305 protein-coding genes, 6 tRNA genes, 6 pseudogenes, 1 CRISPR repeat array, 1 riboswitch and 1 other annotated feature (1 of these 320 cut by a window edge) are annotated in these 362981 nt (G+C 36.4%); of the genes and pseudogenes, 113 read left to right on the top strand and 204 right to left on the bottom strand.

Annotated features, from left to right (window positions below; genetic code table 11):
* Nucleotides 1-101 precede the first annotated feature (101 nt).
* The gene (locus A9G13_RS08150; protein WP_176701962.1) at nucleotides 102-731 is read right to left on the bottom strand and encodes a helix-turn-helix domain-containing protein; all 630 of its coding nucleotides are present in this window, start codon (nucleotides 729-731) and stop codon (nucleotides 102-104) included.
* Between the two features lie 1307 nt (nucleotides 732-2038).
* Between A9G13_RS08150 and A9G13_RS08145 the strand changes: the two genes are divergently transcribed.
* Together A9G13_RS08145 and A9G13_RS08140 are read left to right on the top strand one after the other, a co-directional pair.
* Nucleotides 2039-2668 carry a helix-turn-helix domain-containing protein gene (locus tag A9G13_RS08145; protein ID WP_176701962.1) on the top strand — a complete coding sequence of 210 codons (630 nt, stop codon included), beginning with the start codon at nucleotides 2039-2041 and terminating at the stop codon, nucleotides 2666-2668.
* A 57-nt stretch (nucleotides 2669-2725) separates the two neighbouring features.
* Entirely contained in the window at nucleotides 2726-3763 is a 1038-nt protein-coding gene (locus A9G13_RS08140; RefSeq protein WP_081301204.1) for a YdgH/BhsA/McbA-like domain containing protein, read from the top strand.
* 77 nt (nucleotides 3764-3840) lie between these two features.
* Here A9G13_RS08140 and hrpA read toward each other — a convergent pair whose 3' ends face one another.
* Nucleotides 3841-7716 (bottom strand): ATP-dependent RNA helicase HrpA, encoded by a 3876-nt coding sequence (hrpA, locus tag A9G13_RS08135; protein ID WP_065557070.1) that lies wholly within the window; start codon nucleotides 7714-7716, stop codon nucleotides 3841-3843.
* A gap of 77 nt (nucleotides 7717-7793) precedes the next feature.
* On the opposite strand from hrpA, the gene A9G13_RS08130 reads away from it, so the two are divergent.
* From A9G13_RS08130 to A9G13_RS08115, 4 genes are all read left to right on the top strand, one after another.
* Nucleotides 7794-8213, top strand: a complete 420-nt coding sequence (locus A9G13_RS08130; protein ID WP_065557069.1) for an META domain-containing protein — start codon at nucleotides 7794-7796, stop codon at nucleotides 8211-8213.
* A 340-nt stretch (nucleotides 8214-8553) separates the two neighbouring features.
* Nucleotides 8554-9966 (top strand): pyruvate kinase PykF, encoded by a 1413-nt coding sequence (pykF, locus tag A9G13_RS08125; RefSeq protein WP_065557068.1) that lies wholly within the window; start codon nucleotides 8554-8556, stop codon nucleotides 9964-9966.
* A gap of 103 nt (nucleotides 9967-10069) precedes the next feature.
* On the top strand, nucleotides 10070-12145 hold the full coding sequence (gene ppk1, locus A9G13_RS08120; protein ID WP_065557067.1) for a polyphosphate kinase 1: 2076 nt from the start codon (nucleotides 10070-10072) through the stop codon (nucleotides 12143-12145).
* Nucleotides 12142-13665, top strand: a complete 1524-nt coding sequence (locus A9G13_RS08115; protein WP_218059201.1) for a Ppx/GppA phosphatase family protein — start codon at nucleotides 12142-12144, stop codon at nucleotides 13663-13665. The genes ppk1 and A9G13_RS08115 overlap by 4 nt, the downstream gene beginning before the upstream one ends.
* Before the next feature lie 129 nt (nucleotides 13666-13794).
* Here A9G13_RS08115 and A9G13_RS08110 read toward each other — a convergent pair whose 3' ends face one another.
* Together A9G13_RS08110 and A9G13_RS08105 are read right to left on the bottom strand one after the other, a co-directional pair.
* Nucleotides 13795-14760 (bottom strand): FAD:protein FMN transferase, encoded by a 966-nt coding sequence (locus tag A9G13_RS08110; RefSeq protein ID WP_065557065.1) that lies wholly within the window; start codon nucleotides 14758-14760, stop codon nucleotides 13795-13797.
* A 24-nt stretch (nucleotides 14761-14784) separates the two neighbouring features.
* Entirely contained in the window at nucleotides 14785-17559 is a 2775-nt protein-coding gene (locus A9G13_RS08105; protein WP_065557064.1) for a flavocytochrome c, read from the bottom strand.
* Between the two features lie 523 nt (nucleotides 17560-18082).
* Here A9G13_RS08105 and A9G13_RS08100 point away from each other — a divergent pair.
* Complete coding sequence (locus A9G13_RS08100; protein ID WP_065557063.1) at nucleotides 18083-19132, top strand: dihydroorotate oxidase; 1050 nt, start codon at nucleotides 18083-18085, stop codon at nucleotides 19130-19132.
* Nucleotides 19133-19229: 97 nt separating this feature from the next.
* Here the strand turns inward: A9G13_RS08100 and A9G13_RS08095 are convergent, their stop codons facing one another.
* The 3 genes from A9G13_RS08095 to dnaQ form a co-directional block, all read right to left on the bottom strand.
* On the bottom strand, nucleotides 19230-19592 hold the full coding sequence (locus tag A9G13_RS08095) for a YbaN family protein (RefSeq protein ID WP_065557062.1): 363 nt from the start codon (nucleotides 19590-19592) through the stop codon (nucleotides 19230-19232).
* A gap of 93 nt (nucleotides 19593-19685) precedes the next feature.
* Nucleotides 19686-19762: transfer RNA gene (locus A9G13_RS08090), tRNA-Asp, on the bottom strand.
* A 117-nt stretch (nucleotides 19763-19879) separates the two neighbouring features.
* The gene (dnaQ, locus tag A9G13_RS08085; RefSeq protein WP_141670893.1) at nucleotides 19880-20614 is read right to left on the bottom strand and encodes a DNA polymerase III subunit epsilon; all 735 of its coding nucleotides are present in this window, start codon (nucleotides 20612-20614) and stop codon (nucleotides 19880-19882) included.
* Nucleotides 20615-20764: 150 nt separating this feature from the next.
* On the opposite strand from dnaQ, the gene rnhA reads away from it, so the two are divergent.
* The 3 genes from rnhA (at nucleotide 20765) to A9G13_RS08070 (ending at nucleotide 23360) form a co-directional block, all read left to right on the top strand.
* Nucleotides 20765-21244: a ribonuclease HI gene (gene rnhA / locus A9G13_RS08080; protein ID WP_065557061.1), complete on the top strand. Its 480-nt coding sequence runs from the start codon at nucleotides 20765-20767 to the stop codon at nucleotides 21242-21244.
* 85 nt (nucleotides 21245-21329) lie between these two features.
* Nucleotides 21330-22061, top strand: a complete 732-nt coding sequence (gene gloB / locus A9G13_RS08075) for a hydroxyacylglutathione hydrolase (protein WP_065557060.1) — start codon at nucleotides 21330-21332, stop codon at nucleotides 22059-22061.
* Nucleotides 22062-22277: 216 nt separating this feature from the next.
* Nucleotides 22278-23360 carry a transglycosylase SLT domain-containing protein gene (locus A9G13_RS08070; protein ID WP_065557059.1) on the top strand — a complete coding sequence of 361 codons (1083 nt, stop codon included), beginning with the start codon at nucleotides 22278-22280 and terminating at the stop codon, nucleotides 23358-23360.
* Here the strand turns inward: A9G13_RS08070 and A9G13_RS08065 are convergent.
* The 3 genes from A9G13_RS08065 to rlmC form a co-directional block, all read right to left on the bottom strand.
* Nucleotides 23332-24120, bottom strand: coding sequence for an endonuclease/exonuclease/phosphatase family protein (locus A9G13_RS08065; RefSeq protein WP_065557058.1), 789 nt, complete (start codon nucleotides 24118-24120; stop codon nucleotides 23332-23334). The two genes, A9G13_RS08070 and A9G13_RS08065, sit on opposite strands and share 29 nt — an antisense overlap.
* 2 nt (nucleotides 24121-24122) lie before the next feature.
* Nucleotides 24123-25685 carry a glutamate--cysteine ligase gene (gshA, locus tag A9G13_RS08060; RefSeq protein ID WP_065557057.1) on the bottom strand — a complete coding sequence of 521 codons (1563 nt, stop codon included), beginning with the start codon at nucleotides 25683-25685 and terminating at the stop codon, nucleotides 24123-24125.
* Nucleotides 25686-25848: 163 nt separating this feature from the next.
* Nucleotides 25849-27000, bottom strand: coding sequence for a 23S rRNA (uracil(747)-C(5))-methyltransferase RlmC (rlmC, locus tag A9G13_RS08055; protein ID WP_065557056.1), 1152 nt, complete (start codon nucleotides 26998-27000; stop codon nucleotides 25849-25851).
* Between the two features lie 216 nt (nucleotides 27001-27216).
* Between rlmC and map the strand changes: the two genes are divergently transcribed.
* Nucleotides 27217-28005, top strand: coding sequence for a type I methionyl aminopeptidase (map, locus tag A9G13_RS08050; protein WP_065557055.1), 789 nt, complete (start codon nucleotides 27217-27219; stop codon nucleotides 28003-28005).
* Between the two features lie 61 nt (nucleotides 28006-28066).
* On the opposite strand, the gene A9G13_RS08045 is transcribed toward map, so the two are convergent.
* Nucleotides 28067-28936 (bottom strand): co-chaperone YbbN, encoded by an 870-nt coding sequence (locus A9G13_RS08045; RefSeq protein ID WP_065557054.1) that lies wholly within the window; start codon nucleotides 28934-28936, stop codon nucleotides 28067-28069.
* 26 nt (nucleotides 28937-28962) lie between these two features.
* Nucleotides 28963-29733 carry an SDR family oxidoreductase gene (locus tag A9G13_RS08040; protein WP_065557053.1) on the bottom strand — a complete coding sequence of 257 codons (771 nt, stop codon included), beginning with the start codon at nucleotides 29731-29733 and terminating at the stop codon, nucleotides 28963-28965.
* Nucleotides 29734-29830: 97 nt separating this feature from the next.
* On the opposite strand from A9G13_RS08040, the gene mtnN reads away from it, so the two are divergent.
* On the top strand, nucleotides 29831-30526 hold the full coding sequence (gene mtnN / locus A9G13_RS08035; protein WP_065557052.1) for a 5'-methylthioadenosine/S-adenosylhomocysteine nucleosidase: 696 nt from the start codon (nucleotides 29831-29833) through the stop codon (nucleotides 30524-30526).
* Nucleotides 30527-30627: 101 nt separating this feature from the next.
* Here mtnN and rnd read toward each other — a convergent pair whose 3' ends face one another.
* Both rnd and A9G13_RS08025 read right to left on the bottom strand, forming a co-directional pair.
* The gene (gene rnd, locus A9G13_RS08030; protein ID WP_065557051.1) at nucleotides 30628-31710 is read right to left on the bottom strand and encodes a ribonuclease D; all 1083 of its coding nucleotides are present in this window, start codon (nucleotides 31708-31710) and stop codon (nucleotides 30628-30630) included.
* A gap of 10 nt (nucleotides 31711-31720) precedes the next feature.
* Entirely contained in the window at nucleotides 31721-32875 is a 1155-nt protein-coding gene (locus tag A9G13_RS08025) for a metallophosphoesterase (RefSeq protein ID WP_065557050.1), read from the bottom strand.
* 72 nt (nucleotides 32876-32947) lie between these two features.
* Here A9G13_RS08025 and cmoA point away from each other — a divergent pair, with 72 nt between their 5' ends.
* From cmoA to A9G13_RS08005, 4 genes are all read left to right on the top strand, one after another.
* A complete protein-coding gene (gene cmoA, locus A9G13_RS08020; RefSeq protein ID WP_065557049.1) occupies nucleotides 32948-33679 on the top strand; it encodes a carboxy-S-adenosyl-L-methionine synthase CmoA in 732 nt (243 codons plus the stop codon).
* A gap of 30 nt (nucleotides 33680-33709) precedes the next feature.
* Nucleotides 33710-34678, top strand: coding sequence for a tRNA 5-methoxyuridine(34)/uridine 5-oxyacetic acid(34) synthase CmoB (gene cmoB, locus A9G13_RS08015; RefSeq protein ID WP_065557048.1), 969 nt, complete (start codon nucleotides 33710-33712; stop codon nucleotides 34676-34678).
* A gap of 120 nt (nucleotides 34679-34798) precedes the next feature.
* Entirely contained in the window at nucleotides 34799-35176 is a 378-nt protein-coding gene (locus tag A9G13_RS08010) for an MmcQ/YjbR family DNA-binding protein (RefSeq protein ID WP_065557047.1), read from the top strand.
* 193 nt (nucleotides 35177-35369) lie between these two features.
* The gene (locus A9G13_RS08005; protein ID WP_065557046.1) at nucleotides 35370-41411 is read left to right on the top strand and encodes an alpha-2-macroglobulin family protein; all 6042 of its coding nucleotides are present in this window, start codon (nucleotides 35370-35372) and stop codon (nucleotides 41409-41411) included.
* A gap of 301 nt (nucleotides 41412-41712) precedes the next feature.
* Here A9G13_RS08005 and A9G13_RS08000 read toward each other — a convergent pair whose 3' ends face one another.
* Entirely contained in the window at nucleotides 41713-42051 is a 339-nt protein-coding gene (locus A9G13_RS08000) for a PTS lactose/cellobiose transporter subunit IIA (RefSeq protein ID WP_065557045.1), read from the bottom strand.
* 161 nt (nucleotides 42052-42212) lie between these two features.
* On the opposite strand from A9G13_RS08000, the gene A9G13_RS07995 reads away from it, so the two are divergent.
* From A9G13_RS07995 to A9G13_RS07980, 4 genes are all read left to right on the top strand, one after another.
* Nucleotides 42213-43523 carry a PTS sugar transporter subunit IIC gene (locus tag A9G13_RS07995; protein WP_065557044.1) on the top strand — a complete coding sequence of 437 codons (1311 nt, stop codon included), beginning with the start codon at nucleotides 42213-42215 and terminating at the stop codon, nucleotides 43521-43523.
* 20 nt (nucleotides 43524-43543) lie between these two features.
* Nucleotides 43544-44971, top strand: a complete 1428-nt coding sequence (locus tag A9G13_RS07990) for a glycoside hydrolase family 1 protein (RefSeq protein WP_065557043.1) — start codon at nucleotides 43544-43546, stop codon at nucleotides 44969-44971.
* A 10-nt stretch (nucleotides 44972-44981) separates the two neighbouring features.
* Entirely contained in the window at nucleotides 44982-45305 is a 324-nt protein-coding gene (locus A9G13_RS07985) for a PTS sugar transporter subunit IIB (protein ID WP_065557042.1), read from the top strand.
* A gap of 70 nt (nucleotides 45306-45375) precedes the next feature.
* Nucleotides 45376-46128 carry a GntR family transcriptional regulator gene (locus A9G13_RS07980; RefSeq protein WP_065557041.1) on the top strand — a complete coding sequence of 251 codons (753 nt, stop codon included), beginning with the start codon at nucleotides 45376-45378 and terminating at the stop codon, nucleotides 46126-46128.
* Between the two features lie 38 nt (nucleotides 46129-46166).
* Here the strand turns inward: A9G13_RS07980 and A9G13_RS07975 are convergent, their stop codons facing one another.
* A complete protein-coding gene (locus tag A9G13_RS07975; RefSeq protein WP_065557040.1) occupies nucleotides 46167-46676 on the bottom strand; it encodes a hypothetical protein in 510 nt (169 codons plus the stop codon).
* 440 nt (nucleotides 46677-47116) lie between these two features.
* On the opposite strand from A9G13_RS07975, the gene A9G13_RS07970 reads away from it, so the two are divergent.
* Complete coding sequence (locus A9G13_RS07970) at nucleotides 47117-47884, top strand: glucose 1-dehydrogenase (RefSeq protein ID WP_065557039.1); 768 nt, start codon at nucleotides 47117-47119, stop codon at nucleotides 47882-47884.
* A gap of 138 nt (nucleotides 47885-48022) precedes the next feature.
* On the opposite strand, the gene A9G13_RS07965 is transcribed toward A9G13_RS07970, so the two are convergent.
* Entirely contained in the window at nucleotides 48023-48532 is a 510-nt protein-coding gene (locus A9G13_RS07965) for a hypothetical protein (protein WP_065557038.1), read from the bottom strand.
* A 263-nt stretch (nucleotides 48533-48795) separates the two neighbouring features.
* On the opposite strand from A9G13_RS07965, the gene A9G13_RS07960 reads away from it, so the two are divergent.
* On the top strand, nucleotides 48796-49119 hold the full coding sequence (locus tag A9G13_RS07960) for a YnfA family protein (protein WP_065557037.1): 324 nt from the start codon (nucleotides 48796-48798) through the stop codon (nucleotides 49117-49119).
* Nucleotides 49120-49183: 64 nt separating this feature from the next.
* On the opposite strand, the gene A9G13_RS07955 is transcribed toward A9G13_RS07960, so the two are convergent.
* Both A9G13_RS07955 and A9G13_RS07950 read right to left on the bottom strand, forming a co-directional pair.
* Complete coding sequence (locus A9G13_RS07955; protein ID WP_065557036.1) at nucleotides 49184-50005, bottom strand: DUF535 family protein; 822 nt, start codon at nucleotides 50003-50005, stop codon at nucleotides 49184-49186.
* Nucleotides 50006-50660: 655 nt separating this feature from the next.
* Entirely contained in the window at nucleotides 50661-51110 is a 450-nt protein-coding gene (locus A9G13_RS07950; protein WP_065557035.1) for a hypothetical protein, read from the bottom strand.
* A 232-nt stretch (nucleotides 51111-51342) separates the two neighbouring features.
* Here A9G13_RS07950 and A9G13_RS07945 point away from each other — a divergent pair, with 232 nt between their 5' ends.
* Nucleotides 51343-51606 carry a hypothetical protein gene (locus tag A9G13_RS07945; protein WP_065557034.1) on the top strand — a complete coding sequence of 88 codons (264 nt, stop codon included), beginning with the start codon at nucleotides 51343-51345 and terminating at the stop codon, nucleotides 51604-51606.
* Nucleotides 51607-51744: 138 nt separating this feature from the next.
* On the opposite strand, the gene A9G13_RS07940 is transcribed toward A9G13_RS07945, so the two are convergent.
* From A9G13_RS07940 to A9G13_RS07885, 13 genes are all read right to left on the bottom strand, one after another.
* Nucleotides 51745-52431 carry a DUF4145 domain-containing protein gene (locus tag A9G13_RS07940; protein WP_065557033.1) on the bottom strand — a complete coding sequence of 229 codons (687 nt, stop codon included), beginning with the start codon at nucleotides 52429-52431 and terminating at the stop codon, nucleotides 51745-51747.
* 27 nt (nucleotides 52432-52458) lie between these two features.
* On the bottom strand, nucleotides 52459-54126 hold the full coding sequence (locus A9G13_RS07935) for a terminase large subunit (protein WP_141670890.1): 1668 nt from the start codon (nucleotides 54124-54126) through the stop codon (nucleotides 52459-52461).
* A complete protein-coding gene (locus A9G13_RS07930; protein WP_065557031.1) occupies nucleotides 54110-54454 on the bottom strand; it encodes a phage terminase small subunit P27 family in 345 nt (114 codons plus the stop codon). Before A9G13_RS07930 ends, A9G13_RS07935 begins: the two co-directional genes overlap by 17 nt.
* Before the next feature lie 171 nt (nucleotides 54455-54625).
* Nucleotides 54626-54988 (bottom strand): HNH endonuclease signature motif containing protein, encoded by a 363-nt coding sequence (locus A9G13_RS11355; RefSeq protein WP_081301201.1) that lies wholly within the window; start codon nucleotides 54986-54988, stop codon nucleotides 54626-54628.
* 7 nt (nucleotides 54989-54995) lie between these two features.
* Complete coding sequence (locus tag A9G13_RS07925; protein WP_065557030.1) at nucleotides 54996-55289, bottom strand: head-tail connector protein; 294 nt, start codon at nucleotides 55287-55289, stop codon at nucleotides 54996-54998.
* Nucleotides 55282-55614: a phage head closure protein gene (locus A9G13_RS07920; protein ID WP_065557029.1), complete on the bottom strand. Its 333-nt coding sequence runs from the start codon at nucleotides 55612-55614 to the stop codon at nucleotides 55282-55284. Before A9G13_RS07920 ends, A9G13_RS07925 begins: the two co-directional genes overlap by 8 nt.
* Entirely contained in the window at nucleotides 55611-56810 is a 1200-nt protein-coding gene (locus A9G13_RS07915) for a phage portal protein (RefSeq protein ID WP_065557028.1), read from the bottom strand. The genes A9G13_RS07920 and A9G13_RS07915 overlap by 4 nt, the downstream gene beginning before the upstream one ends.
* 2 nt (nucleotides 56811-56812) lie before the next feature.
* On the bottom strand, nucleotides 56813-57367 hold the full coding sequence (locus A9G13_RS07910) for an HK97 family phage prohead protease (RefSeq protein ID WP_065557027.1): 555 nt from the start codon (nucleotides 57365-57367) through the stop codon (nucleotides 56813-56815).
* Nucleotides 57368-57399: 32 nt separating this feature from the next.
* Entirely contained in the window at nucleotides 57400-58557 is a 1158-nt protein-coding gene (locus A9G13_RS07905) for a phage major capsid protein (protein WP_065557026.1), read from the bottom strand.
* A gap of 231 nt (nucleotides 58558-58788) precedes the next feature.
* Nucleotides 58789-59040 (bottom strand): hypothetical protein, encoded by a 252-nt coding sequence (locus A9G13_RS07900; RefSeq protein WP_065557025.1) that lies wholly within the window; start codon nucleotides 59038-59040, stop codon nucleotides 58789-58791.
* A 320-nt stretch (nucleotides 59041-59360) separates the two neighbouring features.
* A complete protein-coding gene (locus A9G13_RS07895; protein ID WP_065557024.1) occupies nucleotides 59361-61712 on the bottom strand; it encodes a phage/plasmid primase, P4 family in 2352 nt (783 codons plus the stop codon).
* Nucleotides 61713-61721: 9 nt separating this feature from the next.
* Entirely contained in the window at nucleotides 61722-62108 is a 387-nt protein-coding gene (locus tag A9G13_RS07890) for a hypothetical protein (protein WP_065557023.1), read from the bottom strand.
* Nucleotides 62105-62407: a hypothetical protein gene (locus A9G13_RS07885; protein WP_065557022.1), complete on the bottom strand. Its 303-nt coding sequence runs from the start codon at nucleotides 62405-62407 to the stop codon at nucleotides 62105-62107. Before A9G13_RS07885 ends, A9G13_RS07890 begins: the two co-directional genes overlap by 4 nt.
* Nucleotides 62408-62766: 359 nt before the next feature.
* Here A9G13_RS07885 and A9G13_RS07875 point away from each other — a divergent pair, with 359 nt between their 5' ends.
* Nucleotides 62767-62934, top strand: coding sequence for a YlcI/YnfO family protein (locus tag A9G13_RS07875; protein WP_065557020.1), 168 nt, complete (start codon nucleotides 62767-62769; stop codon nucleotides 62932-62934).
* Between the two features lie 275 nt (nucleotides 62935-63209).
* Here the strand turns inward: A9G13_RS07875 and A9G13_RS07870 are convergent, their stop codons facing one another.
* The 6 genes from A9G13_RS07870 to A9G13_RS07845 all read right to left on the bottom strand — a co-directional run bounded on the left by A9G13_RS07870 (nucleotide 63210) and on the right by A9G13_RS07845 (nucleotide 66982).
* Entirely contained in the window at nucleotides 63210-63881 is a 672-nt protein-coding gene (locus A9G13_RS07870; RefSeq protein WP_065557133.1) for a phage antirepressor KilAC domain-containing protein, read from the bottom strand.
* 36 nt (nucleotides 63882-63917) lie between these two features.
* Nucleotides 63918-64190, bottom strand: coding sequence for an AlpA family phage regulatory protein (locus tag A9G13_RS07865; RefSeq protein WP_065557019.1), 273 nt, complete (start codon nucleotides 64188-64190; stop codon nucleotides 63918-63920).
* Between the two features lie 11 nt (nucleotides 64191-64201).
* Nucleotides 64202-64408, bottom strand: a complete 207-nt coding sequence (locus A9G13_RS11190; protein ID WP_176701946.1) for a helix-turn-helix transcriptional regulator — start codon at nucleotides 64406-64408, stop codon at nucleotides 64202-64204.
* An 81-nt stretch (nucleotides 64409-64489) separates the two neighbouring features.
* Nucleotides 64490-65293: a hypothetical protein gene (locus A9G13_RS07855; protein WP_065557017.1), complete on the bottom strand. Its 804-nt coding sequence runs from the start codon at nucleotides 65291-65293 to the stop codon at nucleotides 64490-64492.
* Between the two features lie 185 nt (nucleotides 65294-65478).
* On the bottom strand, nucleotides 65479-66729 hold the full coding sequence (locus tag A9G13_RS07850; protein ID WP_065557016.1) for an integrase domain-containing protein: 1251 nt from the start codon (nucleotides 66727-66729) through the stop codon (nucleotides 65479-65481).
* A gap of 176 nt (nucleotides 66730-66905) precedes the next feature.
* Nucleotides 66906-66982 (bottom strand) — tRNA-Ile (locus A9G13_RS07845).
* Nucleotides 66983-67201: 219 nt separating this feature from the next.
* On the opposite strand from A9G13_RS07845, the gene A9G13_RS07840 reads away from it, so the two are divergent.
* Nucleotides 67202-67561, top strand: coding sequence for a DUF4156 domain-containing protein (locus A9G13_RS07840; RefSeq protein ID WP_065557015.1), 360 nt, complete (start codon nucleotides 67202-67204; stop codon nucleotides 67559-67561).
* Between the two features lie 53 nt (nucleotides 67562-67614).
* On the opposite strand, the gene serC is transcribed toward A9G13_RS07840, so the two are convergent.
* From serC to A9G13_RS07810, 6 genes and pseudogenes are all read right to left on the bottom strand, one after another.
* Nucleotides 67615-68700: a 3-phosphoserine/phosphohydroxythreonine transaminase gene (gene serC, locus A9G13_RS07835; protein ID WP_065557014.1), complete on the bottom strand. Its 1086-nt coding sequence runs from the start codon at nucleotides 68698-68700 to the stop codon at nucleotides 67615-67617.
* A 146-nt stretch (nucleotides 68701-68846) separates the two neighbouring features.
* Nucleotides 68847-70223, bottom strand: a complete 1377-nt coding sequence (gene argH, locus A9G13_RS07830) for an argininosuccinate lyase (protein WP_065557013.1) — start codon at nucleotides 70221-70223, stop codon at nucleotides 68847-68849.
* 312 nt (nucleotides 70224-70535) lie between these two features.
* Nucleotides 70536-71753 (bottom strand): annotated as a pseudogene (locus A9G13_RS07825) (argininosuccinate synthase); the annotation flags it as partial.
* A 95-nt stretch (nucleotides 71754-71848) separates the two neighbouring features.
* Nucleotides 71849-72628 carry an acetylglutamate kinase gene (argB, locus tag A9G13_RS07820; RefSeq protein ID WP_065557012.1) on the bottom strand — a complete coding sequence of 260 codons (780 nt, stop codon included), beginning with the start codon at nucleotides 72626-72628 and terminating at the stop codon, nucleotides 71849-71851.
* 91 nt (nucleotides 72629-72719) lie between these two features.
* Nucleotides 72720-73730 carry an N-acetyl-gamma-glutamyl-phosphate reductase gene (argC, locus tag A9G13_RS07815; protein WP_065557011.1) on the bottom strand — a complete coding sequence of 337 codons (1011 nt, stop codon included), beginning with the start codon at nucleotides 73728-73730 and terminating at the stop codon, nucleotides 72720-72722.
* 236 nt (nucleotides 73731-73966) lie between these two features.
* Nucleotides 73967-75430 (bottom strand): aminoacyl-histidine dipeptidase, encoded by a 1464-nt coding sequence (locus A9G13_RS07810; protein ID WP_065557010.1) that lies wholly within the window; start codon nucleotides 75428-75430, stop codon nucleotides 73967-73969.
* 150 nt (nucleotides 75431-75580) lie between these two features.
* On the opposite strand from A9G13_RS07810, the gene gpt reads away from it, so the two are divergent.
* From gpt to proA, 5 genes are read left to right on the top strand one after another with little or no spacing between them, the layout of a single operon-like run.
* On the top strand, nucleotides 75581-76114 hold the full coding sequence (gene gpt / locus A9G13_RS07805) for a xanthine phosphoribosyltransferase (RefSeq protein ID WP_081301199.1): 534 nt from the start codon (nucleotides 75581-75583) through the stop codon (nucleotides 76112-76114).
* 19 nt (nucleotides 76115-76133) lie between these two features.
* Entirely contained in the window at nucleotides 76134-77390 is a 1257-nt protein-coding gene (locus A9G13_RS07800; RefSeq protein ID WP_065557009.1) for an alpha/beta hydrolase, read from the top strand.
* Between the two features lie 25 nt (nucleotides 77391-77415).
* Nucleotides 77416-78525 (top strand): glutamate 5-kinase, encoded by a 1110-nt coding sequence (proB, locus tag A9G13_RS07795; protein WP_065557008.1) that lies wholly within the window; start codon nucleotides 77416-77418, stop codon nucleotides 78523-78525.
* Nucleotides 78526-78543: 18 nt separating this feature from the next.
* Nucleotides 78544-79074 (top strand): hypothetical protein, encoded by a 531-nt coding sequence (locus tag A9G13_RS07790; protein WP_065557007.1) that lies wholly within the window; start codon nucleotides 78544-78546, stop codon nucleotides 79072-79074.
* Nucleotides 79075-79083: 9 nt separating this feature from the next.
* A complete protein-coding gene (gene proA / locus A9G13_RS07785) occupies nucleotides 79084-80337 on the top strand; it encodes a glutamate-5-semialdehyde dehydrogenase (protein WP_065557006.1) in 1254 nt (417 codons plus the stop codon).
* Nucleotides 80338-80404: 67 nt separating this feature from the next.
* Here proA and trhP read toward each other — a convergent pair whose 3' ends face one another.
* The 3 genes from trhP to A9G13_RS07765 form a co-directional block, all read right to left on the bottom strand.
* Nucleotides 80405-81748, bottom strand: coding sequence for a prephenate-dependent tRNA uridine(34) hydroxylase TrhP (gene trhP, locus A9G13_RS07780; RefSeq protein WP_065557005.1), 1344 nt, complete (start codon nucleotides 81746-81748; stop codon nucleotides 80405-80407).
* A gap of 477 nt (nucleotides 81749-82225) precedes the next feature.
* Complete coding sequence (locus tag A9G13_RS07770; RefSeq protein WP_141670889.1) at nucleotides 82226-82954, bottom strand: Vgb family protein; 729 nt, start codon at nucleotides 82952-82954, stop codon at nucleotides 82226-82228.
* Between the two features lie 329 nt (nucleotides 82955-83283).
* On the bottom strand, nucleotides 83284-84207 hold the full coding sequence (locus tag A9G13_RS07765) for a LysR family transcriptional regulator (RefSeq protein WP_065557002.1): 924 nt from the start codon (nucleotides 84205-84207) through the stop codon (nucleotides 83284-83286).
* A gap of 275 nt (nucleotides 84208-84482) precedes the next feature.
* Here A9G13_RS07765 and A9G13_RS07760 point away from each other — a divergent pair, with 275 nt between their 5' ends.
* Complete coding sequence (locus A9G13_RS07760) at nucleotides 84483-85514, top strand: acyltransferase (protein ID WP_065557001.1); 1032 nt, start codon at nucleotides 84483-84485, stop codon at nucleotides 85512-85514.
* Nucleotides 85515-86025: 511 nt separating this feature from the next.
* Here A9G13_RS07760 and A9G13_RS11350 read toward each other — a convergent pair.
* The 13 genes and pseudogenes from A9G13_RS11350 to A9G13_RS07700 form a co-directional block, all read right to left on the bottom strand.
* A pseudogene (locus tag A9G13_RS11350) lies at nucleotides 86026-86127 on the bottom strand (Rha family transcriptional regulator); the annotation flags it as partial.
* A 579-nt stretch (nucleotides 86128-86706) separates the two neighbouring features.
* A complete protein-coding gene (locus A9G13_RS07755) occupies nucleotides 86707-86994 on the bottom strand; it encodes a hypothetical protein (protein ID WP_065557000.1) in 288 nt (95 codons plus the stop codon).
* Nucleotides 86995-87678: 684 nt separating this feature from the next.
* Nucleotides 87679-87752, bottom strand: a tRNA-Cys gene (locus A9G13_RS07750).
* Between the two features lie 199 nt (nucleotides 87753-87951).
* Nucleotides 87952-91014 (bottom strand): D-2-hydroxyglutarate dehydrogenase YdiJ, encoded by a 3063-nt coding sequence (gene ydiJ / locus A9G13_RS07745; RefSeq protein ID WP_065556999.1) that lies wholly within the window; start codon nucleotides 91012-91014, stop codon nucleotides 87952-87954.
* 92 nt (nucleotides 91015-91106) lie between these two features.
* Nucleotides 91107-91814, bottom strand: a complete 708-nt coding sequence (gene truC / locus A9G13_RS07740; RefSeq protein WP_065556998.1) for a tRNA pseudouridine(65) synthase TruC — start codon at nucleotides 91812-91814, stop codon at nucleotides 91107-91109.
* 17 nt (nucleotides 91815-91831) lie between these two features.
* Nucleotides 91832-92650 (bottom strand): pyridoxal phosphatase, encoded by an 819-nt coding sequence (locus tag A9G13_RS07735; RefSeq protein WP_065556997.1) that lies wholly within the window; start codon nucleotides 92648-92650, stop codon nucleotides 91832-91834.
* Between the two features lie 82 nt (nucleotides 92651-92732).
* Nucleotides 92733-93338, bottom strand: coding sequence for a recombination mediator RecR (gene recR / locus A9G13_RS07730; RefSeq protein ID WP_065556996.1), 606 nt, complete (start codon nucleotides 93336-93338; stop codon nucleotides 92733-92735).
* Nucleotides 93339-93536: 198 nt separating this feature from the next.
* Nucleotides 93537-94133 (bottom strand): glycerol-3-phosphate 1-O-acyltransferase PlsY, encoded by a 597-nt coding sequence (plsY, locus tag A9G13_RS07725; RefSeq protein WP_065556995.1) that lies wholly within the window; start codon nucleotides 94131-94133, stop codon nucleotides 93537-93539.
* Between the two features lie 165 nt (nucleotides 94134-94298).
* Complete coding sequence (uvrA, locus tag A9G13_RS07720) at nucleotides 94299-97133, bottom strand: excinuclease ABC subunit UvrA (protein ID WP_141670901.1); 2835 nt, start codon at nucleotides 97131-97133, stop codon at nucleotides 94299-94301.
* A gap of 296 nt (nucleotides 97134-97429) precedes the next feature.
* Nucleotides 97430-98365: a sugar kinase gene (locus A9G13_RS07715; RefSeq protein WP_065556993.1), complete on the bottom strand. Its 936-nt coding sequence runs from the start codon at nucleotides 98363-98365 to the stop codon at nucleotides 97430-97432.
* 26 nt (nucleotides 98366-98391) lie between these two features.
* Nucleotides 98392-98862: a YhcH/YjgK/YiaL family protein gene (locus A9G13_RS07710; protein ID WP_065556992.1), complete on the bottom strand. Its 471-nt coding sequence runs from the start codon at nucleotides 98860-98862 to the stop codon at nucleotides 98392-98394.
* A gap of 165 nt (nucleotides 98863-99027) precedes the next feature.
* On the bottom strand, nucleotides 99028-99360 hold the full coding sequence (locus A9G13_RS07705) for a DMT family transporter (protein WP_065556991.1): 333 nt from the start codon (nucleotides 99358-99360) through the stop codon (nucleotides 99028-99030).
* A 187-nt stretch (nucleotides 99361-99547) separates the two neighbouring features.
* A tRNA-Lys gene (locus tag A9G13_RS07700) sits at nucleotides 99548-99623 on the bottom strand.
* A 259-nt stretch (nucleotides 99624-99882) separates the two neighbouring features.
* Between A9G13_RS07700 and A9G13_RS07695 the strand changes: the two genes are divergently transcribed.
* Nucleotides 99883-100554: an OmpW family outer membrane protein gene (locus A9G13_RS07695; protein ID WP_065556990.1), complete on the top strand. Its 672-nt coding sequence runs from the start codon at nucleotides 99883-99885 to the stop codon at nucleotides 100552-100554.
* 56 nt (nucleotides 100555-100610) lie between these two features.
* Here A9G13_RS07695 and A9G13_RS07690 read toward each other — a convergent pair whose 3' ends face one another.
* The 3 genes from A9G13_RS07690 to A9G13_RS07680 form a co-directional block, all read right to left on the bottom strand.
* On the bottom strand, nucleotides 100611-103469 hold the full coding sequence (locus tag A9G13_RS07690) for a valine--tRNA ligase (RefSeq protein ID WP_065556989.1): 2859 nt from the start codon (nucleotides 103467-103469) through the stop codon (nucleotides 100611-100613).
* 226 nt (nucleotides 103470-103695) lie between these two features.
* A complete protein-coding gene (gene rarD, locus A9G13_RS07685; protein ID WP_065557131.1) occupies nucleotides 103696-104586 on the bottom strand; it encodes an EamA family transporter RarD in 891 nt (296 codons plus the stop codon).
* Nucleotides 104587-104694: 108 nt separating this feature from the next.
* Nucleotides 104695-105597 carry a LysR family transcriptional regulator gene (locus tag A9G13_RS07680; protein ID WP_065556988.1) on the bottom strand — a complete coding sequence of 301 codons (903 nt, stop codon included), beginning with the start codon at nucleotides 105595-105597 and terminating at the stop codon, nucleotides 104695-104697.
* 139 nt (nucleotides 105598-105736) lie between these two features.
* On the opposite strand from A9G13_RS07680, the gene A9G13_RS07675 reads away from it, so the two are divergent.
* Nucleotides 105737-106150: a DoxX family protein gene (locus A9G13_RS07675; RefSeq protein ID WP_065556987.1), complete on the top strand. Its 414-nt coding sequence runs from the start codon at nucleotides 105737-105739 to the stop codon at nucleotides 106148-106150.
* 131 nt (nucleotides 106151-106281) lie between these two features.
* Here the strand turns inward: A9G13_RS07675 and A9G13_RS07670 are convergent, their stop codons facing one another.
* The gene (locus A9G13_RS07670; protein WP_065556986.1) at nucleotides 106282-106833 is read right to left on the bottom strand and encodes a cysteine hydrolase family protein; all 552 of its coding nucleotides are present in this window, start codon (nucleotides 106831-106833) and stop codon (nucleotides 106282-106284) included.
* Between the two features lie 109 nt (nucleotides 106834-106942).
* On the opposite strand from A9G13_RS07670, the gene A9G13_RS07665 reads away from it, so the two are divergent.
* From A9G13_RS07665 to hisIE, 9 genes are all read left to right on the top strand, one after another.
* A complete protein-coding gene (locus A9G13_RS07665) occupies nucleotides 106943-107206 on the top strand; it encodes an Lrp/AsnC family transcriptional regulator (protein ID WP_081301196.1) in 264 nt (87 codons plus the stop codon).
* Between the two features lie 365 nt (nucleotides 107207-107571).
* Nucleotides 107572-107697: a sequence feature (His leader region), on the top strand.
* A gap of 38 nt (nucleotides 107698-107735) precedes the next feature.
* A complete protein-coding gene (hisG, locus tag A9G13_RS07660) occupies nucleotides 107736-108635 on the top strand; it encodes an ATP phosphoribosyltransferase (RefSeq protein ID WP_065556985.1) in 900 nt (299 codons plus the stop codon).
* Nucleotides 108636-108639: 4 nt separating this feature from the next.
* Nucleotides 108640-109938 (top strand): histidinol dehydrogenase, encoded by a 1299-nt coding sequence (gene hisD / locus A9G13_RS07655; protein WP_065556984.1) that lies wholly within the window; start codon nucleotides 108640-108642, stop codon nucleotides 109936-109938.
* Between the two features lie 12 nt (nucleotides 109939-109950).
* The gene (gene hisC / locus A9G13_RS07650) at nucleotides 109951-111018 is read left to right on the top strand and encodes a histidinol-phosphate transaminase (RefSeq protein WP_065556983.1); all 1068 of its coding nucleotides are present in this window, start codon (nucleotides 109951-109953) and stop codon (nucleotides 111016-111018) included.
* Nucleotides 111018-112085 carry a bifunctional histidinol-phosphatase/imidazoleglycerol-phosphate dehydratase HisB gene (gene hisB / locus A9G13_RS07645; protein WP_065556982.1) on the top strand — a complete coding sequence of 356 codons (1068 nt, stop codon included), beginning with the start codon at nucleotides 111018-111020 and terminating at the stop codon, nucleotides 112083-112085. The genes hisC and hisB overlap by 1 nt, the downstream gene beginning before the upstream one ends.
* Nucleotides 112086-112673 (top strand): imidazole glycerol phosphate synthase subunit HisH, encoded by a 588-nt coding sequence (gene hisH, locus A9G13_RS07640; RefSeq protein ID WP_065556981.1) that lies wholly within the window; start codon nucleotides 112086-112088, stop codon nucleotides 112671-112673.
* Between the two features lie 17 nt (nucleotides 112674-112690).
* On the top strand, nucleotides 112691-113428 hold the full coding sequence (gene hisA / locus A9G13_RS07635) for a 1-(5-phosphoribosyl)-5-[(5-phosphoribosylamino)methylideneamino]imidazole-4-carboxamide isomerase (protein WP_065557130.1): 738 nt from the start codon (nucleotides 112691-112693) through the stop codon (nucleotides 113426-113428).
* Nucleotides 113410-114186 carry an imidazole glycerol phosphate synthase subunit HisF gene (gene hisF / locus A9G13_RS07630; protein ID WP_065556980.1) on the top strand — a complete coding sequence of 259 codons (777 nt, stop codon included), beginning with the start codon at nucleotides 113410-113412 and terminating at the stop codon, nucleotides 114184-114186. Before hisA ends, hisF begins: the two co-directional genes overlap by 19 nt.
* A complete protein-coding gene (gene hisIE, locus A9G13_RS07625) occupies nucleotides 114180-114800 on the top strand; it encodes a bifunctional phosphoribosyl-AMP cyclohydrolase/phosphoribosyl-ATP diphosphatase HisIE (protein WP_065556979.1) in 621 nt (206 codons plus the stop codon). Before hisF ends, hisIE begins: the two co-directional genes overlap by 7 nt.
* Before the next feature lie 38 nt (nucleotides 114801-114838).
* Here the strand turns inward: hisIE and cysB are convergent, their stop codons facing one another.
* From cysB to A9G13_RS07580, 9 genes are all read right to left on the bottom strand, one after another.
* Nucleotides 114839-115810: an HTH-type transcriptional regulator CysB gene (gene cysB, locus A9G13_RS07620; RefSeq protein WP_065556978.1), complete on the bottom strand. Its 972-nt coding sequence runs from the start codon at nucleotides 115808-115810 to the stop codon at nucleotides 114839-114841.
* A 164-nt stretch (nucleotides 115811-115974) separates the two neighbouring features.
* Nucleotides 115975-118581: a type I DNA topoisomerase gene (gene topA, locus A9G13_RS07615; protein ID WP_065556977.1), complete on the bottom strand. Its 2607-nt coding sequence runs from the start codon at nucleotides 118579-118581 to the stop codon at nucleotides 115975-115977.
* 29 nt (nucleotides 118582-118610) lie between these two features.
* Nucleotides 118611-119075: a macrodomain Ter protein MatP gene (gene matP, locus A9G13_RS07610; RefSeq protein ID WP_065556976.1), complete on the bottom strand. Its 465-nt coding sequence runs from the start codon at nucleotides 119073-119075 to the stop codon at nucleotides 118611-118613.
* A 329-nt stretch (nucleotides 119076-119404) separates the two neighbouring features.
* Entirely contained in the window at nucleotides 119405-120802 is a 1398-nt protein-coding gene (locus A9G13_RS07605; RefSeq protein ID WP_065556975.1) for a PTS fructose transporter subunit IIC, read from the bottom strand.
* Nucleotides 120795-121229, bottom strand: a complete 435-nt coding sequence (locus A9G13_RS07600) for a PTS sugar transporter subunit IIA (RefSeq protein WP_065556974.1) — start codon at nucleotides 121227-121229, stop codon at nucleotides 120795-120797. Before A9G13_RS07600 ends, A9G13_RS07605 begins: the two co-directional genes overlap by 8 nt.
* A gap of 514 nt (nucleotides 121230-121743) precedes the next feature.
* Nucleotides 121744-122007, bottom strand: coding sequence for an HPr family phosphocarrier protein (locus A9G13_RS07595; RefSeq protein ID WP_065556973.1), 264 nt, complete (start codon nucleotides 122005-122007; stop codon nucleotides 121744-121746).
* A gap of 222 nt (nucleotides 122008-122229) precedes the next feature.
* A complete protein-coding gene (locus tag A9G13_RS07590; protein WP_065556972.1) occupies nucleotides 122230-126504 on the bottom strand; it encodes an acyl-CoA dehydratase activase-related protein in 4275 nt (1424 codons plus the stop codon).
* Between the two features lie 235 nt (nucleotides 126505-126739).
* Nucleotides 126740-127453, bottom strand: a complete 714-nt coding sequence (locus A9G13_RS07585; protein WP_065556971.1) for an epoxyqueuosine reductase QueH — start codon at nucleotides 127451-127453, stop codon at nucleotides 126740-126742.
* Nucleotides 127454-127618: 165 nt separating this feature from the next.
* Nucleotides 127619-128113: a hypothetical protein gene (locus A9G13_RS07580; protein ID WP_065556970.1), complete on the bottom strand. Its 495-nt coding sequence runs from the start codon at nucleotides 128111-128113 to the stop codon at nucleotides 127619-127621.
* A gap of 258 nt (nucleotides 128114-128371) precedes the next feature.
* On the opposite strand from A9G13_RS07580, the gene A9G13_RS07575 reads away from it, so the two are divergent.
* Nucleotides 128372-129784: an EmmdR/YeeO family multidrug/toxin efflux MATE transporter gene (locus A9G13_RS07575; RefSeq protein ID WP_218059194.1), complete on the top strand. Its 1413-nt coding sequence runs from the start codon at nucleotides 128372-128374 to the stop codon at nucleotides 129782-129784.
* A 150-nt stretch (nucleotides 129785-129934) separates the two neighbouring features.
* Here the strand turns inward: A9G13_RS07575 and A9G13_RS07570 are convergent, their stop codons facing one another.
* Both A9G13_RS07570 and A9G13_RS07565 read right to left on the bottom strand, forming a co-directional pair.
* Nucleotides 129935-130390, bottom strand: coding sequence for a DNA polymerase III subunit chi (locus tag A9G13_RS07570; protein WP_065556969.1), 456 nt, complete (start codon nucleotides 130388-130390; stop codon nucleotides 129935-129937).
* Between the two features lie 18 nt (nucleotides 130391-130408).
* On the bottom strand, nucleotides 130409-131890 hold the full coding sequence (locus A9G13_RS07565; RefSeq protein WP_065556968.1) for a leucyl aminopeptidase: 1482 nt from the start codon (nucleotides 131888-131890) through the stop codon (nucleotides 130409-130411).
* 139 nt (nucleotides 131891-132029) lie between these two features.
* Here A9G13_RS07565 and lptF point away from each other — a divergent pair, with 139 nt between their 5' ends.
* Both lptF and lptG read left to right on the top strand, forming a co-directional pair.
* Entirely contained in the window at nucleotides 132030-133133 is a 1104-nt protein-coding gene (gene lptF / locus A9G13_RS07560) for an LPS export ABC transporter permease LptF (RefSeq protein ID WP_065556967.1), read from the top strand.
* A gap of 11 nt (nucleotides 133134-133144) precedes the next feature.
* Nucleotides 133145-134209: an LPS export ABC transporter permease LptG gene (lptG, locus tag A9G13_RS07555; RefSeq protein WP_065556966.1), complete on the top strand. Its 1065-nt coding sequence runs from the start codon at nucleotides 133145-133147 to the stop codon at nucleotides 134207-134209.
* A gap of 59 nt (nucleotides 134210-134268) precedes the next feature.
* Here lptG and msrB read toward each other — a convergent pair whose 3' ends face one another.
* From msrB to msrA, 3 genes are all read right to left on the bottom strand, one after another.
* A complete protein-coding gene (msrB, locus tag A9G13_RS07550; RefSeq protein ID WP_065556965.1) occupies nucleotides 134269-134712 on the bottom strand; it encodes a peptide-methionine (R)-S-oxide reductase MsrB in 444 nt (147 codons plus the stop codon).
* A gap of 62 nt (nucleotides 134713-134774) precedes the next feature.
* A complete protein-coding gene (locus tag A9G13_RS07545) occupies nucleotides 134775-135293 on the bottom strand; it encodes a cytochrome b (protein ID WP_065556964.1) in 519 nt (172 codons plus the stop codon).
* 1 nt (nucleotide 135294) lies between these two features.
* Entirely contained in the window at nucleotides 135295-135846 is a 552-nt protein-coding gene (msrA, locus tag A9G13_RS07540; protein WP_065556963.1) for a peptide-methionine (S)-S-oxide reductase MsrA, read from the bottom strand.
* 158 nt (nucleotides 135847-136004) lie between these two features.
* Here msrA and A9G13_RS07535 point away from each other — a divergent pair, with 158 nt between their 5' ends.
* Nucleotides 136005-136277 carry a DksA/TraR family C4-type zinc finger protein gene (locus A9G13_RS07535; RefSeq protein ID WP_065556962.1) on the top strand — a complete coding sequence of 91 codons (273 nt, stop codon included), beginning with the start codon at nucleotides 136005-136007 and terminating at the stop codon, nucleotides 136275-136277.
* A gap of 53 nt (nucleotides 136278-136330) precedes the next feature.
* Here A9G13_RS07535 and A9G13_RS07530 read toward each other — a convergent pair whose 3' ends face one another.
* The 8 genes from A9G13_RS07530 to A9G13_RS07495 all read right to left on the bottom strand — a co-directional run bounded on the left by A9G13_RS07530 (nucleotide 136331) and on the right by A9G13_RS07495 (nucleotide 148747).
* On the bottom strand, nucleotides 136331-136987 hold the full coding sequence (locus A9G13_RS07530) for a DUF421 domain-containing protein (RefSeq protein WP_065556961.1): 657 nt from the start codon (nucleotides 136985-136987) through the stop codon (nucleotides 136331-136333).
* A 350-nt stretch (nucleotides 136988-137337) separates the two neighbouring features.
* Nucleotides 137338-138588: a serine/threonine transporter SstT gene (gene sstT, locus A9G13_RS07525; RefSeq protein ID WP_065556960.1), complete on the bottom strand. Its 1251-nt coding sequence runs from the start codon at nucleotides 138586-138588 to the stop codon at nucleotides 137338-137340.
* A 122-nt stretch (nucleotides 138589-138710) separates the two neighbouring features.
* Nucleotides 138711-140453: an acetyl/propionyl/methylcrotonyl-CoA carboxylase subunit alpha gene (locus tag A9G13_RS07520; RefSeq protein ID WP_065556959.1), complete on the bottom strand. Its 1743-nt coding sequence runs from the start codon at nucleotides 140451-140453 to the stop codon at nucleotides 138711-138713.
* Complete coding sequence (locus A9G13_RS07515; RefSeq protein ID WP_065556958.1) at nucleotides 140446-142056, bottom strand: 5-oxoprolinase/urea amidolyase family protein; 1611 nt, start codon at nucleotides 142054-142056, stop codon at nucleotides 140446-140448. The genes A9G13_RS07520 and A9G13_RS07515 overlap by 8 nt, the downstream gene beginning before the upstream one ends.
* 115 nt (nucleotides 142057-142171) lie before the next feature.
* Nucleotides 142172-142933 carry a LamB/YcsF family protein gene (locus tag A9G13_RS07510; protein ID WP_065557128.1) on the bottom strand — a complete coding sequence of 254 codons (762 nt, stop codon included), beginning with the start codon at nucleotides 142931-142933 and terminating at the stop codon, nucleotides 142172-142174.
* A gap of 15 nt (nucleotides 142934-142948) precedes the next feature.
* On the bottom strand, nucleotides 142949-144193 hold the full coding sequence (locus tag A9G13_RS07505) for an NRAMP family divalent metal transporter (RefSeq protein ID WP_442902796.1): 1245 nt from the start codon (nucleotides 144191-144193) through the stop codon (nucleotides 142949-142951).
* Between the two features lie 679 nt (nucleotides 144194-144872).
* The gene (locus tag A9G13_RS07500; RefSeq protein WP_065556956.1) at nucleotides 144873-146252 is read right to left on the bottom strand and encodes a hypothetical protein; all 1380 of its coding nucleotides are present in this window, start codon (nucleotides 146250-146252) and stop codon (nucleotides 144873-144875) included.
* Between the two features lie 1154 nt (nucleotides 146253-147406).
* Nucleotides 147407-148747, bottom strand: coding sequence for a hypothetical protein (locus A9G13_RS07495; protein WP_065556955.1), 1341 nt, complete (start codon nucleotides 148745-148747; stop codon nucleotides 147407-147409).
* Nucleotides 148748-148806: 59 nt separating this feature from the next.
* On the opposite strand from A9G13_RS07495, the gene A9G13_RS11260 reads away from it, so the two are divergent.
* The gene (locus A9G13_RS11260) at nucleotides 148807-148932 is read left to right on the top strand and encodes a hypothetical protein (RefSeq protein ID WP_255307342.1); all 126 of its coding nucleotides are present in this window, start codon (nucleotides 148807-148809) and stop codon (nucleotides 148930-148932) included.
* Nucleotides 148933-149821: 889 nt separating this feature from the next.
* Here A9G13_RS11260 and A9G13_RS07490 read toward each other — a convergent pair.
* The 4 genes from A9G13_RS07490 to A9G13_RS07475 all read right to left on the bottom strand — a co-directional run bounded on the left by A9G13_RS07490 (nucleotide 149822) and on the right by A9G13_RS07475 (nucleotide 157736).
* On the bottom strand, nucleotides 149822-151186 hold the full coding sequence (locus A9G13_RS07490; protein ID WP_065556954.1) for a hypothetical protein: 1365 nt from the start codon (nucleotides 151184-151186) through the stop codon (nucleotides 149822-149824).
* A 722-nt stretch (nucleotides 151187-151908) separates the two neighbouring features.
* Nucleotides 151909-153585, bottom strand: coding sequence for a hypothetical protein (locus tag A9G13_RS07485; protein ID WP_141670888.1), 1677 nt, complete (start codon nucleotides 153583-153585; stop codon nucleotides 151909-151911).
* A 420-nt stretch (nucleotides 153586-154005) separates the two neighbouring features.
* The gene (locus tag A9G13_RS07480; RefSeq protein ID WP_065556952.1) at nucleotides 154006-155418 is read right to left on the bottom strand and encodes a hypothetical protein; all 1413 of its coding nucleotides are present in this window, start codon (nucleotides 155416-155418) and stop codon (nucleotides 154006-154008) included.
* A 947-nt stretch (nucleotides 155419-156365) separates the two neighbouring features.
* The gene (locus tag A9G13_RS07475) at nucleotides 156366-157736 is read right to left on the bottom strand and encodes a hypothetical protein (RefSeq protein ID WP_065556951.1); all 1371 of its coding nucleotides are present in this window, start codon (nucleotides 157734-157736) and stop codon (nucleotides 156366-156368) included.
* Between the two features lie 53 nt (nucleotides 157737-157789).
* On the opposite strand from A9G13_RS07475, the gene A9G13_RS07470 reads away from it, so the two are divergent.
* The 5 genes from A9G13_RS07470 (at nucleotide 157790) to A9G13_RS07450 (ending at nucleotide 162225) form a co-directional block, all read left to right on the top strand.
* A complete protein-coding gene (locus A9G13_RS07470) occupies nucleotides 157790-158008 on the top strand; it encodes a hypothetical protein (RefSeq protein ID WP_141670887.1) in 219 nt (72 codons plus the stop codon).
* Between the two features lie 760 nt (nucleotides 158009-158768).
* A complete protein-coding gene (locus tag A9G13_RS07465) occupies nucleotides 158769-159596 on the top strand; it encodes a phosphate ABC transporter substrate-binding protein (RefSeq protein WP_065556949.1) in 828 nt (275 codons plus the stop codon).
* Nucleotides 159597-159631: 35 nt separating this feature from the next.
* Entirely contained in the window at nucleotides 159632-160549 is a 918-nt protein-coding gene (locus A9G13_RS07460) for a PstC family ABC transporter permease (RefSeq protein ID WP_081301194.1), read from the top strand.
* An 85-nt stretch (nucleotides 160550-160634) separates the two neighbouring features.
* Nucleotides 160635-161444 (top strand): PstA family ABC transporter permease, encoded by an 810-nt coding sequence (locus A9G13_RS07455; protein ID WP_218059191.1) that lies wholly within the window; start codon nucleotides 160635-160637, stop codon nucleotides 161442-161444.
* A 1-nt stretch (nucleotide 161445) separates the two neighbouring features.
* A complete protein-coding gene (locus A9G13_RS07450) occupies nucleotides 161446-162225 on the top strand; it encodes a phosphate ABC transporter ATP-binding protein (RefSeq protein WP_065556947.1) in 780 nt (259 codons plus the stop codon).
* Between the two features lie 242 nt (nucleotides 162226-162467).
* Here A9G13_RS07450 and A9G13_RS07445 read toward each other — a convergent pair whose 3' ends face one another.
* Nucleotides 162468-163856 carry a hypothetical protein gene (locus A9G13_RS07445; RefSeq protein WP_141670885.1) on the bottom strand — a complete coding sequence of 463 codons (1389 nt, stop codon included), beginning with the start codon at nucleotides 163854-163856 and terminating at the stop codon, nucleotides 162468-162470.
* Nucleotides 163857-163912: 56 nt separating this feature from the next.
* Between A9G13_RS07445 and A9G13_RS07440 the strand changes: the two genes are divergently transcribed.
* Nucleotides 163913-164146: a hypothetical protein gene (locus A9G13_RS07440; protein ID WP_141670884.1), complete on the top strand. Its 234-nt coding sequence runs from the start codon at nucleotides 163913-163915 to the stop codon at nucleotides 164144-164146.
* Between the two features lie 820 nt (nucleotides 164147-164966).
* Here the strand turns inward: A9G13_RS07440 and A9G13_RS07435 are convergent.
* The 9 genes from A9G13_RS07435 to erpA all read right to left on the bottom strand — a co-directional run bounded on the left by A9G13_RS07435 (nucleotide 164967) and on the right by erpA (nucleotide 173545).
* On the bottom strand, nucleotides 164967-166352 hold the full coding sequence (locus A9G13_RS07435; protein ID WP_065556944.1) for a hypothetical protein: 1386 nt from the start codon (nucleotides 166350-166352) through the stop codon (nucleotides 164967-164969).
* 568 nt (nucleotides 166353-166920) lie between these two features.
* Entirely contained in the window at nucleotides 166921-167760 is an 840-nt protein-coding gene (modD, locus tag A9G13_RS07430) for a ModD protein (RefSeq protein WP_065556943.1), read from the bottom strand.
* Between the two features lie 44 nt (nucleotides 167761-167804).
* Nucleotides 167805-168443 carry an ABC transporter ATP-binding protein gene (locus A9G13_RS07425; protein ID WP_065556942.1) on the bottom strand — a complete coding sequence of 213 codons (639 nt, stop codon included), beginning with the start codon at nucleotides 168441-168443 and terminating at the stop codon, nucleotides 167805-167807.
* On the bottom strand, nucleotides 168436-169209 hold the full coding sequence (locus A9G13_RS07420) for an ABC transporter permease (RefSeq protein WP_065556941.1): 774 nt from the start codon (nucleotides 169207-169209) through the stop codon (nucleotides 168436-168438). The genes A9G13_RS07425 and A9G13_RS07420 overlap by 8 nt, the downstream gene beginning before the upstream one ends.
* Nucleotides 169210-169218: 9 nt before the next feature.
* Nucleotides 169219-169974, bottom strand: a complete 756-nt coding sequence (gene modA / locus A9G13_RS07415) for a molybdate ABC transporter substrate-binding protein (RefSeq protein ID WP_065556940.1) — start codon at nucleotides 169972-169974, stop codon at nucleotides 169219-169221.
* A gap of 867 nt (nucleotides 169975-170841) precedes the next feature.
* Nucleotides 170842-172206: a hypothetical protein gene (locus A9G13_RS07410; protein ID WP_065556939.1), complete on the bottom strand. Its 1365-nt coding sequence runs from the start codon at nucleotides 172204-172206 to the stop codon at nucleotides 170842-170844.
* Nucleotides 172207-172830: 624 nt separating this feature from the next.
* A tRNA-Gly gene (locus A9G13_RS07405) sits at nucleotides 172831-172906 on the bottom strand.
* Nucleotides 172907-172925: 19 nt separating this feature from the next.
* Nucleotides 172926-173013: transfer RNA gene (locus tag A9G13_RS07400), tRNA-Leu, on the bottom strand.
* 193 nt (nucleotides 173014-173206) lie between these two features.
* Nucleotides 173207-173545: an iron-sulfur cluster insertion protein ErpA gene (gene erpA, locus A9G13_RS07395; protein WP_065556938.1), complete on the bottom strand. Its 339-nt coding sequence runs from the start codon at nucleotides 173543-173545 to the stop codon at nucleotides 173207-173209.
* Nucleotides 173546-173701: 156 nt separating this feature from the next.
* Here erpA and hemL point away from each other — a divergent pair, with 156 nt between their 5' ends.
* Together hemL and bcp are read left to right on the top strand one after the other, a co-directional pair.
* On the top strand, nucleotides 173702-174997 hold the full coding sequence (gene hemL / locus A9G13_RS07390; protein ID WP_065556937.1) for a glutamate-1-semialdehyde 2,1-aminomutase: 1296 nt from the start codon (nucleotides 173702-173704) through the stop codon (nucleotides 174995-174997).
* Between the two features lie 67 nt (nucleotides 174998-175064).
* Entirely contained in the window at nucleotides 175065-175541 is a 477-nt protein-coding gene (bcp, locus tag A9G13_RS07385) for a thioredoxin-dependent thiol peroxidase (protein WP_065556936.1), read from the top strand.
* Nucleotides 175542-175589: 48 nt separating this feature from the next.
* Here bcp and A9G13_RS07380 read toward each other — a convergent pair whose 3' ends face one another.
* A complete protein-coding gene (locus A9G13_RS07380) occupies nucleotides 175590-176666 on the bottom strand; it encodes an AI-2E family transporter (RefSeq protein WP_065556935.1) in 1077 nt (358 codons plus the stop codon).
* Between the two features lie 92 nt (nucleotides 176667-176758).
* On the bottom strand, nucleotides 176759-178264 hold the full coding sequence (locus A9G13_RS07375; RefSeq protein WP_065556934.1) for a helicase HerA-like C-terminal domain-containing protein: 1506 nt from the start codon (nucleotides 178262-178264) through the stop codon (nucleotides 176759-176761).
* Nucleotides 178265-178384: 120 nt separating this feature from the next.
* Between A9G13_RS07375 and A9G13_RS07370 the strand changes: the two genes are divergently transcribed.
* Complete coding sequence (locus A9G13_RS07370) at nucleotides 178385-178603, top strand: YdcH family protein (protein WP_065556933.1); 219 nt, start codon at nucleotides 178385-178387, stop codon at nucleotides 178601-178603.
* A 356-nt stretch (nucleotides 178604-178959) separates the two neighbouring features.
* Here the strand turns inward: A9G13_RS07370 and mgtA are convergent, their stop codons facing one another.
* Nucleotides 178960-181668: a magnesium-translocating P-type ATPase gene (gene mgtA, locus A9G13_RS07365; RefSeq protein ID WP_065556932.1), complete on the bottom strand. Its 2709-nt coding sequence runs from the start codon at nucleotides 181666-181668 to the stop codon at nucleotides 178960-178962.
* A gap of 670 nt (nucleotides 181669-182338) precedes the next feature.
* Here mgtA and A9G13_RS07360 point away from each other — a divergent pair.
* Nucleotides 182339-183061: a hypothetical protein gene (locus tag A9G13_RS07360; protein WP_141670883.1), complete on the top strand. Its 723-nt coding sequence runs from the start codon at nucleotides 182339-182341 to the stop codon at nucleotides 183059-183061.
* An 84-nt stretch (nucleotides 183062-183145) separates the two neighbouring features.
* Here the strand turns inward: A9G13_RS07360 and A9G13_RS07355 are convergent, their stop codons facing one another.
* The 7 genes from A9G13_RS07355 to hutW form a co-directional block, all read right to left on the bottom strand.
* Nucleotides 183146-185047 (bottom strand): DNA topoisomerase III, encoded by a 1902-nt coding sequence (locus A9G13_RS07355; RefSeq protein ID WP_065556930.1) that lies wholly within the window; start codon nucleotides 185045-185047, stop codon nucleotides 183146-183148.
* 174 nt (nucleotides 185048-185221) lie between these two features.
* Nucleotides 185222-186223, bottom strand: coding sequence for a zinc transporter ZntB (zntB, locus tag A9G13_RS07350; RefSeq protein WP_065556929.1), 1002 nt, complete (start codon nucleotides 186221-186223; stop codon nucleotides 185222-185224).
* Between the two features lie 85 nt (nucleotides 186224-186308).
* Nucleotides 186309-187082, bottom strand: a complete 774-nt coding sequence (locus tag A9G13_RS07345; protein WP_065556928.1) for a heme ABC transporter ATP-binding protein — start codon at nucleotides 187080-187082, stop codon at nucleotides 186309-186311.
* Nucleotides 187083-187100: 18 nt separating this feature from the next.
* On the bottom strand, nucleotides 187101-188087 hold the full coding sequence (locus tag A9G13_RS07340) for a FecCD family ABC transporter permease (protein WP_176701961.1): 987 nt from the start codon (nucleotides 188085-188087) through the stop codon (nucleotides 187101-187103).
* Between the two features lie 46 nt (nucleotides 188088-188133).
* Complete coding sequence (locus A9G13_RS07335; RefSeq protein ID WP_065556926.1) at nucleotides 188134-188772, bottom strand: NAD(P)H-binding protein; 639 nt, start codon at nucleotides 188770-188772, stop codon at nucleotides 188134-188136.
* 7 nt (nucleotides 188773-188779) lie between these two features.
* On the bottom strand, nucleotides 188780-189283 hold the full coding sequence (gene hutX / locus A9G13_RS07330) for a heme utilization cystosolic carrier protein HutX (RefSeq protein ID WP_065556925.1): 504 nt from the start codon (nucleotides 189281-189283) through the stop codon (nucleotides 188780-188782).
* A gap of 11 nt (nucleotides 189284-189294) precedes the next feature.
* A complete protein-coding gene (gene hutW / locus A9G13_RS07325; RefSeq protein ID WP_065556924.1) occupies nucleotides 189295-190713 on the bottom strand; it encodes a heme anaerobic degradation radical SAM methyltransferase ChuW/HutW in 1419 nt (472 codons plus the stop codon).
* A 298-nt stretch (nucleotides 190714-191011) separates the two neighbouring features.
* Here hutW and A9G13_RS07320 point away from each other — a divergent pair, with 298 nt between their 5' ends.
* The 5 genes and pseudogenes from A9G13_RS07320 to yidD all read left to right on the top strand — a co-directional run bounded on the left by A9G13_RS07320 (nucleotide 191012) and on the right by yidD (nucleotide 195457).
* Entirely contained in the window at nucleotides 191012-191863 is an 852-nt protein-coding gene (locus tag A9G13_RS07320; RefSeq protein ID WP_065556923.1) for a heme/hemin ABC transporter substrate-binding protein, read from the top strand.
* A 77-nt stretch (nucleotides 191864-191940) separates the two neighbouring features.
* Nucleotides 191941-194244: a TonB-dependent receptor domain-containing protein gene (locus tag A9G13_RS07315; protein ID WP_065556922.1), complete on the top strand. Its 2304-nt coding sequence runs from the start codon at nucleotides 191941-191943 to the stop codon at nucleotides 194242-194244.
* 349 nt (nucleotides 194245-194593) lie between these two features.
* A pseudogene (locus A9G13_RS11345) lies at nucleotides 194594-194814 on the top strand (hypothetical protein); the annotation flags it as partial.
* 207 nt (nucleotides 194815-195021) lie between these two features.
* Nucleotides 195022-195267 carry a DUF4177 domain-containing protein gene (locus A9G13_RS07310; RefSeq protein ID WP_065556921.1) on the top strand — a complete coding sequence of 82 codons (246 nt, stop codon included), beginning with the start codon at nucleotides 195022-195024 and terminating at the stop codon, nucleotides 195265-195267.
* Entirely contained in the window at nucleotides 195254-195457 is a 204-nt protein-coding gene (yidD, locus tag A9G13_RS11280; RefSeq protein ID WP_081301193.1) for a membrane protein insertion efficiency factor YidD, read from the top strand. The genes A9G13_RS07310 and yidD overlap by 14 nt, the downstream gene beginning before the upstream one ends.
* Before the next feature lie 139 nt (nucleotides 195458-195596).
* Here yidD and A9G13_RS07305 read toward each other — a convergent pair whose 3' ends face one another.
* The 4 genes from A9G13_RS07305 to A9G13_RS07290 all read right to left on the bottom strand — a co-directional run bounded on the left by A9G13_RS07305 (nucleotide 195597) and on the right by A9G13_RS07290 (nucleotide 198366).
* The gene (locus tag A9G13_RS07305; protein WP_081301192.1) at nucleotides 195597-195947 is read right to left on the bottom strand and encodes a hypothetical protein; all 351 of its coding nucleotides are present in this window, start codon (nucleotides 195945-195947) and stop codon (nucleotides 195597-195599) included.
* Nucleotides 195948-196210: 263 nt separating this feature from the next.
* On the bottom strand, nucleotides 196211-196822 hold the full coding sequence (locus tag A9G13_RS07300; protein ID WP_065556920.1) for a hypothetical protein: 612 nt from the start codon (nucleotides 196820-196822) through the stop codon (nucleotides 196211-196213).
* A gap of 196 nt (nucleotides 196823-197018) precedes the next feature.
* On the bottom strand, nucleotides 197019-197357 hold the full coding sequence (locus A9G13_RS11030; protein WP_141670882.1) for an endonuclease: 339 nt from the start codon (nucleotides 197355-197357) through the stop codon (nucleotides 197019-197021).
* A gap of 292 nt (nucleotides 197358-197649) precedes the next feature.
* Entirely contained in the window at nucleotides 197650-198366 is a 717-nt protein-coding gene (locus A9G13_RS07290) for a hypothetical protein (protein WP_065556919.1), read from the bottom strand.
* Nucleotides 198367-199310: 944 nt separating this feature from the next.
* Here A9G13_RS07290 and rimO point away from each other — a divergent pair.
* On the top strand, nucleotides 199311-200627 hold the full coding sequence (rimO, locus tag A9G13_RS07285; protein ID WP_218059189.1) for a 30S ribosomal protein S12 methylthiotransferase RimO: 1317 nt from the start codon (nucleotides 199311-199313) through the stop codon (nucleotides 200625-200627).
* A gap of 15 nt (nucleotides 200628-200642) precedes the next feature.
* On the top strand, nucleotides 200643-202025 hold the full coding sequence (locus A9G13_RS07280) for an MATE family efflux transporter (RefSeq protein ID WP_065556917.1): 1383 nt from the start codon (nucleotides 200643-200645) through the stop codon (nucleotides 202023-202025).
* Between the two features lie 179 nt (nucleotides 202026-202204).
* On the opposite strand, the gene A9G13_RS07275 is transcribed toward A9G13_RS07280, so the two are convergent.
* Together A9G13_RS07275 and A9G13_RS07270 are read right to left on the bottom strand one after the other, a co-directional pair.
* A complete protein-coding gene (locus A9G13_RS07275) occupies nucleotides 202205-203452 on the bottom strand; it encodes an enolase C-terminal domain-like protein (protein ID WP_065556916.1) in 1248 nt (415 codons plus the stop codon).
* Between the two features lie 115 nt (nucleotides 203453-203567).
* Entirely contained in the window at nucleotides 203568-204272 is a 705-nt protein-coding gene (locus A9G13_RS07270; protein ID WP_065557125.1) for a FadR/GntR family transcriptional regulator, read from the bottom strand.
* 263 nt (nucleotides 204273-204535) lie between these two features.
* Between A9G13_RS07270 and A9G13_RS11340 the strand changes: the two are divergent.
* The 3 genes and pseudogenes from A9G13_RS11340 to A9G13_RS07260 all read left to right on the top strand — a co-directional run.
* Nucleotides 204536-204622: pseudogene (locus A9G13_RS11340) on the top strand (gluconate 5-dehydrogenase); the annotation flags it as partial.
* A 118-nt stretch (nucleotides 204623-204740) separates the two neighbouring features.
* Nucleotides 204741-206078 carry an MFS transporter gene (locus A9G13_RS07265; protein WP_065556915.1) on the top strand — a complete coding sequence of 446 codons (1338 nt, stop codon included), beginning with the start codon at nucleotides 204741-204743 and terminating at the stop codon, nucleotides 206076-206078.
* Between the two features lie 245 nt (nucleotides 206079-206323).
* Nucleotides 206324-207892 (top strand): phosphoethanolamine transferase, encoded by a 1569-nt coding sequence (locus tag A9G13_RS07260; protein WP_081301191.1) that lies wholly within the window; start codon nucleotides 206324-206326, stop codon nucleotides 207890-207892.
* 97 nt (nucleotides 207893-207989) lie between these two features.
* Here the strand turns inward: A9G13_RS07260 and tkt are convergent, their stop codons facing one another.
* From tkt to A9G13_RS07230, 6 genes are all read right to left on the bottom strand, one after another.
* Nucleotides 207990-209996 carry a transketolase gene (tkt, locus tag A9G13_RS07255; RefSeq protein WP_065556913.1) on the bottom strand — a complete coding sequence of 669 codons (2007 nt, stop codon included), beginning with the start codon at nucleotides 209994-209996 and terminating at the stop codon, nucleotides 207990-207992.
* A 131-nt stretch (nucleotides 209997-210127) separates the two neighbouring features.
* Nucleotides 210128-211078, bottom strand: a complete 951-nt coding sequence (gene tal / locus A9G13_RS07250; RefSeq protein WP_065556912.1) for a transaldolase — start codon at nucleotides 211076-211078, stop codon at nucleotides 210128-210130.
* Nucleotides 211079-211253: 175 nt separating this feature from the next.
* Nucleotides 211254-211709: an RpiB/LacA/LacB family sugar-phosphate isomerase gene (locus A9G13_RS07245; RefSeq protein WP_065556911.1), complete on the bottom strand. Its 456-nt coding sequence runs from the start codon at nucleotides 211707-211709 to the stop codon at nucleotides 211254-211256.
* A 233-nt stretch (nucleotides 211710-211942) separates the two neighbouring features.
* Complete coding sequence (locus tag A9G13_RS07240) at nucleotides 211943-212227, bottom strand: FeoC-like transcriptional regulator (RefSeq protein WP_141670881.1); 285 nt, start codon at nucleotides 212225-212227, stop codon at nucleotides 211943-211945.
* A gap of 17 nt (nucleotides 212228-212244) precedes the next feature.
* Nucleotides 212245-214566 (bottom strand): Fe(2+) transporter permease subunit FeoB, encoded by a 2322-nt coding sequence (feoB, locus tag A9G13_RS07235; protein ID WP_065556909.1) that lies wholly within the window; start codon nucleotides 214564-214566, stop codon nucleotides 212245-212247.
* Complete coding sequence (locus A9G13_RS07230; RefSeq protein ID WP_081301190.1) at nucleotides 214563-214805, bottom strand: FeoA family protein; 243 nt, start codon at nucleotides 214803-214805, stop codon at nucleotides 214563-214565. Before A9G13_RS07230 ends, feoB begins: the two co-directional genes overlap by 4 nt.
* A 429-nt stretch (nucleotides 214806-215234) precedes the next feature.
* Between A9G13_RS07230 and A9G13_RS07225 the strand changes: the two genes are divergently transcribed.
* The 3 genes from A9G13_RS07225 to A9G13_RS07215 all read left to right on the top strand — a co-directional run bounded on the left by A9G13_RS07225 (nucleotide 215235) and on the right by A9G13_RS07215 (nucleotide 217044).
* Complete coding sequence (locus A9G13_RS07225; protein ID WP_065556908.1) at nucleotides 215235-215591, top strand: ArsC family reductase; 357 nt, start codon at nucleotides 215235-215237, stop codon at nucleotides 215589-215591.
* A 14-nt stretch (nucleotides 215592-215605) separates the two neighbouring features.
* Complete coding sequence (gene dapE / locus A9G13_RS07220; RefSeq protein WP_065556907.1) at nucleotides 215606-216745, top strand: succinyl-diaminopimelate desuccinylase; 1140 nt, start codon at nucleotides 215606-215608, stop codon at nucleotides 216743-216745.
* Between the two features lie 107 nt (nucleotides 216746-216852).
* The gene (locus tag A9G13_RS07215) at nucleotides 216853-217044 is read left to right on the top strand and encodes a YpfN family protein (protein WP_065556906.1); all 192 of its coding nucleotides are present in this window, start codon (nucleotides 216853-216855) and stop codon (nucleotides 217042-217044) included.
* 2 nt (nucleotides 217045-217046) lie between these two features.
* Here the strand turns inward: A9G13_RS07215 and cysZ are convergent, their stop codons facing one another.
* From cysZ to A9G13_RS07180, 7 genes are all read right to left on the bottom strand, one after another.
* Nucleotides 217047-217850, bottom strand: a complete 804-nt coding sequence (cysZ, locus tag A9G13_RS07210) for a sulfate transporter CysZ (protein ID WP_065557124.1) — start codon at nucleotides 217848-217850, stop codon at nucleotides 217047-217049.
* A 142-nt stretch (nucleotides 217851-217992) separates the two neighbouring features.
* Nucleotides 217993-219942 (bottom strand): tRNA(Met) cytidine acetyltransferase TmcA domain-containing protein, encoded by a 1950-nt coding sequence (locus A9G13_RS07205; RefSeq protein ID WP_065556905.1) that lies wholly within the window; start codon nucleotides 219940-219942, stop codon nucleotides 217993-217995.
* Nucleotides 219943-219945: 3 nt separating this feature from the next.
* Nucleotides 219946-220401, bottom strand: a complete 456-nt coding sequence (locus A9G13_RS07200; protein WP_065556904.1) for a DUF441 domain-containing protein — start codon at nucleotides 220399-220401, stop codon at nucleotides 219946-219948.
* Entirely contained in the window at nucleotides 220401-221111 is a 711-nt protein-coding gene (gene purC, locus A9G13_RS07195; RefSeq protein ID WP_065556903.1) for a phosphoribosylaminoimidazolesuccinocarboxamide synthase, read from the bottom strand. The genes A9G13_RS07200 and purC overlap by 1 nt, the downstream gene beginning before the upstream one ends.
* A gap of 71 nt (nucleotides 221112-221182) precedes the next feature.
* Nucleotides 221183-221908, bottom strand: a complete 726-nt coding sequence (bamC, locus tag A9G13_RS07190) for an outer membrane protein assembly factor BamC (protein WP_065556902.1) — start codon at nucleotides 221906-221908, stop codon at nucleotides 221183-221185.
* 39 nt (nucleotides 221909-221947) lie between these two features.
* Complete coding sequence (dapA, locus tag A9G13_RS07185) at nucleotides 221948-222826, bottom strand: 4-hydroxy-tetrahydrodipicolinate synthase (protein ID WP_065556901.1); 879 nt, start codon at nucleotides 222824-222826, stop codon at nucleotides 221948-221950.
* 95 nt (nucleotides 222827-222921) lie between these two features.
* A complete protein-coding gene (locus A9G13_RS07180; RefSeq protein ID WP_065556900.1) occupies nucleotides 222922-223680 on the bottom strand; it encodes a Nif3-like dinuclear metal center hexameric protein in 759 nt (252 codons plus the stop codon).
* 242 nt (nucleotides 223681-223922) lie between these two features.
* Between A9G13_RS07180 and fbp the strand changes: the two genes are divergently transcribed.
* A complete protein-coding gene (fbp, locus tag A9G13_RS07175) occupies nucleotides 223923-224924 on the top strand; it encodes a class 1 fructose-bisphosphatase (protein ID WP_065556899.1) in 1002 nt (333 codons plus the stop codon).
* A 228-nt stretch (nucleotides 224925-225152) separates the two neighbouring features.
* Complete coding sequence (gene rnt, locus A9G13_RS07170; RefSeq protein ID WP_218059184.1) at nucleotides 225153-225812, top strand: ribonuclease T; 660 nt, start codon at nucleotides 225153-225155, stop codon at nucleotides 225810-225812.
* A gap of 61 nt (nucleotides 225813-225873) precedes the next feature.
* Here the strand turns inward: rnt and A9G13_RS07165 are convergent, their stop codons facing one another.
* Nucleotides 225874-226200, bottom strand: a complete 327-nt coding sequence (locus A9G13_RS07165) for a Grx4 family monothiol glutaredoxin (protein ID WP_065557123.1) — start codon at nucleotides 226198-226200, stop codon at nucleotides 225874-225876.
* Nucleotides 226201-226478: 278 nt separating this feature from the next.
* Between A9G13_RS07165 and yccS the strand changes: the two genes are divergently transcribed.
* The gene (gene yccS / locus A9G13_RS07160; RefSeq protein ID WP_065556897.1) at nucleotides 226479-228623 is read left to right on the top strand and encodes a YccS family putative transporter; all 2145 of its coding nucleotides are present in this window, start codon (nucleotides 226479-226481) and stop codon (nucleotides 228621-228623) included.
* Nucleotides 228624-228688: 65 nt separating this feature from the next.
* Here the strand turns inward: yccS and nfo are convergent, their stop codons facing one another.
* Nucleotides 228689-229534: a deoxyribonuclease IV gene (gene nfo / locus A9G13_RS07155; RefSeq protein ID WP_065556896.1), complete on the bottom strand. Its 846-nt coding sequence runs from the start codon at nucleotides 229532-229534 to the stop codon at nucleotides 228689-228691.
* 18 nt (nucleotides 229535-229552) lie between these two features.
* Nucleotides 229553-230557 carry a nucleoid-associated protein YejK gene (gene yejK / locus A9G13_RS07150; RefSeq protein WP_065556895.1) on the bottom strand — a complete coding sequence of 335 codons (1005 nt, stop codon included), beginning with the start codon at nucleotides 230555-230557 and terminating at the stop codon, nucleotides 229553-229555.
* A 180-nt stretch (nucleotides 230558-230737) separates the two neighbouring features.
* On the opposite strand from yejK, the gene A9G13_RS07145 reads away from it, so the two are divergent.
* On the top strand, nucleotides 230738-232126 hold the full coding sequence (locus tag A9G13_RS07145) for an MATE family efflux transporter (protein ID WP_065556894.1): 1389 nt from the start codon (nucleotides 230738-230740) through the stop codon (nucleotides 232124-232126).
* Nucleotides 232127-232302: 176 nt separating this feature from the next.
* Nucleotides 232303-232701: a hypothetical protein gene (locus tag A9G13_RS07140; RefSeq protein WP_065556893.1), complete on the top strand. Its 399-nt coding sequence runs from the start codon at nucleotides 232303-232305 to the stop codon at nucleotides 232699-232701.
* Between the two features lie 150 nt (nucleotides 232702-232851).
* Here the strand turns inward: A9G13_RS07140 and A9G13_RS07135 are convergent, their stop codons facing one another.
* A complete protein-coding gene (locus tag A9G13_RS07135) occupies nucleotides 232852-233745 on the bottom strand; it encodes a DMT family transporter (RefSeq protein WP_065556892.1) in 894 nt (297 codons plus the stop codon).
* A 2-nt stretch (nucleotides 233746-233747) separates the two neighbouring features.
* On the bottom strand, nucleotides 233748-234614 hold the full coding sequence (locus A9G13_RS07130) for a YicC/YloC family endoribonuclease (protein ID WP_065556891.1): 867 nt from the start codon (nucleotides 234612-234614) through the stop codon (nucleotides 233748-233750).
* Nucleotides 234615-234771: 157 nt separating this feature from the next.
* On the opposite strand from A9G13_RS07130, the gene rph reads away from it, so the two are divergent.
* Complete coding sequence (gene rph, locus A9G13_RS07125) at nucleotides 234772-235488, top strand: ribonuclease PH (RefSeq protein WP_065556890.1); 717 nt, start codon at nucleotides 234772-234774, stop codon at nucleotides 235486-235488.
* A 13-nt stretch (nucleotides 235489-235501) separates the two neighbouring features.
* Entirely contained in the window at nucleotides 235502-236149 is a 648-nt protein-coding gene (pyrE, locus tag A9G13_RS07120) for an orotate phosphoribosyltransferase (RefSeq protein ID WP_065556889.1), read from the top strand.
* 114 nt (nucleotides 236150-236263) lie between these two features.
* Here pyrE and dinB read toward each other — a convergent pair whose 3' ends face one another.
* The 7 genes from dinB to A9G13_RS07085 form a co-directional block, all read right to left on the bottom strand.
* Complete coding sequence (gene dinB / locus A9G13_RS07115) at nucleotides 236264-237319, bottom strand: DNA polymerase IV (RefSeq protein WP_065556888.1); 1056 nt, start codon at nucleotides 237317-237319, stop codon at nucleotides 236264-236266.
* A gap of 81 nt (nucleotides 237320-237400) precedes the next feature.
* On the bottom strand, nucleotides 237401-239107 hold the full coding sequence (cptA, locus tag A9G13_RS07110; protein ID WP_065556887.1) for a phosphoethanolamine transferase CptA: 1707 nt from the start codon (nucleotides 239105-239107) through the stop codon (nucleotides 237401-237403).
* A gap of 151 nt (nucleotides 239108-239258) precedes the next feature.
* Nucleotides 239259-240452: a MalY/PatB family protein gene (locus tag A9G13_RS07105; protein WP_065556886.1), complete on the bottom strand. Its 1194-nt coding sequence runs from the start codon at nucleotides 240450-240452 to the stop codon at nucleotides 239259-239261.
* Nucleotides 240453-240489: 37 nt separating this feature from the next.
* Nucleotides 240490-241191, bottom strand: coding sequence for a thiamine ABC transporter ATP-binding protein ThiQ (thiQ, locus tag A9G13_RS07100; protein WP_065556885.1), 702 nt, complete (start codon nucleotides 241189-241191; stop codon nucleotides 240490-240492).
* On the bottom strand, nucleotides 241178-242746 hold the full coding sequence (gene thiP, locus A9G13_RS07095; protein ID WP_065556884.1) for a thiamine/thiamine pyrophosphate ABC transporter permease: 1569 nt from the start codon (nucleotides 242744-242746) through the stop codon (nucleotides 241178-241180). The genes thiQ and thiP overlap by 14 nt, the downstream gene beginning before the upstream one ends.
* 14 nt (nucleotides 242747-242760) lie before the next feature.
* Complete coding sequence (gene thiB, locus A9G13_RS07090; protein ID WP_065556883.1) at nucleotides 242761-243765, bottom strand: thiamine ABC transporter substrate binding subunit; 1005 nt, start codon at nucleotides 243763-243765, stop codon at nucleotides 242761-242763.
* A 39-nt stretch (nucleotides 243766-243804) separates the two neighbouring features.
* Nucleotides 243805-243913: riboswitch (TPP riboswitch) on the bottom strand.
* Between the two features lie 196 nt (nucleotides 243914-244109).
* On the bottom strand, nucleotides 244110-244370 hold the full coding sequence (locus A9G13_RS07085) for a hypothetical protein (protein WP_065556882.1): 261 nt from the start codon (nucleotides 244368-244370) through the stop codon (nucleotides 244110-244112).
* A 232-nt stretch (nucleotides 244371-244602) separates the two neighbouring features.
* Here A9G13_RS07085 and argS point away from each other — a divergent pair, with 232 nt between their 5' ends.
* Together argS and pbpC are read left to right on the top strand one after the other, a co-directional pair.
* A complete protein-coding gene (gene argS / locus A9G13_RS07080; RefSeq protein WP_065556881.1) occupies nucleotides 244603-246336 on the top strand; it encodes an arginine--tRNA ligase in 1734 nt (577 codons plus the stop codon).
* Nucleotides 246337-246420: 84 nt separating this feature from the next.
* Complete coding sequence (pbpC, locus tag A9G13_RS07075) at nucleotides 246421-248760, top strand: penicillin-binding protein 1C (protein ID WP_065556880.1); 2340 nt, start codon at nucleotides 246421-246423, stop codon at nucleotides 248758-248760.
* Nucleotides 248761-248810: 50 nt separating this feature from the next.
* On the opposite strand, the gene A9G13_RS07070 is transcribed toward pbpC, so the two are convergent.
* A complete protein-coding gene (locus tag A9G13_RS07070) occupies nucleotides 248811-249101 on the bottom strand; it encodes a putative quinol monooxygenase (protein WP_065556879.1) in 291 nt (96 codons plus the stop codon).
* A gap of 472 nt (nucleotides 249102-249573) precedes the next feature.
* Between A9G13_RS07070 and A9G13_RS07065 the strand changes: the two genes are divergently transcribed.
* Nucleotides 249574-250590, top strand: coding sequence for an amidohydrolase family protein (locus A9G13_RS07065; protein WP_218059183.1), 1017 nt, complete (start codon nucleotides 249574-249576; stop codon nucleotides 250588-250590).
* A gap of 61 nt (nucleotides 250591-250651) precedes the next feature.
* Here A9G13_RS07065 and rluB read toward each other — a convergent pair whose 3' ends face one another.
* From rluB to rnm, 3 genes are all read right to left on the bottom strand, one after another.
* Nucleotides 250652-251656, bottom strand: coding sequence for a 23S rRNA pseudouridine(2605) synthase RluB (gene rluB, locus A9G13_RS07060; protein WP_081301188.1), 1005 nt, complete (start codon nucleotides 251654-251656; stop codon nucleotides 250652-250654).
* An 81-nt stretch (nucleotides 251657-251737) separates the two neighbouring features.
* Nucleotides 251738-252358 carry an L-threonylcarbamoyladenylate synthase gene (locus A9G13_RS07055; RefSeq protein WP_065556878.1) on the bottom strand — a complete coding sequence of 207 codons (621 nt, stop codon included), beginning with the start codon at nucleotides 252356-252358 and terminating at the stop codon, nucleotides 251738-251740.
* Between the two features lie 107 nt (nucleotides 252359-252465).
* Nucleotides 252466-253344: an RNase RNM gene (gene rnm, locus A9G13_RS07050; RefSeq protein ID WP_218059182.1), complete on the bottom strand. Its 879-nt coding sequence runs from the start codon at nucleotides 253342-253344 to the stop codon at nucleotides 252466-252468.
* A gap of 28 nt (nucleotides 253345-253372) precedes the next feature.
* Between rnm and rraB the strand changes: the two genes are divergently transcribed.
* Nucleotides 253373-253768 (top strand): ribonuclease E inhibitor RraB, encoded by a 396-nt coding sequence (rraB, locus tag A9G13_RS07045; RefSeq protein ID WP_065556877.1) that lies wholly within the window; start codon nucleotides 253373-253375, stop codon nucleotides 253766-253768.
* Between the two features lie 166 nt (nucleotides 253769-253934).
* Here the strand turns inward: rraB and kdsA are convergent, their stop codons facing one another.
* Genes kdsA through prfA form a run of 3 tightly spaced genes read right to left on the bottom strand, consistent with a single transcriptional unit; the run spans nucleotide 253935 to nucleotide 256725 of the window.
* Nucleotides 253935-254789, bottom strand: coding sequence for a 3-deoxy-8-phosphooctulonate synthase (kdsA, locus tag A9G13_RS07040; protein ID WP_065557119.1), 855 nt, complete (start codon nucleotides 254787-254789; stop codon nucleotides 253935-253937).
* Between the two features lie 17 nt (nucleotides 254790-254806).
* Nucleotides 254807-255643: a peptide chain release factor N(5)-glutamine methyltransferase gene (gene prmC, locus A9G13_RS07035; RefSeq protein WP_065556876.1), complete on the bottom strand. Its 837-nt coding sequence runs from the start codon at nucleotides 255641-255643 to the stop codon at nucleotides 254807-254809.
* The gene (prfA, locus tag A9G13_RS07030) at nucleotides 255640-256725 is read right to left on the bottom strand and encodes a peptide chain release factor 1 (RefSeq protein ID WP_065556875.1); all 1086 of its coding nucleotides are present in this window, start codon (nucleotides 256723-256725) and stop codon (nucleotides 255640-255642) included. The genes prmC and prfA overlap by 4 nt, the downstream gene beginning before the upstream one ends.
* Nucleotides 256726-257010: 285 nt before the next feature.
* Here prfA and manA point away from each other — a divergent pair, with 285 nt between their 5' ends.
* Complete coding sequence (manA, locus tag A9G13_RS07025) at nucleotides 257011-258198, top strand: mannose-6-phosphate isomerase, class I (RefSeq protein WP_065556874.1); 1188 nt, start codon at nucleotides 257011-257013, stop codon at nucleotides 258196-258198.
* Nucleotides 258199-258289: 91 nt separating this feature from the next.
* Here manA and A9G13_RS07020 read toward each other — a convergent pair whose 3' ends face one another.
* Nucleotides 258290-259168, bottom strand: coding sequence for a LysR family transcriptional regulator (locus A9G13_RS07020; protein ID WP_081301187.1), 879 nt, complete (start codon nucleotides 259166-259168; stop codon nucleotides 258290-258292).
* Nucleotides 259169-259402: 234 nt separating this feature from the next.
* Here A9G13_RS07020 and A9G13_RS07015 point away from each other — a divergent pair, with 234 nt between their 5' ends.
* Nucleotides 259403-260149, top strand: a complete 747-nt coding sequence (locus A9G13_RS07015) for an HAD family hydrolase (protein WP_065556873.1) — start codon at nucleotides 259403-259405, stop codon at nucleotides 260147-260149.
* Nucleotides 260150-260328: 179 nt separating this feature from the next.
* Here the strand turns inward: A9G13_RS07015 and lpdA are convergent, their stop codons facing one another.
* Genes lpdA through aceE form a run of 3 tightly spaced genes read right to left on the bottom strand, consistent with a single transcriptional unit; the run spans nucleotide 260329 to nucleotide 266078 of the window.
* A complete protein-coding gene (gene lpdA / locus A9G13_RS07010) occupies nucleotides 260329-261753 on the bottom strand; it encodes a dihydrolipoyl dehydrogenase (protein ID WP_065556872.1) in 1425 nt (474 codons plus the stop codon).
* A 17-nt stretch (nucleotides 261754-261770) separates the two neighbouring features.
* Nucleotides 261771-263399 carry a pyruvate dehydrogenase complex dihydrolipoyllysine-residue acetyltransferase gene (gene aceF, locus A9G13_RS07005; RefSeq protein ID WP_065556871.1) on the bottom strand — a complete coding sequence of 543 codons (1629 nt, stop codon included), beginning with the start codon at nucleotides 263397-263399 and terminating at the stop codon, nucleotides 261771-261773.
* A 12-nt stretch (nucleotides 263400-263411) separates the two neighbouring features.
* On the bottom strand, nucleotides 263412-266078 hold the full coding sequence (gene aceE, locus A9G13_RS07000) for a pyruvate dehydrogenase (acetyl-transferring), homodimeric type (RefSeq protein WP_065556870.1): 2667 nt from the start codon (nucleotides 266076-266078) through the stop codon (nucleotides 263412-263414).
* A gap of 431 nt (nucleotides 266079-266509) precedes the next feature.
* Here aceE and lipB point away from each other — a divergent pair, with 431 nt between their 5' ends.
* Nucleotides 266510-267082: a lipoyl(octanoyl) transferase LipB gene (gene lipB / locus A9G13_RS06995; RefSeq protein ID WP_442902801.1), complete on the top strand. Its 573-nt coding sequence runs from the start codon at nucleotides 266510-266512 to the stop codon at nucleotides 267080-267082.
* Between the two features lie 9 nt (nucleotides 267083-267091).
* Nucleotides 267092-268051 carry a lipoyl synthase gene (gene lipA / locus A9G13_RS06990; RefSeq protein WP_065556868.1) on the top strand — a complete coding sequence of 320 codons (960 nt, stop codon included), beginning with the start codon at nucleotides 267092-267094 and terminating at the stop codon, nucleotides 268049-268051.
* Between the two features lie 123 nt (nucleotides 268052-268174).
* On the opposite strand, the gene A9G13_RS06985 is transcribed toward lipA, so the two are convergent.
* A complete protein-coding gene (locus A9G13_RS06985; RefSeq protein ID WP_065556867.1) occupies nucleotides 268175-269950 on the bottom strand; it encodes a DUF3413 domain-containing protein in 1776 nt (591 codons plus the stop codon).
* 189 nt (nucleotides 269951-270139) lie between these two features.
* Between A9G13_RS06985 and A9G13_RS06980 the strand changes: the two genes are divergently transcribed.
* The 4 genes from A9G13_RS06980 to A9G13_RS06965 all read left to right on the top strand — a co-directional run bounded on the left by A9G13_RS06980 (nucleotide 270140) and on the right by A9G13_RS06965 (nucleotide 274831).
* Nucleotides 270140-271912 carry an AAA family ATPase gene (locus A9G13_RS06980; RefSeq protein WP_218059180.1) on the top strand — a complete coding sequence of 591 codons (1773 nt, stop codon included), beginning with the start codon at nucleotides 270140-270142 and terminating at the stop codon, nucleotides 271910-271912.
* 147 nt (nucleotides 271913-272059) lie between these two features.
* A complete protein-coding gene (fabA, locus tag A9G13_RS06975) occupies nucleotides 272060-272581 on the top strand; it encodes a bifunctional 3-hydroxydecanoyl-ACP dehydratase/trans-2-decenoyl-ACP isomerase (protein WP_065556866.1) in 522 nt (173 codons plus the stop codon).
* Nucleotides 272582-272933: 352 nt separating this feature from the next.
* Nucleotides 272934-274148 carry an MFS transporter gene (locus A9G13_RS06970; protein ID WP_065556865.1) on the top strand — a complete coding sequence of 405 codons (1215 nt, stop codon included), beginning with the start codon at nucleotides 272934-272936 and terminating at the stop codon, nucleotides 274146-274148.
* Between the two features lie 149 nt (nucleotides 274149-274297).
* On the top strand, nucleotides 274298-274831 hold the full coding sequence (locus tag A9G13_RS06965; protein ID WP_218059179.1) for a thermonuclease family protein: 534 nt from the start codon (nucleotides 274298-274300) through the stop codon (nucleotides 274829-274831).
* Nucleotides 274832-274860: 29 nt separating this feature from the next.
* On the opposite strand, the gene A9G13_RS06960 is transcribed toward A9G13_RS06965, so the two are convergent.
* From A9G13_RS06960 to A9G13_RS06945, 4 genes are all read right to left on the bottom strand, one after another.
* The gene (locus tag A9G13_RS06960; RefSeq protein ID WP_065556863.1) at nucleotides 274861-275145 is read right to left on the bottom strand and encodes a DUF5339 domain-containing protein; all 285 of its coding nucleotides are present in this window, start codon (nucleotides 275143-275145) and stop codon (nucleotides 274861-274863) included.
* Nucleotides 275146-275306: 161 nt separating this feature from the next.
* Nucleotides 275307-275516: a transcription antiterminator/RNA stability regulator CspE gene (gene cspE, locus A9G13_RS06955; RefSeq protein ID WP_065556862.1), complete on the bottom strand. Its 210-nt coding sequence runs from the start codon at nucleotides 275514-275516 to the stop codon at nucleotides 275307-275309.
* A 331-nt stretch (nucleotides 275517-275847) separates the two neighbouring features.
* A complete protein-coding gene (gene proC, locus A9G13_RS06950; protein ID WP_065556861.1) occupies nucleotides 275848-276657 on the bottom strand; it encodes a pyrroline-5-carboxylate reductase in 810 nt (269 codons plus the stop codon).
* A gap of 174 nt (nucleotides 276658-276831) precedes the next feature.
* A complete protein-coding gene (locus A9G13_RS06945) occupies nucleotides 276832-277785 on the bottom strand; it encodes a type IV pilus twitching motility protein PilT (RefSeq protein WP_065556860.1) in 954 nt (317 codons plus the stop codon).
* A gap of 24 nt (nucleotides 277786-277809) precedes the next feature.
* Here A9G13_RS06945 and A9G13_RS06940 point away from each other — a divergent pair, with 24 nt between their 5' ends.
* Entirely contained in the window at nucleotides 277810-278511 is a 702-nt protein-coding gene (locus tag A9G13_RS06940; protein WP_065556859.1) for a YggS family pyridoxal phosphate-dependent enzyme, read from the top strand.
* A gap of 36 nt (nucleotides 278512-278547) precedes the next feature.
* On the top strand, nucleotides 278548-279105 hold the full coding sequence (locus A9G13_RS06935) for a YggT family protein (RefSeq protein ID WP_065556858.1): 558 nt from the start codon (nucleotides 278548-278550) through the stop codon (nucleotides 279103-279105).
* Between the two features lie 38 nt (nucleotides 279106-279143).
* Here A9G13_RS06935 and A9G13_RS06930 read toward each other — a convergent pair whose 3' ends face one another.
* From A9G13_RS06930 to corA, 4 genes are all read right to left on the bottom strand, one after another.
* The gene (locus tag A9G13_RS06930; RefSeq protein ID WP_065556857.1) at nucleotides 279144-279566 is read right to left on the bottom strand and encodes a YcgN family cysteine cluster protein; all 423 of its coding nucleotides are present in this window, start codon (nucleotides 279564-279566) and stop codon (nucleotides 279144-279146) included.
* Nucleotides 279563-279811 (bottom strand): YcgL domain-containing protein, encoded by a 249-nt coding sequence (locus tag A9G13_RS06925; RefSeq protein ID WP_176701960.1) that lies wholly within the window; start codon nucleotides 279809-279811, stop codon nucleotides 279563-279565. Before A9G13_RS06925 ends, A9G13_RS06930 begins: the two co-directional genes overlap by 4 nt.
* A gap of 31 nt (nucleotides 279812-279842) precedes the next feature.
* Nucleotides 279843-280799 carry a glucokinase gene (locus A9G13_RS06920; protein WP_065556856.1) on the bottom strand — a complete coding sequence of 319 codons (957 nt, stop codon included), beginning with the start codon at nucleotides 280797-280799 and terminating at the stop codon, nucleotides 279843-279845.
* Between the two features lie 123 nt (nucleotides 280800-280922).
* Nucleotides 280923-281864, bottom strand: coding sequence for a magnesium/cobalt transporter CorA (gene corA / locus A9G13_RS06915; RefSeq protein WP_065556855.1), 942 nt, complete (start codon nucleotides 281862-281864; stop codon nucleotides 280923-280925).
* A gap of 218 nt (nucleotides 281865-282082) precedes the next feature.
* Here corA and ssb point away from each other — a divergent pair, with 218 nt between their 5' ends.
* Both ssb and A9G13_RS06905 read left to right on the top strand, forming a co-directional pair.
* Complete coding sequence (gene ssb / locus A9G13_RS06910; protein WP_065556854.1) at nucleotides 282083-282601, top strand: single-stranded DNA-binding protein; 519 nt, start codon at nucleotides 282083-282085, stop codon at nucleotides 282599-282601.
* 118 nt (nucleotides 282602-282719) lie between these two features.
* The gene (locus A9G13_RS06905) at nucleotides 282720-283382 is read left to right on the top strand and encodes a MarC family NAAT transporter (protein ID WP_065556853.1); all 663 of its coding nucleotides are present in this window, start codon (nucleotides 282720-282722) and stop codon (nucleotides 283380-283382) included.
* Nucleotides 283383-283447: 65 nt separating this feature from the next.
* On the opposite strand, the gene A9G13_RS06900 is transcribed toward A9G13_RS06905, so the two are convergent.
* The 12 genes from A9G13_RS06900 to prfC form a co-directional block, all read right to left on the bottom strand.
* On the bottom strand, nucleotides 283448-284140 hold the full coding sequence (locus A9G13_RS06900) for a DUF2461 domain-containing protein (protein WP_065556852.1): 693 nt from the start codon (nucleotides 284138-284140) through the stop codon (nucleotides 283448-283450).
* Entirely contained in the window at nucleotides 284140-284907 is a 768-nt protein-coding gene (gene kdsB / locus A9G13_RS06895; RefSeq protein ID WP_065556851.1) for a 3-deoxy-manno-octulosonate cytidylyltransferase, read from the bottom strand. Before kdsB ends, A9G13_RS06900 begins: the two co-directional genes overlap by 1 nt.
* Nucleotides 284908-284925: 18 nt before the next feature.
* Nucleotides 284926-285123, bottom strand: coding sequence for a Trm112 family protein (locus A9G13_RS06890; RefSeq protein WP_065556850.1), 198 nt, complete (start codon nucleotides 285121-285123; stop codon nucleotides 284926-284928).
* A 3-nt stretch (nucleotides 285124-285126) separates the two neighbouring features.
* Complete coding sequence (lpxK, locus tag A9G13_RS06885; protein ID WP_065556849.1) at nucleotides 285127-286134, bottom strand: tetraacyldisaccharide 4'-kinase; 1008 nt, start codon at nucleotides 286132-286134, stop codon at nucleotides 285127-285129.
* 77 nt (nucleotides 286135-286211) lie between these two features.
* On the bottom strand, nucleotides 286212-288521 hold the full coding sequence (locus A9G13_RS06880) for a DNA internalization-related competence protein ComEC/Rec2 (protein ID WP_065556848.1): 2310 nt from the start codon (nucleotides 288519-288521) through the stop codon (nucleotides 286212-286214).
* 307 nt (nucleotides 288522-288828) lie between these two features.
* The gene (ihfB, locus tag A9G13_RS06875) at nucleotides 288829-289119 is read right to left on the bottom strand and encodes an integration host factor subunit beta (RefSeq protein WP_065556847.1); all 291 of its coding nucleotides are present in this window, start codon (nucleotides 289117-289119) and stop codon (nucleotides 288829-288831) included.
* Between the two features lie 98 nt (nucleotides 289120-289217).
* Nucleotides 289218-290900: a 30S ribosomal protein S1 gene (gene rpsA / locus A9G13_RS06870; protein ID WP_065556846.1), complete on the bottom strand. Its 1683-nt coding sequence runs from the start codon at nucleotides 290898-290900 to the stop codon at nucleotides 289218-289220.
* A gap of 112 nt (nucleotides 290901-291012) precedes the next feature.
* Entirely contained in the window at nucleotides 291013-291693 is a 681-nt protein-coding gene (gene cmk / locus A9G13_RS06865; protein WP_065556845.1) for a (d)CMP kinase, read from the bottom strand.
* A 1-nt stretch (nucleotide 291694) separates the two neighbouring features.
* Nucleotides 291695-292975 carry a 3-phosphoshikimate 1-carboxyvinyltransferase gene (gene aroA, locus A9G13_RS06860; RefSeq protein ID WP_065556844.1) on the bottom strand — a complete coding sequence of 427 codons (1281 nt, stop codon included), beginning with the start codon at nucleotides 292973-292975 and terminating at the stop codon, nucleotides 291695-291697.
* A 30-nt stretch (nucleotides 292976-293005) separates the two neighbouring features.
* Nucleotides 293006-293878 (bottom strand): helix-turn-helix domain-containing protein, encoded by an 873-nt coding sequence (locus A9G13_RS06855; protein ID WP_065556843.1) that lies wholly within the window; start codon nucleotides 293876-293878, stop codon nucleotides 293006-293008.
* Between the two features lie 100 nt (nucleotides 293879-293978).
* Nucleotides 293979-296873: a pitrilysin gene (gene ptrA / locus A9G13_RS06850; RefSeq protein ID WP_081301184.1), complete on the bottom strand. Its 2895-nt coding sequence runs from the start codon at nucleotides 296871-296873 to the stop codon at nucleotides 293979-293981.
* A 98-nt stretch (nucleotides 296874-296971) separates the two neighbouring features.
* Entirely contained in the window at nucleotides 296972-298564 is a 1593-nt protein-coding gene (gene prfC, locus A9G13_RS06845) for a peptide chain release factor 3 (protein ID WP_065556842.1), read from the bottom strand.
* A gap of 205 nt (nucleotides 298565-298769) precedes the next feature.
* On the opposite strand from prfC, the gene ilvY reads away from it, so the two are divergent.
* Nucleotides 298770-299684: an HTH-type transcriptional activator IlvY gene (gene ilvY, locus A9G13_RS06840; RefSeq protein WP_065556841.1), complete on the top strand. Its 915-nt coding sequence runs from the start codon at nucleotides 298770-298772 to the stop codon at nucleotides 299682-299684.
* A 121-nt stretch (nucleotides 299685-299805) separates the two neighbouring features.
* On the top strand, nucleotides 299806-301896 hold the full coding sequence (locus tag A9G13_RS06835) for a 3-hydroxybutyrate oligomer hydrolase family protein (RefSeq protein WP_176701959.1): 2091 nt from the start codon (nucleotides 299806-299808) through the stop codon (nucleotides 301894-301896).
* A gap of 63 nt (nucleotides 301897-301959) precedes the next feature.
* Here A9G13_RS06835 and A9G13_RS06830 read toward each other — a convergent pair whose 3' ends face one another.
* Both A9G13_RS06830 and A9G13_RS06825 read right to left on the bottom strand, forming a co-directional pair.
* Nucleotides 301960-302547 carry an acyl carrier protein phosphodiesterase gene (locus A9G13_RS06830; protein WP_065556839.1) on the bottom strand — a complete coding sequence of 196 codons (588 nt, stop codon included), beginning with the start codon at nucleotides 302545-302547 and terminating at the stop codon, nucleotides 301960-301962.
* Between the two features lie 15 nt (nucleotides 302548-302562).
* Complete coding sequence (locus A9G13_RS06825) at nucleotides 302563-303351, bottom strand: siderophore-interacting protein (RefSeq protein WP_065556838.1); 789 nt, start codon at nucleotides 303349-303351, stop codon at nucleotides 302563-302565.
* 83 nt (nucleotides 303352-303434) lie between these two features.
* On the opposite strand from A9G13_RS06825, the pseudogene A9G13_RS11025 reads away from it, so the two are divergent.
* Nucleotides 303435-303524 (top strand): annotated as a pseudogene (locus A9G13_RS11025) (AraC family transcriptional regulator); the annotation flags it as partial.
* A gap of 37 nt (nucleotides 303525-303561) precedes the next feature.
* On the opposite strand, the gene A9G13_RS06820 reads toward A9G13_RS11025, so the two are convergent.
* Complete coding sequence (locus tag A9G13_RS06820) at nucleotides 303562-304299, bottom strand: LysR family transcriptional regulator (protein ID WP_065556837.1); 738 nt, start codon at nucleotides 304297-304299, stop codon at nucleotides 303562-303564.
* A gap of 109 nt (nucleotides 304300-304408) precedes the next feature.
* On the opposite strand from A9G13_RS06820, the gene A9G13_RS06815 reads away from it, so the two are divergent.
* The 6 genes from A9G13_RS06815 (at nucleotide 304409) to A9G13_RS06790 (ending at nucleotide 310614) form a co-directional block, all read left to right on the top strand.
* Complete coding sequence (locus tag A9G13_RS06815; protein WP_065556836.1) at nucleotides 304409-304933, top strand: DUF4865 family protein; 525 nt, start codon at nucleotides 304409-304411, stop codon at nucleotides 304931-304933.
* A 188-nt stretch (nucleotides 304934-305121) separates the two neighbouring features.
* Nucleotides 305122-305616 (top strand): MarR family transcriptional regulator, encoded by a 495-nt coding sequence (locus A9G13_RS06810; protein ID WP_065556835.1) that lies wholly within the window; start codon nucleotides 305122-305124, stop codon nucleotides 305614-305616.
* Nucleotides 305617-305634: 18 nt separating this feature from the next.
* On the top strand, nucleotides 305635-306624 hold the full coding sequence (gene hlyD, locus A9G13_RS06805; RefSeq protein WP_065556834.1) for a secretion protein HlyD: 990 nt from the start codon (nucleotides 305635-305637) through the stop codon (nucleotides 306622-306624).
* 10 nt (nucleotides 306625-306634) lie between these two features.
* Complete coding sequence (locus A9G13_RS06800) at nucleotides 306635-308362, top strand: ATP-binding cassette domain-containing protein (protein WP_065556833.1); 1728 nt, start codon at nucleotides 306635-306637, stop codon at nucleotides 308360-308362.
* Nucleotides 308359-309480, top strand: coding sequence for an ABC transporter permease (locus A9G13_RS06795; protein WP_176701958.1), 1122 nt, complete (start codon nucleotides 308359-308361; stop codon nucleotides 309478-309480). The genes A9G13_RS06800 and A9G13_RS06795 overlap by 4 nt, the downstream gene beginning before the upstream one ends.
* Before the next feature lie 18 nt (nucleotides 309481-309498).
* Entirely contained in the window at nucleotides 309499-310614 is a 1116-nt protein-coding gene (locus A9G13_RS06790; protein WP_065556831.1) for an ABC transporter permease, read from the top strand.
* A 554-nt stretch (nucleotides 310615-311168) separates the two neighbouring features.
* Here A9G13_RS06790 and A9G13_RS06785 read toward each other — a convergent pair.
* Entirely contained in the window at nucleotides 311169-312548 is a 1380-nt protein-coding gene (locus A9G13_RS06785; RefSeq protein ID WP_065556830.1) for a hypothetical protein, read from the bottom strand.
* 53 nt (nucleotides 312549-312601) lie between these two features.
* Between A9G13_RS06785 and A9G13_RS06780 the strand changes: the two genes are divergently transcribed.
* A complete protein-coding gene (locus A9G13_RS06780) occupies nucleotides 312602-312874 on the top strand; it encodes a hypothetical protein (protein WP_065556829.1) in 273 nt (90 codons plus the stop codon).
* Nucleotides 312875-313902: 1028 nt separating this feature from the next.
* Here the strand turns inward: A9G13_RS06780 and A9G13_RS06775 are convergent.
* The 3 genes from A9G13_RS06775 to A9G13_RS06765 all read right to left on the bottom strand — a co-directional run bounded on the left by A9G13_RS06775 (nucleotide 313903) and on the right by A9G13_RS06765 (nucleotide 320348).
* The gene (locus A9G13_RS06775; protein ID WP_065556828.1) at nucleotides 313903-315606 is read right to left on the bottom strand and encodes a hypothetical protein; all 1704 of its coding nucleotides are present in this window, start codon (nucleotides 315604-315606) and stop codon (nucleotides 313903-313905) included.
* 1134 nt (nucleotides 315607-316740) lie between these two features.
* On the bottom strand, nucleotides 316741-318150 hold the full coding sequence (locus tag A9G13_RS06770) for a hypothetical protein (protein ID WP_065556827.1): 1410 nt from the start codon (nucleotides 318148-318150) through the stop codon (nucleotides 316741-316743).
* An 854-nt stretch (nucleotides 318151-319004) separates the two neighbouring features.
* Nucleotides 319005-320348: a hypothetical protein gene (locus A9G13_RS06765; protein ID WP_065556826.1), complete on the bottom strand. Its 1344-nt coding sequence runs from the start codon at nucleotides 320346-320348 to the stop codon at nucleotides 319005-319007.
* A gap of 53 nt (nucleotides 320349-320401) precedes the next feature.
* Between A9G13_RS06765 and A9G13_RS11185 the strand changes: the two genes are divergently transcribed.
* Complete coding sequence (locus A9G13_RS11185) at nucleotides 320402-320551, top strand: hypothetical protein (RefSeq protein WP_176701957.1); 150 nt, start codon at nucleotides 320402-320404, stop codon at nucleotides 320549-320551.
* Nucleotides 320552-320958: 407 nt separating this feature from the next.
* On the opposite strand, the gene guaB is transcribed toward A9G13_RS11185, so the two are convergent.
* Together guaB and ubiG are read right to left on the bottom strand one after the other, a co-directional pair.
* Nucleotides 320959-322425 carry an IMP dehydrogenase gene (guaB, locus tag A9G13_RS06760; RefSeq protein WP_065556825.1) on the bottom strand — a complete coding sequence of 489 codons (1467 nt, stop codon included), beginning with the start codon at nucleotides 322423-322425 and terminating at the stop codon, nucleotides 320959-320961.
* 233 nt (nucleotides 322426-322658) lie between these two features.
* On the bottom strand, nucleotides 322659-323366 hold the full coding sequence (gene ubiG, locus A9G13_RS06755) for a bifunctional 2-polyprenyl-6-hydroxyphenol methylase/3-demethylubiquinol 3-O-methyltransferase UbiG (RefSeq protein WP_065556824.1): 708 nt from the start codon (nucleotides 323364-323366) through the stop codon (nucleotides 322659-322661).
* 374 nt (nucleotides 323367-323740) lie between these two features.
* On the opposite strand from ubiG, the gene A9G13_RS06750 reads away from it, so the two are divergent.
* From A9G13_RS06750 to A9G13_RS06740, 3 genes are all read left to right on the top strand, one after another.
* The gene (locus A9G13_RS06750; protein WP_218059178.1) at nucleotides 323741-325105 is read left to right on the top strand and encodes a sodium-dependent transporter; all 1365 of its coding nucleotides are present in this window, start codon (nucleotides 323741-323743) and stop codon (nucleotides 325103-325105) included.
* A 317-nt stretch (nucleotides 325106-325422) separates the two neighbouring features.
* Complete coding sequence (gene htpG, locus A9G13_RS06745) at nucleotides 325423-327297, top strand: molecular chaperone HtpG (protein ID WP_065556823.1); 1875 nt, start codon at nucleotides 325423-325425, stop codon at nucleotides 327295-327297.
* A gap of 187 nt (nucleotides 327298-327484) precedes the next feature.
* Nucleotides 327485-328024 carry a methylated-DNA--[protein]-cysteine S-methyltransferase gene (locus A9G13_RS06740; protein WP_065556822.1) on the top strand — a complete coding sequence of 180 codons (540 nt, stop codon included), beginning with the start codon at nucleotides 327485-327487 and terminating at the stop codon, nucleotides 328022-328024.
* 38 nt (nucleotides 328025-328062) lie between these two features.
* Nucleotides 328063-329472: direct repeats of the CRISPR family, unit length 28 nt; unit sequence TTTCTAAACTGCCTATACGGCATTGAAC.
* Nucleotides 329473-329609: 137 nt separating this feature from the next.
* On the opposite strand, the gene cas6f is transcribed toward A9G13_RS06740, so the two are convergent.
* From cas6f to A9G13_RS06675, 13 genes are all read right to left on the bottom strand, one after another.
* Complete coding sequence (gene cas6f / locus A9G13_RS06735) at nucleotides 329610-330179, bottom strand: type I-F CRISPR-associated endoribonuclease Cas6/Csy4 (RefSeq protein ID WP_065556821.1); 570 nt, start codon at nucleotides 330177-330179, stop codon at nucleotides 329610-329612.
* Between the two features lie 5 nt (nucleotides 330180-330184).
* Entirely contained in the window at nucleotides 330185-331195 is a 1011-nt protein-coding gene (gene csy3 / locus A9G13_RS06730; RefSeq protein WP_065556820.1) for a type I-F CRISPR-associated protein Csy3, read from the bottom strand.
* Nucleotides 331196-331228: 33 nt separating this feature from the next.
* Nucleotides 331229-332152, bottom strand: a complete 924-nt coding sequence (gene csy2, locus A9G13_RS06725; protein ID WP_065556819.1) for a type I-F CRISPR-associated protein Csy2 — start codon at nucleotides 332150-332152, stop codon at nucleotides 331229-331231.
* Nucleotides 332152-333534 (bottom strand): type I-F CRISPR-associated protein Csy1, encoded by a 1383-nt coding sequence (csy1, locus tag A9G13_RS06720; RefSeq protein ID WP_065556818.1) that lies wholly within the window; start codon nucleotides 333532-333534, stop codon nucleotides 332152-332154. The genes csy2 and csy1 overlap by 1 nt, the downstream gene beginning before the upstream one ends.
* 114 nt (nucleotides 333535-333648) lie before the next feature.
* Nucleotides 333649-336972: a type I-F CRISPR-associated helicase Cas3f gene (cas3f, locus tag A9G13_RS06715; RefSeq protein WP_065556817.1), complete on the bottom strand. Its 3324-nt coding sequence runs from the start codon at nucleotides 336970-336972 to the stop codon at nucleotides 333649-333651.
* A complete protein-coding gene (cas1f, locus tag A9G13_RS06710) occupies nucleotides 336969-337922 on the bottom strand; it encodes a type I-F CRISPR-associated endonuclease Cas1f (protein ID WP_065556816.1) in 954 nt (317 codons plus the stop codon). Before cas1f ends, cas3f begins: the two co-directional genes overlap by 4 nt.
* A gap of 136 nt (nucleotides 337923-338058) precedes the next feature.
* A complete protein-coding gene (locus A9G13_RS06705) occupies nucleotides 338059-338937 on the bottom strand; it encodes a hypothetical protein (RefSeq protein ID WP_065556815.1) in 879 nt (292 codons plus the stop codon).
* Between the two features lie 36 nt (nucleotides 338938-338973).
* Complete coding sequence (locus tag A9G13_RS06700; RefSeq protein WP_065556814.1) at nucleotides 338974-339882, bottom strand: lysine exporter LysO family protein; 909 nt, start codon at nucleotides 339880-339882, stop codon at nucleotides 338974-338976.
* A gap of 133 nt (nucleotides 339883-340015) precedes the next feature.
* Nucleotides 340016-340960 (bottom strand): VirK/YbjX family protein, encoded by a 945-nt coding sequence (locus tag A9G13_RS06695; RefSeq protein WP_065556813.1) that lies wholly within the window; start codon nucleotides 340958-340960, stop codon nucleotides 340016-340018.
* Nucleotides 340961-341193: 233 nt separating this feature from the next.
* On the bottom strand, nucleotides 341194-342495 hold the full coding sequence (gene eno / locus A9G13_RS06690) for a phosphopyruvate hydratase (protein WP_065556812.1): 1302 nt from the start codon (nucleotides 342493-342495) through the stop codon (nucleotides 341194-341196).
* A 38-nt stretch (nucleotides 342496-342533) separates the two neighbouring features.
* Nucleotides 342534-344171, bottom strand: coding sequence for a glutamine hydrolyzing CTP synthase (gene pyrG / locus A9G13_RS06685; protein WP_065556811.1), 1638 nt, complete (start codon nucleotides 344169-344171; stop codon nucleotides 342534-342536).
* 443 nt (nucleotides 344172-344614) lie between these two features.
* Nucleotides 344615-345109 carry an acetolactate synthase small subunit gene (gene ilvN / locus A9G13_RS06680; RefSeq protein WP_065556810.1) on the bottom strand — a complete coding sequence of 165 codons (495 nt, stop codon included), beginning with the start codon at nucleotides 345107-345109 and terminating at the stop codon, nucleotides 344615-344617.
* Nucleotides 345109-346827 (bottom strand): acetolactate synthase 3 large subunit, encoded by a 1719-nt coding sequence (locus A9G13_RS06675; RefSeq protein WP_065556809.1) that lies wholly within the window; start codon nucleotides 346825-346827, stop codon nucleotides 345109-345111. Before A9G13_RS06675 ends, ilvN begins: the two co-directional genes overlap by 1 nt.
* A 300-nt stretch (nucleotides 346828-347127) precedes the next feature.
* Between A9G13_RS06675 and ygfZ the strand changes: the two genes are divergently transcribed.
* Nucleotides 347128-348006 (top strand): tRNA-modifying protein YgfZ, encoded by an 879-nt coding sequence (gene ygfZ / locus A9G13_RS06670; protein WP_176701956.1) that lies wholly within the window; start codon nucleotides 347128-347130, stop codon nucleotides 348004-348006.
* A gap of 111 nt (nucleotides 348007-348117) precedes the next feature.
* Here the strand turns inward: ygfZ and A9G13_RS06665 are convergent, their stop codons facing one another.
* The 5 genes from A9G13_RS06665 to ppdD all read right to left on the bottom strand — a co-directional run bounded on the left by A9G13_RS06665 (nucleotide 348118) and on the right by ppdD (nucleotide 352964).
* On the bottom strand, nucleotides 348118-349272 hold the full coding sequence (locus A9G13_RS06665; protein WP_065556807.1) for a M20 aminoacylase family protein: 1155 nt from the start codon (nucleotides 349270-349272) through the stop codon (nucleotides 348118-348120).
* 197 nt (nucleotides 349273-349469) lie between these two features.
* Nucleotides 349470-350219, bottom strand: coding sequence for a prepilin peptidase (locus A9G13_RS06660; RefSeq protein ID WP_065556806.1), 750 nt, complete (start codon nucleotides 350217-350219; stop codon nucleotides 349470-349472).
* Nucleotides 350219-351394, bottom strand: coding sequence for a protein transport protein HofC (gene hofC, locus A9G13_RS06655; RefSeq protein ID WP_065556805.1), 1176 nt, complete (start codon nucleotides 351392-351394; stop codon nucleotides 350219-350221). Before hofC ends, A9G13_RS06660 begins: the two co-directional genes overlap by 1 nt.
* Nucleotides 351391-352500, bottom strand: coding sequence for an ATPase, T2SS/T4P/T4SS family (locus A9G13_RS06650; RefSeq protein WP_065556804.1), 1110 nt, complete (start codon nucleotides 352498-352500; stop codon nucleotides 351391-351393). The genes hofC and A9G13_RS06650 overlap by 4 nt, the downstream gene beginning before the upstream one ends.
* A gap of 32 nt (nucleotides 352501-352532) precedes the next feature.
* Nucleotides 352533-352964 carry a prepilin peptidase-dependent pilin gene (ppdD, locus tag A9G13_RS06645; protein ID WP_065556803.1) on the bottom strand — a complete coding sequence of 144 codons (432 nt, stop codon included), beginning with the start codon at nucleotides 352962-352964 and terminating at the stop codon, nucleotides 352533-352535.
* A gap of 207 nt (nucleotides 352965-353171) precedes the next feature.
* Here ppdD and ampD point away from each other — a divergent pair.
* The 3 genes and pseudogenes from ampD to fdhF form a co-directional block, all read left to right on the top strand.
* Nucleotides 353172-353717: pseudogene (gene ampD / locus A9G13_RS11335) on the top strand (1,6-anhydro-N-acetylmuramyl-L-alanine amidase AmpD); the annotation flags it as partial.
* A complete protein-coding gene (locus A9G13_RS11330) occupies nucleotides 353700-354038 on the top strand; it encodes a YqcC family protein (RefSeq protein ID WP_442902800.1) in 339 nt (112 codons plus the stop codon). The pseudogene ampD and the gene A9G13_RS11330, both read left to right, overlap by 18 nt.
* Nucleotides 354039-354711: 673 nt before the next feature.
* On the top strand, nucleotides 354712-356859 hold the full coding sequence (gene fdhF / locus A9G13_RS06635; RefSeq protein WP_065557113.1) for a formate dehydrogenase subunit alpha: 2148 nt from the start codon (nucleotides 354712-354714) through the stop codon (nucleotides 356857-356859).
* 63 nt (nucleotides 356860-356922) lie between these two features.
* On the opposite strand, the gene mltG is transcribed toward fdhF, so the two are convergent.
* Nucleotides 356923-357936 (bottom strand): endolytic transglycosylase MltG, encoded by a 1014-nt coding sequence (mltG, locus tag A9G13_RS06630; protein ID WP_065556801.1) that lies wholly within the window; start codon nucleotides 357934-357936, stop codon nucleotides 356923-356925.
* 6 nt (nucleotides 357937-357942) lie between these two features.
* Nucleotides 357943-359028, bottom strand: a complete 1086-nt coding sequence (gene alr, locus A9G13_RS06625) for an alanine racemase (RefSeq protein WP_065556800.1) — start codon at nucleotides 359026-359028, stop codon at nucleotides 357943-357945.
* A gap of 314 nt (nucleotides 359029-359342) precedes the next feature.
* On the opposite strand from alr, the gene A9G13_RS06620 reads away from it, so the two are divergent.
* Nucleotides 359343-361490, top strand: coding sequence for a TonB-dependent receptor plug domain-containing protein (locus A9G13_RS06620; RefSeq protein ID WP_081301182.1), 2148 nt, complete (start codon nucleotides 359343-359345; stop codon nucleotides 361488-361490).
* 108 nt (nucleotides 361491-361598) lie between these two features.
* On the opposite strand, the gene A9G13_RS06615 is transcribed toward A9G13_RS06620, so the two are convergent.
* The gene (locus A9G13_RS06615) at nucleotides 361599-361928 is read right to left on the bottom strand and encodes a nitrous oxide-stimulated promoter family protein (protein WP_065556799.1); all 330 of its coding nucleotides are present in this window, start codon (nucleotides 361926-361928) and stop codon (nucleotides 361599-361601) included.
* Between the two features lie 71 nt (nucleotides 361929-361999).
* Between A9G13_RS06615 and A9G13_RS06610 the strand changes: the two genes are divergently transcribed.
* Nucleotides 362000-362830, top strand: coding sequence for a shikimate 5-dehydrogenase (locus A9G13_RS06610; protein WP_065556798.1), 831 nt, complete (start codon nucleotides 362000-362002; stop codon nucleotides 362828-362830).
* A 63-nt stretch (nucleotides 362831-362893) separates the two neighbouring features.
* Here the strand turns inward: A9G13_RS06610 and ycaO are convergent, their stop codons facing one another.
* Nucleotides 362894-362981, bottom strand: partial view of a 30S ribosomal protein S12 methylthiotransferase accessory factor YcaO gene (gene ycaO / locus A9G13_RS06605; protein WP_065556797.1) — the 3' end only. It continues 1676 nt past the right edge of the window; 88 of the gene's 1764 nt are visible here — the last part of the coding sequence; its start codon lies off the right edge, out of view — the gene reads right to left on this strand; the stop codon is at nucleotides 362894-362896.

Below are 362981 nucleotides of genomic sequence, written 5' to 3'. Positions count from 1 at the left end.
ACTGCTACAGTAGCAGCAATAAGAGTTTTCTTTAAACTTATCATATTTGATAGACCTTACAGTAATTTTTTTTTATTAGATTATTTTAACACATAATAAATTCAATTGCCTAAATCTATTAAGGCATTTAAATCCTTAATGAAGATGTATTTACCTTTTACAGATAGTATGTTTTTTTCTTGAAATTTAGTTAAACACCGGCTAACTGTTTCAATAGTTAAGCCTAAATAATTGGCAATATCAGCTCTGCTCATCGCTAATTTTATGTTTAGTGATGTGTGACCGCGTTGTTCATAGCGTTGATAAAGAGAATAAATAAAAACAGCTAAACGTTCATCAGCTTTTTTTTGCGAATAACATAATACTAATTTCTGATAATTATAAATGTCATTACTAAGTAAACTGAAAATAGTATCTCTAACTTTTTTATTAATTTCAATTAAAGACATTAGTTCATCATATTTCAATTCACAAACTAAGGTATCGGTAAGAGCTTTTATATTATTATTGTATATTTGAGTTGAAATCGAATCTAACCCAACAATATCACCAGGTAAATAGAATCCATTAATTTGTTCATTCTTATCCTGAGTGGTGATATATGTTTTTAGAGCACCGGAATGAATGATATAGAATTTAATAAATTTGGTATTTTGGGTAACTAAGATTTGGTCTTTAAGATAAGACTTTTTGCGATCTAAAACTGTACCTAAGGTATTATTTAGTAACATAGGTATACATAATGAGCCAATACTACATAATTCACAGGGAACAGAATAACTGTTCGATCGTAATGGCTTGTAAATGCTTTGCATAATTATTTATTTATTTAATCCTAGCGTATGGTTAATAAGATTACCATCTTTATTAAGAAACAACAATTATTCCATAGGTATTATTTTATATTTGTTAGCCACTTAAAAAATTTTTTTAAAGAATAAGTAAAGATAGAGGGGAATACTAAACTGGTATTAGGAAATCTCTAATTTAATAGTTTTAGGATAAAAACCTTGCATTAAGGTTATTTAACATAATATACATTATACCAACTTTAATATATTGATTTATAATAATTATTTATACCATTAATATGAACATAAAAATTCATGTAATAGGTAGTTAGCATAAAAGAAGAAATATAATATGCATTTTAAGATGTTCTGAATAAATAATTCGTAAGAATAAATTTAAAAAATCCTGCTGTGCTATTTTTTAAAGTGATTATTAAGTTATCGCACAAGCAATGTAGGTTTATCTCAAGTTATAATAATATTTGAGTATCTGATTATTGGAAATAATAAAAGTCACTTTGATGTCTATTTTCCAGTCAAGTTATCAGTGATATTGATTCACTTTATTTATTCCGAAGCAAAGATGTATTCTTACATTATCAGTTATGATATAGCTGTAAAGATGTTTCCTGAGAAGTATACGTTTCAGTATAAAAACCTACTTAAGTTGGTCTATCTAAATGAATAGCACTAAATTAATAGCTGCTCATTAGTTACACCACAGAATTGTGATTTTGTTTTTATATTGTTTTCAATTTAGAGTCAATAATGATTGCATAATATGAAGGGCTATATAACAGAAATAATGCTACTAAAGAATTCTAATTCGAATAATTAGTTTATCTATCGTACAAATCATTATTTGTAATTTAAATTGTAGTGAATAATTATTCCCATTATTTGTTTAATTGAACATATAAATACTTAAGTGCGCATAATGTATATTATGTTAAATAACCTTAATGCAAGGTTTTTATCCTAAAACTATTAAATTAGAGATTTCCTAATACCAGTTTAGTATTCCCCTCTATCTTTACTTATTCTTTAAAAAAATTTTTTAAGTGGCTAACAAATATAAAATAATACCTATGGAATAATTGTTGTTTCTTAATAAAGATGGTAATCTTATTAACCATACGCTAGGATTAAATAAATAAATAATTATGCAAAGCATTTACAAGCCATTACGATCGAACAGTTATTCTGTTCCCTGTGAATTATGTAGTATTGGCTCATTATGTATACCTATGTTACTAAATAATACCTTAGGTACAGTTTTAGATCGCAAAAAGTCTTATCTTAAAGACCAAATCTTAGTTACCCAAAATACCAAATTTATTAAATTCTATATCATTCATTCCGGTGCTCTAAAAACATATATCACCACTCAGGATAAGAATGAACAAATTAATGGATTCTATTTACCTGGTGATATTGTTGGGTTAGATTCGATTTCAACTCAAATATACAATAATAATATAAAAGCTCTTACCGATACCTTAGTTTGTGAATTGAAATATGATGAACTAATGTCTTTAATTGAAATTAATAAAAAAGTTAGAGATACTATTTTCAGTTTACTTAGTAATGACATTTATAATTATCAGAAATTAGTATTATGTTATTCGCAAAAAAAAGCTGATGAACGTTTAGCTGTTTTTATTTATTCTCTTTATCAACGCTATGAACAACGCGGTCACACATCACTAAACATAAAATTAGCGATGAGCAGAGCTGATATTGCCAATTATTTAGGCTTAACTATTGAAACAGTTAGCCGGTGTTTAACTAAATTTCAAGAAAAAAACATACTATCTGTAAAAGGTAAATACATCTTCATTAAGGATTTAAATGCCTTAATAGATTTAGGCAATTGAATTTATTATGTGTTAAAATAATCTAATAAAAAAAAATTACTGTAAGGTCTATCAAATATGATAAGTTTAAAGAAAACTCTTATTGCTGCTACTGTAGCAGTTGTTCCTATGTGCTCTTTTGCTGCCCAACAATTAACAGAGGCGCAAGCAAATGGCTTGCAACCATTTAAAGAAATATCTGTCCGTGGTGCATTTTATACGGATAATGATTATGTTATGGCCATGTCTAAGGCAGCAGATAAAGAAGGCGCAGCTTCTTTTTTTATAACAACCACTAATATTAGCCCTTCTAATGATACTTTACGTATTGTTTATGCACGTTTGTATAAAGCTGATGCACCAAAAGTGGAAGAAAAAGAAGAAAAACTGCGTCAATTTGAAGGGGTTTACGAATATCCAAAAACTAAAGCAATTCGGCTCGAACCATTTGATATTGTTCGTATTCGAGGTTATTTCCCTAGTGAACATGATATAGATCAGGCAATTGCTAAAGAGGCTTCTAGCAAAGGAGCATATGCTTATTATATTGATAATCGTTCTGAAATTGGTAGTAATTTACAGGTAACAGCATATGTATTTAAAAAAGATGCTCCTGAACGTAAATTACAACCTGAAGATGCAATTCCATATGATTCGGAAGCTGGTCAACAAGCTCTAGCTCAAGGTGGTGAAGCGGCAATGCAAGTTGAAAGACCTGGCTATTATTCACCGTCAGCCTTTAACGAAAAATTCTATGCGGAAAAATTCCATAATAAAGTTATTGATAAAACCACGACTAGTGATACTAAAACAGTAGCTACTGCAAGTTCAGAATCTACAACTCCGGCTGTTGCTGCTGAACCGCAACGGGTTACTCGTTACACTGTCACACTTCCTGATGGTAGAAAGATTCAAGAATTAAATGATGCAACTGCAGCTAAAATGGTAGCCTTTGATACTATCAAATTCCGAGGTTATTATGTCACTGACCAAGAAATTTCTTATCAAGCTGGTAAACGTGCTATTGACAATGGGGCGAAGTATTATCATATTGCTCGAATAGCTCAAGATACTAATGGTCCAAATATCACTGTTTTTGTTGATTTGTATCGTTAATATACTTTTTTTAAAATTTTATAATTGGGGGGCGCTAAGCGCCCTTCTTTATTATTAATTCAAATATAAATTTATATTTATAATTCTGACTTCACATTTTCAATTTGCTGCTTTATACGTTTAGCTGAAATTGGGTATGGTGTTCCTAATTGTTGTGCAAATAAATTTATTCTTAATTCTTCAATCATCCAACGGATATTACTTACACTTTCTCGTAACCTTTGATTTTTGGGTAAACTAGTTAGCCAATTTTGATATTGGTTTTCAATATCTTCTACTATTGCCATTAATTGTCTATCTTTGCTTGTATTTAGCATTAATTTTTCAATGCGTTTTTCAATACCTAATAAATAACGTTGAATATCATGTAGTTTTAAATATCCAGTGTTAGCTACAAAGCCCTTATATACCAAATTATTAAGTTGTTTCTTTATATCAGATAAGGCAAAAGCTAATGATAAATCCACTCGCCCTTTCAATTTTTTATTAATATTAAAATGTAACGTTAAAATTGATTCAACTTGCTTGGCAATATCAACAACAGTTTCGTTAATATGTACTTTGGTATAATTTAGTAATTTTGCATATTGTGTAGGATCTTGTATGACTTGGTTATATGTTTCTATTAAATGATCAATGCCACAAGCTATACAATCATCAATCAGCATCAACACGGTACCAAACGAATTAAAATATAGCCCTAATTTAGATTTATTCGGTAATTTTTCATGTAAATATTTTATAGGTGAAGGAATATTAAGCATGAGTAAGCGTCTTATTCCTAATTTAGAAAGCCGTTGCTGATCTTGCGGATTATCCATTAATTTAATACTAACTGAATTTTGATTATCAACGATTGTAGGATAAGCTTTAACGGTATAATTTTTTTGTTTTTCTTCATAAATAGTTGGTAACGAACCAAAGTTCCAATCGATAAGATTAGTTTGTTCTAGGTTATTCGTCGACTTGTTTTTTATTGATGCTAAGGCTTGTTGAACTTGGATTTTAAGCTGTTCTTTGAGTCTATCTAGATCCTTTCCTGTAGCAATTTCTTTATTATTGTTATCAACAATAGCAAAAGTCATTTTCAAATAATCAGGTACTTGCTCTAATTGCCAATCATCAGCACTAATTTTTACTCCCGTCATTTTTCTAAATTCATTTGCTAACATTTCTAATAAAGGTTTATCAGTTGTATTTACTCTACTCATAAATGCTTCAGCATAATTAGGCGCCGGCACAAGGCTTCGGCGTATAGATTTCGGTAATGACTTAATTAACGCTATAATTAAATCCTTCCTAAATCCGGGAACTTGCCAATCGAACCCGCTATTTTTAATTTGATTTAAAAGATCTATTGGAATATTAATTGTGACACCGTCACGATTGTGACCAATATCAAATTGATATGTCAAAGGTAATTTAATATTATCTTGATACCAAAAGTCAGGAAAATCTGAGGTTGTGACTAATTGAGCTGAAGGTTTTATTAATTCTTCTTTTTCAATATTAAGTAAGTCAGGTGCAGTTTTTTGTTTTTGTTTCCACCATGAATCAAAATGTTTTGCTGAAATAACTGTTTTATCAATCCGATGCTCATAAAAATCATATAATTCATCATCATCAATTAAAATATCTTGACGACGCGATTTATGTTCTAGATCTTCAACTTCGTGAATCAACCTTTGATTATATTTGTAAAACTGATGGTTAGTTACCCAGTCACCTTCTACAAGTGCGTGACGGATAAATAGTGAACGGCTCAAAACAGGATCAATTTTGCTATAATTAACTAATCGGTTGGTCACTATAGGCAAGCCAAATAAAGTTACTTTTTCATTGGCCATGGTGGTGCCTTGCTTTTTAGACCATCTTGGTTCGCTGTAACTATATTTAACTAAGTGTTTAGCGATTGGTTCCAGCCACTCAGCTTCAATTTTCGCTGCCGTTCTGCCCCATAATCGACTAGTTTCAACTAACTCACTAACTACACACCATTTAGGTTGGTTTTTGAAAAGAGCTGAATTAGGAAAAATAGAAAATTTTATATTTCGCGCACCAATATATTCATGTTTTTCGATTTCTTTCATACCCACATGGGATAATAACCCACTCAGCAACGCCATATGTATTGATCGATAATCAGCTGCCTTGCTATTAATTGGAAAGGCTAATTGCTTAATAGTTTGTCTAATTTGTGTATAGACATCTTGCCATTCCCTAATTCGTAAGTAATTTAAAAACTCTTTTTGACACAAACGACGAAATTGATTACCTGATAATGTATTTTGTTGTTCTTGTATATAATCCCATAGATTAATAAGTGCAATAAAATCAGACTCTTTGTCGGCAAACCGCCGATGTTTTTCATCTGATGCTTGTTGTTTATCAAAGGGTCTTTCTCTTGGATCTTGAATTGACAAAGCGGCTGTTATAATCATTATTTCTTTACTACAACCTAAACGCCTTGCATCAACCAGCATTCTTGCTAATCGGGGATCAATAGGTAGTTGAGCTATAATTTTGCCAATTTCGGTTAAATGATATTGATGATTTTTGGTGTAAATTGCACCTAGTTCTTCTAATAATCGAATGCCATCGCGAATATATTTAGAATCAGGTGCTTCAACAAAAGGAAATGCAGCAATATCCCCTAGTCCCAATGAGGTCATTTGTAATATTACTGATGCCAAATTGGTACGTAATATTTCCGGTTCGGTAAACTCGGGACGTGACAAAAAGTCTTGTTCATCATATAAACGAATACAAATACCATCAGAGGTACGACCACATCTACCTTTACGCTGATTAGCTGAGGCTTGAGATATAGGTTCAATTGGCAGTCTTTGTACTTTGGTTCTATAACTATAGCGGCTGATTCTGGCTAAACCTGGATCTATAACATATTTGATTCCTGGAACAGTTAATGATGTCTCGGCAACATTAGTGGCAAGTACTATGCGTCTTTTAGAGTGTACTTGAAATATCCGATTTTGTTCAGAGGCCGACAACCTTGCATATAATGGTAAAATTTCAGTATGACGTAGATCTAATTTATTGAGAGTGTCTGCTAAGTCACGAATTTCGCGCTCCCCAGTTAAAAAAACTAATATATCGCCGTTACTTTCATGCAAGAGTTCATCAATAGCATTAATAATAGGTTGAAAATCACTATTTTTTTCATCCTCACTATCGTTGTCCTCATTAAACCCAAGTCGGTATCTAACTTCAACCGGATAAGTTCGTCCTGAAACCTCAATAATTGGAGCTTGATTAAAATGCTTTGAAAAACGTTCAACATCTATTGTAGCTGAGGTAATAATAACTTTTAGATCAGGGCGTTTAGGTAATAATTGTTTTAAATAACCTAAAATAAAATCAATATTTAAACTACGTTCGTGGGCTTCATCAATAATAATCGTATCATATTGTAATAAAAGTTTATCTTTTTGTATTTCAGCAAGTAAGATGCCGTCGGTCATTAATTTGATTAAAGTTGTATCGCTTACATGATCTGAAAATCTAACTTTAAAACCAACCAGATCCCCTATTTCTGTTTTCAATTCTTCAGCAATACGGCTAGCCACCGAGCGGGCTGCTAATCGCCGTGGTTGAGTATGTCCGATGTAACCTTTAACACCTAAACCCAACTCTAAACAAATTTTAGGAATTTGAGTGGTTTTACCGGAACCTGTTTCACCGGCAATGATTACTACTTGATGATTTTTAATAGCAGCATAAATAGCTTCTTTTTTTTCTACTACCGGTAAATTATTAGGGAAATCAATTTGTTTTGGCAACGACTGTAATCGAGTTGCGTAATTAATAAGAGCCCGTTGTATTAATGAATCATTTTCATCTATGTTTGTTTGTTTTCGAATTAACTTACTTAGTTTATGCTTATCGAGATATGTCATTGATTCAAATAATTTTAATTGCGGTTGAGTTAACATAAAGAATTAAATATATTAGTTTTATAATAATTGCTTTTAATTATAACAAATCTTACCTTCCTTAGGAGTGTGCTTATATGAAAAAAAACGGTCTTGCGGTTGCATTAGTTGTCAGTGTAACTGTTCTATCAGGTTGTAATGAATCTAATAAAATAACTGAGACAGATCTTTTACACCATCGTTTTGTATTAATCAAAGCTAATAATGTCAATATTTCCTCAGAAAATCAGCCTGAGCTAGTTTTTGGTGAAAATATGCATATAACCAGTAAAATGTGTAATAATTTCAATAGTCAAGTAAGTCTTAAAGATGATGTAATTAAAGGATCGTCAATTGCTATGACTAAGATGTTATGTAATGATGAACAACTAGACAAACTTGATTTAACTATCGAACAATTTATTACCAAAGGTGCAAAAATTTCGTTAAATAAAGATCAATTAATCTTAAGAAATAATGATGATGAACTTAGTTATCAACTTAAAGATTTAATGTGATCTTTAATCATAAGTTTTCTAAAATATTTTGATATAAATGATTTAGAAAAATCTGTTATTTATAAAATAATCCTTATTTAACTTAAAGCATATTTCATCATAAATCACTTTATTTAAAAGGTAGTTAAGACTATAATATCTAGAGTTTTTTTAGGGATATTCGTTTAATGGGAATAAATAATTCTGCAAATATTGTATTTACTATTAGTAACTATTTTTCGGTTACTAATATCTTTTTACCTATCTTTTATACCAATGCCCTGGCATTGGTTTTTTTTTACAAAGACTCGAATTGATTTAAAAATTTAAACATTAACATTAACAACTAGTAGATAATATTATGAAAAAGACAAAAATCGTTTGTACCATAGGACCTAAATCAGAATCAAAAGAAATGCTTGCAGAATTATTAAATGCAGGCATGAATGTTATGCGTTTGAACTTTTCTCATGGTGATTATGAAGAACATGGTAATCGCATCAAAAATCTACGTGAAGTTATGCAAGAAACAGGATTAAAAGCAGCTATCATGTTAGATACTAAAGGTCCTGAAATCCGTACCATTAATTTAGAAGGTGGTAAAGATGTATCTCTTGTAGCCGGGCAAACATTCACTTTTACAACCGATAAATCAGTTATTGGTAATTCGCAACGAGTGGCAGTAACTTATGATGGTTTTGCTCGTGACCTTAAACCAGGTAATCGTGTTTTAGTTGACGATGGTTTAATTGCCATGGATGTCAAAGAGATCAAAGGTAATGAGGTTATATGTACTGTTTTAAATAATGGTGATTTAGGTGAACATAAAGGGGTTAATTTACCTGGGGTTTCTATCAAATTACCTGCACTAGCGGAAAAAGATAAAAATGATCTTATTTTTGGTTGTGAACAAGGTGTTGACTTCATCGCTGCTTCGTTTATTCGCAAGCGTTCAGATGTTGACGATATCCGATCATTTCTAAAATCTCATGCTGGTGAAGATATTAAAATTATTTCAAAAATTGAAAATCAGGAAGGTTTAGATAATTTTGATGAAATTCTAGAAGCTTCTGATGGTATCATGGTAGCTCGTGGTGACCTAGGTGTTGAAATTGCTGTTGAGGAAGTTATTTTTGCTCAAAAAATGATGATTCGTAAATGTAACAAAGCATCGAAACCGGTAATAACAGCAACACAAATGCTTGATTCGATGATTAAAAATCCACGCCCTACTCGCGCTGAAGCGGGAGATGTGGCTAACGCAATTATTGATGGTACTGATGCTGTAATGCTTTCTGGTGAAAGTGCCAAAGGTAAATATCCATTAGAAGCAGTAAAAGTGATGGCAACAATCTGTAATCGTACAGACAAAACTATTCCTGCTTCATTAGCTTTAACGGCACAAGAAGGAACATTACGTATTACTGCTGCTGTTTGTTGTGGTGCGGTTGAAATAGCTGAACGTTTAAATGCGCCATTAATTGTGGTTGCAACTCGTAGCGGAAAATCTGCTCGAGAAGTTCGTCATTATTTCCCGAGAGCACGCATTCTAGCGCTATCATCTAGTCAAAAGACAGTTAATCAACTAGCAGTATCTAAAGGTATTGAACCTATTTTAATCGATGCGATAAATTCTACTGATGATTTTTATCGTCTTGGGAAAGAAATGGCAGTGAAGTTATGTGGTTTACAACAAGGCGACACTATTGTGATGGTTTCTGGAGCATTAGTACCAAGCGGAACTACCAATACTACATCAGTTCACCGCATTTAATTATTAAATATCATTATTTAGAATAAAAGCTAGCTACATGCTAGCTTTTTTTTTAACATCAGTTATCCTGTGTAAATGTGATTATAGTTTATAAGAAATAAAAATGGTTGACGAAATAATATACTTACCTAAAGAACTCAGTTGGTTAGCCTTTAATCAACGAGTGTTACAAGAAGCTGCAGACAATAGTAATCCGCTTATTGAACGGATTCGCTTTTTAGGTATATATTCCAGTAATCTTGACGAATTTTATAAAGTACAATTTGCTAACTTAAAAAAATATGTCTTGATTGAACAAGAACAAACTCATTCGTCGTCATCAAATGCTAAACATTTATTGCGCCAAGTCACCCAAAAAGTTATTCAATTAGAATTACAATTTGATCAACTTTATAATGAATTATTACTTGAAATGGCCAGAAATCAGATTTTCTTGATTAATGAAAGACAACTTTCTTCATACCAGGAAAATTGGATCAAGAATTATTATAAACAAAACTTGCGTCAATATATTACTCCTATTCTTCTTGATAGCCATACAGAACTTATTCAATTTTTAAAAGATGATCATGCCTATTTGGCAGTGGAAATTATTTGTGAAGATAGCATTAGTTATGCTCTACTAGAACTACCAACTGATCATGTTCCACGATTTGTATTATTGCCTTCTGAAGTATCCACTAAAAACAAATCTATCATTTTTCTAGATAATATCTTACGTTATTGTTTGTCAGATATTTTTAAAGTTTTTTTTGATGCTAAAGAATTAAATGCTTATTCAATCAATATTAATCGTGATGCAGAATATGAATTAAATACTGAATTAGATAGTCTACTTGAACTAATGTCACAAGGTTTAAAACAGCGTTTAACTGCACAACCAGTGCGCTTTACTTATCAAAAAGATATGCCTAAGGCTTTGTTTGAACTTTTAATTAGTAAATTAAGATTAACAGAACAAGATGCAATGCCTGGAGGGCGCTACCCTAATTTTAAAGATTTAGCCAATTTTCCAGATTTAGGTGTTAAGAATCTATTAAATAAACGATTACCTAGCCTAGCTTATAATCGCTTTAAGCAATTCCGAAATGCCTTTGCGGCTATCAAAGATCGAGATGTTTTATTATATTATCCTTACTATTCGTTTGGTCATGTTCTGGAAATTATGCGCCAAGCATCTTTCGATCCAGCTGTCACCCATATACGAATGAATATCTATCGAGTAGCAAAAGATTCGCGTTTCATTCATGCGGCAATTAACGCGGCTAATAATGGTAAAAAAGTGACGGTAGTGGTTGAATTACAAGCTCGTTTTGATGAAGAAGCCAATATAAAATGGGCTAAAAGATTAATTAGCAGTGGTATTAAAGTAATTTATTCCCAACCTAAACTTAAGATTCATGCAAAACTGTTTTTAATTGATCGTAAAGAAAATGACAAAATAGTCCGTTATGCGCATATTGGTTCTGGTAATTTTAATGAAAAAACGGCAAGAATTTATACTGACTTTTCATTATTAACTGCTGACCCAGCAATTACTGATGAAGTAATAAAAGTATTTAACTTTATTGAAAACCCATTTAAACCAGTATCTTTTAATCATTTATTAGTATCTCCCCAAAATACTCGCTTACAGTTTCATAACTTTATTGAACGTGAAATTAATAATGCTAACTCAGGAAAATTTGCTGCGATTTATTTAAAACTTAATGCTATTACCGATAAAGACATGATAAATCAATTGTATAGAGCTTCATGCGCTGGGGTAAAAATACGAATGGTAGTACGTGGTACTTGTATATTAGTTCCTCAAGTACCTAATCTGAGTGAAAACATTTTTGTAACAAGTATTGTAGATCAATTTTTAGAACATGCACGTGTATATATTTTTGAAAATAATGGTCAAAAAGATACTTATATTTCTTCTGCTGATTGGATGCCACGTAATTTAGATAATCGAATAGAAGTTGGTGTAAAGATTTTTGATCCAATCATAAAAGCTACTATTCATGATATTTTTAACATTCAATGTAACGACAATGTTAAAGCTCGCATTATTGATAAAGACAATATGAATAACTATGTACAAAGAGGAAATAAGAAAAAAATAAGAGCTCAACGGGCCATTTATGATTATTTAAAACAACAGGAAACACTAAATAAGGATATTCAATCGTGAATAGATTTAATGAATATGCAGTAATTGATCTGGGTTCAAATAGTTTCCATATGGTGATTGCCCGCAGCATAGATGGTGCAACCCAAATCATTTATAAAAATAAACAAAATATTCATTTAGCTACGGGATTAAATGCCAATAATGAATTAAGCGAGTCCAGTATTAAACGAGGAATTGAATGTTTGGCATTATTTGCTGAACGACTAAATGGTTTTCCTGCTGAAAATGTCAGAATCGTGGCTACTCATGCCTTACGTATTGCTAAAAATCGCCACCTATTTTTAGCTGCTGCAGCGAAAATACTCCCCTATCCTGTTGAGGTTATTTCAGGTCAAGAAGAAGCTCGGTTAATCTATTTAGGAACAATGACTGCGGAACCAACCTCATCATCAGATACTAAATTTGTAATGGATATTGGTGGCGGGTCAACTGAAATTGCTATTGGTAAAGGTAACGATTTGAAACCATTAATTGTGGGTAGTAGGCCTATGGGTTGTGTAACATATACTAAGCAATTTTTTCCACAACAACTAATTAATAAAGTTGCATTTCAAAAAGCTAAATTAGCCGCTGAACAACAGATCGAAAGTATGATTAATATCATAAAGCAACAAGGTATTACTGTCGCTTTTGGTACTTCAGGAACAGTAAAAAGCATCCATAATATCTTGTTAGATCTTGGTGTAAGTGATGGCATAATTACACCTAAACGATTAGATGATCTAATTAGTTATGTATTAGAGTTTAAATCTTTTCATGATATAGACTATCCTTCTTTATCTACCGAAAGAAAACATGTTTTTGTTAGTGGACTTGCTATATTTAGTGGTGTTTTTAAAGTGTTAGGTTTACAAGCATTACAATATAGCCCAAGCGCATTAAGAGAAGGTGTTTTATATGAACTTATTGATGGGCCAAATTATCGAGATATCAGGCAAAATACTGCCGAGTCATTATCTCAGCATTATAATATTGATGAACGGCATGCTAACCAAGTAGTCAAAACTGCGAAATATTTTTTTTCTCAATGGCAACATCAAAGTTCTATTACCATTACTCCTAATCTTGAATCAATATTATATTGGGCGGCACAGTTACATGAAGTTGGTTTAAAGATTAATTTCTCATCAATTCATAAACATTCAAGTTATATTTTAAAAAATAGTAATTTACCTGGGTTTAATGAAGAACAGCAATTACTTTTATCCACATTGGTTCGTTTTCATAGAAAATCAATAAAGATTGATGAATTGCCTTATTTTAGCTTATTTGAGTATAGGCAAATTATTGTCTTACTACAGATTCTTCGGTTATCAGTATTGATTAATAACCAGCGCAATTCTGATCTCGATATAAGTGCTTTTCAACTAAAAATAACTAACCAAAAATCTACTAAATTAACTTTAGCAATAAGTAACAATTTTGTTAAACATAATAAGTTAATTTTACTGGATTTAGAACAAGAGCAAAAATATTGGGCAGCAGTTAATAATTGGCAATTAACAATTGAAACTTATTAAGTTTTGACAAACTACTCTTTATTAAATAAAGTCCTCCAATTTTAGCTGGTTGTTTGTGACTATATTTATAATATTTTCCTCGTTAATTCATTGAATTAATATGCGGTATTTGGTGTTAAATAGATATAATTAGTACTGTTTGACTTGATATTGTTTATCCAGCAACTGAAAATAAAAGTTATCGGTATTGGCTAAAACAATGGTTTTATTTTTTAATAAAAAAATTGCCGCTAGATTGCTATGGCGTTGTAAAAATTCGCACCCTTTGCTTACACCTAATCCATACAAAATAGTTGAATAAATATCACCTTCTAAGGACGATTTTGAAATAATTGTGACACTTTCTAATTCATTATCTAATGGGTATCCAGTGAATGGATTTAAAATATGATGATATAAATGATTATGTTGATAAAAAAAACGCTCATAAATACCTGATGTCACTACTGACCTATTATTAACATTAATAATTCCTACAAGTTCTTGATTACGTGAAAATGGTTTTTTCAAACCTACATGCCAATTTTTATCATCACTTAAAGGTGAATCCCCAATAGTTAAAACATTTCCCCCTAAATTAATCATTGCTTGATGTATATTATGTTTGACTAAAACCTCTTTGATAACATCAGCTATATACCCCTTAGCAATTGCACCTAAATCAATTTGCATCCCTTTACGTTTCAAAAAAATAGAATGGTTATCAGTATTAAGTTCAATATCTCTTGGATTAGTTAGTAGTAAGTGTTGTTTAATTTGTTCATCAGTCGGAACTTGTTGCCCCTTAAAACCAATTTGCCACAGCTTTACTAAAGCACCAATAGCACAATTAAAGTAGCAATTAGGTTGTAGACTGATTTGTAAGGCTTGTGCAATTAAATCAAAAACTGGACGACTAACCTCAACAGCATGTTTACCTGCGGCCATATTTATGGACATAACTTCAGACAGCGGTCGATTTACAGTCAATTTATCTTCAAGTATTTTAAGGGTTGCAAATACAGCTTTAACAGCAGTTTCATTAGCTTCATAGATTGTTAATGAAACTATTGTTCCCAACAAATTTTGGCTATATTCATAGTTAGCTTTAACCATTTTACATACGCTCAATTAATTTAATTATTTACGAGTAATATAATCACTAGCTTGCTGACCTGCTTGAATACCAAAAATAATGATATCTGCGACTGCATTCCCACCTATTCTATTACCACCATGTACCCCGCCAACAACTTCACCAGCAGCAAATACACCTTGAATAACATGCTTATGAGTATCTAATACTTGAGTTTGAGCATTAATAGTTATTCCTCCCATAGTATGGTGTATACCCGGGGCAACTTTAATTGCATAGAAATGACTTTTACTGATAGCGTGCCGCAGACCAGTAGTGCGACCAAAATCTTCATCCTGTTTATTGGCAACAAATCGATTATAACGTTCTATGGTTTTAGTCAATGTTTCACAATCAACAGCTAATTTTTTTGCTAATTCGGCAATTGTGCTTGCTTGAATAACTAAATCGTGTGATATATATTCCTCAATGGCTTTATTTTCATCTCGAATTTGCTGATCGAATACAATATAAGCATAGTGTTCAGGTAATTTGATGATTTCGGCTGAGACTTCATCGCGAGTGTCCAATTCATTGACAAAACGATTACCATTTTGCGCAATTAAAATGGCACCACCGCCTCGAATTGATTCTGAAATTAAATATGAAGATGTTTGTTCAACTGTAGGGTGAATTTGGATTTCACTCATATCAACAGTACCTGCACCTAATTTTTCTAAAAGCATAATGCCAGAACCTGTTGCCCCTTTATGGTTAGTCGTTACAAATCCTTTAAGATCTGGTCGATATTTTTCCACCATAACTTTATTAGCACTAAAACCACCCGTGGCAATAATAACTGCTTTAGCTTTTATAATAGTAGATGAACCATCTTCTTGTGAAACTTTAACGCCAACAACTTCATGATTTTCCGTGACAATTTCGATTACATTGGTATCAAGCATAACTTCAATACCACGTTTATTGATATTTTTAACTAATCCACTAATTAAAAAACCACCTACCGCCGCTCGACTGGTTGGACGATGAGTGCGATCAACACTCATGCCCCCCGTTGTAGTAAGATCACTTAGTGCAATACCATTATCATCTAACCAATCTATGGCCTCGGGAGCATGTTCAACAAAATAGCGCAAAAGTTCCGGATTATTTTTACTTTTGCCACCAATCAGGGTTTCTTTATAAAATAATTCCTTACTATCTTTAATTCCTTGCTGCTTTTGGAATTTTGTTTCCGCCGCATTCATACCAGCAGAAGCTTTATTAGTATTTCCACCAATTATTGACATTTTTTCAACGACAACCACATTAGCGCCTGAGTCATGGGATCGAATGGCCGCTGAAAGGCCTGCACCACCACTCCCCACAACTACAATATCGTAAGATATATCATTAGGATCACCACCTTCAGCAAGAATCGCTTCATGATTAGATTGTGACATAGCTTTGGTTACAGCTTTCTTGAAGGCTTCGCATTGAGTGGTGGCGCCAGAAACAGCATCTACATGAGGACTATTTGCATCAAGAATTCTTTGTTTAATTACTGAAAAATTATCTAAAACTTCATGATTAAATTCTTTAGCATTTTCTAATTGTATATCTTTGATGAAATCTTTACCTAATTCAACATTAATCAAAAATTCATAAGATTCATCATTAACTTGTTCTTGATAATTTCCTGGTTTAAATTTTTTAACATTAAGATTAATATCACGAATTAGACTTTCAACTAAGGGAAAATGCCATAAAGGTACAGGGATTTTTAATTGATCACGTTTGTCACTATTGATCACCAGTTCAAGTTGCTCTCCTTTTTTAATACGATTAATCCAATCAGGATAAGCAATGCATGCTCGCCCTACAGCAACTAAATCATAACCATTATCAATAGCTGCATCTATATCACTTTGATTGACAACATTTCCTACTCCAACAACCGGAATTTTCGCCAAATTATTAGAACGCATGGTTATATATTTATTTATCAAAGGAGTGGGATCTTGGGTATCAACAATTGATGATCTAAGAGTTGCTCCCATTGAAAAATGTACATAATCAAGCCCCTTTTTCGCTAATTTTTCGAGTAAATAAATTGAATCATCAAATCGAATACCAGGAACTTCTAACTCCTCAGGTGAGAAACGATAACCAACAATAAAACCTTGGTTAGCATATTGTTTAACCATCTTATGGGTAATATCTAATACCGCTAATGGAAATAGCGCTCGATTATCACGACCACCTCCCCACTTATCTGTTCTTTGATTAGAATTTGGAGAATAAAATTGTTGAATTAAATAGGTATTGGCGCCATGGATCTCAATCCCATCAAAACCAGCTTGAATAGCTCGTCGAACCGCTTGACCAAATTTATCAAGCATTTCATCAACTTCTGCTGTCGTTAATTCAATTGGTGTCGGGGCATTAGGACGTGGAGCGGCTATTGCGCTAGGACCCATTGGAGATTGGTCTCTAATTAATTTAGGTTCAACCATTCGACCACCATGGTAAACTTGAATTACGGCTTTGGAACCTTTTTCTTTAATTGCTTGAGCTACTTTAGCCAAACCCTCAATTTTAGCATCACTATCTAGCCCAATAGCTCCAGGAAAGGCTAAACCTTTATCATCTACAAAACCACATTCAACAATAATAGTACCTATTTCACCTGCCCTTGCTCGATAATATTCAATTAAATCTTGAGTAACTGAACCATCATGAGATCCTGAACAAGTTGTCATTGGTGCCATCATGAGTCGATTTTTTAATTCTATTCCATTGGGTAACTTTAATGGTCTAAAAATTTTGCTATCTTTCATTTAAACACCTAATCATTCTTTTTGCCTACATAAGTTATGCGCAATGATAACATTACTCTTAACCATCCTCTACTTAACTTAAACCAATTAACAACTTAAAGTATCATTTTTTCGACAGAATTTTTTATATATTTATTAATATATTACACAATAATGTACTGCAATATGATGTTTAATGATTGTTATTTTGATTAAATAGCTTTTATTGAACTGAAATTTGAGACTAGAAATCTAAAAAATAACATTATAACTATTTCATTTAGTTACATATTTTTTAGTTAATTGGGCTTGAACTTTATTTTTATTAAGCTAGAATGCCTTTCAATGTCATAAAACGAGAAATTTGTTATGATTCAAAAACAAATATTAAAAATAAAATTGAAAAAACAATCTATTTCTCTTTTATTCGAACACTTCGATCCTCCTTTATGGAGGATTTTTTATTTTAAAAACTATTTACTTTGTTTTCACTTCTTATTTTTGAAAAATATCTTTCCAATACCGTTCATAAACAGGAGAAAGTATGAAACCGTTGTTGCCATTTTATAATCCGAGTATTAGTTATGAAGATAATTACAACCAAGGACCATTTGGACTTTTTGCACAATTAGATAAAGTAGAACAAGTACAAACTAAACCAAGTAAATTCTTAAATAGAGAAGTTAATTTACCCTTTGGTATGCCCGCTGGTCCATTATTAAATGCTAACTATATTAGAGCAGCTTTTGCTTATGGATTTGATTTATGTGTTTATAAAACGGTAAGAACAAAACCGCAAAAATGCCACCCATTACCCAATGTTTTATCGGTGCATCCTCAAGGGAAACTGTCTTGTAATCTAGATACAGTATTAGCTGATACTAATTATAGCCAACCATTGTCGATAACTAACTCTTTTGGCGTGCCATCTTTTTCTCCTGACATATGGCAACCGGATATGGAAAAAGCAGTAAAAGCCGCAGGTAAAGGGCAATGTGTTATTGGTAGCTTCCAAGGCACAAAAGGTAATGGTGAAATTGAAAAGGATTATGCATTAGCAGCAAAATTGGTTAGAGAAACTAATGCTCCAATTTTAGAAGCAAATTTAAGTTGCCCCAACGAAGGTGCAAGTAAACTTCTTTGTTTTGATGTTGATCGGGTTGAACGCATTGTTAATGAAGTTAAAACTGCAGTACCCGACAGACCACTGATATTAAAACTAGCATACTTCCCTGAAGATGAAAAAATTATCTCTTTACTTACTCGCGTCGGTTCAATTATTGATGGTTTAAGTACTATTAACACGCTTTCAGCAAAACCTGTTGATGCCAAAGGTCATCCGGCACTAGGAGAAAATAGACCAGAAGGTGGTGTCTGTGGTGATGCCATTAGATGGGCTGGTTTAGATATGGTTGGGCGCTTAGCTAAATATCGTCAACAAATGCAATTAGAGTTTGCGATTATTGGTGTTGGCGGTGTAAGCAATGTAGATCATTATCGGCAGTTTTTAAAAACTGGTGCCGATGCAGTTATGAGTGCCACAGCAGCCATGTGGAATCCACTACTTGCTATTGAAATCAAGAAAAACCTTTAAAATAACATTACTCTAAGTTACGGCTATTTTTGTTAATAAGATGATACAGGGGGCACCCCTGTATTTTTTTATTAATTCGTAAGTCAAGTAATAGAGATTAGTGTTTACGAAAGTAAAGATAACCAAAAATAAGATGCGCCAGAAAAACGCTAACTAAAATAATGCGCACATGTAATGAATCGAAAATAATAAATGGAATCAATAAAACAATAAATACCATTATCAACATTTTCACTAATCCTGATTTAGTGGCCTTCTTCTCCAAAATCATTTGTTGAATATAAACTTGATAATAGCGAGTATGAGTGAAATATTGATAAAGACGATTTGAACTATTTAACCAAAAATAAGCAGTTAATAAATAAAAAGGTACAGTAGGTAAAATTGGTACAAATATACCAACAGTCCCAAGAGCAAAGCTTAAAGCACCTAATATAATAAATAACCACTTTTTAAACATTACTCTAATACTCTTATTACACTAGAAGCCACATAAAATTAGCTGACAATGCTATAACAATTGGAATGATAAAAAAAGAAATTTAATCAGAATTGGCGGAACGGACGGGGCTCGAACCCGCGACCCCCTGCGTGACAGGCAGGTATTCTAACCAACTGAACTACCGCTCCGCTTTTATGGATAACTTTAAAGTAAGCACCTTAAAGGTAGGCGTGATGTTAAAGATTATTTTCATTTTCGTCAATAAAATTTTTAATAATCATGCTTAATTGCGTAGAAAATCGTCATTAAGATGAGTGCCACAATGCCCCACCACTTTTTTTATCGATTTTTTGCAGCACAGCTTCATGTTCTGAAAGTTCATATTCGGTGGCTTTGATAACTTTTAATGGGATTGCGGAGCGTTGGATCCTTTGAATTTCATTATTCTCGCCATTATTCAAATTATTTTCGTCAGCATTAAATGATAATGTTGTCTGCCCACCCGTCATAGCTAAATAAACTTCAGCTAAAATTTCAGCATCCAATAAAGCGCCGTGCAATGTTCGGTGGGAATTATCAATTTGATAGCGTTCACACAAAACATCTAAATTATTACGTTTACCAGGGAATAAACGCCGTGCCATGGCTAATGTATCGGTAACTAGGCAATGATTTGCTGTTTTGAAATCTAATCCACAAAGTTGAAACTCATAGTCCATAAAACCGACATCAAATGGGGCGTTATGGATAATTAATTCAGCACCATCAATGAATTTTATAAAATCATGAGCAATATTTTTAAATATCGGTTTATCTTTAACAAATTCATCACTTATGCCATGTACTCTAAAAGCCTCTTCGTCGATTGGTCGTTCAGGATTGATGTAAACATGGAAGTGGTTACCAGTCAAACGACGGTTAATCACTTCTACTGCGCCGATTTCAATAATCTTATGTCCTAGATAATGATTACTACCTTCCTGATTCATACCTGTGGTTTCGGTATCTAATACTATTTGACGTGCTGGATTATTTATCACTTGATTCACTTTTTATTAACAATTGGGGAAAACTACTTAATGATATGTTATAGTCTACCATCAAAATAATATTATGTTGATACCTCAATATTATTAATTATTATCCTCAAATTATGATTTGACTCAATTAAATTAAAAGATAATTAAGACATGCAAAAAAAAATTGAAATATACACCGATGGATCTTGTCTCGGTAATCCTGGTCCAGGTGGTTACGCGGCTATTTTAAAATTCAAACAAACGGAAAAAGTATTAGCGCAAGGCTTTTATAAAACCACCAATAACCGCATGGAATTGCTAGCAGCTATCGTTGCGTTAGAACAACTAAAACAACCTTGCCAAATTAATTTATATTCAGATAGTCAATATTTGCGTAATGGCATTTCCAATTGGATCCATGGTTGGAAAAGAAATGGCTGGAAAACAGCTACTCGACAACCAGTAAAAAACGTAGATTTATGGATCAAGTTAGACCAACTAGTACAATCTCATAATATTAATTGGATATGGGTTAAAGGCCATGCAGGTCATATAGAAAATGAACGTTGTGATCTTCTAGCCAAAGAGCAAGCTCAATCCCCAACATTAGTAGATACTGTTTTTGAACAAGCAGATAATAAATTACTATAATAACTAGGTCGATTACTTACTAAACTTAAACAGCAAAGTTAACATTACTGTGCTGCTAAATATGTAACCAATGATGAGTAATATTATGCACAAATTACATGTAATTCCGGCATTACAAGACAATTATATATGGCTCCTAGAAAATTCTGCTCAACAAGCTATTATTGTAGATCCAGGGGAAGCTAAACCGGTAATAAATTATATTAAGCAATATCAAATCACCCCTATTGCCATTTTACTTACTCATCATCATATGGATCACATAGGTGGTGTGTTAGAATTGCAACAAATCTATCCAGATATAAGCGTTTTTGGGCCAAGTGAAATCCCTTTACCAATTCAATATATTAGTAATAGTCAACATCACCTCTTCATTGCTGATTTTCAATTCAATATAATGCAGGTTCCTGGTCATACTTTAGGTCATCTAGTCTATTATTGTGATCCTTATCTATTTTGTGGCGATACTTTGTTTTCCGCAGGTTGTGGTCGCATTTTTGAAGGCACACCGCAACAAATGTTAAACTCACTCAATAAATTTAAACAACTATCTGGTAATACCTTAGTATGTGCTGGTCATGAATACACCAAAGGCAACCTTAAATTTGCACAAACCATGCTGCCTGAAGATATAAAAATATCTGAATATTTAAATTTAATTGCTAATAAAACAATAACCTTACCTTCAATTTTAGCAAAAGAGCTACAGATTAATCTATTTTTACGTTGTGATAATAAAAAACTGCAAAATAAATTCAATTTTAACAATGAATTAGATTTGTTTACTTTTTTTAGAAGCCAAAAAGATATTTTTTAGGTATAATACACCACTTAAATTCTTATCAATTTTTATGAACTAATGAAAAAGTTATTAATATTCACAGTGTTATGTTTGTTTTTAAGTGCATGTCAAAATCACGGATCCCGATATAATAGTGTCTATAAAGCGCATAACTCAAAATCAATAGTTAATAGTAGTATTAAAAGTGGCAGTGTTAATTACGCTTCTATTACACAAAACCCTTGGCAGTATATGCTAAATCAGATTAATGTTAGCGTACCAGAAAATAGTCGTGTTAAAGCTGAAAGAGAACGTTTATTACGCAATCCACAAGGATTCGAATCCATAGCGTTACGTTCTGAACCTTATGTTTATTACATTATTAGCCAACTTAGAAAAAATAATCTACCTGTTGAATTAGCCTTAATTCCATTAATAGAAAGTGCCTACGATCCGCTGGCTACTTCACCGGCGCAAGCTGCTGGGTTATGGCAATTTGTACCTGTTACTGCTAAAGAGTATGGTTTAAAAAAGAGTATTTCATTTGATGGTCGCCGTGATCTGATTGCATCCACAACATCTGCCATGTCGCTGTTACAAAACTTAAACAACCGTTTTAATGGTGATTGGCTATTAACTTTAGCTGCTTATAATGCTGGCGAAGGGCGAATAAGACGCGCTATAGAAAAAAATCAAGCTAAAGGATTACCGGTTAACTATTGGTCATTAGATTTACCAAGTGAAACCATGCATTATGTACCGAAGATTTTAGCCATTATTGATATTGTTAAGAACAACAAGAAATATGGTATCAAATTGCCGGATTGTAATTATGAAAATTCACTGGTTAGAATTGATATTTCTAAAAATGTATCATTAGCTAAAATTGCCCAATATACTGGCATGCCAATTAATGACTTAATGTCGTTCAATGCCGGTTATACTCAGCAAACAGTAAATGGCCCATTCCATTTGTTAGTACCTTATGTTTATGCAGAAAATTTATTCCAAAAACTGCAAGCTGAAAATCTGGTTACTAATGAAATTACCGAGTTATTACAAGATGTTCCGCATACAAATATGCCATTTGAAGTGAAATCGACTACAATTGAATATAGCAAAATTAGCAACAGTAGTATGAGTTCGATTCTGGACAAAAATGGTAGTAAAAAACAAATAACTTATTTAGTTAAAGCTGGTGATAATCTGTATTCCATTGCCCAAAATTATCGAGTAAAAATTACTGATATATTAGAATGGAATAAAATGAAAACGCCTAGAATTAAAGAAGGTGATGTATTAACAATTAATCTTGTGAATGCAAATCCAATCTAAAATTAACAAGTAGAGGATTATGATCAGATGCCAAGGTGCTAATTATTTGCGCGGCATTTAATTGTAATCCTCTATAAAATACAAAATCCAACGGCCTGCCCATAAAAGTCTTACGCATATCAATAGCAAAATTAACAGGCTTTAATCCGATAGTACGTACTAAATGATACAATAAACTTAATCGTTGCCGACTCCAAGCATTAAAATCCCCTGCTAATATCACCGGGCCATTATGTTCTTTGATGCGAGTCAATAACATATACATTTGTTGACGATAAATTTTAACCCCTATACTAAAATTAACCGCATGAATATTCGCTACTAATAATTGTTTAGTGGAATTTTTGATCGGATAAATGCTAATTAATGCCGATTTAGGTACCCGAATTAAAGGTTCTCTTTCTTTAAATGATAACAGTGTTGATGGCAAGGAATCGGCAATGGTCATCACTCCTGCATAAATATCATTGAACGAATAAGCCGGTACGTGATCTGCAATTTTATTATGTTGTGAAATAAAATTAAGTAATAACGGTGTTGTTTGTGCTTCTTGTAGTAAGATTAATTTAGCTTGCTGAGCATACTTATCCAAGATATGCATGCAATCTGCTCGTTTTTGCTTAAATATATTCCAAACCAGCACAGTAAATGAGTCATCGTTAATCAGATAATTATTAACAATTATATGATGATTAGGCAATATTAGCTCAACATCACTATTAGCCTTATAACGTAATGTATAGTCTCGTTGTTTAAACATTATTAGCGTTCATTCTGTTGCTGTAGATATTGATCAAATGACATAGTGTCACTTTCCTCTTTCTTTGTTTGCTTTTCAAGAGATAAATTACGTTGTTGAATGAAATCGCCATCAGTTAATAATTCTAAAGGTTCAGACATAAGTTGTTTTTTATATTGATTAGCCAGTGCCAAACCAAATTTAGCCGTACCTAAATCACTAATAGATTGCAATGTTCTGGCAGATAAAGTTAATTCTGGTTGATCAAACATCAAATCCAGTCGCTTGCAAACTTTACGATAATTTTGTTTATCATTTTGATGATCTAAAACATCGGCTACACGTAACAAATCTTTAAATAAATCATGCCCTACTTTAGCTAACGGTTCATGATAACTGCCACAGCCAAAACCTATTTCCAGCCCAGGTTTGCGCCCTTCCATAACGACTCGATTCCAGTTGCGTTTAGCACACTCAAGTTCATCACTGCTCATTTCCGGAGCTGGAGCCAAAGCACACCAAATCAAAAATAAATCAATAAAACGAATTTGTTCTTCAGTAATACCAACTGGCGAAAAAGGATTGACATCTAAAGATCGAACTTCTATATATTCAATGCCCCCACGTAATAGTGCATCTGAAGGTGACTCGCCTGTTCTTGGTACTCGTTTAGGACGAATTGGTGCATAAAATTCGTTTTCGATTTGTAAAACGTTATCATTTAATTGGCGATACTGGCCATCCACTTTGATGCCTAAGCGACTAAATTCTGGCGATTTAGTGTGTGTGGCACGTTTTAGCCCGGCGACATAAGAATCTAAATGATTAAAAGTAATACCTAATTGTTTTTGAGCATTATTAGTATACCCAATATCACTTAGTCTTAATGATGTAGCATAAGGTAAATAGCAATTACCATTAGTTTGCTCGATAAAAGCCTTAGCTTTTTTAGGATCTTGAATAAATGAAGAACACATCGATGGTGAAGCACCAAACAGATAAGGAATAACCCAACCAAATCGATAATAATTGCGGATTAAGGTAAAGTAACCTTCCGAAATAACTGCCTTACCTTCTTCTGTATTTTTAACGCCATCCCTAGCTTGCCAAAATGCCATTGGTAATGAAAAATTATAATGCACGCCAGAAATTGTTTGCATCATAGCGCCATAACGATTCTTAAGTCCTTCACGATAGACGGTCTTAAAACGCCCTTCATTTGAAGTGCCATATTGGGCTAAGATGATGTCATCTTCATCAGCAACAAAACAAGGCATACTCAATGGCCACATCATTTCATCACCAATATTAGTATTGGCATAACGATGCAGGTCACGTAAAAAAGTTAACATATAATCTATATTAGTATTTACCGGGGTAATAAATTCTAATAGTGATTCTGCAAAATCAGTGGTGATCCAAGGATGTGTTAAAGCGGCACCTATTTTTTGAGGGAAAGGCGTTTTCGACAATGAACCATCGGGTAAGATACGCAAAGTTTCACGTTCAATACCTCGTTGAATCCCTTGTAAAATAGTATAGTGCTTTTCTAACCAAGTGAGAGCTTTTGCAACATCAGGAATCATAATATTACGTTTCCTACATAGAGTTTTTGTATTGTTTTATATTAACATATTTTAATACTAACTATGGCAATTTTATATACTGTTAGCTAGGTAATGAGTTAATAAATTAGGTAAAACTGAAGATTAAAATGCTAAATCACGCTTAGTATACAGATATGGGTTATCAGTTAGGTTGTTTTTTTGTTAATAACACTAACACTTCCATATGAGCTGTATGTGGAAACATATCAAATAGCTGAACTTTGGTGAGTTGATAGTTTGGTAGCATTTTTAAATCATCAACTAATGTGTGTAAATTACAACTTGAATATAAAATATAATTGGGTTGCACTTGTTCCAAATATTGCATTAAAGCTGTTCCTGCTCCGCGTCTGGGTGGATTAAGTAACACTAAATCAGGAATAGCTTGCTGAGCAATAGCATATTGTGTGGCATCTAAGGATTTAAATGATAAATGCTTAAAACCAAGTTTATCGGCAGATTTAGTTGCACATGCAATTGCATCCGAACTAATCTCTATACCTGTTAATTCAACACTACGTTTAGATAAGTTGTGAACACAATGTAAACCAAAGCCACCTACACCACAAAATAGATCCCAAATAGCGTGAATAGGAAAATTCTTGATCCAGTTACTTGCTGTCTTATATAGATTTTCAGCAACTCGAGTATTGGTTTGAAAAAAGCTTTTAGGTTTTATATAAAGAGAAATCTGATTCAACGAGATCGGTAGGAACGGCGTGTTTGTTAGCACGATCTCTTCATCACCTTCTAAAATAGCTGCATGGTTAGGTTGAATATTAATCGACACGACGGTTAGATTATGGATTTTATCTTGCAATTGTTTAAATGAGTTTTGAATTTTATCGACTAATTTATGAGATTTGAGTACCAACCTCAGCATAAATTGCTTCGCCTCTTGGTTAGTACTTTCGGTAACTATAATAAACTTCAATTCACCTTTGCGCTTATTAATATTGTATGGAACTAACCCTTGTTTACGGATATAAGTGCGCACAATTTTAAGAACATTTTGCATGCTATTTGAATACAGCGGACAATCACACAAATCCACCGCTTCATTTCCGGTTTGTATACCCAATACTGGTTTTTCAACTGTACCAAGTACTGCCATTTTAGCCTTATTGCGAAAAGCTAATTCATCGCTAGCAAAAGGAGCGGCAATCTGTTGAGGATTGAAATCAGCTAATTGCTGTAATAATTGTTGCTGTTTTTTTTCAAGTTGTGTCTGATAAGGATAATTAATCCAGTGACATGATAAACATTTTTGTTGCTGGTAATAGCGACATTGCATAGTAATAAAGCCTCTTTTTATAATCAAATATTATATACTTAAACTGTTTTAATAAGCAGTAGTTTTAATTTTTATACTGAAACGTACCCTTCTCAGGAAACATCTTTACAAAATTAATTCAAACTAGCCCAATCAATAGAGTTAATATCTTGCTATGATTTGACGAAATAGCGGTATATGATAGGATATTGCGATTAACATTACAGGAACAAACTAATGTCTATTAAGTTAAAAACAGCCGCTGAAATTGAAAAAATGCGTATTGCAGGTAAACTCGCAGCCGAAGTACTAGAAATAGTCGAACCCTATGTCAAACCAGGGATTAGCACCGGTGAGTTGGACAAAATCTGTTACGACCATATTGTTAATGTGCAAAAAGCTATTCCGGCTAATATTGGCTACAGTGGTTATCAACATACTAGCTGTATCTCAATTAATGATGTGGTTTGCCATGGTATTCCTAACTTTGAAAAAAAACTCAAAGATGGGGATATTTTAAATATTGATGTAACGGTGATTAAAGATGGTTATCACGGCGATACTTCCAAAATGTATATTGCAGGCAAACCAACGATTACCGGGGCAAAGTTATGTGAAGTGACACAAGCAAGCCTGTATGCAGCAATCAAAATTATTAAACCCGGCATTCGTTTAAAAGAAATTGGTAAAACTATCCAAAATTATGTCAGTAAATTTGGGTTTTCATCCGTGCGTGAATATTGTGGTCATGGTATTGGTGATGTGTATCACGATGAACCGCAAGTGCTTCATTATGATGCTGATGATGGTGGAGTCATTTTAAAACCTGGCATGACATTTACGATTGAGCCAATGATTAATACTGGTGATTGGCGTACACGCACTATGAAAGATGGTTGGACAGTGAAGACTAAAGATCATGGCTTATCAGCACAATACGAACATACACTTTTAGTCACTGATAATGGTGTTGAAGTATTAACCTTACGCAGTAATGAAGATTTTCCTAGAATCATTGAACATTAATAAAAATGATTCAACAGTAATAACTTATTGTTGAATCATTCAATTCTACAGAAGCACCAATTTAGTATAATAAAGTATACAGTTTACGGCGATAATTAGCGGCTAATGGATTACTGGTTCCCAATGCAGCTAACAAATCAAGTAAGGCTTTTTTCACTTGTCCATCACCAGCATTAAGATCTTTAGTTAAAGGTTGAAATAATAGCTCAAGTGCTTCTTCATGTCGCCCTACTTGCATAAGTTGTGACGATAATTGGATCATTAATTCAATATTATCCGGTTGTTTTGCTAACTCGGCTTGTAATAGCTGTAATTCTGGTGAATTGGCTGCTTGCTCAAGTAATTCGATTTCGGCCTGTAAACCATGAAAAGTTGAATCTTGATCTTGTAACGGGATGGTTGCTAACACGTCTTTAGCTTCACTCAGTTGTTTTAATTCTATCTGGGTTTTCGCTAGCATTAAGCCAATATCTGATCTAGGTTTACCTAAATGGTCAGTCAACGTTTTCCAACAATGTCTTAACAAGGGTAAAGCTTGTTCATAGTTAGCTTCATCGAATAATTTTTGTGCTTCAACCAGTTTGAGTTCATCTTCATTAGGTAAAACTTTGGTTAAAAATTCTTTAATCGTTTCTTCTGGTTGCGGTCCTTGAAAACCATCAACCGGTTGCCCATTTTGAAATAAATAAACAGTTGGGATTGCTCTTAATCCAAATTGCGCAGCAAGCATTTGTTGTTCATCACAATTAACACTGGCCAAAACAAATTGCCCATGGTATTCATTGGCAAGTTTAGTTAGCGTTTGTGTCATTGCCTCATGGTTTGGACTTCTTGCAGACCAAAAATAAAATAATACTGGTTGTTTAGCAGATCCTTCTATGATCTCTTTAATATTTTGTTCATTAACATCAAAAATAAATTGATTTTGCATATAATGTCCTAGAAAATTTTGATTGGTTATTTATTTTGTAAAATTTTATCCATTAATCTATCCGGAAGCAAACGTTTAGCAAGGTTGGCAATTTTAGTTATTTTAGTTACCCTGTAACGTATTTTCGGTGATGGGTGCTCTAGTGCATGAATCAAATTTGGTAACACCGCTTCTGGTGGTAAAGTAAAACGTTTAGCGATAGGTGGATTTTTGACAAGATTCTGTTTTTCTGTCTGATTAACATTATTAGAAAAATAGGTCTTTAATGGTCCCGGTTCAATTAAGCAGACTTTAATATTGGTTTTAGCTAATTCTAATCTTAGAACATCCGACCAAGCTTCTAAAGCATATTTGCTAGCTGAATAAGCACCGCGCCCAGGCGTAGCAATAATACCAACAATAGAACTGGTCTGAATAATGCGCCCTTCATTTTGTTCCAGCATGGCTGGAAGCAATAATTGGGTTAATTGATGAACACCAAAAAAATTGGTTGCAAACTGAGATTCTAACTGTGCACGACTAATGGTTGCTAAACGCCCATAAACACCAAACCCAGCATTATTAAATAATGCATATATTTTACCCTGAGTTAAAGTTAAAACTTCTTGAGCCGCTTGCTTAACTGACTCTGGGTCATCGACATCCAATAATACCGTTTCAAAACCTTGTTCTATCAGCTTTTGTTGGTCTGCCTTTTTGCGGCAAGAAGCTATAACTCGATAACCGCGTTTTTTTAAGGTTATTGCTGAAATAAGCCCTATTCCGCTTGAGCAGCCAGTAATGAATATTGTGCGCAAATGTATAGCTCCGTTAGATTCATATATTGTCAAGTTTAGGTATAGCAATTATGATAGCACATCTAAATTGAAGTTAGTTAAACAGCATGAGGATTCAATGAAAATCGCAATTATTGCAGCAATGGAAGAAGAAGTTGCTATATTAAAAAGTAAAATTACCAATTATCAGGTTGAACGTTATTTAGGCTGTGATTTTCATCTTGGGCAAATATCTGGTTGCGACATTGTATTACTGCAATCTGGAATTGGTAAAGTTGCTGCGGCGTCAGGAACCACCTTGTTATTAAATAATTATAAGGTCGATGCTGTTATTAATACCGGTTCTGCTGGTGGCTTATCTGCTACACTGAATATAGGTGATATTATTGTTTCTAAAGATGTGTTTTATCATGATGTTGACTTAACAGCTTTTGGTTATCAGCCTGGGCAAATGTCTGGCTGTCCGGTCACTTTTGCCGCCGATCAACATTATCAATCATTAGCTAAATTATGCATTGAAAAACATGGTGTAAATGCAGTTGAGGGGTCTATTGGTAGTGGTGATGCATTCATTAATGGTAAACAAACACTGGCTAATATCAAACAAACCTTTCCTAATGCTATAGCCGTGGAAATGGAAGCAGCCGCAATAGGTCATGTCTGCTGGTTGTATAAAGTACCATTTGTAGTAGTAAGAGCGATTTCAGATAATGGTGATAATGAATCAGCGGTCGACTTTCAATCATTTTTAAAATTAGCCGCCAAGCAATCATCGTTAATAGTTGAATCAATGTTAAGTGAACTAGCCAAATAAGTTACAGTTTAGTTATACGCTATTGAGTTACAGCTATTAATAAAAAACTTAGCACTAAATATTTTTATATTTAGTGCTTATAATCAATCAAAGCCAAAGAATCATAGCACATATTTCTCGAATAATGGCCTGCGCCATCCGCTTATAATTTCGGGTTCTTCACCTTTATGTTCAGCTTGCCATTTAACATAGTTATTAATTAACTTACGTGAAAGTAACAGATCAGGATTAAGACCTGTTTGCACCGCAATTGTCTGAGTAGCTTGCTTAAGTTGCTCACTTATTTGTTTATAATTTGGATAAGTATTAACTCGTTTAATAGCTGGAACAGCTGGCAATGGTTCGGTTAATATAGCCAGAACTTTTTGACCATATAAGCGAATTTCTTTACCCTTCATACCTAATTTTTCTAATTCAGCTAATGAAGTTGGAAAATAACGGGCAATTTTCCATAAGACTTCCTCGTGAATTACAAAATTTAATGCAATATCTTGAGTTTTTGCTATGTCATAACGCCAATAAGCCAACTTTTTTAAAGCTCCTAGACTTTTACCTTTTAACTGCCAATTATTTTTGATGGTTAAATATGCATCCTCAGGATTAGTTATTATCGCTTTACGCCCTGTTAGTAATTGGCATTCTTGGTAAGCTGCCTCTAGCCAATGATTAGTAATCAATTGTGCTTTTAATTTTTCCATTAATGGCAACAAAAATATCACATCATTAATTGCGTATTCATATTGTTTATCCGTTAAGGGGCGTTTTAACCAATCGGTTCGGGTTTCACTCTTATCAAGATCTACATTTAAATATTTTTTAACCAAACTGGCATAACCACTACTTAATGGATTATCTAAAAACGAAGCTAAAATTTGGCTATCAATAATTGGTGTGGGGATACAATTAAACTGGTGCTGCAAAACCTCGATATCTTCACTACAGGAATGTAAATATTTTTCAATTTTAGGGTTATTTAATATAGCAATAAAATCTTGCCAATCCGTAATAGCTAAAGGATCAATTAAGGCTGCAATATGACTATCAAATACTTGGAGTAAGCCTAAGTGAGGATAAAATGTTCGCGTACGCACAAACTCAGTATCTAAAGCGATAGCTGGGCTGTTTGCTATTTGCAAACAATAAGCAGCTAGTTGTTCATTATTAGTAATAAACTGAAAAGACAAAACTGATTCCTTATTGTGGTGAATTTGTTAATTTTTGTTGGTTATTAAAAGTAATATCAATAACAGCAATTTCTGAACGTGACATCAGGCGAATCGGTGGCCCCCATAGTCCATACCCACTACTGACAATACTGGTAAAATGTTGTTCTGGATTTTGATACATTCCATAAGAATTTTTATACATTGCTGCTACGACTAAATTTATGGGAAACACTTGTCCTCTATGGGTGTGCCCGGAAATCATTAAATCAACACCTAGGTTAGCTGGTTCATCAAGATCTTTAGGTTGATGATCTAACAAAATTATAGGTGTACTAGTATCGGCAAACATAATCAGATCGCTTAGTGAAGCTCGAGTTACATCATAACGCGAAGATGACAAATCATCACGACCAATTAAGGTAATGCCAACATCATCCAAATACACAATATCATCTTTTAAAACTTTCATTTTAGCTTGTTGAAAAGTTTTAATAATATCTTGTTCACTATTATCAGCTTGAGTAGTGCCTAAATATTCATGATTACCAAAAACAATATAGGTACCGTATTTGGCTTTCAGTTGCTGAAATTGTTTATCAAAGCCTAGCTCTGTAAATGGTTTTAAACGTTGATCTAGCGTATCGCCAGTAATCACAATAAAATCGGCATTTAATTGATTAACTTTATCAATCATTTGTTGAATAGATTTATGGGTGGTTAATTCATTAACATGGATATCCGTTAACTGTACCAAACGTAAATGGTCAACATTAGCTGGCTTGTCAATTTTAACTTGATATTCAACAATTTTGGGATTAATTGCCATTTCATGGCCAAAAATAAACAAGCCAACTACACATACAATATATATGATTTTATTGAGTAAATTAACTGTAAAACGCCCTTTACTCAACCACCTAATTGCATCAAAGATTAATGTGATAAAAATTGCACAGATTATTAACCCCAAAATCACATTACTAATTAGTGGTAGCCAATATGTTGAAATACCATTAAAAATTTTTGACAGAATAAAAGATAATCCTGCCACAATCATAACTACCCAATAAGCTATTTGGGAATAACCTGTTAATTCAAAATTGAACCAAAATTGCCAGCGTTTTCCTAAATAGATGGTGATTAAAAGACTAACAATAATGGCAATAATAGCAATAAAACTCATAATTATCCGATAAATTAACTATAAAAAATGGTATCATAGCAGAATTATTTTCTATTAGTACCAATAACTTTTATGGATATTAAAAAAGACCAACTATTCTCGACTCCTATTGATAAATTAGGTGATTGGACTTTTGACGAAAAAGTAGCCGAAGTTTTTCCTGATATGGTTCAACGTTCAGTTCCTGGATATTCTAATATAATTTCGATGATTGGTATGTTGGCGGAAAGATTTGTGCAACCTAATTCCATGATTTATGACTTAGGTTGTTCATTAGGTGCCGCTACATTATCGATTCGCCGTAATCTTACCCAAGATAACTGTCAGATCATTGCGGTGGATAATTCCCTACCCATGGTTAACCGCTGTCAAAAGCACATTGACTCATACAAAGCCAAAACACCGGTTAAGGTAATTTGTGAAGATATCTGCAATATACCAATGCACAATGCCTCGATGGTGGTACTCAATTTCACGCTTCAATTTTTAACGCCAGCAAATCGCCAGCAAGTATTAAAAAATGTTTATCAAGCCTTAAATCCTAACGGTATATTAGTGTTATCGGAAAAGTTTAGTTTTAGTGATACTAGCATCAATGAATTGCTCTTTAATATGCATCATGATTTTAAACGCGCTAATGGTTATAGCGAACTTGAAATCAGCCAAAAACGTAACATGTTAGAACACGTTATGTTAACTGACACCATCGAAACCCATAAACAACGCTTAGCAAATGCTGGCTTTAAACATATGGATACTTGGTTTCAATGTTTTAATTTTGGTTCCATCATTGCCATTAAATAGTAAATTAATATCTACAATAAGGATTAACCCATGTTTGATTTTGGTGATTTTTATCAGATTATCGCAAAAAATAAACTCAATAGTTGGCTTGAAGTATTACCTGCCCAACTAGCAAATTGGCAAAAACAAAATTTAGATAGTCGTGTTAATCAATGGTTAAATAGCATTAAACATTTACCGGCAATTACACCCAATCAACTGGATTTATTACACAGTGTTACCGCAACAATGGTACAACCACTGTCTACTGGTGAACAACAGCGAATTAGCCAATTATTAAAAAATATGTTGCCATGGCGTAAAGGCCCTTTTCATTTATATGGTGTACATATTGATACTGAATGGCGTTCTGATTGGAAATGGGAACGGTTAATTAATCACATCGCAAGTTTAGAAGGTAAAATGGTTTTAGACGTGGGTTGTAACAGCGGTTACCATCTTTGGCGAATGATCGGCGCTGGCGCTAAACTGGCTGTGGGTATTGATCCTATGGCACTTTACTTATGCCAATTTGAAGCTATCCGTAAATTACTTGGTAATGATAAACGAGCTCATTTGCTACCTCTTGGCATCGAAGAATTACCTAAGCTCAATGCCTTTGATACTGTGTTTTCAATGGGAGTGTTATACCATCGGCGCTCGCCACTTGATCATTTACTGCAATTAAAAGATCAACTGGTTAATGGTGGTCAATTAGTATTAGAAACATTAGTTATTGATGGTAAAGAACATCAAGCGTTAATGCCGGGGGAGCGTTATGCACAAATGCGTAATGTCTATTTCATTCCATCAGTACCGACCATGATTAACTGGCTACATAAATGTGGATTTTCTGAAGTTAAAGTGGTTGATATTTCGCAAACTAGTTTAGATGAACAACGTCAGACCGAGTGGATGACGTCAGAATCCTTAGCTGATTTTCTAGATCCAAACGATCTAACCAAAACAATTGAAGGTTACCCTGCACCAATACGTGCGGTTTTCACCGCCACAAAATAATAATATTTGGTCTTTGTTAAGACCAAATACCAACTTGTAATTGAATATTAAAATTACAAAATGCAATGGCTAATATATAATATTTTTATCTAAAGATAATGGTATTTTAAGGGAATAAATATGTTAGCAAAATATCAATGGATAGAACATGCCGCGTTAAAACTAAAAGGTGCTGAAATAGTTTATAAACCGGAATGGCGGGCTTTTCAATTTTTAATTGCAGATAAAATGTTTGCCTACGCCGGCAAAAACAACCATAACCAAGATATCATTACCTTAAAAGGTGATCCAGCTAATAACCGTTTAATGATCGAAATGTATGATAATATTACCGAAGGTTATTATGCCAATAAAATACATTGGATCTCAATCATCCTTAATACCCCTAATCCTTTAGATCAAGCTATGGTTATTGACCTTTTAAAACAGTCTTATAATCTGGTATTCGCTAAGTTAACTAAAAAATCGCAACAGCAAATTATCAATTCAATTAAATAAACTATTTTTAATATAGTATTTTACACGTGGCTATTATATGATCTTACATAACTACGTGATCAACTATTTTATTAAAAGATCAACTTATAGTTTCTGTTAAGATGTTTGCGGAGAAGTATACGTTTCAGCATAAAAACAATAATTAAATTTAACTTTTTTAGCAAAAAAAGTAATAAGGAATAGGAAATTAATAATGGAATTACTTAAATTTATTTTGCAACTACCATTTTTTATTTTGCAAAAAGCATGGGAAATAATAAGTTATTTTATTATTTTTTTATATGCATTAATTAAAAGCATATTCTGGTTATTTAGCCCAATAATTGGCAATATCAATTGGTCTACCCCTACTTGGATACCCAAAGCAAAAACATATTATAATTCGGTGGGAACCTTACTTAATAAGGCTAAAACCATTATTGGTTCATTAATTATTATTGGATTAATTGCCTTTTTTACCACAAATTATATATACCATTGGTATTTGAATCGTCCTAAGCCTGTTGAAGCTGCGCCTATAGTATACAAATTTTATAATGCTAAACTTAATGTACCTAAAAAGAATAACGATATTCTATCAATTAATTTTAGCGGTGATAATGGCTCCCCTGCTCCTTTAGAATCAACACGTAAAGAAATAACTGAAGGAATAACCTTTACCCCGCCAATTGATGGTAAATGGATATGGCTTAATAATAAAACTATACAATTTACGCCTTTAAATAATATTTGGCCGCTCGGTGTTGAATATACGCTTACCTTAGATGATGCAAAATTATTTGCTAATAATAATTTTTTGAAAAAAGATTCTGGTAGTTTTTCCTTTACTTCTCCTGATTTTAATTATGGTTTCAAAAATTTTGGTGAACTTTACTCTGATCCAACCGAAGCCAATGTAAGAAATGTCATTAATACGATTACCTTTACTAATTCCGTTGATAAGAAAAGTTTTGAGAAAAATATAAAATTAGCGCTTTATGAAAGTGTCGCCAATAAAAATAAAAACAAAGATAAAAATACTGATACCGATAAATTTATTAGTAATGTAGATTTTACTGTCACCTATGATAATAATGACACTATCGCTTATGTAAAAAGTAGCCCGATCCCACTATTAGAAAAACCGGGTTATTTATACATGACAATTGATAAAGGTGTAGAATCGACTGCAGGTGGTCACCCTAGTAGTGTGACCATAAGTAATGCGGTTTCCGTACCAGATAAATACAATTTAAATGTTATTAATTCTGAACTAACACTGGTGGATAAAAGTAACAATAAAATACAACAAGTGCTAATTTTATCATTATCCCATCCAATTAAATCTGAAGATCTGTCCAAAACAATTAAGGTATGGCAATTACCTAAAAAAACCGAGGGTGGTTATAAGGTTGAATACTATGATCAATTAACTCGTAGCTATAAAACCAAATTTGAAGTTACTCCACAAGTATTAGCAACAGCAAAACCCATTGCGCTAAAACCAATTGATACTGAGCTTGCTTATCAAACTCAGGTTAGCTTTGAGTTTAAAGCTGAACAAAATTCACAATTATATGTAGAAGTGAATCAACCTTTAATTTCGCAAAACGGTTATCTGTTAGCAGATAATTATCAAAATGTTTTAGAAGTACCAAGTTACCCTACTTATCTAGATTTTGCAGCCAACGGTTCCCTACTATCTTTATCAGGTGAGAAAAAACTACCGGTTGTTTCCCGAAATATCAAAAAAATGAAATTGGAAATTGATCGGGTAATTCCTTCTCAGCTACAACATCTAGTTTCATTTAATGAAAGCGACGAATTTCAATACATGAACTTTGGTGAACTCGATAACGATCATTTTGTTGAAAAATATAATTACACTAAAGAATTTAAAGGTCCATTAGAAGATGTTAACTATACCAGTATTGATCTTACGCGTTATTTAACGGCGAATACTAATGGCACTAAAAACCGTGGTGTGTTCTTATTAAGATTATACGGTCAAGATGTAAATAGTAGTGAACTTGAATTTATGAGTTCACGCTTTATTGTGGTGACTGATTTAGGTATTATTGCTAAAAAATCGCTCGATCAATCTAATGATTTGTTTATACAATCAATTAGTACCGGGCAACCAATTAGCAATGCTAAAGTTTCTGTATTAGGTATGAATGGTATTGCTATTACCAGTAAAAATACTGATAGCACCGGTCACGTCCATTTTGCGCCATTGTCTGAATATTACCAAGGCATTAAACCGTTAGTATATGTGGTTGAGAAAGATAATGATTCTTCATTTCTACCGATTCAGAGTTACGACAGAAATTTAAATTTATCTCGATTTGATATCGGTGGTATTCGTGAAACTGTTGAAGGTGGAGAACTACGTTCTCACATTTTCTCAGATCGTGGCATATATCGCCCTGGAGATACGTTCCATATTGGTACTATTGTTAGAGCTCAAAATTGGGCGCATTCCTTAGCCGGTATTACCTTAGAAGCTGAAATATACGATCCTAAATCAAATTTAGTTATGAAAAGACCGGTGGTGTTAGATAAATTTGGCTTCAATGAACTAAGCTATAAAACCAATTACACCTCGCCTACAGGTGATTGGTATATCAATCTATACTTAAAAAATGACGATAAAGAGGAATCACGAACTTTATTAGGTACTAGCTCAGTCGTTGTCCGTGAATTTGAACCGGATAAAACCACTGTCTCTTTGAAATTACTACCGGAGATCAAAGATGGTTGGTTAAAACCAGATCAGATCACTGCTGAAATTAAAGCTAAAAACCTTATTGGTACTGATGCAGCCCATCGCCGAGTTACCAATACTTTGATTCTGGAACCATCCATCCCTTATTTCAAAAAATATGAAGATTACTATTTTTATCAATATATCACCGGTGATCGCAATAGTTTCAAAGTAGAATTGGATGAAGAAGACACTGATGACAATGGCATAGTAAATATTAATTTACATGACAATATGGAAAGTTTTGAAGGTAATTATACACTTAAAATGTTAACTGAAGTGTTCGAACCTGATAGTGGCCGTAGTGTTGCGGCTACAGCTAGTACATTTGTGTCACCGAATAATTATCTTATTGGTGCTAAAGCGGATGGCAATCTAAATTATATTAATCGTAATTCGGTGCGTAATTTAGATTTTATTGCCATCAATCCATCCTTAGAGAAAATAGATCTAACTGATTTAAAAATTCTTAATCTGGAAGAAAAATTTGTTTCAGTATTAGTCAAACAACCGTCGGGAGTTTATAAATATGAATCTCGACGTAAGGAAGTATTATTATCAGAGCAACCATTTGCTATTAATAAAGGTAAAACTACTTACCAGTTAAATAGTGAAAATCCGGGTAATTATATAATCCAAATTAAAAATAAAGATGATCAATTACTGTACCAAGGCAAATATTCCATCATTGGTACCGCTAACATTACTCGTGATTTAGATCGCAATGCTGAACTTGCCCTTAAAATCAAGGATACTCAATATAACCCAGGTGATGAAATTGAAGTAGCAATCAATGCACCTTATGTAGGTAGTGGCATTATCACTATTGAACGGGATAAAGTTTATGCATGGAAATGGTTCCATACAACTACGACTAGTTCGGTACAAAAAATAACTTTACCTGAAAATATTAGTGGTAATGGTTATATTAATGTTCAATTTGTACGCGATCCTAATTCAGATGAAATTTTTATGAGTCCATTAAGTTATGGCGTAATACCATTTAAAATTTCTAATGAACAATTTAATGATAAAATTGTGTTACAAGCTCCTTCATTAATTAAACCAGGTGAAACCTTACCTATAACCTTGCATACCAATACACCACAAAAAGCGGTTGTTTTTGCAGTTGATGAAGGTATTTTGCAAGTGTCAAATTATAAGTTAAAAGATCCATTAACTAGCTTTATACGCAAAAAGGCACTATCAGTTAGAACCTCACAAATACTCGATCTAATATTGCCGGAATACCGTCACTTACTATCACTTTCAGCTCCTGGCGGTGATGGTGATAATGATGATGCGCTATCTGGTCATTTAAACCCATTCAAACGTAAAGTGGATGATCCTGTTGTTTATTGGTCGGGTATCATGGATGTTGATGGTGATAAAACAGTTGAGTATAAAGTCCCTGACTATTTTAATGGTAAAATTCGAATCATGGCTATATCCGTTGGTGATGAAACAATGGGTCACACTCAAATGACGACGACTGTTCACAATGATATTGTGTTACATCCAAATGTCCCTTATTTTGCAGCACCAAATGATGAGTTTGAAGTTTCAGTTAATGTGACCAATTTGATCGAAAATATTGGCAACCAACCGGTACCAATTAAAGTAAATGTTTCGACAACTCCACAGTTAACAATTATTGGTGAAAACCAAAAAACTATTGAATTGGCTAATGCCAAAGACGGAGTTTTAAAATTCAACTTTAAAGCAACTGAAAAAGTTGGTAATGCCGATCTTCATTTCACTGCTAGTTATGGTGAGATAGAGGTAACGCGCAATATTAGCACTTCAGTGCGCCCTACCTCAGAATATCGATTGCAAACTAAGATGGGTAGAATGGATGGACATGAGCAAACTTTAACCGATTTTAGAACAATGTATGATAACTATAGTAATCGAGAAGCTGCTGTATCTTATTCTCCATTTGTACTTAGCAAAGGGTTAAATACTTATTTACAAAATTACCCACATTACTGTTCTGAACAGATTGTGAGTCGGGCAATACCAATATTATTTGCCAATAAATATAGTGATTTTAATTTAGCTTCTAAACAAGGTTCAACCTCATTATCAGATCTTTATCAAGTTCTGCAATCTCGCCAAAATAGCGAAGGCGCATTCGGCTTATGGTATTCTACTTATAGCGTTGATCCTTTTATTACTCTATATGCTGTTAACTTCATGCTAGAAGCTAAAGAATCTGGGCAAGTTGTTCCACAAAAGATGTTAGATAATGCCAATAAGTATATAAAAACTATTGCTGAATCCGATCGTTCTGATCTATATGGACTTAGGTTACGTGCCTATGCTATTTATTTATTAACCCGTCAAAATCAGGTAACCACTAGTTATTTAGCTTCGGTAATAGATGATCTCAATAATACTAACAATGATGGTTGGAAAACAGACATCACTGCTATGTATTTATCAGCATCTTATAAAATGTTGAAGATGGATAAAGAAGCGAATAAGTTATTAACCCCTGTATGGCAACAACTTGATAAAGCCTATACTAAAGCTTGGTGGACTAACTATTACTACGATCCTTTAGTTGTTAATGCAGGTAAAATTTATTTACTTAGTAAACATTTCCCTGATAAAGCTCAAAATATTCCGGCTCAAGCGCTAGAAAATATGGTTATTATGTTGAATAAACAAAAATACACCACTCAATCGGCAGCCATGACTATTTTAGCTTTAGATAGTTATTCTAGTAGTATCAATGATGCTAATTTAACTGATGATTCATTACAAATTAGTGCTTCAACTAAAAATAACGAATCCCAAAAAGTTATCGCTAAATTAAGAGGTATTTTAGCTAAAGGTCAATTTAGTTCGCAAGATTCAACTGTTAACTTTATTAATAACACTAATTTACCTGCTTGGTACATGTTATCTGAACAAGGTTTCGATACTAAAGCACCAGAAAAACCTATCAAGCAAGGCTTAGAGATTTATCGTGAATTTACTGATATGAATGGTAAACCAGTCGATCATGTTAAATTGGGGGATAAAATTAATGTTATGGTACAAGTTCGCGCTATAGCCAATGAAGGTGCAACTAATCTTGCTATTGTGGATTTGTTACCTGGTGGTTTTGAGGTTGTACAACAGCCGATTACGCAGGTAGATGACACTGAGGATGAATATATACAAGGCGATGAAGAAGATGAGGAAGACTATGAAGAGGATGATTATGATGAAGCGGATTATTCTGGATGGGTATCATCGATAGCAGTTCAAACAGATGAAAACACATGGTACCCAGACTATACTGATGTACGTGAAGATCGCGTAATCATTTATGGTTCAACTGACAATAACCAAACGCAAAAATTTGTTTATCAAATTAAAGCTACTAACGTTGGTACCTATACCATTCCACCGGCTTTCGGTGAAGCTATGTATGATCGCGATATTCAAGCAGTTTCATTGGGTGGTAACAAAATAGTTATTGAACCGCAACCGCAATAATTATAATTAACACTTAATATATAAAAACGGACTTATAGTCCGTTTTTTGTTTTTAACATTATAATTTTATATATGTTTTTGAAATGAAATAAGATTTTTATAAATTTATAAGTTTAATATCTATTACCTAAAATAAGTTAATAAATAAAATTAAATTCTGAAATTGAATTTGGGGTCAATCAGATAAAATGTCAAATAATATACTATCAGTATTATTATTTGCTTATTAATTAAATAAGATTCGATGATGATACAATCACGTTAAAATAAATTATGTCTAATAGCAATTCAATAAATATAATCATTTATCACTTTGATTGGCTATCATTTTATGTAAATATATTATTTCTTTAGCTAAGTCTTGACAAAGCATTGCCGTCATTAAATGATCTTGAGAATGAACCATTAAAAGATTTAATGGAACTTTTCCACTACCTTCATCAAGACCAATTAGTTTTGTTTGAATACCGTGTGCCGCAATCGAAAATTGTTGCGATTTTTTCATGGCTATTTCAGATTCATCCCATTTTTGTTCGCGGGCAAATTTAATTGCCATCATTGCCTGGGATCTTGCTTCTCCTGCATTGATTAATAGTTCCATAATTTCTTCTTGAAATAAAAACTCATTGTCAGCGTTCATTTTTAGATCTCCGGTATACCAATAATGGTGGAATTAATTATTTTATTATTATAGTGGAATTCCAATTTTAAAATCTGTGAATAAGATCACGGATTAAATTATCAATAAAGACTATTTTTGGTATATCAAAAATCTCAAACCACAATTGGAGATCGTGAAATATGTCTAGAGGAAACGAAATTATAGACAAACTAGGTCAATTCGCTAATAAATTTAATAGCTTAAGATATATCATGGCGATAAAAGCGGCATTCATTACTCTTATGCCAGTTATTATCGTTGGCGCTTTTTCTGTTTTGATGTCAAATATAATTTTTGATAGACAAAATGGATTAGCGTATTTTGATATATTTTCAAGTTTAGCTGCGTTAAAGCCTATAGCCAGTAATTTAGGTTATGCAACACTAAACTTTCTTACTATCGGGGCGGTTTTCCTTATTGCCAACGAATTAGGAAGAATTAATGGTAACAAAACATTATTCCCCGGAATGCTAGCAATTATTTGTTTTGTCTCCGTTCAACCAACTTTTATAAATGTATTGCTTGATGGCAAAGAATTTCAAGTAACCAATGTATTAGCTCGCCAATTTACAGATACCAAAAGCCTTTTCCTTGGTATGTTTATAGCGATTATTTCAGTAGAAATATATTCAAAATTACTGAAAGTAGACAAATTAAGAGTGAAAATGCCAGACAGTGTGCCATCTAATGTTTCAGCATCTTTTTCAGCCTTAATTCCTGCCATCATTACAACATCATTAATTGCTGCATTTGGTTTTGCTTTTTACAAATTAACGGGTATGTTTTTATATGATGCTATCTATATGGTGGTTCAAAGGCCTTTAGAATCGGTAATGCAAAGTTTACCTGGATTGTTATTATTAATGTTTGTAGCACAGATATTTTGGGTAATAGGTATTCATGGCAATCAAATGATAAAACCGATCCGTGAACCATTATTACTTGGCGCAATAATGGTGAATATGAATGATTTTCAGCAAGGAATTGAACCAACCAATATCATTACCATGCCATTTTGGGATGTGTATATGAGTATTGGTGGCTCAGGTTGCACCATTGGATTACTCATCGCTATTTTTGCCGCGATTAAACGTAAGGAAATGCGTGAAATAGCTAAACTTTCATTAGGGCCTGGAATTTTTAATATTAACGAACCTGTTATTTTTGGTATGCCAATAATGTTAAATCCTATTTTAGCGATCCCATTTATCATAACTCCGCTTATTACCGGAACTATTGGTTATGTAGCCACAAGTTTAGGCTTTGCTGGCAAAGCTGTAGTAATGATCCCGTGGACAACTCCACCTATTATAAGTGCCTACCTATCAACTGCGGGCTCAATTGGCGCGGTTATAACTCAAATAATCTGTATTATCGTCGCTATTTTTATCTATTTACCTTTTTTAAGAATAGCTGCAAAACGTTCTGAACTTCAGTCATTAGCTGAATAACTAATATAAGGAATAACATGATGAGTGATTTAACGATCCCGATCCCGCAAAATTTTATTTTAGGAGCCTCATCTTCTGCATGGCAGACTGAAGGATGGACTGGTAAGAAAGAAAATCAAGATTCTTATATCGATATTTGGTATAAAAATGATCGACATGTTTGGTATGAAGGTTATGGCCCTGCGATAGCGACAGATTTAATTAATCGCTATCAAGAAGATGTCGACTTAATGAAAAAAATAGGTTTAACTCATTACCGAACCTCAATTAATTGGTCACGATTTTTAACAGACTATGAAAATGCTATCGTCGATGAAGATTATGCTAGCCATTATGATAACTTCATAACAGCAATGTTGGAGAGTGGTATTACCCCAATGATTTGTTTGGAACATTACGAATTACCTGCAGAACTATTTTATAAATACGGCGGTTGGGGTTCAAAACATGTGGTAGAACTTTTTACAAAATATGCTCAAAAAGTTTTTGAACGTTATAACCATCTTGTTAAACGTTGGTTTGTATTTAATGAACCCATTGTAATTCAAACAAGAGTTTATTTAGATGCCGTACGTTGGCCTTATGAACAAAATACCAATACATGGATGCAGTGGAATCATAATAAAAATTTGGCTACAGCCAAAGTTGTGCAACTATTCCGTAACAATAATTACCAAGGGACCATTGGTACTATTTTAAATCCAGAAGTAACTTATGCTCGGTCGAACTCAAAAGAAGATCAACAAGCAGCAAAACTATATGATCTTTTTTATAATCGTGTATTTCTTGATCCTGCTTTTAATGGTGAATATCCTCAAGAGCTTATTGAACTTTTAGCAAAACATCATGTTAAATGGGATTATTCTGACCAAGAATTAGAAATTATTAAACAGTATCGCGTTGATGAGGTTGGTATCAATTTATACTTTCCACATCGAGTTAAAGCGGCAACAAAAGAATGGAATAAAAATATGCCATTCCACCCTGCCTATTATTATGAACCTTTCGATTTACCTGGCAAAATAATGAATAAATCTAGGGGCTGGGAGATTTATCCAAAAATTGTTTATGATTTTGCAATGAGAGTTAAACAAGAATATAACAATAAATCGTGGTTCATTTGTGAAAATGGTATGGGAATAGAAGATGAAAAACGATTTAAAAATAGTGATGGTATAATTCAGGATGATTATCGAATTGATTTTATTTCAATGCATATTTATTGGGCGCTTAAAGCAATTAATGATGGTGCCAACTGCGGGGGTTATATGCTATGGGCATTCACCGATAATGTTTCACCAATGAATGCATTTAAAAATCGCTATGGTCTAATTGAAATTAATTTAGAAAAAAACCGAGCAAGATCTATGAAAAAATCAGCTTTTTGGTTTGAAAAATTAATAAAAACACGACAGCTTGCTATTAAATTAGATGACCAATATAAATGAGAGGTAAAAGATGAAACAAGTTATTTTTGCATGTGCGGGTGGAATGTCTACGTCATTATTAGTAAATAAAATAAAAAAAGAAACAGCTGAAAGAGGAATTGAATTAGATTTCATCGCAATTAGTGAACAAGTATTATATCAACAACTAAATGCTGATCATGACAACATTATCGCAGTATTATTAGGACCACAAATGAGATTTGCTTTAGAAGAATGTAAAAAACAAACCGATAATTATGGAATACCAATTGATATTATCGATCCAGTTGCTTATGGTACAATGAATGCCACTAAAGTTTTAGACCAAATTTTAAAAATGATTCACAAACAATAAATTAGAATCCGTACACTTACTGATGTTATTATTAGTATGTGTATGGATGTAAACTACTAGCGGGTGAATTTTGACTGAAAATAACATTAATCAAGATTATAAAAAGCAATATCAAGAAATAGCACAGGTATTATTAGAACAAATTAGTTCTGGAAAATATCCTTTGGGTTCTAAGTTACCACCGGAAAGAACTATAGCCGACGCTTATGGTGTTAGTCGAACTATAGTTCGCGAAGCATTGATTGCTTTAGAAGTCAAAGGTTTTATCTCTATAAAACAAAGTTCTGGTGTTTATGTTATTAATAAACCTGATTCATTACAATCCCGAATTATGGGACCGTTTGAGTTATTACAAGCTAGTCAGCTACTGGAAACTAATATAGCAGCATTTGCTTCCCAAATGATTACTATAGCTAATATTGAGACTCTAAAAAAAATACTAGAACAAGAATTACAAGCGACAACGAATAACAAATCTAATAAAGAAAATGACTTTCACTTTCACCTTACTATTGCCGAAGCAACTCAAAATCAAATGCTGGTTAATGCTATTAAAAATTTATGGAAACATAAAGAGAAATCATTTAATTGGGAACAACTAGCTGAACACACTAATACTAAAGGTTATCGCCTAAAATGGTATGCAGATCACCAGCAAATATTAGCGGCATTATGCCGACGAGATAGTGAAGGAACTTATAAAGCGATGTGGCAACATATTGAAAATGAAAAAAATGTATTAATGAATATATCAGATAAAACATCGATTGATTTTGACGGCTATATTTTTTCTTCAGTAAATCTACTTGAACATTTAAGCTAAATTTAATTCATATTATTCTTTATTAAAAATATTAATATCTATTTCGTTTCTTGGCTATTTTGTTGATTGATTAACCGGTAAATACCACTTCTAAGCGCTTTTATAAAAAGCAGCAAAATAAAGCCACCAATACTGATAACACATGGCAATAATGTTGTTACTGCAAAATCAAGCCCAATACTCCATCCCCAATGATCATCAGTAATTAAATGATAATAAACCACGATAGCCAGCCATATAAAGCAAATAAAAGCACCAATAAATAGTCCCATAAAAGATGTTAATTGATGCGTTTTAGGTTGTGTGAACAGTTTTATTAACATTGAAAAAAATAAAATCACCTCAACTGACAGAGTAGCAATTAAAAAAATACTAATAAAACTATCAAACGTTTCATGATAACTTCGATACACATCATAGCTGAAGCCCGCAACAATCCTATAAGTTATAAACAGAAGAACATAAAAACATGCATGGACAGAAAGCAAAGTTTGATCTTTGAATAAAAAATAGATTATTTTTAATTGAGACCCCTCTCTCGATGGCATAAATAAATTCTCCTTTCAATTACTAATTCCATATTGATAAAAGTTACTAAATAACTCACCTATTAAACATAACCACTTATTTTGGGTTAATAATATGATAATGATCGTGTTCTTAAAAAATTGCTCATTTAAACCATAAATAGTTTAGCCAATTCGCAAACGAACGAAAGCAATAAGTTAAAAAACTATCCATTAAAATGAGGACACATCACTTATAACGTGTTACATTCTAACGGTCAACATAATTTAAAAACAATTCTTATATTGGTTTTAGCAATTTTTATTCCAACTCAGCTGATTTATAATTTTTTTTAATTTAATTTATTTCTATATATTCACTAATCAGTCATTGTCTGTTTAATTTAAAAAATAAATTATGTTGACCAAGTATTTGGTTTGTAAAAATTTACATGGTTTACTTTTAATTAAGGGGGATTATGATGAGTAACTTATTTGATTTAAATAATAAAGTTGCAATTGTTACAGGAGCATCATCTGGACTGGGTGTGCAATTTACAAAAGCACTGGCTAAACAAGGTGCAAATGTTGTTATAGTCGCTCGTAGGATTGAAAAACTTAACGAATTGAAAAGTGAGATCGAAAAGTATGGTGTTAAGTGTTTAGCTATTCGTTGTGACGTCAATAATAATGATGAGATCAAATCAGTTGTAGAGCAAACTGTTAATACTATGGGAAGAATAGACATTTTAGTTAATAATGCAGGTATTGCGGTAAATGTTCAAGCAGAAGGTCAAACAGACGAACAATGGTATAACGTTATTAATACTAATTTAAGTAGCCTCTATTTTTTTGCTCGAGAAGTCGGTAAAGTAATGATAAAACAGCATTATGGAAAAATCATCAATATTGGCTCAATCCACAGCACTGTTGCGATGAAGCCGACTTTTTTAACTGCCTACTGTTCGTCTAAAGGCGGCGTGCAAATGTTAACCAAGTCACTTGCTGTAGAGTGGGCTAAAAAAGGGATAACGGTTAATGCAATTGGACCGGCATACTTCCCTAGTGAAATGACGCAACACGCTATAAATAACGAGGAATTCAAGGCTATAATTGATACTTACTGCCCAATGGGTCGTGCAGGGAAAGAAGGAGAACTAAATGGTGCTCTTATCTATTTTGCCTCAGATGCATCCTCATATACTACCGGGCAACTATTGACTATTGATGGCGGTTGGACTGCGATTTAATATTAACATCCTACATTTAATTGTCGGATGTACAATATAGTTAATAATGATACTAATATACTTAAACCAATAACTAATAAATTTTAACTTCAAGCGATATATCTAATTCAGATTATTTTATATTCGTATCATTAAGATCTATTTCGTATCTTCACTATTTTGCTTATTGATTAACAAATAAATACCACTTCTAATCGCTTTAATAATAATCAACAAAATATAACCACCAATGCTGGTAACACATGGCAAAAATGAGAATAACAGAAAACTAAGCCCATTTAATCCCCAACTGCTGTCATTAATCTGAAAATAAGCAATTAAAATACCAAACCAAATAAAGCATACAAAAATCCCAATAAATAATCCAAGAAAAGAAGTTAATTGGTGAGTATTTGGTTTAGTGAACAGTTTTATTAGCATCGACAAAAATAAAATAACCTGCACTAACAATGTAGCAACTATAAAAATAATAATTAAAGTATCAAAATTATCAGAATACTTGCCATAATAGCTAGTACCAATAAATTCCATAGAAATTCTTAAAGTTAAGAACAAAAGTACATAAAAAAAACCGTGCGCATAAAGTAAATTTCGATCTTTGAACAGAAAATAAATTATTTCTAATTCAGATTTTTTTTTGGCTGCCATAAATCAATCTTCCTTTTAATTTACTAATTCGATATTAACATAGGTTGATAAATAACTCCCATATTAAACTTAATAAATTAGCAGTAATACTTATAGGTGATGCTAATCTACTCTGAAAATTACTTTAATTACATCATTTAAATTTTATAATAAAAGCACAAGAGCCAGATTATTTCTGAGTTTATCCATAAATGCTTAATCGAATCTGTAATTACTCGTGGTAAACTATACCGTATTAATGATAATGGTAGTCTAATTTAATTATGATAAAAATTATCGGATTATTTATAATTACCGCTTTAGCTGAAATTTCAGGCTGTTATTTTGTTTATATCTGGGCTAAAAAAGTGGTTTGTGCCTGGTTTTTGATACCGGCTGCATTATGCCTGATGTTATTTGCTTGGCTACTTACTTTACACCCTGAAGCTAGTGGTCGTATTTATGCAACTTATGGTGGTATTTATGTTGTCACATCTCTTATTTGGCTTAAGTTAGTTGATCATGTCAAACTATCAACTTTTGATTTGATTGGTGCCGTAATTATTCTTCTCGGGACTCTAGTTATTATTTTGGGTTGGAGAACCTAAAATTAACACACCCTATTCTCTTAGCAAAAAAATAAGCAAACCGCATTATATATATCGTATTCAATTAGTAGTAATTTACTATTGTTGCAAGATTTTTTTGACATTGAATATCAATATCTTCGCGAATTAACTCCCTTTTTTTAAATTCACTTCGCTTGTTACTTTTAATATCGTCAATAGATTTTGGTATTTGATTACAAGGCAATTTGAACCAAGCTTTATCGTAAGATACACCATTTAATTCCTGCCAAAGTTCGTCGTAATTAAATTCAAATTTGCCTAACTTAACATGTGCTTCACTTTTAACCGCATATATATTTTCAATATTAAAAAATTTAGCAATATCTAAGATTAAAGCCACCATAAGATTTTTAGGTCTAAAACCAAATAAATCTTTAGTTAATTTTTTCAATATTTCTCTGCTCGTATGGCCTTGCACTCCGGCAATATAAATTTCACCTGAAAGCGTGATTGTAAAATGAATAGAAAATACAAGCTGTTCATCAAAACGCATAATTATTCTTAGATCCCCTTCTCGTGGATATAAGGCAGAAGTCAAATATAACGATATTTTTGTATCGTTTTTGCCTTCAACTTCTGCAAGTTGAATTCCATGAATAATGGGAGAGTAAAGTTTGCCAATTGCATTTGAATTTATTTTCTGATCAATGAAGTCAATATGTGAATTTAGAATAGATAACTTTTTATTATAGGAAATTTTTTCATTGAGGTATTTATGAAATAATTTTTCAGGCATCGAATAAGGCATATCTAATTTTTCATAAGCTAAAGGATAAGCACTTAATTTACATTTTTTCTTAAAATCTTGATAATTAGACTTATTTAGTATTGTTTTTATGAAAAATAGGGTCAAACGTGACTTCATTTTATATATGTCCTTAATTGTAAGACCAACAAAGATTACAAATTTTCTTAGTCAATTTTTAATAACTAATTGAATTTTAAATAATAAAGTTAATTCGAATTTATATTTTTTACTTTTGAAATATAAAGAAACTCAATAGTGCGATGGGCTCTTAAAATTATATATAACTATAGCCATTAACGTATTTACATCATCAATAATACAATCTAAACAAATAAGTCCATCATGAAGATAAAAATAACCTAAAAACTCGACATGTTATTTTTGAAAAGAAACTAGAAATTTATAATAGTTATTATATTAAATAATATTTTTCTACAATTTTACCTCTATTTAGTGAAAATCACTAATTATTAAAATAAATATAACAACAACATGGTGTTCACAATGTTGTAATAACCAGAATACAATTGAGATAATCTATTTTACAAGCACTATTCAAAACGCCAATCAAACCTTCTACCTAATTTACATTTCTCTATCGTAAACTTATTCTCATTTCCTTGAAGTTTTTCTATCGTCCAGTAATGGTGACACTCGCTTTGGGTTGGAGGGATAAACAGATGCTAATGTTTCATTAATTCTTTTCCTCTCATTTTAGATAATAAAAAACCCTTTACGAGGGTTTGATAATTTGTTTCGGTAAGTCAACAGGCTATTCTATTCTCGTACAAACCCTTTCATTTTTACTTTTCGTTTTTGTTATTTCTCTGTCCATATATGAACAAGCATAAAACATCTCCAATTCCCAAGTAAATTTATTGCTCGAATTTTTTATTAGGCTACGATTTATAGTGTATTCACAATTACCTCGTTTACCTTCAATGGTTGGTTGTTTATAAACTTTATCGATATCAGTCTTAGCCGCTTCTCCATTATTTATTTGTGCCATTAGAAAGCCATCAACGATTTTATAGGTGTGTTTATATTGTTCGCTGCTCCTTAAAGAATAATCATTATATTTTTTTAATTTTGAATCGTACTTACTCTCATATTGTTTGGTGCTACAATCCCATTTACCGACAAGATATTCTTTTGTAACTTTATCGTCACAATAGCCAGTTAAAGCAAAGCCAATTAATCCAAGCAACAAAATTCTTTTCATATCACTCTCCATTTAATATCCGAACTAATAGTAAGAGATTAATTAAAGGAGAGCAATAAAAAACCACCCAAAAGGGGTATATCTGCCTAGTTGACCGTAAACTAGATTATATTAAACATAACATATTGCTATAACAAAAAATTAACCAACGTCTTCAAAATATCCTTTTTTATCATGATTAAATTAATGTGAACTAATAAAGTAGTTAAACTATTCTTAAATGAGTGAAACTATGGAAAATAATTTAGTTGTCTCTGCACAAGGTTTTAGTGACGAAAAGTCTACTAATATCACAATTAATCCTACCGCTATCTTAATCAAAGAATTAATAAAGCGAAATCAATTGAATATTTCAAAATTAAAAAGAGTTTTGATAACTTGTGATTTTGAATCAATGTTAACTGAAAATTGCTATATGTTCGAATTTGCAAATAACGTCATATTTACGGCACAAAGCACAATCGGTAACACTGAAATAAATGTAAGTAATGGTTAAATGCTTATATAAATCAAGGTGTTTAATGGTGGCCCCTACTGCCTCTGATCTAATTAGTTAATTATATGATAAATAAAATTTTAAAATAAATTAATATTTAACGTATAACTAACCATATAACTAAAAATTAAAGTAATATCATGGAGTCCCATTTTTAACTATTTGCTTTTGAATACTAATGTTATTGATTCGATTTATTCTTTCTTTTCTAGCTTCTCTAGCAATGTACCAATCCTCTATTAATGTTTCAATCAATCCAGCTAATTCATTTGCCTCTTCGGGTTCAACATCAATGATTAGATTAATGTCATGTTCTGGATGAGCACCTATATTACCAATAGATTTAAGGGCCATGATCGCATTATACATATCATCATCATTCATCTGATCTTTAATAGCATCTATTTCAGCATGTAAGGTTTTCTTTTGAACCTTCCAAAAGTCTCTTATCATACCTTGTAAACATCTTCTTGATAGAGTTGCAGAAGCCTTTGGCGATAAATCAAGGATTAATTTAGCTTCTTCATAGTCTTTCAATATCTGCTTAGGAACATAATCAGGAAAATTTTTAATATTAGCTTTAGGTTCAATATTTAACTTGTACACCAATTCATATTGCTTTTTATCTTTATTGTATTTGAACTTTCTAAAAAAAATTTCATGTTTTTGACATTCTGGTGTAGGACAACATATACTTAATATATTTAACCGATATGAATTACTATCTGAATGTTCATCGAACTCCAAAGAACCAGAGTGTTGGATATTGTAGTCTAATATTGTAGACCCTTTATTACAAAAAGGACAAACTCGATAAAATGCCATAAAACACCTCCTCAAAAATTTGTCATATTATAACTCAATCCCCTTAAACTCGTCTAACGCTTGTTTTTGTTCATTAGATAAGTTGATATCTACCTCACCATACTCAAGTAAGTAAGTACCAAATGACATAAGGAAAGCGACCGCAGGATCTATCTTGTTAGCGGCTTTCTTTTTATTTGGCTTGATATTGGCGTTGGCATCAGTTTCCATGACCACATTACCCATTGCCCAAGCTAAAACAGGATCGCCATTGTGCCGGATTCGTTTACGGCTGATAAATACCTCGGCCGTTTTAGATGTGGGGCTATACCTTGCGTAGGTTTGAGGGAACGGCTCAACATCAAGCCCCATATTTTGCAATTGTGTTCTAAGCTGTGTAGCGTTCCACACGTCAAAGCCAATTAGTTTAATGTTAAACTGCTCACTATCTTTTAAAATGTCATCACGGATTTGATCATAGTCGATACAATCTCCTTTCGTTACCCTAAGCAAGCCTTGAGCAACCCACTTTTTATAGATATCCCGATTCTTATTAGCAACATTATTTAGCTGAAATTCTGGGATATAGTGCCTGGTGAGTAATCTCACTTCGGTATCATAAGGAAATGAGTAACAAACGCTTGTAATGTCATTTGTCGAGGATAAATCTAGCCCAGCATAGCAATCTAAGCCTTTTAAATCATCTTCGGTATAATCAGCCTTGCATTCTGTCCAACTACCAATATTCACCCAAGGCGTTGCCCCATTACACCAAATATTAAAGCGTTTAGTCAGCATTTCGACCCACTGGGATGGTATGCCTCTGGCTTTCTTAATGGTGTCCTCTAAGGCTACCCTATCGACCGATATATCAAGATTAGGATTGGCTTTAATCCATAAATCGGGTTTATCAATCTCGTTCTCGTCGTCTAGCTCATAGATTAAAACGAATTGCGATTCATTAATCTCGTCACCTGCTAATATTTGACAACAATAATCATAGTGCTGTTTACACGCTGAAATGGTGTTACTGCCTGCCGTGGTGATTGCAAATAAAATGCCCTCTGGTCTTGCTCCCATTCCTAACTCAAGCGCTGAATAAACGCCGTTATCAGGGTGCAAGTGGTATTCATCAACAATGGATAAGCTAGGGTTAGTTCCCTCTATCGTCGCAGCCTTTGACGCTAAGGGTCGTAATAGGCTATTTTGCTTCGGATTAATCATTTTATGCTGCTGAATGGTGACTCTTTTCTTTATTGGCTTGCTGAGTATTGCCATTTGCCTAGCATCATCAAACACGATTCGAGCTTGGTCACGGCTAACGGCTGCGGTATAGATGTCTTGTTGCCCTTTCTCCATGACTAAAAACCAGTTAGCTAATATTGCAGCAGTCGTTGATTTAGCGTTCTTTCTCGGTACTTGTACATAAGCACTACGATATTTTCGCAGTCCAGTTTTAACGTGCTTAAATCCAAGCAGATTAGCAAATAAGAATTGTTGCCACGGCTGAAGCTCAATAGGTTTAGCTCTTAAATGGCCTTTGACATGAGGACAGACTTTAGAGAAAGCAATAAACTTACTGACAACTTCACTATCAAAACAATAAAGAGGATTACTTAAATCCAAAAAATAACGATTTACAGCCTGTTTTAAGCGTTTACAGGCTGGAATATCCCCACTTTTGATAGAGATTGCGTAATTATGCCAAGCGGTCAAGTTCGTCCTCATCCTCTGTTTCAACTGGATTCTTTCGACGGCTAACAGGATCAAACCCAAGCAGTGAAGCCATTTTGATCATGATTTTTTCGGCTTCTGATTTTGCACTTAATGCAGGATTACGGCTTTCCGTTCCTTGTGAGTTAGCAATTGAAAAACCACGTTTAGCAATATCTTCAACCGCAGCCCGATACATTGAATAGTTAACGCAATAAAGTTCTAAGTTAGTCCAATCAGCGGCTTGAATATCGTCACGTTCAGCTAAGTGGTCAGCTCGTAGTTTCCATTGCTCTTTAGCTAATTTGTCTAAATATTTAGGTGCTTTCATCTTATTGTTATTCCTATACTTTCTAAAAAATCACTGTGCGTAAAAATTTGAGGAGGGGGGTGGTCTTTTGCCTCTTTGAATTTCTTTGAACTAATCCCCCTACCCCTTGCAAACTCAATTTTGAGGTGACAAAACGCAATATTGAGCTTTGCTTATTAATCAATGTGTTAATCATGATCCAAACCCTCGTTTATCGATTACTCTTGTCTTATAGCTATGACAATCTCGACATAACGGTTGATGATTATCTGCTAGCCAGAATAAAGGATCGCTTTGTCCATTCTCTACTGGTGTTATATGGTCTATTACTGTGGCTGGTACTAATAAACCTTTGTCCTTGCACATCTTGCATAATGGGTTATGTCTTAGATACTCAATTCGGTATATGCGCCAACGGTGGTTATAGCCTCGCTGTGCTGCTGTTCCTCGTGCCTTATCATGCTGCCTATCTATTCTATGCTCGTCACATCGACCGGATTTAACACGATTACGACAGTTAGGATATGAGCAACGTCTTAATGGTTGTAATGGCATAACTCACCTAATAGATAGCTGGGTCACGGTAGATACTCCACAATGAGGATATAGCCAAGGGTACTTCTTTTACTTCGCCACTTGTCACTATTTGCCGATTCTCATAGAGGTGAGCAATAAACATTAAACAACCTGCTTTAATGGCTGGTGTAAATTCCTGTAACTCAAATGATTTACCTATATGCTTTTGACAAGCCTCAAGCGCGGCATCAATATAAACTTGCAATAGGCTATCTTCTAAGGTCTCACTTTCATCAATCCGACAATGTAACTTAGCTTCATTTAATTCAATCTTAGCCATTGTTAACTCCTGCTTCACATAGCAATTCTAAATAGGTTCGCTTTGCATCTGGTAGCACTGCTTGGATATTTAAATATTCAGCGTTAGCAGTGTGATATTTAATGCGCCAATTGGTATTAATGTCCTCACGATATCGAATATAGATTTTCATGGTGGTGCTACTGATTTCTCTTTGTGAGGAGATCAGCTCTTTACCTGTTATCGCTTTGACCTCAGCCCATACGGTTGCTACATCTTTCCATTCTTTAATCACTTGTCCAAGTGGATCACGATAAGATTCGTAGCATTGCAAGATAATCCGATCTCTTAGTCGTCCTATAATCATTCCGTAATATCCTTTTTCACTTCTACGGTTTGCTTCCATGCTTGGCTAAATTCCTCACCACCCTCATAAGGCGGTAAGCCCTCTTTTAATCGTGCTTCATTCGGATTCATCACACCCGATTTAATTGCAATGTTATAACTGTTAAAGCGGTCAATTGGACTGGTACGCATTAAATCCGATGTATCAAACTCAATAAGGTAACGGCTTTTATCTTGATTAATGTCAATCATGAGCGCATCTTTTAATTGCTGCTCAAAGTTGGTTAGCCACGGTCTCAGGGTTAATGTTAAAAATGAGCGTGTAGCTTCTGAAAAGTTACTGTAAGAGCTATGGGAATATTCTTGTATAAACATCGGGCTAATATTGAATATCCGTGCTATATCCTCGATTGTAAATCGCCTACTCTGTAGCCATTCAGCATCTTGATTGCTCATGCCTAACTGCTCGTATTTCATCCCACCTTCAAGGATTGGCGTTTTACCTGCGTTCTTTGCACCTTTGTAACGTTCTAATGCGTTTAGGGCTTTCTTGCCTTTGGCTTCGTCCATCCATTCAGTCATTGAAACATAGCCACTTGCCATTAGCCCATTTTTCATGACAGAAGATCCATGACGTTGCTGTGCTAGCCCTAGTCCAATAGCTTCACGGCAAATAGTAACCGGTGAACGACCGATAAAACCGTCATCACTGGCATAACGTAGATGTAATACTTCATCTTGTAGGTAATTAGTGATATTTCCGTCTTCATCAACAATAGAGTAAGCATATCGCCCATTACCTAATCGTTTAGGTGTAACGGCATAAGGTGGAAAGCTTTCAAGCCCTTGCGGTCGTCCATCATTTCCCCAGTGAATCACCGCATACGCATTGCCACCCAGTAAACAGTGACGCATCATTGTGCGTTTAAACTGGTAAGGTGTTTGCTTAGTATTTGGCATTTCATTTAATAAATATTCGACTGGGTGATTAGATACGCGCTCACGTTCACCTTTTTTATTGAGTTTATAGAGATAACAGGGCATAGATGCGACTGCTTCACTAATTACCGTGACGGCATTCATTACTGCAGGTAATGCTTCGGCTGAACTGGGCGAAACATATTCACCTGAATTCGTATTAGGTAAGCCAAGATAAGAGATTAACTCGTCTATTCCTATGCTACGCTGCTCTTTCTTCTTACGGCTAAATAATCCCATGTTTATAACTCCATTAGGTCAAGCCATGCTTTGCTTAAATCAGGCTGTAATTTAGCTTTAGCATCTAACATTGAGCGTTTAGCGATTTGGATATCACTTTCTTGGTAGGCTGGCATACTAGTGACAGTGACCTCGAATAGTTCCGCTGTATTTACTGTTCTGATACAAGGCTCTTGATTAAAGTCCCATGATTCTGTTGTGGCCATAAAACCAAACGACATACCGCGAATATCGCCACGGTCAACACTAACGAGTAAATCACGCCCTAATTGTGTATCAGGTGGCGTAAGCTCAAAGCGTAAGCCGATATCATCCTCATTTAGAATTAACGTATTAGAGATTGTCCGACCTAATAAGGCTTTGTGGTCATGCTCAAATAAAGCTCTAATGTCAGGATTATTACTCAATGATTGGCTAAAAGCTTTCGGTGCGAACTGTTCATAAAATTCACCCCATATCAACTCAGAACGGCTATTCCACTTCACCACATAACCGACCAGCTTAGTATCATCCCTAACAACTTCGGTACTTCTGATTTCATATTTTTTCTTATCCATATCAACCTCAAAGGGGCATATAGCCCCTGTTATTATTCACCAGCGGATACTTCTAAGATTTTGATAGCGTTAGAATCGACTAAGCCACCACCGAGATATTTATCAGTATGGACTTTATAGAATCCTGGTTCTGTGATGTTATCAGGGCGAGTTCTTACACCCGTCTCATGGTCTACAATGTAGTAACCTCGTTTAAAGTCACCAACGGCAACGACTGCACCGGTATCGTTCATATTTTCTAGATAATGAACAGGTTTACCGAGTAACATATCAGGATCACCAGCTTGTAAACCGTCACGCCAAATATAATCACCATTACCATTTTTAAGTTTTTGAAGTGTTGCTGCAGTATTTGAGTTCATGACCCATACAGCATTTTTGCGATATTTCTTTTTAAGTTTAAAGAGTAAATCAATGAGACCATCTGCCGTGATGGCGGTTGTTGTCATTTTTTCAAGTGTACCAAATGGACGTTCTTTATCAGATTTGACTGCTTGCGGATAAGCAAGGAAGCCTTTTGCTTTTTTCGTACCATCACCACTAATTAGATCAAGTTCTTCTGTTTCAACAAATGTGTCCTTAATTTCATCAGTTAACCAACTTAGGACATCTAAGTCGCTAAAATCTAAGATTTCCTGTGTAGTTTTAGGATAGGCATAGATTGGATAAAGCTTAATTGAGACTTCTTCCAGTTTTGCTGTAACGGTTTCAGTACGTGCTTTGCCCTCTTCACCATGATTAACGACCGCACCACCAATTGACACCAGTTTTTTATACTCGTTTGAGCCTATTTTCTTAACGGTACAAATTGAACGCATTTCCGATTCATCGGATAACTGACGCATGATTTCCTTATCTAACTCAGGAATAACTGTATAACCACCGTCAGCAGGTACACCAGTCGATAATGAACGGCTTTCACCCGTGCGGATATAGTTTCGTAACTCTTCATTAGTGAGTTTTTTATCAACGGGTTTACCTTTATCAGCAAGGCTACGCTCTTCATTGGCTAAAGTTTCATAGTTAATGATATCAGTATTAAGCTGCTCAACATCTGATTTTATTGCATCAAATTGCGTTTTTTCTTCGGGGGTCATGCTGCGGTTTTCTTGCTCAGCCTTTGTCAGCAAGCTACGTAATTCTGTAACTTTAGCCGCTTTTTGTTGGCGTAATTCAATGAGTTTTTTCATATCTGTAATTACCTATTAAATGATGAATAAACAGCGTAGATATGAAAGAGGCTAACTAGCCAGAAAATAATAGTGATTAAACTATGAAAGGTACTGCGCGTTAAAAGTAGACTGCCATATCTGCGCTAATATTGGTTATTTCTATTAACCTATGTAGCAGTCTAACCACTTGATAATTAAATTAAATACACCGAATTTAACTAAAATTAATTACAAAGCATGAGAACAAAATTATTTATATTGAATTTGATTAGGTAATCGTTCACGAAACGATTTCAAGTATTCGATTAACATATCGAGCTGCTCTTTATTAGTCGCGATAATTTCACCTGATAATTGATGCCTAATAAACTCATGATGATCCAGCCAAAAGAAAGCCTCTTTTTCAATCAGTTGTTTATAATCTGCCTCTGGCATGGTTTCTAATGATTCAAAACCAAAATAGTTTTTATGTTCAATAATTTCTTCTAATGTGATTGGCATGCTGTTTTCTCCTAATGTTGGCATGATTATTGCTTGGGAATTTTTTCAACTTAGTACCCCCTATTAAAAAATTTAGTGTTTAAGTGTTCACCCTGTTCACCTTTTCAATCTATCCCTTTTATCATAAGGCTTTGAAAGGGTGACTACCTATCATTTTAGTATTCACTGCTGTTCACCTAGTCATCACCCATTATTTTATAAGGTGAACACTGGTGAATACTAGTGAATACTTAAAAATCAAGTGTTCACCCTCTCAATCCTTTATTTACCAATGCTTTAGTCGGGGTGGTGAACACTGGTGAACACTTGCCCCCTATATATTATTTATTGGGGGTATCAATTTTAGATAACCAATCATCACTTATTGGATGGTTGATATCTAAATTGGTTCTTATTCCTGTTTTAGTTTTACGCTTCATATATTTTTTGCCATACTCAGCCATACAAGCTGGAAGCGATAAACCAAATTGCATTAATGAAAGTGGTTTATTTAGACCATTACCCCGCATAAACTCTAAATAAGCATGATAGAGGTATTTTCTTGGATTGAATGGCAATATATTTGCGTTTCCCATTAACAAACCATCAGCCTGAACAGAAGCCAGTAGATAGCCACAAAAATCAACCAGTGAATCCGTATTTCTTTTTATTTCCAGAGCCTCTTCTGATTCCAGCTGTTCTTCTAAAAGTGTCTTGGCTTTCTTTGAATCACTGTATTCATTAATTAGATGTCTAATAATAACTGGCAATTCCTGTGCAATCTTATTCTTTAAATCGGGATCTCTTTCATCTTTAGGGATAGCATCGCCAAAATGGAATATTACCCGCCGTCTTGATATGCCACCACTGCGATCACTAAAACTCATTGCATTATTATTCACTGCTAATATTACTGCAGGTATTCTGACTGAATAAGGTTGCTTATGTTTCGGATCGACTGAGACCTCATCACCTCCCGTGATCGCTTTTAATCCAGCTGCATCACCAACATATTTTGTCTGGTCGGGCAGTACAACTAAAGACTTACCCACAATTAAGGCTCGCTCTCGTGGGTTCTCTAATGCCACCATACTGGCCGAAACGGTATTATTTGGCCCCGCTAACATTGTCGCGATTTCCGCAAAAATACTTTTACCGCTTCCCCCTGCACCGGTTACCTCAATAAATAATTGCCAGTGATAGCGATTACCTAAAATCATAAATAATGCCGCTTTGATACAATTGATTTTCTTGTCATTACCTCGAGCTGCATAACTTAACCATTTCCAAAAACTAGGCGCGTGCTCCTGCAGTGTCTCATCGGTTTGACCTGGTGTAAAAAGTGTTTCACTTGCTACCTGTAACCAATCCTGCCAATGGTGCGGCCTAAATTGTTTTGTAGTCAGATCAAATACACCATTTTTAAAACCAATCAAATTACGTGCTTGTTTTTCCATGGTGGGTAACTGTAATTTGAGCGTTTCAACTGTTGATCTAATCGCGTTCTGGGAGTATGGAATATTAGCATCATTAAAAATAGTGGCCATACTCCTCATCAGATCCATATCGCTAATAACATCCCATGTTATACCGTTATAGTGATAAACATCTTTTGAAGCTGTATCTAATGCTAATTCTCGATCAAAGTAATCAAGTAATACTTCACTTCGTTGGCTTGCTGCCATTTGTGATAGGGTCGGTTTTTTACCATCCTTTTCAAGTTTGATATTTAACGGCTTATCCATTTGTTTAATGCTGTTATTAAATACCTCTTTGGTTTTATCAATACCACGCTGTTGGCGGTAATCATCCCAATCGCATTTGTAATCAGTATTTGGAACACAGTAGTAACCTTTCACCGCTTTGGCGGCTTCCATTGCTTTAGCTAAGCCAGTATTCTGGCTTAGGTCTGTTTTATCTAAGCCCTTATTAGGGCTTTGGTCTATATCATTATCACCTGCAATAATGATTCTTGCTGTTGAATTTACTTCACGAATTAACCTAGCCACATGAATAAGATTTCCTGCATCAACCGCAGCGACAATTATCGCATCGCGATGGTGGAATTCCGCTATCGAGATACCCGTTGCCACGCCCTCACAAATCACAATTTCATTATGTCCGCGCAATTTTGCGTTGGCATCTTTAGGGTTACTCAGTTTTGGATATACCCAAATGAAAGAACCTTTTTTATTGGAACCTTTCATTAAATGCTTACTACCATCTTCCTCAATAAATTGACCACCAGTGTACTCACCACTAGCATTAATAACCGGTGCAAAAATGCGCCCGTTATCCAATAAGGGTAAATCAAAGGTTAAGCCTTTTTTGGTTAGGTATTTAGATTGACCTAATCTGGACTTTGATAATAAATACACCACTTTTTTAGATATAGGATTATCTTGTTCGTTATTATTTGGGTTCACGGTGAGGCCTAAACAATCCGCGATCTTGTCGGCGGCTTCCCGCACAGTACAACTAAAAAACTTTTGTACCAGATCTAAGCCATCACCTGCACCACACTGATTACAGATATACGTTCCCCGCCCCTCTTTATTATCAAAACGAAATCGATCTTTACCACCACAAACAGGGCAAGCACAATGCTGCCCTTTGCCTACTTCAATCGCTAACATATCAAACAAATCACTCCAACGGCCTGCTGCTTGAATAACTATTTCTTTAATATTCATGAGACCGCCTTAATGCAATGTTGGCTTAGCTAATTGAAGTTGATCTGTTTCAATAAGAACAATAAACTGCTCAAATAGCTCAGAAACAATCTCAATACCAAATTGTGTCAAACTAACATCATCAATACTGCCATTTATTGGATCGTTAATTTCAACCATTTTTTTATAGATGTGAATAGTCGCTTCCTCACCAACACTCGCCCCTTTTGCCAAAATATACGCCTCTTCAATATTTCTTATCAAGGCAATCGAAATCACATTAATATCCAGTTCGGTGGTGATATTGTTATATTGAAAAACATGACGACCAAAGATCTCTTTACAATGTTTTAAGAATGCAACGGATATACATAATCTTAATGCCTCTAACTTGGTCAGTTTTTTATCTTGGCTCATTTTCCTTTCTCCATTAGTTCTAATGTATAAGTAAAGTCCTGTTCCTGCTCGTAGGCGAATTGCTGCATATCCATTAAGCTATTGAGAAAAAAACCTAATTGATACATATCCTCTTTAGCTACACTTTCTGAATATTCATCGCTTTGAGCTGCTAAGATGGCTAGACGGCTAATTGTTTTTATCCCATAACGAATAGTTACTTGGGTCGTGTTTAATGTATCTTGGCATAGAGCTAAGTCTTTTTTGTCGGCAAATTTCGGCGGTTGGTATCGTCTTAACAGATCTCTTAACTCATTCATGATATAACCCTCCAAAGCAGTAATTCCTGCTTTGACTTTCTATGATTGGATTAAGTGGTTTTCTTGCGACAAAGATTAAGGATTGCTTACCTATTTGGCGTCTAGCTTGTTGCTCTGTTGACGCGATAGACTGAACAATATTAGCCGTTGAAAGGTCATAGAATTTATATAACTTGGATTGTCTTGCACATAGGTGTGCGTTATCATAGCGGTTAGCCATAATCATTACTCCGTGCTTTAATGGTTTGGTTAGATCCCTCGATAGTGCTGGTAACACTTCGGGGGATTGCTTTTTATGGTACTCACCGTTATAATGGTTCATACCATTTATATTTAATCTACCATAAAGGTATGCACCAATGCAAGAAAAAAAAGATAAGAAAAAAACAGACCGCTCAAACAGTACTAGAAAGATTATTAGATTTGAAGATGATTTACTTGAATTAATAGAACAGCAAGCCAAGAAAGATGGTGATTCATTCTCTGGCTGGGTGAAAGCTGCTTGCAAAATGAGATTAGGAAAATAATTTATGAAGAAAATAGTATTGTTTATTATAGTAATCGCTATTGCAGGATACTTTGTGTATGAGAAATTAAACACTCCTTGTGCACCAAATGACTTACTCTGTAAAAATAAGGAATAACTAAAATCCTCCTGAAAGCATGAGTAATCTTTTTTATATAAGCTAATAATGATAGTATTGTTTTTGCAGGTAGTAACTGCGTGACGCTGTAAATCCTGCGTATTTTCATTTATATTCATCTATTGTTACCTCTACTAGGCGGTTCTGCACTCAGCCTTTTATTTTGTTATCAATCCAGCATCTTTTAATTTATTCGTTAACCAGATCTGCCCTTTACCTGTGATTTTGGTAGTGAATTTTTCTTCTACGCCACCACCATATTTATTAATTGCGGTAGCCTTACTCGTGAAATATCCTCGCTGAATATATTCATCTCTTGGTTGATTATGTTTAGAGCCTGATTTGTTAAGAATTTTGTTATCTCGTAACCAAGTAAATAAACGATTTTGACCAATTCCAATTGTTTTGGCATAGCTACCAATAAGTACCCCCTCAGCCTCACCAACTAACTCAGCAAATTCAACCTTAGGCGCATCTAATAAGATTTGGTTTTCTAAATGTTGATTACGCTCTATTTCATCAGCATAGGCTCGTAAAGCATCTGGTAATGATTGTGGTTTAGTCGATTTTTCTAATTCTTGCCAGCGATCTACTAAGCGAGCCGTAAACTCAGGACATAGTTGAGCAATCACAATAATGCTATCTCTCTTACCTTGTTCACCTTTAAAGATATAAACGTAAAAACTTTGTGTAAAACCTAACTCATTGATTCTTCCACAATCCTCCAACGGAGGAAGCCGGATAATACTTTTTTCGGCTAATCGTTCAATTGCTCGTTTGACATTGTCATGTCGAGATTCAACCAGTTCAGCTATTTCTAAACTGGTCATGATTGCTTCTCGGTTATTAATAGTTAAATCTTTCACCTAACCACCTCTCCGTTTAGTTGGTTGATTTGCAACACAATCAATAGGAGGATTTTCGATCCAGTGAAGTAGTTCCACTAATGACCAGGCACAAGAATTTTTGCCTAATGTTTTTCTGGCCGGATATTTACCCTCTTTCTCAAGTTGCCATGCAGTGGAACGTGCTATAGAAGTAATTTTGTCGCGCTCTCTTTCTCGTACGAGGCGATCATAAGGCAGACTATATTTAGTTAGTATGGTCTTATGTTGTTCTGGTGTAATTGAATAACTCATAGAATTCTCTCCTATTGAGCCATACGGTTAGATTCGAGCCATTGATTGACTTCTGTTAGTTTATAAACAACACGACGACCAATTTTTATACCTTTGGGAAAGGTTTCATTGTAACGAAGTGTATTTTCTGAAACGCCAAGCATCAGACGAATTTCATCTAAAGAAGCATATTGTTTTGGTTGGTTTGTTGCCATTAAAAAATCCTCACTTGAGTTCATTTAATCTCAAGGAGGATTCTATTATTTAAACTATAGTTAATTCAAAAGGTTATACTTTTAATAAGAGCTACATTACCCTTATTAAGGCTTATATTTTTTCATCCAACCCGCTATTGTGCTTTCTTGAAAGGTTTGTGAATCAAATCCATACTTTTCAGCAAGATAATTTAATTCATTAGCTAAAGTCGTTGAGTTTTCATTCTCCCATAATTTAGAAAAATGTTCTTTCATATATATTTGGTTCAATATACGTTCAGCTTTTTGGATCCGTTCACTATTAGGAATGATATCCTTATTAATGGTTTCTTTTATTAATATATTTTCCCTAACTTTTTCTGTATCTAATGACCATTGGTCAACGTTCTGTATTTTTTCAATATCATCCCACATTATAATAAGTTCATTAGGATTTATTTTAATTGGTGTGGAAAAACTACTATGTAGACTAACTGATACTTTGTAATCATAAGATAATAAAAAAATGTGATTTTCATCGTCATAAGGAATTTTATCTAAAATTTGCCCATAATTAGACCATTCCAAACATGACCATAATCCGGTAATTTTAACGTCAAAATACCATGCAATCATATCTTCTATATAAACTCTACGAACATAAGGCCCACCATCAACAAAAATATTTGAATGCTTATTCTCCCAATAATTTTTTTCTAAGAGTTCGCCGATAAAACTAGTTTCCTTAGTATCAATGGTATTTTTATTAGCATCACCCATATAAACAAGTTGAGCATCTACTTCATCAATTATATTTACATATAATCTAATGGCTCCAATTTCATGCCAATGTATTAAATCGCTAACCTCACAACCTAATAATCTGGTAGCCCTTTCAACCGAACAGTATTCTAATGGAGGTAGTTTCATCTTTTTTTACCTTATATGTTAATCCCACGTTTTCGTGGTATTTTAATATGTGTTTGTAACAGAATTAAATATAATCATTAAACCTATCTAACTTCAGTTAATATTTGAACTACAAGACTTTTGTAGTTACTCTCACCTTTTAGTTAATTTTGAATGAAATCAATAAGCTTAATTTTGAGCTCATCTCAACTATTAGCAATTTTAAAACCCTTATTCCCAGATAAAGAAACATTTCCTTTGCTGGCTTGCTCTATAAAATCGCCCCACCAAGCCATCATGATACTACGTTGTTCTAAATAGGTAGCTCTATTGTAAATTCGTCTTACTTCGTTCTTATCCGCATGGGCCAAAGCTGATTCAATAATATCTGCTGGAAAGCCTTGCTCATTTAGTGTGGTAGATGCTAAGGATCTAAACCCGTGTGATACTAAACGACCGGCAAATCCCATACGCTTAATAACCATGTTAACAGTCTGACTACTCATAGGCTTATTGTATGGGGCTTTCATACTAGGAAAAACATACAACCTATGACCTGTAAATGGCTTAATAATCTCCAATATCTTCATTGCTTGAGGTGATAACGGAATTATATGCTCACGTTTCATCTTCATTCGTTCGGCCGGAATGGTCCATATTTGATTATGAAAATCAATTTCATTCCATTGAACACTAACCGCCTCATTTGGTCTTGTTATGGTTAATAATTGCCATTCAACTAAACAACGAGTTTGAAGTTCAATTCTGGCCAGTGAAAGGGCTTGCATAAATTCAGGTAATTCTATTGGTTTTATTGTCGGCATATTTTGCACTGTTGGATTTTCAAAAGCTGCGCTTACCTTTGTAACTGGATTAAATTGAATAATTCCAGTATTTACAGCGTAATCCATTATTTTATTTACTCGCCTTATAACTCTCTTGAGCATATCTAATTTTCTAGCTGAGCGTAACGGCTCTAATATTCTGATTAATAGACTGGCATCAATATGCGTTACTGGAACATCCCCTAAATAAGGAAAGATATGATTTTCTAAAGATTGCCACATTTTTCTAATGGTATCTTCTTTGTAACCTTTTGACTTTTCAACCACAAGCCAATTATCTGCTATTTTTTGAAAGGTATTTGTTCTTTCTTTTAAAACATTTTGTTTTTTTGTTGAGTAATGTTCTTGAGGGTCAATATCTTGTTGAAGTAGTTCTCTAGCTTCATCTCGCTTTTTTCGGGCTTGTTGTAGTGTTATTTCTGGATAACTACCAAAACTGATCAATACTCTTTTTTTTACAAAAGGACGATAATAATTAAACCGCCATACTTTTGATCCAGTAGGTTTGATTAATAAATATAACCCAAGCCCATCTTGTAAAGTGTATTCTTTATCTTTTGGCTTAGCAGCTTTAATTTGAGTATCACTTAAAGGAACAGTCTTTCTAGCCATAGTTATATCATTTTAGTTATACGGATTTTAGTTATATTACCACCGTATAACTAAACGTATAACTAAATATTTTAAATCTCGGTGAATTTCGTTGAGGTTGTATGAGGTGCTAAATTGCTCTATGTGTTGTGATTAAAGGATTTTTGATGTTTGGTGAGGTTTGTTGAGTTTCGTAATGGTGGCCCCTACTGGACTTGAACCAGTGACCAATCGATTATGAGTCGACTGCTCTGACCAACTGAGCTAAGGGGCCTCGGTGAGGAGTGCTACTGAGTTAGTAGGGTTGCGATTATAATAGAGTTAATTAGATTTTGCTATAGTTAATTATTAAATTCGATTAATTTGCTTATTTCTTAAACGCTAATTAATTAGATTTTAATCTGTATTAATAACTGATATTTTTTAATGAATTAACCTGATACAATAGATTAGGTTATAATAATTATTCGTTGTTTATGGTTGAGGAAATATTATGTCTATAAAAAAAATATTATTTATAAGTGTAGCTGTTTCAACTACGCTACTCTTAAACGCTTGTAGTAGCTCGGATTATCAACTTAGTTCTGCTGGTAGTAAAGTGCAGTTTGTTGATACTAAACCCGCAGCTACTTGCCAACTTTTAGGTAAAGCTGAAGGCCGCCGTAATACCTTCTTTTCTGGTCAAAAAACACATAGTGAACTTATTCGTGATGCAGCTACTGACTTAATGAATAAAGCTGCGGCTATGGGTGGTAATGTGATTTATGATGCTCAAGATGCATCCATGAAATATGTGTCTGAAGTGGCGCCAACCGATGCGGTTATGGTTGGTGATGTTTATCGTTGTAATTAAGTTTTACTTCATAAAAAAGGGGAATTTATTTCCCCCTTTTTTATTTATCCTAATTAACCATTTTGTTTTTCAAACTGTTGCATAAAGTCAATTAAGTAATTTACACCATCAAGATCCATGGCATTATAAATTGAGGCTCTCATTCCCCCGGCAATCCGGTGACCTTTAATCCCAATAATATTAGCTTTAGTTGCTTCACTGACAAACAATTTATCCAGATCATCATTTGGAGAAAGGAAAGTAACATTCATAATAGAACGATTGTCCTTGGCAACCATATTACGATAAAAATCAGAATGATCGATAAAATCGTACAACAGTTTAGCTTTAGCTTGATTGCGTTGTTGCATCGCCGTTAATCCGCCTAAATTTTTGATCCATTTAAATACTAGTCCTGACATATACCAAGCAAATGTAGGCGGCGTATTAAACATAGAATCATGATCCATTAGGATTTTATAATCTAAAACGGAAGGTAATGCTTTTTGGGCATAACCAATAAGATCTTCACGAACAATTACTATGGTGATGCCGGATGGACCAATATTTTTTTGGGCACCAGCATAAATAATACCATAACGGCTAACGTCAATTGGTTGCGATAAAATACAAGACGATAAATCCGCAACTACTGTTTTATCACCAAAATTTGGTTGTTCAAATATCTCGATTCCGTCAATAGTTTCATTAGGGCAATAATGAACGTAAGCTGTGTCATGATTTAATTGCCATTCAGACATAGGTTTAACTGCCGCCAAACCATCTTTTTTGACAATTACGTCTTGTTGAAGCACCGTGCAATATTTAGCTGCCTCTTTAGCTGCACACAAACTCCAATAACCACTATTAATATAGTCTGCACTAGTTTTATTACCTAATATATTTAATGGCACTGCGGCAAATTGTGCTCTAGCTCCACCTTGACAAAATAGGATTTTATAATTAGCAGGAACATTTAGAATATCACGAAGATTATTAGTTGCTTCAATTGCGCAAGCATCAAAATCCTTGCCTCTATGGCTTAACTCCATAACAGATGCACCTGTATTTTGCCAATCTAATAATTCGGCTTGTACCTGTTTTAATACGTCAGCAGGTAACTTTGCAGGACCAGCACTAAAGTTGTAACTTTTATTCATTTGGATTCACTTTATTTCATTTAAAACAGAGATGTATTCTTACATTGTCTGCCATGATATACAATAAGATTTTTGTCAAGATGTTTCCTGAGAAGTATACGTTTCAGTATAAAAATGCCGACTAAAGTCGGCATAGTTGGATCATATTAAATTGATAATTGCTGTTTAGCCTGATCTATGGCTGATTTTACTTGTTCAGGTGACACTCCACCTTTAGCCGAACGTTTAACTAAACAGGAAGTTAGCGATAAGATTGGATAAACATCATTTTCAATGACGGGACTATAAGCTTTTAATTCAGCCAAAGTCAACTCTTCTAAGGCTTTTTGTTTAGCAATCGCACCGACTACTGCTTCACCCACAATGTGGTGGGCTTCTCTAAATGGAATACCTTTAGCAACAAGGTAATCAGCAAGTTCGGTCGCATTAGCATAACCTTGTTTAGCTGCTTGTTGGCAATTATCCGTATTAATCTTAATATCCTCAAGAACTAAAGCTGCCATAGCTAAGCATTCTTGCCAAGTATCTAGTGCATCAAATAAGTGTTCTTTATCTTCTTGTAAATCTTTATTATACGCCAGCGGTAAACCTTTAAAGGTCACAAGTGCGCCAGTTAATGCTCCCACCACTCGCCCTACCTTACCGCGAATGAGCTCTAAAGCATCTGGATTCTTCTTTTGAGGCATTAATGATGAACCAGAAGTAACGCGATCGGATAGTTCAACAAAATTAGCTTCACCGCTATTAAAGATAATTAAATCTTCGGCAAAACGTGATAAATGGATCATGCTGATTGCTGCATTATTTAAAAGTTCAAGTACATGATCACGATCGGAAACCGCATCTAAACTATTATTAGTAGCTGAAGCAAAACCAAGCCAAGTAGCTAACTGTTCGCGATCCATTGGGTATGCCGTTCCCGCTAAAGCGCCACTACCTAGTGGGCTGACATCTAAACGTTTTAATGTATCTTGTAAACGATCGGCATCACGGGTTAACATTTCATAATACGCTAGGCACCAATGAGCAAAGGTAATGGGTTGCGCGCGTTGCAAATGCGTATACCCCGGCATAACAGCATCTTGGTGTTGTTCTGCAGTAGTAACTAATGATTGACGTAAATGATGAATAGCGCCAATTAACAGCTTAATTTCATCTTTGCTCCATAATTTAAGATCGGTAGTCGATTGATCATTACGACTACGGCCTGTATGTAATTTTTTACCTAAATCACCAACTTTTTCTATGAGTTTTTGTTCAACCCAGCTATGAATATCTTCGGCGTCACTTTGTAAGATTTGCTGCGGATCTTGTTGTACCAAAACAAGTAATTCATTTAAGGCTTGTTGTAATTTTTGTTGTTCATCGTGAGATAGAACATTAACGGTAACTAATGCCTTAGACCAAGCAATAGAACCAATAATATCTTGTTTTGCCAATCGATAGTCAAAGCGTAATGAATCATTAAAATGTTTAAATCGCTGATCTGCTGCTTGACTAAAACGCCCACCCCATAATGCCATAATTACCTCAAATTTTATTTAACAAATTTTCAATGATTTATCTTTATCATTTTTTTAAATTACTATATAGCTATATTCAATAACTATTTACAGTACTAAAAAAATATATACAGGCTGATCACCTGTATATATTGGAACACCTTTTAGTCTTTAAGTGACTATTATAAATTATTTTTTCTTCTTGGTTGCTGTTTTAGCTTTAGTAACTGTTTTAGTGTTTACTTTAGCTTTAGCATCAGCTTTTACTGTTTGTTTAGCAACTTTTTTTGCTGCTGTTTTTTGGGTTGATGTTGCTGCTTTTTTGCTAGATTTTTTTTGCTTTTCTGCATTCAATGCACGGATACGTGATGATAAAGAGAATAAACGAATGAAACCACCGGCATGGCTATGGTCGTAAACTTCATCTTCACCAAAAGTAGCAAACTCTTCACTATATAAACTATTTGGCGATTTTTTCTGTACTGCTGTGGCATTACCTTTATAGAGTTTGACCACTACTTCGCCAGTCATATCTTCAGCTAGAACATCAGCCGCAGCTTGTATAGAACGACGGTAAGGCGCAAACCAACGGCCATCATAAACAACATAAGCCATTTCTAAGCCAAGTTGTTCGCGCCATTTAAAGCTATCACGATCTAAAATTAATTGTTCTAAACCACGTAAAGCCGTCATCATAATAGTGCCGCCAGGGGTTTCATAACAACCACGAGATTTAATGCCCACAAGGCGGTTTTCAATAATATCGACCCGACCAACACCATGTTTAGCACCAATTTTGTTCAAGGTAGCAACACAGTTATAGGGTGATAATTTTTTGCCATTAACTGCAACGACTTCCCCTTTTTCAATGCCAATGGTTACAAGCTCTGGTTTATTAGGAGCATCTTCAGGTGAAACAGTCCATGCCCAGCAATCAGCATTAGCTTGGTTCCAAGTGCTTTCTAACACTCCACCTTCTGTGGAAATATGCCAGGCATTTTCATCGCGGCTATAAATTTTTTCTACCGTTGCTGTAGTTGGAATTTTGCGGACTTTTAAGTAATCAATTAAGGCTTCACGCGAACGTAAATTCCATTCACGCCAAGGAGCAATAACTTTCAGTTGTGGAGCTAATGCGGTGTAGGTGGTTTCAAAACGAACCTGGTCATTACCTTTACCGGTTGCACCATGGCACAGAGTATCTGCACCAACTTCTAAGGCATATTCAACTTGAGCTTTAGCAATAATTGGCCGTGCCATCGAAGTACCAAGGTAATAGGTTCCTTCATATAAGGCGCCAGTTTTTAATACAGGGTATACATAATCTTTAACAAATTCTTCACGTAAATCTACAACTTTACAAGCAACAGCTCCAGATGCTTTGGCTTTTTTCTCAACATCTTTTAATTCTTTAGGATCTTGCCCTACATTAGCCACTAAGGCATAGACTTCACAACCACCATAATTTTCTTTTAACCATGGAATGATAGCTGATGTATCTAAGCCGCCTGAATAAGCTAAAACTACTTTTTTGGTTCCATTCTTTTTCATGTTACGCCCTTTCTCAATTTACTTACGATAAATAAATATGTTACCGACTTTTTACTAACTAAATTAACTGGTTTAATATACTGATGGAATTATATTTAAGCAATAATTCTTGTGCCAGTTATTCCTGATTTACCATCAAATAATTCAAGTAGTTTATCGTCCTCTTTCCAGCTAGCAATATCTATTGAACGGCCTAATGCTTTTGCTGCTTCAAAGGCTGATTTAACTTTAACAATCATACCATCAGTAATGACTCCTTCGGCGATGAGTTGATCTGCTTGCGATTCAGTTAAGGATTCTATCAATTGTTTGTTGGCATCTAATACGCCGACAACATCTGATAATAAGATCAAATCTGCATTTAAAGTTTTAGCTAAAGCCACCGCGGCATGATCAGCATTAACATTCATCATTTGCCCTTCATCACTAATACCAATTGAACTAATGATTGGTAAATAACCGGAGTTAAGTAATAAGTTGATTAGTGTAGGATCACCAGCTTTAGCTGCGCCAACATAACCCAATTCTTCTGAAATTTGTTTAACTTCTACACTATTACCATCCGCTAAACAAAGTCCCACTCCAGCAATACCTTGTTTTTTAGCTTCTGATAATAATTTAGTATTAGAACTACCGGCCAAGCTACCAACAATCACATCGATCTGATCTGCTGGAGTAACCCGTAAACCATTACGCCTAACCACCGGTAATGAGAGTCTATCCATCAAAGAATCAACGATACTGCCACCACCATGAACAATAACTAAATGACGTTGATGATTTTTTTTATATTCATTAATAACAATAAATAACTTAGTTAAAGCATCTTTATTATCCAGTAAAACACCGCCAAGCTTGATAATTAATGGTTTCATTTGTATTTCCTATCAATTAATTTGAATTTACCCCAACCAAATTCTTTTATTACATCATTTTCAATTAAGTTTTGAATTGCTAAATTATATTTTAAAGTAATGCTGTAGTTTCATCATAACCAAAACGAATATTCATACATTGTATAGCTTGCGCAGCTGCACCTTTTAGTAAATTATCTTCAACTGAAATTAGGATCAAATTACGATCTTTAAGCACAAAGCCAATATCACAATAAGGTAAGCCAATTACAGATTTTAATGCTGGCCAATCTTTTTCATATACTCGGACTAAAGGTTTGTCTTGGTAATACTTATTTAATGCCGCACTAATATCATTAGCGGTAACCCCCTCTTTCACTCGACAAGTAATAGTGGCATGGATGCCTTGTTTAAAACAACCTAAATGAGGATTAAAAATAACTTGTTGCCCTAAATGATTGGCAATTTCAGGTTGATGCCGATGAGTAAATAGACCATAAGCATGTACACTAACTTCACAAAAATTATTATTAAGAGAAGCTTTACGCCCGGCACCACTTACGCCACTGATAGCGTTAATAACTGGCCATTGAGTAGCATCTAATAAATCTTCCACTATTAATGGTTTCAATGGTAATTGTGATGCAGTTGGATAACACCCTGGCACAGCAATGAGTTGAGCTTGCTTGATTTGCTTATAATTCCATTCCGCTAAGCCATAAACCGCTTTATCTAACCATTGCTGATGTTGATGAGTAAAACCATAATATTGAGTATAAAAAGATGCAGAATTAACACGAAACGCACCTGATAAATCGAAAACTGTACAACCGTGTTCTAAAAAATAAGGAGCAATATTATGACTGACAGAATGTTCGGTGGCTAAGAATACAATATCTATATTATTAACTATCTCCGAATAATCGTCGGTAGCAATAAGTGGTAAATCGACTATACTTTTTAACTGCGGATGTAAATCATGGTTAGAAATTAGTTTACCGGCATCTTTACTGTTTGCTGATACCGTTAAAGCAATAAGTTCAATTTGTGGATGTTTTTGCAAATAATAAGCTAATTTAGCTCCTGCATAACCACTCGCCCCAACAACAATAGCTTTTAGCATAACTATTCCTATAGATTTTCATATAGCTAATTCACATATAATAGGTGATTTCTTAAATTAACTCAACTATAAAAATGAATTTTTATTCACTTTTTTTGAATTTATTTTCATTAATAATGATTTTCTAGTGGATTTAGTACTATTATTTAGAGCGATTTATTAATAAATTATTTCTATAAAAATTTATATTTAATGAATCCTGCTATTTACATTTAGCAGGATTCATCTATTAATGATTATTTTAGATGTTTGGCTGATTTTAGTATGGCAATAAGTAGTTCCCAATAGCGATAAACACTTTGGATGTTTACTTTTTCATCGGGTGAATGTGGCGAAACAATAGTTGGCCCTATTGAAATCATATCCATATTTGGATAAGCCTTTTTAAATAGTCCACATTCAAGCCCAGCGTGGATCACCATAATTTTTGGATGTTCAGAAAATATTTCATAATATTTTTCTTTAGTTAGTTGTAACAAGTTAGACTCTAAATTAGGTTCCCAACCAGAATAACCACCACTAATTTCGTAATTAGCATTAGCTAATTGACTGTGTGCAATTAGTGTAGACACAACCGCATCTTTAGCACTATCAATCTGTGAACGAATCAAGAAAATAGCACTAATTTGATTATCTTTGATATTTAAAATACCTAAATTAAGAGAGGTTTCAACCACTCCAGCTAGTTGGTCACTCATACGCACAACACCATTAGGAGCAGTATGTAACCAATTAATTATTCTATTTTGATTTTCAGTTGTTAACACCCGTTTAACTTTATCGTCTGCAACTTCCGATAAAGTAATTTCGATATTAGGTTCTACATGCCCTAATTCATTAGTTAACACTTTATTATACTGATTAATGATAGATTTTAACTTAGGTAGATCATCTTTACTTAAGGCTATTTCTGCAAAGGCTTCTCTCGGGATGGCATTACGTAAAGAGCCGCCATTAATATCAGCAAGTCGGAATGGAATATCTTGGGCATATTCTGCCAGAAAACGCGCCATTAGTTTAATAGCATTACCTCGGCCTAGATGAATGTCACAACCAGAATGTCCACCTCTTAAACCTTTAAGAGATAATTTTAAGTAGCAATCAAATTTTTCCGGCATCACTGCATAAGTGACTGGGAATGTTGCCGTAAAATCAACTCCACCAGCACAACCTGTAAAAATTTCACCTTCATCTTCCGAATCGGTATTAATTAAATATTGGCTTGTTAACCAATTTGGTTGCACACCAAAAGCACCAAACATACCCGTTTCTTCAGAAACAGTAATTAAAACTTCGATAGGACCATGTTCTACCGCAGGATCAATTAAGACAGCGAGTGCAGAAGCTAAACCAACACCATTATCGGCACCTAAGGTTGTACCTTTAGCTTTCACCCATTCACCATCAACATAAGCTTGAATAGGATCGGTAAGAAAATCATGTTTCGTACCTTCATTTTTCTGTGGCACCATATCCATGTGAGCTTGTAGAGCAATAGATGGGCAATCTTCCATCTCTTTTGTGGCAGGTTTAGTTAGTAAAATATTACCAGTTTTATCAATCTTACAATCTATACTGTGTGAATTTGCAAAATCAACAATATATTTAGTAATCATTTGTTCATGATGAGATGGACGGGGGATTTTACAAATATCGTTAAAGATCTGCCAAACAAAATTTGGTTTCAATGTTGAAAGCATAATACAACCTCAATCTTAAGTGCGGAATAAATTAATGGGTAGTTTTTTTTGTCTAATCACTCTATAATAAGGTGCAATTTTACATCTATTTTTAGTCTATTAATATTAATTTATTTTATTAGCCCATTCGATTAAAGTTGCAGGTCACACATGTCAATAAAACAAACATTATCAGAACAAGAAATCCAAGCCCAAAAACAACACAAAGCAGAACTTATTGCTGAAAAGAAAAAATTTACTGTTACTTGGGAAATGTTGCAAGCCTATGGCCGTCAGCTTTCAGAACGTTTATTACCAGCTAATCAATGGAAAGGCATTATTGCCGTTAGTCGTGGTGGATTAGTTCCTGCTGCTATTTTAGCCCGTGAGTTAAGTATACGTTATGTCGATACAGTATGTATTTCAAGTTATGATCACGATCATCAACGTGAAAAATTGATCTTAAAACAAGCTAATGGTGATGGCGAAGGATTTATTGTGGTGGACGATTTAGTTGATACCGGTGGCACTGCGCACACTATTCGTGAAATGTACCCTAAAGCCCATTTTGTAACAATTTTTGCCAAACCCGCCGGTAAAGCACTGGTTGATGATTATATCATTGATATTGCACAAGATACTTGGATAGAGCAACCTTGGGACACTGGAGTGATGTTTGTAAAACCAATTAGTGATCACAAATAATAAGGAAGCTATATTTATTATGACATCAATTCAGAATCTATCTGAACAGATATTTAAACCTCAGTTTGATTATCCTGAGACTTCAACACTAATTAAACGTATTGATAATAGTGATGGCCTCAGTATTAGTCCTATGGATGGGGAAAGTAATTCTCATTGGTATCGGATTGTTAATCCAATTCTATGGTATTGGCGGGGATTACCCAAACTTGAAATCGAAGAAGTATTATCTAAAATTGCCGTTTCAACCAAACAACCTGTTAATAGCCAGTGGTTAGATTCTATAGCCGGTTATCAACCAGGAAATTGGATTTATGAGTTTTTGAATCAGGCAGCTAAATGGCAAGCCAAAGCAGATGCCATCGATGAAACTAATCTTAGTGATATTAACAAAGCCAATTTATGTAATTACTATTTAATTGCTAGTGAATATTGTAGCATAGCCAGTTACCCTCATTTTAAGAATGATGAATTAGCTATGTACGCACAAACGTGTGCTTACCAAGCATATACTAAGGCTCTGAGTTATTCCCCGTACACTACCAAGGAACTTGAATTTAAAGTTCAAAACCAAACTGTTAAATCAATATTACATTTACCACCAACCGAAGGGACTTGCCCTGTAGTATTGATGTGTAATGGTTTGGGTAATTTACAAATTGATTTCTATCGTTATTTTAATGAGTTTTTAGCTCCCAAAGGGATAGCGATGCTAACTATCGATTTACCTTCTGTTGGTTATAGTCGTGGTTTTGACTTGACACAAAATAGTAGTCAAATTCATCAAGCAGTATTAGAACAGTTATCATCAATTCCTTGGGTTGATGATAGTCGGGTAATTTTAGCTGGCTTCAGATTCGGTTCACATATTGCTACCCGTTTAGCTCATTTAATGCCAAATAAAATAAAAGGCTTATTTAACTTTACTCCATTAATTCATCAAATTTTTGTCGATAAAGAGCTACAACAACATCTTCCTAATGTTTATAAAGATATGTTAGCAAGTCGTTTAGGGTTACCAATTATCTCCAATCAGCAATTAGCCGCAGAGTTGAATTATTTCTCATTAAAAAAACAAGGGATTTTGACTCATGCTTGTCTTGTTCCTGTCATGAATATAATTTTTGAAGATGATAAGTTAAGTAATAATTTAGAAGCTAAATTGATTCAATCCGCTAAGCAAAATAAAATAATCACTGTACCAAAAACGCCATTACAAAAGAGTTTACATAATGCTTTAGAACAATCGGTCAATTGGATGCAATCTATTTTGTAATAGTTTAATTTATAAGGGTATTGCTATGACTAATAACAAACAACAAATTGTGGTTATTAAATTAGGTACCAGTGTATTAACTGGTGGCACTAAACAATTAGATCGCGCCCGTATAGTTGAACTTATTCGGCAATGTGCTTATTTGCATCAAAATGGGCATAAAATTGTTATTGTCACTTCCGGTGCTATTGCTGCCGGTCGTGAATATCTTAATTTTCCAAATCTACCGAATACCGTTGCTTCTAAACAATTGCTTGCTTCTGTTGGACAAAGTAAATTAATTCAACTTTGGGAACAATTATTTTCAATATACAAAATCTACATTGGGCAAATGTTATTAACTCGAGCCGATTTAGAAGATCGAGAACGATTCTTAAATGCTCAAGATGCACTTAAAGCTATGTTAGATAATGATATTGTACCAGTAATTAATGAAAATGATGCAGTAGCAACCGCAGAAATAAAAGTTGGAGACAACGATAATTTATCAGCCCTTGCGGCTATTCTAGCGGAAGCTAATAAACTAATTTTATTAACTGATTTAGATGGATTATATACAGCGGATCCGCGAACTGACAGCAATGCTAAATTAATTCATGAAGTTGAGCATATTGATGATAATTTGCGTAACATTGCCGGTGATAGTGTTTCAGGGCTTGGTACTGGTGGCATGAGTACTAAACTCCAAGCTGCAGAAGTTGCTGGTAGTGCCGGCATTGAAGTAATTATCGCTGCAGGTAATAAAACTAATGTGATTATTGATATTGTCAATAATCAACCTATTGGTACTCGCTTTTTACCACAAAAAACACCTTTAGAACACCGTAAGCATTGGTTATTTGGTGCCCCAAAAGCGGGGAAAGTGTATTTAGATGATGGTGCAGTTGATGCTATTTTAAATAATGGTAGCTCATTGTTGCCTAAAGGCATCATCAAGGTGGAACAAAACTTTTCACGTGGTGAAGTCATTGATATTTGTAATAAAATAGGAAAAAAGATTGCACGTGGTGTTAGTCGCTATAATAGTGATGCATTAAAACAAATTGCCGGGCATCATTCACAAGAGATCAGCCAAATCATTGGTTACGAATACGGCTCAGTGGCGGTACATCGTAATGATATGATTGTTAATTAATATAATAAGGAATTAAAATTGAGTATTGAAATAAGTAGCTATTCGGAAAAATGGGAAAAAGAAGATAGCGAATTGTTTTTTTATCAACGCCGTTACTTAAAAACCCTCATTACATCTTTAATCTTGCTCTTAGTGATTTATTTTTTTACAGCATTAACTAATGGTTTACCATTAATATATGGGACTACAATTATATTCATGATCATTTTTTTATTATTACGTTGGTCAGAAAAGTACATTGTTTTAGGTAAAACTTATATCACAATAAATAATAATAAGTTTAATTTAACCAAACTACTACTTTTTACTCTTTTTTTCATTGTTTATATTATTATTTATAGCAATCATAAAAATAAAATGACATGTATTTTATTAAAAAATATTGCAGATATTATTGTAGAAAAACCAGATATATTAATTATTAAACATAAAGTGAATAACGAAACTAAAGATTTTTATGTAGATTTAAACTTAATGTTACCAGCAGACAAAAATTTATTGTTAGACAAAATGCAACTTATTAAAAATAACTTACAAAATATAGTATAGGTGGCAACTATGTTAGAACAAATGGGTAAAGCAGCAAAATTAGCATCGTATCAACTGGCGCAATGCTCTACTGCAACTAAAAATCAAGCATTAACAGCTATTGCTGATTTATTAGAAAAACATAGTACTACTATCCTTAAAGCTAATGAACAAGATATGTTAGAAGCTAAGGCTCAAGGTTTAAGTGCTGCTATTTTAGATCGGTTGTTATTAACGCATGAACGCTTAATTGCTATTGCCAATGACGTGCGTAAAGTTGTCTTATTAACCGATCCTATTGGTGAAATTATTGATGGTTCTACGTTAGAAAATGGATTAAAGTTACAACGTAACAGAGTCCCTTTAGGTGTAATCGGTGTTATTTATGAGGCTCGCCCAAATGTTACCATTGACATTGCATCACTTTGTATAAAAACAGGTAACGCAGCTATTTTACGCGGTGGTAAAGAAACAGTTCATACTAATGCCGCCACTATTGCTATTATTCAACAAGCTTTAGATAAAATGGGCTTGCCTAAAACAGCTATTCAATCTATTGATAATCCGGATCGTACATATATTCATGAGTTACTTAAACTCGATAACTATATAGATATGATTATTCCACGAGGTGGTTCGGCATTGCATAAATTATGTCGCGAACATTCAACTATTCCGGTGATCACTGGTGGTATTGGTGTCTGTCATATTTTTATGGATGAGAGTATGGATTTTGATAGCGCATTACCTATTATCATTAATGCTAAAACTCAACGTCCAAGTACTTGTAATACGGTAGAAACTTTACTAGTTCATACAAAAATTGCTAACACTTTTTTACCAAAATTAAGCCAAATAATGGCTGATAATGGTGTTATTCTGCATGCTGATCAACAATCATTTGCAATCTTAGAATCAGGTGGGGCTAATGTTTTCCCTGTAGAAGATAATGAACTTCGTCAAGAATGGTTGTCTAAAGATTTAAATATCGTAATTGTAGACTCACTAGAACTAGCTGTAGACCATATTCGCGAATATGGTAGTGGCCATTCGGAAGCTATTTTAACTCACAGCCTTGCTAATGCTGAAAAATTTGTGAATTTAGTTGATTCGGCCGCAGTTTATGTTAATGCATCAACTCGTTTTACTGATGGGGGTCAATTTGGATTAGGGGCCGAAGTTGCGGTTAGCACCCAAAAGCTACATGCCAGAGGACCAATGGGACTTGAAGCATTAACCACTTATAAATGGATTGGTTTTGGTGATGATCTAATTCGCCAATAATTATTTTTGAAAATAGCTGTGCACAAGTTAAGCACAGCTATATGTAATTAAATTAAGTTACAGTAAATTAATCAAAATTACGCATGAGCAAAGCATAATTTAAGTCAATATCTTCTGGAATGGGGATATAGACAATATGCCCATCCCCTAACCCTGCTGGCACTGGTTGACCTTTCTTATTTTCCATTCGTTCAATTATAAAAGTAATATTCCCTTTCGGGGTCATCATTTCCACACTATCACCAACAGAAAACTTATTTTTGACAATAATTTCAGCAAGTCCATTTAAACGTTGACCACTGAATTCGCCGACAAATTGTTGTCGATCTGATACCGAATGACTATGTACATAATTTTGCATCTCATCGTGCTTATGGCGACGTAAAAAACCTTCGGTATAACCACGATGGGCTAATGAATCAAGTTCGGTTAATAGTTTTGGATCAAAAGGTTTACCTTCACTTGCGGCATCAATAGCTTGGCGATAGACTTGCGCCGTTCTAGCACAATAATAGAAGGATTTGGTACGCCCTTCTATTTTTAATGAATGCACTCCGATTTTAGTTAAGTCACCTACTAGCTCGACAGCTCTTAAATCTTTAGAGTTCATAATATAAGTGCCATGCTCATCTTCAAAGGCTTGCATATATTCACCCGGGCGACCTGACTCTTCTAACATAAATAATTTGTTAGTAGGTTGTCCTTCACCTAGTGTTGGTTCTATTTGTTGTACTGGGATTGGTTCACTTTTATGTACTATTTGCCCAACTTCATCTTCCTTACCTTCAGAAACCTTGTATTCCCACCGGCAAGCATTAGTGCATGTTCCTTGATTAGAATCACGCTTATTAATATAACCAGATAGTAGGCACCTGCCTGAATATGCCATACATAATGCACCATGAATAAAGACTTCTAACTCCATCTGTGGCACTTTTTCACGAATTTCAGCAATTTCATCTAATGATAATTCACGGGATAAGACCACGCGAGTTAAACCAATTTTATGCCAAAATTCAACTGTTGCCCAATTGACAGCATTAGATTGTACTGACAAATGAATTTCCATTTCAGGAAAATGTTCCCGAACCAACATAATCAAACCGGGGTCCGACATAATGAATGCATCAGGTTGCATATTAACAACCGGTTCTAAATCACGGATAAATGTTTTCAATTTAGAATTATGAGGGGCGATGTTTACTACAACATAGAATTTTTTGCCTTGCGCATGCGCTTCATTAATACCAATAGCTAAGTTTTCATGATTAAATTCATTATTACGCACACGTAAACTATAACGCGGTTGCCCTGCATATACGGCATCGGCACCATAAGCAAAAGCGTAACGCATATTTTTAAGAGAACCAGCAGGAGAAAGTAATTCTGGTTTTGCATACAAAGTTGTCATTAAAAAATGCCTCTGATTTCAAGTCAGTATTACCTTAACGGTAATAGGTTAAGCAAAATAGGATGGGCATTTTACGCTTTAGCATTAATATTGGCAAATTTATTGTAGATTTGATAAAAATTAGTAATTCAAAAGACGTATAGCTTTAATGAATACGCTAATTCAAGCTAATTTTATTTACTTATTAATGGTAGGTATTCTTGCCAGCGATATTCTCTAATTGGCATTGGTTTAGTATCTTTAAAATATAAAACCAATGCGGGTTTAATACCATTCCAATTATCCACAAACTCATACCTAACTAGTAAACCATCTTTGATTAGCTTTTTTGCTTTGGCATGATAATTAAAATAATTCATATTTAGTTTAATTTTGTAGGTCTCGATGAGAGATTTGAATTGATGATAATTTGTACCATGTCTAATATTAGTAATCAAGTTATCATCAATTTAATGGTAACACTAGAATTTACTTAATTTAATTATTATCAAGCATATGTACAGAGCCATCTCCCCATGTCCCAATATAAAATTGATTATTATGTAACGCTAATGCAACTGCACCGGATAATGACGCCGCAATAGTTTCAACTTTATAAGTTTTGATATTTATTTTACGTACCATATCTGCTCCATTATCTATTACCGCAACAGTGTCAGGAGATGTAGTAACAATACCAACACCTGGACGAACAAAATCTTTACCTATTTCAATTTGCTCACCATTTGGTTTAATCAAGGTTAAACGACCACTATATTGTGAAACCACTAAACTATTATCAGGAAGTTGAGTCACACCTACAGGAGTAGATAATCCTTTGGCAATTATCTGTTTATTGCCATTGTTTAAATCAAGACTAACAATCTCACCAGTAGAACGATTAGTAATCAATAAGTGACCATCATTAGAAAATGCAATACCAGTTGGTGTATGGTAACCTTCTGAAACTTTTTGGGCTTTGCCATTTGTATCTATTTTTAAAATATAGTCATCGCCATATGAAGAAACATAAATATTATCCTTATTATCAATCACAATTCCTGCTGGTGATGAAATATTGCTATAAATTGTTTCCTTCTGAGTGTTATTCTTAATTTTAGTGATCGAATTTCCTGACCAATTAGTGACATACATGGCACCTGAACTATCAAAGGCAATGCCAGTTGGTGCGCTGAATGATGAACTAACCGTTTTCATCTCTGCCATACTCCCTTCCCCATATAAAGCAAAAATAAACAATGTAATTACATATAAACAATATTTTTTCATAATACTTATTCTCCACAACAGTTTATAAATCCTATTAACTGCTCAAAATCGAAATAAAATTAACTGACACACGAGTAATATGGCTATTTTTTGGTTTTATTTAAGTTAACAGCAATACTATTGCTGTATTCACCAATAACACTAAGCTTAAATAGCAAATTATAGAAATATCTATTTTGTGATATGAAATAAATATCAGAAGATAAGCAAAGGGATTAAGGCTTTTTTTCAGTATAATTAAGCATATTATTTATTTAAAATAATCACTATTTTTCTAAAGTTAGATACTTGCCATTAAAGTAATCAATTATGGCTTTAGTTAATGTAGTTTGATGTAAATCACGACGCCAAATAAGATAGATGTCAATCTTGAGTTTCTCACTTTGCTTATTAATTAATGGTTTATACACAACACCATCTAATTTTGCTTGTGCCATAGATTGCGGTAACAGCATTATCGCTTTACCTAATGAGACTTCAAGTAACATAGATAAATTATCAGGCAGTTCTGGTCGACGAGTTATAGGATGGTTAAGAGTTTTGAAAACTTGTTCACATTGTTCATAAAAACTTGGATTGGAATGTTGTTTAAACCAAAAAAGTGGTAAATCTAACACATCATTAAGATCAATTTGATTATGTTTACTATTAGGATGACTCTCCGGTAATACTAACATCATTGGCTCTCGATAAATCAATAATGAATTTTCATGTTCATTTCGTGACTGATAATCAGACACAAAAGCAAAATCAATATGCCTTTTCTGCAATTCAAATTGCAATTCTTTCGATGTGTAATTATGCTTATAGATCTCAATGACATCAGCAAACTCTGTAAAAAATTCTTTAAAATAATCAATAAAGTCAAAACTTAATGTTTTTGTCGTTCCTAAAGTTATCTTATTATCGTTATTTGATTTGATGGATTTAGTAACTGAGCATAGTTCTCTTAATATTTGAGTAACCTTTGATTTGAACTCTTCACCCTCTTTAGTCAAAACAACTTGGTGGGAATTTCTTAAAAACAGACTCACTTCTAGTTTTTCTTCTAATTCCTTAATTTGAATTGAAAGTGGCGGTTGACTAACATTTAATTTATTAGCTGCGCCCCTAAAGCTATGTTCCTCGCAAACAGCAATAAAATATTGTAATTGCTTAATACTTGGTAACTTCTTACTGTAAATATCCATAAATTCTCAGTTTCGTATTTGATTTACTACTTTTATATTTACTTAATCTATTTCGTTATGAAATAGATGATCTAAGTAATAGTAATGAATATTAGATTCGAATCAATATAAATAATTATATTTTATCTAAAATATCCCACAATTAATAAACTGATTGAATAATAATACTATAATTTAAATAACATTTTTCAATTTCTATTTTTTTATTGACTTATTAAAAGGGAATATTTAACATCCCTAGAAAAATTATATAAATTAAAAAATACATTATTGTTATGGTAGACAATAGAATTTATTACCTTGATCATATTAGAGTTATTGCAATATTTTTAGTTGTTTTTACTCACTGTCATGAAAATATTCCTCTAGATAATTTATTAGTAAAAAGTTTTTTTTACTCAGTTGATCGCATGGCTGTTCCTCTTTTTTTTATGATTTCTGGGGGGCTTTTATTATCAAGAGATTATACAAATAATATTCGGCAATTTTACATTCAAAAAACTTTACGTTTTATGATTGTATTAATTCTATTTGCAATTTTAACTAATATCATTAGTGAATTTATAACAACAGATCTTTCGTTTGCATCAATAATCAAAACTTCCATTAAATATCATAATGGTATATACCCAACAAATTATGGCTCTGCTATTCATTTATGGTTTATGTATCCAATTATATTGTTGTATCTTGTCACACCTTTTGTTAGTAACTTGGTGAAAAATTCTTCAACTAAAAGCATTCTATTCCTAATCCTAATAGGATTTCTATTAAATCAAGGAAATTTTTTCATTAAATCAATACTTCCTGACATGTTTATATTGAATTTAATGGGTAACGATTTTACTGGCCCTTATTTAAGTTATTTTTTATTTGGATATATAGCAATTAATCGATTTAATCGTAATTATGGAAACCAATTTCTACTCTTTTTATTAATAAGCATAACAATCATAGTTGAGATTTATTTAGATAAATCTCAAAACAACTTTATTGAGGAAAATCATTGGTATTCAACATCATTGTATATAGCTATCTCTAGTTGTTTATTTTTCCTTTTTCTTAAAAATATCAATTTCTTGGATAAAAAAAGACCATTTATAATGGTATTGAGTAATTGTGTTTTTGGTATATATCTAATTCATGTGTGTTGGATTTATATAATAATAGGCATATTAACTAAATTTAACTTATTGGAAGTCCAAAATTATTTACTTTTATTTATTTATTTAATTTTTTCAATAAATTCAAGTTTTTTTTCAATCTACGTTCTTAAAAAAATGAAATTCTTTAATTTCATTTTTTAATGATAATACTTTTACTATATATGATGAACTTATTCTCAACTATTTTAGAAAATAAACGTACCCTAGGTTTTTCTGCCTTCACAACATAATTAGCTTTTATTTCATTACTAATTTCCGGAATACCTTAGATATAATCTTGAGTTTAAGACCCGTTACGAAACTCCCATTTAACACCTCAAAATTTTGTGAAGTTAAATCGCCTTGAACCTCACCTTCACTTAATGTTAGTAATACTTTAAGTTTGACGTTAGATGAAAATTATCAGGTTATTAATAGGGATTATGCTGCTTTTTTCCGCCTTTTTGACCTTCAATTAATTGCATAATTCACTTATAGTTGATCTTCTGAATAAATACTGGTATTAATTACCCTGCCATCAATCTCACGTTTTCCAAGTTAAAACAGGAACCTGATAACCAACCACATCGGTATTTACTAGACCACCAAATCCATAGTTAAGAAATGAGGATTCCAATTTCGGGCTTGACCATATTAGTAATTCGAATTGTGATTATAGTTCAAGTTTTTCTATTCTATTTGTTAACTCTGGCTTTTTCTCTTTGCCACATCGTCTTAATAATCTACCTGACATACTATTTACATCTTTTTTCTTTCATTCACTCAAGCATTAAGTCATTATGTTACGTTTAATTACTTTTCCTGTTTTTCTGAATTAATGTTGATACCCCGCCTACACGAGCGTTTAATGCATGCGCAACGATAGCCGGATGTGATATTAATCGGTTTACCCAATGCTAGCCCCTTATGAACTCAAGTTTAATAGCTGTTAATTGCACATTCGGCATTAATTTATTGGTACTGAGTTATTAATCTTTAATATGCCCGATGTTGTTGAGCGTGTAAATTCTTCTAATATAAAATACACGGTTACTTTCATGGTTCATCTCCTTTAACTTTATTTGTCAATCGTTCTTCTAATGCTTCAATTAATGTTGCACCTGACCAGCTAGCTAAACCAGCAATACCACAAGCAAACTCAAAATCCTAGTTGAAATAACTAGCTGCTATTACAACTAATGCACAAGCAAAGGTGGAAATAGGTGAGCTTGTAAAGTGTTTATTTCTTCTCAAAAAAGACAATAAAACCCTTACCTAACAGTTAGGGTTTGTTGTAGATGAATAAAATTACAATAAATGTACATTAAGCGTTTCAATATCATGACAATAAGATTTAGCCAGAAATTACTGATACATTAAAATCTGTTACATCAGGGCTTACTAATCTTTTTTCAATTTGGTTTCTTAAATCTCCACCATAGATAGAGTCCATGACGTTTGCGCTGCAAGGGTTATATCCATTTTTATGTACTATAATATTATAGTCATTATCTTTAAAACGATCTATTATTACATCTTTCATTGTAATTCTTATATTATTAGCATTAAAAAAAACCACAATATCTATGGTATATTGGCTATTATTAGCCATATTTTTCATCATTGAAATTAAGTTATTCATTTTTTATTTCCTTAATCAGTTATGTAATCTCAATTAAAAATAACATAATTGTATTATTTATAAAATAGCATTCAACTATTCATCAATGTCAACCAAAGCATAAGTGAACTAGTATTGAGCATCACACCTAAGTGTGTCTTGAATTGCAACCAATTCTTGAGAATCCCCCAAATGTATATCACCCCAGATTTATTTAGATTGTGTTGAGGTTATGAGGGAAATGTTAATATGAAAGACCTAAACGTAATATCCTGATAAGAATTACAAAGGTTATGGGCACTGTTACTTAAATTTAGCCATAAAAAATCCGCTTCGAGAGCGGTTTGAAATATAATATTAAATTTACTATTTTTCTGGATAAAGCATAAAAGGCGTGCCTTTATATTCTTTTGCCTTCTTATACTATTGTTCTTGTCTCAATAAGCAATAGTACTTTTTTTCTTGCAAAGGTTTAATACCAATATATAACAAATAATCATTATCTCTTTTAGGTACAAAAAAAATTTTGTATTATTTCACTTGCAAGTAGCTGAGTTTATCTCATAATATCTAGTTAAAGCCACATCAACTTTTAATCCACCTAAAAAAGGAAATTTATCCTAACTGTATATTCTAAATAAATTCCAAGTGAAGTATTCTTTAAATAATTATTTATTTAATCTATTGGTTTATTTGATATTTTAATGGAGGCGCGTCCCGGAGTCGAACCGAGGTAGGCGGATTTGCAATCCGCAGCATGGCCACTCTGCCAACGCGCCATAGTGGTCTTTCTGAATAGGTGGCAAATAGTAGCATTGGCTTGTTTAGACGTCAAGGTTAAATAGACTATAAATACAGCAATCATTTAGTTTTTATATAAATAATTTTGAATCGATCCATATTAAAAAGAAATTATTAACTATCTTTTAAATAAACCTGATTAAGGTTAATTACAAATTCTATATAAAACTGCAAAAATTAACTAACAGATATTAATTCTAATAAAGCTTGAATAGGATGTTTTAGTATTAGTTTGTCAAATCGTTTTACTTGGCTACGACAGGAATACCCCGTAGTCAAACAACGCTCATTTGGATATTTAGCTAACGCTTTTTGCCACGAGAGTTGGTAAAGTTTTTTTGATGCATGGAGATTTTTAACTTCATGCCCGTAGGTTCCTGCCATACCACAACAACCAACACTGATAGATTGTAATTCCGCACCAAACTGTTTAAAAATTTGTTGCCATTGTTGATTACTTGCAGGTAATTGCGTGGTTTCACTGCAATGCCCTAGTAAATACCATTTTTCAACACTTGTTTGCTGTATTTGAGAAGTACTAGTGACCTTATCAGCAACATTAGTCAACCATTCATGAGAAAGTAACACCTGAAAATTACCTAACTTTTCCTGTAATATAAGTTTATATTCATCTCGATAACACAAGACTAAAGCTGGATCAACTCCTACCATCGGAATACCTAATTGCGCTATTTGTGCTAAAACATCAGAAGACGATTGTGCAGTTTTAGCAAACTGTTTTAAAAATCCTTTTATATGTTGCGCCTTACCATTAGGAACAAATGGTAATAATACAGGTTTGAAACCTAATTTTTCCACCAAACAGATAAAATCGAATACTACTTTGGCATCGTAGTAACTAGTAAACGGATCTTGTACTACTAATATATAATTTGCCTTTTCTACACTTGATAATTGTTGTAGTTGTTTAAGATTTATATTAGCTGTACTGTGCCCTACTAATTGCTTTTTAAGTGTCGGTGTTGATAGTAATGGCAAGTTAGTCATACCAACAATTTTATTAGTCAGATATTCTGTTATAGACATTTTCATAAAAAAATTAAAAAACCTTGGAACTTTAGCCATTAGTGGTAGATAAGATTCAATATTTCCTACCAAATAATCACGAATTGGTCGCAAATAACGAGTGTGATAAAGTTGTAAGAATCGTGCTTTAAAATCAGGTACATCAATTTTAATTGGGCATTGTGTTGCACATGCTTTACAGGATAAACAATAATCCATCGATTGTTTTACTTCATGTGAAAAATCATATTCACCATGCTTAGCTCGCCAAGAGTTTTTAATCTTTTTTACAAAACCAACTAGAATGCTATCCTTTTTAGGATAAATAGTATTAAGTTCTGTCGTAGCTATTCCTGATTGGATCATTAAACGAAGCCATTCTCGTACTAATGCTGCTCGCCCTTTTGGAGAATAAACACGATTGCCGGATAATTTCATCGAAGGACACATAGGGCTATTTACATCGAAATTAAAACACAAACCATTACCATTACATTCACTTGCACCATGAAAAACCGTTTTTACACTAACTGGAATTTGTCGATCATAAAAACCACGAGTCGTTGAATCAACGGATAACATTGGTTCTTCAACATTTAATGAAGAACAAATTTTTCCTGGATTTAATCGATTTTCTGGGTCAAATACTGTTTTAATTATTCTAAGTCCTCGATACAATTCTTCACCAAAAAAAGCAGGACTATATTCACTACGAAAACCTTTTCCATGTTCTCCCCACAATAACCCACCATATTTGGCGGTTAATGCAACCACTTGATCAGAAATCTGTTTCATCAATTTTTCTTGTTCCGGATCACACATATCTAAAGCCGGACGAACATGAAGCACGCCGGAGTCGACATGTCCAAACATACCATAAGTCAAATGATGACTATCCAGTAAAGCCCGAAATTCAGAAATATAAGCGGCTAAATGTTGTGGTGGTACACAGGTGTCTTCGACAAAAGGAATTGGTTTACGAACACCTTTAGCATTACCTAATAAACCAACCGCTTTTTTACGCATGGCATAGATTTTTTCTATTTCTGCAAGTTCAACACAGGTTTGATAACCGATTATACCAATCGTATGATTCACCATAAGATTATCGAGTTGATGACAAAGCTTATCCATTTTACTTTTTGTTAGTTCATAGTCATCACCAGCAAACTCAACTATATTGATACCTTGCATATCATGACCAGCAACGTCGGTAATCAAATTTTTAATTGACTGCCAAATAATATCTTCTTTAGCCAATCCTAACACTTTTGAATCAACAGTTTCTACAGACAAAGCTTCTGCTTGCACTAAAAATGGTGCATTGTTTAAGGCTGATTGAAAAGAATCATATTTAATATTAATAAGTAAACGATATTTAGGTAATGGAATAATATTTAATTTAGCTTCAGTTACTAAAGCCAATGATCCTTCACTTCCGGTAATAATCCGAGTTAAATCAAACTCAGTTAAATTATCATTAAAAACATGTTTAAGATCATAACCAGTTAAAAAGCGATTTAGCTTTGGAAATTTATCTAATATTAACTGCCGATGGTCTTTACAATAATCGTAGACAGTACGGTAAATTGGTGAAGAAGTAATTAATTGTTGTATTTCTTGCTCTGTTTTTTTCCCGGTTTCTAAAATATCTCCATTTACTAAAACAACCTTTACTCCTAAAACATGATTGGAAGTTTTACCATATACCATTGAACCTTGGCCTGAAGCATCAGTATTAATCATTCCCCCAATAGTTGCACGATTACTAGTTGATAATTCTGGTGCAAAAAAGTATTCATGTGGTTTTAAGTATTGATTGAGCTGATCTTTAATCACTCCAGCTTCAACTTTTACCCAACCTTCAGTCAAATTGACTTCTAATATTCTATTCATGTGGCGGGACATATCTACAATAATGCCATCATTAAGTGATTGTCCATTGGTACCTGTGCCCCCACCCCTTGGCGTGAATTTTATCGTTTGGAATTCATGTTTCTGAGCCAGTATAGTGATTATTCTGACATCATCAGTCGAACGAGGAAATAAGATAGCTTGAGGTAAAAGCTGATAAATACTATTGTCGGTAGCCATTGTTAACCGAGAAGCATAATCACAGTCTATATCACCAGTAAAACCTGACTTTTTCAGTATTTTTAAGTAACTTAATGTAACCTCACTGATTTGAGGTGATATTGAAAGTCTAGGGATCATAATGAAATTTTGGAAATAGAATTTTTTCGAATAGTTTAATCTAAGCCATTAATATCGTCAAAACAAGTTAGGTTGTAAATAGTATTAAATTGCTATTTAAAATTTAATAAAATATCTTGCCAACTTGGTTCTAACTTAGCATTAATAATTATTGGTTTATGGGTAATGGGATGAGTAACTTTAAGAGAACTTGCATACAACATCAGTCGCTTAATATCGAAATATTGAGTAAAAGCTCGATTCTGGTGTAGATCACCATATTTACTATCACCAATAATAGGATGGAAAATATGTTTCATATGTCGACGTAATTGATGTTTACGCCCAGTTTGAGGTTTTAATTCGACTAGACTATACCTAGCTGTTGCAAATTTACCGACTTTAAGAGGAACTTCTATTTTACCTAATCCCCGACAAAATGATACCGCTTCTTGAGCAGATTTATTTTTATTGGCAAACTTATCGGCGATTTTATCTAACTCTTCGATTAAAGGATAATCAATTATTGCTTCGTCATTGACATAACCGCGTACTATTGCAAGATAAGTTTTTTCAATCTGTTTAGAAGCAAATTGGACAGAAAGCGATCGTGCTACCTCGCTAGAAAGAGCAAATAATAAAACCCCTGAGGTAGGACGGTCGAGGCGATGCACAGGGAACACATGTTGCCCAATTTGGTCTCGCAAAGTTTGCATAACAACTATGCTTTCATTTTTATCTAACCAACTACGGTGGACTAACCAACCTGAAGGTTTGTTGATCGCAATTAAATTATTATCTTGGTAAAGAATTTCAAACACAATTCTAGTTGAATTAATTATAAAAAGAGTTTTTTAAGTTCAGTAGCAATACTGTTACTATTATTATCGCCAATGACATAATTAGCTTGCGCTTTCACATCAGCATCCGCATTGCCCATTGCTATTCCTAGTCCGGCAATTGTTAACATGCTAATATCGTTATAACTATCACCAAAAGCAACAATTTCACTTAAATCGATTTGTTCATGTTCGGCCCAATGTTTTAATCCACTTCCTTTGGTATTACCTTTCACTGCAACATCTGCACGATTAGACCATGACCATTCACATGAAAACATATTTTCGGCATCGACAGCTGCAGAAAATTTACGTAATGCCGGTAGATCATGACTACTAGTGGCAAATTTAAAAATTGCATTTGCTTCATCAATGACCGTTTCGAAGTTATCAATTTTTTTGATTTCTGGTTGCAAAAATTTTGGTAACGAGTTAACCCACTTGAAAAATCCTTGCAGATGATCGTCAAGCACTGCATAGGTCATAAACTTATCAGTATATACCAAAGTATGCACACCATAAGAATTAACCAGTTTTAAAAGCAATTTTGCTTGTTCTTTTGTCATTGGTTTGGCGGCAAGGGTGGTATTTTTTTCAAAATCATAAAGATAAGAACCATTACAACAAATCGCTGGTGTTGCCAGTTTTAACTGATAATAATACGGATAAATCACAGAGTGATGACGACCGGATACTAAAATAACTTTTACACCCTTGGCACTAATTTTTTCAAGCACATCGATTGTTTCCGGTAAAACAAGACGATCACTAGCAAGTAATGTTCCATCCATATCAAAAGCTACAGCTTTATATTTCATATAATCCCTCATGCTTCATATCTATTAACTTTTACAACAACTACATATTGAATACACTAAATTTCTAAAAAAATAAACAATGTTAAAATTCAATTTTCTGACGCCCTACAAATGAATGTGACAAGGTTGTGCCATCAACCATTTCTAGCTCACCACCAACAGGTACCCCATGCGCTATACGTGTTGCTATAACATTATATTCAGCGCACATTTGGGCTATAAAATTAGCTGTTGCATCGCCTTCAACTGTCGGGTTAGTAGCTAAAATGACTTCATTGATGGATTCAGAAGATAACCGATGTTTAAGCAGATCCAAACCAATTTCACTTGGACCAATACCATCTAAAGGAGAAAGATGACCAAGTAACACAAAATAACGACCACTATACTGCCCAGTTTGTTCAATAGCAACAATATCTGCAGGAGTTTCAACTACACATAATTGCCCGCTTCCTTGACGACGAATATTATTACAGATATTACAAATTTCTTGTTCAGTAAAGGTTCGACACTCTTTACAATGACCTATATTTAGCATTGCTTCGTGTAAAACATGCGCTAATTGAATGCCTCCCTGGCGATTACGTTGTAATAATTGAAAAGCCATTCGTTGAGCTGATTTTGGCCCAACTCCAGGTAAACAACGTAAAGCTTCCATAAGTGATTCTAATAATGGGCTAATTTGCATGAATTGATTTTTTTCCACTATAATTTTATTAAGCGCTAATAATACCTTGTTTCAATACTCTATAAAACAAGAAATATTCTATTGTTTTATTTTAATTATAATTATTTCGAAAACAAACCAAGGATTACTTATTTATATAACTAAGTAATATTAGGCTGTAAATAAGTTAATTACGTTAATAGCAAACTTTTGTAAAATTCAACGCTTCTTCAAAGGTAAACTTTTGGGTTCTTCATTTTTGCACAAACGCATAATATTACTGCTATGGCGAATAATAATTAAACATGACAACATGGCCACTGGCAAAGTAAGTTCTGGTTTAAATAACCAAACATAAAATGGTGCTAAGAGAAAACCAACAATTGCAGCAACAGATGAATAACCAGTAACTAACAATACTATTAACCAAGTAACAATAAAACAACCAGTGAAATCAAGACCAATTGGCATCATTATACCTAAGGCTGTGGCCACACCTTTACCTCCTCTAAAATGAAAGAAGCATGGAAAAATGTGGCCTAAACAAGCAGCAATACCAATAATACCTAAAAAGAAAGGCGCAATCCCTAAACGATAAGCAATATAAACCGGTATGGCACCTTTAAACATATCAAAAATTAATACCATAACCGCAGGCAATTTACCATTAATCCGTAGCATATTGGTTGCCCCAGGATTATGCGACCCATATTCAGCAGGATTGGGTAGATGCATAATACGGCTAATAATCATTGCACCAGAAAGTGAACCACAAAGATAGGCGATGATGATCATCATCACAATGTATAATGTCAAAATAACCCCTCTTTATATAGTTAATTTAGGTTAATAACTATCATTGATAACATCTTATGCAGTTTAACATAAAAAATTTGCCTTAGTCATTAATCATATTATTATCCAAATAAATCAAAATGCCTCTTATTCATTTTACTAATACATTAAATAATCAGCATTATTTTATTTATTTTTTTGTAATATTGGTTTTAAATATTGACCAGTATAAGATATTTTCGACTTAATCACTTCTTCTGGAGTTCCCTCAACTATAATTTCTCCACCACCATCACCACCTTCAGGACCCAAGTCTATAATCCAATCGGCGGTTTTTATTACATCCAGATTGTGTTCAATTACTACAATTGTATTGCCTTTATCACGTAGTGAATGTAATTGTATAAGCAGTTGTTTAACATCGGCAAAATGTAAACCTGTTGTGGGTTCATCTAAAATGTATAAGGTACTACCAGTATCACGTTTAGATAATTCTTTAGCAAGTTTAACCCGTTGCGCTTCACCACCTGATAATGTAGTTGCTGATTGCCCGATAGTTATATATGAAAGACCTACATCAATTAGTGTTTGTAATTTACGTGATATCATAGGCACAGCATCAAAAAATTCTCTGCCTTCTTCGACCGTCATATTAAGAATTTGGTTAATTGATTTACCTTTATATTTTATTTCGAGAGTTTCACGATTATAGCGAGCACCATGACACTGATCACATGGCACATAAATATCTGGTAAAAAGTGCATTTCGACTTTGATTAATCCATCACCTTGACAAGCTTCACAGCGCCCCCCTTTCACATTAAAACTAAAGCGACCAGGATTATAACCACGAGCTCTAGATTCAGGTACTCCGGCATATAATTCACGAATAGATGTAAAAAATCCAGTATAAGTGGCTGGATTAGATCGTGGTGTACGTCCTATTGGGCTTTGATCAATGGCAATAACTTTATCAAAAAAATTGAGTCCCTTAATTGCCTTGTATGGCGCAATTTCAGTTTTTTCTGCTCCATTTAATTCATTTTGAGCTAAAGGATAAAGAGTATCATTAATTAATGTTGATTTACCCGAACCAGATACACCTGTAATACATGTAAATAATCCTACTGGAATATTTAATGTAACATCTTTAAGATTATTTCCGGTTGCACCTATTAGCGACAACATTCGCTTTTTATCGACTTTATTTCTGTTCTTAGGAATATCAATCTGTTGCTGACCTGACAAATATTGGCCAGTTAAAGATTGTTTACAATCCATAATTTGTTTTGGTGTTCCTTGGGCGATCACTTCGCCGCCATGTACTCCTGCTCCAGGTCCAATATCGATGACATAATCAGCTGCCAGAATAGCTTCTTCATCATGCTCAACCACAATCACGGTATTACCTAAATCACGCAAATGGGTTAATGTATTAATTAAACGACTATTATCCCGCTGATGTAAACCAATTGAAGGTTCATCTAGTACATACATAACACCAACGAGTCCTGCACCAATTTGACTCGCCAAACGGATACGTTGTGCCTCTCCACCAGAAAGAGTTTCAGCTGAACGGGATAAGGTTAAATAATTTAGCCCAACATTAATTAAAAATTGTAATCGGTCATTTATTTCTTTTAAGATTTTTTCAGCAATTTGTGCTCGTTGCCCAGTAAGTTGTAATTTATCAAAAAAGGTTTTAGCTTGTTGAGTACTTAAATCACTAATGGTAGGTAAATTAGTATCATTGATAAACACATGGCGTGCTGTAGTACATAACCTAGAACCGCCACAAGTTGGGCAAGGCCGGTTACTAATGAATTTAGCTAACTCTTCGCGTACAGTTTGTGATTCAGTTTCTTTGTAACGGCGAGTTAGATTATTAACAATTCCTTCAAATGGATGCTTGCGTTTTACCACATCACCACGATCATTAGTGTAAACAAATTCAATTTCAGTATTGCCAGAACCATTTAACAGAATATCTTTTATTTTTTCCGGTAGTTCTACATATGGCAGATCAATATCAAACTTATAATGATCAGCTAGAGATTTTAACATCTGAAAATAATAAAAATTTCGACGATCCCAACCCTTAATCGCTCCAGCAGCTAGAGAGACCTCAGGCATTAACACTATGCGTTTAGGGTCAAAATACTGTTGTACTCCTAAGCCATCACATTCGGGACAAGCACCCGCAGGATTATTAAATGAAAATAATCGTGGCTCCAGTTCAGAAATACTATAACCACAAATAGGACAAGCAAAATTAGCAGAAAATAATTGTTCTTCTGCATTAGGATCATCCAAATTAGCGACTTTGATAATACCATTGGTTATGGCTAATGCAGTTTCGATCGACTCAGCCAATCGTAATTTAAGATCATCGCGAATACGAAAACGGTCAACTACAACTTCAATAGTATGTTTTTTTTGTAATTCAAGCGTAGGCGGATCAGAAAGATCATAAACATCCCCATCAACTCTTACGCGAATATAACCACTGGCAGCTAGCTGTTCAAATAACTTTACAAATTCCCCTTTGCGTTCAGTTACCACTGGAGCAAGGAGCATATAACGGTTTTCGCTAGGTAATGCCATTATGCTATCGACCATTTGTGATACTGTTTGTGCAGCCAGAGGTAAATTATGATTTGGGCAACGTGGTTCGCCTATCCTAGCAAAAAGTAAACGCAGATAATCATATATTTCAGTGATAGTTCCTACCGTTGAACGAGGATTATGCGAAGTTGATTTTTGTTCAATCGATATTGCTGGTGAAAGTCCCTCAATATGATCGACATCTGGTTTTTCCATTAGAGATAAAAATTGACGAGCATATGGTGACAGAGACTCTACATAACGTCGCTGCCCTTCTGCATAAAGTGTATCAAACGCCAATGAAGATTTACCTGAACCTGAAAGCCCGGTAATTACTACTAGCTTATCTCGAGGAATAATTACATTTATATTTTTTAAATTGTGCGTTCTCGCACCGCGAATATCGATATCTTTAATTGACATGAATCTCTTCTTAAGTATGTTTTTTAGACAATTCAAATAACAGATTAACTGTATATTATACCAGTATTAATTATCGAAATACACTATTATATATCCGAATACGTTTTGCTATATCTATATACTAAAACTTGTACTTACCTGAAACATCTTGTATAGCTAAACATACACTAACAATAGCCTTAATTAGTAATATTGTGAAACCAATATATTGAAAAGAGTTTTAAAATTTTTTGTAGATATTATTAATTTTAATAACAACAGTCATTATTAACTGTTGTTATTAAATAAAATTAATTGAGTAACTTTGGTGTAGCATCTAAAGGAATAATAGCTCCACGATATTGGATAACTGTCCCTGCAACTAAATGACCTTGGACTGCTGATTGTGATGGACTTTTTCCAGTTAATCTTGCTCCTAAATAACCAGCACTGAATGAATCACCTGCAGCTGTAGTATCAACGATTTGTTTCTTAGCAATTTTATTTGCAGGAACATCAAATCGTCCTGCAACTGATTCAATAATGCAACTTTCACTACCGCGTTTGATAATAATTTCAGTCACACCAAATTTTTTAGTTCGCTCAATAACTTGTTCATAAGGTAATTTACCCCACAATAGATCTTCATCATCTAAAGTCAAAAAGGCAATATCTGTGTATGACAGAATATCGGCATACACACTACGAGCTAAATCTAGACTACTCCACAAACGTGGACGGAAGTTATTATCAAAAACAACTTTACCACCATTAGCTTTAACTTTTTTTAACACATCAAGTAATTTAAGAATACTTTCAGCATCTAGAATCGCAATACTAATACCACTTAAATAAATATAATCACACAGTGCAATTTGCTTGGTAATATTGTCAGTTTCTGCAGTTTTTAACCAAAATTTTGCGGCGGCATCATTACGCCAATAATAAAATGATCTTTCACCTTGTTCATCAGTAACTATAGAATAAAGACCAGGCATTTTATTTGCCATTCTTTGCACTAAATCGGTTTTAATATTTTCTTGCTGCCAACTGTCAAGCATTTCTTGACTAAAAGGATCTGTTCCCAAACCGGTTACATAATGAATTGAAAAATCTTTATTATGCAATAAACGCGATAAATACACTGAAGTATTAAGAGTATCACCACCAAAACTACGAGTAGTTGAATCGGGTTTAATTGACAATTCAATCATACACTCGCCAATTATAGCTATTTTTGTCGTCATATTATTACCTATTATCCTTGTTTTAATTATAAATAATCCAATGCGATTTTAATCACAACTTTACGTATAGTTGTAATCTTATTACCAATAGCACAAAGTGGTTTATGAACTTCATGTGGTAAAAATACAATAAAATCGTTTGCATGCAATACGAACATAGTCTCTTCACTAGGTGTTTCAATAAAAGCAATATCATTGTCAGCTAGTTTATCATCTAACATCTTTGTATGTGGGGGTAAAGTACTAATCGCCATTCCTTCCTCACCTGCTAAAATAATTTGCACATCAATATATTTGTTATGATATTCAGGATTTGCTTCATGAATATGACGAGAAGTACTGTCTGACACCATAAAAAATATTTTATTACCATCAATTTCATACCGACCAACTGGGGTATTATCATTAACATTATTTTTTACATATTCAATAGATTGTTTTATTTTGGCTGGTAAATATGGGACTAAATCCAAATAATTAATATTACCTATAATCATACTCTAATATCCTTTATATCCTAAATGATAAACTTATCGATCATAATGTTATTTGCTCATAAACACTAAGCAAAAATCAATTAAAAATTATAATAAGTATATACTTAAGTTACGATTATTTGTAGATCAATTATAAAGATGTTTTTAGTTATTAATAAATAACTATTAATGTCCGGATACTTTAGAAAATAAATTAATAATAACCACACCAAACATAATGAAGCCCATGCCAATCAAAGCCGCTAAATCTAATGTTTGTTTGAAAAACAACCAAGCAATTAGACTAATTAATACAATACCAATTCCTGACCAAATTGCATAAGCAATACCTACAGGTATTGTTTTTAAAGCTAATGAAAGGATATAAAATGATGCGCTATAACCCAAAATAGTAATAATAGAAAATATAAGATTAGTAAAACCATTGGATAGTTTTAGCGAAGAAGTTGCAATAACCTCACAAATAATAGCAAAAAAAAGCAGTAAATACGAATTCATCTTTTATCCACAGTTGTTAAAAATAGTATTTAACTTCCACTAAAGCGAATGCAACCCTAAAGAAATCTATAAAGATTTATTTAATGCAATATTAGTAAATAAGAATTATTTTAACTAGTCATTACAGCTGATAACTGAGTTGGCAAGTAACTAACTCAGAAATAGTAGTGAAAATAAAAATATTAAGTGGTGGGTTGTGAGGGGATCGAACCCGCGACAAATTGATTAAGAGTCAACTGCTCTACCGACTGAGCTAACAACCCACCGAATTTTTTCGTCATTCTATATAAAATTAAATTGTAATGCAAATTGTCAATTTAAATATATTTATTTATAATTTGATATAAATCTCAGATTTATCAAATTTAATATTATATTATTTTAAAAATATTGTGGTTACCTTTTTGGTGATTTTGTTTTAAATTGTATATTTGTGACATATTATTAGTTTTAGTAACTATTTTTCTATCGAAATAAAATGAGTAATAATTGTAAATAATAACTAAAATTAGGAGGCAAAAAATGAAAATATCATCAGTAGCTATGTTAGTCTCAATGGGATTAGCTAGTTCAATGGCTTATGCACATAATGCCAATGAAATAATAGTTCGTGGTGGACCGGTTTATGTACACCCTAAAGATAAAAGTGATCATGTAAAAGTTGGTGGAGCTAAAAGTGATCTTAAAGCTAAAGCAGATAACGATACCCAGCTTGGTTTAAATTTTCAATATATGGTAACTGATAATATTGGTGTTGAATTATTAGCTGCCACTCCTTTTAGCCATCAAGTAAAACTTGGTGGAGGTAATTCAACTGGATTAGCTGGAGCACATTTAGGTAAAATTAAACATTTACCACCAACATTGAGTGCTGTTTGGTACCCTCTTGATTCCAATTATGAAATACAACCATATGTTGGACTTGGTATTAACTATACCTTCTTTTTTGACGAAAAATTAAGTGGTGAAGCCAAAAGAGCTGGATTCCACGGTTTAGATCTTGACAGTTCATGGGGATGGGCAGCGCAAATCGGTACTGATTATACATTCAATGATAACTGGTTAATCAACGCCCAGTTACGCTATATCGATATTGAAACTAAAGCAAAAACTCATCTAGGAAATACTAAAGTAACAGCTAAATATGAACTTGACCCATGGGTTGCCATGCTTAGTGTAGGTTACAAATTCTAATTTTTAATATTGCTAAAAGTCTTTCGTTTCAAAAACGAAAGACTTTTAGCTGCAAGTTATAGATTCTTAATCGCTAAATATTGCTGTTGTAATTTTGCTTTATCATCAATATAACTTTGTTGCTTTTCTTTTTCTTTAGCAACGACTGCTGCTGGCGCTTTATCAACAAAACTTGCATTAGAAAGCTTATTATCAATGCGAGCAATTTCACCGTCAATACGTTCAATCTCTTTTGCTAAACGCACAAGTTCATCCTGTTTATTAATCAAACCAGCCATTGGCATGAGTAACTCAGCGCCATCAACTAATTTAGTTACCGATAATGGTCCGGTTTCACCTTCATCTAATAAAACAATTTCCGATAGTTTAGCTAATGCTTCAATAAACTTAATATTATTACTCACAATGCGATGAACAGTTGGCGATGCTTCCCGAATTAATAATTGCAATGGCTTACTTGGAGCAATATTCATTTCAGCACGAATATTACGCACCGCTACTACTGCATCTTTAATCCAATTAGCATCTGCCACGGCTTCATCATTACTATATTGGTGATCATATTTAGGCATTGGCTGTAACATAATGGTATCTGCAGTGATATTCATTAACCCTTTAACATTTTGCCAAATGGCTTCGGTAATAAATGGAATAATTGGATGAGACAGCCGTAATAAAGCTTCTAAAACAGTTATTAAAGTATGACGAGCCGCTCGTTGTTGATTGGCAGAACCATTATTAAGTACTGATTTGGTAAATTCTAGATACCAGTCACAAAATTGATTCCAAGTAAATTCATATAAAATATTGGCAGCTAAATCGAAACGATAAGTGTCAAAGGCCTCTCGATAAACTTTAACAGTTTGGTTAAATTCAGCTAAAATCCACTTATCAGCTAGTGAATACTCAAACTCACCGCCATTAAATCCGCAGTCATTTTGTTCAGTATTCATCAATACATAACGACTAGCATTCCATAGTTTATTACAGAAATTACGGTAACCCTCTAAACGTTTAATATCCCAATTAATATCTCGCCCAGTAGTGGCTAGAGCGGCTAAAGTAAAACGCAATGCATCGGTACCATGCGCATCAATACCGTTAGGAAATTGCTTTTCAGTCCGCTTAGCAATTTTATCAGCAAGTTGTGGTTGCATCATATTGCGAGTACGTTTTTTTATAAGATCTGCTAATGAGATACCATCAATCATATCTAAAGGATCAATCACATTTCCTTTAGCTTTTGACATTTTTTGTCCTTCTTCATCACGAATTAGACCAGTCACATAAACAGTTTTAAATGGAACTTGTGGTTTGCCATGCTCATCTTTAATAAAGTGCATGGTCATCATAATCATTCTGGCTACCCAGAAGAAGATAATATCAAACCCAGTCACTAAAACATTAGTTGGATGAAAAGTAGCTAAATCATCAGTATTTTCAGGCCAACCTAGTGTTGAAAACGTCCAAAGAGCAGATGAAAACCAAGTATCTAACACGTCTTCGTCTTGAGTTAATTCAATGTTACTTGCAAGATTATTTTCACGACGAACTTCTGCTTCATCATGCCCTACATAAACATTGCCTTGCGGATCATACCAAGCAGGTATTTGATGCCCCCACCACAATTGGCGGGAAATACACCAATCTTGAATATCATTCATCCAAGAAAAGTACATATTTTCATACTGTTTTGGTACAAATTGAATATCACCATTTTTCACTGCATTAATTGCTGGTTCAGCTAATACTTTGGCTTTTACATACCATTGATCGGTGAGCATTGGTTCAATGACTACGCCGCCACGATCTCCGTAAGGAATAGTTAAGTTATGAGGTTCAATTTTTTCCAAAATCCCCATTGATTCACATTCTGCAACCACAGCTTTACGAGCAGCAAAGCGTTCCAATTTTTGGAACTGAGTCGGAAGTTCGGACGAATAAACATCACTTGGCTCGCCATTAGTATCAAAAACCTCGGCTTGTTGACGAATATCCCCATCGAAAGTAAAAATATTAATCATTGGTAATTGATGACGTCGCCCGACTTCATAGTCATTAAAATCATGAGCAGGCGTGATTTTTACACAACCAGTGCCTTTAGTCATATCGGCATGTTCATCACCAATGATAGGAATACGACGATTAACAAAAGGCAAGATTACATATTTACCAATTAGATCTTTATAACGTGGATCTTCAGGGTTTACCGCAACACCGGTATCCCCAAATAACGTTTCGGGACGTGTAGTAGCAACAACTAAATACTCTTTACCTTCCGATGTTTTAGCACCATCCGCTAATGGATAACGTAAATGCCACATTGAACCTTTTACTTCACGATTTTCAACTTCAAGATCAGAAATAGCGGTACGTAATTTTGGATCCCAATTTACTAATCGTTTACCACGATAAATTAAATCTTCTTGATATAATCTAACAAAGACTTCTTTAACCGCATTGGACAAACCTTCATCCATGGTAAAGCGTTCACGATCCCAATCAACAGAATCACCCAAACGCCGCATTTGTTTAGTAATACTGCCACCAGATTCAGCTTTCCACTGCCAGATCTTTTCTATAAATGCTTCACGTCCATAATCATGGCGAGTTTTATTCTCTTCAGCAGAAATTTTGCGCTCAACTACCATTTGGGTTGCAATACCAGCATGATCGGTTCCTGATTGCCATAAGGTATTATCACCTTGCATACGATGATAACGAATCAATGCATCCATAATAGTTTGTTGGAAGGCATGCCCCATATGTAAACTACCAGTAACATTAGGCGGAGGAATAGCTATGCAAAAACTTGGCGCTAATTTATTGCCGTTAGGTTTGAAATAGCCACTTGCTTCCCAATGTTGATAAATAGGTTGTTCAATTTCTTGTGGATTATAAGTTGTGTTTTTCATAATTTAAGCATAAATCCTGATTCAAGAGATAAAAATGAAACTATTCTACAGTAAATTCACACAACAATAAATTAGCAGAACCATAAACGAGTGGATTTAATCGGCACTTACAAAACAAGCTGAAGTACAAATTATATTTTTGGCAAAGTTACTGTTAGCGTCATTTTTCATCAATACAAAAATTAATAGTTAATATTACTAATGCTAAAGCAAAAAATAATTCATATTATCGAGCAACAAATTTACCACCACGACGAATCAAATAGGTATCTAAACTAAATAATATTAATGCTAACCAAATAAAAGCAAAAGTTAACAGTTTTTCAATTTGAAAATTTTCATGAAAATAAAATATTGCTAATAAAAATACTAACGTTGGGGATATATATTGTAAGAAACCAATTGAAGAATATGGCAGATGTTTAGCTGCTACATTAAATAAAATCAAAGGAATAAGAGTTATTGGTCCTGCTAACATACACAACAGAATCATGTGGCTATGCCAAAAACTTGGCGATAATGACACTGCATTACTATGAAATAGCAACCAACCTATAGTGACAGGTACCAGTGTCCAAGTTTCAACCATCATTCCAGATAAAACATTAATTGGTACAATTTTACGAATTAGTCCATATAACGCAAAAGTTAGTGCTAAAAAAACCGAAATCCATGGTAATTGTCCCATTAGAATAATTTGAATCATCACTCCTATTACAGCTAAAAAAATGGCTATCCATTGTAATTTACGCATTTTTTCTTTTAATACTAAGGTACCTAATAGTACAGATAGTAACGGATTGATGTAGTAACCAAGACTTGCTTCAAGCATATAGTTGTTATTTATAGCCCACACATAAGTAAGCCAGTTCATCGATAACATAAAACCAGTGCCAAAGAGAATTACTATATATCGGGGATGGGTTAACAATGGCTGCCACCATTGCTTTTGTTTAATAAAAAATATCAAAAAAGTACAACAGACCGCTGACCAAATAATTCGGTGAATAATAATTTCAGTGGCTGGAACTGATTCAATCATTTTGAAATAGATTGGACTTAATCCCCAGATAAGGTAAGCAATAATTGCTAAGATAAAAGCATAACTTTTCGACATATTAGTGTAATTAAAGCTCATAAAGTAATAATTTTTAATTGTATAACTTTAGCTAATAAAAACAAAACTCAAATAATAGAAAAAGGAGTTGATAAAATATATTTAAAATTACCAAGATTGATTCTGTAGTTCAGTTACTAAAAAATCGATTAAACAACGGGTGCGCAGTGGTAATAATTTTCGACTAGGGTAAATAGCATAAATATTATAATCTTCAATTGTATAATTTGATAAAACTTCAACCAGATTGCCTACTTTAATATCCTGACCAATAATAAAATCGGGTTGTTTTGAAATGCCTCCTCCTTGTAATATTATTTGACGGCATGAATCACCATTATTGCAATAAACATTAGCAGTTAAATTAACCGAGTTATAGTTACCATTTTGCCAAAACCCCCATTGTTCTTTCCTTGCCCAATGACTATACATAATGATTTTATGCTGACGGAGATCATTAGGATGCATTGGCATACCATATTGGGCTATATACTGAGGAGAAGCAGCAACAATCATCCTAGTGGTGGCCAATTTGCGACTAATTAACGACGAATTTTCCAAATTACCTATGCGAACTACTAAATCGTAACCTTCTTCTAGCAAATTAACAACACGATCAGATAGAGTTAAATCTAATTCTATCTGTGGGTATTTATTGAGAAATAATTGCCATAAAGGTGCTAAATGTAAAATTCCGAAACTAACCGGGACATTAACACGTAAGATTCCTTGTGGACTAGCTTGATCCAAACTTAACGAGTTTTCAGCCTCTTCAGTTGCATTAATTATTGCTTTCGCTTGCCAATAAAAACTTTGTCCCTCATTTGTGACTACCATTTTACGCGTTGAACGTTGCAACAACCTTACTTGTAACCGTTCTTCCAGCGCTTGAATATAACGTGAAACAGCTTGTTTAGATATATTTAATTTATCAGCGGCTTCTATAAAACTGTTACAATCAACGACTGTAATAAATACCGTCATTTCTAAAAACTTGTTAGCTCGATTCATTTTCATGACCAATTTTAAGAATTATCCCAATTAATAGGACAATAAATCACATAATATCTTATTTATCCATAAAAAAATAACTTTTATTATGATAACAATTATTTTTTGTCGATAATTTTTAAACTTATAGGAAGATAAAATGAAACAATATCAAACAGACTTTGCATCACTTGGGTTACGAATCGCTTTAGGTTTTATGTTTTTAGCTCATGGGCTAACTAAATTACTTGTATTTACCCCATCAGGAACAGCACAATATTTTGAATCACTTGGTTTTCCGGGATTTATGGGTTATTTAACTATACTTTTTGAAATTGGTGGCGGAGCGTTATTACTGTTGGGTATTTTAACTCGTGTTATCAGTTCATTAGCCGTTCTCCAAATGATAGTAATTAGTTTTATTCACTCAGCTAATGGATGGTCATTTAGTAATACAGGTGGTGGCTGGGAATACCCTGCATTTATGGCTTTAACATCAATTAGTTTGGCATTATTAGGTAGTGGACGATTTAGTGTTTTCTACCTTAAACAACGAAAACTTACTAAAGCATAACTTTAATTATATATAACTATTAATCAGTATATTAATTATATTAAAGGAAAGGTATCCACCATCTAATGAATATCTTTCTTAACTTTTTAATAATTATATTTTTATTATGCCAAAAACGAAAATTACTTTACTTAAATTTCGATACCGGCAAACTTTTTGCAACTTACAACTTCTGCAAAAACCGTTAAGGCAGACATAAAACTGTTATGTACTGTTTGAGCAGGAATAAGCTTATCGTCAAACAGTAGATCGCGTGTAGCACAGGCGTCATGAATTAGTATTGGTTGATAATTTAGTTCACATGCCATGCGGGTAGTTGAATCAACACACATATGACTCATCATGCCACAAATGACCAGTTGTTCGATGTTTTCCTGTTGTAATTTTGGTTGTAATTCAGTTTGGTAAAAACTATTGGGAAAGGCTTTTGGGATAATATATTCGTGTGGGTAAATAGGTAATAAGCTACGGTGAATTTTAGCGCCATGACTGCCTTTAACAAAAAAATTTGCATTAGGATCGGATTTGATATGTTGAATATAGTAAATCGGTAAGCGTTTTACACGAAAATATTGTTGCAATTTTAAGGTATTTTGTAATGCTACTTCGCTATTAATTAAACTATATTTTCCATTAGGGAAATAGTCGTTTTGCACATCAATAATAATTAGGGCTTGTTTCATTTGATTTTCCTTGCGTTAGGCTTCTATTTATAATTATGCGATAATCATGCAATCACTAACATAGTCAATTGAAAGCAATCTTTATTACTTGCTTTCATGGTGAAATAATATGGATAAAAAAGATCGCGCTATTTTAGATCAACTCAAAATTAACAGCCGCCAATCATGGAAAGAAATTGGCAACAAAGTATTTTTATCTGGACAAGCCGTTGGACAGCGAGTATATGAACTGCAAGCAAATAATATTATTGAAAAGTTCACAATTAAGGAAAAAACAGAATATACCCAATTTATTACTATTTTTATGAATTCCAACCAATTTGAATTATTTGAAAAAATCGTTAAATCTTTCCAAGAAATTCTTGAATTTTAAAAGATTACGGGAGAGGGTTGCTATTTTATAAAAAGCAGTTTTACCCCACAAAATCTATCAGTATTCATCGAAAAAATCGAGCCCTACTGTCGATATAAAGTTAATCACCAATTGAAAGCACTTATTTAATTAATGTGATAATCGGTATTATTTAATTATTACATTGATATTGTATTCAAATAACCAATACCTTCTTAAATATTTTAAATTAACGTTATTACAAATATTTAGGTGAATTTTTAACTAATAATAAAAAAAGAGTTGCGAGTAATCAATTTCTGTTATATTTTGTTCACTAGTTTGTGTTTATATTTAATTAATGGTTTGTATTTTATGAATTGTTTTTGCGTTTCAGTTATTAAACATCATCACCATCATCATCCCTGAATAGTCTTCGGGCGTTTGGTGCTGGAAGACATTTGATCTTCCGGTGATAACGCGAAAGCAAATAGAAAACCCTCGGAAGGTCAAGCTTCCGAGGGTTTTTTGTTTGTGGTTTATACATTTTTTGGATAAGTTGGAGAATAATATGTTGGATAATTCACGTTTACGCATTGCTATGCAAAAATCTGGTCGTTTAAGTGATGAGTCAAAAAAATTACTGGCTCAATGTGGTATTAAAATCAATCTTCAAGAACAACGTTTAATTGCTTTTGCTGAAAATATGCCTATTGATATTTTACGTGTTCGTGATGATGACATTCCTGGTTTAGTTATTGATGGCGTTGTTGATATGGGTATTGTAGGTGAAAATGTTTTAGAAGAGGAAGTCCTCGATAGACAAGCTGAAGGGGAAAATCCTCAATATAAAAAACTACGCCGTTTAGACTTTGGCGGTTGCCGGTTATCTATTGCCGCACCACGTGATTTTGAGTATACCGGCCCTGAATGCCTCAATAACCTACGTATCGCTACTACTTACCCTCACCTACTTCGCCGCTATTTAGCTCAATATAATGTGACATTTAAAACCTGTTTACTTAACGGTTCGGTTGAGGTAGCACCAAGAGCAGGGCTGGCTGATGTAATTTGTGATTTAGTGTCTAGCGGGGCAACTTTAGAAGCTAATGGTCTGCAAGAGGTCGAGGTGATTTATAAATCAAAAGCCTGTTTAATTCAACGTCAAGGTGAAATGAACCCTGCTAAACAAGCATTGATCGATAAAGTGATGACACGTATGCAAGGAGTGATTCAGGCACGAGAATCCAAATATATTATGTTACATGCGCCAACAGCTGTATTAGACGAAGTTGTGGCACTACTACCCGGCGCTGAAAACCCAACCATTTTGCCATTAACCGGTGAACAAAATAGAGTTGCTCTGCATATGGTTAGCAGTGAATCACTGTTTTGGGAAACTATGGAAAAACTTAAAGCCCTGGGCGCTAGCTCAATTTTAGTACTACCAATCGAAAAAATGATGGAGTAATAATATGCAACTTTCTTATTGGCAACAATGTAATGATCAACAACAAGCAAAATTATTAACTCGCCCGGCTGTGGCGGCATCTGGCTCAATTAGTCAAGCGGTGACAGATATTTTAGCGCAAGTAAAACAAAATGGTGATGAAGCCTTAAAAGCCTTAAGCAATAAGTTTGATAAAGTACAAATCAAACAAATCAAACTTACCCAACAAGAAATTAAATTAGCCACAAGTCGTGTTGATGCAGAATTAAAACAAGCAATGCAATTAGCGGTTGCTAATATTGAAAAATTTCATCAAGCGCAAGTTAAACAAACTATTACCGTGGAAACAATGCCCGGTATACAATGCCAGTTAGTGACTCGATCCATTGATTCTGTCGGTCTGTATATTCCTGGTGGTTCAGCCCCACTATTCTCAACGGTATTAATGCTAGCCACACCAGCAAAAATTGCCGGTTGCCGTAAAATCATTTTATGTTCACCCCCACCAATTGCTGACGAAATTCTATATGCCGCTGAACTTTGTGGGGTAACGGAAATTTATCAACTTGGAGGTGCTCAAGCTATAGCAGCAATGGCTCTCGGCACTGAGTCCGTACCCAAAGTGGATAAGATTTTTGGTCCGGGTAATGCTTACGTTACTGAAGCCAAACGCCAAGTCAGTCAACGCCTTGATGGCGCGGCAATTGATATGCCAGCCGGCCCTTCGGAAGTGCTGGTGATTGCTGATAGTTCGGCTAATCCAGCATTTATAGCCGCGGATTTATTATCTCAAGCAGAACATGGGCCTGATTCACAAGTTGTTTTATTAACGCCAGATGAAAAGATGGCTAAAGCCGTCGCCGTTGAGGTTGATAATCAATTAGCACAATTATCAAGACGAGATATTGCACAAAAAGCACTAGAACAAAGTCGCTTAATTGTCACACAAGATCTAGAACAATGCGTTAGTATCAGCAACCGTTATGGACCAGAGCATTTAATTATCCAAACCAGTAATGCCGATGAGTTGGTTAATAAAATTAACAGTGCCGGTTCAATATTTTTAGGTGATTGGTCGCCAGAATCAGCAGGAGATTATGCCTCTGGCACCAATCATGTGTTACCTACTTACGGTTACACTGCTACCTATTCTAGTCTTGGACTGGCTGACTTTCAAAAACGCATGACAGTGCAAAAATTATCACCCGATGGATTAACAGCCATTGGCAATGCCGTTGAACTGATGGCGCAAGCAGAACAACTGACAGCACATAAGCAAGCTGTTGCCCTTCGTTTAGCAGTCTTAAAAGCCAAACAAGCATAATTAGGGGGGAAAATGGATATTAATCAATTAGTCAGGAAAAATGTACAACAGTTAACACCCTACCAATCGGCTCGCCGTATTGGCGGTAATGGCAATGTATGGCTCAACGCCAATGAATATCCGGTGGCGCCACATTTTGAATTAACCCAGCAAACCTTAAATCGTTATCCCGAACCACAACCAGAATCTGTGATTACTCGTTATGCACAGTATGCCGGTGTTAAACCAGAACAACTGATAGTTAGCCGTGGTGCTGATGAAGCAATTGAACTGCTAATGCGGGCTTTTTGTGAACCACAGCAAGATAGCATTTTATATTGTCCGCCAACTTATGGTATGTACCAAGTTAGTGCCGAAACACTTGGTATCAAAACTAAAACTGTACCCACTAATGCTGAGTGGCAGCTCGATCTTGAAGGAATTAAAAACAATCTCGATACAGTTAAATTAATTTATGTTTGTTCACCGAATAATCCAACCGGTAATTTAATTAACCCAGAAGGCATTAAAACCTTACTGACTATGGCAAAAGATCGAGCATTGGTAGTAATTGATGAAGCCTATATTGAGTTTTCACCACAAGCTAGTGTGGTAACTTGGTTAGTAAATTACCCACATTTAGTTATTTTACGAACTTTATCTAAAGCCTACGCTTTAGCTGGTTTGCGTTGTGGTTTTACCATTGCTAATAAACCGGTTATTGATGCCTTACAAAAAGTGATTGCACCATATCCATTAGCGGTACCTGTCGCTGATATTGCCGCGCAAGCATTAAGTAAAGAAGGCATTAACAATATGAAGTTGCATGTGCTAAATATGAATAATCAAAAACAGAAATTTGCTAATGCACTGGCAAAACTAGCTACTGTTGAACAAGTTTATCCTAGTGCATCAAATTATTTATGTGTTAAATTTCAGGATGGAAAAGACGTCTTTAATAAATTATGGAATCAGGGAATTATTTTACGAGATCAGAGCAAATCAACCGGTATTAATAATATGACTCGTATAACCATTGGCACTCAAGCCGAGTGTGAAGCTGTAATTTCAGCATTAAAAGCGATTAACCAGGAGCAATAATGTTACAAAAATACTTATTTATTGATCGTGATGGTACTTTAATTACCGAACCACCTATTGATTTTCAGGTTGACCGCTTTGATAAACTTGCTTTTGAACCTAATGTGATTCCTGCACTGCTAAAACTACAAGCAGTTGGCTATAAATTAATAATGGTCACCAATCAAGATGGTCTAGGTACAAATAGTTATCCGCAAGCAGATTTTGATGGCCCACATAATCTGATGATGCAAATATTGGCATCACAGGGAGTTAACTTTGAACAAGTCCTTATTTGCCCACACTTTCCTGATGATAATTGTGAATGCAGAAAACCTAAAATCACATTAGTGTTGCCTTACTTGACCAGTGGTAAATTGGATAAAGATAACAGCTATGTTATTGGTGACAGGGTCACCGATATGCAACTAGCTGAAAATATGCAAATAAAAGGCTTACATTATCATCCTGAAAGTCTAAATTGGAATGAAATTGCTCAACGCTTAACGACCAACGATCGTTATGCTAAAGTTGAACGTAATACCAAAGAGACTAAGATACTAGTTGAAGTTTGGCTTGATCGCCAAGGCGGTAGCAAAATTAATACCGGTATTGGTTTTTTTGACCATATGTTAGATCAGATAGCTACGCATGGTGGTATAAAGCTCAATATCCAAGTTAAAGGCGACTTACATATCGACGATCATCACACAATCGAAGATACCGGACTCGCTTTAGGGGAAGCCTTAAAAAAGGCACTTGGTGATAAACGCGGCATTACCCGTTATGCCTCAGTGATCCCAATGGATGAATGTTTAGCCAAATGTGCAATGGATATTTCAGGTCGTCCATACCTCAAGTTTTCTGCACAGTTTATAACACCTAAAGTGGGTGACATGAGTACGCAAATGGTTGAACATTTCTTCTATTCCATCAGTTACGCTATGGCAATAACACTGCATATTGCAACTGAAGGTGACAATGATCACCATAAAATCGAAAGTTTATTTAAAGCGTTTGCTCGAACCTTAAAGCAAGCGATTAAAATTGAAAGTAATCAGTTACCTAGCTCAAAAGGAGTACTGTAGATGAAGATAGTCATCCTCGACACTGGCTGTGCTAATTTGGCATCAGTCAAATATGCCGTGGAAAGATTAGGCTACCGACCAATAATCAGCCTTGATCCTGATGTGGTACTGAATTCTGACAAACTATTTTTACCAGGTGTCGGTTCCGCATCCGCTGCTATGCAAAAACTAAAGCAACGTAATTTAATTGACTTAATCAAAGTTTGCACTCAACCTGTTTTAGGTATTTGCTTGGGTATGCAACTGCTAGCCGATCACAGTACTGAAGGTAATGTTAATACCTTAGGTATTATTCACGAAAAGGTGATCAAGATCCCTGACTATGGCTTACCATTACCCCATATGGGATGGAATAAAGTCTACCCTAAAGCCGGGCATCATCTTTTCAGAGATATTCCTGATGGTGCTTATTTTTATTTTGTTCATGGATACGCATTACCACTATGCTCAGCAACTATTGCAGAAACCAGTTACGGCGAAAACTTTACTGCTGCCGTGCAAAAAGACAACTTTTACGGCGTTCAGTTTCATCCCGAACGTTCTGGCACCGTCGGTGCAACATTACTGAAAAACTTTTTGGAGATATGATAATGGCGGTTTACCCAATTATTATCCCTGCGCTTGATTTAATTGATGGCACGGTAGTACGATTACATCAGGGTGATTATCAGCAACAACGTGATTATGGTAACGATCCCCTATTACGTCTACAAAATTACGAACAACAAGGTGCAAAACTATTACATCTTGTTGATTTAACCGGAGCTAAAGATCCTAAAGCACGGCAAATATCATTAATCAAATCACTTATCAGTGGTGTGCAAGTTCCGGTGCAAATCGGTGGCGGTATTCGCAATGAAGATGATGTTAAAGCCTTACTTGCTGCTGGAGCGGCCAGAGTTGTGATTGGATCCACTGCAATTAAACAACCACAATTAGTTAAACAATGGTTTACTAAATATGGCGCCGAAGCCTTAGTATTAGCACTTGATGTGCGCATTGATGCCAAAGGCAATAAGTTTGTTGCTATTCATGGTTGGCAGGAAGATTCCACACAAACATTAGAACAAGTCATCGACGATTATTTACCGTATGGTTTAAAACATGTGCTTTGTACCGATATCTCTAAAGATGGCACATTAACTGGTGCAAATATCCAACTTTATCAAGCAATCAGTAAAAAATACCCACAAATTGCCTTTCAAGCTTCTGGAGGCATTGGTCAACTAGAAGATGTCAAAGCACTAGAAAACAGTGGTGTTACTGGTGTGATAGTAGGCAGAGCATTGCTTGAAGGTAAATTTACAGTTCAGGAGGCAATTTCATGTTGGCAAAAAGGATAATTCCATGTTTAGACGTTCGTAATGAACAAGTCGTTAAAGGCGTACAATTTCGCAATCACGAAATTATTGGTGATATTGTTCCTTTAGCCAAAAGATATGCCGAAGAAGGAGCGGATGAATTGGTTTTTTATGATATTACCGCATCATCTGATGGGCGAGTAGTGGATAAAAGTTGGGTGGCTAAAGTGGCTGAAGTAATCGATATCCCCTTTTGTGTTGCCGGAGGCATTAAAACAGTTGCTGACGCTGGACAAATTCTATCATTTGGTGCCGATAAAATATCCATTAACTCACCAGCATTGGCCAATCCAGATTTAATTAGCGAATTAGCTGAGTGTTATGGTGTGCAATGTATAGTGGTAGGTATTGACACCTGGTATGATCAAGAATCCAACACTTATCAAGTTTATCAATTTACTGGCGATGAAAAACGTACCATTGCCACTAAATGGAATACCCTTGACTGGGTACAAGAAGTACAACAACGAGGTGCCGGTGAGATTGTGCTTAATATGATGAATCAAGATGGCGTGCGTAATGGTTATGACATAAGGCAATTACAAGCAGTACGTAACGTATGCCACGTACCATTAATCGCCTCTGGTGGTGCCGGTAGTATGGAACATTTTATAGCTGCATTCAATGAAGCTGACGTAGACGGAGCATTAGCAGCTTCCGTTTTTCATAAACAAATTATCAATATTGGTGAGCTTAAACAATATTTAGCCCAACATGGAGTAAAAATACGATTATGCTAAATTCAAACACAAAACTAAACTTAGCACAACTTGATTGGCAAAAAGTGAATAATCTAATGCCAGTTATTATTCAGCATTATGTTTCTGGTGATGTTTTAATGCTGGGTTATATGAACCAAGAAGCCCTAGCCCAAACATTAGATAGTGGTAAAGTCACTTTTTATTCCCGCACCAAACAACGGCTTTGGACCAAAGGCGAAACTTCCGGTAACTTTTTAAATGTTATTAACATCGGTGCAGATTGTGATAATGATACATTACTAATTTTAGTCAAACCCATTGGCCCAACTTGCCACACGGGTACCAATAGTTGCTTTGCATCTACTAAAACTGAATGGGGATTCTTATTTGAACTGGAACAATTAATTGCTTCACGTAAAAGTGCCGATCCAAAATCCTCTTATACTGCCAAACTATACCATGATGGCACCAAACGAATTGCTCAAAAAGTTGGGGAAGAAGGCGTTGAAACAGCGCTAGCGGCTACAGTTCATGATCAAGAAGAACTAAAGAATGAGTCAGCAGACCTAATTTACCATTTATTGGTATTACTACAAGATCAAGATTTGTCATTGCAAGATGTGATTGGTATTTTAAAAGCCAGACATAAATAATTATCAAGAAGAAAGTGCGATTGATTTCGCACTTTTATTTAACAAATCGGTAATTTAACCCCATTAAATCTAGCTAGTACTTCAGTATTATTTTCACATAACAACAACTGATCGATAGTTTGCTTATTTAGATGTGGTGAAAATTGACTGATAAAATCATACATATAACTACGCAAAAATAACGAACGCACAAAAGCCACATAAGTCGTACTATACGGGAAAATATGCCCGGCATTGAGAACAACCAAATCATCGTCACAATTATTATTTACCGCCATTTTAGCTACAATCCCCACACCTACTCCCAATTTGACATAAGTTTTAATCAAATCGGCATCAGTAGTGCTAAAAACAATATTAGGGGATTGATTGGCTTTAATGAAAGCTTGATTCAGATCGGATCCGTCATTAGAAAAATCATAACTTACTAATGGGTATTTAGATAACTCATCGATAGAAATTAAACTACTTTTGGCTAAAGGATGATCTTTCATTACTATCACCGCTTGGTTCCAGTGGTAACAAGGAAGAGCAATCATATCATCACTCAAATTAGCAAGTTCAGTCACAATAGCAAAATCAGCTTGCCCGGTTTGCGCTTGTACTATGCATTGGTTGGAAGATCCTTGTTCCATGTGCAAAGTAATACTTGGATATTGCTTCATAAACTGTTGAATAACATTAGGTAAGCTATAACGCGCTTGCGTATAAGTAGTAGTAATGGTTAAAGAGCCTTGGTTAGGCTGACTAAATTCTTTGGCGATGATTTTTATATCTTGCGATTTATTTAGTATTTCTCTAGCTAAGGCAACAATTTGTAACCCTACTGGCGTTACTTCAGATAGATGTTTACCAGAACGAGTAAAAATCTGCACCCCCAACTCATCTTCTAATAATTTGATCTGTTTGCTAATACCAGGTTGTGAAGTATAGAGTTTCTCAGAAGTTAACGACACATTAAGATCATTATTAACAACTTCGACTATATAACGTAATTGTTGCAATTTCATGATAAAGGCTCCCTTAACCTTAGCCGATTCTTGCCGTTTCAGTAACGAAACCACAAGAATTCACTAGGTAATCCCTTTCACACCCTAGCACAAACAAAGACAAATTATTTAATACTAAACCGAATATAAAACTTGAAACATCTTTGCGGATGTTTCAAGTTTTATTAAATATTACTTTTAGTATTTATCCATTTACCATCAACATAATGCATCACCCATCCAGTAGATTTACCATTTTTTTCCGAAGTAATATATTGGCGCTTATATTTACGGCTAAAACGGACAATAGTTGGGTAACCAGATATATCTTTACTTGGGGCTTCGGTTAAGTATAAGAACTTTTCCGGTAGCCGATCTTTAAATCGCTGTAATTCTTCAATTAAAGGCGCTCTGGTTTCTCTGGATTTAGGAAAATTATGCGCCGCCAAAAATATTCCCGAAGCACCATCACGTAATACAAAATGGGCATCAGATTTACTACATTTGAGTTCTGGTAAATCCACTGGATCTTCTTTAGGTGGTGCTACATCACCATTTTTTAGGATCTTACGCGTATTTTTACAATCGGGATTAGTACATCCCATATACAAACCAAAACGTCCTGATTTTAAATGCATTTCCGATCCGCATTTTTCACATTCAATAATTGGTCCATCATAACTTTTAACTTTAAAATTACCTTTTTCCACTATAAAACCATCACAAATAGGATTATTACCGCAAATATGCAGTTTTCGTTCATTATCAAGTAAATAACTGTCCATCGCTGTATGACATTTAGGGCAACGTTTACGCGCTCTAAGGGCATCAGTTTCAGCGGTATCAGCTTCTTCTAAAATATTCAAGGTTTCATGTTCAGGAATCAAATTAATGGTCTGCTTACAACGCAGTTTTGGTGCTAAGGCATAACCTGAACATGCTAAAAACACACCGGTACCAGCAGTTTTAATGCCCATTTCACGGCCACAATTAGGGCATTTAATTTCTGGCGTTAAAACTAATGGATTTAATTGCATTCCACCTTTATCAGGATCTTTTTCGGCGATCTCAAGGTGTTCACTAAAATCACTAAAGAATTGATCTAAAACTTCTCGCCATTCCTGTTTTTTATGGGCGATTTCATCAAGAGCATCTTCCATGCGAGCGGTAAAATCATAGCTCATAAGGTCGTTAAAATTCTCACTTAACCTATCAGTAACAATTTCACCAATTTTTTCGGCATAAAAACGTCGATTTTCTAAGCGAACATAACCACGATCTTGAATGGTGGAAATAATGGTTGCATAAGTCGATGGTCGACCTATTTCACGTTTTTCAAGTTCTTTAACTAACGACGCTTCATTATAACGAGCCGGTGGTTTAGTAAAATGCTGGTTCGGATTTAAGCTATGTAAATCTAAGCTATCATTAACCGCCACCTTGGGTAACATTTTATCTTCATTATTTTTGCTAAGTTGTGGTTGTACTTTAGTCCAACCATCAAAACGTAAAGTACGGCCTTTAGCTTTTAAAACAAAATCACCTGCTTTAACAGTTATGGTTGTCGAATTATATTCAGCCGATGTCATTTGACAAGCCACAAATTGCCGCCAAATCAATTGGTAAAGTTTGCTAGCATCCGCTTCGACATCACTAAGGTTTTCAGCCAATACCATCACATCTGATGGCCGAATTGCTTCGTGCGCTTCTTGCGAACCTTTTTTACTAGTGTAAATATTTGCTGAACCAGGTAGATATTTATCACCAAAATTTTTACCAATATAATTGCGAACCATAGCCAAAGCATCTTGACTCAAATTGGTAGAGTCGGTACGCATATAAGTGATATAACCAGCTTCATAAAGGCGTTGCGCTAACATCATGGTTTTTTTAACACCAAAACCAAGGCGAGTACTCGCTGCTTGCTGTAAAGTAGAAGTAATAAATGGCGCCGTCGGGTTACTTTTGGTTGGTTTTTCTTCAACATTAGTAACCTGATAGCTACTTTTCTTTAATTCAGATAAAGCAATATCAATAGCAAGTTTGTCTTTAGGTGCAAACGCTTCATCTTTATAGTGAGTAACTTGTAAAGTTAATAGCTCTTGATTAGCTGTGGTTAAATCAGCGAAAAGATCCCAATACTCTTCTGGAATAAATGCGTGAATTTCGCGTTCACGTTCAACTACCAAACGCACCGCCACTGATTGTACTCGACCAGCCGATAACCCGCGAGCAACTTTTTTCCATAATAATGGCGACAACATAAAGCCCACCACACGATCCATAAATCGACGAGCTTGTTGAGCATTAACGCGATCCATATCCAGCATTGAAGGCTGATTAAAAGCATTTTTAATCGCCGTTTTAGTAATCTCGTTAAAAACTACTCGGCGGTATTTATCATCATCACCACCAATCACATCTTTAAGATGCCAAGCAATGGCTTCCCCTTCTCTATCCAAGTCGGTAGCGAGGTAGATCATATCGGCATCTTGAGCTAGTTTTTTAAGTTCGGCGACCACCCGTTCTTTACCGGGCAAAATTTGATAATGTGCTTGCCAACCATTGTATGGATCAACACTCATACGGTCGACTAAGATTTGCTTTTCTGAGCGTTTTACTTTTTTCTCGGCTTTATCTGTGCTAGTTTTCTCTGCTCGTTGGCTACTACCACTTACCGGAAGATCACGAATATGACCAACACTTGATTTAACCACGAAATCTTTGCCAAGATATTTATTAATCGTTTTTGCTTTGGCTGGTGATTCCACTATAACAAGGGATTTTCCCATAATTAAACCTATCTATTTTGTTGTTAGTGTTATTTATTATCAATGTTCACATCAAGCAATGACAATAAATCATCTTTAATTGTTGATACTTTAGTTGCATATTGCTCTTTCTGCTCTGCATCTTCAATTAATTGCGTAATTGTTTTGGATAACGTAGAACCTCGGCGTTTAGCTAAATTTGCCAAACGTTGCCAAACTAGAAATTCCAAATCAATGGATTTTTTGCGGGTATTTTGTTGTTCCGCATTAAAATGCCGTTTCCGTTTAGCCCGAATTGTTTGCTTCATGCGATTATCTAAATCGGGATTTAAATGTTGTTTAATCCAATCAACGACGCCAGTTGGATTATGTTCTAATAACAATAATTCATTAACGGCATGTTGTGCAGCACTTTTTTCAATATAACAAGTAATCGGCTCACCTTCTAAATGCCTTTTTACTAAATAGTGCCACTTCCAACCACATTCAAGATTTTCTAGTTGTTGATATTTCATCGGCTTACCATGTGACGCTGTAACTAAAATAAACTATTTGTAGCATAATCACCACACACAATAAAGAAATTTATTGCATTTTACAAATATTTTATAAAGCTACAATTATTAATTGTATGCTTTTTATAAATCCAGAATAATAATTAAAGTTTAAATTATTGCTTAGAAGGTATTAAAAAAATAAAATAAGATCAAATTGGTTATGTTAGTTATATAGTAACTGATTGTCTATTTATTATGTCTAAAAAAATATGTAGTTTTAAAATAAATGCCACCACAAATTACTTCAAAATAACAACACCAATCGAAATTGGTGTTGTCTATCAACATTATTCAACTACATCTGTGTCTTCACTTTCAACGGCAGTTTTTCTTGTAAAATGTAAAATTGCTGCAATAATAAATGCACCTATAAACATGTCAATAACATACCACATAGCACCTTTAGTAACACCACCTAAAGCAACAAGCCCACCAAATGCAACTAATGATTCAATACCGTGAATCATACCTAACATACCGGCTACGGCAGTTCCTATTACAATAGCAATAATTACATGTTTAGGGTCTTTGGCGGCAAATGGAATAGTTCCTTCGGTAATACCCGCAAGAGATAAGAAAAAAGCAGTAATACCAAATTCTTTTTCTTCTTTAGTATATTTTGATCTAGAAACGATCAATGATGAAATAGCTAATCCTAATGGCGGAATAGCACAACACATACGGAAGACGCCATTCGGACCATACACACCCTCGGCCATTGCAGCTAAAGTAAATGCAGTGGCAGCTTTACTACACGGCCCCCCCATATCCAGTGCAGCTAATACCCCGATACCTACACCCAACAAAGCAGCATTAACATTAGACAATCCTTTCAAGGTTGCAACCATCGCTTTAACAAACCAATCCAAAGGGTAAGATAAACCATATATATAAATTGGTGCCATAACCAATAAAGTTACGGTTGGGATGATCATTACAGGCATAACCGATTCTATAACGGGATGAACTTTAACCGTCTTGAACCATTTAACAAAATAACCAATCAAAACTCCAAAAATCATTGCACCAATAAATCCAGTACTTACATGATTAGCACCTATAGGATTATTAACCACATAACCCATTATAAATGCTGGTGCTAAGGCAGCATTACCACCAATTGAGTAAGCCATATAAGCCGCTAAAACCGGTACCATCATGGCAAAACCATAAATGGCAACTTGCTGTAAATCGGCAAAAAACTGGTTACTTGGTAAAATGGTATCGTTAGTAACATTACCTGTCATTAAAACAATTGAAAACAGTATGCCTGATGCAATAATAACAGGTAAAAATTTACTAATCCCTGTATTTAATGATCTAAATATTTCTTTACCTATACTGTCTTTAGCGACTTTATTTCCCTTAGATGAAATAGTATCAGCTTGATTAAAAAGATCCGGCGTATTTTTTACTGCTTCTCCAGTACTCACTTTAATAATATTCTTAAAAGGCTCTAATCTTTCTGCATTTTCAATTGAAATATCGGTTGCTAATATGATCACATCAGCAGTTTTTAAATCTTGATCCGTTAATACATTATCAATACCCGCTGCACCTTGCGTTTCAACCTTACAATCCCAGCCACGTTTTTTAGCTTCATTTTCAATTTTTTGCTTAGCAATATAAGTATGTGCCATCCCTGCAGTACAAGCACAAATTGCAACAATCTTTTTATTATTCATATAACCCTCTAATTTTATTGGCAACTGTATAGATATCACTCTTAAGTAGTTCTTCCACAAAATCATCCATAGCTAAGTTAGATGCTAATTTAGCTATAATAGTTAAATGTTCTTTATTTGCATGTTCTGGTGCACCAATTAAAATAATTAATTTCACTTTATTATTATTATTCCACACTACTCCTTCCAAGTTTTTGGTTACAGCAATAAATGGTGTTTTAACAGCATTACTTTTAGCATGAGGCAATGCAATATCTGGAACTACATCAGTTTCCATTTCCTGTTCATGAAACATCACATCAGCAGAAAATTTGTTGACATCAGTTAGATAAGCCTCACTTTTAGTTGCCATTAAGTTAATAATTGATGATTTTTGAGTAGACGAAACTTCGGATAATTCAACAGGTACAACGGGTATTAAATCCATAAATATATCCTCATTATTCATAATAGTTGTATGCGATAACATATTTTATAAAATTATAAACATTGCCTAAATATACATTGATTTATTTAAACTTACACTCATTTTATTTAATTAATTCATGAAAATTTAACATAAAATTAACAGGTAACCAATTTCTTCTTATTTAACTTAGTTGAATAAACTACACCGAATAAAATTTTAATAATTCATAATATATATTTTTTTTAATACTTTTAGATAATAAAAAATATTTAATTGCAGATTATAGAAATAATGAATATTTATCACAAAGATTTTATATGCAGGAGCGTAAATAATAATTTGATTGGATTACTATACTAATTAATAGTATTGACATATATTAACCAAGAGCAATAAGAAAATTATTTATAGCAATTTAATCAGTTAGTGAAATAACTATATTGAAGGATTAATAAACATTTATAGCATCATTTCACCGAACATAATCGATGAAATGATAATTTTAAAACTAATTACAACAATGGTTTAAATATTATTCACCAAAACCTGTAGCAAAAAGTTCACGGATTTCATCCATGGCCGCTTTTTCATCTTCACCGTCGCAAATAATTTCCACGGTTGAACCACCTTTAACGCCAGCACCTAGTAAGCCCATCATACTTTTTAATTTTACAACTTTATCATTATAAACAAGTTCAATTGTTGATTTATAACGACCAGCTAATTTAACCAATGTGGTTACCGGGCGTGCATGAAGACCCGTTGCATTTTTAACTACCATTTGCTCTTTTAACATAATTAGTTCCTTATTTATATTTTTAAGTTAATTAAATGCCAGTATTTATATCATAAATTTGCACTTTTTTACCAATAATTTTTATTCGCAAGTATTAATGATTCGTTTTATATGAATAAAACACAAATTTTATGCTCAAAAATAGTACATAATTTGAAAAAACTAGCCACACTGCTCATTTATATTATGCTAAATAAAGCAGTATTTTTAGTTCGTATATGCTCAGACGATTCTTTGCAGTTGAGTATACTTTAATGAACTAACCATAAAATGTAATCGATTGAGAACATTCACTTCACCGGCACCATCATCAAAATCCAAATACAATAAATTCAGTTTTGGGTGAAGGTCACGCATACGTTTTTCGACGCCTTTCGAAACCACATGATTAGCAATACAACCAAAGGGTTGTAAGCTGATCACGTTATTGATTCCATGTTCAGCAAAAGTCATAATTCCTGCCGGAATCAGCCAACCTTCACCATATTGATTAGCCAAATTTAGGATTTGTTGCGCTTTTTTAGCAATATCGCGGATATTATGGAATGGTTGATAATATTTGAATTTTGCTAAAATTTGGTTAGTTTTATTAATGTATCTTTGGGCTACTTTTTCAAAAAAGTGTAGAACAAAAGAAAGGTAATTTTTGGGTAACAGATAATTATCAATATTACTATCATAATTGACAAAACACTGCGCAAAAAATTCAATCATCGGCGGAATAACCGGCTCAATACCTTGATCAACAAGCCACTCAACACTATGTTGATTACCAAAGCTGTTATATTTCACATAAATTTCGCCGACAATACCAATTTGTGGACATTCTTTATTTAATGTCTCGACTTGGTTAAAGTGATCCACCGCTTCGGCTAAAAGAGTATAGATAGCCTTTTGCCCTTGATGGTCGCTAATGAGTTGTTGTAATTTGCGGGTATAGTACTCTTTAAGCTGATCAGCCTGCCTTTTTACTTTGGCTCTAGGTGCTACTGCATAGTACATTTTGGACAACGCATCTGCAAACATCATGGCAAAAAAGGTAATTGGCAACGTTTTTAACCAATTAATTTTAAAACCTGGTTGCTCAATTTCATTAATATTACCAGTACTGAGTGAAATAATCGGTATATCTTCAAAACCATTGCTAATCATCGCTTTTTTAATCAGTGACAGGTAACTACTGGCACGGCATTGACCGCCCGTTTGTGTAATACCAATAGCGACTTCATCGCGATTATATTTACCCGATCGTAGCGCTTTAATGATATCGCCAACAATAATTGTAGCTGGGTAACAGATTTCGTTATTACAATATTTTAATCCCCATTCAACCGAACTCTTATCAGGTTTTGGCAAGGTTTCCAGTTTATAGCCAGACAAAGCAAAAATTGGCGATAATATTGGTGAATAGAAGTCAGAAATAAACGGTGCCAAAATAGTTCGTCTCTGTTTATCCTTCACTTCAAACACGGCCGTTTGTTTACGTTCAGTTATTTTAAGCGGTTGATTGCGATTCATACGAATAGATTCGATAATTGACCGCAGGCGTAAGCGTACTGAGCCCGTAGCTGTAATTTCATCGACCCGAATAATGGTGCAGGTTTTACCTTTGGACTCTAATATAGCTTTACATTCATCAGTAACAATAGCATCCGGACCACAACCAAATGAGTTTAATTGCACAAATTGTACATTATTCGCTTGTTCAGCCACAAAAGTAGCGGCTGCATATAAACGATTCGGATAACTCCATTGCGAACAGATTTGCAGTTCCGGTGACAATTGATTAATTGAACCTAAAACCGAATCTTCAGTGATCACATCGCAACCTAGTGCATTTAAGATCTCAGGGGTTTTATGATTGATTAAACTGTCACTATGATAAGGGCGACCAGCTAATATAAACACATAACGCCCGGTTTGCTTAGCTTCATTAAGCACAGCAACTGCTTTAGTATATAAAGCTTGTTTAAATTCGGCTTGCGCGGCTAAGGCTGCAGTAAAGGCTTTAGTCGCCAATTTTTTAGTAATACCTAATGACTGTAAATAATCCAAACAACCTTTTTTGAGTAATTTAATATTAGTAAAATTAATTACCGGATAATCTAATGGCACCCCATATTTTATCTCCGGATTAATGGCACTATTCATCACTTCTGAATAGCTACTAACAATTGGACAATTGTAACTATTGACGGCATTACCAAATTGAGTTGATTCAAATACCACCATTGGCATAAAAATTCGATCTACTTTTTGTTCTATTAGCTCAATTATATGCCCATGCACCAATTTAGCCGGGAAGCAAATACTATCGGACATTACGGTGCCTGCACCCTTTTCATAAATGCGATGAGTCGAATAAGGGGACAGCGTGACATTAATGCCGCTTTCAGTTAATAAAGTATGCCAAAATGGAAAGTTCTCATATTGCCCTAAAACGCGAGGAATGCCAATATTGATTTTGGCCTCAGGATTAGACTTAGCAGTCCGCTCAAACAACAACGCATTTTTATAATCAAACATATTAAATGAATTATTATCTTTATGTTGATTATTACTTAAAAAGCGTTCACATTTATTGCCCGAATAATAACGTTGACCATTAGCGAAGCGATAAATCATAATATCGCAATTATTTTCACAACCTTTACAGCGTGACGGTTTGGCTTTGTTATCTAGGGCTTTATCTAAATTATCTAAACCAATAAATTGCGATGGTGTAGTTTGTTGTTGGTAATGATTTTTAGCTACTAAAGCGGAACCATACGCCCCCATTAATTCAGGAATATTAGAACTCGCAATCTGGGCGCCGGTTAATTGTTCTAAAGCTCGAAATACGGCCGGGTTTTTAAAAGTACCACCTTGCACCACAATATGATCGCCTAACTTGCGCATATCATGTAATTTAAGTACTTTATGAATCGCATTTTTAATCACCGAAAAAGCCAAGCCAGCCGAGATATCACCCATGGTGGCATTTTCACGCAATGCTTGTTTAACTTTGGAGTTCATAAATACCGTACAACGGGTACCTAAATCGCAGGGATTACTGGACTTACATGCCGCATCGGCAAAATCAATAGTATTAGAATTCAGCGATTTAGCAAAAGTTTCAATAAATGAACCACAGCCCGAAGAACACGCTTCATTTAATTCAATATGATTCACCACACCGTTAGCAATAAAAATGGCTTTCATATCCTGACCACCGATGTCCATAACAAAGCTAACATCCGGGTCAATATGTTTGGCAGCGGCAAAATGTGCCATGGTTTCAACCAAACCATCATCAATAGCAAAAGCGGCTTTTAACAGCTCTTCGCCGTAACCGGTCACCCCTGTTCTGGCAATCACAATATTGTTGCCAGATGCGGCGATCTCTTGTTTTAGCTTGGTCAAACCAGTGATCAATGCAGTAATAGATTGACCATTATTGGGGGCGTAATAAGTAAAAAGTAACTCATCATCTTCACTAACCAAGGTAATTTTAGTGGTTGTTGAACCACTATCAATACCTAAAAAAGCCGTTTGTTTTTGATAATCGACCAAATTTACTCTGGGGATCTCAATATATTTACGTTTCTGCTTCCAGTTTTCAAATGAAATGGCTTCATTAAATAGTGGTTTTAATCGGAATGACTCGTTGACTTTAACCTTGGTCGAATCATTCAGTTTTTGGATCAACTCAGTCAGCGGTAATTCAGTTCGTTCCAACAGATGGATAGCAGCACCCCACGCGGATAATAGCGTAGGATGCTCAGTTTTGACTATCTGCTCATCAGTTAACTTTAAGGTTGCTAATGCTGCTTTACCTAAAGTTGGAATAAACGAAAACGGTCCTCCAATTAACATCACTTTAGGTACAATGTCATAACCCCGTGCTAAGGTATTAATTAATTGAATACACACCGCATGCAATACTGAATAAGCTATATTTTCTTTAGAAACATTACGACTGATTAGGTTTTGAACATCGGTTTTAGCAAAAACGCCACAGCGAGAAGCGATAGGAAAAATTTGGTCATGTTTTTGCGCGAGCAGATCAAAGTCTTGGACAGGAGTATTAAGTAAGGTCGCCATCTGATCAATAAAGGCACCAGTTCCACCTGCACAACTCCCATTCATGCGGATATCAGGTGGTCGATCTGGAAAGAAGAAAATCATCTTACTATCTTCACCACCAATATCGATCAAAGTTCGGACTTCAGGGTATTTACGTTGCACCACTTCAGAGGCGGCAACAACTTCCTGTATAAAAGCGATACCCGCTTTTTCAGAAATCCCCATGCCGGCAGATCCGGTTACTTTAACTGATAAAACGGCATCCTCACCAATCTTCTGCTTTATTTCATCAAGCAAGTTAAGTACAGTTGCGACTATATGGGTATTATGACGAACATAGTTGGTATAGACAAAATTATCATTTACATCCAAAACGACACATTTTGCTGTTGTTGAACCAACATCCAATCCGAGCCTATATATTTTTGACATAAAACAAACTCACACTTAAAAAATGATGTCTAGCTTATAAATATAGTTTTAGAAATAACTCTTTTTGATAATTTTATTATATTAAGTTGATTAAAGCTAAAACTTTTTGATTTTTATAATCAGATTAATAATTTTCACAATTAAGCATTTCTTATGATAATTAGTTGTAAGAAGGGGTTATATTTTAAGAAAAATAATAGCGGAAAATTGTTACAAAATCTTAGTACGTTAAACTCTAGTTTTGTAGACCTTGTTTAGCCATAGCAATGACATTTTTCATATCAATACCTTGGGCTTTGGCTGCAAAAATACAACCACAATAACATTGCCGATAAACATCATATTCTTTACATAATTCAATTGAGCGTTTATAGCCGTTATTTTTTTTAAAATCAGAGGGTAAATAATTTACAGCAAAAATTTCTTGGATTTCAAAACCCAATTCATTAATTTTTTGGCTGTTCTTTTTAGGACTGAGGGTTAAAGCACTGGCAAAATAATCATAGCCAAGTTCTTGCGCTTTAATAGCGGCTAAATCTAAGCGCATTTTATAACATATATGGCAACGTTCGCCACCTTCTGGTGCATCCCGTAAATGGGCCACTTGTTTAATAAATTCCGCCGGTTGATAAGGGGCTTCTAAAAATTGAACATTATTGCCAGTTTTAGTATTAAAGTCGGCAATGAATTTTTGTTGCACCACGCTGCGGTATTCATATTCAACGCGGGGATGAATATTGGAATTAGCAAAATAGATAGTAATATCCGCGTACTGAGCCAAATATTCCAACACATAAGTACTACACGGAGCACAACAACTATGAATTAACAGTTTTGGGCGCACTGTTGTCGCTTGCCAATCAGCAATAACCTCTTTTAACACCGAATCATAATTGACTTTATTATGCGGGTTTAATTTATCGAGAATATGTTTAGCATTAATTAGCATAAAGGCTCATGTTGATGTTAACAATTACAAGTGTAGGGGCGGTTATCATATAGCGATCTTAACCGCTATTCAAGTCAAACTATGCTGTTTTTATACTTAAACGTATACCTCTCAGGAAACATCTTGACAAAAAATAACTATGTTACATGCTGCTTGGTTATAGATTTATATTAACAACCCAAAACTAACAAACCCAACCAAATAACAAATTATTGGCGCCAACATTAATAAACACGCTATTTTTTTGCGTAGTTGTTGATTAGCGACTAACAAGACTATACCGATAGTTATTAAGGATATACATGGCCTGAATTCGATAAAATCATCAACAATCATATAACCCATAGCAATAATGGTGATTATAGTACCGAGGTTTTCTTTGGTTTTATTACCATCGGCTATTAACAACAAAGTTATGCCAATAAGAAAAACAATTAAGCTAATTGCATAAATAATGCTAACATCAAAAAGAAGATAACCTCTGAATATAAATATATTACCAGACAGCACCAAGATTATTAACAATACACTTATTACTCTGACAAACTTATCGCTACCAATAAAAGCAATAATGCCAATTACCAGAATACCGGCATACAACCACCATAATACCAATAGTGATAAAATGAACTCGCCCCAATAATTCAGATTAAGTTCCATATTATTTCCTTATTTTATTAATCTGTCTAAGATTACCATCAATTAATTGTCAACATAGAGGTTATTATTTTTAGACCAAAATATTGGATTTTTTAAATAGTTACGGTTCATATTATTGACCAACTAGATAAAAACAACAACCGATCTTTTGCTAAATCAGTTGTCTAACTTATTGTTTATAGCATAAATTCATTTTTATTAATAAATGGAGTTATAATGCAGCCACGCTTACCAATGTAATGTAAAAAAGGTCAAAAATTGAAGGTACCCTTTATTGATCGTTTAAAAAACTCGCAACTATATAAACAACGACATTCAAACAATGTATTACTGTGGAGGGAAATTTATCCCTTAGCATTGCCAATATTTATTGAAAACTTGTCAGTAATCTTAATGGGGATTTTTAGTACCTTTTTAGTTAGTTGGATCGGCAAGGCAGAAATGGCATCGGTAGGTCTAGCTGAAAGTTTTAACATGATTATCGTATCATTTTTCATGGCGGTGGCACTTGGTACTTCAGTGGTAGTAGCATTTAGTTTAGGCCGACATAATAAAAAAAAGGCCGTTTTTGCGGCCCGGCAGTCAATTACTCTATTAGTTTTAATCTCTATTTTACTGTTTATAGCCGTCGAATTTTCTGGTTATTGGATTATCGAAATTATCGCCGGCAAAGCTGATCCGGAAGTAAAAGAACTATCATTAACATTCCTCAGGTTAACTGTTTTAGGCTATCCGGCATTAGCGTTTATTTTAGTTGGTTGTGGTGCTTTACGCGGTGCTGGCAATACTAAATTGCCGATGTATTTAAACATCATAATGAACATCCTCAATTTAGTGATCAGTTATATTCTTATTTATGGCATTTTCGGTTGGCAAGGCTTAGGGTTTATTGGTGCCGGAATTGGCTTAACCGCCTCGCGTTATTGTGGCATGTTGTTTATATTACTGGTACTAACCATCAAACCAAGTCGGGCTTTATTTATACCTTTTAGAAGTTATTTCCACTCTTTTAATGGCAAAATTCTTATTGATATTTTAAGTATTGGTATTCCGGCTAGCGTTGAATCAGTAATGTTTAACGTCGGCAAATTATTAACCCAAACCTTTGTTGCCGGCATGGGCACTTCGGCTATAGCAGCTAATTTTATTGCTTTTTCGATTGCCGGCTTATTGAACTTACCGGGTAACACCTTAGGTGCAACCTCCACTATCATTGTTGGTAAACGTATTGGTATGGGGCAAATTTACCAACCTACCCGGCAATTAAAATTCATCTTACATTTGACCAACTTTTTATTATGCTTTTTAGCGTTATTATCCATTCCTTTTGCTGGTTTATTAAGTTCAATGTATACCAATGATCAAGAAGTGATCACCATCGCCAAATACCTACTCTGGTTCAACGCTCTATTTACGCCATTTTGGGCACCATCATTTGTATTACCCTATGGTTTCAAAGGTGCCAAAGACGCCAGTTATACCATGTGGGTAGCTATCGGCAGTATGTGGATGTGCCGCATTGTGGTTGGTTATTTTTTTGGCGTCTATTTAGGTCTTGGGGTTGTTGGTGTGTGGTTTGGTATGTTCCTTGATTGGATCATCCGCAGCATATTCTTCTTTTACCGGCTAGTAACTGGCAAATGGTTATGGCGTTATTACCAGCGGATTTAAGCTATTAAAACCGGCCAAGATTAAAGATTATATTATCACCGCTAGAGAGGATAATCCCACTAAGATAGTTTGCCTACAAACAAGGATAAGCGGTAATTTTTATACTCAAACGTATACTTCTCAGGAAACATCTTGACAAAATTGCTTGAGTTATTGGCACATAACTGGGATAGTTTTAAGATTAAACCCTGCCTCTTTATATAATTTATATCTGTCTCTGGCTAAGCTTTTAAGACGTTCATTAACCGGAACAAAATCAATCACATCATTATAAACATTTGAAAAATTAGGAAACTGTTCCTGCAAATTAATCAGTAATTGGCGAGAGCCATTGCTATGTTTTTCTGGCCAGCAAATTTCTACCGGTGAGCCACCTTTCAAACCTTCGCCAACTAAATTATGGGGTACAAATTGATCGGTGTCGAGTTGCCAAAGGTATTCATCTATGCGTTCAGCTTGAGTCTGATCTTGGCAGGCTACTAACACTCGTAATTTGCTTTGCCAAGCTGTGACTATTTTTTCACAGGCGAGTTTTTCATGGAATAATACCCCAGAATCACTCGCTTCAGTTGGGTTTTCTAACAGATAGAAAATCACTTTTTTCATAGTTAATTTAGCTACAATTTATTGATCAAGTAGGTATTGAATCAGCATTGCCACTGGGCGCCCGGTAGCACCTTTATTGGCTCCGGATTTCCATGCCGTCCCCGCTATGTCTAAATGTGCCCATTGATATTTTTCGGTAAAGCGCGACAAGAAACAAGCTGCGGTAATAGTACCACCATCACGGCCACTCGCATTAACAATATCGGCACAAGTCGATTTGATCTGCTTTTGGAAATCAGCATCAATTGGTAAAGCCCAAGCTTTATCCCCCGCTTTATTAGATGATGCCACTAACTGCGCCACTAGTTTGTCGTTGTTGCCCATTACCCCAGTATAATGGTGGCCTAACGCCACAATGCAAGCGCCGGTTAAAGTCGCAATATCAATAACGGTTTTCGGGTTAAAACGCTCTACATAAGTTAACGCATCACATAAAACTAAACGACCTTCAGCATCAGTATTAATAACTTCAACTGTGGTGCCTGACATAGTCGTTAAAATATCACCCGGGCGGTAAGCATTGCCATCGGGCATATTTTCACAACCCGCCATCACTCCAACTACATTGATAGGTAATTTTAATTCAGCCACAGCTTGCATAACGCCGTAAACCGTAGCGGCACCGCACATATCGTATTTCATTTCATCCATACCGGCAGCTGGTTTGATTGAAATGCCACCAGAATCAAAGGTTAATCCTTTACCCACTAACACATAAGGTTGGGCTTTTTTATCCTTAGCACCTTTATATTCAATCACCGTCATTATGGATTCATTGGCGGAGCCACGACCAACGGCTAAGTAAGCTTGCATATTTAATTTGGCTAAGTCTTTTTCGCCAAAACATGTCACTTTTAATGAAGAATATAATTTGCCTAATTGCTTGCCTTTCTCAGCTAAATACTGAGCATTACACACATTGGATGGCATATTTGCTAACGTCTTAGTTGCGCTAACGGCATTGGCAATAATTTCACCCTGTAACAAATTATTAGCTATACTAGTAATACTGCTTTTATCCGCCCAAGATAATGTCACTTTATTTAGACTTGGTTGTGGAGATTTTTTTGATTTAAATTCATCAAATTTATAAGTCATTGCCGTAACAATTTGTGGAACTTGTTTGGCTAACTCCAAAGCCACAGCCGGATTAACCGTTAATAAATCCCAAGTAATATGTTTTATTTTTTTGGTTAATAACTCTTTAACTACAGCATTAATAACTTTTTTAGCTTTGTCAGCAGCAAATTCTTTAACTTTACCGCAACCAACAAACAATATCTTTTGGTTAACGCCTTTAACCAACGGGTAAAGAAAAGTGGTTTTAGCAAACTCGCTACTCACATCCCCTGATTTGATTAATTGACTTATTAAGCCACCAGTCGCTTGATCTAGTTCAGTAACTGTATTAGATTGGTTTTTACCCTGAACAATCGAAATAACTAAACATTCAGATTTTTGTTTTGTAATAGTAGCAGTGTGTTTTAATAAAAATTCCATAGCCGGTCTCTTTTGTGAAATTTATTGCGAATAGTGCTATTCTATAGCTTCATAAGGGGATAGCAACAAAAAGATAACTAAACTCAATTAAATCAGATTATAATAACCGGATTTTATAAAACTTGTAGATAGGTAAAATGTGATTCTTCGTCGATACTTAGCTAAAGAGACATTAAAAGCGCAAACAGCAATACTGTTTATTTTATTGTTAATTTTCTTTTCGCAAAAATTAATTAGGATTTTAACTAGTGCTATAGAAGGAAACATTCCGCGTGAGTTAATTATGCCATTATTGGTATTAGGTATCTCTAATATGGTGGATCTCATTCTACCTTTAAGTCTATTTTTAGGCATATTAGTTACTTTTGGCCGCCTATATACCGACAGTGAAATGGTGGCAATGTATGCTTGTGGTGTAAAAAAGAGCATCACCTACCAAGTGGTTTTTTTCCTGTGTATCGTGACCTGTGTCTTAACGGCTGCCAATACTCTTTGGTTTGGCCCTTGGTCAAGTGTTAAACAAGATCAGTTAGTCGAAAATGCTCGCATAAACCCAAGTTTAACCGGATTATTGGAGGGGCAATTTCAGCAAACGCCGGATGGTAATTCTGTGATTTATATTGGTAATGTGAGTAATAACAATTTAGAAAATGTGTTCATTGTACAAACCAATCCGAAACCTGGCCAACGCCCTGCAATAATCATAGCTGACAAAGGTAAGACTGGGCATGATGATGATGGTAATCAAATCATAACGCTTGAAGAAGCTAATCGCTATGAAGGCAACATTCAATTAAAAGATTTTCGCATTTCCAATTTTCATAATTATGTAGGCGTAATTAAACCCAAAGATCTAGATGCAACCGAAGATCAAGATAAACTAGATGCACAACAATTAGGGATGGAAGAATTATTAACCAGCCCAACATTAAAAGCTGAGGCCGAACTATATTGGCGCCTGACATTGATCATTTCAGTACCTTTGATGGCGTTCTTGGTTATTCCACTTAGTGTTTCTAATGCAAGACAAGGTCGTTTAGCACAAATAATGCCAGCTTTATTGCTTTATCTCATTTACTTTTTATTAGCCAGTTCTATCAAAGCTAATGCCGGTAAGGGGCGTTTAGATCCAGCTTTATGGTTTTATGTGATTAATTTGGCATATTTTGTTATTGCGGTCATTTTGAACTGTTGGGATAACTTATTCATGCGTAAACTTCGATTAAAATATACAGCATCGTAAAGGAGAAAATGATGTTTTCGATTTTAGATCGCTATATTGGAAAAACTATTTTATATACTATCGGATTAAGTTTATTTTTGTTAATAAGCTTGTCGGGTATTATTCGTTTCATCGATCAATTAAGAAAAATCAAAGTAGATTATGATGCCATTTCCGTAGGCATTTATTCATTATTAATGGTTCCTAAAGACTTGGAAGTATTCTTTCCGATGGCGGCTTTACTAGGCGCTTTAATTGGACTAGGCATGTTAGCCTCTAGTAGCGAATTGATCGTTATGGAGACCTCCGGCTTTAGTCGCTTCAAAATTGCTAAAGCAGTAATGAAAACGGCTTTACCATTAGTGCTTATTACCATGGCAATTGGTGAATGGGTGGCACCAATTGCTGAACAAACGGCACGTAATATGCGTTCAGAAAAGATCTACGGTAATTCATTAATGGCTCAACAAGGTAGTTTATGGGCGAAGGATGGCAATGATTATGTGTTCATTGGCCATGTTGATAGTGATAATTCTATATCAAATATTAATATTTATGCTGTCGACAACAATAAGCTATTATCAGTAACCCATGCCGCTAACGGAGTGTTCCAAGATGGCGTTTGGAACTTAAGCCAAATTGATGCCAATGATTTTACGCAAGCTGATAAAGTGAGTGGCAGTAATATGATTTCCATGCAATGGAAAACTAACATCACGCCGGATAAATTGAGTATTGTGGCCTTTGATCCGGACTCACTTTCAGCTTCAGGCTTATATCAATATGCCCAATACTTAGAAAGTTCCGGTCAAGATACTAAATATTATGATCTGCTGTTCTGGAAAAAACTCATTAAACCAATTTCAGTTGCCGTAATGATGCTATTGGCATTATCATTTATTTTTGGTCCATTACGTAGCGTATCCATGGGGATAAGAGTTGTTATTGGCATCACCTTCGGTTTTCTATTCTATATTGCCGATAATCTCTTTGCCCAAATCAGTATTGTAATCGGTATTTACCCAATTATAGGATCTTTGCTGACTAGTTTTGTGTTCTTATTAATCAGTTATGCGCTGTTCAAACGTAAAAATTAAGCAACCAATAATCGGTTATCCTATCACGCTAACTATAGGTGATAGGATAAGTGACGATTTTAATCATCGGCAAACAGTTTTAAATACTCACCATAACCCGCTGCTTGTAACTGTTCTTTAGGTATAAAACGCAAAGCTGCTGAATTAATGCAATAACGCAAACCGCCTAATGATTTAGGCCCATCAGTAAATACATGCCCTAAGTGGGAATCAGCATTGGCCGATCGCACCTCAGTACGCCGCATACCATGGCTATTATCCTGTTTTTCAATAATATGCTCATGCTTGATTGGTTTTGTAAAACTAGGCCAACCACAACCAGAATCAAATTTATCTAATGAGGTAAATAATGGTTCACCGGACACAATATCCACATATATCCCAGCTTTATGGTTAGCATTAAATTCATTTTCAAACGGTGGTTCAGTGCCATTTTGCTGAGTTACTCGATATTGCATAGGGGTTAAAGCGGCAATGGCTTTTTGTTTATCTTGATTATTCATACTTCACCTGGTTCAATTAATGGGGTTAATAGATAATAAGTCATGCTCATCAATTCATGACTTTATAACATCGATTGTAATACTTTATCTTTACAGCAAAAGTAATGATATAACGCCCCGGTTATATGTAAAATTAGTAATAAAATCAAAATATAAGCACAAACTTTATGCGCAGCATGGAAAAAGCTATACCAGTCATCAGGCATGTCGATAGCCGGAATGGAAATTATGCCGAAAACTTCCAGTGAATGACCGCTCATCAGATAGCCGGATAAAGGTAAAATCACCAACAAAATATACAACATACCTTGGACTGATTTTGACAAAGCACGCTGAAATTTTGCTTGCTCTGGTAACACGTCCGGCACCTTATCTTGAATAACCACCACAATTCGCCACACGGTTAATATAAAGATAACCACACCGAAGGATTTATGTAATAAAAACACCTGACTCATACCGCCCAAGACATATGCTGCTTGGATTTTAATGAACATAATTAAACTAATTAGTATGGTTATCACCGCTGATAACCAATGGATCCATTTTTGTTTAGGGCGGTATTGTGGGTAATCTTGCATTTTATTCACCTTTGGAGTTTTTTTTATCCTGCCAATGCTGGGAAATAAACCCAGAACGACCGGACAACTGATAATAACGATTATAATGTTGCGGCTGTTTTTTATAATATTGTTGGTGATAATCTTCGGCCGGGTAAAATGCCACCGCCGGCTCAATGGACACATTAATTGGTTGCGTAAAGCGACCACTTGCTTGTAGGGCTTGCTTAGTCGCTAATGCTTGTTTATGTTGCGACTCATTATGATAAAAGATCACCGGGCGATAAGAATCACCACGATCAGCAAACTGGCCATTAGCGTCAGTAGGATCGATTTGTTGCCAGAAGATCTCAAGTAAAGTGTTGTAGCTAATTATATTGGGATCAAAGGTAATTTGTACTGCTTCAGTATGCCCGGTATCGCCACGGCAAACTTGCTCGTAACTGGGATTAACCACATGACCACCGGTATAACCGGAAATAACACTAATCACCCCGTCATAACGATCAAACGGTTTTACCATACACCAAAAACAACCACCGGCAAATGTTGCTTGTTCATATTGTGGCATCATAACCTCCCGTTAAATCAATAAAAGAAAATCGTTATACTCACAAATTTGTTACTACCACTATTAACCATAAACTGAAACAAATAATCGCTACTAAATATTGAAAAACTCAAAAATAGCAGCATATCATGATAACTAATTTATGTAGCGGAGGGCTCCTTATGGCTAGTGGTTGGGCATCTGACGATGCTGTTAATCAACAAATCGATGGTACTATTGCGGACGCGATTGCCAACGCAAGGCGCCAACTAAATCAAACTTCATCAAGTGCCAGTTATTGTTGCGAATGTGGTGATCCCATACCGGAAGCACGCCGATTAGCCTTAGCTGGCGTTCAATATTGCATTACTTGTCAACAACAAATTGATAAGCAATTAGCTAAAACTACTGCACTATATAATCGCCGTGGTAGTAAAGACAGTCAATTGCGCTAATTGCATTTGGTGGGTGATTTACCCACCACTTAAATCAACTTAACTAAGCTTAATTATTGAGCTTGTTTTGCCTTACGCACTGCATCATAAGGGTAAATAATAAATTTATTATCAAACCATTCCGCACAAAAGATGTCTTTAACATCATCATAGCCTTGTTTCTGGATTTGTTGTTGCACCCAATCCTCATCTTTGTGGATTTGCTCCACATTATCACGGCTAATGCCACCATTTTCGATAATCAGCACCGCAATATCTTTCTCGCCTTTTTTGATAATGGTCAAAGAACCATTTAATTCATACCAAACATGTTTTAACTGATCGAACGAAGAAATACCTTGCACATTAACCAACGTTTCAAAATCTCTAACCGGTAAATTAGCTTTTACAAAATTATCGGTAATTAAATTACCATTTTTAACCAGTAAAATAGGTTCACCATCGATGGCATCCCTTAAGCGTGAGTTTTTAGATTTTATGAAACGAATAAGAATTAACAATCCAGCCCAAATAGCGACTAACCCTGTTGCTTCCCACGCCGATACGCTAGGACTAAGTAACGCGCCCCCAACTAGCGCACCGATTACCATGCTACCTACTTGGTCTAACTGTGACATAGGTGCAATTTGGCTTTTACCGGACAATTTCACATAAATAAGTAAAATAACTAAAGCTAATATAAATTTTGGTGCCATTTGTAACAAATACATCAATTACCTCCAAGTTAATATTTTATTTTTAACTACCAGTAAAACTGAGCATTAATAAAATCATCAAACTAGAAAACATTTAAAAATCTTTATACACAAGGGACACAACTTTATTCAATTGAGAATGTGACAATGTTTGCCATTAATCATTGGTAACAAACACTGTTGATTATTTAGATATAAGTAGGCTTAATTATTATACGCTAGAAAATATAAATTATTAAAAACAATTTGTAATAACTGTTACAACATTGGGTTACTAGCTTGATTGTTTGTCTACGCAGATTAACAAATCTAAGCCCAAGTAGTGGGCTTAGTCATTTAATTAACGCTTAAAGGCCAATCCAGTTCTACGATTCACAGACTTCCATTTGCTTTTGTTTCTTTTGGGTGACCGAAGAAACCGCGCCAATAAACACCACATCACTGGAAGAATTCAAGGCAGTTTCCACCGAATCTTGGATCACACCTATAGCAATACCAATACCGATTACTTTAGCTGAAATTTCATTTGGTATTCCAAACATACTACAAGCAACAGGAATTAATAATAACGATCCACCAGCAATACCCGAAGCCCCACAAGCACACACCGAAGTGACAATACAAAGTAAAACAGCGGTATAAATATCAACACCTATATGCATTGAATTAACTGTTGCCAAAGTCAAAACGGTAATAGTAACAGCCGCACCAGACATATTAATAGTTGCACCCAGCGGCACCGCTACCGAATAAGTGTCTTCATCCATTTTTAGTCTTTTACAAATTTCCATATTTACCGGAATATTAGCCGCTGAACTTCGGGTAAAGAAAGCCGGTATCGCACTGTCTTTTAATGAAGTGAAAACTAATGGATAAGGGTTTTTATGCATAATTAAATAGGCTAATAATGGATTGATTATCAATGCCACAATTAACATGCAAGAAACTAATACCACTAAAATATGCGCATATTTATACAATTCACCAAAACCCGTTTCCGCAAGTGTGGAAGCCACTAAACCAAACACACCTAACGGGGCAAAGCGAATAATAATTCTAACAATGAACGAGATCGCATACGACAAGTCATTCATCATCGTTTTAGTTGCTTGGCTGGCATGCCTTAATGCTAATCCAATCCCAACACCCCAAATAATCAAACCAATATAATTAGCTTGCACCAACGCATTAATCGGATTGTCGATCATTTTATCTAGTAAGGTTTTTATTACTTCACTAACACCATTAGGTGGAGTTAATTTCATTTGATCAAGCGCTTCACCAAACGAAATTTCGGATGGAAATAAAAAACTGGCTACAGTTGCTAATAAAGCGGCCATCATCATTCCGGCAAAATACAAGGATAATAAAACCCCCATATTTGCACGTTTGCCATGCTGATGGTTAGAGATGGACGCAATAACTAAAACCAAAACTAATATTGGCGCTACCGATTTTAGGGCATTAATAAATAAACCACCGACTAAAGACATACTTAATGCGGTATCTTTAGAAACAGCAGCCAAAATAATCCCTAATATCAGGCCTAGCAAAATTTGAGGTATTAACCCGACTTTAAAGTAAAAACGAACCAATGGATTGGTTGAATGAGTCATGATATTTCCTTATATATTCAATATTAAGCTTAAACATAAGCAGACTTCAGTATTAAATTTGTAGCATAATAGTAATCAATTTATCTATATATTACATTGATTAATTATAATTTTGTCAATGCTTAACTAATTTCAGCTAACGCACAACCTGCATTCACATAGTCACCGGTAGCAATCAATTGTTTTAAACAACCTTGACGGTGGGCAATAACTTGCACTTCCATTTTCATGGCTTCCATAATGGCAATCACATCCCCTGCGGCCACTGTTTGCCCATCACTCACCAACCATTTAAATAGATTGCCGGCAACCGGTGATGGTACCATTAAGTCAGATGCAGCTTCATTTTCGGTACTAGTTAATGCCGCTGCCCCACTGGTTTGGATGGCTAAACCCGCCAATAATTGTGCCGGCAACCCCAGTTGACAGCGTTTGCCGTCGATCTCAATAACTGTACGGGTTAACACCTCGGCAGCTTTAGGGATTTGCCGATCAGCAGGTTCAATAGCAGCATTAAATTCAGTTTCGATCCACCGAGTATGCACGTTAAATTGTTGGCAAAAATCAGGGTGATTAATAACCGCTTGGTGAAAAGGTAACACCGAAGCCACACCTTCAATAGTAAATTCAGCCAATGCCCTGCGGGCTCTGGCAATCGCTTGCTCACGAGTATCACCAACGATGATTAGTTTAGCCATTAATGAATCGAACATCGGCGCCACAGTCGCACCGTTAATCACACCACTATCTAAGCGCACTCCCGGTCCTGCCGGAGCATCAAAGCGCGTAATAGTACCCGGTGTAGGTAAAAAACCATTGGCGGCATCTTCAGCATTAATACGAAATTCGATCGCGTGTGATCGCGCTTTCGGGGTTGCCTGAATACTAAGTGGTAAACCTTGGGCAATGCGCAATTGTTCCACCACTAGATCAACGCCGGTGGTTTCTTCCGTAACCGGGTGTTCCACTTGTAGACGAGTATTAACCTCTAGGAATGACAGCTTACCATCTTGACTTAACAAAAACTCCACCGTACCGGCACTCACATAATTGGCTTTGGCACAAATAGCGGTGGCGGCATTAATTATTTGTTGTTGTAAGGCTTCGCTGATAAACGGTGCTGGTGATTCTTCAATCAACTTTTGGTTGCGCCGTTGCAATGAACAATCGCGGGTACCCAAAACCACAATATTACCCAATTTATCAGCAATTACTTGGGCTTCAATATGCCGTGGATTAGACAAAAATTGCTCAACAAAACACTCACCGCGACCAAATGCTGCCGTAGCTTCGCGCACGGCTGAGTGATAAAGTTCGGCAACTTCATCCATTTGCCAAGCCACTTTTAAACCGCGACCACCGCCACCAAACGCCGCTTTAATCGCAATCGGTAAACCATAATTGTTAGCAAATTCCAGCACTTCTTGCGCACTTTGTACCGGATCTTTAGTACCCACCACTAAAGGCGCACCCACAGCCATGGCTAATTGCCTGGCTTTAACTTTGTCGCCAAGAATGTCGATGGTTTCCGGGTTAGGACCGATCCAAATTAAACCGGCAGCTTGCACCGCGCGCGCAAATTCAGCACGCTCGGATAAAAACCCATAACCGGGGTGCACCATAGTAGCGCCGGATCGTTTCGCAATCGCAATAATCTTATCAATATTAAGATAGCTTTCACTGGCCAGATTGCCGGCTAATCCATAAGCCTCGTCAGCCATTTGCACATGCAAGGCGTTAATATCCGCATCTGCATACATGGCAATAGACTTAAAACCAACATCTCGACAAGCACGAATAATACGCACCGCAATTTCACCACGATTAGCGATCAAGACTTTATGAGTTATGTTATTATTAGGCATGATCAGTACTACTCCCTTTAAATTCTGCAAAAACCCCAATAGGGTTGAATTTTATTTTGGCATTAACCGGAATTTGCCCTGCCAAGTCTAAATGATAATTACACACCGCCCCAATAACCGGATAACCACCTGTCAACGGGTGATCATTTAAAAACAGAACCGGTTGCCCATTAGCTGGAATTTGGATGGCCCCAATGCAGGTACCTTCACTCGGCAATTCTTGTTGCTGGGCACGGGTTAATGGCTCCACGCCAGCTAAACGCAAACCAATGCGGTTAGATGCTGGTGTCACTTGCCACAATTGTGACGAAAGTAAATTAACTGCCTGCGGAGTAAACCAATCGGTGCGGGGTCCAAGCACAATGTCCAACACCACTACATCACCGGCAGCAGGATAGTCGATAGCTGGAGTTTCAGTTAACGAAACGGCATTTAATTTGCCATTGCGGTTAAGCGCTAGCGTTTGCCCAACTTGAAGCGGTGCTGGTCCAACCTGAGCCAACGTATCATAAGAACAACTAGTTAAAATGGCTTGCGTGTTAAAACCGCCACGTACCGCTAAATAACTGCGCACCCCACACTTATTATTACCCAAGGCAATCACATCACCTTTGGCTAATTGAATCGGTTGGTACATGGCTGCTTTATACTGCTGTGCTTGTGCGGTGGTGATGGTAATGTCACAAGGGGCACCGGTCACCGCCACTACCATGGCACTATCAATCTGTGCTTTAAAACCACCTTGGGTGATTTCTAACGCGGCCGCGTTAATAGGGTTGCCCAACACACGGTTAGCGCTATGTAAAGCGCCTTTATCCATAGCCCCCGCTTCCGAAATGCCTAAAGCCGCTTGCCCAATGCGGCCATTATCTTGCATCAGTGTTTGTAAACCGGTAGCTAATATTTTGAGGTCTTGTTGTGGCTCAACCGCTTGTTGGCTGTTTACAGTATTGGGGTTCGCTGTCGGCAAATGATATTTTGGGGCCGCCTTGCTGGCATCCACAAAATTAACGCGGCTACCCGGTTTTAATAATGCCGGCTGCTGGCGTTGCAAGTCCCATACGGCCAGATCGGTAATACCAATTAGTTGCCAACCGCCCGGGCTAGCCTGCGGGTACACACTACTAAACTCACCGGCTAAAGCCACCGAACCTGCCGGAATCCGCACGCGTGGTGACTTAAGTCGTGGCACATGTAATTGTGAATTTTTAGCCACCATATAAGCAAAACCAGGTGCAAAACCACAAAAAGCTACTTGATATTCATTGTCTGTGTGCCGTTTAATCACTTCGGCAACGGTGATGCCTAAAATTTCGGCAACTTGGGATAAATCTTCACCTTGGTAATGCACCGGGATAGTTACTAATTCACCCGTCAATATCACGCCGGTAGCAACATCAAGTTTGGCAATCTGTTCAGCAAGGATATTAGCATTGGTCAAGACGGGGTTATAACGGATCAAAATAGTCCGCGCCGCCGGAATAATCTCGTCGATATGCCATTGCTGCACGACACTTTCCAGCAAATTGGTTAACGCCATAGTTTGCTTAAGGCTGCCCAATTCAACCATAAGTGCATCTAAATTAACTGGCAAAAATCGCATTACACACCTCTAAACACCCCAACACCTGCCCGGTAATTCGCTAATACCAGCAGTTACTTGGTTACTTTAATCGATAATTTAACTAACTTATTCAACTTATTTACCCAGGCATTAACTACACAAATGATCTAATAGTAACGCCATGTTGTTGTAATCTATCCCGAACTGTTTGTGCCATTAATAGCACCCCGGGGCTGTCGCCATGCACACAAATCGAATCGGCAGCAATCGCCACAAACTGGCCTTCAATAGCGTTAACTCCGCCGTCATTAACCAACTGCAACATGCGCTCGGCTACTAACTCGGCATCATGCAACACGGCGCCGGCCTGGGTGCGCGCAACTAAAGTACCGTCGGCATGATAAGCACGATCGGCAAACGCCTCGGCTACCACTGCTAAACCACTTGCTTTAGCCCAACCAATTAATGCCGAGCCTGCCAGTGCCACTAACACCAGCTTAGCATCGAGTGTGCAAATAGCATCAATTACCGCCATTGCTTGGCGCTTATCATGCGCAATAGTATTATACAAAGCACCATGTGGCTTAACATAACTCACTTTGGCACCAATAGCTGCCGCTAACCCTTTAAGCGCACCAATTTGGTAAATTACATCGGCGGTTAATTCGTCGCTGGCTACATCCATATTACGGCGCCCAAAGCCGACTAAATCCGGGTAACCAACATGCGCACCAATAGCGACGTTATTGGTTTTAGCCGCTTTAAGTGTTTGCAAAATCCCCTTTGGCGAACCGGCATGAAAACCACACGCAATATTGGCACTACTGACTACTTTAAGCATAGCCGCATCATTGCCAATCTGCCATTGACCAAAACTCTCACCTAAATCACTATTCAAATCAATACATTTGCTCATCGCCATGTTGATCCTTTATTTCAAATAATTAAAGATGGTTACTACCGACATAGCGCCCATATACCAAGTGATAAGGCATACAACTAAACCAGACCACAATAACCACCGTGGGTAATGGTAACCTGCCATCAAATCGGCGCGCTTCCAACCGATATAAATAAATATGGTTAAACCTAAAGGCAACACTAAACCATTAAAACCACCGGCAAAAACTAATAACGCCACTGGTGCTGTACCCATAATTAAGTAAATCGCCAATGAGCTAATAATAAAAATGTTAGTTGCCATTTGACGTTGTCTTACTGTTATAGACGGCTTAAACGGCGTAATAAAAGTCATGGACGTATAGGCCGCCCCAATAATACTAGTTAACGCCGCCGCCCATAAAATCAAACCAAAAATGCGCAACCCCAGTTGCCCCAACGCTGCTTGAAACGCTTGCGATGCCGGGTTAGCTGCATAACTTGAAATATCAATGGTTACACCACTGGCAACTACACCTAAAATGGCTAAAAACAAAATATAACGCATCAACCCTACTACAATAATCCCGCGCGTGGCGGCGCTAGCTACAGGCTTAATATTTTGCACTCCGCCCATATTTTTATCTAACAAACGGTGAGCCCCGGCATAAGAAATATAGCCGCCAACAGTGCCACCTACAATTGTAGTGATAGAGGCAAAATCCACACTACTCGGTAAAACCGTTTGCTTTAAAGCCTCGCCAATTGGCGGATGCGCAGCAAAAAGCACAAACAAAGTTAAAGCAATCATTAGCAAACCAAAACCAATCATTAAACGATCGATAAAATGACTTGCCTTGTGCGATGAAAAGATATACACCGACATTAAAGCACTAATCGCCCCACCCCATTTTGGATCCAGCCCAACTAAGGCATTTAAACCCAATCCGGCACCGGCGATATTACCTATATTAAAAACCAAGCCACCAAATATAATCAAAATCGCCAACAAATAACCGCTGCCGGGAATAGTAGCATTGGCAATGTCAGAAGAGTACATTTTGGTTAACGACACCACTCGCCAAATATTTTGTTGCACCACAAAATCGATAATAATCGAAGCTAAAATCCCGAATCCAAAGGCGCTACCTAGGGTAACAGTAAAAGTCGCGGTTTGTGTAATAAAACCCGGACCAATTGCCGAAGTTGCCATTAAAAAAATCGCACTAATTAAAGAAGCGCGTCGATTTTTAACAAAAACAACTGTGGTACTATTGCTATGATTTTCCATATGCATGTTCCTCTAGACTGGTTGCTACAATTATTAAAATGACCACTTAATTTAATACAAGCAATTACCATGCCATAGTGTAAACAAATCGTTATTATGGCGGCTTAATATAATTACTGTTTTTTAAATAAAAGACTAATTAAAATAATTTATAATAAATCAACAACCACACTTAAACGCAGGTTAAAGTGCCACAATATATTGCACTGCACCAAAAAAATGCACGCCAATGTCTTAAAATAGTGCAAATAAATTACTACTATGATTTTAGTCATACCAAGATTTATTTATAATTTTAATTAATTTGATTGCAAAGGCAGCCGATTTTATTCCCCGCTTAAGTGGTGCCGAGGGAGTTAATTGGCATAGAACAGCCGGCAGGAAGCCTGGTGAGCCGTGGGCGCACAAGGAGGTGCGATACGCGGCGGTTCGTTAAGTGCCAATTAGCGAGCGAGGGCAGTCACGCAGTGACCACTACTTCCCGCGGGGTGTGGGGAGATTGTTAACAGGGATTCACCCCCAATCCCTGTTAACGCCTACGCGGCAGCGTGGCTAATGAGCCGGTTTTTATACGCAAACGTATACCTCTCAGGAAACATCTTGGCAAGCATAAAAATGCCAGCGGCGTGGCTGGCATTTTTAAAAAGCGGCTCGGGTTGCCCCTGCCGCTGCAACAGTCCATTGGCTATTTAGAGACGCATATCATTTTTTCTTTGACATAGTTGTCTGGTTCTCTGGCTACAGTACCAGTAGTTGCACTAACAGCATACAGAATACGACTATCAGTCCCAGTCCAGTAGTAGTAATTACCGTATCCGGCATCTGCATAAGCCCTTGGGTCCCCCCATTCGGTAAATAAACCAACACCAATATTACGGTGATAACTATTATCAGGTGCAACCCACGATTGACCAGGATTGATGTATACAGCGTTGGTGAGGCGGCCAATTGATACCATATCATATCCTATCTCGCTACACCACTGTATTATTTCGTTACGTTTCGCTTCAATATATCCTTTGTGAACAAACCAATACTTTAACACAAAACCATATTTTATTACCGCTCTATTACTACTATCATAACCCACTATCTCGAATAGTTTCGGCAAGGCGGTGGAACCAGTTCCACGAGACTCCCATTTTGGACCAGTAAGAGTGACGCGCACCGAAGAGGCACCATCAGGATTAAAATTAGAATCTACTGGTGGGTTCAATGTCATAGTGGCAGTAATACCACCCTGACGAACAGTTGGCCAAGTTAAAGTTGAAACATCAATACCAGTCACTAGTAAATCAAAATGCAGCATATTGGAACCAGTAGTTGGGAAGTTACGATTGTAGTTTGATGGCGTAGTGGATTGCACTAGGAAGCCTTTCTCCGGGTTCCATATATCAGCCGGGCCGAGGAAGTTTCCAAAATATGTATTCAGTCCTGCTGTAGCTTGCTCATGATTTGTACCATAGTGAAGATTTGGTCTGGCGTAACAGACTGTAGGCCCTGCTTTAGGACTGATATAATAAGTGGCAGTACCACCGCTGAAAATACTACTATTAGGTAGCCCATACTGGGTGGTTAAACTACCAGCTGTACTGGTCAATACTAATTTATAGGGTGGCACTGAAGTACCACAAGTATTAAGAATAGTATCACGACTAACAACTTGACCGTTGCTATCGGTAATACTAACGGTTAAATTCCCCGTAGCTGTAACACCATTTGTACCCTGACCATCACCATCATCATCGCCCCAATAATTATAGGGTGCACCAATTAAAGCACTTAAGGCAATGGAATTGGTATTGGTAGGCACCAGCATACCTACATCAGCGAAACTTTGATTGGCCTCTGGAAGCTGTATTGGGTTGGCTGCGGTTGAAGTATTGGTTGCCGGAGTGAAACGAGCACCGTTGGAAAGTTTAATACCTAACAGATCATCCGTAGTCGTAACCTTAGTTACCCCATTATCAAAGGTTAAATACGGCTCAGTACCATGGATTACCTGGGCGGTAGTAGCCGACAACGCTTGGGTAGTAGTAGCATACGGCAATAACAACAACGGCATTAAGGCTAAACCACGCTTTAAGCTAAAACCAAAACGCGGTAGTCGCTTAATTAGTGATAATGGCGGTAACTGCCGATTTGGCGGTAATGATTGTAGTAACCGTAATGGTATTATTGAAGATAATTGCTGATTTTGGTAACTAGGTTGCCGATTATGCCGACGGTGCGAGGCTAAATCTGGGGTTAAATCGGGGACTAAATTATCACTTCGGTGAAATGAGTCAACTATAGTGTGCTGAGATAGATTTTGGACGTAAAGCTGCCAGTGCTTGTGTCTTGTGTCTTGTGTCTTCCAGTATAAGGCATGATGAAGATTCCGTCAAGTAATTTTATGTTTTATTTACACTTTTTCCATTCGAGTGCGCGAAAAATAACCTCCGCACCACTCATCGTTAAAAGTATATCGCCTTGATAAAATTTAACTACTGTTTTGTTAGGTTTATTTGTAAAGAATAGTAAAGATGAAGGGATTTGCTTTATTTTTAAGCTAGGTTTGGGGCTGAGTTTTTATACTGAAACGTATACCTCTCAGGAAACATCTTGACAAACGTTATTGTGCTTTAGTTATTTGAAGCCGTTAGGTTTCGAGCGTTTTACGATTTGGTGATTATTTTAATTGCGGAGTTAACGCTCGAGTAAGGGAATTTTAACGCGAAAATTCCCTTACAACCCAAACGCGGGCCTGCAGATGGAGGTCTGCGACTGCCCTCCGCCTTCGCTTGGTCTTAACGCACCGGTCGTGATTTGTTCCTACAAAGCACTCCCTCGGCAAACCTCCCTGTTTGCCGTGCTAACCGCACTCAGTTGTCGGCACCATCTAACGGCCAATTGAACACCAACACCTTAACACCTTTATCTTTTGTTGAATTAACTGGTTGTTACTTCCCGCGGGGTGTGGGGAGATTGTTAACAGGGATTCACACCAATCCCTGTTAACACCTACGCGGCAGCGTGGCTAATGAGCCGATTTTTATACGCAAACGTATACCTCTCAGGAAACATCTTGACAAGCATAAAAATGCCAGCGGCGTGGCTGGCATTTTTAAAAAGCGGCTCGGGTTGCCCCTGCCGCTGCAACCGTCCTGTTGTTACTTAAACCTTATTACCCCTTATTAAACACCCGTGACTTAAGGATTAAGGACTAAGAACTAAGGACTAAGGATAGATGCAAAGCCCGAAACCGCTGCTGCTCGGGAAGGCGTTGCCAACGGAGCCGCTGTCCGAGCGGACAACCACCTGGTATGAACCGCTGCTGTCACTTGTAAAGTAGCCGACTTTGGCGAAGCCGGCAGCGGTATAAACGTTCATGTTGCCCCATTCGGCGAACAAACCCTTACCAATATTACGTTTGTAATAATTGTTTGTATTGTCAGAGGTTCCAACTCCGTTAGTTAAGTCTTTGGCCTGGGATAGACGGTAACCACCGCCTAAACTACTACACCAGGATGAGGTGTTAGCAAGATTACCTCGTTGAGTTCCGCGGTGGACGAACCACTTTTTTAACACAAAGCCATAGCTTAATACCTCGTTATTACTACTATCTTTACCGACTAACACGAATGTCTGTGGCAAGATGGGAGTAGCGATACTACCTGGTGTGGCTGAACTTTGTTGGGATGCTGTTGCCACCGGACCGGTGAGGGTGACGCGGATGTTATTAGCATTATCGGGTGATGGCGTCATGGTAGCCGTTATACCTCCTTGGGTGACTGTTGGCCATGTCAATGTTGAACCATTAATACCACTTATGTCTAAATCAAAATACAGATTATTAGCACCGGTAGTAGGGAAGTTACGACTGTAACTTGATGGTGTAGTGGATTGCACCAGGAAGCCTTTAGTTGGGCTCCAGATAGTGTCGAAGCCGGCGTAGTTGTCGGAGCCACGGTCAAGACTCGGCCTGGCGTAACAGATTGTAGGCCCGCCTTTAGGACTAATATAATAGGTGGCAGTACCACCGCTGAAACTACTACTATTAGGCAGCCCATACTGGGTGGTTAAACTACCAGCTGTACTAGTCAATACTAATTTATACGGTGGCACTGTAGTACCACAAGTATTAAGAATAGTATCACGACTAACAACTTGACCGTTGCTATCGGTAATACTAACAGTTAAATTCCCCGTGGCTGTAACACCATTTGTACCCTGACCATCACCATCATCATCGCCCCAATAATTATAAGGGGCACCAATTAGAGAGCTTAAGGCAATGGAATTGGTATTGGTAGGCACCAGCATACCAATATCGGTAAAGCGCTGGTTGGCTACCGGCAGCACAATTGGGTTGGCTGCGGTTGAGGTATTATGGCTCGGTGTGTAGGTGGTTTGAGTAGTACCGTCAGAGATGGTAATACCTAACAGACCCTCCGTAGTAGTAACCTTAGTTACCCCATTATCAAAGGTTAAATATGGCTCAGTACCATGGATTACCTGGGCGGTAGTCGCGGACAATGCTTGAGTAGTAGTAGCATACGGCAATAATAACAATGGCATTAAGGCTAGACAACGCTTTAAACTAAAACCTAAGTGCAGCGGGCGCTTAATTGATAATAATGGTGGTAACTGCCGATTTAGCGGTAATGGTGTTAATGATTGTCGCTGCTGATTTGGGTAGTTGGGTTGCCGACGGTGCGGTACTAAATCGGGGGCTAAATTATCACTTTGGTGAAAGAAGTTAACTACAGTGTGTTGAGATAGATTTTGGACGTAAAGCTGCCAGTGCTTGTGTCTTGTGTCTTGTGTCTTCCAGTATAAGCCATGATGAAGATTCCGTCAAGTAATTTTATGTTTTATTTACATTTTTTCCATTCGAGTGCGCGAAAAATAACCTCTGCACCACTCAACGCTAAAAGTATATCGCCTTGATAAATTTTAACTACTATTTTGTTAAGTTTATTTGTAAAGAATAGTAAAGATGAACGATTATCCTTGCGGAATTGGTTGGTTTTTATACGCAACCATACCCTTCTCAGGAAACATCTTAACATAGATTATTGTGATTTTATTATTTGAATCCGTTAGGTTTCGAGCGTTTTATAGTTAGGTGATTATTTTAATTGCGGAGTTAACGCTCGAGTAAGGGAATTTTAACGCGAAAATTCCCTTACAACCCAAACGCGGGCCTGCAGATGGTGGTCTGCGACTACCATCCGCCTTCGCTTGGTCTTAACGCACCGGTCGTGATTTGTTCCTACAAAGCACTCCCTCGGCAAACCTCCCTGTTTGCCGTGCTAACCGCACTCAGTTGTCGGCACCATCTAACGGCCAATTGAACACCTAAAAACCAAGACTATTGTGGAATTAATTGGTTTTTACTTCCCGCGGGGTGTGGGGAGATTGTTAACAGGGATTCACACCAATCCCTCTTAACGCCTAAGCGGCAGCGTGACTAATTAGCCGGTTTTTATACTCAAACATACCCCTCTCAGGAAACATCTTGACAAGCATAACAATGCCAGCGTGAATTGCTGGCATTTATAGGACGCGGCTCGGGTTGCCCCTACCGCTGCAACTGTTCATTGGCTACTTATTCTTAATTGCTTCTTATAAATGCCTGCAACTTAAGGATTAAGGATAGGTGCAAGCACCCCGCATCATAAAGTGTACCATCTCATACCGTACGCTACCGTCGCCGTCTATAATAAAGTCTCTATTAATATCATCAACCTCACTTGTCCAGTATTTTGTATAATTGTAGCCATATTCATGCATATTCGACCATTCAGTTAAAAAACCCGCACCGATATTACGCTGTAAATGATTCCCTGTTGATGAGGGCGTGGCTCCAACAAAACGATGAGCGTCTCTAGGGTCTTTTATCCCAGTATAAAATGCATTGGTTACATCTTTTATTTTTATCAGCCGATAACCTATTCTTGGACACCAAGCAGCCATATCTTCTTGGTACCAGTCATCTTCTCGAACGATAAACCACTGCTTTAATACAAAGCCATATTTTACTACCGCGGTATGATTACTATCATAACCGACTATCTCGAATTGCTGTGGCAAATTTGGTACCGTAACCAAACCCGGTTTTTGTGTTTGTTGTTGAGCGGTTGTTGCCGCCGGTCCCTTAAGGGTGACGCGCACAGTAGAGGCACCATCAGGGTTAAAATAATAATCTTCAGGCGGGTTGGGTGTCAATGTAGCAGTAATATCACCCTGATTGATGGTTGACCAAGTCAATTTTGAACCATCAATACCCGCTACCAGCAAATCAAAATATAGATTATTGGCTCCAGTAGTCGGGAAATTAGTCCCATAAGATGACGGTGAAGTTGATTGCACCAGAAAACCTTTCTCCTCATTCCAAATATTAGCGGGACCTTTGTATTCGTCATAACCCCAATCCAAACTTGGTCTGGCATAGCAGATCCTAGGCTCTGCTTTAGGACTGATATAATAAGTGGCAGTACTACCTGTGAAATTACTACTATTAGGCAGCCCATATTGGGTGGTTAAACTACCAGCAGTACTGGTTAATTCCACTTTGTAAGGGGCACCACAAATACTTAATACCGCATTTCGACTTACTGCTTGATTGTCTTTATCGGTAATACGCACGCTTAAATTACCGCTAGCGGTAATACCATCAACACCCTGACCATCACCATCATCATCGCCCCAATAATTATAGGGTGCTCCAATTAGAGCGTTTAAGGCGATTGAATCAGTATTGGTAGGCACCAACATGCCAATATCGGTAAAGCGCTGATTGGCTACCGGCAGCACTATTGGGTTGGCTGCGGTTGAAGTATTATCCGGTGTGTAGGTGGTTTGAGTAGTACCGTCGGAGATGGTAATCCCTAACAGACCCTCCGTAGTCGTGACTTTAGTTACCCCATTATCAAAGGTTAAATACGGCTGAGTACCATGAATTACCTGTGCCGTAGTAGCCGACAACGCTTGGGTAGTAGTCGCATACGGCAACAATAGCCACGGTATGAAGGCTAAATAACGCTTTAAGCTAAAACTTAAACGTGGTTGGCGCTTAATTAGTGATAATGGCGGTAATGGTTGTTGCTGCTGATTTGGGTAGTTGGATTGCCGACGGTGCGGAGCAAAATCGGGGACTAAATCGGCGACTAAATTATCACTTGGGTGAAATGAGTCAACTATAGTGTGTTGAGATAGATTTTGGACGTAAAGCTGCCAGTGCTTGTGTCTTGTGTCTTGTGTCTAAAATTATAATGCATATTGTGCGTTCCGTCAAGTAATTTTATGTTTTATTTGCATTTTTTAGCCTAATTGCTAATAAATTAAGCTAAATCCATTTTTTTAGATTTAAAAGTATAACGTCTTGAAAAAATTTAACTACTTTTTTTAGCAGATTATTTGTAAAAAACTGTAAAGATCGGTGATTTTATTCTTACTAAGGGGTTTGGTTTTTACTTGCCGCGGGGCGTGGGGAGATTGTTAACAGGGATTCACACCGATCCCTGTTAACGAAAAAGCGGCAGCTTGACTGATTAGCCAACTTTTATACGCAAACGTACCCCTATCAGGAAACATCTTGACAAACATAAAAATGCCAGCAATCAATGCTGGCATTTTTAAAAAACGGCTTGGGTTACCCCCGCCGCTGCCACTGTCCTCTTGGCTGTTTAATCTTAATTGTTCCTTATTAACTTATTACAACTTAAGGCCTAGAACTAAGGATAGACGCAAACCCCGTAGTAGCCGTCGTAGAGGAATGTACTAGTAGTGTAGCCATGGCTCAAGTGAATCATGTAATGGCTATTTGAGTTTAATGTACTGATGTCATTCGACCAGTAGTATATCGATTCGAAACCGGACTCGGTAATTTCGGACAAGTTGCCCCATTCAGCAAAAAAACCACCACCAATATTACGCTGGTAATTATTTTGAGTTGATGGTGGTGTGGCACCTACTACACCTTGGCATTCACGCCCTGAATTATACCCCGCGCACACCGCATTAGTTAACTCATTTACCTTGGGTACACGATATGCTTCACCTAATTTTGAACACCAATCCCTTATTTTAAGAACAGAATTTGTTTGTTTTCCGCGGTTGATGAACCAATGCTTTAAGACAAAGCCATATTTTAATACTGCTGTATGATTACTATCATAACCGACTATCTCGAAAGTCTGTGGTAAGCTGGGTGGACTAAGTTTAGTCGGATAATCTGTGTTGATTTGCGTGCTAGTTGCCGCTGGACCAGTGAGGGTTATGCGCACCGAGGAAGCACCATCAGGATTAAAAGTGGGAAAATTTCTTTGGTTAGGAGTGCTTTTGGGTGGATTAACGGTCATAGTTGCAGTAATACCACCTAGAGTGACATCTGGCCAAGTTAAAGTTGCCGCATCTATACCACCTGCAAGTAAATCAAAGTGTAGCTTATTAGCAGCAGCAGTCGGGAAGTTACGGTCGTAACTTGATGACTCAGTAGATTGCACTAGGAAGCCTTTTTTCGTATTCCAGATATTGGCAGGGCCGGCAAAGTTCCAGTTTACTACTTCTACACTATTGGTACCATAGTTCAGATTCGGCCTGGCATAACATATTTTCGGCTCGGCTTTAGGACTGACATAATAAGTAGCTCTATTACCTGTGAAGTAACTTATATTGGGCAACCCATACTGGGTAGTTAAACTAACATCAGTACTGGTTAATACTATTTTATAAGGCGCTTGACAGACATCCAAGGTGGTACTACGACTCACTTCTTGATTGTCTCTATCGGTAATACTCACTGTTAAATTACCCGTAGCCGTAATCCCATTAACACCCTCACCATCACCATCATCATCACCCCAATAATTATAGGGTTGACCAATTAAAGTATTTAAAGCGATGGAGTTAGTAGTCGCTGGCACCACCATATTAATATCAGTAAACTTCTGGTTGGCTTCAGGAAGCACAATTGGACTATCTTTGGTTGAGGTATTCGTTGTCGGTGTGATTTTAGTATCGTCGGATAAAGTAATACTTAATAACCCATCTGCAGTAGTAACCTTGGTTACCCCATTATCAAAAGTTAAATAAGGCGCACTACCATTAATAACTTGCACCGTAGTCGCCGACAACGCCTGCGTATTAGCCGAATATAACCAAAATACTAATAACAGCAAAGCCAAACCTAGTTTGACTAACCAGCGTGAACTCAGTGTTTGAGCACCTATTAAATTTGAAGATATATTTGCCGATAAAGTTTGCCAACAACCTGACCGAACCTGCCCATATTGACTAGCCAAATTAGCGGCAGGCATAATGCCTAAATAAGATTGCCGATTGAAATGGTGATATTTTAGAAGATTTAAAATATAGATTTGCCTACGCTGGCATATACCAATAAACTGCATAACTATGCTTCCCTGTTAACTAATTATCTATTTTATTTAAATTTTAGTCCTCCATTGTAAAAAATACCGCTAAATTCATTTCAGCTTTTAAAAGTATAAAACTATATATAAAAAATAACTATCCCCTTTAATTTAAAAATATCAAAAAAAATATAAATTATGCATATATTAAAACAGCAACCAATACCACTGCCGCCCTATCCGCTTTACTAATCGGAAGTACACTTATTTTAGGTGAATTTAATTTAATACCATAAAAACCTAGCTAATTAGCTTAATAACACTTAAGCCATAAAAAACCAGTTGTTAATAACTGGTTTTTAGAATCGCGGCTCGGGTTGCCCCTGCCGCTGCAACCGTCCTTTGGTTGCTTAAACTTTATTACCCCTTATTAAACACCCGTGACTTAAGGATTAAGGACTAAGGATAGGCGCAAACCCCGTAGTAGCCGCGGCTGTTGACCAGATTGCCGCCGATAACGTAGCCGTTGTCAACGAAGCCGGCGTCCGAGTTGACATAGTACTGGTTCGAACCGCTGCTGTCACTTGTCCACCAGTAGTAGGGGTTGACGAAGCCGGCAGCGGTATAATCGGTCACGTCGCCCCATTCGGTGAACAAACCCGCACCAATATTACGTTGGTAAATATTCTCAGTTGATGACGGCGTGGCGACTGGCCAAGGATTACTTTGACACCAAGAACCATCACATACCGCGTTAGTTAAGTCTTTGACTTTGGATAGACGGTAACCACCGCCTAAACTACGACACCAGAATGAGGTGTTAGCATAAGTATCCCATTTACCTCCACGGTTGACGAACCACTGCTGTAACTCAAAACCATATTTTAATACCTCGTTATTACTACTATCTTTACCTACTAACACGAATGTCTGTGGCAAGGTGGGAGTAGCGACGGTACCTGGTGAGGATGAACTGATTTGGGATGCTGTTGCCACCGGACCGGTGAGGGTGACGCGGATGTTATTAGCATTAGCGGGGGATGGCGTCATGGTGGCGGTAATACCTCCTTGGCTGACTGTTGGCCATGTCAATGCTGAACCTTTAATACCACCTATGTCTAAATCAAAATACAGATTATTAGCACCGGTAGTCGGGAAGTTACGATTGTAACCTGATGGTGTAGTTGATTGCACCAGAAAGCCTTTAGTTGGGTTCCAGATAGTGGCGGGGCCGGCGAAGTTCCGTCCTGATATTTCTCGGCCATTGGTGCCAAATCGCAGATTTGGTCGGGCGTAACAGATTTTAGGTGGCGCTTTAGGGCTGATATAATAAGTGGCTGTACTGCCTGTGAAATTACTACTATTAGGCAGCCCATACTGGGTGGTTAAACTACCGGCTGTACTGGTTAATGCCACTTTATAAGGCGCTTGACAGATATCTAAGCTGGCACTACGACTCACGACTTGATTGTCTTTATCGGTAATACTAACAGTTAAATCACCCGTTGCGGTAATACCATTAGCACCCTGACCATCACCATCATCATCACCCCAATAATTATAGGGAGCACCTATTAGAGCGTTTAAGGTGATGGAATTGGTATTGCTAGGCACCAGCATACCAATATCTGTAAAGCGCTGATTGGCTACCCGGAGTACTATGGGGTTGGCTGCGGTTGAAGTATTATCCGGTGTATAGGTGGTTCGAGTAGTACCGTCGGAGATGGTAATACTTAGTAGAGCTTCCGTAGTGGTAACCTTAGTTACCCCATTATCAAAGGTTAAATACGGCGCACTGCCATGGATAACTTGGGCGGTAGTGGCTGACAACGCTTGGGTAGTGGTAGCATACGGCAACAATAGCCACGGCATTAAAGTTAAACCACGCTTTAAGTTAAAACCTAAACGCAGCGGGCGCTTAATTAGTGATAATGGCGGTAATGATTGCTGCTGCTTTGGGTGACTGAATTGCCGACGGTGCTGTGCTAAATCGGGGACTAAATTATCACTTCGGTGAAATGAGTCAACTACAGTGCATTGAGATAGATTTTGGACGTAAAGCTGCCAGTGCTTGTGTCTTGTGTCTTGTGTCTTTCAGTATAAGGCATGATGAAGATTCCGTCAAGTAATTTTATGTTTTATTTACACTTTTTCCATTTGAGTGCGCGAAAATTAACCTCCGCACCACTCACGTTAAAAGTATATCGCCTTGATGAAATTTAACTACTGTTTTGCTGAGTTTATTTGTAAAGAATAGTAAAGATGAAGGCTTTTGTCTAATTTTTAGATATTTAAATCGTTAGGTTTCGAGCGTTTTATGCTTGGGTGTTTGTTTTTATTCCCCGCTTAAGTGGTGCCGAGGGAGTTAATTGGCATAGAACAGCCGGCAGGAAGCCGGATGAGCCGTGGGCGCACAGGGAAGTGCGATACGCGGCGGTTCGTTAAATACCAATTAGCGAGTGAGGGTAGTCACGCAGTGACCACTACTTCCCGCGGGGTGTGGGGAGATTGTTAAGAGGGATTCACATTAATCCCTCTTAACGCGGACGTGGCTCAGTGAGTTATTAAGAACACCTTTGCCAATACCGTCCGCAACCACACCGAACCCAAACCATAGCGAATATTAACCTTTTTCATACTGAAACGTATACCTCTCAGGAAACATCTTAACAAACATAAAAGTGCCAGCGTTGATTGCTGGCATTTTTAAAAAGCGGCTCGGGTTGCCCCTGCCGCTGCAACCATCCTTTGGTTGCTTAAACTTTATTATTCCTTATTAAACACCCGTGACTTAAGGATTAAGGACTAAGAACTAAGGACTAAGGATAGGCGCAAACCCCGTAAATGACGCTGGTGGGAGAGTTGCTCCAAACGGAGCCGGTGTTCGAGTAGACACGGAACTGGATCGAACCGCGGCTGTCACTTGTCCAGTAGTAGTAGGAGTTGACGAAGCCGGCAGCGGTATAATCATACACGTCGCCCCATTCGGTGAACAAACCCGCACCAATATTACGTTGATACCGATTAACAGTTGATGACGGCGTGGCGCCCACTGCTCCTTGGCACCAAGAGCCTGAATTAGTTCCCGAACACACCGCGTTTGTTAAGTCTTTGACCCGGGATAGACGGTAACCTCCGCCTAAATTACTACACCAGGATGAGGTGTTAGCATAATTATCCGATGTATATCCGCGGTTGACGAACCAATGCTGTAACTCAAAACCATATCTTAATACCTCGTTATTACTACTATCTTTACCAACTAACACGAATGTCTGTGGCAAGGTGGGTCTAGCTATACTACCCGGTGTGGTTGAACTTTGTTGAGCTGCTGTTGCAAACGGACCGGTGAGGGTAACGCGGATATTATTAGCATTAGCGGGGGATGGCGTCATGGTAGCGGTTATACCTCCTTGGCTGACTGTTGGCCATGTCAATGCTGAACCTTTAACACCACCTATGTCTAAATCAAAATACAGATTATTAGCCCCGGTAGTCGGGAAGTTACGACTGTAACCTGATGGTGTAGTTGATTGCACCAGGAAGCCTTTATCTGGGTTCCAGATAGTGGCGGGGCCGGCCCAGTCGCCGGTGCCACGCTCAAGACTCGGCCTGGCGTAACAGATTGTAGGTGCGGCTTTAGGACTGATATAATAAGTGGCTGTACCACCGCTGAAACTACTACTATTAGGCAGCCCATACCGGGTGGTTAAACTACCAGCTGTACTGGTTAATGCCACTTTATAAGGCGCTTTACATAAATCTAAGGTAGCACTACGACTCACTGCTTGATTGTCTTTATCGGTAATAGTAACAGTTAAATTACCGGTAGCGGTAATACCATTAGTACCCTGACCATCACCATCATCATCGCCCCAATAATTATAGGGTGTACCGATTAAAGCGTTTAAGGCAATGGAGTTAGTGGTGATTGGTACAAACATCTGTACATTAGCTAAGGTATCTCCTGCTCTAGGTAGCACAATTGGGTTCGTTGCGGTTGAGGTATTGATTGCCGGAGTGATTCGAGAGCCATCAGATAGAGTAATACCTAACAGACCCTCCGTAGTCGTAACCCTAGTTGCCCCATTATCAAAGGTTAAATACGGCTCAGTACCATGGATTACCTGGGCGGTAGTAGCGGACAAGGCTTGGGTAGTAGTAGCATACGGCAATAATAGCCACGGCATTAAAGTTAAACAGCGCTTTAAGCTAAAACCTAAACGTAAATGGAGCTTAATTAGTGATAATGGCGGTAATGATTGTTGCTGTTGATTTGGGTTACCGGGTTGCCGACGGTGCGGTACTAAATCTGGGATTAAATCGGGGACTAAATTATCACTTGGGTGAAATGAGTCAACTACAGTGCGTTGAGATAGATTTTGGGCATAAAGCTGCCAGTGCTTGTGTCTTGTGTCTTGTGTCTTCCAGTATAAGGCATGATGAAGATTCCGTCAAGTAATTTTATGTTTTATTTACACTTTTCCATTCGAGTGCGCGAAAATTAACCTCCACACCACTCATCGCTAAAAGTATATCGCCTTGATAAAATTTAACTACTATTTTGTTAGGTTTATTTGTAAAGAATAGTAAAGATGAAGGCATTGGCTTTATTTTTAAGCTGGGTTTGCGGTTGATTTTTATACTGAAACATACCCCTCTCAGGAAACATCTTGACAGAGTTATTGTGCTTTAGTTATTTGAATCGGTTAGGTTGCGAGCGTTTTATGGTTGGGTGTTGTTTTTACTTCCCCGCTTAAGTGGTGCTGAGGGAGGTAATTGGCATAGAACAGCCGGCAGGAAGCCGGATGAGCCGTGGGCGCACAGGGAGGTGCGATACGCGGCGGTTCGTTAAGTGCCAATTAGCGAGCGAGGGTAGTCACGCAGTGACCACTACTTCCCGCGGGGGTGTGGCGAGATTGTTAAGAGGGATTCACACCAATCCCTCTTAACGCCTACGCGGCAGCGTGACTAATTAGCCAGTTTTTATACTGAAACACACCCCTCTCAGGAAACATCTTGACAGAGATTACTGTAGTTGGTCTTTGATTATTTATTGAATAATAATTTTGCTGTACAATTGTTAGTCATATAGTTTTATAAAAATAATTCTCAATAAAGTGTATCAGTAATTCTGATTATTTAGTTTGGTTTTAATAATACCGAATATGATTTAATTGATGCATGCAATAACCATTAGGAGCAATCAAGGAGCATTCAATATGAAAAAAATCATCCTGGCTTTAATCTGTATTTTTGGCCTAGTAGGAGCAACGGTCGCTGCACCTTTAGATTCATTTAAAAATAAACAAGGCACTATTAATATTGCTGGTGGCACCGCGCATATTCCGGTAATGCGGGAAGCAGCAAAACGCATTATGGAAACTAACCCTAATATTAAGATTACTGTTACTGGTGGTGGTTCTGGCGTTGGCGTTAAAATGGTTGGTGAAGGCTTGGCGCAAATTGGTAATACTGGCCGCCCACTTAAAGCCAATGAAGTAGAGCAATATGGCTTGCAAACATTCCCGTTTGCAATTGACGGTGTTGCCGTAGTGGTTAACCCGCAAAACCCGGTTGCCGCACTTTCTAAACAGCAACTTATTGATATTTTTACCGGCAAGATAACTAATTGGCAACAAGTTGGTGGTAATAATGCCGCGATTACTTTGTATAACCGCGAAGATGGTAGTGGCACTCGCGAAACCTTTGAAACCTTAGCCATTCCGGGCGCTAAATCGGTTAGTTCTGCCAATATTGTTAATTCTAATGGCGCCATGAAAACAGTTATTTCACAAGATGTGAATGCAATTGGTTATGTTGGGATTGGGCATTTAAATAATACCATTAAGGGTATTGTACTGGATGGTATGGTGCCATCACAAGAAAATGCTGCTAATGGTAGTTACAGTGTCACAAGATTGCTTTATATGAACACTAAAGGACAACCACAAGGCATTGTTGCTGATTTTATCGACTATATTTATTCGCCTGATGGCAAAGAAATTATTAGTCAAGCGGGCTACATTCCGGTGGACAAAGCTAAATAGTTTTAATCTAATCACCAATAGCGTAGCCAGTTATTATGCCTTATTTTAAGCGACTGCTAGTAGCCGTACGGATGAATGTTAGTACCACTATTATTTATATCGCTACTGGAGTTGCTTTTTTAAGTATCATATTGCTCTTTATTATGTTAGGGAGCCTGGCATTACCTTTACTTTTGCAAACCGGGGCTAATAGTCCGTTTACGTTGCAATGGTCGCCTGCCAACAATCAATTTGGCATTGTGCCCATGCTTTTGGGTTCGCTGTTATTATCAGTTTTGGCTATTATCATCGCTGTGCCACTGGCTATTACTATTTCTTGCTGGTTGTTAGCCATTGGCCGCGGTTATAAACTTGCTGTAGTTAAAAACATCATCTACTTTATGACCGCTATTCCCACTGTAGTTTATGGTTTTATTGCCTTGTTTTTACTCACGCCGATTATTCGCCAATTATTTGGCGGTTCCGGGTTATGTTGGTTAACCGCTAGCTTAATGGTCAGCATTTTAATCCTTCCTACTATGATTTTAGTGATCTGTACCGGGTTACAAACGCGCTTAAATGCCTTGTGCCCTAGTGGCTTAGCTATAGGTTTTACTAAACTAGACTTGCTGTGGACTTTTATCCTGCCCAATGCCAAAAAAACGCTATTAGCAGCCACTATTTTAGGTTTAGGGCGTGCCATTGGAGACACCTTATTGCCGTTAATGCTAGCCGGCAATGCTACACAAATTACTTTGCACTTATCAGATAGTATCCGGACTTTGTCGGCGCATATGGCATTAGTCACCGCCAATGAAGTGGGCGGGCATGCCTACAACTCTCTTTTTATAGCCGGCTTTTTGCTATTAGTTATTAATACCTTATTGAGTTTGTTAGCTCGGGGATTAACTTCTAAAAATATGCGACAGCATTTTTTGGGTCGATCCACCGTAATTAATGACCCCAAAATATAGTGGCAAACATAATATGAAAAACCGCGCACATTTAACTATCTTCCATTATAGCTGTTCCTTGGCCGTTATTTTGCTTATGGTCGTTATGGCTTTGCTATTGGGCTTTTTAGTTAAACATGGAATTGCCAACCTTAATCTAGCACTGTTTTTTGGTAACACGAATATAGTAGCGGCCATTTTTCATGGCACCCCAGTGTGGGATGGCATTTGGCCTGCGGTGGTTGGCACCTTTAGTTTAGTGTTGCTTAGCCTACTTTTAGCGGTGGTTCCCGGGATTGGCTGTGGTATTTTTTTAGCTGAATATGCCAGCCCAAAAGCCAAGAGTTTGGGGGGGAGTATTATTGATACTCTGGCTGGCACACCCTCAATTGTGATGGGATTATTTGGGTTTAGTTTGATACTTATGCTAAGGCACACAATTTGGCCGCAGGCGAATACCGGATTGTTACTGGCCGCCATTTGTTTAGCTATTCTGGTTTTACCGGTGCTGATTATTAATACTCGCGAGGCGTTTGAATCCATCCCCAAAGATATTCGTATTACCGCCGCCACTTTAGGTTTTACTAAAGCCCAATGTATTCGGCATTTATTACTACCAAGTGCCAGTAAAGGTATTTTTGGCGGAGTGGTGTTAACCATTGGCCGGATCACCGAAGACACTGCGGTTATAATGCTAACCGGTGTTGTCGCCAATAGTGGTTTACCCGCTGGCTTAGGTAGCAAATTTGAAGCGTTACCGTTTAAAATCTATGTGACTGCTGCCGAATATCAAAGCGAGCTAGAACTGGCACAAGGTTTTAGTACCGCACTAATTTTATTGTGCATTGCAGCTGTTATTATGCTGAGTGCCAAGTATATTGAAAAAACCTATAAACAACGTTGGCAAAGGGGTTAGCGTGAATACAGCAATAAAAGTAACTCAATTAAATGTTAGCTTTGCTAAACACCATATATTACGCAATTTGAATGTAACCTTTGCGCGCCAACAAATCACTGTTATTGTCGGCCATTCCGGTTCCGGAAAAACAACTTTGTTACGGGCATTAAACCGATTGAACGACGAGTATGACAACTGCCACACCAGCGGCAATATTGAGGTTAACTTTGGTTGCAAGTGGCAATTAATCTATCCCCTACAACAAAAAAACACCATAGCAACCCAAACTTTACGCCGTAAAGTGGGTATGTTGTTTCAAACCCCGCAACTGTTACCTGTCAGTATTTATCGCAATATAGCCATGCCATTAGAATTAGTGGCCGCCTGCCCCAAAGCACTAATAGCGCCCAAAGTGACAGAAGTGCTGACTAAAGTTGGGCTTTGGGACGAAGTAAGTAATAAGTTAAATGAATCCGCCGAACATTTATCCGGCGGTCAACAACAACGCTTGTGTTTAGCCAGAACGCTGGCTCTAGAGCCAGCTATTTTGTTATTAGATGAACCAACCGGGGCACTGGATGTCCACACCGCCAAAATTATAGAATCACGATTAAATGAACTTAAATCTGACTATACCATTATTATGGTTTCGCATAATTTGCAGCAAGCTTGCCGGTTAGCCGATCAGCTTTTGATTATGCATAATGGCGCAATAACCAATTGTTTAAAACCGCCATTTGATTTAACAACCATCAACCAATTAATTGGCGCTAATCCAACCCCAAACCCAGCTGTATAAGCGCATAATTGATTAAGATTATGCTTTAAGTGTGAGTCTATTTATAGAGTGCTGTTGGTTTAGTGTTTTTCTTAATGCCGTACCAACACTCAGGTAAGGGATTTTTAATGCTAAAATCCCCTACCCGCCAGCCAACGAGGCTCGGGTTGCCCCTGCCGCTGCAACCGTCCTTTTATTACTTAAACTTTATTACTCCTTATTAAACACCCGCGACTTAAGGATTAAGGACTAAGAACTAAGGACTAAGGATAGGCGCAAACCCCATTGTCTCTGAGGGAGGGACTGACGTTGTAAACGCGGCCGTCGTACGAGTTGACAGGGAACTGGTTCGAACCGTAGCTGTCGCTTGTCCAGTAGTTGCTGTAGACGAAGCCGGCAGAGGTATAATAGCGCATATCGCCCCATTCGGTAAACAAACCCGCACCAATATTACGTTGGTAATTATTCCAAGTTGATGACGGCGTGGCGCCATCTATGCCATTAACGCATGGAAACCAAGAAGTATCCACACCACACTTCGCGTTAGTTAAGTCTTTGACCTGGGGTAGACGGTAACCACCACCTAAACTACTACACCAGGATGAGGTGTTAGGATAAGTATAATAATTTATTCCGCGGTTGACGAACCAATGCTGTAACTTAAAACCATATCTTAATACCTCGTTATTACTACTATCTTTACCTACTAACACGAATGTCTGTGGCAAGGTGGGTCTAGCAATCCTACCCGGTGAGGCTGAATCTTGTTGGGATGATGTTGCCGCCGGACCAGTGAGGGTGACGCGGATGTTATTAGCATTATCGGGGGATGGCGTCATGGTAGCGGTAATACCTCCTTTTTTGACTGTTGGCCATGTCAATGTTGTTGAATTAATACCATCTATAATTAAATCAAAATACAGATTATTAGCACCGGTAGTCGGGAAGTTACGACTGTAACTTGATGGTGCAGTGGATTGTACTAGAAAACCTTTATCTGGGCTCCAGATATTGACTGGTCCGGCGTAGTCGCGGGCGCCATTGGTCAGATTCGGTCTGGCATACCTTACGCAGATAGGCGTAGCTGGTTTTGGGCTGATATAATAAGTGACTCTACCACCTGTGAAACTACTACTATTGGGTAGCCCATACTGAGTGGTTAAACTACCATCAGTTGCAGTTAATTCTACTTTATAAGGAGCTTCACCACAAAGGCTTAATACAGTATTACGACTGACTGTTTCACCATTTTTATCGGTAATACGCAAGCTTAAATTACCCGTAGCGGTAATACCATTAGTACCCTGACCATCACCATCATCATCGCCCCAATAATTATTTGGCGCACCAATTAAAGCACTTAAGGCAATGGAGTTGGTATTGGTAGGTATTGACATAGCAATATCAGCGAAACTCTGATTGGCAACTGGGAGCACAATTGGGTTCGTTGCGGTTGAAGTATTATGGCTCGGTGTGTAGGTGGTTTGAGTAGTACCGTCGGAGATGGTAATACCTAACAGACCCTCCGTAGTCGTGACCTTAGTTACCCCATTATCGAAGGTTAAATATGGCGCACTACCATGGATTACCTGGGCGGTAGTAGCGGACAACGCTTGGGTAGTGGTAGCATACGGCAACAATAGCAATGGCATTAAGGCTAAACAACGCTTTATACTAAAAGCTAAACGCGGCGGGCGCTTAATTGGCAATGATGGCGATAATTGCCGATTTGGCGGTAATGATTGTTGCTGTAGATTTGGGTGGCCGGGTTGGCGACGGTGCGGAGCTAAATCTGGGATTAAATCGGGGACTAAATTATCACTTGGGTGAAATGAGTCAACTACAGTGTGTTGAGATAGATTTTGGACATAAAGCTGCCAGTGCTTGTGTCTTGTGTCTTGTGTCTTCCAGTATAAGGCATGATGAAGATTCCGTCAAGTAATTTTATGTTTTATTTACACTTTTTCCATTTGAGTGCGCGAAAAATAACCTCCGTACCACTCATCGTTAAAAGTATATCGCCTTGATAAATTTTAACTACTATTTTGTTAAGTTTATTTGTAAAGAATAGTAAAGATGAAGGAATTTGCTTTATTTTTTAGCTGGGGTTAGGCTGAGTTTTATACTGAAACGTATACCTCTCAGGAAACATCTTAACAGAGATTATTGTGATTTTATTATTTGAATTCGTTAGGTTTCGAGCGTTTTATGGTTAGGTGATTATTTTAATTGCGGAGTTAACGCTCGAGTTAGGGAATTTTAACGCGAAAATTCCCTTACAACCCAAACGCGGGCCTGCAGATGGTGGTCTACGACTGCCCTCCGCCTTCGCTTGGTCTTAACGCACCGGTCGTGATTTGTTCCTACAAAGCACTCCCTCGGCAAACCTCCCTGTTTGCCGTGCTAACCGCCCTCAGTTGTCGGCACCATCCAACGGCCAATTTAACACCTTAAATCAAGACTATTGTGAAATTAATTGGTTTTTACTTCCCGCGGGGGGGTGGGGAGATTGTTAAGAGGGATTCACATTAATCCCTCTTAACGCCTAAGCGGCAGCGTGACTGATTAGCCGATTTTTATACGCAAACGTATACCTCTCAGGAAACATCTTGACAAGCATAAAAATGCCAGCGTTAATTGCTGGTATTTTTAAAAAGCGGCTCGGGTTGCCCCTGCCGCTGCAACTGTCCTTTTATTACTTAAACTTTATTACCCCTTATTAAACACCCGTGACTTAAGGATTAAGGACTAAGAACTAAGGACTAAGGATAGGCACAAACCCCGTAGTGGCTGTGGGAGGGAGTGTAGCTGTCAACGTTGCCGCCGCCCGAGTAGACAGAGAACTGGTACGAAACGTTGCTGTCGCTTGTCCAGTAGTTGAAGAAGACGAAGCCAGCAGCGGTATAATAGCCCATGCCGCCCCATTCGGCGAACAAACCCGCACCAATATTACGATTATAATAATTGCCTGTTGTTGATGACGGCGTGGCGCCCACTGCTCCTTGGCACCCCCAGCCATCAGCTATTGCTTGACTTGTACACACCGCGTTAGTTAAGTCTTTGACCTGGGGCAGACGGTAACCGCCGCCTAAACTACGACACCAGGATGAGGTGTTAGGAGCAAAAGCTATTTTAGTTCCGCCGCGGTTGACGAACCACTGCTTTAACACAAAGCCATATTTTAATACCTCTGTATTACTACTATCTTTACCTACTAACACGAATGTCTGCGGCAAGCTAGGAGTAGCAACGCTACCCGGTGTGGCTGATTGTTGTTGGGCTGCTGTTGCCGCCGGACCAGTGAGGGTGACGCGGATGTTATTAGCATTATCGGGGGATGGCGTCATGGTAGCGGTAATACCTCCTTGGCTGACTGTTGACCATGTCAATGCTGAACCTTTAACACCACCTATGTCTAAATCAAAATACAGATTATTAGCACCGGTAGTCGGGAAGTTACGACTGTAACTTGATGGTGTAGTTGATTGCACCAGGAAGCCTTTAGTTGGATTCCAGATAGTGGCGGGGCCGGCGTAGTCGCCGGTGCCCCAGTAAAGAATCGGCCGGGCGTAACAGATTTTAGGTGGGGCTTTAGGACTGATATAATAAGTGGCGGTACTACCTGTGAAATTACTACTATTGGGTAGCCCATACTGGGTGGTTAAACTACCAGCTGTACTGGTTAATGCCACTTTATAAGGCGCTTGACAGATATCTAAGCTGGCACTACGACTCACTGTTTGATTGTCTTTATCGGTAATACTCACAGTTAAATCACCGGTAGCAGTTATACCATTAGCACCCTGGCCATCACCATCATCATCACCCCAATAATTATACGGGGCACCAATTAGAGCGCTTAAGGCGATGGAATTGGTATTGGTAGGCACCAACATGCCAATATCGGTAAAGCGCTGGTTGGTTACCGGCAGCACTATGGGGTTGGCTGCGGTTGACGTATTATCCGGTGTGTAGGTGGTTTGAGTAGTACCGTCGGAGATGGTAATCCCTAACAGACCCTCCGTAGTCGTAACCTTAGTTACCCCATTATCAAAGGTTAAATACGGCGCACTACCATGGATTACCTGGGCGGTAGTGGCGGATAACGCTTGGGTAGTAGCAGCATAAGGCAATAATAGCCACGGCATTAAAGCTAAATAACGCTTTAAGCTAAAACCAAAACGCGGTTGACGCTTAATTGATGATAATGATTGTAACTGCTGATTTTGGTTGCTGAATTGCCGACGGTGCGGGACTAAATTTGGGATTAAATCGGGGACTAAATTATCACTTGGGTGAAATGAGTTAACTACAGTGCATTGAGATAGATTTTGGACGTAAAGCTGCCAGTGCTTGTGTCTTGTGTCTTGTGTCTAAAATTATAATGCATATTGTGCGTTCCGTCAAGTAATTTTATGTTTTATTTGCATTTTTTAGCCTAATTGCTAATAAATTAAGCTAAATCCATTTTTTAGGTTTAAAAGTATAACGTCTTGAAAAAATTTAACTACTTTTTTTAGCAGATTATTTGTAAAAAACTGTAAAGATCGGTGATTTTAATCTTATTAAGAGGTTTGGTTTTTACTTGCCGCGGGGTGTGGGGAGATTGTTAACAGGGATTCACACCAATCCCTGTTAACAAAAAAGCGGCAGCGTGACTAGTCCTACAAAGCACTCCCTCGGCAAACTTCCCCCGATTTAGCTGTTATAAATTAATTAATCTGTTGGTTGCAGTTTAACTTTAATATCTGCTGCTTTAGCATAATAAGGCGATGAAGTTACAATAAGTGGAACGCCAGTAGCCGCGTATATTTCGACATTTTCTAGATTGACTCCCCCTGCTGCTGAAATAAGGCAACGCCCATTTGCTAACACAATTACTTTTACGATATCTTCTGGTGAGAATTTATCAAGCTGGATGATATCTGGATTAGCTAAAATGGCTGCTTTGGCTTCATCCATTGAATCAACTTCAACAATAATTTTCTTTTCAGGGGCAGCAGCTTTTAATTGCTGAACATTCGCATTCCAATCATCAGGATTTTTAAGAAAACGTCGATGGTTTGCAAACATCAAGATGGTTTCTGCTGTACCACCTCGGTGTATAATTCCACCACCATGAACGACACTGGCTGTGGCTAGTGCTTTGGTACCAGGTATAGACTTTCTTGTGCAGGCAATGTGCAAATGGGGATTATGCGCTCTTCCTTTTTGTATTAGTGTATGCATGTAAGTCGCAACTCCACAACTCCACTCCAAAACATTTTGCACAGCTTTCCAACCTAAATGCAATGCCGCTGCATTCCCTTCTGCTTGAAGAATAGGCATTCCGGGTTTAGCATCTGTGCCATCTGCACATAATATACGCGCATTAAGACCAAGTTTTTGTAGCATCTTAAAACCAACAAAGGCACCACTTACTCGACAATGTGAACGGCAAGAAAACTGCATTTCCCCGGTTCTTGTTTCAATCCCTAAGGCTCGTGTAGTGAGGTCTCCTCCAGAAATATCATCTAAAAGCCATTGATCTAGTTGTTGATCAGCATAATGAAACATTTTGGACTCCTTAATAATGAATTGGTATTACGATGTAATCTATTCTACTTGATTAATTTTCCTGCGTGTATCGAAATGACATGATCTGCCAAAAGATCGATTTCTTCAGGCTCGTGTGAAACCAGTAATATAGAAAATACCCCTTGATTGATCCGGTTCCTCAATTCTGTGCATAAACGTTTACGCAAAGGACGATCTAAACTGGCAAAAGGTTCATCTAAAAGTAACAAAGGCGGTTGCGTAATTAATGCTCTTGCTAAGGCTGTACGTTGCTGTTCACCACCAGAAATTTCATTAGGCTTACGTTTGGACAAATGTCCAATTTCTAAGGCGTTGAGCATACTTTGTCGTTTTTCGGCAGCGGCTTTTCCTACCCAAGTTTGTTGTGCTGCGTACTGCGCAAGCCGTAAATTAGCCTCAACAGTTAAATAAGGGAACAGATATAAACGCTGATTCAATTGCCGAAACGGCCGTTGCCATGATGGTATTAAACTGATATCAATATTATTATAAAAAATTGAACCAGATGATGGTGTACGCGCACCGGAAATCATGTCTAATAAGGTTGTTTTTCCACTACCTGAAGGGCCACTTAGGGCTAAACAATAGCCTTGCGGAACGGTAAAACTAACATTTTGGACAATCCCCCCAGTTAAATTTTTTACTTGTAACTGATTAATCATGTTTATTGCTCCCTTGGACGAAATGGAGGGTGATCAGCAATAAAACCGCAATACAAATTAGAATGACAGCACAAGAAATTGCTTTATTAAATTCGCCGCTAGCAATATTAAGATAGACTGCCATTGGCAGTGTTTCTGTTTTTAAACGTGTGGCACCTGCTAGCATAAGTGTTGCACCAAATTCACCGATTGCACGAGAAAAAGCAATAATACAGCCACCTAAAAGAGGACGCCAACAGAGTGGAATTTCCACTAGTAAAAAAGTTTTTGCTGGCGTTAAACCTAAATTATAAGCAGTACTGATATATTTTTTATCAATTGCACTTAAAGCTGAAATTGCGGAACGCACCATAATTGCGCTGGCAACATAAGTTTGTGCAATTACAACCCCTAAAGGGGAAAAAAGAGCACTGGCAAATGTCGGCAAGTTACCACCAATTGGGCCTTTTGTTCCAAGTAGCAATAAAAGCCCTATCCCGATGACAAGCGGAGGAGTCACCATTGGTACATCTAACAGCACGTTAATAAAACGCCGCATAATAACTTGACGGCGCACTATAGCCCAAGCAGCGGGTAATGAGATTAAGAAGGAAAGAATGAGTGACGATAGAGCAGTAGAAATGCTCATTGAAACAGCAAATCGTATTTCCCTATCGTGCAACAATGCCGTAAGATCAGACCACTCAAGACCTGCTATCAATGCAATTACAGATCCAACTATCAGTGCTAGCAGCAAACCGAGTGGAATAAGCGCCAAGCGAAACATTAAGTCTTACTACTCATTAGAAGGTATAGCTAAATACCCCCTATCGGTAAATTCTTTAATATTTTCAGGTAAGGCAAAAAAATCGGTTAATTCCTTCGCCGCTGTATTTTCTTTACTGGTCGGTAAGGTGGCGATCACGATCTCTTCTTGTGGTGTGCCTTGAGGTGTTGGTAGCATGACAAGTTTATCGGCGTTGGCTACCGCATCAGATCGGCCAATAATACCCGCATCAACATCACCATTAAGAATATACATAAGAACTTGTTTTATTGTAGTACCTCGAACCTTTACCTTTTCAGACAGTTCTTTTTCATAGCGACTTGACTTAATCATTGTTTCAGCGCTTTTACCCAGAGCAATCGCTTGGGGATCACCTAAAGCAAGGCTGAGATTGCTGTTAGCTAAGTCGTCTAGATTATGAATCCCTGCTGCTTTGTCTTTTCTTACTACCGGTACGGCTGTATGGTAAACAAGTTTGTGTTCCAAAGAAATTGGCATTATTTTATTGATCTCGTCTACATAAAATGCTGAACCAGATAAAAAGACATCTCCACTTTGGGTACTCTTCCAGCGCATTAAAAGTTGTCCCATTCCTGCATACTCAATATTAACTTTGTTACCGGTCTGTTTTTCAAATTTGTTAACAATTACTTCTGTTGGGACTCGAAGACCAGCCCCGGCATATAAGTGAAGTTCAGCTGCAAACGCCTGAGTGGAAAATAGAAAAATAAAAATCGACGTAAAAAGCCCTGCTTTGACTCGCATGCACACCTCCCATTATTTATATAAACATATAATAAAATGAAAAAGACAAAACGCTAAAAAAACAGATTAGTTGTTATGTTGTGACAATATTACTAATTGCCTATTAGCGCATTCTAATTACATAATTCATTACCCATAATTTACTATTTATCAGAATGTTATAGTATGGATAATAGCAATTATTAATTAGCTAAACCGATAATAAGTTTAGTATCTAAATTGGCTAAAGTATATAGGCTAAATTATGAAATTACATAAAAGACTTCCATCCGTTTAGTGGGTTTACCTATTCTGTTAAAGATGAAGAGGTTTGTTTTATTTTTAAGCGGGATTTGGGGCTGAGTTTTATACACTAACGTATACCTCTCAGGAAACATCTTGACATGAAATTAATTATCTAAATCCGTTAGGTTGCGAGCGTTTTATAGTTGGTTGTTGTTTTTATTCCCCGCTTAAGTGGTGCCGAGGGAGGTAATTGGCATAGAACAGCCGGCAGGAAGCCGGATGAGCCGTGGGCGCACATGGATGTGCGATACGCGGTGGTTCGTTAAGTGCCAATTAGCGAGCGAGGGTAGTCACGCAGTGACCACTACTTCCCGCGGGGTGTGGGGAGATTGTTAAGAGGGATTCACACCAATCCCTCTTAACGCCTAAGCGGCAGCGTGACTGATTAGCCAATTTTTATACTGAAACGTATACCTCTCAGGAAACATCTTGACAAGCATAAAAATGCCAGCGTTAATTGCTGGTATTTTAAAAAAGCGGCTCGGGTTGCCCCTGCCGCTGCAACCGTCCTTTGGTTGCTTAAACTTTATTACCCCTTATTAAACACCCGTGACTTAAGGATTAAGGACTAAGAACTAAGGACTAAGGATAGGCACAAACCCCGTTGTCGCTGTAGCTCGGGTCGCTGTCGCTCGGGTTGCTGCTGCTAACGCTGCCGCTGCCCGAGTTGACAGCGAAGTGGTTCGAACGGTTGGTGTCGCGTGTCCAGTAGTCGTGGTTGGCGAAGCCGGCAGCGGTATAATCGTACATGTAGCCCCATTCGGCAAACAAACCCGCACCAATATTACGATTATAATAATTGCCTGTTGTTGATGGTGGTGTACCGCCTGTCCAAGTGCCTCCAGTTGCGTTAGTTAAATCTTTGACCTGGGGCAGACGGTAACCGCCGCCTAAACTACTACACCAGGATGAGTGGTTAGCAGGAGTATCTTTTTTATCTCCGCGGTTGACGAACCAATGCTGTAACTTAAAACCATATTTTAATATCTCTCTATTTCGTCTATCTTTACCTACTAACACGAATGTCTGTGGCAAGCTGGGAGTAGCAACGCTACCTGGTGTGGCTGAACTGATTTGGGCTGCTGTAGCCACCGGACCGGTGAGGGTGACGCGGATGTAATTAGGATGATAGGGTAATGGCGTCATGGTAGCGGTAATACCGCCTTGGCTGACTGTTGGCCATGTCAATGCTGAACCATTAACACCACTTATGTCTAAATCAAAATACAGATTATTGGCCCCGGTAGTCGGGAAGTTACGACTGTAACTTGATGGTGTAGTGGATTGCACCAGGAAGCCTTTATCTGGGTTCCAGATAGTGGCGGGGCCGGCTAAGTTTCCAGTGTCCATTTCTGCATTAGGTGTATATATGTAACAGATTGTAGGTGCGGCTTTAGGACTGATATAATAAGTGGCGGTACCTCCGCTGAAACTACTACTATTAGGCAACCCATACTGGGTGGTTAAACTACCTGCTGTACTGGTTAATACCACTTTATAAGGCGCTTTATTACAAAGGCTTAATACAGTATCACGACTGACTGCTTGTCCATTTTTATCGGTAATACGCAAGCTTAAATTACCGCTAGCAGTAACACCATTAGCACCCTGACCATCACCATCATCATCACCCCAATAATTATACGGGGCACCGATTAGAGCGTTTAAGGTGATGGAATCAGTAGTGGGTGGCACCAACATATCAATATCGGCGAAACTCTGATTGGCCTCGGGAAGTACTATAGGGTTACTTGCAGTTGAGGTATTGGTTGCCGGAGTGAAGCGAGCACCGTTGGAAAGTTTAATACCTAATAAACCATCCGTAGTTGTAACCCTAGTTACCCCATTATCAAAGGTTAAATAGGGCTGACTACCATGGATTACCTGGGCCGTAGTCGCCGACAACGCTTGGGTAATAGTAGCATACGGCAATAACAACAACGGCATTAAGGCTAAACAACGCTTTAAACTGAACCCTAAACACAGCGGGCGCTTAATTGATAATAATGGCGATAATTGCCGATTATGCCGACGGTGCGGGGCTAAATCAGGGACTAAATTATCACTTGGGTGAAATGAGTCAACTATAGTGCATTGAGATAGATTTTGGACGTAAAGCTGCCAGTGCTTGTGTCTTGTGTCTTGTGTCTAAAATTATAATGCATATTGTGCGTTCCGTCAAGTAATTTTATGTTTTATTTACACTTTTTCCATTCGAGTGCGCGGAAATTAACCTCCCGTACAACTCAGTGCTAAAAGTATAACGCCTTGATAAAATTTAACTACTATTTTGTTAAGTTTATTTGTAAAGAATAGTAAAGATGAACTATTATCCTTGCGGAATTGGCCATTTTTATACTGAAATATACCCCTCTCAGGAAACATCTTAACAGAAGTTAATTATTTAAATCGGTTAGGTTGCGAGCGTTTTATGGTTAGGTGATGATTTTAATTGCGGTGCTTAGGGAGTTAACTAATTCTAATCCAACTTTAAGTCACGATTGTTACTAGGTTATTTCTATATAAATAATTAACTTTATCGGTGGATGTTAAAAACTATAAAGGATAATTTGGAGCGGGAAACGAGGTTCGAACTCGCGACCTCAACCTTGGCAAGGTTGCGCTCTACCAACTGAGCTATTCCCGCATTAGAAGTATTGCTTAAATGGTGCCCGGGGCGAGACTTGAACTCGCACGGCCAAAAAGGCCGAGGGATTTTAAATCCCTTGTGTCTACCGATTTCACCACCCGGGCTCAAAACGGATATTGTTTACAACATCGCTTTGAATGCAGTGCATTTTACCCATCTTAATTTTAACGTCAATAAAAAAATCAAAATAATTGCTTAACTGCTCAATGTTTGTCACATTATTAAGTAAATATTGAGCTGCGCAGCTAATTGCTACGCCCGGTAGACTGTAATTAAGCGGGTTGGAAAAGCGTTAATTTAAACGCTAAAGGATGAACCACAACCACAGGTTGTCTTGGCATTAGGATTATCAACTATAAAACGTGAACCTTGTAGCCCTTCGACATAATCAATAGTGCCACCAACCAAGTATTGTAAACTCATAGGATCGATAATTAGGGAAACCCCATTTTTTTCGATAGCTAAATCGTCGTCATTAACCTTTTCATCGAAAGTAAAGCCATATTGAAAGCCACTACAACCACCACCGGTAATATAAACGCGTAATTTGAGATTTGGGTTTTCTTCTTCGGTTACCAAAGATTTAACTTTGTTGGCTGCGGCATCGGTAAAGTTAATCGGTAATTCATTGCTCATTTTAATCTCCTAATATTAACTTTTACATATTATATACCTTGACAAAAATAAAATACAAAATGAAAACTGCTATTGCACAAATTTTTAATTGCTAACTTGAATTTAGCTGTATTTTATGAATAAATACAATTCTATTTTCCTATAGAGATCATGGTAATGTTAAATAACTCTTTCAAGTCAGAAAAACTCTATCAACAAGCGTTGTCGGTTATGCCGGGCGGGGTTAATTCGCCAGTGCGTGCTTTTAATGGTGTGGGTGGTACGCCCTTATTTATTGAGCGTGCCAATGGTGCCTACATCTATGATGCGGACGAAAAAGCCTATATTGACTATGTTGGTTCTTGGGGGCCGATGATTTTAGGGCATAATGACGCGGACGTAATTAATGCAGTTATCCATGCAGTGCATAATGGCCTTAGTTTTGGTGCTCCTACCGAAATCGAAACTAAAGTTGCCAATTTAGTGACCCAAATTATGCCATCTATTGAAATGCTACGCATGGTAAATTCAGGCACTGAGGCAACTATGAGTGCTATCCGTGTGGCTCGTGGCTATACCGGACGCGATAAGATCATTAAGTTTGAAGGTTGTTATCATGGTCATGCTGATTATTTGTTAGTTAAAGCCGGTTCCGGAGCGCTCACATTTGGTCACCCTACTTCACCGGGCGTCCCTAATGATTTTGTTAAGCATACTTTAGTGTGTGATTATAACAATCTTGATTCGGTTAAAGCCCAATTTGCTCAGTACCCTAATGAAATCGCCGCCATAATTGTTGAGCCGGTAGCTGGCAATATGAATTGTGTGCCGGCTAAAAAGGAATTTTTGCAAGGCTTAAGAGATCTCTGTAATGAGTATGGGGCTTTACTGATAATCGATGAAGTCATGACCGGATTTAGGGTCGCCTTAGGTGGCGCGCAAGATTACTATAATGTTGTGCCGGATCTTACCTGTTTGGGCAAAATTATTGGCGGCGGCATGCCAGTTGGCGCCTTTGGTGGTAAAGCCGAAATAATGAACCAATTAGCGCCAGTAGGACCAATTTACCAAGCCGGCACACTTTCAGGTAATCCTGTGGCCATGGCTGCCGGTTATGCCACCTTAACTAAACTAATGGATGTAGGGTTTTACCAGACCCTAGCAGAAAAAACCGCGCAACTGGCTGATGGCTTATTAACTGTTGCTAAGCGCAATAATATTCCTTTAGTGGTTAATCATGTGGGCGCAATGTTTGGCTTATTTTTTACCCCTGCTGCGGAAGTAACCAGTTATCAAGATGTGATGCAATGTAATATTGAATTATTCAAAAAATTCCATCATCATATGCTGGCAGAAGGCGTTTATTTTGCTCCATCAGCATTTGAAGCAGGGTTTATGTCCATCAAGCATACTGATAAAGAAATCAATCATACCATTGATGCAACAAATCGTTTTTTTAGTAGTCTAAATTAAAAAAGCGATATACAGTTTTATGCCAATAGAGATGAAAATATTTAACGATTATAATAGGTAAATATATATGGTTAATCCACTTAAACAAGGTGAAAAAGCACCTCAATTTTCGTTGCCAGATCAAGATGGCGAGCAAATTAGCTTGAAAGATTATAAAGGCAAACGTATTTTGATTTATTTTTATCCCAAAGCCATGACTCCTGGTTGCACAATGCAAGCTTGTAACCTACGTGATAGTGTTGATGAATTTAAAAAATATAAAGTGGTAATTATCGGTATTAGCACTGATAAACCGGAAAAATTGTCCCACTTTATGGAAAAAGAGTTGTTGAATTTTACCTTACTTTCTGATGAAAACCATGCCGTTGCCGAGGCTTTTGGCGTTTGGGGTGAGAAAGAGTTTATGGGTAAGACTTTTGATGGTATTCACCGCATTAGTTTTTTAATTGGCAAAGATGGTAAAATAGAAAAAGTTTTTGATAATTTTAAAACTAGTAATCATCATGAAGTAGTGTTGGATTACCTTAAACAACATACCAGTTAATTTACCTACAAGCAGATTAAATGATTAATCTGCTTTTTTTATTAACAGTTAATTGCTTGTTAAGCTGCTTTTAATTTCTTCTGGTTTTGGCCATGCATTAATAATGGCTTTCACTAATGTGGCTAACGGAATCGCGAAAAATACCCCCCAAAATCCCCATAAACCACCAAAGACAATCACTGATAAAATAATAACTAGCGGGTGTAAATTTAATTTTTCAGAAAACAGACACGGAACCAGCAAATTGCCATCCAAAGCTTGAATTAACACATAGAAGAAGATTAAGTAACCAAAGTCCGCAGTTAATCCCCATTGGAAGAGCGCTATTAAAACCACCGGAATACTAGAAATAATAATACCAATATAAGGAATTAATACCGATAATCCCACAACTACTGCTAATAATAAACCGTAATCTAAGCCAAAATACCAAAAAGGAATATAAACGCACACAGCTAAAATGATAATATGCAAAACATTGCCAACAATATAATTGGAGATTTGCATATCCATTTCTGCGGCGACTTTATTTAAAATAGTGCGATTTTTTGGCAAGATCTTCGAACAATAGCCCCATATTTTAGCTTTATCTTTTAGCAGGAAGAACATCATTATTGGGATCAGCACTGCATTAATCACCACCGAGACTAAACCAAATAAAGACACAATAGAAAATTGTAATAAGGAATTACCAGTTTGCACCACTCTATTGGTAATACCTTGAATAATCGAATCAAATAACCCAACATCAATTAATTCCGGATAATGTTCCGGTAAAGACATTAGAAATTTATTAGCAAAATTTAGCATATTTGGAATATTGGTAATCAAACTGATGCTTTGTTGCCAAATCAATGGCAATAGAATCATAAACCCGGCTAATACTACCAAGATAAACAGTAGCAACACCAAAATAACCGCCAGAGTGCGCGGAATTTTCCTTTTATTTAAGAAATTAACCGGGGTATCAAGTAAATAAGACAGTACAATTGCAATTAAAACGGGTAACAGGATTTTATTGAAAAAATAAATTATCAGAAACAGGAAAATAATCACAGCCATTAACGAAACCACATGGGGATCACTAAATCGTCTTTTGTACCATTCAACGAACAATTTAAACATTGCAAATACTCCTATTTTGCTATTTTTTGCGTGGTTAAGTCCTGACTAATTGTAAATTTGTTACCGTTTCAAAAGTGGTGATATTTTATCATTTATCGTTTAAATCCACCTAAAATACCCCGCGTAATTTGCCTACCAATTTCATTGGCGACTTGTCGGGTGGCACTTTTGGCAACTTTTTGTGCCAATCCATCATGCTGCCCCCCTTTAGGGCCTTTACTACCAAAGAATAATGAACTCAGAACGTCCATCCATCCCCCTGAACTTCCATTTTGTGAATCACTTTGATTATCACTAGTAGAATTAGCAGCTGTGTCGAGCGAAAAACCGGCTTTGAGTTTTTCGTACGCCGACTCGCGATCTACTGTATCTGCATATTTATTATAGAAATGGGATTGATTAATAATAGCATTTTGTTTTTCAGGCGCCATTGGCCCCATGTGCGAATTAGGTGCAATTACAAAACCCCTTTCAACCATATTGGGTCGCCCTTTTTCATCCAAAAATGAGATTAAGGCTTCGCCTACTGCCAATTCCATAATTGCGGTTTCTGCATCAAAACTAGGGTTGCTGCGCATGGTTTGGGCTGCGGCTTTTATGGCTTTTTGATCTTTGGGGGTAAATGCACGTAATGCATGTTGTACCCGATTACCAAGCTGCCCTAAAATAGTATCAGGGATATCGGTAGGGTTTTGGGTAACAAAATAAACGCCCACACCTTTAGAACGAATTAAACGCACTACTTGTTCTATTTTTTGCAATAATGCTGGCGAAATATCATTAAACAATAAATGTGCTTCATCAAAAAAGAACACTAATTTTGGTTTATCCGGATCACCAATTTCCGGAAGATGTTCAAAGAGTTCTGATAATAACCATAATAGAAATACCGAATATAATTTAGGGCTATTATATAATTTGTCGGCCGCTAATATATTTACTACCCCTTGACCGTCGTTATTAACGCGCAGCAGATCTTGAATATCCAGCATAGGTTCGCCTAGAAAATACTCTGCACCTTGTTGATCAAGTGTTAATAAACTCCGTTGGATTGCACCGATTGATGCTGCGGAAATATTGCCATATTCGGTGGTGAATTTTTTTGCATTATCACCCACAAACTGCACTAGAGCCCGTAGATCTTTAAAATCCAGCAGTTGTAAATTATTGTCATCAGCTATTTTGAATACTAATTGTAATACTCCGGCTTGAGTATCATTTAGATTAAGTAATCTTGCCAATAAAATTGGGCCAATATCAGAAACAGTACTCCGCACTGGTAATCCCTTTTCGGCAAACACATCCCACAATTCAACTGGTGATGCATTAGGTTGCCAATCCTTTACACCTATATTATTAAGACGAGCTTGTAATTTTTCTGATAACGTACCTGGCTCACCGATTCCGGTAAGATCACCTTTCACATCTGCCAAAAAAACCGGAACCCCTATTTTGGAAAAACTTTCAGCTATTTTTTGTAAAGTGACGGTTTTTCCTGTTCCGGTGGCACCGGTAATTAAACCATGACGATTGGCAAAATTTGCTAAAATGGCTAAGTCTTTACCATTGCTTTTGGCGATAACGATAGATTCACTCATGGTACAAATCCTCATTAAAACTACTATTAAAATTACTATTAAAATAAGTGAGAATATTGTAAGCTGAAACAGCAATAACTTCTATTCTTATTATCTGTCTAGACTACAAAAGGAGTCGCTATGTTTCCAGAATATCGAGAATTAATTTCTAAATTAAAAAATACAGATTTACGTTTCCAAAAGTTATTTGAACAGCACAATGAATTAGATCAAAAAATCAAAAATATTCAATCGGGAATTGCAGTTAATACCGCGGAGTCGATAGAAGCATTGAAAAAACAAAAACTTAAACTAAAAGATGAAATGCATGAAATTTTGAAAAAAGCGTCTTCTTTGTAGCCATTCAATCGAGTTACGCTTGTTAAATTAGTTTAATATAAATATAGAGTTAAAAACGAATAAACCCCAAAATATGGGGTTTATTTATTTTTATAATATATTAACTTTCATCGATTTAATTGTGCTTGAGCCTTTTTTTGTTTACGGCTTTTGATTAGCATAATTAAATTTTTATGTGGAGTCTTCATAATTATTTCTCCTTATTGTTATAGTTATACGACTCTAAAATAATATGTATTAAATATAATATTATTGGTCCAAAATCAAGATGTCACCTCATTTATATTTATTAATATGAACTTTACTATTGACTTAATAAGCAAACATAGTTGAGCTTCAACCATTGATTAGTTTGCTTAAAACCATTGCCCAAAACGTTTTATGTAAATACGTTTCATAAATTGAGCAACACAGCAATAACAAAGTAAGGTTCCTACCAACCATGGGAAGTATGACCACGGCAGTGCTTGTAAGCCAATTACGTTGCCTAATGGCGAAAATGGAATATAAATACCCACAGCCATTATTAACATGGTCATGACAATAACCGGAAATGCAGCCGTACTTTGAATAAATGGAATCTTCTGCGTTCTTAACATATGCACAACTAATGTTTGTGACAACAAGCCTTCAATAAACCAACCGGAATGGAATAATGATTGCGCTTCAATATTATTGGCACTAAACACAAACCACATTAAGGCATAGGTTGTAATATCGAAAATAGATGAAGTTGGACCAATCCAAATCATAAAACGACCAATATTCGGCGCATCCCATTTACGTGGTTTTTGGATAAACTCTTCATCCATTTTGTCCCATGGTAATGAGAGTTGGGAAATATCATACAGCAAATTTTGTATTAGTAAATGAATTGCTAGCATTGGTAAAAATGGTAGAAATGCACTGGCAACTAATACTGAAAAAATATTACCAAAATTAGAACTTGCTGTCATATTAAGGTATTTCATAATATTACCAAAGGTTTCACGGCCACAAATCACCCCTTCTTCTAATACCATCAAGCTTTTTTCCAGCAAGATGATATCTGCCGATTCTTTAGCAATATCGGTAGCAGTATCCACCGAAATGCCTACATCAGAATCACGTAGTGCCGGAGCATCATTAATGCCGTCACCCAAAAAACCTACCGTATGCCCATTATCTTGCAATAAGCGAATAATGCGTGATTTTTGTAATGGGGTGAGTTTGGCAAAAATGGTACGTTGTTCAATTTGCTCTTTAAGTTCAACATCGCCCATTTGTTCAATCTCAGTACCTAGCAGTGGAACTCCCGGTTCTAATCCAACTTCACGGCAAACTTTAATGGTAATGATTTCGTTATCTCCGGTGAGGACTTTAACGCCAACACCATGTTCATTTAATGCTGAAATGGCCTCATAAGCACTTTCTTTTGGTGGATCTAAGAAAGTTAAAAACCCTCGGATAGCCAGTTCTTTTTCATCTTTTACACTATATTGGGTTTTAGTTTGTGCCGCCGGTATTTGTTTAATGCCAACCGCCAAAACTCTAAAACCATCTTTATTGTAATTGTGAGCTAAAGCAATTAGATTTTGTTTACGTTGTTCATCTAATGGCAAATACTCACCGTTTAAATACACATGGCTGGCAATTGACAACATTTCTTCAACGGCACCTTTACAGATCATTAAATGATTATCATCGCCATTTTGCACCACCACGGATAAACGTCGACGCACAAAATCAAATGGTAATTCATCAATTTTAGTGTAGTGCCCAACACCTGCTTTTTTGATGGTAGTTTTTTCTTCAGCAAAACGGATAATCGCTTTATCCATTAGGTTTTTCATACCACTTTGGTAATAGCTATTTAACCATGCTAGTTCTAAAACCGATGGATCAATTTGGCCATTAATATCCAGATGATGCTCTAAAATGATCTTATCTTGGGTTAAGGTTCCGGTTTTATCGGTGCAAAGAATGTCCATAGCACCAAAATTTTGAATGGCATTTAAACGTTTAACTACAACTTTACGTTTAGCCATGCCAACAGCACCTTTAGCCAGGTTAGCACTAACGATCATTGGTAACATTTCAGGGGTTAAGCCCACCGCAACCGCAAGTGCAAACAATGTTGCTTCACCCCAATCACCTTTAGTAAAACCATTAATCAACAGTACAATTGGTACCATAATTAACATAAATCGGATTAACAACCAGCTGACACTGTTAACACCGCGATCGAATGAAGTTTCTGCTCGGGAGCCAACAATAGATTTTGCTAGCGTACCAAAATGAGTATCGGCACCGGTGGCTACTACAACGGCTTTGGCGGTGCCACTAACGACATTGGTCCCCATAAAGCACACGTTATTTACATCTAAAACATTATCTTTAGTGATTTCCGACACATCGACTTCGTCGGTGGTTTTTTGCGAAACGGCACCTAAGGTGTCATATTTTTCTACCGGGATAGATTCACCGGTTAACACGGCTTGGCTAACAAATAGATCCCGTGATTCAATTAAACGAATATCGGCAGGGATCATATCGCCAGCGGATAAATAAACAATATCCCCAGGTACGATTTCATTTAATGGGATTTCTATTTTTTCCGGGTTCTTAGCTTCATGAGCTCGTCGTAACACTGTTGCAGTGGTACGAATCATAGATTTCAATGCTTCGGCCGCTTTATTCGATCTGAATTCTTGCCAAAAACGTAATAAGCCACTGAGCGCCACCATAGTAACGATGATGATAATGCTAGTAATATCAGTGTCTTCACCTTGTTGTAATGGTAGCCAATAATCAGTAACAAAACTGACAATAGCTAGCACTAATAATACAAAAATAAATGGATTATTAAATGCCATTAATAATTGCATAAATACTGAAGGTACCTTTTCCCTAGCGACTTCATTTTTGCCATAGGTTTCTAAATGTGACTTGGCGGTTTCCTGAGTTAACCCGGAAAGATTAGATTGAAATTTTGCTAAAATACTATCAAGGCTATTTTGTGCCTCATGAATAGCTTTTATTTCTAATTTAGTTTCTGTCATAATTTTTGAGGTATTTTTGGTCATCTTGTGTACCTATACTTATATATTTTTTAGACAAAAGATTGCTGACCCATAATTAGCGCAGTAATTATAAGTAAGTAAAATTCGTGATAAGCTAAAAATTTATTGCATGGCAAAGCTAGCTGATAAAGCTATAGCTCAATATAAATTAGCCAATTAAAAAATTATTTAAGATTTAGATACAACTTGGGGGTTCTAAATGTTTTTCAGAAAGATATAAAACACAAAACAATAAAGATTGTGCAAAATAATGTTTAGAATTTGTGTGATAGCGTGTAAAAAATTGCATATCGTTCACCATTACCGTTTTTATCAAATTCGGTTTGTGAACTGAAAAAATAGGTATTTCGACAGGTTCAGTAACCGATTGTGATTTGTTTGAATTTATCTCCCCAACTATTGGGGTGACCCGATTGAGCGTCCATATGTCTCCTATATATTTGAACTCAACACTTTGTATTTCAACTTTTCTTAGCCCTCATTTTTAACCACCTTTTATAGTTAAAAAAGTAAGAAAAGCTCAAAGGCGGGCAATTTATACGCCTTTGAGCTAAATAAGTCAACCAATAATCCCAAAATAGATAAATGACTGCCTAAAAAAAGCACTTTCGGCCTTATCATTTAGCTTTTTGTATAGAATTAATACAAGTTTTACCTAATATAAGTTACAATCATGAAAAATTTAAAGGTTAGGATTTTTGAAATGGAACTTATGGAATTACTAAATGATAATTGGTTTAATTTAGTTATTATTATTCTTCTTTCTTTTATTGGATTTTTATATAAAAAACGTTCTAAAAGCAATTATTTCGATAATATCATTCGCTACACTGATATTTTAGAAAAAACCCCACAACCTGAATACCAAAAAACTTATCTCAATAATATTAAGAAAAAATTATTGTGGGACAAGGTTTGCTTTTATAAATCCGGCAATATCGAAAAAGAAAGAATTGCCATATCGTTAATTAATGCCGACATCAATAATATTATTGAATTACCACAGTTAAATTTACTTACCCAATATTTTTATATTAATCAAAAACAAATTATGCCGCAAAAGCCTTTTCTGATTAAAGAGATCATAGCTACCGGTGTGGCTGTTTTGGTGGCGCTGATTATTATACTTTCTAATATTAGCACTATCCGCCATTCTCCTTGGATTGTGAGCATTATTGTTGCTATTTTAACTATTTTTATTGTGATAATTATTGGCTTGCAATTTGCGTTCAATCCATTAAAAAGGCTTAATACCTATCGATTAATTCTTAAAGATAAGGACTTTTTACCAAGAGCTAATGTAGAACTTGCTAATATACTTGAAGCAAATGCCGAAATTAGTCCGGATATGATTGAAGCAACAATTACTACTGATAATCAACAGCAACATTCGTAACCATCTTACAGCTTATTAGTAACAGCTTTTATAATATAAGGATGATTAAATTAATTTAAAGAGGCCGATCATCCTTTTTTTATTTTACATCGAGGTAGATTTTATATTTAAGCGCGTGTGTTTTAGTTGGCTAACCAAATTCGCAAGTGACACATTTAGTTGTTGCATAAATTGTTGATAAGTAAACTCTTTTTTACTTATTTCTTCTAGTTGTAGTTCCCAATGTGCGGTCATATCGGGCGTTGACATAATATCCGGTAACCCTGTGATTAAATTACGCCCTATTGGTGTGGAACGAATAGCCTTGCCTTGTCGCCGTAAAAACTCACGTTTAAATAATAATTCAATTATGCCAGCTCTAGTGGCTTCCGTGCCTAAACCATCAGTTTCGCGGAGTATTTTTTTAATATCTGGATCTTTAACAAAGCGAGCAATTCCTGTCATAGCTGCAAGTAAAGTCGCGTCGGTAAATGGTCTGGGTGGTTGCGTTTCTTTGCTAATTAATTCAGCATCCACACACTGAACCGACTCACCTTTTTTAACTAATTTGGTCAATAATCCATTACTGTCATTATTTTCTGATTCTGAATCAGGCTGATTATTTTTATTTTTAAACAATACCTTCCAACCCTCACTTAGCATTTGGTTGGCTTTGGCGATAAATTTACCATTTTGAATATCGACATCAATTTGCAGTTCGGCATATTTATAAGCCGGGTAAAATTGTGCTAAATATTGGGTGGCAATAACTTGATAGACCGCTTGTTCATTAGCACTCAATTGTGCCATCTTCGCTTGGCGTAATGTTGGAATAATGGCATGATGTGCCTCAACTTTTTTATCATTCCACGCTTTAGAACGCAAATTAAAATCGGCATTATCTATAGCTGATTGTAAATCACCACAATTATTGGCAATTGCTGACTTCACACCGGTTATTTGCTTTAAATGTTCTTGTGGTAAAAATCGACAATCCGATCGCGGGTAAGTGATTAATTTATGTTTTTCATACAATGACTGGCAGATATCAAGCACTTCTTGGGCACTTAAACTGTATTTTTTTGCCATTTCAATTTGTAATGCCGATAAGTTAAATGGTAACGGTGGTGCTAACTCTTTCTTTTTATTACTGACTTTATCTATTATGCCCGTTTGGTTTTTAATTCGTTGACACACATTTTCGGCCAATGCTTTAACTAATACCCGGCCTTCTTCATCTTGATAAGGTGCACACGCTTCACTAGGTTGCCATTTAGCCTTAAAGGTTTCGTTATTTTTGGTTTCTAAAACTGCATAAACTTCATAAAAAGGTTTGGGCAAAAATTGTTCTATTTCTAAATCTCGTCTGACTACTAGACCAAGAATCGGTGTTTGCACGCGCCCAATAGATAAAACTCCACGATAACCATTTTTTTGCCCCACAATGGTACACAGGCGGCTCATATTAATCCCATATAACCAATCTGCCCTTGCCCTAGCTAATGCCGAAATGGAAAGGGGAACAAAGTCTTGATTACTGCGTAAATGTTGGATGGATTTTTCGACAGCACTGGCATTTAAGTCGCTTATTAAACACCTTTGAATTGCTTTACGTTTGTTGGGAGGCAATTGACAATAATTTAGGACTTCATCGACCAGTAATTGCCCTTCCCGATCTGGATCGCCGGCATGAACGATTTGATCGGCTGATTTAATTAGATCCACCAAGACATTAAACTGTTTATTAGTATTATTTTTTGGCAGCAAGATCCATTTCTCGGGCACAATGGGTAAATCGTCAAGCTGCCACTTTTTATAACGGGCATCATAAACTTCCGGCGTTGCTTGTTCCAATAAGTGCCCAATACACCAACTAACCACATCTCCATTGCTGGCTTTGATAAAACCATTACCCTTTTGCTGTGGCTTGGGTAATACATCGGCAATGGCTCTAGCTAAACTAGGTTTTTCGGCGATAAATAAACGATAAGATTGCTTAGATTGCATAAATGTCTAGTTCTAATTAAAATTTGCAAACAACTGAAAATTCCTTTTTAACCAAAAGTTGCTAACAGCGTTTGATTATTATTGTTTAATAAAGAGTTAATAATATGTCGAGTCTCAACGTTATAAAATAGCATACTTTTTAAGTCGCATTTACCTGTAAAACCATGTGCCACATTACAACCATTTTTTATACTTAAGCCAAATAACTGAACCAATACAAATCACAATAATAAGCAATACTAAGCCAATAAATGACCATTGTTGTTCATTATAAGGAATACCCGCTAAATTCACTCCCAGCAAACTAGTTAAAAACGTAATCGGGGTAAATATAATGGTAAACAGTGACATTAAATAAATGCGTTTATTGGTTGATTCGGCTAAAAAACTATTAATTTGTTCCATTAGTGAAGCAATACGCAGTAAACAACTGTCAATATCGGATACATAATGATTCTGCTGACTGGAGATATCGTGTAACCTTTGGCGGTCATTGTCATCAATCCAAGAGATTCTTTCGGTGGAAATTTTAACAAAGATATCCCGTTGTGGAGATAATAATCGGCGCAATATAAATAACTGTTTACGGACACGGCCTATTTCTTTGTGTGAAAAGATCCTTTGGTTTAAAACTAAATCTTCAAGTTTAACAATTTTGTTGTGAACACTATCAAATGATTGATTAACTTGATCGCTGATTAACTCAGAGACTTGAATCAACCAATCTGCAACATCAACCGGTCCAATGCCTTTTTCTAAGTTATCTTTTAATTGAAAAATAGCATCAATTTGTTGGTGTCGAGTTGAAATAATTAAATTATCAGTGATAAAAAAACGAAAAGTGACAATCGGATCGGGTAGTTCATTTGGAATGAAGTTTACCCCTTTTAAAACCACCAAGATACCAGAATCAAAGCGAATTTCTTTGGAAATTTGGTTAGGTTTAATCAGCTCATTCTTAACAATTTCCGGTATTAAATCTGTTGAATGTATCCAATTGATAGTTTCTGCTTTAGCAAAATCTAAATGTAACCAACAGGGTTGTTGTACTGTCGCTTCACTGTCATTAGTTAATGGAATTGCTTTACCTTTACCATCTAATTGACAACTAAAAACAGGTTCAGCAGCTAAAAAACGCGAAACGGGTACGACTCCAACATTATTCAAGTCAGCCATAATGCTCCACCAGCAGATTAATTTTTGTCAATTATATACCTAAATTAGCTTAAAATGCAGTTACCCATACCGGTTAATTTTTTGATTATGGATTTAAATAAATTTGTGGCACTTGCGTATTTGCAGGATGCTGATAAACGCCTAATTCAACACCATACCAATGATTGATATTATTCACTGTCAAGACTTCGGCCGGAGTGCCTTGCTCAACAATTCGTCCTTGATTGAGCAATAATATTTTATCAGCATATAAGGCTGCCAAATTTAAATCATGCAAAATACAACATACCGCCAAATTTTGCTGGCTGGCTAATTGTTTCAATAATCGCAACGTCTGTTGTTGATGATATAAATCAAGTGCGGATGTAGGTTCGTCTAAAAAAAGTAATTTTTCCGTTGGTTCTGGTTGCCATAATTGTGCTAACACTCGTGCTAATTGTACTCGTTGTTGCTCACCACCTGACAAACTACGGTAATCGCGATCAGCCAATTTTAGGCAATCAGTTTGTCGCATAGTTTCATTGACAGCTTCGCTGGCGTAGGCCTTACCATAAGGAGAACGCCCCATAGCTACAACTTCTTTAACTTTAAATGGAAAAGACAAGTGACTCTGTTGCAACATTACCGTTCTTATTTTTGCTAATTGCTTAGTTGACCATTGGGCCAATGGCTTATTCAGTAAATAACATTCACCTGAAGATGGCGGTTGAAAACCCGTTAATAAACGTAATAAGGTGGATTTACCGGCACCATTAGGCCCAATAATCACTACTATTTCACCAGCATTGATATTTAAAGACACATCATCAATTAAAGTTCGAGTTGCACAATCAAAAGTTAAATGTTTAGCGGTTAACATATGCAAATTCCATCTCTATTATTTATGTCTTAAAATCAGCCACAGGAAATAAGGACCACCAATTAAACTGGTAAAAAGCCCAACTGGAATTTCAGTTGGAGCAATTACTGTTCTGGCTAAGGTGTCAGCTAATAGTAATAAACAGGCACCACCTAACGCCGAACCGGGTAATAGCCAGCTATGATTAGCACCAATGCGTAACCTGATCATATGTGGCACCACTAAACCAACAAAAGCAATAATGCCACTTACCGCAACCGAAGTGCCAATAAGTACCGAAGAAAGTAATAACAAATAGCGTTTTATACGTTGTACATTAACACCAAGATAATGAGCATCTTCATCGCCAAGTTGTAAAATATTGAGTTGCTGAGAAAGTTTAAATACACAAATTAATGACGGTATAATAAGCGACATCGCTACAAATACCAGTTCCCACGAGCCTTTACCTAAATGCCCCATTGACCATAAAGATAATTGGCGTAATTGGGATTCATCACTGATGTAACTCAAAAAGCCCATTATTGCACCAATAATGGCATTAATTGCTACACCTAATAATATCATTTTAGCCAAATTACATTGCTCATTGAGGCTATAGATATAAATCAATAAACAAATAAACAGGCTACCTATAAAAGCCGCAATCATCTTGCCATATAACATAACGATTGGAGGAAATATTGCAGGAAATATAATAGTTATTCCGACTACTAAACTGGCACCACTACTGATTCCTAGTAATCCAGAATCAGCTAATGGATTTCTAAATAAACCCTGCATTACTGCACCGGATGTGGCGAGTGCCATGCCAACAATTACCGCTAACATAATTCGCGGTAAGCGTACATTTAACCAAATATTCCACAAGGGATCATCCCATGACATATTTAGCAAATGTGAAACTGACAGTTTTAGAGCACCTGAATTAGCCGAATAGATTATTAGCGCTATAAGAATGGCAGATAACCCCCACAACAATGAACGATGATTATACTTCCGCACCCCTAGACCTCGTTACTAAATTAAAATTAATCATATAATTATTATACTAATAGTTTATTACCAGATCGGGTTCAATAACACTGTAGGCACGATTATCAAGTTGTTGGTCACCGATTTTATTAATAATTAATTTTGCCAGTTCAGTTCGATGAATAAAACCATGTATCTCTTGTTGGTAATAGCAACAGCCATTCCCGGTGGCATCACCGTCAACTAGGCCACCTGGTCTTAGAATTAAGTAATTTAAGTTACTAGTTTGTAACCATACTTCGGCCAAGGATTTTTCTCTTACTGCTTGACCAAATGCTTGTTTAGCCCGAGTTGATAAAAATGGCCATGAATCACCACAACCCAATGAGGTAACTAATACCATTTGTTTAATACCAACTTGTTCAGCGCAGTCAATTATAATCCGCTGCGCAATATAGTTACCGGTACTACCACCTAAAGTCGAAATAATCGTTGCGTCATTACCTGCTAATTGACATAGTTTGGTTACTGTCGAAATATCACTGGCATCACCAACATGAGCTTCAATCCCTTGTTGCAGTAGTTGTTTAGCAAAATCGGCGTCACGGACTAAAACAATACAACGCCATTTCGGTTGGCATTGTATTGCTAATTGAGAAATTTGATAGCCAGTCCCTAATTTGGAACTCACACCCAAAATTAATAATGTTTTCATATTGTTTTTACTTAGCTAGTTTTTTTACTAATGTTCTATATTTTTCTAACTGCTCTGTTTTCAATTGGTGTTTCTCATCTCGACCAACAAAAATTTTAAACATTGATTGCCCGGCATGGTTAAGGAAAACAATTGATGCGGTAGACATTTTCATAAATGTTCGTTCAATAAAAGCAATATATTGGCAATGTTCTGCCCTAATGTGGCCACTCAATCCTTTTTGGTGACGTAAATTAAAATATTTATCGCTATGCTTGCCCGGAGGTAATTCACCTGAGATCTCAGCAATAATATCGCCAGAATGAATCAAAAACATCACATCACCCCATGTTGAAACTTCGCCCCAAACCGTATCAAAATTGTTGCCATCGACAATCTTCGCTTCCGGTAACGCTTGAATAACTTGAGTTAAAGTAACTTGATGATCTTGAGCAATTTTTTCTAATAGTTCCTCAGGATTATTTTGCATGTATTCGGCTAGTTTTTTATTAAAAGTTTGTTTATCTACCATAATAATATCCTTTAATTACGTAACGTTGTTTTGATGGTTTGTTTGTGTGGATGCGCTGCTGGCATAGCATGATTAGGTGGCATTGATGGTCTTTTTTGTGCCATTTGTTTTTGCATTTCAATATACTCAGGATTATTGAGTTGCAGTAACAGTTGTTGCAAAGCTTGCAGAATATTGCTGGACCAAAAACGCCCTGATAGTGTTAAATTCATACAACGATCCTGATCTTGCAATAAGCCAACTTGATGCCATTGTTTAATTAGTGGATCAAACAATTCACTATGTTCTGTCAGTTTAGTTAAATCAACTCTACCCTTTTCAATCCCTGCTTGTAATCGATGTAACCAATCACCTAATAGGGATTTACCGGTTAACATCATCAACGGCTTTTTACCTTGATCTAGAATTGCATAATATTGAGTTAAATCTCGATGCATCATAAATGATTGGCCACCTAATCGGCCACCAGCACAAGAACCAAAGGCAAAAAAATTCGAGCCTTGTTTAATCAACGAATTATATAAATTACGTTCTCGAGTCGTTTTTGCCCAATGAGCATTAGTTAAATGCATCCAACCTTGTTTACCTAAAAATTTAGCGCCTTGATGATAAAAATCACATTTATCCGTAACTGATGGTATGGTTATGCGATGATTTTCAACACCTTTAGCTAACGGAGTGGTGGGTAAAAGATTAAGAGAATAAAGGTCAACGCCATCGAGCGGTAAATCATCCGCAATTTGTAAATCCCGTTGCCAATTATCATAATTTTGATTGGGCAAACCAAACATTAAATCACATACTAAGGCCACGCTATCGCGTAACGCGATGCGTTTAAAATTCTGAATAATTTGTTGCTCAGTCGATTGACGACCCAATTTTTGCCTAATTTCAGTGTTAAAAGTTTGCACACCAATCGAGAAACGATTAGCACCAGCTTCAATATAACTATCAACTCGCTCATCATCAAAATCAGAAATACGGCCTTCAACCGTAATTTCACAATCAGGTGCCAATGGGGCTTTTTGCTTTAGATAACTAATAACTCGCCCTAGCTGGCCAGCAGCTAAAGCTGAAGGGGTACCACCGCCAAAATAGATAGCATGAATCGGGCCTGATTGCATGGCTTGATTATTTATTTCAAGTGCAATTTCTTGTAATAAATAATCGATATAAATTGTTGTATCAAATTTTCGAAACGGATTTTGATAAAAGCCACAAAATTGGCAATGAATATCACAAAAAGGAATGTGTATATATATTAATCTCTTTTTCCCGGTTAATTCACTGTTTTGTAACATTTGCCAATTTTTATCCACTTCTTGAGGATTGATTGGCATGCTTGCTTGCAAAGGCATCACTGCCCAACGATCTTTAAAAGGTAAAACTGCATTGGCAGCAAAATATGGGCTAACGTCTAATGATTTCATAACAACAATTTCAAAAACAACTATAGTTAAATTAATATTCTAAAAGATTAAATAATAATTATTATCATTTATCAATGTTTTTTTATACATATATTTTTAACTATTTGTTATTAAACATATTAAATTTAATTTGTTTCGCAATCACATTATTTATTCGCCATCAATAATTTAGAGATTTTTTTATTGTTAATATTCATAAGCTTCTTAGTTTTTAAAAACATAGCAAATTTTTGTTGATAACGCTTATCATTTTCAATATAGTAGCAGGCGTTTTATAAATGGACACAGGAAATATTCAATGAAGAATAAAATCATTGCTCAAATCAGTTTACTGCTATTAATATTCACTTTTAATAGTTGTATTAATTACAGTGCAGCTAATGAACGAATAGTGGTTGCCGGAGGATCTTTAACTGAAATTGTTTTTGCTATTGGCGCTGGAGATGAAGTTGTAGGTGTTGATAAAACAAGTAATTATCCAGAAAAAGTAAAACAATTACCGCAAATCGGTTATTGGAAATTACTCAACATTGAAGGAATTTTATCGCTAAAACCTTCACTATTTATTACGTTAAGTGATGCCGAACCTGAAAATGTGATAAGCCAAGTAAAACAAGCTAATGTAGATGTTTTAGCTTTACAACGCGTTCCGGGGACGCTGGAGTTACTGTATGGCAACATCGACAAAATTGCCACTAAGTTGAACAAACAAAATGAAGGCAAACAATTAATTAACCGGCTACAACAAAACTTATCGCAAATCCAAAATAACATTGCTAAGCAACCTAAAAAAACCAAAGTATTATTCCTAATGAGTATGGGTGGGACTAATGCTGTAGCAGGTAAAAATACCACAGCTGATGCGTTAATCAATATTGCCGGTGGTGAAAATCTTGCTACTCATAATAGTTATAAAAGCTATACCCCAGAATCACTTATTGCAATGAACCCGGAAGTTATCTTACTTAGTACTCATTCGGTTAATGAGATGGGTGGTATGGATAAATTAAATACGATGCCAGGAGTTACTGAAACCGCAGCTTTTAAAAATCACCGGATTGTAACTATTGATGATAGTTACCTCTTTGGTATTGGACCACGAGTTGATGAAGTGGCTAAAGTCCTTTACCAAGCGTTTTATCCACAATAACTTTAAAAATATTAATTATTTAATAACAAGAAGCAATTGAAGATATTCATTTAATTATTACGTTTACAAGGATTCAAATGTTTAGTTTTACGAATTTAAAAAAAACAAGTACCCTAGCATTAGGTTTAACTTTTGTAATGCCTGCTTTAGCTACTGAACAAACTGATGATGATAAAAATATTGATACCATCACGGTTACAGCGCATGAAGCCATTAAACAACCAGGAACTAATACCGAAATTTCCGAACATGATATCCGCCGAGATGGTGGCACTAATTTTGGTACACTTATGCGTTATCAACCACTTATTTCGGCGCCAGGTAGTATCTCGGGTTCAGGCAGTGGTAAAAGTAGTTGGGATAGAAGTGGTTTTACTGGCTACAACATTCGTGGTTTAGATGCTAACCGCGTTTCAATTGATATTGATGGTATGCCTTTACCGATAGCGCAAGGCCGAGTCAATTCTGTAGGACGAGCAGGATTTGGTTCTTATGGTATTGGTCGCGATTACATTGATACTTATATGTACAATAAAGTAGATATTCAATCTGGGGCAACTTCAGTTAGTAATGCTAATAATGCACTAGGTGGTTCGGTTTCATTCCAGACTAAAACAGCTAGCTATTATCTCTATCCAGGTAAAACTAGTTATTTTGGTTTTCAGAATAATTATGATAGTGCCGATAGAAGCTACCATCAAGGTATAACTATGGCTGGTGGTGATGATTATCTAAATGGTATATTAGTTTTAAGCCGTCGTGATGGGCAACAAACTCGTAATCATGGGGATTCCATTAGTAGCTATCCGGAAAATTGGCATTCTAATTCAATACTTGCTGGATTTGGCTGGCAAATAACCGACGAACATTTACTCAACACCACCATTGATTTTAATAGCAAAACTAAAAATTCGCATTATGATACCTGGGATCAAAAAGGGAAGATGGTTGAATCGTCTGATCATCAACGCAGTAAAAACAATCGCCTTAACTTAGCCATTAAAGATAAATGGCAGCCAACCGATATCAGTTGGATTGATAGTCTAACCACACAGTTTAACTATCAGCGCACTAACCTTTATGATGATACTAATCTACATTCTAAAGCTAATGGTAATTATAATATTCAAACTCACTATAATACTAAAGCTTATAATTTCATTACTACCTTATTGAAAAACTTGGATAATCAGAGAATTAGTGCTGGTCTGAACGGTAAATGGAGTAAAGATGAATCGCCATTTTATACTTCTGCTAAACCAAGATATGGCAATATTTTCCCTGATGGCGATTATGCAAAACCGCAAGCCGATAGCCGTACTTATCAATTAGGTGGTTTCTTTGAAGATCGTATCAGCTTTAAAATCAAAGATAGCAATAATTACTATATAGTGCCAGGTGTAAGAGCGATATATCAAAATACAAAACCGCGTAACCTTGAAAATATGGCTGTCACAATAGTAAATGGCTCACAATTAGGTAAACAGTATAATAGCAATAGTGATTTCAAAGTGTTGCCTTCATTAGCATTAATGTATGACTTAAAACCTAATTTAACGGCATATTTACAATATAAACGTAGCGCGCAAATGCCAAATCAAAATCAATTATACGGTTCTTATTTAGCACATAGTACTATGTATTTATTGGTAGGTGATTCTAATCTAAAAACCGAAACAAGTGATAATTTTGAATTAGGTTTAAAAGGTCAGCCAACTCAAGGTATTACCTTCTCATCTGCTGCATTTTATAATAAATATAAAGATTTCATTGCCTACACCCGTTATCGCAAAAACTTTATCGGCACAGGTAATCGCTTAGTGTATCAAGCAGAAAATCGTGACAAAGCCTATATCTATGGTGCTGAATTAACCAGTGAATTTAACCTTGGTACTTGGTTTGAATCAGTTAATGGTTTAAGCGCCAGATTCGCAATTGGTTATAACCAAGGTAAATCTAAATCAAGTTATTTAGGCGATAAATATGTCGAAATGGACTCAATAGCACCGATGAAAACAACTATTGGTTTAGCATGGGATGATCCAAGTAAACTCTATGGCGTTTCATTAATGTCAACCTTCCAAAAAGGTAAAAAAGCTGAGTCTACTAATCGTAATTCTTATAATAATGATGGTAAACCAATTACTGATTCAAATGATGAGTATTTTAGAATCGCTGGCCACGGTATTGTTGATTTAACCGGTTATGTTAACTTTACTAAAAATGTCAAATTAAGTGGTGGTATTTATAATCTTACCAACCAAAAATATTGGGATTACCTAAGTAATAACAAATTATACCGTACCTCAGATCATAAATACCTTGAAATGTTTACCGCTCCGGGTCGAACATTCCAATTGGGTCTAGATATCGACTTTTAATCTAATTAAAAATGATATTTACCAATCAAAGTTAGGTCCAACCTAACTTTGATCTTCTATTAAAATCCTCATTTCTTATCCTAAACAGCTAGCAATCACAGCCTGTTATCTAAAACATCCAATAAGTTACTTTATAATTTATGTATTATTTTTTGCCTCTGAGTTAAAATCGTTGATAGTGGTTTAAATCAAAAAAGACTTAATTTTTGGGATTGCTAATAAATGGCTGTATAGCTGAATTAAGATATTAACAGTATAAATTAGGTTAACTTAAGTGTGTTCATTATGAAAAAATCATATTTTATATAATTTTTGTTCCATTTATGGTTGTAGCAAAAGTGGATGTGTCAAAATATATGGGAAAATTAAAGTTGTTGATTTTTTTCTGATTATAAAGTTCAAGTAGTCGATTCGTTTGCTGATTTAAAAGTCCAAAAAGTGAAGTCTTTTGCTGATAGTACCGGGAAATGGAAGTTCGTAGATAGTTTTCCAGATTATAAAATAAAATTTGTAGATTTCTTCCTTGATTTCAAAATTAAGTATGTTGACAGCTTTCCCGAAGTTAATTAGATAAAAGATTAGTTACGTGCAACTAATAATAAAAAAGCATGCAATCTGCATTTATTCATTTAAATGCAAACAATCCTGTATTTTGGAAAATTTTAGGATTAAAATGCATAAAAGTCATATCGTTAAATAAATGAGATATTCATAAATAAGAAATTTATCTTAACATTACAAACTCAATTTATAACAATATAATGAAAGGAGAACACAGTGAGTTACATTTATGAGACAGTCCAAGTTCCACCAAATATTAATGTGGGGAAAAAAGATAAAGGTAATGAAGCAGGTGCATATTTGCTTGAAATTATAAATGCTAAAGCCAAAGATAATTGGGAATTTGTTAGCGTTGAAAGTATTGGAGTATCCACTTCTCCTGGCTGTCTTGCTTCTCTTTTTGGTAAAAAAGAAGAATATTCTCTTTATTACGTGATTGTTTTTAGACGTGAAGTGGCTTAGTTTTAAATTAATATATCTATATAGATCAATAGCCCCCAATCGAATTCGCTCTGCATGTAGATTTGAACCATCCTGTTCAGAATATGCATTACTTGCAATTGAAAAATATGGTGTTCTTAAAGGGTGGAAATTGACATTAGATAGATTAAAAAGATGTAAACCTCCTAATGGAGGGAAAGATTATCCATAATAACCACTTCACCGTAGTTATGATTAAATTTCTACTATTCATACCCACAAATGTGGGTATTTTAATACTTATCTGCTAATTACTTTTGATGACTAGCTTTATCGCATACCTAATTAAACATATAGCTTAATACTTCAATCTATTTATAAATATTAGCTACAAAACAAATAGCGTAAATGCATGCTGCAGCATAAATAATTGCATATATAAAATTAATGAGCGCCAAAATGAAGGCAATAACTCCCCAAACAGTAATTTTTTTATTGCGTAATATAAAGAAAATACCCGAAGTAACCATACCCGCTATAATAAATTTAATTAATAAAATAACTATAATAACAACTGCCATCACTTTTGGGTTTGGCTGCGTGATTGTAGAAAATAAAACATTAACAATTATAGCTAAAATAATGTTACCTAAAACAAGCCAACCCCAAAATGTAATAACTAAACTAAGCTCACCTGTGACAAGTTTTTTTAAAATCTTCATAAGAATCCTTTAAATAATATTTAGTTAAATTATATAGTTAAATACAATTCATAACAAATGAAACATAACTTAGTAATATGACAAGAGTCATTATGAATTTTGATAGTGATAATGAGGTTGTTTAAAAAATAGCAGCGTACTAGCTATTGAGTAACGCTCTTGAGTGTGTCTAGCATTGCTATCGATTTGATGTTGAGTGAATAATCAAAATTTAGGTATAAAAAACCGCTTCGAGAGCGGCTTGAAATATCATATTAAATTTACTATTTTTCTGGATACAGCATAAAAGGCGTGTTTTTATATTCTTTTGCCTTCTTATCCCATTCTTGTAGTCTCAATATGCAAAGGTATTTTTTTTCTTGCAAAGGTTTAATACCAATAGATAACAAATAATCATTATCTCTTTTAGGTACAAAAAATAATTTTGTATTATCCCACTTACAGATGGCTGAGTTTATTTCGTGATATCTAGTCACAGACACATCAAAAATAAATGGTTTGTCAGGCACAATATTAATTTGGTTTAATGGTTTTAGATAGTCATCTGGAACAGATACTCCATGAATATCTGAAGTTTCAGGAACCACACCTCTATCACCAAATCGATAAGGGACTAAATGTCCTGAATCATATTTATTGTTTTCATCATATATAACTAAACCTCGTGCATTAAAGTCATCAGAACCCACCTTAATAACAGTAATTCTAGCTCTTGGTTGATTACCTTTAGGCTCTACCACAGAATAAAAATGACTCTTTGCTAAAAATTTAACCCTTTTTTCATCTATCTGTATTGTTACAAAATCTTCGTACGTACACGATACAATAAATAAGGTAAACGCAATAAGAAATAGTGATTTTAATAATCTATGCATCAATATATTCTCATTCCTAAAAGGGAATTTACAGAATAATATATAATCAATTTTAAAGGAAGAAATTTAACTTTTACAAAAACCTAATTCCAACGGCTTATTTACACTGCTGAGTAACAAATTTATTATTACCCTGTATTTGTTTAATTTGCTGATTTCGCTCGCATTCTCATTTATCGGGTGGGTATAATTTATCCTATGCTTGCATCAGCTTGAGTTCTGATTTTGATAGGTTGATATTGTATTTATCTGACATGTAGAAATAAGTGCGAGCTATAACGCCACGAATTTCTTTTCTCGGTCGAAATTTTCTATCTTTAAAATCTATTGTGGTTTTGCATTGTCCGTACTGTGTGAATTCATTAGTAAATTGAGAGTATCTGAAATTATAACGGTCGTCGTTAACTTCGCCAATAGACGGTTGGAGATTGTACATATCTCCTTCCATTTCATTAAACTTGGCATCCTTTTTACACTCTTTATGCCCACCATCTCGCCAACATTGTAGATGACGCCCAAAATTTTCAGCAGGCATTACATGCTACCATTCTATACGAGACGCTCTGTTTAAATTCTTTCTTGGCTTATATCCGCATTTGCTGAAATCAACATCGCCTTTTTTACCTGCCTATGAAAACTCACAACCACGATAAGATATAGATTCTTCAGGATTTGATTTATATAACTGATTTAATTTAATTTTAACTATATTAAAGTTTTGTACTAAGTGAGCAAATAAAGAGATAAACAATAGAGTAACAAGTAGCTTTTTCATAAGTCCATTTATGTAGTAAAAAGTCTAATTTTTTAACTCTGGCTAACGTATTTTATTGTTTTGGACAACTGCTCTTATCCATATGAATTACAAACGGCTTTTCATCTTCAAAAGAAAACATATAAGACACCCCATTAGGAAATATCATTTTTAATTGTTGGAGTATTTTAGGTGTTGATTCATCTATATTACAGTATTTATCAACTGCTGATACTTTTAAGAAAGCTTCAAGTATTTCATCACTAAAGTTACCTTTTGAATATTTTTTCACGCTTATTTTATAGAATAATTCATTATTTTTTTTATAAACATCTTGCAATATAGTATATTCATCTAAATCCTTAGGAATTATTTTTTTAAAGCTTTCTATTATATTATCCTGTAATAAATTCAAATCGGCTTGAAGTTTTTGCATATCAATCTGATTACTAAAAGGATTTTCTTTGGAATATTTACAAAAAGGCAAAGTATCTTTATTGGTAGTATTAAGGTAATTAATTTCTATTTTATTGTAAGAATAACCTGGCATGTCATAGATAAGTTTTAATGCGGAATTTTCTACATTCTCTACTTTTAGCTTACTAACGAATCCATCTTTAATTGATAATTGCCCTATGTATATAATTCCATCTTCTATTTTATATTGTTTAATAGTTTCGCCATTATATAATGCTTTTTTTGCATCATTATCACAAATATAAGACTTTAAAGTAACTGTCCCATTATCGTAAAAAGTAAGAATATTAGCTTCACGACCAATTTCATACATATTCCATTTGCCAATAATTTTTTCTTTAATTTCTTAGTCTGATAATTTCTGTTTATCCGCAGCAAAAACAATACAAGGAATAATTAAGAGGATTAACAATATTTTTTCATATTCATTACCTTTAGGACAATTATGCCTGATGATAACAAAAATAATGTAGAAAAATATCAAGAATGTTTAATTTTTTTGATGCTATTAAATTTTACAGAAAAACAAAAAAGCCTCTTAATTGAGGCTTTCTCTTAAATTCAATATAGATCGGTGTTCTTGACATGGTGGGGGTCAGTGGTTCGAGTCCACCCGGGCGTACCATCCTGAATTATTTATAAAATAATCTTTAATTTAATCAAGTTTTATTCAAACCATATGCCGTCTCTATAGAGACAATTTTTGTGGTTAAATTCTGTAACTTGCTATCCTTACAAATTAGATTATTATAAATAAACTCAAATCAATTATTCTAAATATGATAACGATAAACTACATTGTCCCAATTTATATTCGAACTACACCTGATGATCATGAAGTAGAGTTACCCCCTTTGTGCTACATCATTGACTGTGATGATGAAGATAATAATTATATATCCTTACAAACACCCACTACATTATACTATATAGCAAATTTTAATTATTTAGAGGATGCTGTTGAATATATAAAATTTAAAATAGATCACGAACATCTCTAATTGAGATTTATTTTCGATTTTAATTTTATAAAATCGACTAAACTTAATTGTAATATTAGGCAGATCATTAGAAGTAAAAACAACCAATTTCATATTGATTTTACATTCATCTTTTTAATAGCTAAGTATAAAATACTATATTTCAAACTAGGTTATCTATGCTAAAATATTAATGTTAAATTAACTTCTTAATTGATTTTATTGATTTCTCAACATACCTCAATAACGATAAAACACTATTATAAATAATATGAATATGTCATCCCCAACAATTGGATTTGTGAGCCTTGGTTGTCCTAAAAATTTAGTGGACTCTGAGCGCATTTTAACTGAACTACGCACTCAAGGTTATCAAGTGGTACCAAGTTATGACAATGCTGATCTGGTCATTGTTAATACTTGTGGCTTTATTGATAGTGCTGTACAAGAATCGTTAGAAGCAATCGGCGAAGCATTAAATGAAAATGGAAAAGTAATTGTGACTGGTTGCCTTGGTGCTAAACAAGATCAAATCCGTAAAGTGCACCCCAAAGTGCTTGAAATATCAGGACCGCATAGCTACGAAGCGGTACTCAGCCATGTGAATAAATATGCACCTAAACCGGCTTATAATCCGTTTACTAGTTTAGTACCCGAGCAAGGGGTCAAATTAACACCTAAACATTATGCCTATTTAAAAATCTCCGAAGGCTGTAATCATCGTTGTACCTTTTGTATTATTCCATCACTTCGTGGTGATATGTGTAGTCGCCCTATTGGTAATGTGCTTGATGAAGCAAAACGGTTAGCTGATAGTGGTGTGAAAGAACTTCTAGTTATTGCCCAAGATACTTCTGCTTACGGTATTGATATTAATAATCGCATCAATTTTTGGAATGGTATGCCATTAAAAACTAACATCCAAACCTTGTGCGAACAGTTATCAAGTTTGGGGATTTGGGTTAGATTACATTATATGTACCCATACCCAAGTGTGGATGATTTAATACCTTTAATGGCGGAAGGTAAAATCTTGCCTTATTTAGATGTACCACTACAACATGCTAGTCCTTCTGTTTTAAAATCGATGAAACGCCCGGGAACAATTGATAAAACCTTAGAACGCATCCATAAATGGCGAGATATTTGCCCGGAAATAACCCTGCGCTCCACATTTATTGTAGGATATCCAGGTGAAACTGAACAAGATTTTGAAATATTACTCGACTTTTTAACGCAAGCACAATTAGATCGTGTGGGTTGTTTCCCTTATAGTCCAGTTGAAGGCGCGGCTGCCAATGCACTGGCTAACCAAATACCGGAAGAAGTCAAACAACAACGTTTTGATCAGTTTATGCAATTACAGCAAACTATTTCGACTCAAAAACTTCAAGCCAAAATTGGAAAAACTTTAGCTGTGATTATTGATGAAGTTGATGAAGAAGGTGCTATTGGTCGTAGTATGGCCGACGCTCCTGAAATTGATGGCGTTGTTTATTTAAATGAAGAGAAAAGTGTTAATGTTGGTGATATTGTTCCAGTCAACATTGAACATTCAGATGAATATGATTTATGGGGTACTGTGCAACAGTAAATAAAATTAATGAAGATGCATTATCGGCGTGAAGTTAAAAATATTATTAGATTAGCTATACCTGTGCTAATTGCTCAAATATCACAGACGGCGATTACCTTTGTCGATACCATGATGGCTGGGCATTATAGTGCTACAGCTTTATCGGGTGTCGCTATTGCGGTATCGATCTGGTTACCTACTATTTTATTTGGGCAAGGCTTGCTTACTGTTTTAACTCCGATTATTGCTAACCTAAATGGCGCGGCTAAGCGTGAACAAATAGCTGAACATACCCGGCAAGGAGTAGTGATAGCCGTTATTTTATCGGCAATTATGATGCTGTTTTTGTATCATGCCGATATATTAATTACCCTAAGAAGTACCGCTGAGCACCCTATTGATCCGGAAATGGTTACTGTTGCCGTCTCTTTTTTACGCGCTATTATGTGGGGAGTTCCCGCTTTCCTGCTATTTTTTGTCTATCGTAATCAATGTGAAGGATTATCTAATACCAAGCCAGCGATGGTAATTATGTTTATTGCTTTACTAGCTAATATTCCTATTAACTATATTACCATTTACGGTAAATTAGGTTTACCCGCTTTTGGTGGTGTGGGTTGTGGGATCACCGCTGCAATAATTTTTTGGTTAATGTTTATCTTAATGAGGCTCTACACATTAACTGCCGCTAGCCAACGCGATGTACGTAAAACACCGGTAACCAAATTTATCGATTTTATTATCATAAAAAAAATCATTGTATTAGGTATACCACTTGCTTTAGCCTACTTTTTCGAAGTTAGTCTTTTTGCTGTAGTCGCCTTATTAATTTCACCTCTGGGGCAAACCACAGTTGCTGCCCATCAAATTATTTTTACTATTAGTAGCATGACCTTTGCAATTCCATTATCACTTGGGGTAGCAACCAGTATTCGCGTTGGTTACTCGTTGGGTAATAACAAACCTATTTTAGCCAAACAAACAGCCTATATTAGTTTAGCAATATCTTTAACTTTAGCTGTAATTGTGGCCTTAATATTAGTGGTCTTTAAATCACCTATTATTGGCTTATTTACTAGCGAAAGTCCTGTAATTACTATCTGTATTCAACTTATTATTTTACTGGCAATTTATCAGGTGTCAGATTACTTACAAGTCGTTGCTAGTAATGTACTGCGTGGTTATAAAGACACTCAAAGTATTTTGTTTATCACTTTACTTTCGTACTGGATTATCGGATTACCTGTTGGTTACATGCTTGGATTAACAGACATTATTACTGAACCTATGGGTGTTGCTGGCTTTTGGGTTGGATTTATTACTGGCTTATCTATTGCTGCATTACTACTAATCAGCCGAATGGTTTATATACAAAAACAACCTATTTCAACCATCTTAAAACGTGCTTCGAAATAACTCCCTTTTAGTATTTTGTTAGGGTGTTTAAAGTAGTAACATATAAGTAAAATTGGAAATTAGGATGATAGTTATATTAATATGTAACTTATCATAATTAAGTATATTAATAGTTCAGTAAGCTAGCCACTGCTGTAACTTACTGGCTCACTTACTGAACAAAACATTTTCTTGTTTATTTAAGGTCGAGCAGCTGTTCCATCCGGGGTTCTAGCATTAGTCCACGATGGTAAACCTCCAGCCACAGGGAATTTTTTGGCTTTTTGTTCATCAATATCAATGCCAAGGCCTGGTTTAACATTAAGATAAGCATAACCTTGTTCAATTGCTGGGCAGCCAGAAAAAACTTCTCTTAATTCATCATTCATTGGGGTATATTCTTGAATTCCAAAATTACTAATACTCAAGTCAATATGCATGTTAGCTACCACACCAACAGGTGAAATATCACCAGGACCATGCCAAGCAGTACGAACTCCATGAAGTTCACATAGAGCAGCAAGTTTTTTAGCTGGAGTAATACCACCAATCATACTGATATGACAACGAATGAAATCAATTAAGTGTTGAGTGATTAATTGTTTATATTCTGCAAGATGAACAAACAATTCTCCCATAGCAATCGGCGTTGAAGTTTGCTGGCGCATAATATTTAAGAAATCGACATTTTCCGGAGCAACAGGATCTTCAAGATAAAATAAACGATACTCTTCTAAACTTTTAGCCATTTGCAAAGCAGAAATTGGTTGAACTCTTTCGTGAATATCATGAATAAACTCAACATCAAAACCAATTTTGTTCCGTAAGTGTTCAAAAAACTTAGGAATGCTACGTGCATATGCATCAGGATCAAAATAAATACCTGAGGTTTTATTGCGTGGAGATCTTTTAGGGTGAATATTTTTAGCTTTATCGTAATGGGTATTGATTAATTTAAGATCTTCTGTACCGGCACCACCATACATACCCATTTGGCAACGAACATACTGATAGCCTTCTTCAATTGCAGCACGAATATTATCTTCCGCGGCAATCGCATCCCCACCATCACAATGTCGATAAAGGGGTATGCCATCACGACACTTACCACCAAGTAATTCGTAGACAGGCATATTGGCCATTTTACCTTTAATATCCCATAATGCCATATCCATAGCAGATACAGCATTATTTATAACTGGACCATTACGCCAATAACCACTTACAATTGCGGATTGCCAAAGATCTTCAATACGGCGAGGATCTTTGCCTAGTAAAAAAGGTTTTATATAATCATTTATTGCTGCTGCAACAGCAAAAATACGTTGGGTAAATGTAGCGCAACCTAAGCCATAAAGGCCGTCATGATTAGTTTCGACCTTGACTACAACCAGATCAATACCACCGGGTGCAGTCAAAATAGTTTTCACATTTGTTATTTTTAACATGAAAGTCTCCAATGTATATTTATTTACGACAACCTAGTTGTATGACATCATATTTCACTAAATAAAAATAACATTATATTAAGATATAATGCAAGTTTTTTATAAAATTAAATATTTATATTTCTTCTTTCAATTTATTAATAGCAACAATATTGGTTTTCATAGCGTTATTTAATGATAACTTAGCTGTTTCAATATCGTGCTCTTTAATGGACATAAAAACTTTAATATGAGCATCAATACTCTCGATTGTAGGACCAAATACTCGATTTAGTTCTTCTAAATAATAATAATAAATATCTTTAATATTATGAATAATATTAATAAATATTTTATTATGGGAGGCTTTAATTATTGCAATGTGAAAATCTAAATCAGCTTGTGAGTATTTTTTATAATCATTTTTATTTATCAACATGCGATTAAGTGCATCTTCTATTTCTAAAATATTCTCTTCAGTAGCATTGGTAGCAGCTAGCTCAATACACTTAAATTCAACTGTTTGCCTAAAAACCATCATATCCATAAATTCTTCTTGGCTCATATGCATAATTGGTTGATTAATATTTATAATTTTATTTTTATCTAAATTTTTTGAAACAAAAGATCCCATACCATGCTTTGTATAAATGATACCAAGATCCCTTAACTTCTGTACAGCACTACGAATGCTGGTACGACTAACCTCAAAGAGATCAGTCAATTCAAATTCAGAAGGTAATTTACTTTCTTCTGGCCATGTACCGTCTATTATTTTATTTAACATTTGCTCATAAACTGCTTCAACAATATTATTCTTAGGAATTGATTTAATCATCATCATAAATATCACTTAGTTATCATTCATCATATTACAACTGATCCTATCTTTTTAATCAACGCTTTTAATATTCATATTGAATACTAATTTTATTATTTTTGTCGATTAGATCACAAAATTAGACTTTTTATATTGATTAAAAATATAAATAAAAGCATCTTAAACACATTAACTTGTATGTTGTATTACATGTTAATGTATGACAATATATTTCACCAATATTAATTTAATACAACAATTTAAACTCTATAGGATTTTATATTATGCATAAATTATTTGATTTAACCGGAAAAACAGCACTTATAACCGGTTTAGTCCGTGGATTAGTTTTTTCATATGTAGAAGAATTAACTACTACTGTTATTGTTTTTAATAATACTCTTAAAAATGATCACATATAGTTTTCACAACGAATTTATTATTACTAAATAATTAACTAATAAAAATAACTAACAAAGAGATATTAAGATGAGACCAACAAAAACAAGATTTATGATCTTAACTATGTTGTTTATTGTTACTGCAATAAACTATATGGATCGAGCAAACCTTGCTGTTGCAGGTTCTAATATACAAAATGAATTTGGCTTTTCCTCTACACAATTAGGATGGTTATTTTCTATGTTCACTTGGACATATGCTATTAGTCAAATTCCTGTAGGTTATCTATTAGACAGAATAGGAATTAGAAAACTATATGGCTGTGCCATTATTATATGGAGTATATTTACATTTCTGATGGGATTGGCTTCTAACCATTGGTTTACAACTGTTAGTTCTTCTCTTGCAATGTTAATGATTTGTCGTGGTCTAATTGGTATTGCAGAAGCTCCTTCTTTTCCATCTAATACCAAAATTATAGCTACATGGTTTCCCACTCAGGAACGAGCAAGGGCTACTGCAATATATGCTAGTGGACAATATATTGGGCTGGCTACACTAACTCCAGTATTAGCAATCATTGTTAGTAATTATGGTTGGGAAATGTCATTTTATGTTTCAGGTGCTATTGGTATCATTTTTGGTATTATTTGGCTCATAAAATATAGAGAACCAAATGAAAGTAAAAATACAAATCAAGCTGAATTAGAACATATTAAAGCAGGTGGTGGATTTGATAACAATAAACATTCTCCACAAACTGAGAAAATAGTTTGGAGTGATATCTTTTTTGTTTTGCGTCAACGAACTATATGGGGGTTATTTATAGCCCAGTTTTCTGCTTCATCAACACTATACTTTTTCCTGACTTGGTTTATTGTTTATTTAGAAAAAGGACTTCACTTATCTATTTCTAAAGCCGGATTTGGAGCAATATTTCCTTATCTGATGGCTATGGCGGGAGTTTTATGTAGTGGTGTTTTAAGTGATATGCTTATTAAAAAAAATTACTCAAAAACATTTGCTAGAAAATTACCGGTAATGTTAGGTTTACTTGTAACTACAATTATCTGTTTTGTAAACTTTTTTGAAGATCAGCCTGTAATCGCCATTGGTATAATGTCTGTTGCTTTTTTTGCTAATGCTTTTTCTAATTTAGGATGGGTCGTATGTAGTGATGTAATACCAAGAAAAATTATTGGAACTATTGGTGGTTTTTTAAACGTTTTTGGTAATTTATCAGGTATAATATCACCGATTGTTATTGGTATAATTTTACAAAAAACTAATAATTTTCAATACTCAATGTATTATATTTCTTTTGTTGCTTTCATTGGTTTCCTTGCATATGTGTTTTTAGTAGGTAAAATAGAAGTAATCAATATTCCAAGTTTAAGAAATACAGAGAGAAAAATTGAACATTAATAATATAAAGATAGTTATTTAAATTTATTTTTTAATAATTCTCTATTTAAAATATCTACAATTATATAATATTATTATAACAACAAAAATCGATTGCAATTAAATATCATCAAAAATCATCTCGAACGCTATCGAGATGATTTTTTGTTTTATTTGCTATTATGATGAAAAAAATTAATTGCTTATAATCTAGCTAACTTTATAATTATTTTATGTTAATAATTATACTATTAAAATAATACTTAATGATAAAAAAAGAAAACCTACTATCACATCTAATCTGTCTTGGTTTATCAGTGTTACTTGTCTATTTATTAGGTTATCCGCAAAGATTTGATCGCATATTATTAACCTATTTTTCGCTAATTTTTTTAGCACGATTTACTATTTGCCGCATAATATTTTGTATATCATTTGTTGTAGCGGCTTTATACTTCCCAACTTCTTTCTATTATGGTTCACCAAATATTGCGGTGATCAGTTCTATAGCTGAAACTGATAGTGATGAGATCAGTGAATATCTAACCCAATTACCGATTTATCTTTATGTTATTACTATATTATTAGTTATAAGTTTTATTTTCATTTTTTCCAAATGTAATTTTCCTAAAATTAATAATAAATATCTAATAATTTGTGCATTAATAGTGAGTTGCTACAAACCAGCCAAAATAATTATTAAAAGTAATTTTAGTAATATACCTTCCATTTTAATAGATAGTTTTAAATACCCAATTTTTGAATTTTGTTTTGATTTATATACTAGTACCAATATTTATCTAACTGAAAAGCAAGAACAACAAAAACAAGCTCAACAACTAAATAATATTCCAATAGTTACTGTTAAACCAAAACATAAAACCTTCCTTATTATTATTGGTGAAAGCGTACGTAAAGATTATATGAGTGCTTATGGCTTTAAATATGACGATACTCCGTTTACCAATCAACATGCTAGTATTATTTGGGATGGATTAATTGCACCAGCACCAAATACACAATCATCAATTCCTTACTTAATTAGCCAATCTATCTTTTTAAATGATAAAGAAGTTAATGCACATATAAATAACAATATTATCAGCATTGCTAATCAGGCCGGTTTTGCCACTTATTGGCTTTCAAATCAAGGACAATTAGGTAAAATGGAAATCACCATACCGCGTATTGCCGCATATGCGCAACAATCTTTTTATACTAAGAAAGGGGAATATAATGGTAAATCGTCACAAGGAAAGTATGACACTTTATTATTACCAGAATTGAATGATATTTTGTCTAACCAAAGCAATAAACCACAACTAATTATTATGCATTTAATGGGATCTCATCCTCATTTTTGTAAGAGATTACAATTTGATGTTCAATTTGATCTTAATAATGAGAATATTTCATGTTATGTCAGTAGTATTAAAGAAACTGATGATTTTGTTAATTCAGCTATAAATATATTAGAAAGACATAATCAAGATTATGCCGTAGTGTATTTTGCCGATCATGGACTTGCCCATACTGATCAAAATCAGGATCTCCGTCATAACTGGAAGTACCAAGAAAGTTATCAAGTTCCATTTATATTTTTTGATTCAGATAAAATGCCGCAACAGAGAATTAATAAGCAAATCTCCGGATTTCAATTAGTATATTTATTAAGTCGATGGATGGGAATTGAATTAGATGTGAAGCATGATTACATGCAACATGATTTCAATAATATAACTGAGCAAAAAGATATAAAAGTAAAAGATTGGCAATACAATAAATTATATTTATACGATAAATTAGAAAAAGATCCTAACCCGTATATAAAATAATCAATAAGCTAAGCCAATTACTTAATCCTCAGCTAAATCATAAAAAAACGCCATCGATAAATAATAACGATGGCGTAAAGTTTAACAATATAACTTCTTATTTCAATAAGCTATTTGCTTGTGCTAGTACGTTGTCGACAGTAAAGCCAAATTCCTTAAAGAGTTGTTCAGCTGGTCCAGATTCACCGAACTGAGTCATACCAACCACTTTGCCATTTAAACCAACGTATTTATACCAATAATCACTTATACCCGCTTCAATAGCTAATCTTGCAGTTACTGATGACGGTAATACTGATTCTTTGTAAGCGCTATCTTGCTTATCAAATGCATCAGTTGAAGGCATTGAAACAACTCTTACCTTTTTACCGGCTTTAGTCAGTTGGTGATAAGCTTCAACTGCTAATTCAACTTCAGAACCAGTAGCAATAATGATCAGTTCCGGTGTACCAGTACAATCATTTAAAATGTAGCCACCACGGTATACATTAGCAAGTTGCTGCGGCGTACGCTCTTGTTGTTTCAGGTTTTGTCTTGAAAAGATTAGCGCTGTTGGACCATCTTTACGTTCAACAGCATATTGCCAAGCAATAGCAGATTCTACCTGATCACATGGGCGCCAAGTGCTAACATTTGGAGTAACTCGTAGGCTAGCCATTTGTTCAACAGGTTGATGAGTTGGACCATCTTCCCCTAAACCAATGGAATCATGAGTGTACACAAATAGTGCACGGATTTTCATTAACGCTGCCATACGAATAGCATTACGTGCATATTCCATAAACATTAAGAAGGTGGCGCCATAAGGAATAAAGCCACCATGCAAAGCAATACCATTCATAATTGCTGACATACCAAATTCACGCACACCATAATGGATATAGTTACCATCTGGATTGGCCAAAATTTCTTTAGAACCTGACCACATGGTTAAATTACTCGGAGCCAAGTCGGCGGAGCCTCCTAAAAATTCAGGCAATACTGGAGCAAAGGCTTCAATAGCATTTTGGGACGCTTTACGAGTAGCAATAGTTGCCGGATTGGCTTGCAGTTTAGCCACAAACTCTTTGGCTGTTGTTTGCCAATTATTTGGTAAATCACCATTAACACGGCGTTTAAACTCTTTAGCTAACTCCGGATAAGCTGTAGCATATGCTGCAAAACGGGTATTCCATTCATCTTCTACTTGTTTACCTTTTGCTTTAGCATCCCACGCATCATAATAAGCTTTAGGAATTTCAAAAGCTGGGTATTTCCAACCAAGAGCTTCACGGGTAGCAGCAATTTCTGCGTCACCCAATGGTGCACCATGGCTTTCATGACTGCCTGCTTTATTAGGTGACCCAAAACCAATAATAGTTTTACACATTAATAGCGATGGTTTATCAGTCACTGCCTGTGCTTGTTCAATTGCATGTGTAATAGCTTTAACATCATGACCATCGATACCACGAATAACGTGCCAACCATAAGCTTCAAAACGTTTAGCCGTATCGTCAGTAAACCAACCTTCAACCTCGCCATCGATTGAGATACCATTATCATCATAGAAAGCTATCAATTTGCCTAATTTAAGTGTCCCGGCTAAAGAACAAACTTCATGAGAAATACCTTCCATCATACAACCATCACCCATAAATACATATGTATGATGATCAACAATTTCGTGCCCTGGTTTATTAAATTGTGCAGCTAATGTCCTTTCAGCGATAGCCATACCCACAGCATTAGCTATGCCTTGTCCTAATGGGCCGGTAGTAGTTTCAACCCCCGGCACATGACCATATTCTGGGTGACCGGCAGTTTTAGAATGCAATTGACGAAAATTTTTTAAATCATCAATAGTCACGTTATAACCAGTCATATGTAATAAACTATAAATCAACATTGAAGCATGACCATTTGATAATACAAAACGATCTCTGTCAGCCCAAAGTGGATTAGTTGGATTATGTTTTAAAAATCCACGCCATAGTACTTCGGCCATATCAGCCATCCCCATAGGAGCTCCTGGGTGACCTGATTTAGCCTTTTGCACGCCATCCATGCTTAATGCCCTTATCGCATTCGCTAATTCGCGGTGAGATAGTGTTGTTGCATTCATGTTGTTATCTCCAGAAATATTTAAGAATTAAAACTAGTGTAACTACACAAGGTATTTAATCTACCAATTTTGTGTATAAATTTAGCTAAGAAAAATTAAAGGGGAGCATGCTCCCCCTCTTTTTATCCTCATTATAGTAATGTACCGATCATTTCTTCTAATTTGCCTTGATCAACTGCAAAAGCGCGAATACCTTCGGCCAGTTTTTCAACTGCCATGGCATCGCTATTATGTTGCCATCTAAACTCGGCTTCTGTCATTAGTGCAGGACGAGCTTCTACTTGTTGATTTGGATCAAGTTTACGCACTACTGAAGCATTGGATTGTTGCATTTCAGTTAATAAGTTAGGTGCAATAGTTAAGCGATCACAGCCCGCTAATGCTAAAATCTGATCGACTTTACGGAAGCTAGCTCCCATAACAATAGTTTTATAACCATGTTGTTTATAATAGTTATAAATATTACGCACAGAAACCACGCCAGGATCTTGATCAGCTACATATGGATCGATTGGTTTTTTTGCGTTATACCAATCATAAATACGGCCAACGAATGGCGAAATTAAAAACACATTTACTTCAGCACATGCACGCGCTTGAGCAAATGAGAACAACAATGTCAGATTGCAATTAATCCCTTCTTTTTCTAGCACTTCAGCAGCTTTAATACCTTCCCATGTAGAAGCAATTTTGATCAGAATTCTTGACTTATCAATACCCTTTTCTTTATAAAGCTCAATAATTCGTCGTGCTTTATCAATACAACCTTGTTTATCAAAGGATAAACGGGCGTCAACTTCAGTTGAAATTCGTCCAGGAACCGATTTTAAAATTTCCGCGCCAATATTTACAGCGACTCGATCGCATGCATTGATTAATTGTTGTTGTTTACTACCACCCATTTTTTTGGCAGTTGCAACAGCTGAATCTATTAAGTAACGATATTGAGGAAGCTGTGCGGCTTTTAAAACGAGGGAAGGATTGGTGGTTGCATCTTCTGGAGAAAACTGCTTAATAGAATCGATATCACCGGTATCGGCCACTACCACAGTTAATTTTTTAAATTCATCTAATTGGCTCATACTTTTCATCCTAAATAACTTTTATTTTAAAGAAATTATAATAGCATATTATTCAATAATAAAACGAGTTTGTCATCAGGCTATTTTGCCAAAAACAACCTAAATTGATTTACATATAAATTGAAAAAAATAATGTATTTTATTTGATAATTTCTTTTTTATAGCAAGGAAATAACTATTTGCTGTATAACTTATCATAATGACAAATTCGCTCAACTTTTACCGTTGAACCACCACCTTCAAATTCTGAATCCAACCATGCTTGGACAAGTTTTTTAGCTAGCTCAGTACCTATAACTCTGGCCCCCATTGTCATAATTTGTGCATTATTACTTTTTCTAGCTCTTTCAGCTGAGAAAACATCATGACATTGAGCGGCACGAATATTTGGGACTTTATTAGCGGCAATTGCCATTCCAATTCCGGTGCCACATATTAAAATCCCCCGGTCATGTTTACCTTCATTGATTGCACAAGCCACTGCATTGGCTACATCCGGATATAAAGAATTACTAAGTTGCTTATCACTACTATAATCAGTAACTATAATGCCCTGTTTAGTTAAGTAATCGACAATAATATTTCTGAATTCAAATGCTGCATCATCAGCACCTATTGCTATGGGTTTCATAAAACCTCCTATTTCTAATCATAAGTTCATATAAATATCATTTGTTATTTTGCAGTATAAATAAGTTTAATTATGTGATCAACATCTAGTAAATAAAATATAAAATAAAATTTTTATAAAACAATATGCTATTAATCATACTGAAATATAGAAGTGATCTTAAACTTTTTACGATAGAAATATCAAAAGATTAATGTAGATACATTTGATACTTTAAATAAGCAAATGAGAATTTATACCCAAGCATATATAGTAGACTGCTTAGTGACATTACAACTTAAGCAACTACTACATAGTTTAGATTGGCAGGTAGATTGTGAATCTAAGGGAATAATTGTAATTATCCCCTTTTTCACCCAAAAATTCAGCATTGGGGTTATGGCACTTTCTGGTAAGCAAAAATGGTTGGCGATATGACGTAAATCAACACGCCCTTGTAGTTTGATATAATCACGAATTGCAGTCATTAACATAAATAGTTTATAAGCAGCAGTTAATGCTATCCTCTTGGTTTCCAATATCAATCAATTAAATTTTAATCACAACATTTGGGCTTAGTAGGCTCAAGATTTTGTTTAATAATGGATTGTTCAAACAGCGAATGCCGGGCTAATAATCGCACCAAACCTAACATGAGAGCTATTAATATGGCACAAATGATTAACCAATAACCAGCGGAACGCGAGTGGCTTAATAAAGTTAACTGATAATAAATAGTCGCCGTCAGCCATGCCACACTAAAAGCCCAAACTGCTACAAACAACATCCATTTATAACCAGCTTCACGATAAATGGTACCTAATGCTGCAGCACAGGGCGTATACAGTAAAATAAAGATCAAATAAGCAAGGGCTGCGGCAGGAGTTATAAATGAGATTTTGATTTGCGCAATCGTAGTCGAATCGATCGCTAAATCAGATTGTAAGGTAGCAATATTGTCATCAACAGTGGCCAGACCAAGTGGATCTAAAACTGAGTCAGCTAAACTAACTAAATTATTGGGAATTGTGGTAAGCGCATTTAATACACCTTTAGTTAAACTAAATTGCTGACTTGGCTGCCCATCACCCATTGAATAAAGGGAATTTAAAGTAGCAATTACCGATTCTTTAGCAAATATACCTGTAAAAATCCCCACTGTAGCCGGCCAATTATGTTGATTAATGCCAATTGGTCCAAAAACTGGGGTGATTTTTTGGCTTACTACTGCCAAAACAGAATTATCTGAATTTTCATGACCAAATGAACCGTCGGTGCCCCATGAATTAAGCACACTTAGCAGTGTTACCATCAACACAATCGCTTTACCGGCTCTAAATATAAAACTTTTTAACCGTTGCCACGTTAATTTCAACATGTTAGTTAAAGTTGGAATGCGGTAAACCGGCATTTCCATTATAAACGGTGTCAGCGGGCCTTTTAATAAGGTTATTTTTAAAATAAAACCAGTAATAACTGCTAACAAAATCCCCAATAAATACAAACCAAAAACTACCATTGATGCATGCCGAGGGAAGAATATTACCGCAAACAAAGTATACACTGGCAATCTGGCACTGCATGACATAAACGGGATCATACATATAGTCATGATCCGGTCTCGAGAACTTTCCAAGGTGCGGGTACCCATAATCGCAGGTACACCACATCCAAAACCTACTAACATAGGTACAAAAGCTTTACCTGGTAAGCCGATACAGCGCATAACCCGATCCACTACCATTGCCGCTCGGGCTAAGTATCCCGAATCTTCCAAAAAAGAAAGGCACAAAAACAACATTGCTATAACCGGAATAAAAGTTGAAACCGTTTGTAATCCTGAACCGATACCATTAGCTAAAATGACTCGCAGCCAATCTGGAGTATTCAATAGCTGCAAAACATGTGACAGTCCATCCACAAAAATAGTGCCACAAAGTACGTCAAAAAAGTCAATAAAGACCGAACCAAAATTGATTGCCACCATGAACATGGCATACATAATTAATAAGAACAATGGAATACCAGTTACTCGGCCTAGTGTAATTTTATCGAGTTTTTCAGACACACTGTCACTAATTTCACGCGGCTTAGCGATCACTTTATGACAGACCTGATCAATAGTTTCATAACGGGCACAGGCTAATGCCACATCAATTTCATTATCATAGCAGGTAGCCAATAATATACGGCAAGCATTTAGTTTTTCTATTTCGAGTTGATTAAATAAATAGTGCGAATCATCTAGTAAAGCATCAATTATTTGCCAACGATTAAATTTACGCATTTGGCTATCTACAGGTAACTGCTTAATATAACGATCAATTACCGCACTTTGCTCAGTTCCTAATGTATCTATCGCTGGTTTAGCAATCGATAGCTTTAAAGTCGCTTGCGAAATATGTTGATAAAGTGTGTTAATACCTATTTTTTTACTAGCTGACATGCTAACTACCGGGCAACCGAGTAAATGAGCCAAAGTTTGTTGGTTAATAACTTCACCCATAGATTTAACCGCATCAATCATATTAAGCACCACTAACATCGGCACCTGCAGATCAATTAATTGCATGGTCAAGTACAAACTACGTTGCAAATTAGTAGCATCAATGACATTAATAATTAAACTGTTTTTTTCGGTGAGTACAAATTCACGAGCAATCAATTCATCTTGTGATACTGAAAGTGGATCGTTTTCGATAGAATAAGTGCCGGGTAAATCAATAATATTATATTTTGTATTTTGATAACAAAATATACCCGTTTTACGCTCAACGGTTACTCCAGGCCAATTGCCTACTCTTTGTTTAGCACCTGTAAGCAAGTTAAATAAAGTCGTTTTTCCACAGTTTGGGTTACCAATCAACGCTATCTTCACGCGGTTACCTCCATTACTTCAATCGCTGCAGCTTCTTTTCGCCGTAAACAAAGCCTAAAACCGCGCATATTTATTTCTAGCGGATCACCGAGTGGGGCTACTCGTACGACCACAATCTTGCAACCGGGTGTTATCCCCATTGCCAGTAGTTTGCGACGAAAAGTTAACGATTCGGGTAACAAGCGAACAATAACCGCCTCATGCCTTAGAGGCAGGTGATTTAATGTAACAGATGACATTATACTTCCTAGATTTTACTGATTGAATTTACTGCATAGGTTGCAATAGGCTGCAATATTAACGTTTTTTATTTTAAAATGCGAATAATTCGCATTTTTTAACGTAAAAATACCAATCATTTTAATTAAAAACTCAAGATACAATATTAAATCATCTGACAATAGAAATGCATGGTGATTTTAACTTGCTAATTACCTTTTCTCTATAATATTTAAATTATAGTAGTGATGGACTATAGATTTTAAATTTTGTCAAGATGTTTCCTGAGACATATACGTTTCAGTATAAATTATAAATATTTTGTACCTGATCGCAGCAATAAACCTCGTATGAATATTAGCTTAGCCTCCTTATTGAACACTTAATTGCTGACATTAATAGTTAACTGTTATAATTGGTTATTATTGATTTAAGTTGGAATCATTATTATGTATATAATTTATGGCATTAAAAATTGCGATACGATGAAGAAAGCCTTTGCATGGCTTGATACACATCAGGTTAAGTATCAGTTTCATAATTATAAAACTGATGGTGTTTCCACTGATCTGTTGCGCTCTTTTTTACAATTAGTTGATTGGCAAAGTTTACTTAATACTCGTGGCACTACTTGGCGCAAACTGGATGAATCGGTGCGTGCCCAGATTAATAATGAAGATGCGGCAATCAAAATTATGTTAGCTAATCCATCTATTATAAAACGCCCTTTATTAATTGAGAGTAATAGAGCTTTATTAGGATTTTCAGACCAAAGTTACGCCCAATTTATTACTCACAAAAAATGAGATCGAGAACTATTATGACTGAACCTGTAATTGCCTTAACTACTGCTTTGATTGCCGAAAAATCAGTAAGCCCTGATGATAAAAACTGCCAGAAAATAATTATTGAACGATTAACTAAGTTAGGTTTTACCATTGAAGCTATCAACATTGGTCAAACTAAAAATCTTTGGGCTTTTCATGGCGATCCTAATAGTAAAACCTTAATGTTTGCCGGACATACTGATGTGGTTCCGGCTGGTGATGAAAGCCAATGGCAATACCCACCTTTTACAGCTACCATTGATGATAATGGGGTACTTTTTGGGCGTGGTGCTGCCGATATGAAAAGCGGTGTCGCCGCTATGGTATGTGCTGCCGAGGATTTTGTGAACAATAATCCTAACCATTCAGGCCGAGTGGCTTTTCTTATTACCTCCGATGAAGAAGCCGACGCCAGCGATGGTACTGTTAAAGTCGTTGATATGCTAATTAAACGCCAAGAACGGGTTGATTATTGTATTGTGGGTGAACCTTCTAGCGATGAAGTGCTTGGCGATCAAATCAAAAATGGCCGCCGTGGTTCTCTTACCGCCAATTTAGTCGTACATGGGGTTCAAGGTCATGTAGCTTACCCTCACCTTGCCGATAATCCGGTGCACCGTTTTGCTCCGGCTTTACATGAATTAGTTAATACGGTTTGGGATCACGGCAATCAATACTTCCCGCCCACTACTATGCAAGTTGCTAACATTAACGGTGGTACTGGCGCTGAAAATGTGATCCCGGGTGATTTAAAAGTGCAATTTAATTTTCGTTATAGTAGCGAACTTACCGACGCAATGATTAAAGCACGAGTTGAACAAATATTACAAAAATATGATTTGCAATACACTTTAAATTGGCGGCTTTCCGGTCATCCATTTTTAACACCACAAGGTGATTTAACCAGTGCTGCCATTGATGCAATCAAAGAGTTAACTCAAGTTGACACACAATTATCTACCACTGGCGGTACTTCTGATGGTCGCTTTATTGCTAAAATGGGTTGTCAAGTGATTGAACTTGGCGTTTTAAATAAGACAATTCATAAAGTAAATGAAAATGCCAGCTGTCAAGACATCATTAAACTAAAACAGATCTTCCAACGAATTTTAGAAAAATTATTATTAACATAAAGCTATCATATACAATAACAGTATAAAGAGACTGAATAAGTTACTGGTATAACTTCATCAACAGCTACTTATTAGGTCTCTCAAATTAAAACTTAACGAGAATTAACATGGAATGGCTTAAAGATTATTGGTGGGTAATTGTTATTATTCTTATTGGAATTTTTATCAATACCATTAAAGCGTTAAATAAAGTTAATTACAAATCCTATCTGGAAAAAAAGAAAGGGATAAAACCTATCCCTTATACCGATGATGAGGATGACGATTGGCCATCTAATCCCCCTAAAAATCACTCTTAATATTAGTTAAATTTGGGATGACTGTTAGCGAATAATGCCTGGTGGCGGTAACGATCCACCCACATTGCCGTTGAACCACAAACCGCAATCGGCATAATAACTAAGTTAAGTACTGGCACCATTGTAAACAAGCTGACTAAAATTCCATAAATTAGATTATCCATTTTATCTTGTTTAAGTAATACACGCATATCGTGAAAACTAATTTTGTGATTATCAAAGGCATAATCAGCATACTGAATATTAATTTGCCAAGCGGTAAATAAAAACCAAACAATTGGCATTACTGACTGCCCTACTACCGGAATGAAATAAGTGAGCAAAATTGGAATTGCCCATAGCAGATAGTTAAGTAATTTTTGCATTTCGCGACCAAATACCCGAGGTAAATCTTTAATCAAACTTATCCAAGTAGTATCAGGTGCGGGGATTCCTGTCAATTGAGCTTCGACTTGTTCTGCCAATAAGCCATTAAAGGGAGCCGCAATTATATTGGTTACGGTACTAAAAAAATAGCAAAACAAAATAACTAATGTTAGCACAATGATAAAGCTAATAATGTAACCTAACCACTGCAACCAATTCGGTACCAAAGTTAATCCCCAATTAACCATACCGGTGATTACCGAGAAAAACCAATAAAAAAGTGCCGACATAATCACGATATTGGCCAGTAAGGGCAAAAATACAAAACGCTTAAGCCCAGGATTAAATGCCAAAGACCAACCTTTAAGAAAATAGTCAACACCATTACCAGAGCGGTTTTGACGAGGATTATGGTTGTTATTAGATTGGTGATGGTTTATACCATTAAAATTCACGTTTGTTTCCTTATTAAATAAACCCAGACTATATACATTAAAATTGTAGTTGTGTTTTTACTTTAGTTACAAGATTAACGTAATAAGTCCTTATTAATCATTGAGTCTATACATTTTGTTGCTAGATTTATGGTTGAGCTGAATGCCAATAACCTAACCACCCAGCTAATTCTTGTTTTAGGGCCTGCATTAAAGCGTTTTTACCGGTTAATTGCATCTGTTGTATTACTGGTAATTCACTGGTGTTATTGGTTATTAATGCACTCAAAATTGGTAAGTCTATCTTACTTGTTTGCGTTTGATTATAACTATGCAAACGACAAAGTACAGCATAGGTGGACTCATAAGGTCGATGATAGTAACAAAAGCCGTAGAGTTCTTCAATGTCCTCATTAGTTAAGCCTTGATCGGGATCACTTGTCACAATTTGAGCGAATGGAAGATCAATGATTTGTTTTAACCAATAGCTATTGCGCTGTAATTTATGTTGTAATTTTTCAACCAAAATGTGCCCAGCTTGGCTAATTGCCTTAATCGCCATCACGGAATAAGTACCGCTACTGGTCTCTTTACGACTGGCAATGTGGACAATGTTAAAACCACAAGCTAGCCAAAAACGATAATTATCATCGCTAAAAGCAAAACTTACTGATACAAAGTCCTTTCCATGGTCTTCGGCATAATTAGTAATGGATTGAACTAAATTCTGAGCAATATGTTGACGACGGTATAACTCAATAACGGCAATACGGTTAATGCGCAGCGACTGTAATTTAGCAGCTAATTTTTCTCCAGCATGAGCCACTAATGATTGTGCTACTAAGTTACCTTTTGGCCGACGAGTGCCCTTCCACACTTCATCAATTAATGCGTCAGTTAAATTGCCTTCATTAATAGTCACCGCCGCCGCAACTCGTTGATCGCCAATTTTAGCTTGCCAGACCATTAAATTTTGAGCATCAAACAAGCGACGTAAATCCACTAAGGTGGTTTGATAGTGGGCATTTTTTAATAAATAATAGATTTGTTTTAGTGCCTGAATATCTTGACGATCAACCTGCGAGTAATCGATAGTTTGATTCTTCTTTAACATTTGGGTATCGAACGATAACATGCCATTTAGCATTAAATGATCGCTAAATTGTTCTAACTGATCATCTGCATGCCAGCGAATCGGTTGTTGCAAATAAAAAAAGTTGCAAGCTTTATCTGCCAATAATTTTAATAAAAAACCCTGTCCGGTTCCTTCATAGCCTTCGACGGTTGTGGTTAATAAAATTTTTCTGTGCTTTGAAATAGCCAATTGTATTAATTTAGCCAAAATAGGAAGTGGCAGCATAGCCGCTTCATCAATGATTAAATATTCAGGGAAAGGATCAAGGTTGGCGGTAATTAATTCATCGGGGGCATAAAATGGCGTAGTGGTTTTGGCAAAACGAAAAAATGTGGTCAGCGAATTTTTATTCGGTGCAGTAACTAAGCAATGATGGTAATGGCTGAACTGACCTGCCAAAGCCGATTTACCACGCCCACGTTTGGCAATCACTACCTTAATAGTTTTAGTACTTTCCAGTAATTGTTTTAAGACATTTTGCTGTTCTTGAAAATTGTAAAATGTGCTATCTATATTCGGAAATTGATTAACAAATTGATGATTGATAGCATAATTATGTTCTGCCAAAACTTGCGTTAAATGGGCAATAAAATTAGGCGTCGTAATTGGACAAGCATTCTCATTCCAACGTAAACTATCATAATCTTGCCAATGAGCAAAATCTTTAGGTAGTAATAAAATTAACACACTACCATTAACGAGAGTTCCAATTAACATGGCTAAAGCATCTAAATTAAACGCCTCAGTGGCATCGAAAATGGCATGTTTAAATTCTTGACCTAGCAAACGTTTAGTTTGATTTGGGTTTATAACATTAAACAAATTGCTAGCTAAATTAGCTTGGTTAGTGACTGTGATCCAATCACCCTTGTTTTGCTCAATTACTACCGTTAACTTGGTAAATAAAATTGCAGCTTCACCATGTAATACCCATAGCTTTCTGGAGCTATCAGCAAAATGCATAAATTAACTTTTTCCAATAAGTAGTGACAATATTCCTGCGGCAATGAGTGGACCAACCGGAATACCTTTGCAAAAAGCCACACCGATCAAAGTGCCAATAATCAAGCCATTAATAATAGTTGGATGAGCACCAATTAACGATATTCCCCTAGTACCAAGCCAGGAAACTAGGATACCAACAAATATAGCCAACACTGATTGCCAAGTAGTGAAGGATTTAATAATATCTTTGATACTTAATGAACCATCAGCTAGTGGTACCATCATTGCAGCGGTTAAAATCACAATACCGATAGTAAGACCATAGTGATTCAAAAACGGGAAATAAGTTGCTAATGGTGTTAATTTGAATAGTAACAATACCAATACCGCGAACGTAACTGTGTTATTGTGAGTTACATAACACAGTGCCGCTAGCGCTAATAATACAAAAAAAGAGATGTCAAACTGAGCAAACATTATAATGGCACACCAATGCGCTTAGCGACTTCCTCGTATGCTTCAATCACACCACCTAATCCTTGACGGAAACGGTCTTTATCCATTTTTTTCAAGGTATCTTTTTCCCACAATCGGCAACCATCTGGAGAAAACTCATCGCCTAAAGTAATTTCACCTTTGTAGAGGCCAAATTCAAGTTTGTAATCGACTAAAATCAACCCAGCTTTAGCAAATAGTTCAGTTAAAATGGTGTTAATTTTAAAGCTAAGTTCTTTCATTTTTGCCAGCTGTGCATCCGTCGCCCAGCCAAAAGCTTTACAATGAGATTCGTTAACCATTGGATCATGCAATGCATCATTTTTAAGAAACAATTCGAAGGTAGGCGGATTAAGGACTTTACCTTCTTCAACACCTAAGCGCTTAACCAGTGATCCTGCTGCTCGGTTACGTACCACACATTCCACCGGGACCATTGCAAGTTTTTTGACTAATACTTCATTATCAGACAATAGTCGTTCAACCTGTGTAGGAATGCCAGCATCACGTAATTTAGTCATAATAAAATAGTTAAATTTATTATTTACCATACCTTTGCGGTCGAGTTGCTCAATACGTAAGCCATCAAATGCCGAGGTGTCATTGCGAAATTCAAGTATCAATAAATCAGGATTTTCTGTGGAATAAACGGTTTTTGCTTTACCACGATATAGTTCAGCCAACTTTTTCATGTTTATAACCTTATGTCAAATTACCAATAAATAAGGAGCTATTCGCTCCTTACCTTTAAAACCTATTTTGGCTAGTTATCACTCTTAGCATCTTCTGGTTTGCTATTAGCATCCTTACTGTCACTTTCTTCCTTAGCAGGAGCTACTCGTGCAGATGGCGGTGCGGCATCATCCATTATGGCATTGAACAAAGTAATAACATAACGCTGCACTTCTAATGGATTAGAAGAAAGATCCTCTACACCACGAGTTAGTGAATTCAGAGCCACCGTAATAGTTTCGGCCCCACCCATGGTATGGCGTTGGATTACATATGATGCTTGTACAGTTTGCTGTTCGTCATCACTTAAAATAAAAGCGTTAGCAGTACGAATGGTATTGTTATCGCTACTACTAATTGGAATATTTTTTCGATTTAAAGTATTAGGAATACTACTCCACACTCCACTATTAGCTGGTGCATTTAAAGTCACAATACCATTACTATAATTCGCATAAGCATCAGCAACTGTTGGGATAGGTAATAGTGGTGGCCGAATATCTACTTGTTTACCAAGCGCCCCACCTTCTGTTTTGGTAGCATAAACATAAAAATCAGCAGCCTCAGCGGGTACACTCACTCCTTGAGGTACGATTAATGGTTTTAAGGTTGGTGAATTTAAATAATCATCATTGCCTTCAACTTCACGCTTATAATTTACATCGTTACCACAACCAACAAGAAACAATGCCGCCACAGTCGCCAAAATAACTGTTTTTTTAGTAACGGTACTTTTTAATACAGTTTTATTAAACATATATATCTACTTATAAATTAATTGTTAGACAAAAATAAATTACAGCAAATTAGCATCTTTTAATGCTTTTTCTACCGCTGGGATTGCAGCTTCGGTTAATGATACCATTGGTAAACGAATTGCTGCATCAGCCATTAAACCTAATCTTGCACACGCCCATTTTACCGGGGTAGGATTTGGTTCAATAAATAAATTGCTGTGCAATGATAATAGGCTGTCGTTCAGGACTCGTGCTTCTTGAATATGATTATTAGCTACTAGTTCGCAGACTGTCGCAACCTCTTTAGCCGCAACATTAGCTGTAACAGAAATCACCCCATCGCCACCTAAAATCATAAAATCTAAGAAAGTGGCATCGTCACCACTTAATAATTTGAAATCACTACCCACTAATTTGCGAGTTTTATATACTCGAACTAAATCACCGGTAGCATCTTTTAAAGCAACAATATTTTTGATTTTAGATAATCGACCAACCGTTTCCGGTTTAATATCACTACTAGTACGACCAGGAACGTTATACAAAATTTGTGGGAGAGCCGTGCTTTCGGCGATAGCTTTAAAATGTTGATACATGCCTTCTTGTGTTGGTTTATTATAATAAGGTGCTACCGATAAACAGCCAACTACACCAATATTTTCAACTTTATAGGTTAATTCGATGGCTTCCTTAGTAGCATTAGCACCCGTACCAGCAATAATATTAATCCGCCCATCAGCATAATCAATGGTACGTTTGATCACATCAATATGCTCGTGATGATCAAGTGTCGCTGACTCACCAGTAGTTCCTACCGAAACAATCCCTGATGTACCATTGGCAATATGATATTCGACCAATTTTTTTAAGCTTACATAGTCCACATTACCTTTAGTATCCATGGGGGTGACGAGTGCGACCAGACTTCCTGTAAACATAAAATGACCTCTCACGTTATTGTTTATTAACAATTCTAAAGAATTAAAAATCTGCCGATAAGTATGCGATATTTCCCAAGTAAATTCAACTTTTGTTATGCAGGATTATCAATATCAACAAAAATAACTTCTAGGTTATACTGTGTAGCCAACCATTCACCTAACATTTTAATCCCATAACGTTCAGTTGCATGGTGTCCGGCTGCATAAAAATTAATACCATATTCGCGAGCAATATGGATAGTACGTTCTGATACCTCACCGGTAAAAAAAGCATCAAAACCTTGCTCGGCGGCATTTTCAAGAAAATCTTGCCCCCCACCACTGCACCACGCAATACGATTAATCACTGATGGCGCATTGTCACCACAAAATAGTACCGAGCGTTGATCATGGTGCAATCGTTGTTCAAGTTGTTGCTTAAATTCCAATGCAGTAACGGGCTCACTTAAGCTACCTTTAAACAACAGATCAGTATCATCCTCTCGTTTATCAACTGTAATATTTAGCAACTTTGCTAGTTGAATGTTATTACCTAACTGTGGATGTCCATCTAATGGCAGGTGATAACCAAATAAATTTATATCATGCGAAAGTAATGTTTTAATTCGTTGGTATTTAATTCCGGTAATGGTAATAGGTTCGTTTTTCCAAAAATAACCATGATGAACTAATACTGCATCAGCTTGTAATGCTACTGCTTTATCAAGTAGTAGCTGACAAGCAGTGACTCCGGTAACAATTTTTTGGATCTCACGGCGCCCTTGCACTTGTAAACCATTAGGTGCATAGTCACGATAACGGTTAATTTGCAATTGGTCATTAATGATCCGTTCCAGTTCAAAATTTTGCACAGTTATTTCTCCATTTCTACTTAAAAGTATTACTAAACTGAAATTTACTTACGCTAAATTATTTTTATAAATGGCAAAACTTTTTTCACGCAAAAAACTAATTCAGTAATGCATAATTATAGTCGCTTTCTTAAATTAACTCACGTATATTGTAGAAAGTTTACTCATGAAATAGCTTAATAAATAGTTCATAAATCAAAATTACATACCCTCATAGCAATTCAATAAAGGATTAATATTTAATGAAAACTCTTGGTGAATTTATTATTGAAAAACAAAGTGAATTTCCTCATGCAACTGGGGAACTAACTGCTTTAATCTCGGCCATTAAACTTGGAGCCAAAATTATTAATCGCGACATTAATAAAGCCGGATTAATTGACATTTTAGGTGAAAATGGGTCCTCAAATGTTCAGGGTGAAAAACAGATGAAACTAGATGTGTTTGCTAATGAAACACTCAAAGCTGCCCTTGAAGCTCGTGGAGTCATTGCCGGTATAGCTTCCGAAGAAGAAGATAATCTGGTTATTTTCGGCAAAGATCGCGCTACCGAAGGCAAATATGTGGTACTTATGGATCCGCTCGATGGTTCATCTAACATTGATGTTAATGTATCGGTGGGGACTATTTTTTCCATCTATCATCGCATCACTAAAATCGGTACACCGGTAACAGAGCAAGATTTTATGCAACCGGGACATAAACAAGTAGCGGCTGGTTACATTATTTATGGTTCATCAACTATGTTGGTCTATACTACAGGTTGCGGCGTCAATGCCTTTACTTATGATCCTTCTATCGGTGTGTTTTGCTTAGCGCGTGAGAATCTACAATTTCCACAATCTGGAACCACTTATTCGATTAACGAAGGTTATTATACTAAGTTCCCTAAAGGGGTAAAAAAATATATCAAATATTGTCAAGAAGAAGATAAAGCTACTCATCGACCTTATACTTCGCGTTATATCGGCTCATTGGTAGCAGATTTTCATCGTAATTTACTTAAAGGTGGCATCTACATTTATCCGAGTACTGCCCAATACCCAAATGGGAAATTACGCTTACTTTATGAAGCCAATCCTATGGCTTTGTTAGCCGAACAAGCTGGTGGTAAAGCGACTGATGGCTTTAGACGAATTTTAGACATTCAACCACAGCAATTACATCAACGTACTCCTTATTTTGTTGGTGTCAAAGCTATGGTTGATGATGCTGATCGCTTTATGGCTGAAAATCAAGATTAATAACTTCTGTACTGCCGATAGCTAATATCGGCAGTAAATCGTAACTAATAACCTATTAGTTGATTATCAATATCAATAATTCTCTAAAATAATGTTATTACTACTGCCAATTAATCATAATTAAAAGCTAAATAGCATTGTTTAACAACAATTTAAACAGAGAAAACTAGGTTAATAATTTAAAAACTGGCATAATATGCCTCATTTTACTATATAAGATAAATTATTGTGCCAAACGCTAAATTATGTGAACGCTTTCGTGGTTTTTATCCAGTGGTAATTGATATTGAAACCTCTGGTTTTGACCCAAAACTCAATGCTATTCTAGAAATTGCTGCTATTACTTTAAAAATGGATGAAAATGGCTGGCTTGAACCAGATGAAAGTTTGCAGTTTAATGTAAATCCATTTACCAATGCCATTTTAGAACCTTCTGCTTTAGCCTTCAATGGTATTGATCCGGATAATCCCTTACGGAGTGCAGTTGATGAAAAATGCGCGTTGGAAGAAATATTCAAAATAGTACGAACCGGCATAAAAGCTAATGATTGTAATCGTGCAATTATTGTGGCACATAATGCCCATTTTGATCACAGCTTTTTAATGACTGCGGCCGAACGTGCTGGCATAAAACGTAACCCTTTTCACCCTTTTGCCACTTTCGATACGGCGTCACTTAGTGGCTTAGTTTTTGGGCAGACTGTACTGGCCAAAGCATGCGATGTTGCAAACATTCCTTTTGATCACAAACAAGCTCATTCAGCTTTATATGATACAGAAAAAACAGCTATTTTATTTTGTGAAATCGTCAATCGTTTTAAACGATTAGGCGGTTGGCCATTAGCTATAGCAAATACGCCAAATAAGATGGAATTAGATGATGAGTAAAATCTAGTTCAGTAAGCGTGTTATTTCTTTCACACGCTTACTTTATTACGCTTATATAGAGTTAGGCTTTATGTTTGGCTGCTGTTTGTCTAATTAATGTTTGTAGTTCGCCAGCTTGAAACATTTCTAACATAATATCGCAACCACCAATTAACTCACCTTCCACCCACAATTGCGGAAAAGTCGGCCAATTAGCAAATTTTGGTAATTCGGCACGGATATCAGGGTTTTGTAGAATATCAACATATGCGAACTGTTCACCACATTGAGATAATACTTGCACCGCTTGTGCCGAAAAACCACAGCTTGGCAATTTTGGAGAACCTTTCATATATAGAATTATTGGATTTTCAGCAATTTGTCTTTTAATTTTATCAAGAGTGGTCATTTCGGTAGTCATACGCTTAATTCCTTTGTGATCTAGATCGTTAATGGTGATTATTCTAACGTAGATTTAATGCCGTTCCTACTGCTATAACATAATATTTTATTATTAACATAAAATTACTAACAAAGAACAATAGATATAGAATCTAACCATATATTTTTGACTAAATGAGATTAATTTATCATTATAAAAAAATAGACTATTTACTCTTTTATTTGCAATTACGTTATAATGGCTAACATATTATTATGTTTAACTAACACCTAATCTGAAACAACGTGCAGCCTCTTATCCTAACTTTACGTAAAGTTTTTTATAGTAGTAATCTACTATTTAGTATTCGTATATTAATTAGCCTTATGGGTTCTACCATAGTGCCATGGTATTTTGGTCGAATTGATTTAGTAATTCCACTGACATTAGGTGTCGTGGCTGCAGGGTTAACCGAAATTGACACTAGATTATTAAGCCGTTGTATTAACATAGTCTTTACCTTAATTTGTTTCGCTATCGCTACTTTTTCTGTTGAGTTATTGTTTGACTATCCACCGTTGTTTATGGTGGGATTAGTTAGCTCGACCTTTATTTTTATTATGTTAGGTGCGCTTGGGCAACGTTATGGCGTAGTAGCTTTTGGTTCGTTATTAATTGCCGCCTATACCATGCTTGGGCATAATTTATATACTGATAATTATACCTTGCCATATTTTTTATTAGTGGGCGCTCTTTGGTATAATTTAGTGTCGTTGATTGAGTCGATTATTCAACCTATCCGTACCACACAACAAACATTATCCAACTGTTTTATTAAATTAGCTCAATATCTCGATGCTAAAGCGGCTATGTTCGATCCGGACGAAACCAACGGTTTTAGCAAACAAACATTACAATTAACCGATAGTAATAATCAATTAATCAATGCCTTTAATCAAACTAAACGCTCACTATTTAATCGACTAAAAAGTTATCGTGGCCAAGCCTATATTAGGAAACTGCTTAGTTATTATTTTGTGGCGCAAGATATCCATGAACGAGCTAATTCCGCGCATGGCGATTATCAAGCGCTAAGTCAGCATTTTAAGCACAGTGATATTTTGTTTCGTTTTGCACGAATTATAAACCTACAAGCCAAAGCCTGTGCTAAATTAGCCTTATCCATTAAGTTAAATCAAACTTATCAACATGATCCATTATTTACTCGTTATTTTAGTTATCTAGAAGAAGCTATAAATCAATATCAAAGTAACGATAAATCTACCGTGTTATTAGTAAAATCATTGCAGAATCTTCACCAAAATTTACTGGCTATCGATTTGCTGTTAGCTAATATAGATACGGAACAACATTTATCCCAACAGCAAGAAAATAACCAATTAGTGGATGATGAACTTACAAGTTTTTACGATATTTTTGCTAAAATAAAGAAAAATTTAACAGTGAAATCAGCATTATTCCGGCATGCTATTCGAATGAGTTTAGTGTTTTTAGTAGGGTATACAATTATTCACTTTTCTTCACTAGCACATGGTTACTGGATTATTTTAACTAGCTTATTTGTTTGCCAACCCAACTATTCAACTACAAAACATCGGTTAAGTTTACGGGTGATTGGTACCATCTTAGGGATTATAGTGGGATTGCCACTAACTTATTTATTCCCGAGTATCCTAGCCCAGTTAGTATTAATTATTATCACTGGTTGGTTATTTTTTCTATTTAAAAATTCGCAATATGCTTATGCCACCGCTTTTATTACTTTATTAGTATTTTTTAGCTTTAGTTTAATCGGTGAAAGTAGTGTTGAGGTGGCAATTTCACGCATTATTGCCACATTAATTGGTTGTTTTATTGCTTGGTTTGCCGTTAGTTTTATATGGCCTGACTGGAAATTTAGAAATATACCTAAACTAATTGATCGCGCCTGTCATGATGATAGCCACTATTTAGCGGCAATCGGGCAACAATATTTAACTGGTAAAAATAATGATCCTCAATACCGTTTAGCAAGACGCGCTGCACATGATAGTAATGCTGATTTGTCTTCATTAATTAGTGTGATGACCAAAGAACCGCATGTCAATCCTGACTTAATCAATCAAGGCTTTCGGTTATTAACGCTTAATCACACACTTATTAGTTACCTTTCCACTTTAGGGGCTCACCGTGATAAGACTATCACTAATCATACCCTTGAGTTATTTGATGATCTTTCGGTTTACATTATTAATATATTAAGTGATAAAAAAATCACTGCCGATTATTCATCAATAAAAAAATCCGTAGCTGATTATATCGAAACATTACCTACAAATGATGAACAAGCTAATAATGATCTATTAGTTATGCAACAATTAGCTTTAATTTTAGCCATTTTGCCTGAATTCATAAGTTTAATTTCGGTTCTAATAGATGAATCTAACTAGAAAGGTAATTTTGGTTTATTCCGCCCTTGGGTAAAATTTAAGTGCGGAATTCTGAATTTTAGTTATTAGTTTTTACCTTGTTCCTTTAACCATGCAATTTCTTGTGCCCAGATGTCAGGATTGATAGTTTCAAGGATGAGAGGTATTTCGTCGATTCTTGGGTCACGCATAATATATTTAAAGGCAGTTTCGCCAATTTTACCTTTGCCTAGACTATCATGGCGATCGACATGACTAGCTAATTCACTTTTGGCATCATTTAAATGCATACCTCTTAAATATTGAAAACCTACAATTTTTTCGAATTCGGCAAAAGTCTGCTGACACGCCTTTTCGGTACGCAAATCATAACCGGCAGCAAAAGCATGACAAGTATCAATGCATACGCCTACTCGACTTTTATCTTCTACTTTATCAATAATTTGGGCTAAATGTTCAAATTTATAACCTAAGTTAGAACCTTGTCCGGCAGTATTTTCTATCACTGCCACCACATTTTTAGTTTTACCTAAGGTAATATTAATCGATTCGGCAATGCGAGTTAAACAATCATCCACCGAAATTTGTTGTAAATAACTACCAGGGTGAAAATTTAACAGAGTTAAGCCAAGTTGCTCACAACGTTGCATTTCATCTAAAAACGCGGCACGCGATTTGTTGAGTAATTCACTTTCAGGGTGACCTAAATTAATAAGGTAGCTGTCGTGCGGTAAAATCTTCTTGCTGGTAAAACCATATTTTTCACAACGCTTATGAAAACTATCAATAACTGCTGCTTCTAATGGTTTTGCATGCCATTGGCGTTGATTTTTAGTAAATAAAGCAAACGCCGTTGCGCCAATTTGATAGGCATTAATGGGTGCATTATCAACGCCCCCAGCGGCACTCACATGTGCGCCAATATATTTCATTTTTATGCTCCCAAAGAATTAATTTGCACTAGTATTTCGTTGTAGTTGATCACGTAAATTAGGTGGTACCCCCTTAATTACTAATGAGTCAGTTTGCGGATCCCACTGAATACGTTCACCTAATAAATCAGAATCAAAACTTAAAGTTAAGCCCCCTCCACTGCCAGAAAATTTTTTCAGTTGCCGTAACGCACTACGATCAACCGGGAAGGTTTCTTCTAAGTCATAATCATTATTTTTAACAAAATCGATAAAATTATTATTAGCTGTGGAGGGTAATTCATTGGCTAGGTTTTTTAATTCAATTTCTTCACCAACTTGTAATTGCCCTTGACAGTACTGATAAACATTTTCACGCGTACTTGTTTTATCTTGTTTATCAAATTGCATTTCTTGGCAATAATCATCCACCGCTTTGACTAAAGTTTTATTTTGCGCTTTCGCGTCTAACCCTTCACTCGCCCATAAATAATCCATAAAAAAGTCGGAAACTTTACGCCCAACCCTGCCCTTTAAAAAAGTTAAATAACGTTTGGATTGCGGATCAGTTTCCCATTCAGTAATGTCAATGCGAGCTATAATATCGGCATGATCAATATCTAAATATTGAGTTTCAGTGATGTCAAGTTGATCATTAACCAACATACTTGCGCAGCTATTAAGTACCGCTATAATTAAATATTCGACCGCTAAGTAGCGATAATGGCAAAATATTACCGTGCCACCCTCAGCAAAAGGGTATTTTGCCAATTGATTACGTAATTGTTTAGTTGATTCTTGGCTGAAATTTAAAAAATTTTGATTCCCCAAACGTAGTTCTTTCAAAGATTGTTCAAATAAACTTTCACTATTAAATAGCCCATAAGCCTTACTTTTATTGTTGTATACGCGATTAATATCCTCAATTAAGTTGACTACAGATTGTTGATTGCCTAGCATTGAGTCACGCAGTTGTAATTCTATTTCCGTGTCACTTTTTCTAATTAATTTATGTAAAATAACCTCTTCGATATGTACGCTCATTGTTTTTTTCCTGTTTGCATCCTAATAGTAATTTGTATACTATTTTATCAAAGCACTGAAAAAGTGCTATCAACAATTATTAAGTCTGTTAGACTAATTAATTACAAACAGTCAATAAATTTATACTGAAACGTATGCCTCTCAGGAAACATTTTTACACTATTTACTGTGGGAATAACAATGAAAACTAACTCTCACTCTCACGATATTTATGATGATTTGAGAAATAAAAAAATCAGTTCGCTGTTTTGGCAATATGCGCTTCCGGCGGTGATTGGTACCATTGTGAATACGCTTTATAATATTATCGATGGTATTTTTATTGGTCACTGGATTGGTCGTGAAGCACTAAGTGGGGCTGGTTTAATATTACCGGTAATGAATTTTACTGCAGGCATTGGTATGCTCGTTGGCATTGGTTCCGCTAGTCGTATTTCTATTTTTCTGGGGCGGGGCGAAAATGATAAAGCGGAAAAAGTCGCTGGCACCTCATTTATGTTAACCGCAGTATTAAGCGGCTTAACACTGTCACTATTATTTTATTTTGTCGATCCGGTTTTGCATTTTGTCGGTTCCAGCCCAGTGAATCACATTTATGCCCGTGAATTTTTAGAAGTATTTTTACCCGGTAGCATCTTTCTAACCTTAACCTATAACTACAATAATATGATGCGTGCAAGTGGTTACCCGTTTAAAGCCATGGTGACCATGTTTGTTAGTGTGATAGCCAATATCATTTTAGCGCCGATTTTTATTATCGGTTTTGGTTGGGGAATGCGTGGGGCAGCTTTTGCAACAACACTATCAATGTTCATTAGTTTTATTTTTGTAATGCAACATTTTATCAGTAAAAACAGTAATATAAAATTATACTTGCACAACTTTAGACTTAATTTCACCTATATTAAAGCTATTTTGTCCATAGGTATGTCACCGTTTTCAATGCAAATTGCCGCTTCTATTGTAGTGGTGTTTATTAACTGGCAACTTAATCGCTATGCACCATTATCGGCTATTGCGGGTGAGGATGCCATTGCCGCATATTCAAATGCTAACCGTTTAATTACATTAATTATTATGATTGTGATTGGTATCAATCAAGGTATGCAACCTATTATTGGCTATAATTATGGAGCCAAAAACTTTATTCGGGTTAAAGCTACATTTATTTATGCCGTCAAAATTGCCACCATTATTACCACGCTAGGTTTTATACTTGGATTTTTTATACCAAGTACCTTGGTAAGAGCATTTAGTTCAGAAGAAGATTTAGTCGAAATTTCTGCAATTGCGTTACGTTATACTACTTTGGCGTTTGCTTTTGTTGGCTTTCAAATGGTAACAACTAGTTTCTTCCAATGTATTGGTATGGCTAAAGTATCTATTATGTTAAGCCTTTCAAGACAAATTTTAATCCTATTACCAACCCTCTATATTTTACCATTATTTTTTGATCTCAATGGCGTATGGCTTTCATCGCCAATTTCAGATTTATTCGCATCTGGAATTGCTTATGCAGTGCTATATTGGTATTTCAAATCGATTAAGTATCGGCATTATCCGAAATGATATTATTTTATAATAGTTATTAGATAAATAATTTATCTAACTAAATAAATTATATAAGTAATTTCATTTTATTAATTATAGACTACTTATAAGTATTATACTATACTGCGTAAAGCAATGTGAGAAAATACAAATAATAAATTAAAAATAATCAACAAATTACATAGGAATAGTAAATGAAATTTAATCACATAGCTATATTTTTAGGAATTATTTTAAGTTTAACATTAGCTGGTTGTGGATCTTCTGGTAATGAAAAAATCAGATCAGAAACAAAGGACACAATTTCTCAGAAAATTGTCCAAAATGTAACATCTAAAGCTGAAATCGAAAATATGTTCGGTGCCCCAGACTCAACGACATTTACCGAATCAGGATTAGAAATTTGGAAATATACTCTAGTTAAAGTGAAAGCTAAAGGTGTGAATTTTGTGCCAATCGTTAATATATTTGCAGCTGGCACCAACGATACAAAAAAAGAAATAACTATTTTATTTGACGAGCATGATATAGTCAAAAAATATACTTATGCTGAAACTGAAGGTGAAAGTCGTTCAGGTGTTTTTGCTAAATAATATTACTTGATACATATTTTAAATAATTTGACAACAAACAACTCACAAATAGATAGGATCTTTTATTTAGTATAAAAGATCCTTTTTTCGTTAGTGAATGATAACCTTATAAATATTCAATAATATTTACTATTAATATTTGTTTCATTGCTAATGCCTTTTCAATGGTACAGTTATAAAAATCAGACAAATAAGAATCAATAAAATCCCCAACCAACCGATGAATGATAATGATTCACCAACAATGAATATGGCAAGGATAGTAGCTATGACGGGTTCTAAAAGGGTAATAGTGGTAGCAGTACTGGCTGGGATGTTTGCCAGGCCAAAGCCATAACATAAATAACCAAGAAGCATGGGGATAGCAGCCATGTAAACGCCAACAGTAAGATTGGTAACTGACTCAAATAATGGCGCGCCCATTAATATTACAATTGGCATTAACAATAAACCACCACAACCAAATGTTGCTCCCATAGCCGATTTGGTCGCAATACCTTTTAACATCAATTGTCGAGCACACCAAGAATATACAGCGTAAGTTAATCCTGCAATTAAACCTAACAATATACCCATGGACAGATGTTCATAGACAATAGTTTCTGTATTATTATCTGCAAACGCCAACAATAACATGCCTACTATGCCTAAAATCGCGCCAATTAACCATTGCTTAGTGAGGCGAAAATCATGATTAACATACTCAATAATTACAGAGAGTATTGGTGCTGAGCCAATCGAAACTACGGTACCAATAGTAACACCAGCCCAACGCATAGATGTATAAAAAGCTAATGGATAAATGGCCACTGCCACTGCACCTAAAATAAGAAAGCTACGGTATTTGATTAATAATTGACGTTGTTTAACTATTTGCGTTAAAGCCAATAAACATTGCAGGAGCCCACCAATACCCATGGCAACTGCTCCAACGAGTAATGGTGAAAGTGAAGGAGCAAAAGTAGCCGCTGTGCCCGTTGTACCCCATAACACAGATGCTAATATTACTGCAAGGATACCTAAAGTTCTTGGCAAGAGTTGCATAGTTACTCTATGTTTTGTACTTGCTCACGAATTTGTTCGATTAATACTTTGAGTTCAATTGCACTTGCAGTTACATCAGCGTTAATCGATTTGGAAGCAATGGTATTAGACTCGCGATTAAATTCTTGCATCATAAAATCAAGCCGGCGCCCTACTGCCTCATTTTTTTTCAATATAGAGTAGGTTTCTTTAACATGTGTCATTAAGCGATCAAGCTCTTCTGCCACATCTATGCGCTGTGCCACCATGACAATTTCTTGTTCCAAACGTGAATCATCCAGCTCAATATCGGCTTCCGCTAGTTTACTTTTGAGTCGTTCTTTTTGCCATTCAAGGATTTCCGGCATCCAGTTACGAATTTTGTCTACTTGTTCGGTAATACTTTGTAAACGCTGCACAATTAAATCACTCAAGGCTTTGCCTTCACGTTCACGCACGGCAATAAATTCATCGATAGTAGTTTCAAGTAAGGCTAAGATCTCTTGCGATATGCTATCAAGATTTTGTTCTTTAGCCGACATTACTCCCGGCCAACGCAACACATCTATAGGGTTGATTTCGCCCGCTTGGTATTCGGTGCGAATCCAATCAGCAGCGTTGAGTATTTGTTGTGCCAATTCTATATTTAATGATAACTGTTGATGTTGAGCCGCTGGATCTAACTCAAAGCGTAAATTACATTCAATTTTACCGCGAGTTAAACGATTACGTAGTCGTTCACGAATCATTGGTTCAAGGGATCGGAATTGTTCGGGTAAACGAATGTAGGTTTCTAAATAGCGTTGATTAACCGAACGTAATTCCCAAGAGGCAGTCCCCCATGGTTGATTTAACTCTTTTCGTGCATAGGCGGTCATGCTGGAAATCATAATAGCTTCCTAAAATTGTAAAAACATGCTGGGCATTGTATCACAAATTCTGTATAATGCGCTCTTAGCTTAGGCTAAACATCGACGCGATCTTGTTGATGTCCTCCTAAATGATTAGCTCAAAACATATTTTAAATTGAAACTGTTGGAGAAATGCATGCGCCCATCCGGCCGATCTGCGGATCAAATCCGCCCTATCAAAATAACCCGTAATTATACTAAGCATGCAGAAGGTTCTGTATTAGTTGAATTTGGCGAAACCAAAGTACTTTGTAATGCCACAGTTGAAGAAGGCGTGCCGCGTTTTTTAAAAGGTCAAAATCAAGGTTGGGTCACCGCCGAATATGGTATGTTACCTCGTGCTACTAATTCCAGAACTCAGCGCGAAGCAGCCAAAGGTAAACAAACTGGTCGTACTATGGAAATTCAACGACTAATCGCCCGTTCTTTGCGAGCAATGATCGACTTGAAATTACTTGGTGAATTTACAATTACGCTAGATTGTGATGTGCTTCAAGCTGATGGCGGTACTCGCACTGCATCCATTACCGGAGCTTGCGTTGCCTTAAATGATGCTATCAATAAGATGTTAGCCAACGGTCTACTTAAACAAAACCCAATTAAATCTTTAGTTGCCGCAGTATCGGTAGGTATTATCGATGGTGAGGCCATTTGTGATCTGGAATATATTGAAGATTCAAATGCCGAAACCGACATGAATGTTGTCATGACTGATGATGGTCGCATTATAGAAGTACAAGGCACTGCTGAAGGGGAACCATTCAGCCACGATGAACTATTACAACTTTTAGAATTAGCAAAAAATGGAATAGCAGCTATTAATGATGCTCAAAAACAAGCCTTAAACGATTAATTGGAGAAAGTCGATGAAATCATATAAAAGTGAATTTATTGAATTTGCTTTAAATAGGCAAGCATTAAAGTTTGGTGAATTCACCTTAAAGTCTGGGCGTAAAAGTCCTTACTTTTTTAATGCTGGATTATTCAATACTGGCAAAGACTTAGCTTTATTAGGTCGTTTTTATGCTGCGGCATTAATGGATGCCAATTTACAATATGATGTGATTTTCGGCCCTGCTTATAAAGGTATTCCTATTGTATCTGCCACTGTGGTGGCACTCTCTGAACACTACAATGTGGATGTGCCTTATTGTTTTAATCGGAAAGAAGCAAAAGATCATGGTGAAGGTGGTAACTTAGTCGGTAGTTCCATCCATGAGCAACGCGTTATGCTTGTCGATGATGTTATTACTGCTGGTACCGCAATTCGTGAATCTATGCGTATTTTAGAAGATAATCAATCCAAACTAGCTGGCGTATTAATTTGCTTAGATAGACAGGAAAAAGGCCGTGGTGAGTTATCCGCCATCCAAGAGATCAAACAAACTTATCATTGTGAAGTTATTTCAATTATTACCTTAGATGATTTAATTCAATACCTCTACCAAGATGAATCCCGTAAAGACCAAGTAGTACAAGTTGAAGCCTATAGATCTCAATATGGAATAAAATAACACTAATTAATTATTATTAAAATAAATATCAAAGCGCCTTAGGGCGTTTTTTATTTTGGATTCATAATTTACTTTTAAAGGATCTGGATAGAAAATTTAGTATTACTAAACTAATCAAAACCTAAAAATCAGTTGTTTATCCAATTGGGGATCGATTAAGGTAACGTGAAAGCCAATTAATCTTACTCCACGATCGTTACGCCGTTCATGCCAAACTTTATAGGCTTGTTCAATTAAATCTGTTTTATCTAGTTTGGCCCATACATGTTCTTGGGTAGTTAGTTGGAAGTCGTCAAACTTAAATTTAACACCTTGCCTAGCAATAGACAGATCAGTACGTACTTTGCTTAATCTCTTTTCTAATTCTTCATACAAAGGATCTAATTGTAATAAACAATCATCCCAACTATGAATATCAGCGATTAAGGTGCGCTCAACGCCAACTGATTTACGTTGACGGTCATTACAAACTTCCCGCTCATCAATACCTTGACAACGTTCATATAAGATTCGTCCAAATTTACCAAATTGATTGAGTAATTTAGGAAGATCGTACTTCACCACATCTTGGCATTGGTACAAACCCAGTTCGGCTAATTTTTTTTCTGTAACTTTACCTACCCCGGGGATTTTATTAAGTGGTAATTGCTTAATAAACGAGCTGACCTGTTCTGGTCTAATCACATATTGACCATTAGGTTTATTCATATCCGAGGCGATTTTAGCTAAAAATTTTAATGGTGCCACACCTGCTGATGCAGTTAAACCAAGTTCATTAAAAATGGCCTGGCGAATATCTTGGGCTATTAGCGTTGCCGAACCATGACAGAATTGGCATTCCGTAACATCTAAATAAGCTTCATCCAACGATAGAGCTTCAATAGCTTGAGTATAACGTTGAAAAATTTGATGGATTTGATGGGAAACTTCTTTATACACTGCATGTCGCCCCGGAATAACTTTAAGATTAGGGCATAACTTGACGGCTTGCGCCATCGACATAGCGCTATGCACACCATATTGGCGAGCCAGATAATTAGCGGTGGCCACTACTCCCCGCTTACGTGGATCGCCACCCACAGCGATGGGAATATTACGGTAACGGGGGTTATCTCGCATTTCCACTGCGGCATAAAAACAATCCATATCCACATGAATAATTTTTCGCATGACCTACTTTTTTTGCATTTAAAATTACTGTATAAATATACAATAACATACCTTAAATGCCTATGCAATCAGAGTTATTATTCATTTCGGAAGTGTGTCAAAATCGATTAAGCTATCTTTGCCGTAAGGGTCACCGATCCAACGCGTACTTTGTTTAAACTCCGGATTGACAATACTTTTTTCCGGTTGATAAAGATCATAAGTTAAACCTGCCAAATCAGACCATGTATGGATCAAATCTTGGGTACTATATTTGCGATTAATGTAAGATTGATAATTATTTGGATGTGTGGCCAACCATTGTGGTGATTGCCACAGCATAAATGGCACAGTGTACATGGTTTTGGTAGGTGCCTTTTCATTACGCCCTAATACGTCGTGTGGTGGCGTTTCATAAACATCTTCACCATGATCTGAAAAATACAACATAAAACCATTTTCTTTGCTAGTTTTAAATATATTAAATAGTGTCGTAGTAACGTAATCATTATAGCTTACCGCATTGTCATAATTGTTATAACGCTCTAGTTTGTCATCATCAAGTTTAAAAGGAATACCGGTTGCATCTTTGAACTGATCATAAACACTATTTTTGGGGTAACGAAACTCATATTTCATATGCGTGCCAAGCAAATGAATGACAATAAACTTCTTATCGGCAGGATCAGCTAACACTTTTTTAAAAGGATCAAATACTGATTCATCATAGCGCCGTGAACTCTGGTTACGGTCATTATTCATATAAAACTGTTCATCAGTTTGCTGAGAAAACATAGTCAACATAGTATTACGTGCAGTCATAGTTTGTTGATTGGTGATCCAAAAAGTTTTATAACCTGCTTGATGCATAAGATGAATTAACGATGGTGTTTTCAAATACAAATCAGGATGTTGTTCATCAGCAAAAGTTAATGCTTGCTGGAGAATTTCTATAGTATACGGTCTGGATGAAACCACATCATTAAATACTAATAAATTAGGATTTTCCTTTTTAAATTGTTGTATATGTGGGGTAGTATTACGCTCATAACCATAAATCCCCATACGATTGCGAGTAGTTGATTCACCAATAACTAACACTAAAGTACGTGGAGTATTACCATTGGCATCGATTAAATTGTTCAATGGTGGCAACATTTCATAGTTGGCTAAAATAGCCTCCATATTCGACAACTGGGAACGATAGGCTAAATAATTGCTAACTAATTGCCATGGGACAGTGGTTTCCATCCGTGATAATAGATGATATCCAGCTTTTTCAAATGAAGCTTTTTTTACGGTTAAGCTAATCGCCATTGGCATTGTGGCATAAATAATAATTAGCAAGGAAACGATCCATTTGGTAGTGTTTTTAACATATATTGGTTTGACTTTTTTCCATAAAAAAGCAGCAAACAAAATATAAACACACAGTACAACAATCAACTTAATACTTAAATATTGTTGGATAAATTCATGGGACTCATTAAAGTTAGATTCCGCCATCACAAAGAACACACTTTGCGAAAACTCTTGTCTATAAATGACAAAATAAGCAACCGAAATTAAAGATAAACCACCAATTATCAAGCCGAAAACTGTGGCAATTTTACGAGTATAATTTGGGAACATCAGTAACGGTATCAGCCAAATTAAACTATAAATAAGCGAATCACGTAGGCCATTTATATTAGAATGACCTGAAACAAAAATGAACAGTTGTAAGGTGCAAGAAAAATAACCAAAAAATAGAATAGCAAAAATAAGTGCTGACCAACTAAATTTGTGGTTATCTTTTAAATTTTGCATGATTATCCTATCAACAATAATACTAAATTGTTGATAGGATAATCAGCTTAAATTAATAAAACCTTAAGAGGTAACTATTTTAATAAGTTAGATAATTTAAAAATAAAACCATCTTAACCAACCAATTAAATCCAATCATAGATTTTTAATCTTAATTTTGGTTAGTTTTTGTTTGTATTGCCGTTAATAAACGCTTTAAGCCTGCTTGTAAAATTATAGTTGGGCAGGCAATGTTAATACGCTCAAAACTTACGCCTTGATTACCAAAAATATAGCCTTCATCGAAAAATAATTCGGCTTCTTGCTGTAAAAATTTTTCTAACTCTTGAGGTTGCATACCTAAACTACGAAAATCTAACCATTGTAAATAAGTTCCTTCTAGATCGTAGACCACAATCTCTGGCAAATTTTTAGCAAAGAACTCTTTAACTAATAGGTGATTTTTATAAATTAAGGCAATAAATTGTTGTAACCACGCTTGACATTGTGTATAGACAATTTCACAAGCCTTAAAGCCAATAATATTCAAACTATGGAAACCATTTTTACTAATATAATCACTGTATTGATCACGCAATTGTTTATTAGGAATGATTATATTCGATGTTTGTAAACCAGCCAGATTAAAAGATTTACTTGGTGCGGTGCACACAATCACATTATTGCTAATTTGCTCCGACAATGTAGCAAATACATAATGTTTATGCCCTGGCATAATCAAGTCGAAATGAATCTCATCGGATACAATCAATACCTTATGTTTTAAACAAATCTCAGCTACTTGAGTTAACTCTTCCTTGCGCCAAACGCGCCCTACTGGATTATGCGGACTACAAAAGATCAACAGTTTGTTGCGTGGATTGCTAGCTTTAATTTCTAAATCAGCAAAATCTATTGCATATTTACCATTACTATCAATAATTAAAGGATTTTCAACCAGTTGGCGTTTGGTATTAGTAATACTTGCAGAAAACGGATAATAAACAGGCGGCATTATAATCACACCATCATTTTCATTGGTATAGGTTTTGATAGCATTATAAATTGCTGGCACCACTCCCGGGGATAGAACTACCCAATCTTTTTTAATTTGCCAGTTATGTTGGTGTTGCATCCAATCGATGACTGATTGGTAATAGCCCTGAGTACCATTGGTATAACCAAAAATTGCTTCACCAACAAATTGTTGCAATGATTTAACTAATTCAGGAGGTGGTAAAAAATCAACATCGGCTACTGAGAATGGGAATACATCTTTGGAAACATCAGGTTTTTCGGCAACCATTTGTTGCCATTTAGATGATCCTTGTGCTAATCGATTAACTGCTTTATCAAAATTATACACTTAGTACCTCCTTTATCATTATATTCTTAATTTTAGATCAATAATTAAGGCCTAATAATTTAGCAACTGCTTGATTTTGTGGTTCATATAATTGCTTAGGCGTAGAGTTAAAAATAATTTTCCCATTATCAACCACTAAACAACGTGAAAAATAGTTTAATGAATCATCCAGATAATGCGACACCATCATCAAAGTCAAAGCAAATTCATCACAAATAGTATTCACTAATTCAAGCATTTCAAAACGCAATGCCTGATCAAGCGCTGAAAATGGTTCATCCAATAACAAAATTGGACGACGTTGCATTAAACAACGCGCCAACGCCACCCGTTGACGTTGTCCGCCTGACAGTTGATCCGGATAACGTTTACCAAAGCCACTAAGACCAACTTTAACAAGTATATCGGCAATAGCATTTTGTTCTGCTGCCGTTATTTTCAGACTAGGCTTTAATCCCAAAGCAATATTTTGCTCAACAGTAAAATGGCTAAATAAATTATTATGCTGAAACAGCATTGATACAGGTCGTTTAGCCGGGTTTAAGATGGTTACATCTTGATTGTTTAGAATAATCTGCCCTGATTGAGGAAAAATAAATCCGGCAATTAAACTTAATAAAGTACTTTTACCGGCACCACTTGGCCCCACAATAGTTACTTTTTCCTTAGCAAGGATATTAATATCAAAATAAAGACTAAAATTATCATATTGATAATTAATTTGTTTAAGTTCGATCATAATCCAACACTGCCAGTAAAATAAAGGATAATAATAATAAAATTGAAGCAGTTACCATGCCTTGTTGATAATGATAATGCGATAACTGCTCATATAAATAATAGGGTAAAGTGGTGACTGCTTGACCACCAAATAGTGCAATAATACCAAAATCACCTAACGACAAAATAGCTGCAAATGCCATGCTTTTGGCCAACAATGGTTTAAGGGCTGGATATTCGATTAAACAAAAATGCTTTAAACCTGAAATATTTAATGATTGACTTAGTTGCCAGTAGCGTAAGCTAACATCATACATAGGCACAGCCAGATTTTTTAATGTATAGGGTAATACCATTAAAGCGTTACAAATTATCATCAATAAGCATATAAAAACAGCATTATTCACATATTCAAATAGTAATAAAAACAGACCCGCTGCCAGTACCATACTGGGTATAGCTAAGATCAAAGTGCCCACCAGCATTAGTCGATTACTCCATTTAATTTGTTGGGCAATGAGCAAGCGACTATTAGTCCACAGCAACAATACTGCAAACACCATAGCAATAATAGCTGATCCAAAGGTGATCACCATTGAGTAGTAAAAAGCGCATTTTAATCCCGAATTAAACAAAGAGAGTTGGAAAGCATTAATACCTTCAACTAACACGGTTATGATCGGTAAAAAAATGAACAACCCACCTATTATAATAATGACTAAACTTAACCAACGTAAAGGATTGGATACTGGTAGTTTATAATCTACCCCAGTAAATTGGACAGCAACGTTTTTGACACGATTAATTTTTTGCATTAACCACATAAAACTTAAGCAACATAGCAGCTGTAATCCAGCCAGTACCACCGCTTGCATTAATTCAAAATTACGAATTGATTGATAAATTTCTACCTCAATTGTAGTATATTTTGGACCACCGCCTAAGGCTAAAACTATAGCGAAACTCGAAAAACACAGCATAAAAATCAAGGTGGCAATTGGAAATAATTGCCGACGCAGTAACGGCCATTCAATCAATTTAAAATAATTAAAACTGGAAAAATTCAACTGGGCAGCTAGTTGCTTTTGCTCAACCGGAACACTGGTTAACGTTTGATGAAACAAACTACAAGCATAAGGAAAATTCAAAAATATGTGCGCCAGTAAAATGCCATGTAAACCATATACTGACATAGCAGATGACAAGCCTATAAACTGTAAAATATTAGCAATAAGCCCTTGTTGACCATAGACTGACAGCAAACCTGTTACCAGAACCAAGGTTGGTAGAATAAAGGTAATCGGCATGAAGCGTAATAGTAATGTTTTACCCTTGAAGCTGACCAATGATAAAGCTTTGGCCATTAAAAGCGCAGCCCCAATTGCCAGTACGGTTGATAATAAAGCTTGAACAATAGTTATAGCAACAACATGGAGTAAATAGCTATCAAAGTAAATGGACCAATTATTTGCATGTAAGGCAACTCCCCACAGGGAAAACAGCGCGGTACCTAGCACAATTAAAATTATGCTAACCACGCTGATACCAGGAATTAAGGATGTAAATTTTAGCATTTAGTCAGTTCAAGCTACTTACTAATCACTGATTGCCATTCACGCACCCATGCCTTTTGATTTTTATCTAATTGTATTGGATCAATCTCCAGTGTTTTTTTCACTTTATTAATTTGCGCAAACGCCTCAGGTAATGGAGTGGATACTATAGGATACATCACATTTTTTTCAGCAAATTGACGTTGAGCTTCCGGTGTTAAAAGATAACGTAAAAAACTGCGCGCTAATTCTACTTGATGACTATATTTAATAATCCCGGCAATTTCAACTTGACGGTAATGACCTTCTGGGAATATAGCCGCTACATAGCGATGATCATTATCATTCATAATATGAGCAACCGGTGAAGTGCTATAGCTTAATACTAAATCAGCCTCACCCTTTAAAAACATATTATAGGCTTCACTCCAATTTTTGGTCACGGTTAGCGTATGTTTAGCAATTTTTGCCCATGCGGATGCGGCATCATCGCCATAGACTTGTTTAATCCATAGCAACAATCCTAAGCCGGGAGTGCTAATTCTAGGATCTGGATAAACGATCTTCCAATTGGCTTTATTATCTACCAATTCATGTAAACTATGCGGTGGATTTTTAAGTTTGTTTTTATTATAAATAAAAGCAAAATAGCCAAAATCATATGGCATAAAATCGCTATCCCACCAATCGGTATTTAAATTATCTGGTTTAGTGATCTGGTGTGGAATGACAATACCGGCTTGTTTTGCCTGTTCAAGCAAACTATTATCTAAGCCTAAAATCACGTCAGCACTTGTTTTTTCACCTTCAAGGCGGATACGATTAAAAATTGAAACGCCATCACCTATAGTAATAATGTCAAGTTGACAATTACACTGAGCTTCAAAACCTTGTTTAATCTGTTGTCCCGGTCCCCATTCGGACAAGAAAGAACCATAAGTATAAACAGTTAACGTTGGTTGAGCATGCGCTGAATTTGCCGATAATGGCAATAACACTATGGAAAATAACAATGACAGTAACAAATTATTACGCAACATTTTGCCTCCTAATATTAAATGAAAGACAAAAGGTTTGAGCTGATATAATAACTCAAATCCCTCCGCTGGCATGATCCAGTTCAGGTTCGTCGGGTTATATTAGGAGATCTAATATTCTCAGCCCACTCAGGCACCCCGTTGAGAACTATTAACTAGTCTATTATTTGGTTAACTAATTGTAAACTATATAAAAGCGATAAATAAACAACAAAAGTGTAAATATTGTTGTAATAATTTGTTATTTAAAGAAAATTATTTAACAAAAAAATGTATGTATCGGTAATATCATGGGAATGAGCTGTATACTTACTAATATTAATATAAAAATATACAAATCAATTTTTTCATGGTGTTGTTGAGGATTTCTTTTTAAAAAACAGCAAATGCAAAACTAACAAATACACTAAATCAAAAATAATAATCGCCCCTAGCGTATCTATAATCATGTATATAAACCCAACAGCTTTATTTATATTATCAGTCATTTCAATATTATATTTAACTGTAATTAAACAACCTATTAGCATGAATATTTCAACAATAATCGTAATTATAAAAAATATGAGCATTAATATTTTAATAAAACTACTGGTTGTTAGTTTCATAATTCAATAATCTTATCTATAATTTTTGCAAAATTATTTCACAATAACACATAATTTTTTAAGTAGTTTAATTCAGTAGGTATATTACTAATTAGAGGTCTTGAATACAACTTTATAAAGATATACGTTGATACCTAGTTTATTAATGCCAGTTAACTAAACCGATCAGTGACATTTGACTGCTTTGTCGGTATTATATTGGGCATTTTTGTTATAATCGATTAGGTATAGTGTGAATATTCAACAATTACTAACTCAACGCATTTCTCAAGCCATGATTATGGTCGGTGCGGACAGCAACTGTGACGCTTTAATCAAACAGTCAGCCAAAGTACAGTTTGGTGACTATCAAGCTAATGGCATCATGGCTACCGCCAAGAAAATGGGGATGCCACCTAGAGCACTTGCGGAACAAGTACTAAAACATTTAGATATTAATGATATTGCCGATAAAGTGGAAATTGCCGGTCCGGGTTTTATTAATATTTTTCTTAAAGCCAGCTGGATTGCTGAGCAAAATGAAATTGCCTTAAACAGTGATAAACTCAATATCACCTTACCTGCCAAACCACAAACCATTGTTATTGACTACTCAGCACCGAATGTTGCTAAAGAGATGCATGTTGGTCACTTACGTTCAACTATCATTGGTGACGCAAGCGTACGCGTATTAAGTTTTTTAGGCCATAATGTGATTCGAGCTAATCATGTTGGTGATTGGGGCACTCAATTTGGAATGCTAATTGCTTATCTAGAAAAGATGCAAAACGAACATGCAAACGATATGGAACTATCAGACTTAGAATCCTTTTATCGTGCCGCTAAAAAACATTATGATGAAGATGAAGTCTTTGCTGAAAAAGCCCGTAATTATGTGGTGAAACTCCAAGGTGGTGATGAATATTGCCGCACTATGTGGCGCAAACTGGTTGACATTACCATGACTCAAAATATTGCTACCTACAAGCGCTTGAATGTCACACTATCATTGGAAGATACCATGGGTGAGAGTATTTATAACAATATGCTCCCGGGGATTGTTGCCGATTTAAAACACAAGAAACTCGCTGTTGAAAGTGATGGTGCCATTGTGGTCTTTTTAGATGAATATAAAAATAAAGAAGGCGAACCCATGGGCGTTATTATTCAAAAACGCGATGGTGGTTACCTGTATGCGACTACTGATATAGCTTGTGTTAAATATCGGTACGAACAATTGCACGCCGAACGCATACTTTACTACACTGATTCAAGGCAACATCAACATTTAGAACAAGTATGGCTTATTGCTCATAAAGCCAAATATGTACCGGAATCATTAAAACTCGAGCACCATATGTTCGGTATGATGTTAGGTAAAGATGGTAAACCATTTAAAACTCGTTCAGGCGATACGGTTAAGTTAAATGATCTGCTTGATGAAGCCACCGAACGAGCTACTGCATTAATTCGCAGTAAAAATCCGGATCTTAGTAACGAGGAGTTAGCGCAAATAGTCGATGCGGTAGCCATTGGTGCAGTTAAATATGCCGACCTATCCAAAAATCGTACTACTGATTATGTATTTGATTGGGACAATATGTTGTCATTTGAAGGTAATACTGCGCCTTATTTGCAATATGCTTATACTCGAGTTTTATCGATATTTAAAAAAGCCAATATTACAGCAGAAAATTTAACCGGTTCGGTAAGCTTAGCTTCTGATAAAGAGCGCGCATTAGCCACACGCTTAATCCAATTTGATGAAACTATTGCTACCGTTGCCGCCGAAGGTACACCTCATGTTTTGTGTGCTTATTTGTATGATATTGCTACACTATTTTCAAGTTTCTATGAAAACTGCCCGATATTGACTGCTGACAATGACAGCCTCAAAATCAGTCGTCTAAAACTTGCTGCTTTAACTGCTAAAACGTTGAAAATTGGTTTAGATATGCTCGGCATTAAAACGGTAGAAAAAATGTAAGCATAAATAATCGCCGATATTAAGTGATATCGGTGATTATTTTATACTGAAACGTATACCTCTCAGGAAACATCTTTACAAGGTATGATTAAATTTATTGTTCGTCATCAAAATAAATTCATGGCATTACTGCTAGTATTGGTGGCAATGATTGCAATACGTTTATATCCTCATCCACCACTATCCGATCCACTTACTTTTTCCAAACGTTATTACGATGATAATAATCATTTGATTCGTATGACTTTAGCCAAGGATGATCGTTACCGCTTGTGGACGCCGTTGGAAGACATTTCACCTGAGATTATTAATGGTTTGCTATTACATGAAGATCAATGGTTTTATTACCATTTTGGCATAAATCCGTTTAGTTTAACTCGCGCTTTTTGGGCAACCTATATTGGTGGTGGTAACCGTCAAGGGGCTTCCACAATTACCATGCAACTTGCCCGCATGCATTGGCGATTAAATACCAAAACCATTGGTGGTAAATTACATCAAATCGCCAGAGCAATCCAATTGGAACTAATGTATTCCAAACACGATATTTTAGAAGCCTATTTTAACTATGCTCCTTTTGGGCGTAATATTGAAAGTGTTGGCGCGGCTTCACTGATTTATTTTAATAAACCGGCCTCACAAGTTAATTTACCGGAAGCATTGACGTTGGTAGTATTACCACAATCCCCAACTTACCGCATTGACCGTAAAACTGGGTTAGCCAGTAATGCATTGATTAAAGCCCGCAATCAATTATTCGAACGTTGGCAAGAACAATACCCTGTTGATAGTAATATTGCGGCACTATTTTCGCAAAAATTGGTTTTAAGACAACCAGAACGATTGCCTTTTAGCGCTCCGCATTTTGTTAATCAAATAATCCAAGAACATCGCAATGATGATCAAGAAATCAAAACCACGCTGGATAGTAATCTACAAAAAATCCTGACTCGCCAAGTCAACAATTTTATTGAAAGAAATCGATTAAAAGGCATTGAAAATGCTGCAGTGATCCTAGTTGATACCCAAACCATGAAAGTGAAAGCACTAATCGGTTCGGCCAACTATTTTGATAATACTATCCAAGGGCAAGTTAATGGCACTTTAGCCAAACGTTCACCTGGATCTACCCTTAAACCTTTTATTTATGCTTTAGGTATAGATCAAGGAATTTTACACCCACGCACAATCTTAAAAGATGTCGCTACCGATTTTGGTGCTTATACGCCCGAAAATTTTGATCGCAATTTTCGTGGGCCAATTTCCGCTACTGATGCTTTAATTCATAGTCGCAATATTCCAGCCGTTACCATTGCATCTAATTTGCAACAACCAACCTTTTATCAATTCTTAGTTAATGCTCATATTCAAAAACTAGCTGATGAATCCCATTATGGTTTGTCATTAGTTTTAGGTGGCGGTGAAGTTACAGCTCAAGAATTGGTAGGATTATATGCCATGCTGGCTAATCAAGGTAATTGGCAACCATTAAAGTTTATTGAAGCAGATGAATCCGTGCCCCCACAAAAAATACTCAGTCCTCAAGCAGCTTTTATGACCATTGATATGTTAAAGCAAAATACTCGCCCACAAGATGTGCTGAGTAAAATGCAAAATAATGTCATCCCTGTGGCTTGGAAAACTGGTACCTCATGGGGATTTAGGGATGCATGGACGGCGGGAACTTTCGGCAATTATGCCATGGTAGTGTGGTTAGGTAATTTTGATGGTAGCGGTAATAATGCCTTTGTGGGCGTAGATGCGGCGACACCTTTGTTTTTTAATATTGTTGATAGTATTAATGCCTATTATCCAAACTTGCGGGAACCAAACCGACCGTTACCAAGTAATTTAAAACGGGTTGATATCTGCCTAACTAGTGGTAATTTAATGACTCAATGGTGTAAAGCAAAAGGGAAGACTTGGTTTATTCCGGGGGTATCACCAATCAAACCGGATACCATCTTCAGGCCCGTTATGGTTGATAATAAAACCGGTAAAGCCGTTTGCCCACCTTATGATTTAACCACTTCGCATTTAGAAGTTTTTGAGTTTTGGCCTTCTGATTTAGCAGCTATTTTTGCTAAAGCTGGTATTCCCAAAAAAGTCCCACCGACTACCAGCCATTGTGTTACGACTCAAAGCTATTTAGGCGAGCGACCAAAAATAACTTCGCCACTGAAAAATGTAGTCTATCAATTTAGGCCATCAAAACAGAAAAATGAAAAAATTAGTTTTACCGCTAATAGTGATGGCGATGCCAAATCATTATATTGGTTTGTTAATGATAATTTTATGGGGCAAACTGAACCGAGAAAAGCCATCGATTGGGTGCCAACCGAAAGTGGTACATTTAAAATTTTAGTCCTTGATGATATGGGTCGCAGCGATTGGCGCAATATCAAAGTGGAACTATTTAATTAAATATTTGGCAGCTAGCAATTTATTGATTGCTAGCTTACTGCACCAATAAATTACATAACTTGTTTAGCAATACAAATATCCAAGCTATCAACATGCTCTTTAGCAAATGAAGCAAATTCCACAAAATGTGGGGTTGCATTGTGAATATCAATGGCCTGTTGTGATGCCCATGTTTCAATCACTACATACACATTTGGATTATCAATACTCTGATTCAGTTCATAACGAACACAGCCTGCTTCGGCACGACTACCTGCTACTAGTTTTTTAAAAATCGGTTGAAAAGCGGCATGAAACTCAGGTTTTACTTTAATAGTGGCAATAATATTTAAATGACTCATATAATTCCTTTGGTTTAATGGTTTACATTGTTTCGTTAGTATATCCTGAGTTCACGTGCGATTGCAAAAATCGCTCATTATTTGCTTAATCTAATTTTTGTGACAACTAATTATTGATAATAAATAATAAGTTATATTTTTAAAATAGAATTCTTAACCCAAAAAAATTAAGCGCCCCTTATATTTAAGCGCCAAAATCTCAAAAATAATACTTTAACTATTTCATTTATTTATATATTTTTTTAAATTTAACACTTGATATTAAGATTAGATTAGTTAGAATCGCTGCAATTTATTCAGCAAATTAAGAGTTTCAAGTTATGAACAATTATAAATCAACAATCTTAAACAACAGTATTGTTGATTTAGCTTTTATCCTCCTTTTTGGGGGATTTTTTTTGTCTATTATTTTGTTGTGATTAAGTATTTTTATATTAATTAATTCAGGTTCAACCAATTGTAGAGGCACATTATGACAGATAATAAAAAAATGTTATTAACCACTCGAGATCAAAGTTTAAAAGCCTATTTAATGAAAAGAATTAAAGAAAATGGTGGTTGGGTTAATGCCCATATGCATGCAGACCGTGCTTTTACAATTAGTGTAGATAGTTTTGATGTCTATCAAAAACAAACTTTAATTGAAAAATGGGATACCCTAGATAAAGTTAAAGCCGCTATGAGTGAAGATGATTATTACCGCCACTTTAGCATGGCGGTTGAACGCATGATTGAACAAGGTGTGAGCGCTATGGGCTCATTTGTAGATATTGACCCTATTGCCCAAGAGAGAGCAATTAAAGGGGCATTAAGAGCACGCGAAACCTATAAAAACGATATTATGATTAAATTAGTTAATCAAACCTTAAAAGGCGTTATCGATAAGGAAGCGCGTTATTGGTTTGATAAAGGTGCCGATTTGGTTGATATTATTGGTGGTTTACCTCGTCGTGATGAACGCGATCATGGTCCAGGAATGGGGCTTAAACATTTAGATGTGTTAATGCAAACAGGTAAATCATTAGGTAAAATGGTACATGTACATGTAGATCAGTTTAACTCACAAGAAGAAATAGAAACCGAGCAACTCACCGATAAAACGCTTGAACATGGTATGCATGGCCGAGTTGTTGCCATTCATAGTATTTCAATTACCGCCCACAGCTTAGAATATCGCCAACGACTCTACCAAAAGATGAAGCAAGCACAAATGATGGTAATTGCCTGCCCTTTTGCTTGGATTGATAGCCCTCGCCGAGAAGAACAAGGCCCAACCCGTAACTCATTAACACCAGTAGATGAACTTGCTGCTGCCGGAATTCCGGTTGCTATTGGTACTGATAATGTTAGTGATTATATGTTACCTTTTTCAACCGGTAATATGTGGGAAGAGCTAAAATTGTTAGTTACCGGTTGCCGTTATACCGATTTAGACAATGTGGTGAATGTAGCCACTAATAATGGCCGTATGGTGTTAGGCATTGAGTAATCAATAAAAAATCCCAACCAATTATAATTTATCTTTGGTTGGGATATTATTTTAGCAACAACTAGCGTCTGGTTGTTTTTTTAGCGGTGGCTTGGCGTGGAGATTTAGATAAATTGCTGATTCGAGGGCGTCTAGGCCGGCTAGCACGCTGTTCTGACGACGTAGCAATGAAACTTTTCGCTTCTTTAGCCAGACCCACTGTTTCCCGTAAATAATTAACTGCGTCAATACCTAATTCCATCCACGTTCCACGTGATAATCCTTTCGGTAATGCAATGTTACCATAGCGAATCCGCAGTAAGCGGCTGACTTGCACGTCAATAGCTTCCCACATTCTACGCACTTCACGATTACGCCCTTCAGTGATCACTACATTAAACCATTGATTGATGCCATCACCACCTTGAGCTTTAACGGATTTAAATGAGGCTGGGCCATCTTCCAATTGTACACCTTTGCGTAACTGGTTCAATTGCTGATCAGTAACTTTACCAAACACTCGCACTGCATATTCCCGTTCAATTTCATGCCGCGGATGCATTAAGCGGTTGGCCAACTCACCATCAGTAGTAAACAACAATAGACCTGAAGTGTTAATATCTAATCGTCCGATATTAACCCAACGGGCATTTTTTAAACGTGGTAACCGTTCAAATACTGTGGCCCTACCTTGAGGATCGTTGCGCGAACAAATTTCCCCTTCTGGTTTATAATAGGCTAGTACTCGGCAAATTTCTTTCTCTTTGCTTCTTAGCTGAATCAAATGACCATCAATACGTATTTTAGGATTCGCATTAACATCGACGCGATCACCTAAAGTAGCAATTTTACCATCAACGCTGATTTTACCCGCAACTATCATGGCTTCAATTTCACGGCGCGATCCATTACCAAGGTTGGCTAATACTTTTTGTAACTTTTCAGTATTATCATTAACAGCTACTTTACGTGTAGCAACTGCTGGTGTTTTGGTGGTTTTTAAAGCTGGTTTTAGACTACGTTCTTTGGTAACTCTTTTTTCTGTTACCTTTACTGCTTTAGCAGAATCAGATCTACTATTTTTCATATTATCCTCACTGTTACCTTCTCAGGTATCATTTTTACTATTTACAATATCACCAACGCATTGATGATATATAAAAATTTACTATGCAAACGGTGTAGTGTCACCACTACCTTGACGAATGATATCAGGATAGTCATTAGTCAAATCAACAATAGTTGTTGGTTGTTGCCCAATATAACCACCATGCACGATAGCATCTAGTTGGTGACCAATTTTATCTTCAATTTCGTCCGGGTCTGATTGCGCTTCATCATCATTAGGTAAAATTAAGGTAGTGGTCATTAAAGGTTGCCCCAATAATTCCAACAAAGCTAAATCAATTTTATTATCGGGAATACGTAAACCAATGGTTTTACGTTTTTCATTCATTAAGCGTCGTGGTACTTCTTTACTGGCTTGCAAAATAAATACGTACTTACCGGGTGTATTATTTTTTAATAATCTAAAAGTGGCATTATCGACAAACGCGTAGGAGGATAATTCAGATAAATCGCGACACATAAGCGTAAAATTATGGTGTTTATCGAGTTGCCGAATTTGACAAATGCGATCAACGCCATATTTATTATCTAACAAACAACCAAGTGAATAACCAGAATCAGTTGGAAACGCTATCACGCCACCGTCGTTTAATATTTTTACCACCTGATCTAACAGCCTAGTTTGCGGATTATCCGGATGAATATAAAATGTTTGGCTCATAATGTTCTTCTATATCAATAAACTATTTAAAATTCCTGTTACAGTGTTGAGTGTTATTCCACTAATAAAATTCAATGGACAGTGTTATAAAGCGTTATTAACCGATCCTAATCAAGTGACCAATTATGCCAAATTGGTGTAACACTACCTGGTAATGGTGTGGTCTTACCTAAATCGAGATAATTAACCAGATCATGAAAATCTGAACCTTGCGATGCCAAAAGTTCAAATTGATTAGCTAATTTAGCTAGCTTCTGCAAATCATCTTGAGTTTGCCGGCTTTGTGACACTTCAATAGCATCGCCACCACAGTCTTTAAAATCAGCAATCAGTAATTTCAATTTGGTTAACGTTAAATCATAACGCGTCGGATGTGCTAATACCGCTTGCCCACCTGCGGCATGAATGGTATTGACTGCGTCACTAATGCTACAGCATTGAGTAGGAACATAAGCATAACCACTTTTACCTAAATATTTTTTGAACGCTTGTTTCACATCTTTCACCCAACCATTAGCGACTAAGAACCGAGCAAAGTGAGCGCGTGAAACAATATCACCCTTAGCAAACTGTTGTGCTTGCGTATAAGCATCTTCAATATGCAACTTAGCCAATTTTTCACTAATGGCAATGGCACGTTTAATTCGCCTTTGTTCTTGTGATAGTAAAAGCGCGACTAATTCTGCATTTTCAATATCAATATTTAAGCCGACAATGTGGATTTCGTTATTTTTCCAAATTGTTGATATTTCAACTCCACAAACTAACTTAAGCGGCAATTTTTCATCTTTGATGACTTGTTGAGCTTCGGGTAAGCCCTTCACTGTGTCATGATCAGTAATAGCCAAAATATCAATTTGGTTGTTTACTGCTCTTTTTACCAATTCGGTTGGTGTTAAGATGCCATCAGATGCTGTGGTATGAGAATGTAAATCAACGATCACTTTTTTCTCGAAAATTATTTTTAAACGTGTAATATACCACACAATTTGCACGACCACTAAAAGGTATATTATGAAAGATCAAATTCTCCTTGCTCAACAAGATACGCAATCCATTATTGAAGAACTATTAGCTGATGGTAGCGATCCCCATGCACTTTATCTGATTGAACATCATATTTCATCTGAGAATTTTGATAAGTTGGAAAAAGTTGCGGTTGAAGCCTACAAATTAGGTTATGAAGCCACTGATCCTGATGAAGATGTTGATGATTTAGGCAATGTCGTTATCGGTTTTGATATCGTTTCTGAAGTACCTCTTGATGCAGAATTGATAAATGCACAAATCGCCCAGATTATTACGCTTACCGAACAATTTGGAGTTAATTACGACGGTTGGGGAACATATTATGAAGATGGTAGCGATGAACTAGATGATGAAGATCTAGAAGGTGAAACTATTCATTGATTAGCATTTCAGCATAATAACAAGGATAATTAGTTAACGCGTTGATGCAATTTAAATAAAAAAGAGAAATTGCTAGAATTTCTCTTTTTTAAATAGCGGTGGAGTATATTACCAGCTGTTAATCATTCACTATGTATTGTCTAGAATATATTTGCCCTGACGGGTATTAATTTTCAGTATCAATTTCAGCAAAACTCTTAACTAAACCATCAATGGCTTTCATTTGAGTTAAGAAAGGTTCCAATTTAGCTAATGGCAATGCTGATGGACCATCACATTTAGCATGACTTGGATCAGGATGTGATTCTAAAAATAGTCCGGCTATCCCCACTGCCATACCAGCGCGAGCAAGTTCAGTAACTTGACCACGACGCCCACCTGATGCTGCCCCCATTGGGTCACGGCATTGCAAAGCATGGGTAACATCAAAAATCACTGGGGATCCGTTACTAGCCTTTTTCATAATATTAAAACCCAGCATATCTACTACTAGGTTGTCATAACCAAAACAACTACCGCGATCACATAAGATCACTTGATCATTGCCAGCCTCGGCAAATTTTTCGACAATATTTCCCATTTGACCAGGACTAACAAATTGGGGTTTTTTAACATTAATCACCGCCCCGGTTTTAGCCATTGCGACAACTAAATCAGTTTGACGCGCTAAAAAAGCTGGCAATTGAATCACATCAACAACATCGGCAACTGGTTGGCATTGTTCTTCGGTATGGACATCAGTAATAATTTTAACCCCAAATTGTTGTTTGAGTTCTTGAAAGATTTTCATACCTTCTTCTAAACCCGGTCCGCGGTAAGAATGTACTGATGAACGGTTAGCTTTATCAAAGGAAGCTTTAAAAATATAAGGAATCTTAAGTTTATTGGTCACTGTGACGTAATATTCACAAATTTTCATGGCTAAATCACGCGACTCAAGCACATTCATGCCACCAAATAGGACAAAAGGTAAGTCATTGGCTACAGTGATATCACCTACTTTTACTTTTTTTTGCTGCATCATAAAATATTTCCTTGTTAAGGTTTAAACCAACGACCAAGTGTGACTCTATCATTTCCACTATAGTCAACGAAGGTTTCAACTAATTGAAATCCGTGTTGCTTAAAAAGCATTTGTACTGCATCCCCTTGGCGCCAACCATGTTCAATCAGTAACCAGCCATATTGATTTAGATGTTTAGTCGCACCTTGAATAATTAATTTAATATCAGCCAAACCTTCATCTTCCGAAACTAAAGCACTTCTTGGTTCATAACGGACATCACCTTGTGATAAATGTATATCCGTAGGCTCGATATAGGGTGGATTGCTCACAATCATGGAGAATTTGCGGCTTTTACAAGGCTTATACCAATCACCCGGCAAAAAATACACATTATTGGCACCAATTTGAGTGGCATTTTGTTGCGCTAAAATTAAAGCATCTGTATTTTTTTCGATGCCGGTAAATAAACAATCCGGACGCTCAGTCGCCATTGCAATAGCGATCGCACCAGTGCCTGTGCCAAGATCGAGTACTTCACAAGGTGTTTTCGGCAGATATTCTAAGCCTAATTCAACTAATTTTTCAGTATCTGGTCTTGGGATCAAGGTAGCATTGGAAACTTTAAATTTCAGCGACCAAAATTCTTTTTCACCAGTAATATAAGCAATTGGTTCGCCATCACGACGGCGACTTAAAAAGGAATCCAAAGCGATTAATTCATCATCGGTTAGTAATGTCTCGCTAAATGCCATTAAAAATGTTCGCGTTTTATGAGTAACATGACTCAATAAAATTTCGGCATCCCGCTTTGGACTTTCACTATCCTTTAACACTTGCGAAGCACTTTTGAGCCATTCTAAATAGGTCATTCGTCTTGTTCCGATAAAGCTGCCAATTGGTCTGCTTGATATTCTTGGATAATTGGATCGATTAACATATCCAATTTACCTTCCATGACTTCATCTAAACGATAAATTGTTAAATTGATGCGGTGATCGGTTACTCGACCTTGTGGATAATTATAAGTCCGAATTCGGTCAGAACGATCGCCCGAGCCTAAAAGGTTACGCCGAGTTGAAGCTTCCTCTTGCTGACGTTTACGCATTTCAGCATCTTGAATACGTGCGGCTAACACTGACATAGCTTTAGCTTTATTTTTATGTTGTGAACGCTCATCTTGGCACTCAACTACAATTCCGGTTGGTAAGTGAGTAATGCGAATTGCAGAATCGGTAGTATTAACGTGCTGACCACCAGCGCCTGATGAACGATAAGTATCAATTTTTAAATCCGCCGGATTAATTTCGGGCATTTCAGCTTCCGGGACTTCCGGCAACACAGCTACAGTACATGCTGAAGTGTGGATACGGCCTTGCGACTCAGTTTCCGGTACCCGCTGCACTCGGTGACCACCGGATTCAAATTTCAAATTACCGTATGCCCCATCACCAGTAACTAACATTATGACTTCTTTATAACCACCATGTTCACCATCATTGGCACTCATAATTTCCACTCGCCAATTACGTGATTCAGCAAAACGAGTATACATTCGGGCTAAATCACCAGCAAAAATAGCGGCTTCATCACCACCAGTTCCGGCCCTCACCTCAACAAAACAGTTATAATCATCATTAGGATCTTTAGGTAATAGTAAAACTTGTAACTGTTGTTCCAGTTGTTCCACTCGGTTAAGTGCTTCATTAAGCTCTTCTTGTGCCATTTCACTCATTTCTGGATCTGCCAACATCATTTTGGCAGTTTCAATATCTTCTTGAGTTTGCTTCCAGTTAGTAAAACATTTAACTACATCAGATAATTGTGAATATTCTTTAGATAAAGTACGAAAACGATTTTGATCAGCGATGACCGCAGCGTCAGATAATAATGCTTGAACTTCCTCATAACGCTCTTGTAGAGTTTCTAATTTACTGATAATAGAAGGTTTCATAAAATATAGATTTTTTATAGTCAATAATAAATTTGCCGAGCATTATATACTTAATCGCTTGCAAAATATAGTTCCGCCTGATTGTCAGCAAGCAATTCCAGTTTAAACTAACTATAAATTTATTAAATTAATTCCTGTTGTAACTTGCAGTATGATATTGTTAATCTATAACAATTTACTAAAAAATAGCTTTAGGATAGTTACAACAACTTTTGTGTAGAGTATAGTTATTGCATTTATTTGATGTAACCTGATATTAGTGAACAAATTCAAAAGGATGCCAATATGAAGCAAACAATGTGGAAACTTGAAAATACTATTAAGAACTATGCTTGGGGTAGTCTTGACAGCATGAGCTTATTATTTGGCATCAAAAATCCAGACCAACAACCGATGGCTGAAATGTGGATGGGGGCTCATCCGTTAGGATGTTCAGTTGCGGTTACTGCCGACAATCATAAAGTCAGATTAGACGAACTCATTACCACCAATCCGTTAGCAACATTAGGTAAAAGCACTTTGGAACATTATCATGGTCTGCCTTTTCTATTCAAAGTGTTGGCTGCCAATAAAGCGTTATCAATCCAAGTTCATCCAACTAAAGCAAAAGCCAAGCTAGGCTTTGATAGAGAAAATAAGTTGGGCATTGATCTTAATTCTCCGCAACGCAATTATAAAGATCCTAATCATAAACCCGAACTTATCTATGCCTTAACACCCTTTAAAGCTATGAATTCTTTTCGACCGATTGATGAGATTATAGCGCTGTTTGACCAAGTCACTACCACAACTATTAGCAATGAAATACAACAATTGCAACAAAACCGTAATCCAGATCAATTAAAATCGTTCTTTCAAACATTACTTTCACTTTCATCCGAGCAAAAGCAACAAGCGATTAACCAATTATTAACCAGTATTCAATCACGTACTGACGAACCTTATTTAACAGTGCAAACTTTGGCACAAGAATATCCTGACGATATTGGTATTTTCATGCCTTTGATTTTAAATGTTATTGAATTACATCCCGGCGAAGCTATGTTTTTATATGCGGAAACTCCACATGCTTATATACAAGGCACAGGGTTAGAAGTTATGGCCAATTCAGATAATGTCTTGCGGGCGGGGTTAACGTCAAAACACATCGATATCCCTGAAGTGATTAAAAATACGCATTTTAATAGCGTGCCATTGAAACAACTCACCACCAAACCGATTATTAACCAAAATAAAACTGATTTCCCGATCCCGGTTGCTGATTTTACATTTGAAATTATTCAAAGTGATAATCAAACAAGATCTGAATCGGTTACCAGTCCACAGATTTTATTTTGTATTAAAGGAAAGATAACCATCAAAACGCAAACACAATCATTAACATTAACCACGGGTGAATCAGCTTTTATCGCTTACGATACTGAAAATTACAGCTATAGTGGTACTGGAGTACTGGCAAAAGCTGCTAATTAAATAATGGTAGCAACTAGTTGCAATTATTAACCAACAAGTTGCTACTTTTTAATACCGTAAGTTAGAACAGACAGCTATATTCAAAAATAGATTACCTTACATCGGTCATCACAATTTTGAGAAAGTCATCGCGAAAATAATTTGTCAATTCTGGGTTCCAGCTGACACCAATCTGCCAACAAATTTGGTTCTTAGGTGGAATAAGCAGTTTTACACCATCCGGTAAAAAATGTTGCACACTTTGCGGCAAAAATGCAATTCCATTCCCGCCAGCAACTAACGCTAATAGAGTCGTCATATCTCCCATAATGGAAACTTGATTAGCTACTAGTAGGTTATTTTGTAGATATAATTTTGTTTCCGCTGCTAGACATGGATTGGTTAAAGGATCTAACTGCAACAATGGATAAGCAGATAATATGTGTTGCATATCGGAAGGATCAATATCACATGTCGTTGGTACCGCCAAAACTAATACCTCTTCATGAATAACTTGCGACGCTAGATTTTTGGTTATTGGCATTCTGACAAATCCGGCATGTAAATTCCCTTCTTGCAACATTTTCATTTGTATACTAGAGGGCAGTTGATTAATTTCTACATCACATTCTGGATATTGTTGCCGAAATTGATTGATCCAATGTGGAACATTTTGAAATGAAGAAATTCCGAAACCTATAAATAATTTTTCATGATTAGAATTATTCAATTGTTTAGCATAATTGAGGAATTCAATATGAGATTGTAAAATTTCATTAGCCTTTGGGTAAAGTTGCTCCCCAAATGCAGTTAAAGTGGCACCGTGACGACCACGTAAAAAAAGCTGTCCATTAGTCAATTTTTCTAGTGTCTTTATCTGCTTCGATAACGCCGGTTGTGTTAAAAACAGCGATTTAGCAGCATTTGTGTAATTGCCCTTTTTCACCAACGTAACAAAAGCGTTTAGAAGTTTTATATCTATTCCTTTCATTTATAGATTCCAGAAAAAAATTGAATTATACAGCTACTAATAACCAACATATCATACCATTTAAAATCTATAAAGATAACAAGTCTTTTGCTGTTTTGCTGTTTTACTGGCATAAGATTGTTTTTCATAACAACTGATAATCAAATTAACGTAATTTAAGTAATACCAGAAAATATTGTGTAATCAGTTGAAATTCTGGAAAGATCAATAATGTATAAAATAAGGATAGTATAAATGAATAATCATATACCTAAAATTGCGGCAGTGTTGTTTGATATGGATGGTGTACTTATTGATTCTAATGCTGTTATAGAACGGGCTTGGTTAGAAGCTGCTCAAATGTATAGCATAACAATATCAGAACAAGATATGCTGCATCATATTCATGGGCAACCCGGGCCACATACTATCCGCGCACTTTTTGCTGATCTACCCATAGATGATCAGCAGAAAGTACAAGCTCACATTATTGATTGTGAAAATACGGCAACCTATGATCCAATCCCCGGAGTAGCACAGTTAATTACCTCACTCCATGCGGTCAACATTCATGTTGGGATTGTAACCAGTGGCTGGCGCGAAAAAGTTGACCGTGTAACCAGCATGCTCGGCGTTGATAAATATATTTCGGTTATTGTTGAACGTGATAATGTGAGTCGTGGAAAACCATTCCCTGACCCTTATATTTTAGCGGCACAGCGTTTACATCTATCGTCAGAACAAACTTTAGTCTTTGAAGACTCCCGTAGTGGCGTAACTTCGGCAGTTGCAGCTGGCGCATTTTGCGTTGGCATTGGTAACACTGAATTAGTCGAATGTGGCGCAAAGCTAACAATACCTGATTTTACTGGTGTTAATGTCAGTAGTCATTCTAATGGCGAGATAACTATTACTTTTAATGCTAATCATGCTTTAGGCATGGAAAAATCAACAATTGCTTGTATACCAAGTAAAAAATATCAGAAGGAAATAATAAGATAAACACTAAATTGTATAATTATTCCAATTCATCAATAATTCGTTAGTTATTTTATACTGAAACGTAGGGTTCTCAGGAAACATCTTTACAAAATTAATTTGGTGGTATTTGGTGGTAAGCAAAAATACCGTCAGTATTACTGACGGCATAATTTTTGTAAAAACAATATGCTCAATTGCTATTATTTTTTCTTGGCTTTGGCATTTGGTAAATCAGTGACCGTACCTTCGAAGATTTCGGCCGCTAAGCCAATAGATTCATGCAGAGTTGGGTGGGCATGAATTGTTAATGCGATATCTTCGGCATCACAGCCCATTTCAACAGCTAACGTAATTTCGCCAAGTAATTCACCGCCATTAGCACCCACTACCGCACCACCTAACAAGCGATTATCAGCTTTATTGAAAATCAACTTAGTCATCCCTTCGGCGCAATCAGAAGCAATAGCTCGGCCAGATGCTGACCATGGGAAGACTGATACTTCATAATCAAAGCCTTTAGCTTTAGCTTCTTTTTCAGTTAAGCCCACCCAAGCTACTTCTGGTTCGGTATAAGCAATAGAAGGGATAGTTTTCGGATCGAAAAAGTGTTTTTTACCGGCAATGACTTCCGCAGCTACATGGCCTTCATGCACACCTTTATGCGCAAGCATTGGTTGACCAACAATATCGCCAATCGCATAAATGTGCGGCACATTAGTTCGCATCTGTTTGTCAACTTCAATAAAGCCACGATCTGTCACGTTAACGCCTGCTTTTTCTGCACTGATGAGTTTACCATTTGGTGTACGACCAATAGCTACTAATACTGCATCGTAAGTATGGGTTTCAGTGGTGCCATCTTTCTTTTCCATGGTCACATAAATAGCATCATGTTTAGCTTCAACCGTGCTAACTTTAGTTTCTAAGCGCAAAGTGAATTTCTTTTGGATCTGCTTAGTAAACACTTTCACTACATCTTTATCTGCAGCAGGGATCACTTGATCTAACATTTCGACCACATCCACTTCCGAACCTAACGCATGGTAAACGGTGCCCATTTCTAAACCAATAATACCACCACCCATTAGCAGCAGTTTTCTTGGAATAGTGGTTAATGCCAAGGCATCTGTAGAATCCCAAATTCTTGGATCGTCATGAGGAATAAATGGCAAGGTAATTGGTCGAGAACCGGCAGCAATAATAGCATTATCAAAAGTAATTTTAATGATGCCTTTCGCTGAAGTCACATCCATAGTGTGACTCCCGGTAAATTGAGCTTCGCCTTGGATCACATTAACTTTACGCATTTTGGCCATACCCGCCAGACCATTAGTCAGTTGGTTTATGACCTTCTCCTTCCAGGCACGAACTACGTCTAATTCAAGTTTAGGCGTACCAAAATGAATGCCTTGTTCAGTCAGTGTTTTAGCCTCATCCATTACTTTAGCCACGTGCAATAGTGCTTTGGATGGAATACACCCCACATTTAAACACACACCACCTAAAGTTGAATAACGTTCGACTAAAGTCACATCTAATCCTAAATCAGCGGCACGAAAGGCAGCTGAATAACCAGCAGGACCTGCTCCAAGAACCACAACTTGTGTTTTGACATCTTGACTCATAGTATATTCCCCTCCCCCTACATCACTAAACGGCGTAAGTCGGATAAGACGTTAACAATATGGCTTAAGAAGCGCGCACCATCGGCACCATCAATGACTCGGTGATCAAACGAAAGTGATAAAGGTAACATTAAGCGAGGTGTAAACTCTTTACCATTCCATATTGGTTTCATACTAGAACGGGATACGCCCAATATACCAACTTCCGGCGCATTAACTATTGGCGTAAACGCCGTAGTACCAATACCACCTAAACTTGAAATAGTAAAACAACCACCTTGCATATCAGCACCAGTTAATTTGCCATCACGTGCTTTTTTCGATATTTCAGCAAGTTCACGGGAAAGTTGCACAATGCCTTTTTTATTGACATCTTTAAATACCGGCACCACTAAACCATTTGGTGTATCCACCGCCACACCAATATTGATATATTTTTTAATAATCAATGTTTGCACATCTTCGGATATAGAACTGTTAAAACGCGGATAAGCAGTTAAAGCACTGGCCACCGCTTTCATGATAAACACTAACGGTGTGATCTTCAGATCCAGTTTTTTCTTATCAGCTTCCGCATTTTGCTGCTTACGGAAAGCTTCTAAATCGGTAATATCAGCATCGTCGAATTCAGTAACATGAGGAATCATGACCCAGTTACGGTGTAAGTTAGCACCGGAAACTTTTTGAATTTTAGTTAATGGTAAGGTTTCTACTTCACCAAATTTACTAAAATCAATTTTCGGCCAAGGTAATAAGCCAGGTAATGCACCACCTGAAGTCCCTGATTCAACCTGTTTCACGGCATTTTTGACGTAGGCTTGAATATCCTCGCGTAAAATACGATGTTTAGGGCCAGTTGGGGAAACTTTAGCTAAGTTAATACCAAATTCACGCGCTAACCGGCGCACTGATGGTGTTGCATGAGCATAGGTGTCATTTTCAACAAAATCATTACCTGTGGTAGTTGCAACCGCGGTTTGAGCCGGAGTACTTGGTGCACTAGCTGCTGCAACTGGCGTTGGTGTTTTTTCAGCTGGCGCAGGTGCCGCTAATTGAGTTTTAGCTGCAGCATCACCAGCACTACTGGTAGTAAATTCCATAATTTTAGAACCAGTCTTAACTTTATCACCTATTTTTACAGTGATACTCTTAACAACCCCGGCAATGGTAGCAGGTACTTCCATTGATGCTTTATCGCCTTCAACTGTGATTAAGGAATCATCCACAGCAATAGTGTCGCCAACTTTAACTAGAATTTCGGTAACTTCAACTTCGTCGCCACCAATATCCGGTACATTAACGTCAACAACTTGGCTAGCTGCTGTGGCTGGAGCTGCAGCCGTGGTTGAGGAGGTAGCAGCTGTTGCCGAAGTGGCTGCCGGTGCTGCTTCTTTAGCTGCCGGAGTACTTGCACCAACCTCATCAAACATCATGATGCTAACGCCTGTTTTAACCTTATCGCCAACATGAACGATAATCGATTTGACAATCCCAGCTTGTGGTGCCGGGATTTCCATCGAGGCTTTATCACCTTCAACCGTTAATAACGATTGATCAACATCAACCTTATCACCCACTTTAACTAAAATTTCAGTGACTTCTACTTCATCATTGCCAATATCGGGTAATTTAATTTCAATACTCATTATCGTTACCTCTTATGCTATACGTGGGTTTAGTTTATCAGGATTGATTTCGAACTTTTTAATTGCTTCATCAACTACACTTGCTGCAATATCACCACGTTTAGCTAGTTCGCCTAATGCTGCAACTACGACATAAGATGCATCGACTTCAAAATGATGGCGTAAATTTTCACGGCTATCACTGCGGCCAAAACCATCCGTACCAAGCACTCTATAGTATTCAGCTGGTACAAAAGCACGAATTTGATCGGCAAATAATTTCATATAATCTGTTGAAACTACCGCTGGATTGTTATTCATCACTTGCGTTACATAAGGGACTTTAGGAGTTTCGCTTGGATGTAACATATTATAACGATCACAATCTTGACCTTCACGCGCAAGTTCTGTGAAAGAGGTTACGCTGTATACATCGGAGCTAATACCATAGTCTTTAGCTAAGATATCCGCGGCTTCACGTACATGGCGCAAAATAGAACCGGAGCCTAATAACTGTACTGATGGTTTACCTTTCTGACCTTCTACTCTATCAAGTTTATAAATACCACGACGAATACCTTCTTCAGCACCTTCAGGCATTGCCGGTTGCTCATAGTTTTCATTAAGGGTGGTAATATAGTAATAAACGTTTTCTTGATCGCCATACATACGACGTAAACCATCTTGCATAATCACGGCTACTTCATAAGCATAAGCCGGATCGTAGGAAATACAGTTCGGAATGGTTAAGGCTTGAATATGACTATGACCATCTTGGTGTTGTAAACCTTCACCATTTAAAGTAGTACGGCCAGAAGTCCCACCAATCATGAATCCACGCGCTTGTTCATCACCTGCAGCCCACATTAAATCGCCTACTCGTTGGAAACCAAACATAGAGTAATAAATATAAAAAGGGATCATCGGGAAGTCGTTAGTACTATAAGAAGTTGCTGCCGCTAACCATGAAGCGGTGGCTCCACTTTCATTAATACCTTCCTGCAAAATTTGACCTTTCTCATCTTCACGATAATAAGCCACTTGTTCTTTATCTTGCGGAGTATATTGTTGACCGTGCGGATTATAGATACCAATTTGACGGAATAAACCTTCCATACCAAAAGTACGCGCTTCGTCAGCTAAGATTGGTACTAAGCGAGGTGCCAAATCCTTATCCTTCAACATGATATTAAGTGCACGCACAAAGGCAATAGTCGTTGAAATCTCTTTAGTTTGCGCTTCAAGTAATGGGGCAAATTCACTTAATGGTGGGATAGAAACCGTGCCTGAGAATTTAGTCAATCTAGAAGGTACATAACCATTTAGAGCATTACGACGTTCATGGATGTATTTATATTCCGGAGTGTGTTCTTCAAATTTGAGATATGGTAATTTTTCGAGAGCATCATCAGTGACTGGAATATTAAAGAAATCACGCACATGACGCACACCATCCATATTCATTTTTTTAACTTGGTGAGCTATATTTTTAGCTTCAGCTGCTTGCCCCATACCATAACCTTTAATGGTATGCGCTAAAATAACTGTTGGTCGATCCTTTGTTTGTTTAGCTCGACTAAATGCAGCATACATTTTAGCTGGATCTTGACCACCACGATTAAGTCGGAAAATCTCTTCGTCTGACATGTCTTTAACTAATTCAGCGGTTTCAGGGTATTTACCGAAGAAATGTTCACGCACATAAGCACCATCTTTAGATTTGAAAGTTTGGTAATCACCATCGAGGGTTTCATTCATTAAGCGGATTAGTTTACCCGATTTGTCTTTTTGTAACAGTTTATCCCAACGGTCGCCCCAAATAACCTTAATTACATTCCAACCAGCACCAGCAAACACACCTTCTAATTCATTGATGATTTTACCATTGCCTGTAACCGGGCCATCAAGGCGTTGTAAATTACAGTTGATGATAAAAACTAAATTATCTAATTTTTCACGAGTGGCAACGGTAATCGCACCTTTTGATTCCGGTTCATCCATTTCGCCATCACCTAAAAATGCGTAAACAGTTTGCTCCGTAGTGTCTTTAAGACCTCGGTGATTCAGGTATTTTAAAAAGCGAGCTTGGAAAATGGCACTTATTGGTCCAAGCCCCATTGAAACGGTAGGAAATTGCCAAAATTCAGGTAATAATTTAGGATGCGGATAAGAAGATAAACCTTTACCATGAACTTCTTGACGGAAATTATCTAGTTGTTCTTCAGTTAAGCGTCCTTCAACAAAGGCTCGCGAATAAATACCCGGTGAAATATGCCCTTGGAAATAGACAAAATCGCCACCGTCTTTAGCATTACGAGCCCGAAAAAAGTGGTTAAAACAGACTTCATAAAAAGTAGCGGCTGATTGGAACGATGCCATGTGCCCACCAAGCTCTAAATCTTTTTTAGAGGCTCTTAACACCATCATTATAGCATTCCAACGGACAGTTGAACGAATGCGTCTTTCGATCTCCCAATCACCTGGATAAGCAGGCTCTTCCTCTACCGGAATGGTATTAATGTAATTACTCGTTGAAGAACCAAAAAGTAATGGTACGCCCCCTTGCTTAGCTTTGTCGATGATTTGTTCAATAATATATTGCGCACGTTCAATTCCTTCCTCACGGATGATTGAATCAAGACTTTGTAACCAATCTTGAGTTTCAATAGGATCGATATCATTCATTTGCCTATCCGACATATAAAAACCTCTTTTTTGTTAGAAAAAATGCAGTATTCGCTATCCATAGCTATAACTGAAGCTATAACTAATTGTAATAACTTTTGACTCTGCATAACGGAGCTTAACTAAATACAAGTCTGCCATTTTCAATAGAAAAGTAAAGCAAACCGACATTTAGAAAAGAATGTTAATTCCTATCAAATTAATCAATTATTTCAATAAACTAATTAAAAAAATAATAATTATTTGATAAATAATGATTTTACAAAGAATGAAATCCTAAAGATTGATAGTATGTTTATACAGTGATTTACCATCAGTTGTCAAGCTATAGCAAAATCTGTTATATAGTTGTAAAAGTTTTACTAATTGCCGTATTAATACTATGTTATTGACTAACTATGTTTACAAATAATGTCATCATTAAAGATTTAGGTAACAAACCTTATATGCAAACTTACCAAGCTATGCATGATTTTACCCTAAACCGCAATGCACTAACAACCGATGAGATTTGGTTAGTTGAGCATCCACCGGTATTTACTCAAGGTAAAGTTGGTAAGCCTGAACATTTATTAACTAAAACAAATATTCCGGTAGTACAGACCGACCGTGGTGGGCAAATTACTTATCATGCTCCCGGCCAACAAATAATGTATATTCTGTTGGATATAAAAAGACGAAAAATTGGTATTCGTGAAGTCGTAAACTATTTAGAAAATTGTGTTATTCAAACATTAGCTCATTATAATATTGAGGCTTATGCTAAAACTGAGGCACCGGGTGTGTATATTGACAATAAAAAAATATGTTCACTTGGTTTACACATAAAACATGGCTGTACCTTACACGGGCTGGCGCTAAATATTAATATGGATCTTACGCCATTTAATAACATCAATCCTTGTGGTTATGCGGGATTGCAAATGACGCAATTGAAAGACTATGTTGCATCGATTGATCGCCAAGAGATAAAACAATTGTTAACTGATTTTTTTATTAGTCAGTTACCTAACCGATAAGATAAAATTATGCCAGATAATGAAGCAATTATTAGAAGTTCAAAATACCGTGATGCTGACAAAACCCGACTCATTCCTACGGTTACTTTAGAAGATGCTGCTCCCCTCAAAAAACCAGAGTGGATGCGGATTAAGTTATCTGCCCACTCCGATAATATTGCCCATATCAAAAATACTATGCGTAAACATGGATTGCATTCTGTATGTGAGGAAGCGTCTTGCCCCAATTTGGCTGAATGTTTTAATCATGGTACCGCGACTTTTATGATTTTAGGGGATATTTGTACCCGCCGTTGTCCGTTTTGTGATGTTGCTCATGGCCGCCCATTACCACCTGATCGTGAAGAACCAACTAAGTTAGCACAAACAATTCAAGAAATGAGACTACGTTATGTAGTTATTACTTCAGTAGATCGTGACGATCTCAAAGATGGTGGTGCCAGTCATTTTGCCGCATGTACTGCGGAGATACGCGCATCTAGCCCTAATATTAAAGTTGAAACTTTAACGCCAGATTTTCGTGGCTGTATTGATGAAGCCGTAGCGGTGTTGAGTGATAATCCACCGGATGTGTTTAATCATAATTTAGAAAATATTCCGCGCTTATATAAAAAAATCCGTCCAGGCGCTAGCTATGAGGGTTCACTGAAATTATTAGCATCTTTTAAAGAGAAACACCCTGAAATTCCTACTAAATCAGGTTTAATGGTTGGGCTTGGCGAAACCAATCAAGAGTTAATTCAAGTATTAAAAGATTTACGTGTCCATGGCGTAACTATGTTAACTCTCGGTCAATATTTACAACCGAGCAAATATCACTTACCGGTTGAACGTTATGTTTCACCTAAAGAATTTGATGAACTTAAACAAACAGCTTTAGCTTTAGGATTTACTCATGCCGCTTGTGGTCCATTTGTTCGTTCTTCTTACCATGCAGACTTACAAGCAATGGGAAAAGAGGTGAAGTAATCGCTTCACCTTAGATTTTTCACGCCAACATTTTATACTCAAACGTATACTTCTCAGGAAACATCTTGACAAGCTTTACTAGCAGAAATTTACCATATTAATACTAAATCAGCATTACTCATCTTAATTATCAACCACCATAAAGCGGCGGTTTTCGGTAACTATTTGTAAAAAGATTGGCAAACTAATGGTCTCACCTTTTTGCAATTTGCCTTCAAGGTTATAAATTTTTGAACGACCAAAAGCATCAAGGACAATCGTTTTATCCTCATAAAGCGCCGCAATTTCGTTTTCATTACCTGCTACTATCCATGGGCGGTTATTACTATTATAAAACAGGTTTTGGCCTTGGCTATATTGTTTGGCTGGAGTAGTAACTAAAAATACATCTTGCATTAATGTTCTCATGATGTCAGTTTGGGTAGTTATTTTCCCAATCTGGGCACTGTCTTTATTTGGCCACAACATAATCAATGGTACTTTTATTGATTCGCGATTAAAAATACTACCATTATTATGTGTAACTATTTTTTTACCCTCATCGACATCAACATCATTAGTACCCGTAATAACAATAACGGTATTGTCATAAGCATTAGATAATTGCATATAGGCTATCAATGACTCTAAATATTGATCCAATTTTTTAGCAGCTATCTCATAGTCATTTAATGATATTTTTTTATTTTTATCACTAAGTGAATATTGAATAATCGAAAATAATGGTGCATGATTTTCTAGTTTATTTTGCTCATCATGCCACGCCATCCAATTATCGGTTACTTGCTTATTTGTTTGTTTCTTCGGTTCAGGCAGAGTAAAGTTAGACAACAATGCATTTCGATATAATGGTTCAGCAAAACCATCAGTTGCAAATAAACCAAGACTATAATGTTGTTTAGCAACCACATCCAATAAAACAGAAGGTTTGTGGCCTGTTAAGATACTGTTATAATAATTTGGATCTAAACCATAGAACAGTGAAAAATCATTTAAATACGCTTCATTACTAGCCCCATAATGATTAGTAAATTGGATATTTTCTTGAGCAAATTTATTTAACCACGGCATGTTATTGGTTAATAATTTACTATTCCAACCATCAATTACAATCATTAACACATTTTGTTTTACTTTAGGTTCATCATAGGCAATGTGACCAAGAGGATATTCAATAGCCATAGCAAAAGGATTGCCTTCTTGAGCTAAGCGATCACGATAACCATTTTCCTCAATAAAGCCATAGCGCTCCAGAAAATGACGAGCCGTTAGTGGGTACGAAAGTGGTAAACTTGAGCGTTGCATAGTTATTGGTCTATAAAAATTAGCATCCGCCCAAATATGGATTAAGTGTGAAGAAACAAAACAGACAATAAATAGAATCACTACGGGCTTAGCATAACGCCTCCGCTTACTTAAGCTGCGTAATTTTTTCCAACTCCAAACCGAGAATAAAATCTCAATCAATAAGATAAAAGGAATAGCAATAAATTCCGCGCTCAAAAAAGAAGCATTTTGACTCGAAAATAACTTCCATATGGATAAATTGAGGTGCATTCGAAAATGCGAAAACACATCAATATCAAGAACTAATAGTGATATTCCAACAGTAGCAATGACCGTAGCAATAATTCGTTGCCAGCGTGACGAATAGATAAAAAAACTTAACGGGAACAGTAAAATCAGATAAGTAATAAAAGTTAAAAAACTAAAATGCCCAATAGCGCTGATAATTGCATAAAATCTGCCCATAAAAGTTCGCGGCCAATCGGCAATGAACAAATATCTACTACCTAATATAATAACTACAAAAATGTTAAATAAAGTAAACCAGTGCCCCCAGCTAACTATTTGCGAAGAGCGGTCATCCTTGAAGTGATTATTTTTGATTTTGAGCATATTAATTGTTGCTGATAATTATTAAGAAAGTAAAACAAACCTTAGATTGTCGAGTAGTTTACCTGATTTAAAAAAATCTTTCTGTAAATTTTTTATTTGTTAGCATAAACATTTTGCTAACTGTTGGCGTTATAAACGATACTTGTTATAATTCGAGGATTATTTTAGCTAACACAAAAGATAACTATTTTGGCAATCACACAACTCTCAGCAAAGCAAACCCAACCTAATTTAGATCAACTTAATGAACTAATAGCCAAGGACGAAACCATATTCCCTTTTGAGCCAAGTGAATCTAGCCATTTACTTAGTTGGCAGCCACGCGTTGCTTCTGCTGTGTCGATGTTATGCCCAACAACAAGAACCAATTACCAACCGCGCTTTATGTTACTCAAGGCTAACGAAAGTGAGTTGTTGTTTGATTTACTCAGGCAATCGGTTAAATTAAATTTACCTAACACGGACTTAGGTTATAGCTACTATTTTGGTGAAAATAAAATCACTTTAACTACGGCTAAAAGTAAACAAGATAATTTCGCTACTTTAGATAATTGTTTAGCGACAACTTCCATTGATGCTGAAAAATTGTTTGGTTGTGTTAGGCAACCAGAAAATGGTCCTATCAAATTGCAAGCTGGTTTAGTGCATCAAGCAAATGGTGGGGTGTTAATTTTAGGGTTACGCTCACTACTCAGCCAACCTTCCTTATGGGCCAAATTAAAACAGATGGTCATTACACAAGAGTTTGCATGGTTTTCCACTGATGAATCCCATCCTTTACCTTTAGCTATTCCGTCAATGCCACTTGATTTACGCATTATTTTGGTAGGTGATCGCTTAAGTTTGTCGGATTTACAGGAATTTGAACCTGAGTTTTATTCAACCTCAATTTATGCCGAATTTGAAAATGAGTTGCCAATCAAATCAACTGAACAAATTGCTAACTGGCTTAGTTATTTGCAATTTATTGCTCATAACCAACAATTACCGACTATCGATAAATCTGCTTTTGCCAAATTGTATAAACAAGCAACCCGTTACACTGGTGATCAATATTATTTACCATTAGCTGTTGATTGGCTACAGTCATTACTGGTTAATGCTGCTTATTTTGCTAAAAATAATACCATTGATGATGATTCCTTAACCCAAGCGATTACCCAAAAATCATGGCGTGAAGATTACTTAATTGAGCGCTTCCATGACGAAATTTTTACTAATCAAATAATGATAAATACTAAAGATCAAGTAGTGGGGCAAATTAATGGCTTATCGGTGATTGAGTATCCCGGTTACCCAAGAATGATTGGCGAACCGACACGCTTAAGCTGTTTGGTGCATTTTGGTGATGGTGAGTTAATTGATATTGAACGCAAAACCGAACTTGCCGGTAATATTCATTCCAAAGGGATGATGATTATGCAGGCTTTTATTATGTCTGAATTTGCTATTAATCATCAATTACCCTTCTCTACCTCTTTGGTGTTTGAGCAATCCTATAGTGAAATTGACGGTGATAGTGCTTCACTCGCCGGGCTTTGTGCTTTAATTAGCGCCCTATCTCAACAACCAATAGATCAACAATTAGCAGTTACCGGTTCAGTAGATCAGTTTGGTCATGTGCAATCTATTGGTGGGGTTAATGAGAAAATTGAAGGCTTTTTTGCGGTATGTCAACATCAGGGATTAACCGGGCAACAAGGTGTTATTATTCCAGCTAGTAATCAACGCCATTTGAGTCTAAATGACGATGTAATTGCAGCAATCAAGCAAGATAAGTTTTCAATTTGGGCGGTTGAGCATATAGCGGAAGCACTTTATTTATTAACCGGTATTCCTTATAAAGATGAATCTAGTATTAATTTATATAAGTTGATTCATGCTCGTATGCAAACAATGCTGCTACAAGATAAAAAACATGATAGCTGGTTGAGTAAATGGCAAAAATATTGCAAAAAATAGTAATTGCCCATAAACTTTAGAGCACACATCTATTGCTATAGGTAATGGATATAGATTAGTTTTATAATGATTAATTTTCATAATATGGTTTTTGAAAAACTATTTCAATAACCATTTATGTAATAACAACAAACAAAAGGTTTTTATATGACATTTGAACGTAAATCTTCATACGACAAAGCAGATCTGATTAAATCAGGTAATAATGAATTATTTGGTCATGATGGCCCCCCGTTACCATCCGATTTAATGTTAATGATGGATCGTGTTATCGAAATGAATGAAAATGGTGGAAATTTTGGCAAAGGTTATGTCGAAGCTGAACTGGACATCAATCCGGATTTATGGTTCTTTAAGTGTCATTTTAAAAACGATCCCGTTATGCCTGGTTGCCTTGGACTTGACGCTTTATGGCAATTAGTAGGATTTTATTTAGGTTGGCTTGGCGGCAAAGGTAAAGGCCGAGCTTTGGGTGTAGGTGAACTTAAACTAAAAGGTCAAGTATTACCCAATAATAAAAAAGTGACTTATAAAATTCACTTTAAACGAGTCATTAACCGTAAATTAATTATGGGGATTGGTGATGGCGAAGTTTTAGTTGATGGTAAACCAATTTATGAAGCCACCGATCTAAAGGTTGGCTTATTCAAAGATACCAGCAGTTTTTAACTTTTCACTATTACATAAACCTTACTAATCAAGAGTTAGTAAGGTTTAAACAAAAAATGCTATTTTATTTCAACTTATTGAAATAATTTAAAAATCGTCCTATAGTCCTCAGCGATGCCCATTCCCCTTGCTGATATTGGCAGAATTAAATTACTCATTTGCTCATAGTAGTGTTAGTAAATGGATAATCTTTATCAACCATTAAAATAGATATACCGAATTTATACCCAAATATTTACGGGTAAAAATAAATCCTTCTGGTGTTTTCGTTGCCACTCAATCAGAAATAGTATGGATGAATAATGAGTATATTTATTTGTGAATATTAAAAGCACAAATAAGTTGTTTTATTATGGATAATCAATCACAAACAAAATTGTGGAGTGCTGACTTTATTGTTGTTGCAGCAATTAATCTATTAGTTCTGCTCAGCTATTATATGTTGCTAGTAACCATTGGTAATTATGTTGTTGATACCTTTGCCGCGAGTAAAAGTATGGCTGGGTTAGTTACCGGAACTATGGTTATAGGTTGCTTGGTGGGAAGGTTTATAACCGGATTTTTCTTGGAAATGATTGGCTGCAAAAAAGTCCTTTTTGTTGGCATTATTGGTTTTATCATTACCATGGCGTTATACCTTACGGCTTTTAATCTACCTTCATTAATCTTTATTCGTTTTATAAGTGGTATTTTTGTTGGCGTAATTGGCACCGTAACCGGAACTATTGTGGTGTATATAGTGCCACATAATCGTCGTGGTGAAGGGATAAGTTATTTTAGCTTAAGCACCATTTTAGCTACAGCATTAGGTCCTTTTGCCGGAATGCTACTTGTACAACATGTTCACTTCAACATATTGTTTTATTTTGCTGTTGTTATTGGGGCGATTTGTTTAGTCATTACTTTACAACTACAAGCGAATAAATTAGTGATTAATAAACCGCAAACCCAAACAAACCAAAACAAAGCTTCATGGTTACAACTATCAAGTTACATCGAACCTAGTGCGCTACGAATTTCATTTATTGTAATGCTAGTTTCTGTAGGCTATGCAGCCATTCAAGCTTATCTTTCATTTTATGCGCAAGAGTTGGATTTAATCGAAGCTGCCAGTTTCTTCTTTGCTATTTACGCCATATTTATTTTGATTTCACGACCATTTAGTGGTCGATTATTCGATCTAAAAGGTGAAAATGTTATTATTTACCCAACTTTGTTATTACTCACCATTGGCTTTATTGTACTTAGTATTGCATACAATGCTTGGGTTTTATTGCTTTCCAGCGCATTAATAGGGCTCGGTTTTGGTAACTTTCAATCAACCGCTCAAGCCGTGGCTGTAAAAGTTTCCCCTCATCATAAAGTTGGGCAAGCCACTTCAACCTATTTTATATTATTTGATTTTGGTATTGGGCTTGGACCCTATTTTATGGGTCATCTTATTCCTTATACTGGTTATCGTGGATTATATTTGATATGTGCATTAATCAGTTTATTATCAATGATACTTTACTTTTTCCTACATGGTCGCCAAAAACCAACTATTACGGTGATGGAAGAAAGATAAAATCAGTTAGTCAATAATGCGACGGCATATTAGCCTCTTAGCACTAACTATCTAATTTTTTTTATTATCATTTAATCTTTAGCCAGTAATAGTCATCTTTTTAATGGCTATTAATCAATCTTGGTACCTTATACTAATTGAGTATCCATTTGTACTCAGTATATAATATTATCAATTTCAGCTATTTATTATTGATTATGCATTTTATTAAACAATTTTTTATTAGTCTTATTTTATTTTTTTCCTTAATTACCCTCGCTCATGCTGATTTTAAAGGCAAAGTCGTCAAGGTGATTGATGGTGATACCATTGAAGTATTAACACTACAAAAACAGAAATTCCGTATTCGCTTATTAGATATTGATGCACCAGAGAGTCACCAAGCTTACGGCAATGCTTCTAGAAAATATCTTGCCTCTTTAATTGCTGGTGACACGGTGTTGGTGAAAGATAAAGGCAAAGATGTCTACCAAAGAACATTAGCTACCATTATCAAGAATAATGTTGATATCAATGCAAAAATGGTTGCAAACGGCTATGCTTGGGCTTACCGCTATAAAGGTGTGGCGAAGAACAAGAAAATGGTCACCTTAGAAGATAATGCTAAGAGCAATAAAAAAGGGCTTTGGAAAGATAAAAATCCAATCGCCCCTTGGAATTTCCGCCATAATAATCAACGCTAAATAAGCGTTACTATTGTGCGGGATAGTTTTTATTTTTTAGCATTTGATAGCGCGGCTTCCATTTGTTTAAGTACTTCTTCGCCTTGCTTACAAGCATTGTCTTGTTGGGATTCAGGTAATGCAGCAACTTGTTGTTTACCTGCTTCTAGATTTTGTTTGATCAAATCAGTTTGTTGTTTAGTCGCGGCATCATCGGGAATAGATTTAACTAACGTATCAATTTTATCAAAATAAGTTTTACATGTTGCTGATAAATCAGCCATAGCGACAGAAGACATACTCATTAGAGCCACAATAAACGCTAACTTTTTCATTAATTTCATCCTTATATACAAATAATTTAATTACTATAATAGTGGCAAAAATATCAATATTTTTGCATGGAATATAATATTGAAATTAACTAAGTAAGTCTAGAAAAATAAGATATCCTATCAGTAATTAGTTACTGATAGGAAAAAAGTAAGGATATGAATTAAATTGCAGTAACATCTGTTGCAGAAGGGCCACGTGGACTATCTTGGATAGAAAATTCCACTTGTTGACCTTCAGTTAAGGTTTTGAATCCATCACCAGAAATTGCAGAAAAGTGTACAAACACATCTTTACTACCATCTGATGGGGAGATAAAACCAAAACCTTTACTTTCATTAAACCATTTAACTTGACCAGTTTTCTTAGACATAATAATCTTCCTTTTAAAAATAATCTCAGCCGATAAGGCCACATTCAAAATACATAAAACTTAGACTACTTATAAACACTGAGAGGGGAGTTGAAGAGAACTAATGCTAATCTAAGATAGAAAGTAAACTACAAACTGCTGATATCAAAATGTTACTAAATAAATCTGCACGTCATATGCTGTTTACTATTAACTCATATATTGCAGGCTTATGCAAGGAATGTTTGCAACTATTTTATTAATTACTGTAATAGTTGCTAACTTATAGACAATTATCCGTCTTAGTAAAACTAAGTCTAAAGTAGAACTAAAACGGATAACATTGATTAGATTATTTTTCAGCCATCGCTTGAGATTTTAATATAGTTGCCTCAACTGCTTCTATTACCGCGGCTCTAAAACCATGTTGTTCAAGTTTTTGTACTCCTTCAATGGTAGTACCCGCTGGTGAACAAACCATGTCTTTTAATTCACCTGGATGCTTTCCAGTTTCCAGCAGTAATTTTGCTGACCCTAGAACGGCTTGAGCCGCAAATTTATAAGCCTGTTTTCTTGTTAAACCACCTTTGACCGCACCATCAGCTAGTGCTTCAATAAACATAAACACAAATGCTGGCGATGAGCCGCTAGCACCGGCTACCGCATCAATCAAGTATTCAGGAACTACTTCAGTTTCACCAATACAATTTAACAATAATTGAATAGTATCGAGTTCCTCTTCAGTAACTTCGGTATTAGGGGTAATTGAACACATGGCAGCATTAACTAATGCTGGTGTATTTGGCATTACTCGCACTATTTTTTGTTCGTAGCCAACACTTTTGGCGATAGTTTTTATAGTCACGCCAGCAGCAATTGACACTACAATAGTATTCTTTTTTAATTCTTTTTGAATATCATTTAATACATCTACAATCACATTAGGTTTTACCGCAACAAATACGATGTCAGATTCTCTTGCTACATCACGAGCTGAATCAAGGTTATTAACCAAATAAGTTTGATTTAGTGCTTGCCCTTTTTCAGGATGAGTATCATAAACAAAAAGTTGAGGACCAGCGACTTTTTTGCTAGTCAAAACACCTTGTAATATAGCGTTTCCCATATTACCTAAACCAATAAAGCCTATACGTTGTTCCATTTATTTATGCCCTCAGTATTAAATATGTATTGGTTAATTATAGAGTATTTTTAACATAAAACTTAGGATTTTATCTTTATAAAAATGTAAATAAGTCAGATACAACATTTTAAAGATAATTTTGTTAATTTAATACTACAACATTGTGATCTGAATGGTAAAACCAAATCTGATTTAATTATTAGGCATTAACTGCATGCCATATTGTTGCCCGGTTTGCATTAATGAAAAAATCTGCTTAATTTTACCTTCATTAATTAAATTGCTTACCGCGGGTGTATTAATTAGTATTTCAAATAAAGCTTTGCGCCCACTATTATTGGCAACTAATTTTTGACTAATAATTGCTTTTAAGCTACTGGATAATTGAGTACGAATAAAGTCGCGTTCTGATCCATTAAATACATCTACAATACGATTAATGCTTTGAATGGCGGAACTGGTATGTAAAGTAGCCAGCACTAAATGCCCGGTTTCTGCCGCTGTTAATGCTGCTTGGATCGTTGCTTTATTGCGTAATTCACCTAACAAAATAATATCAGGATCTTGCCTTAAAATACTATCAATAGCCATCTCGAAGTTGGGTACCTCTCGTTGCTGAATTAGTGATTGTACATTTTGGTAAATAAATTCGATTGGATCTTCTAAAGTAATAATATGTTTAGCTTCATATAAATTGATATGTTGGATTAATGAAGCTAATGTAGTTGATTTACCACTACCAGTAGCCCCGGTAACCAAAATAATGCCATGAGTATTTTTTACAAGTTCTTTTAATACTTCCGGGACAGCTATTTCTGACAAAGTGGGAATGGAGTGATTAATAACTCTGAAAACAGCCGAAATTCCCCGTTGCTGATAAAAAATATTTACTCTAAAGCGACCTATTTCAGCAACCTGATAAGCCAAATCAATATAGCCTTGTTGTTGTAATTGTGTTTGTTGTGATTGATTGAGTAAACTTAAAAGTTCAGTTTCCAAACTATGGGGGAGTAATTTTTGTTCAGACAAAAATTGTAGTTGTCCATTAATGCGCATACAAGCTGATTCACCACTTGAAAGATGCAAATCTGAAGCCTTTTGAGTTACACTAAGCGCTAATATTGAATTTAAGACGAAATTTGACATACCGATTATTAAATGGAAATTAACATGAATAGCGTACCTGACAATTTACTTGCTATAAAAAATAAAATTCACAAAATTGCCGTAGAATGCGAAAGAGATCCCAACACCATTGAACTTATTGCAGTTAGTAAAACCAAACCTGTAAACCAAATCACAGAAGCAATCAATGCTGGTCAGTTATCATTTGGTGAAAATTATGTTCAAGAAGGGGTGGAAAAAATCCACTATTTCAAACAAACCATGCCGGACATACCGTTAATTTGGCACTTTATTGGTCCATTACAATCCAATAAAACTAAATTAGTAGCCGAGAATTTTGATTGGATGCATACTATTGATCGGTTAAAAATTGCCCAACGATTAAATGATCAACGTCCGGCTAATATGACCAAGCTGAATGTGCTTATTCAAGTTAACATTAGCCAAGAAGCCAGTAAATCTGGGGTAGCTCCTGACCAAGTGGTAGAATTAGTTAAACAGATTGTCAACCTGCCAAATTTAAGTTTGCGTGGCTTAATGGCAATTCCTGAAATAGAAAATGATTTTGATAAACAACTTAAAGTTTTTAAACAAATGCAACAGTTATTACAGTCATTACAAACCGATTATCCCTTTATGAAAACACTATCAATCGGCATGACCGGCGACATGCAAGCAGCCATTGTTGCTGGAAGTACCATGGTTCGTATTGGCACCGCGATCTTTGGAGCGCGGCAATATTTATGATATATTGCAGACTATGCAAATTTTAAGGAGTTTTAAATGGCAGCGCTTTTCTTTTTAGGAAAAACGATTTTAACTGTTTGCCTATATATTCTAATTCTACGATTATGGATGCAGCGCATTCGCGTCAACTTTTATAATCCATTTACTCAATTCATTGTCCGTATTACCCAACCTATCATTGGGCCATTACGCAGACTCATTCCTGCAATTGGACGGTTTGATACCGCCACTTGGATACTATTATATGTAGTTGCCTTAATTAAAGTCATTTTTGTTTTATATTATGGAACCATTAATGCACCTATTTGGAATATTGATTATCTATTCTTTGCTTTTGCGGCTATAGCTCATGCACTAGGACATTTACTATTTTGGTTGCTACTATTTAGGGCTATTTTAAGCTGGGTAAGTCGAGGACAATCCACAGCAGATGAACTTCTAACCCAGTTAACTGAGCCTTTAGTTACACCTATTCGCCGCATAGTGCCGCCAATTGGGGTTATAGATATTTCATTTATGATTGTTGTATTTGTTCTTATTTTCCTCAATATGCTCGCTATTGAGATTTTTGGTTTTTTGTGGATTTTACTTTAAATCAACATAAAAATGAGGGAGCACTGGCTCCCTTTACTTTATATAATATGATCTTCCCAACAAATCACATCTTTTTCATAAACAATCCGATTTTTTACCGAAATTTTTAATTTGTGCATCTGTTTTTTATTACCGGTAATAAGCGGGTGCCATTCAGGTAGGCGACCATGGTTCGAAAAATAACGATAACTACAAGTTAATGGTAACCATTCAATGGTAAAAAGATTTACACGAGTTAATTTAATACAATCAGGCTCATAGTCAAAACGGTTATGATAATGCCGGCATTGGCAAGTATTCGAATCTAATAAATTACAAGCAACATTGGTATATAAAATTTCATCCGTATCTTCATCGATTAATTTATTCAGGCAACATTGACCACAACCATCACAAAGCTGTTCCCATTCTTCATCAGTCATTTGATCTAAGGTTTTATATTCCCAAAATGGCTCAATCATACTTTGAAATCATCTTCCGATAACATTTGTAAAAAAAATCCATCACTTTTTATTTTTTGTTCAATTTCATCAGAACTACCAACTACAAAACGCCTTTTACCATCAAGTAATACCTTCATAACAAATACTGGGGTACCAAAAATAGAAAGTATCTTTTCAGGAATTGGCGAAAAATCGTTCTCATTTTCCATATATAAATAACAATTTTCTTTTTTAGTACTCCGATAAATGTAACACCACATCATAAAATAATATCCTTTCAATACCCTATTATCACTAAAGACTATTTTGTAAATATACACCAGCACCAAGTAAACCGGGGTCTTCATGAGTAATAACATACACCGGTATTTTTTTCATTAAATATAACATTCGACCTTTATTCTCAAATGCACTTCTAAATGGCGAAGATTTAAAAAACTCAATAAACCGTGGCACAATACCACCAGCAATATACACACCACCTTGAGTATTAAGTGTTAATGCTAAATTACCACCGAATCGTCCCATGAAAGTACAAAAGTGAGTTAATGTTTGTAAACAAATTGGGCAACTATTTGCTAAGGCTTGTTGCACAATAACATCTGGTGTAATTTCAACCACTGGTTGGTTATTAATTTGCAATAATGCCTGATAAATATTTACCAAGCCTCTACCCGATAAAAACCGTTCAGTTGACACGCGCCCAAATTTTTTGCGTAACTGCGCTAAAATACTGTCTTCTTCTGCATTAGTCATAGGTAATTCAGTATGTCCACCTTCACCCGATAAACTAATCCAATGTTGATTAACCTTAATTAAATGTGACACTCCAAGCCCGGTACCCGCACCATAAATAGCAATCGGATAGTTTTGATTAGGTTCTTCTCCACCAATTTTAACTAAATCTTGTTGAGTTAGTTTGGGGATAGAATAAGATATAGCCGTAAAATCGTTAATAACTTCGAGCTTAGTTAAATTAAGCTGTTTAATTAATTGTGAGCGAGAAAATGATAAATCATTATTGGTCATATTAACCACATCTTCATCGCCAATAGGGCAAGCAATAGCAATACAAGCCATATCAATTTGTACTGATTGAGCTTGGATATAATCTTTTATTAAAGTTAATAATACTGCATCTTTAGCAATTACAATTTTAGTTATAGCGGATAACTCATTAGTAACTAAGTTATACAGTGCAAAACGGGCATTGGTACCACCGATATCAGTTACTAAAGCATATTTATTCATGTTATTCTCTTTTTAAACAATCGACTTTTAATTTAATTAAATATAATTATATCTATTTGCTACCATGGCCTTGTAGGCGATATCGTGAATGCCAGAATTGTGATTAATTTGTTTAGTTTTAATCTATAACCACTTTTTGAGTTTAAAATAAATATATGGTGCCACACCAGCTAATAACATTAAAATTAAAGAAAATGGGTAACCATATTCCCATTTTAATTCCGGCATAAATTCAAAATTCATCCCATAGGCGGAAGCCACCACAGTCGGAGGTAAAAATACCACTGACACCACCGAGAAAATTTTAATAATACGGCTTTGCTCAATATTAATAAAGCTAGTTGCTGCCTGCATTAGGAAATTCACTTTTTGGAATAGTGATTCGTTATGTGGTACTAGTGATTCAATATCGCGAATGACTTCCCGCGCTTGCTCTAATTGATCTACCGGCATTTTTGCCCGACGGACTAAATAGTTAACCGCCCGCTGACTATCCATTAAACACAAACGCACTTTCCACGCAGTGTCTTCAAGTTCAGCCAGTGAGGTAATGGCTTCGTCATAATGTTCTTGTGCTGAACGATCCATAATAATTAAACTAAGTTCTTCAAGTTCACTGTATATGTTTTCAATTTGATCGGCTAACTGTTCGACTTTTACTTCAAACAAATCTAGTAATACTTCATAGGGATTACCATCATTCATTCCTTGGTAACGAGACCGCATGCGGTATAAACGAAATGCCGGTAAATCACGTTCACGTAGCGTAAATAAACGGCCATTATGCACAGTAAAGGCTACAGTTGAGTTACCAGCACGATCTTCTGCATCTTCATAAAAAAAGAATGAGTGAACATGCAAACCTTCATTATCTTCAAAAAAACGAGCAGATGCTTCGATGTCATCTAGTTCGATACTGGTTGCTAAATTTTGTCCTAAATGTGTTAAAACAAAATCGCGATCGGCTTCTTCTGGTTCAATTAAATCAATCCAGGTCGCATTATTTATATCGCCTTCATTAATTTTCACTAATTGTTTGTTTTTTAGTCCAAACGCATTAATCATAAGGCCTCCTTTGAGGAAAATTCTTTAGCACATTGCATCAACAAATGTGTGGCATTATACTCGTAATAGTAATAAATTCCTATGTCTAAGCCAATCTTTCTCCATCTTTACAAATTGAAAACTATCTTCCAATATTAAATTAAAATCGATGATGTTAGCTCTGTCTCATGTTACAATACTCCACTAATATAAATATAGGCAATTTTTAGGAGTTAATAATGGCAAGCCGAGGAATAAATAAAGTCATTTTAATAGGTAATTTAGGTCAAGATCCCGAAGTTCGTGTCATGCCAAATGGAACTAGTGTAGCTACAATGAGTGTTGCTACATCAGAAGTTTGGAAGGACAAACAAACTGGTGAAACTCGCGATCGTACAGATTGGCACCGCGTAGTTGCCTTTGGTAAAGTAGCTGAAATTGTTGGTGAATATGTTAAAAAAGGTGCTCAAGTATATATTGAAGGCCAATTACAAACTCGCAAATGGCAAGATCAATCTGGTCAAGATCGTTATACAACCGAAGTTGTTGTTAATCCTATGGGTGGCACCTTGCAAATATTACATTCTCGTAGTGGTAATAATGATGGTATTGAAAGCCCACAAAATTGGGGACAAAGTGCTAATAATATTTCATCAGCACCAGGAGCAGCTAGTCCTACACCTATCCAATCGGCTAATACTCAACAACCAAAAGCACCAGAACCACCAATGGATTTTGATGACGATATTCCATTTTAATTCATCTCTTCCATCTCATCTAATATTGGGCGGCATTAAAAGCCGCCCATATATCATATTTTACTTATTTCATTTATACTTATACAAATTTGTGGGTTATTAGGTATTAAGTAAATCTATGTTAGAGCTTATACAAACTGTTGGCTTTGGGTTAATTTTATTCATTCCGTTAACTAATCCGTTAACCACGGTAGTACTATTACTCGGTTTATCCGGGGATATGACTAACGAAGAACGAAATTACCAGTCTAAAATGGCTTGTATTTATGTGTTTATTATTATGGTTGCTTCATTCTATTGTGGACAACTCATCATGAGCACATTTGGCATTTCCATTCCTGGCCTACGAATTGCTGGTGGATTAATTGTTGGAGTAATTGGTTTTAGAATGCTCTTTCCACAGCAACCATCGCATAAAACCTTGGAAGCAGATGCTAAAAAGAAAGAACCATCGAATAACATTGCCTTCGTACCATTAGCCATGCCAAGTACAGCCGGTCCAGGAACTATAGCCATGATTATTAGTATGGCTTCCACCGTAAATAATGGTGGTTATGATGTTTCTAACTGGGTTGTTTATACGGCGTCAATTCTAGTGCCATTACTGTTATGCATTATTCTATGGTTTTGCATGCGTAGCGCTGGTAGTATCATGCGTTTTATGGGCAAGAGTGGTATTGAAGCCACCTCTAGAATTATGGGTTTTTTATTGGTATGTGTTGGTACGCAGTTCATTATTAATGGCATCAAAGAATTAATTTTGAATTTTCCCAATATTTAATCTTTAATATTACAACTGTATTAAACTATTGCATATTCAATAAGCAACTTATAATTGAATAACCATTATAGTTTAGGAATATTTTTTATCATTTCCACTCGCATAAAATAATCATAAAGTGGTACTAGCTGTTTAAACCCTTTGGCTAATTTGTTAGGTAAATCAGCATTTAACACATCATCAATTTGCTGGTTACTTACCATAACCGCCAGATTTTTACGATTGTACCAAGTGGCAATCTTTTCATCTTGTTGTTTAATTAATGGTCGCTTATAACTTTCGCCAACTAACGCAAATGGTTTTTTAACACAACGAATAACCTGCAGAAATTTAGCGGTATCATTCAAAATCTCTTCTCGAAAAATATCCATCGTTTGCTTAGACGAACAGTAATAACCCAGACCATATTGATAACTATCCGGGCTAATCTCAAAAAAATAAGCGGGCGCCTCTTTCCAATCACGATTGGGGCGTTTAAAAGTCAACCATAAACGACTTCGATATAAAGATTTATCGTGAGAAAAGCGAGTGTCACGATGAATGCGCGATATGGTTTTACCTATTGCCGGACGGGTTTCAAACCATTCATCGATTTTAAGCATTGCCGGAGTCAATTGTTCTACAAGCAATCGAAACGGCTTAACCAAATCATTATCATAAATCGCACGGTGTTCTTCAAACCATGAGCGACTATTATTAATCCAAGCATCTTGGAGAAAATTGAGCCCAGCCTGAGTAAATCCATTAAATTGTGCCATTATTGCTCCTTAAATAATGCCCTGACATTTTCTAAGTCTTCTTGGGTATCCACACCAATTGCTGGTGATTGTTTAGCTACTTCAACATGAATTTTTTCACCATACCAAAGCACTCTGAGTTGTTCTAACATTTCTATTTGCTCAAGAGCTGAAGGCTCCCAACTAACATATTGACGGATAAAACCAGCACGATAAGCGTAAATGCCAATATGGCGCAGATAAAAATTGCCAATACTGGTTTGCTTATACAAATCAGTAGCTTTAGCAAAACGATCACGATCCCATGGAATAGTCGCGCGCGAAAAATACAACGCATAACCATCTTTATCAGTAACAACTTTAACCGCTCCGGTGTTAAAGGCTTCCTCAACTGAAGTAATTGGAACAGCTAGCGTAGCCATGCCGGTTTTATATTGCACTAAATTGGCTGCAACTTGATCAATAATAATAGGTGGAATTAAAGGCTCATCACCTTGGACATTGACAATAACTTCATCATCTGCAAATTGATAGGCATTAATTACTTCAGCTAAACGCTCTGTACCGGAATTGTGTTTATCACTAGTAAGAATAACTTCACCACCATAACTTTTTACTACCTCAAAAACTTGCTGATGATCAGTCGCCACAATGACCCGATTAGCTGATGATTTTTGGGCTTGTTCCATTACACGCACAATCATAGGTTTACCATGAATATCGGCCAAAGGTTTAGCTGGCAAACGACTGGACGCATAGCGAGCAGGGATAATAACTGAAAATTTCATAACTAAAGCCTTAATATTCTATTCTTGAATGATTGGTGGTTGCGCCAATGGCTGAACCAGTGGCTGAGCTTCGCTTTCAAGTAACACCGGAATGCCTTGTTTCACTGCATAAACCAGCTTATCTGATTGGCAGATTAACTGTTGGTGTTCGGCATCATATTGCAGTTCACCATGACATTTAGGGCAAGCGATAGCGCTAAGGAGTATTGGTTTCATTTTTTATTCTCTTAGTGATTTTATATTAGCTAGCAATGAACAAATCTGATCTACTGCCGCAATAGGTAATACCGCATCTATCGGTAGATACCACCAATTAGGTAACGCAAATTGTCGACATTTTACCGCATCTTTTTCCGTCATTAAAAGCGTTTGTTCATTACTAGCTATATTAGCCAACAATGTAGGGGTAAATTTTTGATGATCAGCAAAAGATGTGGTATTAATAACATCGGCTTTTAGCGTAGTTAGCATAGTAAAAAAACGTTGTGGATTACTAATTCCAGCGATGGCACAAATATTATGTAGATTAGTTAATACCCTTTTCTCTTGGGTTAATAAATTCACCGCATACAATGGAGCTAATTGCATAGTATAGGTTTTATTAGGGTATTGTTTAACGAGATTATTCACACTATCGCCATTTATTACGATTAAATCGACAGATTTCAATCTATTAGCTCGCTCACGCATAGGTCCGGCAGGAATCCACCAACCATTACCAAACAAGCGTTTACCATCTACTACAACCACTTCTACATCACGAGCTAACGCATAATGTTGCAGACCATCATCAGTCAAAATTACATCTAATTTATGCTGTTTTAAAAGTAATTGTACCGCTTGGCAACGATTAGGGGCTACGGCAACCGGAACTTTAGTTCGTTGATAAATCAGTACCGGCTCATCACCCGCTTGTGTGGTGGTAGTATTATCATTTAACAGTAACGGATAAGTATCAGCCTTACCCCCATAACCCCGCGACACCACACCAACGCGCATGCCTCTTGCTGTTAACGACTCAATTAAACTAATTACTAACGGTGTTTTACCATTACCACCAGCAGATAAATTACCAATAACCACAATGGGTACTGGCGACCGCCAAGACTTTAATATGCCAAATTGGTATAATTTACGCCGTCCACTAGCAATCAAACCATATAACCAAGAAAATGATAACAGTAACCAAAACAAGTGATTTTTACCGTACCATAATTTTTCTATCATAACTTAACTTTCACTCATTAATATTTGGTAATGCACTAAACTATTGATATTTACTCATCACCTGAATTTTGTTTATTTTACTCATAAATTGGCAAACTACCAAACCAATCATGATACCACCTAGGGTTTATTTGAGCGCGCATAGTTTTTAAAGTCCAGTTATTCTGCTGAATAAACAAACTCATTTGCCCGGATTTAGCAGTAACATGGTAAGGTAAATGCAACTCTTCATAACGATTAATAACTTTATAGGATGGTAACTTCCACGGGTTATAACGTGAGGTACTAGCAAAAGAAAAGTCAGGTGCCACATAATTCAAAAAAGCATAACTCGATGAAGTGCCACTGCCATGATGGGGCATTTGCAAGAAAGTTGACGAAAGCTTTTGTTGATATCTGGATATTAATTGATATTCCTGATTACGCTCTAAATCGCCAGTTAGCAATACCTTAAAATGACCATCACTAACTTGGATCACGCAAGAATTTTCATTCTGGGCATAATCTACTAATTTATCTGGCCATAACACTTGCAAAGTTAAATTCTGCCAAGTCAAACTATTACCGGCAATACATGGATAACTATTATTCAATTTAAAGGATGAACTCATTACCCATGCTTTAGGGTAAAGCTGTTGTAACTCAGATAAACCACCAATATGATCATTATGTTGATGACTAATGATGATGCCTTGCACTTCTAAATTATGCCATTGTAAAAAAGGAATAATAACGCGCTGCATGGCTGAACTTGTTTCCCATTTAGCACCCGTATCATAGATAATTGCTGACTTACCATTGTGAATAATTACCGCTAAACCATGCCCAACATCTAAAATGTCCAAACGCCATAAAAAATCTTGTTGTTTAAAAAATGGGGTAATTAAAATTACCAATATTACCAATAAAGTCATAAAAAAACGGCGCCAACATTCAGTACGTATAACAATGATCACTAACCAACCACTTAGGCTTAATAAATAACCATTAGCTGCGATAGTAAACCAACCACAGTTAAACTGATTTAAACAATAAAATAGCCATTCAAGTGACTGTTCAGCAATAAACCAACAACCCAAAGCAACATGGAAACAATTAATTAAACTAAACAACAAAGCTAATAAAATAATCGGAAAAGTTAATAATAAAATTGTTGGAATTGCGATTAAATTGGTCAATAAGGATACCAGACTAGTACCATGAAAAACCCAAAGTTGGATGGGTAACAAAAGTAATATCAAACCCAATTGTAGATGTAACAGCCTAACTAAGTACCAACGTTTTTGACGCTGCATATACTTAGGTAAAGGTAACCATTCATAGAGAAAAACTAAACTCAACACCGCATAACATGAAAGCCAAAAACTGTCAGATAAAATCATTAAAGGATCAAACAGTAATAAAGCAGCAATAATGCGATTAATTTTTTGCCATGAGCTAATTTGATAATTTTGATAACGTAAATAAATCCAAATAGATAACGCTAAAATAGCTCGTAATGCCGGCGGATTAAGGCCAGTTAGCCAAGCATAAAACAAGGCACATAACCAACCAAATATTATTGGCATACCATAATAAATAAAACGTTGCGAAACCAATAATAAACTAAGTTTGCAAATAAATGCACATAACATAAACACCATTGCAATATGCATACCTGAAATTGCCATTAAATGAGCTACTCCGGTTTGCAACATAATCTGCCGATTATCATCTTCTAAATGCGAACGATCACCAAATGCTAATGCCAGTAAAATGTCCCGATAAGGGAATAAGTTAATATAGGGTAAGGCTTGGTTAACCACCTTCTGCTTAATATTATATTCATCATTTAGTAAATGAGCTGAAACTACCTTAGCTGTTAATAAACTCCGATTACTAATAGCAAAACGTTGACTATCAAAACCACCTTGATTCAAATAACTATGAACCACTTTAGTTTTTAATTTTAATTGCCAAATTTGTCCAGCCATCGGCATATCTGGCTGGTCCCAGTAAACTAAAATCGGAATTGTTGAGGCTAATGAATGATCTTCTAGATTAATAATAACAAATTTTATATAGCTACTTGCTGGTTGAGTAAATTGTCCACGGGTATTCACACTGGTTACTTTAGCTTGTACCAACAAGGTTTTATCAATATAAGGAATGGTATTAGATAAATATTGTTTTGAGTAAGCTGTTGACCATAAAAAACTTAATAACAACACAGCAATAACCACCTTATAGTGACGGAATTTAGTCGGTATAATCAACAGCCAAATAACCAATAAACAGCATAGAAAATACCACTGATTATTGGATGGTAATGCTGTTAACCACATTAATGGCAAACAACCTAATGCAAAAACAAGTGCTAGCAAATCAAAGGAATAAAATTGACGCATTGGTATTATCGTTAACAACAGAAAATAAATGATGCTAAAGCCTAGCATGCAGTTATTAACAAAAAACAAACCAAGTTAATAATTTGGAGTTAGCTTCCAGTTTTATCAATTATGTAAATTTTTTAGTTAATTTATTTTAGTAACAAAAACTATTTAGCTAATCAATAATGGCTAAATGACAGCTAGAATTTGGCTATTTAGATTAATATAAATTGAAGGGTATTGATTTGAAGTAAATGATGGTAGCAATATAAAAATAATAAAGCCTCTGATGCAACTCAAAGGCTTCCAACATGGAGTATAACTATTATGCCTTCATAGCATTGTTAACTCTTTCACGCAATTCTTTACCCGGTTTGAAGTGTGGTATATATTTATGTTTAACTTCAACATTACCACCTGTTCTTGGGTTTCTTGCTTTACGTGGGGCGCGGTAATTTAAACTAAAACTACCAAAGCCGCGTATTTCAACTCGATCGTTACTTTCCATAGCTAAAATGATCTGTTCAATAATATCTCTAACAGTATCATCCACTAGTTGCACAGGAAGGTGTGCCCGCCAGCTTACTATCTTTTCTGCTAAATCCGATCTGTTCATGGTCACTCCTATTTTGTCTATGTGGCATACATTCGGTTTATTTTATACCACAAAAGAAAAAGAGGGCAAGCCCTCTTTTTCTTTTAGAATAAATAATTTTATTCAGTTTTTGACGCAGCTTTGAATGCTTCCGCCATTGCGTTAGTAAATGACGCGTCTTCTTGAGTTGTAGTATTATTTACAGCGGCAAGAGCTTCTTTTTCGTCAGCTTCATCTTTAGCACGTACTGATAATGAAATAGCACGTGTTTTACGATCGATGTTAACGATTTTAGCTTCTACTTCATCACCAACTTTCAATGCAGTTGTAGCATCTTCAACTCGTTCACGAGCAATATCTTGAGCTTTTAAGTAGCCTTCAATACCATCAGTGATTTCGATAGTTGCGCCTTTAGCATCAACAGCAGTAACTTTACCTTTAACAATTGCACCTTTTTTATAGTTACTTGCAAAGTTATTGAAAGGATCATCTTCAAGTTGTTTAATACCTAAAGAGATACGTTCACGGTCGGCATCAACTTGTAACACAACTGCTTCAATGTCATCACCTTTCTTATAAGCTTTAACAGCTTCTTCGCCTGATAAATTCCAAGAAATATCAGAAAGATGAACTAAACCATCAATACCACCATCTAAACCGATGAAGATACCAAAATCAGTGATTGATTTAATCTTACCACTTACTTTATCACCTTTATTGTGTGATTCAGCAAATTGTAACCATGGATTTGGTTTACATTGTTTAAGACCAAGAGAAATACGACGACGTTCTTCATCAATTTCAAGAACAATCACTTCAACCACATCACCTAAGCTAACCACTTTAGATGGATGAATATTTTTATTAGTCCAATCCATTTCAGAAACGTGAACTAAACCTTCAACACCAGTTTCAATTTCAACAAAACAACCGTAATCAGTTAAGTTAGTTACTTTACCAGTTACTTTAGTACCTTCTGGGTAACGTTTAGCAATTGAAACCCAAGGATCTTCACCTAATTGTTTCAAGCCAAGTGAAACGCGTGAACGATCTTTGTCGAATTTAAGGACTTTAACTAACAATTCTTGGCCAACTTCAACCACTTCACTTGGGTGTTTAACACGTTTCCAAGCCATATCAGTGATATGTAGTAAACCATCAACCCCACCAAGATCAACGAAAGCACCGTAATCAGTAAGATTTTTAATAATACCTTTAACTTCAGAACCTTCTTGTAGATTTTCAAGAAGTTGTTCTCTTTCTGCACTATTTTCAGATTCAATAACCGCACGACGTGAAACCACAACGTTGTTGCGTTTTTGATCTAATTTAATAACTTTTAATTCAATTTCGCGGTTTTCAATATGAGAAGTATCGCGTAATGGACGCACATCAACAAGCGAACCAGGAAGGAATGCACGCACGCCATTAAGATCAACCGTAAAGCCACCTTTAACTTTACCATTGATTACACCTAAAACTGTTGCAGCATCATCAACTGCTTTTTCTAGTGTAAGCCACGCTTCATGACGTTTAGCTTTTTCACGAGATAAAATAGTTTCGCCAAAGCCATCTTCAATTGAGTCAAGCACGACATCAACTTCGTCGCCAACTTGTACTTCTAATTCGCCTTGGGCATTTTTAAACTGCTCTACTGGAATTGCTGATTCAGATTTTAAACCAGCATCAACTAACACTACATCTTTGTCGATTGCAACGACAGTACCACGGATCATATTACCAGAACGAGTGTCTAGTTGATTTAAAGACTCTTCAAAGAGTTGAGCAAAAGATTCAGTCATATTTATTTACTTAAGTTATATTAACGTCCACATTACATCCTGTCTTGTGGGGTTGTTTACGATACTCCACTTATATCCTTATAATGGAGCTTGGTTCGCTAAATAAGATTGCTTACTTGGCGAGTTTTTCAGTTATGTACATAATAGCTTGATTAAAAACATCTTGAATCGAAAGTGATGTAGTATCAATTATCAGTGCATCCATTGCAGGTTTTAACGGTGCCACGGTGCGATTACGATCGCGCTCATCGCGGGCTGTTATTTCTTGCAAAATTTCGGCGAATTTAGCACGATTTTGCTTCTGTTGCAACTGTTTCATGCGTCTTTCTGCTCGGGACTCAGCACTGGCATCTAAAAAGATTTTTACTGGTGCATCCGTAAACACCACCGTGCCCATATCGCGACCATCCGCCACTAGTCCGGGAGCTTGCCTAAAATCACGTTGGCGTTGTAATAAAGCAGTTCTTACTTGAGTAAGTGAGGCCACTTTAGACGCTGCTCCACCAGTTTCTTCGGTACGAATATCTTTCGATACATCAATACCATTTAATAGGACTTTAACTTCTGCCGCTGTAGTATCAAACATTAACGGCAAATTAAGCGCCAACTTAGCTAGTTGCGCCTCATCATCAAGAGCAATGTTGTTTTGTAAAGCTGACAAAGCTAAAACTCGATAAATAGCACCAGAATCTAATAGGTGCCAATTAAAATGATTGGCCAAGGCTTGGCACAAAGTGCCCTTACCCACGCCACTCGGGCCATCAACGGCAATAACCGGAACTGTTATATGCATTTTATTCTTCACTTAAACGTTTAAATTGTTCAAAATAATCAGGGAAAGTCTTCATGGTACATTTAGGATCTAAAATAGTTACTGGCGTATCCGATAATGCCACTAATGAAAAGCACATTGCCATACGGTGATCATTATAAGTCTTAATTTCGGCATGTATTAATTTAGCTGGGGGCACAATCGTAATATAATCCTGCCCTTCATCGACTGTCGCGCCGACTTTGCGTAATTCAGTAGCCATTGCTGTTAAACGATCGGTTTCTTTAACTCGCCAATTATAAATATTGCGAATAGTAGTCGGTCCTTTAGCAAATAAAGCCGTAGTCGCAATAGTCATTGCTGCATCTGGAATATGATTCATATCCATATCAATACCATGGAGTTCACCTTTGGTACATTCAATATAATCATCAGCCCATGTAATTTTGGCACCCATTTTTTCTAATACATGGGCAAACTGAGTATCACCTTGCAAACTTTGTTTACCAATACCTGTTACCCTAACTGTACCACCTTTAATCGCTGCCGCAGCTAAAAAATAAGAAGCCGATGAAGCATCACCTTCCACTAAATAATTACCCGGTGATTGGTAACTTTGTTGGGCTTTAATCACAAAATTTTGATAATTATTATTAACTACGGACACCCCAAAAATAGCCATCATCTTAATGGTAATATCAATATAAGGCTTCGACACTAAATCACCAATAATACTGATTTCGGTATCTTTAGTTGCTAACGGCGCTGCCATTAATAACGCGGTTAAAAATTGACTGGAAACCGACCCGTCAACTTGAATCTTACCACCAATAAATCCACCATAAATATGTAATGGCGGATAACCTTCATTGTCAAGGTAATCAATCTTAGCACCACCTTGACGCAGGGCATCCACCAAATGACCGATTGGCCGCTCTTGCATCCGTGGTTCACCGGTTAAAATCACATTATTATGCCCCAAACATAAAGCCGCAGTCAGCGGACGCATAGCTGTGCCGGCATTACCTAAAAATAATTCTAACGCATGTTGCGATTGCAATACGCCACCATGGCCTTCAATATCACAAATAGTACGGTCATGCGATAATTGGTAATTCACCCCTAGCGCAGCCAAAGCATCGAGCATATAACGCACATCATCACTATCGAGCAAATTAGTTAAACGGGTTGCCCCTTTACTTAAAGCAGATAATAACAATGCTCTATTAGACACACTCTTAGAACCGGGTAAGTTAATGGTACCATTAAATCTTTTTATAGGTTGTAATGTTAAGGATAACATGCAGACTCTCTTTAATATTTTTAATACTATTTAAAATTTTTCTAGCGTGGTTTTCAACAAATCAATTGCTTGACGATCTTTAGCACTATTTTGCCATAACTTATCAAACAAATGTCGATAGCGCTTAATTGCATCATTAGACGAGGTAATCGACGCAATACCTGTAGTAACATTAGGCAGTTCACCTAATCGGAAAGGACTCATTGCTAATGAGATTGGCTGTTCATCACGATAAAAAATTTGAAAAGTGATGGACGGAATAGCTTCTTGAGTAATAGCAATAGTGGGGGCAAAAGATTGTTGCTCTAATAATTCAATTAAATTAAAAACCTCTTTGCGTGCCAGTAACATTCGTTCCGATTTTTTACCTGGCGAAATAGTTAAATTACCAACCAAACCAATATGTAAAAAACGTTCTACATTACGTAAACTAATTAAATTGATAATCTTTGGCTCTGACTGATAAAACTGCTGTTTACGTTCTTTTAAAATAGATAGGGTAACAGCATAATCTGGTTTGGGTTGTAACTCGCTTGATTCATCTAACATTAAAGCTAAATGATTCAAATAATCAGGAGAGGTTAATAAAAAAGAAAAAGGATCAAAGTGCGAATAAATATGGGTTGATTGCTGTTCTAACTGGCGCATGCGTTCAAAAAAACCTTCACCACTCGAATAATATTCAGTATCAATACCAAGCAAACTAGCCAAGGAAGTGTCTAACAAAAATGCTAACCTTTCTAAGGTTTCAATTTTAACAATCTCACCTTTTTCTAAACGATAAACCGCAGCTCGGGAAATTTTAAGGCTTTCAGCCACATCTTCAGCCTTTAATGAAGCCGCAATACGGTAAGCACGTAATCGCTGGCCAATAGCACAATAATCAATCGATCCTGTAATCATAATCCACTCAATTTATACGAGTTTTTGGCAGTGTATCATAAGGTGATAACAATGCCAATTTTTGTAAGGATGTTTCAGGCCAGCTATACGTTTGTGCGGGTTATTTTAATAAAACATCCTGTAAAGCTGATGCATTTTCAAATTCAGTAAACTCAGTTATAGCTTGAGGCTGTTTTGCGTCAGCCGTTCTGGTACCCAACACTTGCGATGCCATAACTAATCCTTTGTGTTGCATCACTGATTGATCATAAAAATTGATTAAATCTTGCTGAGTGACTTTTTTCAATTGCGCAATTTTTTTATCCCGTGAATCAAAAGCGAAACGAGATAAACGGTAATCAGGCATATAACGAGCTAATTCCTCATCTAATGTTTGCGGCGGCATAGTCAGTTCTTCAAGCACTGCATTTTTGTATTGCTCAACATCATTTTTACTTAATGCTTGCAATTTGGTTTGCATAGTTGGATAAAATTCTTGATAACGTTTTAATAAATATGCCGGATCGTATTGATTACTCTGAATAATAAAACTCATTCCGGTTGCTTCACCTACTAACGTTGGCACAGCAAATACTGCATAACCGAGTTGCTCATTAGTACGTAATTGATCATAAAACCAAGGTGATATAATTTTAGACAAAGTATAACTTAAAATGCGACTAGTAACTTCGTCATAATTAGACGGAATATAACTCATCATCAAAGCATTATCGGTACTTTTAGCCTGCTGTGTGATTTTGGCTGTTAACGAATTATTAATTTTAATATTAGTTAATGGGGTAAATTCCACATTCCGGTTTAAGGTTTTTTGAATGGCATGGTAAAGATCTAATGAATTCTCATTCGACAAATTACCCAGACTAAGCATATAAGGTACTGAATAAGTTAACAACTTATCACGGTAAGCTAAAATATCATTAATACTAATTGCTGCAGTTATTTGTCGCCGTTGATCCCGTTCAAAATAGTGTGGCAACTCAGACAATGCATTAACTGGCTTAACGGCTAATACATAACTATTAGCATGTTCGGCTGCATCAAGGTTTTGTAAATACCACGACTTAGCTAACGCTAGGCCTTGTTCATCAATAGTCACTTGGCGGTAACTACTTAGTATTTTAGTTATCATCTGCGGTAAATGTTGATTAAAACCACTAGCGGTGATCATTAAACCATTATCACTACTGGTAGCTAATGACATCCCTGCTACACTGGCCTGAAATTGTAATTGAGCAAGATCACGACTAACTAAATAATCAAGCAAATCAAAAGCCACCTTAGATTTAACATCACTAAAGGCTTGATTATTACGTAATGAAACTACAATAGCAGCTTTAGGCTCTTGACTAAAATATTGGCTAACAAAATGTAAATGGTTACCTCGTTTACTAAACTCAGCCGGTTGGGATTGATTAATGTTAGAACTAATAATTGTAAAATTATCCGGTATATAAGGGTTCAATTCTGGTAAAGTAAAGGCATAACTTTTACCTAAATCTAACCAATTAGCTATTTGCGAATTAGTAATATTGTCGACTTTATATGGTGCATCAACAAAATAAGCTGTTTTATCGGTACCCTGATCTGGTGAAATCACCCAAATTCTGGCATTTTCAGGGGTTAAACTTTTAAGGCGGGCAACGACTGCGGCTTTATCAAAATTAGTGGCAACATAATCAGCATTTAACACATTTGGAATTGGGTAAAGTAGCATCTGATCCGACAACCACTCAACATATGACATATCCCTTTCAATATCTTCATACTTAAATTCTAACGCCAATACTTTTTTTAATTCGGTATAATAACTATCCGAAATACCTTCTGTTTGAATCAATTGTAAATAATTAAAAATGGCGCCAATTACTTTATCTTTTTGCGCCAACCCATCATCAGTTAAATTAACATTAATACTAAAAATCCCACTGTTACCATAACGAATCGGATTACTAGTAGCACTTATACTTTCAATCAAACCTTGTTTTTGTAATTGATCAAACACTGTATTTTGACTACGGTTACTCAACAAATAAGCAATATATTCATCACTCTTGTCAGCAAATTTAGCTAAATTATTTTCTATTGGGAATTGTAACAACAACAATTTTTTAGGCTGTGCCGGCACCATTGCAATTTGTTTACCTAAACAATCCGCAGTCAATGCCGGTTTATCAATTTGTGGTGCCTGAATCTCTTTATTGGGGATTTGGCCAAAAGTCGTGGCCGCTAATTTGGTCAACTTACTCATGGCTTGATTACTATAAATCACCCCTACCATGATATTGGCTGAATAATAATCTTTATGGAAATTAACTAACGCATCTTGCAATTTATTGGTTGATTTATCGCTTAACGTTTGTAAATTACCACCTGAAAATTGCGCTGCCGGGTGCTGTTGATTAATGGTTTCAGAATCAACTTGACCAATCCTAAAACCATCATTAGATCTTGCCATCGTCATTTCAGCATTTACGGCATTACGCTCTTTATCAGCAAATTGTGGATCTAAAATTGGCTCAGCAATAGCATCGGCCAAATAGTCCAATGCCGAATCAAAGGCACTATTTTCCACTTCAAAGTAAAAAGCCGTTCTATGAGCTGCAGTACTAGCGTTATAACTACCGGCATGTTGATTCAAAAATTGTGAAAAACTAGCCGGTTGAGGGTACTTTCGTGACCCCATTAATACCATATGTTCAGTATAGTGAGCTAAACCTTGCTGATCCTGAGGATCTTGCAAAGAACCTACCGGTAATGCCAGCGACCCTAATGATTTTACTGCCTTAGGATCAGAAACCAACAACACCCGCATCTTATTAGCTAGTTCAATCACTTGATATTGACGATTATCGCGATCGCTTTGTTGGACTTTCTCCAGCAAAACGGAACTGGTAAGTTTATTTTCACTGGCAAAAGTAACAGGTGCAACAGCAAGCGACAAGGATAAACAACAACTAATAATCGAAGTAACAATTTTGCTGGTTTTATAGTTCATGATACTTACTCACTTAACGGGATTATCGTAAATTCTTAGGGTTCACTATTAACTCAATACAGCTTAGTTATAGTATGGTTTACCCCAATATCAAAAAATCAATGCTCGCGAGTTTTTCTAAACTCAACATCCGGGTAACGTTCTTGAGTTAAATTTAGATTAACCATACTTGGGGCGATATAAGTAAGATTATCCCCACCATCTAACGCTAAATTTTGCTCACATTTACGTTTAAACTCTTCCAGTTTTTTGACATCGCTACACTCAACCCAACGCGCCGTAGTTACATTAACTGGTTCATAAATGGCTTCAACGTTATATTCAGATTTTAAGCGCGCTACCACCACATCAAACTGCAGCACCCCAACCGCACCCACAATTAAATCATTGTTAATTATAGGGCGGAATACTTGCACCGCACCCTCTTCGGATAACTGCACTAAACCTTTTAATAACTGTTTCTGTTTAAGTGGATCTTTTAAACGAATCCGACGGAACAATTCTGGTGCAAAGTTAGGAATACCGGTGAACTTAAGATCTTCACCTTGAGTAAAAGTATCACCAATTTGAATGGTACCATGATTATGCAAACCAATAATATCACCGGCATACGCCTGATCGACTTGCTCACGATCACCCGCCATAAAAGTCAAGGCATCAGAAATGTTCACATCTTTAGCAATCCTTACATGACGTAATTTCATGCCTTTTTCATATTTGCCAGAAACGATGCGCAAAAAAGCCACTCGGTCGCGGTGTTTTGGGTCCATATTAGCTTGAATCTTAAACACAAAACCAGTGAATTTATCTTCGGTTGCTGCCACTTCGCGTTTATCGGTTTGCCTTGGTTGTGGGGTTGGTGCCCAAGCGGTTAAACCGTCGAGCATATGATCGACCCCAAAATTACCCAACGCAGTACCAAAAAATACCGGCGTTAAATCACCCGCTAAAAATGCCTCTAAATCAAACTCATTAGAAGCACCTTGCACCAATTCAAGTTCATCACGCAGTTGCTGAGCTAAATCCTCACCGACAGCTGCATCCAAGTCAGGATTAGTTAAACCTTTAACAATGCGCACTGCTTGAATAGTATGCCCTTGTCCAGACTGATACAAATAAGTTTCATCTTTAGCTAAATGGTAAACACCTTTAAATAACTTACCACAACCGATCGGCCAAGTAATAGGCGCGCACATAATATTAAGTTCGTTTTCAACTTCATCCAAAAGTTCCATGGGGTCACGAATATCCCGATCTAACTTATTCATAAAAGTTAAAATTGGTGTATTGCGTAGGCGCGTCACTTCCATTAATTTACGAGTACGGTCCTCAACCCCTTTGGCCGCATCAATCACCATCAAACAACTATCAACGGCAGTGAGCGTACGGTAAGTATCTTCAGAAAAGTCCTCATGCCCGGGAGTATCTAACAGATTAACTAAACAGTCATTATATGGAAATTGCATTACCGAGGTCGTAATCGAAATACCACGTTGTTTTTCCATTTCCATCCAATCTGACTTGGCGTGCTGAGCATTAGCACCCCGCCCTTTCACTGTACCTGCAGTTTGAATGGCTTGCCCAAACAATAACACCTTTTCTGTAATCGTAGTTTTACCGGCATCCGGGTGTGAAATTATCGCAAACGTACGGCGGGCATTAACTTCATCTAAATAAGCTTGTTCTGTCATAAAATTAACTGTTTTTATCTAGCAAAAAATAATCGCGTATTCTAGCAGGTATCGTTTTATATTGCCATGCATGTTACTACTTGAGCTATTTACCTTATTAAGTTAACTATGCATAATACACAGATATTCAGTTGCCGGTTTATTGGTAACCTCCTGACAAAAAAATTCAGGTTAACACAACCTTAAAGTATGAACGGAAGCAGTAATGAACATTCGTGATTTAAAATTATTTTTACATTTATGTGAAACTTGCCATTTTGGCATGACGGCCGATGCCATGCACGTAAGTCCATCAACTTTGTCACGGCAAATTCAACGCCTGGAAGAACACTTTGGTCATCCCCTTTTTATTCGCGATAATCGTCAAGTACAAATTACCCAAGTTGGCGAACGCGTAAAACGCTTTGCAATACAAGTAATTAACCTACATCAACAATTACAACATGACCTTAATAATTCAGATCAGCAATTAGTTGGTGAACTTAAACTTTTTTGTTCAGTTACCGCTGCCTACAGTCACTTACCCGATATTTTGGATCGCTATCGCATTAATTACCCATTTGTTGAAATTAAACTCTCTACCGGTGATGCCGCCGATGCTGTAGAAAAAATCCAATCTAACGACGCTGATATAGCCATTGCCGGAAGGCCAAAACAATTACCTGCTGGAGTCGAGTTTTTAAAAATGGGCGAGATTGAAATGGTGTTACTTATTCCAAAACTGAACAGTTCATTCAGCGATAAATTGCATCAAAAAAAGCCAGATTGGCACAATATACCGTTTATTTTACCGGAACATGGGCCTAGCCGGCACCGCATTGATTTATGGTTTAAACAACAAAAAATCTCCAACCCGAAAATCTACGCTACGGTTGCCGGGCATGAAGCGATAGTCTCTATGGTGGCACTTGGTTGTGGCGTAGCACTACTACCCAAAGTCGTTATGGAAAACAGTCCGGAAAGGATTAGGGAACGCATTACCGAATGGTCAACCAACTTAATGCAACCCTTCGACGTAGGCATCTGTGTACAAAAAAGGCGCCTATCTGAAAGAATGATTGCGGCATTTTGGAATTCATCAAATCCGGAACTAGTCAACAATTCAAAGAATGCAATATAATAAAGCATCAACGCCAGAGTATGTTATACCGTATATATTATTGGACGCTTACAACTCTGTTGTTTATAATTTTCTGAATAGAACTTTAATAAAGAAAAAATAGGAAATAAATGTAATGACGATGAAGATAAAAATAAAAACGTTAGCATCTTTACTTACTTTAATTACTTTGACTATGCCCTACTCATTGCAAGCTGCAACTAATGCAACTAAAGTAGATAAACGTATAAATATCATTCGTCCTGAAATTAAATTAAATCAAAAACCAGATTGGTTAACCTTAGTTAGTTCCACTTTTTATGATGGTGATAAGGACGATCTAGTTACTGCCGGTTTAGGTTTTACGCGCTTATCCTCGACTAATAATGCGACTACTTTTGCCGACCCAGCCAAACCGACTACTCATGAACTTAGACAAGCTAAACTAAATCGCTTCATAAACCCTAAAACAGGTGAAGGTTCGTTATTCGGCTTTAAACGTAAGGATTTAACCCCACTATTTGATGGTAAAATTGCCGGTACTGAAATACTAGCGATCATCAATAATCAAGATGAAAAAGTGGGCTTATTATTACAAATTCCACTGGATTTTGACACCAAAAAACCGTGCATTGTGGCCGTGCCCGCTACTGACTCCGATGGCTTATTTAATGCCAAAGATTTACAAATTCGCGGCTTGTGGGGATTAAAGCATAATTGTGCGGTGGTTTATAATGACAAGGCTTTAGGTAACGGCATTTATGATATTACTAATCAACGCGGTTTCAGCATTGATGGTGCCACCCAGACCTATAATTTAATGTTTGCCCCTAAAATTAATAATAGAGTTGAATATAGCCAACAATATCCGGATCGTTATGCCGTAAAACAGTTACACTCCAGACAGAATTCCGAACAACGTTGGGGTGAATTCGTACTCAAATCGATTGAATTTGCCTTTTATCAACTCAATGCCGAATTTTCCAAAACCCAAGAAATAATTTTTGACAAAGACAATACCATAGTCTTAGTTTATGGTGCCACTGATGGTGGTGGTGCCGCCTTAAAAGCGGGTGAACTCGATAAAGACAACATCATTAAAGGCATCGTGGCTGTTAATCCACAAATATATGTGACTGCCCCCAAAACCCCAATTACCATAAAATTGGGCAATGAAACTGAAAGAAAATTAGCATTCAAATCAATTGCCGATTATAGCTCATATGCCTCACTATATATTCCGTGTGCAGTGCCAGCAATTGTAGCTAATAATCCGGATAGTTTGGTTCCGCTTGCTGATAGATTTATCCATGCTCAAAAACGCTGTGATGCTCTAAAAAAAGCCAAATTACTAACAACCGCTAACCCACAAGAAGCTCTCGACAAATTACATCAATATGGTTGGAGCGCCGACATGGATCTACAACTACCTTATTTTTATTTTAAAGAATCAATCGGTTTACCTTACCAATATATCAGTGCTTATGGCCGTTTTGATGTTACCGACAATATGTGTAACTATTCGGTAGCCAGTACCCAACAAGATCCGATTTACTATATAGGATTAGTTAAACCACTAACAGAAGTAAAATTTGAACAAATTTGGGCCTATGCTGACGGACATCTACCATTATGGTTAGGAAATGAGTCCACTATTCTCGATCTGGTCAACAACGAGGATCTTAATTCCCCTAGGCGCGACTTTTACTCCAGTTCACAGGAACAAAAAGAGGTTGATTACAATACTAAAGGCGCCATTTGTTTAACTAAAAAATTGCAAAGTAAGCAAGTGCAAAAAGGGCTCAATCAAGTCGCAATGACTGCTAATTTAAATAAAACTAAAACCTTTATTGTGCAGGCTCGTAATAACGTTAAACAATTACCCGATAACGCCCGGGCTTATGTAGCTTTAAATAATCAAGTGGAAAATAAAACCTCGCAACTACGCTATATCGAAGTTGAAAACACCAGTTATCTCAATGGTGAAATCCCATTTGACAACACCCTACTGCCGATTGATTATTATGGTGAGGACGCTATGGAATGGTTATGGGCAAACTTAACCACCAAAGCAACGTTGCCGGAAAGTCAAATCGTCCATGCCAAAGCTCAAGGGGGTAAAAGTGGTTATACTACCGGCGTAACCATTAAAAACTTAGTACCGATTGCACAATCGCCAAATCGCAAAGATCTGATTAAAAAAGACAATAATCGCATCACTTTACCTAACTAATTGCACAACAGCTTAACCATGATCAGCGGGTAACCTTAATCAGTTACCCGTTGCCTTAGCAGTTTAATGACCACGGTAGTCTGATTGCATAATTACGCACATTTGCGGGTATAATTCAAAAAATAACGCGGCTAATTCCACATAGTGCTGTTCAATATCATCAATGGTCTGTTGCAATAAATACAATTTAGGCCGTCTGGAAGCCATACCAGATAACGCCTTACCAACAAAATCAAGGTTGGCATAATTTTCTAACCATTTACCTTGCCACATAGCCTGCATAAAATGCTGGTAATCTAGCGGATAGCCATCAATATATGGCTGGATTTGTTGTTGTGTGGTTTGGTTAAATTCACTGACATTACGCGTTACCCCATAATCCTGCCAATATTTAGACAAAAAGTGATCCCAAACAATATCTAAAGCAATCGCCGCCACCCGGCGGTGAGTTTTCCGGAATAATAATTTGGCGTGTTTAACTTCCGGCAAATTGTCGGTCATAATATCGATTTTACGGTGCAACATAATACCATCGGCAATCGCTTGCGGATAAATGGCATAAGGATCACCCTTCACAAAATCGGCCACCGTATTACCAATCAATGAACTATTGGCCAAAGTGGCCAAATGTAAATGAGCCAAAATATTCATGAGCAAGTTGCTTGATTAATCACGACGACGGAACTCACCTTCGGCAAATCCTTCACGCCAATAACTAATAATTTGCACCGCATCGGCATTAATATCGGGACATTTATCTTTTATCGCATGGCGTAGTTGTTGCGCTAATGAACTTTCCATACCACCACTAAATAATAAATCTTCATAAGGGGGGAGATCCGCCGCGATAACTGCATCAACCAATTGATTAGGTTTGGTTTTATCGCGAATAAACCAATTCACTTGGCTATTGCTATTATTAGCTAATGGCATAATATCAGAACGATCATTAACCTCCATAAAAGCATAAACTTGCTGGTTATTTGGTAAATGCTCAAGGGTATAACAAATGCTTGGTACCGCCGCAATATCACCGATTAAAATCAATGGTTGGCCACTAAATTCTAATTTACCCACGCTACCCACCAAACCAACTTGATCACCAACTTTGGCTTGCTGTGCCCAAAGCGAAGCTAACCCCTGAGGATGAATGTCAAAATCAATAAATATTTGATTGCTCGCCTCATCATAGCCTCGAATACTATAGCTACGAGCAAGCCCACGAATTTTGTCATTAACAACGATCTTATTATTTTCATCTAATTGTGGGAATGTAATTGTACCAGTTGTAGGATCGGCAAATAGCAATTTTAAATGTGGACAAATCCATAAAGGATTAACGGTCAAATGCTTATCGCTACTAAAATAAATGCGTAAAAAACTCTGCGAAATCCGCTCAACTTTTAAAACGGTTAATAGTGCATTAACAATTACTCTTGCTGATTTGCCTGCCATGATTAACTCCTCATTATTCATGATGAATATGCAAACATCATACACCAAAATAATGCGAGTTTTACTAACTTTTTACACTGAAAGACAGCAATTACTTTTGCCGCGTTTTCCGCAAACAAACCGAACGTACTCCAACCGAATACCGCCGCCAATATCACAGTAAATTATCCTAACCTTAGTAATAAGCCACTTTAAAACTAGTTTAAGTGGCTAACTGATTTTATGTCGATAATGATAATAATCAAGATTATAACGATTATCATCGACCGTTTTATAATTATCACCTACCAAAAACAACGGTAATAAAGCGATGCCCTGACTTTGTTCTACTAAATTTAATAACATACTTAGTGAATCAACCGTAATGAGGTTAGCAAAATCACCATATAATCTTAAAGTTAAAGCTCTTAAGGGGCAATCTTCATCATGATTAATCAATATTGGCAATTGCTTCGGCGTTGTTACTGATAGACTTTGTAATAATGAGACAGGTAACAATTGCGTTTGCATCAAATAATAATCAGGATGATTAAGTTGTGTAAAACAGATTACGTCATCATAACTCTGTTGATTGATAATATTATTCATTTCACAGGTTTTTTTGATAGTAATATCCGTAGTTTCAATTGTATATTTTGCACTCTCAATAACAATAAATTGGAATAGTAGTTCAGAAATCAGTAAAGTTGGACGCATAGATTTAAATGACTGTTGTAGTTTAGCCAATTTATTTAAAGTTTGACTGGCAAAAATGTAAAATTGCTCACCTGCATCAGTTGGTTTAATTCCAATAAAGCTACGAATAACCAGCGTAGTTTTCAATTCCTGTTCCATTTTTTTTAAGTGCGCCGTCACATTAGATTGCGTATACCCTAAAATGTTGGCAGCCTTATTCAAACTTTTAACTTCATAAATCGTTTTAAAAATTTTTAATCCTTTAAAATCCATTATCAATTGCTCCTTATCACTATTTTTGATAGCCCAATCATAAATTAGAATTATTCAAATCTCAATTAACTGCCTAGAATAAATCAACTTAATCAATGAGGAACACCCTATGCAAGCAATGCAATATAAAATTAACTTACCTGCCGATTATGATATGCAAATCATAAAAAATCGGGTTAAACAACATGGTTACCAAATGGATGGTTTTGCAGATTTGTTATTTAAAGCCTATCTAATCTCAGAAAAAGGTAACGATAATCTAGCTAATAGTTATTGCCCACTTTATGTTTGGCAACAAACTACTGGAATGACTAAATTTATCTTTGATGGTTATTTTGACAATATTATTGATTCGTTTGGCTGGCAAAATATTAATATTGGACTGGCAGCTACAATCGAACTCAGTCAGTCATTTTCGCAATGCCGATATGTTTTAGAGCAGGTAGCAAATATTCCTAAACAAGCGCAATTAAAAGATTTTCGTTTTAAAAATATGCAATATCCAGATGAGCTAGCAAAAGTCGTTATCTATAATCCAGACAAATGGCAATATGTTACTTTTACTTTCTTTAAACAAAGGCCAATTACTACCAATCATAATTTGTATACGGTACTGCACCTTTCTTTAGGATAAGTCATTACGCTAAAAATTATTACTAATACACAGTTACAGTGACTTAGAACCAATCAATATTACATAAAAAAATAAAGAGCCAGCAAATCCAAAACATAACCTTACTTTAAATCAAGCAAAAAATTTAATTGCCAAAATAGTTTCATTTGATATAGTTACAAATGAAACTATTTTAAAAGGTGCTGATTATGGCTATTGAAATTGCAACGGTAGAAAAGATCATTCATAAATTTCAATCTCGAGGGTTTTCTGCCAAATATGATGAAATCTATTTAACCCGTTTATTACAGTTCAGCACTGAGGCTTTACTCGAAAATCTTAATGAAATCTACATAAAGCACCAACTCGACGACAAATTATTTGCCGTGCTTTTAGTGGTGCAATGGCACCACCCGGAAGGGGTTAAACCTTCACAAATTAGTGAACTGACTAACTTTTCCCGGGTACAAATCACCCGCTTTGTCGATGCTCTAGTAGCTAACGATTTAGTTGCGCGTAAACAAGTTCCTAACGATCGCCGTTCGCATTGGTTGATCTTAACTGATAAGGGTAGTAACTTTTTTCAACAACAAATGCCACCACTCGAGAAAAAAGTGGTTGCTGCCTGGCAAGTTATTACGGCAGAAGAGCGCCAACAATTACGCACTATTTTACACAAACTATTAAAACACATTGCCCAATAATCTAAGCGAGAATAGCCAATGAAGAAAAAACGCATCATCATATTAGCATTAGTGGTAATGGTGGCATTGAGTTACACGGTGTGGCTAGTTTGCAAAAGCACGCCGCCACTAGTGTTATATGGCAATGTCGACATTCGCACCGTTAATAGCAGTTTTCGGGTGACCGGGCGCTTACTACACTTAGCCAATGAAGAAGGCGACCATATTAAACAAGGCGATCTACTAGCCAAACTCGATGCCAAACCTTATGAAATTGCTTTAGTACAAGCAAAAGCCAACTTGATGGTGCAACAAGCCCAGCTTGATTTAGTCACTACCGGCTACCGTAAAGAAGAAGTCGCCCAAGCCGCAGCACAAGTATTACAATACCAAGCAACTTATGCTTATGCCGAAAGCAATTATCAGCGTATGGCAAAATTAATTCAATCCGCCTCGATATCCAAAGATCAGCTGGATAACAGTTTAACCTTACGCGACCAAGCTCAAGCTAACTTGCAAACGGCCAAACAAAAACTTGACCAATTAACTAATGGTTACCGTAAAGAAGAGATTGAAGCAGCCCAAGCCTCCGTTGCCGTGGCTAAAGCGCAGTTAGATCAAGCAGAGCTTAATTTGGTCGATACTGAACTTTATGCCCCATCCAATGGCACCATTTTAACCCGCGCAGTGGAACCGGGCACCATGTTAAGCGCTGGCACGCCTGTTTATGCCATATCCTTAGATCAACCCATTTGGGTAAGGGCTTATATTGACGAAGTCAACTTAGCGCAAGCCATTCCCGGCCGTGAAGTTTACATTTATACCGATGGCCGCCCCGATCAGGCTTATATCGGCAAAATTGGCTTTGTGTCGCCTACGGCTGAATTTACGCCTAAAACCGTTGAAACACCGGTATTACGCACCGATATGGTCTATCGCTTACGCATTCAGATTAATGCCACCGGTAGCGGTCAAGCCGATGATTTGTTGCGGCAAGGCATGCCGGTAACCATTAAATTTACTCAGTAACGGTCATTTTATGCACCCAGCTAAGCAAATTGTGTTACAAAATGTTGCAAAGCAATTTACCCGCAAAAAGCAACCACCAATTATTGCCCTGCAACCATTATCAATAACCATTGCCAGTCAAGGGGTAACTGGTTTAGTTGGACCAGACGGTGCCGGTAAAACCACCTTACTGCGGATGTTAGCGGGCTTACTTTCGCCAACGCAAGGGCAAATCACTGTAGCCGGATTAAGCCCTACCCAAGACAGATCACAATTACGTGCCATTTTAGGTTATATGCCGCAAAAATTCGGTTTGTATGAAGATCTCACCGTATTAGAAAATCTCAATTTATTTGCTGATTTGCGTAGTATCGGGGTGGCAGAGCGGCAACCATTGTTTGCCAAGTTACTTAAATTTACCGATTTGGGTCGTTTTACCGATCGCCTTGCCGGCAAGTTATCCGGTGGCATGAAACAAAAATTAGGCTTGGCGTGTACCTTACTTGGTGATCCACAAATATTACTACTAGATGAACCCGGCGTTGGCGTTGATCCTATTTCCCGCCAGGAATTGTGGCACATGGTGCACCAACTGGCTAATCAAGGCATGCTGATTATCTGGAGCACTTCTTACCTTGACGAGGCCGAACAGTGCCAAAATATTTTGCTCCTCAATCAAGGGCAACTAATGTATCAGGGTGATCCAAACCAACTTAACCAACGAGTAACCGATCGCGTGTATTTGCTGGCAGCCACTTACCCCCATCGACAATTATTACAAGCGGCACTTAAATTGCCGCAAGTTAGTGATGGAGTGATTGAGGGCGATAATCTTCGTTTGATTCTCAAACCGCAGCAAACCATTGAGCAAGTGATCGCCGAATTACCAACTACCGCAATTACTGTCACCGCCACCCAAGGGCGCTTTGAAGATGCCTTTATCGATCTGCTCGGTGGCATTGAAAATAAACAATCAATCTTAACCAAAATCATGCCTAAAGTGACAGGTACAGCTAGCGATATAGTGATTGAAGCCAAAGATCTGACTCGCACGTTTGGGGCGTTTGTGGCGACCGATCATGTTAATTTTGCCATTAAACGTGGTGAGATTTTTGGCCTGCTTGGTCCTAATGGCGCCGGCAAATCGACCACCTTTAAAATGATGTGCGGTTTGTTACCAATTAGTCAAGGGCAAGCACTGGTACTGGGCTTGGATCTCAAGCACAGTGCTACTCAAGTTAGGCAACGGATTGGTTACATGGCGCAGCGTTTTTCACTGTACGACAAATTAACCGTGCAGCAAAACCTGAGCTTTTTTTCCGGAATTTATGGCTTAATGGGGCATCAACAAACCGAACGCATCAACGAGATGATAACCGCCTTTAATTTTGCGCCTATTTTAGAGCAAACTCCGGAATCCTTGCCATTAGGGTTTAAACAGCGCTTAGCCCTTGCCTGTGCGCTAATGCATAAACCGGAAATTGTGTTTCTCGATGAGCCCACGTCCGGGGTCGATCCAATTACACGGCGGGAATTTTGGATCCATATAAACAGCTTAGTTGAAAAAGGTGTCACCGTAATGGTCACCACCCACTTTATGGACGAAGCCGAATATTGTGATCGCATTGCCTTAATTAATCGCGGCAAAGTAATTGCCCTAGGCTCACCAACGCAACTAAAACAACAAGTCGCAGCCAATGCCACCATGGAGCAAACCTTTGTTAAGTTAGTCCAGAATTCACAGCCGGAGGTAACATGATGATATTTTCATTAGCGCGCACGCTTGCCCTGTGTAAAAAAGAACTTAAACAAATCATCCGCGATCCTAGTAGTTGGTTAATTGCGGTGATTATCCCCTTATTACTGCTGTTCCTGTTTGGTTATGGTATTAGTCTGGATTCTAACAAAGTCCGCCTTGGGGTGTTAATTGAACAACCCAGTCAAGCGGCTCATGACTTTGTACAAGTATTAAAGGGCTCGGCCTATATCGAACCCATTTTTGATAATAACCGCCACAGCTTGTCAGCAAAATTAGGTAGTGGTGATATTCGTGGCATGGTCATTATTCCGGTGAACTTTGCCCAGCAAATGCATAATCAACAAGCCAATATTCAACTGATCACCGATGGTAGCGAGCCTAACACCGCTAATTTTGTGCAAGGTTATTTGTCCGCTATTTGGCAGATTTGGTTACAACAGCAAAGCCAAAATCAACTCACCACTCCAGCGCCAACTATTGCCATAACTTCGCATGCTTGGTTTAACTCGGCGGCAATTAGTAAAAACTTCATTTTGCCCGGGGCGATAACGATCATTATGACGGTTATTGGTGCCATTTTAACTTCACTGGTGGTCGCTCGCGAATGGGAACGTGGCACCATGGAAGCCTTACTCTCCACCCCGATGACTAAACTCGAATTTATAGTGTCTAAATTAATCCCTTATTATTTATTAGGTTTAGTGGCGTTAGTTATCTGCTTTGTGGTGACGGTATTCATCTTAGATGTGCCTTTTCGTGGTTCGATAACGCTATTATTTATGTTAAGTAGCCTGTTTTTATTTGTGATTCTAGGTTTGGGTTTACTCATTTCCACCATTGCTCGCAATCAATTTAATGCCGCTATGATCGCCTTAAATGTCGCTTTTTTACCAACAGTCATGCTTTCAGGGTTTATTTTTGAAATCAGTAGTATGCCAGCCATAATCCGAATTTTTACCTATATTATCCCCGCCCGTTATTATGTAAACATCTTGCAAACCTTGTTTTTAGCAGGCGATATTGTTTCGGTATTAGTGGTCAATGTTGGTTTTTTATTGATGTTTATGTTGCTGTTATTTATCGCCATCCTCAAAAAAACCCGCTTACAATTAGATTAAGGGACAAGGACTCACACCATGCTAAACTTCATCAACAATGCCACTTTTTACCGCATCATAACCTTAATCAAAAAGGAACTGGCACTCTTATGGCAAGATAAGCAAACCCGAATTATTCTAATTATGCCGGTATTAATGCAAATTCTCATCTTCCCTTTTGCCGCCACGCTAGACGTAACCAACGCCACCATTGCAGTGTATCGCCCCAATATAGATGAACCCAGTACCGAGCTGATTAATCGGCTTTCACATGCCAATAGCTTTTCCAAAATACTGGTATTAGACTCGCAAGCAGCCATTAGTGACACCATTAATCATCAAAAGGCCCTAGTGGTGGTGCAATTTCCGGATGATTTTGCCCGAAAATTACTCAATGGCGAATCGCCACAATTGCAGATTATTTTAGATGGTCGCAAATCCAATAGCGCGCAAATTGCTGCCAATTATATTCAACAAATCATCTTGCAGTATCAGCAACAACGCTCAGGGCAAACCCAAAGTGGCTTGATTGTTCGCCACCGTTTTAACAGTAATTTGGACTATAAATATTTTATATTGCCATCATTAGTGGCACTCATTACCACCATTGGTGTGATGATTGTCACCTCATTATCGGTGGCGCGTGAGCGTGAACAAGGCACGCTTGACCAATTACGCATTTCGCCATTGGCCACTTGGCAAATTTTTATTGGCAAAGCCATGCCAGCAATAATCGTTGCCAGCTTACAAGGTAGCGCCATTCTCATTGCCAGTGTCTTTATTTATCAAATTCCGTTTCAAGGAAGTTGGTTATTGTTCTACCTGTGTATGATGAGTTATGGCTTATCGTTAGTGGGCTTTGGCTTATTCATCTCGTCGCTGTGTTCAACCCAACAACAGGCATTTATTGGGATTATCACCTTTATGGTGCCCGCCATTTTACTGTCAGGTTTTATTGCCCCGATTGAAAACATGCCATTATGCTTACGCTACCTAACCGAACTCAATCCGGTGCGCCACTTTATTGAACTGAGCAAACAGATTTATTTAAAGGACGTCAGCTTTAGCGTTATTTGGTCAAGTTTAATAAAACTCTATGCCATTACTATTTTAATGGGGGGATTGAGTTATTATCTGTTTAAAAAACATGTGTGATGGGGCTGTTTTTATACGTAAACATCCCCCTCTCAGGAAACATCTTAACAGAAGTTATTGTGCTTTAGTTATTTGAATCGGTTAAGTTGCGAGCGTTTTACGCTTGGGTGTTGGTTTTTAATTCCCCCGCTTAAGTGGTGCCGAGGGAGGTAATTGGCATAGAACAGCCGGCAGGATGCCGGGTGAGCCGTGGGCGCACAGGGAGGTGCGATACGCGGCGGTTCGTTTAGTGCCAATTAGCAAGCGAGGGTAGTCACGCAGTGACCACTACTTCCCGCGGGGTGTGGGGAGATTGTTAAGAGGGATTCACATCAATCCCTCTTAACGCCTAAGCGGCAGCGTAACTGATTAGTTGATTTTTATACTGAAATGCATACCTCTCAGGAAACATCTTGACAAGCATAAAAATGCCAGCGCGGGGCTGGCATTGGTTGGTGTGGTGGCCGTTGGTGTTGTCGGCTCGGGTTGCCCCTGCCGCTGCAACCGTCCTTTGGTTGCTTAAACTTTATTACCCCTTATTAAACACCCGTGACTTAAGGATTAAGGACTAAGAACTAAGGACGGACGCAAACCCCATAGGCGGTGCCGTAGGTGTAGTAGCCGCCAACTTCGCCGTCGCTCGGGTTGACAGAGTACCGGCGCGTAACGTCGTCGCTGCTGTATTCGCTTGTCCAGTAGTAGTCGCCGAGGAAGAAGTTGGCACCGGTATAACTGTGCAAGTCGCCCCATTCGGCGAACAAACCCGCACCAATATTACGTTGGTAATACCTAGTAGTTGATGACGGCTTGGCGACCACTGCTCCATAGCACCCAAAGTTACGCCCCGGACACTTCGCGTTAGTTAAGTCTTTGACCTGGGATAGACGGTAACCACCCAAACTACTACACCAGGATGATAGCTCAGTAGCAGTAGATACTATATCTCCGCGGTTGACGAACCAATGCTGTAACTCAAAACCATATCTTACTACCTCGTTATTACTACTATCTTTACCTACTAACACGAATTTCTGTGACATGCTGAGTCTAGCGATATTACCCGGTGTGGCTGAATGCCATTGGGATGATGTTGTCACCGGACCGGTGAGGGTGACGCGGATGTTATTAGCATTATCGGGGGATGGCGTCATGGTAGCGGTAATACCACCTTGGCTGACTGTTGGCCATGTCAATGCTGAACCATTCACACCATCTATGTCTAAATCAAAATACAGATTATTTGCCCCGGTAGTGGGGAAGTTACGATTGTAGCCTGATGACGCACGGGATTGTACTAGGAAACCTTTAGTTGAGCTCCAGATAGTGGCGGGGCCGGCGTATTTGCCGGTGCCTTCGCGCAGATTCGGCCTGGCATACCTTACGCAGATAGGCGTAGCTGGTTTTGGGCTGATATAATAAGTGACTCTACCACCTGTGAAACTACTACTATTGGGTAGCCCATACTGAGTGGTTAAACTACCATCAGTTGCAGTTAATTCTACTTTATAAGGAGCTTCACCACAAAGGCTTAATACAGTATTACGACTGACTGTTTCACCATTTTTATCGGTAATACTCACGCTTAAATTACCGCTAGCTGTAATACCATTAATACCCTGACCATCACCATCATCATCGCCCCAATAATTATTTGGCGCACCAATCAAAGCACTTAAGGCAATGGAATTGGTATTAGTAGGTATTGACATAGCAATATCAGCGAAACTCTGATTGGCCTCGGGAAGTACTATAGGGTTACTTGCAGTTGAGGTATTGGTTGCCGGAGTGAAGCGAGCACCGTTGGAAAGTTTAATACCTAACAGACCATCCGTAGTAGTGACCTTAGTTACCCCATTATCAAAGGTTAAATATGGCTCAGTACCATGGATTACCTGGGCGGTAGTGGCTGACAACGCTTGGGTAGTGGTAGCATAGGGCAACAATAGCAACGGCATTAAGGCTAAACCACGCTTTAAGTTAAAACCTAAGCGTGAATGGCGCTTAATTAATGATAAAGGCGGTAACTGCCAATTTGGCGGTAATGATTGTAGTAGCCGTAATGGTATTATTGAAGGTAATTGCTGATTTTGGTAACCAGGTTGCCGATTATGCCGACGGTGCGGAGCAAAATTTGGGATTAAATCGTGGGCTAAATTATCACTTCGGTGAAATGAGTCAACTACAGTGTGCTGAGATAGATTTTGGACGTAAAGCTGCCAGTGCTTGTGTCTTGTGTCTTGTGTCTTCCAGTATAAGGCATGATGATGATTCCGTCAAGTAATTTTATGTTTTATTTACATTTTTCCCATTCAAGTGCGCGGAAATTAACCTCCCGTACAACTCTGTGTTAAAAGTATAACGCCTTGATAAAATTTAACTACTGTTTTATTGAGTTTATTTGTAAAGAATAGTAAAGATGAACTATTATCCTTGCGGAATTGGCCATTTTTATACTGAAATATACCCCTCTCAGGAAACATCTTAACAGAAGTTAATTATTTAAATCGGTTAGGTTGCGAGCGTTTTACGATTTGGTGATTATTTTAATTGTGGAGTTAACGCTCGAGTAAGGGAATTTTAACGCGAAAATTCCCTTACAACCCAAACGCGGGCCTGCAGAAGGTGGTCTGCGACTGCCCTCCGCCTTCGCTTGGTCTTAACGCACCGGTCGTGATTTGTTCCTACAAAGCACTCCCTCGGCAAACTTCCCTGTTTGCCGTGCTAACCGCACTCAGTTGTCGGCACCATCCAACGGCCAATTTAACACCAACACCTTAACACCCTAATCTATTGTTGAACCAACTAGTTTTTGTGGTTGTTGTTTTTATTCCCCCGCTTAAGTGGTGCCGAGGGAGGTAATTGGCATAGAACAGCCGGCAGGAAGCCGGATGAGCCGTGGGCGCACAGGGAAGTGCGATACGCGGCGGTTCGTTAAGTACCAATTAGCGAGCGAGGGTAGTCACGCAGTGACCACTACTTCCCGCGGGGTGTGGGGAGATTGTTAAGAGGGATTCACACCAATCCCTCTTAACGCGGACGTGGCTCAGTGAGTTATTAAGAACACCTTTGCCAATACCGTCCGCAACCGCACCGAACCCCAACCATAACCAATATTAACCTGTTTTTATACTCAAACATACCCCTCTCAGGAAACATCTTGACAAGCATAAAAATGCCAGCGACGAGGCTGGCATTTTTAAAAAGCGGCTCGGGTTGCCCCTGCCGCTGCAACCGTCCTTTGGTTGCTTAAACTCTATTATTCCTTATTAAACACCCGTGACTTAAGGATTAAGGTCTAAGAACTAAGAACTAAGGATAGGCACAAACCCCGTAGTGGCTGTCCCTCGGGTTGCCGCTGCCAACGTAGCCGTCGTTCGAGTTGACATAGAACTGGTTCGAACCGTTGCTGTCGCTTGTCCAGTAGTAGTTGTAGACGAAGCCGGCAGCGGTATAAAAGTACATGCTGCCCCATTCGGTGAACAAACCCGCACCAATATTACGTTGGTAATGATTACCACTTGATGACGGCGTGGCGCCCACTGCTCCTTGGCACCAAGAGGTCGAATTAGCTCCCGAACACACCGCGTTAGTTAAGTCTTTGACCTGGGGTAGACGGTAACCACCGCCTAAACTACGACACCAGGATGATTGGTTAGGAGGAGTATCTTCTTTAGTTCCGCGGTGGACGAACCAATGCTGTAACTTAAAACCATATTTTAATACCTCGTTATTACTACTATCTTTACCGACTAACACGAATGTCTGTGGCAAGGTAGGAGTAGCGATACTACCCGGTGTGGCTGAACTTTGTTGCGATGCTGTTGCCAACGGACCTGTAAGGGTGACGCGCACCGAAGATGCTCCATCAGGGTTAAAATAAGAATCTCTAGGTGGATTAACTGTCATAGTAGCAGTAATACCACCCTGAGTGACAGTTGGCCAAGTTAAAGTTGCAGCATCAATACCTCCTACCAGTAAATCAAAATGCAGATTATTAGCACCGGTAGTCGGGAAGTTACGATTGTAACTTGATGGTGTAGTGGATTGCACCAGGAAGCCTTTAGGCCAGTTCCAGATAGTGGCGGAGCCGGCGAAGTTAAATCCTGGTATTTCTTGACTATTGGTGCCAAATTCCATATTCGGCCTAGCATAACAGATTTTAGGTGGCGCTTTAGGACTGATATAATAAGTGGTACTACTACCGCTGAAATTAGTACTATTAGGCAGCCCATACTGGGTGGTTAAACTACCATCTGTACTAGTTAATACCACTTTATAAGGCGCTTGACAGATATCTAAGCTGACACTACGACTCACGACTTGACTATATTTATTGGTAATACTGACGCTTAAATTACCGCTAGCAGTAACACCATTAGCACCCTGGCCATCACCATCATCATCGCCCCAATAATTATACGGGGCACTAATTAAGTCGTTTAAGGTAATGGAATCAGTAGTAGGTGGCACCAACATGCCAATATCGGTAAAGCGCTGGTTTTCCTTGAGTAATACTATTGGATTACTTACAGTTGAGGTATTATCGGCTGGTGTATAAGTGATTTTAGTTGTGCCATCAGAGATAGTAATACCTAATAGACCATCACCCGTAGTAAACTTAGTTGCCCCATTATCAAAAGTAAAATATGGCGCACTACCATGAATTACCTGGGCGGTAGTAGCCGACAACGCTTGGGTAGTGGTAGCATAGGGCAATAACAGCAATGACATTAAGGCTAAACAACGCTTTAAGTTAGAACCGAAACGCGGTTGGCGCTTAATTAGTGATAATGGCGATAATTGCCTATTTGGCGGTAATGGTGTTAATGATAGTAGCTTCTGATTGGGGTGGTTGAGTTGCCGATTATGCCGACGGTGCGGTACTAAATCGGGGACTAAATTATCACTTCGGTGAAATGAGTCAACTACAGTGTGTTGAGATAGATTTTGGACGTAAAGCTGCCAGTGCTTGTGTCTTGTGTCTTGTGTCTTGTGTCTTCCAGTATAAGGCATGATGAAGATTCCGTCAAGTAATTTTATGTTTTATTTACACTTTTTCCATTCGAGTGCGCGAAAATTAACCTCCGCACCACTCATCGCTAAAAGTATATCGCCTTGATAAATTTTAACTACTGTTTTGTTAAGTTTATTTGTAAAGAATAGTAAAGATGAAGGGATTTGCTTTATTTTTAAGCTGGATTTGGGTCGAGTTTTTATACTGAAACATACCCCTCTCAGGAAACATCTTGACGGGTGTTATTGAGTTTTACTAATTATATTCCGTTAGGTTGCGAGCGTTTTATAGTTAGGTGATTATTTTAATTGCGGTGCCGACGCTCGAGTAAGGGAATTTTAACGCGAAAATTCCCTTACAACCCAAACGCGGGCCTGCAGATGGTGGTCTACGACTGCCCTCCGCCTTCGCTTGGTCTTAACGCACCGGTCGTGATTTGTTCCTACAAATCACTCCCTCGGCAAACTTCCATGTTTGCCGTGCTAACCGCACTCAGTTGTCGGCACCATCTAACGACCAATTTAACACCAACATCTTAACACCCTAACCTATTGTTGAATGATTGGTTTTATGGGTCTTGTTTTTATTCCCCGCTTAAGTGGTGCCGAGGGAGCTAATTGGCATAGAACAACCGGCAGGAAGCCGGGTGAGCCGTGGGCGCACAGGGAAGTGCGATACGCGGCGGTTCGTTAAGTACCAATTAGCGAGCGAGGGTAGTCACGCAGTGACCACTACTTCCCGCGGGGTGTGGGGAGATTGTTAAGAGGGATTCACACCAATCCCTCTTAACGCGGACGTGGCTCAGTGAGTTATTAAGAACACCTTTGCCAATACCGTCCGCAACCGCACCGAACCCCAACCATAACCAATATCAACCTGTTATTTATACTGAAACGTATACCTCTCAGGAAACATCTTAACAAACATAAAAATGCCAGCGCGGGGCTGGCATTGGTTGGTGTGGTGTGCGTTGGCGTTGTCGGTCGTTAGCGGTTGTCGCTAAAGCAACTACCGCTCTTTACTCGCCAACTCTGTCGGCTCGGGTTGCCCCTGCCGCTGCAACTGTCCTTTGGTTGCTTAAACTTTATTATTCTTTATTAAACACCCGCGACTTAAGGATTAAGGACTAAGAATTAAGGATAGACACAAACCCCATAGGTGCCGTGGTCTGGGTTATCGCTGAAAACGTTGCCGTTGACCGAGTAGACTAAGAACTGGTTCGTACCGTTGCTGTCACTCGTCCAGTAGTCGTTGCCGGCGAAGCCGGCTGCGGTATAATCGTCCATGCTGCCCCATTCGGTGAACAAACCCGCACCAATATTACGTTGGTAATGATTACCATCTGATGACGGCGTGGCGCCCACTGCTCCTGTGCAAGGAAAACTTGGGTCTACACCAGCACCCGAACACACCGCGTTAGTTAAGTCTTTAACCTGGGGCAGATGGTAACCGCCGCCTAAATTACTACACCAAGATGAGTGGTTAAGAGCAGTATCATATTTATTTCCACGGTTGACAAACCACTGTTTTAACACAAAACCATAACTTAATACCTCGCTATTACTACTATCTTTACCCACTAACACGAATGTCTGTGGCATGGTGGGTCTAGCAATCCTACCTGGTGAGGCTGAATTCCATTGGGATAATGTTGCCACCGGACCAGTGAGGGTGACACGGATGTTATTAGCATTATCGGGGGATGGCGTCATGGTGGCGGTAATACCTCCTTGGCTAACTGTTGGCCATGTCAATGTTGAACCATTTACACCCCCTATATCTAAATCAAAATACAGATTATTAGCACCGGTAGTCGGGAAGTTACGATTGTAACTTGATGGTGTAGTTGATTGCACCTGGAAGCCTTTAGTTGGGTTCCAGATAGTGGCGGGGCCGGCGAAGTTATAGCTTAGGCCGTCAACTGTCTCATTATTTTTACCATATTGCAGATTCGGCTGGACGTAACAGATTGTAGGCCCTGCTTTAGGACTAATATAATAAGTGGCAGTACTACCACTGAAACTACTACTATTAGGCAGCCCATACTGGGTGGTTAAACTACCAGCAGTACTGGTTAATGCCACTTTATAAGGCGCTTTATCACAAAGGCTTAATACTGTATCACGACTGACTTCTTGTCCATTTTTATCGGTAATACGCACGCTTAAATTACCGCTAGCAGTAATACCATTAGTACCCTGACCATCACCATCATCATCACCCCAATAATTATACGGGGCACCAATTAGAGCGCTTAAGGCGATGGAATTGGTATTGGTAGGCACCAACATGCCAATATCGGTAAAGCGCTGGTTGGTTACCGGCAGCACTATGGGGTTGGCTGCGGTTGACGTATTATCCGGTGTGTAGGTGGTTTGAGTAGTACCGTCGGAGATGGTAATCCCTAACAGACCCTCCGTAGTCGTAACCTTAGTTACCCCATTATCAAAGGTTAAATACGGCGCACTACCATGGATTACCTGGGCGGTAGTGGCGGATAACGCTTGGGTAGTAGCAGCATAAGGCAATAATAGCCACGGCATTAAAGCTAAATAACGCTTTAAGCTAAAACCAAAACGCGGTTGACGCTTAATTGATGATAATGATTGTAACTGCTGCTTTGGGTGACCGGATTGCCGACGGTGCGGGACTAAATTTGGGATTAAATCGGTGACTAAATTATCACTTGGGTGAAATGAGTTAACTACAGTGCATTGAGATAGATTTTGGACGTAAAGCTGCCAGTGCTTGTGTCTTGTGTCTTGTGTCTAAAATTATAATGCATATTGTGCGTTCCGTCAAGTAATTTTATGTTTTATTTACACTTTTTCTCTCTGAGTGCGCGAAAAATAACCTCCGTACCACTCATCGCTAAAAGTATATCGCCTTGATAAAATTTAACTACTATTTTGTTTAGTTTATTTGTAAAGAATAGTAAAGATGAAGGCATTTGCTTTATTTTAAAGCTGGGGTTAGGCTGAGTTTTTATACTGAAACGTATGCCTCTCAGGAAACATCTTGACAGGTGTTATTGAGTTCTACTAATTATAGTCCGTTAGGTTGCGAGCGTTTTATGGTTGGTTGTTGTTTTTATTCCCCCGCTTAAGTGGTGCCGAGGGAGGTAATTGGCATAGAACAGCCGGCAGGAAGCCGGGTGAGCCGTGGGCGCACAGGGAGGTGCGATACGCGGCGGTTCGTTAAGTGCCAATTAGCGAGCGAGGGTAGTCACGCAGTGACCACTACTTCCCGCAGGGGTGTGGGGAGATTGTTAACAGGGATTCACATTAATCCCTCTTAACGAAAAAGCGGCTCGGGTTGCCCCTGCCGCTGTAACTGTCCTGTTATTGCTTAAACTTTATTACCCCTTATTAAACACCCGTGACTTAAGGATTAAGAACTAAGGAATAACGCAAACCCCGTTGCTGGGGAAGGCCTTACTGACCAAGATAATGTTGCCGTTGGTCGAGTAGACATTGCGCAAGGAGGAACTAGTCGGTGGCTCGTTTGTCCAGTAGTAGTCGCTGACGAAGCCGGCATCGGTATAATTGTTCATGTTGCCCCATTCGGTGAACAAACCCGCACCAATATTACGTTGGTACCCACTGCTAGTTCTGTTAGTTAAGTCTTTGACCAGGGGCATACGGTAACCACTGCCTAAACCACTACACCAGGATTTGGTGTTATAATAAGAATTTGTTATAGTTCCGCGGTTGACGAACCACTGCTTTAATACAAAGCCATATCTTACTACCTCGTTATTACTACTATCTTTACCGACTAACACGAATGTCTGTGGCAAGGTGGAAGTAGCTACTCTACTCGGTGTGTCTGAACGTTGTTGCGATGCTGTTGCCCGCGGGCCAGTGAGGGTGACGCGGATGTTATTAGCATTAGCGGGGGATGGCGTCATGGCAGCGGTAATACCTCCTTGGCTGACTGATGGCCATCTCAATGCTGAACCATTAATACCACTTATGTCTAAATCAAAATACAGATTATTGGCTCCGGTAGTGGGGAAGTTACGACTGTAACTTGATGGTGTAGTGGATTGCACCAGGAAGCCTTTATCTGGGTTCCAGATAGTGGCGGGGCCGGCAAAGTTATAGCTTAGGCCGTCAACTGTCTCATTATTTTTACCATATTGCAGATTCGGCTGGACGTAACAGATTGTAGGCCCTGCTTTAGGACTGATATAATAAGTGGCAGTACCACCGCTGAAACTACTACTATTAGGCAGCCCATACCGGGTGGTTAAACTACCAGCAGTACTGGTCAATACTAATTTATACGGTGGCACTGTAGTACCACAAGTACTAAGAACAGTATCACGACTAACAACTTGACCGTTACTATCGGTAATACTAACAGTTAAATTCCCCGTAGCTGTAACACCATTTGTACCCTGACCATCACCATCATCATCGCCCCAATAATTATAGGGTGCACCAATTAAAGCACTTAAGGCAATGGAGTTGGTATTGGTAGGCACCAGCATACCTACATCAGCGAAACTTTGATTGGCCACCGGAAGCTTTATTGGGTTGGCTGCGGTTGAAGTGTTGGTTGCAGGAGTAATAATAGTACCGTCGGATAGTTTAATACTTAATAGCCCCTCATCCGTAGTAACCTTAGTTACCCCATTATCAAAGGTTAAATATGGCTGACTACCATAGATTACCTGGGCGGTTGTAGCGGACAACGCTTGGGTAGTAGTCGCATACGGCAATAATAGCAACGGCATTAAAGCTAAACAACGCTTTAAACTGAATCCTAAACGTGGTTGGCGCTTAATTAGTGATATTGGCGGTAATTGCCGATTTGGCTGCAATGGTGTTAATGATTTTAACTGCTGATTTGGGTAGTTGGGTTGCCGACGGTGCGAAGCTAAATCTGAGATTAAATTGGGAATTAAATTATCACTTGGGTGAAATGAGTCAACTATAGTGTGTTGAGATAGATTTTGGACGTAAAGCTGCCAGTGCTTGTGTCTTGTGTCTTGTGTCTTCCAGTATAAGGCATGATGAGAATTCCGTCAAGTAATTTTATGTTTTATTTACACTTTTTCCATCTAAGTGCGTGAAAAATAACCTCCGCACCAATTTTACCTAAAAGTATAACGCCTTGATAAAATTTAACTACCGTTTTATTTAGATTATTTGTAAAGAATAGTAAAGATGAACGATTATCCTTGCGGAATTGGTTGTTTTTTTATACTGAAACATACCCTTCTCAGGAAACATCTTAACAAACATAAAAATGCCAGCGGCAATTGCTGGCATTTTATGTATTGGCTGTCGGTCATAAGCGGTTGTCGCTAAGGCAACCGCTTATGACCGATTTAATAATTTAAATTAAGAACCGGCACGGTAGTTAGGTGGTTCTTTGGTGATGAGTACGTCATGAACGTGGCTTTCTTTCATGCCGGCACCAGTAATGCGGTAGAATTGCGATTTGGTGCGTAATGCCTCAATAGTGGCACAGCCAGTTAGCCCCATGCAAGAACGTAAGCCACCCATTTGTTGGTGAATAATTTCTTTTAGCAAGCCTTTATAAGCAATGCGCCCTTCTATGCCTTCTGGAACTAATTTGTCGGCAGCGTTATCACTTTGGAAGTAACGATCGGAAGATCCTTTAGCCATGGCACCGAGTGAACCCATGCCACGATAAGATTTATAAGCTCGGCCTTGGAATAGTTCAATTTCGCCCGGGGCTTCTTCAGTGCCGGCAAACATAGAACCAACCATCACGCAAGAAGCGCCAGCCGCTATAGCTTTGGCAATGTCGCCAGAAAAACGAATACCACCATCGGCAATCACCGGAATATTATATTGTTGCGCCATTGCCACTGCATCCATAATGGCAGTGATTTGTGGCACCCCTACCCCAGTAACAATGCGAGTAGTACAAATAGAGCCGGGACCAATCCCCACTTTAACCGCATTCACACCAGCTTCAATTAGTGCTTTGGCACCTTCAGCGGTAGCAATATTGCCACCAATGATTTGTAAATTTGGGTACTGGGCTCTGGCTTGACGAATACGTTGCAACACTCCTTCGGAATGGCCGTGCGATGAGTCGATTAATAACACATCGACCCCGGCTTCAACTAATGCGGCAATGCGTTCTTCATTACCGGCACCGGCACCAACGGCGGCACCAACTAATAATCGACCTTGTTCGTCTTTACAAGCATTCGGTTTTTGTTCGGCTTTGTTGTAATCTTTAACGGTGATCATGCCTTTAAGGTGGAACCCGGAATCGACCACTAACACTTTTTCGACTCGATGTTCATGCATTTTTTTAAGCACTAGATCTCGCTGTTCGCCTTCGTTGACGGTGACTAGGCGTTCTTTAGGGGTCATTACTGCCGTGACCGGTAAGGATAAATCTGTCGCGAAGCGTACGTCACGCGCGGTGATAATACCCACTAATTCTTGCGATTGTGTCACCACCGGGAAGCCAGCAAAACCGTATTCTTTGGCCAGTTCAATCACTTGGCTAATCGTTGCCGTTGGTAATACGGTGACTGGATCTTGCACAATACCACTTTCGTGCTTTTTAACCCGTTTTACTTGGTTGGCTTGGTTTTCAACCGACATATTTTTATGAATAAAACCAATGCCACCTTCTTGCGCTAGGGCAATCGCTAGCTCGGCTTCGGTTACAGTATCCATGGCTGCAGACAGCATAGGAATATTTAATTTGATGGTTTGGGTTAATTGCGTACTAATATCGGCAGTGTTGGGTAATACAGTGGAGTGGGCTGGAACTAGTAACACATCGTCAAATGTGAGGGCTTCTTTAACTATACGAGACATGACAATATTCACCATTGAGTTGAATTGTTGATAAAATATTGCCGAAGCATTCTACCTACTTTTAGATTAAAAGACCAGTGAATTTTAATTATTTTGCGGCAAAATTGGTAATTTATTGCATTAAAGTAATTGCTAAGTAAAAAATATTTCCCCCCCCATTTTTAAATCCCCTTTCTAAATCCCTGTATTCAATTATGTGCTACTGGCAAATGACTTAAATGGCTGATAGAAACTTATTGACTGTTTTTTTGCGCCAATAAAATGTAATTTACATCAATATTGGGACCTAATTTAAATTCATTACTCAATAAATGGTATTCCATGCCAATTACGCCGGCGACGTTGAGTCCGGATTGTTCAACCCATGCCATGAGTTCGGAGGGGCGAATAAAACGATTAAAGTCGTGGGTACCTTTAGGCACCAGTCTGGCAATGTATTCAGCGCCGACAATTAACATTAATTTGGCTTTGTGGTTGCGATTAATAGTGGATAAAAATAGCTGACCATTGGGTTTAAGCAATTTAGCACAAGCATGAATGATCGAGGTTGGCTCGGGCACATGTTCTAATAATTCCATACAAGTAATGAGATCATATTGATTGGGAGTTTGCCGGGCTAAATCTTCCACCGTTTGTTTTTGGTAATCAATATTCAGGTCATTTTGCTGCGCATGGTGTTTAGCCACGGCTAACGATTCTTCGGCCAGATCTATCGCGGTGACTTTAGCCCCCAATTTAGCCAAACTTTCACTTAAAATACCACCACCACAACCAACATCGAGTGTTTGTTTATCAACCAAGGAACCGCATTGTTGACGAATATAATCAACTCGTAAGGGATTGATGATGTGTAATGGTTTGCATTTTCCATTTGGGTCCCACCATTCGGCCGCAAGTTGTGAAAATTTGTTGATCTCATTAAAGTCGATGTTTTGTGACATAAATGTATTTACCTAGCATGGTAATTTAAGCGCTTCATGTGGCATATTCTATGTCAGCTTGAGTGGCTTTGAAAGTGTAGATTGATTTTTACGTTGGCGTTTTTTCCATAATTCCCTTAATAAAATGAGTTTTGATTTGTGGTGTTGGTGGTAGCGCCAACAATTTTTGCAAAATTGAATTTTAAGTCATTTTAATGGTTTTTAATTACAATGTTGTCAACTTGGCAGTAAATTTTTACCGTCTATATAGTTATTTACATTAAAGATTTCTTGTTTCTGTATTCATTTCGTGGCATGATCGATACCCTTTTTTAAAAAATTTTTATCAATAAAAAAAGCAATCAAATAGTTAAGATTTACAAAGGACAAGATTAATGAGTACAGGTACGATGAAAAAGAGTCATTCACAGTGGAGCTCCCGCATGGGCTTTATGCTTGCGGCTGCTGGATCCGCTGTGGGGCTAGGTAACATTTGGAAGTTTCCATATATGGCAGGGCAAATGGGTGGGTCGGCATTTGTACTTACTTACCTGCTATTTATGTTTATGATTGGACTACCTATTTTAGTTTTAGAATGGTTAATCGGGCGCCGTGGGCAAAAAAATCCAATTCATACCATGGAAGATGTTGCAGTTGCCGAAGGCCGTTCTAAATCATGGCGTTGGGTTGGAATTATTGGGGTGCTAGGGTCATTTCTAATTCTATCATTTTATAGTGTGATTGGTGGTTGGGCTACCGATTACATTTTTTTAGCCGCTAAAGGGACTTTTGAAGGTGTGAACGGTGAAGTCACCGGGCAAATTTTTGCTGACTTCCTGGGTAATGTTAATCACCTATTAACTTGGCACACGGTGTTTATGTTTGCCACCGCATTTATTGTGGCTTTAGGTGTAGGTGCCGGCTTAGAGCGCGCCTGCAAGGTGATGATGCCGGGCTTAGGCATTTTGCTATTGATTTTAGTCGCTTATGCCGCCTATGTGAGTGGCCCTTCTTTTGGGCAAGCGTTTAGATTTTTATTTACTCCTGATTTTTCTGCTATTGGTGGTACTGCTATGCTAGCCGCCTTAGGCCATGCCTTCTTTAGCTTGTCTTTAGGAATGGGGATTATGATGGCTTATGGTTCTTACCTCGGTAAGGATGTTAATTTGTTATCAACTGCACGCACAGTGGTAATCATGGATGTTATTGTTGCTATGTTGTCGGGCTTAGCAATCTTCCCATTAGTTTTTGCTAATGGTTTAGAACCGGGCTCTGGGCCGGGACTGATTTTTGTTACTTTACCTATTGCCTTTGGTAATATGGCAGGCGGCACAATTTTAGGGGTGTTATTTTTCATCTTCTTAACTTTTGCGGCGTTAACTTCGTCAATTTCATTATTGGAACCAACCGTAGAATTATTAGAAGAAAAAACCCATATGGGGCGTAAAACTGCAACCACTGTGAGCAGCGTACTAATTTGGGCTTTAGGTATTGCATGTATACTGGCGTTTAATGAATGGGCTGACATCAAATTATTTAATAAGAATATTTTTGATTTACTCGATTACTTAACCAGTAAAATCATGTTACCAATTACCGGGCTAGGTACTGTTATTTTTGGCGCATGGATGATGAAACAAGATCTTATCCGTAAAGAGTTAAATTTAGGTCCATTCTGGTTTTCAATCTGGACGCTGTTAACCCGTTTTATTATTCCGGTTGCCATTGTCATCATTTTGGTATTCGGATTGATACAATAAATAAATAGCCATTTATTTAGATAAAGCCTTGATAATTATCAGGGCTTTTTTATTCGCCATTTTGCGCTTATTAAAAATTAAGCAACTGTTGGCAAAAATTATTTGCTTCCCTTGAAATCATTATTTTTATTCCCATATAACAATACATCAATAAATCAAACCATTAAGTTTTTAATATTAAATTATCTTAGATGTAGCTATATAAATGGTTTTGGGTCGCAACGGCACTAGCAATAAGCTGGCGCGGTGGCGTAAACCAATTATTATTGGCTTTTAGGATAATTGGAAATTGCTAATTATATTTGAGGTACTAATCAATGAGCAAAGCAGGAACTGAAACTCGTGGATTTCAATCCGAAGTTAAACAAATTTTACATTTAATGATCCACTCTTTATATTCCAATAAAGAAATATTTTTAAGAGAGTTAATCTCAAACGCATCTGATGCGGCTGATAAATTGCGTTTTAAAGCACTGGAAAACCCTGCTTTATATGCAGGCGACGCCGAACTTGGGGTTAGGATTTCTTGCGACAAAGATGCCGGCACGTTGACCATTGCTGATAATGGTATTGGTATGACTCGCGATGAAGTGATTGATAACCTTGGTACTATTGCTAAATCAGGCACTAAAGCGTTTTTAGAATCAATTGGTAGCGATCAAGCTAAAGACAGCCAATTAATTGGTCAATTTGGGGTTGGTTTTTATTCGGCTTTTATTGTTGCCGATAAAGTAACAGTAAGAACCCGTGCTGCTACTGCGAGTGAAGATGAAGCAGTGAAATGGGAATCGGCTGGTGAAGGCGAATATACTATTTCTGACGATAGTAAAGCTACGCGTGGTACCGAAATCACCCTACATTTGAAAGACGACGAAAAAGAGTTTCTTGATGATTGGCGTTTACGTTCGATCATTAGTAAATATTCGGATCACATTTCGCTACCGGTTGAAGTACAAAAAACTGATGAAGAAAGTAAAGAAGTTAAATGGGAAAAAGTCAACAAAGCCCAAGCGCTTTGGACCCGTAGTAAAGCTGAAATTAGCGATGATGAGTATAAAGAGTTTTATAAACACATTTCCCACGATTTTGCTGATCCATTAAGTTGGAGCCATAACCGCGTTGAAGGTAAACAAGAATATACTAGCTTGCTGTATATTCCATCTAAAGCCCCTTGGGACTTGTGGAACCGTGATAATAAGCATGGCTTAAAATTATATGTGCAACGTGTGTTTATTATGGATGATGCCGAACAATTCATGCCGAATTATTTACGCTTTGTGAAAGGCTTAATTGATTCTAACGATTTGCCGTTGAATGTTTCGCGTGAGATTTTGCAAGACAATAAAGTCACCCAAAACCTACGCAATGCTTGCACTAAACGCGTACTGCAAATGCTGGATAAACTAGCTAAAGATGATAAAGAACAATATCAACAGTTCTGGACAGAATTTGGTTTAGTATTAAAAGAAGGTACCGGCGAAGATTTTGCTAATCGCGAAGCGATTGCTAAGTTGTTACGTTTTGCCACTACCCATAGCGATAGCGATGCGCAAACCGTTGCTTTAGAAGATTATATTAGCCGCATGCAGGAAGGTCAGGAAAAGATCTATTACATTACTGCCGATAGCTATGCTGCCGCTAAAAATAGTCCACACTTGGAACTATTCCGTAAAAAAGGCATCGAGGTATTATTACTTTCAGATCGCGTTGATGAATGGATGATGAGTAATTTAACTGAATTTGATGGTAAACAGTTCCAATCAATCAGTAAATCTGACGAATCAATCGAAAAATTAGCCGATCAAGAAAGCGAAGAACAAAAACAAGTCGAAAAAGAACTTGAACCATTTATTGAGCGTGTCAAAACTGTGTTGGGTGACAAGGTTAAAGAGGTGAAATTAACTCATCGCTTAACTGACACCCCGGCAATTGTGACTACTGCCGCTGATGAAATGACCACCCAAATGGCCAAATTATTTGCGGCAGCAGGACAAAAAGCGCCAGAGATCAAATATACATTCGAAATTAACCCAGATCATAAGTTGGTTAAACGAATTGCGGATACTCAAGACCAAACCGCATTTAATGACTGGATTGAATTGTTATTAGATCAGGCGCTACTTGCCGAAAAAGGATCACTAACAGATCCAAGCAAATTTATACAAACTATGAATAAATTATTAGCAGAATAATTATTTACCCATTAACCCGATATTTTCCCCTAATATCGGGTTTTTTTTGCCTTTTTTTCTGCCTACCATTGTTTAATAGCCACTTTACCTTGTTGAGCTGGCAATTTTATTAGCATCATTAACGATTAAAATCGGTTATACTTAAGTCAATATTCGAGATTGTCACTTAAAACGCTAAGGAAAGATTATGTTTTATTCAGCAACTTATTCATCACCTTTGGGTAAAATAACCTTAGCAAGTCAGAATTATCAACTGGTGGCCTTGTGGATTGAAGGGCAACAGCATTTTGGTTCTATAGTCGCCGACAAAGTGATTGTAAAACAAAATCTACCGGTTTTTAATCTCACCAAACGATGGTTAGATCACTACTTTGCTGGCAAAAAAATGACTATTGAGCAATTACCGCTGGGCCCCAAAGGCACACCATTTAGAGAAAAGGTGTGGGAATTATTATGCAAAATCCCTTATGGCCAAGTAGTCACTTATGGTGATATAGCTAAACAAATCGCCTTGCAATATAACTTACCCAAAATGTCCAGCCAAGCAGTCGGCGGTGCTGTCGGGCATAATCCCATCTCAATCATCATCCCCTGCCACCGCGTTATTGGCGCCAATGGCAACCTAACCGGCTATGCTGGCGGTATCGATAAAAAAATCAAATTACTACAAATTGAAGGCATTGATACCAGCAATTTAGTGATCCCTAAAAAAGGCACTGCGCTCTAGTTAAATAAAATAATAATAAAATTATTGGTATGAATTAATTATCAAACTGCCTATACGGCATTGAACTAACTATATTTTAAATGCTTTTTTCCCCTCTTTTTCTAAACTGCCTATACGGCATTGAAGAGAATGATGACAATATAGAGTGCTTTAGTTTTTTTCTAAACTGCCTATACGGCATTGAAGGCAAATCAAACACTGGAGAGGTGTTCTAATGCTTTCTAAACTGCCTATACGGCATTGAACACTACGGCGAAACAACTAAACCTGATTGGGCATTTCTAAACTGCCTATACGGCATTGAACCTATCCCGTCCTTTAATGTTTCCATTCCTGAGTTTCTAAACTGCCTACACGGCATTGAAGACTTTTTATTGTGGTTGTGAGTTTTTATGGATTTTCTAAACTGCCTACACGGCATTGAAGATGACTATTTTGAAATTGGAAGAATTCCAATTTTTCTAAACTGCCTATACGGCATTGAACGCTAATTTTCTTTGACTACCTAAAATTTGGATTTTCTAAACTGCCTATACGGCATTGAACAGGCCACCGCCACCGATTTTTTTAAACGAATTTTTCTAAACTGCCTATACGGCATTGAACGATGTAAATAGTTATTCTGATGAGGAGTTAAATTTCTAAACTGCCTATACGGCATTGAACTGTTTCGGATCGGTATTTACATTAGATGATTCTTTCTAAACTGCCTATACGGCATTGAACTTTGAACCATGTGTTCTTGTTGTTCGTTTTGTTTTCTAAACTGCCTATACGGCATTGAACCCTAAAAATGAAGAAATCACCGTTTCATGGTCTTTCTAAACTGCCTATACGGCATTGAACGGTTAAACTAGGTGATTCACCTATTTATAAGGTATTTCTAAACTGCCTATACGGCATTGAACAGGTTATAGAGTTGAAGTTAATCATTCGGAAATTTCTAAACTGCCTATACGGCATTGAACAAATACAGGGTATAGTCACCGTGGAGTTCGCTTTTCTAAACTGCCTATACGGCATTGAACGCACCTCGCCGTAAGAGTTATTTCACCGATAATTTCTAAACTGCCTATACGGCATTGAACTTATTGCTAACGGCATTACTAAAATCATTCAATTTCTAAACTGCCTATACGGCATTGAACCAACAATTAGAGGTAATAAGGGATTTGATTCTTTTCTAAACTGCCTATACGGCATTGAACTGCTCTTTGAAGGTCAGTAATACATTTAATCTTTTCTAAACTGCCTATACGGCATTGAACGCGGTGGCGGTGATGCTCATACTTCTATGTCATTTCTAAACTGCCTATACGGCATTGAACCGTGCCGATGAACCAAAGAGATTACAGCAAAATTTCTAAACTGCCTATACGGCATTGAACGCTCTAGCCCACCTATTTTTTTATCTAAATCTTTTCTAAACTGCCTATACGGCATTGAACTAGAATTTTATTGCAGAATTTCCTGATTGTTAAAGAGCATACATTACTTTTTATCATTTTTACCCTTTTTTTGAGCTTTATTTAATTATTTTAAAAATCAATTAGTTAAAAACAGCCTCAAAAAAAGGGTTGGTAAATTAAAAATTAGGGACGGTTGCTGTTTGGCTTAGTCCATAACTATTGAATGTACCCGATACCGATTCTGTACAATGTTCTTGTTTTAACCACATGATAAATTGTTGACCCGTACTTTTACTGGAAAAATGTAGATGCGGATACGCTAAATTCACACTACCCCATTTTGCTATCATTTTATTTTTTACTTCATCAGACCATTTACCTTGGGCAGTTAACCGTTTTTCGGCACGCCTTAAGGCACTTTGCCCTTTTGGGTTTACCCTAATTAAGCGTAGGTAACCTGTTACACTGGTTGGTATCAGTGTAATGGGTAACGCTAAAGCATAATCCGTCACTGTCGATTTTTGTTTGAGATCTGCGAGCAGCTTATTTAATTCTGCTTCCGAACCAAACAGGCGAATAATACCGCCTAAAGTGCGATGCAGGTTATAACAAGGAAAGCTAACCCCAATATTGCCTTGATGATTAACCAAAACTTGATGTAGTGATTGCATAAGTTGATTCATTACATCCACTTCAGTTATCTCAATTTGCGGAATCGCTCGCAATTCAAAATAATGTGTGAGCATATGATTTACTCCTTACCGCTGGCACCAAATACACCACCACGAATTAATACCGCAATCACATAATGTTGTTGTTCTAGCGCCGGTTTTTCGCCTTTTAATACCCAATTATCAAATAGATTATAAAAATCTAATTTTTGTTTAGGTTGACGGAAGGCATGCCCCATAGTGGTTACGGCACCATAAGGTTCAATGGCAATTGGAAATTCAACTGTTTCATCATACCAAGTATCGATAGTGCGAATGGCATTACTAATTTTTTGTGAATGCATTGCTGCTTGGTTATTTTTTTCGTACAACACTTTACTTTTGGCTTTGCCAGTATCTAAAATCAATTCTTGTGAAGGGTAAACTTCTTGCCCGAAGCCCATTTTGAGTTTGGCTTCAATATTAAAAATCACAAACTCTTTACCGGTTAACCCCGCTTCAATTAAGGTGGCTAAATCATTCACTTGTTTATCTTCATAATCGAATGAGTTAAGTTGATATTGTTTTACGTCACTGACAGTGATCATCGGTTTGTCATTATCTTTGCGAGTAATCGCAATACTAATATGCTCAGCTGCCATACGATTACGCCATAACCAACGACCATTTAAGATATTAATAGCATAACGTTTAGCTAACGTTGTCATACCTACTGATTTTATATAGTCTTGAGTGGTTTTAGTTAATTCTTCTTGGTAATCAATATCATTACATACTGACGGTTTACCTAAGAAAGGTAATACCTTACAGCTCCAACTCACTACTAAGGTGTCTTTATCGGCATCCAATGCTGCAACATCAACAGTTTGTAAATTAGCTTTTTGAATTTCCGCATCTAATTTGGTGGGATCACTTGCCACAGCATTTTTTAAACGGTTAGAAATCGTACCGCGCACTGATTTTTCGGCTAAAATAACTGGCGTTAATTTATTCGTATCGGCACTATTTTGTTGGGCAAAAATCGCATCAGAGATGTCAAAACTACGTTCAAAAGCCAGTACGCTTGCGGTGGTTAATTTATCTTTACTCATAATTTATTCCTTATTCTATAATTCTAAACTTACTTAATTGGTTGTTTGATTAATCACATAAATTTCTGCGCCATTGGACTGCAATTCACTGCAGTTATAACGCCAAAAAGCTTGGGCTAAATCTTCCTTTAAACGTAACGGAAACACCCATTTACCCATGCCATAAATACATTCGACAAATTGCGATTGATGTTGATTACTGCGAGCTTCTTGCAATTTGCCAGCAGCAAACAAAGGTGAGATCGCTTGATAACCTAAATGCAATGGTACTAGCCAACCGCGACCTTGTTTGACCGATGTAGTTTGCCAATGATCTTTCCCTTGTGGATGATGATGTAACATCGCCGTTTCGATTAAGGCATCGAGCGCTGTTGCATTAGGATCTTGCTGTTGTAGTTCCGCGGTTATATTGTGCAGATCTTGTTGAGCTTCAACTAAGACAAAAGCCGGTAATAATGCATTAATTAAATTATCTTTGGATTCTGAAGCGGAATACAACTCTACCGATTCAATTGATATTACATAACCACCAGCAATACGTTGTTGAAACAATTTTTGCTGCATTTGCTTGATAAATGCTTGTTTTTGTTCGTCATCATCCAAGGTTTCACGATCTTCAACCTTAACTTCGACGAGTAATGACACATCAAGATGTACGCGCCCTTCTTCAATAATGGAACGAGTATCACCATTTTTAGCCAGTGGATTGCGAGTTAAGCGGAAGGTATAATCAGCAAAATCATTCGGCCTATAAACTTGCACATCACAATCATGGCAAGCAATTAACACGCCATCAAGGTAAATAGGGTTATCAGATTCAATCTTACGATTTAAGGCATGAATCGCCCCCAAAAAGCCAGAAATAGCCGGAAAGCCATAGGTTAAGGGGCTGGATATTGCATTAGCATTATGAATTTTAATATGATCAAATAATAAATAATAACGTAACGTTGCCATTAAAAGATGCCCTCCTGCTTACGTTGACTCGCTTTTACCGCTTTTCCAAATTCCAGGCGCCATTCTCTAAACTCAGGATCGGCGAATTGCTGTTGAATTGTTGGGAATTTTTCCTCTAACGCTGTTTGGATCCAAAAAGCAAATTGCTTTTCAAGTTCATTTTGCCAATTGCCTAATTCATACTGTTGTTTAAAATCGCTTTCATCCTCCAACTCTGCTCGTTTAGGATCCAACCATAATTTTTGGTTAAAATTGAGGGATGATTCACGGCTCCACCCTGCCGGCATTGTGTGTTGAATATGTCTGGCAAACTTAAGTAGCAAGGATAAAATCACCGCAAACGCATCTTTTCGATTATCCCTTTCTTCGACAACATTATCCGGCGCGGCTACCATCTCAAACAGTAACCGAAAACCAAAGCGGCATAAATATTGCAATGCATGATTAAATATAGTTTCTTGTTGTTTGCCAATTGATGGAAATGGTGATTTTTCGAATTTAGGCGGCATTGAAGGGAGTAAAAAATTACGCCCCATTTGACTACCAATAAGCTGACTTGCATTTTGGGCATTACTACCACCCAATTTAACTACAGCTAAATGATGGAAACTAAAATAAGGTTGATGTTCAACATCCTTAATACGGCGTTGTTCCCGTGCTTTTTTATTTTCTTCCGAGAATCTTGTTTGCACCTTTTGATAGACAAGGTGGCATAAGCTACTCGGGTGTAGAGGAATTAATAACCGATAATTATCATCTTGCTGAGATAGATACGTCTCCTCTGCATTAGGCCAAAAAAATTGTTTATTTAACTCTGAAGTTTGCACTTCATCCCAATTATCATTAAGTAACTTATGAAAGTTACTCAAATAAAGAGCCGACTTGTTTTTATCATCAGAGAATGCAAGTTGGATCGCGGGGTGATTATTAATAATAAGCTGTAAAATAGTTATATCATCTTTAACAACTTGATTTAATAACCCAAATATATCCAACGATGCAGCATTACCTGTTGCATCATAAGGTAAAGTTTTTATAGTTGCTGATGATACTAAACTATTCGATGAGTTTGATTTTGCCTGAGTATTGTAATTAGCATTACAACCTCTTGATTTTGGGTGAATCCCTTTAGAAATATGGGTTGCGATTATTAACGAAGAAATCCTGCGCATTACCGCGCCTTCCATCCAGATTTCAAAATCATATCGTTTGGCTAATTCTGAAAGCTGTTGTTGTGACTCATTTACTGCAACAATGTCACCAACTTGTTTGGCTTTATCTAGTTTTGCCAGTTCCGATTTATAGTTATCATTATCAGCAAGACGTTGCTGAAGAAAATCAACAATGACCTTTCTTATATCTTGCCAAGAAATACTATCCATTGGCCCTCCTTATATTTTGTATTAATTTAGAATATATAAATTGTTATTATTTACCCATATTTTGTAAAGATGTTTCCTGAGACATATACGTTTGCGTATAAAAATCTACCATTATTACTGTTTATTTTCATAAAATCCAAAATCAGGGTGGAAACTCCAGCGTCTTTTGTTATCCAGGCTTACACGACAAAACTCATTTGCCAATCGATATTGGTTTTTATTAGGAAAGTGTTCAGCTATTTTATCTATGGCTTGCGCTAAGGTATTAGTTAACCACGGTTGAATTTGTCGGTTTGTAAATGACCAATTATTATCGTAATTAATTAGGTTATTTTGCGTGTCACTACAACAGTCATCAGGTGTTTGCCATGCTACATCGGCATAGCTAAATTGGTGATCACCGTCGTCATTCAACTGACAAATGTATTCGTCTTGTTTATATTGCTGCATCCTAAATGGTGAAATCAGTTGCAAATGTACACAATGATGGTGTGCCAAATCGGGTTGCCAATAACTCGTGACATAGTTACTTTTACGGGCATTAATCGCAAATAGATGCGCCATGACTTTATGTTCTAATTTCGCCAAGGTTAAAATTGCTGGCGGTGAAGAGACAATACGCGCAATCGCATTAATATTGTCCAATTGCTCTGCTGTGATTAACTGACTACTTTGGTGTGTTGATAATAAAAACGCTGGCTTTTGTTCAAAACCTGGTTTGGTAAAACACGCTTTACCTACACCATAATTTGAGCCTTGTTTTATTGACTCGATATTACTGCCTAAAATCGCTATATTATCGTGTTGGGCAATTTTATTCGGACGATGGCGCCAAACGCGCCCAACTAACTGAATAATTGAACGCATAGATGACGGTTCAACAATCGCCCAATCGTAATCATGATCGCGCCCGACTTCGGTTACGGGCGTGCCAATCACGATGAAAATATGATTGTTATTCTTACTACCTTTTATTGCTGTGCGGATTTCGGGTTGGTTAAATAGTTGGTCGGGATCACTACGGTTTAGTATTCTATCGAGCTTTTCTTCTAATTGGCTGCGTAATAACAGCAATTGCCGAGCATGATAAACCACAATATGAAATTCGGTATCCGCAGGTAAATCCTGTTGCTCATAAATCTGTTTAGTTACTGAAATCACATCTTCGGTATGAGCAAACCGCATTAAACCTATACTGATTTTGTGGTGAGATTTTGGATCACTTTGCCCATGTTGTTGATGAAGTTGGTAAGCCTCATCTAATAGCTGTTTAGCCAATGTAGTGTAATTTAGCTTGTCATTTTCTGGTTTAGCTGTGTGGTAATCTAATAAGTTAAGGATATAGCCTTTGCGGCGAACTAAACCTTGTTTGAGTTGTTGTACTCTGGCTTCAACAAATTGCTGATGTTGATTTTTAAAGTTGTCAGTATCAGCGATGAGTTCAATGGATTGTTGGTATTCATCAAACCAACCACAAACGACGTTATTAGCGGTTTTTTGATTATGTTGATTCCAAATCTTGCGCCCTGCTTGATAAGCATCAAACAATCCGGTAATTAAATCAGGGGTTAACGTTGCCGAGGAGAGTAACACTTTACTGCCAAAAAGCCCGGCTAAATGGACTAAGCGAGCCAATGCCGGTAAGTCTTGTTGGTCAAAGTCGTCGGGTTCATCTAAAATGAGATCGGCGGTAAGCAGTCTTAAGGTTGGCGCAATATATTTGCCACCGCGTACACATTCACTAGCCTGAATAATATGATCCACTGTACAAGTCACAATTGGCGCATACAGTAATTGACGCGCTTTGCTATTTTCAATAATGGTGCCCAATTCTTGATCTGCTATACCACTGGCAGCAACATCCACAAATTCATCTACTAATGGCTCTATTGATTCACTGCCATGGTCTATTTGATCTTTATCTGGTTGTTCTGATTCATTATTTAACTCAAATAAGGTTTGCGTTGCTTGCCCACCGACTAAAATCGCTAGATGTTCATCATTCAGATGCAATCTCTCGCGCAGTGCTTTACCTGTTTGTAAGGTTAATACGCGTAAACCTAACGCAATGGTAAAGCGCACTCCTCGCTTAGGATTAGCTAACGCATACATAATGCGACCATTGGCTAGGGTTTTACCACAACCGGTTGAGGCCATATTGACGCCAAAAAAGCCATTATCATCACTTAATTGTTGATAACTTTTAGCTAAATCAAAGGCATGGTTTTGCCATTGGAAGCGTTTGACTGTCGTTCTTTGAGTAAACGGTTTATGTTGATTGATAGCCGGTAATTCAGTAGTTATTTTTGGTAATAACCGCGCAAAACGCGCATTAAAATTGGCAACACCAAGCAGATGATCATCTAAACGCTGTTTTGCCTGTTTTAGGTAATTGGTATTAGCAATCAATATTTGGTGATCTTTATCGGCCTCGGTATTAGATAATGACAAGCTTGAGTAATTGTGATCAGCCACCATCAGGCTTAAACGTGACATATGTAATAAAAAGGTATCAATAGTAGTTAACTGCATTAACGGGATATGATTTAACGCTTTGGTGGCATAACGATGTAACTTTTTGAGCCAAATTTGACTAAGGGTAACACTACTTTTAAGCTGCCAAAAGTCATCAGGCGAGGAATGCTGACTATGACTATTTTTAACCCATCCCTCAACAGCTTTTAATGTCTTATAAAAACTACGGATGGTTAAACCGGAAATATCGAAATCATCAGCTTGCTTACTTTGATAATCTTTTGGCTTAATCGGCATTAAAAATGGCATGCGATGATGTGACACTATTAGCCATGCTATCCATTGTGCCAAAGGCGCTAATTGACTGAGATCCCCTTTTTCCGTTTGGGTAAGATTTTGGTACCATGTTGGTTGCTGTTGTTGAAATTCAGAAAAATTTGCTAATCGTTCCAATACAGCTTGGTTAGTGGGGCAATCTTGAATCATCAATAAAAACAGTTGCAAGGAAATCCATTCATGACGATAAGGATCAGCGGCTACTCTTTCGCTAGCACGTAATTTATATTGAAAACCAACAGTAGCTTTACCTAAATCATGCAACAAAGCCGCAATCGTGCTTATCAATTGGATGGAAGTCGCAGATTGCCAACCATATTCACTATCATTACGCAAAATATTGCGTTTACTGCGATTAGTGGGGACGCGCCCTTGTTGATTGAATTGGCTACGATCACCAACAATCCAAAGTAAGTCGGTTAAATTTTTGCCATGCGTCCAATAGCAAGCAACCGCGGTATTTTTACGCGCGGTTTTGCGTAATAGTTTATAGAGTGTTTGTAATCCGGCTTCGGTCATTGGGCTTTGCCAAGTCCGTTCCCCACACCGTTCCGCAAACTGATCGATGATGCGCCTGGTTTCACTTAAAGCATTCTTGGTACATTGGCTAACAAGTAGAATATTCATGTTGCCTCTGCTATCAATTTTAAGGTGTCAATAATCAGATCCAGCGCACCTAATTGGGTAAACTGTGAGATACAGGCTTGGCGGAACTCTTTTTCACTGTCACCTTGTTTAGCGGATAAAAAGGCTTGTGGTAACACCATACCATCCTTAATAATATCCGCTGCATCAAACACTAATCCGCCACGGCGAGTTTTACCGTGTAAAATAGCCAGTCCATGAGGTAAACCTAAAACCCAACAAGCGGTAGCCCCCAGTCCATAAGCTAAATAATTACCATGATCTAAAAATTGATTGGCGGGATCGTGACTTTTACCATGTGTACCTTGCTCGCGTTTAAATTTATCATCTTGTAGCGTTAATTGATTAGCCATTGCATACAGGCGTTTACTAATCCGCCCTTCTGCTGCTAAAAGGGCTTGGCTATTATCGGCATTATTAAATTGCTCGGTGGCGTCATTAACAATATTATTTAACTGACTATCATCGACATGCCAATCAAACTGCGGCCAACATTGCTGGATAATCTGTAGTCGTTGTTGTTGGAGTGTTTTAGCTGCTTGTAATCTTCGTTGGTCATCAAACCAAAATTGACACCAGCTTTGTAAGTATTCAGTCGCGCGATATTCACTTTGGGGAGAAAAAAATTGGCAGGCAAATTCAGATTCCGTTGACGAAAACAGCGGCGTACCTCCGCCACCACAAAATCCAATCATCACCCCGGCTCTTGACAATTCACGCACAGCAGCTTGTGTTAATGAAGTGCCGGTACCCAATAAAATGCAAGTAGTATTGGCAATAGGGATGTTCCAATATAAAGATTGTTGCCCTTGCTCGGTAACATATTCAACCCTTCCTCCATTGACCAAAACCCGGCAATGTTCCAAATAATAAATATTGGCACGCTTGGAATGCATAATGGTTTTGAGATCAGATGAATGAATCATATCCATGATAATAATAAATTAATTCAATTTACATATGATTTCTAAATTAACATTGTTGTGGGTAAAAAACGAGTGTTTTGTGGTTTTATTGTTATTGTATAGTTATGGCATGTTATTTTACATTGATTTTTCATAGAATAAATCAACGTTCATCAATAATCGTGACCCAACTTGGTACTTTTGGCGTTCGGCAATAGTAATAGGCAGAAGGTTCCTTCTTTTTTACTTTTTCAAAGTCGGGACTTTGTGGATCGTTATATAAAATTGGATCGTTATTGCGATTTAATTTTATAAAAGCATCTGTTTCTTTATCACTATTGTGTGCCCACGATTTGGGATAACCTAAGGTTGCATAAATGCGATTGCTCATAAAGGTTAATCGTCCACCAACTGAAAAAAAGATAAATAATACGATAAAGATGTAAATGCTAGTTATTATTTCAACTAGATTCATTAACTCAATAAAACTAGTATATCCCAAACAAATTTGACAACATAAAAGTATAACTAACATAAGTGCGGCAAAAATACCCACTCCAAATGCACAATATTTTAATAAAGTTAATGTTGTTGAACCAGCACCGACAGGAAAAAATAAAGCATGATATTTAGGAATACGAACAGCATAGACATAATATTGATTTTTTTTAGTTGGTTTGACAATCATTTCTACATAATCACCATCTTTAAAAGTGATTTGTTTTAGCTTACCTTCTGCTTTTACATTACCAATATAACAGCTAAAATATGTACCTTTTAATAGTTTTATTTGTAGTAGCCTAAAGTTAAATACGCTAAAAAATATTTCTAAGAAAAACTTACATATAGTTAAGATGAATAGAAGAAATCCACCAAGTGTCTCAATAATAAAACCTATAATTAATTCCGGAAAAGAATACTGAGATGGATCCGAATAATTACCCCTATCTTGATTTTTGCTTTGATCATCTGTGTTTTCTTCTTCAACTTTTTGTATTGCTAAATAACTTACTTTACCTTTTAATAAACAGTACTTGGCCATGATGTTTTAGCTCCATCTAATAATTGTTGCTTTATGTTAAAATCCACCATAATTAAACATGGTCATGGCAATTGGCATTAATATTGTTAGTAAAAATCCTTGGACAATAGCTGCGGGTACGATAGTTATTCCGGCACCTTTTTGTAACATTGGTAAGGTGAAATCCATGGAAGTAGCACCACATAATCCCAATGCAGTAAGCTTGTAACGTTTGATTAAACTTGGGATTAGGATTATTGCGAATAATTCGCGTAATATATCATTTAAAAATGTGGCACTACCAATAATTGGACCATGGGCTTCGGTCATTAATATTCCTGACAGTGAATACCAGCCAAATCCCGATGACATTCCCAACCCAACTCGTAGGGGTTGTTGTAATATTAATGCGGCAATAATGCCACCAAGAAAAGTACTTAAAGTGACGATGATAGTGGTGGCGATACCTACTTTGTTAAGTAAAATTTGCTTAAGTGAAATGTTATTGCTACGGAGTTGTATGCCAATTAGTAATAATAACAATACTAAGACAACTTGGATAATATTATCAGTATATTGCCAAATAAATAATGGTATTAGCCCCACTATAAACCCAATGATTAAGGCAATACAAACGCGCAATGATTCGAGGATCATTTTAAAGCGTGACTCAAAGGTTTGCTTGGTATGGGTAGTTTTCCAAGGCAACAACAGATCAAACAACATTAAAAATATAAAATTGCCACCAAATGAGCATATAAACAAGATGACTGTATAAAATAGTATTGTTTGTAAGTTAGTGCTGAGATTATCTAAATGGGCCAGCTCCGACCCCATAATAAAGAGAATAAAATAGACCATCCAACTAAGGATTTGGTTAATTTTTACTAGCCATTTTTTATCTTTGAGTTTAATTAAATAACCTAAAGATAATGGTACCAGCGCAATTAAAATACCATAGTACATACTTTATTCCCTTTATTGATTCTCATATCATATTTATTTTTATAAGAATTTTAAACTAAATTGCTGTTTGTGGTGTTTTTTAAAATTAAGCATTGGCGGTTCACAAACTGTCAATCTATGCGTTTTAGTATTTTTATTTTAATGTTGCTAATTGTGTTTCAATATTACTTGCTAATTGATCGAGTAATGCATAACGGTTGCGATATTCTGAACGTTTTTTACTGGCAATTTCTTCTATTGATTTACGATGTATGGCATTGGGTAATATGAATAAGCCATTGGCATCTTGTTTACCATCAACAGTTAACCAAAAATCATCATAGTCAGAAAGGATCCGTTCTTGGCGACTATTGTAGCGCCAGTTGTTATAAACATGGGTTTTGTTACCTACAGCCACAATCTGCGATAATTTAAAATGTTGTGCAATAGTTAATGCGGCTTCTAATGCTACTCGTTTAGGGAAAAGCCCATAGCAATCTTTAGTGGCTTTTTGCACTCGCGTTCGAGCATCTTGATGCCCGGTACCTTGTAACCCACCAATAAATAATGTCGGTTGTTGTTGGTAATGTGTAATAGTAAAAGTTAATGTGGTTAAATCAATACCGTCGTTATCATAGAAATAGAGACTGATTTCCCCTTCTCGGGCAAACTTATTGCGTGCTTGTATGGCAATTTGAATGTTGGCTTCATTTTTACCTGTTACGTTTGCCAGAACAAAAGGAACATCCTGATTGTAAAATGCTTGGGACATGCTTTCTGGTTGCTGAGATAAAAAATCATAATGATAAGCTAAAGCTTGAAAACGTTGTTGTTGGCTTAAGCAAGATGATAAATAAGGCCTTTGCAATTTACACGGCAAGTTGGTTTGGCACGATAGATAGTACCCAAGTAGTGGATATTGTCTTAATTTATCAAGCAATTTAAGGGTGATAGGACTCCAAAATAGAGTTCGAAAAAAGAATTTATAACGATAACCAGGTTTGATCCATAGTTCGTTTAACGGGAGTTTACCTGTACAAAGCCAGTTAAATAATTGCCATTTACTTTTTGGCTGGGGCATGTTGGTAATATTATTCATAAGCAGATAAAATTAACTCGAATTTGATTATAAAAATTTATAGGGTGACTTATTTAATAAACATTGGTTGCCTATTAAAGTGTGCATCACAAAAATTGGCATTAAGAGTACAACACAATATAAGTCAGTGCAACCTTCCTTATATAAGGCTATATTAAATATAGTGAAAATAAAAAACGGTGAAGTTATTCACCGTTTTTTATTAATCGAATAATTATTTTATTAGTAAATAATTATTGACCTTTAACTTCTTTTAAACCGTTAAATGGTGCTTTTGAACCTAAAGCTTCTTCAATACGGATTAATTGGTTGTATTTAGCAATACGGTCTGAACGGCTCATAGAACCAGTTTTGATTTGACCAGCAGCTAAACCAACAGCTAAATCAGCAATGGTTGAGTCTTCAGTTTCACCCGAACGGTGAGAAATAACAGCAGTATAACCTGCATCTTTCGCCATTTTAACCGCAGCGATAGATTCAGTTAAGGTACCGATTTGGTTCACTTTAACTAAGATTGAGTTAGCAATACCTTTTTCAATACCTTGTTTGAAGATTTTGGTATTAGTAACAAATAGATCATCACCCACTAATTGGATTTTGTGACCTAGTGCTTTAGTTTGGTATGCCCAACCTTCCCAATCACTTTCATCTAAACCATCTTCGATAGATACAATTGGATATTGTTCAGTTAAACCTTCTAAATAATGAGTAAATTCTTGAGCAGTGAATTCTTTATTTCCTTCACCTTTTAGCACATATTTACCAGTTTCTTTGTTATAGAATTCAGAAGCGGCACAGTCCATGGCTAAAGTGATGTCTTTACCTAATACATAGCCTGCTTTTTCTACTGCTTCTTTAATGCATTCAAGTGCTTCAGCATTTGAACCTAAGTTAGGCGCAAAACCACCTTCGTCACCAACTGCAGTGTTCATGCCTTTAGCATGTAAAACTTTAGCTAAGTTGTGGAATACTTCAGAACCGATACGGATTGCTTCACGTACAGTTTTAGCACCAACTGGTTGAATCATAAATTCTTGTAAGTCGATGTTGTTGTCAGCATGTTCACCACCATTGATTATGTTCATCATTGGTAATGGCATAGAGTATTGACCTGGAGTACCATTAAGATCAGCAATGTGTTGATAAAGTGGCACGCCTTTAGCGGCCGCAGCAGCTTTAGCATTAGCTAAAGATACTGCAAGAATTGAGTTTGCACCTAAGTTAGATTTAAAATCAGTGCCGTCTAAATCAAGCATAATTTGGTCAATTGCAGCTTGATCTAAAGCATCTTTACCAATAACTGCTTTAGCAATTGGTCCATTAACGTTTTCAACGGCTTTTAATACGCCTTTACCTAAAAAGCGAGATTTGTCACCATCGCGAAGTTCTAATGCTTCACGTGAACCTGTTGACGCACCTGATGGTACGATTGCTAAACCAACAAAGCCACCTTCCAAATGTACTTCAGCTTCAACAGTTGGGTTACCACGAGAGTCGATTACTTCACGACCATGTACTTTAACGATTTTTGCCATGTTATTTTCCTCTATATGACAGATAATATAAAAATAAACTATTTTTGCTGCTGTTGTTGGTAATCCTTGGCAGCTTTAATAAAACTACTAAATAATGGGTGGCCATCGCGTGGTGTTGATGTGAATTCCGGATGGAATTGACAAGCAACAAACCAAGGATGATCTGGATTTTCTATAATTTCAACCAGTTTCCTGTCGGTGGAAAGCCCGGTTACTTTTAATCCGGCTTTAACAATTTTTGGTAATAAATTATTGTTAACTTCATAACGATGACGGTGACGCTCAGTGATTGACTCTTTTTTATACATGTCAATCACTTTAGAATTTGGTTCTAAATGGCAAATTTGCGAACCTAAGCGCATGGTGCCACCAAGATCACTGTTTTCATTACGTTGCACGACCTGACCAGACTCATCACTCCATTCAGTAATTAAAGCAATTACAGGATTGGCGCAATCTTTAACAAATTCGGTTGAGTTAGCATCTTTAATGCCAGCTACGTTGCGAGCAAATTCAATCATAGCTACTTGTAAGCCAAGACAAATGCCTAAATATGGGATTTTATTTTCACGGGCATAACGTGCGGCCATGATTTTACCTTCAACACCTCGATAACCAAAACCACCAGGAATTAAAATAGCATCTAAGCCTTGCAGTAATTCAGTACCGCGTGATTCAAGATCTTCTGAATCAATGTATTTAATATGCACGGTTAAGCGATTTTTTAAACCGCCATGTTTTAGGGCTTCATTCACTGATTTATAAGCATCCGGTAAGGCAATATATTTACCAACCATCCCAATTGTTACTTCACCAACTGGGTTAGCTTCTTCATAAATAACTTGTTCCCATTCGGATAAATCAGCTTCATTACATTCAAGATGGAAGCGATTGCAAACAAAGGTGTCCAGATTTTGTGATTTTAATAGTGCCGGAATTTTATAAATTGAATCGACATCTTTTAAAGAAATTACTGCACGTTCTGGTACATTACAGAATAAAGCAATTTTGGCTCTTTCATTAGCTGGAATGTTACGGTCGGAACGGCAAATTAACACATCCGGTTGAATACCAATTGATAGTAATTCCTTAACCGAATGTTGTGTAGGTTTTGTTTTAACTTCACCTGATGAGGCTAAATATGGCACTAAGGTTAAATGCATGAACAAGGTGTGTTCTCGCCCCACATCCACGGCTAACTGACGAATAGCTTCTAAAAATGGTAATGACTCAATATCACCCACAGTACCACCAACTTCAATAATGGCGACATCAAAACCTTTAGCGCCATCGATTACTCGAGATTTGATGGCATTAGTGATATGGGGGATAACTTGTACCGTTGCCCCTAAGTAGTCCCCACGACGTTCTTTACGTAAAACATCAGAATAAATGCGCCCGGTAGTGAAGTTGTTTTTTCGAGACATTTTAGTCCGAATAAAACGTTCATAATGACCTAAATCAAGATCGGTTTCTGCACCATCTTCGGTTACAAAAACTTCGCCATGTTGAATCGGACTCATAGTACCCGGATCGACATTAATATAGGGATCGAGTTTTAGCATGGTGACTTTTAAATTGCGGGCTTCCAAAATTGCAGCTAGTGATGCTGCGGCAATGCCTTTACCTAAAGAAGAAACGACACCGCCTGTAACAAAGATATAATTCGTGACCATTAATACCAGACCATTTATTAATTTATTAGAATAATATTGCGTCGTTCTTTAATCATAAAATCAACACAATATTCGAAGAATCAGACGGGACAGTAGTATAACATAAACCCGCTTAGCGCTCAATTGAATAATTAATTTTAACCAATGTTTTAGTTACGTAGACAAGTTGCCTTATAACCTGTTTTTAATTTGTTTTTAATTTGTTTTTAATTTGTTTTTAATTTGTTTTTAACTTCCAACTAAATGGTTTTATTTAATTCATCATTTGGCTGCTAAGATGATAATATAAGATGTATATTTTAGTTTTAGTTATACATGCCATACCGCAGTTAAATTCTAATAAATATTTTCCTTTAATTATTTATTTCCTTACTAAATTAACTAAAAAGGCGCCATTAGCACCTTTTTTCAATTAATCCATTGTTTACTATTTTTTACTATAACTATTTAACCGTTTTTTCGCTACGCGATAAACCAATAATCCCTGAGCGGACAATTTCGATAATGTCACAAGTTTCACGGATTGAGGATAAAAATGAATCGAGTTTTTCACTAGTCCCTACTAACTGCACCATATATTGAGTAGCAGTAACATCCACAATTGATCCTCTAAAAATATCTGCACAGCGTTTTACTTCGTCACGGGCTTCTGAACCTTTCGCAGCCACTTTAACTAACATTATTTCGCGCTCTACATGTGGACCTTCGGTCAAATCATGAACTCGATACACATTCACTAATTTATGTAATTGTTTTTGAATTTGTTCCAATACATGTTCATCACCTGTTGTTTGAATGGTCATGCGGTGCATGGTTGGATCTTCAGTTTGGGCAGTGGTTATTGTTTCAATATTAAAACCACGTTGTGAAAATAAGCCAATAATTCGAGATAAAGCACCTGGTTCATTTTCAGTTAAAATTGATAATATATAACGCATTAGGTTCTCTCCGTTTTACTAAGCCACATTTCACTCATTGAGCCACCACGAATTTGCATTGGATAAACATGTTCCGTTGCATCGGTCATCACATCCACAAACACCAGACGATCTTTAATCGATAATGCTTGTTTGAGTTTAGTTTCTAGTTCTTCACGTTTGGTAATAACCATACCAACGTGCCCGTACGCTTCAGCAATCTTGGCAAAATCCGGTAATGATTCCATATAAGATGAAGAATGCCGTCCGGCATAAATCATGTCTTGCCATTGTTTAACCATGCCTAAAAAACGGTTGTTGAGATTTAAAATTAATACCGGTAAACCATATTGTAATGCCGTTGACAATTCTTGAATATTCATCTGAATACTGCCATCACCGGTAACACAAACTACCCGTTGCTTAGGAAAAGCAAGTTTAACACCTAAGGCAGCCGGAAAACCAAACCCCATAGTACCTAAGCCACCGGAAGTAATAAAGTGACGCGGTTTATCGAACGGGTAATAAAGTGCGGTAAACATTTGGTGTTGACCGACATCGGTTGTCACATATGCATCACCTTTGGTTAATTTATATAATACTTCTATGGCTTCTTGAGGTTTTATGCGTTCGCCGCTGTGACTATAAGCCAGACAATGGCGTGCACGCCAATGCTCAATTTGCTTCCACCAATCAACTAAGGCATCTAAATCGCGTTCGGTATTTAATTCATTAAGTTGCGCTAACATAGTTTCAACCACAACTTTTGCATCACCTACAACCGGGATTGTCGCGGAAACTGTTTTAGAAATAGAAGTTGGATCGATATCAACATGAATGATCTTCGCTTTTGGACAATATTTTTCAACATTGTTAGTGGTTCTATCGTCAAAACGAGCACCTATGGCCAAAATCACATCGGCGTTATGCATTGACATATTGGCTTCATATACTCCATGCATCCCAATCATTCCTAAATAGTGTTTGTTAGTACCAGGAAAGGCACTAATTCCCATTAAGGTTGAGGCCACCGGTAAATTTAGTTTTTCTGCTAATTGCTTAATTGCCTCGCTTGCATCCGCAATTATAACCCCACCACCAACATAAAGTACTGGTTTTTTAGCTGCCAGTAAGGTCGTTAAGGCTTTTTTAATTTGGCCTTTATGCCCTTGGATTGTTGGATTATAAGACCGCAGTGAAACTGATTTAGGATAGTGATAATTATATTTATTTGCGGGATTAACAATGTCTTTAGGTAAATCAATAACCACTGGTCCAGGCCTGCCAGTTGTAGCAATATAAAATGCTTTTTTGATAATTTCTGGAATATCTTTACTATCTTTAATCAAAAAACTATGTTTAACAATTGGACGAGAGATCCCAACCATATCACATTCTTGGAAAGCATCATTGCCAATTAAATTACTAGCAACTTGTCCGGAAAGGACAACCAGAGGCACAGAATCCATATAAGCAGTGGCAATTCCGGTTATGGTATTGGTGGCACCGGGCCCGGAAGTTACTAAAACTACACCAACGTCGCCGGTAGCTCTGGCATAACCATCAGCCATATGCACTGCCGCTTGTTCATGGCGAACCAATATATGCTCAATACCACCAAGGGTATGAATAGCATCATAAATATCAAGAACACTACCGCCCGGATAACCAAATATCTGTTTTACTCCTTGGTCAATCAAAGATTGAATAACCATTTCCGCACCTGACAGTTTCGCCATGGTTGTTTCCTCCAATGTTATTGATATGTAATTTATAAATTTATTTTGTATTAACTTATAGTTAAAATTCAATTAAGTCAATAAAGTAACTAATAAACTAATCTTCCGGTTGCAAAATAATTTTAAAAATAAAACACAAATACTAATGTAAATAAAATTTCATTAAAAAATAAATAGTTATATTGTTAAATATTATTTATTGAATTTATTGTTATTTTAAAAAATTTTATATAAACTCAGTAGGATTTAATTCAATTACCTAATAAATTAGGATAATAATAATCTGAAATAGGAGTTATGATGAGCAGACTCACTTCTAAACCGATCTCACTTGCTGATTGGCTATTAGTTAAAGTATCAGGTAACGATAATCGCCAATATTTACAAGGGCAAGTTACCAATAACATGAACCATCTTTCGGAACAATCTGCATTATTTGCTGCTCATTGTGATGCAAAAGGAAAAATGTGGAGTAACTTACTGTTATTTCAACGCGGGCAAGATATTTACTATATTGTTCGTAAAAGCGTTGCTGAAAAACAAATTGCTGAACTCAAAAAATATGCTATTTTTTCTAAAGTTGCCATTGAATTAGTTACCGATCTCAATATTTTTGGCTTAGTTGGCGCTGCCATACCTAGCGAAATTACTACTCAATTAGTTGATAATAATTGCTTTACCGACAAGAATACTACTTATATCAAATTGCCATTACCGGAACCACGAATCATTGTGGTAACCCCGCTGCCATTAAGTGATGATTTATTGCCTTGTAGTGATTGGTTAAAGTTAGATTTAGAAGCTGGGTATGCCATTATTGATACTGAAAATATGGAAAGTTTGTTACCACAAGCATGTAACTTACAATATTTCGATGCGATTAGCTTTGATAAAGGTTGCTACTGCGGTCAAGAAATGGTGGCGCGGGCACAATTTCGTGGTGCTAATAAGCGTGGGTTGTATTTACTATCCGGTAACAGCGAAGTATTGCCAATAATTGGTGATAGCCTTGAGTACCAAATTGACGGCAACTGGCGTGAAAGTGGGCAAATTTTGGCTGCTTTAAAACTGAATGATAATAATGACATTTATGTGCAAGTGGTACTTAATAATGGTATTGATGAGCAAACTATTTTTAGAATTAAAGGTCAAACTACAAGCAAATTATCCTTTCATTAAATAATTCTTATCTAATTCAATGCTGTTGATTACCGACCAATATATTTTGGAAATTAATAATCAACAGCAACTTAAGCAATAATTTTGCTAACTGGATTTAATTTTTAAGATCTATTTTCCTAGTTCTTGGTTAACTATGGCTACATAATATTCCACGCCAGTTGTTAATACTTCATCATTAAAATTATAGGCCGGGTTATGTAAATTAGCACCTTCACCTGCCCCTAACCACACATATACTCCTGGTATTTTTTGTAACATAAAGGCAAAATCTTCTGCCCCCATAGATGGCAATGGGTCAATGATTAATCTGTCTTTACCGACGACATTTTGCGCAGCTTTAATAGCAATATCTGCCTGTTCAGCATAATTTACTGTTGCCGGATAGCGGCGTTGGTAATCAACTTCGGCCTTGGCTTCATAAGTGGCGGCAATTCCCGTCGCAATCTGTTTAATTCTATTTTCAGCCATATCTTGAACTTGTGGATTTAAGGTTCTAACTGTACCACGGATAACCGCTTGTTGCGGTAATACATTCCATGTATCGCCACTGTGAATTTGGGTAACGCTGACCACTAATGAACTTAATGGATCTGCATTACGACTAACTATGCTTTGTAAACCATTCACTACTTGGGTAGCAGTTAAAATAGTGTCTTTACCTAAATGAGGTGCAGCGGCATGTGCACCAACGCCGGTTATTTTAATATCAAATACATCATACGACGCCATGATAGGACCATGGGTGATATAAAAATGATTAAGTTTCATATTTGGTTGGTTATGAAGACCATAAACAGCTTCGATTGGAAACCGATCAAATAAGCCATTGTCCACCATAACTCGCCCGCCACCTTCGTTTTCTTCAGCTGGCTGGAAAATAACGACTACAGTACCAGCAAAATCGCGGTGTTCAGCTAGATATTTGGCGGTGCCTAACAGCATAGCCGTGTGACCATCATGACCACAGGCGTGCATTTTACCTGTAATCGTAGATCGATAATCGATTTTATTTTCTTCACAAATATCTAATGCATCAATATCTGCACGCAAGGCAATCCAACGCCCTTCTTTATTACCTTTAATAATACCGACCACACCAGTTGGCGCAAACTCAGTATACAATTCTGTGATGCCAAATGATTGTAGTTTTTCAATAATAAATTTAGTTGTATTTTTCTCTTCGAAAGCTGTTTCTGGGTGCGCATGAATATGATGGCGCCAAGCTATCATTTCGTTTTTAAGTGCAGCAATAGTAGTTTTCATTATTAATTCCTTAGTTTATTACTTAACTATGAGTTGATAACCATATTGATAGTAACTATACCGCTATTTGCGGTTGGATAAAAATAACTATTTTCATAATTGTTAGTTATTTTGGTTATATACAAGGTTTTATAAAATAAATTGGCTTTGCTGCCAGTTATAATATGTTTATTAATAAAGATGTTGCCCAGCTAGAACTAGAAAACAAAATAATAAATTAAATATCCTGAAGTGAGTAAACAAGGCCCAAAGGGGATGATGGTTAATGATTGCCGCTTTAAAACATACTTTAAATATAAGTAATAAACTATACCGATTGATGATGCCAATACTAATAATAATAGTAATTTTTCATAGGGCAACCAAGCTCCGATTGCAGCTAATAGTTTTACATCTCCCTGCCCTAAACCATGCTTTTGAGTAAGCAAATAAAATATTAAAGCGGGAATTTTTAGTAACAGGTAGCCACACAAAATACCGGTTAATGCCGATTTAATGGTGATACCCGATAATTCAAAATAGGCACTTATCAGCCCTAACCACATTAATGGTTGGGTAAAAAAATCAGGTAGTAAATAATAATTAAAATCAATTAAGGCTAACAGCACAAAATAACTAGCAAAAATCATTAATATGATACTATGACCGTTAATACCTTGATCCATAAAAATTAGCGTAAACAATGTGCCCATTGTTAATTCTAAAATCAAATATTGATAAGCAATCCGAGCATGACAGTAATAACAACGCCGATTTAAAATCAACCATGAAATAATAGGGATTAATTGCCATGCAGCTAGCTTAGTTCGGCAAAAAGGACAACTGGAACGTTCAATCGTGATAGCCAACAAATACTGTTGTACCGTTTGTGAGGGTGAAAACCGATAATAAGCAACATTGATAAAACTACCAAGGCAAATTCCTAAACAAGCAATTATCATTATCATTAATGGATCACATCGCCAAGTTGTAAGATTGGTAGGTACATTGCTATTATTAATCCCCCAATAATTAAAGCTAATATCAGCATTAATAATGGTTCAAAAGCTTGTGACAGATTATCGGTTAACCCTTGGTTTTGTTCTTGATAATAATTAGCCAATCTAGATAACATTAAATCTAATGTTCCCGATTCTTCACCGGCTCTAATCAATTGACTACATAAGTTTGGGAACAATATTTGTTGATTCAAAGCATAACTAAAACTATGCCCTTGTTCAATTTTGCTGATCATTTGCTTAATATTGTAACGATAATGACTATTGTAGGCAGTATTTGCAGCAGCAGTTAAACCTGTTAATAGTGGAATGCCAGCTTGTTGGGTAATCGTCAGAGTTTGGAAAATTTGTGTCAAACAATTAGTTTGAATAATTTTACCAAACAGTGGCAGTTTTATTAACCAATAATCAATTTTAGTCCGGTAACGTAGTTTTAAATACCGCTGATAGGCTAGATAACTCAAACAAATAATTATCATTAAGATTAACCAATTTTTTTGTAAATAACCGGATAAATCAATCAAACATTGAGTGAAAACCGGTAGTTGGGCATCAAAATCTCGATAGATATCCGAAAATTTAGGTAATACAAATAATAACATCACCAACATAACAATAATTGATACCGATAATAAAAAAACTGGATAACGTAGAGCCTTTTTAATGCGTTTATGCAATTGAATTGATTTTTCTAGCTGGCTGGCTAATTGTTCGAAACTTTCATCAAGTTGACCTGTTAATTCCCCGGTAGCAATAATTTCACAATAAAGCATTGGGAAGATGGTTTGGTGTTGCAATAGTACTTGCGACAAAGGTTCACCTGTGCTAATTTGACGTTCAATTTCCGCCAGTAAGTATTGCCAGTGTGGTTGCGGATGCTCATCAACAACTAGATGTAAACTATCAACTATCGACAATCCGGCCTTTAACATAGTAGCTAATTGACGAGTAACGATTAATAATTCGGAACGATTAAAACTGTGGGTGCTAATGCGCTTACCTGATTTGATTCTGATCGCAACATTACCTTGTAATAATATTTGCTTTTTAGCATTCTGTGGCGAGGTTGCTATTATTTTATGTTGACTAAAATCGGCATCATACCAAAAATAAAGTCTCTTCATAGCAAATCACCCAATACCCTCTGTAACTCAGCAAACGAAGTAACACCTTGTTTGACTAAATCTTTGCCAGTAGTTTGTAGTGAAATCATATTGATTGGAGTAATTATTTGATGATTGGCTATTTGCTGCTGAATTGCTGGGGTGATGACTAATAATTCATACAAACCGACTCTACCTTGATAACCACCAATACAGTAATTACAACCCATAGCAATGAAATGAGGTACTAACTGTTGATCAAGCATTATAAGTTCGCTCGCGACAACTTTACAGTGTGGACAAAGTTTACGCACTAGCCGTTGGGCTATGACTAATTTTAAACTTGAAGCCAATAGGTAATTTTCAATACCCATCTGATTTAATCGCGTGATTGCTTCAATACTTGAATTAGTATGTAAAGTTGATAAAACCAAATGCCCAGTTTGTGCTGCTTGAATAGCGATTTCAGCAGTTTCTTTGTCACGAATCTCCCCTATCATCATGACATCCGGATCTTGCCTTAAAAAGGCTCGTAATATTACCGCAAACGTTAATCCAGCCTTTAGGTTAACCGGAGTTTGGTTGATACCTTCTAATGGAATTTCAATTGGATCTTCCACACTACAAATATTGCGCTCAGTTTGATTCAATATTTTTAACCCACTATACAAAGTAATCGTTTTACCACTGCCAGTTGGTCCCGTTACCAAAATCAAACCCTGTGGGTTATTTAGAGTTTTATAAAAAATAGCTAAATGTTGCTCGGTTAATCCCAAATCTTCAATGGTAAGTTGGTTTTGATGATTATCCATAACCCTCAAAACAATTTTTTCACCATTGATCACCGGTAAGGTTGCGATACGCATCGCATAATTTTCAATGACTAATTGACCATCTTGCGGTAATCTTTGTTCGGCAATATTTAACTTTGCCATAATTTTTAATCGAGCGGCGATTTGTTTGGCTAACGTAAGTGGAGGTGCCAACATATCTTGTAAGACACCATCGATACGCATACGGATTCGGTAGCTGTGTTGATAAGGTTCAAAGTGAATGTCCGAAGCTCGTTTTACTAATGCATCTAACAATATCTTATCAATACTATCGACGAGTTGATCTTCTTGCATATATCAACCTTAGTTAAATAAATATTATTTGATTAAAATTTGAAAATATCTTCACAAGCACTAGTTAAACTTGCATCAACTGGGGATGTTACACAAGTACGGCTCCAATCTAAATTGCCATCTGTAGCGTTTACTGTTGGTGTTAAGGTTGTGGTTAACCCTACTAAAGCATTACGACCAACTAAAGTGATTACCCCACCAGCTACAGTGACTGAAGTTACATAGTTAGTTGATTTAGATGTCGGTATACCATTACTGCCATTATTACAATTGGTAAGCACACCTTGTTCAATCGCGCAAATTTCGATAGCGGTTTTATATGAAGTCATGGTTTGTAACATATCGGTCATCGCGGCTTTCTTGACATATCCTTGATAGGCAGGTAAACCAATCGCTGTCAAAATGGCAATCACAATAATCGCTATCATAAGTTCAAATAAGGTAAATCCAGATTGAGTAGTCATATATTTTCTCGATAAATTAGGTTAAATGAGGTAACACAAGTGACTTTATAGCAAAAGCAAAAGATGGAATAATGTTAGAATTAGAAAATTGGAAAGTGGGTTATAAAAGTTCTTAAGTAACTCGCTCAAGCTTGTGCATAATTGTGAAATATGTCGCAGAAATAAGCAGATTAAAAAATCGATTAATTATAATAAGTCGGAGTCAACATGGCGTTTAAAATTGTTAATGGTTGGTTACAAAATGTAAAACAGGTTATTTCACCTTTTTATAATGAACGCCCTCAAGGGCAAGCAATTTCGTTACTGGTGATCCACAATATTAGTTTACCACCTAATCAATATGGTGGCCCCTATGTGGAACAATTATTTACTGGTAAACTCGACCCGAAAGCCGATCCTTATTTTGCTACTATTTATCAACTACAAGTATCAAGCCATCTTTTTATTCGTCGTGATGGTGAAATAATTCAATTTGTAGCTTTTGATAAACGTGCTTGGCATGCAGGTAAATCTGAGTTTAATGGTCAAGAAAATTGTAATGATTTTTCCATTGGTATAGAGTTAGAAGGTTGTGATAGCGAAGATTTTACCGAATTACAATATCAACAATTAGCAACCATAACCTTGTTGTTGCAACAATATTATCCTATTACTGATATTACTGGCCATAGCGATATTGCTCCTGAACGCAAAACAGATCCTGGTCCTTGCTTTGATTGGCAGTACTATAATCAATTGCTTAATAAAAAAAAACAAACTGATTCAATTGCTTTGCAACTCAAACAAATTGAAGATGAAATGCAAAGAATCAGCTTATGGCAAATGACACCACCCCAAGCCGATGCCTTTTTAAGTAAAGAACCTTTTGCTATTGATACTATGGAAGCTAATGAATGGCTGCAATGGATTTTTATTCCCCGAATGTGGGCATTGATTGATGCTAATGCTAATTTACCTCAAGGGTTTGCTTTGCATCCTTACTTTGAAGAAGCTTTCAAAGAACAAAATTATGAAATTGCTCAATTATTACAGTTGATTGAACAATTGGATGATTTATCCGCGGTTAAAGATTAATTTCGTAAGCAGAATAAAAATCGATAAGTTTTCTTGTGAAAATTTTTAATTTTTTATATGTGTTTTAATATAAAATTATAGTGTGAAGGTTATTTATTGAGCAAATAGACCACTTAACATAAATTTGATAAAAATCAAAATAATTTGATATTTTTTATAAAAAATAAATAAAGCGAAATGATTATCAATTAGATAAGTTGTTATAAATTAAATATTATTATTTTTTAAATATTTAAATATTATTAAATATATTTATAATATGCCTAAGTTTTAAGCTTTGACTATAAAAAATAATTACTTAAGCTTTACTATTATAACAATTTTAGTAGGAAGGCCATTCTAATGGATTAGTTGGCTTTCTTGCTATTTCTTTTACATATTTTTTATGATTGCCATATTAAAACGCCATTTCTTATTATAAATACCCTATTTTTCATCTGATTTGCAAATCTATAAAATTGCTGCTGTTAATCTATCAACTAATAATCTTCACTTCCATAGCATAAATAAATTGATCCACAATAATAAAATTAGAAATAAAAATGTTAAACAGACCTCATTTTAACGTTGAAATTGTTGCTAGTTTCTTATAACAGGCATACATTAAAACGATAATAATAAAAATATATATTCCATCTAAAAAACTTGGAGGATATAAACAATGGAGCATAATATAAAGAAAGCTTTAACCGTTTGCCCGTACTGCGCGTCGGGCTGTAAGATCAATTTAGTAGTTGAAGATAATAAAGTCATTGCAGCTGAAGCAGCAAATGGCTTAACTAACCAAGGTGAACTTTGTTTAAAAGGTTATTATGGTTGGGATTTTTTAAATGATACCAAAATTTTAACACCTCGCCTTAAAACACCAATGATCCGCCGTCAAAAAGGTGGTGACTTTGAAGAAGTAAGCTGGGATGAAGCTATAGATTATGTAGCCACTCGCTTAGCAGACATTAAATCTAAATATGGACCAGATTCAATTATGTTGACCGGTTCATCACGTGGAACCGGTAATGAAACCAATTATGTAATGCAAAAATTTGCACGAGCAGTAATTGGTACCAACAATGTTGACTGTTGTGCTCGTGTTTGTCATGGTCCTTCAGTGGCAGCATTGCAAGTTACTTTAGGTAACGGCGCAATGAGTAATTCAATAGTAGAAATTGAAGATACTAAATGTATATTAGTCTTTGGTTATAATCCTGCCGATTCTCACCCAATTGTGGCTCGACGAATTGTCAAAGCTAAACAGAAAGGCGCTAAAATTATTGTTTGCGATCCTCGCTATATTGAAACAGCACGTATCGCCGATCTTTGGCTACCACTTAAAAATGGTAGTAATATGGCATTAGTGAACGCCTTTTTGAATGTACTTATCAATGAAAATCTATACAAGCCAGATTATGTTGCCCAACATACCGAAGGCTTTGATGAACTTAAAGCTATAGTCGATAGGTATACTCCTGAATCAGTTGAAGAAATTACAGGCTTAAGTGCCGCACAAATTCGTGAAGCAGCTTATATGTATGGACAGTCTCCGGCTGCAACCATTCTTTGGGGGATGGGCGTTACACAATGGGGCCAATGTACTGATGTAATTAAAGGCTTATCTAGTATGGCACTAATTACTGGTAATCTAGGCCGACCAAATGTTGGAGTTGGACCAGTGCGTGGTCAAAATAATGTTCAAGGTGCCTGTGATATGGGCTCTACACCAAATGTATTCCCAGGTTATCAGAGTGTTAATGATGCTAATGTACGTAAAAAATTTGCTGAAGCTTGGAACGTTGAATCCTTACCAGATAACCCAGGTTGTACCATTACTGAAGTTCCGCATCGTATTTTGGAAGGCAAAGTTAGGGGTTATTATATTTTAGGTGAAGATCCATTACAAACTGATCCTGACTTATCCGAATTACGCAAAGCGTTTAAACAAGTTGATTTTTTAATTGTGCAAGATATCTTTATGACTAAAACTGCCGCTGAAGCAGATGTTATACTCCCTGCTACTTCATGGGGAGAACATGAAGGTGTTTATTCTAGTGCTGACCGTGGTTTCCAACATTTTGAAAAAGCAGTCGAACCATCAGGTAATGTTAAAGTTGATTGGGAAATTATAAGTTTAATTGCCACTAAATTGGGATACCCAATGCATTACAATAACACTAAGGAAATTTGGGATGAATTACGTTCTTTATGTGATATGTATAAAGGTGTAACTTATGAAAAATTAGCTGGACTCGGCTATGTTCAATGGCCATGTCCAACTGAAGATCATCCTGGCTCACAATATCTATATGCAGGCAATAAATTTGACCGTCCTAATGGTAAAGGTTTACTTACCACTGCCGACTGGATCCCACCAAAAGATAAAGTAAATGAAGACTATCCTATGGTGCTTTGTACTGTACGGGAAGTGGGTCATTATTCTTGTCGTTCAATGACTGGTAATTGTCGTTTTCTACAGGCTCTAGCTGATGAACCTGGTTATGTACAAATTCATCCTGACGATGCTCACTATTTGGGAATTGAAGATCAAGAATTAGTTCATGTAGAATCACGTCGAGGTAAAATTATTACTCGTGCCAATATCAATCCTAGAGTTAACAAAGGTTCGGTTTATATGACCTACCAATGGTGGGTTGGAGCATGTAATGAATTAACTATAGACCATCTTGATCCAGTATCTAAAACTCCGGAATATAAATACTCAGCAGTTAAAGTCAGTCATATTGAAGATCAAAAATGGGCAGAACAACACGTACAAACTCTTTATAGCGAGTTAAAAAATCGCTTAAGAACATTGGCTCATGTTGCCTAAATGCCCCTCAAAAAATTACCGCGTTCAAAAAACGCGGTAATTTATCTATTCACAATAAGATTTCTATTTGGAATTTTTGCGATATTCATTAACTGCTTGTTGATGATTACTATAATTGGTCGAAAACGTATGTCCACCATTACCATTGGCGACAAAGAATAGATAATTAGTTTTAGCCGGATGAGCTGCCGCTTCTAATGAAGCCAAACTTGGCATAGCTATCGGTGTTGGTGGTAGTCCTTCAATAACATAGGTATTATAAGGGTTTTCAGTATCAGTTAAATCTGCACGCCGGATGGTGCCAGTATAATTATCACCTAACCCATAAATAATGGTTGGGTCAGTTTGTAATTTGATTTTAGCTTTTAAACGATTAACAAAAACTGAAGCCACGCTAGCTCTTTCTGAACTTATTCCAGTTTCTTTTTCAATAATCGAAGCAATAATTAACAATTCATATGGTGTTTGATAAGGGAGATCCTTGTCACGATTATCCCAAACTTTTTGCAAATTACTTTGCATGGTTCGGTGAGCACGTTTTAAGATATTTATATCGGTGGTATCAGCAGTATAAAGATAAGTATTTGGTGATAACCAACCTTCAATTGATCCTTCAATGCCTAATAACTTAGCAATTTCTGCATCAGATTTCCCTGCTAATGTTTGTTGAACATAAGGTGTATTTTTAAGTACATCTAACCAATCTTTGGCTCGTTTACCTTCAACAAATTGAATCGAAAAACTACTTTCTTTGCCTGATACCAACAATTGTAAAAAATCTTCAACTGTCATATGTGGTTGTAATTGATAAGTACCCGCTTTAATCGAACTTAATGATGGATCTAACTTATATAAATAAGGAAGCAAATAAGCCTTTTCCATTAAATTATTTTGCTTAATCTGCACCACTAATTGATGCAATGAAGTTCCTTTTTTCAAGATAAACATTTGATTATCATCAGACACATGCATTGGTTGTTTAGAAAATTGATGTAGAAAATAATAACTAATAGCAATAGAACCACCGATCACTATAGCGAGCGGTAATAAAACATATAAAAATAATTTTTTAATCATAACTATTTAATCTATATAATGAATTTTTGCGCGTCCCGTTAAACGCGTTAACAACTCGTAAGCACTAATTCCTGTGTGCTTAGCGATCTCTTCAACAGTGAGTCCTTTCCCCCAGAATATAACTTCATCTCCTGGTTTATCAAGGCTATCACTACCTAAATCAATCACTATCATATCCATAGAAACTCGGCCTACAATTGGTACTCTCCGACCATTTATCAAAACTGGAGTATTTGCAGGAATACTTCTGGGATAACCATCGCCATACCCCATTGCGACCACACCGAGTTTAGTATCTTTAGGACTGGTCCATGTTTGCCCATAACCTACTGACTCACCTTGTTTATGATCACGGACTACTATTAATTCTGATTTAAACGTCATTGCTGGACTTAATTCTGCAACCGGTTCGTCAAAAGGTGAAACGCCATAAATTGCAATTCCGGGGCGGATAGCATCACGATGCGACATCGGCCAAGCTAATGTTCCACCCGAAGCCGCGATAGAAATTTTACCAATTAATGATTTATCCTCAATTGAATCTATAAATTTATCGAATAACTCAATTTGTTTCAGCGTTTGATTAGAGTTAGCTTCATCCGCTGAACTAAAATGACTGATTATATTGATCGGTTTACGGACTGCAGCGCAATTTACTAAGCGATTAAATGCAGTTTTAGCTTCTTGCTGATTAAAACCTAAGCGATGCATACCAGTATCAAATTTGAACCAGGTAGTAATTTGGTTATCTACAATTAATTTTTCTAAAGCATCAATTTGCCATTGGCAATGGACGACAGTTTGTATATTAAAATCAATCAAATCACCTATATTATCTCGCAGGAAGAAACCTTCTAATAATACAATTGGTGTATTAATACCACTATGACGCAATACCATTGCTTCTGAAAGACGCGCTACTCCAAAACAATCGACCTTAGTATGCAGTAATTGAGCTACACCTTTGATTCCATGTGAATAGGCATTTGCTTTAATAATAGCGATAAGCGAACTATAAGGGGCTATTTTTCTTAAATATTCAATATTATGTAGAATTGCTTTACGTTCAATTTCTACCACTGCTATAGACATTTTCTTGAACTCTAATTTTTTATTAGATGACTATTGTAATTTTTGTTACCAATAATAACAAATATTTCTTTGTATTAGCTGTGCAATTTTTCCTGAATCTAACTCACTTAAATGTAACTATCCATACTATAAAAATGGTTTAACTTAACTAATTGAAAAATAATAATAATTATTATTTATACCAACTTATTAGCTTATTTTATTTACACATTAAACGATAATGGTTATTATTCCGTTTTTAAAACGATAATAATTATCATTCAATGTGTAGCTAAAAATCATAGATACTAAACTAGGAAAGGATAATATCGACAATGAAATTGATAATTACTAAGAATTATATTACACCAACTTTATGCATTACTTTTTTTAACCTATTTTTTATGGCTAATGCTTTTGCTGACGAAAGAAAAAGCAATTATCATGATACGATTGTAGTTACCGCAGATCGTAATGAAAAAACGGTCTGGGATAGTTCTGTGTCGGTCAATGTTGTTAATCGAGATGAAATTGAAAAACAAAACGGGGATTCTATTGTTGAAAGCTTACGTGATATTCCCGGTGTAGAGATAACTGATAACGCTCTCGCTGGTCGAAAACAAATTATGATCCGTGGTGAAGCACCTTCACGTATTTTAATGTTAATTGATGGACAGGAAGTAACCTATCATCGTTCAGGGCATGGTTCTAGTGCTGGTGTGTTGATTGATATGGAATCTGTTGAACGTATTGAAGTAATCAAAGGGCCTCATTCTGTACTTTATGGTTCACAAGCTATTGGAGGTGTAGTTAATTTTATTACCCGTAAAGGGAGTAAAGATGGTTCACCTTTAAATGGAGATACTAAAGTCATTTATAATGGTTCGACTGATGGTTTTACTGAAATGGGTACAGTTAATGGTACTATTAATGATATCTTTGATTATCGTATAAGTGGTACCTACGCTGAAAATAAGGATCGTAAAGCTTATCAAGGAAAACTTCACGATACAGATTTTGATAACAATAGTGTAAGTTCATGGTTTGGTTTTAATCTTGATAAACATAAAATTGGATTATCTTTAGATCGTTATAAACTTGATACTAAAACCTATAATGAAAAAGATCCTAATTCACCTGAAATCAAAGATTTTTATGTCAAAATACCAAAGTTACAACGTGAAAAAGTAGGTTTATTCTATGATTATGATGCTGATGGAGTTTTTTTGAAAAAGTTACATTATGATGCTTACGCCCAAAAGTTGAATCGTAAATTTAGAAATCATATTGAAGTATCACCAAATCCTAGAATGAATGTTGATACTAAAACGGCTACTGATGATGAACAAAAAACCTATGGCATGACATTCCAATCAGATTTCGAACCTGCTAAAAATATGAAATTAATTACCGGGATTCAATACCAACAAGATAATGTTGACCAAGATTCGCACAATAGAGTTGTCTCAAAAATGCCTATGCCGGTTGCTAGTTATACTCAAAATAAATATTTGTCCAATAAATGGCAACAATCAAGTATTTCATTATTTGGGCAAAACGATTGGGCAATTACAGATGATATTGCTTGGAATCTAGGTATTCGGCAATATTGGATACAATCCAAATTAAAAAATGGTTCAACATTAATCAATAAAAAACCTGTTATAGGACGACCGACTTCAACATACAAAATTGACGGAAAAAAGAAAGATAACGATAATAATTTCGTGGTTTCTTCTGGTCTAACTTATTCCGGAATTAAAAATACTCAACTTAGAGCTTCATTTGCGCAAGGATATGTGTACCCTACTCTTGCTCATCTTTATGCTGTAACCTCAGCCGCAAATCAGACACTTTATGGAAACTCCAAACTCAAAGCTGAAAAATCGAATAACTACGAAATTGGATTACGTTATAACAATAATAAATGGTTAGTTGATACTGCTATTTATTATTCTGCAGCTAAAAACTATATTACTGATACAAGTTGTAATGGTTCAGCTGTTTGTGATGGAGCTTCTGGTCGGAATTTTAGTTATTATCATAATGCTAATAAAGCTAACACCTATGGTTTAGAATTTATGGCGGAATACTTAGACTTACCAGTAACACCTTACGTTAAAGGTAATTACCTACGTCGTCAGATTAAGACTAATGAATATACCACTTATGACACAGGTAATCCACGTTTTGCAGGGAATGTTGGTGTAAGGCATACAGCCTATTTTGACAAAATAGACATTGATTCCGATCTATTTATGCGGGTAGCCACCAAAGCAACCAAAAAAAGTGATGGTTCGGCATATCATTACAGCGGATGGTCAACACTGAATTTATCTACTTCCACTTCATTTGGGCCACAACGTCAGTATAAAATTGGGATTGACCTAAATAATATACTTAATAAAGATTACACCACTGCTTATGAAACTATTCCGGCAGCCAAGTTCCATGCCATAGTTAGTGCGAGTATGAAATTCTAGAGGCTTAATAGGATAGCCTTATTATTAACTTTATTGTAATTTACAATATTATTAACTGATTGTAAGTTACAATAAAGCTCCATTCAGGTACCTCCGCAATATAATTTTCTACTTACGTATAATATTCTTATAAATATGCTTAAGCGCCATAACCGGATGATAGATCATCATTCTTGGTCCGGAAAAACGCATTATTTGTTTTATTTGTTGTTTATAATCCTTGCGATAACAATGTTTAGGGCATCGTTCACAGGTAGTTTTTTCCTCGCCAAAACGACACATAGTCAATCGTTGCATGGCATATTGTAGTAAATCATTACATTCATCACACAATTGGTTATTAGGACTGTGATGATTTTTATGACAATATAAATATATCATTGCTCGCACGGTAGCCTTTTCTTGTTCTATTTTTGGACCGGTATTATTTGCAACCATAATAACAACACATTAAGTTAGAAAATGCTAAAATTAGATTCATATGACTATCTTCACAAGGAACAATACTAATGGCAAGAATTATTAATAAAGATACCACTGTTTGTATGTCACTATCAGCCCGTCCAAGTAATTTTGGTACCCGCTTTCATAACTACTTGTATGAAAAATTGGATCTTAATTATATTTATAAAGCTTTTACAACCAATAATTTGAAAGATGCTATTTATGGTATTAAAGCTTTAGCTATTCGTGGCTGCGCCATTTCAATGCCTTATAAAGAAGCCTGTATTGAATTTATTGACGAATTAGACTCATCAGTTACCTCAATTCAGTCAGTTAATACTATCGTAAATACCAATTATTATCTAAAAGCCTATAACACTGATTATATCGCAGTAGCTAAACTGATTGAGTCTAATAAAATTAATAATAACACTGCTTTTGTATTAAAAGGTAGCGGTGGTATGGCAAATGCAGTTATTGGTGCTTTTTATGATGCTGGGTTTAAAAATGGAGTAATAGCTGCTCGCAATCAACAAAAAGGGGAAGCCTTAGCTAAACGCTATAACTATAAATGGGTTAAAAATGAACAAACTATTGCCCCTGAACAAGCTCGATTAATTATTAATGTTACTCCAATAGGAATGCTTGGTGGTGTTGAAGCACAGGCATTGGCTTTTTCTGAAGCAATGATAAAACAAGCCGATATTATTTTTGATGTAGTAGCTATGCCAATCGAAACACCAATGATTAAGTTTGCTAGGAAATTAAATAAAACAATTATTTCCGGTTCCGATGTTGCAGTACTGCAAGCTGTTGAACAATTTGTGTTATATACCGGTATTAGGCCTGATGATAAATTAATTAAACAAGCAGGAGACTTTGCTCGCCAAGGTTAAAACTGAATTATATTCCACCAATATATGTTGGTGGAATAAGTTTTATCAGTTGTGTTACTACAGTTACATTAACGCATGTAACTGGTGATAGACATTTAACAATTTTTGATGCATAACAAATTGTTCCAAATTGTTATTGGCGGTTTTACTA

The organism is Gilliamella sp. wkB178 (genome assembly GCF_001690705.1).
Lineage (GTDB): Bacteria > Pseudomonadota > Gammaproteobacteria > Enterobacterales > Orbaceae > Gilliamella > Gilliamella apicola_K.
Note: the sequence above shows the minus strand (reverse complement) of the source record. Positions and strands in the feature narration are given on the sequence as shown.

Excerpts from the sequence above, each read along its gene's own strand:
- kdsB (WP_065556851.1), bottom strand. The coding sequence starts at position 284,907 with ATGAAATTTTCAGTTATTATCCCTGCTCGCTATGCGTCCAGTCGTTTG.
- lpdA (WP_065556872.1), bottom strand. The coding sequence starts at position 261,753 with ATGAGTCAAGATGTCAAAACACAAGTTGTGGTTCTTGGAGCAGGTCCT.
- A9G13_RS07970 (WP_065557039.1), top strand. The coding sequence starts at position 47,117 with ATGAGTAACTTATTTGATTTAAATAATAAAGTTGCAATTGTTACAGGA.
- A9G13_RS06900 (WP_065556852.1), bottom strand. The coding sequence starts at position 284,140 with ATGGCACAATTTAATGGATTTACTCAGGCTGGGCTCAATTTTCTCCAA.
- thiQ (WP_065556885.1), bottom strand. The coding sequence starts at position 241,191 with ATGATCGAACTTAAACAAATTAATTATCAATATGATAATTTTAGTCTT.
- A9G13_RS06960 (WP_065556863.1), bottom strand. The coding sequence starts at position 275,145 with ATGAAAAAGTTAGCGTTTATTGTGGCTCTAATGAGTATGTCTTCTGTC.
- hrpA (WP_065557070.1), bottom strand. The coding sequence starts at position 7,716 with ATGTTAACTCAACCGCAATTAAAATTATTTGAATCAATGACATATCTC.
- pbpC (WP_065556880.1), top strand. The coding sequence starts at position 246,421 with ATGATTAAATTTATTGTTCGTCATCAAAATAAATTCATGGCATTACTG.
- argH (WP_065557013.1), bottom strand. The coding sequence starts at position 70,223 with ATGGCATTATGGGGTGGGCGTTTTAGTCAAGCAGCAGATCAGCGATTT.
- cas1f (WP_065556816.1), bottom strand. The coding sequence starts at position 337,922 with ATGGATATGATTCATTCATCTGATCTCAAAACCATTATGCATTCCAAG.
- A9G13_RS08140 (WP_081301204.1), top strand. The coding sequence starts at position 2,726 with ATGATAAGTTTAAAGAAAACTCTTATTGCTGCTACTGTAGCAGTTGTT.
- A9G13_RS07315 (WP_065556922.1), top strand. The coding sequence starts at position 191,941 with ATGTTTAGTTTTACGAATTTAAAAAAAACAAGTACCCTAGCATTAGGT.
- A9G13_RS08000 (WP_065557045.1), bottom strand. The coding sequence starts at position 42,051 with ATGAACGCTGACAATGAGTTTTTATTTCAAGAAGAAATTATGGAACTA.
- ppk1 (WP_065557067.1), top strand. The coding sequence starts at position 10,070 with ATGGTTGACGAAATAATATACTTACCTAAAGAACTCAGTTGGTTAGCC.
- A9G13_RS07260 (WP_081301191.1), top strand. The coding sequence starts at position 206,324 with ATGATAAAAAAAGAAAACCTACTATCACATCTAATCTGTCTTGGTTTA.
- dapE (WP_065556907.1), top strand. The coding sequence starts at position 215,606 with ATGACTGAACCTGTAATTGCCTTAACTACTGCTTTGATTGCCGAAAAA.
- A9G13_RS07375 (WP_065556934.1), bottom strand. The coding sequence starts at position 178,264 with ATGAGTGAATCTATCGTTATCGCCAAAAGCAATGGTAAAGACTTAGCC.
- purC (WP_065556903.1), bottom strand. The coding sequence starts at position 221,111 with ATGAAAAAGTTGGCTGAACTATATCGTGGTAAAGCAAAAACCGTTTAT.
- rraB (WP_065556877.1), top strand. The coding sequence starts at position 253,373 with ATGAAAGATCAAATTCTCCTTGCTCAACAAGATACGCAATCCATTATT.
- A9G13_RS07855 (WP_065557017.1), bottom strand. The coding sequence starts at position 65,293 with ATGAAACTACCTCCATTAGAATACTGTTCGGTTGAAAGGGCTACCAGA.
- corA (WP_065556855.1), bottom strand. The coding sequence starts at position 281,864 with ATGATTAATGCGTTTGGACTAAAAAACAAACAATTAGTGAAAATTAAT.
- rluB (WP_081301188.1), bottom strand. The coding sequence starts at position 251,656 with ATGAAAAATAGTAGATCTGATTCTGCTAAAGCAGTAAAGGTAACAGAA.
- tal (WP_065556912.1), bottom strand. The coding sequence starts at position 211,078 with ATGAGCCAATTAGATGAATTTAAAAAATTAACTGTGGTAGTGGCCGAT.
- A9G13_RS06650 (WP_065556804.1), bottom strand. The coding sequence starts at position 352,500 with ATGCAAGAAGATCAACTCGTCGATAGTATTGATAAGATATTGTTAGAT.
- A9G13_RS07165 (WP_065557123.1), bottom strand. The coding sequence starts at position 226,200 with ATGACCACTCTTGATAAAATTAAAAGACAAATTGCTGAAAATCCAATA.
- A9G13_RS07460 (WP_081301194.1), top strand. The coding sequence starts at position 159,632 with ATGCCTTATTTTAAGCGACTGCTAGTAGCCGTACGGATGAATGTTAGT.
- A9G13_RS07930 (WP_065557031.1), bottom strand. The coding sequence starts at position 54,454 with ATGAAAGCACCTAAATATTTAGACAAATTAGCTAAAGAGCAATGGAAA.
- A9G13_RS07905 (WP_065557026.1), bottom strand. The coding sequence starts at position 58,557 with ATGAAAAAACTCATTGAATTACGCCAACAAAAAGCGGCTAAAGTTACA.
- A9G13_RS07290 (WP_065556919.1), bottom strand. The coding sequence starts at position 198,366 with ATGTATGAAATTGGTCGTGAAGCTAATATTCTTACTTTTTACGATAAT.
- bcp (WP_065556936.1), top strand. The coding sequence starts at position 175,065 with ATGGTTAATCCACTTAAACAAGGTGAAAAAGCACCTCAATTTTCGTTG.
- A9G13_RS07675 (WP_065556987.1), top strand. The coding sequence starts at position 105,737 with ATGAAACAATATCAAACAGACTTTGCATCACTTGGGTTACGAATCGCT.
- A9G13_RS07370 (WP_065556933.1), top strand. The coding sequence starts at position 178,385 with ATGTTTCCAGAATATCGAGAATTAATTTCTAAATTAAAAAATACAGAT.
- hutW (WP_065556924.1), bottom strand. The coding sequence starts at position 190,713 with ATGAAATCATTAGACGTTAGCCCATATTTTGCTGCCAATGCAGTTTTA.
- csy1 (WP_065556818.1), bottom strand. The coding sequence starts at position 333,534 with ATGGATAGTATTTCTTGGCAAGATATAAGAAAGGTCATTGTTGATTTT.
- A9G13_RS07760 (WP_065557001.1), top strand. The coding sequence starts at position 84,483 with ATGGTAGACAATAGAATTTATTACCTTGATCATATTAGAGTTATTGCA.
- A9G13_RS07335 (WP_065556926.1), bottom strand. The coding sequence starts at position 188,772 with ATGAAAACATTATTAATTTTGGGTGTGAGTTCCAAATTAGGGACTGGC.
- hisB (WP_065556982.1), top strand. The coding sequence starts at position 111,018 with ATGTTACAAAAATACTTATTTATTGATCGTGATGGTACTTTAATTACC.
- A9G13_RS07500 (WP_065556956.1), bottom strand. The coding sequence starts at position 146,252 with ATGCCGTTGTTGTTATTGCCGTATGCTACTACTACCCAAGCGTTGTCG.
- A9G13_RS07680 (WP_065556988.1), bottom strand. The coding sequence starts at position 105,597 with ATGAATCGAGCTAACAAGTTTTTAGAAATGACGGTATTTATTACAGTC.
- csy3 (WP_065556820.1), bottom strand. The coding sequence starts at position 331,195 with ATGAGTAAAGATAAATTAACCACCGCAAGCGTACTGGCTTTTGAACGT.
- A9G13_RS07875 (WP_065557020.1), top strand. The coding sequence starts at position 62,767 with ATGCAAGAAAAAAAAGATAAGAAAAAAACAGACCGCTCAAACAGTACT.
- lptG (WP_065556966.1), top strand. The coding sequence starts at position 133,145 with ATGTTTTCGATTTTAGATCGCTATATTGGAAAAACTATTTTATATACT.
- ydiJ (WP_065556999.1), bottom strand. The coding sequence starts at position 91,014 with ATGATCCCTAGACTTTCAATATCACCTCAAATCAGTGAGGTTACATTA.
- cptA (WP_065556887.1), bottom strand. The coding sequence starts at position 239,107 with ATGCAAAATTTAAAAGATAACCACAAATTTAGTTGGTCAGCACTTATT.
- argC (WP_065557011.1), bottom strand. The coding sequence starts at position 73,730 with ATGCTAAAAGCTATTGTTGTTGGGGCGAGTGGTTATGCAGGAGCTAAA.
- cspE (WP_065556862.1), bottom strand. The coding sequence starts at position 275,516 with ATGTCTAAGAAAACTGGTCAAGTTAAATGGTTTAATGAAAGTAAAGGT.
- A9G13_RS07870 (WP_065557133.1), bottom strand. The coding sequence starts at position 63,881 with ATGACCAGTTTAGAAATAGCTGAACTGGTTGAATCTCGACATGACAAT.
- modA (WP_065556940.1), bottom strand. The coding sequence starts at position 169,974 with ATGCGAGTCAAAGCAGGGCTTTTTACGTCGATTTTTATTTTTCTATTT.
- A9G13_RS08065 (WP_065557058.1), bottom strand. The coding sequence starts at position 24,120 with ATGTTTAAACAACGAGACTATACATTACGTTATAAGGCTAATAGTGAT.
- A9G13_RS07480 (WP_065556952.1), bottom strand. The coding sequence starts at position 155,418 with ATGCCGTGGCTATTGTTGCCGTATGCTACCACTACCCAAGCGTTGTCA.
- matP (WP_065556976.1), bottom strand. The coding sequence starts at position 119,075 with ATGAAATATCAACAACTAGAAAATCTTGAATGTGGTTGGAAGTGGCAC.
- A9G13_RS06700 (WP_065556814.1), bottom strand. The coding sequence starts at position 339,882 with ATGTACTATGGTATTTTAATTGCGCTGGTACCATTATCTTTAGGTTAT.
- A9G13_RS07205 (WP_065556905.1), bottom strand. The coding sequence starts at position 219,942 with ATGCATTTTGCTGATAGCTCCAGAAAGCTATGGGTATTACATGGTGAA.
- A9G13_RS07265 (WP_065556915.1), top strand. The coding sequence starts at position 204,741 with ATGAGACCAACAAAAACAAGATTTATGATCTTAACTATGTTGTTTATT.
- A9G13_RS07585 (WP_065556971.1), bottom strand. The coding sequence starts at position 127,453 with ATGCTAATTAATGCTAAACATATTCTCGATAAATTAAACCCGCATAAT.
- pykF (WP_065557068.1), top strand. The coding sequence starts at position 8,554 with ATGAAAAAGACAAAAATCGTTTGTACCATAGGACCTAAATCAGAATCA.
- ppdD (WP_065556803.1), bottom strand. The coding sequence starts at position 352,964 with ATGACTACTCAATCTGGATTTACCTTATTTGAACTTATGATAGCGATT.
- map (WP_065557055.1), top strand. The coding sequence starts at position 27,217 with ATGTCTATTAAGTTAAAAACAGCCGCTGAAATTGAAAAAATGCGTATT.
- fabA (WP_065556866.1), top strand. The coding sequence starts at position 272,060 with ATGACATTTGAACGTAAATCTTCATACGACAAAGCAGATCTGATTAAA.
- A9G13_RS08150 (WP_176701962.1), bottom strand. The coding sequence starts at position 731 with ATGTTACTAAATAATACCTTAGGTACAGTTTTAGATCGCAAAAAGTCT.
- bamC (WP_065556902.1), bottom strand. The coding sequence starts at position 221,908 with ATGTTTAATAAAACTGTATTAAAAAGTACCGTTACTAAAAAAACAGTT.
- rnhA (WP_065557061.1), top strand. The coding sequence starts at position 20,765 with ATGCAAAAAAAAATTGAAATATACACCGATGGATCTTGTCTCGGTAAT.
- pyrE (WP_065556889.1), top strand. The coding sequence starts at position 235,502 with ATGAAATCATATAAAAGTGAATTTATTGAATTTGCTTTAAATAGGCAA.
- A9G13_RS08105 (WP_065557064.1), bottom strand. The coding sequence starts at position 17,559 with ATGAAAGATAGCAAAATTTTTAGACCATTAAAGTTACCCAATGGAATA.
- msrB (WP_065556965.1), bottom strand. The coding sequence starts at position 134,712 with ATGAATAATCAAGATAAACAAAAAGCCATTGCCGCTTTAACCCCTATG.
- A9G13_RS07920 (WP_065557029.1), bottom strand. The coding sequence starts at position 55,614 with ATGATTATAGGACGACTAAGAGATCGGATTATCTTGCAATGCTACGAA.
- A9G13_RS06790 (WP_065556831.1), top strand. The coding sequence starts at position 309,499 with ATGCTAAACTTCATCAACAATGCCACTTTTTACCGCATCATAACCTTA.
- A9G13_RS07485 (WP_141670888.1), bottom strand. The coding sequence starts at position 153,585 with ATGCAGTTTATTGGTATATGCCAGCGTAGGCAAATCTATATTTTAAAT.
- A9G13_RS07590 (WP_065556972.1), bottom strand. The coding sequence starts at position 126,504 with ATGTCAAAAATATATAGGCTCGGATTGGATGTTGGTTCAACAACAGCA.
- A9G13_RS11260 (WP_255307342.1), top strand. The coding sequence starts at position 148,807 with ATGGTGGTAACTGCCGATTTAGCGGTAATGGTGTTAATGATTGTCGCT.
- alr (WP_065556800.1), bottom strand. The coding sequence starts at position 359,028 with ATGTCTATAGCAGTGGTAGAAATTGAACGTAAAGCAATTCTACATAAT.
- msrA (WP_065556963.1), bottom strand. The coding sequence starts at position 135,846 with ATGATGCCACAATATGAACAAGCAACATTTGCCGGTGGTTGTTTTTGG.
- A9G13_RS07770 (WP_141670889.1), bottom strand. The coding sequence starts at position 82,954 with ATGGCAGAGATGAAAACGGTTAGTTCATCATTCAGCGCACCAACTGGC.
- hemL (WP_065556937.1), top strand. The coding sequence starts at position 173,702 with ATGTTAAATAACTCTTTCAAGTCAGAAAAACTCTATCAACAAGCGTTG.
- A9G13_RS07915 (WP_065557028.1), bottom strand. The coding sequence starts at position 56,810 with ATGGGATTATTTAGCCGTAAGAAGAAAGAGCAGCGTAGCATAGGAATA.
- A9G13_RS06785 (WP_065556830.1), bottom strand. The coding sequence starts at position 312,548 with ATGCCGTTGCTATTGTTGCCCTATGCTACCACTACCCAAGCGTTGTCA.
- A9G13_RS06810 (WP_065556835.1), top strand. The coding sequence starts at position 305,122 with ATGGCTATTGAAATTGCAACGGTAGAAAAGATCATTCATAAATTTCAA.
- cmoB (WP_065557048.1), top strand. The coding sequence starts at position 33,710 with ATGTTTGATTTTGGTGATTTTTATCAGATTATCGCAAAAAATAAACTC.
- A9G13_RS06675 (WP_065556809.1), bottom strand. The coding sequence starts at position 346,827 with ATGGCGAAACTGTCAGGTGCGGAAATGGTTATTCAATCTTTGATTGAC.
- hisH (WP_065556981.1), top strand. The coding sequence starts at position 112,086 with ATGAAGATAGTCATCCTCGACACTGGCTGTGCTAATTTGGCATCAGTC.
- htpG (WP_065556823.1), top strand. The coding sequence starts at position 325,423 with ATGAGCAAAGCAGGAACTGAAACTCGTGGATTTCAATCCGAAGTTAAA.
- A9G13_RS06740 (WP_065556822.1), top strand. The coding sequence starts at position 327,485 with ATGTTTTATTCAGCAACTTATTCATCACCTTTGGGTAAAATAACCTTA.
- A9G13_RS06660 (WP_065556806.1), bottom strand. The coding sequence starts at position 350,219 with ATGATAATGATAATTGCTTGTTTAGGAATTTGCCTTGGTAGTTTTATC.
- A9G13_RS07200 (WP_065556904.1), bottom strand. The coding sequence starts at position 220,401 with ATGTTTGCTCAGTTTGACATCTCTTTTTTTGTATTATTAGCGCTAGCG.
- A9G13_RS07300 (WP_065556920.1), bottom strand. The coding sequence starts at position 196,822 with ATGCATAGATTATTAAAATCACTATTTCTTATTGCGTTTACCTTATTT.
- A9G13_RS07890 (WP_065557023.1), bottom strand. The coding sequence starts at position 62,108 with ATGAGCCAAGATAAAAAACTGACCAAGTTAGAGGCATTAAGATTATGT.
- A9G13_RS06695 (WP_065556813.1), bottom strand. The coding sequence starts at position 340,960 with ATGAATAATATTACCAACATGCCCCAGCCAAAAAGTAAATGGCAATTA.
- A9G13_RS08005 (WP_065557046.1), top strand. The coding sequence starts at position 35,370 with ATGGAATTACTTAAATTTATTTTGCAACTACCATTTTTTATTTTGCAA.
- A9G13_RS07455 (WP_218059191.1), top strand. The coding sequence starts at position 160,635 with ATGGCTTTGCTATTGGGCTTTTTAGTTAAACATGGAATTGCCAACCTT.
- A9G13_RS07420 (WP_065556941.1), bottom strand. The coding sequence starts at position 169,209 with ATGTTTCGCTTGGCGCTTATTCCACTCGGTTTGCTGCTAGCACTGATA.
- lpxK (WP_065556849.1), bottom strand. The coding sequence starts at position 286,134 with ATGATAGAAAAATTATGGTACGGTAAAAATCACTTGTTTTGGTTACTG.
- A9G13_RS06765 (WP_065556826.1), bottom strand. The coding sequence starts at position 320,348 with ATGCCGTTGCTATTATTGCCGTATGCGACTACTACCCAAGCGTTGTCC.
- A9G13_RS07445 (WP_141670885.1), bottom strand. The coding sequence starts at position 163,856 with ATGCCATTGCTATTGTTGCCGTATGCTACCACTACCCAAGCGTTGTCC.
- A9G13_RS06940 (WP_065556859.1), top strand. The coding sequence starts at position 277,810 with ATGAATAGCGTACCTGACAATTTACTTGCTATAAAAAATAAAATTCAC.
- prfA (WP_065556875.1), bottom strand. The coding sequence starts at position 256,725 with ATGAAACCTTCTATTATCAGTAAATTAGAAACTCTACAAGAGCGTTAT.
- A9G13_RS07145 (WP_065556894.1), top strand. The coding sequence starts at position 230,738 with ATGAAAACTAACTCTCACTCTCACGATATTTATGATGATTTGAGAAAT.
- A9G13_RS07765 (WP_065557002.1), bottom strand. The coding sequence starts at position 84,207 with ATGGATATTTACAGTAAGAAGTTACCAAGTATTAAGCAATTACAATAT.
- A9G13_RS07840 (WP_065557015.1), top strand. The coding sequence starts at position 67,202 with ATGTCTATAAAAAAAATATTATTTATAAGTGTAGCTGTTTCAACTACG.
- A9G13_RS07475 (WP_065556951.1), bottom strand. The coding sequence starts at position 157,736 with ATGCCGTGGCTATTATTGCCGTATGCTACTACTACCCAAGCCTTGTCC.
- rph (WP_065556890.1), top strand. The coding sequence starts at position 234,772 with ATGCGCCCATCCGGCCGATCTGCGGATCAAATCCGCCCTATCAAAATA.
- A9G13_RS07705 (WP_065556991.1), bottom strand. The coding sequence starts at position 99,360 with ATGAATTCGTATTTACTGCTTTTTTTTGCTATTATTTGTGAGGTTATT.
- A9G13_RS07895 (WP_065557024.1), bottom strand. The coding sequence starts at position 61,712 with ATGAATATTAAAGAAATAGTTATTCAAGCAGCAGGCCGTTGGAGTGAT.
- A9G13_RS07345 (WP_065556928.1), bottom strand. The coding sequence starts at position 187,082 with ATGTTAACCGCTAAACATTTAACTTTTGATTGTGCAACTCGAACTTTA.
- cmoA (WP_065557049.1), top strand. The coding sequence starts at position 32,948 with ATGGATATTAAAAAAGACCAACTATTCTCGACTCCTATTGATAAATTA.
- A9G13_RS07355 (WP_065556930.1), bottom strand. The coding sequence starts at position 185,047 with ATGCAATCTAAGCAATCTTATCGTTTATTTATCGCCGAAAAACCTAGT.
- dapA (WP_065556901.1), bottom strand. The coding sequence starts at position 222,826 with ATGTTTACAGGAAGTCTGGTCGCACTCGTCACCCCCATGGATACTAAA.
- A9G13_RS07995 (WP_065557044.1), top strand. The coding sequence starts at position 42,213 with ATGTCTAGAGGAAACGAAATTATAGACAAACTAGGTCAATTCGCTAAT.
- A9G13_RS07690 (WP_065556989.1), bottom strand. The coding sequence starts at position 103,469 with ATGAAAAACACAACTTATAATCCACAAGAAATTGAACAACCTATTTAT.
- A9G13_RS07465 (WP_065556949.1), top strand. The coding sequence starts at position 158,769 with ATGAAAAAAATCATCCTGGCTTTAATCTGTATTTTTGGCCTAGTAGGA.
- manA (WP_065556874.1), top strand. The coding sequence starts at position 257,011 with ATGAAGCAAACAATGTGGAAACTTGAAAATACTATTAAGAACTATGCT.
- aceF (WP_065556871.1), bottom strand. The coding sequence starts at position 263,399 with ATGAGTATTGAAATTAAATTACCCGATATTGGCAATGATGAAGTAGAA.
- pyrG (WP_065556811.1), bottom strand. The coding sequence starts at position 344,171 with ATGGTCACGAATTATATCTTTGTTACAGGCGGTGTCGTTTCTTCTTTA.
- A9G13_RS07055 (WP_065556878.1), bottom strand. The coding sequence starts at position 252,358 with ATGAGCCAAACATTTTATATTCATCCGGATAATCCGCAAACTAGGCTG.
- A9G13_RS06970 (WP_065556865.1), top strand. The coding sequence starts at position 272,934 with ATGGATAATCAATCACAAACAAAATTGTGGAGTGCTGACTTTATTGTT.
- A9G13_RS07495 (WP_065556955.1), bottom strand. The coding sequence starts at position 148,747 with ATGCCATTGTTATTATTGCCGTATGCTACTACTACTCAAGCATTGTCC.
- lipA (WP_065556868.1), top strand. The coding sequence starts at position 267,092 with ATGCCAGATAATGAAGCAATTATTAGAAGTTCAAAATACCGTGATGCT.
- ihfB (WP_065556847.1), bottom strand. The coding sequence starts at position 289,119 with ATGAACAGATCGGATTTAGCAGAAAAGATAGTAAGCTGGCGGGCACAC.
- tkt (WP_065556913.1), bottom strand. The coding sequence starts at position 209,996 with ATGAATGCAACAACACTATCTCACCGCGAATTAGCGAATGCGATAAGG.
- A9G13_RS07070 (WP_065556879.1), bottom strand. The coding sequence starts at position 249,101 with ATGAGTCATTTAAATATTATTGCCACTATTAAAGTAAAACCTGAGTTT.
- modD (WP_065556943.1), bottom strand. The coding sequence starts at position 167,760 with ATGTTTCATTATGCTGATCAACAACTAGATCAATGGCTTTTAGATGAT.
- thiB (WP_065556883.1), bottom strand. The coding sequence starts at position 243,765 with ATGTTGCGTAATAATTTGTTACTGTCATTGTTATTTTCCATAGTGTTA.
- A9G13_RS08070 (WP_065557059.1), top strand. The coding sequence starts at position 22,278 with ATGCTAAATCAGATTAATGTTAGCGTACCAGAAAATAGTCGTGTTAAA.
- serC (WP_065557014.1), bottom strand. The coding sequence starts at position 68,700 with ATGAATAAAAGTTACAACTTTAGTGCTGGTCCTGCAAAGTTACCTGCT.
- A9G13_RS07435 (WP_065556944.1), bottom strand. The coding sequence starts at position 166,352 with ATGCCGTGGCTATTATTGCCTTATGCTGCTACTACCCAAGCGTTATCC.
- A9G13_RS07020 (WP_081301187.1), bottom strand. The coding sequence starts at position 259,168 with ATGAAAGGAATAGATATAAAACTTCTAAACGCTTTTGTTACGTTGGTG.
- A9G13_RS06925 (WP_176701960.1), bottom strand. The coding sequence starts at position 279,811 with ATGATGTGGTGTTACATTTATCGGAGTACTAAAAAAGAAAATTGTTAT.
- A9G13_RS07510 (WP_065557128.1), bottom strand. The coding sequence starts at position 142,933 with ATGAGCAAATGTATTGATTTGAATAGTGATTTAGGTGAGAGTTTTGGT.
- prmC (WP_065556876.1), bottom strand. The coding sequence starts at position 255,643 with ATGACCTATTTAGAATGGCTCAAAAGTGCTTCGCAAGTGTTAAAGGAT.
- csy2 (WP_065556819.1), bottom strand. The coding sequence starts at position 332,152 with ATGGCAACGTTACGTTATTATTTATTATTTGATCATATTAAAATTCAT.
- rimO (WP_218059189.1), top strand. The coding sequence starts at position 199,311 with ATGTCATCCCCAACAATTGGATTTGTGAGCCTTGGTTGTCCTAAAAAT.
- A9G13_RS07520 (WP_065556959.1), bottom strand. The coding sequence starts at position 140,453 with ATGCCTAATAATAACATAACTCATAAAGTCTTGATCGCTAATCGTGGT.
- A9G13_RS06905 (WP_065556853.1), top strand. The coding sequence starts at position 282,720 with ATGTTAGAGCTTATACAAACTGTTGGCTTTGGGTTAATTTTATTCATT.
- cysB (WP_065556978.1), bottom strand. The coding sequence starts at position 115,810 with ATGAAATTGCAACAATTACGTTATATAGTCGAAGTTGTTAATAATGAT.
- A9G13_RS07735 (WP_065556997.1), bottom strand. The coding sequence starts at position 92,650 with ATGAAATATAAAGCTGTAGCTTTTGATATGGATGGAACATTACTTGCT.
- A9G13_RS07215 (WP_065556906.1), top strand. The coding sequence starts at position 216,853 with ATGGAATGGCTTAAAGATTATTGGTGGGTAATTGTTATTATTCTTATT.
- A9G13_RS07085 (WP_065556882.1), bottom strand. The coding sequence starts at position 244,370 with ATGAAACTAACAACCAGTAGTTTTATTAAAATATTAATGCTCATATTT.
- fbp (WP_065556899.1), top strand. The coding sequence starts at position 223,923 with ATGAAAACTCTTGGTGAATTTATTATTGAAAAACAAAGTGAATTTCCT.
- A9G13_RS06620 (WP_081301182.1), top strand. The coding sequence starts at position 359,343 with ATGAAATTGATAATTACTAAGAATTATATTACACCAACTTTATGCATT.
- gshA (WP_065557057.1), bottom strand. The coding sequence starts at position 25,685 with ATGATTCCTGATGTTGCAAAAGCTCTCACTTGGTTAGAAAAGCACTAT.
- A9G13_RS07230 (WP_081301190.1), bottom strand. The coding sequence starts at position 214,805 with ATGTCATCTGTTACATTAAATCACCTGCCTCTAAGGCATGAGGCGGTT.
- A9G13_RS08100 (WP_065557063.1), top strand. The coding sequence starts at position 18,083 with ATGAAACCGTTGTTGCCATTTTATAATCCGAGTATTAGTTATGAAGAT.
- ilvY (WP_065556841.1), top strand. The coding sequence starts at position 298,770 with ATGAACATTCGTGATTTAAAATTATTTTTACATTTATGTGAAACTTGC.
- trhP (WP_065557005.1), bottom strand. The coding sequence starts at position 81,748 with ATGACAACTTTGTATGCAAAACCAGAATTACTTTCTCCTGCTGGTTCT.
- hisIE (WP_065556979.1), top strand. The coding sequence starts at position 114,180 with ATGCTAAATTCAAACACAAAACTAAACTTAGCACAACTTGATTGGCAA.
- proB (WP_065557008.1), top strand. The coding sequence starts at position 77,416 with ATGACTAATAACAAACAACAAATTGTGGTTATTAAATTAGGTACCAGT.
- A9G13_RS08045 (WP_065557054.1), bottom strand. The coding sequence starts at position 28,936 with ATGCAAAATCAATTTATTTTTGATGTTAATGAACAAAATATTAAAGAG.
- A9G13_RS07380 (WP_065556935.1), bottom strand. The coding sequence starts at position 176,666 with ATGTTTAAATTGTTCGTTGAATGGTACAAAAGACGATTTAGTGATCCC.
- A9G13_RS07955 (WP_065557036.1), bottom strand. The coding sequence starts at position 50,005 with ATGAAGTCACGTTTGACCCTATTTTTCATAAAAACAATACTAAATAAG.
- hisC (WP_065556983.1), top strand. The coding sequence starts at position 109,951 with ATGGATATTAATCAATTAGTCAGGAAAAATGTACAACAGTTAACACCC.
- thiP (WP_065556884.1), bottom strand. The coding sequence starts at position 242,746 with ATGCTAAAATTTACATCCTTAATTCCTGGTATCAGCGTGGTTAGCATA.
- A9G13_RS07320 (WP_065556923.1), top strand. The coding sequence starts at position 191,012 with ATGAAGAATAAAATCATTGCTCAAATCAGTTTACTGCTATTAATATTC.
- A9G13_RS07670 (WP_065556986.1), bottom strand. The coding sequence starts at position 106,833 with ATGAAACAAGCCCTAATTATTATTGATGTGCAAAACGACTATTTCCCT.
- A9G13_RS07130 (WP_065556891.1), bottom strand. The coding sequence starts at position 234,614 with ATGATTTCCAGCATGACCGCCTATGCACGAAAAGAGTTAAATCAACCA.
- A9G13_RS06830 (WP_065556839.1), bottom strand. The coding sequence starts at position 302,547 with ATGAATATTTTGGCTCATTTACATTTGGCCACTTTGGCCAATAGTTCA.
- ssb (WP_065556854.1), top strand. The coding sequence starts at position 282,083 with ATGGCAAGCCGAGGAATAAATAAAGTCATTTTAATAGGTAATTTAGGT.
- guaB (WP_065556825.1), bottom strand. The coding sequence starts at position 322,425 with ATGTCTCGTATAGTTAAAGAAGCCCTCACATTTGACGATGTGTTACTA.
- A9G13_RS07505 (WP_442902796.1), bottom strand. The coding sequence starts at position 144,193 with ATGCATATGGAAAATCATAGCAATAGTACCACAGTTGTTTTTGTTAAA.
- A9G13_RS07810 (WP_065557010.1), bottom strand. The coding sequence starts at position 75,430 with ATGCTTTCAACATTGAAACCAAATTTTGTTTGGCAGATCTTTAACGAT.
- A9G13_RS06855 (WP_065556843.1), bottom strand. The coding sequence starts at position 293,878 with ATGATTACAGGATCGATTGATTATTGTGCTATTGGCCAGCGATTACGT.
- A9G13_RS07945 (WP_065557034.1), top strand. The coding sequence starts at position 51,343 with ATGGAAAATAATTTAGTTGTCTCTGCACAAGGTTTTAGTGACGAAAAG.
- prfC (WP_065556842.1), bottom strand. The coding sequence starts at position 298,564 with ATGACAGAACAAGCTTATTTAGATGAAGTTAATGCCCGCCGTACGTTT.
- A9G13_RS07570 (WP_065556969.1), bottom strand. The coding sequence starts at position 130,390 with ATGAAAAAAGTGATTTTCTATCTGTTAGAAAACCCAACTGAAGCGAGT.
- A9G13_RS07565 (WP_065556968.1), bottom strand. The coding sequence starts at position 131,890 with ATGGAATTTTTATTAAAACACACTGCTACTATTACAAAACAAAAATCT.
- A9G13_RS07715 (WP_065556993.1), bottom strand. The coding sequence starts at position 98,365 with ATGACGACAAAAATAGCTATAATTGGCGAGTGTATGATTGAATTGTCA.
- A9G13_RS07275 (WP_065556916.1), bottom strand. The coding sequence starts at position 203,452 with ATGTTAAAAATAACAAATGTGAAAACTATTTTGACTGCACCCGGTGGT.
- A9G13_RS07440 (WP_141670884.1), top strand. The coding sequence starts at position 163,913 with ATGATGGCGATAATTGCCGATTTGGCGGTAATGATTGTTGCTGTAGAT.
- A9G13_RS06890 (WP_065556850.1), bottom strand. The coding sequence starts at position 285,123 with ATGAAACCAATACTCCTTAGCGCTATCGCTTGCCCTAAATGTCATGGT.
- A9G13_RS07940 (WP_065557033.1), bottom strand. The coding sequence starts at position 52,431 with ATGGCATTTTATCGAGTTTGTCCTTTTTGTAATAAAGGGTCTACAATA.
- ygfZ (WP_176701956.1), top strand. The coding sequence starts at position 347,128 with ATGAGCAGACTCACTTCTAAACCGATCTCACTTGCTGATTGGCTATTA.
- hisG (WP_065556985.1), top strand. The coding sequence starts at position 107,736 with ATGTTGGATAATTCACGTTTACGCATTGCTATGCAAAAATCTGGTCGT.
- A9G13_RS07425 (WP_065556942.1), bottom strand. The coding sequence starts at position 168,443 with ATGATTAATCAGTTACAAGTAAAAAATTTAACTGGGGGGATTGTCCAA.
- A9G13_RS07850 (WP_065557016.1), bottom strand. The coding sequence starts at position 66,729 with ATGGCTAGAAAGACTGTTCCTTTAAGTGATACTCAAATTAAAGCTGCT.
- aroA (WP_065556844.1), bottom strand. The coding sequence starts at position 292,975 with ATGTTATCCTTAACATTACAACCTATAAAAAGATTTAATGGTACCATT.
- cmk (WP_065556845.1), bottom strand. The coding sequence starts at position 291,693 with ATGCATATAACAGTTCCGGTTATTGCCGTTGATGGCCCGAGTGGCGTG.
- A9G13_RS07865 (WP_065557019.1), bottom strand. The coding sequence starts at position 64,190 with ATGAGTTATTCAATTACACCAGAACAACATAAGACCATACTAACTAAA.
- proA (WP_065557006.1), top strand. The coding sequence starts at position 79,084 with ATGTTAGAACAAATGGGTAAAGCAGCAAAATTAGCATCGTATCAACTG.
- A9G13_RS07695 (WP_065556990.1), top strand. The coding sequence starts at position 99,883 with ATGAAAATATCATCAGTAGCTATGTTAGTCTCAATGGGATTAGCTAGT.
- rlmC (WP_065557056.1), bottom strand. The coding sequence starts at position 27,000 with ATGCAATGTCGCTATTACCAGCAACAAAAATGTTTATCATGTCACTGG.
- A9G13_RS06705 (WP_065556815.1), bottom strand. The coding sequence starts at position 338,937 with ATGGCCAAGTACTGTTTATTAAAAGGTAAAGTAAGTTATTTAGCAATA.
- dinB (WP_065556888.1), bottom strand. The coding sequence starts at position 237,319 with ATGCGAAAAATTATTCATGTGGATATGGATTGTTTTTATGCCGCAGTG.
- hisF (WP_065556980.1), top strand. The coding sequence starts at position 113,410 with ATGTTGGCAAAAAGGATAATTCCATGTTTAGACGTTCGTAATGAACAA.
- A9G13_RS07135 (WP_065556892.1), bottom strand. The coding sequence starts at position 233,745 with ATGCAACTCTTGCCAAGAACTTTAGGTATCCTTGCAGTAATATTAGCA.
- A9G13_RS07410 (WP_065556939.1), bottom strand. The coding sequence starts at position 172,206 with ATGCCGTTGTTGTTATTGCCGTATGCTACTATTACCCAAGCGTTGTCG.
- hisD (WP_065556984.1), top strand. The coding sequence starts at position 108,640 with ATGCAACTTTCTTATTGGCAACAATGTAATGATCAACAACAAGCAAAA.
- A9G13_RS06800 (WP_065556833.1), top strand. The coding sequence starts at position 306,635 with ATGCACCCAGCTAAGCAAATTGTGTTACAAAATGTTGCAAAGCAATTT.
- A9G13_RS06615 (WP_065556799.1), bottom strand. The coding sequence starts at position 361,928 with ATGGTTGCAAATAATACCGGTCCAAAAATAGAACAAGAAAAGGCTACC.
- A9G13_RS07605 (WP_065556975.1), bottom strand. The coding sequence starts at position 120,802 with ATGAATAATAAAAAGATTGTTGCAATTTGTGCTTGTACTGCAGGGATG.
- A9G13_RS07975 (WP_065557040.1), bottom strand. The coding sequence starts at position 46,676 with ATGCCATCGAGAGAGGGGTCTCAATTAAAAATAATCTATTTTTTATTC.
- A9G13_RS06835 (WP_176701959.1), top strand. The coding sequence starts at position 299,806 with ATGAAGATAAAAATAAAAACGTTAGCATCTTTACTTACTTTAATTACT.
- mtnN (WP_065557052.1), top strand. The coding sequence starts at position 29,831 with ATGAAAATCGCAATTATTGCAGCAATGGAAGAAGAAGTTGCTATATTA.
- A9G13_RS07280 (WP_065556917.1), top strand. The coding sequence starts at position 200,643 with ATGCATTATCGGCGTGAAGTTAAAAATATTATTAGATTAGCTATACCT.
- A9G13_RS07545 (WP_065556964.1), bottom strand. The coding sequence starts at position 135,293 with ATGCAAGATTACCCACAATACCGCCCTAAACAAAAATGGATCCATTGG.
- A9G13_RS08110 (WP_065557065.1), bottom strand. The coding sequence starts at position 14,760 with ATGGTTAAAGCTAACTATGAATATAGCCAAAATTTGTTGGGAACAATA.
- A9G13_RS07595 (WP_065556973.1), bottom strand. The coding sequence starts at position 122,007 with ATGTTAAAAGAGCAAATGGTAGTTAAAAATGCAACGGGTCTTCATGCA.
- A9G13_RS07885 (WP_065557022.1), bottom strand. The coding sequence starts at position 62,407 with ATGAATGAGTTAAGAGATCTGTTAAGACGATACCAACCGCCGAAATTT.
- zntB (WP_065556929.1), bottom strand. The coding sequence starts at position 186,223 with ATGGCTGACTTGAATAATGTTGGAGTCGTACCCGTTTCGCGTTTTTTA.
- cas6f (WP_065556821.1), bottom strand. The coding sequence starts at position 330,179 with ATGCTCACACATTATTTTGAATTGCGAGCGATTCCGCAAATTGAGATA.
- eno (WP_065556812.1), bottom strand. The coding sequence starts at position 342,495 with ATGGCAAAAATCGTTAAAGTACATGGTCGTGAAGTAATCGACTCTCGT.
- A9G13_RS11190 (WP_176701946.1), bottom strand. The coding sequence starts at position 64,408 with ATGAACTCAAGTGAGGATTTTTTAATGGCAACAAACCAACCAAAACAA.
- A9G13_RS07710 (WP_065556992.1), bottom strand. The coding sequence starts at position 98,862 with ATGATTATAGGTAATATTAATTATTTGGATTTAGTCCCATATTTACCA.
- kdsA (WP_065557119.1), bottom strand. The coding sequence starts at position 254,789 with ATGCAGCAAAAAAAAGTAAAAGTAGGTGATATCACTGTAGCCAATGAC.
- A9G13_RS07245 (WP_065556911.1), bottom strand. The coding sequence starts at position 211,709 with ATGAAACCCATAGCAATAGGTGCTGATGATGCAGCATTTGAATTCAGA.
- A9G13_RS07925 (WP_065557030.1), bottom strand. The coding sequence starts at position 55,289 with ATGGCTAAGATTGAATTAAATGAAGCTAAGTTACATTGTCGGATTGAT.
- A9G13_RS07985 (WP_065557042.1), top strand. The coding sequence starts at position 44,982 with ATGAAACAAGTTATTTTTGCATGTGCGGGTGGAATGTCTACGTCATTA.
- hlyD (WP_065556834.1), top strand. The coding sequence starts at position 305,635 with ATGAAGAAAAAACGCATCATCATATTAGCATTAGTGGTAATGGTGGCA.
- mgtA (WP_065556932.1), bottom strand. The coding sequence starts at position 181,668 with ATGACCAAAAATACCTCAAAAATTATGACAGAAACTAAATTAGAAATA.
- A9G13_RS07755 (WP_065557000.1), bottom strand. The coding sequence starts at position 86,994 with ATGAATAACTTAATTTCAATGATGAAAAATATGGCTAATAATAGCCAA.
- rpsA (WP_065556846.1), bottom strand. The coding sequence starts at position 290,900 with ATGACTGAATCTTTTGCTCAACTCTTTGAAGAGTCTTTAAATCAACTA.
- A9G13_RS06935 (WP_065556858.1), top strand. The coding sequence starts at position 278,548 with ATGGCAGCGCTTTTCTTTTTAGGAAAAACGATTTTAACTGTTTGCCTA.
- A9G13_RS07960 (WP_065557037.1), top strand. The coding sequence starts at position 48,796 with ATGATAAAAATTATCGGATTATTTATAATTACCGCTTTAGCTGAAATT.
- A9G13_RS06945 (WP_065556860.1), bottom strand. The coding sequence starts at position 277,785 with ATGTCAAATTTCGTCTTAAATTCAATATTAGCGCTTAGTGTAACTCAA.
- A9G13_RS11030 (WP_141670882.1), bottom strand. The coding sequence starts at position 197,357 with ATGCCTGCTGAAAATTTTGGGCGTCATCTACAATGTTGGCGAGATGGT.
- A9G13_RS07305 (WP_081301192.1), bottom strand. The coding sequence starts at position 195,947 with ATGAAGATTTTAAAAAAACTTGTCACAGGTGAGCTTAGTTTAGTTATT.
- A9G13_RS07600 (WP_065556974.1), bottom strand. The coding sequence starts at position 121,229 with ATGGATTTAATACCCGTTGTACCTGTTGAATTATCCGAAGTTTCGTCT.
- sstT (WP_065556960.1), bottom strand. The coding sequence starts at position 138,588 with ATGACTCATTCAACCAATCCATTGGTTCGTTTTTACTTTAAAGTCGGG.
- A9G13_RS07900 (WP_065557025.1), bottom strand. The coding sequence starts at position 59,040 with ATGCCAATCACATTAGAAGAAATTATTGAACATAAAAACTATTTTGGT.
- A9G13_RS06815 (WP_065556836.1), top strand. The coding sequence starts at position 304,409 with ATGCAAGCAATGCAATATAAAATTAACTTACCTGCCGATTATGATATG.
- A9G13_RS07950 (WP_065557035.1), bottom strand. The coding sequence starts at position 51,110 with ATGAAAAGAATTTTGTTGCTTGGATTAATTGGCTTTGCTTTAACTGGC.
- A9G13_RS06825 (WP_065556838.1), bottom strand. The coding sequence starts at position 303,351 with ATGGCAGGCAAATCAGCAAGAGTAATTGTTAATGCACTATTAACCGTT.
- A9G13_RS06820 (WP_065556837.1), bottom strand. The coding sequence starts at position 304,299 with ATGGATTTTAAAGGATTAAAAATTTTTAAAACGATTTATGAAGTTAAA.
- A9G13_RS07360 (WP_141670883.1), top strand. The coding sequence starts at position 182,339 with ATGAAAAATTTAAAGGTTAGGATTTTTGAAATGGAACTTATGGAATTA.
- A9G13_RS07665 (WP_081301196.1), top strand. The coding sequence starts at position 106,943 with ATGGATAAAAAAGATCGCGCTATTTTAGATCAACTCAAAATTAACAGC.
- lipB (WP_442902801.1), top strand. The coding sequence starts at position 266,510 with ATGCAAACTTACCAAGCTATGCATGATTTTACCCTAAACCGCAATGCA.
- gloB (WP_065557060.1), top strand. The coding sequence starts at position 21,330 with ATGCACAAATTACATGTAATTCCGGCATTACAAGACAATTATATATGG.
- nfo (WP_065556896.1), bottom strand. The coding sequence starts at position 229,534 with ATGAAATATATTGGCGCACATGTGAGTGCCGCTGGGGGCGTTGATAAT.
- A9G13_RS07965 (WP_065557038.1), bottom strand. The coding sequence starts at position 48,532 with ATGGCAGCCAAAAAAAAATCTGAATTAGAAATAATTTATTTTCTGTTC.
- ilvN (WP_065556810.1), bottom strand. The coding sequence starts at position 345,109 with ATGCGTTATATATTATCAATTTTAACTGAAAATGAACCAGGTGCTTTA.
- A9G13_RS06795 (WP_176701958.1), top strand. The coding sequence starts at position 308,359 with ATGATGATATTTTCATTAGCGCGCACGCTTGCCCTGTGTAAAAAAGAA.
- yejK (WP_065556895.1), bottom strand. The coding sequence starts at position 230,557 with ATGAGCGTACATATCGAAGAGGTTATTTTACATAAATTAATTAGAAAA.
- ptrA (WP_081301184.1), bottom strand. The coding sequence starts at position 296,873 with ATGAACTATAAAACCAGCAAAATTGTTACTTCGATTATTAGTTGTTGT.
- recR (WP_065556996.1), bottom strand. The coding sequence starts at position 93,338 with ATGCAAATTAGCCCATTATTAGAATCACTTATGGAAGCTTTACGTTGT.
- A9G13_RS06665 (WP_065556807.1), bottom strand. The coding sequence starts at position 349,272 with ATGAAAACTACTATTGCTGCACTTAAAAACGAAATGATAGCTTGGCGC.
- A9G13_RS07515 (WP_065556958.1), bottom strand. The coding sequence starts at position 142,056 with ATGCGATTTTTGCCAGTTAATTTAGATGCACTTATGGTTGAATTGGGC.
- gpt (WP_081301199.1), top strand. The coding sequence starts at position 75,581 with ATGTCAATAAAACAAACATTATCAGAACAAGAAATCCAAGCCCAAAAA.
- argB (WP_065557012.1), bottom strand. The coding sequence starts at position 72,628 with ATGAAACCATTAATTATCAAGCTTGGCGGTGTTTTACTGGATAATAAA.
- erpA (WP_065556938.1), bottom strand. The coding sequence starts at position 173,545 with ATGAGCAATGAATTACCGATTAACTTTACCGATGCCGCAGCCAACAAA.
- A9G13_RS07535 (WP_065556962.1), top strand. The coding sequence starts at position 136,005 with ATGGCTAGTGGTTGGGCATCTGACGATGCTGTTAATCAACAAATCGAT.
- A9G13_RS07270 (WP_065557125.1), bottom strand. The coding sequence starts at position 204,272 with ATGATGATTAAATCAATTCCTAAGAATAATATTGTTGAAGCAGTTTAT.
- A9G13_RS07990 (WP_065557043.1), top strand. The coding sequence starts at position 43,544 with ATGAGTGATTTAACGATCCCGATCCCGCAAAATTTTATTTTAGGAGCC.
- A9G13_RS06920 (WP_065556856.1), bottom strand. The coding sequence starts at position 280,799 with ATGAATAAATATGCTTTAGTAACTGATATCGGTGGTACCAATGCCCGT.
- hofC (WP_065556805.1), bottom strand. The coding sequence starts at position 351,394 with ATGAAGAGACTTTATTTTTGGTATGATGCCGATTTTAGTCAACATAAA.
- A9G13_RS08130 (WP_065557069.1), top strand. The coding sequence starts at position 7,794 with ATGAAAAAAAACGGTCTTGCGGTTGCATTAGTTGTCAGTGTAACTGTT.
- rarD (WP_065557131.1), bottom strand. The coding sequence starts at position 104,586 with ATGTCGAAAAGTTATGCTTTTATCTTAGCAATTATTGCTTACCTTATC.
- A9G13_RS08025 (WP_065557050.1), bottom strand. The coding sequence starts at position 32,875 with ATGAGTTTTATTGCTATTATTGCCATTATTGTTAGTCTTTTAATCACC.
- topA (WP_065556977.1), bottom strand. The coding sequence starts at position 118,581 with ATGGGAAAATCCCTTGTTATAGTGGAATCACCAGCCAAAGCAAAAACG.
- A9G13_RS08145 (WP_176701962.1), top strand. The coding sequence starts at position 2,039 with ATGTTACTAAATAATACCTTAGGTACAGTTTTAGATCGCAAAAAGTCT.
- A9G13_RS11355 (WP_081301201.1), bottom strand. The coding sequence starts at position 54,988 with ATGCCATTACAACCATTAAGACGTTGCTCATATCCTAACTGTCGTAAT.
- A9G13_RS06610 (WP_065556798.1), top strand. The coding sequence starts at position 362,000 with ATGGCAAGAATTATTAATAAAGATACCACTGTTTGTATGTCACTATCA.
- A9G13_RS06775 (WP_065556828.1), bottom strand. The coding sequence starts at position 315,606 with ATGCCTTATACTGGAAGACACAAGACACAAGACACAAGACACAAGCAC.
- A9G13_RS08095 (WP_065557062.1), bottom strand. The coding sequence starts at position 19,592 with ATGTTTAAAAAGTGGTTATTTATTATATTAGGTGCTTTAAGCTTTGCT.
- A9G13_RS06930 (WP_065556857.1), bottom strand. The coding sequence starts at position 279,566 with ATGATTGAGCCATTTTGGGAATATAAAACCTTAGATCAAATGACTGAT.
- mltG (WP_065556801.1), bottom strand. The coding sequence starts at position 357,936 with ATGATTAAAAAATTATTTTTATATGTTTTATTACCGCTCGCTATAGTG.
- A9G13_RS06780 (WP_065556829.1), top strand. The coding sequence starts at position 312,602 with ATGATAAAGGCGGTAACTGCCAATTTGGCGGTAATGATTGTAGTAGCC.
- proC (WP_065556861.1), bottom strand. The coding sequence starts at position 276,657 with ATGGAACAACGTATAGGCTTTATTGGTTTAGGTAATATGGGAAACGCT.
- hutX (WP_065556925.1), bottom strand. The coding sequence starts at position 189,283 with ATGGTAGATAAACAAACTTTTAATAAAAAACTAGCCGAATACATGCAA.
- A9G13_RS06985 (WP_065556867.1), bottom strand. The coding sequence starts at position 269,950 with ATGCTCAAAATCAAAAATAATCACTTCAAGGATGACCGCTCTTCGCAA.
- A9G13_RS07580 (WP_065556970.1), bottom strand. The coding sequence starts at position 128,113 with ATGGAACTTAATCTGAATTATTGGGGCGAGTTCATTTTATCACTATTG.
- A9G13_RS07530 (WP_065556961.1), bottom strand. The coding sequence starts at position 136,987 with ATGTATTTGTTACAAATGGCACCAAAATTTATATTAGCTTTAGTTATT.
- A9G13_RS07065 (WP_218059183.1), top strand. The coding sequence starts at position 249,574 with ATGACAGATAATAAAAAAATGTTATTAACCACTCGAGATCAAAGTTTA.
- A9G13_RS07225 (WP_065556908.1), top strand. The coding sequence starts at position 215,235 with ATGTATATAATTTATGGCATTAAAAATTGCGATACGATGAAGAAAGCC.
- cas3f (WP_065556817.1), bottom strand. The coding sequence starts at position 336,972 with ATGAATATTCTACTTGTTAGCCAATGTACCAAGAATGCTTTAAGTGAA.
- aceE (WP_065556870.1), bottom strand. The coding sequence starts at position 266,078 with ATGTCGGATAGGCAAATGAATGATATCGATCCTATTGAAACTCAAGAT.
- A9G13_RS07140 (WP_065556893.1), top strand. The coding sequence starts at position 232,303 with ATGAAATTTAATCACATAGCTATATTTTTAGGAATTATTTTAAGTTTA.
- A9G13_RS07910 (WP_065557027.1), bottom strand. The coding sequence starts at position 57,367 with ATGGATAAGAAAAAATATGAAATCAGAAGTACCGAAGTTGTTAGGGAT.
- A9G13_RS06880 (WP_065556848.1), bottom strand. The coding sequence starts at position 288,521 with ATGCGTCAATTTTATTCCTTTGATTTGCTAGCACTTGTTTTTGCATTA.
- ubiG (WP_065556824.1), bottom strand. The coding sequence starts at position 323,366 with ATGTCACAAAACATCGACTTTAATGAGATCAACAAATTTTCACAACTT.
- A9G13_RS07015 (WP_065556873.1), top strand. The coding sequence starts at position 259,403 with ATGAATAATCATATACCTAAAATTGCGGCAGTGTTGTTTGATATGGAT.
- A9G13_RS08010 (WP_065557047.1), top strand. The coding sequence starts at position 34,799 with ATGTTAGCAAAATATCAATGGATAGAACATGCCGCGTTAAAACTAAAA.
- A9G13_RS06750 (WP_218059178.1), top strand. The coding sequence starts at position 323,741 with ATGAGTACAGGTACGATGAAAAAGAGTCATTCACAGTGGAGCTCCCGC.
- A9G13_RS07800 (WP_065557009.1), top strand. The coding sequence starts at position 76,134 with ATGACATCAATTCAGAATCTATCTGAACAGATATTTAAACCTCAGTTT.
- A9G13_RS06770 (WP_065556827.1), bottom strand. The coding sequence starts at position 318,150 with ATGCCGTGGCTATTATTGCCTTATGCTGCTACTACCCAAGCGTTATCC.